General features: G+C 67.5%; 449 protein-coding genes, 13 tRNA genes, 1 other RNA gene and 6 pseudogenes (2 of these 469 running past the window's edge). 190 read left to right on the top strand and 279 right to left on the bottom strand.

The features are described from left to right. Positions 1–169 carry the start of a hypothetical protein gene (locus PTQ19_RS08025; protein WP_274366962.1) on the bottom strand. The gene continues 356 nt to the left of window position 1, outside the view, so 169 of the gene's 525 nt are visible here — the first part of the coding sequence; its start codon is at positions 167–169; the stop codon falls past the left edge of the window. Positions 170–282: 113 nt separating this feature from the next. Continuing rightward, positions 283–358: transfer RNA gene (locus PTQ19_RS08020), tRNA-Val, on the bottom strand. A gap of 197 nt (positions 359–555) precedes the next feature. Here PTQ19_RS08020 and PTQ19_RS08015 point away from each other — a divergent pair. The 18 genes from PTQ19_RS08015 to PTQ19_RS07930 all read left to right on the top strand — a co-directional run bounded on the left by PTQ19_RS08015 (position 556) and on the right by PTQ19_RS07930 (position 12,392). After that, positions 556–628 (top strand) — tRNA-Gly (locus PTQ19_RS08015). A 60-nt stretch (positions 629–688) separates the two neighbouring features. Next, a tRNA-Cys gene (locus PTQ19_RS08010) sits at positions 689–759 on the top strand. A 25-nt stretch (positions 760–784) separates the two neighbouring features. Further along, a tRNA-Val gene (locus PTQ19_RS08005) sits at positions 785–856 on the top strand. A 174-nt stretch (positions 857–1,030) separates the two neighbouring features. After that, positions 1,031–1,103, top strand: a tRNA-Gly gene (locus tag PTQ19_RS08000). Between the two features lie 53 nt (positions 1,104–1,156). Beyond that, positions 1,157–1,228 (top strand) — tRNA-Val (locus PTQ19_RS07995). 210 nt (positions 1,229–1,438) lie between these two features. Further along, positions 1,439–2,362 carry a PhnD/SsuA/transferrin family substrate-binding protein gene (locus PTQ19_RS07990; protein WP_274366961.1) on the top strand — a complete coding sequence of 308 codons (924 nt, stop codon included), beginning with the start codon at positions 1,439–1,441 and terminating at the stop codon, positions 2,360–2,362. A 4-nt stretch (positions 2,363–2,366) separates the two neighbouring features. After that, positions 2,367–3,179 (top strand): phosphonate ABC transporter ATP-binding protein, encoded by an 813-nt coding sequence (gene phnC / locus PTQ19_RS07985; protein WP_274366960.1) that lies wholly within the window; start codon positions 2,367–2,369, stop codon positions 3,177–3,179. Beyond that, a complete protein-coding gene (phnE, locus tag PTQ19_RS07980; RefSeq protein WP_274366959.1) occupies positions 3,176–4,039 on the top strand; it encodes a phosphonate ABC transporter, permease protein PhnE in 864 nt (287 codons plus the stop codon). The genes phnC and phnE overlap by 4 nt, the downstream gene beginning before the upstream one ends. Then, positions 4,036–4,812: a tyrosine-protein phosphatase gene (locus tag PTQ19_RS07975; RefSeq protein WP_274366958.1), complete on the top strand. Its 777-nt coding sequence runs from the start codon at positions 4,036–4,038 to the stop codon at positions 4,810–4,812. The genes phnE and PTQ19_RS07975 overlap by 4 nt, the downstream gene beginning before the upstream one ends. Positions 4,813–4,835: 23 nt before the next feature. Continuing rightward, the gene (locus PTQ19_RS07970) at positions 4,836–5,435 is read left to right on the top strand and encodes a TetR/AcrR family transcriptional regulator (protein ID WP_274366957.1); all 600 of its coding nucleotides are present in this window, start codon (positions 4,836–4,838) and stop codon (positions 5,433–5,435) included. Positions 5,436–5,551: 116 nt separating this feature from the next. Next, a complete protein-coding gene (locus tag PTQ19_RS07965; RefSeq protein WP_179410763.1) occupies positions 5,552–5,737 on the top strand; it encodes a hypothetical protein in 186 nt (61 codons plus the stop codon). 50 nt (positions 5,738–5,787) lie between these two features. Beyond that, complete coding sequence (locus PTQ19_RS07960) at positions 5,788–7,206, top strand: rhodanese-like domain-containing protein (RefSeq protein WP_274366956.1); 1,419 nt, start codon at positions 5,788–5,790, stop codon at positions 7,204–7,206. A gap of 24 nt (positions 7,207–7,230) precedes the next feature. After that, positions 7,231–8,019, top strand: a complete 789-nt coding sequence (locus tag PTQ19_RS07955; RefSeq protein ID WP_179410765.1) for a sulfite exporter TauE/SafE family protein — start codon at positions 7,231–7,233, stop codon at positions 8,017–8,019. A 29-nt stretch (positions 8,020–8,048) separates the two neighbouring features. Then, complete coding sequence (locus PTQ19_RS07950; RefSeq protein ID WP_274366955.1) at positions 8,049–8,600, top strand: DUF4395 domain-containing protein; 552 nt, start codon at positions 8,049–8,051, stop codon at positions 8,598–8,600. A gap of 40 nt (positions 8,601–8,640) precedes the next feature. Beyond that, the gene (locus PTQ19_RS07945; RefSeq protein ID WP_179410766.1) at positions 8,641–9,015 is read left to right on the top strand and encodes a rhodanese-like domain-containing protein; all 375 of its coding nucleotides are present in this window, start codon (positions 8,641–8,643) and stop codon (positions 9,013–9,015) included. A 258-nt stretch (positions 9,016–9,273) separates the two neighbouring features. Then, positions 9,274–11,211: a threonine--tRNA ligase gene (thrS, locus tag PTQ19_RS07940; protein ID WP_274369057.1), complete on the top strand. Its 1,938-nt coding sequence runs from the start codon at positions 9,274–9,276 to the stop codon at positions 11,209–11,211. Continuing rightward, on the top strand, positions 11,208–11,768 hold the full coding sequence (locus tag PTQ19_RS07935; protein WP_179410768.1) for an HIT family protein: 561 nt from the start codon (positions 11,208–11,210) through the stop codon (positions 11,766–11,768). Before thrS ends, PTQ19_RS07935 begins: the two co-directional genes overlap by 4 nt. A 54-nt stretch (positions 11,769–11,822) precedes the next feature. Beyond that, positions 11,823–12,392 (top strand): hypothetical protein, encoded by a 570-nt coding sequence (locus PTQ19_RS07930; protein WP_274366954.1) that lies wholly within the window; start codon positions 11,823–11,825, stop codon positions 12,390–12,392. 8 nt (positions 12,393–12,400) lie between these two features. Here PTQ19_RS07930 and pdxY read toward each other — a convergent pair whose 3' ends face one another. Together pdxY and PTQ19_RS07920 are read right to left on the bottom strand one after the other, a co-directional pair. Beyond that, on the bottom strand, positions 12,401–13,252 hold the full coding sequence (pdxY, locus tag PTQ19_RS07925; protein ID WP_222446066.1) for a pyridoxal kinase PdxY: 852 nt from the start codon (positions 13,250–13,252) through the stop codon (positions 12,401–12,403). 55 nt (positions 13,253–13,307) lie between these two features. Beyond that, a complete protein-coding gene (locus tag PTQ19_RS07920; protein WP_274366953.1) occupies positions 13,308–14,612 on the bottom strand; it encodes an aminotransferase class I/II-fold pyridoxal phosphate-dependent enzyme in 1,305 nt (434 codons plus the stop codon). Positions 14,613–14,678: 66 nt separating this feature from the next. On the opposite strand from PTQ19_RS07920, the gene pdxS reads away from it, so the two are divergent. After that, complete coding sequence (pdxS, locus tag PTQ19_RS07915; RefSeq protein ID WP_179410772.1) at positions 14,679–15,578, top strand: pyridoxal 5'-phosphate synthase lyase subunit PdxS; 900 nt, start codon at positions 14,679–14,681, stop codon at positions 15,576–15,578. Then, on the top strand, positions 15,568–16,179 hold the full coding sequence (pdxT, locus tag PTQ19_RS07910; RefSeq protein ID WP_274366952.1) for a pyridoxal 5'-phosphate synthase glutaminase subunit PdxT: 612 nt from the start codon (positions 15,568–15,570) through the stop codon (positions 16,177–16,179). Before pdxS ends, pdxT begins: the two co-directional genes overlap by 11 nt. Positions 16,180–16,182: 3 nt before the next feature. Here pdxT and PTQ19_RS07905 read toward each other — a convergent pair whose 3' ends face one another. After that, entirely contained in the window at positions 16,183–17,103 is a 921-nt protein-coding gene (locus PTQ19_RS07905) for an aminoglycoside phosphotransferase family protein (protein WP_274366951.1), read from the bottom strand. Between the two features lie 62 nt (positions 17,104–17,165). Then, a complete protein-coding gene (locus PTQ19_RS07900; protein WP_274366950.1) occupies positions 17,166–18,533 on the bottom strand; it encodes a pyridoxal phosphate-dependent decarboxylase family protein in 1,368 nt (455 codons plus the stop codon). Between the two features lie 112 nt (positions 18,534–18,645). Here PTQ19_RS07900 and PTQ19_RS07895 point away from each other — a divergent pair, with 112 nt between their 5' ends. The 8 genes from PTQ19_RS07895 to PTQ19_RS07860 all read left to right on the top strand — a co-directional run bounded on the left by PTQ19_RS07895 (position 18,646) and on the right by PTQ19_RS07860 (position 27,262). Further along, positions 18,646–19,413, top strand: coding sequence for a YebC/PmpR family DNA-binding transcriptional regulator (locus PTQ19_RS07895; protein ID WP_179410776.1), 768 nt, complete (start codon positions 18,646–18,648; stop codon positions 19,411–19,413). Between the two features lie 50 nt (positions 19,414–19,463). Continuing rightward, the gene (ruvC, locus tag PTQ19_RS07890; RefSeq protein WP_222446072.1) at positions 19,464–20,042 is read left to right on the top strand and encodes a crossover junction endodeoxyribonuclease RuvC; all 579 of its coding nucleotides are present in this window, start codon (positions 19,464–19,466) and stop codon (positions 20,040–20,042) included. A 10-nt stretch (positions 20,043–20,052) separates the two neighbouring features. Then, positions 20,053–20,661, top strand: a complete 609-nt coding sequence (gene ruvA / locus PTQ19_RS07885) for a Holliday junction branch migration protein RuvA (protein WP_274366949.1) — start codon at positions 20,053–20,055, stop codon at positions 20,659–20,661. Further along, entirely contained in the window at positions 20,654–21,685 is a 1,032-nt protein-coding gene (ruvB, locus tag PTQ19_RS07880; RefSeq protein ID WP_274366948.1) for a Holliday junction branch migration DNA helicase RuvB, read from the top strand. Before ruvA ends, ruvB begins: the two co-directional genes overlap by 8 nt. Before the next feature lie 75 nt (positions 21,686–21,760). Next, positions 21,761–22,189, top strand: a complete 429-nt coding sequence (locus PTQ19_RS07875) for a preprotein translocase subunit YajC (protein WP_274366947.1) — start codon at positions 21,761–21,763, stop codon at positions 22,187–22,189. A 35-nt stretch (positions 22,190–22,224) separates the two neighbouring features. Next, complete coding sequence (gene secD, locus PTQ19_RS07870) at positions 22,225–23,952, top strand: protein translocase subunit SecD (RefSeq protein ID WP_179410781.1); 1,728 nt, start codon at positions 22,225–22,227, stop codon at positions 23,950–23,952. Further along, positions 23,952–24,944, top strand: a complete 993-nt coding sequence (gene secF, locus PTQ19_RS07865) for a protein translocase subunit SecF (RefSeq protein WP_274366946.1) — start codon at positions 23,952–23,954, stop codon at positions 24,942–24,944. The genes secD and secF overlap by 1 nt, the downstream gene beginning before the upstream one ends. 65 nt (positions 24,945–25,009) lie before the next feature. Next, positions 25,010–27,262, top strand: a complete 2,253-nt coding sequence (locus tag PTQ19_RS07860; protein WP_206549842.1) for a RelA/SpoT family protein — start codon at positions 25,010–25,012, stop codon at positions 27,260–27,262. Here the strand turns inward: PTQ19_RS07860 and PTQ19_RS07855 are convergent. From PTQ19_RS07855 to PTQ19_RS07845, 3 genes are all read right to left on the bottom strand, one after another. Further along, positions 27,241–27,804: an SAM-dependent methyltransferase gene (locus PTQ19_RS07855; protein ID WP_274366945.1), complete on the bottom strand. Its 564-nt coding sequence runs from the start codon at positions 27,802–27,804 to the stop codon at positions 27,241–27,243. The genes PTQ19_RS07860 and PTQ19_RS07855 overlap by 22 nt on opposite strands. A gap of 69 nt (positions 27,805–27,873) precedes the next feature. Beyond that, positions 27,874–29,160: a DUF349 domain-containing protein gene (locus PTQ19_RS07850; protein WP_425313206.1), complete on the bottom strand. Its 1,287-nt coding sequence runs from the start codon at positions 29,158–29,160 to the stop codon at positions 27,874–27,876. Positions 29,161–29,310: 150 nt separating this feature from the next. After that, positions 29,311–29,610, bottom strand: coding sequence for a hypothetical protein (locus PTQ19_RS07845; protein WP_274366943.1), 300 nt, complete (start codon positions 29,608–29,610; stop codon positions 29,311–29,313). A 107-nt stretch (positions 29,611–29,717) separates the two neighbouring features. On the opposite strand from PTQ19_RS07845, the gene PTQ19_RS07840 reads away from it, so the two are divergent. From PTQ19_RS07840 to PTQ19_RS07625, 44 genes are all read left to right on the top strand, one after another. Next, positions 29,718–31,049 carry a replication-associated recombination protein A gene (locus PTQ19_RS07840; protein WP_179410786.1) on the top strand — a complete coding sequence of 444 codons (1,332 nt, stop codon included), beginning with the start codon at positions 29,718–29,720 and terminating at the stop codon, positions 31,047–31,049. Positions 31,050–31,224: 175 nt separating this feature from the next. After that, positions 31,225–31,854 carry a 30S ribosomal protein S4 gene (rpsD, locus tag PTQ19_RS07835; protein ID WP_179410787.1) on the top strand — a complete coding sequence of 210 codons (630 nt, stop codon included), beginning with the start codon at positions 31,225–31,227 and terminating at the stop codon, positions 31,852–31,854. Between the two features lie 82 nt (positions 31,855–31,936). After that, entirely contained in the window at positions 31,937–32,125 is a 189-nt protein-coding gene (locus tag PTQ19_RS07830; RefSeq protein WP_179410788.1) for a hypothetical protein, read from the top strand. 71 nt (positions 32,126–32,196) lie between these two features. After that, a complete protein-coding gene (alaS, locus tag PTQ19_RS07825) occupies positions 32,197–34,857 on the top strand; it encodes an alanine--tRNA ligase (protein WP_206820504.1) in 2,661 nt (886 codons plus the stop codon). Then, positions 34,854–35,336, top strand: coding sequence for a Holliday junction resolvase RuvX (gene ruvX / locus PTQ19_RS07820; RefSeq protein WP_179410790.1), 483 nt, complete (start codon positions 34,854–34,856; stop codon positions 35,334–35,336). The genes alaS and ruvX overlap by 4 nt, the downstream gene beginning before the upstream one ends. Then, a complete protein-coding gene (gene mltG / locus PTQ19_RS07815; RefSeq protein ID WP_274366942.1) occupies positions 35,329–36,954 on the top strand; it encodes an endolytic transglycosylase MltG in 1,626 nt (541 codons plus the stop codon). Before ruvX ends, mltG begins: the two co-directional genes overlap by 8 nt. Further along, positions 36,954–37,805: a shikimate dehydrogenase family protein gene (locus PTQ19_RS07810; RefSeq protein ID WP_274366941.1), complete on the top strand. Its 852-nt coding sequence runs from the start codon at positions 36,954–36,956 to the stop codon at positions 37,803–37,805. Before mltG ends, PTQ19_RS07810 begins: the two co-directional genes overlap by 1 nt. 4 nt (positions 37,806–37,809) lie before the next feature. After that, a complete protein-coding gene (gene aroC, locus PTQ19_RS07805; protein WP_274366940.1) occupies positions 37,810–39,039 on the top strand; it encodes a chorismate synthase in 1,230 nt (409 codons plus the stop codon). Further along, a complete protein-coding gene (locus PTQ19_RS07800) occupies positions 39,026–39,547 on the top strand; it encodes a shikimate kinase (protein WP_274369056.1) in 522 nt (173 codons plus the stop codon). The genes aroC and PTQ19_RS07800 overlap by 14 nt, the downstream gene beginning before the upstream one ends. After that, positions 39,544–40,632: a 3-dehydroquinate synthase gene (gene aroB / locus PTQ19_RS07795; RefSeq protein WP_206549850.1), complete on the top strand. Its 1,089-nt coding sequence runs from the start codon at positions 39,544–39,546 to the stop codon at positions 40,630–40,632. The genes PTQ19_RS07800 and aroB overlap by 4 nt, the downstream gene beginning before the upstream one ends. After that, the gene (locus tag PTQ19_RS07790; RefSeq protein ID WP_274366939.1) at positions 40,629–41,072 is read left to right on the top strand and encodes a type II 3-dehydroquinate dehydratase; all 444 of its coding nucleotides are present in this window, start codon (positions 40,629–40,631) and stop codon (positions 41,070–41,072) included. Before aroB ends, PTQ19_RS07790 begins: the two co-directional genes overlap by 4 nt. A 114-nt stretch (positions 41,073–41,186) precedes the next feature. Further along, the gene (gene efp, locus PTQ19_RS07785) at positions 41,187–41,750 is read left to right on the top strand and encodes an elongation factor P (RefSeq protein ID WP_179410796.1); all 564 of its coding nucleotides are present in this window, start codon (positions 41,187–41,189) and stop codon (positions 41,748–41,750) included. Between the two features lies 1 nt (position 41,751). Then, positions 41,752–42,162: a transcription antitermination factor NusB gene (gene nusB / locus PTQ19_RS07780; protein ID WP_274366938.1), complete on the top strand. Its 411-nt coding sequence runs from the start codon at positions 41,752–41,754 to the stop codon at positions 42,160–42,162. Positions 42,163–42,206: 44 nt separating this feature from the next. Beyond that, the gene (locus PTQ19_RS07775; RefSeq protein ID WP_274366937.1) at positions 42,207–45,518 is read left to right on the top strand and encodes a DEAD/DEAH box helicase; all 3,312 of its coding nucleotides are present in this window, start codon (positions 42,207–42,209) and stop codon (positions 45,516–45,518) included. A gap of 92 nt (positions 45,519–45,610) precedes the next feature. After that, positions 45,611–47,188 carry a Rieske 2Fe-2S domain-containing protein gene (locus PTQ19_RS07770; protein WP_274366936.1) on the top strand — a complete coding sequence of 526 codons (1,578 nt, stop codon included), beginning with the start codon at positions 45,611–45,613 and terminating at the stop codon, positions 47,186–47,188. A 247-nt stretch (positions 47,189–47,435) separates the two neighbouring features. Further along, positions 47,436–47,966 carry a bifunctional pyr operon transcriptional regulator/uracil phosphoribosyltransferase PyrR gene (gene pyrR, locus PTQ19_RS07765; protein WP_179410800.1) on the top strand — a complete coding sequence of 177 codons (531 nt, stop codon included), beginning with the start codon at positions 47,436–47,438 and terminating at the stop codon, positions 47,964–47,966. Further along, positions 47,963–48,928, top strand: coding sequence for an aspartate carbamoyltransferase catalytic subunit (locus PTQ19_RS07760; protein ID WP_179410801.1), 966 nt, complete (start codon positions 47,963–47,965; stop codon positions 48,926–48,928). Before pyrR ends, PTQ19_RS07760 begins: the two co-directional genes overlap by 4 nt. After that, the gene (locus tag PTQ19_RS07755; RefSeq protein ID WP_274366935.1) at positions 48,925–50,286 is read left to right on the top strand and encodes a dihydroorotase; all 1,362 of its coding nucleotides are present in this window, start codon (positions 48,925–48,927) and stop codon (positions 50,284–50,286) included. The genes PTQ19_RS07760 and PTQ19_RS07755 overlap by 4 nt, the downstream gene beginning before the upstream one ends. After that, on the top strand, positions 50,283–50,789 hold the full coding sequence (locus PTQ19_RS07750; RefSeq protein WP_274366934.1) for a hypothetical protein: 507 nt from the start codon (positions 50,283–50,285) through the stop codon (positions 50,787–50,789). The genes PTQ19_RS07755 and PTQ19_RS07750 overlap by 4 nt, the downstream gene beginning before the upstream one ends. After that, entirely contained in the window at positions 50,786–51,934 is a 1,149-nt protein-coding gene (gene carA / locus PTQ19_RS07745) for a glutamine-hydrolyzing carbamoyl-phosphate synthase small subunit (protein WP_274366933.1), read from the top strand. Before PTQ19_RS07750 ends, carA begins: the two co-directional genes overlap by 4 nt. Next, positions 51,934–55,221 carry a carbamoyl-phosphate synthase large subunit gene (gene carB, locus PTQ19_RS07740; RefSeq protein ID WP_274366932.1) on the top strand — a complete coding sequence of 1,096 codons (3,288 nt, stop codon included), beginning with the start codon at positions 51,934–51,936 and terminating at the stop codon, positions 55,219–55,221. Before carA ends, carB begins: the two co-directional genes overlap by 1 nt. Continuing rightward, positions 55,218–56,081: an orotidine-5'-phosphate decarboxylase gene (pyrF, locus tag PTQ19_RS07735; RefSeq protein WP_274366931.1), complete on the top strand. Its 864-nt coding sequence runs from the start codon at positions 55,218–55,220 to the stop codon at positions 56,079–56,081. Before carB ends, pyrF begins: the two co-directional genes overlap by 4 nt. Beyond that, positions 56,074–56,982: a guanylate kinase gene (gmk, locus tag PTQ19_RS07730; RefSeq protein WP_274366930.1), complete on the top strand. Its 909-nt coding sequence runs from the start codon at positions 56,074–56,076 to the stop codon at positions 56,980–56,982. The genes pyrF and gmk overlap by 8 nt, the downstream gene beginning before the upstream one ends. 91 nt (positions 56,983–57,073) lie before the next feature. Next, the gene (gene rpoZ / locus PTQ19_RS07725) at positions 57,074–57,328 is read left to right on the top strand and encodes a DNA-directed RNA polymerase subunit omega (protein ID WP_179410807.1); all 255 of its coding nucleotides are present in this window, start codon (positions 57,074–57,076) and stop codon (positions 57,326–57,328) included. A 105-nt stretch (positions 57,329–57,433) separates the two neighbouring features. Further along, positions 57,434–58,630, top strand: coding sequence for a methionine adenosyltransferase (metK, locus tag PTQ19_RS07720; RefSeq protein WP_179410808.1), 1,197 nt, complete (start codon positions 57,434–57,436; stop codon positions 58,628–58,630). A gap of 73 nt (positions 58,631–58,703) precedes the next feature. Next, positions 58,704–60,647: a primosomal protein N' gene (locus PTQ19_RS07715; protein ID WP_274369055.1), complete on the top strand. Its 1,944-nt coding sequence runs from the start codon at positions 58,704–58,706 to the stop codon at positions 60,645–60,647. A gap of 25 nt (positions 60,648–60,672) precedes the next feature. Continuing rightward, positions 60,673–61,596: a methionyl-tRNA formyltransferase gene (fmt, locus tag PTQ19_RS07710; RefSeq protein ID WP_274366929.1), complete on the top strand. Its 924-nt coding sequence runs from the start codon at positions 60,673–60,675 to the stop codon at positions 61,594–61,596. Next, positions 61,593–63,011: an RsmB/NOP family class I SAM-dependent RNA methyltransferase gene (locus tag PTQ19_RS07705; protein ID WP_274366928.1), complete on the top strand. Its 1,419-nt coding sequence runs from the start codon at positions 61,593–61,595 to the stop codon at positions 63,009–63,011. Before fmt ends, PTQ19_RS07705 begins: the two co-directional genes overlap by 4 nt. Before the next feature lies 1 nt (position 63,012). Further along, positions 63,013–63,693: a ribulose-phosphate 3-epimerase gene (rpe, locus tag PTQ19_RS07700; protein ID WP_274366927.1), complete on the top strand. Its 681-nt coding sequence runs from the start codon at positions 63,013–63,015 to the stop codon at positions 63,691–63,693. After that, positions 63,690–63,953 (top strand): phosphoribosyl-ATP diphosphatase, encoded by a 264-nt coding sequence (locus tag PTQ19_RS07695; RefSeq protein ID WP_179410813.1) that lies wholly within the window; start codon positions 63,690–63,692, stop codon positions 63,951–63,953. Before rpe ends, PTQ19_RS07695 begins: the two co-directional genes overlap by 4 nt. A gap of 39 nt (positions 63,954–63,992) precedes the next feature. Beyond that, entirely contained in the window at positions 63,993–64,835 is an 843-nt protein-coding gene (gene hisG / locus PTQ19_RS07690; protein WP_206549863.1) for an ATP phosphoribosyltransferase, read from the top strand. After that, a complete protein-coding gene (hisF, locus tag PTQ19_RS07685) occupies positions 64,835–65,629 on the top strand; it encodes an imidazole glycerol phosphate synthase subunit HisF (RefSeq protein WP_274366926.1) in 795 nt (264 codons plus the stop codon). Before hisG ends, hisF begins: the two co-directional genes overlap by 1 nt. Further along, positions 65,626–65,982, top strand: a complete 357-nt coding sequence (gene hisI, locus PTQ19_RS07680) for a phosphoribosyl-AMP cyclohydrolase (protein WP_274366925.1) — start codon at positions 65,626–65,628, stop codon at positions 65,980–65,982. Before hisF ends, hisI begins: the two co-directional genes overlap by 4 nt. Continuing rightward, positions 65,979–66,572, top strand: coding sequence for a Trp biosynthesis-associated membrane protein (locus PTQ19_RS07675; RefSeq protein WP_206820519.1), 594 nt, complete (start codon positions 65,979–65,981; stop codon positions 66,570–66,572). The genes hisI and PTQ19_RS07675 overlap by 4 nt, the downstream gene beginning before the upstream one ends. Before the next feature lie 36 nt (positions 66,573–66,608). Then, positions 66,609–66,839 (top strand): HGxxPAAW family protein, encoded by a 231-nt coding sequence (locus tag PTQ19_RS07670; protein ID WP_179410818.1) that lies wholly within the window; start codon positions 66,609–66,611, stop codon positions 66,837–66,839. Between the two features lie 2 nt (positions 66,840–66,841). Then, positions 66,842–67,645 (top strand): indole-3-glycerol phosphate synthase TrpC, encoded by an 804-nt coding sequence (trpC, locus tag PTQ19_RS07665; protein WP_274369054.1) that lies wholly within the window; start codon positions 66,842–66,844, stop codon positions 67,643–67,645. Continuing rightward, complete coding sequence (trpB, locus tag PTQ19_RS07660) at positions 67,642–68,853, top strand: tryptophan synthase subunit beta (RefSeq protein WP_179410819.1); 1,212 nt, start codon at positions 67,642–67,644, stop codon at positions 68,851–68,853. Before trpC ends, trpB begins: the two co-directional genes overlap by 4 nt. Next, a complete protein-coding gene (gene trpA / locus PTQ19_RS07655; RefSeq protein WP_179411853.1) occupies positions 68,847–69,641 on the top strand; it encodes a tryptophan synthase subunit alpha in 795 nt (264 codons plus the stop codon). Before trpB ends, trpA begins: the two co-directional genes overlap by 7 nt. Positions 69,642–69,651: 10 nt before the next feature. Beyond that, complete coding sequence (lgt, locus tag PTQ19_RS07650; protein WP_206549867.1) at positions 69,652–70,623, top strand: prolipoprotein diacylglyceryl transferase; 972 nt, start codon at positions 69,652–69,654, stop codon at positions 70,621–70,623. Positions 70,624–70,752: 129 nt separating this feature from the next. Further along, positions 70,753–75,315: a glutamate synthase large subunit gene (gene gltB / locus PTQ19_RS07645; RefSeq protein ID WP_274366924.1), complete on the top strand. Its 4,563-nt coding sequence runs from the start codon at positions 70,753–70,755 to the stop codon at positions 75,313–75,315. Next, a complete protein-coding gene (locus tag PTQ19_RS07640; RefSeq protein ID WP_179410822.1) occupies positions 75,308–76,774 on the top strand; it encodes a glutamate synthase subunit beta in 1,467 nt (488 codons plus the stop codon). Before gltB ends, PTQ19_RS07640 begins: the two co-directional genes overlap by 8 nt. Positions 76,775–76,831: 57 nt before the next feature. Further along, positions 76,832–78,280 (top strand): pyruvate kinase, encoded by a 1,449-nt coding sequence (pyk, locus tag PTQ19_RS07635; protein ID WP_179410823.1) that lies wholly within the window; start codon positions 76,832–76,834, stop codon positions 78,278–78,280. 62 nt (positions 78,281–78,342) lie between these two features. Continuing rightward, positions 78,343–78,423: transfer RNA gene (locus tag PTQ19_RS07630), tRNA-Leu, on the top strand. 39 nt (positions 78,424–78,462) lie between these two features. Then, positions 78,463–79,083 (top strand): ANTAR domain-containing response regulator, encoded by a 621-nt coding sequence (locus PTQ19_RS07625; RefSeq protein WP_179410824.1) that lies wholly within the window; start codon positions 78,463–78,465, stop codon positions 79,081–79,083. Positions 79,084–79,375: 292 nt separating this feature from the next. On the opposite strand, the gene PTQ19_RS07620 is transcribed toward PTQ19_RS07625, so the two are convergent. Beyond that, positions 79,376–79,777: a hotdog fold thioesterase gene (locus PTQ19_RS07620; protein ID WP_179411854.1), complete on the bottom strand. Its 402-nt coding sequence runs from the start codon at positions 79,775–79,777 to the stop codon at positions 79,376–79,378. 63 nt (positions 79,778–79,840) lie between these two features. Between PTQ19_RS07620 and polA the strand changes: the two genes are divergently transcribed. The 5 genes from polA to PTQ19_RS07595 all read left to right on the top strand — a co-directional run bounded on the left by polA (position 79,841) and on the right by PTQ19_RS07595 (position 86,448). After that, positions 79,841–82,474: a DNA polymerase I gene (gene polA, locus PTQ19_RS07615; RefSeq protein WP_274366923.1), complete on the top strand. Its 2,634-nt coding sequence runs from the start codon at positions 79,841–79,843 to the stop codon at positions 82,472–82,474. A gap of 88 nt (positions 82,475–82,562) precedes the next feature. After that, positions 82,563–84,236, top strand: a complete 1,674-nt coding sequence (locus PTQ19_RS07610) for a DUF885 domain-containing protein (RefSeq protein WP_274366922.1) — start codon at positions 82,563–82,565, stop codon at positions 84,234–84,236. A gap of 47 nt (positions 84,237–84,283) precedes the next feature. Next, positions 84,284–85,039: an SGNH/GDSL hydrolase family protein gene (locus PTQ19_RS07605; RefSeq protein ID WP_274366921.1), complete on the top strand. Its 756-nt coding sequence runs from the start codon at positions 84,284–84,286 to the stop codon at positions 85,037–85,039. Then, positions 85,036–85,698 carry a YczE/YyaS/YitT family protein gene (locus PTQ19_RS07600; protein ID WP_206820526.1) on the top strand — a complete coding sequence of 221 codons (663 nt, stop codon included), beginning with the start codon at positions 85,036–85,038 and terminating at the stop codon, positions 85,696–85,698. The genes PTQ19_RS07605 and PTQ19_RS07600 overlap by 4 nt, the downstream gene beginning before the upstream one ends. Positions 85,699–85,701: 3 nt before the next feature. Beyond that, the gene (locus PTQ19_RS07595; protein ID WP_274366920.1) at positions 85,702–86,448 is read left to right on the top strand and encodes a formylglycine-generating enzyme family protein; all 747 of its coding nucleotides are present in this window, start codon (positions 85,702–85,704) and stop codon (positions 86,446–86,448) included. A gap of 12 nt (positions 86,449–86,460) precedes the next feature. On the opposite strand, the gene PTQ19_RS07590 is transcribed toward PTQ19_RS07595, so the two are convergent. Together PTQ19_RS07590 and PTQ19_RS07585 are read right to left on the bottom strand one after the other, a co-directional pair. Beyond that, the gene (locus PTQ19_RS07590) at positions 86,461–87,789 is read right to left on the bottom strand and encodes an MFS transporter (RefSeq protein ID WP_274366919.1); all 1,329 of its coding nucleotides are present in this window, start codon (positions 87,787–87,789) and stop codon (positions 86,461–86,463) included. A gap of 41 nt (positions 87,790–87,830) precedes the next feature. After that, positions 87,831–88,172, bottom strand: coding sequence for a YciI family protein (locus PTQ19_RS07585; protein WP_274366918.1), 342 nt, complete (start codon positions 88,170–88,172; stop codon positions 87,831–87,833). A 54-nt stretch (positions 88,173–88,226) separates the two neighbouring features. Between PTQ19_RS07585 and PTQ19_RS07580 the strand changes: the two genes are divergently transcribed. Genes PTQ19_RS07580 through PTQ19_RS07570 form a run of 3 tightly spaced genes read left to right on the top strand, consistent with a single transcriptional unit; the run spans position 88,227 to position 91,595 of the window. After that, positions 88,227–88,979 (top strand): TetR/AcrR family transcriptional regulator, encoded by a 753-nt coding sequence (locus PTQ19_RS07580; protein ID WP_274366917.1) that lies wholly within the window; start codon positions 88,227–88,229, stop codon positions 88,977–88,979. Between the two features lie 31 nt (positions 88,980–89,010). Next, positions 89,011–89,934, top strand: coding sequence for an ABC transporter ATP-binding protein (locus tag PTQ19_RS07575; RefSeq protein WP_274366916.1), 924 nt, complete (start codon positions 89,011–89,013; stop codon positions 89,932–89,934). Then, complete coding sequence (locus PTQ19_RS07570) at positions 89,931–91,595, top strand: ABC transporter permease (protein WP_274366915.1); 1,665 nt, start codon at positions 89,931–89,933, stop codon at positions 91,593–91,595. The genes PTQ19_RS07575 and PTQ19_RS07570 overlap by 4 nt, the downstream gene beginning before the upstream one ends. 6 nt (positions 91,596–91,601) lie before the next feature. Here PTQ19_RS07570 and PTQ19_RS07565 read toward each other — a convergent pair whose 3' ends face one another. Then, positions 91,602–92,258: a CatA-like O-acetyltransferase gene (locus tag PTQ19_RS07565; RefSeq protein WP_274366914.1), complete on the bottom strand. Its 657-nt coding sequence runs from the start codon at positions 92,256–92,258 to the stop codon at positions 91,602–91,604. Between the two features lie 106 nt (positions 92,259–92,364). Between PTQ19_RS07565 and PTQ19_RS07560 the strand changes: the two genes are divergently transcribed. Continuing rightward, positions 92,365–94,713: an arylsulfatase gene (locus PTQ19_RS07560; protein ID WP_274366913.1), complete on the top strand. Its 2,349-nt coding sequence runs from the start codon at positions 92,365–92,367 to the stop codon at positions 94,711–94,713. Positions 94,714–95,016: 303 nt separating this feature from the next. Here the strand turns inward: PTQ19_RS07560 and PTQ19_RS07555 are convergent, their stop codons facing one another. From PTQ19_RS07555 to PTQ19_RS07520, 8 genes are all read right to left on the bottom strand, one after another. Next, positions 95,017–95,238, bottom strand: coding sequence for a hypothetical protein (locus tag PTQ19_RS07555; RefSeq protein WP_274366912.1), 222 nt, complete (start codon positions 95,236–95,238; stop codon positions 95,017–95,019). 182 nt (positions 95,239–95,420) lie between these two features. Continuing rightward, entirely contained in the window at positions 95,421–95,948 is a 528-nt protein-coding gene (locus tag PTQ19_RS07550; protein WP_274366911.1) for an RNA polymerase sigma factor, read from the bottom strand. Then, a complete protein-coding gene (locus tag PTQ19_RS07545) occupies positions 95,948–96,619 on the bottom strand; it encodes a hypothetical protein (protein ID WP_274366910.1) in 672 nt (223 codons plus the stop codon). The genes PTQ19_RS07550 and PTQ19_RS07545 overlap by 1 nt, the downstream gene beginning before the upstream one ends. Positions 96,620–96,953: 334 nt before the next feature. Next, entirely contained in the window at positions 96,954–97,364 is a 411-nt protein-coding gene (locus PTQ19_RS07540; protein WP_274366909.1) for a GntR family transcriptional regulator, read from the bottom strand. Then, positions 97,361–98,215: a hypothetical protein gene (locus PTQ19_RS07535; RefSeq protein ID WP_274366908.1), complete on the bottom strand. Its 855-nt coding sequence runs from the start codon at positions 98,213–98,215 to the stop codon at positions 97,361–97,363. The genes PTQ19_RS07540 and PTQ19_RS07535 overlap by 4 nt, the downstream gene beginning before the upstream one ends. 322 nt (positions 98,216–98,537) lie before the next feature. Then, positions 98,538–100,094, bottom strand: coding sequence for a hypothetical protein (locus PTQ19_RS07530; protein WP_274366907.1), 1,557 nt, complete (start codon positions 100,092–100,094; stop codon positions 98,538–98,540). Continuing rightward, on the bottom strand, positions 100,087–100,431 hold the full coding sequence (locus PTQ19_RS07525; RefSeq protein ID WP_274366906.1) for a helix-turn-helix domain-containing protein: 345 nt from the start codon (positions 100,429–100,431) through the stop codon (positions 100,087–100,089). Before PTQ19_RS07525 ends, PTQ19_RS07530 begins: the two co-directional genes overlap by 8 nt. Then, entirely contained in the window at positions 100,428–101,600 is a 1,173-nt protein-coding gene (locus PTQ19_RS07520) for a tyrosine-type recombinase/integrase (RefSeq protein WP_274366905.1), read from the bottom strand. Before PTQ19_RS07520 ends, PTQ19_RS07525 begins: the two co-directional genes overlap by 4 nt. A gap of 549 nt (positions 101,601–102,149) precedes the next feature. Between PTQ19_RS07520 and PTQ19_RS07515 the strand changes: the two genes are divergently transcribed. After that, positions 102,150–102,659, top strand: a complete 510-nt coding sequence (locus PTQ19_RS07515) for a hypothetical protein (RefSeq protein WP_274366904.1) — start codon at positions 102,150–102,152, stop codon at positions 102,657–102,659. 8 nt (positions 102,660–102,667) lie between these two features. Here PTQ19_RS07515 and PTQ19_RS07510 read toward each other — a convergent pair whose 3' ends face one another. After that, a complete protein-coding gene (locus PTQ19_RS07510; protein ID WP_274366903.1) occupies positions 102,668–103,474 on the bottom strand; it encodes a class I SAM-dependent methyltransferase in 807 nt (268 codons plus the stop codon). A 4-nt stretch (positions 103,475–103,478) separates the two neighbouring features. After that, positions 103,479–105,833, bottom strand: coding sequence for an excinuclease ABC subunit UvrA (locus PTQ19_RS07505; RefSeq protein WP_274366902.1), 2,355 nt, complete (start codon positions 105,831–105,833; stop codon positions 103,479–103,481). A gap of 163 nt (positions 105,834–105,996) precedes the next feature. Here PTQ19_RS07505 and PTQ19_RS07500 point away from each other — a divergent pair, with 163 nt between their 5' ends. Then, positions 105,997–106,569, top strand: a complete 573-nt coding sequence (locus tag PTQ19_RS07500; protein WP_206549886.1) for an HdeD family acid-resistance protein — start codon at positions 105,997–105,999, stop codon at positions 106,567–106,569. A 90-nt stretch (positions 106,570–106,659) separates the two neighbouring features. On the opposite strand, the gene PTQ19_RS07495 is transcribed toward PTQ19_RS07500, so the two are convergent. Next, positions 106,660–107,424 (bottom strand): SDR family oxidoreductase, encoded by a 765-nt coding sequence (locus PTQ19_RS07495; RefSeq protein ID WP_222446114.1) that lies wholly within the window; start codon positions 107,422–107,424, stop codon positions 106,660–106,662. Between the two features lie 111 nt (positions 107,425–107,535). Between PTQ19_RS07495 and PTQ19_RS07490 the strand changes: the two genes are divergently transcribed. From PTQ19_RS07490 to PTQ19_RS07475, 4 genes are all read left to right on the top strand, one after another. Then, positions 107,536–108,018 carry an NfeD family protein gene (locus PTQ19_RS07490; protein ID WP_179410851.1) on the top strand — a complete coding sequence of 161 codons (483 nt, stop codon included), beginning with the start codon at positions 107,536–107,538 and terminating at the stop codon, positions 108,016–108,018. Continuing rightward, on the top strand, positions 108,018–108,935 hold the full coding sequence (locus tag PTQ19_RS07485) for an SPFH domain-containing protein (protein WP_179410852.1): 918 nt from the start codon (positions 108,018–108,020) through the stop codon (positions 108,933–108,935). Before PTQ19_RS07490 ends, PTQ19_RS07485 begins: the two co-directional genes overlap by 1 nt. Further along, positions 108,932–109,708, top strand: coding sequence for a glycerophosphodiester phosphodiesterase family protein (locus PTQ19_RS07480; protein ID WP_274369006.1), 777 nt, complete (start codon positions 108,932–108,934; stop codon positions 109,706–109,708). The genes PTQ19_RS07485 and PTQ19_RS07480 overlap by 4 nt, the downstream gene beginning before the upstream one ends. Positions 109,709–109,828: 120 nt before the next feature. Next, a complete protein-coding gene (locus tag PTQ19_RS07475; RefSeq protein WP_179410854.1) occupies positions 109,829–110,212 on the top strand; it encodes an RNA polymerase-binding protein RbpA in 384 nt (127 codons plus the stop codon). Between the two features lie 15 nt (positions 110,213–110,227). Here the strand turns inward: PTQ19_RS07475 and lnt are convergent, their stop codons facing one another. The 9 genes from lnt to PTQ19_RS07430 are packed head-to-tail and all read right to left on the bottom strand — an operon-like array spanning position 110,228 to position 119,895. After that, a complete protein-coding gene (gene lnt / locus PTQ19_RS07470) occupies positions 110,228–111,751 on the bottom strand; it encodes an apolipoprotein N-acyltransferase (RefSeq protein WP_274369053.1) in 1,524 nt (507 codons plus the stop codon). A 5-nt stretch (positions 111,752–111,756) separates the two neighbouring features. Next, positions 111,757–114,231 carry a DEAD/DEAH box helicase gene (locus tag PTQ19_RS07465; protein ID WP_274369005.1) on the bottom strand — a complete coding sequence of 825 codons (2,475 nt, stop codon included), beginning with the start codon at positions 114,229–114,231 and terminating at the stop codon, positions 111,757–111,759. Next, the gene (gene tatC, locus PTQ19_RS07460; RefSeq protein ID WP_274369052.1) at positions 114,228–114,992 is read right to left on the bottom strand and encodes a twin-arginine translocase subunit TatC; all 765 of its coding nucleotides are present in this window, start codon (positions 114,990–114,992) and stop codon (positions 114,228–114,230) included. The genes PTQ19_RS07465 and tatC overlap by 4 nt, the downstream gene beginning before the upstream one ends. A gap of 57 nt (positions 114,993–115,049) precedes the next feature. Next, positions 115,050–115,319, bottom strand: coding sequence for a Sec-independent protein translocase subunit TatA (tatA, locus tag PTQ19_RS07455; protein ID WP_274369004.1), 270 nt, complete (start codon positions 115,317–115,319; stop codon positions 115,050–115,052). A 42-nt stretch (positions 115,320–115,361) separates the two neighbouring features. Next, positions 115,362–116,339, bottom strand: coding sequence for a helix-turn-helix transcriptional regulator (locus PTQ19_RS07450; protein WP_274369003.1), 978 nt, complete (start codon positions 116,337–116,339; stop codon positions 115,362–115,364). A gap of 2 nt (positions 116,340–116,341) precedes the next feature. Then, a complete protein-coding gene (locus PTQ19_RS07445; RefSeq protein ID WP_274369002.1) occupies positions 116,342–117,328 on the bottom strand; it encodes a helix-turn-helix transcriptional regulator in 987 nt (328 codons plus the stop codon). After that, the gene (locus PTQ19_RS07440) at positions 117,325–118,233 is read right to left on the bottom strand and encodes a hypothetical protein (protein WP_274369001.1); all 909 of its coding nucleotides are present in this window, start codon (positions 118,231–118,233) and stop codon (positions 117,325–117,327) included. The genes PTQ19_RS07445 and PTQ19_RS07440 overlap by 4 nt, the downstream gene beginning before the upstream one ends. Positions 118,234–118,243: 10 nt before the next feature. Beyond that, positions 118,244–119,254 carry a tRNA (adenine-N1)-methyltransferase gene (locus tag PTQ19_RS07435; protein ID WP_206820542.1) on the bottom strand — a complete coding sequence of 337 codons (1,011 nt, stop codon included), beginning with the start codon at positions 119,252–119,254 and terminating at the stop codon, positions 118,244–118,246. Further along, the gene (locus PTQ19_RS07430) at positions 119,251–119,895 is read right to left on the bottom strand and encodes an HAD family hydrolase (RefSeq protein ID WP_274369051.1); all 645 of its coding nucleotides are present in this window, start codon (positions 119,893–119,895) and stop codon (positions 119,251–119,253) included. Before PTQ19_RS07430 ends, PTQ19_RS07435 begins: the two co-directional genes overlap by 4 nt. 119 nt (positions 119,896–120,014) lie before the next feature. Here PTQ19_RS07430 and PTQ19_RS07425 point away from each other — a divergent pair, with 119 nt between their 5' ends. After that, positions 120,015–120,857 (top strand): PAC2 family protein, encoded by an 843-nt coding sequence (locus PTQ19_RS07425; RefSeq protein WP_222446121.1) that lies wholly within the window; start codon positions 120,015–120,017, stop codon positions 120,855–120,857. A 3-nt stretch (positions 120,858–120,860) separates the two neighbouring features. Here the strand turns inward: PTQ19_RS07425 and PTQ19_RS07420 are convergent, their stop codons facing one another. Together PTQ19_RS07420 and PTQ19_RS07415 are read right to left on the bottom strand one after the other, a co-directional pair. After that, entirely contained in the window at positions 120,861–121,691 is an 831-nt protein-coding gene (locus tag PTQ19_RS07420; RefSeq protein WP_179410862.1) for an undecaprenyl-diphosphate phosphatase, read from the bottom strand. Positions 121,692–121,732: 41 nt separating this feature from the next. After that, positions 121,733–123,028, bottom strand: coding sequence for a M20/M25/M40 family metallo-hydrolase (locus PTQ19_RS07415; protein WP_274369000.1), 1,296 nt, complete (start codon positions 123,026–123,028; stop codon positions 121,733–121,735). A 113-nt stretch (positions 123,029–123,141) separates the two neighbouring features. Here PTQ19_RS07415 and PTQ19_RS07410 point away from each other — a divergent pair. Further along, a tRNA-Leu gene (locus tag PTQ19_RS07410) sits at positions 123,142–123,226 on the top strand. Positions 123,227–123,433: 207 nt separating this feature from the next. On the opposite strand, the gene PTQ19_RS07405 is transcribed toward PTQ19_RS07410, so the two are convergent. From PTQ19_RS07405 to PTQ19_RS07395, 3 genes are all read right to left on the bottom strand, one after another. Further along, positions 123,434–124,081 (bottom strand): Pr6Pr family membrane protein, encoded by a 648-nt coding sequence (locus tag PTQ19_RS07405; protein ID WP_274368999.1) that lies wholly within the window; start codon positions 124,079–124,081, stop codon positions 123,434–123,436. A 178-nt stretch (positions 124,082–124,259) separates the two neighbouring features. Next, positions 124,260–125,357: a VIT1/CCC1 transporter family protein gene (locus tag PTQ19_RS07400; RefSeq protein WP_274368998.1), complete on the bottom strand. Its 1,098-nt coding sequence runs from the start codon at positions 125,355–125,357 to the stop codon at positions 124,260–124,262. A 123-nt stretch (positions 125,358–125,480) separates the two neighbouring features. Then, a complete protein-coding gene (locus PTQ19_RS07395) occupies positions 125,481–127,223 on the bottom strand; it encodes a DEAD/DEAH box helicase (protein WP_274368997.1) in 1,743 nt (580 codons plus the stop codon). Positions 127,224–127,317: 94 nt separating this feature from the next. Here PTQ19_RS07395 and PTQ19_RS07390 point away from each other — a divergent pair, with 94 nt between their 5' ends. Continuing rightward, positions 127,318–128,160, top strand: a complete 843-nt coding sequence (locus PTQ19_RS07390; RefSeq protein ID WP_274368996.1) for an SGNH/GDSL hydrolase family protein — start codon at positions 127,318–127,320, stop codon at positions 128,158–128,160. Between the two features lie 12 nt (positions 128,161–128,172). Here the strand turns inward: PTQ19_RS07390 and PTQ19_RS07385 are convergent, their stop codons facing one another. Further along, a complete protein-coding gene (locus PTQ19_RS07385; protein WP_274368995.1) occupies positions 128,173–128,973 on the bottom strand; it encodes a TrmH family RNA methyltransferase in 801 nt (266 codons plus the stop codon). A gap of 63 nt (positions 128,974–129,036) precedes the next feature. Between PTQ19_RS07385 and PTQ19_RS07380 the strand changes: the two genes are divergently transcribed. Together PTQ19_RS07380 and PTQ19_RS07375 are read left to right on the top strand one after the other, a co-directional pair. Then, the gene (locus tag PTQ19_RS07380) at positions 129,037–129,885 is read left to right on the top strand and encodes a Sir2 family NAD-dependent protein deacetylase (RefSeq protein WP_274368994.1); all 849 of its coding nucleotides are present in this window, start codon (positions 129,037–129,039) and stop codon (positions 129,883–129,885) included. Between the two features lie 23 nt (positions 129,886–129,908). Continuing rightward, a complete protein-coding gene (locus PTQ19_RS07375) occupies positions 129,909–130,493 on the top strand; it encodes a histidine phosphatase family protein (RefSeq protein WP_274368993.1) in 585 nt (194 codons plus the stop codon). A 36-nt stretch (positions 130,494–130,529) separates the two neighbouring features. On the opposite strand, the gene PTQ19_RS07370 is transcribed toward PTQ19_RS07375, so the two are convergent. From PTQ19_RS07370 to PTQ19_RS07350, 5 genes are read right to left on the bottom strand one after another with little or no spacing between them, the layout of a single operon-like run. Further along, entirely contained in the window at positions 130,530–131,348 is an 819-nt protein-coding gene (locus tag PTQ19_RS07370) for an HpcH/HpaI aldolase/citrate lyase family protein (RefSeq protein WP_274368992.1), read from the bottom strand. Continuing rightward, on the bottom strand, positions 131,349–131,825 hold the full coding sequence (locus PTQ19_RS07365) for a MaoC family dehydratase (protein WP_274368991.1): 477 nt from the start codon (positions 131,823–131,825) through the stop codon (positions 131,349–131,351). Between the two features lie 9 nt (positions 131,826–131,834). Next, positions 131,835–133,001, bottom strand: coding sequence for an acyl-CoA dehydrogenase family protein (locus PTQ19_RS07360; protein ID WP_425313198.1), 1,167 nt, complete (start codon positions 132,999–133,001; stop codon positions 131,835–131,837). Then, positions 132,998–134,920, bottom strand: a complete 1,923-nt coding sequence (locus PTQ19_RS07355) for an acetyl/propionyl/methylcrotonyl-CoA carboxylase subunit alpha (RefSeq protein WP_274368990.1) — start codon at positions 134,918–134,920, stop codon at positions 132,998–133,000. Before PTQ19_RS07355 ends, PTQ19_RS07360 begins: the two co-directional genes overlap by 4 nt. 5 nt (positions 134,921–134,925) lie before the next feature. Next, positions 134,926–136,479, bottom strand: coding sequence for a carboxyl transferase domain-containing protein (locus PTQ19_RS07350; protein WP_274368989.1), 1,554 nt, complete (start codon positions 136,477–136,479; stop codon positions 134,926–134,928). A 111-nt stretch (positions 136,480–136,590) separates the two neighbouring features. On the opposite strand from PTQ19_RS07350, the gene PTQ19_RS07345 reads away from it, so the two are divergent. Continuing rightward, positions 136,591–137,187 (top strand): TetR/AcrR family transcriptional regulator, encoded by a 597-nt coding sequence (locus PTQ19_RS07345; protein ID WP_274368988.1) that lies wholly within the window; start codon positions 136,591–136,593, stop codon positions 137,185–137,187. A 4-nt stretch (positions 137,188–137,191) separates the two neighbouring features. On the opposite strand, the gene PTQ19_RS07340 is transcribed toward PTQ19_RS07345, so the two are convergent. From PTQ19_RS07340 to pdhA, 3 genes are read right to left on the bottom strand one after another with little or no spacing between them, the layout of a single operon-like run. After that, positions 137,192–138,580, bottom strand: coding sequence for a dihydrolipoamide acetyltransferase family protein (locus PTQ19_RS07340; protein ID WP_274368987.1), 1,389 nt, complete (start codon positions 138,578–138,580; stop codon positions 137,192–137,194). Then, positions 138,577–139,605, bottom strand: coding sequence for an alpha-ketoacid dehydrogenase subunit beta (locus PTQ19_RS07335; protein WP_274369049.1), 1,029 nt, complete (start codon positions 139,603–139,605; stop codon positions 138,577–138,579). The genes PTQ19_RS07340 and PTQ19_RS07335 overlap by 4 nt, the downstream gene beginning before the upstream one ends. Before the next feature lie 2 nt (positions 139,606–139,607). After that, positions 139,608–140,714, bottom strand: a complete 1,107-nt coding sequence (gene pdhA / locus PTQ19_RS07330; protein ID WP_274368986.1) for a pyruvate dehydrogenase (acetyl-transferring) E1 component subunit alpha — start codon at positions 140,712–140,714, stop codon at positions 139,608–139,610. 168 nt (positions 140,715–140,882) lie between these two features. On the opposite strand from pdhA, the gene PTQ19_RS07325 reads away from it, so the two are divergent. Then, on the top strand, positions 140,883–141,356 hold the full coding sequence (locus PTQ19_RS07325; protein ID WP_179410877.1) for an Lrp/AsnC family transcriptional regulator: 474 nt from the start codon (positions 140,883–140,885) through the stop codon (positions 141,354–141,356). Here the strand turns inward: PTQ19_RS07325 and PTQ19_RS07320 are convergent. Continuing rightward, positions 141,328–142,236, bottom strand: a complete 909-nt coding sequence (locus tag PTQ19_RS07320; RefSeq protein WP_274368985.1) for an alpha/beta fold hydrolase — start codon at positions 142,234–142,236, stop codon at positions 141,328–141,330. The genes PTQ19_RS07325 and PTQ19_RS07320 overlap by 29 nt on opposite strands. A 67-nt stretch (positions 142,237–142,303) precedes the next feature. Between PTQ19_RS07320 and PTQ19_RS07315 the strand changes: the two genes are divergently transcribed. After that, a complete protein-coding gene (locus PTQ19_RS07315; RefSeq protein ID WP_274368984.1) occupies positions 142,304–142,579 on the top strand; it encodes a hypothetical protein in 276 nt (91 codons plus the stop codon). A gap of 32 nt (positions 142,580–142,611) precedes the next feature. Here the strand turns inward: PTQ19_RS07315 and PTQ19_RS07310 are convergent, their stop codons facing one another. Then, complete coding sequence (locus PTQ19_RS07310) at positions 142,612–143,211, bottom strand: MarR family winged helix-turn-helix transcriptional regulator (protein WP_274368983.1); 600 nt, start codon at positions 143,209–143,211, stop codon at positions 142,612–142,614. 90 nt (positions 143,212–143,301) lie between these two features. On the opposite strand from PTQ19_RS07310, the gene idi reads away from it, so the two are divergent. The 15 genes from idi (at position 143,302) to PTQ19_RS07235 (ending at position 154,527) form a co-directional block, all read left to right on the top strand. Continuing rightward, a complete protein-coding gene (gene idi, locus PTQ19_RS07305) occupies positions 143,302–143,880 on the top strand; it encodes an isopentenyl-diphosphate Delta-isomerase (RefSeq protein WP_274368982.1) in 579 nt (192 codons plus the stop codon). Continuing rightward, the gene (locus PTQ19_RS07300) at positions 143,877–144,974 is read left to right on the top strand and encodes a polyprenyl synthetase family protein (protein WP_274368981.1); all 1,098 of its coding nucleotides are present in this window, start codon (positions 143,877–143,879) and stop codon (positions 144,972–144,974) included. Before idi ends, PTQ19_RS07300 begins: the two co-directional genes overlap by 4 nt. Positions 144,975–145,027: 53 nt before the next feature. Further along, the gene (locus tag PTQ19_RS07295; protein WP_274368980.1) at positions 145,028–145,882 is read left to right on the top strand and encodes a phytoene/squalene synthase family protein; all 855 of its coding nucleotides are present in this window, start codon (positions 145,028–145,030) and stop codon (positions 145,880–145,882) included. Then, on the top strand, positions 145,879–147,513 hold the full coding sequence (gene crtI / locus PTQ19_RS07290) for a phytoene desaturase family protein (RefSeq protein WP_274368979.1): 1,635 nt from the start codon (positions 145,879–145,881) through the stop codon (positions 147,511–147,513). Before PTQ19_RS07295 ends, crtI begins: the two co-directional genes overlap by 4 nt. Before the next feature lie 5 nt (positions 147,514–147,518). Then, positions 147,519–147,860 (top strand): lycopene cyclase domain-containing protein, encoded by a 342-nt coding sequence (locus PTQ19_RS07285; protein WP_338000584.1) that lies wholly within the window; start codon positions 147,519–147,521, stop codon positions 147,858–147,860. Continuing rightward, a complete protein-coding gene (locus tag PTQ19_RS07280; protein WP_274368978.1) occupies positions 147,857–149,047 on the top strand; it encodes a prenyltransferase in 1,191 nt (396 codons plus the stop codon). The genes PTQ19_RS07285 and PTQ19_RS07280 overlap by 4 nt, the downstream gene beginning before the upstream one ends. Continuing rightward, complete coding sequence (locus tag PTQ19_RS07275; protein ID WP_274368977.1) at positions 149,044–151,260, top strand: MMPL family transporter; 2,217 nt, start codon at positions 149,044–149,046, stop codon at positions 151,258–151,260. Before PTQ19_RS07280 ends, PTQ19_RS07275 begins: the two co-directional genes overlap by 4 nt. Further along, positions 151,257–152,156, top strand: a complete 900-nt coding sequence (locus PTQ19_RS07270; RefSeq protein ID WP_274368976.1) for a TIGR01777 family oxidoreductase — start codon at positions 151,257–151,259, stop codon at positions 152,154–152,156. Before PTQ19_RS07275 ends, PTQ19_RS07270 begins: the two co-directional genes overlap by 4 nt. A 121-nt stretch (positions 152,157–152,277) precedes the next feature. Next, the gene (locus tag PTQ19_RS07265) at positions 152,278–152,520 is read left to right on the top strand and encodes a hypothetical protein (protein WP_274368975.1); all 243 of its coding nucleotides are present in this window, start codon (positions 152,278–152,280) and stop codon (positions 152,518–152,520) included. Between the two features lie 59 nt (positions 152,521–152,579). Then, positions 152,580–153,434 (top strand): tyrosine-type recombinase/integrase, encoded by an 855-nt coding sequence (locus tag PTQ19_RS07260; RefSeq protein ID WP_274368974.1) that lies wholly within the window; start codon positions 152,580–152,582, stop codon positions 153,432–153,434. Positions 153,435–153,442: 8 nt separating this feature from the next. Further along, a tRNA-Arg gene (locus PTQ19_RS07255) sits at positions 153,443–153,518 on the top strand. 75 nt (positions 153,519–153,593) lie between these two features. Then, complete coding sequence (locus PTQ19_RS07250) at positions 153,594–153,797, top strand: hypothetical protein (protein WP_274368973.1); 204 nt, start codon at positions 153,594–153,596, stop codon at positions 153,795–153,797. A gap of 58 nt (positions 153,798–153,855) precedes the next feature. Then, complete coding sequence (locus PTQ19_RS07245; protein WP_274368972.1) at positions 153,856–153,984, top strand: hypothetical protein; 129 nt, start codon at positions 153,856–153,858, stop codon at positions 153,982–153,984. Between the two features lie 8 nt (positions 153,985–153,992). Beyond that, on the top strand, positions 153,993–154,289 hold the full coding sequence (locus PTQ19_RS07240; protein ID WP_274368971.1) for a hypothetical protein: 297 nt from the start codon (positions 153,993–153,995) through the stop codon (positions 154,287–154,289). Positions 154,290–154,293: 4 nt separating this feature from the next. Further along, positions 154,294–154,527, top strand: a complete 234-nt coding sequence (locus tag PTQ19_RS07235) for a hypothetical protein (protein ID WP_274368970.1) — start codon at positions 154,294–154,296, stop codon at positions 154,525–154,527. Between the two features lie 98 nt (positions 154,528–154,625). Here PTQ19_RS07235 and PTQ19_RS07230 read toward each other — a convergent pair whose 3' ends face one another. The 18 genes from PTQ19_RS07230 to PTQ19_RS07145 form a co-directional block, all read right to left on the bottom strand. Then, a complete protein-coding gene (locus PTQ19_RS07230; RefSeq protein ID WP_274368969.1) occupies positions 154,626–154,793 on the bottom strand; it encodes a hypothetical protein in 168 nt (55 codons plus the stop codon). Between the two features lie 41 nt (positions 154,794–154,834). Beyond that, positions 154,835–155,170 carry a hypothetical protein gene (locus tag PTQ19_RS07225; RefSeq protein ID WP_274368968.1) on the bottom strand — a complete coding sequence of 112 codons (336 nt, stop codon included), beginning with the start codon at positions 155,168–155,170 and terminating at the stop codon, positions 154,835–154,837. Then, positions 155,167–155,508, bottom strand: a complete 342-nt coding sequence (locus tag PTQ19_RS07220; protein ID WP_274368967.1) for a hypothetical protein — start codon at positions 155,506–155,508, stop codon at positions 155,167–155,169. Before PTQ19_RS07220 ends, PTQ19_RS07225 begins: the two co-directional genes overlap by 4 nt. Beyond that, the gene (locus PTQ19_RS07215; RefSeq protein ID WP_274368966.1) at positions 155,505–155,645 is read right to left on the bottom strand and encodes a hypothetical protein; all 141 of its coding nucleotides are present in this window, start codon (positions 155,643–155,645) and stop codon (positions 155,505–155,507) included. Before PTQ19_RS07215 ends, PTQ19_RS07220 begins: the two co-directional genes overlap by 4 nt. Further along, on the bottom strand, positions 155,642–157,123 hold the full coding sequence (locus tag PTQ19_RS07210) for an N-acetylmuramoyl-L-alanine amidase (protein ID WP_274368965.1): 1,482 nt from the start codon (positions 157,121–157,123) through the stop codon (positions 155,642–155,644). The genes PTQ19_RS07215 and PTQ19_RS07210 overlap by 4 nt, the downstream gene beginning before the upstream one ends. Before the next feature lie 77 nt (positions 157,124–157,200). Beyond that, positions 157,201–157,452, bottom strand: coding sequence for a hypothetical protein (locus PTQ19_RS07205; protein ID WP_274367283.1), 252 nt, complete (start codon positions 157,450–157,452; stop codon positions 157,201–157,203). Next, positions 157,449–158,495 carry a hypothetical protein gene (locus PTQ19_RS07200; protein WP_274367282.1) on the bottom strand — a complete coding sequence of 349 codons (1,047 nt, stop codon included), beginning with the start codon at positions 158,493–158,495 and terminating at the stop codon, positions 157,449–157,451. Before PTQ19_RS07200 ends, PTQ19_RS07205 begins: the two co-directional genes overlap by 4 nt. Position 158,496: 1 nt before the next feature. Next, positions 158,497–159,228 (bottom strand): hypothetical protein, encoded by a 732-nt coding sequence (locus PTQ19_RS07195; RefSeq protein WP_274367281.1) that lies wholly within the window; start codon positions 159,226–159,228, stop codon positions 158,497–158,499. A gap of 18 nt (positions 159,229–159,246) precedes the next feature. Further along, a complete protein-coding gene (locus PTQ19_RS07190) occupies positions 159,247–160,377 on the bottom strand; it encodes an SGNH/GDSL hydrolase family protein (protein WP_274367280.1) in 1,131 nt (376 codons plus the stop codon). Positions 160,378–160,454: 77 nt separating this feature from the next. After that, positions 160,455–161,672, bottom strand: a complete 1,218-nt coding sequence (locus PTQ19_RS07185) for a hypothetical protein (RefSeq protein WP_274367279.1) — start codon at positions 161,670–161,672, stop codon at positions 160,455–160,457. Between the two features lies 1 nt (position 161,673). Next, positions 161,674–163,314, bottom strand: a complete 1,641-nt coding sequence (locus tag PTQ19_RS07180) for a fibronectin type III domain-containing protein (protein ID WP_274368964.1) — start codon at positions 163,312–163,314, stop codon at positions 161,674–161,676. 81 nt (positions 163,315–163,395) lie between these two features. Next, a complete protein-coding gene (locus PTQ19_RS07175) occupies positions 163,396–166,158 on the bottom strand; it encodes a phage tail tape measure protein (protein WP_274368963.1) in 2,763 nt (920 codons plus the stop codon). A gap of 6 nt (positions 166,159–166,164) precedes the next feature. After that, entirely contained in the window at positions 166,165–166,485 is a 321-nt protein-coding gene (locus tag PTQ19_RS07170; RefSeq protein WP_274368962.1) for a hypothetical protein, read from the bottom strand. Further along, a complete protein-coding gene (locus PTQ19_RS07165; protein WP_274368961.1) occupies positions 166,482–166,898 on the bottom strand; it encodes a DUF7426 family protein in 417 nt (138 codons plus the stop codon). The genes PTQ19_RS07170 and PTQ19_RS07165 overlap by 4 nt, the downstream gene beginning before the upstream one ends. A 3-nt stretch (positions 166,899–166,901) precedes the next feature. Next, positions 166,902–167,660, bottom strand: a complete 759-nt coding sequence (locus PTQ19_RS07160) for a phage tail tube protein (RefSeq protein ID WP_274368960.1) — start codon at positions 167,658–167,660, stop codon at positions 166,902–166,904. Continuing rightward, positions 167,657–168,070, bottom strand: coding sequence for a minor capsid protein (locus tag PTQ19_RS07155; protein ID WP_274368959.1), 414 nt, complete (start codon positions 168,068–168,070; stop codon positions 167,657–167,659). Before PTQ19_RS07155 ends, PTQ19_RS07160 begins: the two co-directional genes overlap by 4 nt. Next, positions 168,063–168,383: a hypothetical protein gene (locus PTQ19_RS07150; RefSeq protein WP_274368958.1), complete on the bottom strand. Its 321-nt coding sequence runs from the start codon at positions 168,381–168,383 to the stop codon at positions 168,063–168,065. Before PTQ19_RS07150 ends, PTQ19_RS07155 begins: the two co-directional genes overlap by 8 nt. 10 nt (positions 168,384–168,393) lie before the next feature. Next, positions 168,394–168,723, bottom strand: a complete 330-nt coding sequence (locus PTQ19_RS07145) for a hypothetical protein (protein ID WP_274368957.1) — start codon at positions 168,721–168,723, stop codon at positions 168,394–168,396. 33 nt (positions 168,724–168,756) lie between these two features. Between PTQ19_RS07145 and PTQ19_RS07140 the strand changes: the two genes are divergently transcribed. Further along, complete coding sequence (locus PTQ19_RS07140) at positions 168,757–169,335, top strand: HNH endonuclease signature motif containing protein (RefSeq protein ID WP_274368956.1); 579 nt, start codon at positions 168,757–168,759, stop codon at positions 169,333–169,335. Here the strand turns inward: PTQ19_RS07140 and PTQ19_RS07135 are convergent. From PTQ19_RS07135 to PTQ19_RS06975, 35 genes and pseudogenes are all read right to left on the bottom strand, one after another. Then, positions 169,332–169,697: a hypothetical protein gene (locus PTQ19_RS07135; RefSeq protein WP_274368955.1), complete on the bottom strand. Its 366-nt coding sequence runs from the start codon at positions 169,695–169,697 to the stop codon at positions 169,332–169,334. The genes PTQ19_RS07140 and PTQ19_RS07135 overlap by 4 nt on opposite strands. 17 nt (positions 169,698–169,714) lie before the next feature. Further along, positions 169,715–170,017: a hypothetical protein gene (locus PTQ19_RS07130; RefSeq protein ID WP_274368954.1), complete on the bottom strand. Its 303-nt coding sequence runs from the start codon at positions 170,015–170,017 to the stop codon at positions 169,715–169,717. Continuing rightward, complete coding sequence (locus PTQ19_RS07125) at positions 170,017–170,937, bottom strand: hypothetical protein (RefSeq protein ID WP_274368953.1); 921 nt, start codon at positions 170,935–170,937, stop codon at positions 170,017–170,019. The genes PTQ19_RS07130 and PTQ19_RS07125 overlap by 1 nt, the downstream gene beginning before the upstream one ends. Before the next feature lie 16 nt (positions 170,938–170,953). Next, positions 170,954–171,322 carry a DUF2190 family protein gene (locus PTQ19_RS07120; RefSeq protein WP_206549744.1) on the bottom strand — a complete coding sequence of 123 codons (369 nt, stop codon included), beginning with the start codon at positions 171,320–171,322 and terminating at the stop codon, positions 170,954–170,956. A gap of 1 nt (position 171,323) precedes the next feature. Beyond that, on the bottom strand, positions 171,324–172,523 hold the full coding sequence (locus PTQ19_RS07115) for a head maturation protease, ClpP-related (RefSeq protein ID WP_274368952.1): 1,200 nt from the start codon (positions 172,521–172,523) through the stop codon (positions 171,324–171,326). Next, complete coding sequence (locus PTQ19_RS07110) at positions 172,520–173,920, bottom strand: phage portal protein family protein (protein WP_274368951.1); 1,401 nt, start codon at positions 173,918–173,920, stop codon at positions 172,520–172,522. The genes PTQ19_RS07115 and PTQ19_RS07110 overlap by 4 nt, the downstream gene beginning before the upstream one ends. A 13-nt stretch (positions 173,921–173,933) precedes the next feature. Further along, positions 173,934–175,613 (bottom strand): terminase large subunit, encoded by a 1,680-nt coding sequence (locus tag PTQ19_RS07105; protein ID WP_274368950.1) that lies wholly within the window; start codon positions 175,611–175,613, stop codon positions 173,934–173,936. A 16-nt stretch (positions 175,614–175,629) separates the two neighbouring features. Then, entirely contained in the window at positions 175,630–176,010 is a 381-nt protein-coding gene (locus PTQ19_RS07100; RefSeq protein WP_274368949.1) for a terminase small subunit, read from the bottom strand. A 191-nt stretch (positions 176,011–176,201) separates the two neighbouring features. Next, entirely contained in the window at positions 176,202–176,750 is a 549-nt protein-coding gene (locus PTQ19_RS15375; RefSeq protein WP_425313196.1) for an HNH endonuclease, read from the bottom strand. A 5-nt stretch (positions 176,751–176,755) separates the two neighbouring features. Continuing rightward, on the bottom strand, positions 176,756–177,076 hold the full coding sequence (locus PTQ19_RS07095; RefSeq protein WP_274368948.1) for an HNH endonuclease: 321 nt from the start codon (positions 177,074–177,076) through the stop codon (positions 176,756–176,758). 748 nt (positions 177,077–177,824) lie between these two features. Then, positions 177,825–178,139: a hypothetical protein gene (locus PTQ19_RS07090; protein ID WP_274368947.1), complete on the bottom strand. Its 315-nt coding sequence runs from the start codon at positions 178,137–178,139 to the stop codon at positions 177,825–177,827. Beyond that, positions 178,136–178,282, bottom strand: coding sequence for a hypothetical protein (locus tag PTQ19_RS07085; RefSeq protein ID WP_274368946.1), 147 nt, complete (start codon positions 178,280–178,282; stop codon positions 178,136–178,138). Before PTQ19_RS07085 ends, PTQ19_RS07090 begins: the two co-directional genes overlap by 4 nt. Then, positions 178,279–178,656: a hypothetical protein gene (locus PTQ19_RS07080; RefSeq protein WP_274368945.1), complete on the bottom strand. Its 378-nt coding sequence runs from the start codon at positions 178,654–178,656 to the stop codon at positions 178,279–178,281. Before PTQ19_RS07080 ends, PTQ19_RS07085 begins: the two co-directional genes overlap by 4 nt. Beyond that, the gene (locus PTQ19_RS07075; protein WP_274368944.1) at positions 178,649–179,506 is read right to left on the bottom strand and encodes a hypothetical protein; all 858 of its coding nucleotides are present in this window, start codon (positions 179,504–179,506) and stop codon (positions 178,649–178,651) included. The genes PTQ19_RS07080 and PTQ19_RS07075 overlap by 8 nt, the downstream gene beginning before the upstream one ends. Further along, positions 179,499–179,801: a hypothetical protein gene (locus PTQ19_RS07070; protein WP_274368943.1), complete on the bottom strand. Its 303-nt coding sequence runs from the start codon at positions 179,799–179,801 to the stop codon at positions 179,499–179,501. Before PTQ19_RS07070 ends, PTQ19_RS07075 begins: the two co-directional genes overlap by 8 nt. After that, positions 179,785–180,258 (bottom strand): single-stranded DNA-binding protein, encoded by a 474-nt coding sequence (locus tag PTQ19_RS07065; protein ID WP_274368942.1) that lies wholly within the window; start codon positions 180,256–180,258, stop codon positions 179,785–179,787. Before PTQ19_RS07065 ends, PTQ19_RS07070 begins: the two co-directional genes overlap by 17 nt. Before the next feature lie 156 nt (positions 180,259–180,414). Then, a complete protein-coding gene (locus PTQ19_RS07060) occupies positions 180,415–181,083 on the bottom strand; it encodes a hypothetical protein (RefSeq protein WP_274368941.1) in 669 nt (222 codons plus the stop codon). A 333-nt stretch (positions 181,084–181,416) separates the two neighbouring features. Next, positions 181,417–181,602, bottom strand: coding sequence for a hypothetical protein (locus PTQ19_RS07055; RefSeq protein WP_274368940.1), 186 nt, complete (start codon positions 181,600–181,602; stop codon positions 181,417–181,419). Further along, positions 181,599–181,964, bottom strand: a complete 366-nt coding sequence (locus tag PTQ19_RS07050; protein WP_274368939.1) for a VVA0879 family protein — start codon at positions 181,962–181,964, stop codon at positions 181,599–181,601. Before PTQ19_RS07050 ends, PTQ19_RS07055 begins: the two co-directional genes overlap by 4 nt. Next, positions 181,961–182,389 (bottom strand): hypothetical protein, encoded by a 429-nt coding sequence (locus PTQ19_RS07045; RefSeq protein WP_274368938.1) that lies wholly within the window; start codon positions 182,387–182,389, stop codon positions 181,961–181,963. Before PTQ19_RS07045 ends, PTQ19_RS07050 begins: the two co-directional genes overlap by 4 nt. Continuing rightward, positions 182,386–183,087, bottom strand: a complete 702-nt coding sequence (locus PTQ19_RS07040; protein WP_274368937.1) for a hypothetical protein — start codon at positions 183,085–183,087, stop codon at positions 182,386–182,388. The genes PTQ19_RS07045 and PTQ19_RS07040 overlap by 4 nt, the downstream gene beginning before the upstream one ends. A gap of 174 nt (positions 183,088–183,261) precedes the next feature. Then, a pseudogene (locus PTQ19_RS15370) lies at positions 183,262–183,804 on the bottom strand (DNA cytosine methyltransferase); the annotation flags it as partial. 27 nt (positions 183,805–183,831) lie between these two features. Then, on the bottom strand, positions 183,832–184,059 hold the full coding sequence (locus PTQ19_RS07035; RefSeq protein ID WP_274368936.1) for an endonuclease domain-containing protein: 228 nt from the start codon (positions 184,057–184,059) through the stop codon (positions 183,832–183,834). 325 nt (positions 184,060–184,384) lie between these two features. Further along, positions 184,385–187,021 (bottom strand): DNA methyltransferase, encoded by a 2,637-nt coding sequence (locus PTQ19_RS07030; protein WP_274368935.1) that lies wholly within the window; start codon positions 187,019–187,021, stop codon positions 184,385–184,387. Then, on the bottom strand, positions 187,018–187,479 hold the full coding sequence (locus PTQ19_RS07025) for a hypothetical protein (RefSeq protein WP_274368934.1): 462 nt from the start codon (positions 187,477–187,479) through the stop codon (positions 187,018–187,020). Before PTQ19_RS07025 ends, PTQ19_RS07030 begins: the two co-directional genes overlap by 4 nt. Beyond that, positions 187,476–188,246 carry a hypothetical protein gene (locus tag PTQ19_RS07020; protein WP_274368933.1) on the bottom strand — a complete coding sequence of 257 codons (771 nt, stop codon included), beginning with the start codon at positions 188,244–188,246 and terminating at the stop codon, positions 187,476–187,478. The genes PTQ19_RS07025 and PTQ19_RS07020 overlap by 4 nt, the downstream gene beginning before the upstream one ends. Next, on the bottom strand, positions 188,243–189,211 hold the full coding sequence (locus PTQ19_RS07015; RefSeq protein WP_274368932.1) for a YqaJ viral recombinase family protein: 969 nt from the start codon (positions 189,209–189,211) through the stop codon (positions 188,243–188,245). Before PTQ19_RS07015 ends, PTQ19_RS07020 begins: the two co-directional genes overlap by 4 nt. Further along, on the bottom strand, positions 189,208–189,351 hold the full coding sequence (locus tag PTQ19_RS07010) for a hypothetical protein (RefSeq protein WP_206549721.1): 144 nt from the start codon (positions 189,349–189,351) through the stop codon (positions 189,208–189,210). Before PTQ19_RS07010 ends, PTQ19_RS07015 begins: the two co-directional genes overlap by 4 nt. Beyond that, entirely contained in the window at positions 189,348–189,704 is a 357-nt protein-coding gene (locus PTQ19_RS07005) for a DUF6085 family protein (protein WP_206549720.1), read from the bottom strand. The genes PTQ19_RS07010 and PTQ19_RS07005 overlap by 4 nt, the downstream gene beginning before the upstream one ends. Positions 189,705–189,709: 5 nt before the next feature. Then, positions 189,710–189,958: pseudogene (locus PTQ19_RS07000) on the bottom strand (DNA translocase FtsK); the annotation flags it as partial. A 389-nt stretch (positions 189,959–190,347) separates the two neighbouring features. Continuing rightward, positions 190,348–190,827, bottom strand: a complete 480-nt coding sequence (locus PTQ19_RS06995; RefSeq protein WP_274368931.1) for an HNH endonuclease signature motif containing protein — start codon at positions 190,825–190,827, stop codon at positions 190,348–190,350. After that, on the bottom strand, positions 190,824–191,015 hold the full coding sequence (locus tag PTQ19_RS06990) for a hypothetical protein (protein WP_274368930.1): 192 nt from the start codon (positions 191,013–191,015) through the stop codon (positions 190,824–190,826). The genes PTQ19_RS06995 and PTQ19_RS06990 overlap by 4 nt, the downstream gene beginning before the upstream one ends. Next, a complete protein-coding gene (locus PTQ19_RS06985; protein WP_274368929.1) occupies positions 191,015–191,257 on the bottom strand; it encodes a hypothetical protein in 243 nt (80 codons plus the stop codon). The genes PTQ19_RS06990 and PTQ19_RS06985 overlap by 1 nt, the downstream gene beginning before the upstream one ends. Before the next feature lie 64 nt (positions 191,258–191,321). Beyond that, positions 191,322–192,065, bottom strand: coding sequence for a phage antirepressor KilAC domain-containing protein (locus PTQ19_RS06980; protein ID WP_274368928.1), 744 nt, complete (start codon positions 192,063–192,065; stop codon positions 191,322–191,324). Then, complete coding sequence (locus PTQ19_RS06975) at positions 192,062–192,259, bottom strand: helix-turn-helix domain-containing protein (protein ID WP_274368927.1); 198 nt, start codon at positions 192,257–192,259, stop codon at positions 192,062–192,064. The genes PTQ19_RS06980 and PTQ19_RS06975 overlap by 4 nt, the downstream gene beginning before the upstream one ends. Positions 192,260–192,347: 88 nt before the next feature. Here PTQ19_RS06975 and PTQ19_RS06970 point away from each other — a divergent pair, with 88 nt between their 5' ends. From PTQ19_RS06970 to PTQ19_RS06960, 3 genes are all read left to right on the top strand, one after another. Further along, complete coding sequence (locus PTQ19_RS06970) at positions 192,348–192,626, top strand: helix-turn-helix domain-containing protein (protein WP_274368926.1); 279 nt, start codon at positions 192,348–192,350, stop codon at positions 192,624–192,626. 81 nt (positions 192,627–192,707) lie between these two features. Continuing rightward, positions 192,708–193,334: an oligoribonuclease gene (orn, locus tag PTQ19_RS06965; protein ID WP_274368925.1), complete on the top strand. Its 627-nt coding sequence runs from the start codon at positions 192,708–192,710 to the stop codon at positions 193,332–193,334. A 36-nt stretch (positions 193,335–193,370) separates the two neighbouring features. Continuing rightward, positions 193,371–193,446 (top strand) — tRNA-His (locus tag PTQ19_RS06960). Between the two features lie 113 nt (positions 193,447–193,559). Here PTQ19_RS06960 and PTQ19_RS06955 read toward each other — a convergent pair. The 3 genes and pseudogenes from PTQ19_RS06955 to PTQ19_RS06950 all read right to left on the bottom strand — a co-directional run bounded on the left by PTQ19_RS06955 (position 193,560) and on the right by PTQ19_RS06950 (position 195,634). Beyond that, positions 193,560–194,204 carry a transposase gene (locus PTQ19_RS06955; RefSeq protein WP_274368924.1) on the bottom strand — a complete coding sequence of 215 codons (645 nt, stop codon included), beginning with the start codon at positions 194,202–194,204 and terminating at the stop codon, positions 193,560–193,562. A gap of 379 nt (positions 194,205–194,583) precedes the next feature. Further along, positions 194,584–194,658, bottom strand: a pseudogene (locus PTQ19_RS15365) (IS1/IS1595 family N-terminal zinc-binding domain-containing protein); the annotation flags it as partial. Positions 194,659–194,740: 82 nt separating this feature from the next. Further along, the gene (locus PTQ19_RS06950) at positions 194,741–195,634 is read right to left on the bottom strand and encodes a CPBP family intramembrane glutamic endopeptidase (RefSeq protein ID WP_274368923.1); all 894 of its coding nucleotides are present in this window, start codon (positions 195,632–195,634) and stop codon (positions 194,741–194,743) included. Between the two features lie 137 nt (positions 195,635–195,771). On the opposite strand from PTQ19_RS06950, the pseudogene PTQ19_RS06945 reads away from it, so the two are divergent. The 4 genes and pseudogenes from PTQ19_RS06945 to PTQ19_RS06930 form a co-directional block, all read left to right on the top strand. Next, positions 195,772–196,170, top strand: a pseudogene (locus PTQ19_RS06945) (GNAT family N-acetyltransferase); the annotation flags it as partial. Between the two features lie 114 nt (positions 196,171–196,284). After that, positions 196,285–196,629: a metallopeptidase family protein gene (locus PTQ19_RS06940; RefSeq protein WP_241263598.1), complete on the top strand. Its 345-nt coding sequence runs from the start codon at positions 196,285–196,287 to the stop codon at positions 196,627–196,629. Next, positions 196,626–196,916, top strand: coding sequence for an ATP-dependent Clp protease adapter ClpS (gene clpS / locus PTQ19_RS06935; protein ID WP_206820557.1), 291 nt, complete (start codon positions 196,626–196,628; stop codon positions 196,914–196,916). Before PTQ19_RS06940 ends, clpS begins: the two co-directional genes overlap by 4 nt. Continuing rightward, positions 196,913–197,407 (top strand): DUF2017 family protein, encoded by a 495-nt coding sequence (locus tag PTQ19_RS06930; RefSeq protein WP_274368922.1) that lies wholly within the window; start codon positions 196,913–196,915, stop codon positions 197,405–197,407. The genes clpS and PTQ19_RS06930 overlap by 4 nt, the downstream gene beginning before the upstream one ends. A gap of 6 nt (positions 197,408–197,413) precedes the next feature. On the opposite strand, the gene PTQ19_RS06925 is transcribed toward PTQ19_RS06930, so the two are convergent. Genes PTQ19_RS06925 through gatC form a run of 6 tightly spaced genes read right to left on the bottom strand, consistent with a single transcriptional unit; the run spans position 197,414 to position 202,915 of the window. Further along, a complete protein-coding gene (locus tag PTQ19_RS06925) occupies positions 197,414–197,995 on the bottom strand; it encodes a hypothetical protein (RefSeq protein WP_274368921.1) in 582 nt (193 codons plus the stop codon). Beyond that, positions 197,979–198,299 (bottom strand): hypothetical protein, encoded by a 321-nt coding sequence (locus PTQ19_RS06920; RefSeq protein ID WP_274368920.1) that lies wholly within the window; start codon positions 198,297–198,299, stop codon positions 197,979–197,981. The genes PTQ19_RS06925 and PTQ19_RS06920 overlap by 17 nt, the downstream gene beginning before the upstream one ends. A gap of 9 nt (positions 198,300–198,308) precedes the next feature. Continuing rightward, positions 198,309–199,553 carry a DNA polymerase IV gene (gene dinB / locus PTQ19_RS06915; RefSeq protein WP_274368919.1) on the bottom strand — a complete coding sequence of 415 codons (1,245 nt, stop codon included), beginning with the start codon at positions 199,551–199,553 and terminating at the stop codon, positions 198,309–198,311. Positions 199,554–199,587: 34 nt separating this feature from the next. Next, positions 199,588–201,105 carry an Asp-tRNA(Asn)/Glu-tRNA(Gln) amidotransferase subunit GatB gene (gene gatB, locus PTQ19_RS06910; RefSeq protein ID WP_179410951.1) on the bottom strand — a complete coding sequence of 506 codons (1,518 nt, stop codon included), beginning with the start codon at positions 201,103–201,105 and terminating at the stop codon, positions 199,588–199,590. Next, complete coding sequence (gatA, locus tag PTQ19_RS06905; protein WP_179410952.1) at positions 201,105–202,619, bottom strand: Asp-tRNA(Asn)/Glu-tRNA(Gln) amidotransferase subunit GatA; 1,515 nt, start codon at positions 202,617–202,619, stop codon at positions 201,105–201,107. Before gatA ends, gatB begins: the two co-directional genes overlap by 1 nt. Continuing rightward, positions 202,616–202,915, bottom strand: coding sequence for an Asp-tRNA(Asn)/Glu-tRNA(Gln) amidotransferase subunit GatC (gene gatC, locus PTQ19_RS06900; RefSeq protein ID WP_179410953.1), 300 nt, complete (start codon positions 202,913–202,915; stop codon positions 202,616–202,618). The genes gatA and gatC overlap by 4 nt, the downstream gene beginning before the upstream one ends. 47 nt (positions 202,916–202,962) lie before the next feature. Between gatC and PTQ19_RS06895 the strand changes: the two genes are divergently transcribed. Both PTQ19_RS06895 and PTQ19_RS06890 read left to right on the top strand, forming a co-directional pair. After that, the gene (locus PTQ19_RS06895; RefSeq protein ID WP_274368918.1) at positions 202,963–204,669 is read left to right on the top strand and encodes a long-chain-fatty-acid--CoA ligase; all 1,707 of its coding nucleotides are present in this window, start codon (positions 202,963–202,965) and stop codon (positions 204,667–204,669) included. Between the two features lie 100 nt (positions 204,670–204,769). Then, positions 204,770–206,701: a DEAD/DEAH box helicase gene (locus PTQ19_RS06890; protein WP_274369047.1), complete on the top strand. Its 1,932-nt coding sequence runs from the start codon at positions 204,770–204,772 to the stop codon at positions 206,699–206,701. Positions 206,702–206,943: 242 nt separating this feature from the next. Here PTQ19_RS06890 and PTQ19_RS06885 read toward each other — a convergent pair whose 3' ends face one another. The 5 genes from PTQ19_RS06885 to PTQ19_RS06865 form a co-directional block, all read right to left on the bottom strand. Then, positions 206,944–208,491: an HNH endonuclease signature motif containing protein gene (locus tag PTQ19_RS06885; protein ID WP_274368917.1), complete on the bottom strand. Its 1,548-nt coding sequence runs from the start codon at positions 208,489–208,491 to the stop codon at positions 206,944–206,946. A gap of 87 nt (positions 208,492–208,578) precedes the next feature. Further along, the gene (locus PTQ19_RS06880; RefSeq protein ID WP_274368916.1) at positions 208,579–209,025 is read right to left on the bottom strand and encodes a GNAT family N-acetyltransferase; all 447 of its coding nucleotides are present in this window, start codon (positions 209,023–209,025) and stop codon (positions 208,579–208,581) included. Positions 209,026–209,079: 54 nt separating this feature from the next. Further along, complete coding sequence (ligA, locus tag PTQ19_RS06875; RefSeq protein WP_274368915.1) at positions 209,080–211,449, bottom strand: NAD-dependent DNA ligase LigA; 2,370 nt, start codon at positions 211,447–211,449, stop codon at positions 209,080–209,082. Positions 211,450–211,519: 70 nt separating this feature from the next. Beyond that, positions 211,520–212,617: a tRNA 2-thiouridine(34) synthase MnmA gene (gene mnmA / locus PTQ19_RS06870; RefSeq protein WP_274368914.1), complete on the bottom strand. Its 1,098-nt coding sequence runs from the start codon at positions 212,615–212,617 to the stop codon at positions 211,520–211,522. 10 nt (positions 212,618–212,627) lie between these two features. Continuing rightward, entirely contained in the window at positions 212,628–213,806 is a 1,179-nt protein-coding gene (locus tag PTQ19_RS06865) for a cysteine desulfurase family protein (RefSeq protein ID WP_274368913.1), read from the bottom strand. Between the two features lie 97 nt (positions 213,807–213,903). On the opposite strand from PTQ19_RS06865, the gene glgX reads away from it, so the two are divergent. The 3 genes from glgX (at position 213,904) to glgB (ending at position 220,322) form a co-directional block, all read left to right on the top strand. Then, positions 213,904–215,973 carry a glycogen debranching protein GlgX gene (gene glgX, locus PTQ19_RS06860; protein ID WP_274368912.1) on the top strand — a complete coding sequence of 690 codons (2,070 nt, stop codon included), beginning with the start codon at positions 213,904–213,906 and terminating at the stop codon, positions 215,971–215,973. A gap of 75 nt (positions 215,974–216,048) precedes the next feature. Further along, a complete protein-coding gene (locus PTQ19_RS06855) occupies positions 216,049–218,118 on the top strand; it encodes an alpha-1,4-glucan--maltose-1-phosphate maltosyltransferase (protein ID WP_274368911.1) in 2,070 nt (689 codons plus the stop codon). Next, the gene (glgB, locus tag PTQ19_RS06850) at positions 218,115–220,322 is read left to right on the top strand and encodes a 1,4-alpha-glucan branching protein GlgB (RefSeq protein WP_274368910.1); all 2,208 of its coding nucleotides are present in this window, start codon (positions 218,115–218,117) and stop codon (positions 220,320–220,322) included. Before PTQ19_RS06855 ends, glgB begins: the two co-directional genes overlap by 4 nt. Positions 220,323–220,367: 45 nt before the next feature. Here glgB and PTQ19_RS06845 read toward each other — a convergent pair whose 3' ends face one another. Beyond that, positions 220,368–221,240, bottom strand: a complete 873-nt coding sequence (locus PTQ19_RS06845; protein WP_425313205.1) for a tetratricopeptide repeat protein — start codon at positions 221,238–221,240, stop codon at positions 220,368–220,370. 62 nt (positions 221,241–221,302) lie between these two features. Then, positions 221,303–223,156: a glycosyl transferase gene (locus PTQ19_RS06840; protein WP_274368908.1), complete on the bottom strand. Its 1,854-nt coding sequence runs from the start codon at positions 223,154–223,156 to the stop codon at positions 221,303–221,305. Positions 223,157–223,331: 175 nt separating this feature from the next. On the opposite strand from PTQ19_RS06840, the gene PTQ19_RS06835 reads away from it, so the two are divergent. Both PTQ19_RS06835 and PTQ19_RS06830 read left to right on the top strand, forming a co-directional pair. Continuing rightward, positions 223,332–224,411 (top strand): AI-2E family transporter, encoded by a 1,080-nt coding sequence (locus tag PTQ19_RS06835; RefSeq protein WP_179410964.1) that lies wholly within the window; start codon positions 223,332–223,334, stop codon positions 224,409–224,411. Positions 224,412–224,507: 96 nt separating this feature from the next. Continuing rightward, entirely contained in the window at positions 224,508–225,509 is a 1,002-nt protein-coding gene (locus PTQ19_RS06830; RefSeq protein WP_274369046.1) for an IS481 family transposase, read from the top strand. Positions 225,510–225,518: 9 nt separating this feature from the next. Here the strand turns inward: PTQ19_RS06830 and PTQ19_RS06825 are convergent, their stop codons facing one another. The 10 genes from PTQ19_RS06825 to PTQ19_RS06780 form a co-directional block, all read right to left on the bottom strand. Beyond that, positions 225,519–225,806 (bottom strand): hypothetical protein, encoded by a 288-nt coding sequence (locus PTQ19_RS06825; protein ID WP_274368907.1) that lies wholly within the window; start codon positions 225,804–225,806, stop codon positions 225,519–225,521. Between the two features lie 9 nt (positions 225,807–225,815). Beyond that, entirely contained in the window at positions 225,816–226,325 is a 510-nt protein-coding gene (locus tag PTQ19_RS06820; protein ID WP_206824283.1) for a transglycosylase SLT domain-containing protein, read from the bottom strand. 197 nt (positions 226,326–226,522) lie between these two features. Then, a complete protein-coding gene (locus PTQ19_RS06815; protein ID WP_242519424.1) occupies positions 226,523–227,107 on the bottom strand; it encodes a DivIVA domain-containing protein in 585 nt (194 codons plus the stop codon). Continuing rightward, on the bottom strand, positions 227,104–228,267 hold the full coding sequence (locus PTQ19_RS06810; RefSeq protein WP_274368906.1) for a phosphatidate cytidylyltransferase: 1,164 nt from the start codon (positions 228,265–228,267) through the stop codon (positions 227,104–227,106). The genes PTQ19_RS06815 and PTQ19_RS06810 overlap by 4 nt, the downstream gene beginning before the upstream one ends. Before the next feature lie 57 nt (positions 228,268–228,324). Then, on the bottom strand, positions 228,325–228,879 hold the full coding sequence (gene frr, locus PTQ19_RS06805) for a ribosome recycling factor (RefSeq protein WP_179410965.1): 555 nt from the start codon (positions 228,877–228,879) through the stop codon (positions 228,325–228,327). Positions 228,880–228,951: 72 nt separating this feature from the next. Next, positions 228,952–229,668: a UMP kinase gene (pyrH, locus tag PTQ19_RS06800; RefSeq protein WP_179410966.1), complete on the bottom strand. Its 717-nt coding sequence runs from the start codon at positions 229,666–229,668 to the stop codon at positions 228,952–228,954. A gap of 93 nt (positions 229,669–229,761) precedes the next feature. Next, the gene (gene tsf, locus PTQ19_RS06795) at positions 229,762–230,589 is read right to left on the bottom strand and encodes a translation elongation factor Ts (protein ID WP_274368905.1); all 828 of its coding nucleotides are present in this window, start codon (positions 230,587–230,589) and stop codon (positions 229,762–229,764) included. Between the two features lie 41 nt (positions 230,590–230,630). After that, the gene (gene rpsB / locus PTQ19_RS06790) at positions 230,631–231,470 is read right to left on the bottom strand and encodes a 30S ribosomal protein S2 (protein WP_274368904.1); all 840 of its coding nucleotides are present in this window, start codon (positions 231,468–231,470) and stop codon (positions 230,631–230,633) included. 261 nt (positions 231,471–231,731) lie between these two features. Continuing rightward, complete coding sequence (locus PTQ19_RS06785) at positions 231,732–232,121, bottom strand: hypothetical protein (protein ID WP_274368903.1); 390 nt, start codon at positions 232,119–232,121, stop codon at positions 231,732–231,734. 107 nt (positions 232,122–232,228) lie between these two features. Beyond that, positions 232,229–233,407: a phosphotransferase gene (locus PTQ19_RS06780; RefSeq protein WP_274368902.1), complete on the bottom strand. Its 1,179-nt coding sequence runs from the start codon at positions 233,405–233,407 to the stop codon at positions 232,229–232,231. Positions 233,408–233,496: 89 nt separating this feature from the next. Between PTQ19_RS06780 and PTQ19_RS06775 the strand changes: the two genes are divergently transcribed. The 3 genes from PTQ19_RS06775 (at position 233,497) to PTQ19_RS06765 (ending at position 236,454) form a co-directional block, all read left to right on the top strand. Next, positions 233,497–235,032, top strand: a complete 1,536-nt coding sequence (locus PTQ19_RS06775) for a sensor histidine kinase (RefSeq protein WP_274368901.1) — start codon at positions 233,497–233,499, stop codon at positions 235,030–235,032. A 2-nt stretch (positions 235,033–235,034) separates the two neighbouring features. Further along, the gene (locus PTQ19_RS06770) at positions 235,035–235,691 is read left to right on the top strand and encodes a response regulator transcription factor (RefSeq protein WP_179410972.1); all 657 of its coding nucleotides are present in this window, start codon (positions 235,035–235,037) and stop codon (positions 235,689–235,691) included. 106 nt (positions 235,692–235,797) lie between these two features. Next, positions 235,798–236,454, top strand: coding sequence for a murein hydrolase activator EnvC family protein (locus PTQ19_RS06765; RefSeq protein WP_274368900.1), 657 nt, complete (start codon positions 235,798–235,800; stop codon positions 236,452–236,454). Positions 236,455–236,490: 36 nt separating this feature from the next. Here the strand turns inward: PTQ19_RS06765 and PTQ19_RS06760 are convergent, their stop codons facing one another. The 9 genes from PTQ19_RS06760 to PTQ19_RS06720 form a co-directional block, all read right to left on the bottom strand. Next, entirely contained in the window at positions 236,491–237,393 is a 903-nt protein-coding gene (locus tag PTQ19_RS06760; protein ID WP_274368899.1) for a tyrosine recombinase XerC, read from the bottom strand. Positions 237,394–237,440: 47 nt separating this feature from the next. After that, positions 237,441–238,616 carry a DNA-processing protein DprA gene (gene dprA, locus PTQ19_RS06755; RefSeq protein ID WP_274368898.1) on the bottom strand — a complete coding sequence of 392 codons (1,176 nt, stop codon included), beginning with the start codon at positions 238,614–238,616 and terminating at the stop codon, positions 237,441–237,443. Then, positions 238,613–240,145, bottom strand: a complete 1,533-nt coding sequence (locus PTQ19_RS06750; RefSeq protein WP_274368897.1) for a YifB family Mg chelatase-like AAA ATPase — start codon at positions 240,143–240,145, stop codon at positions 238,613–238,615. The genes dprA and PTQ19_RS06750 overlap by 4 nt, the downstream gene beginning before the upstream one ends. Next, the gene (locus PTQ19_RS06745) at positions 240,142–240,504 is read right to left on the bottom strand and encodes a YraN family protein (RefSeq protein ID WP_179410976.1); all 363 of its coding nucleotides are present in this window, start codon (positions 240,502–240,504) and stop codon (positions 240,142–240,144) included. Before PTQ19_RS06745 ends, PTQ19_RS06750 begins: the two co-directional genes overlap by 4 nt. Before the next feature lie 97 nt (positions 240,505–240,601). Continuing rightward, on the bottom strand, positions 240,602–240,928 hold the full coding sequence (locus tag PTQ19_RS06740; RefSeq protein ID WP_179410977.1) for a DUF2469 family protein: 327 nt from the start codon (positions 240,926–240,928) through the stop codon (positions 240,602–240,604). A gap of 28 nt (positions 240,929–240,956) precedes the next feature. Next, positions 240,957–241,616, bottom strand: a complete 660-nt coding sequence (locus PTQ19_RS06735) for a ribonuclease HII (RefSeq protein ID WP_274368896.1) — start codon at positions 241,614–241,616, stop codon at positions 240,957–240,959. Then, positions 241,616–242,341, bottom strand: a complete 726-nt coding sequence (gene lepB, locus PTQ19_RS06730) for a signal peptidase I (protein WP_242521894.1) — start codon at positions 242,339–242,341, stop codon at positions 241,616–241,618. The genes PTQ19_RS06735 and lepB overlap by 1 nt, the downstream gene beginning before the upstream one ends. Before the next feature lie 119 nt (positions 242,342–242,460). Then, entirely contained in the window at positions 242,461–242,808 is a 348-nt protein-coding gene (gene rplS / locus PTQ19_RS06725) for a 50S ribosomal protein L19 (RefSeq protein WP_179411870.1), read from the bottom strand. Positions 242,809–242,982: 174 nt separating this feature from the next. After that, positions 242,983–243,468: an MFS transporter permease gene (locus PTQ19_RS06720; protein WP_274368895.1), complete on the bottom strand. Its 486-nt coding sequence runs from the start codon at positions 243,466–243,468 to the stop codon at positions 242,983–242,985. Between the two features lie 105 nt (positions 243,469–243,573). Here PTQ19_RS06720 and map point away from each other — a divergent pair, with 105 nt between their 5' ends. Continuing rightward, a complete protein-coding gene (map, locus tag PTQ19_RS06715; protein ID WP_179410981.1) occupies positions 243,574–244,356 on the top strand; it encodes a type I methionyl aminopeptidase in 783 nt (260 codons plus the stop codon). A gap of 97 nt (positions 244,357–244,453) precedes the next feature. Here the strand turns inward: map and PTQ19_RS06710 are convergent, their stop codons facing one another. Genes PTQ19_RS06710 through rpsP form a run of 5 tightly spaced genes read right to left on the bottom strand, consistent with a single transcriptional unit; the run spans position 244,454 to position 247,196 of the window. Further along, entirely contained in the window at positions 244,454–245,194 is a 741-nt protein-coding gene (locus tag PTQ19_RS06710; protein ID WP_274368894.1) for a class I SAM-dependent methyltransferase, read from the bottom strand. A 28-nt stretch (positions 245,195–245,222) separates the two neighbouring features. Next, entirely contained in the window at positions 245,223–245,912 is a 690-nt protein-coding gene (trmD, locus tag PTQ19_RS06705; protein ID WP_274368893.1) for a tRNA (guanosine(37)-N1)-methyltransferase TrmD, read from the bottom strand. Positions 245,913–245,932: 20 nt separating this feature from the next. Further along, entirely contained in the window at positions 245,933–246,529 is a 597-nt protein-coding gene (rimM, locus tag PTQ19_RS06700) for a ribosome maturation factor RimM (protein WP_274368892.1), read from the bottom strand. 1 nt (position 246,530) lies between these two features. Further along, complete coding sequence (locus PTQ19_RS06695; RefSeq protein WP_071644715.1) at positions 246,531–246,761, bottom strand: RNA-binding protein; 231 nt, start codon at positions 246,759–246,761, stop codon at positions 246,531–246,533. Positions 246,762–246,767: 6 nt separating this feature from the next. Further along, positions 246,768–247,196 carry a 30S ribosomal protein S16 gene (rpsP, locus tag PTQ19_RS06690; protein WP_274368891.1) on the bottom strand — a complete coding sequence of 143 codons (429 nt, stop codon included), beginning with the start codon at positions 247,194–247,196 and terminating at the stop codon, positions 246,768–246,770. A gap of 204 nt (positions 247,197–247,400) precedes the next feature. Between rpsP and PTQ19_RS06685 the strand changes: the two genes are divergently transcribed. Then, positions 247,401–248,549 carry a glutamate--cysteine ligase gene (locus PTQ19_RS06685; protein WP_222446179.1) on the top strand — a complete coding sequence of 383 codons (1,149 nt, stop codon included), beginning with the start codon at positions 247,401–247,403 and terminating at the stop codon, positions 248,547–248,549. A gap of 62 nt (positions 248,550–248,611) precedes the next feature. Here PTQ19_RS06685 and PTQ19_RS06680 read toward each other — a convergent pair whose 3' ends face one another. Continuing rightward, positions 248,612–249,586 (bottom strand): sugar-binding transcriptional regulator, encoded by a 975-nt coding sequence (locus PTQ19_RS06680; RefSeq protein WP_179410987.1) that lies wholly within the window; start codon positions 249,584–249,586, stop codon positions 248,612–248,614. A gap of 107 nt (positions 249,587–249,693) precedes the next feature. Here PTQ19_RS06680 and PTQ19_RS06675 point away from each other — a divergent pair, with 107 nt between their 5' ends. Together PTQ19_RS06675 and PTQ19_RS06670 are read left to right on the top strand one after the other, a co-directional pair. Continuing rightward, the gene (locus PTQ19_RS06675) at positions 249,694–251,394 is read left to right on the top strand and encodes a glycerol-3-phosphate dehydrogenase/oxidase (protein WP_274369045.1); all 1,701 of its coding nucleotides are present in this window, start codon (positions 249,694–249,696) and stop codon (positions 251,392–251,394) included. 138 nt (positions 251,395–251,532) lie between these two features. Next, the gene (locus PTQ19_RS06670; protein WP_274368890.1) at positions 251,533–251,658 is read left to right on the top strand and encodes a hypothetical protein; all 126 of its coding nucleotides are present in this window, start codon (positions 251,533–251,535) and stop codon (positions 251,656–251,658) included. A 19-nt stretch (positions 251,659–251,677) separates the two neighbouring features. On the opposite strand, the gene PTQ19_RS06665 is transcribed toward PTQ19_RS06670, so the two are convergent. Beyond that, entirely contained in the window at positions 251,678–252,559 is an 882-nt protein-coding gene (locus tag PTQ19_RS06665; protein WP_274368889.1) for a LysR family transcriptional regulator, read from the bottom strand. Positions 252,560–252,637: 78 nt separating this feature from the next. On the opposite strand from PTQ19_RS06665, the gene PTQ19_RS06660 reads away from it, so the two are divergent. Next, positions 252,638–253,540: an EamA family transporter gene (locus PTQ19_RS06660; RefSeq protein WP_274368888.1), complete on the top strand. Its 903-nt coding sequence runs from the start codon at positions 252,638–252,640 to the stop codon at positions 253,538–253,540. A 7-nt stretch (positions 253,541–253,547) separates the two neighbouring features. Here the strand turns inward: PTQ19_RS06660 and ffh are convergent, their stop codons facing one another. After that, entirely contained in the window at positions 253,548–255,098 is a 1,551-nt protein-coding gene (ffh, locus tag PTQ19_RS06655; protein ID WP_274368887.1) for a signal recognition particle protein, read from the bottom strand. Positions 255,099–255,149: 51 nt separating this feature from the next. Further along, complete coding sequence (locus tag PTQ19_RS06650; RefSeq protein ID WP_179410991.1) at positions 255,150–255,734, bottom strand: TetR/AcrR family transcriptional regulator; 585 nt, start codon at positions 255,732–255,734, stop codon at positions 255,150–255,152. A 128-nt stretch (positions 255,735–255,862) separates the two neighbouring features. On the opposite strand from PTQ19_RS06650, the gene lipB reads away from it, so the two are divergent. Beyond that, a complete protein-coding gene (gene lipB, locus PTQ19_RS06645) occupies positions 255,863–256,516 on the top strand; it encodes a lipoyl(octanoyl) transferase LipB (protein WP_274368886.1) in 654 nt (217 codons plus the stop codon). Further along, positions 256,513–257,505: a lipoyl synthase gene (gene lipA, locus PTQ19_RS06640; RefSeq protein ID WP_179410993.1), complete on the top strand. Its 993-nt coding sequence runs from the start codon at positions 256,513–256,515 to the stop codon at positions 257,503–257,505. Before lipB ends, lipA begins: the two co-directional genes overlap by 4 nt. On the opposite strand, the gene PTQ19_RS06635 is transcribed toward lipA, so the two are convergent. The 3 genes from PTQ19_RS06635 to smc form a co-directional block, all read right to left on the bottom strand. Further along, the gene (locus PTQ19_RS06635) at positions 257,502–258,002 is read right to left on the bottom strand and encodes a DUF2004 domain-containing protein (RefSeq protein ID WP_274368885.1); all 501 of its coding nucleotides are present in this window, start codon (positions 258,000–258,002) and stop codon (positions 257,502–257,504) included. The two genes, lipA and PTQ19_RS06635, sit on opposite strands and share 4 nt — an antisense overlap. Positions 258,003–258,040: 38 nt before the next feature. Further along, positions 258,041–258,916, bottom strand: a complete 876-nt coding sequence (ftsY, locus tag PTQ19_RS06630; RefSeq protein WP_206549955.1) for a signal recognition particle-docking protein FtsY — start codon at positions 258,914–258,916, stop codon at positions 258,041–258,043. A gap of 243 nt (positions 258,917–259,159) precedes the next feature. Continuing rightward, complete coding sequence (smc, locus tag PTQ19_RS06625; RefSeq protein ID WP_274368884.1) at positions 259,160–262,678, bottom strand: chromosome segregation protein SMC; 3,519 nt, start codon at positions 262,676–262,678, stop codon at positions 259,160–259,162. Between the two features lie 482 nt (positions 262,679–263,160). Here smc and PTQ19_RS06620 point away from each other — a divergent pair, with 482 nt between their 5' ends. Genes PTQ19_RS06620 through PTQ19_RS06605 form a run of 4 tightly spaced genes read left to right on the top strand, consistent with a single transcriptional unit; the run spans position 263,161 to position 266,208 of the window. Beyond that, positions 263,161–263,451 carry a hypothetical protein gene (locus tag PTQ19_RS06620; protein WP_179410997.1) on the top strand — a complete coding sequence of 97 codons (291 nt, stop codon included), beginning with the start codon at positions 263,161–263,163 and terminating at the stop codon, positions 263,449–263,451. A gap of 11 nt (positions 263,452–263,462) precedes the next feature. Continuing rightward, the gene (locus PTQ19_RS06615; protein ID WP_274368883.1) at positions 263,463–264,554 is read left to right on the top strand and encodes a GNAT family N-acetyltransferase; all 1,092 of its coding nucleotides are present in this window, start codon (positions 263,463–263,465) and stop codon (positions 264,552–264,554) included. Further along, on the top strand, positions 264,551–265,639 hold the full coding sequence (locus PTQ19_RS06610; RefSeq protein WP_274368882.1) for a GNAT family N-acetyltransferase: 1,089 nt from the start codon (positions 264,551–264,553) through the stop codon (positions 265,637–265,639). The genes PTQ19_RS06615 and PTQ19_RS06610 overlap by 4 nt, the downstream gene beginning before the upstream one ends. Beyond that, positions 265,636–266,208, top strand: a complete 573-nt coding sequence (locus PTQ19_RS06605) for a GNAT family N-acetyltransferase (protein WP_338000583.1) — start codon at positions 265,636–265,638, stop codon at positions 266,206–266,208. Before PTQ19_RS06610 ends, PTQ19_RS06605 begins: the two co-directional genes overlap by 4 nt. 1 nt (position 266,209) lies before the next feature. On the opposite strand, the pseudogene PTQ19_RS06600 reads toward PTQ19_RS06605, so the two are convergent. Further along, a pseudogene (locus PTQ19_RS06600) lies at positions 266,210–266,356 on the bottom strand (zinc finger domain-containing protein); the annotation flags it as partial. Positions 266,357–266,535: 179 nt separating this feature from the next. Between PTQ19_RS06600 and PTQ19_RS06595 the strand changes: the two are divergent. Further along, positions 266,536–269,319, top strand: a complete 2,784-nt coding sequence (locus PTQ19_RS06595) for a TrlF family AAA-like ATPase (RefSeq protein WP_274368881.1) — start codon at positions 266,536–266,538, stop codon at positions 269,317–269,319. A 20-nt stretch (positions 269,320–269,339) separates the two neighbouring features. Further along, on the top strand, positions 269,340–269,972 hold the full coding sequence (locus PTQ19_RS06590) for a DUF1643 domain-containing protein (RefSeq protein ID WP_338000582.1): 633 nt from the start codon (positions 269,340–269,342) through the stop codon (positions 269,970–269,972). Between the two features lie 30 nt (positions 269,973–270,002). On the opposite strand, the gene mutM is transcribed toward PTQ19_RS06590, so the two are convergent. The 6 genes from mutM to PTQ19_RS06560 all read right to left on the bottom strand — a co-directional run bounded on the left by mutM (position 270,003) and on the right by PTQ19_RS06560 (position 275,212). Continuing rightward, positions 270,003–270,899, bottom strand: coding sequence for a bifunctional DNA-formamidopyrimidine glycosylase/DNA-(apurinic or apyrimidinic site) lyase (mutM, locus tag PTQ19_RS06585; protein ID WP_274368879.1), 897 nt, complete (start codon positions 270,897–270,899; stop codon positions 270,003–270,005). A gap of 6 nt (positions 270,900–270,905) precedes the next feature. Then, positions 270,906–271,598 (bottom strand): ribonuclease III, encoded by a 693-nt coding sequence (gene rnc / locus PTQ19_RS06580; protein WP_179411001.1) that lies wholly within the window; start codon positions 271,596–271,598, stop codon positions 270,906–270,908. An 11-nt stretch (positions 271,599–271,609) separates the two neighbouring features. After that, positions 271,610–271,819 (bottom strand): 50S ribosomal protein L32, encoded by a 210-nt coding sequence (gene rpmF, locus PTQ19_RS06575; RefSeq protein ID WP_179411002.1) that lies wholly within the window; start codon positions 271,817–271,819, stop codon positions 271,610–271,612. Positions 271,820–271,821: 2 nt separating this feature from the next. After that, the gene (locus tag PTQ19_RS06570) at positions 271,822–272,370 is read right to left on the bottom strand and encodes a YceD family protein (protein WP_179411873.1); all 549 of its coding nucleotides are present in this window, start codon (positions 272,368–272,370) and stop codon (positions 271,822–271,824) included. 58 nt (positions 272,371–272,428) lie between these two features. Further along, complete coding sequence (coaD, locus tag PTQ19_RS06565; protein WP_179411003.1) at positions 272,429–272,926, bottom strand: pantetheine-phosphate adenylyltransferase; 498 nt, start codon at positions 272,924–272,926, stop codon at positions 272,429–272,431. A gap of 114 nt (positions 272,927–273,040) precedes the next feature. Then, complete coding sequence (locus PTQ19_RS06560) at positions 273,041–275,212, bottom strand: ATP-dependent DNA helicase RecG (RefSeq protein ID WP_274368878.1); 2,172 nt, start codon at positions 275,210–275,212, stop codon at positions 273,041–273,043. Positions 275,213–275,287: 75 nt separating this feature from the next. On the opposite strand from PTQ19_RS06560, the gene rsmD reads away from it, so the two are divergent. Next, positions 275,288–275,854, top strand: coding sequence for a 16S rRNA (guanine(966)-N(2))-methyltransferase RsmD (gene rsmD / locus PTQ19_RS06555; protein WP_179411005.1), 567 nt, complete (start codon positions 275,288–275,290; stop codon positions 275,852–275,854). A 22-nt stretch (positions 275,855–275,876) separates the two neighbouring features. Here rsmD and PTQ19_RS06550 read toward each other — a convergent pair whose 3' ends face one another. Further along, on the bottom strand, positions 275,877–276,425 hold the full coding sequence (locus PTQ19_RS06550) for a TetR/AcrR family transcriptional regulator (protein ID WP_274368877.1): 549 nt from the start codon (positions 276,423–276,425) through the stop codon (positions 275,877–275,879). Between the two features lie 94 nt (positions 276,426–276,519). Here PTQ19_RS06550 and PTQ19_RS06545 point away from each other — a divergent pair, with 94 nt between their 5' ends. Then, on the top strand, positions 276,520–277,020 hold the full coding sequence (locus tag PTQ19_RS06545; RefSeq protein ID WP_179411007.1) for an HPP family protein: 501 nt from the start codon (positions 276,520–276,522) through the stop codon (positions 277,018–277,020). A gap of 1 nt (position 277,021) precedes the next feature. On the opposite strand, the gene thiL is transcribed toward PTQ19_RS06545, so the two are convergent. Next, positions 277,022–278,026, bottom strand: coding sequence for a thiamine-phosphate kinase (thiL, locus tag PTQ19_RS06540; protein WP_274368876.1), 1,005 nt, complete (start codon positions 278,024–278,026; stop codon positions 277,022–277,024). Positions 278,027–278,049: 23 nt separating this feature from the next. Here thiL and PTQ19_RS06535 point away from each other — a divergent pair, with 23 nt between their 5' ends. Then, the gene (locus PTQ19_RS06535) at positions 278,050–278,523 is read left to right on the top strand and encodes a DUF3515 family protein (protein WP_224817753.1); all 474 of its coding nucleotides are present in this window, start codon (positions 278,050–278,052) and stop codon (positions 278,521–278,523) included. Positions 278,524–278,542: 19 nt separating this feature from the next. Here PTQ19_RS06535 and PTQ19_RS06530 read toward each other — a convergent pair whose 3' ends face one another. The 7 genes from PTQ19_RS06530 to PTQ19_RS06500 all read right to left on the bottom strand — a co-directional run bounded on the left by PTQ19_RS06530 (position 278,543) and on the right by PTQ19_RS06500 (position 286,070). Further along, entirely contained in the window at positions 278,543–279,631 is a 1,089-nt protein-coding gene (locus PTQ19_RS06530) for a D-alanine--D-alanine ligase family protein (protein WP_274368875.1), read from the bottom strand. Further along, positions 279,537–280,667, bottom strand: a complete 1,131-nt coding sequence (locus tag PTQ19_RS06525) for an NAD(P)H-dependent glycerol-3-phosphate dehydrogenase (protein WP_218847956.1) — start codon at positions 280,665–280,667, stop codon at positions 279,537–279,539. Before PTQ19_RS06525 ends, PTQ19_RS06530 begins: the two co-directional genes overlap by 95 nt. Continuing rightward, on the bottom strand, positions 280,657–281,406 hold the full coding sequence (locus PTQ19_RS06520; protein WP_179411011.1) for a lysophospholipid acyltransferase family protein: 750 nt from the start codon (positions 281,404–281,406) through the stop codon (positions 280,657–280,659). The genes PTQ19_RS06525 and PTQ19_RS06520 overlap by 11 nt, the downstream gene beginning before the upstream one ends. A 4-nt stretch (positions 281,407–281,410) precedes the next feature. Beyond that, the gene (gene murA / locus PTQ19_RS06515) at positions 281,411–282,775 is read right to left on the bottom strand and encodes a UDP-N-acetylglucosamine 1-carboxyvinyltransferase (protein ID WP_179411012.1); all 1,365 of its coding nucleotides are present in this window, start codon (positions 282,773–282,775) and stop codon (positions 281,411–281,413) included. A 104-nt stretch (positions 282,776–282,879) separates the two neighbouring features. Further along, entirely contained in the window at positions 282,880–283,476 is a 597-nt protein-coding gene (leuD, locus tag PTQ19_RS06510) for a 3-isopropylmalate dehydratase small subunit (RefSeq protein WP_206549969.1), read from the bottom strand. Then, positions 283,476–284,903, bottom strand: a complete 1,428-nt coding sequence (gene leuC, locus PTQ19_RS06505) for a 3-isopropylmalate dehydratase large subunit (RefSeq protein ID WP_274368874.1) — start codon at positions 284,901–284,903, stop codon at positions 283,476–283,478. Before leuC ends, leuD begins: the two co-directional genes overlap by 1 nt. A 177-nt stretch (positions 284,904–285,080) precedes the next feature. Further along, positions 285,081–286,070 carry a TerC family protein gene (locus PTQ19_RS06500; RefSeq protein ID WP_179411015.1) on the bottom strand — a complete coding sequence of 330 codons (990 nt, stop codon included), beginning with the start codon at positions 286,068–286,070 and terminating at the stop codon, positions 285,081–285,083. 225 nt (positions 286,071–286,295) lie between these two features. Here PTQ19_RS06500 and PTQ19_RS06495 point away from each other — a divergent pair, with 225 nt between their 5' ends. From PTQ19_RS06495 to PTQ19_RS06480, 5 genes and pseudogenes are all read left to right on the top strand, one after another. Next, positions 286,296–286,850, top strand: coding sequence for an RNA polymerase sigma factor (locus tag PTQ19_RS06495; protein WP_274368873.1), 555 nt, complete (start codon positions 286,296–286,298; stop codon positions 286,848–286,850). Beyond that, positions 286,847–287,944 (top strand): DUF4349 domain-containing protein, encoded by a 1,098-nt coding sequence (locus PTQ19_RS06490; protein WP_274368872.1) that lies wholly within the window; start codon positions 286,847–286,849, stop codon positions 287,942–287,944. The genes PTQ19_RS06495 and PTQ19_RS06490 overlap by 4 nt, the downstream gene beginning before the upstream one ends. Before the next feature lie 78 nt (positions 287,945–288,022). Then, a complete protein-coding gene (locus PTQ19_RS06485) occupies positions 288,023–288,826 on the top strand; it encodes an SDR family oxidoreductase (protein ID WP_274368871.1) in 804 nt (267 codons plus the stop codon). Between the two features lie 83 nt (positions 288,827–288,909). Then, positions 288,910–289,014 (top strand): annotated as a pseudogene (locus PTQ19_RS15360) (transposase-like zinc-binding domain-containing protein); the annotation flags it as partial. A gap of 379 nt (positions 289,015–289,393) precedes the next feature. Beyond that, positions 289,394–290,038 (top strand): transposase, encoded by a 645-nt coding sequence (locus tag PTQ19_RS06480; RefSeq protein ID WP_274367077.1) that lies wholly within the window; start codon positions 289,394–289,396, stop codon positions 290,036–290,038. Between the two features lie 109 nt (positions 290,039–290,147). On the opposite strand, the gene PTQ19_RS06475 is transcribed toward PTQ19_RS06480, so the two are convergent. Further along, positions 290,148–290,220: transfer RNA gene (locus tag PTQ19_RS06475), tRNA-Glu, on the bottom strand. Positions 290,221–290,374: 154 nt separating this feature from the next. Here PTQ19_RS06475 and PTQ19_RS06470 point away from each other — a divergent pair. Then, on the top strand, positions 290,375–291,010 hold the full coding sequence (locus tag PTQ19_RS06470) for an MBL fold metallo-hydrolase (RefSeq protein ID WP_274368870.1): 636 nt from the start codon (positions 290,375–290,377) through the stop codon (positions 291,008–291,010). Between the two features lie 5 nt (positions 291,011–291,015). Here PTQ19_RS06470 and pepN read toward each other — a convergent pair whose 3' ends face one another. Both pepN and PTQ19_RS06460 read right to left on the bottom strand, forming a co-directional pair. Further along, entirely contained in the window at positions 291,016–293,493 is a 2,478-nt protein-coding gene (gene pepN / locus PTQ19_RS06465; RefSeq protein ID WP_274368869.1) for an aminopeptidase N, read from the bottom strand. 41 nt (positions 293,494–293,534) lie between these two features. Further along, the gene (locus tag PTQ19_RS06460; protein ID WP_206820617.1) at positions 293,535–294,725 is read right to left on the bottom strand and encodes a trans-sulfuration enzyme family protein; all 1,191 of its coding nucleotides are present in this window, start codon (positions 294,723–294,725) and stop codon (positions 293,535–293,537) included. 113 nt (positions 294,726–294,838) lie between these two features. Between PTQ19_RS06460 and PTQ19_RS06455 the strand changes: the two genes are divergently transcribed. Next, the gene (locus tag PTQ19_RS06455; RefSeq protein ID WP_274368868.1) at positions 294,839–295,330 is read left to right on the top strand and encodes an Lrp/AsnC family transcriptional regulator; all 492 of its coding nucleotides are present in this window, start codon (positions 294,839–294,841) and stop codon (positions 295,328–295,330) included. Positions 295,331–295,369: 39 nt separating this feature from the next. Beyond that, a complete protein-coding gene (locus tag PTQ19_RS06450) occupies positions 295,370–295,849 on the top strand; it encodes a carboxymuconolactone decarboxylase family protein (protein WP_274368867.1) in 480 nt (159 codons plus the stop codon). A gap of 12 nt (positions 295,850–295,861) precedes the next feature. On the opposite strand, the gene PTQ19_RS06445 is transcribed toward PTQ19_RS06450, so the two are convergent. From PTQ19_RS06445 to PTQ19_RS06425, 5 genes are all read right to left on the bottom strand, one after another. Next, positions 295,862–296,857 (bottom strand): pirin family protein, encoded by a 996-nt coding sequence (locus PTQ19_RS06445; RefSeq protein ID WP_274368866.1) that lies wholly within the window; start codon positions 296,855–296,857, stop codon positions 295,862–295,864. A 67-nt stretch (positions 296,858–296,924) separates the two neighbouring features. After that, positions 296,925–297,797 (bottom strand): cytochrome c biogenesis CcdA family protein, encoded by an 873-nt coding sequence (locus PTQ19_RS06440; RefSeq protein WP_274368865.1) that lies wholly within the window; start codon positions 297,795–297,797, stop codon positions 296,925–296,927. Then, positions 297,794–298,534, bottom strand: a complete 741-nt coding sequence (locus tag PTQ19_RS06435) for a DsbA family protein (RefSeq protein WP_274368864.1) — start codon at positions 298,532–298,534, stop codon at positions 297,794–297,796. Before PTQ19_RS06435 ends, PTQ19_RS06440 begins: the two co-directional genes overlap by 4 nt. Before the next feature lie 43 nt (positions 298,535–298,577). Further along, entirely contained in the window at positions 298,578–300,251 is a 1,674-nt protein-coding gene (locus tag PTQ19_RS06430) for an ATP-binding cassette domain-containing protein (protein WP_274368863.1), read from the bottom strand. Further along, positions 300,248–301,930: an ABC transporter ATP-binding protein/permease gene (locus PTQ19_RS06425; protein WP_274368862.1), complete on the bottom strand. Its 1,683-nt coding sequence runs from the start codon at positions 301,928–301,930 to the stop codon at positions 300,248–300,250. Before PTQ19_RS06425 ends, PTQ19_RS06430 begins: the two co-directional genes overlap by 4 nt. Positions 301,931–302,056: 126 nt before the next feature. On the opposite strand from PTQ19_RS06425, the gene PTQ19_RS06420 reads away from it, so the two are divergent. The 3 genes from PTQ19_RS06420 to PTQ19_RS06410 are packed head-to-tail and all read left to right on the top strand — an operon-like array spanning position 302,057 to position 305,008. Beyond that, the gene (locus tag PTQ19_RS06420; protein WP_274368861.1) at positions 302,057–303,142 is read left to right on the top strand and encodes a FecCD family ABC transporter permease; all 1,086 of its coding nucleotides are present in this window, start codon (positions 302,057–302,059) and stop codon (positions 303,140–303,142) included. Beyond that, positions 303,139–303,948, top strand: a complete 810-nt coding sequence (locus PTQ19_RS06415) for an ABC transporter ATP-binding protein (RefSeq protein ID WP_274368860.1) — start codon at positions 303,139–303,141, stop codon at positions 303,946–303,948. Before PTQ19_RS06420 ends, PTQ19_RS06415 begins: the two co-directional genes overlap by 4 nt. Positions 303,949–303,964: 16 nt before the next feature. After that, positions 303,965–305,008, top strand: coding sequence for an ABC transporter substrate-binding protein (locus PTQ19_RS06410; RefSeq protein WP_274368859.1), 1,044 nt, complete (start codon positions 303,965–303,967; stop codon positions 305,006–305,008). Between the two features lie 60 nt (positions 305,009–305,068). Here PTQ19_RS06410 and PTQ19_RS06405 read toward each other — a convergent pair whose 3' ends face one another. The 11 genes from PTQ19_RS06405 to PTQ19_RS06355 all read right to left on the bottom strand — a co-directional run bounded on the left by PTQ19_RS06405 (position 305,069) and on the right by PTQ19_RS06355 (position 316,831). After that, positions 305,069–305,560, bottom strand: a complete 492-nt coding sequence (locus PTQ19_RS06405; RefSeq protein ID WP_274368858.1) for a hypothetical protein — start codon at positions 305,558–305,560, stop codon at positions 305,069–305,071. A gap of 126 nt (positions 305,561–305,686) precedes the next feature. Next, positions 305,687–305,761, bottom strand: a tRNA-Gln gene (locus PTQ19_RS06400). Positions 305,762–305,873: 112 nt separating this feature from the next. Next, complete coding sequence (locus tag PTQ19_RS06395; RefSeq protein WP_274368857.1) at positions 305,874–307,163, bottom strand: threonine/serine exporter family protein; 1,290 nt, start codon at positions 307,161–307,163, stop codon at positions 305,874–305,876. Between the two features lie 20 nt (positions 307,164–307,183). After that, a complete protein-coding gene (gene gltX, locus PTQ19_RS06390) occupies positions 307,184–308,692 on the bottom strand; it encodes a glutamate--tRNA ligase (RefSeq protein WP_274368856.1) in 1,509 nt (502 codons plus the stop codon). Between the two features lie 32 nt (positions 308,693–308,724). Further along, a complete protein-coding gene (locus PTQ19_RS06385; RefSeq protein ID WP_274368855.1) occupies positions 308,725–309,495 on the bottom strand; it encodes a class I SAM-dependent methyltransferase in 771 nt (256 codons plus the stop codon). Between the two features lie 10 nt (positions 309,496–309,505). Beyond that, on the bottom strand, positions 309,506–310,753 hold the full coding sequence (locus PTQ19_RS06380) for an MFS transporter (protein WP_274369043.1): 1,248 nt from the start codon (positions 310,751–310,753) through the stop codon (positions 309,506–309,508). 5 nt (positions 310,754–310,758) lie between these two features. Beyond that, on the bottom strand, positions 310,759–311,535 hold the full coding sequence (locus PTQ19_RS06375) for a fumarylacetoacetate hydrolase family protein (protein ID WP_179411033.1): 777 nt from the start codon (positions 311,533–311,535) through the stop codon (positions 310,759–310,761). A 209-nt stretch (positions 311,536–311,744) separates the two neighbouring features. Beyond that, positions 311,745–312,725 carry a hypothetical protein gene (locus PTQ19_RS06370; RefSeq protein ID WP_274368854.1) on the bottom strand — a complete coding sequence of 327 codons (981 nt, stop codon included), beginning with the start codon at positions 312,723–312,725 and terminating at the stop codon, positions 311,745–311,747. 237 nt (positions 312,726–312,962) lie between these two features. Then, the gene (locus tag PTQ19_RS06365; RefSeq protein ID WP_274368853.1) at positions 312,963–314,060 is read right to left on the bottom strand and encodes a branched-chain amino acid aminotransferase; all 1,098 of its coding nucleotides are present in this window, start codon (positions 314,058–314,060) and stop codon (positions 312,963–312,965) included. Positions 314,061–314,123: 63 nt separating this feature from the next. Beyond that, positions 314,124–315,173, bottom strand: coding sequence for a 3-isopropylmalate dehydrogenase (locus tag PTQ19_RS06360; protein WP_179411036.1), 1,050 nt, complete (start codon positions 315,171–315,173; stop codon positions 314,124–314,126). Between the two features lie 116 nt (positions 315,174–315,289). Continuing rightward, entirely contained in the window at positions 315,290–316,831 is a 1,542-nt protein-coding gene (locus PTQ19_RS06355; protein ID WP_274368852.1) for an MFS transporter, read from the bottom strand. Between the two features lie 80 nt (positions 316,832–316,911). On the opposite strand from PTQ19_RS06355, the gene PTQ19_RS06350 reads away from it, so the two are divergent. Continuing rightward, positions 316,912–317,505, top strand: coding sequence for a TetR/AcrR family transcriptional regulator (locus PTQ19_RS06350; RefSeq protein ID WP_274368851.1), 594 nt, complete (start codon positions 316,912–316,914; stop codon positions 317,503–317,505). A gap of 6 nt (positions 317,506–317,511) precedes the next feature. Here PTQ19_RS06350 and serA read toward each other — a convergent pair whose 3' ends face one another. From serA to PTQ19_RS06335, 3 genes are all read right to left on the bottom strand, one after another. Further along, positions 317,512–319,116 carry a phosphoglycerate dehydrogenase gene (gene serA / locus PTQ19_RS06345; RefSeq protein WP_274369042.1) on the bottom strand — a complete coding sequence of 535 codons (1,605 nt, stop codon included), beginning with the start codon at positions 319,114–319,116 and terminating at the stop codon, positions 317,512–317,514. A gap of 180 nt (positions 319,117–319,296) precedes the next feature. Beyond that, positions 319,297–319,644, bottom strand: a complete 348-nt coding sequence (locus PTQ19_RS06340; protein WP_274368850.1) for a hypothetical protein — start codon at positions 319,642–319,644, stop codon at positions 319,297–319,299. After that, on the bottom strand, positions 319,641–320,123 hold the full coding sequence (locus tag PTQ19_RS06335; protein ID WP_179411040.1) for a hypothetical protein: 483 nt from the start codon (positions 320,121–320,123) through the stop codon (positions 319,641–319,643). Before PTQ19_RS06335 ends, PTQ19_RS06340 begins: the two co-directional genes overlap by 4 nt. A 68-nt stretch (positions 320,124–320,191) precedes the next feature. Here PTQ19_RS06335 and PTQ19_RS06330 point away from each other — a divergent pair, with 68 nt between their 5' ends. Next, entirely contained in the window at positions 320,192–321,115 is a 924-nt protein-coding gene (locus PTQ19_RS06330; RefSeq protein ID WP_274368849.1) for a hypothetical protein, read from the top strand. A gap of 4 nt (positions 321,116–321,119) precedes the next feature. Here PTQ19_RS06330 and PTQ19_RS06325 read toward each other — a convergent pair whose 3' ends face one another. Genes PTQ19_RS06325 through PTQ19_RS06295 form a run of 7 tightly spaced genes read right to left on the bottom strand, consistent with a single transcriptional unit; the run spans position 321,120 to position 328,884 of the window. Next, positions 321,120–321,878, bottom strand: a complete 759-nt coding sequence (locus PTQ19_RS06325) for a copper homeostasis protein CutC (RefSeq protein ID WP_274368848.1) — start codon at positions 321,876–321,878, stop codon at positions 321,120–321,122. Then, positions 321,875–323,218 carry an alpha-L-fucosidase gene (locus PTQ19_RS06320; RefSeq protein WP_274368847.1) on the bottom strand — a complete coding sequence of 448 codons (1,344 nt, stop codon included), beginning with the start codon at positions 323,216–323,218 and terminating at the stop codon, positions 321,875–321,877. The genes PTQ19_RS06325 and PTQ19_RS06320 overlap by 4 nt, the downstream gene beginning before the upstream one ends. Positions 323,219–323,220: 2 nt before the next feature. Continuing rightward, positions 323,221–324,795: a M81 family metallopeptidase gene (locus tag PTQ19_RS06315; protein ID WP_274368846.1), complete on the bottom strand. Its 1,575-nt coding sequence runs from the start codon at positions 324,793–324,795 to the stop codon at positions 323,221–323,223. 30 nt (positions 324,796–324,825) lie between these two features. After that, on the bottom strand, positions 324,826–325,743 hold the full coding sequence (locus PTQ19_RS06310; RefSeq protein WP_274368845.1) for an ROK family protein: 918 nt from the start codon (positions 325,741–325,743) through the stop codon (positions 324,826–324,828). 31 nt (positions 325,744–325,774) lie between these two features. After that, positions 325,775–326,704, bottom strand: coding sequence for a carbohydrate ABC transporter permease (locus PTQ19_RS06305; protein WP_224817718.1), 930 nt, complete (start codon positions 326,702–326,704; stop codon positions 325,775–325,777). Further along, the gene (locus tag PTQ19_RS06300; RefSeq protein ID WP_179411046.1) at positions 326,694–327,605 is read right to left on the bottom strand and encodes a carbohydrate ABC transporter permease; all 912 of its coding nucleotides are present in this window, start codon (positions 327,603–327,605) and stop codon (positions 326,694–326,696) included. Before PTQ19_RS06300 ends, PTQ19_RS06305 begins: the two co-directional genes overlap by 11 nt. Positions 327,606–327,630: 25 nt before the next feature. Further along, positions 327,631–328,884: an ABC transporter substrate-binding protein gene (locus PTQ19_RS06295; protein WP_274368844.1), complete on the bottom strand. Its 1,254-nt coding sequence runs from the start codon at positions 328,882–328,884 to the stop codon at positions 327,631–327,633. Between the two features lie 183 nt (positions 328,885–329,067). Between PTQ19_RS06295 and PTQ19_RS06290 the strand changes: the two genes are divergently transcribed. Then, the gene (locus tag PTQ19_RS06290; RefSeq protein ID WP_179411047.1) at positions 329,068–330,222 is read left to right on the top strand and encodes an ROK family transcriptional regulator; all 1,155 of its coding nucleotides are present in this window, start codon (positions 329,068–329,070) and stop codon (positions 330,220–330,222) included. A gap of 7 nt (positions 330,223–330,229) precedes the next feature. On the opposite strand, the gene PTQ19_RS06285 is transcribed toward PTQ19_RS06290, so the two are convergent. The 8 genes from PTQ19_RS06285 to PTQ19_RS06250 form a co-directional block, all read right to left on the bottom strand. Further along, positions 330,230–331,495, bottom strand: a complete 1,266-nt coding sequence (locus PTQ19_RS06285) for an alpha-L-fucosidase (RefSeq protein ID WP_274368843.1) — start codon at positions 331,493–331,495, stop codon at positions 330,230–330,232. 89 nt (positions 331,496–331,584) lie between these two features. Further along, positions 331,585–332,655, bottom strand: a complete 1,071-nt coding sequence (gene ilvC / locus PTQ19_RS06280) for a ketol-acid reductoisomerase (protein ID WP_274368842.1) — start codon at positions 332,653–332,655, stop codon at positions 331,585–331,587. Between the two features lie 26 nt (positions 332,656–332,681). Next, a complete protein-coding gene (ilvN, locus tag PTQ19_RS06275; protein ID WP_179411050.1) occupies positions 332,682–333,191 on the bottom strand; it encodes an acetolactate synthase small subunit in 510 nt (169 codons plus the stop codon). 3 nt (positions 333,192–333,194) lie between these two features. After that, positions 333,195–334,997, bottom strand: a complete 1,803-nt coding sequence (locus PTQ19_RS06270) for an acetolactate synthase large subunit (RefSeq protein ID WP_179411051.1) — start codon at positions 334,995–334,997, stop codon at positions 333,195–333,197. Positions 334,998–335,056: 59 nt separating this feature from the next. Continuing rightward, on the bottom strand, positions 335,057–336,790 hold the full coding sequence (ilvD, locus tag PTQ19_RS06265; RefSeq protein WP_179411052.1) for a dihydroxy-acid dehydratase: 1,734 nt from the start codon (positions 336,788–336,790) through the stop codon (positions 335,057–335,059). Between the two features lie 9 nt (positions 336,791–336,799). Further along, complete coding sequence (gene otsB / locus PTQ19_RS06260; protein WP_274368841.1) at positions 336,800–337,597, bottom strand: trehalose-phosphatase; 798 nt, start codon at positions 337,595–337,597, stop codon at positions 336,800–336,802. After that, entirely contained in the window at positions 337,594–339,015 is a 1,422-nt protein-coding gene (locus PTQ19_RS06255; RefSeq protein WP_274368840.1) for an alpha,alpha-trehalose-phosphate synthase (UDP-forming), read from the bottom strand. The genes otsB and PTQ19_RS06255 overlap by 4 nt, the downstream gene beginning before the upstream one ends. 47 nt (positions 339,016–339,062) lie before the next feature. Continuing rightward, a complete protein-coding gene (locus PTQ19_RS06250; protein WP_274368839.1) occupies positions 339,063–340,289 on the bottom strand; it encodes an MFS transporter in 1,227 nt (408 codons plus the stop codon). A 189-nt stretch (positions 340,290–340,478) separates the two neighbouring features. Between PTQ19_RS06250 and PTQ19_RS06245 the strand changes: the two genes are divergently transcribed. Next, the gene (locus tag PTQ19_RS06245; protein WP_274368838.1) at positions 340,479–343,103 is read left to right on the top strand and encodes an AMP-binding protein; all 2,625 of its coding nucleotides are present in this window, start codon (positions 340,479–340,481) and stop codon (positions 343,101–343,103) included. Here the strand turns inward: PTQ19_RS06245 and PTQ19_RS06240 are convergent. The 3 genes from PTQ19_RS06240 to PTQ19_RS06230 form a co-directional block, all read right to left on the bottom strand. Then, positions 343,057–344,121: an ABC transporter ATP-binding protein gene (locus PTQ19_RS06240; protein WP_274368837.1), complete on the bottom strand. Its 1,065-nt coding sequence runs from the start codon at positions 344,119–344,121 to the stop codon at positions 343,057–343,059. The genes PTQ19_RS06245 and PTQ19_RS06240 overlap by 47 nt on opposite strands. Beyond that, on the bottom strand, positions 344,118–345,602 hold the full coding sequence (locus tag PTQ19_RS06235; RefSeq protein WP_274368836.1) for an ABC transporter permease: 1,485 nt from the start codon (positions 345,600–345,602) through the stop codon (positions 344,118–344,120). The genes PTQ19_RS06240 and PTQ19_RS06235 overlap by 4 nt, the downstream gene beginning before the upstream one ends. 62 nt (positions 345,603–345,664) lie before the next feature. Beyond that, on the bottom strand, positions 345,665–346,681 hold the full coding sequence (locus tag PTQ19_RS06230) for an iron ABC transporter substrate-binding protein (RefSeq protein ID WP_274368835.1): 1,017 nt from the start codon (positions 346,679–346,681) through the stop codon (positions 345,665–345,667). Between the two features lie 119 nt (positions 346,682–346,800). On the opposite strand from PTQ19_RS06230, the gene PTQ19_RS06225 reads away from it, so the two are divergent. After that, positions 346,801–347,079 carry a hypothetical protein gene (locus PTQ19_RS06225; RefSeq protein WP_179411059.1) on the top strand — a complete coding sequence of 93 codons (279 nt, stop codon included), beginning with the start codon at positions 346,801–346,803 and terminating at the stop codon, positions 347,077–347,079. A 170-nt stretch (positions 347,080–347,249) separates the two neighbouring features. Here PTQ19_RS06225 and PTQ19_RS06220 read toward each other — a convergent pair whose 3' ends face one another. From PTQ19_RS06220 to PTQ19_RS06210, 3 genes are read right to left on the bottom strand one after another with little or no spacing between them, the layout of a single operon-like run. Then, complete coding sequence (locus PTQ19_RS06220) at positions 347,250–348,428, bottom strand: acetyl-CoA C-acetyltransferase (protein ID WP_206550009.1); 1,179 nt, start codon at positions 348,426–348,428, stop codon at positions 347,250–347,252. Further along, the gene (locus PTQ19_RS06215) at positions 348,425–349,078 is read right to left on the bottom strand and encodes a CoA transferase subunit B (protein WP_179411061.1); all 654 of its coding nucleotides are present in this window, start codon (positions 349,076–349,078) and stop codon (positions 348,425–348,427) included. Before PTQ19_RS06215 ends, PTQ19_RS06220 begins: the two co-directional genes overlap by 4 nt. Positions 349,079–349,080: 2 nt before the next feature. Continuing rightward, a complete protein-coding gene (locus tag PTQ19_RS06210; protein WP_274369041.1) occupies positions 349,081–349,854 on the bottom strand; it encodes a CoA transferase subunit A in 774 nt (257 codons plus the stop codon). A gap of 102 nt (positions 349,855–349,956) precedes the next feature. On the opposite strand from PTQ19_RS06210, the gene PTQ19_RS06205 reads away from it, so the two are divergent. After that, complete coding sequence (locus PTQ19_RS06205) at positions 349,957–350,751, top strand: IclR family transcriptional regulator (RefSeq protein ID WP_179411063.1); 795 nt, start codon at positions 349,957–349,959, stop codon at positions 350,749–350,751. A gap of 21 nt (positions 350,752–350,772) precedes the next feature. Here the strand turns inward: PTQ19_RS06205 and PTQ19_RS06200 are convergent, their stop codons facing one another. Genes PTQ19_RS06200 through PTQ19_RS06160 form a run of 9 tightly spaced genes read right to left on the bottom strand, consistent with a single transcriptional unit; the run spans position 350,773 to position 359,340 of the window. Beyond that, the gene (locus tag PTQ19_RS06200; RefSeq protein WP_274368834.1) at positions 350,773–351,663 is read right to left on the bottom strand and encodes an alpha/beta hydrolase; all 891 of its coding nucleotides are present in this window, start codon (positions 351,661–351,663) and stop codon (positions 350,773–350,775) included. Further along, positions 351,660–352,412: a 3-hydroxybutyrate dehydrogenase gene (locus PTQ19_RS06195; RefSeq protein WP_274368833.1), complete on the bottom strand. Its 753-nt coding sequence runs from the start codon at positions 352,410–352,412 to the stop codon at positions 351,660–351,662. Before PTQ19_RS06195 ends, PTQ19_RS06200 begins: the two co-directional genes overlap by 4 nt. Beyond that, positions 352,405–353,136 (bottom strand): TetR/AcrR family transcriptional regulator, encoded by a 732-nt coding sequence (locus PTQ19_RS06190; RefSeq protein ID WP_274368832.1) that lies wholly within the window; start codon positions 353,134–353,136, stop codon positions 352,405–352,407. The genes PTQ19_RS06195 and PTQ19_RS06190 overlap by 8 nt, the downstream gene beginning before the upstream one ends. Next, the gene (locus PTQ19_RS06185; protein WP_274368831.1) at positions 353,123–354,661 is read right to left on the bottom strand and encodes a class I adenylate-forming enzyme family protein; all 1,539 of its coding nucleotides are present in this window, start codon (positions 354,659–354,661) and stop codon (positions 353,123–353,125) included. Before PTQ19_RS06185 ends, PTQ19_RS06190 begins: the two co-directional genes overlap by 14 nt. Next, on the bottom strand, positions 354,658–355,764 hold the full coding sequence (locus tag PTQ19_RS06180) for a branched-chain amino acid ABC transporter permease (protein ID WP_179411068.1): 1,107 nt from the start codon (positions 355,762–355,764) through the stop codon (positions 354,658–354,660). Before PTQ19_RS06180 ends, PTQ19_RS06185 begins: the two co-directional genes overlap by 4 nt. Before the next feature lies 1 nt (position 355,765). Then, the gene (locus PTQ19_RS06175; RefSeq protein ID WP_274368830.1) at positions 355,766–356,641 is read right to left on the bottom strand and encodes a branched-chain amino acid ABC transporter permease; all 876 of its coding nucleotides are present in this window, start codon (positions 356,639–356,641) and stop codon (positions 355,766–355,768) included. Beyond that, on the bottom strand, positions 356,638–357,348 hold the full coding sequence (locus tag PTQ19_RS06170; protein WP_206820641.1) for an ABC transporter ATP-binding protein: 711 nt from the start codon (positions 357,346–357,348) through the stop codon (positions 356,638–356,640). Before PTQ19_RS06170 ends, PTQ19_RS06175 begins: the two co-directional genes overlap by 4 nt. Further along, positions 357,345–358,121: an ABC transporter ATP-binding protein gene (locus PTQ19_RS06165; RefSeq protein ID WP_274368829.1), complete on the bottom strand. Its 777-nt coding sequence runs from the start codon at positions 358,119–358,121 to the stop codon at positions 357,345–357,347. Before PTQ19_RS06165 ends, PTQ19_RS06170 begins: the two co-directional genes overlap by 4 nt. Positions 358,122–358,152: 31 nt before the next feature. Continuing rightward, entirely contained in the window at positions 358,153–359,340 is a 1,188-nt protein-coding gene (locus PTQ19_RS06160) for a substrate-binding domain-containing protein (protein WP_179411071.1), read from the bottom strand. Between the two features lie 180 nt (positions 359,341–359,520). Here PTQ19_RS06160 and PTQ19_RS06155 point away from each other — a divergent pair, with 180 nt between their 5' ends. Then, entirely contained in the window at positions 359,521–360,003 is a 483-nt protein-coding gene (locus PTQ19_RS06155; protein WP_274368828.1) for a YbaK/EbsC family protein, read from the top strand. A gap of 2 nt (positions 360,004–360,005) precedes the next feature. Here the strand turns inward: PTQ19_RS06155 and PTQ19_RS06150 are convergent, their stop codons facing one another. Then, the gene (locus PTQ19_RS06150) at positions 360,006–360,491 is read right to left on the bottom strand and encodes a hypothetical protein (RefSeq protein WP_206550017.1); all 486 of its coding nucleotides are present in this window, start codon (positions 360,489–360,491) and stop codon (positions 360,006–360,008) included. Between the two features lie 118 nt (positions 360,492–360,609). Next, positions 360,610–360,685, bottom strand: a tRNA-Lys gene (locus PTQ19_RS06145). A 122-nt stretch (positions 360,686–360,807) separates the two neighbouring features. Between PTQ19_RS06145 and PTQ19_RS06140 the strand changes: the two genes are divergently transcribed. Next, positions 360,808–361,617 carry an inositol monophosphatase family protein gene (locus PTQ19_RS06140; protein WP_274368827.1) on the top strand — a complete coding sequence of 270 codons (810 nt, stop codon included), beginning with the start codon at positions 360,808–360,810 and terminating at the stop codon, positions 361,615–361,617. A gap of 33 nt (positions 361,618–361,650) precedes the next feature. After that, positions 361,651–362,232, top strand: a complete 582-nt coding sequence (locus PTQ19_RS06135; RefSeq protein WP_274368826.1) for a hypothetical protein — start codon at positions 361,651–361,653, stop codon at positions 362,230–362,232. A 42-nt stretch (positions 362,233–362,274) separates the two neighbouring features. Here the strand turns inward: PTQ19_RS06135 and PTQ19_RS06130 are convergent, their stop codons facing one another. Next, positions 362,275–362,472 (bottom strand): hypothetical protein, encoded by a 198-nt coding sequence (locus PTQ19_RS06130; RefSeq protein ID WP_179411075.1) that lies wholly within the window; start codon positions 362,470–362,472, stop codon positions 362,275–362,277. 117 nt (positions 362,473–362,589) lie between these two features. Here PTQ19_RS06130 and PTQ19_RS06125 point away from each other — a divergent pair, with 117 nt between their 5' ends. Beyond that, positions 362,590–363,195 (top strand): TetR/AcrR family transcriptional regulator, encoded by a 606-nt coding sequence (locus PTQ19_RS06125; RefSeq protein WP_179411076.1) that lies wholly within the window; start codon positions 362,590–362,592, stop codon positions 363,193–363,195. 85 nt (positions 363,196–363,280) lie between these two features. Here PTQ19_RS06125 and ssrA read toward each other — a convergent pair. After that, positions 363,281–363,650, bottom strand: a transfer-messenger RNA (tmRNA) gene (gene ssrA / locus PTQ19_RS06120). 156 nt (positions 363,651–363,806) lie between these two features. On the opposite strand from ssrA, the gene PTQ19_RS06115 reads away from it, so the two are divergent. Then, the gene (locus PTQ19_RS06115; RefSeq protein WP_274368825.1) at positions 363,807–364,466 is read left to right on the top strand and encodes an SIMPL domain-containing protein; all 660 of its coding nucleotides are present in this window, start codon (positions 363,807–363,809) and stop codon (positions 364,464–364,466) included. 16 nt (positions 364,467–364,482) lie between these two features. Here PTQ19_RS06115 and hflX read toward each other — a convergent pair whose 3' ends face one another. Beyond that, on the bottom strand, positions 364,483–365,991 hold the full coding sequence (gene hflX, locus PTQ19_RS06110; protein WP_274368824.1) for a GTPase HflX: 1,509 nt from the start codon (positions 365,989–365,991) through the stop codon (positions 364,483–364,485). Positions 365,992–366,062: 71 nt separating this feature from the next. Here hflX and PTQ19_RS06105 point away from each other — a divergent pair, with 71 nt between their 5' ends. Further along, positions 366,063–366,707 carry a class I SAM-dependent methyltransferase gene (locus PTQ19_RS06105; protein ID WP_274368823.1) on the top strand — a complete coding sequence of 215 codons (645 nt, stop codon included), beginning with the start codon at positions 366,063–366,065 and terminating at the stop codon, positions 366,705–366,707. A 29-nt stretch (positions 366,708–366,736) separates the two neighbouring features. Here the strand turns inward: PTQ19_RS06105 and dapF are convergent, their stop codons facing one another. From dapF to PTQ19_RS06025, 16 genes are all read right to left on the bottom strand, one after another. Then, complete coding sequence (dapF, locus tag PTQ19_RS06100) at positions 366,737–367,609, bottom strand: diaminopimelate epimerase (RefSeq protein ID WP_179411083.1); 873 nt, start codon at positions 367,607–367,609, stop codon at positions 366,737–366,739. Between the two features lie 9 nt (positions 367,610–367,618). Beyond that, the gene (locus PTQ19_RS06095; protein WP_274368822.1) at positions 367,619–368,149 is read right to left on the bottom strand and encodes a dihydrofolate reductase family protein; all 531 of its coding nucleotides are present in this window, start codon (positions 368,147–368,149) and stop codon (positions 367,619–367,621) included. A gap of 37 nt (positions 368,150–368,186) precedes the next feature. Beyond that, a complete protein-coding gene (miaA, locus tag PTQ19_RS06090; protein WP_274369040.1) occupies positions 368,187–369,095 on the bottom strand; it encodes a tRNA (adenosine(37)-N6)-dimethylallyltransferase MiaA in 909 nt (302 codons plus the stop codon). 5 nt (positions 369,096–369,100) lie between these two features. Further along, on the bottom strand, positions 369,101–370,651 hold the full coding sequence (miaB, locus tag PTQ19_RS06085) for a tRNA (N6-isopentenyl adenosine(37)-C2)-methylthiotransferase MiaB (protein WP_274368821.1): 1,551 nt from the start codon (positions 370,649–370,651) through the stop codon (positions 369,101–369,103). A 66-nt stretch (positions 370,652–370,717) separates the two neighbouring features. Further along, on the bottom strand, positions 370,718–371,506 hold the full coding sequence (locus PTQ19_RS06080; protein ID WP_274368820.1) for a regulatory protein RecX: 789 nt from the start codon (positions 371,504–371,506) through the stop codon (positions 370,718–370,720). Positions 371,507–371,511: 5 nt separating this feature from the next. Beyond that, positions 371,512–372,555, bottom strand: a complete 1,044-nt coding sequence (recA, locus tag PTQ19_RS06075) for a recombinase RecA (protein ID WP_179411088.1) — start codon at positions 372,553–372,555, stop codon at positions 371,512–371,514. A gap of 244 nt (positions 372,556–372,799) precedes the next feature. After that, positions 372,800–373,021 (bottom strand): DUF3046 domain-containing protein, encoded by a 222-nt coding sequence (locus tag PTQ19_RS06070; protein WP_274368819.1) that lies wholly within the window; start codon positions 373,019–373,021, stop codon positions 372,800–372,802. 15 nt (positions 373,022–373,036) lie between these two features. Next, positions 373,037–373,345, bottom strand: a complete 309-nt coding sequence (locus tag PTQ19_RS06065; protein ID WP_179411090.1) for a helix-turn-helix domain-containing protein — start codon at positions 373,343–373,345, stop codon at positions 373,037–373,039. A 174-nt stretch (positions 373,346–373,519) separates the two neighbouring features. After that, positions 373,520–374,002 carry a CinA family protein gene (locus PTQ19_RS06060; protein ID WP_274368818.1) on the bottom strand — a complete coding sequence of 161 codons (483 nt, stop codon included), beginning with the start codon at positions 374,000–374,002 and terminating at the stop codon, positions 373,520–373,522. Continuing rightward, a complete protein-coding gene (pgsA, locus tag PTQ19_RS06055; protein ID WP_274368817.1) occupies positions 373,999–374,571 on the bottom strand; it encodes a CDP-diacylglycerol--glycerol-3-phosphate 3-phosphatidyltransferase in 573 nt (190 codons plus the stop codon). Before pgsA ends, PTQ19_RS06060 begins: the two co-directional genes overlap by 4 nt. Continuing rightward, on the bottom strand, positions 374,571–377,297 hold the full coding sequence (locus tag PTQ19_RS06050) for an FtsK/SpoIIIE family DNA translocase (RefSeq protein WP_274368816.1): 2,727 nt from the start codon (positions 377,295–377,297) through the stop codon (positions 374,571–374,573). Before PTQ19_RS06050 ends, pgsA begins: the two co-directional genes overlap by 1 nt. 72 nt (positions 377,298–377,369) lie before the next feature. Continuing rightward, complete coding sequence (locus PTQ19_RS06045; RefSeq protein ID WP_274368815.1) at positions 377,370–379,046, bottom strand: ribonuclease J; 1,677 nt, start codon at positions 379,044–379,046, stop codon at positions 377,370–377,372. Between the two features lie 60 nt (positions 379,047–379,106). Next, a complete protein-coding gene (gene dapA / locus PTQ19_RS06040; protein ID WP_179411095.1) occupies positions 379,107–380,084 on the bottom strand; it encodes a 4-hydroxy-tetrahydrodipicolinate synthase in 978 nt (325 codons plus the stop codon). A gap of 51 nt (positions 380,085–380,135) precedes the next feature. Continuing rightward, a complete protein-coding gene (locus PTQ19_RS06035) occupies positions 380,136–380,897 on the bottom strand; it encodes an SDR family NAD(P)-dependent oxidoreductase (RefSeq protein WP_274368814.1) in 762 nt (253 codons plus the stop codon). Then, the gene (locus PTQ19_RS06030) at positions 380,897–381,391 is read right to left on the bottom strand and encodes a dihydrofolate reductase (protein WP_224817667.1); all 495 of its coding nucleotides are present in this window, start codon (positions 381,389–381,391) and stop codon (positions 380,897–380,899) included. The genes PTQ19_RS06035 and PTQ19_RS06030 overlap by 1 nt, the downstream gene beginning before the upstream one ends. Then, on the bottom strand, positions 381,388–382,194 hold the full coding sequence (locus tag PTQ19_RS06025) for a thymidylate synthase (protein ID WP_206550032.1): 807 nt from the start codon (positions 382,192–382,194) through the stop codon (positions 381,388–381,390). Before PTQ19_RS06025 ends, PTQ19_RS06030 begins: the two co-directional genes overlap by 4 nt. Positions 382,195–382,286: 92 nt before the next feature. Here PTQ19_RS06025 and PTQ19_RS06020 point away from each other — a divergent pair, with 92 nt between their 5' ends. From PTQ19_RS06020 to PTQ19_RS06010, 3 genes are all read left to right on the top strand, one after another. Continuing rightward, entirely contained in the window at positions 382,287–382,712 is a 426-nt protein-coding gene (locus PTQ19_RS06020) for a thioredoxin family protein (RefSeq protein WP_274368813.1), read from the top strand. Continuing rightward, on the top strand, positions 382,712–383,164 hold the full coding sequence (locus PTQ19_RS06015; protein WP_274368812.1) for a DUF4395 domain-containing protein: 453 nt from the start codon (positions 382,712–382,714) through the stop codon (positions 383,162–383,164). Before PTQ19_RS06020 ends, PTQ19_RS06015 begins: the two co-directional genes overlap by 1 nt. Positions 383,165–383,249: 85 nt before the next feature. Beyond that, entirely contained in the window at positions 383,250–383,675 is a 426-nt protein-coding gene (locus PTQ19_RS06010; RefSeq protein ID WP_224817665.1) for an OsmC family peroxiredoxin, read from the top strand. Between the two features lie 20 nt (positions 383,676–383,695). Here the strand turns inward: PTQ19_RS06010 and PTQ19_RS06005 are convergent, their stop codons facing one another. The 5 genes from PTQ19_RS06005 to PTQ19_RS05985 all read right to left on the bottom strand — a co-directional run bounded on the left by PTQ19_RS06005 (position 383,696) and on the right by PTQ19_RS05985 (position 389,099). After that, on the bottom strand, positions 383,696–384,139 hold the full coding sequence (locus PTQ19_RS06005) for a hypothetical protein (RefSeq protein ID WP_179411101.1): 444 nt from the start codon (positions 384,137–384,139) through the stop codon (positions 383,696–383,698). Beyond that, positions 384,136–384,882 carry a 4-hydroxy-tetrahydrodipicolinate reductase gene (gene dapB, locus PTQ19_RS06000; RefSeq protein WP_179411102.1) on the bottom strand — a complete coding sequence of 249 codons (747 nt, stop codon included), beginning with the start codon at positions 384,880–384,882 and terminating at the stop codon, positions 384,136–384,138. Before dapB ends, PTQ19_RS06005 begins: the two co-directional genes overlap by 4 nt. Positions 384,883–384,925: 43 nt before the next feature. Continuing rightward, positions 384,926–385,528 (bottom strand): histidine phosphatase family protein, encoded by a 603-nt coding sequence (locus tag PTQ19_RS05995; protein WP_224817663.1) that lies wholly within the window; start codon positions 385,526–385,528, stop codon positions 384,926–384,928. 46 nt (positions 385,529–385,574) lie between these two features. Continuing rightward, positions 385,575–386,600 (bottom strand): aldo/keto reductase, encoded by a 1,026-nt coding sequence (locus PTQ19_RS05990; RefSeq protein WP_274368811.1) that lies wholly within the window; start codon positions 386,598–386,600, stop codon positions 385,575–385,577. Between the two features lie 225 nt (positions 386,601–386,825). After that, positions 386,826–389,099 (bottom strand): polyribonucleotide nucleotidyltransferase, encoded by a 2,274-nt coding sequence (locus PTQ19_RS05985; RefSeq protein WP_274368810.1) that lies wholly within the window; start codon positions 389,097–389,099, stop codon positions 386,826–386,828. A gap of 373 nt (positions 389,100–389,472) precedes the next feature. On the opposite strand from PTQ19_RS05985, the gene PTQ19_RS05980 reads away from it, so the two are divergent. Further along, a complete protein-coding gene (locus PTQ19_RS05980) occupies positions 389,473–390,783 on the top strand; it encodes a UDP-glucose dehydrogenase family protein (protein WP_274369039.1) in 1,311 nt (436 codons plus the stop codon). A 3-nt stretch (positions 390,784–390,786) separates the two neighbouring features. On the opposite strand, the gene PTQ19_RS05975 is transcribed toward PTQ19_RS05980, so the two are convergent. Next, positions 390,787–392,712, bottom strand: coding sequence for a GDSL-type esterase/lipase family protein (locus PTQ19_RS05975; RefSeq protein WP_274368809.1), 1,926 nt, complete (start codon positions 392,710–392,712; stop codon positions 390,787–390,789). A 193-nt stretch (positions 392,713–392,905) separates the two neighbouring features. On the opposite strand from PTQ19_RS05975, the gene PTQ19_RS05970 reads away from it, so the two are divergent. Beyond that, positions 392,906–393,082 (top strand): DUF5302 domain-containing protein, encoded by a 177-nt coding sequence (locus PTQ19_RS05970; protein WP_179411107.1) that lies wholly within the window; start codon positions 392,906–392,908, stop codon positions 393,080–393,082. A 23-nt stretch (positions 393,083–393,105) separates the two neighbouring features. Next, positions 393,106–393,267: a hypothetical protein gene (locus PTQ19_RS05965; protein WP_179411108.1), complete on the top strand. Its 162-nt coding sequence runs from the start codon at positions 393,106–393,108 to the stop codon at positions 393,265–393,267. A gap of 57 nt (positions 393,268–393,324) precedes the next feature. Here the strand turns inward: PTQ19_RS05965 and PTQ19_RS05960 are convergent, their stop codons facing one another. Further along, positions 393,325–393,969 (bottom strand): FMN reductase, encoded by a 645-nt coding sequence (locus PTQ19_RS05960; RefSeq protein WP_274368808.1) that lies wholly within the window; start codon positions 393,967–393,969, stop codon positions 393,325–393,327. A 1-nt stretch (position 393,970) separates the two neighbouring features. Beyond that, the gene (locus tag PTQ19_RS05955) at positions 393,971–395,194 is read right to left on the bottom strand and encodes an LLM class flavin-dependent oxidoreductase (protein ID WP_274368807.1); all 1,224 of its coding nucleotides are present in this window, start codon (positions 395,192–395,194) and stop codon (positions 393,971–393,973) included. Between the two features lie 109 nt (positions 395,195–395,303). Between PTQ19_RS05955 and PTQ19_RS05950 the strand changes: the two genes are divergently transcribed. After that, the gene (locus PTQ19_RS05950; RefSeq protein ID WP_274368806.1) at positions 395,304–396,434 is read left to right on the top strand and encodes an acyltransferase family protein; all 1,131 of its coding nucleotides are present in this window, start codon (positions 395,304–395,306) and stop codon (positions 396,432–396,434) included. A 56-nt stretch (positions 396,435–396,490) separates the two neighbouring features. Next, on the top strand, positions 396,491–397,489 hold the full coding sequence (locus PTQ19_RS05945) for an isopenicillin N synthase family dioxygenase (RefSeq protein ID WP_274368805.1): 999 nt from the start codon (positions 396,491–396,493) through the stop codon (positions 397,487–397,489). Between the two features lie 6 nt (positions 397,490–397,495). Here PTQ19_RS05945 and PTQ19_RS05940 read toward each other — a convergent pair whose 3' ends face one another. The 9 genes from PTQ19_RS05940 to PTQ19_RS05900 all read right to left on the bottom strand — a co-directional run bounded on the left by PTQ19_RS05940 (position 397,496) and on the right by PTQ19_RS05900 (position 404,316). Beyond that, positions 397,496–397,825 (bottom strand): transcriptional regulator, encoded by a 330-nt coding sequence (locus PTQ19_RS05940; RefSeq protein WP_274368804.1) that lies wholly within the window; start codon positions 397,823–397,825, stop codon positions 397,496–397,498. Next, positions 397,818–398,729 (bottom strand): hypothetical protein, encoded by a 912-nt coding sequence (locus tag PTQ19_RS05935; RefSeq protein WP_274368803.1) that lies wholly within the window; start codon positions 398,727–398,729, stop codon positions 397,818–397,820. The genes PTQ19_RS05940 and PTQ19_RS05935 overlap by 8 nt, the downstream gene beginning before the upstream one ends. Before the next feature lie 93 nt (positions 398,730–398,822). Further along, entirely contained in the window at positions 398,823–399,092 is a 270-nt protein-coding gene (gene rpsO / locus PTQ19_RS05930; RefSeq protein ID WP_040163368.1) for a 30S ribosomal protein S15, read from the bottom strand. 105 nt (positions 399,093–399,197) lie between these two features. Then, positions 399,198–399,746, bottom strand: coding sequence for a YceI family protein (locus PTQ19_RS05925; protein ID WP_274368802.1), 549 nt, complete (start codon positions 399,744–399,746; stop codon positions 399,198–399,200). Between the two features lie 134 nt (positions 399,747–399,880). Next, the gene (locus tag PTQ19_RS05920) at positions 399,881–400,249 is read right to left on the bottom strand and encodes an FKBP-type peptidyl-prolyl cis-trans isomerase (protein ID WP_179411115.1); all 369 of its coding nucleotides are present in this window, start codon (positions 400,247–400,249) and stop codon (positions 399,881–399,883) included. A gap of 49 nt (positions 400,250–400,298) precedes the next feature. Beyond that, a complete protein-coding gene (locus PTQ19_RS05915; protein ID WP_274368801.1) occupies positions 400,299–401,111 on the bottom strand; it encodes an ABC transporter permease in 813 nt (270 codons plus the stop codon). A gap of 6 nt (positions 401,112–401,117) precedes the next feature. Beyond that, positions 401,118–401,945, bottom strand: a complete 828-nt coding sequence (locus PTQ19_RS05910; protein WP_206550046.1) for an ABC transporter permease — start codon at positions 401,943–401,945, stop codon at positions 401,118–401,120. A gap of 65 nt (positions 401,946–402,010) precedes the next feature. Continuing rightward, on the bottom strand, positions 402,011–403,183 hold the full coding sequence (locus PTQ19_RS05905) for an extracellular solute-binding protein (RefSeq protein WP_274368800.1): 1,173 nt from the start codon (positions 403,181–403,183) through the stop codon (positions 402,011–402,013). Between the two features lie 65 nt (positions 403,184–403,248). After that, positions 403,249–404,316: an ABC transporter ATP-binding protein gene (locus PTQ19_RS05900; protein ID WP_274368799.1), complete on the bottom strand. Its 1,068-nt coding sequence runs from the start codon at positions 404,314–404,316 to the stop codon at positions 403,249–403,251. Between the two features lie 111 nt (positions 404,317–404,427). Here PTQ19_RS05900 and PTQ19_RS05895 point away from each other — a divergent pair, with 111 nt between their 5' ends. Beyond that, positions 404,428–405,240 carry a GntR family transcriptional regulator gene (locus PTQ19_RS05895; protein ID WP_274368798.1) on the top strand — a complete coding sequence of 271 codons (813 nt, stop codon included), beginning with the start codon at positions 404,428–404,430 and terminating at the stop codon, positions 405,238–405,240. Positions 405,241–405,272: 32 nt separating this feature from the next. Next, positions 405,273–405,980 (top strand): cache domain-containing protein, encoded by a 708-nt coding sequence (locus tag PTQ19_RS05890; protein WP_206550049.1) that lies wholly within the window; start codon positions 405,273–405,275, stop codon positions 405,978–405,980. 143 nt (positions 405,981–406,123) lie between these two features. Here PTQ19_RS05890 and PTQ19_RS05885 read toward each other — a convergent pair whose 3' ends face one another. Next, positions 406,124–407,311 carry a PrsW family intramembrane metalloprotease gene (locus PTQ19_RS05885; RefSeq protein ID WP_274368797.1) on the bottom strand — a complete coding sequence of 396 codons (1,188 nt, stop codon included), beginning with the start codon at positions 407,309–407,311 and terminating at the stop codon, positions 406,124–406,126. Positions 407,312–407,370: 59 nt separating this feature from the next. Here PTQ19_RS05885 and PTQ19_RS05880 point away from each other — a divergent pair, with 59 nt between their 5' ends. Next, positions 407,371–408,240 (top strand): fumarylacetoacetate hydrolase family protein, encoded by an 870-nt coding sequence (locus PTQ19_RS05880; RefSeq protein ID WP_274368796.1) that lies wholly within the window; start codon positions 407,371–407,373, stop codon positions 408,238–408,240. A 58-nt stretch (positions 408,241–408,298) separates the two neighbouring features. On the opposite strand, the gene PTQ19_RS05875 is transcribed toward PTQ19_RS05880, so the two are convergent. Genes PTQ19_RS05875 through PTQ19_RS05860 form a run of 4 tightly spaced genes read right to left on the bottom strand, consistent with a single transcriptional unit; the run spans position 408,299 to position 412,579 of the window. Continuing rightward, complete coding sequence (locus tag PTQ19_RS05875) at positions 408,299–409,759, bottom strand: aspartate ammonia-lyase (protein ID WP_179411123.1); 1,461 nt, start codon at positions 409,757–409,759, stop codon at positions 408,299–408,301. Between the two features lie 51 nt (positions 409,760–409,810). Beyond that, a complete protein-coding gene (locus PTQ19_RS05870) occupies positions 409,811–410,728 on the bottom strand; it encodes a phosphodiesterase (RefSeq protein ID WP_274368795.1) in 918 nt (305 codons plus the stop codon). 55 nt (positions 410,729–410,783) lie between these two features. After that, complete coding sequence (locus PTQ19_RS05865; RefSeq protein ID WP_179411125.1) at positions 410,784–411,119, bottom strand: peptidase; 336 nt, start codon at positions 411,117–411,119, stop codon at positions 410,784–410,786. Further along, entirely contained in the window at positions 411,116–412,579 is a 1,464-nt protein-coding gene (locus tag PTQ19_RS05860; RefSeq protein WP_206550053.1) for an inorganic phosphate transporter, read from the bottom strand. The genes PTQ19_RS05865 and PTQ19_RS05860 overlap by 4 nt, the downstream gene beginning before the upstream one ends. A 146-nt stretch (positions 412,580–412,725) precedes the next feature. Here PTQ19_RS05860 and PTQ19_RS05855 point away from each other — a divergent pair, with 146 nt between their 5' ends. Then, positions 412,726–414,861 (top strand): S9 family peptidase, encoded by a 2,136-nt coding sequence (locus tag PTQ19_RS05855; protein WP_274368794.1) that lies wholly within the window; start codon positions 412,726–412,728, stop codon positions 414,859–414,861. Positions 414,862–414,901: 40 nt separating this feature from the next. On the opposite strand, the gene PTQ19_RS05850 is transcribed toward PTQ19_RS05855, so the two are convergent. The 6 genes from PTQ19_RS05850 to truB form a co-directional block, all read right to left on the bottom strand. After that, on the bottom strand, positions 414,902–415,930 hold the full coding sequence (locus PTQ19_RS05850) for a 6-phosphofructokinase (protein WP_179411127.1): 1,029 nt from the start codon (positions 415,928–415,930) through the stop codon (positions 414,902–414,904). Positions 415,931–416,155: 225 nt separating this feature from the next. Then, positions 416,156–418,297, bottom strand: a complete 2,142-nt coding sequence (locus PTQ19_RS05845) for a DEAD/DEAH box helicase (RefSeq protein WP_274368793.1) — start codon at positions 418,295–418,297, stop codon at positions 416,156–416,158. A 214-nt stretch (positions 418,298–418,511) separates the two neighbouring features. Further along, positions 418,512–419,456, bottom strand: coding sequence for a bifunctional riboflavin kinase/FAD synthetase (locus PTQ19_RS05840; RefSeq protein WP_179411129.1), 945 nt, complete (start codon positions 419,454–419,456; stop codon positions 418,512–418,514). Next, entirely contained in the window at positions 419,453–419,860 is a 408-nt protein-coding gene (locus PTQ19_RS05835; RefSeq protein ID WP_179411890.1) for a hypothetical protein, read from the bottom strand. The genes PTQ19_RS05840 and PTQ19_RS05835 overlap by 4 nt, the downstream gene beginning before the upstream one ends. 40 nt (positions 419,861–419,900) lie before the next feature. After that, positions 419,901–420,269: a hypothetical protein gene (locus PTQ19_RS05830; RefSeq protein ID WP_274368792.1), complete on the bottom strand. Its 369-nt coding sequence runs from the start codon at positions 420,267–420,269 to the stop codon at positions 419,901–419,903. Beyond that, complete coding sequence (gene truB / locus PTQ19_RS05825; protein WP_206823598.1) at positions 420,266–421,159, bottom strand: tRNA pseudouridine(55) synthase TruB; 894 nt, start codon at positions 421,157–421,159, stop codon at positions 420,266–420,268. Before truB ends, PTQ19_RS05830 begins: the two co-directional genes overlap by 4 nt. A gap of 72 nt (positions 421,160–421,231) precedes the next feature. On the opposite strand from truB, the gene PTQ19_RS05820 reads away from it, so the two are divergent. Further along, positions 421,232–422,128, top strand: coding sequence for an A/G-specific adenine glycosylase (locus PTQ19_RS05820; protein ID WP_274368791.1), 897 nt, complete (start codon positions 421,232–421,234; stop codon positions 422,126–422,128). A 6-nt stretch (positions 422,129–422,134) separates the two neighbouring features. Here PTQ19_RS05820 and rbfA read toward each other — a convergent pair whose 3' ends face one another. The 4 genes from rbfA to nusA form a co-directional block, all read right to left on the bottom strand. Continuing rightward, the gene (gene rbfA, locus PTQ19_RS05815) at positions 422,135–422,563 is read right to left on the bottom strand and encodes a 30S ribosome-binding factor RbfA (RefSeq protein ID WP_179411133.1); all 429 of its coding nucleotides are present in this window, start codon (positions 422,561–422,563) and stop codon (positions 422,135–422,137) included. A gap of 62 nt (positions 422,564–422,625) precedes the next feature. Further along, positions 422,626–425,406, bottom strand: coding sequence for a translation initiation factor IF-2 (gene infB, locus PTQ19_RS05810; RefSeq protein ID WP_274368790.1), 2,781 nt, complete (start codon positions 425,404–425,406; stop codon positions 422,626–422,628). 94 nt (positions 425,407–425,500) lie between these two features. Further along, positions 425,501–425,773, bottom strand: a complete 273-nt coding sequence (locus PTQ19_RS05805) for a YlxR family protein (RefSeq protein ID WP_206820672.1) — start codon at positions 425,771–425,773, stop codon at positions 425,501–425,503. 50 nt (positions 425,774–425,823) lie between these two features. Then, positions 425,824–426,813 (bottom strand): transcription termination factor NusA, encoded by a 990-nt coding sequence (gene nusA / locus PTQ19_RS05800; RefSeq protein WP_274368789.1) that lies wholly within the window; start codon positions 426,811–426,813, stop codon positions 425,824–425,826. A gap of 124 nt (positions 426,814–426,937) precedes the next feature. Here nusA and PTQ19_RS05795 point away from each other — a divergent pair, with 124 nt between their 5' ends. Further along, positions 426,938–428,287 carry a flavin monoamine oxidase family protein gene (locus PTQ19_RS05795; protein ID WP_274368788.1) on the top strand — a complete coding sequence of 450 codons (1,350 nt, stop codon included), beginning with the start codon at positions 426,938–426,940 and terminating at the stop codon, positions 428,285–428,287. A gap of 19 nt (positions 428,288–428,306) precedes the next feature. Here the strand turns inward: PTQ19_RS05795 and PTQ19_RS05790 are convergent, their stop codons facing one another. Beyond that, positions 428,307–429,341: a TIGR00730 family Rossman fold protein gene (locus PTQ19_RS05790; protein ID WP_274368787.1), complete on the bottom strand. Its 1,035-nt coding sequence runs from the start codon at positions 429,339–429,341 to the stop codon at positions 428,307–428,309. Between the two features lie 65 nt (positions 429,342–429,406). On the opposite strand from PTQ19_RS05790, the gene PTQ19_RS05785 reads away from it, so the two are divergent. Next, a complete protein-coding gene (locus PTQ19_RS05785) occupies positions 429,407–430,267 on the top strand; it encodes an ion transporter (protein ID WP_274368786.1) in 861 nt (286 codons plus the stop codon). 69 nt (positions 430,268–430,336) lie between these two features. Here the strand turns inward: PTQ19_RS05785 and PTQ19_RS05780 are convergent, their stop codons facing one another. Beyond that, entirely contained in the window at positions 430,337–432,091 is a 1,755-nt protein-coding gene (locus tag PTQ19_RS05780) for a proline--tRNA ligase (protein WP_274368785.1), read from the bottom strand. Between the two features lie 103 nt (positions 432,092–432,194). On the opposite strand from PTQ19_RS05780, the gene PTQ19_RS05775 reads away from it, so the two are divergent. The 5 genes from PTQ19_RS05775 (at position 432,195) to PTQ19_RS05755 (ending at position 437,200) form a co-directional block, all read left to right on the top strand. Beyond that, positions 432,195–433,613: an RNB domain-containing ribonuclease gene (locus PTQ19_RS05775; RefSeq protein WP_274368784.1), complete on the top strand. Its 1,419-nt coding sequence runs from the start codon at positions 432,195–432,197 to the stop codon at positions 433,611–433,613. Next, a complete protein-coding gene (locus tag PTQ19_RS05770; RefSeq protein ID WP_274368783.1) occupies positions 433,610–434,473 on the top strand; it encodes an aminoglycoside phosphotransferase family protein in 864 nt (287 codons plus the stop codon). The genes PTQ19_RS05775 and PTQ19_RS05770 overlap by 4 nt, the downstream gene beginning before the upstream one ends. A gap of 178 nt (positions 434,474–434,651) precedes the next feature. Beyond that, positions 434,652–435,560 carry a hypothetical protein gene (locus PTQ19_RS05765; protein WP_274368782.1) on the top strand — a complete coding sequence of 303 codons (909 nt, stop codon included), beginning with the start codon at positions 434,652–434,654 and terminating at the stop codon, positions 435,558–435,560. Then, positions 435,557–435,916 (top strand): GntR family transcriptional regulator, encoded by a 360-nt coding sequence (locus PTQ19_RS05760; protein ID WP_274368781.1) that lies wholly within the window; start codon positions 435,557–435,559, stop codon positions 435,914–435,916. The genes PTQ19_RS05765 and PTQ19_RS05760 overlap by 4 nt, the downstream gene beginning before the upstream one ends. Before the next feature lie 105 nt (positions 435,917–436,021). Then, on the top strand, positions 436,022–437,200 hold the full coding sequence (locus tag PTQ19_RS05755; RefSeq protein ID WP_425313203.1) for an IS30 family transposase: 1,179 nt from the start codon (positions 436,022–436,024) through the stop codon (positions 437,198–437,200). Positions 437,201–437,291: 91 nt separating this feature from the next. Here PTQ19_RS05755 and PTQ19_RS05750 read toward each other — a convergent pair whose 3' ends face one another. After that, positions 437,292–438,152 carry a hypothetical protein gene (locus tag PTQ19_RS05750; protein ID WP_274368780.1) on the bottom strand — a complete coding sequence of 287 codons (861 nt, stop codon included), beginning with the start codon at positions 438,150–438,152 and terminating at the stop codon, positions 437,292–437,294. Positions 438,153–438,176: 24 nt separating this feature from the next. Further along, a complete protein-coding gene (gene ispG / locus PTQ19_RS05745; RefSeq protein WP_179411145.1) occupies positions 438,177–439,328 on the bottom strand; it encodes a flavodoxin-dependent (E)-4-hydroxy-3-methylbut-2-enyl-diphosphate synthase in 1,152 nt (383 codons plus the stop codon). A 56-nt stretch (positions 439,329–439,384) separates the two neighbouring features. Between ispG and PTQ19_RS05740 the strand changes: the two genes are divergently transcribed. Next, a complete protein-coding gene (locus PTQ19_RS05740) occupies positions 439,385–440,023 on the top strand; it encodes a pyroglutamyl-peptidase I (RefSeq protein ID WP_274368779.1) in 639 nt (212 codons plus the stop codon). A 169-nt stretch (positions 440,024–440,192) separates the two neighbouring features. Next, on the top strand, positions 440,193–442,073 hold the full coding sequence (locus tag PTQ19_RS05735; RefSeq protein WP_274368778.1) for a chorismate-binding protein: 1,881 nt from the start codon (positions 440,193–440,195) through the stop codon (positions 442,071–442,073). A gap of 1 nt (position 442,074) precedes the next feature. On the opposite strand, the gene PTQ19_RS05730 is transcribed toward PTQ19_RS05735, so the two are convergent. The 3 genes from PTQ19_RS05730 to PTQ19_RS05720 all read right to left on the bottom strand — a co-directional run bounded on the left by PTQ19_RS05730 (position 442,075) and on the right by PTQ19_RS05720 (position 445,090). Continuing rightward, the gene (locus tag PTQ19_RS05730) at positions 442,075–443,274 is read right to left on the bottom strand and encodes an RNA polymerase sigma factor (protein ID WP_274368777.1); all 1,200 of its coding nucleotides are present in this window, start codon (positions 443,272–443,274) and stop codon (positions 442,075–442,077) included. Continuing rightward, positions 443,271–443,639, bottom strand: coding sequence for a YciI family protein (locus PTQ19_RS05725; RefSeq protein WP_179411149.1), 369 nt, complete (start codon positions 443,637–443,639; stop codon positions 443,271–443,273). Before PTQ19_RS05725 ends, PTQ19_RS05730 begins: the two co-directional genes overlap by 4 nt. Positions 443,640–443,776: 137 nt before the next feature. Then, positions 443,777–445,090 (bottom strand): M50 family metallopeptidase, encoded by a 1,314-nt coding sequence (locus tag PTQ19_RS05720; RefSeq protein WP_274368776.1) that lies wholly within the window; start codon positions 445,088–445,090, stop codon positions 443,777–443,779. Positions 445,091–445,152: 62 nt separating this feature from the next. On the opposite strand from PTQ19_RS05720, the gene PTQ19_RS05715 reads away from it, so the two are divergent. Further along, positions 445,153–446,766: a Mur ligase family protein gene (locus PTQ19_RS05715; RefSeq protein WP_274368775.1), complete on the top strand. Its 1,614-nt coding sequence runs from the start codon at positions 445,153–445,155 to the stop codon at positions 446,764–446,766. 124 nt (positions 446,767–446,890) lie between these two features. Here PTQ19_RS05715 and dxr read toward each other — a convergent pair whose 3' ends face one another. Next, positions 446,891–447,976: a 1-deoxy-D-xylulose-5-phosphate reductoisomerase gene (gene dxr, locus PTQ19_RS05710; protein WP_274368774.1), complete on the bottom strand. Its 1,086-nt coding sequence runs from the start codon at positions 447,974–447,976 to the stop codon at positions 446,891–446,893. A 52-nt stretch (positions 447,977–448,028) separates the two neighbouring features. Beyond that, positions 448,029–448,820 carry the 3' portion of an FKBP-type peptidyl-prolyl cis-trans isomerase gene (locus PTQ19_RS05705; RefSeq protein WP_179411153.1) on the bottom strand. It continues 156 nt past the right edge of the window, so only the last 792 of its 948 coding nucleotides appear in the window; its start codon lies off the right edge, out of view; the stop codon is at positions 448,029–448,031.

Here is a 448,820-nt window from a genome sequence, read left to right as displayed (position 1 = left end):
CCAGTGCTGCGAGATGCTCCGGGCCATCCATCGCTGCCGTGCAGGCCTCGACGGAACTTCCTGCAGCGCAAGGGAGCCACGCCTGGTGGGTCAGTAACGCGCCGCGGATGCCCACCGCAACAAGCGAAGCCGCCAGCACCCCACCAAGCACAAGTCGAAACGCGCGCATTCGTGCCCCCAGTTCGTCGCGGCTCAGCCTAGCGCCGGCGAGTGCGTCGCTTCACTCGGCATAGACCGCCCGACCGGAACGAGAAAGGCCCGGGAGCTTCCCGGGCCTTTCGATGGTGGGCGATGCGGGACTCGAACCCACGACCTCTTCCGTGTGAAGGAAGCGCGCTACCAACTGCGCCAATCGCCCATGTGTTGTTGTGATGTGCTCAAGGGCACAGATAGAGAGCATACCCGATCGGCGGGGGAGTGCCGGCACCGTGGCGCAGCCCGGGCGTGGCGCTCGGCGTGCGCGTCGTCGGACACGCCCGGATGCGCGGAGTGGTTTGGTGATGCGGTGAACCTGGGCTAATGTATTTCAAGTGCCCGGGACGCCGGGAACGAAATGCGGATGTAGCGCAGTTGGTAGCGCATCACCTTGCCAAGGTGAGGGTCGCGAGTTCGAGTCTCGTCATCCGCTCGAGTGCAGGAGCCCCCGTAAGGGGGGGGTTTCGGCATGTGGAGTTCGAATCCACCTCGCGGTGGCGTGGCCGAGAGGCTAGGCACCGGCCTGCAAAGCCGTTTACACGGGTTCGAATCCCGTCGCCACCTCTCCGACAACTGAATAGCCCATTGGGCGCGATTGGCGCAGCGGTAGCGCGCTTCCCTGACACGGAAGAGGTCACTGGTTCGATCCCAGTATCGCGCACAGACGAAGCCCCCGGTCCAGCCGGGGGTTTTCTTGTGTGTGTGTGGAGAGGTGACCGCAGGGCTGTCGGGTGGTCGGCGCTCCGGCTTCGGTGCCGGGTTGACCGGGATGGTCGATCGCAGTGGTGAACGTGGGGTAAAGTAGATGAAGTGCCCGGCTCGCCGGGAGCGAAATGCGGATGTAGCGCAGTTGGTAGCGCATCACCTTGCCAAGGTGAGGGTCGCGAGTTCGAGTCTCGTCATCCGCTCGAATGTAGGATTTCTTCTTAAGATGCCTGCATGTGAACTGAACAGCCCTTTGGCGCGATTGGCGCAGCGGTAGCGCGCTTCCCTGACACGGAAGAGGTCACTGGTTCGATCCCAGTATCGCGCACACGCATAACCCCCTGAGAGATCAGGGGGTTTTCGCGTTTTGTGGGCGCGACACCTCGTGTGGTTACGAGACCGATGTGCTCGTAACTCACCATTCACCGAGACTTCTGCCGCCGTACCGGCGGTCTCGTAATTCGTGGACACCTTGTGGCGCGACTGTGGTTACCGAGCCCGAGCGAACGACTCGGCCCCGACACCCGAAAGGTCTCCCATGCGCTCTCGCACCTCACGCGCTCTCGGTACGCTCGCCATTGGCGTCGTCGCTCTCACCGGCTGCTCCGGTGGGGCATCCGCCGAAGGGGCCTCCGATCCGGCGCCCAGCACCATACGCATGGTGACGCTACCGCTCGTGGACGATCCGAACGCGGTCACCCCCGTGGATGCTTTGAAGAACCTCCTGGGTGAGGCGACTGGCCTCGATGTCGAGATCACCGACGTGCCGAGTTACTCCGCCGCGATCGAGGCGGTGCGCGCCGGGCACTCCGACATCGTGATGGCCAGCGGATTTCCGGCAGCACTCGCGGTCAACACCGGAGAAGTCGATCCGCTGGTCGCGTGGCCGGGCGCAGACGACCCGGTATCGACCTGCCTCGTGCTGGATGATTCCGAGTTGCACGACCTCAACGACATCACCGTCGACACTGTCGTCGTCTTCGCTGATCCCGCATCCAGCTCGGGCTACTTCATGCCTGTGCACATGCTGGACGCAGCCGGACTGACGAAGGACGAGGATTACACGTCGATGATGTCGGGCGGTCACGACCGCAGTCTGCTCGCGCTTCAGCAGGGACAGGCCGATGTCGCCTGCACGTCGACGCTCTTTCCGCCGATGGCGGGGCAAGGCTCGCCACTCTTTCCGTTCGAGGTCGGCGAGACGCGCTCTATCGGCGAGAGCATCCCCATGCCGGTGGCGATGACCCTCCTCGGCAGTCAGAGTATGGCGCCGGAGAAGAGGGCGGCTCTGCTGGACGCCATCCCCGTGGTCTACGACCTGGACAATGCCGATGAGCTCGGCCTGTACGCGGAAGGCATCCCCGAGGGCATCGAGCCGATCGTCGAGCCCGCGACCGACCTGTTCCAGCCCTTCGTCGACATCGCCGCAGTCGCGGGCGTCGACATCTCCGATCTCGACTGACCTCATGACTGTGCTCATGAACCCTCCTGACGCGAGTCGCGAAGCGGTCGGTGTGCAACGAGCCGTATCGGTCCGCGGGCTGCGTGTGCGGTATGGCTCCGATGGCCCATTCGTTCTCGACGGCGTCGACCTCGACCTGAATCCCGGCGAGATGGTCGGAGTTCTCGGCGCCTCGGGCTCCGGCAAGTCCACCCTCATGAAGGCCATCACAGGGTTTGCTCCGGTCACCGGAGGGACGGTGTGGGTGAACGGACGCGACGTATCAGCCCTGCGCGGCCGACGTCTGCGGGCATTGCGCTCCGACGTCGGGCAGGTCTTTCAGCAGTTCAACCTGATCGGCCGGCTCTCAGTGCTCACCAACGTGCTGGCCGGCGCGCTCCACGCTGCCGGCCCGCTGAACCTGTTGGGCACCTTCAGCCAGGAAGACCGTCGACGCGCGCTCGAGCTGCTCGACCGAGTCGGCATTGCGCACAAGGCCAACGACGAGGCGAGATCGCTGTCGGGCGGTCAGCAGCAGCGCGTCGCGATCGCTCGTGCGCTGATGCAGCGCCCAAGCGTGATTCTCGCCGACGAACCGGTCGCGTCTCTCGATCCCCGCATGAGCGACACGGTGCTCGAACTGCTGCGATCCATCGCGCACCAAGAGCAGATCCCGGTGCTGGTGAGCCTGCACGTGCTGCCGTTGGCCATGGCGCACTCCGACCGCATCGTGGGGCTTCGTCACGGCGAAATCGTCGTCGCCGGAACGACCACAGAGCTGACGACCGAGGAACTCACGGTGGTCTACGAGACCGACGACGAGGAGGCGACCGCATGACCAGGCGTGGTACGTCTGCAGACGGTACGACCGCGGCGGCACCCCGCCGCAAGACGTCGCCGGCGCTCGACCCGCGCGAGCGCGAACGCCTCGAGAGAGCCTTCCGCATTCCGCGCGCACGATTCGTGGTCGGCGCGATCATCGGTGTGGCCGTCTTCGTCTGGGCGGCCAACGGTGGGCGCTTCAACGTCGTCAAGCTGGGGGAGGGCGCTGTCAATATGGGCGAGTTCCTGCTTCGCCTGTTCCCACCCGACTTCTCGCAGTTCGACCTGATCGTCTCGTTGCTCATCGAGACACTCCAGATGGCCGTGGTCGGTACGGTACTGGGCACAGTGCTCGCTCTGCTCATCGCCTTCGGTGCGGCGAGCAACATCGCCCCTCCCTGGCTGTACTACCCGTGTCGCTGGCTCATGAACATCATCCGCGCTCTGCCAGATCTCGTCATCGCGCTGATGTTCGTCTCCGCCGTCGGGCTGGGCCCGTTCGCCGGCATCCTCGCGATGACCGTCGGCTCGATCGGTTCGATAGGCAAGGTGTTCGCCGAAGCGATGGAGGCGGTCGATCGTGGCCCGATCACCGCCATGCACTCCGTCGGCGCATCGAAGCGTCAGATCGTTCAGTACGGCGTCCTCCCGCAGGCCATGCCGCTGCTCGCGAGCTACACCCTGCTGTTGTTCGAAGGGAACATCCGGGGCGCAACGATCCTCGGCCTCGTCGGTGCCGGGGGTATTGGCCTCGAGCTGACTACAGCCATGAACATGTACGACTACGGCCACCTGTCGGCGATGGTGATCTGCATCATCGTGCTTGTCACTGTCATCGACCAGGTCAGCGCCATCATCCGAAAGAAGATCACATGACTCCGCTCACCCCTGTCTCGCCTCCCCTGAGCGCACCGGTCAACCTCCGCGAACTGCGCGGTATCGCGATCGAGGGGGGCCGGGTGCGCCCCGGGTTCGCTCTTCGTGCCGACGACCTGTCGTACATCACCGACCACGATGCGCGAGTGCTCGTTCGGGACGGCCTGTCGGCGGTCATCGACCTGCGCTCGAATGTCGAGGCGCGTTTGACGGGCCGCGGGCCGCTGGCCGATCTGCCGGTCACCTATCACCACATCTCGCTGCTCACACAGGAAGCGACGGATGCCGCCTTCGGGGGCACACCCGGCGCGGGGTATCGCGAGCGCTACGTTCCCATGTACGTGTCTCTGTTCGAAGGATCGGCGCCGCTGCTCGTGCAAGCCCTCTCAGTCATTGTTGCGGCGCCCGGCTCGGTCGCGTTTCACTGCTCGGCGGGTAAAGACCGGACGGGGGTGCTCGCTGCTGCACTGCTCCTGACGCTTGGCGCCTCCGATGACGAGATCTGCGCAGACTACGGTCGCACGGGACCGAATGTGCCCGCGGTCATGGAACGCACGCAGCCGATCCTGGGTCCGATGATGCAGGCGATGGGGATTCCGATGGATGCCGCAGCCCTCGCTGCGGCCGATGCGGGCTTCCATCCGGACGCGATGCGGGGCACGCTCGACGCGCTGCGCGCCCGGCATGGGGGTGACGCTCTCGCTCCACTGCGACGTGCGGGACTGAGCGACGATCGAGTCGCGGCGCTGCGTGCAAAGGCACTGCGCGGATGAGCGCGGCCGCTCGGAGCGACGCCATGTCTGCGCAGACGCGCCGGCGCCCAGGGCGGCCGCGCATCGAAGAGCACGACGGGAGGATCCTCCACGGGGCCCTCGCGCTGATCGACGCGGGGAAGGAAGTCACCGTGAACGCCGTCGTCGAGGCCAGCGGAGTCTCGCGCGCGGCGCTCTACCGCCGATGGGGGAGGCTGACCGATCTCGTGGCGGCGGCACTGGACCACGGCAGAAGCAGCGTGATTGATATTCGTCTTGAGGGCGATCTGAGGCAGAACATCATTGATGCCTACTTCAGGAGCCCCCGGGACATCTTCAGCGCGCAGTACTCCGATCGCCGATTTCGCATGCGCATGCACCTGGTGATGGCCGATCGCGAGCTGCAGCGCACGTACTGGCGGTCGCATGTGACTCACCGCAGGGTCGGCATCGAGCGCGCGCTCCGGCACGGCGTGGAGCAAGGGGTGCTGCGCCCGGATCTGGACATCGACTCCAGCATCGACCTGATCAACGGTGTCTTCTACTACCAGGGCTTCGTGCGGGGCGTGCCATTGGGTGATGCTGATGCGCTCGGGCGGTGCCGGAGCGCCTTTGAGACAGCCTGGCGGGGGATGCTGGCGTAGCCCTCCACGAGGCCCTTCGACTGTCGCTCGAGTTGACAATGCCGATACCCCCTAGGGTATAGTCGATCTCATCACGCATACCCCTAGGGGTATCCAAATGAGATTGAGGATGAGCCATGTGCCGACCGACGACCTGCCGCACCTGCGGAAAGACGACCTGGGCGGGCTGCGGCCAGCACGTCGCATCTGTGAAGCGCAGCGTCCCCGCCGGACAGTGGTGCGGCGGAACGCACACGCAAGCGCAGATCGACGCTGCCAAGTCCGAACGCGGCGGATTCTTCGCACGCCTGTTCGGGCGCTGAGAACGCGCACCACCCACTGACCGACTGCTCCGCACACGAAGGGACTGACCATGCTTCTGGAACGCATCTACGATGAGGACCTCGCGCAGGCGAGCTACGTCATCGGCTGCCAGGCGAAGGGCGAGGCGATCGTCGTCGACCCCCGCCGCGACCTCGACGTCTACCTGGATCTTGCCGCGAAGAACGGTATGAAGATCGTCGCCGTCACCGAGACCCACATCCACGCGGATTACCTCTCGGGCACCCGCGAGCTCGCCGCCGCCACCGGCGCGACGATGTACGTCTCCGACGAGGGTGGTCCCGACTGGACGTACTCGGATGCCTTCGTCGGCGCCGTGCGGATGAAGCACGGTCACCGCATCGCACTCGGCAACATCACCGTCGAGGCGGTTCACACCCCCGGACACACCCCCGAGCACCTGTCGTTCCTCGTCACCGATGGCGCGCAGTCGAGCGATCCCGGGTTCATGCTCACCGGAGACTTCGTGTTCGTCGGTGATCTCGGACGCCCCGACCTGCTCGATGAGGCCGCCGGCTTCGTCGACACCCGTTTCGCCGGGGCCAAGGATCTGTTCGCCAGCCTGCGCGACCGGTTCCTCACCCTGCCCGATTACGTGCAGGTGCTTCCCGCCCACGGTTCCGGATCGGCCTGCGGCAAGGCGCTGGGCGCGATCGCATCGACCACGGTCGGCTACGAGCGCAACTTCTCGTGGTGGTCCCGCTATCTGAAGAACGATGATGAGCAGGGCTTCATCGATGAGTTGCTCAACGGCCAGCCCGACGCTCACGCGTACTTCGCTCGGATGAAGCAGCAGAACAAGATCGGCCCCGCAGTGATCGGCGACGAGCCCGAACTCATCGAGTACACCAGCGAGCGGCTGGGGGCAGAACTCGCCGATGACAGTGTCATCTTCGTCGACACCCGCCACAACGGCCAGGTGCACGAGGGAACGGTCGAGGGCGCCCTCAACATCCCGGGCGTTCAGAAGGCCGCCAGCTACGGCGCGTGGGTGTACGACCCCGAGACAGAGCAGCGTCCGCTGGTGCTGCTCGCCGCGAGTCGCGATGAGGCCGAGCAGATGCGCGATCACCTGATCCGCGTCGGCATTGACGCTGTGCGGGGCTTCATCACCTCTCTGGACGGACTCGACCTGGTCGTACCCAAGCTCGTCCAACCCGAGGACCTCGACGGATTCGAGCATGTCCTGCTGCTCGACGTGCGCAACAAGACCGAGTTCGCTGCCGGACACCTGCCGGGCGCCGCACAGCTCTCGGGCGGCCGTGTGCTGTGGAACCTGGACCAACTGCCGGCTGCGGACGCCGGCACGATCGTCACCTACTGCCAGAGTGGCGTGCGCAACAGCGTCGCCGCCAGTGCACTGCGCCGCAAGGGCTACGACATCGCCGAGCTCGACGGCAGCTACAACGCCTGGGTGCAGATGTCGGGCGCCCTGCCCGTCGCCGCCTGATCCGAAGCCCGTTCTGGAGCCCGAGTGGAACCCCATCTGATCATCATCGCTCTCGCGCTTGCCGCGCTGGTGGGCGTCTCGCTCGGGCTTCTCGGCGGCGGAGGGTCGATCCTCACCGTTCCGATTCTCACCTACGTACTGGGGATGGAACCGCGAGAGGCGATCGCCTCGTCGCTGTTCATCGTCGGTGCGACCAGCGCGGTGAGCATGATCAGTCATGCGCGCGCCGGGCGAGTGCGCTGGAAGACCGGCGCACTCTTCGGCGTGGCCGGTATGGCCGGCGCCTTCGTCGGCGGGCTCATCGGCGGGTTCATCCCTGGTGTGGTGCTCATGGTGCTCTTCGCGATCATGATGATCGTCACCGCCATCGCCATGATCCGCGGACGCAAGTCCGCGGGCGACGCGGCATCGGCACCCACACACGGCCGGGCGACGATCCGCATCCTCATCGACGGACTTCTCGTCGGCGTCGCGACGGGTCTGGTCGGCGCCGGCGGGGGATTCCTCGTCGTGCCCGCGTTGAATCTGCTCGGCGGCCTGCCCATGGCCGTCGCCGTCGGTACCTCGCTGCTCGTGATCGCCATGAAGTCGTTCGCGGGGCTCGGTGGATACCTGCTCTCGGTTCCCGTGCAGTGGCCCATCGTGCTCGGATTCACCGCAACGGCGATCGCCGGATCGTTCGTCGGCGTCGCCCTCGCCGGACGCCTCCCCGAGCGGGCACTCCGCCGCGGGTTCGGCATCTTCGTGCTGGCGATGGGCGCGTTCGTACTGACCCAAGAACTGCCCCCACTCCTGACGACCCTGACCACCTGACCGCCCTCACCACCAGACAGGACAGCCCTGTGACATCCGACCCCTCCGGCATTCGCGCCGACGCGCCGAGGATCGGCCGCTTCGTCCCCGGCTACGCAACCGCCGTCATCGACGAGCGTGCCGTGCGCGCCGGCGCCGGCATCCTCTTCCTGCTCGGTGGTGTCTCCTTCGCGGCGGCGTACTTCACCGGTCGCGTCGAGATCATGCAACCGTTCGGCATGCTCTTTCTGATCGACATGCTGCTGCGTGTGACAGCCGGAGACCGGTGGTCACCGTCGCTCGCGCTCGGTCGTCTCGCTGTCCGAGGGCAGCGTCCGGAGTGGGTTGGCGCACCGCAGAAGGCATTCGCATGGTGGCTCGGCTTCGGTCTTGCGGCCATTTCGTGCGCCAGCATGGGGGTGTTCGCCGCGCCGTTGTGGCTCACACTGGCGTTGTGCAGCATCTGCCTGACGCTCCTGTTCCTGGAGACCGCCTTCGGCATCTGCGTCGGCTGCGCCCTGCAGGCGCGATTCGGCCGTACGCCACCGCAGTACTGTCCCGGCGACAGCTGCGTCGTCGAACAACCCACCCCCACTTCTTGATCACCCCGCCTCACCACGACCCCTACGAAAAGGACACCTCATGCGCCGTCTTCTCGCCGTCTCGGCATCCGCCATCGCCCTCGCCCTGACGCTGACCGCCTGTGCCGGTTCGCCGAGCACCACCGCCGAACCGATCGAGATCAGCACCGACACCGTCGTGCTCGACGTGCGCACTCCCGACGAGTACGCGGGCGGGCACCTCGAAGGGTCGACCCTGCTCGACTTCAACAGCGGTGAGCTCGCCGCCGCGATCCCGAACCTGGACCCCGACGCGGAGTACCTCGTCTACTGCCGCTCGGGCAACCGAGCCGGTCAGGCCATCGCGCTGATGGAGCAGGCCGGATTCACCACGCTCACCAATCTCGGCTCGCTGCAGCAGGCCGCCGATGCCACGGGCCTGCCGATCGTGAAGTGAGGGAGCGGGGTACTCCGGCGCGCGTCGCCGAACGCGTAGACTCGTGGGCATGGAATCCGCCGCGCTGACCATCGTGACCTCTGTCACCGGTGTCGTCGTGCGAACTACGAGGGCCTGAGCGGGCAGGGCGCACAGCGCCCGCAGCTGAGTCGACTCCTTCCATCGTCTATCTGGAGATACCCCGTGTCAGACAACGCCCAGTCCACCTCCGAACAGCGCGACGGCTTCGCCCTGTTCACCGATCGATCCGTCGTCGCGATGACCGTCAACGGCGAACTGAAAGATCTCGCCGCCACCGTCACCGACACCGACGTGGTCGAGCCGGTCACGATCGACAGCCCGGTCGGCCTCAGCATCCTGCGCCACTCGACCGCGCACGTGCTCGCGCAGGCGGTGCAGCGCATCCGTCCGCAGTCGAACCTCGGTATCGGCCCGCCGATCACGGACGGCTTCTACTACGACTTCGGCGTCGATGAGCCCTTCACCCCCGAGGATCTGAAGGCGATCTCGAAAGAGATGCAGCGCATCATCCGCGAAGGTCAGCGCTTCACGCGCCGGGTCGTCACCGAGAGTGAAGCGCGCGCCGAACTCGCACACGAGCCCTTCAAACTCGAGCTGATCGATTTCGCCGGAGGGCCTGGCTCGGGCGCGGATGCTGCCGAAGGCGCTTCCGCGGAGATCGGCGGCGGCGAGCTGACCATCTACGACAACGTCACGAAGGACGGCGAGGTCGCTTGGAAGGATCTCTGCCGCGGCCCGCACGTGCCAGGCACGCGCATGATCGGCAACGGATGGGACCTCACCCGCGTCGCGGCCGCCTACTGGCGCGGTAGCGAGAAGAACCCCCAGCTGCAGCGGATCTACGGCACGGCCTGGCCCACCAAGGAAGAACTGCGCGCGTACCAGGAGCGTCTGGCCGAGGCCGAGCGTCGCGACCACCGCAGGCTCGGCGTCGAGATGGACCTGTTCTCGTTCCCGGACGAGATCGGCTCGGGACTGGCGGTGTTCCACCCCAAGGGTGGCATCATCCGCTACGAGATCGAGGAGAACCTGCGCCGCCACCTGCTGCGCAACGGGTACGACGTCGTCAACTCCCCGCACATCACCAAGAAGGACCTGTTCCAGACGTCGGGGCACCTGCAGACCTACGCCGACGGCATGTTCCCCCCGATGCACCTCGATGAGGTCGTCGACGACGAGGGCAACGTCACGCGCCAGGGGCAGGATTACTACCTCAAGCCGATGAACTGCCCGTTCCACAACCTGATCTTCCGCGCGCGCGGTCGCAGCTACCGCGAATTGCCGTTGCGCCTGGCCGAGTTCGGCACGGTGTACCGGTACGAGAAGAGCGGCACGCTCTCGGGTCTGACGCGTGTGCGCGGCCTGACGCAGGACGACGCGCACATCTACGTCACCCAGGACCAGGTGCGCGAGGAACTCGCGACCAACCTCAACCTCGTGCTCGAGCTGCTGCGCGATTACGGGCTGAACGATTTCTACCTGGAGCTGTCGACCAACGAGGTGGGCAACCCCAAGTTCCTCGGTGAGCCCGAGCAGTGGACCACCGCGATCGACACGCTGCGCGAGGTCGCCGTCGAGTCCGGTCTCGAGCTGGTGGACGACCCGGGTGGAGCGGCGTTCTACGGTCCGAAGATCTCAGTGCAGGCGCGCGACGCCATCGGACGCACCTGGCAGATGTCGACGATCCAGCTCGACTTCAACCAGCCCGAGCGCTTCGAACTGGAGTACACCGGCCCCGACGGGGCCAAGCACCGCCCGGTGATGATCCACCGCGCCCTGCTCGGCTCGGTGGAGCGCTTCTTCGCGATCCTGCTGGAGCACTACGCCGGCGACTTCCCGCTGTGGTTGGCTCCCGCGCAGGTGGTCGGCGTGCCGGTGGCCGATGACTTCGGTCCTTACCTCGACGAAGTCATCGGGCAGTTGCGCGCCGCGGGCATCCGCGCCGATGTCGACCATTCCGACGACCGGATGCAGAAGAAGATCCGCAACCACACCACCGCCAAGGTGCCGCTGATTCTCATCGCAGGTGCGCAGGACCGCGACGCCGGAACCGTCTCGTTCCGCTTCCGTGACGGCACCCAGGAGAACGGCGTGCCGGTCGAGGTCGCGATGGAGCGGATCCGGAACGCAGTCGCGAACCACGCGCGGGTGATGACGGCCGAGGACCTCGCGTGAGTACGGAACAGGATCAGCAGCCGACGCCCGAGGACGCCCGGCACCTCGCCGGTGTTCCGGATGAGTTCCAGCGGCTATGGACTCCGCACCGGATGGCGTACATCCAGGCGGGGCCGGAGCCGCTGCGTGAGGAGTGCCCGTTCTGCGAGGCACCCAAGCACGATGACGCCGAACGACTGATCGTCGCGCGTGGCAAGACCGCGTACGTGCTGCTGAACCTGTTCCCGTACAACTCCGGCCACCTTCTGGTGTGCCCCTACCGTCACATCGGCACCTACGATCAGGCCACGCCCGAGGAGGTCGCCGAGATCGGCGCTCTCACGCAGATCGGGATGCGCGTGCTGCGGGACGTCTCGCGGTGCGATGGCTTCAACCTCGGAATGAATCAGGGAGCCGTGGCAGGTGCCGGCGTCGCCGAGCACCTGCATCAGCACATCGTGCCGCGGTGGTCGACCGACGCGAACTTCTTCCCGATCATCGCCAAGACCAAGGCGCTGCCACAGCTGCTCGGCGAGGTGCGCGACGCCGTGGCCCACGCCTGGCCTGTGGATAACTGAGTCGTCGGTGGCGCTGCGCTGAAAGACTGGGGTGACAGATTCTCGGGAGGGAATATGACCACCGCATCTCATCGCCTGAGCGTGGCTGCGCCGCTCGCCGTCGTGGCCACGCTCGCGTTCGTCCTGACTGCCTGCGCGCCGACGGAGTCGCCGCGCACAACCCCCACGAACAGCTCGGCACCCGCACCCGACGACGACAAAGCCATGGCCGATGCGCTCGCTGAGCGCGACGCCTTCCTCGAAGAGCAGCAGCTACCGCTCGATGGGTCACCTTTGGTCGCTGTCACCGAAGCGCAGAAGCAACTCGTGGCGCAGGCGCGTGAGCGCGCGGAAGCGCAGGGCGGCACCTGGACCGAGCGGGAGGAATGGATCCTGCTCGCGCTGGGGTCGGATACCTGCGAGAGCGGCATCCTGAACCAGCACCGCATCGATGCCGAGTTCATGATGGCCATGCTCAGCGGTTCGCCATTGGTGCAGCAACTGGTCCCCGCAGACGCGACGCAAAGCGAGCTCGGCGCGCGTCTTCAGGGCATTGCGAAGACCGCGGTGTTCGCCGCCGGGTACATGTGCCCCGATGACAAAGCCGCGTGGGACGCTGCGCTGCAAGAGGCGTTTCCCGAGTAGCCGGGTGCTCAGCGCACCTGCCGTGCGGTGAATTGCATCCGCGGGTTGGCGTAGCGTTCCTGCGATTCGATCAGGCGCAGTTCGCGATCCCCGGAGTCGAGGGTCGCCTGCAGCAAGTCGAACACGCTCGACACCGTGCGCTCGAGCGCGAGCTTCGCATCGCCGGTCGAGACGTAGTGTGCTGTGAACAGCGCCGCCGTCACGTCTCCCGAGCCATTGGCCTTCATCGGGAGGTGCGGTGTGGCGACGAGCCAGGCGCCCTTGCCGTCGACGGCGAGCATCTCGATCGTTCCCTCGTCGCGGTCAGGGCGCTCGACCGAGGTGACCAGCACGGTCGACGGTCCCATGGCCATCGCGGCGTCAACCGAGGCCAGGGTGGAATCCAGGGTGTCGGGCTCGGTTCCCGTCAGGAAGCCGAGCTCGAACTGGTTCGGGGTGATGATGTCGGCCACGGGCACGACGCGATCGCGCAGCAGGTCGGGGATCGCGGGAGCGACGAAGCAGCCCGACTTGGCGTTGCCCATCACCGGGTCGCACGCGTACACGGCGTTCGGATTCGCCGCCTTCACCTGTGCGACGGCGTCGATGATGACGTCGGCAATGCCCTCGCCACCCTGGTAGCCGCTGAGCACGGCGTCGATCTCGGGCATCACGCCGCGGTCACTGATGCCGGTGATGACCTCGCGCACGTCGGTCGGGTCGATCATCGGTCCGCGCCACGCCCCGTACCCGGTGTGGTTCGAGAAGTTCACCGTGTAAACCGGCAGCACATCGACACCGATGCGCTGCAACGGGAAGACGGCGGCGGAGTTGCCGACGTGCCCGTGAGCGACGGCCGACTGGATCGAGAGGATCTTCATCCCTTCATCCTCTCATCCGGCGGACCCGTGCCCGTCACTGCCGTGCGACGGGTCCTCAGCGCTGCGCGGCGACCAGATCATCGATCAGACGCGCGGCGTCGGCATCCGACAGATCGTGCACCGTCAATCGCAGGTGGTGCGACGCGGGCGAGGATTCGTCGATGCAGAACTCGTCGCCCGTGCGCGCCAACCACCCCCGCCGCATCAGGCGCTCGGCGGTCGTGCGTGCGGGGGCCGTCAATCGCACCCACAGGCTCAGCCCGTCGACGGAACTCGTCGAGATGCCGTGCGTCTCGAGCGCGGCGGCGAAGGCGGCGTTGCGCTCTGCGTAGTGCGCGGATGCCGTCGAGATCTGCGTCCTCGCCGACGCATCGGTCAGCTGAGCGTGCGCCAGACGCTGCAGCAGATGGCTGACCCAGGTCGTGCCGGGGCTCAGACGCAAAGAGAGTCGTTCTGCCGTCGTGGGATCGGTCGCGGCGAGGGCGAGGCACATATCGGGACCGAGGAACTTCGACACCGAGCGAACGAGCGCGTAGCGGCGGTGCTGAGGGCCGATGAGGGTCGCGTACGCGTGCGGGGAGAGCAGCGAGAAGTGATCGTCCTCGATGATGAGCACGTACGGGTGATCGGCCAGAACCTCGCGCAGCGCGGCGGCGCGCTCGGGTGTGAGGGTGACACCGGTCGGGTTCTGCGCACGGGGCGTGCTGATGATGGCGCGGACGCCGGCGTCGAGCGCCGCACGCAACCCCTCGACGGTCATGCCCTCGTCATCGACCGGCACGGGCACGGCGCGGTAGCCGCCCAGGCGCACCGTATGGATGCTCGCCAGGAAGCAGGGGTCTTCGAGCGCGACGGCATCATCGCGCATCAGCGCCTGGGCGAGCAGTCGTTCCACGGCGTCGACGGCTCCGCTGGTGACGCAGATGGTGAGATCGTCGCGGTGCAGATCGGCGTGCATCCACTCACGGGTCCACGCTTCGAGCGCCGCGTCGATGACCGGTTCGCCGTACAGTACGGGACGCCCCACGATGCGGCTGAGCGCGGGGGTCGGGTCGGGGATGAGCGCTGGGTCGGGGTTGCCCGAGGCGATGTCGTGCAGCACGGTATCGGCGAGGCCCTCTTGCGCGACGCTCTCGGCACCGGCGATCAGCGTGCCGGCTCGGCCGCGGGAGATGACGAGTCCGGCCCCGGCGAGCTGACGGTAGGCGGCGACGGCGGTGTTGCGATTGATTCCGAGGCGGACGGCCAGTTCGCGCACCGGGGGGAGGGCGTCGCCGGGGCGCAGCGTGCCGCGTTCGCGCAGGCCGCGCACACTGTCGGCGATCTCTGCGGCGGTGCTTCCGGTGATCTGGTCGTCCACGGTTCGATTCTATGGTGCTATGTTTTGACATAGGCCAAACCGATTTTTGTCACAAGAGGAGTGACCATGGCATCCGACCAGAACCCCACCACCGGATCGCAGCGGGTCAAGCGCGGTCTCGCCGAGATGCTCAAGGGCGGCGTCATCATGGACGTCGTCACCGCCGAGCAGGCGAGGATCGCCGAGGATGCCGGTGCCGTCGCCGTCATGGCGCTCGAGCGCGTGCCGGCGGACATCCGCGCGCAGGGCGGCGTCTCGCGAATGAGTGACCCCGACATGATCGACAGCATCATCGACGCCGTCTCGATCCCCGTGATGGCCAAGGCGCGCATCGGGCACTTCGTCGAGGCGCAGGTGCTGCAGGAGCTCGGCGTCGACTACATCGACGAGTCCGAGGTGCTCTCGCCCGCCGACTACGTCAACCACATCGACAAGTGGCCCTTCACCGTGCCGTTCGTGTGTGGTGCGACTCACCTGGGTGAGGCGCTGCGCCGCATCACCGAGGGAGCGGCGATGATCCGCTCGAAGGGTGAGGCCGGCACCGGCGACGTGTCCGAGGCGATGAAGCACATCCGCAAGATCCGCGGTGAGATCGCAGCTCTCGGTGCACTGTCGAAGGATGAGCTGTACGTTGCCGCGAAGGAACTGCAGGCGCCCTACGAGCTCGTCGCCGAGATCGCTGAGACCGGTCAGCTGCCCGTCGTGCTGTTCGTCGCCGGTGGCGTTGCCACTCCCGCCGATGCCGCGATGATGATGCAGCTCGGTGCGGACGGTGTGTTCGTCGGATCGGGCATCTTCAAGTCTGGCGACCCGGCGGCGCGCGCGAAGGCGATCGTGAAGGCGACGACCTTCTTCGACGACCCCAAGGTCGTCGCCGAGGTCTCGCGCGGACTGGGGGAAGCGATGGTCGGCATCAACGTCAGCGACCTGCCCGCGCCGCACCGGCTCGCCGAGCGTGGCTGGTAACCCGAACGTCGGCGTGCTCGCGCTGCAGGGTGACGTGCGCGAGCACGCCACCCTGCTCGCGAGACTCGGGGCTGAGGTGACGCTCGTCCGTCGTCCCGAGGAGCTCGCCCGTGTCGACGGGCTCGTCATCCCCGGTGGCGAGTCGAGCGTCATCGACAAGCTTGCGCGTACCTTCGGCATGCAGCATCCGATCCGCGACGCGATCTCGGCAGGACTGCCGGTGCTGGGTACCTGTGCGGGACTGATCATGCTCGCGGACCGGCTCGCGGACGGCATCGAAGGGCAGCAGACCTTCGGGGGACTCGACGTTCTCGTGCGCCGAAACGCGTTCGGACGTCAGGTCGACTCCTTCGAGGGGGCGGTCCACGTGCCGGCCCTGGGCGAGCCCGCTGTGCGGGCCGCATTCATTCGCGGTCCCGTGGTCGAGGACGTCGGATCGGATGCCGTCGTGCTGGCCGTCCTGGACGACGGCAGCATCGTCGCCGTCGAACAGGGGAACCTGCTCGGGATCAGCTTCCACCCCGAGATCTCGGGGGAGACGCGGTTCCACGAGCGCTTCCTCGCCAGGGTGGCGGAGCGGACGGCAGTCCGCGCCGCCTGACAGTCACAGTAGCGCGCTGAGCCACCGCAGCGCCGCGAATGCTTGCGCGCGCTGGAAGGCGCGCAGGCCGGGGACCGGCGCCGGCTCGGGTTGCCCCTGCCAGTACCAGAAGTACGAGCTGATGCCCGCGATGATCGGCAGGTGCTCGTGCGGGTCGGGTGCGCCGAACTCCTGAAAGATCGGCCATGCCTGTTCGCAGGGCGGGCCGCCGCCGGCCTCGATGCTCGGCAACAGGGAAGGCAGGTCGAACCACGGCACACCGCGCACCGCCCACGGCCAGTCCACGAATCGTGCGTCGCCGTCACCGATGAGGATGTTGTCCGCACGGAGATCGCCGTGGATCAGCATCCGCCCAGTGACGGCGTCGGCGAACCCTCGCTCCATGTCCACCAGGCGCGGTAACTGCGCGGCCAGGTCGTGCGGCAGTGCGTCTCGCAAACCGGCGTCGTCGGCAATCCGATGCCACCGTGTGAAGTCCGCTGTGTCATCCCGAGCATCCGGGATGTCATCCGGGGCGGGCGTCTCGGCGAGACGGCTCAGCGTGCGCGCGACCGACCGCAGGTCCGCGGCCGACCATGCCGCGCCGGGGTGAGCGCCGTCGACGACGTCGGTGACGAGGGCGAAGCCGTCATCGCCGTCGATGACGGCAAGAGCACGCGGCGCCAGCGACCGCGGGATGCTGGGGAGCAGCGCGCCCTCCCGGCGGTAGAGCGTGAGCGAGACTGCGTGGGAGGCGGGCCCCGCCGCCTTCACGAACGCCCTTCCCTTCGTGGTGCTGACGACACCGGCGTATCCCGCGCTGAATCCGCCCTGCGCAGCGACGTCATCGACATACGTGCCGCCGATGCAATCCACAACGCTCGCTCGAAGGGTGGCGGGCAGCGACGACCACGCGGGCCTGGCCCGCTGCGCACCTGCTTGCATCCGGCAGGCCTAAGGGCCGACGGTGGGGAAGACCCCATCTGATCGGGCGCGATGCGCCGAGCTCACATCGAGGCGACGAGTCGAGCGATCGCGGCGACGGTCCGGTCGACGTCCGCCGGCGTGGTCGCCCACGAGGACATCGAACATCTCAGGGTGGCATGGCCACGCCATTCGGCGCCGGTCATCACCGCAGTGCCGTCGCGCAGGATGGCTTCGCCGAGGGCCCGCGTATCGTCGTCCGAGTCCATGCGCAGCATCACCTGGGTGTAGTCGACGTCGTTGATGACCCGTACGCCCGTGATGGAGGCGAGTCCCTGCGCCATCGCCACGGCGTTCGCGTGAAGGCCGTCGATCAGGCGGATGACCCCGGTGCGTCCGAGGCTGCGCAGAGCCGCAAACGCGGGGACGCCCCGCGCGCGGCGCGACAGTTCAGGTGTGACATCCCAGGGGTCGAGGCCCGAGTAGATCAGATAGTCGCCGCCGGTGCGGAACGCAGCGATCGAATCGGCGGGGTCGCGGACGATCGCGACACCGCAGTCGTAGGGGACGTTGAGCGTCTTGTGCGCATCCGTCGCCCACGAATCCGCTTCCGCCATGCCCGACGTCAGATGTCGCAGCGAGGGCGACGCCGCGGCCCACAGACCGAAGGCGCCGTCCACGTGCACCCACGCTCCGTGGTCACGCGCGATCGGTATGAGCGCGGCGAAGTCGTCGAAGGCCCCCGTGTGGACTTCCCCCGCTTGAAGGCAAACGATCAGCGGGCCGTCGGTATCGGCGAGTGCCGTCGACAGCGCCTCGGGCCGCATTCGGCCCTGATCGTCGGATTCGACGACCGTGACTTCGGCCCGGCCGATGCCGAGGTACCGCGCCGCCCGATCGACCGAGCCGTGTCGATCAGCGCCGACGACGAAGCGGATCGCCGGAGAACAGCGCATTCCCCGCTCTGCGAGGTCCCACCCCGTGCGGGCCAGCACGGCTGTCCGGGCGGCGCCCAGGCAGGTGAAGTTGGCGATCTGACCACCTGTGACGAACCCCACGCTCGCGTCGGGCGGTAGGCCGAGGAGATCGAGCATCCATGTGCCCGCGGTGCGCTCCATGGCCACGGTGGCGGGAGTGAGCCGGGAGGACCCGGAGTTCTGATCCCATGCGGATACGAGCCAGTCCGCAGCCAGCGCCGCCGGGTGCGTGGCGCCGATCACGAACCCGAAGAAGCGCCCCCCGGGGATCGCGACGAGGCCGGGATCGGCAGCCAGGGCGATCTGATCCACCACATCGGCGGGGTCGACGCCCTCGTCGGGTAGCGGTCCATCGAAGCGCGTCATCATGTCGTCGAAGCTCGCCCGAGGCCAGACCGGACGGTCATCGAGTCCTTGAAGGAACTCGGTGGCGCGTCGATGCGCCGCGTCGAGCGCTCTCGCCCGATCGTTCATGAACACCACTCTTGCACCGCGGAGAGACGAAAACAACGGCACCCGGGGCCGGTTCGTTAGACTGGACGACGCCCTGGAGGCGACTCCGGGCGGATAAGACGAGCGGAGACATATGTCCGGGCATTCCAAGTGGGCCACGACGAAGCACAAGAAGGCGGTCATTGACGCACGCCGTGCGAAGTCGTGGGCGAAGCTGATCAAGAACATCGAGGTCGCGGCGAAGCTGGGCGGCGCCGACCTGGCGGGCAATCCGACGCTCTACGACGCCGTCTTCAAGGCGAAGAAGATGTCGGTTCCCAAGGACAACATCGACCGCGCGGTGAAGCGCGGTGCGGGCATCGGCGGCGAGGCCGTCGAGTACGCGTCGATCATGTACGAGGGCTATGGTCCCAACGGTGTGGCACTGATGATCGAGTGCCTCACCGACAACAAGAACCGCGCCGCTGCCGAGGTGCGCACAGCCCTCAGCCGCAACGGCGGCACGCTGGCAGACCCGGGCTCGGTCGCCTACAACTTCTCGCGCAAGGGCGTCATCGTCGTCGGTTCCGAGGGCACCACCGAGGACGACGTCATGATGGCGGCGCTCGAAGCGGGAGCCGAGGAGATCGAGCCGCACGCCCAGGGGTTCGAAGTCGTGACCGAGGCGACCGATCTCGTCGCGGTGCGCACGGCGCTGCAAGAAGCGGGCATCGACTACGAGTCGGCGGACGTCGAGTTCGTGCCGAACCTCAAGGTCGAGATCGACGCAGACACTGCGCGCAAGATCTTCCGCTTGATCGATGCGCTCGAAGACAGTGACGACGTGCAGAACGTGTTCAGCAACTTCGACCTGCCCGCAGAGGTGCAGGCCGAGCTCGAGAACGACGGCGACGAGGACTGACTTCGGGCGCGCCTGATCAGCGGGCGCACGGCGGACCGTAGCCTGGGGGAGTGAGCACCCTCCGTGTATTGGGCATCGACCCTGGGCTGACCCGTTGCGGCGTCGGCATCGTGGATGTCGATCGCGCCCGCAGGGCCACCCTCGTACACGTGGGTGTTGTGCGCACCCCGCCGGACGCCGACATCGCTGAGCGCCTCGCCGGCATCGCCGCGGGCATCCGCACCGCGATCGACGAGCACCATCCCGAGGCCGTCGCCGTTGAACGCGTCTTCGCGCAGCAGAACCGTCAGACGGTGATGGGTACAGCGCAAGCCTCCGGTGTCGCGCTGCTCATCGCCGCCGAAGCGGGTCTTCCGGCGGCGACCCACACGCCCAGCGAGGTCAAAGCGGCCGTCACCGGATACGGGTCCGCCGACAAGCGGCAGGTGCAGTCCATGATCGCCCGCATCCTGCGCTTGGATGCCCCACCCCAGCCCGCAGACGCCGCGGATGCCCTGGCGATCGCGCTGTGCCATGCGTGGCGACGGGACGGGGCGTCGGTCGCCGGGGGAGCCGCCCAGACACCGGCTCAACGTGCGTGGGCGGATGCTGAGCGCGTCGCTCGAATGTATGTACGACCCAACCGCTAGGCTGACAGGCATGATCTCCTCCCTGCGCGGCACGGTTCTGCACGCGGTCTCTGGCCAGGTCGTCATCGAGACAGGCGGTGTCGGCTTCACCGTCTTCGTGCCCATTGACATCGCGCACACCGCGGTCGTGGGGGAACAGCTGCGCCTGCACACCAGTCTGATCGTTCGTGAGGACGCGCTGACCTTGTACGGCTTCGGCGATCTGGACGAGCTGGAGATCTTCGGTCAGCTGCTGAGCGTCACCGGCGTCGGCCCGAAGTCGGCGCTCGGTGTGCTCTCGCATCTGACGGTCGATCAGATCGCCGAGGCTGTCACGGCCGAGGACGATGCCCCGTTCCGCCGGGTATCGGGGATCGGTCCGAAGACGGCGAAGCTGATCGTGGTGCAGCTGGCCGGCAAGGTGCAGCCCCGTGTCGCCACTGCACCGGTGGGTGCCCCCGAGACGGTCGTCACCGACCAGGTCGTGGCCGCGCTGGTCGGCCTCGGTTGGTCCGAGAAGGTCGCGGTCGAAGCCGTGTCGCAGACGGCCGAGATCGCCACTGACGCCGAGAACGAATCCGTGCCGGCGTTGCTGCGCCGTACGCTGGCGGCGATGGGGCCGGGGGCGAACCGTGGCTGAGCACGCGCGCGATGCGGCCGAAGCCCTCGACGACACCGAGCTTGCGATCGAGGGCGCTCTGCGCCCGTCGAGCCTGGACGAGTTCGTCGGTCAGGCCAAGGTGCGCGGTCAGCTGCAGCTGCTTCTGGAAGCCGCACGCCTGCAGGAGCGCACGGCGGACCACATCCTGCTCGCCGGCCCGCCCGGCCTCGGCAAGACGACGCTGGCGATGATCGTCGCCCACGAGAGCGGACGCCCGTTGCGGTTGTCGAGCGGCCCAGCGATCCAGCACGCCGGCGACCTCGCTGCGCTCCTGTCGAGCCTCACGCCCGGCGAGGTGCTCTTCATCGACGAGATCCACCGGATGGCGCGATCGGCAGAAGAGATGCTCTACCTGGCGATGGAGGACTTCCGCATCGACATCATGGTCGGCAAGGGTGCCGGAGCCACGAGCATTCCGCTGGAGCTTGCGCCCTTCACCCTCGTCGGAGCCACGACGCGTTCGGGTCTGCTACCCAACCCGCTGCGCGACCGGTTCGGCTTCACCGGCCACCTCGAGTTCTACAGCGCTGACGACCTCGAACAGGTCATCAGCCGATCTGCCGGTGTTCTCGGTGTGCGTCTGCCCGATGACGCTCTTTCCGAGATCGCGCGACGCTCGCGCGGCACGCCCCGCATCGCGAACCGCCTGTTGCGCCGAGTGCGCGACTACGCGCTCGTGCACGGCGGCGGGCAAGATGCGTCGCTCTCGGATGTGCGCTCAGCGCTGGAGCTGTACGATGTCGACGCGATCGGCCTCGATCGGCTCGACCGCGCGGTGCTCGATGCGCTCGTGCGGCGTTTCCGTGGAGGCCCGGTGGGCCTCAACACGCTCGCCGTCGCGGTGGGTGAGGAGAGCGAGACTGTCGAGAGCGTGGTCGAACCGTATCTCGTGCGCATCGGCTTTCTCGGGCGCACGCCGCGCGGGAGGATCGCGATGCCCGAGGCGTACGCGCACCTCGGGATCTCGCACCCCGAGGGAGTGGCATTGTTCGATGACCTATAATCGCTGAAGACTTCCCGGCCATATCCCCCTACGCACCGCCGCGTTCAGCGTGCACTTCGAAAGGCTTCAACTCTCATGGAAATCATCCTCTTCGGACTTCTCGCCGTGATGCTCGTGTTCATGTTCATGAACACGCGCAAGCGCCAGAAGCAGATGAAGGAACAGCAGGAGGAGAAGGCCGCCAAGACGATTCCCGGCGCGAAGGTGCTGCTGCAGGGGGGTCTGTACGGAACCGTCGTGTCATACGACGCGGTCGACCTCGACAGGCCCGCACAGATCGAGCTCGCCCCCGGCGTGGTCATCGAGGTGCACAGTCAGGCGATCCTGCGCGTGGTAGACCCGACCGAGGAGACCGTCGACTCCGACGACGTCGCTGAGGAAGAGGTTGTCGAAGAGCACCTCGACAGCGTCCCCGCGAAGGACGCGACCGACGGTATCGAGGCGATCCAGGTCGAGACGCCTGAGGAGACCAAGGCTCGTCTCGAGCGCAACGACGAGAACTGACGCCTACGGGCGTCTCACGCGGAAAGCGGAACTACGTGGCATCCTCATCTCCGACCCGCCATGCGTGGCGGGTCCTGCTCGGCCTGCTCCTGGTCACAGCAGCATTGTTCGGCATCAATGCGATCGGCGTGTACGGGTTCAAGGAGAGCTCGTGGGCTCCTGAGCTCGCCCTTGACCTGCAGGGCGGCACTCAGATCGTCCTGAGCGCGCAGACAGAGGACGGTGCCGACCCGACGCAGGAGCAGCTCGACCAGGCTGCCGCGATCATCCGTCAGCGTGTCGACGCCTCCGGCACCGCCGAGGCCGACATCACCACCGAGGGCGGCCGCAACATCGTGGTGCAGATTCCCGGTGTCGCCGATCAGGAAACCCGCGACCGCATCCAGGCGAGCGCCCAGCTGGAGTTCCGTGCCGTACTGGCCGCAACTGACGCTGCGACCGAGTTCATCGGCGAGGATGGCAACCCCACGCCGTTCCCCACACCCGACGACTCGATGAACGCGGTGCCCACGCCGGAGCCCACCGACGGCAGCGACCCGGCATGGATGACCGAGAAGCAGATCGCCGAGCTGCAGTCGTTCGACTGCGCCGCTCCCCGCGACCACACCACGCCGCCGGCTGGCGAGCCGCTGGTCGCCTGCGACCCGACCGGGTCGGTCAAGTATCTGCTCGGGCCGAAGGAGCTCGACGGCACGGTCATCGATGACGCGACGTCCGGTCGCGACCAGCGTTCGGCGAAGTGGACCGTCAACCTCGACCTCAACCGCGAGGGCACCGAGGTGTTCGGCGAGATCAGCCAGCGCCTGAACGCCAACCGCATCGCCGGCCTGAGCCCGCGCGACCAGTTCGCGTTCGTGCTCGACGGCGTGGTGATCTCGGCGCCGCAGATGCAGGCGGCGATCCTCGACGGCAACCCGAGCATCTCGGGCGACTTCACCCAGGAGAGCGCGAAGACGCTCGCCGACCAGTTGCGCTACGGCGCGCTGCCGCTGAGCTTCACCGTCGAGAGCTCTGACACCATCTCGGCGACGCTTGGCTCGCAGCAGTTGCAGATCGGGCTGATCGCCGGTCTCATCGGCCTGGGACTGGTCGCGGTCTACTCCCTCATCAGCTATCGCGCACTCGGCTGGGTGATCATCGCCTCGATCGGCGTCATGGGTGTGCTCACCTACGTCATCATCAGCATCCTCGCGTGGCGCATGGGCTTCCGCCTGTCGCTGGCCGGCGTCGCGGGTCTGATCGTGTCGATCGGATTCACCGCCGACTCGTTCATCGTGTACTTCGAGCGAATACGAGACGAGCTGCGCGACGGAAAGTCCATCACGGGCGCGGTCGAGGACGGCTGGGGGCGCGCGAAGCGCACCATCTACATCTCGAAGTCGATCAACGTGCTCGCCGCCGTGGTGCTGTATGTGCTGGCCGATTCGACGGTGAAGGGCTTCGCGTTCACCCTTGGTCTGACGACGCTCATCGACGTGTTCATCTTCGTCATCTTCACGCACCCCGTCATGCAACTGCTCGCACGCACCCGGTTCTTCGGTGGTGGGCATCGGTTGTCCGGACTCGACCCCGAGTCGCTGGGAGCTGTCTATCGTGGACGTGCTCAGTACCGGGAGGCGCGCGTCGCCAGCACCGGTCGCGCCGCTCGTAATCAGGGGGCGCGCGGTGAGGCCGAGAAGCGCCAGACCATCGCTGAGCGCAAGCGCGCCGAGGCCCTCGCAGCTCAGGGCTCGTCAAGCGCCCGAAAGGACTCCGACGACTGATGTTCTCCATGAATGAGTTGGGCAACAACCTCTACTCGGGCAAGACCTCCTTCCCGTTCGTCGCCAAGCGTCGTATCTGGTTCATCATCGCCATCGCGCTGATCATCGGGTCCGCGCTGGTGCCGCTGATCCGTCCGATCCAGTTCTCGATCGAGTTCACCGGCGGATCGCAGTTCATGGTCTCGGCGCCGCAGTCGACCGATCAGTCGCTGGCGACGGATGCCGTGCGTGAGGTCGTTCCCGAGAGCACCACCAAGGTCGTGGTCGTGAACGGCCAGGACATCCGCGTGCAGACCTCGCAGATGAGCGCGGCTGAGACCCAGCAGGTCACCGAGCAGCTCGCGCAGGTCTACGGCGTGAACGTCGACGAGATCACCAACTCGTTCATCGGCCCGGCCTGGGGTGAGAATGTCACGCGGCAGTCGCTGTGGGGCCTGGCGATCTTCCTGGCACTGACGTTCCTGATCCTCGCGATCTACTTCCGCACCTGGAAGATGTCTGCCGCCGCCATCATCGGCCTGCTGGACGTGCTCGTGATCACGATCGGTGTCTACGCGCTGGCCGGGTTCGAGATCTCGCCGGCAGCGGTGATCGGCTTTCTCACGATCCTCGCGTACTCGCTGTACGACACGACAGTGGTGTTCGACAAGATCCGTGAGAACACCACCGAGGACGCGAACCAGACGACGCGTACGTTCGGTGAATCCGTGAACCTCGCGGTGAACCAGACTCTGGTGCGCTCGATCAACACGTCGATCGTTGCGGCGCTGCCCGTGGGGGCGATCCTGTTCATCGGCTCGTTCTGGCTCGGCGCCGAGACTCTCACCGACATCTCGCTCTCGATCTTCGTGGGCATCATCGTCGCGACCTATTCGACGTTGTTCGTGGCCGCGCCGCTCTACTCGCTTCTGCGCGAGAAGGAGCTGGCGATCGCCGCACACGATGCGAAGGTGCACGAGGCGCGCGAGCGCTCGGTGGCCTCTGGGGCTTGAGCCTCCCTCGCTCAGCGGTAGGGGCGAACGCGCGTAGGATGTTCTGATCGGGACAGGAGCAGCAGATGGTCGATTCACCGGCGCCGTCGCAGGGATCGAGCCTGCGTCGCCTTGTGCCGCGCATCTTCTCTCGTGCCCCCCGTGTCAATGACCTCGACAACCTGATCCGCACGGTTCGGGCGAACCATCCCCGGGGTGATCTGCCGATCATCGAGCGTGCGTACCGGGTGGCGCGCGATAAGCACGCCGGGCAGTTGCGTCAGAGTGGTGAGCCCTACATCACGCATCCGCTCGCGGTCGCACAGATCCTGGCCGAGCTGGGGCTGGGACCGCGTGCCATCGCGGCTGCGCTGCTGCACGACACGGTCGAAGACACCGGCTACGCGCTGGCCGAGCTGACCGAAGAGTTCGGCGACGAGGTCGCGATGCTCGTCGACGGTGTCACCAAGCTCGACAAGGTCAAGTACGGCGAGAGCGCGCAGGCCGAGACGGTCCGCAAGATGATCGTGGCGATGTCGAAAGACATCCGGGTGCTGCTGATCAAGCTCGCCGACCGCCTGCACAACGCCCGCACGTGGGGCTTCGTGCCGCCCGAGAAGTCTGCACGCAAGGCGAAAGAGACCCTCGAGATCTACGCGCCGTTGGCGCATCGGCTCGGAATCCAGACGATCAAGTCCGAGCTGGAAGACCTCTCTTTCGCCGTTCTGCACCCGAAGATCTACGCCGAGATTAACAGCCTGATCGCGCAGCGCACACCGCAGCGCGAGAAGTACCTGCAAAGCGTCATCGAGTCGATCGATGAAGACCTGCGCGAGCTCCGCATCCGAGGCAAGGTCGTCGGCCGGCCGAAGCAGCTGTACTCCGTGTATCAGAAGATGGTCATCCGCGGACGCGAGTTCGACGACATCTACGATCTCATCGGCATCCGCGTGCTCGTCGGTTCCGTCCGCGACTGCTATGCCGTGCTCGGCGCGATCCACGCGCGCTGGACGCCGCTGCCCGGACGTTTCAAGGACTACATCGCGACGCCGAAGTTCAACCTGTACCAGTCGCTGCACACCACAGTGATCGGGCCGTCCGGCCGAACCGTCGAGATCCAGATCCGCACGCATGAGATGCATCAGCAGGCGGAGTTCGGCGTTGCCGCGCACTGGATGTACAAGGAACGTGTCAACGGCGGCAAGGTCGACTCGCGCGTGCCCGATACGGACATGGCCTGGCTCGCCCACATCTCGGACTGGCAGGCGGAAACCGCCGACCCGACCGAGTTCCTCGACTCGCTGCGCTTCGAGATCGGGGCGAAAGAGGTCTACGTCTTCACCCCCAAGGGGCGCGTCATCGGCTTGCCGGCTGGCGCCACACCAGTCGATTTCGCCTATGCGGTGCACACTGAGATCGGGCACCGCACGATGGGAGCAAAGGTCAACGGCCGGTTGATGCCGCTGGAGACCGAGCTCAAGAGCGGCGACGTCGTCGAGGTCTTCACCTCGAAGAACCCGGATGCAGGGCCCAGCCAGGATTGGCTTGGTTTCGTCAAGAGCACCCGCGCGCGTAACAAGATCCGCGGCTGGTTCACCAAGGAACGACGCGAAGAGGCGATCGAGCAGGGCAAGGAGTCCATCGCCCGGGCGATGCGCAAGCAGAACCTGCCCCTGCAGCGTCTGATGAGCCAGGAGTCCTTCACGCAGGTCGCGCACCAACTGCGCTACGAGGACGTGTCGGCGCTGTACGCGGCCGTCGGCGAGGGGCACGTCTCGACGCAGTCCGTGATCGAGAAGGTCACCGCGCTGGTCACGGTCGAGGAGGACACCAGTACAGGTGCCATCGAGTTGCCCGGTCAGGCCCCCGTCCGTGAGGGGAAGGGTGGCGACTCGGGCATCCTGGTGCGCGGCGACTCCGACATCCTCGTCAAGCTCGCCCGCTGCTGCACCCCGGTGCCCGGCGATCCGATCGTGGGCTTCGTCACCCGTGGCAGCGGCGTCTCGGTGCACCGGCAGGACTGCGTCAACGTGAAGTCCCTCGGAGACGACCCCGACCGGTTTGTCGAGGTCGAGTGGGCCCCCACCACCAAGAGCGTGTTCCGGGTGCAGATCCAGGTCGAGGCCCTTGATCGTTCGGCGTTGTTGTCGGATGTCACACGCGTGCTCAGCGAGCACCACGTGAACATCCTGTCGGCGACGGTCACCACCACCGACGAACGCCTTGCGCTGAGCCGCTTCGTGTTCGAGATGGGTGACTCCGTGCACCTGGACCGCGTGCTCAATGCCGTCCGGCGGATCGACGCGGTGTACGATGTCTACCGCGTCACGACCTCCTGATCCGACAGCATCCGCGCGAGGAGCTGTTTCGCTGCGCGGATGCCGGGACGACGGCTGATCGGTTCGACGTGCGCACGCAGCTCGCCGTCGAGCCGGGGGAACGCGGTTAGTAGGCCCCGTAGCCAACGGTCGTCGCCGCCCGCGCACGCCAGATCGAACAGCAGCGTCGTCGCGGTGCACAGGGGTGTCGTGACGGCAACGCCGCCGATGAGCTGCACATCGCCGGCGTCGAGTCGGTGCTCGTGGTAGATGATGCGTGTCGATGAGTATGTGCGCGGCCGCGACCGGTTGATGCGCGTCGCATGGTGCACGCGGGGCGGTTGGTCGCTCGCGCCGTGAACCCACGCGGCCGAATGTCCGCTCGCTGCCGTTCTCGGCGGGAGGAGGTCGGCGATGCTCACGGCACGGTCAGCGGCGCTCTCGACCGTGTCGGCCGGCATGAATCCTTCGCCGACCTCGATGACGTGGCCGTCCAGTCGTGCCGCGGACAGCTCCGGCAGCGAGAGAGGCTGGCCGGGACGGTAGAAGAGCGCTGAGTGCACGTCAAAGAGTATGAGCCGTGTCACCCCGCAATGGGGCGACACGGCTCATACTGTGGATAACCGCGGTGCTCAGCCGCCGAGCGCGCTCAGCCAGGCGCGACGTGCCGAGAGCGCCTCTTCTGCCTGCTTGATCGCCTTCTTGTCGCCGGACTTCTCGGCGGCGGCGAGCTCGGACTCAAGCTTCTCGATGGCCTCGACCAGCTGCGAGCTCATGTCGTTCGCACGCGCCTTGGTCTCGGGGTTGTTCTTCTTCCAGTCAACGTCCTCACGCGACTTGAGAGCCTGCTCGATCGAACGCATCCGGTCGTCGAGCGCGCGCTCCTTGTCGCGCGGGAAGATGCGACCCACCTCGTCCCACTCGCGCTGGATGCGGGTGAGCAGGGCGCGTGCCCGCTTCAGGTTCGGCTCGTCGGCGACACCCTTCGCCTCGACGAGCAGAGCCTCGCGGGCCTCGATCTTCGGCGCGGAATCTGCCTCTTCAGCGGCTGCCTGCTCGGCGCGTGCCGCGTAGAGTGCGTCGCCGGCGGCCTTGAACTTCGCCCACAGGGCGTCGTCGGCCTTGCGTCCGGCGCGTCCCACCGTCTTCCACTCGTCGAGGAGGTTGCGGTAGGAGGGGATGCCGTCGACGCCGCGGGGCGCGAGGGCTTCGGCGCGCTCGATCAGTCGGGACTTCGCGTCGCGCGCTGCGCGGTGCACGTCGTCGAGCTCGGCGAAGAAGACGCGCCGGGCCTTGTCGACCGTCGAACGGGCGGTGCGGAACCGCTTCCAGAGCTGCTGCGCGACTCCCTTGGGAAGGCGCGGACCGTTCTGCTGGTGCGCCTGCCAGGCGTCGAACAGCTCGGTCATCTCAGCAGTGACCTGCTTCCACTGCACCTTGCTCAGGTCGCGGGCGGCAATCTGCTCGGCCTTCTCGACGATCGTCGTGCGCTCGGCGATGGCGGCGTCGAGCGCCTCTTTGGCGGCTGCCGCCTCCTTCGCCGTAGCCTCGGCCAGCGACTCGATCAGCGTCTCGATGCGGGCGCGGAGACCGACGAGGTCACCGACGGCAGCCGCGTCAGCGGCCTCGCCCCGCAGATGAGTGGCCTGCTTGGTCAGATCGGATGCCGAAGCACCGCCGCCCTGGGCGCGCGTCTCCAGGGTGCCGAGCTTGACGGCGAGGTCGTCGTACTTGCGTACGTAGTAGGCGAGCGCCTCATCGGCCGTGCCGTCGGGGTACTGGCCGACGGCACGCCACGAGTCGCCTTCGCGAACCTCGACGGTGCCGTCATCGGTGACACGGCCCCACTGCGCGGCATCCGCATTCACGGGCGCCGCCGGTGCAGGCGCGGCGGCCGGGGCGGCAGCGGCGGTCGGCATGGGCCGACGCGGCGGAGCAGGAACCGGGGGACCCGGAACGGGAGGGGTGGGCTTGGCGGCGTTGTCGTCAGACACGGTGTTCTCCTTGCGCAGGTATCCCGCGGGAGTGGGAAAGGACGAGAGCCAGCCTAGTTCACTCGCCGCCCCGGTTCACTCGTCCGTGCTCTGCTCGGGCGTGGGGGTCGGTGTGGGGGATGCCGGAGTTGTCGCAGCGGGCGACGGTGTCGTGCTGGGATCGGCGGGAGCGGGGGTCGCCGACGTGCCCAGAAGGGTCTGGCTCACGATGGCGCCCGCGACGATCAGGGTGCCAGCGCTGACGGCAATGAGGTTGTCGCGATGCTTGCGGCGCAGCAGCTTCTCGTGCCATGCCGTGCGGGCCGCGTAGAGTCGCGCCCGTTCGGCCTCGGTGCGAGCGCGCTGCTGCGCTCCGCGGGAACCGCGTGCCGCCATCGTCGTTCTCCTCTGCTCATCACTCGGAGGATCGTGCGCGACCCGTCCGACCCTGCGAGCCTACCGTCGGCGCGACCGCGTGTCGGTCGCGCCAGTAGCCTGGACGTATGACCTCCGCAGCCTCCCTGATGTCGGGCCAGACACCGCTCGCGGTGCGCATGCGCCCGACGTCTCTCGACGAGGTAGCCGGTCAGCAGCATCTGCTCCGGCCCGGCTCGCCGATCGTGGCACTGGCCGACCCCGAGGCCAGCGCGCCAGGCGCAGTGTCGATCATCCTCTGGGGGCCGCCCGGCACGGGCAAGACCACTCTCGCTCAGGCCATCGCCCGGTCGTCAGGGCGACGGTTCGTCGAGTTGTCGGCGATCACCGCGGGTGTGAAGGACGTTCGCGAGGTGATGCAAGAGGCGATCACTCAGCGCGACCTGTATGGGCAGACCACGATCCTCTTCCTCGATGAGATCCACCGTTTCACCAAGGCTCAACAGGATGCCCTGCTGCCCGGCGTCGAGAACGGCTGGGTGATCCTGATCGCGGCCACGACCGAGAACCCGTCGTTCTCGGTGATCTCGCCGTTGCTGTCGCGTTCGCTCCTGCTCACGCTGCAGCCGCTGACCGATGATGACATCGGCGTTCTGGTCGACCGTGCCGTCACCGACGCCCGAGGGCTCGCCGGACGCGTGCGGCTTACCGATGAGGCCCGCGCGGCGCTGATCCGTCTCGCCTCGGGTGATGGGCGTCGTGCGCTCACCGGCCTGGAGGCAGCTGCGGCCGTCGCGCTGTCGAGAGCCGATGCGGATGCCTCCGCCGACGTCACGGATGAGGACGTCTCGCAGGCGGTCGACCGCGCGCTGCTGCGCTACGACCGGCAGGGTGACGAGCACTATGACGTCATCAGTGCGTTCATCAAGTCGATCCGCGGATCGGATGCGGATGCCGCCGTGCACTACCTCGCCCGGATGATCGAAGCGGGGGAGGACCCCCGGTTCATCGCTCGTCGCCTGGTGATCTCGGCGGCGGAGGACATCGGGCTCGCCGACCCGCAGGCGCTGGTCATCGCCACCGCTGCTGCGGACGCCGTGGCATTCATCGGGATGCCCGAGGGGCGCATCCCGCTGGCCGAGGCTACCATCTACCTCGCGACGACGGCCAAGTCGAATGCCGCCTACCTTGCCATCAACCAGGCGATCGCCGATGTGCGCGCCGGCGGATTCGGCCGCGTGCCGATTCATTTGCGTGACGCGCACTACGCCGGGGCGAAGCGGCTCGGCCATGGCAAGGGGTATCGCTACCCGCATGACAACGAGGCGGGAATCGTCCCGCAGCAGTACTTGCCGGACGATCTGGACGGACGCCGCTACTACCAGCCGAAGCCGCTTGGCGCAGAGCGCGACGTCGCAGCGCGTCTGGAGCGCATCCGTCGTATTCTCGGCGATCGCTGACCCGGCGGTCACCGATGGCCGATCTGATAGCATGGATCGGCTCGAAACCGAGTTTTCGGGCATCCCTCCGCTCATACCCACCGACCAGGCGCCCCGGCGTGCGCCTGCCGGCAGAGCGCAGGAGATACGCCCGTGAGACGTGAAAGACGCGTCCACGTAACGGAAGGAATGCTTCGTGGTTACGAAGTCCCAGGACCGCCGCAAGGTCCGTCTCAGCCGCGCGCTGGGAATCCCGCTCACCCCGAAGGCCGCCCGCTACCTCGAGAAGCGTCCCTACGCTCCCGGCGAGCACGGCCGCACCAAGCGCAAGGCTGACAGCGACTACGCCGTCCGTCTGCGTGAGAAGCAGCGTCTGCGCGAGCAGTACGGCATCCGCGAGAAGCAGCTGCGCATCGCCTTCAACGAGGCCCGCCGCAAGGACGGCCTGACCGGTGAGAACCTCGTCGAGCTGCTCGAGATGCGTCTGGACGCCCTCGTGCTGCGTGCCGGCTTCGCCCGTACCACGGCGCAGGCGCGCCAGCTGGTCGTGCACCGTCACATCCTCGTCGACGGTCAGCTCGTCGACCGCCCGTCGTTCCGCGTGAAGCCGGGTCAGCTCATCCACGTCAAGGCCAAGAGCGAGGGCCTCGAGCCCTTCCAGGTCGCAGCCGCCGGCGGTCACGCCGACGTCCTGCCGCCCGTTCCCGGCTACCTCGAGGTCGAGCTCGACAAGCTGCAGGCGAAGCTCGTTCGTCGTCCGAAGCGCGCTGAGGTCCCCGTGACCTGTGAAGTGCAGCTGGTCGTCGAGTACTACGCGGCTCGCTGATCTGAGGCAGGCTTCCGCCTGTTGATGACGCATCCGAGAGGCGTCGGGGATTCCCCGGCGCCTCTCGTCGTAGGATGGCGTAATGAAGAATCTGCTGTGGTTCCTGATCGGTGTGATCGGCGGGTTCGTCGCCGCCCACTTCATGAACAAGGACCCGCGCGGTCAGGAGATCTTCGGCGAGATCGACGCGCGTCTGTCGCAGTTCACCGCCATTCTCGGTGACGCCTACCGCCAGCAGGACGCCCGTCTGTCGGATCCTGCCGACGACTGACACCGACGACTGATACCCGCATCGCCCCTCGCCGCTCCGCGGCACTGCACGCAAGGACAGCAACCAACGCCATGAAATCTGCGGAGATCGCGCAGCGCTACCTCGACTACTTCGAGAAGAACGACCACGTCATCGTCCCGTCCGCGTCATTGGTCAGCGATGACCCGACGCTGCTGTTCACGGTCGCCGGTATGGTGCCGTTCATCCCCTACCTCACCGGGGTTGTGCCATCGCCGCACCCGCGGATCGCCGACCTGCAGAAGTGCATCCGCACCAATGACATCGAAGAGGTGGGCAAGACGGCCCGCCACGGCACCTTCTTCCAGATGCTGGGCAACTGGTCGTTCGGCGACTACTTCAAAGAGGGCGCGATCCGCTACGCATGGGAGCTGCTGACCTCGTCCGAGTCCGATGGCGGGCTCGGGTTCGATGAGAAGGATCTCTGGGTCACCGTCTATGAGACCGACGACGAGGCAGAGTCCATCTGGCGCGACGTCATCGGACTGAAGCCCGAGCGTATCCAGCGCCTGGGGCGCGCCGACAACTACTGGCACACCGGCCAGCCCGGCCCCGGCGGTCCGGACTCCGAGATCTTCTTCGACCGCGGGCCCGCATACGGCAAGGATGGCGGCCCCGCCGCCGATGACTCTCGGTTCCTGGAGATCTGGAACCTCGTGTTCATGCAGGACTTCATCCAGAACCTGCGCAGCGGCACCGAGTTCGACATCGTCGGAGAGCTGCCCAAGAAGAACATCGACACCGGCATGGGGCTCGAGCGCGTCGCCTTCCTCAAGCAGGGCGTCGAGAACATGTATGAGACCGATCAGGTGCGTCCGGTGCTCGACCGCGCGGTCGAACTGTCGGGTCGCCGCTACGGTGCGGCCCACGAGGATGACGTGCGCTTCCGCGTGATCGCGGATCACGTGCGTTCGTCGCTGATGCTGCTCTCCGACGGCGTACGCCCGTCCAACGAGGGCCGTGGGTACATCCTGCGCAGGCTGATGCGCCGCACCGTGCGCGCGATGCGTCTGCTGGGTGTCGACACTCCGAGCTTCCCCGAGCTGTTCTCGGCGTCGCGGGATGCCATGAAGTCGGCCTACCCGGTACTGGAGACCGAGTGGGCGACGCTGTCGTCCGCCGCGTACGCCGAAGAAGAGACGTTCCGCCGCACCCTGGCGCAGGGCTCGACGATCCTCGATCTCGCACTGACCGACACCAAGAAGGCCGGCGGCTCCACCCTGAGCGGGTCCGAGGCGTTCCTGCTGCACGACACCTACGGCTTCCCGATCGATCTCACGCTCGAGGTCGCTGAAGAGGCCGGCCTGCAGGTCGACCGCGGCGCCTTCGACTCGCTGATGCAGCAGCAGCGCGAGCGCGCCAAGGCCGACGCCCGTGGTCGCAAGAGCCAGCTGGCCGACCTGTCGATCTATCGTGACTTCCGTGCGCTCGGCGAGACCGGCTTCCTCGGCTATACCGATCTGCAGGCGGACTCACGCGTGCTCGGCATCATCGTCGACGGCCAGACCGTCACCAGCGCGTCCGAGGGCGACGTCGCCGAGGTGATCCTCGCCGAGACGACGCTCTACGCCGAGTCCGGCGGCCAGGTCGCTGACAAGGGAACGATCGTCGGCACCGGTTTCGAGCTCGACGTGCTCGATGTGCAGCGGCCGGTGCCCGGCCTGATCAGCCACACCGTGCATGTGGCATCCGGGTCTGTCGCGATCGACGACCGTGCCACCACCGTGGTCGATGGTGCGAACCGTCGTGCCGCGCGTCAGGCGCACTCGGCCACCCACCTGGTGCACGCGGCGCTGCGCGACACGCTCGGCAAGACCGCCACGCAGGCGGGGTCGCTCAACCGTGCCGGTTACATGCGCTTCGACTTCGCGTGGTCGCAACCGCTGTCGACCGACACGCGCAGTGAGATCGAGGAGATCGTGAGCCGCGCCGTCGACGACGCACTCGAGGTCACGACCCGTGTCGTCTCGCTGGATGAGGCCAAGGAAGCCGGCGCAATGGCACTGTTCGGTGAGAAGTACGGTGACGTCGTGCGCATGGTCGACATCGGCGGCCCGTGGTCGCGCGAGCTCTGCGCTGGAACGCACGTGTCGAGCAGCTCCGAGATCGGTCTGGTGAGCCTCGTCGGTGAATCCTCGATCGGTGCGTCCAACCGCCGAATCGAAGCACTGGTCGGCCAGGACGCATTCCGTGAGCTGGCCGCCGAGCGCACCGTCGTGTCGCAGCTGACCGCGGCGCTGAAGTCGCCCCGCGACCAGCTCGCGGCGCGCATCGAGGAGCTGCAGGCGAACCTCAAGGCTGCTGAGAAGCGCATCGCGCAGTTCGAGGCGAAGGAACGCGAGGGGCGTGTGCCGGCTTTGGCCGAGGCCGCGCGGAACGTGGGTGCGTACCGGGTCGCATCCGCGTCGCTGGGTGAGGTCGGCTCGGCCGACGACGTGCGCACGCTCGCGTTGAGCGTGCGCGAGCGCCTGGGGTCGGATGCTGCTGTCGTGGCTTTCGGCGGAGTCGCCGGTGGTCGCCCGATCGTGGTCATCGCGACGAACGAGGCGGCTCGCGCCGCAGGTGCCAAGGCGGGCGCCCTTGTGCGCATCGCGGCCGGAACGCTCGGCGGTGGTGGCGGCGGCAAGGACGACGTTGCGCAGGGCGGTGGCACCGACGCGTCGGCACTGGATGCCGCGCTGGACGCGGTGGTGGCGACCCTGGCGGACGCGTGAGCGGTTTCCGTCGCGGGGTGCGCCTCGGTATCGACGTGGGCAGAGCCCGCGTCGGCGTGTCGCGGTGCGACCCGGACGGAATGCTGGCGGTGCCTGTTGAGACCGTGCCCCGCTCGGAAACATCGGTGGCGAGGATCGCTCAGCTTGCTGACGAGTGGGAGCCGCTCGAGATCGTCGTGGGCCTGCCCGTCAACATGCGGGGCGAGGAGACGCCGTCGACGACGGATGCCCGTGAGTTCGCTGCCCTGTTGCTCACCAGCACCGGTCGACCGGTACGGATGGTCGACGAGCGATTGAGCACGGTCAGCGCGCACACCGCGCTGCGGTCCTCCGGACGTTCGCAGAAGAACTCTCGTAGCATTGTCGATCAGGTCGCCGCGGTCGTACTGCTGCAGCACGCGGTCGACACCGAGAAGAGCACCGGTCGCCCCGCCGGTGTGTTGGTCGAGACCCCCGAGGAGTCATCGCACGATGTCTGACCCGGACGCACGGAACAATGGCGCTCCGAACGATCTGTTCGGCAATCTTCCGACGGCATCGTCGCCGTTGCCGGGGAACTCGGAGCGCGATGCGCCCGCTCCAGGCTCTCGTCGTGCGATCCGCGAGGCTGCTGCTCGGGAAGCGGCGGCGCGTGAAGCCGCTGCCCGAGGCGCCGCTGCTCGGGACGCTGCGGCCCAGGAGGCGACCCGGCGAGGGGTATCCGCTTCGGGGTCGCGCACCGCTCCCGAGCCCGCTCCGTTGCCGGCATCCGAGTCGGCTCCGCAAACACCCGAGGTGCCGCGCCGTCGGTCATCCCACGTCGCGTTGGAGCAGGGCGACGACACCGCCGCGGCGACGCATCCCCTGCCGCTCTGGGAGAGCGATGCCCCGCGTGCCGATGCTGGGAGCCCCGTGCCCGCAGACCCCACCACCGACGCGCCGACATCGACAGCACCGGACGAAGAAGCCGACGCCCCCCACTTGCACGAGCTGTTCGCGCCAGAACAGCACCGCGACGTTCCGAAGAAGCGCCGCGGGCGCGGGTGTCTTATCGGTCTGATCATCATGCTCGTGATCCTCGGCGGTGCCGTCGTCGGTGGCTTCGCCATCTGGGGTCAGTACGGCGAACGGATCAGCGACATGATGGGGTGGGGTGAGCCGAAGGACTACGAGGCGGGTATCGCCACCGGCGAGGCGCTGGTGACGATCAAGCAGGGTGACACCGGCGAGCCGGTTTCGATCGCCCTCTATGAGGCCGGCGTCACCAAGACCCGTAGCGTCTTCTACGACTACCTCATCGACGAGGGCAAGGCGGTGACCTTCTACCCCGGCGTTTACGCGCTGCAGCAGAAGATGACCGCGGCCGCAGCGCTCGAGGCGCTGCAGAACCCCGAGAACCGCATGGAGAACACCGTGCGAGTCGCCGAGGGCGGCACAGTGCGATCGACGCTGCCGCAGATCGTCGACGGCGTCGGCATCCCGCTGGAAGACCTGCAGGCGGCCGTGGCCGACCCCGGTGCGTACGGCGTGGCGGCCGACACGCTCGAGGGCTGGTTGTTCCCGGCGGTCTACACGTTCGATCCCGACGTCACCGCGAAGGGCGTCATCGAGGCGATGGTCGCCCGAACGCAGCAAGCCCTTGACGAGGTCGGAGTCTCAGCTGACGACGCCCAGGAGGTGCTGACGACCGCGTCGATCATCCAGCGCGAAGGTCACACCGCAGACTTCGACAAGGTGTCGCGCGTGATCGCCAACCGTCTCGACCCCGCCAACGACGAGACCCACGGACTGCTGCAGATGGACTCGACGGCGCAGTACGGCTATGGACTGAACCACGACGGCCCGGTCGCATCGTGGCCATGGGAGTCGGTGGTCGGTGACGACAACCCGTGGAACACCTACGTGCACCCGGGACTGCCCGCGTCGCCGATCGCGAACCCCAGCCACGCGGCGATCGAGGCGGCGGCCAATCCGGCCGATGGCCCGTGGTTCTACTTCGTCACCGTGAATCTCGACACGGGTGAGACCGTCTTCTCGGCGACCTACGCCGAGCAGCAGGCGGCCGAGGCCCAGTACCGCAAGTGGTGCGAAGAGAACCCCGACGGCGGATGCTACTGATGAACCCTTCCGAGCCGAAGGTGGACGCCCCTGCACGCACCGAACTCGCCGTCTGGGGTGACCCGATCGGCCACAGCCGTTCGCCGGCGTTGCATTCGACGGCATACGGCTTGCTGGGGCTGGACTGGCACTACGGCCGTCGCCGAGTGGATGAGCAGTCCTTTGGCGATGCGCTGAGCGGGCTCGACGACTCCTGGCGCGGGCTCTCGCTGACCATGCCCCTCAAGGAGGTCGCGCACGCGCGTGCTGATGAGCATGACCGCCATGCGGCGCTGACCGGCGCTGTCAACACACTGCTGCTCGGCCCGACGCTGCGCGGCTTCAACACCGACGTCGGCGGCATCGTCGATGCCTTCGCGCACGCCGGTGTGACACGTATCGATCGCGCACGAATCCTCGGCGCAGGGTCGACGGCGGCATCCGCGCTCGTCGCCCTCCACGATCTCGGTGCGACACGCGTCGATGTGCGCGCCCGCCGCCCCGAAGCGGCCGGACGGCTTCGTGAGATCGCGAGCGCGCTGGGCATCGCGCTCAGCGTCCAGGGCTTCGAGTATGCGGCATCCGACGTGGATGCGACCGTGGCCACCCTGCCCAGCGGAACCGTGCTCGATACGGACGTCGTCACTCCGCTCGCAGCCGTTGGCGGCGCCCTGTTCGAGGCCGCATACGCGCCGTGGCCGTCGGCTCTGGCAGCCCAGTGGCCCGGCACGAACGTCATCTCGGGCTTCGAGATGCTGCTTTACCAGGCGGTGCGGCAGATCCGGATCTTCCGTTACGGGTCGCAGGAGCACCTTCTGCCGGACGAGGACGTCATAGTGGCGGCCATGCGGTCTCGCGCCATGGAAGACTAGAGCAATGCTCCGCGTGCTCACGGCCGGCGAATCCCACGGCCCCGAACTCATCGCCATCATGGAGGGCCTGCCCTCCGGTGTGACCATCACGGCCGAGGCGATCCAGGCCGACCTGCAGCGCCGAAAGCTCGGCTATGGGCGCGGTTCGCGCATGAAGTTCGAGCAGGACGAACTCACGATCTCCAGCGGCGTCGTGCACGGTCGCACGCTCGGCAGCCCCATAGCCCTGCGCATCGGCAACACCGAGTGGCCGAAGTGGACCGAGGTGATGAACCCGGCACCGACCGAGCTCACCGACCGTTCGCGGGGCAGGGGAGCGGCGCTGACGCGCCCGCGCCCCGGGCACGCCGACCTCGTCGGCATGCAGAAGTACGACTTCGACGAGGCACGCCCCATCCTCGAGCGCGCGAGTGCCCGAGAGACCGCGGCACGCGTCGCGCTCGGGGCTCTCGCACGGGCGTTCCTCTCCGAGCTGGGCATCCGCCTGGTCAGCCACACGCTCTCGATCGGCCCCGTCCAGGTGCCAGACGGTGCGGCACTGCCCACCCCCGAAGACGTCGATGCGCTGGACGCCGACCCGCTGCGCTGCTTCGATGCGGCCACCTCGGCGCTCATGGTCGCCGAGGTCGACGCCGCGAAGAAGGACGGCGACACCCTCGGCGGCATCGTTGAGGTGCTCGCCTACGGTCTTCCCCCTGGGGTCGGATCGCACGTGCACTGGGACCGTCGACTGGACGGCCGCCTTGCACAGGCGCTGATGAGCATCCAGGCGATCAAGGGCGTCGAGGTCGGTGACGGTTTCGAGACGACCCGCCGTCGGGGCTCGGCCGCTCACGACGAACTGTTCACTGCCGAGGACGGCATCACCCGGGCGTCCGACCGCGCCGGTGGAACCGAGGGCGGTATGACGACCGGTACAGTGCTGCGCATCCGCGCGGGCATGAAGCCGATCGCGACGGTACCGCGCGCGCTGCGCACCATCGACGTGACCTCGGGTGAGAGCGCCACGGCGCATCACCAGCGCTCCGATGTGTGCGCTGTTCCCGCCGCCGGTGTCGTCGCCGAGGCGATGGTCGCCATCGAGCTGGTGAACTCGTTGCTGGAGAAGTTCGGCGGCGACAGCGTCGGCGAGACGCGTCGCAACATCGAGTCGTACCTCGCGGCGATCCCCGAGGCGCTGCGCACGGCGCCCGCCTCGGAGGCGGCGCTGCTCGCGCATGATGAGCACGCCTGAGCATCCGCTGACGCTCGTCCTGGTCGGCCCGATGGCCGCGGGCAAGACCAGCGTGGGCCGCAAGGTGGCCCGGCTGCTCGACGTGCCGTTCATCGACACCGACAAGCGCGTCGCCGCGGAGCACGGGCCGATTCCGCAGATCTTCGCTGAGCACGGCGAGGCGCACTTCCGCGCCCTGGAACGCGCGGCCGTCTCCCAGGCTGTCGCCGAGGGTGGGGTGATCTCACTCGGCGGGGGAGCGGTGACCGATTCCGACACCCGGGCACTTCTCGCGCGGCACCCGGTCGTCTTCCTCACCGTCACAGAGGACGCCGTCGCGCAACGCCTGGGCGGATCGACCCGCCCGCTCCTGTCCGGCGAAGACGACCCGGTCACCCGCTGGCGGACCATCTTCGAACAGCGCCGCGGCTGGTATGACGAGGTCGCCGACCTGACTATCGACACATCGCGGCGTCCGATGCGGATGATCGCAGAAGAGATCGCAGCCTGGAGGACAGAGCAGCCATGACCACGACCACTATCAGCGTCACCGGCCAGAGCCCGTACGACATCACCGTGGGGCGCGGTATCCTCGACGCGGTTCCCGCCGCACTCGCGCCCACCGTGCGCAAGGTGCTGATCGTGCACCCGCCGACGCTCGCGGTGCGCGCCGCCGAACTGCGCGACCGTGTGCTCGCCGACACTACCAACGGCCCGCGCGAGGTGCTGCTGGCCGAGATCCCCGACGCCGAACAGGGCAAGCGCATCGAGGTGGCGGCGTTCTGCTGGCAGGTCATGGGTCAGGCCGACTTCACCCGCACAGACGCCGTGATCGGCTTCGGCGGCGGCGCTGTCACGGACGTGGCGGGCTTCGTCGCTGCGACGTGGCTGCGCGGCGTGCAGGTCGTGCACGTCCCCACGACGGTGCTCGGCCTGGTCGACGCCTCGGTCGGCGGAAAGACCGGCGTGAACACCGCCGAGGGCAAGAACCTCGTCGGGGCGTTCTGGGCACCCAGCGCTGTGATCGGCGACCTGGACGAACTGAACAGCCTGAGCGCCAATGAGGCGACCGCCGGTTACGCCGAGGTCGTCAAGGCGGGCTTCATCTGGGCTCCCGAGATCCTCGACATCATCGAGGCTGACCCGGCACGCGCGATCGACACGACGACCGACGAGTTCCGTCGCACGATCGAACTGGCCATCGATATGAAGGCGAAGGTGGTCTCCGACGACTTCCGCGAAGCGGGCCTGCGCGAGATCCTCAACTACGGCCACACCCTCGGCCACGCCATCGAGCACTCCGAGCGCTATCAGTGGCGGCACGGCGCCGCGATCTCGATCGGCATGATGTATGCAGCCGAGCTCTCGCGACTGGCAGGGCGCCTATCGGATGCCGGTGCTGATCGGCACCGTGCCGTGCTCGAGTCGTTGGGGCTGCCCACCACGTACCGTGCCGGTGCCTGGCAGCAGCTGCTGGCGACCATGCAACGTGACAAGAAGGCCCGCGGCGGGATGCTGCGGTTCATCCTGCTCGACGACATCGCCAAGCCGACCGTCGTGCAGGCGCCCGATGAGTCACTGATGTTCGCGGCGTATCAAGAGGTCGCCGGATGAGCACCGCGCGCCGGCTGCTGTTGGTGAACGGACCGAACCTCAACCTGCTCGGCACGCGCGAGCCCGACGTGTACGGCACGGCGACGCTCGCCGATGTCGAACACCTGACGGCCCGCGCCGCCGAGAGACTCGGGTACGAGGTGCGCGCCGTGCAGAGCAACCACGAGGGCGTGCTGATCGATGCGATCCACGCCGCCCGTGAGGATTGCGCGGGTATCGTGATCAACCCGGGAGGGCTCACGCACACGTCTGTCGCCCTGCGCGATGCTCTCACCGGCATCGGTCTGCCCTTCGCCGAGGTGCATATCTCGGACGTGTACGCCCGGGAATCCTTCCGCCACTTCTCGTACCTCGATGACGTTGCCACCGTGCGCGTCGTCGGCCGAGGCGTCGACGGGTACGCCGAAGCGGTGCGCGAGCTCGTCGCCGCACTGCCGTAGTGCGCCGTCGCCTCTGAAACGTCGGTCGCGGGCATCCGTTAGAATCGATGCTCGGCCACTTTCTGCGCGCAACCGCGCCGGCCACCTGACTTCTACACGAACGGACCCGCACGCATGGCATCCACTGCAGACATCAAGAACGGCGTCGTCATCAAGATCGACGGACAGCTCTGGAGCGTCGTGGAGTTCCAGCACGTCAAGCCCGGCAAGGGCGGCGCCTTCGTCCGCACCAAGCTGAAGAACGTCGTGACGGGCAAGTCGGTCGACAAGACCTACAACGCCGGCACGAAGATCGACATCGAGAACGTCGACCGTCGTGACTTCACCTACCTGTACACCGACGGCGACGGCTTCGTGTTCATGGACGTCGAGGACTACGACCAGCTCACCGTCTCGGCCGCGATCGTCGGCGACGCCAAGAACTACATGCTCGAGAACCAGCAGGTGCAGATCGCCCTGCACGATGGCAACCCGCTCTACATCGAGCTGCCCGCCTCGGTCGTGCTCGAGGTCACCTACACCGAGCCCGGTCTGCAGGGCGACCGCTCGTCGGCCGGCACCAAGCCCGCGACCCTCGAGACCGGCTACGAGATCCAGGTTCCGCTGTTCCTCGAGACCGGCACCAAGGTCAAGGTCGACACCCGCTCGGGCGACTACCTCGGCCGAGTCAACGACTGAGTTGAGCGCCCGCACCAAGGCGCGCAAGCGCGCCCTCGACATCCTTTTCTCCTCCGACGTTCGTGGCGAGGAGGTCTCGGTAGTGCTCGCCGCCGCCGCCAAGCGCGCGGCAAACGAGCCCGCGCGCGAGGCCTCGTGGTTGTACGCCCGCGATATTGTCGACGGCATCATCGACAACCGCGACGAAATCGACGAGCACATCACGACGCACAGTCGCGATTGGAAGCTCGAGCGGATGCCCGCCGTCGACCGCGCCCTGCTGCGCATCGGCACGTGGGAGATCGTCTACAACGACGAGGTCCCCACCGCCGTCGCGATCGATGAGGCCGTCGAACTTGCGAAGGAGCTCTCGACCGAGGACTCCGGCGCGTTCGTGCACGGCGTCCTCGCCCGAATCGCGCGCTCGATCTGACGCGGTGGCCCGGCGATGTCGGTGGGCGGCGTCAGGATGCTGTCATGACGTCACCCCGGCTTGAGGAGCGCGCGTTGCGCGCCCTTGCCGGTGAGGCCGGCTATCGGCGGGGCCTCGACTACGCCCGGCGCGGGCAGGTCTCCCAGACCACCTGGGACCCGGCCACGCAGACGCTCACCGCCCACGTGCGCGGCAGCGAACGGTCACCGTACCGCTGCCAGGTGCGCTTCGACGCCCGGCGCGTCATGACCACGGGATGCTCGTGCCCGGTGCGGGTGGCGTGCAAGCACGTGGTGGCGGCGATCCTCGTCGGTGCAACCACTGAGCAGCAGTCGCACGGCACCGGTCCCGCGCCTGCGACGGCGCCTGCGGTGAGCCCGCCACCCCGAGCGTCCTGGGAGCAGTTCGGCGCATTCGCGCAGGCGTCACCGCCGGCCTGGCGTGCGCTGCTGAATCCGTCGGCTTCGACGCAGACCGAGCCGCTCGCGTTGGGCATCGAGTTGCGCACGCGAGCCGGGCACGCCCATGACCGCTGGGGCGCGGCCGCCCTGCAGACGGCGACCCCGCGCGGGCTCAGTCGAGAACCGGGCGAGGTCATGCTGGTCGTGCGTCCGCTGATGCGCAGCCGTTCCACCGGCAACTGGATCCAGGGTGACGCGTCGTGGGAGTCCGTGCGTCGGGCAGCCAGCGGCTTCGTGCCGGAGCAGGCGCGTTGGTTCGCGGACTTTCTCAGCCTCGCCCGCGACTCCCTTCTCTCGGGCACCGCCGGTGATTGGATCGCCCTCGACCGAGTGCAGGCGCCGCTTTTGTGGCAGCACCTCGACGCACTGGACCGTCTCGGCATCCCGATCGTCGCCACGCAGAAGCACACCACCGTCCGGCGCGCGCAGTCCGCGTCTGCGGGGCTGCGGATCGATGCGCGGGAAGACGACGGACTGTCGGTCGCCGCCGACGTGACCTTCGAGGGGGAGCAGGTGCCGGCCGCGTCACTCCGCCCGATCGGCGCGATCGGCCTCTATCGCTGGGAAGTGACCGGGGCGGCGGTCGAGGTGACACTCGCCCAGGTGACTCTGCCACCTGCGGTGCTCGCGGCGCTCACGACCGGCGGAGAGATCCCGGTTCCGGGTCGCGACCGTGCGGCGTTCCTCGCAGAGGTGTACCCGTCGCTGGCGCGACAGGCGTCGGTGCGGGCATCCGATCGTGTGAGCCTGCCGGCGCCGGTCGTCCCCGAAGCAGTGCTGCGCGTGCGCTTCCGCAGTGGGCACCGGATCGACTACCGCTTCGAGTGGGAGTACGCCGGGCACGGCACCGTGCCGTTCGCCCCGGTGCGGGGCGGGTTTCGGGACGCGGATGCTGAAGCCGACCTGACCCGCGAGATCAAGGCCATCTGGACCCGCGGTACGCCGGACGAGTTCGATGCCGCCGGGGAGTTCGAGCAGGTTGCGGCTGCGGAATGGGCGGCACAGGTGCTGCCGCTGTTCGAGGACAGCGCGGTGAAGGTCGTCGTGACCGGCCGGCGAACGGCGTACCGCGAGCTGGCAGGCACCCCCGAGATCGCCATCACGACCGTCGAATCCACCGACCCCGACTGGTTCGACATGGGCATCATCGTGACGATCGACGGCACGGCGATCCCGTTCGCGCCGCTGTTCACCGCACTCAGCATGCGTCGCACCAAGCTGCTGCTCGTCGACGGGTCCTACTTCTCGCTCGCCCACCCCGCGCTGCAGCGACTGCGCGATCTGATCGATGAGGCAGCAGAGCTCGCCGAATGGGAGACCGGACCCCGGATCAGCCGCTATCAGACCGCGCTCTGGGAGGACTTCGAAGACCTCGCGGATGAGGCCGAACCCGCCGTCAGCTGGCGCGAGACCGCCGCGGGGCTGCGTGGCGTGGACAGCGTGCCGACGACCCCACCTCCGCACGGCCTGACCGCTCAGCTGCGGCCGTACCAGCAGCAGGGGTTCGAGTGGCTGGCCTTCCTGTGGCGGCACCGGCTCGGTGGGATTCTCGCCGACGACATGGGGCTCGGAAAGACCCTGCAGCTGCTCTCTCTCGTGCTCCACGCGACGGAGCAGGGGGAGAACCGGCCGTTCCTCGTCGTGGCGCCGACCTCGGTGTTGGGAACATGGCGCAGCGAGGCGGCGCGGTTCGCGCCCGGGCTGCGCGTGCGGGTGGTCGAGGGCACGGCGTCGAGGCGCGGCCAGGGCATCGCCGACATCGCCGAGCAGTCCGACATCGTCGTCACCTCGTACGCACTGCTGCGTCTGGACGCCGACGAGTACGCACGAACGCGCTGGGCGGGTGTGATCGTCGACGAGGCGCAGTTCGCCAAGAACCCTGCCACCAAGGTGCACCGGGCACTCGCAACCCTCGACGCCGACGTCACGATCGCCGTCACCGGCACGCCGCTGGAGAATAGTCTGATCGACCTGTGGGCGCTGTTCTCGCTCACCGCGCCCGGGCTCTTCCCTTCGAAGCGTCGCTTCCGCGAGGAGTACGTGCAGCCGATCGAGCAGGGCAAGGTGCCCGAGAACGAAGAGGGCTCGTCGTACCGGCAGAAGCGCCTGGAACGCCTGCGCCATCGCATCCGTCCCCTCATGCTGCGCCGCACCAAGGACCTGGTCGCCGCAGACCTGCCCGAGAAGCAGGTGCAAGAGGTGCTCGTCGACCTGGCTCCCGCGCACCGAGCCGTCTACGACACCGTGCTGCAGCGTGAGCGTCAGAAGGTGCTCGGCCTGCTGCAGGACCTCGACCGCAACCGGTTCATCGTGTTCCGCTCGCTGACGATGCTGCGCATGCTCGCACTGTCTCCTGCCCTGATCGAGCCGGATGCACAGTCCGTGGCATCCGCGAAGCTCGACGTGCTCCTCGAGCACGTCACCGAACTGCGCGCCGAGGGCCACCGCGCCCTTGTGTTCAGCCAGTTCACCTCTTTCCTCGAACTGGCCGCCGAGCGCCTGCGCGCCGCCGGCGTCCCGTACGCCTATCTCGACGGTTCGACCCGAGACCGCGAAGCCGCGGTCGACGGCTTCCGAGATGGTGACGCGCCCGTATTCCTGATCAGCCTGAAAGCCGGTGGCTTCGGGCTCACCCTCACCGAGGCCGACTATGTCTTCCTGCTGGATCCGTGGTGGAACCCCGCCGCCGAAGCACAGGCGATCGACCGCACGCACCGCATCGGGCAGACCCGGCGCGTGTTCGTGTACCGGTTGATCGCGGCCGGGACGATCGAAGAGAAGGTACTGGCCCTGCAGCAGCGCAAGGCGCGGCTGTTCACCGCGGTCATGGACGACGAGGCGCTGTTCTCGCAGGCGCTGACGGCCGACGACATCCGCGGACTACTCGAGCCCTGAGGTGAGCGCCGCAGGCGTTTCCCACGGCTCGCGTCCCCGGAGTCCCAGCCTCGGCTCGGTACACTCGAGGCTGTCCACAACAGAGGAGAGACATGCGGATCACGGGACTCGGCCACGCGGGGATGTTCATCGAGACGGTCGGCGGGAACATCATCTGCGACCCCGTGCTGGGTCCGTCGTTCTTCGGCTCGTGGTTCCCGTTCCCCGACAACCGCGGGCTCGACTGGGAGCGCTACGGGCGCGAGGCGGACTTCCTGTACATCTCGCACCGCCACCGCGATCACTTCGACCCGCGACTGCTCGAGCGGTACATCTCGAAGGACATCGAGGTGCTGCTGCCCGAGTACGTCACCGACGACCTCGAGGTCGACATCCGTGCGCTCGGGTACAACAACATCACCTACGCGCCGGCCGGCCAGGTGATCGAGCGCGGCGACCTGAAGATGATGATCACGCCGCTGCGCGCCCCCAGCGACGGCCCGATCGGTGACTCGTCGCTGAGCGTGGATGACGGCACGGCATCGATCCTCAACCAGAACGATTCGCATCCGCTCGATCTGGAGGCGCTGCTGTCGTTCGGCAAGCCCGAGGCGTACTTCACGCAGGTGTCCGGCGCCATCTGGTGGCCGATGGTCTACGACCTGCCGCAGGGCGCCAAGCAGAACTTCGCGCGCCTGAAGCGCGAGGCGCAGAACAAGCGCGCGATGTACTACATCGAGAAGGTCGACGCGCCGCACGTGTTCCCGATGGCGGGCCCGCCGATGTTCCTGCGCGAGGAGCTCTTCCGCTACAACGGCACCGGGCAGGACGACGACTCGATCTTCACCGATCAGAAGGAGTTCCTGGCTCACTTGAAGGAGCAGGCGCCGCAGTACGACGGCCAGCTTTTCATCCCCGGCACCGTCGTAGACATGAATCACGGCGAGATGACGGTAACGCAGAGCCTGTACAGCCAGGACGAGATCGACCACATCTTCGATGAGAAGTGGGAGTACCTCGCCGAGCAGAAGGCGACCAGGCAACAGGAGGCCATCGACGAAGAGGCCACGCGCGCCGAGGTGCTGCCGCCCGAAGAGATGCTCGCGGCGCTCAAGGCGTGGTGGGAGCCGCTGCTGAAGAAGTCCCGCACGATCCGGCTCGGCGTCGGCGGCAATGTGCGGTTCAAGATCGGTGACCTCGACATGGTGGTGGACTTCCCGAAGGCCAAGGTGCGCGAGTACGCGGGGGAGGAGTGCATCTACTGGTACACGATCCCCGCCGACCTGGTCTCGACGAACATCCGCGATCATGAGATCGACTGGTCGAACTCGATCTTCCTGTCGATGCAGTTCTCGGTGGGGCGCAGCGGCAAGTTCAACGAGTTCCTCACGACGTTCCTGAAGTGCCTGTCGGTCGACCGCATCGAGTACGTCGAGAACTGGTACCAGGAGCAGACCGATCAGACCGAAGATGCCGAGATCGGCGACTGGGTCGTGCAGCGCCGGTGCCCGCACCTGCGTGCCGACCTGACCCGCACCGGCAAGATCGACGAGGACGGCGTGCTCACGTGCAGCATGCACGACTGGAAGTGGGATCTGAAGACCGGCAAGTGCCTGTCGACCGCAGGTCACGCAATCCGCGCCGAGAAGATCGACCCCGTCACCGACGAGGCACTGCGTCCCGGCGCCTGAGCAGCTGACAGCCCGGATCCAAGTCGGGCATCCACTCCGCCGTCTGGTGTCACTGAGAACAGGCGATCTCACGAGAACAGGACGAATTCCGCAGGATCGTCCTGTTCTCAGCATCCGTCCTGTTCTCGTGCGCGCGAGACGGCGCGCGGGGCACCTCGCGCGGCCGCGAGCGCGGGCGGGGTTCGCTAGACTGGTGTCATCACCAACCTTTAACCCCGTCCGGAGAGGCGGAGAAGGGACGTGGCCGTTGTCTGCACGCACCGTGCTGCATGAAGCCGATATATCGCGCGCTCTGACGCGCATCGCCCACGAGATCCTCGAATCCAATCGCGGCGCCGAAGGCCTTGTCCTTCTCGGCATCCCGACCCGCGGCGTGACCCTCGCCGAGCGGCTCGGGCCGGTCATCTCCGGCATCGCCGGCGTCGACATTCCCGTCGGAGCGATCGACATCACGCTCTTCCGAGACGACCTGTCGCAGCATCCGACCCGCGCACCCAAGCGCACGGACATTCCCGAGGGCGGCATCGACGGCAAGACCGTCGTCCTCGTCGACGACGTGCTCTTCTCAGGTCGCAGCATCCGCGCGGCACTCGACGCGCTGCAGTCCATCGGCCGCCCCGCGGCCGTGCGCCTCGCGATCCTTGTCGACCGCGGACACCGCGAACTGCCGATCCGCCCCGACTTCGTGGGCAAGAACATTCCCTCCGCCCGCACCGAACGCGTGAACGTGCGTCTGCGCGAGCTCGACGGCAGCGACGAGGTGACGATCGAATCATGAGGCACCTGCTCGATACCCGCACGCTTGACCGAGAGACCGCCCTGCGCATCCTCGACGTAGCCGAGGACATGTCCGACACCCAGTCGCGCCAGGTGAAGAAGCTGCCGACGCTACTCGGCAAGACCGTGGTCAACCTCTTCTTCGAGGACTCCACCCGCACGCGCATCTCGTTCGAGGCCGCTGCCAAGCGTCTCTCCGCCGACGTCATCAACTTCGCAGCGAAGGGCTCCAGCGTCTCGAAGGGCGAGAGCCTGAAGGACACCGCCCAGACCCTGGAGGCGATGGGGGCGGATGCTGTCGTCATCCGTCACTCCGCCTCGGGCGCGCCCCGCACGCTCGCGACCAGCGGCTGGATCTCGGCCGGCGTGGTCAACGCCGGTGATGGCACGCACGAGCATCCGACTCAGGCGCTGCTCGACGCATTCACCATCCGCAAACGCCACCACGGCGCCGACAGCCGCGGTCGTGACCTCGCCGGGCTGCGCGTCGTGATCGTGGGCGACGTACTGCATTCCCGCGTGGCTCGCTCGAACGTCTGGCTGCTGTCGCTGCTCGGAGCCGACGTCACGCTCGTGACGCCTCCCACGCTCGTGCCGCAGAACGTCTCGCAGTGGCCGGTGCGGGTGCTGTACGACCTCGACGCCGCGCTGGCAGAGGGACCCGACGCGGTGATGATGCTGCGCATTCAGGGCGAGCGGATGCACGCCGCGTATTTCCCCACTGAGCGGGAGTATTCCAGGCTCTGGGGTCTGGACGCCGTGCGTGCGGCGGCGCTGCCGGAAGGTAGCATTGTTCTGCACCCCGGACCCATGAACCGGGGCCTGGAGATCTCTTCCGAGGCCGCCGATTCGCCGCGCTCGACCGTGCTCGAGCAGGTCACGAACGGCGTCGCGGTGCGCATGGCTGTGCTCTACCTGCTGCTCGCAGGCGAACGAAACGACGAACGAGGGGAAGTGAAATGAGCCAGACCCTCGTCATCGAAGGAGTCGAGCTGCTCGGACGCGAGAGCGCCGACATCGTGATCGAGAACGGCATCATCGCCGAGATCGGAACGGGGCTGAACCGGTCCGGAGCGCGCGTCATCGACGCCGCCGGGCTGGTGGCCCTGCCCGGCCTGGTCGACCTGCACACGCATCTGCGTGAGCCCGGCTTCGAGGCATCCGAGACGGTGCTGACCGGTACCCGTGCGGCCGCCGCCGGCGGGTTCACCGCCGTGTTCGCGATGCCGAACACGCAGCCGGTCGCCGACACCGCCGGCGTGGTCGAGCAGGAGCTCGCCCTCGGCGAGGCAGCCGGCTACGCCACCGTGCAACCGATCGGCGCTGTCACCGTCGGGCAGAAGGGCGAGCGCCTCGCCGAGCTGGGCGCCATGGCGTCGTCGCGGGCACGCGTGCGCGTGTTCAGCGATGATGGCTTCTGCGTGTGGGACCCGCTGATCATGCGCCGCGCCCTGGAGTACGTCAAGTCGTTCGGTGGCGTCATCGCCCAGCACGCACAGGACCCGCGTCTGACCGAGGGCGCCCAGATGAACGAGGGCATCGTCTCGGCAGAGCTGGGCCTCGCCGGTTGGCCGGCGGTCGCCGAGGAGTCGATCATCGCCCGCGACGTGCTGCTCGCCGAGCACGTCGGCTCGCGCCTGCACGTGTGCCACCTGTCCACGGCGGGCAGTGTCGACATCATCCGCTGGGCCAAGAAGCGCGGCATCCAGGTCACGGCCGAGGTGACCCCCCACCACCTGCTGCTCACCGATGAACTCGTGCGCGACTACGACGCCCGGTACAAGGTGAACCCTCCGCTGCGCACGCAGGAGGACGTCATGGCCGTGCGCGAGGGTCTCGCCGACGGCACGATCGACATCGTCGCCACCGACCACGCCCCGCACCCCGCTGAGAACAAGGCCTGCGAGTGGCAGGCCGCCGCGAACGGCATGGTGGGCCTGGAGAGCGCACTGCGCGTCGTGCACCAGTCGATGGTGGCGACCGGCCAGCTCGACTGGGCCGACGTGGCGCGTGTGCTCAGCGCCGCGCCCGCGCGCATCGGGCAGCTCGACGGCTTCGGGGCGCTCGAAGTCGGAAAGCCCGCCCACGTGACGCTGTACGACCCGAACGTGCCCGGGGTCTTCACCGAGTCCGACCTGCACGGTCGCAGCCAAAACTCGCCGTACCTCGGACGGGAGCTTCCCGGTCGCGTCCAGTGGACCATCCACGGCGGTGTCGTGACTCTCGACGGTGGGGAACTCGTCGAGGATCTGCGGTCTGTCGGGAGCGAGCGGAGCGAGTCGAAGTGCGATGTGCTGAGCGAGCGGAGCGAGTCGAAGTGACGCGCGAACTTGCCGGCCTGATCATGGCCGCCATCGCGGCGGCCATCCTCCTCACGATGTTCTTCGCGTGGCGCGCGCGTCTGCGTCGCGATTCGGGTCTCACCGCACCGCTCGGGGTTCCCGAACACGCCGAGGTCTCGGCACGGTACGAGGTGCTGCACGTGGCGACGACGAAGCACGGTCAGCCTCTGGAGCGCGCCGCGGTGCGACCGCTCGCATACCGCGCTCGCGGAGAGCTCGCGCTGACCGACCGTGGCGTCGCGTTGAGCCTTGATGGCGCACCCACCGTGTTTCTCTCGGCCGACCGGCTCGCCGGTGCCGACGTCGCCACCGTCACCATCGACCGCGTCGTGGAGCCGTCCGGCCTGATCCGCCTTGACTGGCGGGTCGCCGATGGGATCCTCGTCGACACCTACCTTCGGCTCTCGGCAGCCGAGCCCCAGCAGATCCTCCCGGAGCTCCAGCAGTTGTGCGGCGCTCCGGAGAACGGAGTGAACTCTTGACCGCCCTCACCGCAGATTCCGCCGTACTCGTCCTCGAGGACGGCACCCGCTTTGTCGGCCGCGCCTACGGCGCGCGCGGCACCACCCTTGGCGAGGTCGTCTTCGCGACCGGCATGTCCGGCTACCAGGAGACGCTCACCGACCCGTCCTACGCCGGTCAGATCGTGCTGCAGACCGCGCCGCACATCGGCAACACCGGTATGAACGCCGAGGACAACGAATCGGCGAAGATCTGGGTTGCCGGCTACATCGTGCGCGACCCCGCCCGCCGGGCGTCGAACTGGCGTGCCGAGGAGTCCCTCGATGATGCACTGATCCGCGACGGAATCGTCGGTATCAGTGGCATCGACACGCGTGCGCTCACGCGCCGCATCCGCGATGCCGGTGCGATGCGCGGCGGTGTCTTCTCGGGAGCGGATGCTGCCCTTGATCCCGCGGAGCAGCTGATCCGCGTGACGGCTGCCCCCGAGATGGCCGGTCAGAACCTGTCGGCAGAGGTCTCGGTCGCCGAGACGTACGTGCTGCCCGCCACGGCCGAGCGGATCGGCAACCTCGCCGTCATCGACCTCGGTGTCAAGCGGGCAACGCTCGAAAACCTCGCCGCTCTCGGTTTCGACGTGCACGTGCTGCCGCAGTCGTCGTCGTTCGACGCGATCCGTTCGATCGATCCGGTCGGCGTGTTCTACTCCAACGGGCCCGGCGACCCTTCGGTATCCGACGCACAGGTCGCGGTGCTGCGCGAGGTGCTGCAGGCCGGTCTGCCCTACTTCGGCATCTGCTTCGGCAACCAGCTGTTCGGCCGCGCCCTGGGGCTCGGCACGTACAAGCTGCAGTTCGGCCACCGCGGACTGAACCAGCCCGTGCTCGACAAGGCCACCGGCCGCGTTGAGATCACCGCCCACAACCATGGCTTCGCCGTGGACGCGCCCGTCGAGGGTGTCTTCGACAGCCCGAACGGCTTCGGCTCGGTCGAGGTCAGCCACGTCGGACTCAACGATCAGGTCGTCGAGGGGCTGCGCGCCCTGGACATCCCGGCCTTCTCGGTGCAGTACCACCCCGAGGCGGCGGCGGGCCCGCACGACGCCCACTATCTCTTCACCCGCTTCCGCGATCTCGTCATCGCGACCCTGGAGGCCAGCAAGTAATGCCCAAGCGCGACGACATCAACTCCGTTCTCGTGATCGGCTCCGGCCCGATCGTCATCGGTCAGGCCTGCGAGTTCGACTACTCCGGCACCCAGGCGTGCCGTGTGCTGCGCGAAGAGGGCGTGCGCGTGATCCTGGTCAATTCCAACCCGGCCACGATCATGACCGACCCCGACTTCGCCGACGCCACCTACATCGAGCCGATCACTCCCGAGGTGATCGAGACGATCATCGCCAAGGAGAAGCCGGATGCCATCCTGCCGACCCTCGGCGGACAGACCGCGCTGAACGCCGCCATGGCGCTGCACGAGCGCGGCATCCTGGCAAAGTACGACGTCGAGCTCATCGGCGCCAAGGTCGATGCCATCCGTCGAGGTGAAGACCGTCAGGTGTTCAAGGAGCTCGTGCTCGAGGCGGGCGCCGACGTCGCCAAGTCGGTGATCTGCCACACGATGGATGAGCTGCTGGCAGGCGCTGAAGAGCTCGGCTACCCGCTGGTCGTGCGCCCGAGCTTCACCATGGGCGGTCTCGGCTCCGGCTTCGCCTACGACGAGGCGGACCTGCGCCGCATCGGTGGCGCTGGCCTGCACGACTCGCCGACCAACGAGGTGCTCCTGGAGGAGTCGATCCTCGGGTGGAAGGAGTACGAGCTCGAGCTCATGCGCGACACCGCCGACAACACGGTGGTCGTCTGCTCGATCGAGAACGTCGACCCCGTCGGCGTGCACACCGGCGACTCGATCACCGTGGCACCCGCGCTGACGCTCACCGACCGTGAGTTCCAGAAGCTGCGCGACATCTCGATCGACATCATCCGCGCCGTCGGCGTCGACACCGGTGGCTGCAACATCCAGTTCGCGGTCGACCCGACCAACGGCCGCATCATCGTCATCGAGATGAACCCGCGCGTCTCGCGCTCTTCGGCCCTGGCGTCGAAGGCGACCGGATTCCCGATCGCGAAGCTCGCCGCAAAGCTCGCCCTCGGCTACCGCCTGGACGAGATCCCGAACGACATCACCGGTGTCACACCGGCGAGCTTCGAGCCGACGCTCGACTACGTCGTCGTGAAGGTGCCGCGTTTCGCCTTCGAGAAGTTCCCCGCCGCGGATGCCACGCTGACCACGACCATGAAGTCGGTCGGTGAGGCGATGGCCATCGGCCGCAACTTCACCACTGCGCTGCAGAAGGCGCTGCGGTCGCTGGAGAAGCGTGGATCGAGCTTCCACTGGGGCCCGGAGGAGCGCTCGGTCGACGAGCTGCTCGAGATCGCCAAGACGCCCACCGACGGTCGCATCGTCGTGCTGCAGCAGGCGCTGCGCAAGGGTGCGACGATCGAGCAGGCGTTCGAGGCGACCTCGATCGACCCGTGGTTCATCGACCAGATGGTGCTGATCAACGAGGTGGCCGAGACCGTGGCATCCGCCGCCGAACTCGACGCCGCGACGATTCGTCACGCCAAGGAGCACGGCTTCTCCGACGCGCAGATCGCCCAGCTGCGCGGCGTGGACGAGGCCGAGGTACGGGGCGTCCGTCGTGCGCTCGACGTGCGTCCGGTGTACAAGACGGTCGACACCTGCGCGGGGGAGTTCCCCGCGCTGACGCCGTACCACTACTCCAGCTACGACTTCGAGACCGAGGTCGCGGCATCCGACCGCACCAAGGTCGTCATCATCGGCTCCGGTCCGAACCGCATCGGTCAGGGCGTCGAGTTCGACTACTCGTGCGTGCACGCGTCGTTCGCGCTGTCGGATGCCGGATACGAGACCGTCATGGTCAACTGCAACCCTGAGACGGTCTCGACCGACTACGACACCTCGGACCGGCTGTACTTCGAGCCGTTGACTCTCGAGGACGTGCTCGAGGTGCTCGATGCCGAGGCGCGTAGCGGCACGATCCTCGGTGTCGTCTGCCAGCTGGGCGGTCAGACGCCACTGGGCTTGGCGAAGGGCATCGAGGCGGCCGGGTACACCGTGCTCGGTACGAGCCCCGAGGCGATCGACCTGGCCGAGGAGCGCGAGCTCTTCGCTCGCCTGCTCGACGACGCCGGGCTCGTCGCGCCCCGCAACGGCACGGCGATCGACGTCGAGGGCGCGGTGCGCATCGCCGAGGAGATCGGCTACCCGGTGCTGGTGCGCCCGAGCTTCGTGCTCGGAGGCCGCGGCATGGAGATCGTCTACGACACCCCCTCGCTGCGTGACTACTTCGTGCGCACCGCGGATGAGGTCGTGATCGAGGAGGGCAAGCCGCTGCTGGTGGACCGCTTCCTCGACGACGCGATCGAGCTCGACGTGGACGCCCTGTACGACGGCACCGACCTGTACATCGGCGGTGTCATGGAGCACCTCGAAGAGGCCGGCATTCACTCGGGCGACTCCAGCTGCACGCTGCCGCCGGTCTCGCTCGGTCGCACCGACGTCGACCGCGTGCGCACGGCGACGCTCGCGATCGCGAAGGGCGTGGGTGTGCGCGGTCTGCTGAACGTGCAGTTCGCGATCAGCGCGGGGGTGCTGTACGTGATCGAGGCGAACCCGCGCGCCAGCCGCACCGTGCCGTTCGTCTCGAAGGCACTGGGCATTCCGCTGGCCAAGGCCGCGAGCCGCATCATGGCCGGCTCGACCGTCGCCGAGCTCATCGACGAGGGCATGCTGCCCGCACAGGACGGCTCGCGCGTTCCGCTGGGCGCTCCGGTCGCCGTCAAGGAGGCCGTGCTGCCGTTCAAGCGCTTCAGCACCCACGACGGCAAGGTCGTCGACTCGGTTCTGGGGCCGGAGATGCGCTCGACGGGCGAGGTCATGGGCATCGACCGCGACTTCCCGACGGCGTTCGCCAAGAGCCAGGCTGCGGCCTACGGCGGAATGCCCGTCTCGGGCACCGTGTTCATCTCGGTCGCCGACGCCGACAAGCGCGCGGTGATCCTGCCGGCGCACCGTCTGCAGCAGCTGGGCTTCACCCTGGTGGCCACCGAGGGCACCGCCGAGATCCTCAGCCGCAACGGCATCGACGTCACCGTCGTGTCGAAGTTCAGCGAGACGCAGGACAGCGGAGCCGAGAACATCGTCGACCTGATCAACGAGGGCCGCATCGACATCGTCGTGAACACTCCCAGCGGGGGAGCGGCGCGTGCCGACGGCTACGAGATCCGGGCCGCGGCGGTCGCCGCCGACAAGGCGCTGTTCACCACCATGGCAGTGCTCGGCGCGGCGGTCAGCGGTATGGACGCCACCAGCGACGGTTTCGAGGTGCGCAGCCTTCAGGAGTACGCGCTCGACCGCAAGGGGTCGGTGTGACCGAGTCGTTCCCCGCACGTCTGCGTGCCGCGCTCGACGAGCACGGCCCGCTGTGCGTGGGGATCGATCCGCACGCCGCGTTGCTTGAGCAGTGGGGTCTGGGTGCGGATGCTGACGGTATCCGCGCCTTCGGGCTCGCCGTCGTCGAAGCGGCGGCGGGCCGGGTGGGCGTCGTGAAGCCCCAGGTGGCGTTCTTCGAACGCTACGGATCCCGCGGCTTCGCAGCGCTCGAGGACGTGATGTCGGCCGCGCGTGCGGCCGGCCTGATCGTGATCGCCGATGCCAAGCGCGGCGACATCGGCTCGACCATGGCCGGCTATGCGTCGGCGTGGTTCGAGTCGGGGTCGCCCTTGGAGGCGGATGCCCTCACTGTGAGCCCCTACCTGGGGCCGGAGTCGCTGCGTGAGACGCTGACGGGCGCCGTCCGCGCCGATAAGGGCGTCTTCGTGCTCGCCGCGACCAGTAACCCCGAGGCGGCGGCGCTGCAGACGGCCACCCCGGTCGACGTGGCCGCCGGCGACGGCGAGACGGTGGCCCGACGCGTGGCGCGGGATGTCACCTGGGTGAACGACTCGGATGCTTTCTCCTCCGGATTGGGCCCGGTGGGCCTGGTGATCGGCGCGACAGTCGACCGCTCGGAATTCGGCCTCGACGACGATCTGCTTGTGCGCACCCCCATCCTCGCTCCCGGTTTCGGGGCGCAGGGCGCCACGCCGGAGGATCTGACCGGACGATTCGGCCCGCTGGCGCGCAACGTGCTCGCCAGCGAGAGTCGGAGCATCCTCGGCGCGGGTCCCGACGGCATCGCCGAGGCGATCCGCTCGCGCAGTGCGCACTACCTGGAGGTACTTCGTGGCTGAGAACCGCACCGTTCCCGACGTTGATCGCGCCGCAGCATCGCGGCGGGCGCTCGAGCGTCGCCGCGCTCGTGCTTCCCTGAAGCGCGACCTGGCGATGCGGGTCACCGCACCGCAGGCCGTGTTGCGTCAGGCATTCGAGGACGCCGATTCGGATGCCGCGACCATGCGGGTCACCGACTTCCTGATGGCGCTGCCGGCGATCGGCGCGGGCAAGCGCGACCGCGTGCTCGAGGATCTCGGAATCTCGCCGGTCAAGCGCCTGGGCGGGCTCGGCGTGCGCCAGCGCGCCGCGCTGACCGCGTGGCTCGACGAACGGTTCCCGCCGCATCGTCCGCGCGAGGGGCGCAGCCGTCTGCTGGTGCTGGCAGGCCCGACCGCCGTCGGCAAGGGCACGGTTGCCGCGCACATCCGCGAGACGAACCCCGATCTGCACCTGTCGGTGTCGGCGACCACCCGCAGCCCCCGGCCGGGTGAGGTCGATGGCGTGCACTACTACTTCTTGGACGAGGCCGAGTTCGATCGCCTCATCGAAGAGGGGCAGTTGCTCGAGTATGCGACGGTGCACAACAAGCATCGCTACGGAACGCCGCGCGGTCCCGTCGACGAGGCGCTGGCGCAGGGCAAGACCGTGCTGTTGGAGATCGATCTGCAGGGCGCCCGCCAGGTGCGGGAGTCCGAGCCCTCGGCATCGCTGGTGTTTTTGCTGCCGCCGACGTGGGACGAACTCGTCAACCGTCTGGTCGGTCGGGGCACCGAGGACTCCGAGGAGCGGGCCCGTCGTCTGCGCACGGCGCGGACCGAGCTGGCGGCGCAGAACGAGTTCGATTACCTCGTCGTGAACGCCGACGTCGCCACAGCGGCCCGCGACGTCGTAGAATTGTCTTCAGGGTCTGCGCGCTGACCGGGTTCTGTCCCGTACGGAGCGCGCGCTCCCACCGATTTTCGCGACACGTCGTCATCTGATGCATCGTCGCCTGACCAGGAGGTCCACCATGGCCGGAACCAACCAGGGCATCATCGACCCGCCCATCGACAACCTGCTCGAGCGCGTCGAGTCGAAGTACGAGCTCGTGATCTACGCATCCAAGCGGGCGCGCCAGATCAACGACTACTACTCCGACCTGCACGAGGGCAACCTGTTCGACAACGTCGGCCCGCTGGTCGACTCGTCGGTCGAGGACAAGCCGCTGACCATCGCGCTGCACGAGATCAACGAAGACAAGCTTCGCATCCGTCACGCCGAGTGACGTGCACACCGTAAGCCGCCGACATCCGCATGCGGATGTCGGCGGCTTCATGCACACTGGCTTCGGGCCGAGAACGGCCCCGCACGAAACCGATCTGGAGCACCGATGAGCGCGTTGCGTCTGTTCACGTCCGAGTCCGTCACCGAGGGGCATCCCGACAAGATCTGCGATCAGATCTCGGACAGCATCCTCGACGGACTGCTGGCCGTCGACCGCGGATCGCGTGTCGCGGTCGAGACGCTGGTCACCACGGGGCTGGTCCACGTGGCCGGTGAGATCCGCACAGAGGGGTATGTCGATATCCCCACGATCGTGCGCGACGTGGTCAACCGCATCGGCTACACCTCCAGCGACACCGGTTTCGACGGGTCATCGTGCGGCGTGAGCATCTCGGTGGGGGAGCAGTCCACCGACATCGCGCAGGGCGTCGACCAGGCCAGCGAACACCGTGACGGCAGCTCGACCGACCCGCGCGATCTGCTCGGCGCGGGCGACCAGGGCATCATGTTCGGCTACGCGACCGACGAGACGCCGCAGCTCATGCCGATGGCGGCGTGGACGGCACACCGGATCGCGGAGCGGCTGACCGAGGTGCGCCGGTCGGGGGAACTGGCCTTCCTGCGTCCCGACGGCAAGACTCAGGTGACTCTGGGCTACGACGGCCTCGTGCCCAAGACGATCGACGCGGTCGTGCTGTCGACGCAGCACCACCCCGACATCTCGCAGGAAGAGCTGCGCGGCCTGGTACGCGAACGCGTCATCGACCCGGTCCTCGAGCAGACGGGGCTCGACCTGGCATCCGACCTCAAGTACTACATCAACCCGGCCGGACCTTTCGTGATCGGCGGCCCGAAGGGCGACGCCGGTCTCACCGGCCGCAAGATCATCATCGACACCTACGGCGGCGCCGCCCGGCACGGCGGTGGCGCGTTCAGCGGCAAGGACCCGTCGAAGGTCGACCGATCGGGCGCCTACGCCATGCGCTGGGTAGCCAAGAACGTCGTCGCGGCCGGTCTCGCGGCGCGGGCCGAGGTGCAGGTCGCCTACGCGATCGGCGTCGCGCGACCCGTCGGTCTGTACGTCGAGACGTTCGGCACCGGCAGCGTCGACGACGAGACGATCACCCGCGCGATCCGTGAGGTCTTCGACCTGCGTCCGCAGGCGATCATCGAAGAACTCGACCTGCTGCGCCCGATCTACGCACAGACCGCGGCCTACGGCCACTTCGGACGTGAGCTGCCGGACTTCACCTGGGAGCGCACCGACCGGGCGGACGAGCTGCGCCGCGCCGCCGGCGTCTGAGAGCGGCGGGGCCGTGACGGCCGAAGCCGCTTCCGCGGAGCCCGAGGCGGACGACGTCGAACCGGTGGCGACAGTGCCTACCGGGCGGCGGCGCATCGCGCGGGTGCTGATCGACTCGCCGCTCCCGCAACTGGACCGGCTGTTCGACTACGCGATGCCCGAGGGTCTCGGTGATGTCGAGCCGGGGGTTCGGATCAAGGCGCCGCTGCGCACTGCTGGTCGGGTCGTGGACGGCCTGATCGTCGAGATCGACGAGGAGCCCGACCCCTCGCGCACCCTCTCCGAGATCGAGAGCATCGTCTCATCGACGGTCGTGATGCCCGATCCGCTCTACCGGCTCGCTAGACGTGTCGCGGACCGCGCCGCGGGCAGCGCCTCCGATGTGCTGCGGTTGGCGATCCCCAAACGCCAGGTGCGGGTGGAGAAGTCCTGGACACCCGTCGCCGCCCCACCCGAGGTACCCGCCGAGGCGGTATCAGATGCGGAGGCCGTCGTGGCCCGCTACGACGGCTTGGCAGAGGTGCTCGCCGAGCGCCGCCGCGCCGCCGTCGAGGCGATCCCCGTGCAGAACGGTATGACGCCCGGGTGGGCCGAGATGATCGCCGCGTCGGCCACGATCGAACTGGCCGCGGGGCGCTCCAGCATCCTGATCGTCCCGGATTACCGCGACCAGGAGGTGCTGCTCGCCGCGCTGGCCACGATGGTGCCGGACGACGCAGTCGCGCGGTACGACGCCCGCCAGAGCAATCCCGAGCGCTACCGTTCGTTCCTGCGCACCCTCGACGAGGCGCCGTGCGTCGTCATCGGCAATCGCTCCGCGGTGTACGCGCCGGTGCAGGCGGGACTCGTGGCGATCTGGGACGACGGCGACCCGTTGCTCGGTGAGCCGTTGGCGCCGTACGTCCATTCCCGCGATGCCGCGCTGGTGCGGCAAGAGCAGGAGGGCAGTGCGCTGCTGCTGGTCGGGCACACGCGCTCCACCGATGCGCAGCGTCTTGTCGCCGGCGGCTGGATGCATGAGGTGACGGCCGTGCGAAGGGTGCTTCCGCAGGTACGGTTGAGCACCCCGCAGGAGCTGGAGCAGGGCGGCCGTCGTGTGCCGTCGAGCGCCTTCGGCGCGGCGCGCGCCGCGACGGGCGAGGGGCCTGTGCTGGTGCAGGTGGCGCGCCCCGGCTTCTCGCCGAGCCTGGTATGCGGTACCTGCCGCGCGCCGGCGCGTTGCACGCACTGCGGTGGTCCATTGGGGGCGCGAAGGCGTGGCGCTGTGCCGGTGTGCGGGTGGTGCGGCCGTTCTGCGCACTCGTGGCGCTGCGGTCACTGCGACTCCGATCAGGTGCGGCTCGCCTCGTCGGGCACCGAACGCACCGCCGATGAGCTCGGGCGCGCCTTCCCCGGCGTACGTGTGATCGTCTCGGACGGTGCCCACCCCGTGCAGCACGTGGATGCCAAGCCGGCCCTGGTCGTCGCTACTCGAGGCGCCGAGCCGATCGCCGACGGCGGATACCGCGCAGTGATCCTGCTCGACGGGTCGCGAATGCTGCAGGCACCAGAGCTGCGCATCGGAGAGTCCTGCCTGCGCTGGTGGTGCAATGCGGCTGCTCTTGCCGCCCCCGGCGCTCCGGTGCACCTGGTGGGTGTGGACGGCCCCGTCGCCCGAGCCTTGGCCACCTGGACGCCGGCCGCATACGCACGTGGCGAACTCGAGGCCCGGGCACCGCTGCATATGCCGCCGACGGCACGCGTGGCGCAGATCGACGGGCTGCCGGCCGCGGTGCGCGCAGCGCTCGACGCCCTTGCCGAGCTCGATATCCGTGGTGAAGCGGTGCTCGGTCCGGTGCCCATCGGCGACGAGGGGAAGGTGCGCGCGCTGGTGCGCTTCAGCTATGCGGCGGGTCAGGCCGTCGCGACCCGACTGCGCGCCACCGTGATCGCGCAGGCAGCGCAGAGCCGCCGAGGGCGGGGGCGTGTACGGGCGCCACTGACGGTGCACCTGGATATCCTCGAACCAGACATCTGATCGAAACACCCTCCGGAGAACCTTCATGCGCCTCGTCTTCGCCGGCACACCCGCCGTCGCGGTGCCCACGCTTCGCGCTCTCGCCGCGCAGCACGACATCCTCGGGGTCGTCACCCGCCCCGATGCCCCCCTCGGCCGCAAGCGCGTGCTGACGCCGTCGCCGGTCGCCGAGGCCGCCGACGAGCTCGGGTTGCCGGTGATCAAGGCGGCACGACTCGATGCCGAGGTCACTGCGCAGATCTCCGCGCTCGACGCCGAACTCGGCGTGATCGTCGCCTACGGCGGCATCGTGCGCGAGCCGCTGCTGTCGACGCCGGCCCAGGGCTGGATCAACCTGCACTTCTCACTGCTGCCGCGGTGGCGCGGCGCCGCACCGGTACAGCGAGCGCTGATCGCCGGCGACACCGAGATCGGCGTGAGTGTGTTCCGCCTCGTGCCGGCGCTCGACGCCGGCGACGTGTTCGCGATGCGCGCGGTCGACATTCCCGCCGACGCGACCGCCGACGTCGCACTGGACGTGCTCGCCATCGACGGCGCCGACCTCACCCGCACGGTCGTCGCTGACATCGCGGCCGGCACCGCCGTGGCGACACCGCAGGCCGGAGACGAGACCCTCGCCCCGAAGCTCGGTCTTGAGGACGGCCTGCTCGACTGGCACCAGCCGGTCGACATCATCTACGCCCGCTACCGGGGCGTCACACCCGAACCGGGGGCGCACACGACCTTTGACGGGGGCCGGCTCAAGATCTTGGCCGCCGCGCCGGCAGCATCCGACGCCCCGCGCCTGGCGCCGGGGGAGCTGGGCGGAACCAAGACCGCCGTGCTGATCGGTACCGCGAGCACACCGCTCGAGGTGACCCGAGTGCAGCCCGCCGGGCGCGGGGCGATGAACGCCGCGGACTGGTGGCGCGGCCTTCGTGATCACGATGGATTGCGGGTGGGATCATGAGCCGCACGCGCATCCAGCCGGCCCGCTGGGTCGCCTACGACGTGATCCGCGCTGTCACCGAAGACGACGCGTACGCCAACCTGCTGCTGCCGAAGCTCATCGCCGAAGCACGCCTGAACACCCAGGACGCCGCGCTGGCGACCGAGCTCGCGTACGGCACGCTTCGCCGTCGCGGCACCTACGACGCGATCATCGCGGATGCCGCTGGCCGCCCGGTCAGCGAGATCGATCCCGCTGTGCTCGACGCGCTGCGCCTCGGCGCGCACCAGCTGCTGGCGACCAGAGTAGCCCCGCACGCCGCCGTCAACGAGTCGGTGAATCTCGTCGCAGCGGAAGTCGGGCGCGGGGCGTCCGGTTTCGCCAACGCCGTGCTGCGCCGGATCGGACGAGACGACGCCGACACCTGGCAGGAACGCATCGAGGCGGGAGCACGATCCGACGACGAGCGGCTCGCGCTGCGCACCGCGCACCCGGTGTGGGTGATCCGGGCTCTGCGTCGCGCGCTGGCGTCCGAGGGCCGCGACGGCGAGCTCGACGCGCTGCTCGAATCCGACAACCTCTCGCCCGAGGTGACCCTCGTCGCGCTCCCGGGGCTCGCCGAACCCGGTGAGCCGCGCCGTCCCTACGCGGCGACCGCGTATGGCTCGCCCGGAGGAGACCCGAGAGAGGCGATCGCGCACGCCGACGGGCTGATCCGTGTGCAAGACGAGGGCTCGCAGCTCGTCGCACTCGCGCTGGCCGGGGCCGCCCCCGTGCGCGAAGGGGAGCGCTGGCTCGATCTGTGCGCCGGGCCGGGCGGAAAGACCGCGCTGCTGGGCGCGCTCGCACACCAGCACGGTGCAGCACTCGAAGCCAATGAGGTCGTGCCGACACGTGCAGGATTGGTGCGCAACGCCGTACGGCCGCTGCCGATCCCGATCCGCGTGCACACCCAGGACGGACGGGCGTTCGCCGCGCAGCACCCCGCTGCATTCGACCGGATCCTCGTTGACGCACCCTGTACCGGGCTCGGCGCGCTGCGCCGCCGCCCCGAGGCCCGTTGGCGGAAGTCGCCGTCCGACGTACCCGAGCTCGTCGCGCTGCAGACGCAGCTGCTGGATGCCGCTGCCGACGCCCTGGCGCCGGGAGGAATCGTGGCGTATGCGACCTGCTCACCGCACCTCGCCGAGACCACCGGAGTCGTCTCGGAGGTGCTGCACCGGCGCGACGACCTCGTCGAACTCGACGCCCGTGCGGTGATCACCGGCATGTCGCAGTCGCCGATCGACCTCGCCGCTCGTGGCACGGACGAGCCTGGGGCGCTCAGCGCCCAGCTCTGGCCGCACCGCCACGGGACCGACGCCATGTTCGTCGCGCTGCTGCAGCGCGTCCCGACCACGAACGGCGCCGACTCGGGCGCAGAAGGAGACGAGTGACATGAGCCTGCCCCGTGCGCCGCGTATCAACCCCAGCATCCTCGCCGCCGACTTCGTGAACATGCAGGCTGAGCTCGCGCGGATCGCCACCGCCGATTACGCGCACGTCGATGTCATGGACAACCACTTCGTGCCGAACCTCACGTTCGGGCCGCAGATGGTCGAGCGCATCCAGCAGACCAGCCCGATTCCGCTGGACGTGCACCTCATGATCACCGACCCCGACCGGTGGGCGCCCGGATACGCCGAACTGGGTGCGGCCAGTGTGACCTTCCACCTCGAGGCCGCGGCGGACCCGATAGCGCTGGCACGGAGGCTGCGATCGATCGGCGCCCGTGCAGGCGTGGCGATCAAACCGGGTACGGCCGGCGACGCCCTGTACGACATGCTCGACGAGTTCGATCAGATCCTGGTGATGACCGTCGAGCCCGGCTTCGGCGGCCAGGGGTTCATGCCCGAGACCATGCCGAAGCTGCGCGCGTTGCGGGCCGAGGCACAGCGGCGCGGATCCGACGTCTGGCTACAGGTCGACGGCGGGATCTCGGATGCGACGATCGCGCAGGCCGCCGAGGCGGGTGCCGACACGTTCGTCGCAGGCTCGGCCGTGTACGGTGCCGACGACGTCGCGGCGGCCGTCACGGGTCTCCGAGAGCGTGCGCGAGAGGCTAGCCTGGGACTGTGAAGACTTTCGACGAACTGTTCGCCGAGCTCAGCGCCACCGCGCTCACCCGGCCCGAGGGATCGGGCACCGTCGCACAGTTGGATCGCGGCGTGCATGCCATCGGCAAGAAGATCGTCGAAGAGGCCGCTGAGGTGTGGATGGCCGCTGAGTACGAATCGAACGAGAATGCGGCCGAGGAGATCTCGCAGCTGCTGTACCACCTGCAGGTGATGATGCTGGCCAAGGGACTGACCCTTAAGGACGTCTACCGACATCTGTGAGCCGCCCCGCTCAGAGACCGATCGATCCGAAAGACACCCATGCTGCGCATTGCCGTTCCGAACAAGGGCTCGCTCTCCGAGACCGCTGCTGACATGCTCGCCGAGGCGGGCTACGTCGGACGCCGCGACCCCAAGACCCTGCACGTGATCGACGCCGACAGCGACGTCGAGTTCTTCTACCTGCGTCCCCGCGACATCGCCACGTATGTGGCATCCGGTGCTCTCGACGTGGGCATCACCGGGCGCGACCTGCTGCTCGACGTGCGTCAGGACGACGCACGCGAGATCGAGCAACTCGGCTTCGCCCGCTCGACGTTCCGTTTCGCGGCGCCTCCCGGCCGATTCCGCACGATCGAGGATCTCGAAGGCGTCCGTGTCGCCTCGGCCTACCCGGGCCTGGTCGACGATTTCCTGCGTCGGCATGGCGTTCAGGCCGAACTCGTGCCGCTCGACGGCGCGGTGGAATCGGCGGTCCGACTCGGCGTGGCGGATGTCATCGCCGATGTCGTCGAGACCGGAACCACCCTGCGTCAGGCGGGCCTGGAGATTTTCGGACCCGTGATCATCGAGTCCGAGGCCGTGCTGATCAGCCGCCCCGGCGATGCACCCGGCACCGACCGGCTGCTGCGACGCCTGCGCGGCGTGATGGTGGCGCGCCAGTTCGTGCTGCTCGATTACGACCTGCCCGCCCACCTCGTCGACCAGGCAGTCGCGATCGCCGGTGGTCGCGAATCGCCGACCATCTCCCCGTTGCGCGATCCCGAGTGGGTCGCCGTGCGCGTCATGATCCCCCGCAAGGGCATGAATCAGGTGATGGACGACCTCTACGCCCTCGGCGCACGCGCGATCCTGGTCACCGCCATCCACGCGGCGAGGCTCTGATGGCACTCGCGGCACGCGTCATCCCGTGCCTGGACGTGGCAGCCGGTCGCGTCGTCAAGGGCGTCAACTTCCAGAACCTGCGCGACATGGGTGACCCGGTCGAGCTCGCGGCGCACTATGCGCTGCAGGGCGCGGACGAGATCACCTTCCTTGACGTGACGGCCACCGTGGATGCCCGCGCGACGACCTACGACATCGTGCAGCGCACCGCCGAGCACGTGTTCGTGCCGCTGACCGTCGGCGGGGGAGTGCGCGAGGTCGAGGACGTCGCGCGCCTGCTCGGCGTCGGTGCCGACAAAGTCGGTGTGAACTCGGCCGCCATCGCCCGTCCCGCGCTCATCGGCGAGATCGCCGATCGCTTCGGTGCCCAGGTACTGGTGCTCTCGCTCGATGTGAAGCGCTCCGCTGCGACGCCGTCCGGATTTGCCGTCACGACGCATGGTGGCCGCACCGAGACATCATTGGATGCCCTCGCCTGGGCACGCGAGGCCATCGAGCGTGGCGCCGGCGAACTTCTGGTCAACTCGATCGACGCCGACGGGACGAAGGACGGGTTCGACCTGGAACTCGTGCGTCTGATGCGCGAGGTCTCGTCGGTTCCGGTGATCGCCTCCGGCGGAGCCGGCAACGTCTCGCACTTCGCGCCCGCGATCGACGCCGGGGCGGATGCTGTCCTCGCGGCCAGCGTGTTCCACACCGGCCAGCTGACGGTCGGTGATGTCAAGGCAGCGCTGAAGGCATCCGGCGTCACGATCCGTGAGATTGCCCCGGGCGATCGAGACGGTGTGCGATGACCGACCCGAATGAAGCGCGCATCGCCGACATCACGTGGAACGATGCGGGGTTGGCCCCGGTGATCGTGCAGCAGTACGACACGCGGGAGGTGCTGATGCTCGCGTGGATGAACGCTGAGGCCTTGCGCCGCACCCTCGCGGAAGGACGGGCCGTGTATTGGTCGCGCTCCCGCCAGGAGTACTGGCGCAAGGGCGACACGTCGGGCAATACTCAGCGCGTCCATGCCGTCGCCACGGACTGCGACGGCGACACGCTTCTGCTCACCGTCGATCAGCATGGCCCCGCCTGCCACACCGGCAGCCGTACGTGCTTCGATGATCGAGAGTTCGATCTGGCAGGGGAGGAGCGATGAAGCGTCGCGCAAGAATGCTCTCCGTCCTGACGATCCTGCTCGCCGGTGCGATCGGAATCGTCTCTTCGACGCAGACCTGGTTGGTCGTCGAACGCTCGGATGCTGTCGAGCCGCTGCTGATCGCCGGCGCCGATGCGTTGACGCTGCTCGCGCCGCTCTCGCTGGCGGTGCTGGCGCTCGGAGCTGTGCTCGCCATCGCCGGCCCCGTACTGCGGTACGTGCTCGGAGTTCTCACCATCGCAGCCTCGGGCGTGTTGCTCGCGGGCACGGCGACGCTGCTCGTCGGTCCACCGCTGAGCGTGGCAGCGGATGCTGTCGCCGAGGCGACCGGATTGAGCGGGGACTCCGCGCTCTACACGATCGTCGCGAAGATCGAACCCACCGGCTGGCCCGCGATCGCGCTGGCAGCCTGGGTGCTTCTGCTGCTGGCATCCGTCTTCGTGTTGTTCACGGCGCGCGGCTGGGCGTCGGGCGGTCGCCGGTACCGCGCCGCTTCCGAAGCGAAGCACCACGATGACGGACCGCTGGACGCGATCGATTCCTGGGACGAGCTGTCCCAGGGAACCGACCCGACCGACGCAGCCCGATAGACTGAATCGAATTCCCCTAGCCTCCCGGAGGAGAACATGACCAACCCGATCGCCGACCCCGGACACGGACACTCGCCTGCTGCGTGGACGGCCGTCGTGATCATGCTGCTCGGCTTCACCGCCGGAGCCGTCTTCTTCTGCCTCGACATGCCCGTCGCCGTCATGGTGAGTGGTGGCATCATCGTCGCTGGACTGATCGTCGGCTGGGTGATGGCCAAGGCAGGCTGGGGCGTGAAGGGCCCGAAGTACACACCGAAGGCACACTGATGGTGCTCGCCGACCTCACGGCCGGCGCGGTGCAGGACGCCGAGCGGCGCGCGCTGTCGCGACCGCTCTCTGTCGTGGAGCGCGATGCCGCACAGCGGTCGGCCGCACGGGATGCCCGCGCCGCCCTCGCGCCCACAGACCACGTCAAGATCATCGCCGAGGTCAAGCGTGCGAGCCCCTCCCGCGGTGCGCTGGCCGAGATCGCCGATCCCGCGCTGCAGGCTTCGCTCTACGAGCAGGGCGGCGCCTCGGCGATCAGCGTTCTGACCGAGGAACGTCGCTTCGGTGGCAGCCTCGCCGATCTCGAAGCCGTTACCGCTCGCGTGTCGCTGCCGGTGCTGCGCAAGGACTTCATCGCGACGCCGTATCAGGTGTTCGAGGCACGCGCCGCCGGCGCAGATCTCGCACTGTTGATCGTCGCCGGTCTGGAACGCAAGACCCTCTTCGAACTGCACGAGCTGATCCTTCAGCTCGGCATGACGCCGCTGGTCGAAACCCACTCGGCTGAGGAGCTCGAGGTCGCCATCGATCTGGGCGCCGATCTGATCGGCGTCAACGCGCGCAACCTGCACACGCTCGAGCTGGACCGCGATCTGTTCGGACGCCTCGCCGACCGCATCCCCGACTCCGCGGTCAAGATCGCGGAGTCTGCGGTGCTCACCCCCGAGGATGTCACCCGGTACCGCGAGGCCGGCGCCGACGTGGTGCTGATCGGTGAAGCACTTGTGACCGGCGACGCCGTCGCGACGCTGCAGAGTTTCCTGGCCGCGGGAGCGGCCCCCACCGCACGAGGAGGCGCACGGTGAGCCTGCGCGATCAGCACGGACCGTTCTTCGGTGAGTTCGGCGGGCGGTTCATGCCCGAATCGCTCATCGCGGCCATCGACGAACTCACCGCGGCGTACGAGGATGCCCTCGCCGACCCGCAGTTCCGCGCGGAGCTGGCAGCCCTGCTGCATTCGTACGCGGGGCGTCCGTCGCCGATCACCGAGGTGCCCCGATTCGCCGAGCACGCCGGCGGCGCGCGTGTCTTCCTCAAGCGCGAAGACCTCAACCACACCGGGTCGCACAAGATCAACAACGTGCTGGGTCAGGCTCTGCTGACCAAGCGACTGGGCAAGACCCGGGTGATCGCCGAGACCGGCGCGGGCCAGCATGGCGTCGCCACGGCCACCGCCGCGGCGCTGTTCGGACTGGACTGCACGATCTACATGGGTGAGGTCGACACCGAACGCCAGGCTCTGAACGTGGCCCGGATGCGCCTTCTCGGTGCCGAGGTCATTCCGGTCACGACCGGGTCGCGCACCCTGAAGGACGCAATCAACGACGCGTACCGCGACTGGGTCGCCAGCGTCGAGACGACCAACTACATCTTCGGCACCGCGGCGGGTCCGCACCCGTTCCCGGCGATGGTGCGCGACTTCCAGAAGGTCATCGGCGAAGAAGCACGCGAGCAGCTGCTCGACGAGGCCGGCCGACTTCCGGACGCCGTCGTCGCGTGCGTCGGCGGAGGCTCCAATGCGATCGGCATGTTCGATGCGTTCCTCGACGACGCCGACGTCCGTCTGTACGGCGTCGAGGCGGCGGGCGACGGCGTCGATACCGATCGCCACGCGGCCTCGATCGAACGGGGACGCCCCGGCGTGCTGCACGGTGCGAAGACCTACGTGCTGCAGGACGAGGACGGCCAGACCATCGAGTCGCACTCGATCTCGGCCGGACTCGACTACCCGGGTGTCGGGCCGGAGCACGCATGGCTCAGTGATATCGGACGCGCCGAGTACATCCCGGCGACCGACGACGAGGCGATGCAGGCGTTGCGCCTGCTCAGCCGCACCGAGGGCATCATCCCCGCGATCGAGTCGGCGCATGCGCTGGCCGCAGCCCTGCGACTGGGCCGCGAGCTCGGCACGGACGGCGTGATCGCCGTGTGCCTGTCGGGTCGCGGCGACAAGGACATGGACACCGCCGCCCGCTACTTCGATCTCTACGACCGAGAGGACGACGCATCGTGAGCCGCGTCGCAGCAGCCATCGACAAGGCGCATGCCGCCGGGCGAGGCGCATTCATCGGCTATCTGCCGATCGGATATCCCGACCTGGAGACGAGCATCCAGGCGGCTGTGACGCTGGCGCGCAACGGCGTCGACATCATCGAGATCGGTCCGCCCTACTCGGACCCGGTGATGGACGGCGAGGTCATCCAGCAAGCGACACAGCATGCTCTGGCGAACGGCTTCCGCATGCGCGACCTGTTCACCGCCGTGCAGCGGATCAGCGCCGAGACCGACGTGCCCGTGGTCGTGATGACGTACTGGAACCCCGTCATGCAGTACGGCGTCGATCGTTACGCCGACGATCTGCTCGCCGCCGGTGGTGCGGGCCTGATCACACCCGACATCACGCCCGAAGCTGCCGGCGAGTGGATCGCCGCCAGCAAGCGCACCGGTTTGGATCGGATCTTCCTCGCCGCGCCGACCTCGAGCGACGAACGTCTCGATCTTGTGCTGTCCTCGTCCACCGGCTTCGTGTACACGGTCTCAACCATGGGCATCACCGGTGAGCGCGCCGAGCTCGACCGTGCAGCCCGCACTCTCGTCGAGCGTATGCGCGCCCGCGGCGACGTGCGCGCCTGTGTGGGCATCGGCATCTCGAACGCCGACCAGATCGCCGGCGTCGTCGAGTACGCCGATGGTGCGATCGTCGGCACTGCCCTCGTCAAGGCCCTGCGCGATGGCGGTCTGGACGCCCTCGCCGAAACCACCCGAGCTCTCGCCGGCGGTACGCCGACGACGCGATACTAGGATCGTTCTCATGCCCTTCGCGCCTCTCAGCACCCTCATCACCGTGCCCGCGAGTATCCCGAGCCCGTCGGTCAGCTACCTGCAGATCGGTCCGCTGACGATTCACTTCTACGCTCTGTGCATCATCGCGGGCATCATCGTGGCCGCGCTGATCGCCAACCACCGCTTGACCAAGCGCGGTGCGGAGAAGTGGATCGTGATCGACATCGCGATCCCGGCGATCGTGCTGGGCATCATCGGTGCGCGCATCTTCCATGTGCTCACCCACCCCGATTTCTACTTCGGGCCCGGCAAGAACACCTGGAACCCGTTCGAGCAGGGATCCGTCTGGGCCATCTGGGAGGGTGGCATCGCCATCTTCGGCGCGCTGATGGGCGGCGCTGTGGGCGCCTGGCTCGGATGCCGGTGGACGGGCATCCGGTTCTGGACGTTCGCCGACGCCCTCGCACCCGGGCTTCTGCTCGCGCAGGCGATGGGGCGCTTCGGCAACTGGTTCAACCACGAACTGTTCGGATTGCCGACTGATCTGCCGTGGGGACTCGAGATCGAGTCGACCAACCCTGCCTTCCCTCCCGGTCTTGCCGAGGGAACGCTGTTCCACCCCACGTTCCTGTACGAGGTGCTGTGGAACGGTCTGGGGGTCATCGTGCTGCTGTGGGCAGGCTCGAAGCTGAAGCTGCAGTGGGGCAAGCTGTTCGCGCTCTACCTGATCTGGTACAGCGCAGGACGCATCGTCTGGGAGTCGATCCGCATCGACCCGAGTGAGGTGCTGTTCGGCCTGCGCAGCAACGTCTGGGCCGCGATCTTCGGCGTGCTCGTGGGTCTGGTCATCATGATCGTCCAGACGCGCCGTCACCCCGGTGTCGAGCCGTCGCCGTACGTGCCGGGACGAGTGCCCGCCGAGGCGGATGTAGACTCGCAGGACAATCCCTCCGACTTCGTCGACGTGAGCGAGCCTCCGGCGAAGACCGAAGTCGACTAGGAGCGATCGCCACAAGCACCGCTCCCGTCAGCGAGGACGCTCTCTGAGCGCCTCTTCACGCGAGAAATCGCACTGAACGAGCGGGCCGATGACGTCCCCGGGTTCACTGAGAACTGAGGACGGTGACTGGTGTACTTCCAGCCTCCCTACGGTGCCTCCGGCGCCTACCCCCCGAAGCAAGGGCTCTACAACCCCGCCCACGAGAAGGATGCCTGCGGCCTGGCCATGGTCGCGACACTCCGCGGGGAACCCGGCCACGACATCATCGCGTTGGCGCTCGAAGCGCTGCGCAACCTGGAACACCGCGGTGCGATCGGCTCGGATGCCGGCACCGGCGATGGTGCGGGCATCCTCACCCAGATGCCCGACGCGTTCCTCCGGGAAGTCGCTCCCTTCGAGCTCCCCGCCGCGGGCACCTACGCCGCCGGCCTCGCGTTCCTCCCTCGGGAGTCGAGCGCCCGCCGCGAGCAGAAGGCCGGCATCGAACGCATCGCCGCCGAAGAAGGACTCTCGGTTCTCGGCTGGCGAGTGGTCCCGACCGCCAATGAGCACCTCGGAAAGCTCGCCGACGAGGCGCGCCCGGCCTTCGAGCAGCTGTTCGTGGCGCTGGAGGGCACGACCGAGTCGTCGCTCGCACTGGACCGCATCGCCTACCGGTTGCGCAAGCGCGCCGGGCATGAGCTCAGCGCCTACTTCGTCTCGCTCTCCAGCCGCACGCTCGGCTACAAGGGCATGGTCACCACCCTTCAGCTGGAGCCGTTCTACCCCGATCTGCAGGACGAGCGCTTCGCGTCGGAGCTGGCGATCGTGCACTCCCGCTACTCGACCAACACCTTCCCGTCGTGGCCGCTGGCGCAGCCGCTGCGGATGCTCGCCCACAACGGAGAGATCAACACCGTCGGTGGCAACCGCAACTGGATGCGGGCCCGACAGTCGCAGCTCGAGTCGGACCTGATCGGTGAGATCCGGCCGCTCCTGCCGATCTGCACAGAGGGCGCCAGTGACTCGGCCTCGTTCGACGAGGTGCTCGAGCTGCTCACTCTCACCGGGCGCAGCCTGCCCCACGCGATCATGATGATGGTCCCCGAGGCATGGGAGAAGCAGACCTCCATGGACGCCGACCTGCGGGCGTTCTACGAGTACCACGCGAACCAGATGGAGCCGTGGGACGGTCCGGCGGCGCTGATCTTCACCGACGGGGTCCAGGTGGGCGCCACCCTCGACCGCAACGGTCTGCGGCCGGGGCGCTGGACCGAGACCACCGACGGCCTGGTGGTGATCGGCAGCGAGACCGGCGTGCTCGAGTTCGCTCCCGAGCGCATCAAGCGCCGTGGGCGTCTCAGCCCGGGCCGCATGTTCCTCGTGGATACCGCCGAAGGACGGATCGTCGAGGACGACGAGATCAAGCACGACCTGGCCACGATGCACCCTTGGCAGGAGTGGCTCGACAAGGGCGCCGTGCGCCTCGCCGACCTTCCCGAGCGGGAGCACATCGTGCATCCCGCGGCATCGATCACTCGTCGCCAGCGCACCTTCGGCTACACCGAGGAAGAGGTGCGCATCCTGCTCACCCCGATGGGGCAGAATGGCGCGGAGCCACTCGGTGCCATGGGGAGCGACGCACCGATCGCCGCTTTGAGCGACCGCCCGCGGCTGCTGTTCGATTACTTCGTGCAGCAGTTCGCGCAGGTCACGAACCCGCCGCTGGACGCCATCCGCGAAGAGGTGGTCACCAGTCTTCGTCTCGGGCTCGGCCCGGAGCGCAACCTGCTGAGCTGGGGTCCGGATCACGCGCGCACTGTGACGCTCGACTTCCCGGTGATCGACAATGACGAACTGGCGAAGATCCGGCACATCGAGAAGGCCCTGCCCGGGCACTCCAGCGCCACGATCAGGGGCTTGTACCACTTCGACGCGGGTGCCCACACGATGCAGGAGCGCCTCGACGAGATGTGCGCCGAGGCGGACGCCGCCATCGAGCGCGGAGCGGAACTGCTCATCCTCTCGGACCGCGACTCCGACAAGGACCTCGTTCCGATTCCGTCGTTGCTGATGGTCTCTGCGGTGCACCATCACCTCATCCGTCGTCAGAACCGCATGAAGGTCGGGCTGGTCGTCGAGGCGGGCGATGTACGTGAGGTGCATCACGTCGCCACGCTCATCGGATACGGGGCCTCGGCCGTGAATCCGTACCTGGCGATGGAGAGCGTCGAGCACCTGGTGCGCACCGGCTTCATCACCGGCATCACGCCCGAGAAGGCGGTGCGCAACCTGATCTACGCGCTCGGCAAGGGCGTGCTGAAGATCATGTCGAAGATGGGTATCTCGACCGTCTCGTCGTATGCCGGCGCGCAGGTGTTCGAGGCGGTGGGTCTGAGCCAGGAGTTCATCGACGCCTACTTCACCGGTACCGAGACCAAGCTCGGTGGCATCGGCATCGAAGACGTCTACGCCGAGAACCAGGCCCGACACGACTTCGCGTATCCGCAGGATCCTGCGCCGCGGGCGCATGAGCGGCTGTGGACGGGCGGCGAGTACCAGTGGCGGCGCGATGGAACGCCGCACCTGTTCAACCCCGAGACCGTCTTCCGGTTGCAGCACTCCACCCGCACCCGCCGGTACGACATCTTCCGGGAGTACACCCGCCTCGTCGACGACCAGGCAGCGGAGCTCAAGACCCTGCGGGGGCTGTTCGAACTGCGTACCGGCGAGCGCCCGCCCGTGCCGCTGGACGAGGTCGAGCCGGTGTCATCGATCGTCAAGCGCTTCTCGACCGGAGCGATGAGCTACGGCTCGATCTCGCAGGAGGCGCACGAGACGCTTGCGATCGCCATGAATCGACTGGGCGCGAAATCGAACACGGGTGAGGGCGGCGAGGATCCCGAGCGACTCGTCGACCCCGAGCGTCGAAGCGCCATCAAACAGGTCGCGTCGGGCAGGTTCGGGGTTACCAGCCAGTACCTCACCGAGGCGGACGATCTGCAGATCAAACTCGCTCAGGGCGCCAAGCCGGGGGAGGGCGGGCAACTCCCGCCGCAGAAGGTGTATCCGTGGGTGGCGCGCACTCGTCATGCCACGCCAGGGGTGGGGCTCATCTCGCCGCCGCCGCATCACGACATCTACTCGATCGAAGACCTCAAGCAGTTGATCTTCGACCTCAAGCGCGCGAACCCGAAGGCACGCATCCACACCAAGCTCGTCAGCCAGTCGGGCATCGGGGCGGTAGCGGCCGGTGTGGCGAAGGCGCTGAGCGACGTCGTGCTGGTCTCGGGTCATGACGGGGGCACGGGCGCCAGCCCGCTGAACTCGCTCAAGCACGCCGGAACACCGTGGGAGCTCGGCCTGGCAGAGACGCAGCAGACGCTGATGCTCAACGGCATGCGCGATCGGGTCATCGTCCAGGTGGACGGTCAGCTCAAGACCGGGCGCGACGTCATCATCGGTGCACTGCTGGGGGCCGAGGAGTTCGGTTTCGCGACCGCACCGCTGGTGGTCAGCGGATGCATCATGATGCGCGTGTGCCACTTGGACACCTGCCCGGTGGGGGTCGCGACGCAGAACCCGGTGCTGCGGGAGCGGTTCACGGGCAAGCCGGAGTTCGTCGTGAACTTCATGGAGTTCATCGCCGAAGAGGTGCGCGAGCTGCTCGCCGAACTCGGCTTCCGTTCGCTGGATGAGGTGATCGGGCGCGCGGACCTCTTGCGTACCGATCGCGCCCTGCGCCATTGGAAGAGCGACGGCCTCGACCTGTCGCCGATCCTGCACGGCCCGGCGTTCCCCGCCGGGGAGCCGCGCAGGAGCGGTCGCACACAGGACCACGAACTGGAGAAGCACTTCGATGTGGCGCTGATCGCACACGCGGCGGACGCATTGGATAGCGGTGAACCAGTGGTGGTCGAACTGCCCATCCGCAACACCGAGCGGGCGGTCGGCACCATGCTGGGGCACCACCTGACGGCTCGGCGCGGCGCGCACGGGCTGGCCCGCGGCACGATCGACATCACGCTGCACGGCACGGCAGGACAATCGTTGGGAGCTTTCCTGCCCCAGGGCATTGTGCTGCGGTTGGAGGGCGACGCCAACGACTACGTCGGCAAGGGCCTCTCGGGCGGAGACATCACCGTCCGACCCGCGCGCGGCGCATCGTTCGCACCGCACCACAACGTCATCGCCGGAAACGTCATCGGCTACGGCGCGACCAGCGGGACGATGTTCATCTCGGGCGTCGTCGGCGAACGGTTCCTGGTCCGCAATTCCGGAGCGACTGCTGTCGTCGAGGGCGTGGGCGACCACGCCCTGGAGTACATGACCGGCGGCACGGCGGTGATCCTCGGCGACACCGGCCGCAACCTCGGTGCGGGCATGTCGGGTGGTGTCGCGTATGTGCGCGGACTGCGCACCGCCAACGTCAACGCTGAGGCGCTCGCATCGGGCGAACTGCGGCTGGAGCCGCTGGACCGCGCCGATGTCGAGGTGCTCCGAGGGATGCTCGACGAACACGTGCAGAGCACGGGTTCGCCACTGGCGTCCGAGATCCTGGCCGAGTTCGAGCGCAGCCAGGCAGATTTCACCAAGGTGCTGCCGCGGGACTACGCGGCAGTACAGACCATGCGCCAGGAAGCGGAGGCCGCGGGGATCGACCCTGACGGCGACGCGATCTGGAACCGGATCCTGGAGGTGACCGGTGGCTGACCCCAAGGGCTTTCTGAAGACGACCGAGCGGGAGCTCCCGGCTCGCCGCCCAGTCGCGGTGCGGATCATGGACTGGAAAGAGGTCTACGAGCCGGGCGACCGGAACGTGCTCAAGCGGCAAGCCGGTCGCTGTATGGACTGCGGCGTGCCGTTCTGCCACTCCGGATGCCCGCTGGGCAACCTCATCCCGGAGTGGAACGATCTGACCTGGCGCGGGGAGGGGCGTGCGGCGATCGAACGCCTGCACGCCACAAACAACTTCCCGGAGTTCACGGGCCGGCTGTGCCCAGCGCCGTGCGAGAGCTCGTGCGTGCTCGGCATCAACCAGCCGGCGGTGACCATCAAGCAGATCGAGGTCTCGATCATCGACGAGGCCTTCGGCAACGGCTGGGTCCAGCCCCAGCCGCCGCAGCGGCTGACGGGCAAGACGGTGGCTGTTGTCGGCTCAGGCCCCGCGGGTCTGGCCGCGGCGCAGCAGCTCACGCGTGCCGGGCACACCGTCGTCGTGTTCGAGCGCGACGACCGCATCGGCGGCCTGCTGCGCTACGGCATCCCCGACTTCAAGATGGAGAAGCGCCACCTCGAGACGCGCCTGCGTCAGATGCAGGAGGAGGGCACGCGGTTCCGCGCGGGCGTCGAGATCGGCACCGACATCACCTGGGACGACCTGCGGGCACGCTACGACGCCGTTCTGGTGGCCACGGGGGCGACAGTGCCGCGTGACCTGTCGATCCCGGGGCGCGACCTCGCCGGCGTGCACTTCGCGATGGAGTACCTGGTCGAGTCCAACCGGGCGAACGCGGGGGACGACGTCTCGGATCAGATCACGGCCACCGGCAAACACGTGGTGGTCATCGGCGGCGGCGACACCGGCGCCGACTGCATCGGCACCGCGCATCGGCACGGTGCCCTCAGCGTCACCAACCTCGCCATCGGTCGCCAGCCCGGCACGGAGCGGCCTGAGAGCCAGCCCTGGCCCACCATGCCCACTCTGTTCGAAGTGCAGTCCGCGCACGAAGAGGGTGGTGAACGCACCTATCTCGCCTCTACCGTCGAGTTCCTCTCGAACGGCGCCGGGGAGGTCAGGGCAGTGCGTGTCGCCGAGACCGAGTTCGTCGACGGGCGGCGCGTACCCAAGAGCGGGACCGAGCGCGAGATCCCCGCTGACCTCGTCTTGATCGCGATGGGCTTCACCGGACCCGAGACCGCGTCGTTCCAGGGCGACAGCACGCTGCCCGTGTCCGAGCGTGGCGCGCTGCGTCGGGATGCCGACTACTCGACATCCCTGCCGGGCGTGTTCGTCGCCGGTGACGCGGGGCGCGGCCAGTCGCTGATCGTCTGGGCTATCGCGGAGGGCCGCGCGGCGGCATCCGCCATGGATCGCCACCTGATGGGCACGACCTCACTGCCGGCCCCTGTCGCTGCAACGGACGTCGCACTGAGCGTCCCACCCGCGTAGGCTGAGTGCGGCAACGTCGCCATCCTGTGTACTTTCCCTTCCAACTCTGGAGAAGATTTGAGACGCGCGAAGATCGTCGCCACCCTGGGACCCGCCACGTCGACGTATGAGACCGTCCGTGCACTGATCGACGCCGGTGTGGACGTCGCCCGGCTGAACCTCAGCCACGGCGACTACACCGTGCACGACGCGAACTACGCCAATGTCCGTCGCGCTGCCGACGATGCAGGCCGTGCGGTCGCCGTGCTCGTCGACCTGCAGGGCCCGAAGATCCGCCTCGGCAAGTTCGAGGACGGCCCCTACGAGCTCGCTGCAGGGGACATCTTCAAGATCACCACTGAGGACATCATCGGCAACCGCGAGATCTGCGGGACGACGTTCAAGGGCCTGCCGCAGGACGTCAAGCCCGGCGACTTCCTGCTGATCGATGACGGCAAGGTGCGCGTCGAGGTCGTCGAGACCGATGGCACCGTCGTGACCACCAAGGTCATCGTCGCCGGCGCGGTCTCGAACAACAAGGGCATCAACCTGCCTGGTGTCGCCGTGAACGTGCCCGCGTTGAGCGAGAAGGACGAGGACGATCTGCGCTGGGGCCTTCGCACCGGTGCGGATGTCATCGCCCTGTCGTTCGTGCGCAATGCGGCCGACGTCGATCGCGTCCACGAGATCATGGCTGAAGAGGGTGTGCGCATCCCCGTCATCGCCAAGATCGAGAAGCCGCAGGCGGTGGCAGCGCTTGAAGAGATCGTCGATGCCTTCGACGGCATCATGGTCGCCCGCGGCGACCTGGGCGTGGAGCTTCCGCTGGAGGCCGTGCCGATCGTGCAGAAGCGCGCGGTGGAGCTGGCGCGCCGCAACGCCAAGCCGGTGATCGTGGCGACACAGATGCTCGAGTCGATGATCGAGAGCCCCGTTCCGACACGCGCGGAGACCTCCGACGTGGCGAACGCCGTTCTCGACGGAGCCGACGCGGTCATGCTCTCGGGCGAGACGAGCGTGGGCGAGTACCCGGTGGTCGTCGTCGAGACGATGGCGCGCATCATCGAGTCGACCGAGGAGCACGGTCTGGAGCGCATCCAGCCCTTGACGACCAAGCCGCGCACACAGGGCGGTGCGATCACCCTCGCCGCGCTCGAGGTCGCCGAGTTCGTCGAGGCGAAGTTCCTGTGCGTGTTCACGCAGTCGGGCGACTCGGCACGCAGGCTCTCGCGTCTGCGTTCGCGCATCCCGATGCTCGCGTTCACCCCGGAGCCCGGCATCCGCCGTCGTATGGCCCTCACGTGGGGTCTGACGTCGACTCTGGTCGACGCCGTGCAGCACACCGACTCGATGTACCTGCAGGTGGACGAGTACCTGCTGCGCACGGGCCTGGCGCAGGAGGGCGACCGGGTCGTGGTGATCTCCGGTTCCCCTCCCGGAATCGTCGGTTCGACCAACGACATCCGCGTCCACAAGGTCGGGGATGCCGTCGGCGGAGCCGCACCGGTCTACAAGACCGGAGTCTGAGCGTCAGGAACGGGGCGGGGCCTGCGGGCTCCGCCCCGTTCCATGCGCTAAAGTCGATCGGGGCCGGCGTGGCGGAATGGCAGACGCGGAGCACTCAAAATGCTTTGTCGAAAGACGTGTGGGTTCGAGTCCCACCGCCGGCACAGGTGAACACTGATAATCACTCCGATAGGATTTCTTCTGTGACTGAGCAAGAACAGCCCGAGCAGCCCACGGCATCCGCTCCGCGACGCGTTGTCGTCGCCGAGGACGAGTCGCTGATCCGCCTCGACATCGTCGAGATCCTGCGTGACAACGGCTTCGATGTCGTCGGTGAGGCCGGGGACGGCGAGACTGCCGTGCAGCTTGCCACCGAGCTGCGTCCCGACCTGGTGGTCATGGATGTCAAGATGCCTCAGCTGGATGGCATCAGCGCGGCTGAGAAGCTGCACAAGGCGAACATCGCCCCCGTGGTGCTGCTGACCGCCTTCAGCCAGAAGGAACTCGTCGAGCGTGCCAGCGAGGCCGGCGCTCTGGCGTACGTGGTCAAGCCGTTCACCCCGAACGACCTGCTGCCGGCGATCGAGATCGCCCTGGCTCGTCACGAGCAGATCATCACGCTCGAGGCCGAGGTTTCCGACATGGTCGAGCGCTTCGAGACGCGCAAGCTCGTCGATCGTGCGAAGGGCCTGCTGAACGAGAAGATGGGCCTGTCCGAGCCCGAGGCGTTCCGTTGGATCCAGAAGGCGTCGATGGATCGTCGCCTCACGATGCAGGACGTCGCCAAGGCGATCATCGAGCAGCTCGCTCCCAAGAAGTCCTGATCGAACTCCACGACGGCATTCGGCTCCGTGCGCTCCAGAGGAGCGACGGGGCCGCTGTCGTTTCCGCTTATCGTCGCAACCGGCGGCACCTGGCTCCGTGGGATCCCCTGCGCGAAGAAGTGTTCTTCTCGGGTGACGAGCAGGACCGGTTGATCGCTACGGCCTGCGACGACCGGGATGCCGGGCGCCGAAGTACTTGAGAATCGCAGGGGAGTGGCAGGACCACGACCTGTTCCAGCGTATTCTCGTCGATTGACCAGCCGGGGAGGTGAGCGCGAGCGCTAGTGCCCGCTCACCCCATCGCCTTGATCATGTTGGTGATCCGGATCGTCGAGCACCGGCGCCCCTGATCGTCCGTGACGACGATCTCGTGCACGGTCATGCTACGACCGAGGTGGATCGGCGTGCACACGCCGGTGACCACGCCCGAGGTCGCCGAACGCGTGTGCGTGGCGTTGATGTCGACGCCGACAGCGAGGCGCCCGGGACCCGCGTGCAGGTTCGCTGCCATCGATCCCAGGGATTCGCCGAGAACGACGTAGGCGCCGCCGTGCAGCAGTCCTACCGGCTGCGTGTTGCCCTCGACCGGCATCGTCGCAACGCTGCGCTCGATGGAGAACTCGGTGAACTCCATGCCCATCTTCTCGGCGAGCGCACCCATTCCTCGTTGGGTCGCCCATTCCAGTCCCGACATCTCGGTGTGCTGTGTCACCTGTCCTCCTCAGCGAGTGTCCGTCGCGCTCGTTAGGCTTGCTGTGTGACGGACTCCGCAAAGCCTACCCTCCTGGTCGTCGACGGCCACTCACTCGCCTACCGGGCCTTCTTCGCCCTTCCGGTCGACAACTTCACCACCCGCGACAATCAGCACACCAACGCCATCTACGGCTTCCTGTCGATGCTGGTGAATCTGATCAAGGCTGAGAAGCCGACGCACATGGCGATCGCGTTCGACACCTCGCGGCACTCGTTCCGTACCGACGAATACCCCGAGTACAAGGCGACCCGCTCCGAGACCCCGTCCGAGTTCAAGGGGCAGATCCCGTTGCTGCAGGAGTGCCTGGCGGCGATGTCGATCCCCGTTCTCACGAAAGAGGGGTTCGAGGCTGACGACATCCTCGCCACGCTCTCTGTGCAGGGCGCGGCCCAGGGGTACGACGTGCTGCTCGTCTCGGGCGATCGCGACACGATTCAGCTCGTCAACGATGAGGTGACGCTGCTGTATCCATCCGTGCAGGGAGTCTCGCAGCTCAAGCGCTACGATCCGTCCGCCGTCCAGGAGCGCTACGGCGTGCGTCCCGAGCAGTACCCCGACATCGCTGCGCTCGTCGGCGAGACGAGCGACAACCTTCCGGGAGTGCCCAAGGTCGGCGAGAAGACCGCCGTGAAGTGGCTGATCCAATTCGGCAGTCTTGACGAGCTGCTCGCGCGCGCCGAGGAGATCAAGGGTGTCGTCGGCGGGAACCTGCGCGAGCACATGGACGATGTGCGGCGCAACCGTCGGCTGAACCGTCTGCTCACCGACGTCGAACTTCCCCTCAGTCCAGCAGAGCTGGCGGTCGCGCCGATCGATGCGCAGGCCGTCCGCGACATCTTCGCGCGACTGGAGTTCCGTACGCTGCTACCCCGGGTGTTCGACGCCGTGGGAGCCGCGGATGAGCCGGTGCACGACGAGCCCGCCGTGCAGGTTCCCGACCCCGTCGAGTCGACGGCAGAGCAGGTCGTGACGTGGCTCAGCGCTCAGGAGGGCGAGCTCGGGCTCACGCTGCTGACCACGGCCGAGACCATCGACCGCGTCGGTATTGCGAGTGCGACCGAGCTGCGCGAATGCGGATGGAGCGATGAGATCGCGACCGCGTTGACACCGTGGCTGGAGTCCGACGCGGTGAAGGTGCTCAATGAGTCGAAGCCGCAGATCAAAGCGCTGTTGCGCGCCGGCATCCGCCTCGGCGGCCTCGGCTACGACACCCTTCTGGCCGGGTGGTTGATGCGGCCGAGTTTCCCCGACAAGTCGCTCGGTCACCTCGTCGACCGGTACCTGGGCGAGAAGCTGCCCGAGGCCGATCCCTCGCAGCTCGTTCCCGAGACCGACGGTGCGACGCCGGCACAGCAGGCGTGGTTCACTCTGCGCACGGCGGCCGCCGTGCGTGAGAAGATGCCCGATGGCGTGGCGACGGTGCTCACCGACATCGAACTGCCGGCCGTGCTCGTGCTCGCCGACATGGAAGCTGCCGGCGTCGCGGTCTCGCACGAGGTGCTCTCGACGTTCTCGGGCGAGCTGCGCGAGCGCACCGACACGATCGCCGCTGAGGCGTTCGCGCTGGTGGGTCGGGAGTTCAACATGGGATCGCCGAAGCAACTGCAGGAAGTCCTCTTCGAGGACCTGCAGTTGCCGAAGACCCGCAAGACCAAGACCGGGTACTCCACGGATGCTGCGGTGCTCGCGGATCTGCAGGAGACCAACCCGCATCCGTTCCTCGCTCTGCTGCTGCAGCACCGCGAGGCGACCAAGCTGCGTCAGATCATCGAATCGCTCGACTCGGCGATCCGCGACGACCACCGGATCCACACGACCTATGTGCAGACCGGCAGCCAGACCGGTCGACTGTCGAGCACCGACCCGAACCTGCAGAACATCCCGGTGCGCACCGAGGAATCGCGCCGCATCCGCAGCGCGTTCGAGGTCGGCGCCGACTACGAGACGCTGTTGACCGCGGACTACTCGCAGATCGAGATGCGCATCATGGCTCACCTTTCGGGTGATGCCGGGCTGATCGAGGCGTTCAACTCCGGCGAGGACCTGCATCGCTTCGTCGGCGCGCGCGTGTTCGGTGTCGAGCCCGAGGAGGTGACGCCGGCGATGCGCACCAAGGTCAAGGCCATGTCGTACGGCCTGGTCTACGGGCTCAGTGCGTTCGGCCTGTCTAAGCAGCTGCGCATCGAGCAGTCCGAGGCCAAGCAGCTGATGAAGGAGTACTTCGCCCGCTTCGGCGCAGTGCGCGACTACCTGCGCGCCTCGGTGCTTCAGGCGAAGGAAGACGGCTACACCGAGACCATCTTCGGCCGTCGGCGTCCGTTCCCCGACCTGAGCAGCCCGAACCGCGTGCTGCGTGAGAATGCGGAACGCGCCGCGTTGAACGCACCGATCCAGGGCAGCGCGGCGGACATCATGAAGATCGCGCTGAACCGTATCCACGCCGACCTGCGCGAGAGCGGGCTCGCCTCGCGCGTACTGCTGCAGATCCACGACGAACTCGTGGTCGAGGTTGCACCTGGCGAGTGGGACCGGGTCGAGCAGATCGTGCGCACGCAGATGGCGGATGCTGCCGAGCTGTCGGTGCCGTTGGATGTACAGGTGGGTGCCGGCCGCGACTGGAACGAGGCCGCGCACTGACGCCCGCTGCGCGGTTGCGCCACGCGGCGCGGCCCGCAGCGGTTTCATCGGATGCCGGGAACCGGCGGGCGGGGATAGGCTCGAGCTCATGACTTCCGAGCTCCGCACCCCGTCCGCCATCGACCAGGTCGCCGAGGACTGGGTCGACACGCTCGTCGAGCTCTCGCCAGTGCTGGCCACCTACATCGGTCGGAATGAGGCGAACGCCCGCCTGGACGATGTCAGCCCCGAAGGTCACGAGCGCGCCGTGACTGCGGCACGCGAGACGCTCGCGAAGCTTGACGCGCTCGAGCCGGTCGACAGCATCGATGAGGTCACCAAGACCGACCTGTCGGCGGAGTTGCGGCTGCAGTCCGAACTGCATGATGCCCAGTGGCACCTGCGCGATCTCAACGTGATCGCTTCGGCCGCGCAGGACTTCCGTCAGGCGTTTGACCTGATGCCCACTGACAGCGTGGAGGACTGGTCGGTGGTGTCCGAACGCCTCGCCGCGGTGCCCGCGGCGCTGCAGGGGTACACCGAAACGCTGCGGGAGGGCATCCGCCACGGTGTTGTTCCCGCGCGCCGACAGGTGCGCGAGGTCGCCACCCAGATCGCGCGCTACACGGCCGACGACGGGTTCTTCGCCGGCTTCGTCGCCGGCGCAGCGCCGAAGGAGGGTCAGCTTCCGGCATCCCTCGCCCGTGATCTCGGCGACCACGCGGGGGCCGCGCGTGTCGCCTACGACGCATTGAGCGCGTTCCTCACCGAGGAGCTCGCTCCCGTCGCCGGTGACGAGGACGCTGTCGGGCGCGAGTTGTACGCCCTGAACTCCCGGCGTTTCCTGGGGGCGACGATCGATCTGGATGAGACGTACGAGTGGGGCCGAGAGGAACTACGGCGAATGATCGCCGAGCAGGAGGCCATCGCGCGCGAGATCCTGCCGGGCGCGACGGTGGAGGAGGCCGTCGCTCATCTTGAGGCGGACCCGGCGCGCAAGCTGCACGGCACGCAGGCGCTGCAGCGGTGGATGCAGGAGACCAGCGACCGTGCCATCGCTGAGCTCGGCGCCTCGCACTTCGACATCCCCGACCAGATTCGTGAGCTCGAGTGCATGATCGCCCCGACCCAGGAGGGCGGGATCTACTACACCGGCCCGACCGATGACTTCTCGCGGCCCGGTCGGATGTGGTGGTCGGTTCCCGAGGGCGTCACCGAGTTCGACACCTGGCGCGAGCTGACCACCGTCTACCACGAGGGCGTTCCCGGCCATCACCTGCAGATCGCGCAGGCGACGTACAACCGGGCCGAGCTCAACACGTGGCGCCGTGTGCTCGCCGGCACGTCGGGCCACGCCGAGGGATGGGCCCTGTACGCGGAGCGCCTGATGGAACAGCTCGGCTACCTCGACGATCCGGCTGATCGTCTGGGAATGCTCGACGGGCAGCGCATGCGCGCGCTTCGCGTGGTGCTCGACATCGGCGTGCACTTGAAGAAGCCGCGCCTCGACGGCGATGGTGTGTGGGACCACGACTACGCGCTCGATGAGATGCGCCGCAATGTGAACATGCCCGACGAGTTCCGGCAGTTCGAGGTCAACCGCTACCTCGGCTGGCCGGGACAGGCGCCGTCGTACAAGGTCGGTCAGCGCATCTGGGAAGACGTGCTCGCGACGGCGCGTGCTCAGCAGGGTGACGCCTTCGATTTCAAGGGGTTCCACAAGCGTGCGCTCGACATCGGCGGCGTCGGCCTCGACACGCTGCGCGCGGTGTTCGCCGGCTGAGTACGTCGGCGGGCCCCGACCCGTCCGCCCGGCAATAGGCTGTCAGCATGGCGGCAGTGCGTTTCGTGGCGATCGGCGACTCGTTCACCGAGGGCGTCGGCGATGAGCTTCCCGACGGTACCGTGCGCGGGTGGGCCGACCTCGTCGCTCAGGGCTGGGCGGATGCCACCGGCGAGCCGGTGCAGTATGCGAACCTGGCGATCCGTGGGCGGCTGGTCTGGCAGATCGTCGAGGATCAGCTCGAGCGAGCGCTGGCGTTGCGTCCCACACACCTGTCGTTCAACGGCGGGGGAAACGACATCATGCGACCCAACGCCGATATCGAGCACATCGCCGACGCGTTCTCACGCGTGCTGCGACGCTGCGACGAGCAAGGTGTGCAGCTGATCCTGCTGTCGGGGGCGAATCCCAGTGCACAGCTGCCGATGGGGGACGTGTTCCAGAAGCGCGGCGACGTGCTCGCTGAAGCGGTCATGCGCCGCATCGAGGGGCGCACGGACATCATCCATGCCTGGAACTGGCCCGATGAGGAACTGTCGCGTCCGCGGTACTGGTCGCAGGACCGGTTGCACATGAACGCGAACGGTCACCACCGTGTCGCCGCGCGGGTGCTGGACGCGCTGGGCCTCGATCCGCACGAGTCGTGGTGGTCGCCGACCACCGAGTTGCCGCTCGGCCCGTCGGGCTGGGCGTACTACCGCGAGTATGTCGGCCCGTGGATCAAGCGCCGAGTGACGCGCACGTCATCGGGTGACGGGCGCGCTGCGAAGTACGGCGACTGGGTCGAACGGGTGCCGCAGTGAGTCGTTTCACCGGGCGCCGCATGCCGCGGCGGTTGACCCAACTCTTCATCGGGGTGTTCCTGTACGGCATCGGAATCGCCTTCATGGTCGAGGGCGCGGTGGGCGCGGCGCCATGGGACGTGCTGTCTCAGGGCATCAGCCTGCACGTGCCGCTGTCGTTCGGAATGGTGACGATCCTGGTCAGCGCGGTGGTACTGCTGCTGTGGATCCCGATCGGGCAGAAGCCCGGGTTCGGAACGATCGTCAACGCTCTCGGTGTGGGGCCGGCAGCCGATGTCGGCTTTCTGCTCATCCCCGCCCCAGAAGCGCTCTGGCTGCGGGTGCTCTTCTTCGCGATTGGTCTGCTCGTCCTGTCAGCCGCGACGGGACTCTACATCGGGGCGCACTTCGGGCCCGGGCCCCGCGACGGTCTGATGACGGGGTTGCACGCCCGATGGGGACTGCCGATCTGGGTCGTGCGGACCGCGCTGGAGGTGACCGTCGTGCTGATCGGCTGGGTGCTCGGCGGCAACGTCGGTGTCGGCACGGTGGCGTTCGCGCTGCTGGTGGGGCCGCTCTGCCAGTTCTTCCTGCGGGTGTTCGCGGTGCGTCTCGACGGGGGCGAACCACCCCGGCGCGACACTGAGGCGCGTACCGGCCCCGTTCCGGTGAGCGGCTGAGCCATGGACCTCTGGCACATGCGGCAGCTCCTCGCCGGTCGGGTGACACTGCACGATGCTCGGCGTGACGAGCATCGAGCCGTCGATCTGGAACCCTTCGAGATCGGTGTCTTCGCAGTCACAGAAGAACAGTTCGCCGAGGTGCTGGGGGTGCCGGCTGTGCACCCGAGACGCCCCGCGCGGGATCTGAGCTGGCTGCGCGCGGTGCGGTTCTGCAATGCGGCATCCGAATGGGAGGGGCTCGACCCCGCGTACACATTCGATGGCGAGGAAGTCACCTGGCACATTGACAGTGACGGCTACCGCCTGCCCACCGAAGCCGAGTGGGAGTACGCGTGTCGTGCCGGTTCGGCGGGTCCGCACTATGGACCGCTGGCCGACGTCGCCTGGACTGTGCGCGATGGGGTCTCTACTCCGCAGGATGTCGGTCTGAGACTGCCCAACCTGAACGGGCTGTTCGACACGCTGGGCAATGTGTGGGAGTGGTGCTGGGACCTGCTCGACCCCGAACGCTACGACGACTATCGGGTGTTCCGAGGGGGCGGCTTCGCCGACGATGCATGGAGCGTCCGGGCATCCGTCCGTCGTGGTGGTGCCCCGCGCATGCATCACGACGATGTCGGCATGCGTCTGGCGCGAGGCGGGTTCGACGGCGTTGATGCCGCGCAGGGGTGGTCGGCGCGCGCCGACCTCGAACGCGGCGGGCGCGGGGGAGTGCGACCGGTGGGATGGACCCCGCGCGGACGCTGATCGCGCGGGGCGTCAGCGGTGCCGTTTGCGCTCGGGATCGAGTCCCATGCGGATGCGGGTGCTCTTGCGCTCGTGGATGATGAACGCGACGCCGATCGCCCACAGCGGTAGCTGGGTCAGGAACGCCCAGCGGAACGCCTCCAGCGTGTAGGTGTCGGGCGTACCCGCGCCCTGCAGGTCGAGGGTGAGCCCGATCAGGAAGATCGCGGTGAGCGCGGCGAGGAATCCGCCCGAGTTGGTGACGCCGGTCGCGGTGCTCAAGCGGTGAGCCGGGTTGTGCGTGCGAGCGTGGTCGAACGCGATCATGGATGCCGGTCCACCGGCGGCCAGGCAGACCACGAGCACGGTGAGGAGCCACATCGGTGCGGGCCCCGGCCAGAACGCGACGGTGACCCAGGCGACCACCTGGATGCCGATGCTCGGGAGTACGAGCGCGAGTGAGCGACGCGTGGGAATGCGTCGCGAAAGGATGCCGAGGATGGGGCTCAGCGTCATGGCGACCACGACATTGAGCGACAGCAGAGCAGCGGCGGCTGCCGCGCTGAGCCCCTCACCGGCGGTGAGGTAGGGCATGCCCCACAGCAGCAGAAACGCGGTCGAGGCGAACGGCGTCGTGAAGTGCGACCAGAATGCCAATCGCGTGCCGGGGTGCGCCCACGCGGCGCGGATGCCGACTCCGGTGTCGATCGCCGACGTGACCACGCGCACCGCGCCCGTCTCGGTGTTCACACTGAGATCCGCCGGCTGCTCGGGTGGGTGATTGCGCACGATCGCCCACACCAGGATCGCGAACAGCAGACCCAGGCCGGCGACGCTGCCGAAGGTGATCGTCCACGTCGTGGCGTGCAGCAGCGCCGCGAGCGGAAGCAGGGCCGCCAGCTGCCCGGTCTGCCCGACGAGCCCCGTCATCTGGACCATCACCGGTCCGCGCTGCGCGGGGAACCAGGTCGCGACCAGCCGCAGCACGGCGGGGAAGATCGCGGCGTCGCCGGCGCCCAGCAGCACGCGGGCGACCAGGGCGATGCCGATGCTGGGCGAGATCGCCATGACGAACTGTCCCAGCGCCATCAGCAACATGCCGATGACCATGATCGGGCGTGAGCCGTATCGGTCCAGCAGCACCCCGACGGGCAACTGCATGCCGCCGTACACGGCCAGCTGTACGACCGCGAAGAGAGACAGCGTGGCGGCATCCGCCTGGAACCGCTCGGCGGCATCGACTCCGACGGCGCTGAGTGAGCTGCGGTTGGTGATCGCGAGGATGTACGCGGCAACAGCGACGCCCCACACGAGCCATGCCCGCCAGCCCGGTGTCGAACGGAGCAGGGGAGCGGTGGTCACAGGTCCAGGCTACTGCGACGGGGTTCGCGTGGATGTCGCGATCAGCTCTCCGGGTCGTACGGGAACGCGCGCACCTTCTGCGCGCAGCAGCAGGCGCGAGCGATCTTCGCCGCCCATTCGACGGCGGCCTCTGCCGAGGGCAGTTCGAGCACGGAGTATCCGCCCTCGATCCGCGCGGTCTGCGGGTACGTGCCCGGTTTGGCATTGCCATCCCCATCGATCCGGAGGGGCTTGACCGACTCGTCGATGCCACCGCCGAAGACCCAGACGCCGGCAGCCTTCGCCTCGCGGACGACCGCATGCGCCGCGGCGGTCACGCTGGGGAGCTCCTCAGCGGATACGTTCATCGCGCAGCTGGGGAATGAGATCAGGTACTGGGTCATGCCATTGTCCTCTCCGGCGGTCGCCTGCGGAACCGAACGGGTCTCCATCGTCGCGTGCGTGCCGACGGAGCGAAAGGCATCTCGATTCCTGGCGTGCATCGCTTGACACGCGTATTAAACGTGTGTTCAATATTAAACATGCGTTCACCACAGCGAGCACCGCACACGGCTCCCGAGACGGCCGCGCGCATTCGCGATGCCGCGATCAGTGCGTTCGCCGCTCAGGGATTCACCAAGACGACGATTCGCGCCATCGCCTCAGCGGCTGAGGTGTCGCCGGGGCTGGTCATCCACCACTTCGGATCTAAGGAAGCGCTACGCGCGCAGTGCGACGACCATGTGTTCGAGGCTTTGACTGCGCGCAAGCGTGAGAATGCCCACAAGGTGCCGCTGGTCGTGGGAGAGCTTTTCGGCGACCCTGTGATGCGCACCCAAGCCGAGTATCTGCTCACATCGATGCTGGATCCCTCGGAGCCCGGCCAACGGTTCTTTACTCACTACGTCGAGACCGTCGAGACCTTCATCGATGAAGGAATCGAGGGCTACGTGCTTCGCAAGTTCGATGACCGGCGTGCGCAAGCGGCGACGATCGCCGCGCTGGCATTGGCGCCGTTGATTCTTGAATCGAAGATGCGCCAGCTTCTCGGCACGGACGGCGTTCAGGGCACGATGACACGCATCGCGCCCTACCTCTTCGATCTCTATCAGCACGGATTCATCGAGTCGGTTCCTGCGCAGCACGAGCCCCCGGGGCCCCGAGCCACGCCGGGCAGCCAGCACGATCCTCCTGCAGAACAGGTCCCGTGAACTGCCCACCAGACCTCGATGGAGAACGATAATGAACCAGCAGACCGATTCGGCGGCATCCGCCATCAGCATCTCGAACCTCACCAAGTCCTTCGGCGCCGTGCGCGCTCTTGATGGACTGACTCTCGACGTGGCACCGGGGGAGGTGCACGGCTTCCTCGGCCCCAACGGCGCGGGCAAGTCGACCACCATCCGCGTGCTCCTCGGCATCCTCCGGCACGACTCCGGAACCGTACGCGTACTCGGCGGTGATCCCTGGACCGACGCCGTCACCCTGCACCGACGTCTGGCCTATGTTCCCGGCGACGTGGAGCTCTGGCCGAATCTCACCGGCGGTGAGGCCATCGACCTGTTCGCGCGCCTGCGCGGCCGGATCGACGAGAAGAAGCGCGACGAGCTGATCGAGCGCTTCGATCTCGACCCGCGAAAGAAGGGACGCACCTACTCCAAGGGGAATCGGCAGAAGGTCGCGCTGATCTCGGCGCTGGCCTCGAACGTCGAACTGCTGCTCCTCGACGAGCCGACCGCCGGTCTTGACCCGCTCATGGAGGCGGTCTTCCAGGAGTGCATTCGAGAGGCCAAGGAGGCCGGACGCACGGTGCTGCTCTCCAGCCACATCCTCGCGCAGGTCGAGGTGCTCGCGGATCGGATCTCGATCGTACGCAGCGGCAAGATCGTGGAGTCGGGAACACTCGGCGAGTTGCGGCACCTCGGGCGGACGTCGGTGACAGCGCTGACGACGACCGCACCGGCTGGCTTGGAGGCGCGGGAGGGCATCCACAACTACCTGCGGGACGGCAGCCAGCTTCGCTTCGATGCCGACACCCAACACCTCCCCGAGATCATGCGCGAGCTCTCCGCGCTCGGTGTGCAGACGTTGACCGCCGCACCGCCGACGCTGGAGCAGTTGCTGCTGCGCCACTACGGTGACGAGCTCAGCAGGAGCGCATCATGACCGCTGTGCTGGACGCACCGACGCGGGCGCACGTGGCATCCGGATCCGGCGGCACGCTCACCGGGACGGGCAGGCTTCTGCTCTTCATGCTGCGCCGCGACCGTGTGCGCTTCACATCGTGGGTGCTCGGTTTGACGCTGATGATGGCGTACTTCGCGAACGCGATCGGCCTCATTCTCGATGAGACGGCAGTGCAGGGCTTCGCCGCGCTGGCGCGGAACCCGGTCATCGCGCTCATCGGTGGCCCCGGCTACGGTTTCGACGAGATCACAGTCGGCAGGATCGTGGTGGGGATCTACGGCGTCTATCTGATGCTCGGCGCAGCGCTGATGAGCATCCTCACCGTCTCACGGCACACCAGAGCCGAGGAACAAGCAGGACGAGCCGAGCTCGTACGTGCCAACGTCGTCGGTCGACACGCGCAGCTCGCGGCCGCGCTGATCCTCGTAGCGCTGATGAACGTCGTCATGACCGTGCTGATGGCACTCGCCTTCCACTTCTCCCCGTTGGAGCCGGAAGCATTCGGGTATTCGTTGTTGTTCGCCTGCAGTGTCGGCGCCGTCGGTCTCGTGTTCGCGAGCGTGACGGCTGTCACCGTGCAGTTGTCGGCGTTCTCACGGGCCGCCTCCGGCATGGCCGGAGCGGTGCTCGGAGCAGCGTTCGTCATTCGCGGACTGGGGGACATGTCCCACGCGCAGGGCGGCGACCTCGGCTGGCTCTCGTGGCTCTCACCTCTCGGCTGGTCGCAGCAGACGGCACCGCTGACTCTTGACCGGTGGTGGCCTCTCCTGCTGTCGCTCGGGTTCGCGGCACTGTGCACGACGACCGCCGTGGCGCTACAGTCTCGCCGCGATCTCGCCGCGGGCATCCTTCCGGACCGGCTCGGCTCGGGTCGCGCTCCGGGCTGGCTGCGCGGACCCTTGTCCCTGGCCTTCCGCCTACAGCGCTCTGCGCTGGTGTGGTGGTCGGTGGCGATCCTGCTCGGCGGCATCACCTTCGGCACGTTCGCCGAGCCCATGGTCGAGAATGCGGCCGGCCTGCCCGACGAGATCATGATCATCTTCGGAGGGACTGAGGGGATCATCGAGGGCTATCTGGGCTTCATGAGCGTCTACTTCGCGTTCATGGTGGCCGTGTTCGCCATCCTCTCGGTGCAGGCCTTGGTCGGCGAGGAACAGTCGGTCCGTACGGAGCCGGTACTCGCCGCCTCGGTGTCACGCGCCGGATGGCTGCTGTCGTGGACCATCGTCACCGCGCTCGGCTCGGTCTGGCTGCTCGCGCTGGCAGGGGTGGGCAACGGCATCGGTGCCGCACTCGTAACGGATGAGTGGGGTCTGCTCGGTGACGTGCTCGTTGGACAGATCGCACAGGTCGCTTCCGTGTGGGCTCTGCTGGGACTCGCCGTCGCGCTCTACGGGTTCGCCCCGCGGCTCGTCGGCCTCACCTGGGCCGTGTTCGGGTGGGGGACGGCACTGAGCCTGTTCGGCGACATGCTGCAGCTCGACGAAGCGCTGTTGTCGACCTCGGTATTCCGACACGTCGGTCAGTACCCCGCTCAGGATCTATCGTGGTCCGCCGTGGCGGTGCTCACGGCCGCGACGGTCGCACTTATCGGGATCGGCGTCGTCGGGTACCGACGTCGCGACCTGACGACGGCCTGACGGGTGTCAGTCGCCGAGCCACGAGGGCTCGGCGAACATCTCCTGCAACTCGTTGAGAAGCCGCGACGTGTGGAACCCGTCCGCGACCGCGTGGTGCACCTGTGCTGTGATTGGCAGCAGGGTGCACCCGTCGCGTTCGACGTAGCGGCCGAGCGTGAAGATCGGGGCGAGGTGCTTCGAACCTCCGTCGATGTGAAGGGTGAAGCCCGTGAAGCTCGTCCACGGCAGGCTTGAGACGTTGAACATGTTCCCCGGTGGCGGTCCTTGGGGAAAGAGCGCGGTCGCGTCGGCATAGTCCTCGATGGTGCGCGCCGCTGCTTCGTGGAACGCCCCGAAGTCCTCGTCGAACGGCACCCAGACACTGGAGAATGTCTCCTGAGCGGGGTGGAAGATCGTGAACGACGGGTCGAGGGACGGCCATACGGCGAGGGCGCCGGAGTCGGTGACGGTCATCCGGAACTCGTCGTGAGCATTCACGATTGAGGCGAGCGCCCAGATCTGGGAGATATAGCTCCGACGCGAAGTGGCCTTGATCGCTGTCACGAATCGCGTCACTTCGATTTCGGCCGTCATGGAGTAGGTGCATGGCACCACATCGCGGTAGTGGGCGAAATGCTCTCGGCGCGGGTACGTGGAGAGATCGACGGGTACCGGGCTGGTCATAGTCCCATTGTGACAGGGGGATGTCTACACGCTCCTGGCGTGTCGAGCCGGCAAGGCGGTACTGTGCGACTGTTGCGGTCTGCAGATGAAGAGAAGGGTGTCAATCATGGCATCGGAGACAGCGTTCGGACGACACCACCTCCCGATCCAGCGGCCGCGAGTTGGGGCAGACACCCCGGTGGATGCCCGGGATGCCGTTCCGCCGCATCCTGCAGCACCGCTGCGGCCGCCGGCAGGCGCTCCGAACGTGCTGATCATCCTCGTCGACGACATGGGGTTCGGCGGCAGCAGCGCGTTTGGTGGCCCGTGTCAGATGCCCGCGGCCGAACGGATCGCCGCCGACGGCGTCAAACTGACCCGTTTCCACACGACGGCGCTGTGCTCGCCATCACGTCAAGCGCTGATGACGGGGCGCAACCACCACTCCGCCGAGATGGGAGCGCTCGCTGAAGTCGCGACCTCGTTCCCCGGCTACACCGGCGTGCGTCCGGATGACTGCGCGACGCTGGCACAGGTTCTCAAACTCAACGGCTACTCCACCGGTATGTTCGGCAAGCATCATCAGACACCGCCCTGGGAGACGAGCCCGTCCGGTCCGTTCGATCGTTGGCCGACAGGGGAGGGGTTCGAGCGCTTCTACGGCTTCATCGGCGGAGACACGCACCAGTACACTCCCGCTCTCGTCGACGGAACGAAGCCGATCGAGCCGCCGCGCACCTACGAGGAGGGTTACCACCTCTCGGAGGACCTGGTCGATCAAGCCATCGACTGGATCGGGAACCTGACATCCCTCACGCCCGACAAACCGTGGTTCACCTACCTCGCCTTCGGTGCGACGCACGCGCCGCATCACGCCCCGCAGAGCTACCTGGACGCGGTGCGCGGCGCTTTCGACCACGGCTACGACGAAGAGCGGGCTCGTATCTTCGCTCGCCAGAAGCAGCTCGGGGTCATTCCCGCCGATGCCGAGCTCACTTCACCGAACGCGAAGATCCCCTCGTGGGATGAGCTCACGCCTGCCGACCAGCGGGTGGGTGCCCGACTTTTCGAAGCATATGCCGCCATGGCCCGGCACATGGATGATCAGGTCGCTCGCCTGATGGACTCTCTGGAAGAGCAGGGCGTTCTGGATGACACGCTGATCTTCTACATTCTCGGCGACAACGGGGCTTCTGCGGAGGCTGGCGCGTACGGGACGTTCAATGAGATGGCCTATCAGAACAACGTGCTGATGACCACGGCGGACATCGAGCCTCATCTCGATGAGGTCGGGACGCCGGCGTCATTCAACCACGTTCCTTCTGGATGGGCGCAGGCGCTGAACACGCCCTACCAGTGGAGCAAGATCGTCGCTTCGCATTGGGGAGGAACCCGGACCGGTATCATCGTGCGCTATCCGGGCAAGGTGCCTGCGGGGGAGTGCCGCCACCAGTTCACCCATCTCATCGATATCGTTCCGACCGTGCTCGAGTACGCGGGAATTCCCGAACCCGTGAGTGTCAATGGTGTACAGCAACGTCCGGTCGAGGGCACGAGCTTCAAGTACGCGCTTGAGGATGCAGGCGCCGCTGAGCGCCACATCACGCAGTACTTCGAGATCGCGGGAAACCGTGGTATCTATCACCAGGGGTGGACGGCGGTGACGCAGCACCTGCTGCCGTGGCCGGATCCTGACGACCAGATCCCCGCGCTCACGGACGATGCCTGGGAGCTGTACGGTCCCGATGACTGGACACAGGCGCATGATCTCGCCAGCGAGATGCCTGAGAAGCTGCGAGAGATGCAGGACCGGTTCCTCATCGAGGGGGCCAAGTACAACGTGTTGCCCATCGACGACCGCGAACGGGAGCGCTTCGATCCGACGATCGCGGGTCGGCCCGATCTGATGGGCGGCCGCACGCGACAGGTGCTGCGGCCCGGCATGTCGCGCCTGAACGAGAACACCGTGCTGAACGTCAAGAACAGGTCGTTCTCGGTGACGGCACGCGTTCAGGTGGACGAGGGTGTGACGGCGCGTGGCGCTCTGATCGCGCAGGGCGGAGGATTCGGCGGCTGGAGCCTGTACTTCGCCGAGGGCCGTCTCACCTACGCGCACAACTTCGTCGGCTTGGAGACTCATTCCGTACGTGCGGATCGAGTGCTGACGCCGGGGGAGCACGACATCCGCCTTGAGTTCGCCTACGACGGTGGCGGAGTCGGCAAGGGCGGCACCGCGTCGTTGTTCTACGATGACGACCGCGTGGCCTCCGGGCGAATCGAACGCACCGTGCCGGGACTGTTCTCGTTTGATGAGGGACTCGACGTGGGACTCGACAGCCTCGACCCGGTCGTGCGCGACTACGGTGTCGAGCGTGGCGTCTTCTCCGGGTCGATCAGCCAGGTCGTCATCGATACGGGGGATGACGCCGTGTCGGACCCGAACCTCGTGCTCAGGACGCGCTATCGCCGCCAGTGATCCGCGTGGCGCTCAGCGCTCCAGACGACCGGGACGTCGCGCATAACGAGCACATGGTCGAGTTCGGCCGCACCTGTCGGGAGGCCATCGAAGAAGCTCGAGGCGGCATGCCTGATGTGACCGGGGTGCACCCGCCACGCATGCGCGGGGAGAGGCGCATCAACGCTGATGGTGAATTCTCTTACCCAACTTTCCCCGAATCGACCGGATTGCGGACAGGCGCCTCGACTGACGAGCCTCTGCCCACGAATCCGTGCTGCGTGTGGTCACCGGTAGGCGATCCCGAGCGACGCGCTCGGGGGCTCAGCCGTTGATGAGCTGCGGCACGAAGATGACCGCAAGCACTACGACCGGCATGAGCGCGAGCACAAGCAGCGCACGGTTGATTCTCCGCCGGCTGACGGTGCCCTTGTCGAATGACGAACGACTGAGTTTGTCGAGATTCGGCAGGAGCGCCTGGTAGGGCGGCTCGGGTTTGTTCGCGACCTGCTCGGCCGGCGGGGTGGAGTCGTCTTCGTCTCCCATGAGCCAACTGTAGCCACATCAGCTCCCCGTTCTGGGGGTCTTCCACGAGCGCCCCACCCAGCCGCACCGAGGGATCCCTTGCTAGCCACTTGCCTCGTCGCGCGGATCTGGAAGATAGGCCGTGATGTCGATCGGCACGGTCGGAGGCAGTGCAATCGCGGCCGGGTCGATGGGTGCTGCGGTCATGGCGTGTTCCCTTCGAATTGGTGTTCGTGGAGGAGCTCGCGGAGTTGGATCCGTGCCCTCTGGTAGCGTCCGCGCGCGGTCGACTCGCTGATCCCGACGATGGTCGCTGCTTCGGGAAGCGTGAATCCATCCCACAGGACGAGGCGTACGAGTTCGGATTGGTTGTCAGGTATGGCGTCGAGCGCGGTGCGGATGTCGAGGGATTCAGCGCCGACATGCTCGCTCGGGAGCGCCTCGAGATGTGCGCGCAGCTTGTCAGTGAGGTCGGACTGGCGGGCGGCTCCGCGGGCGGCGTTGGCGAGGACCCGCCTCGCGACGCCGAACAGCCACATCCGCGCCTGCTCGGGCTCAACCGGCATTCGATCGCCTCGCCGCCAGGCCACCACGAACGTCTCGCTGAGCAAATCTGCGGCATCGGCCGGAACCTGCGCACGGCGGCCGAAGTAGCTCAGCAGGTCCGCCGCGTTGGCCACGTACACGTGCTCGAGGTGTGCTTCGCGCGTCGAGCGGCTTCGACGCCGCATCACTGCGTCGGACCTTCGGTCGCGCCATCGCACGGCCCAGCCCCGAACTGCAACGAGACACTGTCGATCAGGTGGCCCGCCCGTCGAAACTCGGCATTGACGCGGTCGGCAATCACCCGTGTCGCCGCAATCGAATACGTCGCGGGCGGCGGAGTCGCGCCGGATGCGATACTCGCGGGGTCGGTAAACGCGACGCGCCTTTCGACTTCGAGTTCGTACGCTGCTTCGATCTCGGCGGTGGTGATGGATGCGATGAGTGGGTCCCAGTCATGCTCGGTGAGGAATTTCCGCGCCTCCTCTGTGCGCCGGTCGATCTCCTCGTCGGGCACGTCGTCGTTGTCGTAGTAGGGCTCCACGCCGATGAACACTTCACAGAGCCCAAGGCTCGTCCCGTCTTCAAGCTGGAAGCTGCGTTGGGCGACGATATCCGGCGTCCAGCCGAACCAATCGATCACGGCAGGTGCGGCGGTCGCAGCGGTAACGCCCAAGCCGATGATGCCGAGGCTGAGCGCGGAGCCAGTGAGGATCCGGCGGACTCTGGATCCGAGCCGACGCTGACGCAGCACCGATGCGACGGATCTTGCAAGGGCATCCGCCTGCGCCGCCGCTGCTGGGTCAGCGCCCAACGCCGGTGGTGCAGCCTGCCCCACCGCCTCATCGAACCAATCCATCGATTACCCTTCGTCGAGTGCCTTCATATAGGACATGTCCAGAGGGGCGCCGTCCTTAACACGGATCTCGATCTTGGTCGCGATTGCGTCCGAGCTTCCGACGCGCCCGGGCGGTCATTGTGGCGCTCTCGCGAGCAGATGTGTGACGCTCGCGAAGCCCTTCATCGCTAGCCGGTCGGCTCGTCATGAGGATTCGGCAGGTAGGTCGTGATGTCGATCGGTTGGGTGGGGGGCAATGCGATGGCGGCCGGGTCGATAGGTGCTGCGTCCATGGCGGCGTTCCCTTCGTATGGTCCAGTCGGAGGCGGCAACGGTCACACGTGCTCTCGCGCGCTCAGTGGGCTGCGGGGTAACCGTCTTCCTGCTCGGCGGCTGCGCCCGAAGCTGCTTGCCAGACGGTACGCAGCACATCGATGACATCGTCGGACTGAGCGCCGGTGGATTCTGCCTCGGCGACGAGGTCGCGAATACGCCGTATGACGGATCGGGGGAGAACTGCCGCCGAGTCGGCAACGCGGGTGCCGGCGGCGGTGCGGGTGGTGACGAGTCCGTCTCGCTCAAGCAGCTTGTATGCCTTCGCCGCGGTGCCTGGCGCTACGCCGAGGTCGGTTGCGGTCTGGCGTACGGTCGGCAGTCGCTCGCCGGCGCCGAGTTGACCTGAGACGATGAGGCCACGGAACTGGCGGTAGATGTCGAGCGCTGGGCTCGAGTCGTCCGTCGGCGACAGGATCGGCTGAGCGGTCATCGCACGTCCTGCGGAGCGAGCGTTCGGTCGGTGAGCTCGACCGACCGGGAAAGAGCGCGCGTCCGACGCAGGCGGCTCGCGACGAAGATCAGCAGGGCGAATGCGGTGATCTCGAGGACGGGAGCGAGCCAGCCGGCCGCGACCGCGAACTCTGCATACCGCCAGACGGCTTCGTACGAATCGCTTCGTCCTTCGCCCTGGACGGTCAGCTGTGAGAGCGAGCCCGCTCGGGCGATGAACCGCCACGCGCCTGCGAGTGCGAGGAGCATGCCCGCGGTGGCGATCCACACGGCTCCACTCGCGACCTCCACACGCGCGGTTTGCTCGGCGCCGACGGTCTCCGGCCGGAGGAAGGGGCGTGTCGCGTTGCTCTGCAGCGTTGCCCAAGCCACCGCGATGAGTGCCGCGAGGCAGATGATGACCGGGACTCCGTACGCCCACCCGTAGAACCAGGGGCGGATAGCGTCGATCTGTTCGTTGGGCACGGGGATCTCGAGATAGATGAAGCGGCCGCGCTCATCCGCCGAAGATGCCAACCCGGCAGCGATGGTCGTTGCCAGCAGGGCGAGCAGAGCGACGCCCGCGCCAACGAGGCCCGCGCGGGGGCCGAAGCTCATCCAAGTGCGTCGTGTTGCGGGGACGACCGGACGTTCGGGTGGTGTGGTTCCCCTGAACACGATGAGCCCCAGCACGACGGCAAGGCAGAGGAACGCTGCGAACACTGGGGTGGCGTATTGCCACCACTCGACGATATCGGCGAGGTTCAGGACGTAGCCCCGGACCACGTTCTCGATCGCGAACACGACGATGACAGCAATCGCTCCGATGCTAAGTGCTCGATGCTCAGGCAAGTACCGCGCTGCGACCGAACGCGTCGCAGCTTCGGAGTGTTGGACAGTACGACGAGACTCGCCCCGCAGTCGCAGCGCGAGGAGTGCGCCCGCGACGAGAAGCGCCGCGATCACCAAAGAGAACAAGGGCACGGTGAAGGCGGCGACAAGAAGTTCGGTAGGCGGGATCGAGCGAATACTGCTCTGCACGATGGAGACTCCGTTTCGACGTGTTGTGTCATATGTCTATCACAACTTGTGTCACCACGTGGATACAAGGCATGGCCGGGTGTCGGGCGAGCGATCGAGGCGTGCGGCATCTATGAGCGCCGTTCGCCCGTCCCTAGCGGACAGCCGGGGTACGGGCGATGCGTTTGGCTTCGACATATCTGCTCATGTAGATGCCTGCGCGTTCGGCATGGGCAGCGAGCGTCTTCGGCGCATACCCGAGAGTCTGAGCGAGGGAGTGAACGTCGATCTGGCCGGTGAGGCTCTTCAGGGTGGTGTTTCGCGTACGTTGCGGGTCCAAGCCAATGACATGGAAGCGCTGCTGAAGCGTTGGCACGGAAAGGTGGCGACCTGCGCGGTAGCCGGGGAACAGCCAATCTGTCCCGACGTTGGTCGTCTGCTGATTCGTGCGATCCTCCCGATGCTGCCAGAACAACGGTGCCAGGAGCTCCGGGATCTCGCTCGGAGTGCGGCCCAGTGCGATGCGCATCCCGTCTGGTCGAAGCTCGATGCAGGTCACTTTGAGCTGCACCAGTCTCGTCAACGGCGTCGCCCACAGAAGGTGTATGAGGGCCGCCACTCGCGTTCCGAGGGCAACCTGGTCGAACTCGATCGCGTTCCGGATTACCTGCAGTCGATGCTTCTGCGTCAGGGACGGGAGCGGGAGCACGGCCTTCCGCTTCGGAACGTACAGCTGCCGTTGCCCGCTTCGGTTCTTGGCGTACCACGAGATGAAGTTCTTGATCTCATACCGTGTGCTCACGGCATCGGTGAGGTACTCGTCGATGTGGATCTGCGTGAAGGTCTCGACGGTGAGGTGCTTGGCGTCTTCTACCCAAATCAGGAATCTGCCGGCCTCGGTGATCTGTTGGCGCGCATCTCGTGCCGCGATGTCCATGTTCGCAGCCCCGATTCGCATTCTCAGCCGGCTGAGGTGATGCCAGGTAGCGTACTGTTCGATGACGGACGCGATTCGAGGTCGATCGTGAAGTTCGTCGAGGCGCTTGGCAAGCCAGCGTTCGAAGATTGCCAGGTACCGGTCTTCCGGAGCGATGATCATCCGGTGGTGGATGAGGATGTCCCGCAGATGATCCACCGCGGGGGAGCGGGGCAGCTGGTCGAGTGACTCATTGGTCAGCTCGATGCTGCGCTCACCGATCTGGGTGAGGAGTTCGTGTGCGCGCTTGCCGCGCATCCACGTGTATATGCTCTCTGGTCGGCGCACGTTGGCAAGCACGTGCACCAGCCGCGCCAGCCGGAGGTCTGGCGGGTTGGTGGGCTTGAGCAGCGCCTCGAGGTCGCCCGTGACGACGCAGCGGGCGCAGGCGCCACCCCGGAAGCGTTCCGCTTCGGCGCCGCATCGGATGCACACCATCTCCGGGCGGGTGATGCCGGCGCAATCTCGGCAGATGGCCTCGCCATCGGCGTCCCGCCCGGGTAGCAGTCGTCTATCGCCGCAGCTCGGGCAGCGTCCGTGTGTGTGAAGCGCTTCGGTGAAGCAGATGCCGCAGATGGCTCCGTCTGGCCAGTGCACGCGGATCTTTGCGGCCATCCGGCCGCAGCGGTCGCACTTCTTCGATCCCGACGATCTCGGCCTACCTTGTTGCTTGGGCGGCTCAAGTGATGCGACCGTGGCGGCCCGGGCTTTCCCGTGTGTGCGTGGTCTAGCCATCGTCTTCGTCGATCACGCGGGCGCGGACCGGGCGGTAGTTGCGAAGGTCAGGGATGTCGGAGCCGCCGCTTGCTGCGGTTCTGCGACGTGCGGTGCGCGCGTCGGTCGCGGTGAACGTGACCAAGTCGCTGACTTCGCAATGGAGGATGTCGCACAGCGCCACGAGGACTTTGAAGGCGATGCGCTCCGGGTCTTGGGCCACCAGCCGATAGATCTGGGACGCAGACAGCGTGATGCCGCGTTCGCGGAGTGGCTCGACGAGGTCGGTGCTGCTCTTCATGCGCTGGCGGGCCATGAGTTCACGCACTCGCCACTGGTACTCGATCTCGCGTCTCATGATCTACCTCGGTTCGGTTTCGGCTTCGGGCGGGGCGGCGGCAGGGGAGGGAGTCTCAGTCGGCGATTCAGGCGAGCCTTCGTTGCCCCGCTCTGCTTCAGCGTTGCCGCATGCACGCGGGCGAGCTCGCTGACCTGGAAATCCGCGGCCGGCAGTGTGTAGATCGACGTTGTTGCCGCGTGCTCGTGACCGAGCTGAAACTGCACGAACTTGAGATCGAACCCGTACACGGTCAGCAGGTTGGTGGCATACGCGCGCCGAAGCGAGTGGAAGTCGAGCCCGGGTGGGAAGCCGAGCTCGTCGAGATATACGTCCAACCGCGCCCAGAGCTTCTTGCCCGCCACGATGCCGCCGGTTCCGGTTGGGAACAGGTCGGTGAGTGGCTCGCCGTAGCGCGGCAGGCCGAGGTGAATCCAGTCATCGACGACCTCGGCCGACCACTCGAACACGGTCAGTACATTCCGCGGCTTGAAGGCGCGGCCGGCCTTCGATTTGCCAAATCGAACGTGCAGATTGCCGTAGTCGCCGAAGTAGGGTGCTCGAGCGTTGGGGGAGAAGTCCACCACCTGGAGATGCCGCACCTCGTTGACGCGAAGCCCCCATGCGTAGGCGATCTTGAAGGCCGCCGCGTCACGTAGGACGCTGAGTGCGCCCTTCCGGCCCGACTCCAGCACTCGTTCGAACTCGAGGTCGGCGAGGTCGAAGAGCTGCTGCAACTCTCGGAGCGTGAATGGGCGCTTCTCGGGCCGCGTTTCGTTCCCTTGAACGTGCCTGACGCGGTTGAACTCCGTGACCACCTGACCGAAAACCTGCCCGAACAGCCGCGCCGAGTGCTCGCTCCAGTCGTACGCTGGGCTCGTCGCGTAGTCGCAGAATCCCTCGATCGCGCCTTGATAACGGCGTACCGTCGAATGCGCGAGTCCGCGAACTCCGCGAAGGTGGTTCAGCCATTCGTCGACGTCGCCAGGCGACCACTCCCAGGGGAACTTCCCGCAGGAATCGCACAGCTGCAAGACGACCGACCGGCTGGTCTTGATATGCCCGCCGCCCAATCCCCGCGCCGTCATCGCCGAGCCCCATCCATCAAGCACTCGCGCCAAGAAATCATCGGGATCTGGCGCGCCGTCCGGGGCTGGAAAGAAGGAGACGACTCCGCCTGATCTGGCCACGGAAACCACCTCCCTTGGTCTGCAAATAATGCAGGATTCCTGCGAATGCTGCAAGAGTCGGGAGAAGAATGGCCGGTGAAACGGAGTATCCGAGTTCACGCCCCGGGTGGGCAGCGCGGACAGCCACGCGACCTCACGTGTCCATCAGTTTCCGGGGTTATGCCAGGTCAACCCTGATTTTCACCACGTCCACGAATGATGAGCCAAGCTTCCCCTATCTGCATTTCTCGCAGATAGGGGATTTACGATCTGACATAATGTGCATTATCGGCTTTAGCACGTGGATGTTCACCGGAGTCGTTGCCGTCTAGGACATCGCCGTGGTCACCAGGTCGCGAGCAGCAGCCGGATACAACGGGATCTCCACGTCATCATCGCTGAGCGACCGCCACAGAACGGGAACGACAGTGCCATCGGATTCTGTGAGCGTGCCGCCGTCCTTCGGCGGTTCCGGATCGAGCCTCCCGGCGAACACGGCGACGACCTCGTGGCCGAGCGTGCCCTCGTAGGTGAGTGGACGCGCTCATGAGAACTGGTGATACTGATCGGATGACCACAACGCGCCGTCGCCTCACCGGTTCACTCACAGCCGGAGCGGCAGTCCTGCTGTTGGCGCTCACCGGCTGCTCAGCGTCGGCGACCCCGCCTGCTGCAGACGACAGCGCAACCACGAAGCCGACGGCGACGTCGCCCACGCCGTCACCGACAACATCCTCCGCCACCCCGCAGCAGAGTTTTCTCGACTGGCTCGCGGCGAGTCGCGAACCGAATGCTGATGTCGCGTGCGCCTATCTCAGTGACGCTTTGGTCGAGCGGATGCTGGCCGAGATGAAGGCCGGTGGATTCCCGGTCTCCGACTGCGCGGAGATGACGAATGTCACCGCTCAGGCCTACGCGGCCACGGGCGACGTCGCGGAGGTCGACATCGAGACCATCTCTGAAGAAGCGCAGCGCGCGGAACTCTTCGTGACGTACGCCGGCGGCAGTTGCGGCACTGTCGTGCTCGAACCCGGCGTGGAGCACTGGATCATGACCGAGCAGTCCGAAGAGCAGTGCTGAGCGGCCCCTCAGCCACCTGATCCACCAGGGACCCGAGCGACAGCGATGAGGTGCGCGCTCATATCGCGAACGCCCGGGCGGTCCGCTGCGGCACGCGCGATCGCCAGCGCTGCCCGAGAGAGCTCCTCCCCCGCATCCACCATCGATTCGAGCAGGATACCTGCAGGACCCTCGACGCCGACGACCTCGATGACGTCGAGTCCGGCGGCAGTCGCTTCGGATGCCAGCTCCTCGGCGGTATGGAAGTGCCCGGCGGGGAAACGCATACCATCAGCGGGTTTTCCCTGGGCCGCGAGGGAGACCCACTCCCCCGGATACGGCTCAGGGGCGTCGCGGCCCAGTGTGGCCTGACCAAACGCGATGTATCGCGACAAGCCAGCGGCGAAGACGAATCCGCCAGGAGCGACAACGCGCGCTGCTTCACGCAACGCAAGGATTCGATCTGCATAGGCGACCAGGTGATACAGAGGGCCGAGCAGCAGGGCCGCATCGAAGGACCCAGCGCAGAACGGGAGCTCTCTGGCGTCTCCCACCCGCGCGTTGAGGCCAAGCGCGCGGGCTTGCTCGACGTGGCGCGAAACCGGATCGAGAACTTCGACGACGTAGCCGGCATCCGCCAGCGCGCGTGCGTGGACTCCCGCGCCGCCACCGATGTCGATCATCTTGCCCGCCGAGACATGCTCCCGAATGAGCTCTTGTGTCCGCACGTACTCCAGCGGACCCTGCGCCGAACGCGTCGTCAGACGCGCATGCTCATCGAACACACTCGTGTAGTAGGACTGGATGCGGGCATCAATGTCCTCCTGCATCGGCATCGAGTCACGCCCCGACGTAGTCGGCGAGGTGCTGCCCTGTCAGCGTCGACCGCTCCGCCACGAGATCGGCCGGGGTGCCCTCGAACACTACGCGACCGCCGTCGTGTCCTGCCCCCGGGCCCATGTCGATGATCCAGTCGGCGTGCGCCATCACCGCCTGGTGGTGCTCGATCACGATGACTGTCTTTCCGGAATCAACGAGCCGGTCGAGCAGCGCCAGCAGGTTGTCGACGTCGGCGAGGTGCAAGCCGGTGGTCGGCTCGTCGAGCACGTATGTCTCTGCCGCCTCACCCATCTGGATGGCGAGCTTCAGGCGCTGCCGCTCACCACCCGAGAGGGTGGAGAGCGGCTGGCCGAGCGTAAGGTAGCCGAGCCCGACGTCCTCCATACGGCTGAGGATCTTCACGGCCGCGGGGATCCTGGTCTCGTGTGCCGAGAAGAACGCGTGCGCCTCGGCCACGGGCAGATCGAGCACCTGCGTGATATCAAGTCCACCCAGCCGGTAGTCGAGCACCGCCGCCTGGAAACGCTTGCCGCCACAATCCTCACAGGGCGTCTCGATGGTGTCCATGAACCCGAGCTCTGTCACGATCACGCCGGCGCCCTTGCACGTGGGGCACGCGCCTTCGCTGTTCGCACTGAACAACGCAGGCTTGACGCCGTTCGCCTTCGCGAATGCCTTGCGGATCGGATCGAGCATTCCGGTGTACGTGGCGGGGTTGCTGCGGCGCGAGCCCTTGATCGCCGTCTGATCGATCGAGACGACGTCCGGACGCGGCGAAATGGAGCCGTGCACGAGTGAACTCTTGCCTGAGCCGGCGACACCCGTGATCACCGTGAGCACCCCGGTCGGGACGTCCACATCGACGTTCTTCAGATTGTTCGCGTTGGCACCGCGTACCTCGATGACCCCGGTACGTGTGCGCACGCCGTCCTTGAGACGTGCGCGATCCTTCAGATGTCGGCCGGTGACCGTGTCGCTGGCGGCGAGGTCCCCGACCGAACCCTCGAAGTCGATCTCGCCTCCCGCGCTACCGGCTCCGGGGCCGAGATCGACGACATGGTCGCCGATCGCGATGGTCTCTGGCTTGTGCTCGACGACCAGAACGGTGTTCCCCTTGTCACGCAGCTGCAGCAGCAGGGCATTCATCTGCTGAATGTCATGCGGATGCAACCCGATCGTCGGCTCATCGAAGACGTAGGTGACGTCGGTGAGGGATGATCCCAGGTGCCGAAGCAGCTTGATGCGCTGGGCCTCTCCCCCACTCAGCGTGCCCGACGGGCGCTCCAGGCTCAGATACCCGAGTCCCAGTGTCACGAAGGAATCGAGATTCGCCCGCAGCGCGTCCAGCAGCGGACCGGCACCGGGGAGTTCCAGCCCGCGGACCCAGGTGGCCAGGTCGGTCACCTGCATCCGACAGGCATCGGCGATGCTGACGCCATCGATCTTCGACGACCGCGCCCCCTCCGTCAGACGGGTTCCGTCGCATTCGGGGCATGTGGCGAACGTCGCGGCGCGCTCGACGAATGCGCGGATATGCGGCTGCAGGGCGTCGATGTCCTTGGACAGCATCGACTTGCTGATCTTGGGGATCAATCCCTCGTAGGTGATGTTGATGTCGTTGATCTTGACCTTGGTCACCTCGCCGTACAGGAACAGGTGGCGCTGCTTCTCGGTGAACGAGGCGATCGGCTTGTCGGCCGGGTAGAAGCCCGAGCCGGCGAACTGCTTCACCATCCACCCGTCGGCGGTGTAGCCGGGCACCAGGATGGCGCCGTCCGACAGCGACTTCGATTCGTCGACGACCTGTGTCAGGTCCAGATCTGACACCGCTCCCCTGCCCTCGCAGCGGGGGCACATACCGCCCAGATAGACGGCATCCTTCACGATCTTCTTCTCGCCGCCCGGCCCCGTCATCACACCGCTCGCGCGTTGAGTCGGGATATTGAACGAGAAAGCCGTCGGGCCACCGATGTACGGTGCGCCGAACCGCGAGAACAGGATGCGCAGCATCGCATTCGCGTCCGTGACGGTTCCCACCGTTGACCGCGGATTGGCGCCGAGGCGTTCCTGATCGACGAGGATCGCAGTCGTGAGGCCCTCGAGCACGTCGACATCCGGTCGCGGCACCGATGGCATGAACCCCTGCACGAAGGCGCTGTAGGTCTCGTCGATCATGCGTCGGGACTCCGCGGCGATCGTGTCGAAGACGAGAGAGCTCTTGCCCGACCCCGAGACGCCGGTGAAGACCGTGAGACGCCGTTTCGGGATGCTGACGCTGACGCTCTTGAGGTTGTTCTCGCGTGCCCCCTCGACGCGGATGACGTCATGGCCGTCCGCCGGATGCCTGTCTGCCACGGGTGGCTCCTTCCGCCGGGTTCTTCTACGCCGGACCGTCTGATCCTTGCATTCACGTCCGACACACGCCACCCTCCATGGGCGAGAAAGTCGTGTGCCGGCGCCGGCACCCCGCTACGCTGAGGAACATCACCTTCATAGGAGACTCAAGGAAAGGTTCCCCATGACCGATGCACTCACTGAAGCGAAGAGCTTCATGAAGTCCGTTCGCACGTTCCTCGCCGTGTCCGGTGCGATCGCACTGATCGCCGGCATCGTTCTGCTCGCCTGGCCGAGCAAGACCGCGGTGATCGTCACCGGTATCTTCGCGTCCTACCTCATCGTCGGGGGCCTCGTCTACATCGGGCTCGGCATCTTCTCAGGCAAGGGTGGCGGCTGGGCCCGTGTCGGGCACATCCTGCTGGGTCTGCTGTATCTCGCGGCAGGAATCATCGCCTTCGCCAACCTCGGCGCGGCGAAGGTCACCCTGGCGATCGTCGTCGCCATCTTCATCGGCATCAGCTGGATCGTCGACGGCGTCGTCGCCTTGAGCATCATGGGGCAGAAGACCACCAAGGTCTGGACGCTGCTGTACTCGCTGCTCAGCATCATCGCCGGTATCGTCGTCATCCTGTCGCCGCTGTACGCGGCCGCCCTGCTGTGGATCGTGCTCGGCGCCTCGCTCGTGGCGCTGGGACTCATCCAGATCATCCGCGCGATCACGATGAAGAAGGACGTCGAGGCCCTGGCCGTCTGACCGTCCCCGCACAACGAGAGAAGGCGACCCGAGCAATCGGGTCGCCTTCTCTCGTTTGTGCGACGGTCGAGGCCGACCACCGCTATAGGGTCACTCGGCGATGAAGTCCGAAGTGTCACCGATGAGTCGTGTGTTGTCTGCCGGAACCGCGTCGATGGCCGCCTGCGCGACCTCCGCAGCAAACTCGGACACGTTGTAGAGCTTGCCGGCAGACTCGCGTCGCCCGGCGATGGCACCCGGGTTCGCGCGCTCGAGCAGCGTGGCCGTGATGGTTCCCTCGATCATGTCGCCGGAGACCACCGTGAACCCGATGCCCTTCTCAGCCAACCCCGGGATCAGCTCACGAAGGGCGTCTTCACCGGCGCGCTTCGACTTGGCGACCGGCTCATACTCGGGCATCGTCGGGGTCGTACGGATGAAGTGCGCCTGGTGGCTGGTGACGAACACCACGCGGGCGCCGTCACCCAGCAGCGGCTCGGCTGCCTTCAGCACACCCACCTGCGCGTCGCGGTTGAGCTTGAGCGCGTAGTCCTCGGCCATGCCGGATTCCATGCCGCCCGATGCGTTGAGCACCAGGATGTCAAGACGCCCGAACTCATCGCGCACCTGGTCGAACATCGCAGAGACCGACGCGGGGTCGGTCAGATCGGCGCCCACGACCAGAGCCCGGCGTCCCAGCGCACGCAGCTCGTTCGCGAGCTTCTCAGCGCGCGGCGCCTTGTTACGGAAGTTGATCACGACATCTGCGCCGGCCTCGGCGAAGTAGCGGATCGTGTCGGCGCCGATACCTCGCGACGAACCGGTGACCAACGCCACCTTGCCGTCGAGAGATCCGGCGGGAAGAACCTGGGACATAACTACTCCTCGGGGGCGCGGAATTCGCACGTTCAGCGACGTCCCAGCCTACAGCGTCGCGGGCCGGGCCGAGCGTTCCCTACGCGTGGTAAGTTGAGCGCAGGAGGGCCCATGGACGGCTTCACGACATTCATCACGGTCATCGACGAGTGGGCGTGGATCGGCTGGATCGTGCTGATCGCCCTCTTCCTGGTGATCGAAATGCTCACGCTCGATCTCACCTTCCTGATGCTATCGTTCGGCGGCGCCGTGGGCCTGGTCACCGACTTGGTCGGGGTGCCGATCTGGGCGCAGGTCATCATTGCCGGCGCCGCGGCCGCAGCCTTCGTGTTCTTCTTGCGGCCACCGTTGCTGCATCGTCTCAGCCGGGATGAGGATCCGACACCGACGAACCTCGACGCGTTGCTCGACCAGCGTGGCGTCGCACTCACCGACATCACCCAAGGGTCGGGACAGGTCAAGCTCGGCAACGGTGACACCTGGACCGCCCGGAGCTTCGACGGTACTCCGATCAGTCAAGGCAGCCGCATCGCTGTCACCGAGATCGACGGCGCGACCGCGATCGTCCACCCCGTCACGGAAGAGGACTTCTGATGGACAGCTCGATCATCCCCGCCGCGATCGCCTGGGTGCTGGCGATCGCCGTCATCATCTTCGTCCTCGTCACCCTGGCGCGGGCGATCCGGATCATCCCCCAGGCGACAGCCGGCGTCGTCGAGCGGCTCGGTCGCTATCACAAGACACTCACGCCGGGCCTCAACCTTCTGGTTCCGTTCATCGACCGGCTGCGCCCGTTGATCGACATGCGCGAACAGGTGGTGTCATTTCCCCCGCAGCCGGTGATCACCGAAGACAACCTCGTCGTCTCGATCGACACGGTGGTCTACTTTCAGGTGACCGACGCCCGCGCCGCTACCTACGAGATCGCGAACTACCTCGGCGCCGTCGAGCAGCTCACGACCACGACGTTGCGCAACGTCGTCGGCGGACTCAACCTCGAAGAGGCGCTCACCAGCCGTGACGAGATCAACGGCCAATTGCGGGTCGTGCTCGACGAGGCGACCGGCAAGTGGGGCATCCGCGTCTCGCGGGTCGAGCTGAAGGCGATCGACCCGCCCGTCTCGATCCAGGACTCGATGGAGAAGCAGATGCGTGCCGAGCGTGACCGTCGCGCTGCGATCCTGACGGCCGAGGGGTCGAAGCAGTCGCAGATCCTCGAAGCCGAGGGTCAGCGTCAGGCCGCGATCCTAAAGGCCGAGGGCGACAAGCAGGCTGCTGTGCTCCGAGCGCAAGGTGAGGCCGAAGCGATCCAGAACGTCTTCACAGCGATTCACCAGGGCCGTCCCGACGACAAGCTGCTCGCGTACCAGTACCTGCAGATGCTTCCGAAGATCAGCGAGAGCGAGTCCAGCAAGCTCTGGATCATCCCGAGCGAGCTCACCGAGGCGCTCAAGGGCATCGGTAGCGCGTTCACGCCCCGCCCAGGCTCCGACTCACAGCGTGACGCGTGACGCACCCGTACTTCCGGGGAATCGACGGTCCGAGGGTCTTCGCGCACCGCGGTCTGGCGTCCGCCCCCGGGCAGGATCCCGCGATCTGGGAGAACACAGCGGCAGCATTCGCGGCGGCGGATGCTGCCGGAGCGCGCTACATCGAGACCGACTGCCAAGTCACCGCTGACGGCGACGTCGTACTGTTCCACGACAGCACGCTGCAGCGCATTGCCGGGGACCCTCGGCCGATTGCTTCGGTGCGCACCGCCGAGCTCGTCGAGCTCTTCGCCGACCACGGCGGGCTGCTGACGGTCACCGAAGCTCTCGAGGCCTTTCCGCGCTCGCGCTTCAACATCGATGTGAAGGTTGCCGCCGTAGCCGAACCGATCGGCGCGCAGATCGCTCCGCACGCGCACCGCGTCCTGTTGACGAGCTTCTCAGACCGCAACCGCGCGGCGGCGCTGGACTCCGTTCGACGCGCGGGCGCCGAGATGCCACCGGCGACCTCCGGCGGTAAGCGCGTCATCGCGGCGTTGCGCGCACTCTCCGGAGCCCGCCTCTCCCCCGCTCGCGCACTGCTCGGCGTCGACGCCGTGCAGATCCCCGAACGTCATGCCGGCGTGCGCATCCTGACGCCCTCGCTCGTGCGGGCGGCGCACGCGCTGGGGGTCGAAGTGCATGTGTGGACCGTCAACGATCCCGCCGAGATGCAACGCCTCGTCGATGCGGGCGTCGATGGAATCGTGACCGATCGTGCGGATCTCGCGCTGGATACGCTCGGTCGACCCTGATACACCCAAAACGTCGTCCTTAACCTGAGAATATCCTGAGTCTTCTGCGCAGAACTCGCGACCATGGATGAAGCGCACAGGCGCGCGCGCTATACCTAACAGCGACGAGAGGACCACACAATGGCAGATCGCAGCCTTCGCGGCATCCGATTGGGTGCGCAGAGCCTTCAGAGCGAAGAGGGCGTCGTTTTCATGGAACGTCGCGCCACGACGTACAAGTGCGAGTCGTGCGGTCAGGAGACCACGCTGATGTTCGCCGCGGATGCGGAGTCTCCGCAGACCTGGGAGTGCCGCGCGTGCGGCGCGGAAGCGGTGCTGCAGGTCGACGGCGCATCGGTCAAGCTCGAAGAGGCCGATGAGAAGGCGGCCCGCACGCACTGGGACATGCTTCTCGAGCGTCGCACCCGCGACGAGCTCGAAGAGCTCCTCGCAGACCGGCTCGCCTACGTGCGGGCACGTCGTGGCGACGGTGACGACCCGTCGCACGAGCGCATCGGCGCATGACGCACCGGCGCTGAATCACTCGCGCCGGGCGCGCACGCCGGCGATGATCAGCGTGACGCAGCCTGAGACCAGCAGCACCAGCTGAATCCAGGGGCCCAGCATGACACCCGCCGTGAGGCCGGAGCGTAGCTCGACATCCTCGAGCAACGCTCCGGCCTCATCTGCGTCCAGCGACGAGACGGTCGAGCCGTCCGGACGAATGATCTGACTCGTGCCCACCGTAGAGACGTTGACGACGCTGCGCCCCGTCTCGATCGCGCGCATGCGCGCGAAGGCGAGCTGCTGCAGATTCTCGTCGGTGCCACGGAAGTCGGCGTTGTTGGTCTGGAACACGAGCACTTCGGCACCGGCGGTCACACTCTCGCGGATGACCTCGTCGTAGATCACGTCGAAGCAAATGGCCAGCCCCACGCGCACGCCGTCGACGTCGACGAACGGCGGGTTGACGCCCGGGGTGTACTCCCTGCCGATCAGGCCGATGAGGTCGGGAGCGATGGCGTAGTAGAAGTCACGGTCCGGCACGTACTCGCCGAACGGCACCGGGTGGCGCTTGTCGTGACTCTGCGTCGCGGTGCCCTCGTCGGTCCACAGGAACGACGTGTTGAAGTACTCCTCGCCGCGTTGCGTCGCGGTGTTGGCGAGCAATGGCGCGTCGAAGACGTTCACCAGCCGGGTGAGCCGCCGTGCTGTCGCGGGATCCTGGAACGGGTCGTAGTCGACCCCGCCCTCTGGCCAGACGACGAGGTCGATATCCTCACCGCGCAACGCATCCATCGCCTCGGTCTGCGCCGTGATCACACCGTAGGGTTCGCGATCGTCGAAGTACCCGGTCGCACCGTTGCCCTGCACCGCGGCGATGCTCATCGCTCCGGACGGCGTCGTCGGGAACAGTGGCGTGAACACGAGAACGAGCACCGTCAGCGCCGGGGCGATCAGGCGCAACGGATGCCGCCACGTGCGCATTCGTACGACCTCGATCAGCAGGGCTACCGCCGCGACCATCAGGAAGGTCAGGCCGCTCACCCCCACCCACGAGGCGACCGGGGCGAACGGTCCTTCCGACTGGGTCATGCCCAGCCGTGCCCAGGGAAAGCCGCCGTACGGCCAGTTGCCGAGAAAGAGCTCGTGCACCGTCCAGAGCGCTGCGACGGTGAGTGGCAGCACCACGGACCTGCTCCGCGGCCAGGCGCGTGGAAGCCACCGGTACGCCAGCGTGATGGGCACCAGCGCGATCGCCGTCAGTGCGGCCTCGAGCACGAACAGTGCCACCCACGGAATCGGGCCCAGATAGCGGGCGGTCCACGACACGAGCAGGGCGAACAGCACGAGTCCGTAGACCGCGGCCACCAGCAGCGCGCCGCCGAAACGCCGGCCGATCAGGGCGGGCAGCAGCAGGGCAAGTGCGACGAGAGCCAAGGGCCATGCCGCCACTGCGGGGAAGGCGAAGTTCATCAGCGCACCTGCGGCCGCGGCCATCGGTACGGCGAGCCACAGGGGCACGAGCGGGCGCACAGGAGCCGCGGTGGCGGATGCCGGCATCCGGGTCACACCGCCGAGTATGCGACGACGCCGCGACGCACACCATCGAGTGCACGCCGTGCAGTACGGGCGAGCTGGTCGTCCTCGGCGACGATCGAGAGTTGATCGAGCAGGTCGATCGTCTGCTTCGACCAGCGCACGAAGTCACCCGCAGCCATATCGGCATCGACCAGCACCCGATCGAGAGAACCGCCTCGCGTCCAATTGTGCATCGCCGCAGCGAGTCCAGGAGCCAGCGGCTCGGTGCGCGGCAGGCCGTAGTCGTGCTCCAGCTCATCGAGCTCGACCCACAACCGCATCGTCTGGTCGTAGGCGATGCGGAACGCCCCGCGGGGCAGACCACGCTCGCCGAGGTTCTGTTCGTCGCGGCGGGGTTCGTACACCAGGCAGCTCGCCATGGCCGCCAGCGACGGTGCATCGAGGTTGCGCCACAGGTTGTTCCGCAGCGCCTCTGCGACAAGCAGATCGCGCTCTCCGTAGATGCGACGCATCGTGCGGCCGGCCTCAGTGAGAGCGAGGTCATCGCCCTCACCTTCGAGATAGCCGACCACCTGCAGCACATCGATGACGCGGTCGAAAGTGCGGGCAACGGTGCCGGTGCGGGTCTCGATCTGCCGGCGTGTGCGATCGGTCTCGCGCTTGAGGGAGTAGTACCGCTCTGCCCACCTCGCATGGGCTTCCCGATCGGGGCATCCGTGGCAGGAGTGGCGCTGCATGCGCGTCCGCAGACCCTGGATCTTCTTCATCCGCTTCTCGCGGACGGCTCGGGGCGCCGCCGCGTCCTTGCGGTTCTTCTTCTCGAGGTCGCTCAGCTCGCGGCGGATCGCCGCGTAGTCGGGAAAGTCCCCGTGCTCGCACTTCATCGCGGTGCGGTAGCCCTGCAGGGATTCCTCGGCGTCCTTGACCTTGCGTGCCAGGCCCACCACGGCGCGGTCCGCCTGGAACTGCGCGAACGACGACTCGAGGATCTCGCGCGCCCGCTCCCGACCGAACCGGTCGATCAGGTTGACGGCCATGTTGTAGGTGGGGCGGAAGCTGGAGCTCAGCGGATAGGTGCGCCGCGAAGCCAGCGCGGCGACCGCCTGCGGGTCCATGCCCGCGGTCCATTGCACGACCGCGTGGCCCTCCACATCGATGCCGCGGCGGCCGGCGCGCCCCGTGAGCTGGGTGTACTCCCCTGAGGTAATCGCGACCCGCGCCTCGCCGTTGAACTTCTCCATCTTCTCGAGGACGACGGTGCGAGCGGGCATGTTGATTCCCAGCGCGAGCGTCTCGGTGGCGAAGACGGCCTTCACGAGCTTTCGCTGGAACAGTTCTTCGACGACTTCCTTGAAAGCGGGCAGGAGGCCGGCATGGTGGGCGGCGACACCCCGCTCCAGATTGTCGCGCCACTCCCAGAATCCGAGCACATCGAGGTCCTCGTCCTGCAAGGAGCGTGTGCGGTCGTCGACGATCGCCTTGATCTCGGCCCGTTCCTCCGCTGTGGTCAGTCGCACTCCGGCGCGTCTGATCTGCTGCACGGCAGCATCGCACCCGACGCGGCTGAAGATGAAGAAGATCGCCGGCAAGAGGTTCGACCGTTCGAGCAGGCGGACCACGTCGGGACGATCCATGCGCTCGATGCGGCGCTCGTCGGCACCCCTGTTCGGACGCTTTCCACCGCGCGGCGGACGCTGAGCGTGACGGCCGGCGTGGCGGTTGCTGCGGTACTCCTGCGCCCGACGATTGCTCTCATGTCGCGGACCGGAAGAAGAGCGCAGGCGTGACAACTCCTGATTGACCTGTGCAGTGGCGACACCGGCGCGGTCGTCGAACAACGGCAGCAGGTCATCGCGCACCAGCACGTGCTGCTCCAGCGGTACCGGGCGGATCTCGGAGACGATGACATCTGTGTCACCGCGGACCGTGTCAAGCCAGTCACCGAACTCCTCGGCGTTCGACACCGTGGCGCTGAGAGAGATCAGTCGCACATCCTGCGGAAGGTGCAGGATCACCTCTTCCCACACAGGACCGCGGAACCGGTCGGCGAGGTAGTGAACCTCGTCCATGACGACATAGCGCAGCCCGCGCAGGGCGTCGGAGTCGGCATACAGCATGTTGCGCAGCACTTCGGTAGTCATCACGACGATGCGCGCGTTGCCGTTGATGTTGGTGTCGCCGGTGAGCAGACCGACCTGGTCCGCGCCGTACACATCGACCAGCTCACGGAACTTCTGATTCGACAGCGCCTTCATCGGGGTGGTGTAGAACGCCTTGTCGTTCGCGGTCTGCATCGCCATGTGGATCGCGAACTCGCCGACGATCGTCTTGCCCGCACCGGTGGGGGCTGCGACCAGCACACTGCGCCCGCGCTCGAGGGCCTGACAGGCTTCGACCTGGAACGGGTCCAGGTCGAAGCGCTGCTGGGCCGAGAACGCCTGTGTCTGCGGGTGCTCCACGGCCGATCGGGCTGCCGCGTAGCGCTCAGAGGGTGATGTCATGCTGCCGGGGCGTCCGGGTCAAGACCTGCGGCGATCTCGCGCTTCTTCTTGCGGCGGTCGAACAGCAGCGACAACAGGGCCGCGGCGAAGTAGAGCACCACGAGAATGCCGGCCAGCAGCAGCATCGAACCGATGTCGGCCGCGGGCGTCGCGATCGCCGCGAACAGCGAGGCGACAAGGATCGCAACCCGCCACCCCTTCAGCATCGCCGCACCGGACATCACACCGGCGAGGTTCAACGCCACCATGAACACCGGCAGCACGAACGAGACACCGATCACCAGAACGAACTTCAGGATGAAGTCGTAGTAGTAGTCGGAATCGAAGAAGTTCACGCCGATCTCGGGAACGAAGTTCGACATCACTTCGATCACGTGCGGTGCCACCAGCACGGCGACGTACCCACCGGTGAAGAACAGCGGTATCGCCGCGCCGACGAACGCGAGCGTGTACCGGATCTCTTTCTTGGTGAGCCCCGGCATGATGAACGCCCAGATCTGCCACAGCCAGACCGGCGCCGACAACAACAGACCGATCGACAGAGCCATGCGGATTCGCAGGTTGAATCCAGAAGCGATGCCCGTGAACATCAACTCCGCGAAGTCGCCGCCGCGCTCTTCATCGATGATGCGGATCGGCTCGGTCAGGAAGTTGATGATCGGGTCGGTGACGATGAATGCGATCACCATACCGGCCGCGAGGCCGATCACCGCGATGATCAGTCGCTTGCGAGCCTCGCGCAGATGCTCGCCGAGCGACATGCGCCGATCGCGCTTCCCGTCCTCGGGCTGCGCTTCGACGTTCAGTTCAGTCACGGCCTAGGAAGCGCGAGGCGGTGTGTCCTGATCAGCAGGACGCTCCGCGGATGGCTTTGCCGGAGCCGAAGTGCCCGTTGCCGTCGCGTCGGCGGCGGCGTCGGTGGTCGTCGCGTCTGCGTCGTCCTCCTTCATCGCCTTCATTTCGCCCTTGAAGACACGAGCGGACTGGCCGAGGCTCTTCGCCAGCGCCGGCAGCTTCGCCGCGCCGAAGAGAAGAAGGATGATGATCAGAATGATCCACAGGTGTGGTCCTGCGAAGAGATTGCCCATGGATGTCTCCTCTGGATGGGTCAAGGTTGGTTCAGTCTATCGTCACGAATCGGTGCTGGGGACGACGTACAACGCGAGTCCGGCGGATGCCCATTCCTGCGTCGCTGCTCGCGCCGGGGGTGGGTCGAGCACCTCGACGGCGCCACCGAATCGTGCCGCGATCCGCTTGATTCCCCGCGGATCGGCCATGTGGAACCGCAGCGTCACCAGGCCTGCGGAGCGTGCGACTTCATCGTGCGAGAAGGCGCCGAGCATGGGGACGAGCCGCTCCGGCAGACGCACGGTGACGGGCCCCGCCTGCGTTCCCGCGCCGAAATCGAGCGGTGCGGCGGCGTCGGTGTGCGTGATGGCGATGTCGGTGAGTTCGGGATCACTCACACGATCGAGGTGGAACGTGCGCATCGCCTGGCGCAGATGGCACCAGCCCTGCAGATACCACTGCCCGTACGTCAGCAGGATCTGCATCGGGTCAACGGTACGCACCGTCGGTTCGGCATCCGGCGCGTGATAGCGGAACGACACGGCGACGCCTTCGTGGAGCGCACGCGAGACGACGTGCTGCACGGCGCTGACCTCGACCGGGGCGACCACCAGGTCAGGCGGCGCGTCCGCGGATCCTCGGGACAGCTTGGTCATCAGTCCCGAGACCAGGCCCGAGTCTGCGACCGCGGGAACGGCCGCGACCATCTGGAGGCCGGCGAGCAGGGCCGCGGCCTCACGCGCGGTGAAGCGCGGAACACGCCGTAGCGCGACGTCGTTGGTGATCTCGATGACGCCGTGCTCGTCGAGCAGGTCCCAGTCGATGTCGAACATCTCCTGCGGCGGTTGCCAGAATCCGGAATCACCGGGCAGGCCGATCACCGTCAGCTTCTCGACCATCTGTCGCATCTGCACGGGCGTCACGCCGAAGTCGGCTGCGGCCTCGTCGAGGGTGACCTGGCCACGTTCGAGGAGGTATGGCACGAGCGTCAGATACAGTCGCACACGATCCGCTGCGAGCAACGGTGCACGGGTTGTCATCGTCAGTCACCTCCGTCGGAGTGCACGCGACTGATCGCCCGGAGGCGGTCGATCACAGCATCGCGCAGGTCGGCAGGTTCGACGACGCGCACTTCTGGCCCGTAGGCGGCGAGTTCGTCGGCGAAGACGTGTCGGTCGACGTAGGGCACGCGGATGCCCTGTGCGGCGGCCGTGGAACGGCGCCCGAGTCGCAGTGCCGCCTCGGTGCCCGGGGTCACCTCGAGCAGGGCGCTCTGTGCCGCGGCGACCGCTGCGAGTCCCGACAGCGCGCGCTCCCCCGCCCCGATGCGCAGGGACGCGTCGAACGTCTGGCCTGTGACCTTCACATCGCTGACGATTCTGCTCAGCAGGAACGTCCGATCGGCGGCGGCATCCAGATCGATGCCGAACACGTGCCAGCGCGCCTCGTACTCGACCAGCGCCAACGGTCGGATTCGCCGCGTGCTGGCCGCGACGTCGCCGGGCTTGAGGTACTCGAAGACGACGACTCGACTGCGCTCGATGCCCTCCTGCAGCTTGGGGAACGCAGCATCGCGCGCCGCGATGCGCGGGGCGAAGCCGATGATCGGTTCGTCGCCGTCGATACCCAGCGCGCGGATCTTTCGCACACCCGCCTGCGCGTCGACCGAGACGGACTCTGCACTCCAGACGCTGCCCGCCAGACGAAGCACGGCGAGTTCCGCATCCGTGAACTCGATGTCGGCAGGCAGATCGTAATCGGCCTGCGGAATGCGGTAGCGGGCTTCGCGCAGATCATGCGGGTCGGTCGGGTCGCCGATGGTCTCGATCGGGATACCCAGGGCGCGCAGCTCGTCCTTGTCGCGCTCGAACATCTTCTCGAGCGCGTCGGGCTTGGCGCCGGCTTCTGCGCGCTGACGGTAGCCGGAGACGCTGTCGAGGATCTGTTGCTTGGTCAGGCCGATCCCCGTGGCCATCAGCGCCACGACGAGATTCGTCAGACGCTCCTCCGCGGGGATCGTGACGGTCATCCCTGTGCCAGCTCCTCGGGGATCACACCCAGGATGTCGACGACGTAGGTCACCGCGTCGCCGGTCTCGTCCGGCACGATCACCATCACCTGTGAACCGATCGTCGCCTCGGAGATCGCCTGGGCGACCTCTTCGGGCAGGGACTGCGCGTTCAGCATCACGGGGCCGTCCCACGAGCTGCCGACGACCGAGCGGTTCGCCCAGTCCACGGCCGTGTAGTGGAACATCGGTGTGCCGTCCGCGACGGCTTCGCCCCGCCCGTCGATCAGGGTCTCGACGACGACCGTCTCGGGCGCGGCGCTGCCGGGCACGATGATGCCGGGGCGACCGTCGGGCGCACGCACAACCGAGGGGATCCCGCGGGTGGTGTTGAACACGTCATCACCCTCAGCCTTCGGGAGCAGCGTGTACTGGATGTCGTAGACGGCGACGAGGCTGGCGTCGGCGCCGAGGCCGATCTGCGGTGCCAGGCCCTCGGGCAGATCGGCGGCCGGAATCGCGACGGCGACGCGGCTTCCCTCGGTTGCGCACTCCAGCGCCTGTTCGACGCCGGGGAACTCTGCCGCGGCAGAGTCCGGGCTCCAGACGCTCAGCGCGGAGTGGATCGGTTCGCCGGTGTCGCCGTTGACCAGCATCCGAGTCATGATGGCGTTCTGGTTCGACGCGGCGATCGCGGGGCCGTCACCGACGATGAGGTCGGTGTACTTCACTTCCGACGCGCGAACCGGCATGTCGATAGCGACCTGCGGCGTACCGAAGGCGCCAACGACCTCGACGGACGCCGCCAGGCCGGTCGACGAGACACGGTCGCAGTCCGCGGCATCGTTGCCCGGCGCCGCAGAGCAGCCGGTCAGAGCAAGGGCGGACAGGGCCAGGGCCGAGAGAGCAGCGGTCGTTTTACGCACGCGCCCCAGTCTATTCCGAAGCGGGCGGTACCTCACGCGACGAGGCGGCGATCCTGGCGCCGGCGGCTGCCTTCTGCGCCTCGCGTACGCGCTTGCGCAGGTTCTTGTCGGTGATCTCCCGGTCGCCGACAGCCCCCGGTGTCCACAGCTCGACGTCCTCATCCCCGTAGCTGGACTTCGAGGCACGGCGACGCACTTCGGGCGGGATCGCACCCGGTGCGAGGCGGCGGGCCGTGAGCAGGAAGCCGGTGTGCGCGACCATCCGATGGTCCGGGCGGACCGCGAGACCCTCGACATGCCAGCCGCGCACCATCGTCTCGGACGCATCGGGTTCTGTGAACAGTCCGGTTCCGCGGATGTACTCGGCCACTCGCGAGAGCTGCGTGGCGGTCGCGATGTAGCAGATCACGACGCCGCCCGGCGTGAGGGCATCCGCCACGGCGTCCATGCAGTCCCAGGGCGCGAGCATGTCGAGTACGACACGATCGACGGTGCCGGGCTCGAAGCGGGTGGGGAGCTCCTCTGCGAGGTCGCCGACGACGACGTCCCACGTGTCGGGCGTCTCACCGAAGAAGGTCTCGACGTTCGCCTTCGCGACCTCGGCGAAGTCCTCGCGGCGCTCGAACGAGGTCAGCGCACCGTCGTGCCCGATCGCGCGCAGAAGCGCGAGCGAGAGCGCTCCGGACCCCACGCCCGCCTCGACGACGACGGCGCCGGGGAAGATGTCGGCCTGCATGACGATCTGCGCCGAGTCCTTCGGGTACACGATGGCGGCGCCGCGCGGCATCGACAGGGCGAAGTCGCGCAGCAGCGGCCGCAGTGCCAGGTAGTCGTGGCCGGAACTGTTGGTGACGACGGAACCGTCGGGTTGCCCGATCAGGTCTCGGTGGAACAGCACACCGTGATGCGTGTGCAGCTCGCCATCGGCGCGCAGGGTGATCGTGTGCATCCGCCCCTTCGGGCCGGTGAGCTGGACGCGATCCCCCTCGCGGAAAGGGCCGCTGGGGCGTGCGGCGGTCATCGTGCCACCCCCGCTCCGACGCGCGTGCGCAGATCCGAGATGTCGGCGGCGGTGCGTCCGTCCAGTGTCGGCCAGAGCTCGTGCGCGCCGAGGTCGTCGAGAGCGACGATGTGCGGAACTCCGAGCGTCGTCGCGCCGGATGCCAGTCCCGCGGCCAGCCCGGTCGGTGAGTCCTCGATGACGACGGCGTCGGCGATGTCGACGCCCAGCTGAGTCGCGGCGGCGAGGTAAGGATCCGGGTGCGGCTTGGGGCGCTCCACGTCGTCACCGGCGACGACGACGTCGAAAGCCGGGAAATCGATCAGGCTCACCACGTCGAGTGCCATGCGGCGCAGTGACATCGTCACCAGGGCGGTCGGGATGCCCGCAGCGCGCAGGTCGGCGAGCAGCTCGCGCGCGCCGGGGCGGAACGGGACACCCTGAACACGCAGGCGCTCCGAGACGCGGTCGGTGAGCAACTGCACAATCGCTTCCGGCTCCATGTCGACGCCGGCCGCGCGCAGGATCTTCGCGCTGTCGATCAGGGCGTTGCCGACCAACTGCAGCCCATCTTCAGGGGTCCACGTGCCGCCGTACGACTCGACGAGTTCGGTCTCGACGGCGATCCAGTAGGGCTCGGTGTCGACGAGGGTTCCGTCCATGTCCCACAGGACTGCGCTGGGCTTATCACTCACCGAACCATGCTAGCCGTGTCAGAGCCCGCTCCGCGCGGGCCCCCACTAACCTGGAGGGATACCCAAAGCCGACGGAGAGGAGCTCGGTGGACGCCCTCGGCTCTCGTATCATCATCGCCGCGTTCGACGGCTGGAATGACGCCGGCGAGGCAGCCAGTGGTGCCATTTCGGCGCTGCGCGAGTCCACGGACTACCAGCGCGTGCACTCCGTGGACGCTGAACTGTACTTCGACTACCAGTACACCCGACCCGCGACGCGGATGGACGCGACCGGGCAGCGCGAGCTCGTGTGGCCCGAGGCGTCGCTCTGGCGGCCCACGAGCGCGACGGAGGGTCCGGAACTGTGGCTGCTGACGGGTTCGGAGCCGGCCCGCGCCTGGCAGGCCTTTGCGAACGAGTTCATCGACGTCGCCCTGCGTGACGACATCACCGGTTTCATCACCCTGGGGGCAATGCTGTCGGACGTACCGCACACCCGGCCGATCTCGGTGTTCGCCACCAGCCAGGAAGAGCGGGTGCGCGAGGCGCACGGGCTGGAGAAGTCCACCTATGAGGGGCCGGTGGGCATTCTCAGCGTCCTCGATCATTTCGCCACCCGCGCCGAGATCCCCACAGCGAGCCTGTGGGCGAGTGTGCCGCATTATGTGGCATCCGCAGCGCCGTCTCCGAAGGCGACGCTCGCGTTGCTCGACCGCCTGGAGGAGCTCACCGGCGTCGGACCCGTGCGCGAGCATCTGCGCACCGAGGCGGCCGCCTGGGAGGCCTCGATCGACGCAGCTGCCGCCGAGGACGACGATATGGCCGAGTACATTCGTCAGCTCGAGCGAACCCGCGACACCTGGGACTCCCCCGACGCCTCGGGGGATGCGATCGCCCAGGCGTTCGAGCGCTACCTGCGCCGTCGGGGCGATGGCCCCGACAAGCGCTGATCGTCACATCGCGGGGATCACGCCCGTCGACAGCATCACGATGATGGCGATGCCGAGCAGTACCCGGTAGATCACGAACGGCAGGAAGCTGCGCTTGGAGATCCAGTTCATGAAGAACGCGATCACGCCGAGGGCGACGACGAAGGCGATGCCGGTCGCGGCGAACGTCTCGCCCAGCGTGAAGTGCTGGTTCGGGTCGCCCCAGTGCTTGAACAGCTGGTAGAAGCCACTGCCGAACACGGCGGGGATCGCCAGCAGGAACGCGTAGCGCGCGGCGGCTGCGCGCTCGTAGCCGAGGAACAGGCCCATGGTGATCGTCCCGCCCGAGCGTGAGACGCCTGGCACCAGTGCGAGCGCCTGGGCGAATCCGTAGGCGACGCCGTCCGGGTAGGTCAGCTGGTTGAGCTTGCGCTTCTTCGCACCGACGTAGTCGGCGATGCCCAGCAGGATGCCGAACGCGATCAGCATGATCGCGACCAGCCACAGCGATCGCAGGACGGTCTCGATCTTGTCTTGGAAAAGCAGTCCGAGCGCGACGATCGGGAGGCTTCCGATGATGATCAGCCAGCCCATCCGGGCGTCGGGGTCATTGCGCGGCACGCGCCCGGCGAGCGATCGGAACCACTGGCCGATGATCCGCACGATGTCGCGCCAGAAGAACACCACGACGGCGGCTTCGGTACCGATCTGGGTGATCGCGGTGAAGGCGGCGCCGGGGTCCTCACCCGAGGGCAGGAACGTACCCACGATGCGCAGGTGCGCGCTGGACGAGATGGGCAGGAACTCGGTGAGTCCCTGCACGATGCCGAGAATGAGCGCTTCGAGCAGGTTCATGCGGTGCTTTCAGATGGTGCGGAAGAAGCGGCGGATGCTGATCAGCAGACGCGCAGCAGATCGGCCAGCACGCGCTGGCCGAAGACAAGCGAGTCTACGGGCACGCGCTCATCGACACCGTGGAACATCCCGGTGAAGTCGAGGTCGGCGGGCAGCTGCAGGGGGGCGAAGCCATAGCCGGTGATACCGATAGCCGCCAGCGCTTTGTTGTCGGTGCCGGCGCCGAGCAGGTACGGGATGACGGGCACACCGGGGTCATGTCGGCCCAGTGCGGCCACCATGTGCTCGACGAACTCGCCCGCGAAGGGCGTCTCCATGCCGATATCGCGCACGACCGTCTGGATCTCGATGTCTTCACCGACGATGCGCTGAAGTTCGGCGAGCACGTCGTCCTCAGTACCGGGGATCACACGGACGTCGATCAGTGCCTCGGCGCTCTCGGGGATGACGTTGTGCTTGTAGCCGGCGCTGAGCGCTGTCGGGTTCGCGGTCGTGCGGAAGGTCGACCGCAGGAAGGCCTCGGCCGGCCCCGCGGCGGCGGCGAGGGCGTCGGGGTCGTCGACAGGGCGTCCGGTGAGCTCGCTGAGCCCTTCGAGAAGGGCCTGAGTCGTCGGAGTGAGCCGGATGGGCCACCGGGTGCGTCCGATCGCTGCAACGGCCTCTGAGAGGCGCGTGACGGCGTTGTCCTCGTGGAACCGACTGCCGTGCCCGGCGCGGCCCTTCGCGACGAGCCTGAGCCACATGAGGGCTTTCTCGCCCACCTGCAGCAGGTACGCGCGGTGGTCATCAACCGTGATCGAGTATCCGCCTACCTCGCTGATCGCCTCGGTCGCGCCGGCGAACCACTCGGGCTTGTCCTGAACGACCAGCGCCGACCCCTCGACGCCACCGTTCTCCTCATCGGCGAAGAAGACCAGGATCAGGTCGCGGTCGGGTTGCTCCCCCGCACGCAGCAGGTCGGCGACGGCCGCCAGGATCATGGCATCCATGTTCTTCATGTCGACCGCGCCGCGGCCCCACAGCATCCCGTCGCGGATCTCGCCGGCGAACGGATCGACGGTCCAGTCCTCGGCGACGGCCGGGACGACGTCGAGGTGGCCGTGCACGACAAGCGCCGGCCGATCCGGATTGCGACCGGGAACGCGGGCCATGACATTGGTGCGCCGTGGGATCGGCTCGTAGTACTCCGGCTCCAGGCCCAGGCTCTTCAGGAATGCACCGACGTACTCGGCGGCTTCCCTCTCTCCGTTGGCCTTGCCGCCGCCGTAGTTGGACGTGTCGATGCGGATCAGGTCGCGCGCGATCCGGGCGACCTCGGGAACGGATGAGTCGGGCATGGCACCAGAGTATCGAAGACGCTCAGCCACGCCCGGGCGTCATGCGGGTTCGTACCGACCTCGGGATCGTGCTAATGTCATTCTTCGGTCGGCAACGACAAAAACCAACACCTGCGCGGGTGGCGGAATAGGTAGACGCGCTAGCTTGAGGTGCTAGTGCCCGATAAGGGCGTGGGGGTTCAAGTCCCCCCTCGCGCACAGCAGGAAATGACCCCGAACCGGGAAACCGGATCGGGGTCATTTTTGTCTGCACGAGCAACGTGGGCTTATGGGGGTTCCGGCTCGTCCCGGGCACCGCAGCCGAGGGGGTGACCGACACCATCCTCGAGCTCAGCGCCTAACCATCACCGCGAAGGACACGGCGCTACGCCACTGCCGGGGACTTGGCTGTCGCCGTCACTCTGTTCACGAAGGTGTGAGACCGGGCTGTTCTTCGCTGATGACCTGCGGAAGACGGCTCGTCCACCAGACGAGCACACCCACCGCAGTGAGAGCCGCGAGAAGCCCCGCCACGTGGACGACGAGCGAAACCAACCCTCGGCTAGGAAGGAGAAAGCCGTATGGAACCCACCCATCGGTCACCCCGCGGAGGAGGACGACTGCTGCCCACGCGATTGGATACGGAAGCACCCACCAGACTCGCGGCCAGGGAAGAGCGCGTCGCCCCGGACCCGCGATCCAGTCGACAACGATGAAGGCCGGAAGTGCCAGATGCAAGGTGACGCTGACCCAGGCGGGAGCAGAACCGGTTCCCGGAACGAGCGTGTTGTAGATCACGCCAACGATCACCATGCACGTGGTCGATACTGCTCTCGCCACCACAATGCCGTCGTGTCGCGCCCAGCGCGTGACACCAAACGTGCCAGCAACTACAAGCAACGACGCCGTCAGCAGCGCCGTGAGGTTGGTGAAGTACCCAAAGTAGTTGAAAGGGTTTCGCTCGGCGGTGTCTGCCCCAAGCGAGTATGTGTACGCAAGCACGACAAGGACTGCGGCGCCGACAACCACTCGCGCAATCTGCCAGAACCTCGTATGTGTCTGGAGCGTAGACATGCCTTTACGATATGCGGGCGCGGGCTGCCATCCTCGGACTTCGCCGCCGGCTTCCTTGGTCGAGAGGCCGTGCCCATGAAAGCCGTTCTCTCACCGACCTCGTCGCCCGCGGCCTGGGCCCACCGAAGACCATGTGGCCGACGGTGGGGTCATTGTTGTATCTGCAGGCGCACCTCGCTCACACCGCGCCGACGCCGAAGGCCAGTCCCAGTGCGTAGGTGATGGCCGCAGCACCGAATCCGATCACGAGCTGTCGTAGCGCGCGTGACAGGGGTGGCCCGCCCGAGAGGATGCCGACCATCGCGCCGGTCGACAGCAGGGCGATCCCGACCAGCGCCAGCGCGACAAGGATCGCCGTCATGCCGCTGAGGCCGAAGATCCACGGCAGCACCGGGATGATCGCCCCCGATGAGAACAGCAGGAAGCTGGAGATCGCGGCCATCCAATCGCTGCCGACCACATCATCGGAGTCGTACCGTGCGGCAGCGCCGACGGGCGTCGGGAAGGTGCGCCGCACACCGACACGTGCCGCGGCGACAACCTTCTGGGCGCGTGCGAGGGCTTCGAGCTCGTCGACCCCGCGTGCGCGGTAGACCAACGCGAGCTCGTTGGCATCGATGTCCAGGTCGCCCGCATTGGCATCCGCATCGTCGTTCGCCTCGGTCGCCGCCAGCAGTTCGCGCTGCGAGCGCACTGAGACGAACTCCCCTGCGCCCATCGACAGCGCTCCGGCGAGGAGCCCCGCGATTCCGCTGAACAGGACGAACGACGAGCTGACGCCCGTCGCGCCGATTCCCAGTACGAGGGCGAGGTTAGACACCAATCCGTCGTTTGCGCCGAACACGGCGGCGCGGAATGAGCCCGACAGACGCCTCCTCCCCCGTGCCGCCAGACCCCGCACCACTTCGTGGTGCACCTTCTCATCGGCGCGCATGGCCGGAGTGGCGTACTGCTCGGCGTCATAGGGCGATCGCGCCTCAGCGCTCTGCGCGAGTGCGAGCACGAAGATCGACCCGAACCGGCCCGCCATCCAGCCCAGCATGCGAGAGCGCACTCCGGCGCGCGGAAGGCGCGTCGGCTCCTCGCCGCCGAGCAGGTCGAGCCAGTGCTGCTCGTGACGGCGCTCCGCCTCGGCGAGGGCGAGCAGGATCTCACGCTCCTCCCCCGTGCGCCGTGCCGCCAAGCGGGTGTAAACCGCGCCTTCCGCACGTTCTTCGACAAGGTACCGAGCCCACCGCTTGCGGTCAGCGGCGGTGGGTTGGACGGGGGTGGTCATGCATCCTCCGGTGTCGTGAGCGAACGCTCCACGCTACCGAGCAGAGGGCGCTGGAACCGCACCAGGACGAGGATTGACAGGTTTTCGGAGCGCCGAAGCGCGACGCCGGTGACGGCCGGGCGGTCAGGAGCGCACGCGCTTACGCAGCACGTCGATGCGCGACTGCAACTGGGTCACCGTGGCCTGCGCGACCGCCGGCCCGCCGCAGACCCGACGCAGCTCGGCATGCACCTGACCGTGTGCCTCTCCGCTCTGACGCGCGTACAGACCGACCAAGCTGTTGAGCAACTGACGCTGCTCGCGCAGCGTGCGGTGCAGCGGCGCCGGCAGGGTCGTCGTCGCCTCCGGCGGCGCCGCCGCCTCTCGCTCCTGACGCAGGCGGCCCTGGCGCGCCTGGCGCTGCATCAGCAGCTCATGCACGTGCTCGGGTTCGAGAAGGCCCGGGATGCCGATGAACTCCTCCTCCTCGGGGGTTCCCGGCTCAGCGAGCTGACCGAACTCCTTGCCGTCGAAGACCACACGGTCGAAGTGCGCCAGCGACGAGATCGCCTGGTAGCTGAACTCCTGCGTGAGGGCATCCGAGGCATCGTCCTCACGGTTCGCGCTCTCCAGCAACGAGTCCTCGAGACCGTCGTCGTCCTTGGTCTGACGGTCCAGCGCATGATCGCGCTGCTTCTCGAGCTCATTGGCCAGCGTCATCAGCACCGGAACGTTGGGCAGGAACACACTGGCGGCCTCGCCGCGACGCCGCGCGCGCACGAACCGACCGATCGCCTGAGCGAAGAACAGCGGCGTCGATGACGACGTCGCGTACACGCCCACCGCCAGACGCGGCACGTCCACGCCCTCGGACACCATGCGCACCGCCACCATCCAGCGACGGGTGTTGCCGCTGAACTGCTCGATGCGCTCCGACGCCGAGGCGTCGTCCGAGAGCACCACGGTGGCTTGCTCGCCCGTGATGCGGTGCAGGATCTTCGCGTAGGCACGGGCGACCGTCTGGTCGGTTGCGAGCACCAGCCCACCGGCATCCGGCACATGATGGCGGATCTCGCTCAGCCGGCGGTCGGCGGCCGACAGCACCGCCGGCATCCACTCGCCCTCGGGGTCGAGCGCCGTGCGCCACGCCTGCGAGGTGACGTCCTTGGTGTTGTCCTGGCCCAGATGCGCTTCGAGCTCGTCACCGGCGCTGGTGCGCCAGCGCATCTTGCCGGCGTACATGTGGAACAGCACCGGCCGCACGACGCCGTCTTCGAGCGCGCGGCCGTACCCGTACGCATAGTCGGTGGTCGAGATGCGCGCACCGGACTCGTCGGGGTGGTACTCGACGAACGGGATCGGGGCCGTGTCGCTGCGGAACGGCGTTCCCGACAGCAGCAGGCGGCGCTTAGCCGGGCCGTACGCGTCGCGGATCGCGTCGCCCCAGCTAAGCGCGTCGCCGCCGTGATGCACCTCATCGAGGACCACGAGGGTCTTCGCGTCCTCGGTGAGGTGGCGGTGCACCGACGAGCGCGCAGCGACCTGCGCGTAGGTGACGACCACGCCGTGATACTGACGCGACGGTGCCCAGTGGCTGTTCTTGAACTGCGGATCGAGGCGGATGCTGACGCGCGCCGCGGCATTCGCCCACTGCGTCTTGAGATGCTCGGTAGGCGCGACGACGATCACGCGGTTGACTTCGCCCATCCGCAGCAGTTCAACCGCCAGCGTGAGCGCGAACGTCGTCTTACCGGCGCCGGGCGTCGCGGCGACGAGGAAGTCGCGCTGATCGGCGGCGAAGTAGCGTTCGAGCGCCTCGCGCTGCCATGCCCTGAGTTTGTCTGCGGTTCCCCACGGGGCGCGCTGAGGGAAGGACGGAGAGAGCATCCTCACTACGATAGGCCAGCTCACTGACAACGCGCGGTAGGCTCTCTAACCGCGCACAGGAGACCCCTGCGGCGCCGCTGTCAAGGAGAAGACGATGACCGATCGCGACTCATCGCGCACCCCGTACGTCGCCAACGAAGGTCCCCACCCGTGGCGCCGCTTTGTCGCTGTCGGCGACTCGTTCACCGAGGGCATCGGCGACCCCGATCCCGTCGCCGTCGGCACGCATCGCGGCTGGGCCGACCGTGTCGCCGAGGTGCTCTCCCAGGACGTGGAAGACTTCGCCTACGCGAACCTGGCCGTGCGCGGAAAGCTCATCGCCCAGATCGCAGAGACCCAGATCGACGCGGCTGTCGCCCTGCGCCCCGACCTCATCTCGATCTGCGCCGGTGGCAACGACGTGATCCGGCCGGGCACCGATCCGGACGAGATCGCCTCCCAGCTCGATGACGCAGTGACCCGGCTGTCGACCACCGGTGCTGCCGTCGTCCTCTTCACGGGCATCGACACGGGCTTCACCCCGGTGTTCCGCCCGTTCCGCGGCAAGGTCGCGATCTACAACGAGAACGTGCGCGCCGTCGCCGAACGCCACGACTGCATCGTCGCCGACCAGTGGGCGCTGAAGACGATCCAGGACATGCGCTTCTTCGACGATGACCGCCTGCACTTGAACGCGCTCGGTCACCACGAGGTGGCACGCATGGTGCTGCGGGCACTGAACGTGCCCAATGACCTGCAGGCCATGCAACCCGAACCGCTGCCGATGCGCACCTGGCGCGAAGCGCGGGCCGAAGACATCGGGTGGGCACGCGAACACCTCGTGCCCTGGGTGCTGCGGCGTCTGCGCCACCAGTCCTCGGGTGACAACGTCACGGCGAAGCGCCCGGAGGCCGTGCCATACGTCCACCTCGACGATTCGGAAACGGGCCAGAATTGACCGCGACCCTGATCAGCGGGTGATCGCCCACACGGCGACCGCCGCGGCCGAGGCGACGTTGAGCGAGTCGACACCGCCGGCCATCGGGATCGTGACGACGCGGTCGGCCACCGCGAGTGCGTCCGCCGAGAGCCCTTCGCCCTCGGTGCCCATGACCAGGGCGATCCGATCGGGACGCGAGGCGGCATAGTCATCCAGCGGCACCGCATCATCGCACAACGCGAGAGCGGCGATCTCGAAGCCGTGCGCGTGCAGCTGTTGTGCGGCATCGGCCCACTCTCCGATACGTGTCCAGGGCACCTGAAACACCGTGCCCATGCTCACCCGCACGCTCCGACGGTAGAGCGGGTCGCCACACCGCGGCGTGACCAACACAGCATCCGCTCCCAGTCCTGCCGCGGCGCGAAACGCCGCACCGATGTTGGTCGGGTCGGCGATGTCTTCGAGCACGAGCACCCGCCGTGCGTTCTCGAGCACCGTGGTCAGCGCCGGAAGTTCCGGACGCCGCATCGCTGCCATGACACCCCGGTGCACGGCGAAGCCGGTCAGTTCGTGCGCCACGGCATCCGACACCACATACACCGGCACATCGCGTCCGTCCAGAAGCGCGGCGACGTCGTCCAGCCAACGCTGCTGGGTGAGCACGGATCTCGGCACGTGCCCCGCCGCCAGGGCGCGTTCGATGACCTTCGCGGACTCGGCGATGTACAGCCCGCCCGCCGGCTCCTGCACGCGCCGCAACGCGGCATCGGTGAGGGAACGGTAGTCATCGAGCACGTGGTCGTGTGCATCGGTCACGGGCAGCAAGCGCATCCCTCCACTCTTCCACCTTCCCCAGCCGCCCCATCACCTCGTCGCGCGTCCTAGACTGCCCCCGTGACGTCGATCGAACCGCAAGCCCTGGATCCCGACGCCATCGATCGTGCCGCCGCTCTGCTGCGCGGCCGCCGGACCGCCGTGCTCACCGGCGCGGGCATCTCGACCGACTCGGGTATTCCCGCCTATCGGGGCGCCGGAGCACCGCCGCGTGTGTCGCCCATGACGATCCAGACGTATCTGTCTGATGAAGCGGCCCGCCGGCGCTACTGGATGGGCGGTCACCTCGGCTACCGCCGGTTCACCTCGCCCGATCCCAACGGCGGGCACCGCGCACTCGCTGCTCTGGAGCACAATGGGGACGTCACCGGTGTGATCACACAGAACGTCGACGGTCTGCACCTGCGTGCGGGCAGCCGGCGGGTCGTCGAACTGCACGGCACGATGCATCGCGTGAGGTGCCTGGACTGCGGACAGGTCTTCGACCGGCGGGCCATCAGCGCGCAGATCGACGAGCTCAACCCGTGGATCGCGGTGCCGGAGAACGTCGTGCTCAACCCCGACGGGGACGTGACGCCCGAGAGCGCGGACGGCTTCATGATTCCGTCGTGCACTGTCTGTGGCGGGATGCTGAAACCCGAGGTGGTCTACTTCGGAGAGTTCGTCCCCACCGGGCGCTTCCGACTCTCTGAGGCCCTCGTGCACGGCTCGGATGCCCTCCTGGTGGCGGGCACCTCGCTGACGGTGAACTCGGGCATCCGCGTGATCGAGCGCGCGCGCCGGCGGGGAATGCCCCTGGTCATCGTCAACCACGAACCGACCCGAGCCGACCGGTGGGCCGATGCGGTGGTCAGCGGCGGTACCACGCCTGTGCTGACAGGCATTGCCCGCGCGCTCGGCGCTCTCTGAGCCGGCTCGCGTAGGCTCATGCCGTGACCCTGCTGACTGTTGTGCGCCATGGCCAGACCAACTGGAACCTCGATCGACGCATCCAGGGGTCGACCGACATCCCCCTCAACGACACGGGACGCGCGGATGCCCGCCGCGCAGCGGCGGTGCTCGCGGGATCCGGTTACGACGCCGTCTACGCCAGCCCGTTGATGCGGGCACGCGAGACCGCGCAGATCATCGCCGACGAACTCGCTCTGCCCGATCCCCTGCTCACCCGCGGGATGCGCGAACGCGAGTTCGGCGAGGGCGAGGGGCTGCTCGTCGACGAGTACCTACAGCGCTGGGGCGACTGGACGGCGCCCGTACCCGGTGCCGAAACACTCGACCAGGTGCGCGAGCGGGCACTCAACTCGCTCGAGCGGATCGCCCGCGCTGCCCGACGTCGCTCGGCGCCGCGCGCCGAGTCGATCGTCGTCGTCAGCCACGGCGGCGTGCTGCGGGCGCTGCTGCTGCACGCGTCGGGCGGAACGCTGCCCCGCGAGGGCGACGTGCTGCGCAACGGCTCGGTGCATCGCTTCGTTGCCGAGCGCGGCAGCCTTCGTCTGCTGGAATCAGTCGCGGCATGATGCCGCGCAGCACCTGACACCAGGCCGCTGTCGACGTCATCCGTCGATACGCATACCTCGTTCGACTACAGCGCGTGCGTGCCGCAAGACCGGCTCATCGATCATGCGGCCCTCGAACCGGAACACGCCACGCTCCCCCTCTGCGGCGACCAGCACGGCACGGGCCCACTCGACCGTGTCAGCGTCCGGCCGGTAGGCCTCACGGATCACAGCCACCTGCTTCGGATGGATGCAGGCCGTCGCGCCGAAGCCCGAGGCGACGGCATCCGCTGCTTCTTCGGCGAGTCCCTGCACGTCGTCGATGTCGAGATGCACCGCGTCGATCGCCGTGCGGCCGTACGCGCCGGCCGCCAGCAGCACCTGCGCTCGCGCCTGGCGGGCCACGTCGCGGTAGCGACCGTCGGCGAACCGACTGGACAGGCCACCCAACGAGGCGACGAGGTCCTCAGCCCCCCACATCAGCGCGACCGTGCGTTCGTGCGCCGCGACCTCGCCCGCGCGGTGCACGCCCAATGCCGTCTCACACAGCGCGATGACCTGCTGATCCGCGCGGAAGACATCCAGCATCCCGGGATCCTCGCTCTTGGCGACCATCACGCGACGGAACGATGTGCGCGCGAGCACGTCGAGATCCTTCGCGAAGTCCGCCGTGTCGGGAGCATTGACTCGCACGATCACGCGCTCCGGGTCAAGGTCGGCGGCGGCGATGTTCTCACGCGCCTGCGCCTTGGCCGCGGGGAGCACCGCATCTTCGAGGTCGAGGATGACGGCATCCGCCTTCTGCAACGCACCCGTGAAACGCTCCGGGCGGTCGGCCGGGCAGAACAGCAGGGCAGGGCCCATATCGAGTGACATCTACGCCCCCTCGGGTCGGCAGTGCACCAGCACCGTGCGGCTCGCCGTCGCGACCACTGTGCCGTCTTGGTTGCGTCCGGTGTGCGCCACGGTGCAGATGCCCTGCCCGGGGCGCGACGACGAGAGCCGCTTGTCGACGATCACACTCTCGGTGTACAGCGTGTCGCCGTGGAACAGCGGATGCGGGAACGCGATGTCGCCCAAGCCGAGCTGTGCGACCAGCGTGCCCTGGGTGAGCTGTCCGACCGACGCGCCGACCATCGTCGACAGCGTCCACATCGAGTTCATCAGTCGCTGCCCGAACGGCTGCTGCACCTGTGCGAACGCCGCATCGAGATGCAGCGCCTGGCTGTTCATCGTGAGCGTCGTGAACAGCACATTGTCGGCCTCGGTGGCTGTGCGACCCGGCCGGTGCAGATAGCGCGCACCCACCTCAAACTCCTCGAAGTACAGGCCGCGCTGGAGGATATCGGTCATGACGTCACGCTACCCGGCCAGGCCCAGCGCTCGCGCGATGACGAGAAGCTGCACCTCGGTGGTGCCCTCGCCGATCTCGAGGATCTTCGAGTCGCGGTAGTGACGTGCCACGGGGTATTCGTTCATGAACCCGTTGCCACCGAAGATCTGCGTGGCGTCGCGGGCATTGTCCATCGCCGCGTCGCCCGCGACCAGCTTGGCGATGGCCGCCGCCTCGGCGAACGGCTTGCCCGCATCACGCAGTCGCGCCGCATGGTGCCAGGCCAGACGGGCGGTGTGCACCCGAGCCCGCATGCGCGCCAGAGTGAACTGCGCGTTCTGCCGGGTACTGAGCGCCGCCCCGAACACCGTGCGCTGCCGCGCGTAGTCGACCGCGGCCTCGAGGCATCCCTCGGCTGCTCCCGTCGCCAGCGCGGCGATCGCGATGCGCCCCTCGTCGAGAATGCTGAGGAAGTTGCGGAAACCCGCTCCGCGCTCGCCGAGCAGATTCTCCTCCGGCACGCGCACACCCTGCAGGGTGAGGGGGTGGGTGTCGGATGCGTTCCACCCGACCTTGTCGTAGGCCGGTTCGACGGTGAAACCCGGGGTGCCATTGGGAACAATGATCGTCGAGATCTCCTTGCGCCCCTCGCGCTCGCCGGTGACCGCGGTCACCGTGACGAACCGCGTGATCGCGGTGCCGGAGTTGGTGATGAACTGCTTCGTGCCGTCGATCACCCACTCATCGCCGTGAAGACGCGCCGTGGTGCGGGTGGCACCGGCGTCGCTGCCGGCCTCGGGTTCGGTCAGTCCGAATCCGGCAAGGGCCTGACCTTCGAGCAGCGACGGCAAGTACTCGCGCTTCTGCTCTTCGGTACCGAACCGGTAGATCGGCATGGCACCCAGGCTCACGCCCGCCTCGAGCGTGATGGCGATCGACTGATCGACACGGGCGAGTCCCTCGATCGCGATGCCCAACGCGAGGTAGTCACCCCCCTGCCCGCCGTACTCCTCGCTGAACGGCAGACCGAACAGGCCCATCTCACCCATCTGTCGCACCACGTCGAGGTTCAGCGTGTGCGTGCGGTCGGCCTCGTACGCCTGCGGTGCGACCACCTGCTCGGCGAAGTCGGCCACCATCGCGGCCAGCTCGCGCTGGTCCTCGTCGAGATCGGCGTAGCGCATCTCATCGGTCATGCTGTCTCCTCCTCACTGACACGGACGACCGGTTGGTCGCGCCGCACCTGGTCGCCCAACGCGACCATCAGATGCACGATGCCGTCGTGCGGCGCGAGCACCGGGTGCTCCATCTTCATCGCCTCGATCGACACGAGCGGATCGCCCGTGCGCACGCGGTCACCGTCCGCGATATGAACAGCGACGATGCTGCCGGGCATGGGCGCACGCCCCTCGGGCTCGCTCGGCCCGGCATCGGGCATCCGATCCGCCAGCCGGCGACGCATCCGCTCGCGTCGCGAGAGCGGGCGCAGGCGCATCGTGACCCCGTGATCCGACACCCAGACCGCGCCGTCGTCGTCGCGGGCGACGGCGGCGCTCGGCGCGCCGGCCGCGGGCGCGACGACGATCTCGTCGTCATCCGTCAGGAACGCTGCGGGGTCCGTCGGCCGGGGTGACCCCAGCCGCCACCCCGAGAGTTCGTGCCAGAGTGGCCCGACCGCGCCGGTCTCTGCGCTCGACGTCGGCGCGATCGACGCGACCGAGGCCAGCATCCGCTCTGTCGGCTCACCGGGCGACACCGGGAGCATGGTGTCGATCAGCCCGGTGTCCAGATCGCCCGATGCGACCCGGTCGTGGGCGCAGAGGGCGCGCAGGAAGGCGATGTTCGTCTCGACGCCCAGCACCACCGTCCGGGCGAGGGCGGCATCCAGGCGGCGCAGCGCCGTCGCACGATCAGGACCCGAGGCGATCACCTTCGCAATCATCGGATCGTAGAATCCGGTCACTTCGGAACCGGTCTCGACGGCGGCGTCGACACGGACCCCCGCCGGTGCGTCGAAACGCAGCACCCGACCCGTCGACGGCAGAAATCCGCGCTCAGGAGACTCTGCGTACACCCGCGCCTCGACGGCATGCCCGCGCAGCTCGGGTGCCGGCGACAGGGCTCCCCCAGCGGCCACCCACAGCTGCAGGGCCACGAGATCGAGGCCGGTCACCTCTTCAGTCACGGGGTGCTCGACTTGAAGCCGCGTGTTCATCTCGATGAAGAAGATCTGATCGACGGCATCCGCCTCGACGAGGAACTCCACCGTTCCGGCGCCGACATACGCCACGCTCTGCGCGGCGGCGACGGCCGCATCCCACAGCCGCTGCCGGACGGGCTCCGGCAGGTGGGCCGCAGGCGCTTCCTCGATCACCTTCTGGTGCCGACGCTGCAGCGTGCACTCGCGCTCGCCGAGCGCGATGACATTGCCGTGGACGTCACCGAACACCTGAACTTCGATGTGCCGCGGGCGCCGCACCAGGCGCTCGAGCACCAGCGCATCGTCGCCGAACGCGGCCGTCGCGATGCGCCGCGCCGAAGTGAGGGCGGATGCAAGATCAGCGGATGACGCGACGACCTCCATCCCCTTTCCGCCGCCGCCCGCGCTGGGCTTGACCAGCAGCGGGTAGCCGACCTCATCGGCCCGGGCGCGAATCTGCGCGTCCTCGAGACCCGTCGCGTCGAATCCGGGCACCACAGGCACATCGTGCTGCGTGACATGCGCGCGGGCACGGGCCTTGTCACCCATGATCTGCAGGGCGCGCACCTCGGGGCCGATGAAGATCACGTCGGCGTCGGAGCAGGCCTCGGCCAGGGCGACGCTCTCGGACAGGAAGCCGTAGCCGGGGTGGATCGCGCGCGCCCCGGTCGTGCGCGCAGCCGCCATGATCGCCGCCACATCGAGATATGACTCCGCCGCGGGAGCCGCGCCGATGTGCACCGCCTCATCTGCCTCGCGCACGTGCGGCGCCGTGGCATCGGCGTCGCTGTAGACGGCGATGCTGCGGATGCCGAGCTCGCGCAGCGTACGGATGATCCGTCGGGCGATCTCGCCGCGGTTGGCGACGAGGACGCTCTCGACGCGGTGCAGCAGTTCTGGTGTCCAGTCGTACATGTGCATCACATCCGGAAGAGGCCGAAGCGGGGTTCGGGCAGCGGGGTGCGCGAGACGACGTCGAGCGCGAGTCCGAGCAGGTCGCGGGTCTGGTCGGGGTCGATGATGCCGTCGTCCCACAGTCGGGCGGTGGCGTAGTAGGGCTCGCCCTGCGCTTCGTACTGCGCGCGGATGGGCTCCTCGAACGCGGTGCGTTCCTCGGCGCTCCAGGACGAACCGGCGGCGGTGAGCTGATCCTCCTTCACCGTCGCGAGGACGGATGCCGCCTGTGCACCGCCCATCACCGAGATGCGGCTGGCGGGCCAGCTCCACAGGAAGCGCGGCGAGTACGCCCGACCGCACATCGAGTAGTTGCCGGCGCCGAACGAGCCGCCGATGATCACGGTCAGCTTCGGCACGCGGGTGGTCGCGACAGCCGTGACCATCTTGGCGCCGTCCTTGGCGATGCCGCCGGCCTCGGCGTCGGTGCCGACCATGAAGCCGGTGATGTTCTGCAGGAACAGCAGCGGGATACCGCGCTGGTCGCACAGCTCGATAAAGTGCGCACCCTTGACCGCGGACTCACCGAACAGCACACCGTTGTTCGCGACGATGCCGATCGGATGCCCGTGCAGCACGGCGAATCCGGTGACCAAAGTCGTGCCGTACTCGCGCTTGAACTCGTGGAACGTGTCGGCGTCGATCAGTCGGTCGATCACCTCGTGCACGTCGTAGGCGGCGTTCACGTCGACCGGAACGACGTCGTACATGCTGCCGGACGCCTGCGGAGGCTTGGCCGTGGCGACCTTCCAGGCCGACTCGTGCGGCCCGGGCAGGGTCGCGACGATGTCGCGCAGGATCTCGAGAGCGTGCTCGTCGTCCTCTGCCAGGTGGTCGACCACGCCGGAACGGCGCGCGTGCAGCTCGCCGCCGCCGAGTTCCTCGGCCGTGACGACCTCGCCGATGGCGGCCTTGACCAGAGGAGGACCGCCGAGAAAGATCGTGCCCTGCCCGCGCACGATCACGGTCTCGTCGCTCATCGCCGGAACATACGCGCCGCCGGCGGTGCAGGATCCCAGCACCGCGGCGAGCTGTGGAATGCCCTCGGCCGACATGCGGGCCTGGTTGAAGAAGATTCGACCGAAGTGGTCGCGGTCGGGAAAGACCTCATCCTGCTTGGGCAGGAAAGCACCTCCCGAATCAACCAGGTACAGGCAGGGCAACCGGTTCTCCAGTGCGATCTCCTGGGCACGGAGGTGCTTTTTCACGGTGAGTGGGTAGTAGGTGCCGCCCTTCACGGTCGGGTCGTTGCAGACGACCATGACGTGCCGCCCATGCACCAGGCCGATCCCGGCGACGACGCCGGCGGCGGGCGCTTGGTCGTCATACAGACCGTGCGCGGCGAGCGGGGCGACCTCGATGAACGGGCTACCCGGGTCGAGCAGGCGCGCGATGCGCTCGCGCGGGAGCATCTTGCCCCTTGCGACGTGACGCTCGCGAGAGCGCTCGGGGCCGCCCAGCGCGGTCTCGGCAAGGCGCTGCCGCAGTTCTTCGGCGAGCGTCGACTGGGTGACGACCATCGCGTGTCCTCCTCGACTCACGGCGGATGTGGCAGCGAAGTGCTGACAACTCGTACGAGATTGGTTAGTGTTCACTAACCCGATAAATCAGGTTAGCGAGGATTAACCGAAATGACAATGCCCTCCACGCCCCGCGATCGAGCGAAGGCCGAGCGCACCGACGCGATCCTGGTCGCCTCCGCTCGCCTGTTCGCCGAACGCGGCTACTCCGGCGCCAGCCTGGAGGACATCGGAGCGGCGGTCGGCATTTCCGGCCCCGCCGTGTACCGGCACTTCGCCGGAAAGCAGGCGTTGTTGGCGGCGCTGCTGATCGGCGTCAGTGAACGTCTGGTATCCGGCGGCGAAGCGGTCTCCGCCGCACATGACTCCGCGCCGGAACGGATGCGCGCGCTGGTCGAGTTCCACGTGGACTTCGCGCTCGGCAACGCCGATGTCATCCGTGTGCAGGACCGCGACATCGCCCACCTCACCGCCGACGCGCGCGCATCAGTGCGACGCCTGCAGCGGGCGTACATCGAGCTGTGGATCGATGTGCTCGGCGACATCGTGCCCGCCTCGCGCGACGAAGCACGCCTGCGCGTGCAGGCGTGCTTCGGTCTGCTCAACTCGACGCCGCACAGCACGAGCGCGGCGCTGAGAACTCGACGCTCCACCGCCGAGTTGCTCACCGCTATGGCGCTGAGCGCGCTGCTCACCGCCGCCGACTGAGTGCTCAGAAGAGCATCGCGCGTCCCGGCTGTTCGAGCAGATCCGAGACGTCCTTCAGGAACCGTGCCCCCTCTGCGCCGTCGACCAGGCGGTGATCGAACGACACGCTGAGCGTCATGATCTGCCGCAGCGCGATCTCGCCGTTGTGTTCCCAGGGCTGCTTGCGCACAGCGCCGACCGCCAGGATGCCGGACTGGCCCGGAGGCAGGATCGGCGTACCCGCGTCGATCCCGAACACACCGATGTTGGTGATCGAGAACGTGCCGCCTGCGAGTTCGGCCGGGCTGGTCTTGCCCGCGCGCGCCGTCTGGGTGAGCTGGGTGAGGGCGTCTGCCATACCGGTCAACGACTTCTGCTCGGCGTCGCGGATGATCGGCACGATCAGCCCTCGCTCCGTCGCCGCGGCAATGCCGAGGTCGACGTAGTGGTTGTGCACGATCTCACCCGCAGTCTCGTCCCACGTGGCGTTCAGCGACGGGTTACGCCCGAGCGCGAGACAGACCGCCTTCGCGACGAGCACCAGTGGGCCGATCCGGTGTTCGGCCAGCGAACGGTCAGCGCGCAGCTGATCGATCAGTTCCATCGTCGCGGTGACGTCGACGCTGTGGAACGTCGTCACGTGCGGCGCTGTGAAGGCGCTCTGCACCATCGCCTGCGCCGTGTGCTTGCGCACGCCCTTGATGGGTACGCGGGTCTGTGCGCGTTCTCCGCGAGCGGGTGCGCCGACATCCGCGGGCACACTGACCTCTGTCGCGACAGCCTTCGGCTCCGCCTCGGGCGCGCCGACGCAATCGGCGTAGGCATCCACGTCGGAACGCGTGATGACTCGATCGCCGACCTCCGCAGCGACCAGCACCAGATCGACGCCGCGACGCTTGGCATATGCGCGCACCGGCGGTGTCGAACGGGGCCGCTCCCCCGTCGCCGGCTCCGCCGCGCTCGGCGGAACGGCATCGTGCGGTGCGGCCTCGATGACGGCCGCGTCCGCTGCCGACTCGGATGCCGCGGATGCCGCGGATGCCGCACTTCTGCGCGCACGGCGTGCCGGGCGCGCGCCCGAGGACGGCGCCGCACCATAGCCGACGAGGTTCGGCTGAGCTTTCTCAGCGGTCTCCTCAGTCTCTGCGGCCTTCGGCGCGGACTCGCCTTCGGCCCCGGCGACGTCGAACGCGATCAGCGGGGCACCGACGGCGACGGTCTCGCCGGCATCCGCGTGCAACGAAGCGACCGTGCCCTCGTAAGGCGACGGCAGCTCCACGACGGCCTTGGCGGTCTCGACCTCGGCGAGGGTCTGGTTCAGCGCGACGGTGTCGCCCGGCTGCACCAGCCACTGCACCACTTCGGCTTCGGTGAGGCCCTCACCCAGGTCGGGAAGTCGGAATTCGGTGATCAACGCTCTGTCCCCTTCGCGTCGGTGGCTTCGCTGAGGCTGTTCGGTCGGTCCATCACACGATCGACGGCATCGAGGATGCGGTCGAGATCGGGCAGGTGGAACTTCTCGAGCTTCGCCGGCGGATACGGGATGTCGTGCCCGGTCACCCGCAGCGGGGCCGCCTCGAGATACTCGAAGCAGCGCTCGGTGATGCTGGCGATCACCTCAGCGGCGACTCCCGCCTCGCGTGATGCCTCGTGCGCGACGACGACACGGCCGGTGCGACGAACAGCTGCCGCGACGGTGTCGTAGTCGATGGGTGACAGTGAACGCAGATCGATGACCTCGAGCGAGATCCCCTCGTCCTGCGCTGCTTCGGCGGCGTCGAGCGCCGTGCGCACCATGGCGCCGTACGTGATGACCGTCGCATCCGTTCCCGGCCTCACGATGCGCGCCAGTCCCATCGGCGGCGCATCCGCCAGCGACGCATCCAGATCGACCTCGCCCTTGTGGTGGTAGAGCCGCTTCGGCTCGAAGAAGATCACCGGGTCGTCGCTGGCGATGGCCTGCTGCAGGCAGCGGTAGGCGTCCTGCGGATCTGAGACGGCGATCACGCGCAGACCTGCGGTGTGCACGAAATACGCCTCGTTGGACTCCGAGTGGTGCTCGGCCGCCCCAATGCCGCCCGCCCAGGGCACCCGGATCGTGATCGGCATCTTCACCCGCCCCTGCGTGCGGTAGTGCAGCTTGGCCACCTGAGACACGATCTGGTCGAATGCCGGGTAGATGAACCCGTCGAACTGGATCTCGACGACCGGTCGATAGCCGCGGAATGCGAGACCGACGGCGGTTCCGACGATGCCGGACTCGGCGAGCGGGGTGTCGATCACGCGCTGCTTGCCGAACTCGTCGAGCAGCCCGTCCGTGATGCGGAACACACCTCCGAGGGTTCCGATGTCCTCACCCATGAGCACGACCTTGTCGTCATCGCGCATCGCCTGGCGAAGACCAGCGTTGAGGGCCTTGCCCATCGTCATCTGCACCATGCTCACGCCTCCTCGTATGCGGCCAGGTAGGCGGCGTACTCGGCGCGCTGACGCTCGATGCCCGAGTGCGGCTCGGCATACACGCCATCGAACACGGCCAGCGCAGGACGGGTCACCATCCCGATCGTCGCGGCCCGCATGTCGCGTGCCACCGCGTCGGCCTCGGCCTGCACGGCATCGAGGTGCTCCTGGGGCAGCTCACCGGCAGCCCGCAGGTGTGCCTCCAGTCGGGCGATCGGGTCGCGCTCGCGCCACCGGGCGAGCTCAGCGTCGTCCCGATAGCGCTTGGGGTCATCCGCCGTGGTGTGCGGCCCCATCCGATAGGTGACGGCTTCGAGGTACGCCGGACCCTTGCCAGAACGCGCGTGCTCGAGGGCCCAACGCATTGCGGCGAGACAGGCGAGCACGTCGTTGCCATCGACGCGCATGCTGGGAATGCCGAAGCCGGGGGCGCGCCCGGCGAGCGGGTACTGCGACTGCAGGCCGACCGGCTCGGAAATGGCCCAGTGGTTGTTCTGGCAGACGAAGACGACCGGCGTACGGTACGACGAGGCAAACACCATCGCCTCGTTCACGTCACCCTGGCTGGTCGCGCCGTCACCGAAATAGCTCACGGCGACCTCGTCGGCACCGTCGTGCATAATGCCCATCCCGTAGCCGACGGCATGCAGAGTCTGCGCACCGATGATGATCTGCAGCGGCGCGATGCGCAGGGCATCCGGGTCGTACGCGGATCCCTCTTCGCCTCGCCACATGCGGGCGTAGTCGCCCGGCGCCGCGCCGCGTGCATACATGACGCCGGTCTCGCGATAGCTGGGGAAGACGTAGTCGCGCTTCTCGAGGGCGCGGGCGGTGCCGACCTGTGCGGCTTCCTGCCCGTTGCACGGCGCCCAGAGACCGAGCTGTCCTTGCCGCTGAAGAGCGACGCCCTCGGAGTCGATGCGGCGCACGACGACCATGTCGCGGTGCAAGTCTCGCAGCGTCTGGAAGTCGACGTCCTCAACGTAGCGGTCGAGTTGCGGATTCGACAGGCGGGAACCATCGGGCGCGATGATGCGCTCGGTCAAGTCGTTCTCTGTATCGACGATCGGTGTGGTGTGCGGTGACATCGGTGTCCTCCTGACGTGGGGCCCTTGTGGGGCGTTCACGGCGTTCCCGACGGCTCAGTCGGGGCTTCTTGAAGCGTACGTCGGCATGACACGACGCTCAAGCATGCCTGGGTGTGTTGAGCATGTTGCGCATTCAGAGGTGTTCTCCACCTGCTAACGTGTGGCACTATGCCCGCTCTCGATCGTGTCGATCTCGAACTGCTCACGGCCCTCTCCGAAGACCCTCGCATGACGGTCGTCGCCTTGGCGGAGCGCCTGCGGCTCTCGCGCAACACGATTCAAGCGCGGATGGCCCGCCTCGAGCAGACCGGCGTACTGGAGTCCTACGAGCGCTCATTCTCGACGGAGGTGCTGGGCTTTCCCCTGCAGGCCTTCATCAGCATCGGCGTGCGCCAGACCGAGTTGCCGCGCATCATCTCCGAGCTCGCCCGAGTGCCCGAGATCGTGCAGGCCCATGGCCTGAGTGGTCCGATCGATCTGCTCGCCAGGGTCGCCTGTCGCGATGCGCGACACCTGTTCGACACGGACGCCCGCATCCTGGCGATCGACGGCGTGGAGCGTACCGAGACCTCGCTCGCGATGGGAGAGGTGATCCCCTTCCGGGTGGCAGGTCTTATCGGCCTGGCGCGACGGGAAGCCTGAGGAACCGGCGGATCGCGCCCGCCGCTTCGGCCGGCGCCTCGTAGTGGATGAGGTGCCCGACGCCACTAATCTCGGCAAGCTGCGCCTGCGGGAACATTCCTGCCAGGGCCCGTTCGGATTCGATCGGTGTGATCTGGTCTCGCGTGGCGGCGATCAGCAGGGTGGGCACGTCGATCACACCGGCGAAGGCACGCACATCGTGCGAGACGCTCGTCACGAACGCATCGTGCAGCACGTCACGGTCCGCGAAGCTCGAGAAGTAGGTGTCGTGCTGATCGTGGATGAACCGGCGTAGATGACGATCAGGGGTGGTCGCCATAGCGATGCTGGCGACGCGCACGATCCAAGGATGCCGCAGCAGCGCGGTCCCAGGCTTCTCGGGTAGTCGCGCACCCATCGTGTAGTAGAAGATCGCGAGCCGGGTGAGCACACCCTTCGGCCCCTCCAGCGCCGGAGCACCGATCGGGTTCACAAGGATCAGCTGTGGCGTCTCGAGTCCGCTGGCGACCGCCGCAGACGCAACGATCGAACCGAACGAATGTCCGAGGACGACGGAGCCCGGCGCCACGGTGCGAGCGAACTCGCACAACCAGCCGGCGTACAACCCCAGGTCGTGCTCTCGCTCGGCGACCGGCACCGTCTCGCCGAAGCCGGGGAGGTCCGGCGAGATGACGCGAACGCCCGGCAGGTACGCGACGATCGGCTCCAGCCCATGATGCTCGCCGCGGAACCCGTGAACGGCCACCACGGTCGGTACGTCGGGCACGTCAATGGCCGGACCATACACCCAGTAGGCCGTGGGCGATCCCAGCACATCAACCTCATGACGCGCGACCGGAATCTCGCTGAGCCGGGCGGCGTACGGGGATGAGACGGGCATGCGCACGAGTCTACGCGATGCGATGTCGGTGCCCGTCCGTATGTTCGAATCAGCGGAAGGAGTCCCCATGTCCAACAGCACCGACACCCTGTCCGGGACCTTGCCCCGGCTCCAGTGGCCGACGCCACGCCTGCGGGCGCGTACCGAGCACCTTGATCGCGCGGGGGATGCGCTGTGGCGCGTCATCGACGCCCGGGGAAACGTGCGCGGACACCTGCGCGTCATCGTTGACCCACTCGGCATTCGCTACCGTGCTGAGCGACTGCACCTTGCCTCTCGCACGTTCCGCCTCGTCGGTGAGTTCTGGAGCGCCGACGACGCAGTGACCTCGCTACGGCAGTGAAGTCGCTCGCTCTGGCGGGGGCGGCGTTAGCCTTACGCGCGATGGGCTGCGGCCCCCGTGTGCTCGTCCTGCGCCCAGGCCTCGTTGCGCAGGGTGATCTGCTCGGTCATGTCTTCGAGGAACCTGACGACGGTGGCGCGTTCCTCGGATGTCAATCGCGCTGCCGCGTGAAAACGCTTGGCCTGCAGGCGCCCCACCGTCTGTTTCGCCGCCTCTTTGGTCTCCTCGGTAATCGAGATGGCCAACGCTCGGCGATCGTTGGGATGCGGTGAACGCGTGATGTGGCCTGCCGCTTCAAGTCGGTCGAGCAGTTTCGTCGTGGACGCGGTCGAGATGTTCAGGTGCGCTGCGATGGCGCTGGGCGTGACAACGGTCTGCGCGTGCTGCGCGACGATCAGCATGTGCAGCGCGCGCATATCCGACCGCCCCAGTTTCATGTAGCGCTGAGACGCCTCGGACAGGCGCTGCTCGGCTTCGCGCAGCCGCCCCAGTGCGGCCATCACGGCGGCGATCTCCTGCATGTGATCAGGAGACACCCCAGTCCTGTCGATGAGAGCGGAATCCGGGTCGTTCTTCTCGACGTCGTAAAGGCTCGGCAGAACAGTCGCGTTGCCCTTCTCCTGCTTCGACATGTTCATATGATAGCGGAGTAGGTGTTTTCAGCTTGGCGAGTTATTCGCTAGGCTAGCGATATTACGGTCGGAGAGAACGCGAGGCGAGACATGGCGGTCCACAGAACGTCCCCGGAAGGCAGCGCTCACCCCGAGGGTCGAGTGGTGCTGCTGAACGAGTCTGGGCAGGCCATCGGCACCGCCGACAAGGAAGGCGTGCACAACCGCGCGACGCCCTTGCACCTGGCGTTCTCCTGCTACCTCTTCGACGCAGACGGCAACGTGCTCATCACCCGGCGCGCGTTGGGCAAGCGCAGCTGGCCCGGAGTGTGGACCAACAGCTTCTGCGGCCACCCCGAGCCTGGCGAGGATCTCACGTCGGCCGTCGAACGGAGGGCGCTGCAGGAACTCGGGGCGCAGATCCGCGACGTCCGTCTCGTGGATCCGGACTTCCGCTATCGCGCTGTCGACGCCGGGGGCATCGTCGAGAACGAGGTCTGCCCCGTGCATCGAGCAACCGTGATCGGCCCCCTGTCGCCGAACCCCGACGAGGTGATGCAATGGGCCTGGGTTGCACCGGAGGCGCTGCTGAGGTCCGCAGAGCTGACGCCTTTCGCGTTCAGCCCCTGGATGATCCTGCAGGTGCCCGCACTGGCGCGCATGATGGAGACGGAAGGACAAGCGAGATGACCAGTACCGTTCGCGAGCCGCGCCAGACGTCCGACCCGCACGACGCCGTCGAGGCGGAGATCCGTGCGCTCTTCTCGCGCTCTTCGGGAACCGCCCAGGCCTACGGCGCCGACTTCTCCCGCCTCTGGTCGCTCGCCGGGGAGCACATGCAGGGCGGAAAGCTGGTTCGACCGCGTCTGCTGCTCGACACGTACATGGCCTTGAGTCAGAGCACCCGGGGCGGGTGGGCCGATACCCGCAGCGCTGTGCGTGTCGCTGCAGCCGTCGAGGCGCTGCACTACGCGTTCCTCCTGCACGACGATGTGATCGACGGAGACCTGTACCGACGCGGACGCCCCAACCTGATCGGCGAGCTCGCGCGCACGACAGCGGATGAGGCGCGTGCCGGCGCCGTATCCCATTGGGCGCAGGCCGGGGGTATTCTCGCGGGAAGTCTGCTGCTCTCGGGCGCCCATCAGGTGTTCGCGCGCATCGATGCCCCCGCTGTGGAGCGCATCCGTCTGCTGGATCTTCTCGACCACACCGTCTTCGAGACGACGGCGGGCGAGTTCACCGATGTGGGCTTGAGCGACGGCCTCGTGGCGCCGGATCTCGATACTGTGCTCGCCATGACCCGCCGGAAAACGGCCAGCTACAGCTTCGAGTTGCCGTTGCGTGCGGCGGCGATCCTGGCCGGTGCCGCGCCGGAGCTCGAACACGCGCTCAGCGCGGCGGGGTCGCATCTGGGCCTCGCCTATCAGCTGCAGGACGATCTGCTCTCGACGTTCGGTGACGCGCACGAACATGGAAAGGACCCGTACTCGGATCTTCGCGAGGGCAAGCAGACGGCGATCATCTGCTTCGCCCGCCTGAGTGGGCTGTGGCCGTACATCGCCGAGGACTTCGGCGACCCGGATCTGACGCTCACCAGCGCCGAGCGCCTGCGAGATCGCCTGCGCGAGTGCGGCGCAGAGGAGTTCGTGAGCGGCCTGGTGCAGCAGCAGCTCGCGGGCTTCTACGACGTGCTCGCGGCCACGGGTACCGGAGCAGTACCGTCGGCGGTCCGAGAAGTCCTGCTCGCCCTCGCAGAGCGCATCGAAGGGCGCCGCTCATGAGCATGTCGGCGCGGACCGCATCGAGCACTCCTTCGCTCACGCGCTTCACGAGGATGGCGGAGACCGTATCGCAGAGCGTCATCCGCGCCTACTCAACATCGTTCGGCCTCGCGACGCGGCTCCTGGGACGCCGTCACCGCACACACGTGCGCAACATCTACGCGCTGGTGCGCGTCGCCGACGAGATTGTCGACGGCGTAGCGAGCGAAGCGGGGCTGTCCGGGGCGGATCAACGTGCGGTGCTCGATGCCTACGTCGTCGAGACCCATCGCGCGATGCAGACCGGCTACAGCAGCGACCTGGTCATCCATGCGTTCGCCGCAACCGCCCGAGCCGCGGGGATCGACGAGACGCTGACCCGACCGTTCTTCGACTCGATGCGCACCGATCTGCTCAACGCCGGGACCGAGAACACCGTGTTCGATCCGCGCGCACATGCCGCGTACGTGCATGGGTCGGCCGAGGTCGTCGGATTGATGTGCCTGCGCGTGTTCCTGCGTGGGCAAGAGGTGACCGAGAGCACGCGGACGCGTCTGGAGCACGGCGCCCGTCAGCTCGGTGCGGCGTTCCAGAACGTCAACTTCCTGCGTGACCTCGCCGACGATACAGAACGCCTCGGACGCAGCTACCTCGGCAACGATCGCAGGCTCTCCGATGCGGAGGTACTCGCCTGGGTCGCGAGAATCCGCGGGCAGCTCGCTGATGCCAAAGCGGTGATTCCACTGTTGCCACGCGACGCGCGTGCCGCAGTGCGCAGCGCCCACGCATTGTTCGGCAACCTCACCGACCGCATCGCGCGCACCCCGGCCGAACAGCTCTACGAGAAGCGCATCCGTGTTCCTGATGCGATCAAGACAGTCCTGGTGGCGCGTGCCTTATTCACGACAGTGAAGGAGCGAGATCGATGACCCGCACGGTGATCATCGGCGCCGGTGTCGCAGGGCTTGCGACGGCGGCACTGCTTGCCCAGGAGGGCCACGACGTCGTCGTGCTCGAGAAGAACTCGCGCGTCGGCGGCCGCGCCGGGACCCTCGAGCGTGACGGGTTCCGCTTCGATACCGGACCGTCCTGGTATCTGATGCCGCGTGTTTTCGAGCACTTCTTCGGCATGCTGGGCACGTCCGCCAAGGAGCAGCTCGACTTGCGCTTCCTCGACCCCGCGTACCGGGTCTTCAGCGAGCCGGATGAGCACGGCCGACAGCGGGAACCGCTCACGGTTCCGCTCGGCGCCGACCGAGTACTGCAGACGTTTGAGGCCACAGAGCCGGGAAGCTCTGCAGCGCTGCGTGCGCATCTGGCATCCGCGACCCGTACGACCGACCTCGCAGAACGCTACTTCCTCTACAACCCGTTCACGCGGCTGCGGAGTCTGCTCGCCGGCGAGGTGATCCGCGGACTGCCGACGCTGACACGGTTGCTCGCCTCTTCCCTGGAGTCGTACGTCGGGAAGCGTTTCGACGATCCGGTGCTGAGGCAAGTGCTCGGATACCCGGCGGTCTTCCTCGGAACCGATCCATCCGCCGCACCGGCCATGTACCACCTGATGAGCGCGCTCGATCTCGATGAGGGCGTGCAGTACCCGATGGGTGGGTTCTGGCACCTGGTTGAGACTCTGGAAACGCTCGCCCGCTCTGGCGGGGCGCAGATCGTGACGGATGCCAGCGTCGAGCGCATAGAGACCGCCCCCCGGCGCGGCCGCGGCCGGCGCCGACACACGGTCACCGGCGTGACGTGGCGAGATGCTCACGGAGCCGAGCATCTTGAGAAAGCCGACATCGTCGTCTCCGGTGCGGATCTGCATCACACCGAGACACAGCTGTTGCCACCGCGGCAACGGACTTTCCCCCAACGGTGGTGGGACAAACGCACCAGCGGGCCGGGCGCTGTGATCGCCCTGCTCGGCGTGCGAGGCGAGCTGCCCGCACTCCCCCACCACTCGCTGCTGTTCACGACTGACTGGACGGCGAACTTCGACGCCATCTTCGGTGTGGACGCGCGTGTTCCCGATCCGGCGTCGATCTACGTGTGCCGTCCGAGCGCGACCGATCCCGGAGTGGCTCCTGCCGGGCATGAGAACCTCTTCGTCCTGATTCCGGTGCCGGCCGATGAGAGCATCGGGCGCGGCAGCTTTCACGGTTCGCCGTCCACAGCGGTCGAGAACGCGGTCGATGCAGCGATCGATCAGATCGCGTCGTGGGCCGATGTTCCGGACCTGCGCGAACGGATTGTCGTGCGCGAATCCATCGGCCCTGCGGACTTCGCGGCCGACTACCATTCCTGGCACGCCGGCATGCTCGGCCCCGCGCACATTCTGCGCCAGAGTGCCATGTTCCGCGCGCAGAACGCATCGCGAAAGGTCGAGGGCCTCTACTACGCGGGGTCCACGACGGCCCCAGGAGTGGGCGTGCCCATGTGCCTCATCAGCGCAGAGCTCGTGCTCAAGCGCATCCGCGGCGACCACAGCGCAGGCCCGCTTCCGACGCGCTTGAGCAGCGCCGCCCGCTCGGCGGATGCACGCGTGGCGGGAGCGGAACGATGATGGGGATGCTGTACCTCGCAGCACTGCTGCTCGTGATCGGATGCATGCTTCTCATCGACTACCGTTTTCGGCTGTTCTTCTGGCACGGCCCCGCAATCGCTCTGCTGATCACCGTCATCGGAACCGCGCTGTTCCTGCTGTGGGATGTCGCCGGCATCGCTGCGGGCGTCTTCCTTCGCGGCGAGAGCCCGATCGCCACCGGGATCGTGCTCGCCCCCGAGCTGCCGCTTGAGGAACCGTTCTTCCTGATCTTCCTCGTGCTGTGCACGATGGTCGTCTTCACCGGCACCCTGCGGATCCTCGGCTGGATGCAGCAGACGCGCACACGGACGGCGGACCGGTCGTGACGTATCCATTGATCGCCACTCTCGGACTTGCGATCGCCGCCTGTGGGGCGATCGCCCTTCTCGCCGTCGCGTTCCGCCGCGCACCGCGTGTTCCCCGCTCACGCGTGCTCATCGCCCTGCTGCTCACAACCGTGCTCATGCTGGCTCTGACGGCGCTGTTCGACAACCTCATGATCTCGGCCGGCCTGTTCCACTACGCACCGTCACACCTGCTGGGCGTGTCGATCGGTGTCGCGCCCGTCGAGGACTTCGCCTACCCGCTGGCAGGGGCGCTGCTGTTGCCGGCCGCCTGGGTAGCGCTGCAGAAGGGCGGCTCGGCGCGCCGTGAGGACTTCCGGCAACTGGTCGTTGCCTCTCGTCCGATCAGCTGGATCAACACGGCGTTCCCTTTCGCGGCGGCGTACGTGCTGACCACACGCGAGATCGACGCTGTCCTCCTGATCGGTTTCCTGTACTTCCTGGTGCCCTACAACTTCGCGATGTACGGCATCAATGACGTCTTCGACTACGCGTCGGACGTCGCCAACCCGCGCAAGGGCGGTGTGGAAGGGGCTTTGCTGCCCAGGAGGCTCCATACGCCGACGCTGTGGATCGCCGCCCTCACAAACATCCCCTTCCTCGTGTTGCTCGCGCTCGCGGGTGGCCCCGCGGTATGGGGAGCGCTCGCCGTGAGCGCCTTCGCCGTCGTCGCGTACTCCGCGCCGGGACTTCGGTTCAAGGAACGCCCCTTCCTGGACTCACTCACCTCGAGCACGCACTTCGTCAGCCCCGCGGTGGTCGGTCTGCTTCTGGCCGGCGCAGATCTCACGGGGGGCATCCTGCTGCTGCTGTCGGCCTTCTTCCTCTGGGGTATGGCAGCGCACGCCTTCGGCGCGGTGCAGGACATCGTGCCGGATCGTGCTGCGGGCATCCACTCGATCGCCACGGTGATCGGCGCGAAGGCGACCGTGCGTGTGGCACTCGCGCTGTGGACGGCTGCCGGCCTGCTCATGCTCGCCGTGCCATGGCCCGGTCCGCTCGCCGCCATCATCGCCGTGCCCTACCTGCTCAACTGCGCGCCGTTCTGGTCGCTCACCGACGAACGCTCCACAGAGTCCAACCGGGCCTGGCGTCGGTTCATCGCACTCAACTACTTCTCTGGTTTTCTCGTCACCCTCCTCCTGATCCTGGAATGGAACAGCGCATGACTCACACCACCCGTAGCGAACGACGCGCGGCCGCCGATCGGCCCGCCGTTCCGAAATGGTTGCGGATCCTTCTGCCCGCCGCACTCATCCTGACGTGGCTGACCGTCGCGGGCATCGGCGGCCCCTACTTCGGCAAGGTCGACGAGGTCTCATCAAACGACCAGACGAGCTACCTGCCCGAGTCAGCCGACGCGACCCGTGTGCAGGAGATGCTGGGTGATTTCGACGACTCCGAGGCGATACCGGCTCTCGTCGTCTTCGTCGCGGACGAGCAGCTGAGCGAGGAGCAACTCTCGTCGCTGGCGGACGTCATGACGAAGGTCGCGACGATCGAGGGGATCGGTGCGAACGTGTCGCCGCTCATCCCCTCTGAGGACGGCCTCGCCGCGCAGGCATTCGTGCCCATCCTCAGCAGCGCCGAGGTCGGCGACACCGTCGCAGAGCTGAGCGCAGAGCTCGCCACCACAGCACCCGAAGGCATCGAGACTTTCGTGACTGGGCCGGCGGGGTTCAGCGCCGACCTGGTCTCGGCGTTCGCGGGGATCGATGGGCTGCTACTCGGCGTGGCTCTGCTGGCAGTGCTTGTCATCCTGCTGCTCGTGTATCGATCGTTCCTGCTGCCGATTGCGGTCCTGTCGACCAGTCTGTTCGCCCTGTGCGCCGCGCTCCTCACGGTGTGGTGGCTGGCGAAGTGGGACATCCTGCTGCTCAGCGGCCAGACGCAGGGCATCCTCTTCATCCTCGTGATCGGCGCCGCGACCGACTACTCGTTGCTGCTCGTCGCCCGATACCGCGAGGCGCTCCGGGTCGAGAACGACAAGTGGGTCGCGACCATGTCGGCGATCAAGGGTTCGTTCGAGCCGATCCTCGCGTCGGGTGGAACGGTCATCGCCGGCCTGCTGTGCCTGCTGCTCAGCGACCTGAAGTCGAACAGCGCACTCGGCCCGGTGGCATCGATCGGGATCATCTTCGCGATGCTCTCGGCGTTGACACTCCTACCGGCGATGCTCTTCGCGTTCGGACGCGCGGCCTTCTGGCCGCGACGTCCGCGGTTCGAGCCGGATGTTGTCGCCGCGGAAGACGGGATGCCCGATCGCGGCCTCTGGACCAAGCTCGCGCACCTCGTGCAGCGGCGACCGCGCATCATCTGGGTTGCCACCACGCTCGTCCTGCTGATCGGAGCGCTGGGCGTGACCCAGCTGAAGGCGGATGGCGTCGCCCAATCCGAACTGGTGCTCGGGCAGTCCGAAGCGCGAGATGGTCAGCAGGCACTGGGCGAGCACTTCCCGGGTGGTTCTGGAAGCCCTGCGTTGATCATCGTGGACGAGAGCGAGATGGACGACGCGGTCACCGTGTTGCTCGCCGATGACGGGATCGATGGCGTCGCGGTCACCACCGAGGACAGCCCGAGCGGATCCGCGCCAGTGACAGCGGAGGGCATCACCCCGGTGGGCCCACCCGGAACCCCCGAACCGAGTCCCACCACGGTCGACGGTCAGGTTCTTCTTCGTGCGACGCTGACGGATGCCGCAGACTCGGCAGCCGCGGGGCAGACCGTCACCGACCTGCGGGCGGAGTTCGTCGATGCGGCGCCGAGCGCCCTGGTGGGCGGTGTCACCGCGACAGCCGTCGACACCAACACCGCCTCGATCCATGACCGCAATCTCATCATCCCGCTCGTCCTTGCCGTCATCACGCTGATTCTGATGGTGCTGCTGCGTTCGGTGCTCGCGCCCGTGCTGCTGATCATCACGACGGTGATCTCGTTCGGCACCGCGATGGGCGTTTCTGCTCTGGTGTTCAACGGTCTGTTCCAGTTCCCCGGCGCTGACCCGGCCGTGCCGCTGTTCGGGTTCATCTTCCTGGTGGCTCTCGGTATCGACTACAACATCTTCTTGATGACCCGCGTGCGCGAGGAGTCGCTCCAGCACGGCACGCGCAAGGGAGTGCTGCGCGGGCTCGCGATCACCGGCGGGGTGATCACCTCGGCCGGCCTCGTGCTCGCTGCAACCTTCACGGCGCTCGCGGTCATCCCGATCCTGTTCCTGGTGCAGCTGGCGTTCATCGTCGCCTTCGGTGTTCTGTTGGACACGTTCGTCGTGCGCACCCTGCTCGTACCGGCCCTGTCGTACGACCTCGGCCGGGTGATCTGGTGGCCGTCCAAGCTCTCGAAGCACGCGCAGCCTGAGAGCCACGAGCCGGAGGCGCCATGAGCGCACACGTCGTCGTCGCGGGCGGTTCCGGGCTCATCGGAACCGCGCTCACGGACGCCCTCGTCGCGCGAGGGGATCGCGTGACCCGGCTGGTGCGCCGTCCCCCGGCGCACCCGGGAGAGGTCCAGTGGCAACCGGAGGACGGCGTGCTGGATCCGCGCGCCTTGGAGGGCGCATCCGCAGTGGTGGCGTTGAACGGCGCCAGTGTGGGACGAATGCCCTGGACAGCCCCCTACCGACGGAAGCTGCTTTCGTCGAGGCTCGCTCCGACGACGACTCTGGTGGCGGCCCTGCACGACCTCGGCAGGGGTGCGCCGACGCTTGTGTCAGCATCCGCGGTCGGGTACTACGGCTCTGCGCCCGGTCGGATGCTGACGGAGTCCTCCCCCGCCGGTGACACGTTCCTGGCACGCGTGTGCATCGAGTGGGAGGGTGCCGCTCGGCAGGCGGAGGACGTCACACGGGTGGCGCTCGCGCGCACTGCACCGGTGATCCACCGCAGGGGTGTGCTGCGTCCGTTGATCGCGCTCACCTCCCTCGGCGTCGGTGGCCCCTTGGGAGGCGGTGACCAGGTCTGGCCCTGGATCTCGCTCGACGATGAGGTGCGCGCACTCCTGCACATCATCGATCGGGACCTCGACGGCCCGGTCAATCTCACAGGGCCGGCGTCCGCGACGGCGAATGACGTCGGCCGCGCGCTCGCACGCGAACTTCACCGGCCATTCTGGTTGCCTGTGCCGGCGTGGGCGCTCCGGAGCGTGCTCAGCGCACCGGCGGCCGACTCGCTGCTGCTCGCCGATGCGGATGTGCGGCCGACGGCGCTTCTCGACAGCGGCTTCCGCTTCGTGCATGACACCGCAGACGCCGCAGTGGCAGCCGCCGTCGCGGCACGGTGATGCGCTGATCGGTGATGTGCTGGTGCCCCCTGCAGGATTCGAACCTGCGACCAACAGATTACAAGTCCGCAGTTTCGCCCATCGCGAGCTTGGATGAGTTCCGCGCAATGAAGGCCGCATCATGACCATCGCGACCAGCACCGAGCCGTTCGACTTCTCCGGAGGCCGCGACTACCCCGGCGACCGTGGTGTGAGACTCAGCACCACCCGCCCCGGCGCACCCGGCTACGCGTTCAGCGTCGACTTCCCTGACGTGTTCATCTCGGAGAACAACGAAGTCGGTGTCGGCGGCCACCGGTTCCCCGCCGACGACATGCTCGCGTGGATGGACGCGATCCGCGAGCACCTAACCCACCAACGGTAGTCGTGAGCAAGCCTCGCCACTTGTCGCTAGTCTCCCCCGAAAATCAAGGGAGAGACATCTTGGACGACGACGCGCTACTCGACTACTGGGCCGCCTTCCAAACCGCATCCGGCTCCACAGCGAAGAGCATCAAGGAACGCACTATCAGCCTCCGCGCAATGCTCAAGCGCACCGGGCAGACGCTGCTCACCGTCACCCGACACGACCTCATCCGCGACCTCGGCCGCCCCGGACTCGCCGCATCCACCCGCGCCACCTACAAGTCGCTCATGTACGGGTTCTTCTCCTGGATGCAGGACGAAGAGTTCCGCCTCGACAACCCCGCCGTGAAGCTCCCCAAGGTGCGTGTCCCCCGCCAAGAGCCAGACCCGGTCACCACCGAAGACATCGAGTACCTGCTGCACTCAGGCATCTACCGGCGCACCCGCATGTGGGTACTGCTGTACGCCTACCAGGGGATGCGCGCCGCCGAGATCGCAGCCGTATCCGGTGGCTCCGTCGACTGGGCCAGGCGGCGCATCCTGTCCGCTGAAGCAAAGAACGGCGTCGAGGTGTGGCGCCCCATCCACCCGACCGTGTGGAGCGAACTCGAGAAATGGCGCACCGCCGGTTGGTTGTTCCCCTCCCCCACACGCGAGGGCCAACACGTCACACCGAACAACGTCTCCAACGTGCTCTCGAAGGCATTCAAGCGCGCCGGCATCGCCCACCGGCCCCACCAGCTGCGCGCCTGGTACGCCACCGAACTCATCGACGCCGGCGCCCCGACGATCGTCGTCGCCGCAGCGATGCGCCACGCCGATACCCAGTCCGTCGAGAAGTACGTACGCGTGAAAGACACCGCGATCGAGGCTGCGATGCTCACCCTCCCGGCCGTGCGCGTTCCAGAGAGGTCCGGGCGGAAGGTAGCCTAGGAGCACATCCCCTCGTAGCTCAATGGATAGAGCAACGGCCTTCTAATCCGTCGGTTACTGGTTCGAGTCCAGTCGAGGGGGCCAAACTCATCGGGCGTCCGACGCAAGCGATCTCATCACCAGATGCGCCGCGGCGCGCGCGTTCGCTACGGTACAGGCATGATCGCTTACGTCCTGCTCGTCCTCGTCCTCGCCCTCGGCTTCACCGCACTTGTGCTCTGGATCGGCTATCGCCTCGTCGTCTCCGCTGTACGCACCGGCGTTCTCGAAGCGAACGCCGAGCAGGCCCGCCGTGACCAGGGCCTGCCGCCGTCCCGATGGAGCATCCTCGCTGCGCGCGTCGAACGCCCCACCCCCAACTGACCTCCCCGCCGGCATGGATGAGTTCGGTCAGCCCCGATGCCCAGGTGACGGGATCGTGATGCGCGACACCCCGGACGCGTCCGTCTGCCCGCACTGCGGGTATCGGATCGAGATCGAGCCGGTGGGCATGCCGCCAGCGTTCGACGGTCCCGACATCGACGACTGGCGTCCCCGCCCCGGCGTATAGTCCCGCCCATGTCCTCCCGCCCACTCGACCCGCTCACCACCCTCTCCGTGGAGCTGTCGGCGGCGATGTCCCGCAACCGGTACACCACCGACCCCGGCCCGGTGATCGCCGAGCTGCAGCGCATCGCCGGCGAACACCCCGAGTTGCTCGCCGAGGAAGCCGGATTGTGGGCAGGGTTCAACGAAGCCGACCCGGACAGTGCCGCACTCGTCGACGCGCTCAAGGCGATCAGCACACTCGAGGCGGTTGCGCTCGGGCGGGAGCGATCGACGGCAGGGTCGCACTTCACACCGCCGCTAATCTGAGATCATGCTCATCGGTGTCATCCGCCCCATCGAGACCCGCACGATCGATGTTGAAGCGGACACCCTCGAAGCGCTCGACGCGGCGGTGCGCGCAGCCACGCCTGCAGGGTGGGATCGGACCGGGCCGCGTGAGATCAGCCGCCGCGACGGCGTCCGCGAGATCGAAGCGCAAGATCTCGACGCGATGGCAGCGCTGGTACCGGACGGGTGGCAACTGCTGAGCGTCCGCCGCTCCTAGAACACGACGAAACGCCCCTCACCGCTCCGAGATGGAGGGTGAGGGGCGTTTGTCGTGTCGGGTATCAGCGTGACTCGTGCACGACGAGTGAGGTTTGGCTAGCGGCCGTCCTTGCCTTGGTCGATCCATCGGGTGTGTGCCCGCAGGCCATGGAACACGCCCTGCCGGATCACGAGGTACGTCAGCAGCAGCCCGATGAGCGTGCTGAGGACGATGACAGTTACGTTCAAGACGATGAGCAGCATGGTCTGTTGCGTGAAGTCCATGCCGCCGACCATAGCGGCTCCGCGGAGCATGACGGCGCTCGTCAGCGTCGTTCGTGCATGACGATCGTGTTGCGATCGAACATCTGCTGCGCACGAGCAGACGTGCCGGTCGGCTTCCACAGTCCGTAGTGGAGGCCGACTGCGATGAGGAACGTCGGGAGGGCGAGCAGGAGCCCCTGGCCGACGTCGTAGACGGTGCCGTTGCTGATCGCGACGCCGAGCTCGGTGAGCAGCGACGACGCCAGCGCGAACAGCGCCAGCAGGACGGCCTTCACACCACCGCTGGTGACGGTCTTGGTGACCAGGCCGACGAGCAGCGGGAGGACGGTGGACACCAGCAGCTGGATGACCAGTGCCGGATCGAGAGTGAACGTCATGAGTCCTTCTTTCGTTCGAGGTGGGTGACACGGTCGGCGAGTGCGCGATGTGTCTCTCGGTCGCCGCGGATCTCGGCACGCATGCCGCCGAGGTCCTTGGCGAGAGTCTTGATTTGGTCGGTGAAGTTGTCGCTGAGGTCGTCGATCCACCGCTTCGTCTCCGCGTGGCGGGAATCGTTCTCCTCTCGCATGTTCGTGTCGTGGGTGTTCTCGACCTGCCACCGTGCTGCGCTGACGTCGCGCTTCACCTTCCCTAGCCGGACGCCGAGCAGCCCGATCAGCGCGAGGATGATCGCCTGTCCGGCGGTGATGATCGTGACCAGTACGCCTTCAGTCACCCGATCACCGCCGGCAACAGCGGCGAGAGCATCGCGGCGATCAGGATCGCGAGCAGGACACCGCCAGCGACGAACTCACCGCGCGCGTACATCCGGGGTCGCTTCTGGCCATGCTGGATGTTGCGGCGGCGGGTCATGACAGCCACCCGTCGACGACGTCGCGCAGCGCTTCCAGCTCAGCCCGGGGCACCGTCACCGTCTCACCCGGCACATCCTCGGGCGCGAGCAGTGCGTTCGCGCCAGCGATGATGCGCTCATGGTCGAGCGTCCCGGGGCATTCGGTGGCGACGTAGTGACGGTGCGGGAAGATGTTGCGCTCCCACACCAGCTGCTTGATCCCGATACGCCGCGCGATATCCGCGACCAGGCGGATGGACGCCTCGTAGGTGGCGTCGGTGATCGGCTTGCCGGGGCCGCCCTCGTGCTCGATCGTGATGCCCGTGGCGTTCGCGTCCGTGTCACCGTTGGTGTGCGCGTAGTCGACCTCGCGGACGTACTGGTGCACGGTGCCGTCGGCGCCGATACCGTACTGCGACGACGCGCCCGTGCCGCGGCCGTTCTTGATCGTCCCCGGCTGCTGGAAATGCGCATCCGTGCCCGCAAGGGTCGACGGTGAGCCGAACCAGTGCAGGTCGATGTGGTCCTTCCGCCGTGCCGGCGCCTGGCCGTTGTTGAAGTTCGGCGAACCGACCCACTTCGCGTCCTTGTAGTCGACCGGCTGGTCCTTCCACGGGGCGGCCGGGTCGAGCACCGATCCCTCCGGTGTGCTGGGCGGCGCGGCAGGACGGAACGACCTGCCGGCGTTGAGGTGCCGCTGTGTCTTCCGCCAGGTGTCGGGCCCCTCCTCGCCGTCGACTTTCGCGCCTACGACAGCCTGCAGTGCACGGATCGTGCCCGCACCGCGGATGCCATCGACGACGACGCCGAGCTGCTCCTGCAGGTGGCGGTTCGTGTCCGGGCCGTCGACGCCGTCGATGTTCGCGCCGACCGCGTGCTGTAGCTTCGCGATCGTTCGCACGCCCGGGTCGCCGTCCTCCGTGATCGGGAAGCCGACCGCGTCGGAGAGCACACCCCAGATGCCGTCGGCGGTGAGACGGTTCGCCTTCTGCCAGGCCTTGATCTTGCGGTCCGTGTCCGGGCCGTGGATGCCGTCGGGCTCCGCACCAATGAGACGCTGAATGTCCTTCGTCGGCCGGGAAGTCTGGTTCCACCCGCCGGATGTGATGCCGCCGGCGACAGAGCCACCCACGACCGCGTCACGCGTGAATGCACGCCATACGCCGGCGGTGGTCGCGTCACCGTTGATCTCGATGTGCAGGTGCGGGCCGGTCGAGCGGCCCGTGTTGCCGACGACACCGATCTTCGTCCCCGCGCGCACGCGCGTCCCAACAGGCGGGCACTGAGCGTGCGACGGCATGTGGGCGTAGCCGACTTCCTTGCCGTTGAGGTCGTAGCGCACCCAGATCTGAAAGCCACCGTTGATCTTCCAGTTGCGGTGGTAGACGACGCCGTCGCCGGACGCGGGGATCGGAGTGCCCTCCCGCTGCGCGAAGTCGACCCCGCTGTGGCCGGCGTAGGTGGCCGGGTTGCCGAACGGCATCGGGAGCTTGGACATGATGGGGTTTCCTTCCGGGTACGACGAAGGCCCCACGCAACGGCGGGGCCTGAGGTGTCTGAGTGGGGGGCGTGAAGCTACGAGGATGCGATGACGGTGATCCGGTTGTCCTTCTCCGCGCAGAACACTGCTGCGCCGAGGGTGAGCGTGCCCGTCATCGACACGGCCGGCGTCGCGATCGGGTTGTCGTCGTCGTCAAGATCACCGTCGAGGTACACCGTCAGCGGCGACACGGACGCGACCGTCCCGGCCATCAGCTTCGGCATGAGGGTGTAGTACCGCCACAGCACCCGCACCTTACGGATCAGCTCGGCCAGACCAGCGTTCATCCGACTTCCCTCCACTCGGCTTGCACGTCGGTGAACTCGTCGAAGGTGAACCGCATCCGCTGCACCGTCGCCAACCGGCGGCGCCCGTCCTCCGGGGTGAACCCGACCAGGTCATGCGCCTCGAGTGGGAGCATCGCGTGGTCGAGCTTCAACGTCGCGACGCGGTCTCGAAGGTCGCGCAGCTTCCGCTCGGCGAGCTGGTCGATCACCGCCTGCGACTCCGCCTCGACGCCGGTTTCCTTGTGGGGAATCCACCGGCCCGGCTGGGAGCCCTTCGCCCGGTTCTGGTAGCTGAACGGCGAGGTCGGATCGGTGTCACGGGCGATGCCGACCAGCGGCACCTCATCGGAGGCGGCGGACCCGATCAGGATGACCTTGTTCGGCACCGACGTGAGGTCCTGCTCCCGCGCCCAGTCCGGGAAGTGCAGGGACGTTTCACCGTGCTCGAACTCGTGTGCCGGGGGTCGGTCCTCGGGTCGCGTGTACGGCTCGATCCGGAAGAGCCCGCTGCGGTCGCACCGCAGCGACCAGTAGCCGATGGACGTGAGCAGCGTGTTGATGACCTCCAGCTTCGACGTCGCCGCCTCGAACGTCAGCGGACCAGCGAGCACCGACGACGACGGGGTCGCCGCGATGCGTGTCTCCCCGGTGGAGGTGAGTAGGTCGACGGCCGCCTGAACGACCGGTGTCCCGGCCGGGAGGGTCAGGCGGGCGTCGAGGGCGTCCTCCTGGACGACGTTCATCTTCGTCAGCAGGGTGATGTCGTACCCGACGACCCCGAACTCGGAGTGGCGTTCCTTCGGCTGGGAGAACAGGAACACCCCGAACGGCCACGATTCGGCGCCCTTGTGGAAGGTGGCGCGCACCCGGTTGGACATGAAGTCCGGCACCTTGGACGGGTCAGAAGCATCGAAGCTCAACGCTCCTGAGCCGCCCAATGGTGACTGTGCGACGATCTCCGCGTGCCCGCCGGTCACACCCCGCAACATGTCCTTCTTGCGGTCCTGGGAGTCGAGCAGCTCGAACGACCAACGCACCAGCATCTCAGGCTCCCTCTTTCTTCGCCTCCGTGAACTGGAAGCTGAATCCCCAGAACGCGTTCCACGGCCGGAACTCGCCCGGGTCGTAAGTGCCCGCGTGCTGGCGGTGCAGCTGCGGGTCCTTGGGGGCCCCGTAGCGGCGGTGCCCATCCGGGGTGCGCAGCAGGAACAGCGCCTCGGGATTCTCGATCAGCTCGACAAGCTCATCCGGAGTGGCGCACTCCTCGATGAACGTGCGGTCGGTGACACGGCCGCCAACTTGCCAGACACGGGTGAGTCTCTCGCTGCTGTAGGCGGTGGGTTCTTCGCTCCCTGCGTAGTGCTTCAGAGCGCGACCCCGGCCAGGGGCGCGGGAGATGTCCGGGTTCATCGGCAGTCGGCATGTTTCGCCGAACCCGACACCGCCGGACAGCCAGATCGCGATCGACCTTGCCTCGACGGTGATCTCCGTGACCGCTGTCGCACCCTCCACCGTTGTTGCGATGGCACGGTACAGGGTGTCCCCGTAGGAGAGGGATTCCCAGTCGATGAGGGTGACGCCGTCAGGTGACGGGGTGTCGCCGAGCACGCTCTCCCACGTCTGCCCGTCGATGGAGCGTTCGAGGGTGAAGTGGGTGGGGCTGGTCGGGATGGGCTCGACTGCGAGCCTGTCTCCGACCTCCACGATGCGGCCCTCGTCGGCGCCCGTCTCGACGTAGGGCCGGTCGTGCTCGTCAAAACCGATGTTCGTTGGCATGACTGTCCCCTTTCAGCGCTACGGCAGGATGGACGCGAGATACCCGCTGATCAGGTCGTGCGCCGCACTGTTGAAGTGCGTCCCGTCGCCCCCGAGTGGCCCGACGTCCACCCGGAACCGCCCAGTGTCGTCGGCGTCCTGGATCACCGATGACGTGTCGGCGAGCAGGTCGACCGGGTGTCCCGCCTGGCCGATGCGCACCGTGGCCGGGTCTGTCGAACCGGGAGACGGTACGCCAGACAGCAAAGGTGCGCCGTCACGCAGCCAGGCGTTCACCTCCGGCCTGTTGTTCGTGGCTGGGGTCTGCCCTTCGAGCGTCGTGAATCCATCCGTTGACGAGACGAAGCACGGTGTGATCGTGCAGGCGATCAGTTGCTCGATCTCGTCGAAGGATCGGATCTGTTGCCAGTAGCTCACAGCGTTCTGCATGGCTGTGGCCGCGGAGGTATTCACGTCGTTGACGCCCATTGCCGACAGCACGTGGGTGCCGAACGGGAGAACCTGCCCGAGCCGTTGGTTGAACACTGCCGGGTAGTGGTACCAGCCTTCCCCGCCCATTGCGGACTTCACCGCGGCCCGCACCGTTCCTCGCGCCCACCGTTCGAGGTGGCTGTTCGAGGTCATGGTGATTGAGTCACCTGTGAGCACCCATGATGGGAAAGTTCCTGGCCCGAGGATAGCCGCGGGTCGCATGGAAGGCTTCAAAAGGCCGGTGGAGTACGTGGAGTCCACGACAGTCGCTTGACCGCCGAGGATGTACCCCGGGTCAACGCCGCTGATCCAGGTATTCGGTGACACTTGCACTGCCCCTCCGGTGTCGGAGTTGCCCCACACGTTCACCGTTACCTCGCTCCCCGCCGGGATGGTGACGGGGATCGGATCGGATTCAATGATGACGACTTCCCCGGATGCGGTGATCGGGAACGACGTTTCCGGTTGGCCGTCGAAGGTCACCGGGACGAATGCGCCAGCCCCGACACGGATAGCCGCGCGAACGGTGGCTGTGGAGGTGACAGTGCCGCCGAGTGCGGGCTTCGACAGCACCCAACGCACGACAGGGCTCTCCACTGCCGAGACGACCGTGTGCTTCGTGCCAACAGTGGTTCCCCCTGCCGAGACATTGCCTGGCCGGTCGGTCGTGCTGAGCATCGTCGCAACGTTCCGCAAAGGCCCAGTCGGCTCCGGGTCGGGCGCGGTACCCTCGGTCGCGGCGAGCAACAGCAACATCACGCCACCCCCGCCGAGACTGCTGCGTCCATCATCTGCCCCGCCGTGAGTGCGGTGCCCGCGAGCACGAACCCGTAGTTGACATCGGCGTTGTCGCCCGCGTTTCCGTACGAGACGCCGATAGCCGCCTTCCAGGTCGGCTGCGGGTCAGCGATCGGGGACGCCAGCCCGCTGGCAGTCTTCACCGGTGCCCCATCGAGGTAGACGGTTACCGTTCCGTTGTCGAAGGTGAACCCGACAAGATGCGGGTCGGTGTCGAAGGGGACGAATCCGCCCTGATGCGTGCCGGAGAGAGTCGCGGCGGCGGCGTGACTGAGATCGTCCGCGGACGGGGCCATCTTCACGCCCCATCCCAGGTTCTTCCCCAAAAGCGTAGGGCTGGCAACGGTGTTGTCGACCCGTCGAACCAGGATCATCACGGTTGCCTGAGTCTGCCCTTCAATGGTGGTGTTGGGGAGGTTCACGTAGTTGCTGGTCGAGGAAGCCATCGAAGAAGGGGCATCCGCCATGCCGGGGCGTCCAAACGTCGGGGTACCGTTGACCGTCAGCGTCCCGCCCGCCGTGCCGATATTCGGCACCGTCGTCGCACCCGCAGAGTCATCCAACACCGCAAGGTACTGGGGAGCGTAGGACAGCAACCTGTCACGCAACGGCACAACCACACCCGTCGTCGTCACCGGCACGACCGCCCCCGCCGAGGTCTTCCCCGACGAGTCGCGCACCTCATGCTGGCACTGATACGTCGTAGACGCCGACAGGCCCGACACCACCAACTGCGGAGACGCCTGCCACGCCGACCAAGTCACCCCGTTGTCGGTCGAGAAACGGAACGGAGACGCGTGCAACGCCACATCATCCGACGCCCCCGTGACCGTCAACGTGAACCCCGCATCGCTGATCGAAGAAGCCGACAGCGTGCCAGCGGTAGGAGCAGTCTCGTCACCCGGCACCGGATTGCTGACCGCGTACAGTCGCCACCCGGACGACAACCGCACCGCCACCCACGTCTCACCATCAGCAACCGGCTGACCCTCAACCGTGCCCGCCGTCCCAGCCCAGACGATCGCGACCTGCGCGCCCGGGTACCCGTCCAGCGTCACCACAGGCGACGCCCCCCCGGTGAGCTCGTACACGTGCTCGTGCTGCACCCCCAACGTCACAGCCCCCGCAACGGTCTGCTGATGCAACCCCGTCGTCACGATCTCACTACGCGCCATCTCAGACTCCTACTTCCGTGTACCAGGCGCCGCCCTCGAAGACAGCACCGCCATATTCCTCAGCCGCAACAGACAGCACCACGCCACCCTGCGACTCATCCCAGACACCAGTGATCACCGGCGGGCCGGGCGGGATGAACGCGACCTCAAACGCGACCGTCGTCCACGCCGAGAGCACGTCCCCAGCCGCGGCACGCACCCGCACCTCGTAGAACCCTTCTGGAAGACGAGATGTCAGCGTGATCGACGTGGCAGCACCGTCACCCTGACGGGACTCGATGACGTCACCCTCAGAGAGCAGTTCGAGCTCCCACGACGACTGCGGGTGCGCTTGCGCCTGAAAGAACGTCCACTCCACGGGCAGCGTCGACGCATCCCAGATCGTGGCCGGTTGAATCACCGCAACGCCGGGCGGGTCGATGACCTCGAACACCGCGGTCGCTGACCACGGCGACCAGTCCGGGTGCGCACCCTTCGTCCGCACTTCCCACTCGAAATGGTCAGTCGCCAGGGCCACGGTCACACTGTCCGCAGTCGTCCCGCTGATCGTCGTCCACACACCACCCACCGGGCGGTGACGCGCCTCGAATGCGGACTGCGGGCTGGAGTCGACAGGGTTGTGCACCCACGACAGCACCACGTCCTCATCCGACGGCGCAGTGCCACCGTTCGGGGACAGCGACACGGGCGCGTTCGGAGGCGAGATCAACTGGATGACGTTGGAGTACCCCGACCACGCCGAGTACAGCGTCGTCGAACCAGCGCCGCCCGAAGCGACCCGGGCCCGTGCGCGGTACTTGTGCGGGATCGCCGGGTTCGGCGCCACGTGGTCCCACGGCAGGCTCGACTCAGGTAGCGCCGAGACGACCGTGGCGCCGTCATCCTGAAGGTCCAGATGCGTCCCGTATCCGCCCATCGACGCTGCCACGCGAATGTCATCACCGGACGTGCGGACCGCGGTCGGTGTAGACGGAGCCTTCGGTGTCGTCCGCACCGTCACACTGTTCGACTGAGCCGACTCGCCCGCAGCAGCAATACCACGCACCGCATACTCGTACTCGTGCTCAGCCGACGTCGTCGTATCCGTGAACGTCCACAGGTTGCCCGACGGTGTCGCGATCCGCTGCCACGGTCCGCCGTCCGTACGACGGTTGATCCCAACCTTCGTATACGTCGAATGCCGTGACCACTGCAACGTGTGCTGCGTGTCCGACACACGCGTCACCGTCAACCCCGACGGCGGAATCGGGATCGTATCCGTGTAGAAGCTGCCCGACAGTGCCGCCGAACCGAACACACCAGCCGGACCATGCGACGCGGAATAGTTGACCTGCAACTCACCCGACGACGAATGCGACTTCCACCCCGTCGTACCCGACGCGATCTCGATGTACGCCTGCCCACCCCGGAAGTCCAGGTGATGCCCACCAGACCAGGTGGAGCCCTCGACATTCACCGCCCACGGGTCATTGTCCAGACGGTACGTCAGCGACGACCCCGACGAGTTGTACGCCCGCAACCACCACGAGTACCGCGACCGGTTGTTCGCGATATCCAGCGACGACCGCCACACGTACAGGCGCAGGTAGAACGCTGACCGCCCCGAGTATGCGTCAGTCTTCGTGCCGTTGTTCGTCGCCATCGTGCACCTCCAAACTCCCCGGCACGCGGGGACGACAAAGGGGGCCAGCCCTGATGGGCTGACCCCCTACGAACAAGCGGGCTAGTGGAACGGCAGCTCGGAAGCCACCTGACCGGCTGACGGCAGCTCGGTGCTCAGCACTTCACCAATCAGCCGCACGAAACCGTCAGCATCTAGCGCCAACCGGCCACCGATCTGTAGCCCTACAAACTGCGGCGACGGCGCCGAGCCACTGCCCAAGACGCCACCGTCGGCCATCGGCATCAGCCCCGGCATCCGGCGGATCGTCTCCATGAGAATCGCCATCGACCGCGCCGACCCGTCCAACGGGATGTACGCCTCGGGCACGTCAGACCGATCACCGACCACCCGCCAGGTGTTCGGCGGCACGGTCTGAGCGAGCGGCGCCATCGGGTTCAGACCGCGCAGTCCCCCGGCCGCCATGAACTCGACGAGCCCGCCCGCGGCCTGATCCACCCGGTACGAGCCCATGTTGATCGACCCGCCGTCAGCGGCGACCCGCACCCGGATCTCGCGCCCGTTGTTGCGGATGATGAAGCTGTCGACGGCGCGCTGCGCACCGGATGTGTGCGCGGTGATCACCGAGCTTCCATCCGGCAGCGTCTCGATCTTGTACCCGAGCCGCTCGACCTTCGCGCGTTCAGAGTTCGCGTTGGATGAGAACTCCGTCTCCATCTCCTCCGGCGTCGTCAGCACCGTGTCGATGAGCGACTGAGCCTGCTCCTCGGTCAACCCCATCGCGGTCATCTGCTCGATGAGCGCATCCCGCGTGGAGTTGTACCGATCGGTGAGGTTCTCCTGCGACTCCCCCGCGATGCGTGCGGTCTCGATCTCCGACTCGAACGCCTGCACCGACGCATCAAGCTGCGCCTTCAGCTGCGCACCGGACTCCGACGCGGCGAGATTCGCCGTGTCCACGCCCGACAGAGACAGCTTCGTGCCGTCAGCGGCGACCCCCACCTTGGAGATCGCATCGACCGTGCGCAGCGACGCATCATTGAGGTGCCCGAGCGCGATCTGCCCCTCGGCGAAGCCGTTGAACTTGTCGCGCATCCCTTCGAGTCCCTCGGTGACCACGTCGGTCTGTTCCTCGAAATCGCGCATGCCATCGATGAAGTTCTCAAGATCGGAGGTGTCAGCGAACGGATTCATGATCTTGATGACGTGCTTCATGCCGTCGACGATGTCGGCCAGCGGACCCGAGACAAACGACCCGAACGACTCGTTGGCGGTGATGCCGAAGTCGATCGCGCCATTGACCAGGTCAGAGAAGAACTGCAACAGCGGGCCACGGTTACTGGACACCCAGTCCGCAAGGTCACCGAGCGGCTCCGAGAACGCACCCGCGAGCGCACCCTTGATGCCGTCCATAGCGACCTCGATGTTCCGCTGCGCGCGCTGGATCTTCGATGCGTCGTTGTCCGTGAGAGTGTCGAACATCCGCTGCGCGGCGCCCTCCACCCCGTCGAGCTGCGCGACGGCCGTCGACAGGTCCAGCGCACCGAGCGCCTGAGCCATGTCCTCCGACTGCGTCCCGAACAGCGCCAGAGCCAGCCGGCTCCGCTCTGCCGGATCCTCGACGTCCTGCAACCCGGTCAGGATGTGCTCCAGACCTTCCCGAGCTGCAGGACCGCCCTCGGCGAACGCGCGCGCCATCTCCTCGGCGTCGAGGCCGAGCTCAGCGAGTGCACCGTTCGATGCTTCGTCGCCGACGTCCTTCACCCGGACGGTGAGTTCCTTGAGCGCGTCAGCGACCTTGTCCGAGTCGCGGGCGCCGGCGTTGAGGCCCTGATTCAGCAGGCCGAGCGCTTCCTCGCCGGACAGGCCAAGGTCGCGGAAGTGGGTCGGGTACTCGGTGAGCGTGTCGAGGAGGTCCTCTGCGACGTTCACACCGTTGCGGGCGCCGGCCGCGAGAATGTCGAACGCCTCATCGGCGGACTTCGCGAGCCCCGTGCGGAGCATCGTCGTCACGGCCCGCGCGACCGGCTGCACGTCCTCGCCGAGAACGTCGGCGATTCCCGACAGTCCCTCGACGACCTTCTGCGCGTCGCGGGTCGTGGCCTTCTCGTCGATGATGTCGAACTGCAGGGCGAGTCTGGTCGTGTCCATGTTCGACTCGATCGAGTCGCCGAAGTTGTTCGCGTACGACTCACCGGCCGCGCGGCCCAGCCGCAACGCGGCGGCCTCACTGATCCCGGTGAGCGCCTCGAGGCGGTCGAATCCGACCTCGATCTGCAAGCCGTCGTTGAGTCCGTCGATCAGCGCCTTGCCCGCAGCGACACCAATCCCGATCACGGCACCCGCGATCGGGATCGTCGCGAGCGCTGCGAGGACGCTCTTGCCGAACTCCTCGCCAGAATCCTCACCGGCTTCCCCCGCGGCATCGGAGACACCATCGAGCGCGCTCTCGGCATCCGACGTGTCGGCCTGCACCTCGATGACGTTGCGCGCCTTGACGAGTCCGTCCAGCGTCCGCTGGGTGCGGTTCAGCTGCGCCTCAGCACGCTTCACATCGGCGGTCACGTCGAGGCCACCGAGCGCACGCACCTGCAGGTCTTCGAGACGCTGCTTCGTGCGCTCCAGGCTCTTCTCGGCACGGGAGATGTCGGCGTCAAGCTTGAGCGCGGTGTCCTTCGACACGAGCTGCTTCGCGGCGTTCTCGACGCGATCCATCCCGTCGAGTGCGGGCTTGGCGTCGGCGTCGATCTTCACCGGCTTCGACTCGATCTTCTTCGCCGTCGCGATGACCTGCTTTTCCGCCTTCGCCACCGGGTCGGTGTTGGCGGTGAAGAGCATCTCCAGCTCAGCGACCTTGAGCGCCATGTGGTGTCACCTCCGGGTGAGCGCCTCCCGCAGCCTGGTCGGCGATTCGAGGAGAGCGAAGATCATCGTGCGCACGCCCGGCCACGGGCGCGCCCGCACGGCGGCGTCGTACACGTCGACGTGGAACTCGCGAGCGAGGTCGGCGACGACAATCCGCCAGTGCTCCACGATCGCCAGCCACGACGTATCCACCTGCGGCGCCTCCGACGGCGCGGACGGGCCGTCGTGGGCGGGCTTGAGGTTCTGCGGGATCGGCCGGTAATCGGGGTACCAGCCGTCCTCATCCGGCTCACCGATGCCCCAGCGGGCGTAGTCGGCGGCCGTCACGAGCCTTTTGGGTCGGGCTCCCCCTCGCTCTCGTCAGAGTCGGCGTCGAGGTCACGCGGCGTGAAAAGCAGCGTCGCGAGCGCGTCGGCGTACTCCTTGCCGCGGGCCCAGTAGAAGATCGCGTAGTACGCCATCCGGTCGATGGTGGTCGGGTGCAGCCCGTCGGCAACCATCTGCGCGTAGGTATCCCCCAGAGCCGGGTGCTCGCCCGGGCCGATCGTGTCGAGGATCTCCTGCACCTCGTCGGGGATCGGCCCCTTCACGAGCTTCAGGTTCACCTCGCCACGCACCGCGCACGCGAGCAGCTTCCCCATGTCGCCCACGCTGGGCGGCTGGACCGTGTAGGTCCGGCCACCCAGCGGGATGACGAGATCGGGCACCGCCCACGCCGCGAAGTCAGGTGCGGTACCCACCAGTCACGCCCCGCGCGTGTAGGTGTACGCGGCCGAGACGCCACCGGGCGTGCTGACGACGACAGGCACCTCGCCGGCGGTGTCGGTCGGCAGCAGCGCGACGATCGTCGCCCCGTTGATGACCTGGAAGTCGCCAGCTTCGATTGCGTCGAAGGTGACCGACGATGCGTCGAGGAACCCGGCGCCGTTGATCGTGACCATCTCGCCCGAGATCGCACCCGACGGGGTGATGCCCTGGATGGTCGGCGCCGTCGCGCCCCAGCCCTGGAACGGGTTGGGGATCTGCTCGAACTCGCCCTTGCCGGTCAGCGTGATCGACTTGACCTCGATGCCGGTGTTGTCGGTGTTCGATCGGGTGATCTCCACCGTCACGTACGAGCGGCCGGCGTCGTCCGGGTTCGGGGTGCCGAGTTCGGGCTTGTGGTACCAGCGCACGTCGAGGACGGCGCCCTCGCCCTTGCCCTTGGCCGCGGCGACCATCGCCTCCAGCTCGGGCAAGTACAGGCCCGTGGACAGGGCACGGTTGCCCTGAACGGTGAGGGACGCGGCGAAGCTGCGACCGGTGACGTCTTCGTTCGCCGACCCGAGGTCGTCGTAGGTCGACACATCGGTGGTCGTTCCGGGGTAGGACGGCTGCCATGCGCTCATGCGGCGCACGCTCTGCCAATCGGGGTTCGCGTACGTTCCGAGGTTGACGTCGAGACCGTACTCGTAGGACTTCCCCAGGACAGTGCCAGCGGGAAGAGGGACGCGGTTACTCATGATTGAGCCTCCAGGTTGTCGAGAGTGATGAGGTAGCTGTCGGTCCGCTCTTCGCGGCCGTTGCTGTCCGCACCAAGCGGCGCGGCAGATGTGCGTTGAACCGTGGCCAGCCCGTCACCGCGGACACGGCCATGCAGCACGGCGAACAGGACGTTCGCGATGCGGTCCGCGCCGAACGGCTGACGCCGGCCACCGCGGATGTGAAACTGCACCCGCCGGGACAGCAGGTCAGGGGCGTCGATCGCGTTGTAGACGCGGATGCCGACAGCGCGATCCGGGGTATCCCCGACCGCGCCGTAGAAGACCCCTATCGCGGATGCCGGATAGGGCGTCCCGTCCGGGTGCCACGCGAACGACGGCACAGCGCCGACGATCGCGCACAGACGCCGGGTCAGTGTCTCGTCATCCATCAAGAGCCCGCCTCACCGCGTCGGCGACGTCGGCGGCGATGTCGATCTCGTCGGATGCCAGCTCCAGGAACTTCGCTCCCCCGCCGTCAGCGTGCGCCCAGTCGAGGCGCTCGTGCTGCAGCGCGGCATGCGGTGCCGTGTACTGCAACGTCACCGACAGGTCATCGACCCGCACACGGCCCGACTTGATCAGGTCGCCGTCGTCGCGCGGAGCGAGTTCATTCGACCGCTTCAGCACCTTCCGGGCCGACTTCCGCATGGCATCCTGCGCGGCCTTCTCGACCATCGACAGGATCGGCTTGAGTTCAGCCACAGTGACCTCCCTACTTGAGCCAGAGGATCAGGTGAGACGGCAACGGTGGCGGGTTCTCGTCCCGCCCGACCCGAAGCACCTCGGCCTCACGCTCCGCCCCGAGCTGCTGCGACCAGACGGTCACGAGCGACCCGAGCGGCACGTTCGCATCCAGATGCACCGTGACCCGAGTGGAGGAAACGACCTCCTGCCCGGCCGCGTTGCGGACGAGCTCCTGCACGTCGATCACCTCGGCGGGCAGTGTGCGCGGCTCGCCGTAGCTGCCGCCCAGGCCACCGCCGGCCCGGTAGTCGCGCACCTTGACCGTGTTCGGGAAGAAGAGCAACTCCGGGAAGCTCACGAGGAACCACCTACCGGTTGATAACATGTATCCATGAAGGCCACCTGCTCTTTCTCTTCGTGTGATCGCCCGATGAGGTCTCTCGGGCTGTGCGATTCGCACTACGCCCAGCAGCGTCGAAACGGGCAGCTAACACCGATACGACGCCTCACGAGTGGCACACCAGCAGAACGCCTGGAGGCCTACACGAGCCGCACCACAGATTGCTGGTTCTGGACGGGCTCTACGCGCAACGGCTACGGACAGATCCGCGTAGGTGACCGCGTGGTTCGAGCTCACCGCCTCGCGTATGAACTCGAATACGGCAACCTCGCCGACAGCGTGATGCTTGACCACCACTGCCGCAATCGGGCGTGCGTCCGGCCAGATCACCTCGTCCCGACCACGAACAAGCAGAACATGGAGAACCTCGCGAGATCCGGCTACAGCGGGAACTCTTCTGGTGTCCGGGGCGTCACGTGGGACTCCCAGACCTCGCGCTGGCGCGCGAAGCTCACCCACGAAGGTCGAACTATCCACGTAGGCCGGTTCGACACGATCGATCAAGCGGCCTCGGCGATCATCGAAGCGCGCAATCGCGTGTTCTCGAACAACGTCGGCGACCGCTCCTAGGTATATTCACCTTCCGGCCAGACGTTCGCGAACGGGCGGGCCGTGGGGAAGCTCCCCACCGGGTGCCCGCCCGACGACGCCGAACCGCACAGCGACCGCAAAGCCTGCCGAGCATCCGTATCGAACGCGGACTCGACGTCGGCGAAGCTCATCGACGTGCCGTTGCGGGACACCGACCGGGTGCGACGCGAGCCCGCGGCAGGCTGCTCAGCGAGCACGCCTCGCAGGACTGCTACCGCATCCTTCTTCGGTTCGCTGTTGTCGGCGAACGAGTCGATGCAGGGGGCGATGGATCGCGCCAGCACGAGGAGCCGCCGAGCTGTATCCTCGTCGCCGCCGATATCGGCTGGTGTGATCGGCATATCCATCGCCCCCTGTCTCAGGCCTTCGCGATCAGACCGACCGCGATGGCGTGCTTGATGCTGTCCTTCGAGAACGCGGCCGCGTCGACGGTTGCGCCACGGTACAGGTACCGTTCGCTGCCGTCGTCGGCGCGCAGCACGACCGCGGCTCCGACGACCTTGAGGCCGTTCGGCTTCGCGGCCGGCTTCTGCGCGGCCTTGGCCTTCGCCTCGGCGGCGGCCTTCGCCTCGGCGTCCTTCTTGGCCTGCTCGGCTGCCGCCTGCTCTTCCGCTGCCTTCGCGGCGGCGGCCTTCTGCTCGGCGGTCTGCTCGGCAGTCATCACAGCCCCGTGTTCGTCAGCTGGACACCGGCGAGCGGCTCGGTGACGACGGGAACCGTCACGCGACGGCCACGCAGCGTGTAGCTGTCGTCGTCGTCGTTGCGGATCGACTTCGCCTCGATACCGACCTTGCCGGCGCCGACGTAGCCGGGGCCACCGAGGGGCTCGTCGGCCATGCCGCCGAGCTGCTCACGGTCGACCAGGAGCGGGCTGGTCCCGGTGTAGTTCGGCGAAGCCGCCCAGGTCAGGCCGAGCGCGTCGACCGGGATGTTGCCCTGCACGGCCGTCGCGCCGGACTCACGCGGCAGCGCCTTGTCATCGATCAGCAGACCGATGACCTTGGCGTACTGCGCCGGCGTGAGCACGATCGTCGACAGGTCGATGCCGAGGCCGAGCGCCGCGCGCGTCGCCTGGATCGACATGACCGCCTCGACAGCCTTGCCCGCGGTCGTCCAGGTGGACGGCGAGGCGAAGGTGCTGGTGACCTTCGCGGCGATGACAGCCATCGCGACGGAGTCCACGTGACGCACGATCGTGTTGCCGAGGCGGGTCATGCCCTTGTTCACGAACGAGATGCCCTGACGCTTGATCTTCTCGTCCGAGATGATCGTGTCAAGGCCCCACTTCACGGTGCGGGCCGACACGACCTCGCCCGATTCGAGGACGACCTTCGGGTACTCGCCGAGCGGTGTGATCGACTCGGGGTCGTCGGCGGCGAACGCCTCTTCGCCCGACTCGTAGAAGATGCCGCCGCCGGACGCGTCGAACCGTGCCTGCAGCAGGAAGTCCGCGATGAACTTCATCTGCGTCAGGTCGTGCAGGCGCTTGGCGATCAGACGCGGGTTGGCGAGCAGCGTGTGCAGCTGCTCGGTGGAGAGCGTCCCCTCGGGGTGCTTCACCGGGTACGTGTACGAAGCCATGTGCTCGTCACTCCTTTCAGATGAACAGGACGTCGATGACGTCCAGGTCGTCGGTTGCGGCGGTGAGTGCGATGCCCACCGGGTTGGTGCCCGCGCCGATGGTCGCGACCTTGCCGTCGGCGGCGGCGATGACCTTCGCGCCGACAGCGATCGCGGCGGACGCCACCAGACGGTGAACGCCGCTCGGGCGGGTGTAGACGGTGACGGACTCGCCGGTTGCCGCGTCGAAGCCGGCGACGCCGACTACCTTCGCGGAATCGGCGGTCGCCGGGATCACCGCACTCGCGGTGGACACCTCGACGAGTCGGCCACCGACGACGGCGGTCGCACCAGCGGTGAGGGTCACAGCCTGGCCGGGCTTGAACTTGGGCAGGTAGTCAGCCATCTCAGGCCTCCTTCTCGTCGGTGCCCCACGCGGCCGCGTAGAGCGCGTCATCCGCCGACACCTCGCCGACGGCGTGTCCGACCTCGGCGACCGGAACGGTGTTGGGCACCATCGCGGCGAGCGCCTTCACGGTACGCTCCTCGTCGGCATCGAGCAGCTCACGGAAACCGTCCTTGGAGGCCGGCGTGATGCGGCCACTGGCCAGCGCGTCGCTGATGATGCGCTCGCGGCGGTCCTTCGTCTGCGCAGCGAGCGCCTGAACGCCCTGCGCAGCCTGGGACCGCAGCTCAGCGAGCGCGGTCGCGTCGATCGCGACGACGCCCTCCGGCAGCTGTGCGGCGGGGGTGGGATCGGCCTGCTCGGCGAGCGTCTCGTCGAGAGCGGCCAGGACCGCCTCGTCCGAAGCGTCGGCATCGGTCATGCCGAGCCGCTCGATGAGGCCAGCCTTGAAGTCGTCGTTTGCCACGACGTTCTCCTTTCGGTTGGTTCCGCCCGGCTCGGTCGAGTCGGGGGTCTTGATGACAGCAACCGGCGGCGCCGGCGCATGTGCACGGCCCGCGTACGCGAAGCCGAACGTCGAGAGATCGAACCGTGCCGCCGCATCAGCGGCGTCGTCGGCGTCGTCCCAGGTGTCAGCGAGGCCGGCGTCGACGGCCTCCTCAGCGGAGAACCACGTCTCGGCTTTCATCAGCTCTCGCCAGTGCGCGCGATCGTGACCGGCGCGCGCCGCGTATGAGTCGGCGTACGAGTCGGAGAGCTTGCCGAGGATCCCCGCGGTCTCTTCCATGTCGGTGGCGTTGCCGATCGCGAAGCCCCATGCGTCGTGGATCATGAGCATCGATCCGCGGTTCATGGTGATGTGATCGCCTGCCATGGTGATCACCGAGGCCGCCGACGCGGCCAGGCCGTCGACGGTGACCTCGACGCGCGCCCGGTGTCGGCGGAGCGCGTTCATGATCGTCAGGCCTTCCCAGGCGGCACCACCGGGCGAGTTCAGGAACAGGCGGATCGTGTCGACGTCGAGCGCGTCGATCTGCTCAGCGAACTTCTTCGCCGAGACGCCACCTCCCCACCAGTTCTCACCGATCTGGTCGTAGATGTAGACGTCCGCGCTGGTGGCCCCATCGGCTGCTTGCGCGACGGCCGCGAACCGAAACCACTCCTTCGGTGCAGCGGCGAGCGCCTTGGGCATGTGGTTCATGCGGCCTCCTCGGTTTCCTTGGGTGTTGGCGGTGGGCCGTTGCCCTCCAGGTGTGCTCCCGCTCGGCGGATGAGGTCGCGTGCCTCGTCGTTGGTCAGCTCGGCGGCATTGCGCGCCGAGGCGGCGTCGTCTTCCGTCGGCTCGTCGCCGGGACCGGAGGCAGGGGCCGGCAAGCCGAACCGCGCCCGCAGGTACTTCTCGAGCTCGGCATCAGCCTTGAACGCACCGCAGTCGATCAGCGCGCGGATGCCCTCCGCGGTCAGCGGTGCGTCCTTGCCGAGCTGCGGGGGCACCAGGCGCGGGGCCGGCTCATCCGGTCCCCAGTTCAGATCGACGAGATCCTCGATGACGTGCTGCTGGGTGACGTCCCCGAACTGCTTCGAGATCGCGTTCAGCGCGCCGGTGAAGAAGTCGACGAAGGTGTCGCCGAGGGCGTAGGAACCGGTCGAGTCGTCGCCGCCGAGGGTGAGGAAGTTCGCGAGCACTGCGCGCGCGATCTGCTCATCGTGCCGGCGGATCGGAGTGTTCAGGTCGGGCAGCTTGCCCTGCACTCCCTGCAACGTGAGCTTCGCCCCGTGCGGAAGGTACGCACCGGAAGCCTCCCCGGCGCGGAAGTCCTTCGCCAGCTTGAGGCCCTCGTCGCGCTGATCAGCAAGCCACTTCTCGGCCTTGGCCGTGTCCTTCGCGATCGCGTCCGGTAGCGGTGCGCCCTCGTAGACGGGCACGCCGAGTCCGTTGCGTTCGGCGACCATCGCCTCGATGCGCAGCAGCTTGTCTTTCAGCAGCCACGGCTTGTACGCCTGCCGGAGCAGGGACTGTCCAACCCAGTTCGCGCCCTCGCGATCGTTGACGAACACCACCAGTCGGTCGACCGGGATGCGCACCTTGGTGTGCCCGAAAGCGCCGTGCTGCTCGATCGCGACCAGCCCGCCGTCCTTCGCGACATCGAACTTCGAGATCGTGCGAGGTGGCCGCCAGGCGAGCTTGCCGAGCCGGGCCCGACCACCCTCCATGCGATACACCTGCTCGAACACCGAGTGCCCGAACACAAGCTCCAGCAGCGCGAGGCGCAGGAACTCATCCCACGAGAACTTGCCGCGGTCACGGCGCGGGCGCGGTGATTCCTCCTGACCCTTCACGGGCAGGCCGAGGTCCTCAGCGATCTGCTTCACGACCTCGTCGCGTGCCCCCGCCGGGTCGAGCTCCCACCGCGCCGAACGGATCGGCATGGTCACGGCGCGAAGCACCGACCCGACCTGAGCGTCCTCCCGACGCATCTGGTCGTACTTCTCGATCGAGAACGGCCACTGCAGATCCGGGTTCTTCTCGTGCGCCTCGTCGGCGATGTCGCTCCACCCCGGCAGGGAGCCCTTCACGTATCCGATCTCGTCTGGCACGAGCGGCCTCCTCTCAGAATGCGACGCGGGCGATGTTCTGCTCAGACGGCGCCGCGTCAGCACGCGCGACAGCCGCCGCAGGCGGTGGCTTCACCGGCTCCGGGTCAGGCTCGGGTTCGAGCACTTCCAGCGCGTAGAGCGCGAGCGTCATCGCGCACACACCGGAGATATCCACGGGAAGTGACTTCTCTCGCGACCAGCCGATGTTCTCGGCGTACGACCGAACGACGGCGCCCTCGATGGCCTTGTCGACGTCAGGCTGCTCGATCAGCACGATGTCGCCGTCGCGCACCCGGTCACTGATCCGCCCGGTTGCGAGCGCGAACGCCGACCAGTCGACGGCGTGCACGATGAACTTCTCCATCCGCCCATCGACGTCGAACTCGGCATCCTGCAACGGCTTGAGGAAGTCCAACGCGGGGACACCCTTGGACTGCAGCGCAACCTCGCGGTGTCCGGACTGCTGCGCCAGCTCGATCAGGAACGGAATCACCCATGCCCAGCCGGGGCGCTTCACCCGGATCGTGACGAACGGCTTCCCGCTCTCGGTGAAGACCGCCGCGGCCAGCCAGTTGCGTTTCCTGTCGTGGCTCGTGTCGATCGACCAGACCGTCCGTGCGCCCTTCGGGATCATCGCCAGCACGTCCGCCGGCGTCATGTGCCGGGACTTCCACGTTGCCGTGTCGATGTAGTTGTCGACCGTCGCGGTCACCCACTGGCCGAGAACCTCGATCCGTTCGACGTTCTTCTCCGGCGCCTCAGCGGCCGCGCGCATCAGCCCGGCGATCGTCATGCCCGGCAGGTACCCGGCCGACGGATTCGCCTGCGCGAACGCCCGCGGGTCATCCAGCGGCGCATCCTGCTCCGCCGACCACTCCGCGACAAACCACTGCGTCTCGGGATCATCGACACCGGCATGCGCCGTCTCCCGCACACCCTTGAGCACCTTCGACCGCTTCGTGCCGGCGTTCGAGAACGCCACGAGCAGCGAGTCGTACATCGCGTTCGCGGACTTCTCGATCGCCGACCAGCCCTCATAGTCGTACTGCTCGCGCAGCTCGTCGAGGATCAGCCGAGCCGACGACTGGCCACGCGCACCATCGAAGGTTCGAGGCAGGTAGGCCGCGCCGTTGTGCGTGCGCAGCTCGGTCTCACCGTTCGTCGTCCGCGGCGGGTATGTGATCTCCTGCAGGTCAGGCACTCGATCGATCGCGATTCCGACCTTGAGGTCGTCCGGCGCGCCCCACCGGCGCACCTGCTTCCACGGCTTCATCGCGATGTCGAGCTTCTGCGCCGCGCCGACCACGATGAAGTTCTGCTCGGGAAGCTGCTGAGGCCAACGACCCGCATCGACGTACAACCAGTACGCGGCGAGCACCGCGGCCATCAACGTCTTGCCGTTCTGCCGGCCAACTATGACCAGCGCCTTCCGGAACCGCAGCAGCCCGAACGCGTCGAGCTCCAGCATCCGAATCAGAAGCGCCCGCTCCCACGGGAACAACACCACGTTCAGCACGTCATGGGCGAAGTCGATCACCTCGAACCCACGCGACGTCTCCGGGGTCAGCTCACACAGCGGCGTCGTGACGATCCTCGGTTCAGTGAACCCGTACTGCGGAACACCGTCAGCCGGCACCACCGCGCCCACCGCCGCCCGATACGCGGGACCCAGGAGAGACTTCGCACGCGCCATGCCTCACCCCTCCGAGCTACCCCGACGCGGCCTTCTTCCGAAACGCGAGAACCTTGTTCGACGACGGCGCAGGAACCGACCCAGCCGCCGGAGGGCGCGACGCCGGGCGACCACGAGTCGCGGCAGGCTCCTCGTCCTCGGGCATCAAGCCGAGCGCATCCAGGTACTTCAAGAAGCTCGCGATCGACACGTTGTCGTTCGCCGGCACGGCAGGCCGACCCTTCGACTGCGCGGCATCATCAAGCGCCCACTCGACGATCACATCCCACGCGTCGATCTTCCGAGCAAGCGCCCTCGCAGCAGCGATCGCCGCCGAATGCCGGGCACGCAGATGCTTCGAGTTCTTGATCGACCGCTCCAGCGCCTCGACCACACCCTGCTGCTCGAACTGCGTCACCACACACCTCCTCGCGCGCGCGACCCCCAGGTCGCCGAATTAGCGGGGACGGAGCGACACTCCCCCGGGCGGTGTCCAGCCCCCCGCCCGTTTCCTGGATTTTGGAAGGGGGTGGGGGTGATTGGGCGCGGGCGGCAGCGGATCGCAAGCACTGGGGATGCCGTCGGGCTCGACGCCGCCGCCCACGCTGGTCAGCTCTGTGAGGGAACGTACTCGTCCACTGCGGACTGTCGTCGGGCGTTGCACCCTCGGTGTGCCAGGCGCAGGTTCTTTGGGTCATCGGAGCCGCCACGGGAGCGGGGCGTGATGTGGTCGAGGGTGGGCGCTGTCGGCGCGTGCGTGTCGGCAGTCATGTCGACGGGGTCACCACACAACTGGCATCGCCATCCGTCGCGGTCGTAGATGAACAGGCGCCATCCGCGGCTTATGTACCAGTCGTGCTCGGGTGCGGTCCCCACCGCGTTCCGGTAGCACTCTCGCGAGCAGTATGATCGCGCCTTCCGCGATTTGAACTCGGTCCCGCATGTGCGGCAAACGCATGCAATCGTCCCTGGTTGCGACTGACCGCCAGCTGCGCGCCTCCGCGCGTACTGTTCGCGCTTTCGTCGATTCGCCTCAGTGCGACAATGCTCGCAGCGGCATCCGCCCTTGTTGTACCTGCTCGCGCTCCCATGTGGCGAGTTCGCCCACGCGCCCTCGGAATAGCGGCGGGCGCTACGCTCGGCTTCCGTCTCAGGCATCGCGCTCACCACCATTCAGGCATCGGTTCCCCGAGTCCGTTCTCGTTCGCATCACCCTTGCCGCGCGATTGGTTGCACGAGGCGTGCGAGTGACGCCAGTTGTCTGGGTCGTCCTGCAGCTCGGGGTGCGTGGACACTGGGAAGTAGTGATCGAGGTTGTGCGAGTCCGATGTCGTGTTGGCGGGCATCTCGTAGTCGATACGCGTCCGGCACAGCCAGCAGTTAGCGAGTTCGCGTGTGTCCGGGTCGGCATCGAGCCGCTTGCCCTCTTCGAAGAACTCGGTCCTGTCGCGGTGCGCCACGCTCCCGCGCTTGCGCTTGCTCACGGTTCCCGCCGCCGGTCACCCTCACACCGACCGCAATAGATGCGATCGAACACCTGAGTGACACCGTGCACGCTCAGCCGGTAGCCGTGAGCCCGGCGCAGCGCATCGAACAAGCAAGCCGGGCACTCACCGGCGACCGGCTCCGTGAGAACGTGAACGAGGATGGTGACCGTCTTCGGCATCGTCACTCTCCGCTCTCGACAGGGACACCGTTCACCCACCTACGGAAACGCGGGCGGCTATCCGGGTGAGTAGGCGGCGGGACGCGAGTCAGCAGCCAACCCATCAGCGGCCAGCCGAGGATATGCATCAGCACCATCACGGTCGCGCCGAGCACGACGCCGGCGGCAAGTCTCACGACATATCCCGGTTCGATCGGAACAGCCGCCCGTTCGCACGGTCATCGGCTTCGAGGATGTCCTGATCTCCGCAGTCCTCAGCCACAAGCTCTGACGGCCACTCCTGACCACACTCCCGGCATCGGAACATGACCGCCTCCGCTCTGAGGCTCCCCCACCAACGACGAAAGCCCCGCCGGTAGCGGCGAGGCTTTGGCCCAGTTCAGGTGCGATGCAATCGTACCAAGAACTAGCGACACGTTTCCAGCAGGTCAGCCCGGCGTGTCCCCGGAACCAACCTCGCGGTCTGTGCCGATGCGCACGACCGCGCACGTCGGCGTGTGTGTCGGCTCGGGCGCATCACACGTCGGGCAGTGGGTGTCGTACCAGTCCGGCTCGTAGCTCATCGTTCAGTCCTCGCTTTCGGGGTCTGTGAGCCCGAAGCACGGCGCCTGCGCGATCAGCTCGACAAGCTCCCAATCAGCCAGGCCGACCATGTTGTCGATGCCCTGCTGGTTGATCGCCACCCGTAGGAACTCCAACGCGGCATTGACCTGTTCGCTCGGCTCCGTCTCGCGTTCGGCTTCCCACTCGGCGCGCTTCTCCGCGGTGTACTCGGCAAGCCAGCGATCGAACTCGGCGTATGCCTGCTCCCGGCGCGCTTCGATGAAGATCGCCCCGAATGCAGCACGAACCTCACGGGTCGTTGGCGTGTAGTCGCTCACTGGATCGCCTTCCGTCCGTTCTCCGCGAGCACGCGCGCAGCCGCACGGCGCTCAGCCCGGTTGTACTTCTCCGGGTTGGCGAGCACCTGCTTGGGGTCGTATCCGACGTGCCCGCGCATTCGGCGCATCAGGTCATCGTTCATCGGATCTCGTCCTGGTTGGTTGTGAACGCGGCCTTGAGAGCGGCGCGCATCGCGGTGAAGGTGATCCCGTCGTCACGATGCTCGGTCGCATCGATCGCGGCGCACAAAGCGGCCTCCACCTGCGCGTCGGTCGGTTCGGCCTGTACGGGGCGACGGAGCGCCATCTGATCCCACTCGCCCCAGCGCCAGGACGGCAGCCACCCGAAGCCCTGCCCGCCGTCTGCGACCGGTGTCTTGCGTTCGAGAATGTCGGCGAGGTGCCGGGCCGTCCGGACCTCCTGCTCGATCTGCGGGAAGGTGTCCGTCACATACTCCTGGCGCGCGTCGGCCAGCCACCGTAGTTCTGCGACGATGCGCGCCCGCTCGTCAGTCATCGGTCGCACCTTTCTCGAGCGACCTCGGCCGCCCAACCTTCGTCTTCATCTCGTCACGCACCCGCGCCAGATCCGACAACCGGAACATCGCCGTACGCACACCCGCGATCGTCACCGTCCGCACCGGCGCGACCAGGTTCTTCTGCCGCCACCGCTGCAACGTCCGAGCCGTCCCCGCGACCTCTTCCGCCTGCAGGCGGGTCAGCAACGGATCCGACAGCTCAGCGACCGGCCTCGGCGCATCCGAGACCGGGTCGAGCAAGTCGTCCGGGTCAGCCCACTCGGGCTCGTCCTTCGTCCGACGCTCCGCACCCCACTTCGCCCGCGCATCCGCGAACGACCAGAACTCACGGATCCCATCGACAAGCTCGTGCCGATCCATGAACCCGACGCCGAGGTCCTCCACATGCTGGTGATCGTTCAACAGCCGGTCGACCGCACCGGCCAGCGTGTCCGGGTGCGTGAACGCCTGCCAGGCACCCCACGTCGTGACCAGATCATCGAGCGCATCTAACAGCTCGGCATCGACCGGCGCCGGCGGCTCCACCGCACCGCCCCGACCCGACGGCTGCTGATCCAACGGGGTCGCCCGCATCGGATCAGCCAACGACCGCAACCGGCCGATCAGATCCGGCGCGTCATACAGCAGACCCCGCAGGCGGCCGTAGCAGCCATCACAGATCAACACCTGGTCACGGGCCGGACGCTCCGCACACCCCGTGCACTTCTCCGGCGCGTTCGGCAACGCCTCGACCGTCGACACCAGGCCATCCTCGATGCCGAACCAAGCGCACGTCGCATAGTGGACGCCGCGCTGCTTGCACCCGCGGATGCACACCCGATCAGACATAGCGCGCCCCCTCAACGACTCGACGGACCGTGCGCATGCCGCCACGGCAGCCGACGGCGAGCACCGAGAGCGTGGCGTGCTCACCGGCCAGGAGCCTCGTCGCGAGCTCACGCTGCCACGGCATCAGATCCACCCCAATACTCCGGGCGAACGCATCCACCCGCTCCGCGGCCGTCCGCTCAACAGGCTCCGTGCACACGCACTCGGCATCGATGTCAGGATCACGGGACACCATGAAGAACCCGTGCCCCTGACAGATACGGCAGTCCGGCTTCGGCTCAGAACGGCGTGTCATCACCGAACGCTCCCCACTGCTCCCCGGCGGACGGCTCCGGCCACGGCTGCTCTGCCGGCTGCGCCGCCGGCCCCTTCTGCGCGTCAGCCGACCGGGCAGCACGAGTGACCTGCGCCGTCGCGTACCGCAGACTCGGGCCGATCTCATCGACCTCCAGCTCGACCGCCGTGCGGTTGTTGCCGTCGCGGTCCTGATACGACCGCTGACGGAGACGCCCCTGAGCGACCACCCGCATGCCCTTCGTGAGCGATCCGGCGACGTGCTCGGCGAACTCCCGCCAGCACGACGCACGCAGGAACAGCGCGTCACCGTCCTTCCACTCGTTCGCCTGCCTGTCGAACGAGCGCGGGGTCGACGCGATGGTGAAGTTCGCCACCGGCAAGCCGTTCTGCGTGTACCGAAGCTCGGGGTCAGCGGTGAGGTTGCCCACCACTGTGATGATCGTTTCGCCGGCCATTACGCTGTCCTCCTCTGGGCAGTCACGAACGCCTCGCGCCTCACCCGTTGTGCTGTCTCTCGTGGTGTCTCATCCGCCTCAGCCAGCAGCCGAAGCCTGAACCTGTGGTCCTTCTCGAACCGCAGAACCGTCATCTCGATGAAGTCCGCCAGGCCGTCAGAAGACCCCGTCATCCCACTCCTCCTCGCGTGTGCTCTGCTGCTCGTGCTTGGTGACCTGCTCGCCGTAGCGGGCTTCCTGGACCCAACGGTCGTGACGTCGGCGGGCGGTGCCGCAGGGGCCGCAGTCTGCGAACCTGCCGTGGGGGTGCTCCGGGCAACCGATAGGCGGAGCATCCAACAGCAGGGGTCGTGCCGGCGGCTGGGTCGTGCGCTCGTGCTCGTCCGCCCACGCCGCCCACTGCCCAGCCCGCGCCGCCTGCTCGGCCCGCACCCGCTCCCCCGCCCGCTCGCGCGCTCCCCCCACAGCCGCGAACGTTCGCGAAGGTTCGCGATCCGGCGGCGTCGGGCAGTTCGACCAGGCGAGCCGGGCGTCGACCTTCAACGGTCGCCGCAGCTGTAGCCACTCCGTCCCGTCGGCGCGGTAGAAGTCCAGGAACCCGGCCTCGTCGAGCATCAGCAGGTGGTCGAGCACCATGTCGGTCGCTGCTTCGCCCGGGTAGATCGCCGCTGCGATCAGCTCCGGCACCACCTCGCGGCGCCCCAGCCCGTCCGTGTGCAGCCACAGGCCGATCGCTGTCGGCTTCGCGATCATCGGTGCCCGCAGGTACCCCGGGAACTGCAGATCCGTCGCGCTGATCTTCCGTTGCACGTTCTTCGTTGACACCTTGCTCGTTCCCTCTCGCGAATCCCTCGAAACACAGGTCGACGGCGAGCTGCAGGTGGTGCTCACCTACCTGGAAGCACTCCGTCCACCCGCGGCCCATGAACAGCAGGTCTCGCGCCTCGTCGTCGTTGCGGAACGCCTGCGGGAACCATGCGCGCAGAGTGCGCAGCGCCTCGGCCTCCCACGTCCAGTCGGTGCCGCGGGCGAGGACGACGATGCGGCCGCCGGAGCGGACCATCATCTGCACGCGGTGGAAGCGCCACGCGCGGCCCACCTTCAACACGCCCTGCTCGGGCCAGTAGACGACGTACGTCATCGCATAGGTCGGCATGCTCATGCGTCCTCCAAGTCGATCTCGTGCACGGTGAACCGCTCACGGCGGCCGACGGATGCCGTGGACTCACGCTGTGCCTGCGCGACGCTCTCCGCCTCGCCCTCGGTCCAGAACATCTCGCCACCGTCGGCGACCCGAGGCTGACCGGATGCCTGGTTCCACTCGACGACGATCCAGCGCTTCATGCGACCGCCGCCTCGATCGGTGCGATCGCGAAGCTCGGCACCTCGCGACCGTCGGGCATGACCACGAACTCGGGCCCCTGGAAGAGGCCGAAAGCCGCCCAGTCACATCCACGGCCGTCGTAGCGCCCCGTCGGCTGATCGCGTTTGAGCGCACCGAGAACACGGCCGATGCAGATCTGGCCAAGGTGCCGCATCGGGTGGTCATCACTGCCCGTCGCGGCGAGAGCGTCCCGGAAATCCTGAAGACTCGCGACGTCACTGCACGCCGGGCAGATGAACGCCCAGTCTTTCTGCTCGTCGCCGAACCGTGCACGCAGCTCGTCGACGAGCTCCTCCTGTGTGCGCTTGACGGTCTCGTTCATCGTGTTCCCCTTCCGTCGGCGCCGAACAATGCGTGCGCACGCCACCTCATCCACTCGTCGCCATACACGGCGCACCCCATCTCCATCGCCACGGCCGCCGAGATCCGCACACGGCGAGTCCCCTCGAGGCGGTACCAGGCCAGCTCGGCAGGGAAGAACACCGGCACCCGTTCGGGTGAGCGCACCCACCGGCGCACCTTCCACCCATGAGCGAGCGCCGCATCCTGCAGGTCTGCCTCACACCGCTGGTTGCAGGACGCGCACAAGGTGAGCCCGTCCACCGGCGGCGGGAGGATCTTCGACCCACCCATCCCGACCGCGCGGCGATGCTGGAACGTCAGCGGATCCGTCGCACAGCACATCACACAGCGGTACCCGTCGCGCACGTACACGTCCTGACGTGTTTGCTTCGTCGGAGCGCTCATGCCGCCACCTCGTGTTCGATCGGTGGCACCCCGGGCCGGCCAAGCATCTCCCGCAACGCGGCAGCTGCCTGCTGAGGCACGACACCATTCCCGCACGCCTTCAACTGCTCAGCGCGGGTCAGACCGATGTCCGGGTTGGTGACGTGACCGGCAGGCCAGCCCATCATCCACTCGGTGAGTTCGGGGTTCAGGCGGGGCTTCCCGCCCTTCCCGTCGAACCTGACCGGTGCAGGTGCGGGGCGCCCGATGATGGCTTCCCAGCGTCGGATCGCTGCGGCGTACGGCCCCCAATCGGTGACGTCACCGACGACCTGCCCTTGAGCGCGCTCGTCGTCCACGCGCTCCGCGCCGAGGCCGTACATCGTTTCCGTTGCGGAGCCGCCACGCGATGCGCGCGGCGTAGGGAACAGATGCGGGACAGTGCCTGAGAGCGTCGCACCACCCGATCCGTATGCCTGATTCGGCCCGCCCTTCTCGCCCTCCGAGGCTGTTGGCGTCGGAAGGAGTCTGCCTTCTGCTGCATCTACGGCCAGACCGGGCAACAGGCGCTCGTCACCTCTCGCACCGCCACGCTGGGCATTGCCACCCGTCGCGTTACCCACAGTCGGCGTCGGCAACAGCGACATCACCTGGTTGCCGAGCCCGACGATGTTCCCCGCCTTGTGCGAGTTCGACCCGGTGTTCGGTGCTTCGGGCACCGTGTCAGGCGTCGAGAGCAATCTCAGGCCGGCGGCTTCAGGTGCCCGGTCATGGCGAGGATCTGCCCCGTCAACCGGAGCGTCTGCCCGCGCTCCCTCGCTACGTCCGGATGCAACGGCCCCCCGCCGTCCTCGTCCGCTACCGGCGTCCTGAGTAGTGCGCTCTCTCGGCCAGGCGAGGATGAAGATCCGGAACCGTCCATGCGGTGCGCCGATGTCGGACGCTCGAATGCCTGTCCATTCCGCATCGAACCCGAGGTCGGCCAAGTCTCCGAGTACAGCTCCAAGTGCCCGCAGAACATGCCCTGGGTTGTCTCCCACACAGAGCGGGCAGGGTTCCATGTCGCCGTTGCTTGCGTCTGCACTGAGCAGCCCCCTCACGTTCTCGATGACCACCCAGTCGGGGCGGTCTTCCTCGATTGATCTGGCGAACTCCGACCACAGGCCGGATCGTGTACCGCCGGACATGCCTCGCCGGCGTCCCGCGAGGGACACGTCCTGGCACGGGAAGCCACCCTTACGAACCTGCGTGTGTTCGACGGTGCGGAAGTCGACCTTCGTGACGTCCCCGAAGTTCGGGACATCCGGGTGATGATGCGCCAGCACCTTGGACGGGGCGGCGTCGAACTCACAGAACCATGCCGGCGACGTCCCGAACACTTCATCGACGGCCATGCCGAGGCCACCAGCCCCAGCGAACAGCTCGCCCGACCTCATCGCGCACCCCCGAGGGTGCGCGATGATCTACTCGAGGATGAGAAGCCCCGGCGGATTCTCGACGTAGTCGGCCGCGAGCCTGAGCAGCTGCGGGTTGTCGCGGAACATTCCGATCGCCTGGTTGCACCTCTGGCAGAGCACACCGCGCCATGCGCCGGTCGCGTGGTCGTGGTCGAGAGCGAGCAACTTGACGACGCCGTTGCGCATCGCGCGCTCCGGCTGCTTGCAGATGTCGCAGAACTGGCGAGTGACCATCGTCCGGCGGATATCTTCGGCCTCGTCGTGCTTCGCACGGCGAGTGACAGCCCGGCACGACTTGCACTCTGTGTGCCAGCCGCGTTCACGGCCGCTCTTACGGGCACCAGTCTCGTCTGTGAGCTTGACCCCGCACGTGCCGCAGTGCGTCCGCCGCAATCGTCGTTCTTCTGCCATGACTCATCCTCTCGCGAAGCACCGACATTCCCCGGGGGGTTCACCCCGGCTTCGATGAGGCCGCTGCTCGATCCGCCAGCACCGCAGAAGAGGTCCGTGACGGTGAGGCCGTTCCATGCGACCTCGGGATGCTGATAGCCGACGCCGTTCACGCCGCGCTCCCTTCGATGTCGAGGAGGTCGAACAGCGTGGGTGCGTTCGCCTCGTTGTCGTGGCGGGTGAGGTAGACGACCGAGTCGGCCGTGCTCACCGGGTTGAGTTCGGATCCGAATCCGCGGCGGCCCTGGCGGACTGCTTCGAGGACGGTGGAGCCGAGGCCGCTGAACGGGTCGCCGACGAGTTCTCCAGGGTTGGAGAACATCGTGATGATGCGGCGGGGAATTTCGAGCGGGAACGGGCAGATGTGCGCTTCGACCTCACGCTTGCGCTGCTCGCTGTTGAGCGTGTCGATGCGCAGCACGTCCGTCCACACGTCGGCGCGCCAAGAGCCGGGCACCAGCGACGCGAACGTGCCCGGTAGCGCGTTGCGCGCGGCGAGGCTGTCAGCGAGCGCGACGTGCGCGTCATAGTCGTACACGGTGCGCTCGGACTGCGCGGTGAACAGCTTCGCCCGCACACCCACCTCCAGCTGCGCGAGCTCGTCAACGCTCAGCAGCCGGTCGCCGCCGGTGCGCCACTCCGCGGCGGCGTCGATCTGCCACCGACCCACGGAGTAGTCGGCCTTGTCCTTCGTCACGGGCAGGTCGGCGTACCCGCGGGTGCGGTTGCTCTGCGGCTTGTGGAACAGCAACACGTACTCCGGGGAGCCGACGCCCATCTTCGAGTGGTCCTTCGCCATCTCCGAGTACGACAGCCGGTAGGTCTGGTTGTTCTCGCGGACGACGTCGGTGGTGACGGTGATCATCCCGAAGTAGTCGAAACCGTGGCCGGTGTAGTGCGCGATCGCTTCGGCGTGCATCGTGTCGAACGTGTAGACGCCCTTCCCGGTGACCGACCCGTACAGGGGGAAGTCCTTGACGTGGATCGCGAGGATCCGGCCCGGCATCAGCGCCCGGTACAGCGACGGGGTCAGGTAGTCCATCTGCCACCAGAACTGGGCGTTGTCGTCGACGTGGCCGAAGTCGGCGTAGTTCGCCGAGTACTCGTACTTCCCGCCGAACGGGATCGACGTGACGATCAGGCCCATCGACTCGGCGGCGACGTGATCGCGCCACTCGATCACCGAATCGTTGAGGACGATCTGCCAGTCCTGCCCCTGCCATGTCTCCCGGTCGATGCCCATCGCGCGGGCAAGCTCGGCCGACACAGCCGTCGCATTCAGACCGAACTCGCGGAGGATGTCGCTCATCGTGTCGGTGAGCGCATCATCTTCCTGCCACTTCGTCAGCAGGTTGTCGCGGACGTCGGTCTCGGACTCGCCGTACAGCAGGTGCACGGTGCAGGCGTTGGTCTGGCCGAACCGGTGGATGCGGTGGATCGCCTGGACGGTCTGCTCGTACTTGTGCGTGACGCCGACGAACACGGCCGTCGAGCACTGCTGCAGGTTCAGGCCACGGCCGAGCATCATCGGCTTCCCGATCAGCGCGTACGTCTCACCGGCCAGCCACGCGCGCAGCTGCTCTTCGACCTCTTCATCGGACTGCGCACCACGGATCGATGAGAACGACAGGCCGAGGTCGCGCAGGCCAGCCTCGAGTGCGTCCTGCTCGTCGTTCAGGTCACACCAAAGGATGACCTGCCCGCGCTCGTCGGGGTCAGCCCAGTGCGCAGCAATGATCCGCATTGCCTTCGCCACGCGCGCGGCGAGCGTGTGGCGCTTCTCGCGCGCGGACTCCACGGCCGACTTCGCGCCGGCGCGGACGAGGATGCCCTGCCCGTCCTTCTCGACCTGGTCGGACAGCAACTCGACCTCGACCTCTTCCCACACCACGTCCAGCGGTGGGAGGTCGTACCCGTCATCGGAGTAGCCGAGATCAGAGGGCCGTTGGATGAAGCACGCCCACGTATTCAGCCACAGCATGAACTCGCGGCGCTTGTGCGGGTGGATCTTGAGGTTCCCCGCCTTCGAGGAATCCCGCTTGAAGAACCGGGTCAGGGCCTGACCGGTGTCCATGATCCCGAGGAACCCGGCGTAGTGGATGAGCTCCTTGTGCCGGTTCGGTGCCGGCGTGGCGGTCGCGACGAACCGGTACGGCACCGCGTCGAACAGCGGCAGGAACCGCTGGTACGTCTCCGAACCGAACGAGCGCAGCACGGCTGCCTCGTCGAGCGATGCTGCGATGAACTTCGACAGGTCGAGCTTCCCGTCGCGCACCGACTCGTAGTTCGTGACGTACAGGCCCGACCATGCCGGGTCGACGTCGGCGGTCGACCGGACGAACCGCACCTCCGTGTCGAGCAGGTCGCGGCCGTCGGCGATGATGTCGAAGCGCACACCGAGAGGCGCGACGATCAGGCCGCGGCGCGTCTCGACGCCGAACGCGTCACGGGGGCCGCCGAGCGCGGGCCCGTGCTGCACGATCAGCCGCAGGATCTCCAACTGCATGACCGACTTACCCAGCCCGTAGCGGGCGAAGATCGCACGCCGACCGCCCTTGACCGCCCACTTCACGATGTCCGCCTGGTGCGGCTTGAAGTGCTCGTGGCCGGGGCGCATGATCGGCGACAGCCACTCGTCACGCACGTCGAACCCGAAAGTGCGGTCGAACGCCACCTTCTCACGCAGGAAGTCGTCGTACGCGAGCGTGCCGTCGTTGCCCGTGTTCAGAGTCAGTAGAGCGCTCATCGGTGCTCTCCTCTGAAGTTGGCGTTCAGCGACCGGAGAATGCCGACGTCCTCGAAGAGCGCATCCTTCTTGTCCTTCGCGAACTGCAGCAACAACCATGCATCGTCGCGGGCCTCTTGCGCTTTCAGCACCCGGTCGTCGGTGGCGCGTGCGAGGTCGCGGCGCTCCGTCATCGGCATCCGCGGGTACTCCGACAGCAGGTCGCGGGCGCCCTTGGCGACAGCGATCGTCAGGTCACGGTCGGCGGTCGCGAGCGCTGTCCGGTACTCGTTGAGCACACGCGGTGCGCGGGCGACCATGGCGCGCGCGCGGATCAGCGCCCCGGCGCACTGGATGGGCGTCGGGAACATGGCGAGCAGCTCGTCTTCGGACAGCGCCGCGAGGTTGAGCGGGACCAGCTCGACGCCCGGATCCTCGTCGACCTCGTCGACCTCGCCGGTGATCGGGTCGACGTTCATCGCTTCCCGCCTTTCTTGCGTGCGGCCTTGCGGCGCGCGGCCCGATTCATCGGCGGGAGGTAGTCGCGCGGTGCGCCCGGCTTCGGCGCGGGCGAATCGGTCACCTCGTCGGCCGCGACGACGGGGACGTCGGCTGCATCCGCGATCGCCGGTTCTTCCCAAGCGCTCTCGACGTCCGCCCACTTCTTCTCGATCTCGCGGCGGCGCGCGCGGAGTGACCGCCACAGTTCGGTACCGGGGCCGTCAGCGGTGAAGATTCGGACGGCGCGGCCGTCCTTCTCGATCGCATCGAGCATCTCGGCGGACTCCGCTGCTGCGATCTCGGCAGCCCAGTCCCGCGGGGCGGGCGCGGCGGCCTCCGCGTTCTCGACGTGCTGTGCGGTCGGTGTTGCCCGGTCGTCACCCTCGTCCTCGATGACGATGTTGCTGAGCAGGTCGCGGAACGTCTGCCGGAAGCCGACCATCCGCGCCGTGCGGCCGAAGTGTCGCGTCGGCGAGCGGTCCCACATGCCGGACCATTCCTCGGACGCCGCGGGATACTGCTCGTCCCATCGGATCGTGACCTCAGTCGGGATGCGGACGTCCTTGCGGTACACGCTCACGCGCGAGTACTCCGGGTGCGGGTGCTCTTCGGACGGCGCCCATGCGGTCGTCCACTCCTGGCCGTCGTTCGAGAACTCGACCGGGCCCGTGCCATCCCACTGACCGGATGCGTGCACGATGTGCTCGACCTCGCCGATCTGCTTGACCTCTACCAGCTCGCTCACTTCCCGACCTCCTGGAATCGCAGCGACTCGCGCCGTGTGATCTTCGGATACATGCGCTTCGCCGTGTCCTCGCGCGCTGCGATGCGCTCACGCATCCGCCGTACCGACCCGTACACCGCAGGGTTGTCCTCTTCCCATGCGTCCTCGTCGATCGCCGTCGACTCGGAGACGCCGAGCTGGTACCCGCCGTGCTCGCCCATCGCGACGGCGCCGAAGCGCTCAGCGTGCGGGATGCTCGTCCGGATCGCCTTCTTGAGCGCCGCGGCGGCCTCCTTCTCGTCGGCCGCGACGCTGTCGAGCTTCGACTTGAGCGGTGCCCACGCATCGAGCGCGGCCTGGACATCCGAGGGGAGCTCGTCGACGTCGGGGCAGCCGGCGTCGCGCCACGCGAGGAACAGATCGGCGCGGTAGATCAGGTAGGCGATCATCTCGTCGTCGCGGGGCACGTCGATCCAGGTCGCGCCGTCGGCCGGGGGCATGTCGTCCTCGTCGCGGATCTCGTACCCGTACAGGCCGGAGACGGCGCCGAGCACGTGCATCTGCCACTGCAGCTGCGCGAGGTGATCGGCGGGAATGCCCTTGTCCTCGTACCCGTGCTCGTGGGACTTCACCTCGACGGCGACGATCGTGCCGTCGCTGTTGCGGCCGATGCCGTCGGGCGTCGCGCGGTGCAGGTCGTTGGCGGCGGACGCCCACAGTGCCGCGTTCGGGGTGACGGTGTGCAGCTGGTCGGCGGCCTCATCGAGCATCGCGGCCTCACGGGCCGAACCGGCCTTGGTGGCCTTCGTCCCGCGGAACGTCGAGCCGTTCATCATCTGCTCAAGCTCGCGGCGCCATGTCTTGATGCCGCCGCGGGCGATCGCCCATGCGCGGGAAGCGGTGACGCCTTCGCCGCGTTCGAGCATCCACACGGTGCGCGGGGCGTCCTCGGGGACCACGATGCGGGCAGTGATCTGCGGGGTCATGATGCCAGCCCCAGCATCTGCTCGAACTCGGTGCGCTCGGCGTCGTCGGTGGCGCGGCGAGCGACCAGTCGGCGTGCGGCGTCCTGGTCCTCTTCGGGCACCGGGAGGGTGGACTTCATCACGTACGCGCGGCCTCTCATGCGAACTCCTTGAGCGGGATCAGGTCGAAATCGGTGGGGTCGTCGTTCATCAAGACGCGGTAGCGGCCCTTCTCCAACGGCTCCCCCGCGGCGATGCGCGCGTGGATGGAGCAGTCGAAGAGGTCGCCGGTGAGGCGTTCGATGAGCGGGTGCTGCAGGGTGAAGGTCTCGCCGTCGGCCTGCACGATGTGGTGGTGCCCGCCGGTCATGTCGATCAGCACGGCGATCGCGACGGCGGCGGAGTCGGCGGCGACGGTGGTGCGCTCGCGCGGGGCGAGGTACTTCCGATTCGCGTCGAGGTTCTTCCGGATGCCCTCGGCGACGAGAGCCTCGATGACGTCGAGCTTGCTCACGATGCCGCCTCCGCGTTGCGCATCCGCACGAGCACATCGAAGAGCTCCTGCTGGGTGACGAGCACGTCGCGCGCCTTCGTCCCCTCGGCTTCGCCGACGACGCCGTGACCTTCGAGGCGGTCCATCAGGTGCATCGCTTTGGCCAGCCCGATTCGGAGCTTGCGCTGCAGCATTGATGTCGAGGCGAACTGGCTCGTCACGACGAGCTCGGCCGCCTGGACCAGCAATTCGATGTCGTCACGCGTGCCCGTGTCGCCTCCGGCGTCCGCGGCTGGCTCTGGCTCGCTCGACGTCGTCTGGAACGTGTACCCCTCGTCTCGCATCTTCCGCAGGGTGTCGCCGAGGGGGTCGCCGAGGCCGAAGTCGAACTCGAGGGTGCCGTCACCGGTGCGCTCGGCGCGGATGCGGGACATGATCTCGGAGACGACGTCGCGGTCCTCGGGGTCCTGGATCGGTTCGATGAACAGCACACCGGCCACGGGAGTGACCTCTCCGCCGGCGGTGTAGTCGATCTGCTTCTTCGCGGTATCGATCACCATCACGACCAGGTGGCGGCGCTCCGGGTGCTGGACCAGCTGCGCATGCAGCCGCTCCATGCCGTTCGCGTCATAGTCCTTAGGCAGTGCGGCGGACAGCTTGACAGTCATGATGCGCTCCGATCAGCAAGGTTGTTCGTGAATACCTCGTTGCGCTTCGCGACCACGGCGCGCTCAGCGTCCTTGATGTCGGTAAAGAGCCCGAGGTGAATGTCGACGCCGGCTTTCCGTACTCGTGCTCTCCACATCCCACTCGGCTCGTGGAAGGTGACGCCGCGAATGCCGGAACGGCTACGAGCGGGCACGTTCTGCGCGTTCTGATCCGGCGTGACGGCCTGCAGGTGGTCGGGGTTTACGCACAAGCGGGTGTGGCATTTGTGGTCGATGACGAACCCCGAGGGGATCGGCCCGTGGGCATCCTCGTAAGCGATGCGGTGCGGCCCCGTGAGCTTGCCCTTCACCCGCATGACGCCGTACCCGGTCGAGCCACGCGCTCCGGTCCAGAGCCAGCAGTCTCCCGATCGATCAGTGTGGGCAGCGAGCCGTTTGGCGAGTGACCCGAACACGACGATCCGTTTCACGGTCATGACTGATCCCTTCCGGGGTAGGTGAATGCGGCGATGAAGAGCGCCAGGGCGATGAAGACGCCGAGGTCGGCGCCGTTGAAGACGGGGTTCGCGGCGGGGATGCCGCAGATCGCGGCGACGACGAGCGCGGCGGCGATGAACATGGCCCGCCACGGGGCGAGCGGTGCGGTCTTAGCGGGGCGGCGCATCAGACCATCTCCGGGAGCGCAGCGATGAGCTCATCGGTGACGCGGACGTGACGCAGTGCCGGCATCGGGGAGAACGGCGGGGTGACCTCGACCGGTTCGATCGCGAAGACCTGCCCGTCGAACTCGTCGGCGACCTCGGCGGCTTCGGTGACGTCGTCGAGGAGGCGGCGCTTCCCGGCGAGCGTCGCGCGGCCGTCGCGCGTTTCGACCACCAGGGCCGTAGGATTTTCGTTGAGGGCCATGTGCTTGGCCTTTCTCTTTGGTGGGGCGTCCGGTGCAACGGGCGCCCTGCTTTCGTCTGTGGGGTCAGTGGGTGAGTGCGAGCACGCCGAGGCGCACCCGGAGGCGCTCGACGCCGCGGGCGGTGATCCGCACCTGCGGTGGTGAAGGGACGAGCACGCCGTCGGCGTCACGGTGCGGTGGCTGTGCCCGCTCGGTGAGGTAGCCCGCATCGACTGCTGAGGCGTACGGGCGCCAGCGGCGTTTCTCGCCGCGGTAGATCCAGCGGATCTCGGCGAGCTTCGCGAACAGGCGATCGCGGCCGGTCTGGATGCCGGCGCGGTTCAGTAGCGCTGCGGCGTCCGCGACGGCGTAGTCGGTGCCGGCGTCGGCGAACTCGTCCCATGCCTCGGCGCGCGGGGTCAGCGCTTCGATCTGCTGGTGTGCCTCGCTGATCGCGGTGTTCGCCTCGATCACGGCACGGGCGAGCAGCTGCTCGCGCGTCTCCGGGACGGCGTACGAACCGGTCCGGCGGATGCTCGGCACGACCTCGTGCGTGATCCACCGTCGGAACGCGACAGCCTCCGGCTTGTCGGAACGAATGACGACCTCATACATCCCCGCTTCGGAGACGATGTTCGTCATCTGGGAGCGCCCGGTGCTGTCGGCGATGGGGTGATTCCGAATCACGTCACCATCGAGCCGGTCGGTCCGGAACTGGGTCAGTCCGAGCACGCGGGTCAGGTCCCCCAGCACGAACCACGGGTCGCCGTCCACAACCACTACCCGAACGCGCGTGCCCTCGTAGGTGAAGACATCGAGGGCGGTCATGCGACACCCCGAATCGCGGCGATCGCATCCGCCTTGTACCGGCGGTGCCCGCTCGGAAGGACAATCGCTTCAACGTCTCCGCGAAGCGCCATCCGCTGTAGGGTGCGGGTTGTGACGTGGAGGCGACGCGCAGCTTCACCGGGGGTGAGCAAGGTTTCTTCCTCGGGAAGAAGTTCCTTATCTGTCGTCGTCATGACTGGGACGGTATCAGACAAATAAGCAACTTTCGCAAGTTCGACACATCAACTTGCGAAAGTGTCCGATTTGTCCGATACTGGGAACATGGAAACAGCGAAGAAGACCCGGAAGACTCCGAGCCTCGCTATCGACAGCGAGATCGGGCAGCGTGCTCACATGCTCATCTGGAGCGAGCGGCGCAAGCAGGGCGACGTCGCGGCGCAGATCGGTATGAGCTCCGGCTCGCTGGGCCTCAAGCTGAAGGGTCAGCGAGGCTGGGCAATCGCCGAGCTCGTCTCTCTTGCCGAAGCCCTCAACACGACAGTCGCCTACCTCGTGGGCGAGACCGATCAGAACGGCCCGAACCTGCCGCCTTCAGATTAGAAGGCTGCTGCTCTATCCACTGAGCTAAGGAGGCGTGTACGTCTACGGTACCGTGTCCGGGCCCGCCGCTAGGATCAAGGGATGGTTTCTGCGTCTGAGAACGACCGGCTGGTGTGGATCGACTGCGAGATGACGGGACTCGACCTCGCCGTCGATGAACTGGTCGAGATCGCCGTCGTCATCACGGACTTCGAGTTGCGGGTGATCGACCCCGGGTTCCAGGTCGTCATCAAGCCGAGCGATGCCGCGCTGGCCAATATGGGCGATTTCGTGACCGAGATGCACCGCACGTCGGGGTTGATCGACGAGATCCCGCACGGCGTGTCGCTGGCCGAGGCCGAGGCGCAGACCCTCGCGTACATCAAGCGCTTCGTTCCGATGGAGCGCAAGGCGCCGCTGGCGGGCAACACGATCGGCACCGACCGGATGTTCCTGTCCAAGTACATGCCCGGTGTCGACGGGCACCTGCACTACCGCAACGTCGACGTCTCCAGCATCAAGGAGCTCTCGCGCCGCTGGTACCCGCGGGTGTTCTTCCTGGCCCCTGAGAAGAACGGCGGACACCGTGCGTTGGCCGACATTCTGGAGTCCATCCGCGAGCTGCACTACTACCGTGAAGCGGTCTTCGTAGCCGAGCCCGGACCCTCTTCCGACGAGGCCAAAGACATCTCGAGTCGCACCGTGTCATCGTTCACTCAAAACATGTAATAGACTCTAAGGGTTGCCCGCTGAGGCGGGCACATGGTGGGTATAGCTCAGCTGGTAGAGCACCGCGTTGTGGTCGCGGGGGTCGCGGGTTCAAGCCCCGTTACTCACCCCAATCAGGTCAGGCCCGAACTCCTCCAAGGAGTCCGGGCCTGACCTTTTCCGTTGCCCGTTACTTCTCGACGCGATCGGGTTATAGGCCAAAAGGAGTGGATGGCGTCGGGTGTGTCATCCGCGTCCTGCCCATCCGGTTCGTTCCCAGAGGCCTTCGGTGGCGTCTAGGCCGGTGTCGTAGAGGGATGGGCCGCCGATGTCTTCGGCTTGGTCTTCCTGGTCGTGCTGGTTGGGCTCAGGGGCTGGTGCTGGTGTGAGGGTGAGGGTGAGGGTGAGTGCTTGCTCGAGCGGTATCTGCCGCAGGGTGAGGAGCCATTCGATGGCGCGGCGGCGGTGGACCTCGCTCATTCCGCGGTGGCGGCGCAGGAGCTCGCGGATGGGGCTGTTGTATCCGCCTTCCAGTGGGCTGGTGGTGCGGGGGTTGCCGTAGGTGATCCAGGTGAACAAGACCCCGTCTCGGGTGACTTTTCGGATCAGGAGCCAGGCTTTGCGGAGTCGGTCGTGGGTGAAGCCCCACTGGCCGTTGCGGAACATGGTCCGCTCGCGGGTGAGGTGTCCGAACGTCTGCCACCACTGCTCAAGCTGCAGCTGCCAGGCGATCGCGGCGTCTTCGTCGTCGATGTTGCTGAGGTTCATCACGAGTTCGCGCAACGCTTTGCCTGCGGCGGTGCGGGGGTTGCGGGTCAGGTGCCGGGTGGTGTTCATCTGCAGGTGGAAGATGCACCGCTGATGCTTCGTCTCCGGCCAGCACGCCCGCAAGTGCCGAGGGAAGCCCGGAGCCGCCGTCGGAGACGATCACCCCGGGCGCGGGGACCTGCTCCAGCAGTGCGGTCCAGGCGGCGGTGGTCTCGCGGCCGCACCATTGCCAGGCCAGCAGGTCGCCCTTGTCGCTGATCGCGATCAGCAGGCACCAGGACCCGATCCAGACTCCATCGACGAGCACCGCATGGTGGATGGTCTCAGTCGGTTCGCGGTACGGCTGGATGTCCCAGCACCAGGCGGTGTCTCGACGAAACGAGCGTCCGGTGCGGGTGCCGTCGATCTCGGCCTGGGTCTGCTTGCCCGTCAGCCAGACCACGAACCGACGCAGCTGCTCACGACGGGTCACATCCGGGCGCCGGCGTACTGCAGATGCCCCGCAGCTCTTGCACCGCCAGCGTTGCGTTCCCGAGCGGTGGCGGCCGTTCTTCACCAGCTGTGAACCGCATAGCACGCACGTCGTCGAATTCGAGGGAAGGGTCACGACTAAGCGTCGCCGACCATGATGATCCCCGAATCACCCCGGAAACACGCGCCTAGATCAAGAACCCATCCACTCCTTTTGGCCTATAGCCCACGCGATCGCCGAGACCGTAGTGCGCGCGGCCGACACGCCCGCGGATGAAGATCAGCAGCACAAGTCCGACGATGATCACAACGGGGTTCGCGAGGTTCGCGATCGGCAGCAGCGCGCTCACCTCTCCCACCTGTCCCTGCTCGCCGATGGCGCCGGTGATCAGGAACTGGCTCGGATCGGTCGAGGCGTGCAGCAGGATCGCCAGGATCAGCGTGCCGCTGACGCGCATCGAGAGGTACATCAGCACGCCGAACGTGAACGTGTACGCCACCAGCACGATGACGGGAAGCAGATCCGTCGTGCCGATGAAGTTCCCGGCGTGCAGGATGCCGAACAGCAGCGACGATAGCGCGGCGACGACCCACTCGCTGTATCCGCCGCGGCGCAGCAGTTGCACCGCGAAGCCACGGCACACGAGCTCCTCGGTGAATCCGATGCACAGTCCGAGGAACAGTGTCATCAGCGTCACCCCGACCCCGACCGCTTGATAGTCGACGGCCACGTACCGCACCGCGTTGAAGCCCAGCACGACGACGACCGCCAGCCACATCCACCAGCTGCCGCGGATCGGCTGTGGCCCGAACAGCTCTTTCAACCAGCCGAACGACCAGGCGAGTGCGAGCATCAACAGCCCGGTGACGAGGATCGACAGCGTCTGACCGATCAGGACGTTCTGCGCGGAGGCGAACGTGCCACCCGGCGTCATCATCCCGGCGAAGAGAGTGTGAATGAGCCACGCGACGCCCTGGTAGAGCACCCAGTAGAAGACGACTAGCAGCAGGGCCTTCCACCATCCGCCGTTGTTCCAGAAACTACGCCACTTCGATGTTTGCACCACTGCTGACTCGGCCATGTGTTCTCCTTCTGAGAACCGTCTCTGTGTTTTGCGAGTGATGCTAGCAACGCAAGGATCGCCCGCAACAGCCCTTGTGGAACGCGTCGGCGCTTTCGACGAGGGCCGCGATCAGTACGACTCGATACGATCGATGCATGGCCTCGCACGTCCGTATCGCAACAGACTCCGATCTGCCATCGATCGCGAGGATCGAGGCCGCAGCCGACACCGCATTCGACGCGATCGCAGACCGTACCGCGTGGGGCTCTCCCCCGTCCGGACAGGATCGCTGTCAGCATCCGGGGTTCGTTCTCGTGGCCGCAGACGATGAGGCCGGTCCGCCCGTCGGTTTCGTCCACGTCATCACGCACGCTGATGCGGCGCACCTGGAGCAGCTGTCGGTGCTGCCGGAGCATGCCCGGCTCGGCCACGGCACGGCCCTTGTGCACGCCGCACTCGACGAGGCACGTGCGCGCGGGGCGAAACAGATCACGTTGCGCACCTTCGCCGAGATCCCCTGGAACGCACCGTTCTACGCGTCCCTCGGTTTCGCTGAGGTCCCGACGCCCTCGGACAGCTTCACCGCGGCTCTCCTCGACGCCGAGCAGCGCACTGGGCTCTCCGACGTCGGCCCGCGCGTGCACATGAGCCTCGACCTCGGCGCCGGGATGGAGATGGATGCCGATGCCTTCGAGGCCCTCGTGATCGACGAACTCGACAAGCTGCCCGACGACATGGTCGATGGCCTGGACAACGTCGTGTTCGTCGTTGAGGACCGCGCGGAGACCGGCGAGGAGTTGTTCGGCCTGTACGAGGGGTTCGCGCTGACCGAGCGCGGCCAATACGGGATGGGCGAGCTGCCCGACCGCATCATCGTCTTCCGCGAGACGCATCTCGCCGCGTGTGCGGATGAGGCCGCGCTGCGCGCGGAGGTACACACGACGTTGGTGCACGAGATCGCGCACTTCTACGGCATCGACGACGAGCAACTGCACGAACTGGGGTGGGCATGAGCACACCGTCCTCGACGCCGGTTCTCGATGAGCAGCTGACGGCGGCGCCTCTGGTGCCGTGGCAGCTCGTCGTGTGGGATGACCCCGTGAACCTGATGAGCTACGTGGCACGCATCTTCCGCACGTACTTCGGATATCCGGCCGAGCACGCCAACAGGTTGATGCTCGCCGTTCACCACGAGGGGCACGCCGTGGTGGCGACCGGTCCGCGCGAGACGATGGAGGCCCATGCGCATGCAATGCACGACTTCGGCTTGTGGGCGACGGTGAGGCGGGCGCCTCAGTGACGACGGATCTATCGCTCTCACTCGCGACGATCGAGGTGCAGAACCTGCAGCGGCTCATCGACGAGTTCCTCGACGTCATCGCCGACGGCAAAGTGACAGACGACCCCGGTCTGAGCCGCATCGCACCGGCTGCCTATGCCGATGACCCCGCAGCGGCAGCCGAGTTCCGCGCCGCCACACGCGATGGCCTGTTCGATCGGCGGACGGCGGATGCCCTCGATGTGCGTTCCGATCTCGGCGCACCCCTCGAGGGCGGCTCAGCTCCGTCGACGCGCGCAGCCATGCGGCAACGGACGATACGGATCCCACCGGAGCACGTAGACGCCTGGCTGAGAACCCTGGCAGCGGTGCGATTGGTCGTCGCCGCGCGACTCGGCATCGACACCGCCGACACCCACGAGCCCGGCGACGAACGCTTCCACGTCTACGACTGGCTCGGATACCGGCTCGACCAGCTGGTGATGCTCGCGGACGAGCACGACGCGGGGTGACACGCCTCAGGGTGTCGTGAAGACCATCGTCGCCAACTGTGCCGGGTGTTCGCGAGCGATGTGCGCATCCTCCTGCGCTGCCCACATGTCCCAGTGGTCGCGGAACACGTCGCCGTCCCGTTCCAGCGCGCGGCTGCGCCGCGCTGAGGCGGGGCCGTCGACCCATACCGCCACGTGCGCCAGAGGAGCGGATGCCCGTGTCAGTGCACCGCACCCCTCGACGAACAGCCCGAGATCGGGGTCGACCGCGTGCGCTTCGGCGGGCTCGTCATGCTGCCAGTCCCAGCGGTGCCAGCGACCGATCCGCTGACGGCTGTGTGGGAGCAGGCCGCCTTGGCGCGCGATCTCGGAGCCCCGCGCCAGCCCGTCCCACCCCGGGTAGACCGAGTCCAGCGCGAGCAGTTGCACGGGCTGCGGCAACGGCCAGGCACGCACCAGTCGCGCGGCGAGGCTGGTCTTTCCTGCTCCGCTGCGCCCGTCGATGACGACCACCGGGTTGGGCACACCGAGCCCGGCGACAGCCGAGCAGATCTGCTCGGTGGCGCCGGTGAGCACCGCGTCCAGAGGGTCGCTACTTCTTGAGGGCACGGATGATGCGCGTGATGGCGCGTCCGGACACCCAGACGAAGGGCACGGCCACAGCGAGCAACGTGATCAGGTTCGGCTCGAAGCGCAGACCTTCCTCACGGCGCACGTAAACGCCGAGCGGCACAGCCATTCCGCCGCCTGCGCCGCCGTCGCCCTGCTGTTCGACTTCGCCGCCGGCGAAGCATGTGATCGCGAGCGCCACCGGGGTGACGCCGACTCCATCGACGTCGACCGTTTCACCGTAAGCGCTCTTGACCCCGAGAGAGGCGGCCTGCTTTCCCAGTTCCAGTGCAATGTTCGGCATGACCCCACGCTAGTCCACCGGCGGATGCCCCGGCGACCGGCTCTCCCCTCGACTCATGTGGCGCGCACGGGTGATCATGCCGACACCGAATCGCGCCCGCGCATCGTCGAGCGTGCCCTCCAGCCGGCGCTGGTCCTCGTCGTCGTCCCACAGTGCCAGCGCGCCCGCAGCCGCCGGGCGAAGGCGCTCTGCGCGGACGCCGACCAGACGCACGGGATCACGCCGGTCGATCTGCTCGAACAGCGACAGTGCGGTCTCGCCCAGCCGCTGTCCGACATCGGTCGCCTCGGCAAGCGACACCGACCGGTTGACCGTGGTGAAATCGGCGAAGCGGATCTTGATCGCCACACCGCCGGCATGCCAGCCCGAGGCGCGCAGGCGGGCCCCCACCCGATCGGCAAGGCGTCGCAGCTCGGAGCGGAGCAGCTCGCGGTCCTCGACATCGCGGTCGAAGGTCTCTTCATGTCCGATGCTCTTCTCGATCCGCTCGGTCTCGACGGTGCGGGCGTCCTGCCCCGTCGCGAGCGCACGGATCCGCTGTCCCAGCGCCGGACCGAGCGCGCGCTCCAACGTCTCGGGAGGCGACGTGCGCACATCGCTGATGAGGCGGATGCCGCGGCGGGCGAGGGCATCCGCCGCCTTCGGGCCGACACCCCACATCGCACCCACCGGGCGCGGGTCGAGGAACTCCTGCGTACGGGCGGCAGGAACGATCAGCATGCCATCGGGCTTGGAGACGGTCGAGGCCATCTTCGCGACGTGCTTGGTCGCGGCCACTCCGACGCTGCACGTGATGCCCACCTCGTCCTGCACACGGCGGCGGATGAGCACGGCAATACGGCCGGGACTCCCCCACAGCCGGCGTGCGCCTCGCACATCGAGGAACGCCTCGTCGATCGACAGCGGTTCGACCAGCGGGGTGATGCTCTCGAAGATCGCCATCACCTGTGCGGACACCGCACGATAACGTTCGAAATCGGGTGGGACGACCCGCGCCGTCGGGCACAGACGGAGCGCCTGCCCCACCGGCATCGCGCTGCGCACACCGTATCGGCGCGCCTCGTACGATGCGCTGGACACGACTGAGCGCCCTTCGCGTCCACCGATGATCAGGGGCAGCCCCCGCAGCGAAGGATCGTGCAACACTTCGACAGCGGCGTAGAACGCATCCATGTCGACATGCAGGATGCCGGTGCCGCTGTCGTCCGCCCCTTCGGGCGAGACCAGTCGTCCCGATCCGTCACCGCGTCCCATGCCTCCATTCTCGTGGAGGCATGGGACATCACGGTCAGTCCTGCGCGGCCCGTTCCAGGATCAGCTCTCGCACGCGTGCGGCGTCGGCCTGTCCCTTCATCGCCTTCATCACGGCGCCGATCACGGCACCGGCCGCCTGCACCTTGCCGTCCTTGATCTTGGCGAGCACATCGGGCTGCGCGGCGAAGGCGTCATCGATCGCTGCGATCAGCGCACCGTCATCCGAGACGACGGCCAGTCCGCGGGCATCCACGACCTCCTGCGGCGTCCCCTCGCCGGCGATGACGCCCTCGAGCACCTGGCGGGCCAGCTTGTCGGTCAGCGTTCCCGCGTCGACGAGCTGCTGCAGCGCGGCGACGTTCTGCGGGCTGACGAGATCGGCGACGTCGCGCTCCTGCGCGTTCGCGACGCGCGTGATCTCGCCGGTCCACCACTTGCGGGCCGCAGCCGGCGTCGATCCGGCGTCGATTGTCGCGGCGACGACATCGATCAGACCGCCGTTGCGCACGTCCTGGAACTCCAGGTCGGTGAAGCCCCAGTCGGCCTTCAGCCGGCGACGGCGGGCGATCGGCTGCTCGGGAAGAGCAGCACGCAGCTCCTCGACCAGCTCTCGCGCCGGTTCGACCGGCAGCAGGTCGGGCTCCGGGAAGTAGCGGTAGTCGTCAGCATCCGACTTCGGACGCCCCGGCGAGGTCGTGCCGGTGTCCTCGTGCCAGTGGCGCGTCTCCTGGATGATGACGCCGCCGTCGGCGAGGATCTGCGCCTGGCGCTGGATCTCGTAGCGCACGGCACGCTCGACCGAGCGCATCGAGTTGACGTTCTTCGTCTCGGTGCGCGTTCCGAGCTTCTCCTGCCCGCGGGGACGCAGCGACACGTTGGCGTCGCAGCGGAGGTTGCCGCGCTCCATGCGCGCCTCAGAGATACCGAGTCCGCGCACGATGTCGCGGATGGCCGCGATGTACGCCTTGGCGATCTCAGGCGCACGGTGCTCGGCACCGAAGATCGGCTTGGTGACGATCTCGACGAGCGGCACACCCGCACGGTTGTAGTCGACCAGCGAGTACTCCGCACCCTGGATGCGACCGGTGGCACCACCCATGTGGGTGAGCTTTCCGGCGTCCTCCTCCATGTGGGCGCGCTCGATCGGGATGGTCACCAGCGTGCCGTCCTCCAGCTCGACCTCGACCGAGCCCTCGAAGGCGATCGGCTCGTCGTACTGCGAGATCTGATAGTTCTTACCCAGGTCAGGGTAGAAGTAGTTCTTGCGCGCGAAGCGGCTCGATTCGGCGATCGAGCATCCGAGCGCCAGGCCCAGGCTGATCGACGAGCGCACCGCGGTGGCGTTGACCACCGGGAGCGAACCCGGAAGCCCGAGGTCGACCGGCGCGATCAGCGTGTTCGGCTCGGCGGCGTGGAACTCTTCGTGCGCGGGGTTGGGTGCGCCCGAGAACATCTTCGTGCGCGTGTTCAGCTCGACGTGCACCTCGAATCCGAGCACCGGCTCGAACAGCTCGAGGGCCTTGTCGTAGTCCATGAGCTTTGCGGTGGCCATCAGCGGGTTCCTCCCAGGGTGGGGGCCTTCTCCAGGAGGGGTGCTCCCCAGGAGTCCAGCAGCGCGGCTTCGAGAGCGGCGCCGACGCGGTACAGACGCGCGTCCTGACGCGCGGGGGCGAGGAACTGGATGCCGACGGGCAGCCCGTCCTCGGATGCGAGCCCCGACGGGATCGAGATGCCCGGCACGCCGGCGAGGTTGGCGGGAATCGTCGTCAGGTCGTTGAGGTACATCTGCAGCGGGTCGTCGATCTTCTCACCGATCTTGAACGCTGTGGTCGGTGCCGAGGGCGTCGCGATCACGTCGACCTGCGCGAACGCCTCATCGAAGTCGCGCTGGATGAGCGTACGCACCTTCTGGGCGCTGCCGTAGTAGGCGTCGTAGTAGCCGGCCGACAGCGCGTACGTGCCGAGGATGACGCGTCGCTTGACCTCGGGGCCGAAACCGGCCTCACGAGTGGCGGACATGACGTCCTCGACCGTGGAGTTGCCCTCTGGCGTGACGCGGAGCCCGAAGCGGACCGAGTCGAACTTGGCGAGGTTGCTGGAGGCCTCGGCCGGGAGGATCAGATAGTACGCGGCGACGCCGTACTCGAAGTGCGGGGCCGAGATCTCAACGATCTCCGCGCCCTGCGCCTCCATGAGGGCGAGCGACTCGCGGAACGAGGCGGCGACGCCGGGCTGGAATCCCGAGTCGGGCAGTTCCTTGACGACACCGACCTTCAGGCCCTTCAACACCTGACCGGTCGCGCCCTCACGTGCGGCCTCGGCGAACGACGGCCACTGCTCGTCGAGCGAGGTGGAGTCATTGGCGTCGTGGCCACCGATGACATCGTGCAGCAGGCCCGCGTCGAGCACGGTGCGCGTGACGGGGCCCACCTGGTCGAGGCTGGATGCCAGGGCGATCGCGCCGTAGCGGCTGACCCCGCCATAGGTCGGCTTGATGCCCACGGTGCCGGTGACATGCGCGGGCTGACGGATCGACCCACCGGTGTCGGAACCGAGCGCGAGCGGAGCCTCGAAGGCAGCGACTGCCGCCGCCGAGCCGCCGCCGGATCCGCCGGGGATGCGGTCCAGATCCCAGGGGTTGCGGGTGGGGCCGTACGCGGAGTGCTCCGTCGACGAGCCCATTGCGAACTCGTCCATGTTGGTCTTGCCGAGCGGCACCAGTCCCGCAGCACGTGAGCGTGCGACGACGGTCGCGTCGAACGGCGACATGTAGCCCTCGAGGATCTTCGAACCACTCGTGGAGGGCTGATCGGTGGTGACCAGGACGTCCTTGATGGCCAGCGGCACACCGGCGATCGGGCCGAGCTGCTCACCCGCGGCGCGCCGGGCATCGACCTCGGCGGCGGCCGCAAGGGCGTGCTCGTTGACATGCAGGAACGCGTGCACATCGCCGTCGACGGCGGCGATGCGGTCGAGGTGCGCCTGGGTGGCCTCGACGCTGGAGATCTCGCCGGCGCTCAGCTTGTCGCCGAGTTCCGCGGCGGTCATGCGGATGATGTCGCTCACTGCTCTTCTCCCAGGATGGCCGTGACGCGGAAGCGGCCGTCGGCGGCATCCGGTGCGTTCTGCAGGGTCTGCTCGGGCGTGAGCGTCAGGCCGACCTCATCGGGGCGGAAGACGTTGCTCAGCGGGATCGGATGGCTGGTGGCCGCCACATCGGGCGTCGCCACCTCCGACACCTTGGCGATGTTGTCGACGATGGCGTCCAGCTGACCGGTCAGCTGGGTCACCTCGTCGTCGGTGAGCTTGATGCGCGCGAGCACGCCGAGATGGCGCACGAGATCGGGGGTGATTTCTGACACCACGCCAGTCTACGAGAGCCCCGGCCCTGCACACGTAAGCTGAACCCGTGACGACGTTCGATCCCCCGCGCCCCTGGACCGCCAGCTACGCAGACAGCGTTCCCGAGGATCTTCCCCCGGTGACCGGGTCTCTCATCGACATCGTGGAAGCGTCGGTGCGCGACTACCCGGATGCCCCGGCCCTGCAGTTCTTCGGGCGCGAGACCACCTACCGCGACATGCAGGACGCGATCGAGCGCGCCGCAGCCGGTCTGCGCGATCTCGGCGTCGGCCCCGGCGACCCCGTCGCCATCGTGCTGCCCAACTGCCCGCAGCACATCATCGCCTTCTACGCGGTGCTGCGCCTCGGCGCGGTGGTCGTCGAGCACAACCCGCTGTACACCGCTCGCGAGCTGCGCAAGCAGTTCGAGGACCACGGAGCCCCGCACGCGATCGTCTGGAGCAAGGTCGTCGAGACCGTGCAGCAGTTCCCCGACGATCTGAAGGTGACGAACCTGATCTCGGTCGATGTCACCACGGCTATGCCCTTCATGACGCGACTCGCTCTGAAGCTGCCGATCGCGAAGGCCCGCGAGTCGCGCCAGGCGCTGACGGCCAAGGTGCGCGGCGCGATCAGCTGGGATCAGCTGGTGGCATCCGCTCCGCTGCCCGCGTCGCACCCGCGTCCGCAGACCGATGACCTCGCGATCATCCAGTACACCTCGGGAACGACAGGCACCCCCAAGGGCGCATCGCTGACGCACCGCAACCTGCTCGCCAATGCCGCGCAGGCCCGGGTCTGGGTACCCTCGATCACGCGCGGCGACGGCTGCGTCGTCTACGCGGTGCTGCCGATGTTCCACGCATACGGACTGACGCTGTGCCTGACGTTCGCGATGTCGATGGGTGCGCGGCTCGTGCTGTTCCCCAAGTTCGACCCCGACATGGTGCTGGAGGTCGCGAAGAAGCACCCGGCGACGTTCCTGCCGCTCGTGCCGCCGATCGCCGAGCGTCTGCTGGCGGCCGCGAAAGAGAAGGGCGTCTCGCTCGCGGGCACCGAAGTGGCGATCTCTGGGGCCATGGCGCTTCCCCACGAGCTGGTCGTGCCCTTCGAGGAGGCCAGCGGTGGATACCTGGTGGAGGGCTATGGCCTGAGCGAGTGCTCGCCCGTGCTGATGGCGAACCCGGTGGCCGAGCACCGTGTCGCCGGCACGATCGGGCTGCCCCTGCCCGGCACCGAGTGCCGCGTGGTCGACCCCGAGAATCCCACCGTAGATGTGCCAGCCGGGTCGCCCGGAGAGCTGATCGTGCGCGGCCCCCAGGTGTTCTCCGGCTACTACGGCAAGCCGGAAGCCACCGAGGCGGTCTTCGTCGACGGCTGGTTCCGCACCGGCGACATCGTGACGATCGATGAGAAGGGCTTCGTGCGAATCGTAGATCGCATCAAAGAGCTCATCATCACGGGCGGGTTCAACGTCGCCCCCACCGAGGTGGAGGGCGCGCTGCGTCAGCACCCCGATGTCGTGGATGCGGCGGTCGTCGGTCTGCCGAGCGAACACTCCGGCGAGGAGGTGGTCGCCGCGATCGTGGTGGATGCCGGTGTCGACCCCGACATCGAGTCGATCCGTGAGTTCGCGCGCGGAATTCTCACGCCCTACAAGGTGCCGCGACGGCTGTTCGTCGTCGATGAGCTGCCTCGTTCACTGATCGGCAAGGTGCTGCGCCGCCAGGTGAAGGAGCGTCTTCTGGAGCTGACCGGCGGCGGACAGCGGTGACGACACGCCGCTGAGCATCGCGCCCTGCTGCGACCGCCAGCACTCTCACATCCGGAGGCACTATCGTTGGTAGGTGACTGCTGACGAGAATGCCGCCGCTGTGCCTGCCCCCGACTCCTCCACCGACTCCGGAGAGGCCGTCGCCGAGCAGTCGTCGACGCCCGGCTTCGATGACCTCGGCATCAGTGGCCCGGTGCTCGGCGCCATCCGCGAACTGGGCTATGAGACGCCCTCTCCCATTCAGGCGGCGACGATTCCGCTGCTGTTGCAGGGCCGCGACGTGCTCGGCACCGCGCAGACCGGCACCGGCAAGACGGCCGCGTTCGCACTACCTGTGCTCGAGAACCTCGATCTGGCGCAGAAGACCCCGCAGGCGCTGGTGCTCGCACCCACGCGAGAACTGGCGCTGCAGGTGTGTGAGGCGTTCGAGTCGTACGCGTCCCGCATGAAGGGCGTTCATGTGCTGCCGGTGTACGGCGGTCAGGGTTACGGCGTGCAGTTGTCGGCCTTGCGTCGCGGCGTCCACATCGTCGTCGGCACTCCTGGGCGCATCATGGATCACCAGGCCAAGGGAACGCTCGACCTGTCGGAGCTGAAGTACCTGGTGCTCGACGAAGCCGACGAGATGCTCAAGATGGGCTTTGCCGAAGACGTCGAGCAGATCCTCGCGCAGACCCCGAGCGATAAGCAGGTCGCGCTGTTCTCGGCGACGATGCCTCCGGCGATCCGCCGACTCGCTCAGCAGTACCTCAACGCGCCCGAAGAAGTTGCCATCAAGGGCAAGACCAGCACGAACCAGAACATCACGCAGCGCTACCTGGTGGTGTCGTACGCGCAGAAGGTGGATGCCCTCACGCGCATCCTCGAGGTCGAGAACTTCGACGGCATGATCGTGTTCGTCCGCACCAAGAACGAGACCGAGACGCTCGCTGAGAAGCTGCGTGCCCGCGGGTATTCGGCGGCGGCCATCAACGGCGACGTTCCGCAGGTGCAGCGCGAGCGTTCGGTGAACCAGCTCAAGGACGGCAAGCTCGACATTCTCGTCGCCACTGACGTCGCGGCCCGTGGTCTTGACGTGGAGCGCATCAGCCATGTGGTGAACTTCGACATTCCCACCGACACCGAGTCGTACGTGCACCGCATCGGACGCACTGGCCGTGCCGGCCGGTCGGGTGATGCGATCAGCTTCATCACGCCGCGTGAACGCTATCTGCTCAAGCACATTGAGAAGGCGACCCGTCAGCAGCCCGCCCAGATGCAACTGCCAACGACCGAAGACGTCAACACCACACGCCTGGCCCGCTTCGATGATGCGATCACTGCTGCGCTCGGCGAGACGGCGCGTATCGAAGGCTTCCGCGACATCATCGCGCACTATGTGCGCAATAACGATGTGCCCGAGGCTGATGTGGCTGCGGCTCTCGCCGTCGTGGCACAGGGCGAAACGCCGTTGCTCCTGGATCCGGCCGACGACGCACTGGCGAAGTCGGTTGAACGGGACAACCGTCCTCCGCGTGAACGGCAGGAGCGTTCGGACCGTGCTCCACGTGAGCGTCGCGGGCGGGGCGACTACACGCCGTACCGCATCGAGGTCGGGCGCCGCCACCGGGTGGAGCCGCGACAGATCGTCGGAGCACTCGCGAACGAGGGCGGCCTGGGACGCGATGACTTCGGTGCCATTGCGATCAAGCCCGACTTCTCAATTGTTGAACTTCCTGTGACGATGAGCCCCGCTGTGCTGGACAAGCTGCGCGACACCCGTATCTCGGGGAAGCTGATCGAGATCAAGCCCGACCGCGGAGTGCCGAGCCGGCGTGCGCCGCGCGACGACCGCCGCGGCGGCTACCAGGGATCGCGTGATCGTGGGGGCTACCAGCGGGACGACCGCAGCGGGCGCGACGACCGCGGATACCAGCGGGACGACCGTGGCGGGCGCGACGACCGCGGATACCAGCGGGACGACCGTGGCGGGCGCGGTCGCGACTTCCGCGATGAAGGCGGCACCCGCAAGCCGCGCCACAAGAAGGACTGATCTGTCGCGGCGCCGGCGCGTGGGTGCTGAGGCATGCGCGCCGGCGCTCGGATGAGGGCGCTTGCACGCCGGCGCTCGGATACGGGCGTCTGCACGCCGTCACGTGAGTGACGGGGCGAGCCGCCACGCGTGCCGTCACTTCAGGATGACCTGGCGGACGGCATCCGCGTAGTGCCATGCCCGAGCGGCCCGGCGGCGCGGCGCGGGGCGGGGCAACGATTGACTGGCCCCGGCAGGTCAGGTCAGAACGGGGCGGCGGATCGTGCCGGTGATGGATTCGCGCCGTCGCCGCCGCTGTCGTTGCGCTGCGTATCAGCTTCGGTCAGCGCGGTCTCGGTGAAGGTGACAGTGTTCTGCGGAGGTGGCCGGTCGACATAGACCCGACCCGTGGGGCTGTGCCACTCGAGGATTCCGCTCTCCCGTTGCTCCACCATCCATGGGGAATGGTGTTTCAGCACATGATGTCGGCGGCACAGCGCCCCGAGGTTGCTCTCCTCGGTGGCGCCGCCGAAGGCGGCGTCCTGTGTGTGGTCGACATCGCTGTCTATGGCCGGCATACCGCACGTGGGGAACCGGCATCGTTGGTCTCTGGCTCGCAGATGACGGCGAAGCTGCTCGCTGGGCCGGTACCGGTCGACGGCGAGCAGCATCCCCGTGATCGGGTGGGTGAGCAGTCGGTTCCATCCCGACGCGGCGCCGGCGAGTACGCGCGCGGAATGCGTGTCGATCGGGCCGTGCCCGTCCAGTTCTGCGTTGACGCCTCCGCGCACGCCGATGACCGCGGCGTCACCAGTACGGGCGTTGTTGTCACTAGCGCCACCACCGGCGTCAGCGCATCCGCCGCCAACGACGTCGCAACGAACCTTGCCGCGCAGATGGTGAAGGTCAGTGGCGTCGCGGCCCATCAGCGTAAGGAACGGGATCGTCACGCTGACCCGCGGCCGGATGGCGGCGAGCAGCCCGTCGTCCGTGTCGTGCCCGGCCGGTGCGCCGGTCAGCAGCAGGTACATGGCCAGGTCGAAGCGTCGCTGCGCGAGCGTGCGGACATCCTCAGCTATCGCGACGTGGGCGTCGTGTGTCGCCGCCGGGCCGAACGCAGTGCCGGGCAGCGGTTCAGATAACGCCTCAGCCTGCCGATGCGGACCGCTGGCCACCGCACGGGTGTTGGTCTTCGCCTTCGACGTGAGCCTGTCGAATGCGCCGTGCACAAGAACGGACGGTCCGAACACGTGCAGTTCCGCCATGGCGTCCGGGTGGTCGCTGACCCACGCGCCGCGGAGTTCACGGGCATCCTCATGCCGTTCGTCGAGCGACTTCGGCTGGTGCTGCTGAGCCAACCGCTCGGCGATGGGCCGTGTGCGATTCGGCGACTCACCGCTCGCGACCTCCAGCACGCGCGCGGCGTATCGGTCACGTGACTCCGCATCGTCGATGTGCTCCCCCGCCTCGACGATCACCCTGGTGTGCCCGGCGCTGATCGCGCCGGCGGCCTGAGCCGCCCACACGCGCGGAAAGCGTTCGACAACCTGTTCTGCAGCGAGCATGCGCCGTTGCACTGTTCGGTCGCTGACACCCAGCGCCGCGCCGAGCTCAGCTGCCACCGTCCGCAACGTGAGGTCGGCCTCGTCGACCTCACCCGCCGCGTCCAGCGCCCAACGGCTGGCCAGTGCGAGCACTCCGTCACGTGCCGCCTGCATGCTGCTGATCGACTGCTCGATGGACTGCGCGAGCTCGACCAGCTCATCGAGCGTGGTCACCTGCTCCACCGTCACATCCATCACCGCCGTCATGCCTCTAGTACACCAGCGACCACCGACATTCGAACTTCTATACAGAACGGCACGCGGGTATCAGACGGCGTGCCCGGACGAGAGGTCTCAGCCGAGCCGTTGCGCGAAGTGATGCGAGACGATGTCCATCCGCTCGCGCAAATAGAACCGGTGCGCGTCGAAGCGCTGCACCCCGGAGTCGAGATCGAGCACCCGGCATCCGGCAGCGGCGGCGCGGTTGCGCAGTTCGCGGAGCAGCAGCGCTCCATACCCGCGCGAGCGCTCCGATGCCGCGGTCGAGAGGTCGTCAATGTAGAGCTTGCGGATCGCGCTGGTGTTGGCGATGACCCGCCATCCAGCCACAGCGACGCACCGATCTTCGGTGAACACGGCGGTGAAACGCAACCCCTGCGGCTCCCCCTCGCGGAGCACCTGTGCGAGCAGCTCCGCAGTGAGATGCGGACGCAACTCCTGCAGCACAGGCAGCGCCTGCGCCCAACGGGCATCGCCCGTCGTGAGATCCACCAGGGTCACGTCAGCAGCGTTCTCAGTCATGCCCCGAGCCTAGGGGTAGTGCGTGGCGGGTCTCGTCAGACGACGATCAGCGGATCAGCCATCCAGCGCGTCCGGCCCTTCTGTCACCAGCACGCGGAACTGGGCCGCGTCGAGTACACGAATGCCCAGCGCCTCGGCCTTCGCGAGCTTGGAGCCGGCACCGGGGCCGGCGGCCACGAAATCGGTCTTTTTCGAGACGCTGGAGGCTGCTTTGCCGCCCGCCGCGAGAATGGCCTCCTGCGCACCTTCCCGCGTGAAGCCATCGAGCGAGCCCGTGGCCACCACCGTGAGGCCGTCCAGAACGCCCCCTTCGACGGCGACCGCGCCGGGACCCGGATGCCCGGGCGTCGCCCACTGCACACCCGCAGCGGTCCACTGCTCGATGATGTCGCGGTGCCAATCGACCTCGAACCAGTCCCGAAGCGAGTCGGCGATGATCTCGCCCACACCCTCGACCGCGGCGAGCTCGTCTCGCGTTGCCGCGCGGATGACATCCAACGATCCGAACCACTGCGCGAGTGCGCGTGCGGCCACAGGGCCGACATGGCGGATGTTCAGCGACACGAGTAGCCGCCACAGCTCCTTGCCCTTCGCCTTCTCGAGCTCGGCGAGCAGCTTGACCGCCGCGCCCGAGGGCAACGTCTCGCGATAGTCCTTGCGGATTCCGGCGCGACGCCGTTCCGCGGCGTCCATGTGCTCGCTGCCCGGCGGGTACTGCGCGGGGCCCTGCTTCTGGAAAGGCCACCGTCGCACCGGTTCACCGGTCTCTTCGTCGATCTTGGGTTGCCCCGTCTCGGCGTCGCGCACGATCACCTCAATCGGCACGATCTGCTCCAGCGTCAGCGAAAACAATCCTGCCTCGGTCACCAGCGGCGGCGTGGCCGGAAAGCTCGGCTGCGTCAGCGCGGCCGCGGTCACCTCGCCGAGCACCTCGACGTCGAGAGCGCCGCGCGAGCCAATGTGCTCTACGCGCCCCCGCACCTGGGCCGGGCACGAGCGCGCGTTCGGACAGCGCAGATCGATATCGCCCTCTTTCATCGGCCGCAGCGGCGTACCGCACTCGGGGCACTCGACGGGCATCACGAACTCCCGCTCGCTGCCATCGCGCTTGTCGACAACCGGTCCGAGCACCTCGGGAATCACATCTCCGGCCTTGCGCAGCACCACGGTGTCGCCAATGAGCACACCCTTGGCCTTGACGACGTCTCTGTTGTGCAGGGTCGCCTGACGCACGACCGATCCCGCGACATGCGCCGGTGCCATGACCGCGAAGGGCGTCGCGCGCCCGGTGCGCCCCACCGAGACGACGATGTCGAGCAGCCGGGTCTGCACCTCTTCGGGCGGGTACTTGTAGGCGATGGCCCAGCGGGGCGCCCGGCTGGTCATGCCCAGTTCGTCGTGCAGCGCAAGCTCATCGACCTTGACGACGATGCCGTCGAGCTCATGCTCGATGTCGTGGCGGTGCTCACCGAAGTACGCCACGAAGTCGGCGACCTCGTCGATGCTGTGGCAGACCTTCGTGTGCGGACTGGTCGGCAGACCCCAGCCGGCAAGGAGCTCGTACACCTCGCTCTGCGCCTGCACGGGCGGGTCCTGCCATGCCCCGATGCCGTGCACGTACAGCGCCAGCGAATCGATGCGCAGTAGGCCGGCTTCGAGCTCGAGGCCGCTCTTCTTGTCGATCTGCTGCCGGAGTCCCCCGCTGGCGGCGTTGCGCGGGTTCGCGAACGAGGGGAACCGGCGCGCCGCAGCGGTGCGCGCCTTTTCTTCGTCGAACGGACGTTTCGCCCCGCTGCGCGCTTCCCAGCGGTGCAGGGTCTCAGCGTATGCACGTTCGCGGAAGTCCGCCTGCGCCGCGTTGAGTCTTTCGAATGCCGCGACCGGGATGAACACCTCGCCGCGCACCTCGACGATCTCGGGATGTCCCGCCCCGCTCAGCCGCTCGGGAATCGAGGCGAGCCTGAGCGCGTTCTCGGTCACGATCTCGCCGACGCGTCCATCGCCACGGGTCGCCGCAGACGTCAACACGCCGTTCTCGTACCGCAGGTTGATCGCCAGGCCATCGATCTTGAGCTCGGTGAGCCAGGCGACGTCGCGGCCGGCCGCACCCTGCGTCTTCTGCTGCCACTCGCGCAACTCGTCGAGAGAGAACACGTTGTCGAGGCTCAGCATCCGTTCGGCGTGCTCGATGGTGTCGAGACCGGTGGCCTCCGCAGCGCCGACCATCTGCGTCGGCGAGTCCTGCCCCCGAAGCTCGGGATGCAGACGTTCGAGCTCTTCGAGCCTGCGCATCCATCCGTCGTACGTCGCGTCGTCCACCATCGAGGTGTCGCGGCCGTAGTACGCCTCTTTCGCCTCGAGAATGCGGGCAGTCAGCTCCTCGACCTCGACGCGGGCGTCTGACAGCGTGATGTTCTCTGACACAGCTCGAGTCTACGAGCCGGGTACGACATCCCTCGCCCGAAGCCGATCCCCGGGGCTCAAGGCTCAGGGCTCAGGCTTCGATGGGAACCGCCGAGACCGTCGTATCGATCGTGAACTGGCCGAGTACCCGCGTGCCCACGTAGATCACGGCGCTCTGACCCGGCGCGACTCCGTCGAGCGGCGAATCGGGCACGACGCGCACACCGGCATCCGACACGAACGCGCGGGCCGGCACGGGGTCGGCGTGCGCGCGGATCTGCACTTCACACGCGAACTCGGATGCCATCGGCGCGGCTCCCGCCCACGAGAAGCGCTCGCCCGCGATCTCGGCGATCGCAAGCGCCTCCTTCGGCCCCACGACGACGGTGTTCGACACCGGTCGCACTTCGAGCACGAAACGCGGCTTGCCGTCGTCGGCGGGCACGCCCAGACGCAGTCCGCGCCGCTGTCCCACCGTGAACGCGTGCGCGCCCTCGTGCGTGCCGACCACGGCACCGGTGCGGTCGACGACGTCGCCGGTGGCCGTACCGACCTTCTCGGCGAGCCAGCCGCGGGTGTCGCCGTCGGGGATGAAACAGATGTCGTGGCTGTCGGGCTTCTGCGCCACGCTGATGCCGCGCTCGGCAGCCTCCGCGCGCACGAGCGCCTTCGACGGCGTGTCGCCCAACGGGAAGTACGTGTGCGCAATCTGCTCGGCGTTGAGCACACCCAGCACATACGACTGGTCCTTCGCGGCGTCGGAGGCCCGATGCAGCTGCAGGCCGTCCTCCCCCTCGATCAGGGTGGCGTAGTGCCCGGTGCAGACAGCGTCGAAGCCCAGTTCGATCGCCCGTTCGAGCAGCGCGGCGAACTTGATCTTCTCGTTGCACCGCAGGCACGGGTTGGGGGTGCGTCCGGCCTGGTACTCCGAGATGAAGTCCTCGATGACGTCCTCGCGGAAGCGCTCTGAGAAGTCCCACACGTAGAACGGGATGCCCAGCAGATCGGCGGTACGGCGGGCATCCATCGCATCCTCGATCGTGCAGCATCCGCGACTGCCGGTGCGCAACGTGCCCCCGGCGCGTGACAGTGCCAGATGCACACCCACGACGTCATGTCCGGCGTCGACGGCGCGCGCCGCCGCCACCGCGGAGTCGACTCCACCGCTCATCGCCGCCAGAACTCGCATGGTCTCCAGTCTACGAGCGGCCGGCTGGAGAGGCGCGGTGAACGGAATCGGCGATCACGGCGAGAACCGCATCGACGTCGGCGTCCGTCGAGGATCGCCCCAGCGTGAAGCGCAGCACGCTGCGCGCGTCGGACTCGCCGCGCCCCATCGCCATCACGACGTGCGACGGCTCGGCCACGCCGGCCTGGCACGCCGACCCCGTGGATGCCGAGATGCCGGCCATATCGAGAAGGAACAGCAGGCTCTCGCCCACCGCGCCGGGAAAGAGCAGATGCGCGTTGCCGGGGAGTCGGTCGTCCGCATCGCCGAGCAGCACCGACGACGGCACGACGGAGCGGATGCCCGTGACCAGTCGGTCGCGCAGAGCGCTCAGCCGTGCGTGCTCGTCAACGCGTTCGCGCTCCGCCGCCTCGAGCGCCTCCGCGAACGCGGCGGCTCCGGCGACGTCCTGCGTCCCGGCACGCAGCCCGCGCTGTTGACCGCCGCCGTGCAGCAGCGGCGCGATGCGCGCGCTGCGCGCGACCGTGAGCGCGCCCGTGCCGACCGGTGCGCCGATCTTGTGGCCTGCGACGCTCATGGCCACCAGGCCAGCCCCGGGCGGAGCATTCCCGCGCAGCCCGCGAAACGACAGCGGCAGGTGGCCGCAGGCGGCCACGGCATCCAGATGCAGCGGCACGTGCGCAGCTCCCGCGGCGGCGGCCAGAGCGGACGCATCATTGACGGTGCCGACCTCGTTGTTCGCGACCAGCGCCGTCGCCAGCGCGGCGCCAGGTAGCGCCTGCGCGAATGCGTCGAGGCGAATGCGTCCGAGCTCATCAATCGGGGTGCTGCGCACCACCGCCGAATCGGCGGCATCCCCCGCCGCCAGCGCGGCAACCGTGTCCATGGTGGCGTGATGCTCGCCATCAGGCAGCACGATGGCATCCGATCCTGGCGCACGCGAACGCCACAGGCCGTGCAGCGCCGTGTTGATCGACTCGGTGCCCCCTGAGGTGAACACGATCTCGATCGGTTCGCAGCCGAGCACGGCCGCGGCGCGCTCGCGCGACTCCTCCAGCAACCGCCTGGCGTCCTGACCGGCGGCGTGCGTGGACGCCGCATTGCCGACGACCTCGGTCGCGCTCAGCCAAGCGTCGCGCGCCTCTTGGCGCAGCGGAGTGGTGGCCGCATGATCCAGGTAGTACCGCACCCTCTCATTCTTCCACCGCGTCCACCGTCGCGAGCGGTTCACCGGAGCCCCCAAGGGGATTCACCGCCGTGCACCCGGCGCCTCTAGGCTGTTCCCCATGCCCGCGACCCGCACGCCCTCCTTCAGCGGTCCCACCCTCGACGACCTCGGCGTGCGCCTGCACGACGGCGTCGGCACCCTCCGGGTGTGGTCGCAGAACGCGTCATCCATCGAGCTCGTCCTCTTCGATGAGTACGACCTGGACTGGGAGACGGCGACCCTGCCCCTCGTCCGTCGCGCCGGCGGGGTGTGGGAGGCCACCACCGAACTGCTGCAGCCGGGCGCTCGCTACGCCCTCCGGGTGGACGGCCCCCACGGGCCCGGCAACGTCTTCAACCCCGAGACACTGCTTCTCGATCCCTACGCGCGCGGCCTCGCCGAGGGTTCCGGATACCAGGAGTGGCGCTCCGTGGTCATCGCCGACGGGTTCGATTGGGAGGGCGTCGGCAAACCGCGCACGCCGCTCGAAGAGACCGTCATCTACGAGGGGCATCTGAAGGGCCTCACGAAGCGCCATCCCGAAGTGCCCGCCGCGTTGCACGGCACCTACGCAGGACTCGCGCACCCCGTGATGGTCGACTATCTGCGCGACCTGGGCGTCACCGCCGTCGAGCTGCTCCCCGTGCAGGCGTTCGTACCCGAACCACGACTGCTCGAACGCGGCCTGACCAACTATTGGGGCTACAACACCCTGAACTTCTTCACACCGCACACCGCCTACGCCACCGAGGCCAGCCGCAACGCGGGCCCCGAAGCCGTACTCGCCGAGTTCAAGGGCATGGTCAAACGGCTGCACGAGGCCGGCCTCGAGGTGATCCTGGACGTCGTCTACAACCACACCAGCGAAGAAGGCATCGGGGGGCCACGCTCCAGCCTGCGCGGCATCGACAACGCCGGCTACTACCGCCAGCAGGCAGACGGCGCGTACATCGACACCACGGGCGTCGGCAACACGGTCAACACGGCCACCGACGCCGCAGCCCGACTGGTGCTCGACTCGCTGCGCTACTGGGCCAACGAGATGCAGATCGACGGCTTCCGCTTCGATCTCGCCGCAGCGCTCGGGCGCAATGCCTCGCACGAGTACGACCCGCAGCACCCCTTGTTGCTCGCCATCCGCGACGACCCCGCGCTACAGGACGTCAAGCTCATCGCCGAGCCCTGGGACGTCGGAATGGGCGGCTGGCAGACCGGCAACTTCCCGCCCGGCTGGAGCGAATGGAACGACCGCTACCGCGACCGCGCGCGCAACTTCTGGCTCAGCGACATCGACTACGCCCGCCGGGCCTCGGCGCCGGTCGGCGTCGGCGGCTTCGCCAACCGCCTCGCAGGTTCGGCGAACACGTACAGCGAAGAACGCGGCCCGCTGGCGAGCATCAACTTCGTCACGGCACACGACGGGTTCACCCTGCACGACCTCGTCTCGTACGACGTGAAGCACAACGACGCCAACGGCGAGCACAACCGGGACGGCGCCGACGTGAACCGTTCCTTCAACCACGGCGTCGAGGGCGAGACCGACCGTCCGAACGTGCTCGCCGCACGCCGCAAGGCCATGCGCAATCTCATGGGAACCCTGCTGTTGTCGGCGGGTATTCCGATGATCACGGCCGGCGATGAGTTCGGCCGCACCCAGCGCGGCAACAACAACGCCTATTGTCACGATTCCGCGCTCACGTGGCTGAGCTGGGAGCACGAACCCTGGCAACAGGATCTGCACGCGCACATCTCACTCCTGACCCGGCTGCGCGCCGAGAATCCGGCGCTGCGTCCCGCACGGTACGCCCGACTCGGCGAGCACGTGCCCGAGGCGTCCGAGATGGACTGGTACGACCAGAACGGCCAGACGATGGCCGCGGAGCAGTGGAACGATCCGCGGCACCGCACACTGCAGTACGTCGCCGCCAGCGTGCCTCACGACGGTGAGAGCAACCGGATCCTGTTGATCGTGCACGGCAATGAAGCGCCGATCGACGTGCGCCTGCCCGACAACATCGACAACGCCACCTCGTTCGTCTCGCTGTGGTCGAGCGCAGACGAGTCACCGACCGACGCGGAGCACCGGTATGCACCCGGTGACGTGCTGCCGATCACCGGCACGTCGATGCAGCTGTTCCGCGTGGAGTGACCCTGTCTGGCCCCGGAACGCGGCCCGCGTAACGGCGCGGTGCAATCCCGCCCCGGAGCGCGGTACATTCTCAGTGTGGCGGCACCGACGGCTCAAGAATCCGCGGGGCTGAGAAGCCCCGCACTCATCCCCGCACGCCCTGCGGTCGACACTCCGGTGATCGGCGGCACGGTCGGCCGACTGCCCCTGTTCGACCCCGCACCGCGCGTGCCCCACGGTCACCCGGCCAAGGCCTTCGTGGGCGAGGTGGTGCCGTTCGATGTGGTCGCCTTCCGCGAAGGGCACGACCGGATTGGCGTGCACCTGCGGTTGACCGATCCTGCCGGCAACGAGACGCTGCACCGGCTGACGGCGTTGGCCGATGGGACCGACCGCTGGCGAACCCGGATCGCCCTGGACCGACAGGGCGACTGGCAGTATCGCTTCGAGTCCTTCGCCGACGACTTCGCGACCTGGGCGCACGACGCCGCCGTCAAGGCCGAGGCGGGCATCGACGTCACCGTGATGAGCCAGCTGGGCACCGCGCTGCTCACCGCTGCGGCATCCGAGACCGACCGTCCCGACGCCGAACGCCGGATGCTGAAGAAGGCCGCTCGCGCCCTCTCCACAGCGGATGCCGACGCCCTGCACGCCGCGGCGATCGACCAGCGACTGGCATCCGCGTTCGCCGCCCGACCGCACGCGTCGCTCGGATCGCACACCGAGTGGCTGACGCTTCGCGTCGACCGCGAGCTCGCGGGCGTCAGCGCGTGGTACGAGTTCTTCCCCCGCTCTGAAGGCGCTGTGCGCCGCAAGGACGGATCGGTACGCAGCGGCACCCTGCGCACGGCCGCCAAGCGGCTGCCCGCCGTCGCCGACATGGGATTCGACGTCATCTACCTCGTGCCGATCCACCCGATCGGCACGACCAACCGCAAGGGGCGCAACAACACGCTCACCACAGAGCCGGGCGACCCCGGATCACCGTACGCCATCGGCTCAGCCGACGGCGGACACGACGCGATCCACCCCGACCTTGGCACCGAGAAGGACTTCCGGGCATTCGTGCGCGCGGCGCGCACCGCCGGCCTCGAGGTCGCCCTCGATCTTGCCCTGCAGGCCTCCCCCGACCACCCCTGGGTCACCGAGCACCCCGAGTGGTTCACGACCCTTCCCGACGGCACGATCGCGTACGCCGAGAACCCGCCGAAGAAGTACCAGGACATCTACCCGCTCAACTTCGACAACGATCCCGCCGGGATCTACGCCGAGATGCTGCGCGTCGTCATGCACTGGGTCGATCTCGGAGTGAAGGTCTTCCGCGTCGACAACCCGCACACCAAGCCACTGCAGTTCTGGGAGTGGTTGATCGCCGAGGTGGGCCGACGCGACCCCGACGTCATCTTCCTCGCCGAGGCGTTCACCCGCCCCGCGGTCATGCGCGCGCTCGCCGCGATCGGGTTCCAACAGAGCTACTCGTACTTCACCTGGCGCAACACCAAGCCCGAGCTCGAGGAGTTCCTCACCTCGGTCTCGCACGAGACCAGCGACTACATGCGCCCGAACCTGTTCGTGAACACGCACGACATCCTGACCGAATACCTGCAGTTCGGCGGTCGCGCCGCCTACCGCATCCGCGCATGCATCGCCGCAACGGCAGGACCCGTCTGGGGCGTGTATGCCGGGTACGAGCTCATCGAGAACGTGGCGCGCCCCGGCTCTGAAGAGAACATCGACAACGAGAAGTACGAATACAAGTTCCGCGACTGGGACGGCGCCGAACAACGCGGCGAGTCACTCGCGCCGCTGCTGCGCAGGCTCAACGCGATCCGTCACGCGCACCCGGCGCTCGGGCAGCTGCGCAACCTGTCGATGCACTGGAGCGACGACGATGCCGTGCTCGTCTACTCCAAGCACCTGGATGCCGCTTTCACCGGCACCGGCACCGCGGACACCCTGATCATCGTCGCCAACGTCGACCCACACTCGGTGCGCGAGACGACCGTGCACCTCGACACCCGCATCTGGGGAATCGAGCCCGGTGACGACTATGAGGTCGAAGACCTGTTGACCGGAGCGGTCTGGACCTGGAACGACCACAACTATGTGCGGCTCGACGCCTTCGCCGAGCCGGTGCACATCCTGAAGGTGAAGGAGCGATCATGAGTCACACCGACAGCGTCTCCGTTTCCGACGAGTGGCGAAAGGCCGCCGGCGGCACGCACCACGATCCGCATCGACTGCTGGGCGCTCATCCGATGACCGACGCCGTCGGGCGAACCAGCACGGTGATCCGCACCCGACGGCCGCTCGCCGAATCGGTCACCGTGGTGTTCGCCGACGGAGATCGCATGGATCTCAGCCACACGGCGCACGGCATCTGGGAGGGAACCCACCCAGGCCCGCCTGTGCCGTACCGCATCGCCACCACCTACGCCGGGCATGACGAGGCCCTCGCCGGCGATCCCTATCGCCACCTGCCGGCGATCGGCGACCTCGACCTGCACCTGATCGCCGAAGGCCGCCACGAACGGCTCTGGGAGGTGCTCGGCGCCCATCCGCGGGTGTTCGACGGTGACACCGGCGTCGACTTCGCCGTCTGGGCGCCCAACGCGCAGGCCGTGCGCGTGTGCGGCGACTGGAACGAGTGGAACGGTGAAGGCCACGCCATGCGGTCGATGGGGGCGAGCGGCATCTGGGAGCTGTTCATCCCCGGCGTCGGAGTCGGCAGCCGGTACAAGTACGAGATCCTCACGCCGGACGGCGACTGGGTGCTCAAAGCCGATCCGATGGCTCAGCAGGCAGAGCTGCCGCCCGCAACAGCATCCGTCGTCGCGCTGAGTGCCTACCAGTGGGGCGACCACGCCTGGCTCACCCGGCGTGCGGCACGGCACGCGGTCGCCCAGCCGATGTCGGTGTACGAGGTGCACCTCGGCTCGTGGCGCGGTGGTCTCGGCTACCGCGACGCCGCCGCTCCTCTGATCGAGCACGTGCAGGCAACCGGCTTCACCCATGTGGAGTTCATGCCGCTGGCTGAGCATCCATTCGGCGGTTCCTGGGGCTACCAGGTCAGCGGGTACTACGCCGCAACCAGCCGCTATGGCTCCCCCGATGACCTGCGCTACCTGATCGACCAACTGCACCAGGCCGGCATCGGTGTGATCATGGACTGGGTGCCAGGGCACTTTCCCAAGGACGCCTTCGCCCTCGCTCAGTTCGACGGACGCGCGCTGTACGAGCACGCGGACCCACGACGTGGCGAGCACCAGGACTGGGGCACACTGATCTTCGACTATGGACGCAACGAGGTGCGCAACTTCCTCGTCGCGAACGCGCTGTATTGGCTCAGCGAGTTCCACGTCGACGGTCTGCGTGTCGACGCGGTCGCCTCGATGCTGTATCTGGACTACTCACGCAACGACGGTGAATGGGAACCGAACGTGCACGGCGGTCGCGAGAACCTTGAAGCGATCCGCTTTCTGCAAGAGGTCAACGCCACCGCCTATCGACTGCACAAGGGCGTGGTGATGATCGCCGAGGAGTCGACGGCATTCCCCGGGGTCACCGCCCGCACCGACCACGCCGGACTGGGCTTCGGCTTCAAGTGGAACATGGGCTGGATGAACGACTCGCTGCAGTACATGCAGCGCGATCCGGTGCACCGCTCGCACCACGAAGGCGAGATCACCTTCTCGTTCGTCTACGCCTTCGGTGAGAACTACATGCTGCCGATCAGCCATGACGAGGTCGTGCACGGCAAGGGAAGCCTCGTCTCACGGATGCCGGGCGACCATGCGCACAAGCTCGCGAACGTGCGAGCCTACCTCGGCCTCATGTGGGGGCACCCCGGCAAGAAGCTGCTGTTCATGGGACAGGAGTTCGGGCAGATCGCCGAATGGTCGGTCGACCGCGAGCTCGACTGGTGGCTACTGGATCAGCCCTCCCACCGGCAGCTGCAGCACTTCGTCGGGGCGCTCAATGAGGTGTTCCGTGCGCAGTCGCCGCTGTGGGAGCGCGACAATGACGGCACCTCGTTCTCGCGCCTGGGTGCGCCGACGTGGGATCCCAGCGTTATCGCGTTCGAGCGTCGGGATGCGCACGGCGGACGCCTCGCGGTGGTCACCAACTTCGCCGGTGCGGTCCGCACCGGCTACCGCCTCGCGCTGCCCGTTCCTGGCGCCTGGCAGGAAGTGATGAACACGGATGCCGCCGAGTACGGCGGCAGCGACACCGGCAACCTCGGGATGATCTCGGCGCACAAGGATGCCGATGACGCGCCCGCTATCGCAACGGTCACACTTCCTGCGCTCTCGACGCTGTGGTTCCGGTATCAGCCCGAGCCGCACCTGCCGACGCCCAGTCAGTGGTGATGAGTCGAGCTGCGCTCCTCGGGGGAGCGCAGCTCGACTCAGACCTCAGAAGAGCAGCGATGCCAGGCGCGTGCGTGCGGACGCCACGCGCGGGTCGGCGGGTCCGACCAGGTCGAACAGCTCGACGAGGCGTGCGCGCACGCGCGGTCGGTCGTCACCATCGGATGCGACGAAAAGGTCGAGCAGTCGACCGAACGCATCGTCGACGTGTCCCCCGGCGATGTCCATATCGGCCACCGCGAACTGGGCGTCGACGTCGGCCGGAGCGGCGGCAGCAGCCGCACGCACCTGCTGCAGGTCCAGTCCCTGGACGCGGTCGAGGAGACGCACCTGCCCGAGGCCGGCCTTGGCCTCCTCGTCACGCGGATTCTCCGCCAGCGCCTTCTCGTAGGCGGTGATCGCCCGCGGGTAGTCGCCGGCCTCAATGGCCTCGAATGCCTCTGCGTGCAGCGGCGGCAACGGCGCCTCTTCCGGCTCGACGGCCTGTTCGCCCGACTCGGCGCCGTCCGCGGGGACGCTCCCGGTCACGCCATTCTGCGCGGCCACTTCGAGCAGCCGAGCGAAGACCTCGCGCACCTGCTCCTCGGGGACGGCGCCGGTGAACATCGGCACCGGCTGCCCGCCGATCAGAGCCACAACCATCGGAATGGACTGCGCACGGAACGCCTGCGCGATCTGCGGGTTGGCATCGACATCCACCTTGGCGAGCACGACGCGACCATTCTGCTCGCGGGTCACCTTCTCGATGATCGGGCTGAGCTGCTTGCACGGGCCGCACCATTCAGCCCACAGATCGACGACCACGGGAACGGTACGCGAGAGTTCGAGGATCTCGCCGAACGCGGCGTCGGTGACATCGACGACGACGCCCGGGGCGGCCGCCGATGCGGCGGCTGTGGCGTCGGACGCCGGTTGCATGTCACGTCCGCGCAGAGAAGAGAGGTCGACGGCTCCGCGGAGAGCCGCGGCAGAGATTTCGGTCACTTGATCACCTTCACGCTGAGGAGGTCCTGGTCGTACGCGAGCAGACGGATCTGCTCATTCGAGCCCTGTGCCGGAACGGCGAAGAACAGCTGGATCGCGTAGGTCGTCTCGAAACCCTTCGCCGATTCCTTAGCGCCGGTCAAGACCTTCGCCTCTTCATTGTCGCCGATCCTGATCACGGCGTCCTTGTTGGTCGGCGTGATCCGCTCGGTGTCGAGAACACTCACGGCGACCACCGCGCCGCTGTCCAGCGTCGCCATCGAAAGCGGCTCATCGGTCGAGCCGGTCATATCGAAGGCGGCCTGGGAAGTCTCTGCGGCATCCTTGTCCTTCAGCCCCTGCACCACAGCGGCTCGACTGTCCCGGATGGTCTGGGCGAGAGCCTGCGACATCTCATCGAACATGCCAGCGTACTCGCTCTTGTCGCCGGCATCGACGTAGTCGGCGAAAGCGTCTGCCAGCTCCGCTGGCGGCAACGACAGGAACGGCGACTCGGTGGGCACACGCGTAGCACCCAGCCACGCCGGCGCGACGTCAGGGAACTCCGACGAGGCCGGCATGTCGGCCATCTCGGCAACCTTGTAGGGTGCCCACGGGTCGGCCTGCGTCATGGTCAGCAACACGGGAGGCACCGTGTCGTCCTCTTCCGAAGCTGTCAGGACCAGAACCGTGCGGGGCCAACTGTCCGTAGCCTCGGGCAACAGGATCCGCACCTTGTCGCGCGGTGCCGTCAATGTCCCCTCACGCTCAGCGATCTTGTCGCGCAGCACGTACTCGGTGCGACGGCTCTCCAAAGCCGGCCCGCTCAGGCGCGTCTCAGCCAGATCGATATCGAGATCGGCATCCGCCTGTGCGACGGTCGCTGCGATCTCAGACACGATCCGCTGGCCCTGCTTCTCGCTGACCACGGGCGGCTTCTGGTCCTCGGGCGTGACGATCGTCGGTGTGGGTGTGGGCGTGGGCGTGCCAGCGCCGAACTCGGGCCACGAGTCCGCCGTGCACCCGGTGGCAAGGACAGCGGTCATCACCAGCGCGGGCAGACCGATGGCAAGGCGCCGCTTGGTGGCGGAACGGCTCTGCTGTGCGCGTTCCCCACCGGAGGCCCGGTCGCTGCCCTGTGACGGGTCTGTCGGCGCCTGGACGCCGCCATCGATCGCTGCCGCTGCTGCAGAATCAGCCACGCTGATCGGCTGCGTCTCGGGCAGAGGGCCGACGCCCTTGCGGCGCGGGCCACGACCTCGCCGCTGGTGCCGGATCGCGAGGATGTACAGCACCAGACCGACGACGAGCAACGCGCCGCCGGCCGTCATGAGCGGGCCGACCATCGGAGTGCTGTTGTCGAGCGGCCAGGAGATCAGGATGTTCTCGGGTGCCGGCTCCACACCGTCACGGGCGATGAGCACACTGTGTCCCTCGGTGAGCTGCAGTTCGGTGACCAGCTTCTCCTGCTCACTGAACGAATCCAGCCAGAGATCAGAGCCGACCGGGCTACGCCCAGCGGTCTCCCCACCGACGGCAGGCTCCTGCGCCGCATCCACGGCAGTGGACTCCGGTTCACCCTCCGCCGTGAGCGCGACGTGAGTGTACTCAGCATCCGAGAGCCACGCCTCCATGTCGGCGGTGCGTCCGTACGCGACGAAGATGTCACCCTCGCCGGTGACGATCATCGTCTGCAGTCCTTCGCGGGACGCGAGCACTTCGGCATCGACGAGCACAAATGGAGCGGGTTCGCTCACACTGAGCTCCATCTGCTCGGCAGAAGGCCCCTTGAAGATGGTGTCCTGGGCGATCCCGGCTCCGATGAGAACCGTGGCCAGCACGAAGGCCACGACGGCCCATACGAAACGCACGAATCAGCTCCTTACGTGACCCCGGGCATTCGCCGATGGTCTCCGTTCGACTTCCGATTTTAGCGAAACCACCTGTGCGTTGCCCACGAGGTACGGGCACACGTCTGGGTCGGCCCGTCGCGCGTCGTACCGAACGCGAGCGATTAGGCTTCTCTGCACGGCGATCAGGAGAGCAATGAAGATCCACAACACGTTCCGCACCGCGCTCGTGGCGACCCTCGGGGTGGGGCTGGGCATTCTGATCCTGACGAGCATGCAGACGCTGTCGACGGTGATCCTCTACATCGGAACCGCACTGTTCCTGAGCCTGGGCCTGGATCCGGTCGTCAGCATGCTCGAACGGCGCGGTCTGCCTCGTTGGGCGGCCGTCGTCGTGACGATCCTCGCCGTGCTGAGCATTTTCGCCGCCGTGGTTCTCATCGTGCTGCCGGTGCTGATCGAACAGATCTCGCAGCTGGTCGAGCAGATGACGCCTCTCGTACAGAACGGTGAACGCACGATCGACTCACTGAAACAGTGGATGACCGATACATTCCCGAATCTCGCTGTTGACGACGTCTTCGCGTACGTCACCGACTGGATGGAGCGCGAGGACTGGCAGAGCACTGTCGCCGACTGGACCGAGACCATCGGCGCGGGCGTGCTCGTCGTCGGCGGAGCGGTTCTGGCCGGACTGTTCGGCGCCTTCATCGTGCTCGTGCTGACGATCTATCTGACGGCGTCGACACCGTCGCTCAAGAGCTCGGTGTATCAGCTGGTGCCGGCGTCGAAGCGTGAGCGCTTCATCGATATCGCCGATCAGATCACTGACTCCGTCGGGCACTACGTCATGGGCCAGGTGTCGCTCGGGGTCATCAACGGCATCCTCAGCGCGATCTATCTGTCGATCATCGACGCACCCTTCACCGCCGTGCTCGCCGTCATCGCGTTCTTCTTCTCGCTGATCCCGCTCGTGGGAACGCTCACCGGGTCGACAATCATCGTGCTCGCGTGCCTGCTGCCCGGGGTGGGCTCCCCCGCCACCGCACTGGCGGCCGCCATCTACTATCTGATCTACATGCAGGTCGAGGCGTACTTCATCGCACCGCGCATCATGAGCCGTGCCGTATCCGTGCCCGGTGCCGTCGTGGTGATCGCCGCGCTGTCCGGCGGCGCACTACTCGGTCTGCTGGGCGCACTGATCGCCATCCCGGTCGCGGCCAGCATTCTGATCATCTACCGACAGGTCGTCATCCCACGGATGGACAGCCGCTAGCTGTAGTTCCTCGGGAGGTTGTGAACGCGTGACATAGAGAAGACCTCCGGCAAGGATGTGGGTTACCACACTCGCATCTCTAAACCGGAGGTCTCCATGACTCACGCTAATGCTCCGTTGACGCCTGAGGGGCGCCGGCGTCTTGCCCTGTTGATAACTCGTGATGGATGGTCGCTTCGCCGTGCTGCGGAGCGTTTTCAGTGCTCGCCGGCGACAGCGAAACGGTGGGTCGATCGGTGTCGGGCTGGGCTGCCGCTGACGGATCGCAGTTCGAAGCCGCGGAGGTCCCCGAATCAGTTGCCGCGCAAGACGGAGCGGCGCATCGTCGCGTTGCGGTTCACGCGTCGGTGGGGGCCGCATCGGATCGCATATCACCTGCGGTTGCATCGCTCGACGGTCGGACGGGTACTGGCCCGGTATGGGATGCCGAAGCTGACCACCGTCGATCAGGCCACCGGGCTGCCGGTGCGTAGGTCAAAGCCAAAGCGATATGAGGTTGCTGCACCGGGGCAGTTGGTGCATGTGGACATCAAGAAGCAGGGACGGATCCCGGACGGTGGCGGTTGGCGTATCCATGGGAAGGGGTCGATGCACGACCGAGCTGCCGGCGTCGTAAGAGGACGAGCGGCACGCGCCGGCGCGACGGGCTCCCGCGGCTACCGCTACCTGCACCATGCCGTCGACGACCACTCACGGGTGGCGTACTCGGAGATCCTTGACGACGAACGCAAGGAAACCGCGGCCGGGTTCTGGACTCGCGCGAACGCGTTCTTCGCCGGTATCGGCGTAACCGTCACCGCCGTGATGACCGACAACGGCGCGTGCTATCGATCACACGCATTCGCCGAAGCGCTGGGCGACACAGTGAAGCACAAGTGGACCAAGCCCTACCGGCCGCAAACCAACGGGAAGGTCGAGCGATTCAACCGCACCCTAGCCACTGAATGGGCCTACGCGAAGCCCTACACCAGCGAAGCGGAACGGACCGCCGCCTACGCGGCCTGGCTACATCACTACAACCACCACAGACCCCACACCGGCATCAGCGGCCAAACCCCATCAGCCCGTGTACACAACCTCACGGGGAAGTACAGCTAGCGCCCAGTCTCAAGCGATGCGCCAGCACTGCGTGTGCCAGTGCCGTCGAGCCGCCAGGTCAGCCGTCTCACCTAGAACGCCGTCCGCGCGCCAGACCACGACATGCCCCGTCTGCGGGACGATCGCGCGGTGGCATCCCGGACACGTGTAGTCCTTGACGGCCTGTACCGCGGAAACGGGCTGTACGACCCATTCGCGGCCTCGCCGGGTCTCGGTTCGCTTCCAACCCGCCAACAGGCGCTGGAACGAGTCCTCGGCGTCAGAGCGCTCGGGTCTTCTCTTGCGTGAACGTGCCATGCCGGTGGATTACCACCAGTGGTTGCGGGTCCAGAAATCGTACGCCGCAGCCCAGCTACCGTAGCGCCCGGTCGCATAGCCGTTGCCCCAACGGAGGTTGTCGACCGGGTTGTACCCGTTCCCCGGCACCTTGCTGCACGGCAGCGCCTGCACCAGACCGCATGCCCCCGAAGACGGGTTGGTCGCGTTCGGGTTCCATCCGCTCTCACGCGAGACGATGTAGTCGACGTATCCCCAGTCGGACTGCGCGATGCCCGCTGCCGTCATCCAATCCTGCTTCGAACCGCCGCCCGAGTAGCGCGGCGGCGCGGCGCTGCCGCCTCCGCCTCCACCACCGCTGGTGGATGCGGCAACCGGGGCGGGCTTCGGCTTCGGCTTCGGCTTCACATACACGTCGAAGCCGCTGCGCACCATCGCCTCGATCTTCGCGCCGTCCGCACTGACCGCAATGCTCTGCGTCTCACCGGCGGCCACCGAGAACGCCGTCAGCGGCGCCTCCTGCGTCTGAGGCTCTGCCATCGCCATGCCTGTCGGGGCGATCATCGCCGCGGACAGCCCAACGACCGCGAGGCCTGCCAGTAGCGTCTTCCCACGGCGCCGCTGAGGGCGGGACGCCTTCGGCCGCTGCGATACAGGTCGCTTCGAGATCAATTGGTTATCGGGAGTCACGATGGGCACCAGTCTATGCGCACTTGTCTGAATCATCGATGAACGCGTCAACGGACAGCGAGCATCACCTCGATGGTGGCATCAAGCACAGCATCCACCTGCTCCTCGCGATAACCGCCGCGCTGCATGCGGAACGCGGCGCCACGCACCTGCGCAACGGTCAGCGCGTCGCCGTCGCGCAGAAAAGCAGCGATCCGGTCAGCCGCGTGATCGACCTCGTCGATGCGGTATCCGAAAGTGAGGAAGCCGGTACGGGCGAACCGCTGGCCCGCCGGGCGGCTGAGACGGTCGAGCACGATCTGCGCTTCTTCACGCGCGCCGGCGACCCATGCATCGACCCCGCTCTGGTGCACCGTGCGCTCACGCGATCGCGCAGCGAACGCATCCTCCACGCGGGCAAGAGCGGCATCGACGTCGGAGACGACATAGCCGTGCTTCACCAATGGGAACGATGCCGACCGCACGTCCGCAGCACCGAAGTCCGCCCGTCCGCTCTCGAATGCGGCACGCGCCGACTCGAGAAAGGTGTCGACCGCGGCGCGGTGATACCCCCGAGTGCGGCCGGACGTCAGGGGGAACGCCGCAGGCGCCTCCTCAGTAGGCGTCGAAACAGCGTCATCGTCTCTCATCATGCTCCGATCCACGGTGCGAGCAGGAACGACAGCGCCAGAGCCGGGACCGTCGAAGGCAACAGGCTGTCCAACCGGTCGAGCACTCCGCCGTGACCGGGCAACCAGGAGCTCATGTCCTTGATGCCGAGATCGCGTTTGAGCATGGATTCGCCCAGATCTCCCAGCGTCGCCGACAGCAGGATCGACCCGCCGAGGATGAGCCCTGCCCACCAGGGCATGTGGAGTGCGAAGATCGACATCAGCACGCCGACGAGCAGAGCACCGGCCACGGCCCCTGCGAAGCCCTCCCAGGTCTTCTTCGGGCTGATGCGCGGTGCCATCGGATGCTTGCCGAACGCCAGCCCTGACGCATACGCGCAGGTGTCTGCCGCCACGGCGATCGCCACGAAGGACAGCACCCACCACTCGCCGTTGTCGCGACTGAGCAGGATCAGGGCCATGGACGTGAGGAACGGAACGTACACCTGCACGAACGCACTCACCAGCACGTCAGCGAGAACGTCGCCATAGGTCCGGCCATCCTGCGCGACCATCTGTGCGACCATTCGCCAGACCGCGACGAACGCGATAGCAGCGAACAGCACGACCCAACTGACCCACAGTGACGTGAAGTATCCGACGAGCAGTATCGCTGCGCCACCGAGCAGTTGCGGGACGACGTCGATCCGTCGTCCGCCCGCACGCAGCGCGCGCGAGATCTCGTAGGTAGCCAGCAGGCCGGCCGCAACCGCGAACGGAACGAACAGCACCTTGTTGAACAGCAGTGAGGCAAGCAGCACCGCGCCGATCGCAACACCGATGAGGATCGCCACGATCAGATCGCGGCCCGTGCGCTGCTTGATGCGTTCGTTCGCCTGGTCGAACTGCTCTCGTGCCTGCGATACCTGCGACTCGATCTCATCCCGCGCCGCGCGCCACTGGTCACGGATCACGTTGTGATCGTGGTGGTGCTCTTCGTCGGCACCGGGCCGCGGCGTCGTCGAATCAGGCATCGGCGGCCGGGGCGGCACGCTGCTCGCGTCGAACGCCGGAAAGGCGGCGTCGGTGAGCGGCACCGCCGCCGGCGCGACCGGATTCGTGCCGCGCACCGGCGTGTCGGTGTCCTCCGCCGACGAAGCAGCGGCCTCCGGGGCCTCCGGGGACGAGGACTGCTCGCTCATGCGTGCTTCACGCCGCGTGAGCGGACGTTCCTCGGAGTCGCTATCACCAGGCATGGATCAGACCTCGAGGAGCTCTGCCTCTTTGCGCTTGAGCGCCTCGTCGACGGCATCGACGTGCTGACGGGTGAGAGCATCCAGCTCTTTCTCACCCCGCGCGATCTCATCCTCGCCCACCTCGGCCTTGAGCGCATCAAGCTGGTCCTTCGCCTTCCGGCGGATGCCGCGCAGCTGCACCTTGGCATCCTCGCCCTTGGAGCGAACGAGCTTGACGTACTCCTTGCGGCGCTCCTCCGTCAGCTCAGGCATCGTCACGCGAACGATGTTGCCGTCGTTGGTCGGGTTCGCACCCAGGTTCGGCATGTCGCGGATAGCCTGTTCGATCGCCTTGAGAGCGCTCTTGTCGTACGGCGTGACGATGAGCGTTCGCGCTTCGGGGTTGGCCATCGAGGCGAGCTGCGCGATCGGCGTCGGCGAGCCATAGTAGTCCACCATCAGCTTCTGGAACAGCTGCGGGTTGGCACGACCGGTGCGCACCGTGGCGAAGTCCTCTTTGGCGGCGTCGACCGCGCGCGTCATTCGTGCAGTGGTATCAGTGAGGACATCCGCGATCACGGGGGCTCCTTAGGTCGGGGGTTTCAGCAATTCTATCCGGCGCGTGCGCGCCGATTCGCGAGCGACGAACCGTCAGGACGTGACGAGCGTACCGATCTGCTCGCCCAGCAGTGCCCGGGTGACGTTGCCCGCGGGCTCCATCCCGAACACGCGCATGTCCATGTTGTTGTCCATGCACAGGCTGAAGGCGGTCGAGTCGACCACCTTGAGACCGCGCTGCAGCGCATCGCGGTACGTCACGCGGTCGATGCGCTCCGCACTGGCGTCCTTGTGCGGGTCCGCGGTGTAGATCGCGTCGACGCCGTTCTTCGCGACGAGCACCTCATCAGCGCGGATCTCGAGCGCGCGCTGCGCCGCGACGGTGTCGGTCGAGAAGTACGGGAGGCCGGCGCCAGCGCCGAAGATGACGACACGCCCCTTCTCCATGTGGCGCTCCGCGCGCAGCGGAATGTACGACTCAGCGACCTGCGTCATCGAGATCGCCGACTGCACGCGCGTCGCCGCACCTGCCTGCTCCAAGAAGTCCTGCAGGGCGAGTGCGTTCATGACGGTCCCAAGCATGCCCATGTAGTCGGCGCGCCCGCGGTCCATTCCACGCTGGCTCAGCTCCGCACCGCGGAAGAAGTTGCCCCCGCCGACGACGATGGCGACCTCGACGCGATCGACAGCCGCCGCGATGTCGCGAGCGATCTGGCCTACGACGTCGGGGTTGACGCCGAGCTGTCCGCCGCCGAATGCCTCGCCGGAGAGCTTCAGAAGGACGCGACGGCGTCCGGTGCGTTCAGTCATGGGGTGTGTCCTCTCATCCCGTCTCAAGATAGCGCCTCATGGGCATGAATAAGGGGGTTCGGATCGTGTGGATCCGAACCCCCTTGAAGGAAGTTACGCGCCGACCTTGAAGCGCGCGAAGTCGGTGACGGCGATGCCGGCGTCCTTCGCGACCTGCGCCACGGACAGCTTGTTGTCCTTCGCGTAGTCCTGCTCGAGGAGTGCGACCTGCTTGAAGTAAGCGGTCACGCGGCCCTCGACGATCTTCGGCAGAGCAGCCTCGGGCTTGCCCTCGTTGCGCGAAATCTCGGTGACGATCTCCCGCTCCTTCTCGACGTCGGCCGCCGGCACGTCCTCACGCGTGAGGTACGAGGGGTTCGCGAACGAGATGTGCTGGGCAATGCTGCGCGCGGTGTCGGCGTCGTCACCCGAGTAGGCGACGACAACACCGATCTGCGGCGGCAGGTCCTTGCTGGTGCGGTGCAGGTAGACCGAGTACGCGTCACCCTTCAGGGTGCGGACGCGACGCAGTTCGACCTTCTCGCCGATGATGGCGGCCTCGTCCGAGATCAGCTGCTCGACGGTCTGGTCACCTGACGAAGCTGCGAGAGCAGCCTCCAGCGAGTCGGCACCGACGGCGGCAAGCGCGTCGGCAACCTTGTCGGCCAGAGCGATGAAGCGCTCGTTCTTGGCGACGAAGTCGGTCTCGCAGGCGAGCTCGAGCAGCGTCACGCCGTTCTCGGTCTCGCGAGCGGCGATCAGGCCCTCGCTCGTCGAGCGGTCGGCGCGCTTCGCGTTGCCCTTGGCGCCCTTCAGGCGCAGGATCTCAGTGGCCTTCGCGACGTCTCCGTCAGCCTCTTCGAGCGCCTTCTTGGTGTCGACCATTCCGGTGCCGAGCTGCTCGCGCAGTGCCTTGATGTCGGCGATGGTGAAGTTGGCCATTGTGGTGGCTCCTTGCTTCGTGTCTGTGCGTACGGGGTGGCTTACTTGGCGTCGGCGGCAGTCTCGGCCGGAGCCTCGTCCGCGGCCGGAGCCTCGGCGGGGGTCTCTTCGGTCGAAGCAGCCTCGGCGCCGGTCTCGAGAAGCTCGCGCTCCCACTCGGCGAGCGGCTCGGCGTCGCCGGCATCGGGGTTGTGCTTCTGCTGCAGGCCCTCAGCGGCAGCGTCGGCGATGATGCGCGTCAGCAGCGAGACCGAGCGGATCGCGTCGTCGTTGCCGGGGATCGGGTACTGGAAGTCGTCCGGGTCGGCGTTGGTGTCGAGGATGCCGATGACCGGGATACCCAGCTTCTTCGCCTCGTCGATGGCGAGGTGCTCGCGCTTGGCGTCGACGACCCAGAGCGCCGAAGGGGTCTTCGACAGGTTGCGGATACCACCGAGCGACTTGTGCAGCTTGTCGAGCTCGCGCTTCTTGAGCAGCAGCTCCTTCTTGGTGAAGCCGGATGCTGCCGGGTTCTCGTAGTCGAGCTCCTCGAGCTCCTTCATACGAGCGAGGCGCTTGGCGATCGTCGAGAAGTTGGTGAGGAGGCCACCCAGCCAGCGCTGGTTGACGAAGGGCTGACCGACACGCTCGGCCTGCTCGGCGAGGATCTCCTGCGCCTGCTTCTTGGTGCCGACGAACAGGATCGTGCCGCCGCGTGCGACCGTCTCCTTGACGAAGTCGTAGGCGTTGTCGATGTACGCCAGCGACTGCTGCAGGTCGATGATGTGGATGCCGCTGCGCTCGGTGAGGATGAAGCGCTTGACCTTCGGGTTCCACCGACGGGTCTGGTGTCCGAAGTGAACGCCGCTGTCGAGCAGCTGGCGGATGGTGACCACAGCCATGGTCGTCTCCTGGTTCTGGCGCGTGGCGCCGTTGAGGTTGTTCTCGTCGGCCTTGCGACCTACGATCCTGGTGCCCGGCGCACACCCGCCTGCCGTAGAGCAGGACCGCTGGGAGTGGATGCCGCGAAGAGATTCGCTATGGGCACGCGTAGTCACCCCGACTTCGAGGTGCCTTCCCAGTGTACAGGATCGCCCTCACTCCCAGATGACACGAGCGAGCCCCGGGAGAGTTCCCGGGGCTCGCTCGCTCTGCAACCGAAGTCAGTCCGATGCTGCGGACGCCACCGATGCCGCCGACGCTGCCGAGGCGACGCTCGGCGGAGAGACGGCCGACGGGGCGGATGCGACGCTGGGGGCGGATGCGACGCTGGGCGCCGAGTCGGCACTGGGTGCAGAGTAGGGGGAGGCGGCGGATGCTACGGTCACCGCGCTCGGCGCGCTGACGACAGTCACCGACGAGTTCGTCTGCTGCAGGTGAACCGTGGCGCCGTCGATGACACCGCCACGCTCGGTCACCTCACCACCGGGGACGACGGTCCCCTCGGTGGTCTCGAGGCGCATCGTGTCAGCCGCGGCTGCCGCTGCGGTGGCCATCACGCTCAGGCCGACCAGTCCGCCGACGCCGTATGCGATCCACTTCTTCTTCGTCATCGTGCAGTCCTTCGCTTCTCATGGGACCGGCTCGTGCGCCGTTCCGCCTGTGTATCTATCGTCTCGACGCCTCCTAAGCAGTATCCAAAGAGATCATGAGGGCGTTCTTATGTTTCTTCGGTCTGGTCCCCCGCCGAGCCGCCGTCGACGATGCGTTGCGCCGTGGCGCACAGCGTCTGCGCTCCTGTCGTATCGCCGTGAGCCCGCGCACTGTTGGCTTGACCGAGCAGATGAATGCCCGTGAATCCGCGGACACGGGGGTCGTCCCAGCGCTCCAACGCCGCGTCAGCGAGCCTCCAGATGCGGGCACGATGCTCAACACCCGTGAGGCGCGCGCTCGCGACCGCATGGGCGATGAAAGCTGCGGAGTCCTCAGCCGCGTCACCGCGCCCCAGCGTATCGACGTCGATCATGCCGCTGATGTCAGCACCCTCACCCGCAAGAAAGAGCTGCCCGAAGTGCAGATCACCGTGCACGACGGTGTCTTCTCGCACCGTCGCGTTCGCCAGCAGTGTTCGGATGCCCGCCACCAGACGCCCCACCCCGACGGCGTCCCCCGCGTGACCCGCGTACCAGTCGAGGCGGCCAGCGATCGACGGGGCCGGTCGGTCCCAGACGACGCCCGAGATCTGCGCACGGAGCGCGTCGACCGAATCGAGCAGCGATCGGGGGCTCCACCGGGTATCCGCCGCCGGCGTACCCACCGCCGAGTCCAGCACAAGCAGCCCGTCCGGCGCCCAGCCACGCAGGGTCGGAACGGGCAGGCCGGCTTCCGTGCAGGCAAGATGCGCACCCACAATCCGGTCCAGACGCCGCGGACGCACCACCTTCAGCCAGACATCGCCACCATCGGTTGCGGCGCGCAGCACTGCGCGGCGTCCAGGGCGGTACCCGACCATGGTCAGCTCACCCGTGGCGACGAGTCCCAGTCGCGCCAGGAGCGCCGTGGCCGCGTGTCCGAACGCCGTCGCGGCGAGGGCGGGCAGGTGGGGATCCGCCGGGTGCGCCCAGATCCGCGCCTCGGGGCGCGCCGGGTCATCCCCTGTCGCCAACCCCGTTTCGGCCCGTACCGCAAGGCGCGACGTGTCCACATACCAGATCTGCTCCGGTGAGTCCGCCGTCGTGGCGAATCCCGAGACCGAACCTTCACCGAGGGGTTCTCTGCTGATCAGGCGCAGCGCCGTGTCGTCACCCCTGGTCTCGGCGGCAACGTCACCGAGCGCCTCTCGCAACAGCATGAGGTCGGAGTCGCTGCGCAACGGGTGCGATCGGGCGTGAGCGTGCATCCACACATTGCATCACGAGGCGCCCATCGACTCGATGAGACCTTTCTTAGGGCGTCAGTGCGTTGTGACGATTGCGGGATACTGGGGTGGTGACCGGCCCCGCAGACTCCTCGCATCACCGGAGCCGTCTCGCGAGCGCGCTGCATCCGCGTGTGGTCTCCGTGCGCACCCGCATCGTCGCCGCCATCACCGTGACCATGGCTATCGGCCTGCTCGTCGTCGGCAGCGCGGTGTACTTCGTCGAGAGAAAATCGGATCTCGACCAGATGGACGACCGGCTGCGTGCCAACCTCAACACCGCCCGGTTCATCGTCGCGGAGGGCGAGCCCGTGGCATCCGACTCTCCCGAGCGTCAGCCGTGGAGCACCCCGACCGCGGCGCTGCGCTCGGTCGTTGAGCGCATGAGCGCCGATGACAACACCGGTGTCATGGGAATGGTCGCGAACGAGATCAACATGGTTCCCGGCGTCCGGCTGGACCTCGATCTGAGTGGCGCGGATGTGTTTGCGGAGTACATCCAAGAGCAGACTGCCGCCGGTGAACCAGTCATCGGGACGTACGTCGACGACGACCTCGCCTGGCGCTACCTCGCAGCCCCCATCGTCGTCGAGAGCAGCACAGGCGATGATCCCGCGGTATTCGTCATGGTCTATGACATCCACGCCGAGCTGGCAGAGTTCGAAGACACCGCGCGGGTGTTCGTGATCGCTTCGCTCATCGCCCTCGTCCTCGTCGCCGCCGTCGGCGGCATCGTCGCCACACGGTTGCTACGACCGCTTCGGCAGATGCGCGAGATCGCGACGCGCGTATCGGCGCGTTCGCTGGACGAGCGAATTCCCGTTGTCGGCAACGACGACGTCGCCGACCTCGCCCGAACGATGAATGCGATGCTGGATCGGCTCGACGCGGCTCTCGATTCGCAGCGCCGTCTGCTCAGCGATGTGGGACACGAACTGAAGACGCCGATCACGATCGTGCACGGGCATATCGAGGTGATGGACCCGACCGACGTCGAGGACGTGCGTGCGACTCAGGCTCTGACACTGGATGAGCTCGAGCGGATGGGGCGCCTTGTGCAGGATCTCTCCGACGCCGCTTCGCTGCACGGGTCATCGCCCGTGACTCCGACGTCGGTGGATCTCGCAGATCTGCTCGTTCAGATCGCTCGCAAGGCGCAGGGCATCACCGGAGCCGAGATCAGCGTCGGTGCGCGTGCGCGCGGGAGGGCGATGATCGATGCCGCCCGCGTCACCCAGGCGATGCTGCAGCTCGCGCAGAACGCCGTCGCCTACGGTGGCGGCCGCATCGTGCTCGGCAGCAGACTGACCGGACGGCATGTCGAACTGTGGGTGCGCGACTTCGGCCCCGGCGTTCCCGACGAAGACAAAGACGAGATCTTCGAGCGGTTCCGTCGCGCGGCCACCTCGGACGGCGTCAACGGCAGCGGGCTCGGCCTCAATATCGTGCGCCTGATCGCTCACGCACACGGCGGCAGCGTCCGCGTTGACGACGCCGCGGGCGGCGGGGCCCTGTTCACCATCCGCTTGCCACGCGGGCCGGTCGACGAGGCGCAGATCGATCGCGAAGCAACACCCGCTGGCATCGTGCCGGCCGAGAAGGAGTGACGATGGCATCCATCCTCATCGCCGACGATGAACCCCGCATCTCGGGGTTCATCGACAAGGGATTGCGCGCGGCGGGGTTCGCCACCCGGGTTGCCGCGACCGGCCCCGACGCGCTCGCGTTGGCACTCACCGACGAGTTCGACCTTCTCGTGCTCGATGTGAACCTGCCCGGTTTCGACGGCTTTCACGTTCTGGAGCAGCTACGCGGTTCGGGCTCGACCCTGCCCGTGATCATGCTCACCGCCCGCGTCGAGTTGCACGACACGATCGCGGGTCTGGAGGGTGGCGCCGATGACTACCTCGGCAAGCCGTTCCGTTTCGACGAGCTACTCGCTCGCATTCGCCTGCGCATGCGGCGGGACGCGCCGGGTGCATCGCTGGATCTCAGCCACGGCGAACTCCACCTGGATGTGCGCAGCAGACGCGCCCGTATCGGTGAGCACGATGTCGAGCTGTCGGCCCGCGAGTTCGCCCTGGCCGAAGAGCTAGTGCGACACGCTGGACAGGTGCTCAGCCGTGAGCAGCTGCTCAGTCGCGTGTGGGGCTACGACTTCGATCCGGGGTCGAACGTCGCCGACGTGTACATCGGATATCTGCGTCAGAAGCTCGGGTCGGATCTGATCGAGACCGTGCGCGGGGTCGGCTACCGCTTGGTGTGAGATTCGGCGGCGAGCCTGTCGTCCCCGGAAGGGCTCGCCAGCGCAGTTGTCCACCGCCGCCGGAAGTGGCGCTCGCACCGCGGCGCAACGCGGGCAGTGTGGACGGATGCGTTCATCTGCTCTCGTCCCGCACTCGATCCGCCGCTCCCCCGTCCGCGCGCCCGTGCGGTGGCAGAGACGCGCAGCAGACGGCCGGATGCTCCTGCTGGTGCGGGTCGCACTCATCGGCGCCTTGCTGGGCCTTGGCTGCCTGGGAACGGTGCGCGCCGACGCCGTCGTTGCCGACGCGGCGCGTGTGGCGGATGCTACGGGGTCCGCCGATACCGATGTCGATGCGCCGGGCTTCCCGTGGCGGTGGCCGGTAGGCGGTGCGCGGCGCGTCGTCGAGCCGTTCCGAGCACCGGCGCATGACTACGGGCCGGGCCACCGCGGTATGGACATCGCCGTCGTCCCGGGTGCGGATGTGCATGCTCCGGCGGGTGGCGTGGTGGCATTCCGCGGCACCGTGGTGGATCGTCCGCTGGTGACCATCGACCACGGGTCCGGATTCGTCAGCACCTGGGAACCGGTGTCGTCATCGCTGGCGCCCGGCGACGTCGTCACCGCGGGCGCCGTGATCGGTGCGGTCGCCGAGGGGGGTCACACCGTGCGCGGCGCGATGCACATCGGGGTGCGCGTCGACGGGGAGTACGTCAATCCGTTGCCGCTGTTCGGGCAGGTGCCGCGGGCGGTTCTGCTGCCGTGCTGCTCAGCTGTGCCGTGAGTGCTCGATCGCCGCGGAGCGCGTCGCGCCGCAGACTCACGCGCGCGGATGGGCGAGGCGATAGCTCGCGGTGAGGCGTTCGGCCGAGACGTGGGTGTAGATCTGGGTGGTACCGAGACTGGCGTGCCCCAAGATCTCCTGGACCGCGCGCAGATCAGCGCCGCCGTCCAGCAGATGCGTCGCGGCGGAGTGTCGTAGCGCGTGGGGCCCGACGTGCTCGGCGCCCACGATCGGGGCGAGTACCCGTGCGACGAGTGCGTACACGCTGCGAGGGCCGATCCGTGCGCCGCGCGACCCGAGGAACGCAGCGGGTCCGGGGCGCTCGGCGCGGGCGTGGAGGGCGGGGCGCGCGCGGGAGAGATACGCGCCAATGGCATCCGCCGCGGGCCCCCCGAATGGAACGACACGCTCCTTGGCTCCCTTGCCGAGCACCCGTACCGTGCGGCGCTGCAGGTCGATGTCATCGACGTCGATCCCGCACAGTTCGGAGACGCGCATTCCCGAGCCATACAGCAGCTCCAGCATGGCGTGGTCGCGCAGTGCGATCGGGTCGCCGTCCGCAGCGATCGTGCGCTGGGTATCGAGCAGATCGCGGATCCCTTCGCTCGAGGCGACGACCGGCAGCGTCTTGGCGCGCTTGGGGGTGACGAGGCGAAGACTGGGGTCGGTGTCGATCAGGTCGTTCTCCTGTGCCCAGCCGAAGAACGACCGCACGGCCGCGGCCCGCCGGGCGAGCGTCGACCGGGCGTCACCGCGCTGGGTGGCCTGCCATAACCATTCGCGCAGTACCTCGAGATCGATCGTGGTGAGATCGTCAGCGGCCAGCACGCGTCCGAGATCGGCGAGGTCGGAGCGGTACGCACGCACCGTCGCCGACGAGAGGCGACGCACGTGTTCGAGGTGGTCGCAGAACGCCTGCACAGCCGCTGAGTACCGCATCAGTCCAGGATGCCGCGGACCCGAACTCGCCGCGGGCTGCCGCGCCGTCATGTACTGCGTAGCCACCCTCCGTTGCGCTGCGACACCTCGCCGTCGAGCGCGAGAAGCCCGAGGAGTCCGCGCACGCGTTCCACGGACAGGCCGCTGTTGCGGGCGATCTCCTGCGCATCACGAGGCGTTCGCGTACTGAGCGCATCACGCAGGCGGATCCGGTCGGGATGCTCGGAGTCGGACGATGTCCGGGGTGTCGACGCCTCACCCCAGAGCTCTCTGACGTCTTCCGCGCTGGTCACGCACACCGCGTCGTACTCACGCAGCAGGCGATGGCAACCGGCCGAGGCGGCAGAGGTCACCGGCCCGGGCACCGCGCCGAGCGGTCGCCCGAGGCTGGCAGCGTGCCCGGCCGTGTTGAGGGAACCGCTGCGCCACCCCGCTTCGATGACCACGGTCGCCATACCGGCAGCGGCGATCATGCGGTTGCGCGCCAGGAACCGCCACTTGGTCGGCGCGGCCCCACACGGCACCTCACTCAGTACGGCTCCTGCAGCCCGAATGCGGTCGAACAATTGCTGGTGCCCGACGGGGTACGCACGGTCGACACCGCCGGCAAGAAACGCGACCGTCCGGCCTCCCGCGCCCAGGGCGGCACGGTGGGCCGCGCCGTCGATGCCGTATGCGCCTCCTGAGATCACGAGCGTTCCCGCACCGGCGAGGTCACCGGCGATCTCGCCTGCCACCGACTCCCCGTATGAGGTCGCAGCGCGGGCCCCGACGATGGCCGCGCTCGTGGTGCACTCGAGCGCGGTGAGGTCGCCACGTGTCCACAGCGCGACAGGCGCGTGCACGCCGAGGTCGTCCAGTCCGGCCGGCCATTGCGCGTCGCGCGGCAGCAACAGGCCGCCGCCAACGTGCTGGCACGATGTGAGTGCCTCATGCACTGCTTCTGGCCTCGCACGCGGTCTCCAGCGGGCCAGTGCTTCAGTGAGCTCGCGCGGTGAGATCACGTTCGGCGGGAGGAGCCGCGGCTCACCCAGGGCGATCCGCAACGCCTGGGGTGCGCCGAAGGCTGAGATGAGCGCACCTGCCACGCCGTCGCCGGGTTCCACGAGCACCGACCACGCGGCACGGGCTGCTGTCTCGACGGTGTCGGCATCGGGCCGCAACCGTTCGGCGGCACGGCGCACATCGATGTCATCGATGAGGTGGACAAGGGTCTGCGTCATGGCAGCAGTCCTTTCTTCAGGAACAGGGCTCGTCCCAGTTCGTCAGCGCCGGGCATCCCGAGTCCGTCGAGATCGGCGAGCGTCCACGCGATGCGCAAGACGCGGTCGTAGGCGCGCAGAGTGACCGTGCCGCGTTCGAGTGCGCGATCCAACGGCGCGCGCACGGATGCGGGCAGTCGCAGATCCCCCTGCCTCAGCCGTTCCCCGGGCACATCGCCGTTCACTCGCCACGGTGTGCCCTGCCAGCGCTCCTGTGCGGCGGCGCGTGCCATGAGCACGCGCTCGCGCGCGACCGCGGAGCTCATCCGGGATCGCTCCCCCGACGTCGCACGCGAAGCGGCGACGCGCGCCACCCGCAGATCGATGTCGATCCTGTCGCGTAGCGGTCCGGACAACCGGCCCGCATAGCGGCGAATCGCCATCGGCGGGCATGTGCAGTCCGACCCACGGACTCCGTACTGACCGCACGGACAGGGGTTCATGGCCAGGATCAGCTGGAACCTCGCGGGGAACGACGCGCTGAATCCGGAGCGGATCAGCTCGATGCGTCCCGATTCGAGCGGCTGTCGCAACGCGTCCAACGCAACACGCTGGAACTCCGGAGTCTCGTCGAGGAACAACACGCCCCGGTGCGCGCGCACGATGGCGCCGGGCCGCGCCACGCGCGACCCGCCACCGACCAGCGCCGCCGCCGACGCGCTGTGGTGCGGTGCTTCGAACGGTGCCACCGACTCGAGGCGCGTCACGGCGCGCCCGGTCAGCGAGCGAATCGCGGCCACTTCGAGCGCCTCCGCGTCGGTCAGGGGCGGAAGGATGCCAGGTAACCGCCGCGCCAGCATGGTCTTGCCCGCACCCGGTGGGCCGCTCAACATCATGTGGTGTCCCCCGGCGGCCGCCGTGATCATCGCGTCGACGGCGTCATCCTGCCCGACGACATCGGCGAGTTCCAGATGAGCGTCCTCCTCGCGGTCGTCTTCCCCGGGCAACACGACCGGATCGACCTCGAGCGGGTCGATCTCGGCTCCGTGGAGCGCCGCGACCTCGGCCAACGACGTCGCTGCCCGTACCTCGATACCCGGCACCAGGCGCGCCTCGTCGGCATTGGCGTGCGGCACGATGACGCGTTCGAAGCCGGCCCGGGCCGCCGCGTAGACCGAGGGCAGCACGCCGGGAACCGGACGCAGCCGCCCGTCGAGACCGAGCTCACCGATGTGCACGGTCGCGCGAATGGCATCCGCCGATACGGTTCCCTCCGTCGCCAGCGTCGCGACGGCGATACTCACATCGAAACCTGACCCGTGCTTGGGCAGGTTCGCCGGTGACAGATTGACGGTCACGCGACGACGCGGAAACGGCAGCCCGACGTTCACACAGGCGTTGCGCACCCGCTGCGCGGACTCCCCCAGAGCCTTGTCGGGCAATCCGATGATCTGGAATCCCGGGGTCTGGTTGCTCAGGTCAGCCTCGACCTCGACCAGGTGCCCGTCGACGCCGGTGAGGGCGACCGCCCAGGTGCGTGCCGTGCTCACAGCATGTCCACGAGGTGCTCAAGGCGCGCCGTTCGGGCATCCGCTCCGATCAGACCGATGGCCTCCAGACGCACCGGACGGCGGCGAGCGGCATCAGGATGCTCGGCGGCCCAGGCGAACGCCAGCTGCCACAGCCGCCGTCGCTTGCGTTCATCGATGGCTTCGAACGGGTGCCCGAAGGCCTCACTGCGCCGAGCCTTCACCTCGACGATGCAGAGCATCCCATCGTGCACCGCGACGATGTCGATCTCGCCCTGGGCGCATCGCCAGTTGCGATCGAGCACCGCGTACCCGCTGGCTCGCAGATGCTGCGCGGCGCGTTCCTCGCCTGCTCGCCCAAAGTCGTCTTTCGCTGCCATGACGACAGCCTGACGCGCGGCGGAGACGCTCGAACGCCACTATCCCGTGCGTTGTGGAGAGGTCACCGAGATCGGAGATCTGGGGACAAACGGTGCGTCACTGCCCGTCGAGCGAGAGCTCGTCCGGGATCTCGAACTCGCGCCGCTGCAGCTCCTCGACGTTCACGTCCTTGAACGTGAGCACGCGCACCGCCTTGACGAAGCGATCTGCGCGGTAGATATCCCACACCCAGACATCCGACATCGAGATCTCGAAGTAGAAATCGTGCTCGGTGTCGCGGCGGACGACGTTCACCTCGTTGGCGAGGTAGAACCGGCGCTCGGTCTCGACCACGTACTGGAACTGCTGAACGACATCGCGGTACTCGCGGAACAGCGCAAGCTCGAGCTCGCGGTCGTAGTCGTCGAAGGCGTCGTCATCCATGATGGCTCCAGTCTAGGCGAGAGCGCGCTCAGAACAGGGTCGGCGCCTCGGCGATCGCCCACGAGGCACGGTGGAACGGCGAAAGTCCCTGCGCGCGGATCGCCTCGCGATGCTCACGACTCGCATACCCCTTGTTGCGATCCCACTGATAGGCCGGGTGCTCGGGGTGCAGAGACGCCATCAGGCCGTCCCTGGCCACCTTCGCGATCACCGAGGCAGCCGACACCGAAGCGCAGTCGCGGTCACCCTTGATCACGGTCCTGACCGTGACGGATGCCGGGTGCACGGCGCTGAGGTAGTCGTGGTTGCCATCGAGGATGATGAGCGTCCGGTCCAGCGATGCCCCGTGATCTACCACGGACTGCACGGCGCGGGAGGCCGCCAGACCGAGCGCGCGCATGATGCCGACCTCATCGACCTCATCTGCCGTTGACCATCCGACACCCGATGCGGACACCCATGCGTGCGCACGCTCCGCCATCTCAGGGCGCCGCTTCTCGGTGATCATCTTCGAATCGCGCAGGCCCTCGGGCACTCGGCGCCGCGAGCCACGGGCATCCATCACCGCCGCGCCGACGGCGACGGGACCTGCCAGCGCACCGCGCCCCACCTCATCGAGCGCGATGATCAGGTCAAAATCTCTCAGCAGCTGTCGCTCCAGCCGCAGTGTCGGTTCGACGACGGCCATCACGGCTCCGGAACGGCTTGGAACACGTCGTCGTGCGTGTCGATCATGCCGAAGCGGTTCAGGGGCCACGTCGTCAGGAACGCCCGTCCGACAACGTTCTCCAGCGGTACGAACCCGCCCCCCGGGAGCTCCTGGTGCGCCCGGGAGTCCTGCGAGCGATCGCGGTTGTCGCCCATCACCCAGACGGCGCCTTCCGGCACCGTGACATCGAACTCGGTGTTGGACGCCGCGGTGTCCCCCTCGGGAAGATTAAGGTACGAGAGCTCGTTCACCGGCGAACCGTTGATAGTGAGCTGTCCGAGAGCGTTGCAGCAGACGATGTGATCACCGGGCATCCCGATCAGACGCTTGACGAGGTGATCCTGCGCGTCCGAGGTCGAGATGCCCACGAACGTGAGCACCCAATCGGTCGCTTCGACGAGGCCCGGACGTGCCGGGCGCTGTGGCGCCGGAGGCAGCCACCCACCCGGGTCCTGGAACACGACGACGTCGCCGCGTTCGTAGCCGGCCCAGCGCGGAGTCAGCTCGTCAACGAGGATGCGGTCGTCGATCAGCAGCGTGCGCTCCATCGAGCCGGAGGGGATGTAGAACGAGCGCACAACGAACGTCTTCACGACGAACGAGACCAGCGCTGCGATGAGGATGATGACGATCACGTCACGCAGGAAGATGAGAAAGCCCCTGCCTCGTGATGGGCGCGGTGCTGCCTCTGCGGCGTGTGTCATGTGCATCCTTCTTCGTCGGGCTCACCGCCCGGGGCGGCCGCTACCAGGTTCGCATATCGCGACCGCAACGAGAGAACCCCGGGACGCTGTGTCCCGGGGTTCTCTGCGCATTCGGCGTGTCAGTTCTCGCGCTTCTCGCGGATCTTCGCCTTCTTGCCACGCAGGTTGCGCAGGTAGTACAGCTTCGCGCGACGCACGTCACCGCGGGTGACGACCTCGATGTGGTCGATCACCGGCGAGTGCACCGGGAAGGTACGCTCGACGCCGACCTGGAAGCTGATCTTGCGGACCGTGAAGGTCTCGCGCACACCGTCGCCCTGGCGGCCGATGACGACGCCCTGGAACACCTGGACACGCGAGCGGTTGCCCTCGGTGATGTTCACGTGCACCTTGACGGTGTCACCGGGGTGGAAGACAGGAATGTCCGAACGGAGCGATGCCGCGTCAACGGCGTCGAGGATCTGCATGATCGTCTCTCTCTGCACCCGCCACAGGTCGGGGGCATTTTTCAAAGGGTCAAGAGTGGGTGTGTGCCAAGCGGAGCACGAGGCATCCGCGGGCTCCCCTGAGGCAGAGCCGGTTCACGGCACAAGCATCTATTCTGCCACGAACTCCGGTGCGCTTCCAACCGCGCGGCGCGCTCAATCCTGCGGCCGGCGCTCCTCGACGATGAACACCTCGGATTCGCACGAAGATGCGGGATCCGAGCGCGACATGCTCGACCACGTGATGGTCTCGCGGATTCGCGCGCCGGAGCCGCGGGCCTCGTTCCACAACTGCCACAGTTGCAGCCAGAACAGACCGAGCGCGGCGGCGATCGCGCCGGTGAGCAGCCAGGGGAAGGCCCCGTCGATGAAGCAGGCGACGGCGATCGTCAGGCCGTGCCACACCGCGAAGCCCAGGACGTCCCACCAGGACACCGCGCGTTCGGCGCGCACCGACGGACGCGATCGGGTGAGAAGGGTCAGCACGAGCTGCCCGATGAACAGCGACGGCACGGCGATCAGCAGCACCCACAGCAACGCCCAGCCGGACTGCCCGAAGATCGCCCATCCGACGACCATCCACAGCGGCAGCAGGAACGCCGATGGCAGCAGCCAGTGGAAGAACGCCCGTCGTAAAACCATGCTTCGATGTTACGTCCCCGACGGCGCTGATGGCCGCGCGTTCGCTGTGGGCATCCGACCAGCCGGCATCGGGGAGAATGGGATGCTGACGAGAGGACACCCCCGATGATCGAACTGCGCACCCCGGCCGAGATCGACGAGATGCGCGCCGCCGGCCGCTTCGTGGCCGAGACGCTGGCCACGCTTCGCGACGAGACGAAGGTGGGGACCAACCTGCTCGCCATCGACAAGCGCGCACACGACCTGATCCGCCGTGCCGGTGCGGAGTCGTGCTACATCGACTACGCCCCGTCGTTCGGCCGCGGCCCATTCGGCAAGGTGATCTGCACCTCGGTCAACGACGCGGTGCTGCATGGCCTCCCTCATGACTACGTGCTGCGCGACGGCGACCTCGTCTCGCTCGACTTCGCCGTCTCTGTCGACGGCTGGGTGGCGGACTCGGCGATCTCGTTCATCGTCGGAACACCCCGCGATGAGGACCTGCGCCTAATCGACACCACCGAGCGTGCCCTGGACGCCGCGATCGCCGCTGCGGTCGTGGGCAACCGGATCGGCGATATCTCAGCATCCATCGCCGAGGTCTCGCACGGCGGGGGCTACTCGATCAACACCGATTTCGGTGGACACGGCGTCGGTCGCATCATGCACGGTGACCCGCACATCCCCAACGACGGCCGCGCCGGCCGCGGGTTCCCGTTGCGCGCGGGTCTGGTCTTCGCCCTGGAGCCGTGGCTGCTGGCAACGACCGACGAGCTCATCACCGACGCGGACGGCTGGACGCTGCGCAGCGCCGACGGGTCGCGCGGCTCGCACTCCGAGCACACGGTCGCGGTCACCGACGAGGGCCCGATCGTGCTCACCGACCGCAGCTTCCTCGGCGTCGACTGACGATTCAGGCAGGCGACCTCGTCACCGAGAACAGGCTCGTTGCTCAGAACAGGATGATTCTCGGGGAATCATCCTGTTCTGGTGCGCTTCCCTGTTCTCAGACGCGTGCTCGGTAGACGTACACGTCCGTGATCTGCGGCAGGTCCAAGATCTCGCGCCCCGCAGTCGCGGGGTCGGCGTCGAGGATGCGTTCGACATCAGCGGTCATGCGTGCGCGCTCGGCATCGGATGCTGTCATGAAGCTGCTCACGGTGTGCCAGCGCGCGATGTAATCGGCACGGGAGATGCTCTCCGCCCAGGGAACGGTCACGCGTCCGACGACGTCGAAGCCCGGGAGCTGCTCCGCCGCGGAACTCGCCGTCTCGTTTGTGTCCTCCACGGCCGGGTGAGCGACACGATGGCACGCGCGGTCCCAGGCGCAACGAGGGTCGGATCGATTCCACAGCAGGCCGAGCACCCCACCGGGAACCAGAACACGGGCGATCTCAGCACACGCCGGCTCGCGATCGAACCAGTGGAACGCCTGCGCGACGGTCACGACGTCGATCGAGTGATCGGATGCGGGAATCGACTCGGCTGCGCCGATCATCGTCTCCACGCCGGGCAGTTTCGCCCGCAGGACGGCGAGCATCTGCTCGGACGGCTCGACAGCGATCACGCGGTCGGCTCGGCCGACGATCAGCTCGGTGAACTTCCCCGTGCCCGCGCCCAGGTCCAGAGCCACGCGCGCTGAGGCGGGAACGATGGCATCCGCTGCCTCTGCGGGAAACCCGGGACGGTAGCGGTCGTAGTCGGCACCGGCAGTGAGAAACGAGCGGGCAAGCGTCTGGTCCACCATGCCACGACCGTACCAGTGGGGCGCGTTGCTACTCGGCGAGCAGGTCGGGGCGTCGCTGTCGGGTGCGTTCGATCTGCTGCTCGCGGCGCCATGCGGCGATCGCGCCGTGGTTGCCGCTCAGCAGCACGGAGGGCACCTCGCGCTCGCGCCATGTCGAGGGCTTCGTGTACGACGGGTACTCGAGCAGACCATCCTCGTGCGATTCCTCGACGAGACTCTCGGGGTTGCCGACGACGCCCGGAATCAGGCGGCCGATGGCTTCGGTCATGGCCATGACGGCCACTTCTCCCCCGTTGAGCACATAGTCTCCGAGGCTCATCAGCCGAACGTCACCGAGTGTTGACGCGTACTCGAAGACGCGCTCGTCGATCCCCTCGTAGCGGCCGCAGCCGAAGAGCAGGTGCTCTCGATGTGCCAGCTCGCGGGCCGTCGACTGGCGGAACAGCTCGCCCGCGGGAGACGGGAAGATGATGGTCGGTCGCGTGTCGAGGCCGGCGGTGAGGTCATCGAGCGCGAGCCCCCACGGCTCGGGCTTCATCACCATGCCGGCACCGCCGCCGTAGGGCGTGTCATCGACCGTGCGATGACGATCGTGGGTCCAATCCCGCAGGTCGTGCACGTGCAGGTCGAGGATGCCCGAATCGCGCGCCTTGCCCAGCAGGGACAGCGTCAGACCATCGAAGTACGACGGGAAGATGGAGACGACGTCGATGCGCATGCGTCGATGCTAACGAGGTGTCACTCGCCGCCGGAGGCGGCGGCATCCGAGATAGCGGGCGCGGTAGCATCCGATCCCGCGCCGGGCGCAGGGAGCTCCTCAAAGAGACCGGGCGGCGGCGTGACAACGACGCGACCGGCGGCCACGTCGACGGTCGGGACGATGGCCTCGACGAACGGGACCATCACCTCGCCGCTCTCGGTGGAGACGATCAGCAGGTCCTGGGCGGGCAGGTGCTCCACGCGCACGACGCGGCCGACCACGGCACCGTCTCGGACCACGTCGAGACCGGCGAGCTGGTGCGCGTACCAGGCGTCGTCCTCGACCTCGTCGTCTTCGTCCATCCACAGGATGGCCCGCACGAGCGACTCCGCTGCGGTACGGTCATCGACGCCTTCGAGGAAGACGACGGAGTTGCCGTTCATCACACGGTACTCGCGGATGGTCACGGTCTTGCCGTGCCACGCGGATGCCTCGGGCACCTGCAACGTGAACTCGGCCCCCGGCACGAAGCGGCGCTCGGGGTTGTCGGTGTAGAGCTCGAGCTTCAACGCGCCTTTGAGACCGTGTGCCTTGAGCAGACGTCCGACGCGGAGCTGATTGCGATCCGCTGACACGTCAGTCGTCCGCGACGTCGACACGGACGCGACGTCCGTCGGCGAGGGCGGAGATCAGCGTGCGCAGCGCCTTGGCGGTGCGGCCGCCGCGCCCGATCACGCGACCACGGTCATCCGGGTGCACATGCACCTCGAGCAGATCGCCTCGGGGCGATGCGGATGCGGTGATGCGGACATCGTCCGGGTGATCGACGATCCCCTTGACGACGTGTTCGAGCGCGGCGGCGAGCACAGCGGATTACTCTGCGTCTGCGGCGGGAGCCTCAGCGGCCTCCGCGTCAGCGGCGGGAGCCTCCTCAGCGGGAGCCTCCTTCTTCTCGGCCTTGGGCTTGACGACCGACTTCTTGTCGGCGTCGACCTCGAAGGCGGCCTTGGCCTCGGCGACCTGGACGGTCGACTTGGCGTCCTTGTCGCCCTTGAACTTGCCCCAGTCGCCGGTCAGCTTGAGCAGCGCGGCAACCTGCTCGGTCGGCTGCGCGCCAACCGACAGCCAGTACTGCGCACGCTCCGAGTCGACCTCGATGAACGAGGGCTGCTCGGTGGGGTGGTACTTGCCGATCTCCTCGATGACGCGACCATCGCGCTTGGTGCGCGAGTCGGCGACGACGATGCGGTAGTACGGCGCACGGATCTTGCCGAAACGCTTGAGACGGATCTTGACAGCCACGATTCTCCTGAATGGTGTGGAAAGGAAGTTGAACCGGTCGCCTGGAGCGTGGGGTGCACACCCGGCGGAAGCTCTGCGGGGGGACGGATGCTGGATAGAGGGTCGAGCGGCCGTCCGACCCTCTATTCTGCCAGATTCCGGGGGCGACCGCGAAACGACACGGCGATGCGCGTCGCGCGGTGCCCCACGTGTCAGACTGTGCGCGTGACGATCGAGTTCGCCTCCTCGGCCCGCAGCACGGTGGGCCTCGAATGGGAGGTCATGCTGGCCGACCCCGCCACCGGCGACCTCGTCGGGCGCGCCCCCGAGCTGCTGACCGCGCTCGAAGCGCAGAGCGCCGCCGAGCGCCACACCGTCACGGGTGAGCTACTGACGAACACGATCGAGGTGACGAGCGGGATCGGCACGACCGTGGCGGATGCCGTCGCCGACATCGGTGCGGCGATCGACGCGGTGCGCCGTGCCACGGATCCGGCGGGCATCGAGCTGCTCTCCGCCGGCAGTCACCCGTTCGCGCAGTGGTTCCACCAGCGCGTGACCGACAAGACGCGCTATCGCAAGCTGATCGAACGCACGCAGTGGTGGGGCCGCAACATGATGATCTGGGGCATCCATGTGCACATCGGCGTCGAGGACCGCGCCAAGGTGCTGCCCATCGTCGGTGCTCTGACGTCGTACCTTCCGCATCTGCAGGCGCTGGCGGCGTCCAGCCCCTACTGGGCCGGCGAACGCACCGGCTACGCCTCGAATCGCGCGCTGGTGTTTCAGCAACTGCCGACCGCGGGTCTGCCCTGGGCGCTCGAATCGTGGACAGAGTTCGAGAGGTACGTCGACGACATGACGCGCACGGGCGTGATGTCGGATGCCTCCGAGATCCGCTGGGACATCCGTCCGGCGCCACGGTGGGGAACGATCGAGGTGCGGGCCTGCGACGGCATGTCGACGCTGGCCGAGCTCGCATCGGTTGCGGCACTCACCCAGTCGCTGGTGGAGTTCTTCTCGCGAGAGCTCGATCAGGGGCGCGCGTTGCCGATGCTGCCGCCCTGGTTCCACCGCGAGAACAAGTGGCGTGCGGCCCGCTACGGCTTGGACGCCGATGTGATCGTGGATCGCGCCGGATCCCAAGTTCCCGTCCGAGAGCACCTTGATGCCGTCGTGGATGATCTGATGCCGATCGCGCGCGATCTGCGCTGCGCCGATGAGCTCGCCGGCGTGCACTCGATCGTGAGCGAGGGGGCAAGCTACGAGCGCCAGCTGGCCGCCGCTCACCATGCCGACGGCGACCTGCGCGCGGTGGTGCACCACCTCATCGACGAGTTCCGCAACGGGCCCGCGGCACCTCTCCCCGACTGAACTCAGCCCAACGCCGTTCAGCGCAGCACCGTTCAGCGCAGCACTGTTCAGCGCAGCACTGTTCAGCGCACGGCATCCGCGAGCATCCGCGCCAAGCCCTCATCGAGAACCACGTCGGTGACGATCCCGGCCGCGATGGCCGCCTGCAGCGACGTCAGGCGCGCCGCACCCGAGACGACGCACACCCGCCGCGGCACCCGTCGGAGCCGATCGAGGCCGGGGCCGGTGCTACGAGCATTCAGCCGGATGTCGCGCCACGTACCATCCGCGCGGAAGAACACCGTCGCCACGTCGCCGATCGCCCCATCCTCGCGCAGGCTGCGGAAGTCGTCGCGCCCGAGATAGCCGCCGACGTAGACGCGACTCGGCACCTCGGCCTGCGGGGACCCCAGGCCGAAGACAGCAACGTCCATCTTCGCCTGGAACGACAGCACGCGCCGGGTGCTCCGCTCCTGCCACATGGCTTCGCGCGTGCGCGGATCATCGAAGAACGCGGGCACGGGGAACTGCTCGACCTGCGCACCGAATGCCTGCCCGAAGCGCTGCAGGATGTCACTGGAGTACTCCAGGCCGCTGGTCTGCGTGTTCCCGGCGCCGTTGAGCTGAACGATCGTCGTACTGTGTGTCTGCTTGGGCACCAGCGAGCGGCTGACCATTCCCAAGGTCGAGCCCCATGCGACGCCGACCACCATGTTGGAATCGATGAACTGCGACACCTGACGCCCAGCCGTCAGCGCCACCCGCTCCAGACGCTCAACCTCGTTCACCACACCCGACATGGGCACGATGTGCGCGTTGACCTTCAGTCGCGACCGGAGCTGCTCCTCGAGCTCGCCGGCGTGCGCGAACGGGGAGTTGACCCGGATGTCGACGAGACCGCTCTCGCGGGCGTGCGACAGCAACCGCGACACCGTCGAACGCGACGTCGCGAGTTCGGCGGCGATGGCATCCATCGTCATGTCCTGCAGGTAGTACAGCTTGGCGGCGGTGAGCGCCGCGTTCGTCCGCGCGTCCATCGCGCCGCTCTCTGTGACCATCGTCCTCACCTTTCCCTCACCAGCTTTGCACAAACGTGCAGAACGTTTGCGAGATCCTGTCAATCGACGGATGCTGGAAGCGACAGCGAGGAGACACTATGTCAGTCATGACCCGTGCCGCACGCCGTGCCGACGAGATCGCGGCCGTGCGCGAGACCGAACGCACCACGGTGCTCATCATCGGCGCCGGCATCAACGGCATCTCGCTGTTCCGCGATCTCGCCCACCAGGGCATCGACGCCGTGATCGTCGATCGCGGCGACTTCGCGAGCGGCGCGTCAGCGGCGTCGAGTCACATGATCCATGGCGGCATCCGCTATCTCGAGAACGGCGAGTTCCGCCTCGTGCGCGAATCCGTGCAAGAGCGCAACGGCCTGCTGCGCATCGCTCCGCACTACGTCAAGCCGCTGCAGACGACGATCCCGATCTACTCGACGTTCTCGGGCATCCTCTCGGCACCGCTGCGCTTCCTGACGCACCGCTCGGGCAAGCCGACCGAGCGCGGCGCCGTGCTCATCAAGGCGGGTCTCACGCTGTACGACCTGTTCTCGCGCGACGGCGGTTCAGTCCCTCGCCACCGCTTCCTCGGCCGGCGGCGTTCGCTCGAGGAACTCCCCGCACTGGACCCCGAGGTGAAGTACACCGCCACCTACTTCGACGCTTCGATGCATGACCCCGAGCGCCTCGCACTCGACGTGTTGCAGGACGGCCGGTCGGCAAACGACCACTCGCACGCACTCAACTACGTCGAGGCCATCGGGCGGGACGGCGACACCGTCGTGCTCCGCGACCGCGAGACCGCTGAAGAGTTCCGCATCCGCGCCGACGTCGTCGTCAACACGTCGGGGCCCTGGACCGACCTCACCAACGAAGCCCTCGGTCAGGTGACGCGCTACATGGGCGGCACCAAGGGCTCGCACATCGTGCTCGACAACGATGAGCTTCTCGAGGCAACCCAGGGGCGCGAGATCTTCTTCGAGCACTCTGACAGCCGCATCGTGCTGATCTACCCGCTCAAGGGACGTGTGCTCGTCGGCACCACCGACATCGACGCCGACCCGCGCGAGCCCGCACGCTGCACAGAGGACGAGGTCGACTACTTCTTCGAGCTCATCGCCCACGTCTTCCCGACGATCGCCGTGTCGCGCGATCAGATCGTGTACCGCTTCTCGGGCATCCGACCGCTCCCCCGGCACGAGGACACGGCGCCCGGCTTCGTCTCGCGCGACTACCGCGTCGAACTCGACAACAGCGGACCCGTGCCGATGCTGAGCCTCGTCGGTGGCAAGTGGACCACCTTCCGCGCACTCGGCGAGTCGCTCGCCGACCGAGTGCTCGACCTTCTCGGCCGCACCCGCGCGGTGAGCACCGCGGATGCCCCGATCGGTGGCGGTCGGGGCTTCCCCCGCACGCCGCGTGCACGCGCGTCCTGGAAGCAGACGCATCTTGCGGGCGCCGGCGCCCGCGGCGACGCACTGCTGGCGCGCTACGGCACCCGCGCGGCCGAGGTCTGGGCCCACATCGAGCAGCATGAGGACCATGACCTCGCCGGTGGCGAGCTGTCCACGCGCGAGCTGGAGTGGATGGTCGACAACGAGATGGTCGTGCGCCTGGCCGATGTGGTTCTGCGCCGCACCAGCATCGCCTTCGTCGGAGCCGTGACGGCGGAGGCGCTCGAAGAGATCGCCGAGGCGTTGGCGCCGATGCTGAACTGGACGTCCGATCGCCGCGACGCCGAGATCGAGGCCACGGCGCACCTGCTCAGCGAGGCGCACGGAGTCGACATCGACGTTCCGATCGCCCGCTGACATCTTCATCCGCCGTCTGTAGGGATTTCCTCGGCGATTTCATCCTGTCGATCGATCAGGGGACTACATTCCGTCGCGCGATCACCTTCGATCGCGACAGCACGGTGGTCGCGACGGCACGGTGGTCACGACGGCACGGTGGTCGCGACCGGTCAGAAGGAGCACGAGCAGATCCTGCCGCAGGCGGGCTGGGTTGACGACGACGCGCGTGAGATCTGGCAGAACGTACAGGAGGCCATCGGGCCCGGCGGGAGCCCACCATGAACGCTGCCGAGCGTGATCGTCAACGGGCAACATCCGATTCGATCTGCGCGACGAACGCGCGCGCCGCGCTACGCGCACCCGTCGCGTGCCAGGCGAGGTACTCGGTACGGTGAGGTCCGTCGACGATGGGGGTCACGACGACAGCCGCGTGCACGCCTCGTACCGCTCCTGGCGCGAGCAGCGTGACGGCGAGTCCCGCCTCGACGAGACCAAGAAGCATGTCGACCGTGTCGACTTCGAACGCGACGTCACGGGGAATGCCGGCGTCGGCGAAGGCCCCGTCGCTCTGCGCCCGCCCGGAACTGCCCTGCGGGAAGTCCGCGAACGTCTCGTCCGTGAGATCGGCGAGCGAGATCTCGCTTCGGGATGCCAGCGGATGCTCTGTGGGCAAAACGACCACCAGGCGATCGCGGCGCAGCGCGCGGAACGCCACTCCCTGCGGACGGACGTCATCGCGCAGGCCCAGCAGTGCGACATCGATCTCGCCGGTGCTCGCCTGACGCATCAGCATGTCGCTGCTCCCGACGCGCAGCTCAACCCGAACGTCCGGGTACTTCTCGCGGAACCCACTCAGCAGCGCCGGTAGATCGACGGCGGTGACTGTGGGAATCACGCCCAGGGTGAGCGTACCGACGATGCGTCCGGCGGCCGCAGCCGCCTCTTCGACCGCATTCTCGGCGGCTTCCACCGCGATCCGTGCCTGAAGAGCGAAGGCCTCACCCGCTTCGGTCGGGCGCACGCTCCGGCTGGACCGGATGAACAGCCGCTGGCCGATCTCCCGCTCCAGCGCCGCGATCTGATGGCTGAGCGCTGACTGCGTCACGAAGCAGCGCTCAGCCGCGCGGGTAAAACTCGCTGTGTCGAGCACCTCAACCACGTAGCGCAGTTGCTGCAGATCCATTCGGCCATGATCACAGTTCATGGATCCCATGACAAGTATGCGTTGGACTCATTGCTCGGTGGGAGCCACCATCGAAAGATGCCCCTGCTTCGCACGCTTCTGCTGACAGCGCTCGCCCCGATCATCTGGGGAACGACCTACCTGGTCACCACCGAGCTCCTCCCTCCCGGGCATCCGCTCTTCGCCGCCCTCATACGCGCGCTGCCCGCCGGTGTCATCGCTGTCGTCGTCGGTCGGAGCATTCCCCACGGCACGTGGTGGATGAAGGCGGCCCTGCTCGGAACGCTCAACATCGGCGGTTTCTTTCCGCTGCTCTTCATCGCGGCGGAGCGCCTTCCCGGTGGGGTCGCAGCAGCCGTTGCGGGGGCGCAGCCTCTGATCCTGCTGGCACTCGGATCTGTCGTTCTGCGTGAGCGCGTTCGCGCCGTGACTGCGATCGCCGCGGTCGCCGGTGCGGCGGGTGTCGCCGCCATCGTGCTGGGGCCCTCGGCCGCACTGGATCCGCTGGGGATCGCCGCCGCCGTGGGCGGGGTGACGTGCACCGCCGTCGGAATCATCCTCACCAAGCGCTGGGGACGCCCACCGCGCACCGGTGCGGTGGCCTACGCGGGGTGGCAGCTCACCGCGGGAGGGCTTTTCCTCTTGCCACTCACGCTCATCTTCGAAGGAATCCCCGCTGAGATCCACCCCGACAATGTGCTCGGGTACCTGTGGTTGACCACCGCCGGCGGGTTGATCGCATACGCCCTGTGGTTCCGCGGGATCGAGCGACTGCCGGTGGCAGCTCCGGGGCTTCTCGCCCTGCTCTCCCCCGTCGTCGCGACGATTCTCGGCGTCGCTCTCGCACACGAGGCGTTCACACCTGTGCAGCTCACCGGCCTGCTGGTCGTACTGAGCGCGCTCGTGGCCGGTCAGCTCGCCGTGCTACGGCAGCCGCGTGCCGTCACACCCAGCGCGCCCCGGCCGGTGGCGACACCCTGAGGGGCGCTCAGCCCTTGCCGAACAGCTTCTGGATCTCGGCGAGGTCTGCCTCGCTCGGCGCTTGCTGACCACCCAGACCGAACCCGGAGCCGGTGGGAGTGGTGTTCGCAGTGGCCATGCCGGCATTCTCGGCAGCCCGCTTGGCGGGGTTACCCGAACGCGAACCGCCCTTGCTCTTGGCGCCCTTCTTGCCACGCTTGGCGGATGCGCCGGGCTTGCCCATCGGGCCCATGCCGGGGATCTGCGGCGTGCCGCCACGCGCTACGGTCTTCATCATCTTGGCGGCCTGGTCGAAGCGTTGCACAAGCTGGTTGACGTCGGTCACCGTCATACCGGAACCGCGGGCGATGCGCAGACGACGCGAGCCGTTGAGGACCTTCGGATTGCGGCGCTCGCCCGGAGTCATCGACCGGATGATCGCCTCGGTGCGGTCGATCTCGCGCTCGTCGAAGTCATCGAGCTGCTGCTTCATCTGGCCCATGCCCGGCAGCATGCCGAGCATCTTCTTCATCGAGCCCATCTTCTTCATCTGCTGAAGCTGCTCGAGGAAGTCCTCAAGCGTGAAGGCCTCGTTGGCAAGCTTCTCGGCGACCTTCATCGCCTCTTCTTCATCGAAGGCCTGCTGGGCCTGCTCGATGAGGGTGAGGATGTCACCGAGGTCGAGGATGCGGCTCGCCATGCGGTCCGGGTGGAAGGGCTCGAGGTCTTCGAGGTTTTCACCCGTCGAGGCGAAGATGATCGGACGGCCGGTGACGGACGCCACCGACAGCGCGGCACCACCGCGGGCGTCACCGTCGAGCTTCGACAGCACGACACCGGTGAAGTCGACGCCCTCCTGGAAGGCCTTGGCCGTGTTGACGGCATCCTGACCGATCATCGCGTCGATGACGAACAGCACCTCGTCGGGGCTGGTCGCCTTGCGGATGTCGGATGCCTGCTTCATCAGTTCGGCGTCGACGCCGAGGCGGCCGGCGGTGTCGATGATGACCACGTCGTGCTGGTGACGGCGTGCGTACTCGACGCCGTCCTTGGAGACCTTGACCGGGTCGCCGACACCGTTGCCCGGCTCGGGCGCGTAGATCGTCGCCCCAGCGCGCTCGGCGACCACCTGCAGCTGGTTCACAGCGTTCGGACGTTGCAGGTCGGCGGCCACGAGCAGGGGCGTGTGCCCCTCGCCTTCGAGCTGCTTGGCGAGCTTTCCGGCGAACGTGGTCTTACCCGAGCCCTGCAGACCCGCGAGCATGATCACCGTCGGCGGCGTCTTGGCGAACTCCAGCCGGCGCTGCTCACCGCCGAGAATCGCGACGAGCTCCTCGTTGACGATCTGCACGACCTGCTGCGCGGGGTTCAGAGCGCGATTGACCTCGTCGCCCAGTGCGCGCTCGCGCACCTTCGCGGTGAAGTCCTTGACGACGACGAGCGCGACATCGGCGTCGAGCAGAGCGCGACGGATCTCGCGGACGGTGCCGTCGACATCGGCGGGCGTCAGCTTTCCCTTCGTGCGCAGATTGCGGAAGGTCTCGGTGAGCCGATCGGAGAGCGTGCCAAAGGTAGCCATGGTGCCTCTAATTCTACGCGAGCGCCGGGGCCCGCCCGCGCGTCGCCACACTCAACCCCACGGAAGGTCGTGGATGCTGCGCAGCGCCTGGTCGAACGCAGCCTCCAAAGACGCCTGCCCCGCCCCCTGCTCAGCCCACACCCGCAGCGCGGACAGCACGGCCGCGGCCAGCGCCGCACCGAGGATGTCTGCACGGATCTCGTCGACTCCCGCACTGCGCGCCGCGCCGGCGACGGCCGAGGCGATGCGCGCGTGCCGGATCCCGGTGTCGCGCAGAAGCTCTTCCTCGACCCCCATTGCGGCGGCATTGCGCAGGGCAAGCACGAGCGGGTCGGGCGCGAAGCCGCGCACGACGGGTTCGAGCGCTGCCCGCACGGCCGGGCCGTCGGCGTTCCTGCCCAACGACGCGAGCGCCACCGAAGCCGCCTCAATGCGCGCATCGAGCCCCGACCACAGCACGTCGCTCTTGGATGAGAAGTAGTTGAAGAAACTCGACCGGCTCACGCCGGCACGTCGGGTGATGTCGGCGACCGATGTCTCGTCATAGCCCTGTTCGAGGAACAGCTCGCACGCCGCCTCGGCCAGAGTCTCGCGTGAGGATGCCCGTGGACGCCCGGCGCGCGACGCGTTCTGCATAGCGCCCAGCGTAGCCCGTGCTATTCGCGTCGCGGCAACCTCGAATGAGCGTATGCTGGGGCACGCCCTATTCTTGGACGCAATCCAACAACACGCGCGATGGCGCCGTCTACATGGAGGACCGCGAGATGCTCGATATCCAGACACCCGGACTCGCCCCCGACTACGTGCCCTATGTCGACGGGTGGGAGTTGCAGCGCAGCATCCACCGCGACGTCGTCGATGGCATCCGCCCCGATACGCTCCTTCTGCTCGAACACGACGCGGTCTACACCGCCGGCAAGCGCACCGAGCCGCACGAGCGCCCGCAGGACGGCACCCCCGTGGTCGACGTCGACCGCGGCGGCAAGATCACCTGGCACGGCCCGGGCCAGCTCGTCGGATACCCGATTGTGCACCTGCCCGCGCCGATGGACGTCGTGGCGCATGTGCGGCGGCTGGAGCGCGTGTTGATCGACATCCTGCGTCCGCTCGGCGTCGACGGCTACCAGGTCGACGGGCGCAGCGGCGTCTGGGTGCGCCGTCCGCTCGGCGAGGACAAGATCGCCGCGATCGGCGTGCGTGTGCAGCAGGGCGTGACCATGCACGGCTTCGCGATCAACTGCGACAACACGCTGGCCGGCTTCCGCAGCATCGTGCCGTGCGGCATCACCGATGCCGGCGTGACGACGATCAGCGAGGTCGTCGGTCAGAGCGTCTCGCCCCACGACATCGTCGACGCCGTTGCGACCGCCTTCACCACCGAGTACACCGCCGATGCAGACAAGGAGGCGGCCGCATGAGCGCCGCAAGCCCCGAGGGACGCAAACTGCTCCGCCTGGAGATCCGAAACGCCGAGACCCCCATCGAGCGCAAGCCGGAGTGGATTCGCACCAAGGCGAAGATGGGGCCGGAGTACCAGGCTCTGCACTCGCTCGTGAAGAGCGAGGACCTGCACACGGTCTGCCAGGAGGCGGGCTGCCCGAACATCTACGAATGCTGGGAGGACCGCGAGGCGACCTTCCTCATCGGCGGATCGCAGTGCACGCGTCGGTGCGACTTCTGCCAGATCGACACCGGCAAGCCCGCCGACTACGACACCGACGAGCCGCGCCGGGTGGCCGAGAGCGTGACCCGGATGGGCCTGCGCTACGCGACCGTGACCAGTGTTGCGCGCGACGACCTGCCCGACACGGGCGCCTGGCTGAACGCCGAGACCGTGCGACAGATCCACGCAAAGAACCCCAACACGGGGGTCGAACTGCTCGCCAACGATCACGGCGGCAACCCGGACTTCCTGGGGCAGATCTTCGAGGCGCGCCCCGAAGTGTTCGCTCACAACGTCGAGACCGTGCCGCGGATCTTCCGCCGCATCCGCCCTGCGTTCACGTACGAGCGCTCATTGGGCGTGATCACGCAGGGTCATGACGCAGGGCTCATCACGAAATCGAACCTGATCCTCGGCATGGGCGAGGAGCCCGAGGAGGTCATCCAGGCTCTGCAGGACCTGCGCGGCGCGGGATGCGACATCATCACGATCACGCAGTACCTGCGCCCCTCGCCCCGTCACCTGCCGGTCGCGCGGTGGGTGAAGCCCGATGAGTTCGTCGGTTTCAAGCAAGAGGCCGAGCGAATCGGCTTCCTCGGCGTGCTCGCCGGTCCGCTGGTGCGCTCGTCCTACCGCGCGGGCCGCCTGTGGGCCCAGTCGATGATGTCGAAGGGGCGCGAGATCCCGCCGCACCTGGCCCACATCGCCGAGGGCGTTGAGCTCGGGTTCGCACAGGCGGTCTAGTCTGCGCTCATCACCGACATCACGGCGCCGTCGGAGCCGAGGTTGACCAGCAGCACATCGTCGGTGGCATCCGCATCCAGCGCGTACTCGAGGACCGCGAACGGCTCGCTACCGCCGTGCTCGTCGGCGAGGATCGTCATGCTCGACAGGCGCAGCGAGCGGATGATGTCGACCGCCGCGTCACCGCTGATGTCGACCAGGACGTCCTCGAGTTCGTCGCCATACGCTTCCTGCTGCTGCAGGACGTACTCGGTGACTTCACTGGTGCGGTCATCGACCTCGGTGAGCATGGCGCGGCGCACGATGTCGTCGAGCCCTTCGATGCTGCCGATCAGTGCTGCCGCCGCGTCCAATGCCGCCGCGGAGACGTCGTCCTGGTCGGGGGCGGTGAGGTCGACCGTCACCGACTGGTCGCCGAACTCGACCCGCTCGGTCCAGAAGATGGCCCCGTCGGGTCCGGAAGAGAGAACTCCGAAATAGTCGTGTTCGATCGCCATATCGCTATGAAACCAGCCTCTGTGTCGCCGCGGTAGTCCTACGCGCCGACCAGCGACTGGACGAACACGTGCGGGGTGAAACCGGTGAGGTCGTCGATGCCCTCACCTTGGCCGAGCAGCTTGACCGGGATGCCAGTGCGCTCCTGCACGGCCAGCACGAAGCCGCCCTTCGCAGAACCATCGAGCTTGGTGATCACCAGCCCCGTGACGCCGGCGTGCTGCAGGAAGGACTCGGCCTGCATGACGCCGTTCTGACCCGTGGTGGCGTCGAGCACGAGCAGCACCTCGCTGATCGGCGCCTGCTTCTCGACCACGCGGCGCACCTTGGACAGTTCGTCCATCAGCCCGCTCTTGGTGTGCAGACGGCCGGCCGTGTCGATGATGGCGATCTCGACGCCCTGGTTCTTCGCGTACTCGACGGTCTGGAAGGCGACTGAGGCGGGATCCTGCCCCTCGTGCTGCGGGCGCACGATCGCCGCTCCCCCGCGCTGTGCCCAGGTGGCGAGCTGTTCGACGGCCGCGGCGCGGAAGGTATCGGCGGCGCCGACGACCACGCTGCGCTCGTATCCGCGCAGGAACTTGGTGAACTTGCCGATCGTGGTCGTCTTGCCGACGCCATTGACCCCGACGACGAGCACGACGGCCGGCCGCTCGGTGAGCTTGAGCGTCGTGTCGAACTTCGCGAAGCGCTCTTCGAGAGTCTCGCGCAGCATCCGCTGCAGGTCGCGCGGGTCGGTCGTGCGGAAGCGCTCGACCTGCTCGCGCAGCTCATCGAGCAGCTGTTCAGTGATGTCCGGACCGAAGTCGGCCGTGATCAGCGCGGTCTCCAGGTCCTCCCATGTCGTCTCATCGATCGTGGGCTTGACGAACATGCCGCGCAGCGCGCGACCGAGGGACCAGGACTTCTCCGCCATGCCTCCAGCCTACGATGACGGCATGCCCCTCTGACGCCTGCACGTGGCTGCCCCGGGCGTGGCGCCGCCGACGTCTGGCCGTGCGCCCGTGGGCGGGCACTGGCCTGAGCCGCGCAGCCACATGTCGGAAATCTCAGACCCGCACGGCGCGTCGCAGGGCGGATGCTGCAGACACGCCGTCAGGCGAGCGAAGGCTCTGGGATTTCCGACAAGCGAAACCCCGGCGGGCACGCGCCGGCGAACTCAGGCGCCGGCCGCGGCGCGGTCGCCCACGCGCTGTCCGACCACGGCCGACACGCCGTCCTGGCGCATGGAGACGCCGTAGAGCGCATCGGCGATCTCCATCGTGCGCTTCTGATGCGTGATCACCAGGAGCTGCGAACTCTCACGCAGCTGCTCGAACACGGTCAGCAGGCGGCCGAGGTTCGCGTCGTCGAGCGCCGCCTCGACCTCGTCGAGGATGTAGAACGGGCTCGGACGCGCCTTGAAAATCGCGACGAGCAACGCCACCGCGGCCAGTGACCGCTCGCCGCCCGACAGCAGCGACAATCGCTCGATCTTCTTGCCCACCGGCCGCACAGCGACGTCGATGCCCGTGGTGAGCATGTCGTCCGGATTGGTCAGCGAGATGCTGCCGGTTCCTCCGGGGAACAGCAGCGGGAATACCTCACTGAAGGCCTGCTTGGTGTCTTCGAAAGCGCTGGCGAAGATGGTCTCCATGCGTTCGTCGAGCTCGGCGATGATGGTCAGCAGGTCCTGGCGGGTCTTGGTGAGGTCGGCCAGTTGCTCGGTGAGGAACGCGTGCCGTTGCTCCAGCGCCGCGAACTCCTCCAGCGCCAGCGGATTGACACGACCGAGTTGGGCGAGCTTGCGCTCGGCCTCCTTCAGCCGTCGCTCTTGGATGCGGCGGTCGAACGGAACAGCCGCATCATCGTCCCCGTCCTCAGCGCCCGGATCGCGCGGAACCGGCTGATCCGGACCGTATTCCGCAATGAGAATATCTTCGTCGAGCGCGAGTTCGGATGCGACGCGTTCGAGCAGCCCGTGCAGGTGCAGCTTCTTCTCGTGGATCTGCAGTTCGAGACCGTGGACGCTCTCGGTCAGGCCCGCGAGGCGTTCGCGCAGCGATCCTTCCTGGGAGCGCAGCACCGTGAGCTCCTCGTTCTGCGCGGAGCGCTCGGCCTCAGCGGATGCCAACGCGACGCGGGCCTCGCTGACCGAGCGGTCGATCGAGTCGAGCACCCGGGGCAGTTCGTCCGCCACCGCCGATGCAGCCTCGCGCTGAGCACGCCGGATCACAGCCCGTCGTGCGGCCTCAGCGGCGGCGTCGCGCTCCTGCTCGCGTTGGCGTTCCAGTGACGCCACCCGGGCTTGAGCGGCACGCACGCGCTCGCGCAGCGTCTCGATCTCCAGTCGAGCGCGCACCTCGCCCTCGCGTGCGGTCTCGAGCGCTTCGAGTAGCCCGTCGCGCGCCGAGGCGTCGAGCACTGGGCGGGGTTCGGCCTCTGCTGTTGCGACTTCTGCCTTCGCCGTGTCGGCCTTCTGCTCAGCATCCGACACTGCGGACTGCGCCTGTGCGAGTGCGGCCTCCAGACGTTCGCATTCGGCGACGGCGGCCTCGTGCTGCACGGTGACGCGGTTGAGCTGCTCGGCGTGAGAGGCCAGCGCGGCGTCGTGTTCGCGCAGCGCTCGCAAGGCGTCTTTCGCCGTGCGCCTGGCCGCCTCGACGCGGTCGGTCGCATCGACGCGCGAACCGCGCAGTTCCTCGACCGTGATCTGCACCTCGGCAAGTCGCTCCGTGGCCGCGTCGCGCTCGGCCGCCAGCTCGAGCCGCGAGGTCTCACCCGAACCGGCGCGCAGGGTGTGTGCCGTGATCACCTCACCGCTGCCGGTCACAATCGTCGTCAGCGTGTCGCCCGCGGCATCAAGTGTGCTTCGCGCGGCGCGCCCCGCGTCCAGGTCATCGGCGATCAGCACGGGGGCGAGTAGCGCGAGCACGCCTGCGGGCGCTTCGACGACATCGACGGCGCGCGTGGTGCCGGTGATCTGAGAGACCGCCTCACGGGCGACGCCGCCCTCGGCGATCACGAAGTCGACGGTGCCGCGCGCGCCGGCCGCGACGAGCGCGTAGGCCTGATCGGCACGATCCACCAGAACGCCCTCGGCCAGCGATCCCAGCACGGCGGCGATCGCCGCCTCGTAGCCCGCACGCACCTGTACGGCGTCGCCGACGAGTCCACGCACGCCTTCTGCGCCCGCCGCGACGATCTCGGCAGCACCGCCGGAGAGGGCCAGCGCACTGCCGAGGGCAGCGGCCTTCGCCATCAGGGCGTCGGCTTCGCGTTCGGAGTCGTGCAGTTTCTCGCGCAGCGCATCACGATCGGCTTCGGCGGCGGTCAGCGCCTTTTGTGCCTCGTCGTACGCGGCGGCAAACTCTGCCGCGGTGCCGTCCGGCGCCTCGGCATCGTCGATCGATTCCAGTGCGGCGGCGGCTTCTCGACGACGGCTATGCGCCGATTCGAGTGCCTGTTCCTGCCGCAAGACACCGCCGCGTACCGCGGCCAAGGCGGATGCTGCGGAATCGGCGTTGCCACGGAGCGTGTTCATCCGCATGTCGTAGGCCGAGACCAGTGCGCTCTGCTCGGCGATATCGACGTCGAGCGTGTCCAGTTCGGCGCGCGCGGCGATGACGTCACGGCTCGCCGCTGCGGCGGCGTCCTGCGCGTCGCCGAGCCCTTCAGAGATCCGCGTGATCTCGTCCTTGGCCTCGTCGATCGTGTCTTGTGTGACGGTGATCGCGGTCACGACGTCGTCCTCTTCGGCCCCCAGCAGCGCCAGGCGCTGATTGGCGAGGGTGAACAGGCTGCGCATGCGCTCCTGCGTCTGCTCCAGGCCGAACGACACGCGCCGTGCCTCATCGACGGCGGCCGACGTCTGTTCCTTCTCGAGGCGCTGGATGCCCGCACGCACTGCATCCGCCTGCTCCGCGAGCACGAGCCGCTCGGTGTGACGCTCCTGCTCGGTGCGCGTATGGTCGGCCAGCGCGGTGCGCAGCGTGACCACGTCGTCGGCGAAGATCCGCGCCTTGGCATCACGCACCACCGCCGCGATCGTCTGCGCCTCGCGGGCGATCTCGGCCTGCCGTCCGAGTGGCTTGAGCTGGCGCCTGATCTCGCCGGCGAGATCGCTGAGGCGCGTGAGGTTGGTCTCCATCGCGTCGAGCTTGCGCAGGGTCTTCTCTTTGCGCCGGCGGTGTTTGAGGATGCCCGCGGCCTCTTCGATGAAGCCGCGACGATCCTCGGGTGAGGCCTGCAACACGGTGTCCAGCCGGCCCTGCCCGACGATGACGTGCATCTCGCGTCCGAGCCCCGAGTCGCTCAGCAGTTCCTGCACATCGAGCAGTCGGCAGGTCGAGCCGTTGATGGCGTACTCGCTGGAGCCGTTCCGGAACAGTGTGCGGCTGATGGTGACTTCGGCGTAGTCGATGGGCAGAGCTCCATCGCTGTTGTCGATGGTGAGCTGCACCTCGGCACGCCCTAGCGGTCCGCGCGTCGAGGTGCCGGCGAAGATGACGTCTTCCATCTTTCCGCCGCGCAGGGTCTTGGCCCCTTGCTCGCCCATCACCCACGCGAGTGCATCGACGACGTTCGACTTGCCCGAGCCGTTGGGACCTACGATGCACGTCACACCAGGCTCGAAGACGAAGCTCGTCGGCTGCGCGAACGACTTGAAGCCCTTGAGCGTCAGGCTCTTCAGGTGCATGCGGGCGCCTTCGCGGTCGGGTGAATCACGCCCATACGCTACCGGAACGGTCGACGACGGCGTGGAGCCCGCGCGGTGTCAGGCGTGATGGATTTCGGTGCGACACGCCGAGAGAAGCGAAGTTGTCTTGACGTCTCGCCTCAGCGTCACTAACGTGACACACCGGACTTATGAGAGGAGGCCGCCGATGATGATCACGAAGCTTGACGCCCGGTTCGATACCGCGTCGCACGTGTCAGCGCTTGTCGCCGTCTCCGCGGCCTCCGTCTACGTGCTCGGCTAGAACCGCACCGCCTCTCCCGATCTATCGGGCCCTCGTGGCCTGATCGATGATCCGCATCCCTGTGCCCGTCGGGCGCTCACGATGCACAGCCCCGCCACGGGGTCTTCTCCCTCGCCATCTCGCGAGGTTCCTCGGCTCGCTGACGCGACTCTGCGTCACCACCGGGCCATCATCCTCATCACCAGAAAACACACGCATCGTGAGCATCACTGTGTTGACCGACCAAGGTCAGCGTTCCCTGTCCACCCACCCACCGATATCCCACGGTCGCGAGGTTCTCACCCTGCCCGGCAATGAAGAGCTGCGCCGGCTGACCCTCACCGACCGGCTCGGGCTGCGCTTCGCGCTCTGGTTGCTCGAGCGCAGCCTGCGGGGAAACCGCTCCCCTGCCGCCGGAGCACCCGACCTGCAGTATGCGCAGCTCCAGGCACTCAACGAGCGGCAGGCAATCGCGTTGCTCACCTACGGCCTGCAACGCGGAATGTACTGAGGAGGACGGCGATGAGCATCCTTCTCCCTGCCGGTGCCGTGCTGCGTCGGCTCGAGCTTCCTGCTCGGGTCGACGCAGCACCCACCCCTCTCATCCGCGAGTACACCGCCGTGCGCAACGCCTGTGTGGCTGAGAAGACCGGCCGCGACGACGAAGCGCAGACGCCCGAGGCGATGCTCGCGGTGCTGCGCGGCGACACCGACGTCACACGCACGCAGTGGTACGTCGAGCTCGACGGCCGCATCGTCGGATGCGTGCCGCTGAACATCTCGCACGACGGCGACGGCGGCATGGCCATCGGCACGATCGCCCTGCTCAAGGAGCACTGGGGGCGCGGCATCGGCACCGCGGTACTGCGGTTCGTCGAAGAGCAGGCCCGCACCGCGGGTGTACGGCGGCTGCTGTGCTGGAATCAGCACCGCGGTGCGGATGCGCGCGGCGAGGTGGCCTCACCGACGGGTTTCGGCGCCGTGCCGAATGACCACGCGGCGCGCTTTCTGCAGCGTCACGACTTCCGCCTCGAGCAGGTCGAGCGCGCGAGCGAACTGCGTTGGACGTCTGACAGCGAGGACCACCTGCGCTCGCTGCAGCACGAGGCGCAGACGCACGCCCCCGACTACCGCGTCGTGCAGTGGATGCTGCCGACCCCGTCGGAGCATCTCGATGGCTACGCCTGGCTGAAGTCGCGGATGTCGACGGACGTGCCCGATGCGGCGCTGGACATGCCGGTCGAACGCTGGGATGCCGAGCGCGTGCACCGACACGACGCGCGGTACGCCGCACGCGGAGCCCGCGTGCTGGTGACGGCCGCGCAGCATATCGCCACGGGCGAGCTGTGCGCGTTCAACGAGCTCGCGATCATCGGCACCGACGCCGCGAAGACCGATCAAGAGGACACCCTCGTGCTCGCTGAGCATCGCGGGCGCCGCCTGGGAATGCTGGTGAAGACGGCGGGCTTGCTGTCGTGGCGCGCCCGCTACCCCGAATCACCGTACGTCGTGACGTACAACGCCGAGGAGAACCGGCCCATGCTCTCCATCAACGAAGCCATCGGCTTCACCCCGGTCGCCTACGAGGGCGCCTGGCGGAAGGATCTCACATGAGCACGATCGCCTCACCTGGCGTGACGATCTCACCGATGCACGTCCCTGATCGGCTCGACGCCCACGATGCCGCGGACTTCCACGCGGTCGTGGCGTTGAGCAACGCCGTCTATCGGGCCGAAACCGGGTTGGACGACTACGACACCACTGCGGAAGAACTGCTGCCGCACTGGCGGGAGAGCACCGATACGGTCAAACGCACGCTGCTCGCGCGCGAGAACGCCGAGATCGTCGGCGCGGTGACGATCGGCCATGCGGTCGCCGAGCCGACCAGCGCCGAGATCGAGGTGCTCGTGCTGCCCAACCAGTGGGGGCGTGGAATCGAGCAGATGCTCGTCGACGCCGCCGAGGACGCAGTGCGGGCCCTCGGGCGCCACGTCATGCAGACGTACTCCCTGCACCGTCCCGACCCCGGCACGTCACCGCTCACCCCGGCCACGGGGTGGGGACGCATCTCGACGTCGCCACTCGCTCGTCTACTCGGCGGCAACGGATACGTGCTCGAGCAGGTCGAGCGCAGCAGCGCGTTCGATCTGCAGGCGGACCCGGCGCCACTGCAGCGGATGCTCGCTGAGGCGACGGCCATTGCCGGCCAGGACTACCGGGTCGTTGCCTGGTCACTGCCGACGCCGAGTCATCTGCAAGACGGGTATGCGTGGGTGCTGTCACGGATGTCGACCGATGTGCCGAGCGGTGGTCTGGCCATCGACGAGGAGATCTGGGACGCGGAGCGCGTTGCCCGACGGGATCAGCAACTGCTCGACGGCGGTCAGACGGTCTCAGTCGTCGGGGTCGAACATGTTCCGACCGGCACCCTTGCCGCGTTCAACGAGCTCGTGATCGGCGACGATCCCGCGGGTGTGACGCACCAGTACAACACGCTGGTGCTCAAGGAGCAGCGCGGGCACCGGCTGGGCCAGATCGTCAAGTGCGCGAACATCCTGCGCTGGCGCGAACTGGCGCCGCACTCTCCGCGCATCGTGACGTTCAACGCCGAGGAGAACCGGCCCATGCTCGGGATCAATGAGGCGATGGGCTTCCGACCGATCGCCTACGCCGGGGCGTGGCAGAAGAAGCTGTCGTGAGCGCAGGGCAAGATGGGGCGATGATCCTGAGCACGCCCCGTCTTGCCCTGCGTGAGCTGACCGCGGACGACCTCCCGGCGCTGCGCGCCATCCTTCAGGATGCTGAGACGATGCGCGCCTACGAGGGTGCCTTCGACGAGCCGATGGTGCAGGCATGGCTCGCGCGCATGCACGACCGCTATCGCACGGATGGCTTCGGCCTGTGGGCCGTGGTGCTGCGCGAGACCGGAGAGATGATCGGCCAGTGCGGGCTGACGATGCAGCACATCCTGGATCAGGACGTGATCGAGGTCGGCTATCTGTTCCAGCGGGCGTTCTGGCATCGGGGCTATGCGGTCGAGGCCGCCGCAGCGTGCCGTGATCATGCGTTCGACGTGCTCGGTGCCGAGCGGGTGTACGCGCAGATCCGTGACACGAACATCGCGTCGATGAACGTTGCGATCCGTCTCGGAATGACGGTGCGAGGACGCTTCATCAAGCACTACCGCGGAGTCGAGATGCCGCACCTGGCGTTCGCCGTCGACCGCCACGAGCGCACGCTCACCGCGCGCACTGATCGGCGGGGATGAGTCAGCGTGCCTCGCGTCTGCGCTGGCACCGAGGGCAGTAGTGCGACGACCGGTTCATGAACGCGTCGCGCCTGATCGCTCCGCCGCAACGCGGACACGCTTCTCCCCCGCGCCCGTACGCGTTCAGCGAGTGCGCGAAGTAGCCGCTCTAACCTCGTCATATGCATTCATGTCGGATAGGGCTTATCTCCATCTTGGTGATCTGGCTCGATAAAACTTCGACGGAACCGCTCGTGTGCCGAAGACGCAAACGATTGACGACAGTCTGCGTGTCTCGCTCGCCGTGTCTGATGTCGATGGGAGGATCTACACATCCGTATGAGTTAGGTGACGGCCGTCACCGGCAGGAGGATTCCGGTGACCACAACAGTACCGTCCACGACGCTGCCCATGTTTCCAGGCGCTCGGTGGTGGAAGATTGATTTTCACGCGCACAGCCCGGCCTCGTTCGACTTCGGCGCGGACGAGGGCAGCGTCGCCACAGTCACGACATCCTACCGCGATTGGCTGCTCGCCTATATGCGAAACGGCATCGACGCGATAGTCGTGACGGACCACAACTCCCATGCCGGCATCGACGAAGCTCGAGCCGAGGTCGCACGCATTCGGGAGTCCGCAGTCGATGAGTTTCGAGAACTGCATGTATTCGCCGGCGTCGAGATCACCGTTGACGGCGGCTATCACTTGCTTGCAGTTTTCGACGTGGATACCCCGGGCGAGCATGTCAACGGACTTCTGCACAAATGTAAGTATGAGGCTGAGAGAGGAAGCAGCCTCGGTACGACGAAAATGTCGTTCCATGAAGTGGTGGAGGAGATTGTCCTCCACGACGGTCTGGCGATCCCCGCCCATGTCGACGGCCCGAAGGGACTTTTCGAACACGACCGGCGCAATCAGGCGGATCTGGAGAAATCGCTCCAGATCATCGCAGTTGAGGCGATAAGTGCTGCTGGCACGGCTAAGGCACTCGAACGCGGCTGGGTCCCAATCCTCGGTTCAGACGCCCATCATCTTGATGGCAATGGGTGCCCTGAAGGCGTAGAAGCAAAATATCCAGGCAGCCACTTCACGTGGGTCAAGATGGAAGTCCCAAATCTATCTGGTCTAAAGCTTGCTCTCTCAGACGGCGCGCAATCGGTGCGACCGGCGAAGGCTGGTTCAGATGATCCCAACGACTTCTCCCACTCCATGATTGAACGCGTAGCCGTGTTCAAGGACGGGGTGGAGGCTGCCTACACTTTCGGCCCCTGGATGAACACCATCATTGGTGGACGCGGCGTTGGAAAGTCCACGATAGTCGAACTTGTTCGTCTCGCGATGGGCCGCTTCACGGATCTCCCCGAGGAACTTCAGAGTGATACTCATTGGTTCTCACCAACGCCTGGCCGCAACGCCACGTCACGGTTCTGGTCGAGCCATACCAGGATCGAAGTGTACATCAGCAGGAGCGGGGGGAGGTATCGCGTCGTTTGGAATGGGTCAACGCCAGGCATGTCCACAATCGAGGTAATGCAGGATGGGCAGTGGCAAGAGCAGGGCGGCTCGGCTCGAGATCGCTTCGCGATGCTCATTAACAGTCAGAAGCAGATCTATGAGACTGCCCGCGATCCGCAGAGTCTGCTCAAAGCGATCGATGACCAGCCTCAAGTTGGCTACGTGGACTGGAAGGAGACCTTCGATGAGTTGTGCGGGAAGTATCGCACCCAGAGGTCGGAAATCCGAGAGCTCCAGACAAAAATCGATTCCGAGGATCGTGTAACTGGCGAGCTGTCCGACATCGCGGCCGACCTCAAGCAAATTGCCAAAACCCGCGACTCCGCGGAGGCTCACGAGCTCGACCGTCTCACGAAGCAGGAACAGGAGCTCTCCCGCCTCGAAACGGCGACCGCACGGTTCGAACAGGGACTTGGCGAGCTGCTCGAAGAGTTCCGCGATTTGACAGACGCGACGCAGGACGCAGAGTCCGCAGATGTTTGGGAGGCAGAACGGAGCTGGCGGTCGTCGATGATCGCGGGCGTTGGGTCGGTCGCATCAGCCCTAGAGGCGCTTGCCGAAGCAAGGAAAACCTGGGAACTTCACGCTGCCGAGTCACCACGCCGCCAGCGCATTCTTGACCTCAGGAAGTTTCTCGATGCGCCTGGTGCCGAGAACACTCCGGAGCCAGAGAGAAACGGCGAAGACCCGCACGAAGCGAATGCACGCTTGTTGAGGGCGCAGGCTGAGCGAGAAGCCACGCTGGCTGAGATCGAGAAGGCGAAGCTGAAAATCTCGCGTCAGATGACCGAAGCTGAGGCCACGCTCGAACAGATCGTCGACCATCGCGTTGCGCTCTCGGATCGCCGACGCACCCTGGCAGCGGATCTTAGCGGTAAGGACTTGAAGCTTCAGGTGCTGGCCCAAGCGGATGACACGACCGTAGAGCGTGACCTTCGACAGCTTCTTCAAAAGTCAAACTCATTTGACCAGGTATTTGCTGATGACGGCTTGCCTTCTCTTCTCGAGCACCCATTCAAACCGGGGCGGGACAAACGAATCGGCGTCCTGAAGTCGCTACTCAAAGAACTCCGAGAACTTGGCGCAGAGGCACCTTCTCTGAAGAAGTACGTCAAGGCTCCGATCGACCAGCGCTTCTTTTCTCACCTCGCGAATCTCGATGCGCATATGTTCAGCACCGAAGTGGACCTGTGGTTTCCTGAAGACAGACTACGGGTGCAGTACAAGCAGGACAGTGACGCGAAGATGCGTGAGATCGACGAAGGCTCCCCGGGCGAGAAAACGGCCGCGCTCCTCGCTGTAGTTCTGCAGCTAAGTGACGTTCCTTTGTTGCTCGACCAGCCAGAAGACGACCTCGACAACAAGCTGATTTACGATCTGGTGGTCTCCACCCTCAAGCGGATTAAGGCAAATCGCCAAGTGATTGTCGTAACTCATAATGCGAATGTCGTAGTCAACGCCGACGCCGAACACGTCACAATCCTTCGGCACGGGAAGGTGCCGGAAGTTGAAGTCCACGGATCCATCCAGGTGCCCCACGTGAAGAAGTCAATCTGTTTGATCATGGAGGGCGGCGAGTCTGCCTTCGAGTCGCGATATAAGAGACTCATGCAATAAACGCGCAGAAATTCACGCTGATGCGCCAAACTTCGGCGCACGCCCGGACAGGAACGGAGCCACCCATGTGTTCTAGCGGTACAGAAGAGATTCAGAACCTGGCAGCGGGAGACGCCACGCAGTCATCGACGTTAGCCGTCCCACCCGGCTGGATCTACGAGCCAAACGAAGACAACTCAGCGCGCCTCTCGTTGGGCACGACAGGCTCGAACCCACTCATCTGTTTCGGCGTGAACCCCAGCACGGCCGTACCCGGCGACCTAGATCAGACGCTGAAACGCGTGCAAGGGTATGCCGCCCGCAATCAGTTTGACAGTTGGCTCATGTTCAATCTGTACCCGCAGCGATCGACCGACCCTGACGAGATGCACTCCGCATATGTACCCGTTCTCAAGGCCCAGAACGAGAAGCGCATCGCGGAGTACATCAATGGTCGCCCCCTCACGCTGCTGGCGGCCTGGGGCGACCTGATCTTGCATCGGCCCTATTTGAGCAAGATGCTGGCGGACATCGTGCGCATCACAGATGCTTCTTCGTGCAACTGGATCTCCATCGGCGGTCTCACCGCTAAGGGGCACCCGCGGCACCCGTCACGCGGTGCGTATGCGCCGTTTCAGCCGTTCGACATGAAGGCCTACCTGCAGCGACTTTAGGTCGCACAAGGGAGATTCTGCAGGTGCATCTCACCCGCGTTTTTGCTGGCAGACCAGGCATAAATGCGAGTGCCTACCCATGAACCTTATGCGCGTGATGGTGTTGCCGCATCGTGAACAATCTTGAGAATTTCTTCCGTACGCGTTCAACGAGTGCGCGAAGTAGCCCGCCTGTCCGTTGACGTTGACGTACTGGGCGTCAAAGCTCGTTCCGCCCTCGGCCAGCGCCTTCTGCAGCACAAGCCGCACCTCGCCCAGCAGGCGACGTACGGACTGAGGCGACAGCGCTCGCCCGTGCGTCTCGGGGTGAATCCGCGCAGCCCACAGCGCCTCATCGGCGTAGATGTTACCGATACCGCTGACCAGAGTCTGGTCGAGCATGATGCGCTTGATCGCACTCGACCTGCGACGCACAGCGTCCACGAACAGACGATCGTCGAAGGCTTGATCCAGCGGGTCTCTGGCGATGTGCGCGGCCTGAGACGGAACCAACGCGAGATCGCTCCCCCAGCCGCCGGCCGCGCCGTCCGCGGTCGACAGCAGGGCATCGACCGCAAGGGAACCGAAGGTGCGCTGGTCAGCAAATGCCACGGCAAGCCTGCCGTGACGCGGATGCTCGATGTGCACGCGAACACGCTCATGGCGCTCGCGGTCGGCATCCGACTCACGCAACAGCATCTGCCCGCTCATGCCGAGATGCGCGATCAGCGCATCCGTTTCCCCTGCCAACGGCATCCAGAGGAACTTGCCGCGACGGACGGCTGCGCGTACGCGTTGCCCTTCCAGACGCGCGACGAAGTCAGCCGCGCCCGCAGCATGGCGCGTGAGCGCGCGCTCGTCGAGCACCTCGACGGCCGCGATCGTCGCATCGACGATCGCCGGCGCCAGGCCGGCACGAACGACCTCGACCTCAGGCAGCTCCGGCACGCAGGGTCAGTCCCGGTCGCTGAGCTGACGCCATGCGGTCAGTGCAGCCGCCATCTCGGCGGTCTTCTTGCTGCTGCCGACACCGGTGCAGGCGAGTTCGCCAACGCGCACCGTCGCCGTGAACACACGATCGTGATCCGGACCGGCTGACTCGATGGAGTAGCTCGGCGGCGTCCTGCCCAGCCGAGCCGCAAGCTCCTGCAGGCTGGTCTTAGGATCCATCGCCGCGCCGTACCGTTCCGGGTCGGCAAGCAAGGGCTTCGTCAGCCGCAGCACCAGATCGGTGGCCGCATCGGGACCCGCCGACAGGAAGACAGCACCGAACACCGCTTCCATGGTGTCGGCGAGGATCGAGTCCTTGTCTCGCCCACCGGTCTGTTCCTCACCCCTGCCGAGGCGGAGGTGCTCTCCCAGACCGATACCGCGAGCGACCTCGGCGAGGGCGACCGTGGAGACGACGCTTGCGCGCCGTTTTGCCAGATCACCCTCGTCGAGGTCGGGAAGCGTTGTGAAGAGCATCACGGTCACCGCAAGACCGAGGACGGAGTCTCCAAGAAACTCCAGCCGCTCGTTGTTGGGGATGCCGCCGTGCTCGTATGCGTACGAACGGTGCGTGAGCGCCCGTTCCAGCAACGCAGAGTCGATCTCAACGCCGAGCTTCTCAGTGAGCGGAATTTCTCCCGTGAGAATCTCGGACATGAGTCAGCCGATCAGACGTCGGCGACCTTGCGGCCCTTGTACTCCAGGAACAGCTCGGTGCCCTGCGAGTCGGTGACGACCTTCGCCTGGTGGGGACGGCTGTAGACGACCTTGCCGTTCTCGACGGTCTTCACCAGAGCGGTGGGGGTCGCCTTCCACTGCGCGCGGCGCGAGCGGGTGTTCGAACGGGAGACCTTGCGCTTCGGGGGGTTACCGGCCATGACTAGCTCTCTTCTTTCTCGGCGGCGCGGCGCTCTGCCGTGCCGTCCTGGTCTGTGATCTGTCGGAGCGCACTCCACCGAGGATCGATGGGGGTGTCACTCTCTGCACCGGCGCTCTCGGTCAGCTTCTCGCCCGTCACAGGGTCGAGCCCCAGGCAGTCCGGCTGACACACCGGCTGAAATGGAAGCGACAATACGATCGCATCCCTGACAAGAGTTTCAAGATCCACGTGGTCGTCTTGAACTTCGAAGTCAGTTTCTTCCTCACCAGGATACGCGAAAAGCTCCTGGAACTCGACTTCGACAGGCGCAGAGATGTCGGTGAGGCAGCGACCGCACACTCCGACGTAGTCGGTATCTGCGGTTCCGGACACCAGGATGCCCTCGTGAACCGCCTCGAGCCGCACATCGAGGCCGAGCGACTCGCCGGCTTCGACCGTGACGATGCCCTCACCCCATTTGTCGGTGAGCGTCACCTCGAATCGATGCTCGCGCATCTCTCCCGGCTTGCGGATGATGTCGCGGACGGGCAGGAAAAACGGTCCGTTCACTCGGGATTTCACCCCGCCATGCTACCTGCCCTGACGATGCGTCGGGGCCGACCGGGTATCAGAGGCCGCGCGCGCCGGTGTCGAGGAAGGACGCGACGACAGGCGGGACGAAGGGAGACACGTCGCCGCCCAGCGCGGCCACCTGCCGCACCAGCGAGCTCGACACGAGGGCGTGTGCTGGGTCGGGCAGCAGGAACACCGTCTCGATGTCGGCGAGGTGACGGTTCACGATCGCCATCGGCGATTCGTAGGCCACATCGACCTGTGAGCGGATGCCCTTGACCAGCACTCCGGCATTAACATCGCGCGCATAGTCGACGAGAAGACCCATGCTCCATGAGCCCACGATGATGTGCCCTTCGAGCCCGGCCTCGGCGATCGACTGCTCCAGCAGCGTCATCCGCTGGGCGATCGGCAGCATCGCCTCTTTGCCCGGGTTGTGCACGACGAGCACATGCAGCTCGTCATACAGGCGCGCGGCACGCGCGATCACATCGAGGTGACCGAGCGTGGGTGGGTCGAAAGACCCCGGAACGACGGCGATTCGACTGTTCACTTCGACTCCCTCTGGTCGCTCAGTACGGCGCACTTCGACTCCCTCTGGTCGCTCAGTACGGCGCACTTCGACGAGCCCGTCCGCGCGACCCAACGCATGCGAACAGCCTACCGGTCAGTTCTTTCCCAACGCCGCGCGGTCGGCGTCGCTCACGCGCCGGTTAATCGCGCCGCGCAACCCCGGGTGCTCATCGAGCGACGGATCCGCGACGAGGATGCTCTCGGCGAGATCACGGGCATGTGCGATCAGTCCGGCATCCTTCACCACCCGGAGCAACCGCAGCGACGACTTGACCCCGGCCTGCGAGGCTCCGAGCACGTCGCCCTCGCCACGCAGGTCGAGGTCGACCTCGGCGAGTTCGAAACCATCGAGAGTCGCGGCGACGGCTTCGACGCGCTCCCGTGCCGGGGTTCCTGCTTCTGCCTCGGTGACCAGCAGGCACAGCCCCGCATGCTCACCACGTCCGACCCGACCGCGCACCTGGTGCAGCTGCGACACGCCGAAGCGATCGGCGTCCATGATGACCATCATCGAGGCGTTGGGCACATCGACCCCGACCTCGATAACCGTCGTCGCGATCAGCAGGTCGAGCTCTCCTCGCGCGAAGGCCTGCATCACAGCATCCTTCTGCTCGGACGGCATCTTGCCGTGCAGCACCGCGCTGCGCACCTTCGACAGAGTCGGGTGCGTCGCCAGCGCCTCGGCGAGCTGCACCACACCCCATTTCGGCCCCTTGCCCTCGACGTCCGGCGGCGGCGCCTCATCGGATTCGACGGACTCCTTGGCCGTGTCGATGGCGGCACACACGGCGAAGACCTGGCGCCCCTGGGCGATCTCCTCGCCAGCACGTTCCCACACCCTCCCGAACCACTCGGGCTTCTCGGCGAGCGGCGCGACGAAAGTCTGGATGCCGGCCCGGCCCGCCGGCATCGAACGGATCACCGACGTGTCGAGGTCACCGAACACCGTCATGGCGACCGTGCGCGGAATCGGTGTCGCGGTGAGCACGATCGCGTGCGGCGCGGTGCCTTTGGCCCGCAGGCTCTCACGCTGTTCCACGCCGAAACGGTGCTGCTCGTCGACGACGACGAGGGCGAGGTCGGCGAACGTCGTCTTCTCGGAAAGCAGAGCGTGCGTGCCGATCACGATCAAGGACTGACCGGATGCCACGCGCAGCGCAGCCCGGCGCCTCTCGGGCACCGTCATCTGGCCCGTGAGCAGCGTCGGAATGACCTCGGCCGCCAGGTCGGGACCCAACATGCGGGTGATCGACCGCAGGTGCTGCGCTGCGAGCACCTCGGTCGGGGCGATCAGCGCTGCCTGCCCGCCCGACTCTGCGACCTGCAACATGGCGCGCAGCGCCACGAGCGTCTTGCCCGATCCGACTTCACCCTGGATCAGCCTGTTCATGGGGCGGTCTGCGACCAGATCGGTAGCGATCTCGTCCCCCACGCGCTGCTGATCCGGGGTCAGCGTGAAAGGCAGCGCCGCATCGAAACGCTCAAGCAACCCACCCTCAGCCGCACGACGCGGTGTCGCCGTAAGCGACCGCACCTGTTCGCGTTGCTGCAGCAGTGCGGTCTGCAGCACCAGCGCCTCGTGCATGCGCAGCGTGCGCACCGCGGGGTCGACATCGCCACGGCGACGAGGACGGTGGATCTGCTCCAGTGCCTGGCGTGCCGTGAGCAGCCCCTCACGCTCGCGCAGGTGGTCCGGCAGCGGATCGGGCACCTCGCCGAGCTTGTCGAGCACCGACGCCACCATCTTGGCGAACTGCCAGCTCTGCACCGCCGATGTGGCCGGGTAGATGGTGATCGGCACGTCCTTGTGCGCGTCGGCCTGCCGGTACGCCGCCTCGGTGTCATCGAACAGCTCGTAGTCGGGGTGCGCGAACTGCAGGGTGTTGTTGAACACACTCACTTTGCCCGAGAAGATGCCGCGCCGGCCCACTGCCAGCTCTTTCGCGCGCCATTCCGCCTGCCCGACGTTCTTCGCGAAGAAGGTCAGCGACATGCGGCCGATGCCGTCACCGATCGTGACCTCGGTCATCGCGCCGCGCCGGTTGCGCATCGGGCGCGCGCCCGACGAGAGCACTTCAGCGACGATCGTGACGGTCTCACCGATGGGCAACTGGATGATCGGCGTCAGTTCACCGCGGTCGGCATAGCGACGCGGGTAGTGACCGAGCAGCTGCCCGACCGTGCTCATACCGAACGCGCGTTGCAGAGAACGTGCGGTCGATGTGCCGAGAGCCTCGGTCAGCGGCGTGTCGAGCTCGAAGGACATGCTCCGAGTCTAGGGATGCCCACCGACGCGGCGACGCGTCGCGGGGCGGCCGTATGCGTGTCGTATCGTGAACGGATGACCAGGATCATCGCCGGCGGAGCCCGCGGCGCACGGCTCAGCGTTCCCGGCACCGGCACCCGCCCCACCAGTGATCGCGTGCGCGAATCGCTGTTCGGGGCGCTGGAGTCGATGGATGCCCTCGACGGGGCGCGCGTGCTCGATCTGTATGCCGGCAGCGGCGCACTCGGCCTGGAGGCCTGGAGCCGCGGCGCGGAGTCGGTCGAACTGGTCGAACTGTCCCGCCCCGCGGCGACAGTCGCAGGACGCAATGCGGCGGTCGTGGCGAAAGCGCTCGGCACTTCGACCACTGCGAAAGTCCACCAGAGCGCCGTGCACGCCTTCCTGACGCGTACACAGGGACCGTTCGACCTCGTCTTCATCGACCCGCCCTACGACCTCGACGATGCGGCGATGACCGCGGATCTGGTCGCGCTCACACCCGTGCTGAGCGATGACGCCGTGGTCGTCATCGAGCGCGGCAAGCGCGCCACTCCCCCTGACCTGGATGCCGCGGGCTTGGACCTGCTGCGCAGCAAGACCTACGGCGACACGACGCTGTGGTGGGCGACGCCCGCGATGTGAGCAAAGGCGGATGCCCGAGACGTCAGTGCTCCAGCATCCGCGCCGCGGCAACCCTGGCCTGCACGGCGGCGACCGGGTCGCCGTCGATCCCCGCGGTCACCATGCACCCTTCGGCGAGCAGGAAGACGGCGTCGGCGGCGGACCGGGGCGCGCCCGTCTCGCTCACCGCGCGGTCGATGAGCTCCCGCAGCCGAGCCTTGTGGCGGCGGACGGCGGCGACCACATCCGGTGATGTCCCACCGAGTTCGCCGAACGCGTTGATCCAGGCGCATCCTCGGTGCCCCTCGTCGGCAAGCCACTCGGCCAGCCAATCGAAGATCGCCAACACGCGTGCGTGCGGATCGGCGCGCTCGTCGACGTGGGCCGCCAGCGCCGCATGCCAGCGCTCGTCACGGCGGTCGAGCATCGCAACCGCGATCGCGTCCTTGCCGCCGAACAGCGCATAGATGCGTTTCAGCGGGAGCCCTGACGCCGAGCGCAGGGCGTCCATTCCGACGGCCTGGTATCCGCGCTCGTAGAACAGCTCTTCGGCCGCGTCGAGCAGTCGATCCGCGTCAGAGTCCTGTTTCATGGCCGCCACCTGTCCGATTTGGCGTGAGAACGATCGTTCTCTACGCTACCAGACGAGACGAGAACGATCGTTCTCGCACAGTGGAGGAAAGCACATGTCGTCGCACACCGGACTGATCCCCGCCAGCCAGGCACCCGCGCGCCCCGGGCTGCCGACCGTGCTGATGGCGACCCTGACGGCGGCCGCCGCCCTCGCCGCGCTCGTCGGCCTCGGTGCCGCCTCCGGCCAGTTGCTGCTGATCCCGCCGATGGCTGCCAGCATGGCGCTGATCGCCGGGGCACCGACGCTGCCGCTCTCGCAGCCCCGCCACGTCATCGGTGGCCAGGTGATCTCGGCAGTCGCGGGCGTACTCGTCGGCTTCGCCAGTCACTCGCTCTGGGCGGGCGCCATAGCCGGTGGCGTCGCTCTCGCCGCCATGATGCTCACCCGCACATCGCACTCACCGGCCGCGGCAACCGCGGTGATCGGGGCGATGACCGCCGAGGGGCGGGTCGAGTTCGTCATCTGCGCCGGACTCTCGGCGGTCGTGCTCGTGCTGTTCGGTGTGCTGCGCAGCGCACTCACGCGCACGGCATACCCGGCGTACTGGTGGTGAGCTACAGCGAGCCGTCCCAATCCCGATAGGGGTCCCATCCCCGGTGCTCGATCGGCTCACCGTCCAGCAGCACGCCGTCCGCCGCGCGGTCGGTGACGACACCGATCGGGCGGAAACCACTCGGCATGGTGCCGAGCGGGAAGGTCGCCAGCAGGCCGTGATCCTCTCCCCCGCCGATCGCGCGAGAGATATCGATCCCACCGGTCAGTGCATCGAGCGCCGTCGTCGACAGCGCGATCGTCACGCGCGAGGCATCGGCCATGCGCGACGCATCGAGCGCGAGTCCGTCGGAGACATCCATCATCGCAGTCGCACCGGCATCCGCCGCCACCGCCCCCAGGGCGATCGGCGGAGACGGGCGCAGCTGCACGTCCAATGCCCGCCGCTCGGCAGCGTCCAGCATGCTCCGGTCCACCGCGATCGGCGTCTCGCCGTCGCGGAAGCGCCCGAACAGCAGCGCCAACCCCGCGGCCGCGGCCCCGAGGTCGCCGGCGAGGGCGACGACGTCGCCGGGGCGTGCCCCGGCGCGCGTGACGGCCGTGCGACCACCGAGATCGCCGAGCGCCGTCACAGCGATCATCAGAAGCTCCGAGACCGTCAAGTCACCGCCGATCACCGAACATCCGGGGGCGAGCTGTGCGCACGCCTCGCGGAAGCCATCGGCCATCTGCTCGACGAACGACAGACGCGTCTCGCGCGGCACAGCCAGCGAGACCAACAGGCCCGTCGGTACCGCCCCCATCGCCGCGACGTCGGCGAGGTTCACGGCAGCGGCCTTCCAGCCCAAGTCGTAGCCGCTCGACCAGGCGGCACGAAAATCAGGGCCCGACACGAGCGTGTCGGCCGTGGCGACCACCGAACCCGACGGCGCCGCGAGCACGGCGGCGTCATCACCCGGACCCAACACCGAATGCGCTGCCGGCGCCGTGCGAGCGAGGATCGCCCGTAGCACCGTCCCCTCAGAGATATCGCCGATGCGCGGGTCGTCGTCCGAAGCGGATGCCATGCCGACAACGGTAGCCTGGAATCATGCTCCGTCGTCTCGCCCTCGTCGCTGGAGCCTTCTCGCTCCTCACCCTGACCGCCTGCTCGAGCACGGTCGCGCTGGAACCGGCGAAGGACGCGAACAACCCCCTGTGCGCAGAGGTGACCGTGCGCCTGCCCGATGCCGTCGCCGGCGAGGACCGCCGCTGGACCGACGCGCAGGCGACCGGCGCCTACGGCGACCCGGCAAGCGTCTTCGTCTCGTGCGGCGTGACGGTGCCCGGACCGACGAGCGAACTGCAGTGCATCACGCTCGAGGGCATCGACTGGCTCGTCGACGAGTCGCAGGCACCGATGATGCGCATGACGACCTACGGTCGCAACCCCGCCGTCCAGGTGTTCGTCGACACCGAGGTCGTCAGCGCGAACGACGCACTGTCGAACGCCGGCATCGTCTCAGGTGTGCGGATGATCCCCGCGACCAGCGCATGCACCGAACCGAACGAGCTGCCCGAATAGGGCAGCCCGCCGGCATCGATCAACGGTGCAGACCGGCCTCGATCAGCTCGGTGATGAGGTCGCGATAACTCAGCCCCGAGGCGATCCAGCACTTCGGGAACATCGAGATCGGCGTGAACCCGGGCATCGTGTTCAACTCGTTGACGACCAACCGTCCTTCGGGCGTCACGAAGAAGTCCACCCGGGCCAACCCCCGGCCGTCGACCGCTTCGAACGCGCGGACCGCGGCCTCCTGAAGCTCAGCGATCAGCGACTCATCGACCTCGGTCGGGCAGACGATGTCGACACCGTCGCCGCCGAGGTACTTGCCCTCGAAATCGTAGAAACTGCGCGTGGTCAGCACGACCTCACCAGGCAGAGAAGCCCGGGCCCGCGCGCCGTCTCGACCCGCGAGCACGCCCACTTCGATCTCGCGACCCGAGACCTGCGTCTCGATGAGCACCTTCGGGCTCTCGGCGAACGCGATCCGCAGAGCCTCGTCGAGCCCCTCACCGCCATCGACGCGTGAGACGCCCACGCTCGAACCGGCGTCGGACGGCTTGACGAACACGACATCGCCCAGTTCGGCCACCGCACGACGAATGCTCTCGGGATCGCTCTCCCAATCGCTCTGGCGCACGGTGATGCCCGGTGCCACTGCGATCCCCGCCGCCGACAGCGCGAGCTTGGTGAAGTGCTTGTCGAGGCACACGGCAGAGTCGAGGATGCCACCGCCGGCGTAGGGCACGTCCAGAACGTCGAAGAAGCCCTGGATCGCGCCGTCCTCGCCATGCAGACCGTGCAGCAGCGGCAGCACCACGTCGATCCGCCCGAGGTCGACCGTCGAGCCGTCCGGAGCGGCGACGCGCAGCATCCGATCTCCCCCCGGTTCGGGCCACCGCACCCGGGTGCCGTTGTCGACGACCTCGGGCAGGTGGTCGGCGTCGAGAGGGAACTTCTCGGGTCGGTCCTCTTCGAGCACGAAGGCGCCGTCGCGGGTGATCCCGACCGGGATCACCTCGTAGCGCTCGCGGTCAATCGCGCCCAGCACTCCGCCCGCCGTTGCGGAACTGATCGAATGCTCGCTGGAGCGTCCGCCGAAGAGCACCACCACCGTCTGCTTGTCCATGATTGGTTCTCTCCTCCTGCGGAGTGTCGTCGTCCGTCGTCAGATGCGGGGCAATGTCGCGGGGGTCCATGCGTCCGTCGAGCACCATCTTCACCTGCTCGACGATGGGCATGTGCACCTCGGACTCACGGGCCAACTGCAGCACCGGAGCCACCGAGGCGAGCCCTTCGGCGGTCTGCTCCATCTGCTTGATGACGTCCTGAAAGCTGTACCCCTGGCCGAGCAACCGGCCCGCGGTGTTGTTACGGCTGAGGGGCGACTGGCACGTGGCGATCAGATCGCCGAGCCCCGCGAGCCCCTGCAGCGTCTCGGGCCGCGCACCGTTGGCGACCGCGAAGTCGGTCATCTCGACGAGCCCGCGGGTGATGATCGATGCCTTGGTGTTCTCGCCGTATCCAACACCGTCGACGATGCCGATCGCCACGGCGATGAGGTTCTTCAGCACCCCGCCGAACTCGGTGCCGATGACATCGGTGTTCACGAAGGAGCGGAAGTACCGGTTGCGCGCCGTGCGCGCGACAGCATCCGCCGTCTCCTGACTACGCGAGGCGATGACGGCCGCGGTCGGGTGCTCGCGCGCGATCTCGAGCGCGAGGTTGGGTCCGGATGCCACGGCGATGCGTTCAGGATCGCAGCGCAGCTCTTGCTCGATCACCTGGCTCATACGCAGCCCCGACGAGCGCTCGACGCCCTTCATCAGACTGACGATCGGTGCGTCGCCCTCGGCCAGCAGCGGACGCAGCGCCTTGAGGTTCTCGCGCAACGACTGGCTCGGCACCGAGAGGTACACCTGGTCGGCGCCCTCGAGTGCCCGGGACAGATCGTGTGTGGCAAGCATCGTGCGCGGTAGGTTGATGCCCGGCAGGTACTTCGAGTTGCGCTTGGCCTCGGAGATCTCGTGTGCCAGCTCGGGACGACGCGCCCACATCGTGACCTGGGCCCCGCCGTCGGCGAGGATCTTGCCGAATGTCGTGCCCCAGCTACCGGCACCGATGATGGTGGCGCGCGTGGCCGCGCCCGGTCTCTTACGGTTCAAGGCGCCCCGTCTCGTTCTGGCCGTGCTGCGCGGGGTTCCAGCGCTGCGCGGGTGCCTGCTCGCCGCGCAGCTCTTCAAGCAGCGCCGTGATGGCGGCCATCAACCGGTCGGTCGCTTCGGCAAGCACGCCCGGCTCACCGGCGCGGCCCCGCAGATCCGAGAGGTCGACGGGGTCGCCGTACAGCACGTGCACGGGCTTGCGCGGCGGCCACAGGCTCAGGCCCTTCTGGTAGCGGCCCATGATCTTCTGCGTTCCCCAGTGCGCGACCGGGATCAGCGGGATGTCACCGGTCAGCGCCAGGCGCACCGCGCCCGACTTGCCGCGCATCGGCCACAGGTCGGGGTCACGCGTCAGCGTGCCTTCGGGATACACGATCACACCGCGGCCGTGTTCGACGAGCTCGCGTGACTGCGTCATCGTCTGCTTCGCCGCGGACGCCGACGACGTGCGCGCCACGGGGATCATGCCGCTCTTGCGCAGCACCCACCCGACCACGGGCACCCGGAACAGGCTCTCTTTGGCCATGAACCGCGGCAAGCGACCTGTGCGGAACACCGCGAGCGCGATAATCAGCGGGTCGAACTCCGAGTAGTGGTTGGGCGCAAGCACAAAGGCTCCCTGCCGGGGCAGCTTCTCGTCGCCACGCACGGTGACCTTGGCGATCAGACCGAGCACCGGCACCACGATCGCCGCGAGCGGCCAGAAGATGCTGGGACGACTGCGTTCGGATACTGCCATCAGATCACCGGACGACGTCGAAGTCCGCGCCCAGCGCCTCGAGCTTGTCGAGGAACTTCTCATAGCCGCGGCTGAGGATGTCGACGCCGGAGACCTGCGACTCGCCCTCAGCGGTCAGCGCGGCGATGACGTGGCTGTACCCGCCGCGCAGGTCGGGCACGACGATGTCGGCTGCGTGCAACGGCGTGGGGCCGGTGATGACCGCCGCCTGCTCCAGCTCACGGCGCGGAACGCGACGGGGACCATCCTGCAGTCCGTGCGGGTGCACGACGATGTCGGCGCCCATCTTCACGAGTGCCTGTGTGAAGCCGAAGCGGTTCTCGTACACGGTCTCGTGCACGGTGGAACGGCCGTGCGCCTGCGTCAGCGCGACGATCAGCGGCTGCTGCCAGTCGGTCATGAAGCCGGGGTGCACATCGGTCTCGACGATGACCGGCTTGATCTGCCCGTCGCGACGGAACAGGATGCCGTCCTCCTGCACATCGAACCAGCCGCCGGCCTTGCGGAACACATTCAGGAAGGTCAGCATCTCTTGCTGCTTCGCGCCGCCGACGAAGATCTCGCCGTCGGTGGCCAGCGCTGCGGCTGCCCACGAGGCGGCCTCGTTGCGGTCGAAGATGCAGCGGTGGTCGTAGCCGCGCAGGTGCTCGACGCCTTCGATCAGGATCACTCGGTTGGGCTCGTACGAGATGATCGCGCCCATCTTCTGCAGGACGGCGATCAGGTCCATGATCTCGGGCTCGATGGCCGCATTGCGCAGCTCGGTCACGCCCTTGGCACGTACAGCGGTCAGCAGCACCTGCTCGGTGGCGCCGACGCTCGGGTACGGCAGGTGGATGTTCGCGCCCTTGAGCCCGTTGGGAGCCGACAGACGGATACCGTTGGGCTCCTTCTCGACGACGGCGCCGAACTTGCGCAGCGCATCGAGGTGGAAGTCGATCGGACGATCACCGATGCGGCAACCTCCGAGGTCGGGGATGAACGCCTGACCGAGACGGTGCAGCAGCGGGCCGCAGAAGAGGATCGGGATGCGGGAGGCCCCGGCATGCGCGTCGATCTCTTCGTAGTGAGCGGACTCGACCGCACTCGGGTCGAGCACGATCGCACCGGGCTCGTCGCCCTCGGTGACGGTCACTCCGTGCACCTCGAGCAGAGACCGCACCACGGCGACATCGCTGAGATCCGGCACATCACGCAGCGTGCTGGCTGTCTCGCCGAGCAGTGTCGCCACCATCGCCTTGGTGGCGAGGTTCTTCGCGCCCTTCACGTCGACCCGGCCGCGCAGCGGCCTGCCTCCTCGGATCGCGAGCACGGATGCGGTGGGAACCGTGGTCGGCTCAACTGCTGCTTCGTGCGCGGATGTCGTCATTCGGGCCTCTTCTTCGTCTGAGCAGACGCAGCGGTCGCCGCGTCCGGTTTGATCACGGCGGATGCCGCGGGGGCTTGTGACCCCCGGCCCACCCCGCTCCTCGTCTATCGGACGGGGAGCGTGCGTGGCCGCCACGACGCGCGGCGGGCCTCGAACTGAGCGATCTTGTCTTCGTTGCGCAGCGTGAGCCCGATGTCATCGAGCCCTTCGAGGAGCCGCCATCTAGTGTAATCGTCGATGCCGATGGAGGCCTGGAAGCCCCCGATCGTGGCGGTGCGTGCTTCGAGGTCGACCGTGATCTCACGACCGGGGTCCTCATCGATCAGCGCCCAGATGCGCTCGATGTCGGCGTCATCGACAGTGGCGGCGAGCAGCCCCTGCTTTCCGGCGTTGCCGCGGAAGATGTCAGCGAACCGAGGGCTGAGCACGACCTTGAAACCGTAATCGCGCAGCGCCCACACTGCGTGCTCGCGGCTGGACCCGGTGCCGAAGTCCGGACCGGCGACGAGCACCGATGCCTGCTGGAAGGGCTGCTGGTTGAGCACGAACTCGGGGTCCTGACGCCAGGCGTGGAACAGAGCGTCGTCAAAACCGGTCTTGGTGACCCGCTTGAGGAACACCGCCGGGATGATCTGGTCGGTGTCGACGTTGGAGCGCTTCAGGGGCGCTGCCACTCCGGTGTGCGTGGTGAACTTCTCCATCAGTTGCTCCCCTCCAGGTCTGCGGGACTCGACAATGTGCCTCGGACGGCGGTCGCGGCGGCGACCAGCGGCGACACGAGGTGGGTGCGCCCACCCTTGCCCTGGCGCCCCTCGAAGTTGCGGTTGGATGTCGACGCGCAGCGCTCGCCCGGCTCCAGCTGGTCGGGGTTCATCCCCAGGCACATCGAGCACCCGGCGAAGCGCCATTCGGCGCCGAACTCCTCGACGATCCGGTCGATGCCCTCGGCCTCGGCCTCCAGGCGCACGCGGGCCGAGCCCGGTACGACCATGACGCGCACACCGTCAGCCTTCTTCTTGCCCTTGATGACCGAGGCGAATGCGCGCAGGTCCTCGATCCGGCTGTTCGTGCACGACCCCATGAAGACCGCGTCGACCTTGACCTCCTTCAACGGAGTGCCCGGGGTGAGGTCCATGTACTCGAGTGCCCGCTCGGCGGCGGCGCGCTCGTTGGCATCCGAGATCGCGGCCGGGTCGGGAACCGCAGCCGACAGCGAACTGCCCTGACCGGGATTCGTTCCCCACGTCACGAACGGCTCCAGCTCGTTCGCGTCGATGAACACCTCGGCGTCGAAGACGGCACCCTCGTCGGTCGGCAGAGTGCGCCAGTACGCAACCGCGTCATCCCAGTCCTGGCCCTGCGGCGCGTGCGGCTTGTCCTTGACGTATGCGAACGTCGTCTCGTCGGGGGCGACCATGCCGGCACGGGCGCCGGCCTCGATCGACATGTTGCAGATCGTCATGCGCCCCTCCATGGAGAGGGCGCGGATCGCGCTGCCGCGGAACTCGAGCACGTAGCCCTGACCGCCGCCCGTGCCGATCTTGGCGATGACGGCGAGGATGATGTCTTTTGCCGTGACGCCGGGGCGCAGCTCGCCCTCGACGGTGATCGCCATGGTCTTGAACGGCTTCAGCGGCAGCGTCTGCGTGGCCATGACGTGCTCGACCTCGCTGGTGCCGATTCCGAAGGCCATGGCGCCGAACGCCCCGTGCGTCGACGTGTGCGAGTCACCGCAGACCACGGTGACACCGGGCATCGTCAGCCCCAGCTGCGGACCGACCACGTGCACGATGCCCTGCTCGGCGTCGCCCAGCGAATGCAGGCGCACACCGAACTCCTCCGCGTTACGGCGCAGCGTCTCGATCTGCGTGCGACTGGTGAGGTCGGCGATCGGCTTGTCGATGTTCAGCGTCGGCGTGTTGTGATCCTCGGTGGCGATGGTCAGATCCCGCCGACGCAGGGGACGACCCTCGGTGCGCAGGCCGTCGAACGCCTGCGGGCTGGTGACCTCATGCAGCAGGTGCAGGTCGATGTAGATCAGATCGGGCTCGCCGTTCTCGCCCTGTACGACGAGGTGATCGTCCCAGACTTTCTGCGCGAGAGTCCTGGGCTGCGTAGTGCTGGTCATGCGGTGTGTTCCTTCTGGCTCGATGGGTCGGCCCGCGTTGAACGCCGCGACGAGGAAGGCCTGGATCAGATCCCGTCGCGGCTGCTAAGAAGAAGAACCACCCGCCGCATGCCGGTCAGTTTACACGGCGGCGACGGGTGGTTCTGCGCGTATGTCAGCGGGCCCGAGCGGGAACGATCAGCGCTTCAACGCTGCGCGCTTCTCACGGTTCGATGCGATCAGGCTCGCGATCGTGGCGACGGCCATCGACGAGATGATCACACCGAGCGAGACCCAGTTGCTGATCTCAGGGGCCCAGGCGATCGACTCGCCGCCGTTGATGAACGGCAACTCGTTCTCGTGCATGGCGTGCAGTATCAGCTTGATACCGATGAAGCCGAGGATGAAGGCGACGCCGTAGTGCAGGTACTTGAGCTTCTCGAGCAGGTCGCCGAGCAGGAAGTACAGCTGGCGCAGACCCATCAGCGCAAACAGGTTCGCCGTGAACACGATGAACGGGTCGGTGGTGACACCGAAGATGGCGGGGATCGAGTCGACGGCGAACATCAGGTCGGTGATGCCGAGTGAGACGAAGACGATCAGCATCGGCGTCCACATCTTCTTGCCGTTGACGACAGTGCGCAGCTTGGGTCCGTCGTACTCGTCGCTGATCGGGATCACGCGGCGCACCATGCGCACGATGAAGCCCTCGGTCTGCTGATCGTTGTCGTGCTTCTCGGGCAGCGCCTGCCGCACCGCCGTGAACACGAGGAACGCACCGAAGATGTAGAAGATCGGGCTGAGGTGCTCGACGGCGGCGCCGACGATGATGATGAAGATCGCGCGGAGCACGAGCGCGATGATGATGCCCACCATCAGCGCCTCCTGCTGATAGCGACGCGGCACCGAGAACTGCGTCATGATCAGCACGAACACGAAGAGGTTGTCGATGGAGAGGCTGTATTCCATCGCCCAGCCGGTGAGGAAGTCCAGTGAGGTCTTCGAATCACCGATGAAGTAGAGCACGCCCGCGAAGATCAGCGCGAGCGAGACGTAGAACGCCACCCACAGGCTCGATTCCTTGGTCGAGGGGATGTGGGGGCGCTTGAGAATCAGCAGCAGGTCGGCGATGAGGATCACCGTCAGGACCACCAGGGCGGTGATCTCGAACCAGACAGGAATGGTCAAGGTCGAAGTGCCTTTCGAAAGGGTATGGCGTGAGCCGAAAGTCTCTCCCCGCACGACGTGCGTCGCGCGGCCGGAGCAGCTTTGATGGTGCTCGTGATGACGATCCGCGCGAAGACGGGATACTCCCTTTCGCTCGAACGATCGTACCCGAGTCTGAGACGATGAGTGCGCCGACGACACTCAGTCAGTGAGAGACAGTTCTGCACGACGACGATCGGATGGGATATGCCGGGCACCGACGACCGCGACCTGGCGGCACGAGCCGCATCCGGCGACCAGGACGCCTTCCGCGCGATCTTCCGCACCCATGTCAAGCCGGTGTACTGGATCGCGCACGGCATCCTCGGATCGCCGGCGGATGCTGAGGACGTCACCCAGGAGACGTTCGTGGTGGCGTGGCGCCGGTTGCCCGGGCTGGAGCTGGTCAACGACTCGCTGCTGCCCTGGTTGGCGACCATCTGCCGGTTCCAGGCCGCCAATCGCCTGCGCGTGCTGCGCCGAGATCGGCGGAACACCGCGGATGCCGTCGATGAGACGGTCGCCGACACCGTGAGCGTCGAGGACCAGGTCATCACCGCGACGCTCGCAGAGCGCATCGCCACGGAGGTGAACCTGCTCGATGACGTGGATCGCAAGATCTTCGCGCTGTGCGCCGTCGAGGGCTACAGCTATCAGGCGGCCGCCGAGCAGCTCGGTATCAGCCATGCCGTCGTGCGCAACCGTCTCTCCCGAGTCCGCACGCGCCTGCGCGGTGCTGCGGGGGAAGTGAGAGACGCATGAACGACAACGACAACCCGACGCTTCCGCCCCTGAGCGACGCCGGTATCGCGCGCATCGAGCACGAGGTGTTCGCTCAGGTCGCCGATGAACCGCGCGAGGCGCCCGCACCGCGGACGGACATGGATCGCGCGCGTCGACGCCGTCGCCGCTGGGTGACCGGCGTCTCCATCGCCGCGGCGTTCGTCGGTGGCATCCTGATCGCTCCCCCGTTGCTCACCGCCGTCTCACCATTGGCTGTCAACGAATCCATGTCTGATGATGCGGGCTGGCAGGAAGGACCGGTTGCAGCGACCGATGAGATGGTGGCGTCGGATGCCGCCATGGAGTCCATGGACTCCGCGGCGGGGCCGGTTGGCATGGCGACGGACGGCCGCGAGATCATCTCGATGGCCGATATCGGCCTGCAGGTGACCGATGTCAGCGCGTCGGTGGAATCGATCGGTGCGCTGGCGGCTGAGTACGGCGGGTACGTCGAGGCGACGGATGTCGGGATGTCGCCGGATGCTGCCATGACCGAGCCGGGAATGCCGAGCTTCGGAGGGAACGGCTGGATCAGCATCCGCGTTCCTGCCGAGGACCTCACCGCCGTCATGGAGGCTCTGGGCGATGAGGGCGAGGTGCTGCGCTCGTCGGTGTCGCGGCAGGACGTGACTTCGGTGGTCGTCGACCTGCAGGCCAGGGCGGATGCCGCTCGCGCCTCGGTCGAGCGTCTCACCGAGCTGATGGCGCAGTCCGGTTCGGTGGGCGATCTGATCGCTGCGGAGTCCGCACTCAGCGAGCGCCAGGCGCAGCTGGAGAGCTATGAGCAGCAGCTGAAGGGCCTCGACGAGCAGGTGACGATGGCCACGGTGTCGATCTCACTGACCGAGACGTCGACGACGACCGCTGACCCGGCCGGATTCGTGGACGGTCTGATCGCCGGCTGGAACGGCCTGATCGTCTCGCTCAACGCGATCGTGGTGGCGTTCGGCTTCATCCTGCCGTGGCTGGCGATCGTCGGCGTGGCGGGCCTGTTGATCTGGTGGGTGCTGCGGCGTCGGCGGACACGCGCGGCGACCGGCGAGAAGGCAGAGACCGCGACCGAGTCCGCGTGATGCGACGCCCCGCCGCGTTTTCGCGCGGCGGGGCGCGCGACCCTATCCCCCGGGCGCGCGCTTCGGTAGCGTTCCCCCATGGCAGCGCAGCTCTTCTCGCCACGGCGGGCGATCGTGACAGCATCCGACTCGGGCATCGGCGCGGCGACGGCCATCGCCCTCGCCGACGCGGGCATGGATGTGGGCATCACGTGGCACAGCGACGAGACCGGGGCGCAGCGGACCGCGGCGGCGGTGCGCGAGCGCGGCCGCCGCGCGGCCGTGTCACGCTTCGACGCGACCGATCTCGACCGGGTCGCGGGAGTGATCGACGGACTGGCCGATGAACTCGGCGGACTCGATGTGTTCGTCAACAACGCCGGCGCAAGCGTGCGCAGACCGGTGCTCGATGTGCCTCTCGCAGAATGGCGGCACACGATCGCGTTGAACCTCGATGGTGCCTTCGCGGGCTTGCAGGCAGCCGCACGTGGCATGGTCACGGCCGGTCGCGGCGGGCGGCTGATCGCTGTGACGAGTGTGCATGCGCAGCAGCCGCGTGTCGGCCTGTCGGCGTACATCGCGGCCAAGCACGGCCTGTCGGGGTTGATCAAGAACCTCGCGCAAGAGCTCGGGGCGCACGGCATCACGGCCAATGCGGTCGCGCCCGGCGAGATCGCCACGCCGGCGACCGGCATGACGTCGGCCGATGCCGACCGCACGCACCGCCCCGGCGTTCCCCTGGGGCGACCGGGCAAGGCTGAGGAGATCACTGCGGTCGTCGCGTTCCTGGCCTCACCCGAAGCGTCGTACGTCACGGGTGCCGAGTGGGTCGTGGACGGTGGGATGCTGCAGATGGGCCCGCAGGGCGGCTCGCACCTTCTCGACGACGCCTGGGGGCTATAGGCCAAAAGGAGTGGATGGGTTCTTGATCTAGGCGCGTGTTTCCGGGGTGATTCGGGGATCATCATGGTCGGCGACGCTTAGTCGTGACCCTTCCCTCGAATTCGACGACGTGCGTGCTATGCGGTTCACAGCTGGTGAAGAACGGCCGCCACCGCTCGGGAACGCAACGCTGGCGGTGCAAGAGCTGCGGGGCATCTGCAGTACGCCGGCGCCCGGATGTGACCCGTCGTGAGCAGCTGCGTCGGTTCGTGGTCTGGCTGACGGGCAAGCAGACCCAGGCCGAGATCGACGGCACCCGCACCGGACGCTCGTTTCGTCGAGACACCGCCTGGTGCTGGGACATCCAGCCGTACCGCGAACCGACTGAGACCATCCACCATGCGGTGCTCGTCGATGGAGTCTGGATCGGGTCCTGGTGCCTGCTGATCGCGATCAGCGACAAGGGCGACCTGCTGGCCTGGCAATGGTGCGGCCGCGAGACCACCGCCGCCTGGACCGCACTGCTGGAGCAGGTCCCCGCGCCCGGGGTGATCGTCTCCGACGGCGGCTCCGGGCTTCCCTCGGCACTTGCGGGCGTGCTGGCCGGAGACGAAGCATCAGCGGTGCATCTTCCACCTGCAGATGAACACCACCCGGCACCTGACCCGCAACCCCCGCACCGCCGCAGGCAAAGCGTTGCGCGAACTCGTGATGAACCTCAGCAACATCGACGACGAAGACGCCGCGATCGCCTGGCAGCTGCAGCTTGAGCAGTGGTGGCAGACGTTCGGACACCTCACCCGCGAGCGGACCATGTTCCGCAACGGCCAGTGGGGCTTCACCCACGACCGACTCCGCAAAGCCTGGCTCCTGATCCGAAAAGTCACCCGAGACGGGGTCTTGTTCACCTGGATCACCTACGGCAACCCCCGCACCACCAGCCCACTGGAAGGCGGATACAACAGCCCCATCCGCGAGCTCCTGCGCCGCCACCGCGGAATGAGCGAGGTCCACCGCCGCCGCGCCATCGAATGGCTCCTCACCCTGCGGCAGATACCGCTCGAGCAAGCACTCACCCTCACCCTCACCCTCACACCAGCACCAGCCCCTGAGCCCAACCAGCACGACCAGGAAGACCAAGCCGAAGACATCGGCGGCCCATCCCTCTACGACACCGGCCTAGACGCCACCGAAGGCCTCTGGGCACGAACCGGATGGGCAGGACGCGGATGACACACCCGACGCCATCCACTCCTTTTGGCCTATAACCCACGCCTGGCGCCGCGGCTGATCCAAAAACGAAGAAAGCCCCCCGATGAATCGGGGGGCTTTCTTCGTGTTGTGACCCCAGCGGGATTCGAACCCGCGTTACCGCCGTGAGAGGGCGGCGTACTAGGCCGCTATACGATGGGGCCGTCCCGGCCCGTTTTTTCCGGGCCGTTCCTGCAACTGTTCAAGTATGACACGACGATTCCAGGCGATCCAAATCGGGGCCCCAATACCGTGCATCGCGGGCGTGTCGCGCTGATGAACCTTGCCTGGCGAAGCGACTCGGGGTTGACTGCGGGCATGCGCATCACCAGACACGAGCACGCCGCGCTGCGCCTGGAGCACGACGGCCAGACCCTGCTGATCGACCCGGGAGCATTCACCGCTCCCCTGGACGGCCTGTCGGATGTCGTCGGCGTCATCATCACTCATGAGCACCCGGATCATTGGACTGCGGTGCACCTGGATCGGATCCTGCAGGCGGCTCCCGGCACGCCGATCTTCAGCACGGCAGCCGTCGCGGCGGCCGCCGACCACCTCGTGACGACTGTTGCCCCCGGTCAGACGTACGCGGTCGGCGCGTTCTCGTTGCGCTTCTTCGGAGGGGAGCACGCGGTGATCCACTCGTCGCTCCCCACGATCGAGAACCTTGGGGTGCTCGTCAACGACACGTTCTACTATCCCGGCGACTCGTATGCGCTCCCAGACAACGTCGCCGTCGATACGCTCGCCGCACCCCTCGGAGCGCCCTGGCTCAAGATCGGCGAGGCGATGGACTTCGTGCTCGCTGTCGCTCCCCGGCGCTGCTTCGGCACCCATGACATGACGCTGTCGCCGATCGGGCGCAACATGCACCGCGACCGACTGCGATGGGCCACCGAGCAGCACAACGGGGAGTTCTACGACCTCGATCCCGGGATGTCCGTCGACGCCTGACGACGCTACTGCGCGGCGCGCACGCGCAGATCGCGCGCGAGGCCGTCGCGCTGCTCGATCACGAGCCGCCGCAGTGATGCCGGCGCCGCCGGGTGGGCTTCGAGCCACGCGTCGACGTCGTCGAGCGAGTCAGACGCCGGGAACAGACCGATCACGAGGCGCCGCGCGATCTCGATGCTGCGCTCCTGCCAGGCCGGCAGGATGCGCTCGAAGTAGCCGGCATCGAGCGCGCTGACAAGGTCGCGTCGGCCGCCCGCCTGCACCCCGTCGATCGTGGCGCTCAAGTGATCGTTGCTGAGCTCGTGGTCCTCCCACGCAGAGTGCCATGCGGCGGTGCGCGACTCGATGACAGGCTTCGACCACAGCGCGCGGATCGATGCCGTTCGGCCGCTCGCGGTATCGTCTCGCTCGAGTTCGGCTTCGATCTCCTCCCCCGCCGCGTTGCCCGTCGTGCTCAGCGCTGTCAGCAGCGCCCAGCGCAGGTCCGGATCGACCGGCAGCCCCTCGGGTGCGTCACCGTCGAGGATGGCCCTGGCCTGCGCGGCGCGGGCGTCATCGTACGCAGATGCCGAGGCGAAAGCCCGCGCCCAGGACTGCTGTGCGTCGCTTCCCGGATCTGCCGCGGTGAGAGCCTCCCACGTCGTGTCGAGCCATTCCCGACGCTGCTGAGGGCGCCGGGCGTCCGGCACGTAGTGGCCGATGGCGTAGGCGGTGTTGGCGAGTACGCCGGCGAGAAGGCCACCGTTGTGCTCCGCCGGCGCGTGCGCAGCGACGATCCGCAGATACCGTTCAACGGAAAGCTCGCCGTCGCGTGCGGCGTTCCACAGCGACGACCACACGAGCGCCCGCGGCAACGGTTCGAGCGTCGAGAGCGCCTGTTCGACAGCATCCAACGAACGCTCGTCGAGCCGCGCCTTCGCGTACGTGAGGTCGTCGTCGTTGAGCAGCACCAGGTCAGCGTTCGGGAAGCTCACGGGCGTGGACTCGTCGACGATGTCGAGCTCGACGATCTCGCGGCGCGTGAGTCGCCCCTCGACGAGGTCGTAGAGTCCGACGCGAAGACGATGCGGGCGCGGGTCGCTCTGCACGAGCACCCGCGAACCGTCGGCAGCGGTCTCCAACCAGAGGGTCGACATTCCGCTGGTCTGCAACCACGCACGCGACCAGCTGCGCACGTCGCGACCCGAGACCTCCTCCAGCTGCACGAGTAGGTCCTCGAGCGTTGTGTTGCCGAAGGCGTGCGCGGCGAAGTAGCGGCGCGCCCCCTCGAAGAAGTGCTCTTCGCCGACGAATGCCACGAGCTGTTTGAGCACCGAGGCGCCCTTGGCGTACGTGATGCCATCGAAGTTGAGCTTCGCGGCCTCGAGGTCGGCGATGTCAGCGACGATCGGATGCGTCGTGGGCAGCTGATCCTGCTGGTAGGCCCAGGCCTTGCGGTTGGCGGCGAAGCGCACCCAGGCATCGTCGTACCGCGTCGCGGCGGCCGATGCGTGTGCCCCCATGTAGTCGGCGAACGACTCTTTGAGCCACAGGTCGTCCCACCACCGCATGGTGACGAGGTCGCCGAACCACATGTGCGCCATCTCATGCAGGATCGTGTTCGCGCGACCACCGCGCTGTGCGTCGGTGGGTGCGCCGCGGTGGATGTAGGCCTCGGTGAACGTCACCAGCCCGGGGTTCTCCATGGCGCCGAGGTTGTACTCGGGTACGAAGATCTGGTCGTACTTGCCCCACGGGTAGGGGTAGGCGAACGCATCCGTGAAGAAATCAAGACCCTGCTGGGTGACCTCGATCACGTCGTCGGACTCGAGGTGTTCGAGCAGCGATGCGCGGCACAGCACGCCGAGCGCGATGCGCTGCTCGCCACGGGTCCACTCCGCGTCGATCCGCGCGTACGGACCGGCGGCGACCGAGGTGATGTAGCTGGAGATGGGGAGTGTCGGTGCGAACTCGACGCTCTGCACCCCGATGCCCTCGGTCACGGTCACCGGAGACTGGTTCGACAGCACCTGCCACCCGGCGGGAGCCGACACCTCGAACGTGAAGGCGGCCTTCATGTCGGGCTGTTCGAAGCAGGCCATCACCCGGCGCGAGTCGGCCGGCTCGTACTGCGTGTACAGGTAGGTCTGGCCGTCGACGGGGTCATGAAAGCGGTGCATGCCCTCGCCGGAGCGACTGTACGTCGCGATCGCCTCGACGCGCACCGTGTTGCTGTCTGCCAGTCCGTCGAGCTCGATGCGCGCACCGTCGTACCGCACCTCGCGCTGCTCGCCGTTGACCGTGACCGAGGTGACCGTTTCACCGATGAAGTCGAGCCAGGTCGAGTTCTCTCGGGCGTCGAAAGTCAGTGTCGTCACGGTCGGGAATCCGGTTCGCGCCTGTTCGGGCGCGCCGGTGAGGTCGAGTTCGACGCGCACCTCCCGCAGCGTGATCGACGCTGCTCGGTGGGCGGTCTCTTCCCTGGTGAGGTTGGCGGAGCTCATGCATCCATCGTGTCACGTCATGGAACGCGCCACGGTCGCGCTCAGACGGCGGCGACCGCGGGCGCCTTGACGAGCGCCTGTTCGAGATCGGCGATCAGATCGTCGACGTTCTCGAGCCCGATCGACAGGCGCACGATGTCGGCACCGGGTCGCGCCTCGGGCGCGACGGGTCGGTGCGTGAGCGCCGCCGGATGCTGGATGAGCGAGTCGACGCCACCGAGCGAGACGGCGTGCGTGAACAGGCGCACAGCGCCGGTGACCGCCTCGGCCGCCGCGTATCCACCGGCGAGCCGGATGGCGACCATGGCTCCGCCGCCGCGCATCTGACGGCCGATCAGGCCGCGTGTGTCGTCGAACTCGGGGTACCGCACCTCGAGAACGGCCGGGTTGTCCTTGAGACGCAGGGCGATCGCACGGGCCGCGGCCTGCTGGGTCTGCATACGCACGGGCAGGGTGGGCAGTCCGCGGTGCAGCAGGTAGGCCCCCAGCGGATGCAGCAGCGCTCCGGTGATGGCACGGACCCGGCGGAGCGCCGCGGCCGTCTCTTCAGAGCACGCGATGACGCCCGCGATCACGTCGCCGTGACCACCGATGTACTTGGTGGCGCTGTGCAGCGACATCGCCGCCCCCAGGTCGAGCGGGTTCTGCAGCAGCGGTGTGGCGAAGGTGTTGTCGACCATCACCGGCACGTCGCCCGCCTGGGCGACGACGGCGGCGATATCGGCGAGTTCCAGCGTGGGGTTGGCGGGTGTCTCGAGCACGACCAGACCCGTCTCGGGGCGGATGCTGGCGGCGACGGCGTTCTCATCGCAGAAGGTCACTTCAGCACCGAGCAGTCCGGTGGCCAGCAGGTGGTCGGTGCCACCGTAGAGCGGGCGCACCGCCACGATGTGGCTCTTGCCCGCACCCGTGGTGTGCGCCAGCACGGCCGCCGTGGTTGCGGCCATGCCCGAAGCGAACGCGACAGACGCCTCGGCGTGCTCCAGTTCGGCCAGCGCCTCTTCGAACCGTGCGACGGTCGGGTTCCACAGTCGCGCGTAGACGTTGCCGCCGTCAGGCAGCGGATGCCCGCCGTTCGCCATCGACTCGTACGAGTCGCCGCCGTGCAGGATGTCGGGCAGCGGGTTGGTCGACGACAGGTCGATGGGCGCGGCGTGCACGCCCAGGGCGCCGAAGTCGGAGCGTCCGGCGTGGACGGCGATGGTGTCGGGATGCAGCGGCTGGTCGGACATGACCCTATGGTGCGCCGTTTCGACAGTCCTTTCCAGATGGGTTGTCGAGGGAGGCGTAAGCTGGCACTGATCTTGCTCGTTGAGCAACCAGCCATCCGGATGGGGAGTCGAACTTGGCCACAGCACAGCGGCCGGACAGCGCTGTCGACGCGCTCGACCTGCGCATCCTCGGCGCCCTCGTCGAACACCCCGAAGCCTCAGTGAAGGAACTCGCCGCGATCGTCGGCATTCCGGCATCCACATGCGCGTTCCGGCTGCGCACGCTGCGCACGCGGGGCGTGGTCTCGGCGCCGCGGCCGCACATCGATCCGGCCGCCGTGGGCGCGCCGGTACAGGCGATGATCCGTGTGCGGCTCGGCAACCACAACAAGATCGGTGTCGAGGCGCTGTTCGACGCACTCACAGCGACGACGGGCGTGCTGCAGGTGTTTCACATCGCGGGTGCGGACGACTTCATCGTGCACGTGGCGGTGTCGGATGCCGCAGCGCTGCGCGACATCGTGCTCGAGCGGATCACCGTGCACGACGTCGTGCGCGCGACCGAGACACAACTGGTGTTCGAGTTGCGCGAAGGCGCCGGAGTCGTGCCGCGGCCCGGAATGTGATCGGATGCTGTTGACCCCCTCATGATTCAAGGAGAGAGCATGCGCCCGTACCTCGACAAGGCGTCCCCCGCGGCCTGGAAGGCAGCATCCGCGTATTCGGCGGCCATCGCCGAGGAGGCGGAGCGGCTGGGATTGACTCTGCAGGAGGCCGAGCTGATCAAGGTGCGGGTCTCGCAGCTCAACGCCTGCGCGTTCTGCCTCGATCTGCACTCGCGCGAGGCACGCGGCGCCGGCATCGTGCAGCAGCGCCTCGATCTGCTGCCCGCGTGGCGCGAGTCGGCGCTGTACTCCGAGCGTGAGCGCGCCGTGCTGGCGGTCGCCGAGGCGGCCACGCGCCTGCCGTTGAGCGAAGAGCTCAAGGCCGACCTCTCGGGCGCGCAGCACACGCTGGGCGACGAGGCGTTCGTCGCCGCCGAGTGGGTGGCGCTGACGATCAACATGTTCAACCGCGTATCGATCCTCAGCGAGCACCCGGTGCGTCCGCGCGATGCCGGTGGAGAGCCGATCACCCGGTCGTAGCCGGGTCGTGCCTCACGCGCGGGGGCGCAACCGTACGGTGGGGAGCGCCGGTGCCGGCAGCGGAGGTCGCTGTCCGTTGGCGAACGGTCCGAACAGCGAGGGCTTACCGGCATCCTTCGGGTCGACGGGGTCGAAACCCAGTTCGGCCTGATACCGCCGACGGTACTCGGCGATCTCGTCGTGGCTGCGGCCCACGAAGTTCCACCACATCACGATCTGTTCCCCCAGCGGTACTCCGCCCAGCAGGATCGCCCGCGCGCCGTCCCGGCCCGCTGTGATGCGCAGCGTGTCTGCTCCGACGGGTGCATAGCCGAGCGAGCGATGCGGCACGGCGGTGCCGTTCAGAGTGAGATCACCCGTCTCGGCGAGCACCGCGTGTTCGAAGTCACGGCGCGCGCTCAGCGTCACCTCGGCGCGTGGTGCGAGCACCAGTTCGGCGCCAAGCAGGTCGGGAGTGCGGGTATCGACCGGCGAGGTGGAACCGGCCAGGCTGCCGATGAACACGCGCACCGTCGCTCCGGGCAGTTCGACGGGCGGCGGCGCATAGTGCGTGAACTGGTGCGGGCTGAACCGGGTGGCGTCGGGCAGTGCGTACCAGAGCTGCACACCGTGCAGCACAGCCGTGTCGGGCGCGCTGATCTCTTGGTGGGTGATGCCCTGCCCCGCGATCATCAGGCTCAGCTCACCCGGTAGCACCGCGGCGGACACACCGCTGGAGTCGAGATGGTCGATGCGTCCGGTGAACAACCATGAAACGGTCGCCAGGCCGGTGTGCGGATGCCGGGGAACCACCATGCCGCCCGTGCGGGCCACGTCATCGGGCCCGTAGTGGTCGAGAAAGCACCAGGCCCCCACGAGGGAACGCTGCCGCTGCGGGAGCGTGCGGTACACCGTCATCGCACGGGGCCCGCCGAGCGGCACCTCGCGGGGCGTCAGCACCTCGACCTCGGTGCATGATTCCCCCGCCGTGAGTACGGCCGGTTGCGGGTCCTGCTCGGGATTGGTCACCGGCGGCCTCCTCGATCTGCTGACGCCTGCGGTCAGCGTACCTCTCGTGGCGCGGGCCGCGGCAGGCTCATGGTGACGGCGGGTCGACGTGCGCGACGCTCTCTGCGGCATCCGTCCGATCCCCGCGCCCACGCAACAGGACGACGGCGGTGACCGAGGCGAGCACGACCAGCGCGCCGATCGCGAACCACCAGTCGGGGATGCTCGCCGCCATCGTCGATACGGACGACTCCAGCGCGAACTGGGTGTCGATGCCAACCAGTCCGCCGAGGTTGGCCGTGCCGTCGGTGAACAGCAGCAAGGCGCCCAGCGCGATCGACAACGCTCCGGTGATGATCATGGTCCACGAGTTGCGCCACCTGCCGATGCGCAGCTCGCGCGGGCGCATCCAGGTCATCGCCTTCGCCCCGAACCGGCGCCACAGCAGCGCCAGGATCAGCAGCGGCAGCACCATTCCGAGCGCATACACGGCCAGCAGCACGGCACCGTAGACGGGCGAGCCACCGAGAGAGGCGATCAGCAGGACCGACCCGAGGATCGGCCCGGTGCACACGCCCGCGACCGCATACACGGCACCGAGCAGGAACACCGAGACCGCCGAGGTGCTGTCCTCTCCCCCACGCCGCGAACGAGAGATCCCGGGTACGGGCACACCCAGCAGCTGCACGAGACCGACGACGATCACCAGCACCGCCACCGTCGTGATCAACGCGCCGCGGTTCTCACCCAGCAGTGACCCGAACAGGCCCGAGAACACCCCGAGCGGGATCAGCGTGACCAGCAGCCCGAGAAAGAACACGCCGGTGCGCGAGATCAACTTCGTGGGCGAGGTGAAGGCGTAGGCGAAGAACGCGGGCAGCAGCATGACCGAGCACGGACTGAGCAAAGAGAGGATGCCACCGAGAAACGCGCCGATATAGCCGATATCCACGGCGATCACTCCCCGACGCGTGCGAGTTCGCCGTCGATGACCTGGCGGAACACGTCGATGGGCTGGGCGCCCATCACGGGCGTCTGGCCGATCAGGAACGCCGGTGTGCTCTGCACACCGATGGCCTGGGCCTCTTGCGCATCGGCTGCGACGGCCTGCTGCAGCGCCGGGTCGTCGAGCGCCGTCTCGAATGCCGCCAGGTCGGGGACACCGGCCTCATCGGCGAGTTCGAGCAGCTGCTCGCGGGGCAGGTCTTTGCGCGAGTCGCCCTGGAACGCGTAGACGGCGTGGTGGTACTCCCAGAACAGACCCTGCTGGCCGGCGGCACGGGCGGCGACGGCGGCGTTGAACGAGTCCTCGCCGAACAGCGGGACGTCGCGCCACTCGATGCGCAGCTTGCCGGTGTCGATGTAGTCGGCGACGAGCTGGGGCATGGTGTCGAGCGCGAAGACGCCGCAGTAGGGGCACCGGTAGTCGGCGTACTCGATCATCACGACCGGTGCGTCCACGGCGCCGAGCGCCGCCACGTCGCCATCGATGCGACGCGAGAGGTCGGGCACCCGGGGCGCTTCGCTCTCTTCGACGGATGGGGTCTGCTGGCCTGTCGGCGCCGTTGCGGCGGCGTCGGGCTCTTCCTGACTCGGCCGGGTCAGTGAGGCGATCAGCAGCACGGCGATCAACGCGACGCCCGCGAGGGCGATGATCAGAATCCGACGGCGGGTCCGCGGTGCGCGGGCGGTGGTCACGACAGCATCCTCCAGGGTTCGGATCAACCCTATCGGCGGATCACTATGGGGTGCCTGTCAGCACCCCGCCGTCGACGGGGATCACGCGAGATACGGCAGAGAGTGTCTCGCTTCGGTGCGAGGCGATGAGCACCGTTCCGCGGTAGGCGGCGAGCGCATTCGAGATCACGCGCTCCGTTTCGGCGTCGAGGCTCGCGGTGACCTCATCGATGAGCAGGATGCGCGGCTGCCGTACCAGTGCCCTGGCCAGCGTGAGGCGTGCCCGCTGACCGCCTGACAGTGCGAGGCCTCCCTGCCCGATCGACAGATCGAGCGGGGCCCAGTCGATGGCATCCACACGTTCGAGCGTGCGGCGCAGGGTGTCGTCCGACACCGGAGCGGCGCCGCGCAGCAGGTTTTCGCGGACGGTTCCGTGGAACAGCGTCGCCTCCTGGTCGACGAAGGCGATGGTGTTGCGCAGTGCGTGTTCGTCGACGTCGCGCAGGGGCACGGTCTGACCATCGGCCGTGAACAGCTCGATCGTTCCCGACGACGGCTGCCATAGGCGGGCGGCGAGCGCGATGAGTGTGCTTTTGCCCGATCCCGAGCGCCCGGCCAGCCCGACATGCTCGCCGGGACGGATCTCGGCGGACCAGGCGCTGATCGCCTCGACCCGGTCGTCGTAGCTGAACGTGATGTCGCGCAAGCGCAGGCCGAGCGGACCGTTGGGGACGGGGCACGCCTGCCCCGTGGCGATGACGACGGGCGGGCGATGCAGGGCCCGGTCGACGCGCGCGGCGCTCGCGGTGAGCGGGTGCAACTGGGTGAGGGTCGTCGCGGCATCTGCGACCGCGGCGACGCCGGCGAGGGCCAAGGCCACGAGCATCGGCAGGGTTGCGGGCGAGATACGCGCGTCGCCGCCGAGTACGCCCGCTGCTGTCGCGCTCACCAGGATGACGGCGAGCACGGTCGTGGTCACGATGAGGTCGCGGATGCCCGCCACGAGCTGCCCGATCGTGCCGCGTCGGCGTCCGGCGCGTGTCGCCCGGTGCGTGGTGCGCAGCGCCTGAGCCGTCACCGCGTCGGCGAGCCCGTAGGACAAAACCTCGCGCAGCGCCCCGAGCGCATCGACGATCTGGCTGGACAGCTCTGCGCGCTGCTGCTGTTCCTCGGCGCCACGGCGGCGTGCAGCGCGCGCGAGCACCGGCACGGTGGCGACGACCAGCACTGCTCCGACCGCGAGCGCCGCACCGGCGGTCGGCAGTACGAGCAGGACGGCGACCAGCGCCGCGAGGAAGGCGGTCAGTGCGGCGGCGACCTGCGCGATGGTGTGGGCGTAGAAGAACTCGAGCTTCTCGATGTCGTCCATCGCGACCGCGGCAGCGCGACCGGAGTGCTCGCGCCGCCGGGCGGGCACGCTGCGGCTATAGGAGTCGAACAGCACCAGGCGCAGTCGCGCGAGAACACGGTAGGCGACGGCATGGGACCGATCCATCTCGTGCCAGGTGAGCACGGCCCGCGCGGCGACGAGCACCACCAGCCACACCCACCATGCCGTGCCGGGCAGAGTGCGCTCGACAACGGCATGGCCGACTCCCCAGGCGGCAAGCGCGCCGAGAGCGCTGAGGGTCAGTGCGCTGGTCGTCGCACTGAGATAGACCGAGAAGATACGGCCGCGCTCGGGGGCCAGTGCGGGCAGCAGTGCGCTGAAGCTGCGTCGCGATCCGTCTGCGCTCACACCGGCACCTCCTGGGCGTCGTCGACGGGCGTGGTTCGCCCGTGTGCGAGTCGCACCACGATGTCAGTCGACCGCAGGTCCTCGACCCGATGCGTGACCATCACCACGATGCGGTCCTCGGCCACATGACGCAGCGTCGTCATCACGTCCGCCGCGCGGGCGGCATCCAACGCGCTCGTGGGTTCATCGACGAGCAGCACCGGGCGCCGCGCCAACAGGGCGCGCGCGAGCGCCAGCCGTTGCCTCTGCCCGCCCGATAAGCTCATCCCCGCCTCGGACACCACGGCGTCGAACCCGCCGGGAAGCGCCCGCACCTCATCGAGGATCCCCGCAGCGCGGCAGGCATCCGCCAGCTCTGCGTCGGTGCGCTCGCCGGTGACGCACAGGTTCTCTCGCACGGTTCCGGCGAAGAGCACCGGACGCTGCGAAAGCACGGCCACGTCGTCGGGTCGTAGCGGACGCCCGTCGAGGGTGCAGATGCCCTCATGGGCGTGGATCAGCCCTAGCAGCACGTCGAGCAGCGTCGACTTGCCGGCGCCGGATGCACCGACGATCACGGTCAGTGTCCCGGTTCGGGCGACCAGCTCGACGCCGTCGAGCACATCGGCATCACCGGTCGGGTAGCGGTAGCGGACTCCGCGCACGTCGAGCCGATCGGCGGGCCCGCGAAGCCCCGCCGGGCGCGGGCGATCGGATGCCAGCGGCTCGGCGGCGGGTGCGGTCGGGGGGTCTGCGTGGAAGGCGCCGAGGGCCCGTAGTGCGGGTACCGCCGTCAGGCCGAGGAAGCCGGCATGCCACTGGCGGGACAGGTCACGGATCGGACGGAACGCCTCAGACACGAGGAGCAGGATGAGATAGGTCTCGAAGGCGGGTGGCTGACCCGATGCCGCCTGAACGACGGCGATCATGATGGCCGCGACGGTGCCACCCTGGATGGCGACATCGATCACGCCGGTCTCGGCGAGCGAGCCGCGCATCACCCGCTCGGTCGCCCTGCGAAGCGCCTCGGATCGCTCCTGCAGGCGCGAGCGGGTTCCGGGCACATCACCGAGAGCGCGCAGCATCGCCATGCCGCGGAGGGCATCGAGGTAGTCAGCACCCAGTGCCTCGTACGAGTCCCAGTGATCCAGCCCCCTGCGCGACATCATGCGTTTCCATGCCAGCGGCCCGATCAGTGCCAGTGCCACGGCGAGACCAGCGCTGAGTCCGGCCCAGGGGTTGACCACGACGAGGATCGCGATGACGATCGGACATGCCAGGAACACGAGCGCCAGGGCCGGAATGTACTTCGACACATACGCGTCGGTCCCGTCCACGCCGTCTGTCAGCGCGCCGCGCATCGCCCCATCCCGGCCGGTCGGATCATGCAGTCGTGTCGCCGTGAGCGCGGTCCGCAGCGTGCGCCGCCGCAGCGCAACCCGCACGTGCCCGCCGAGGTGGGAGGCGAGCGCATCTTGCAGCAGCATGAGCAGCATCCGCAGCACTGCCAAGCCGACGATCGCAGCGAGGGCTGCGAGTACTTGCGAGCCATCGCCGGAGACGACGGCGGCGAGCGCCCCCGCGATGGCGAACGCCTGCGCAAGGTAGGTCGCCGAGGCGAGAAGCAGGCACAGTACGGCGCCCGCCAGAAGTACGGGCGATCGGGCCGCCTCGCGCCACAGCTCGCGAACGATCATCATGCGGCGTGCTCCTGTTCGGTCGTCTGTGTGGTCGCTTGTTCGGTCATCGATGGCGCCGTCATTGTTCGCTGCACCGTGTCGGAGCGTAGTTGAGAATGGTTCTCATTCGCAATAGGATCCGAGACCATGCCCTCTTTGCGCACCGAGACCCGTCAGCCGAGCCGCCCCGGCACCAAGGCCGCGACCGTACTCGCTCCCGTGCTCTCGGTCGCTCTGCTGGGCGTGCTTCTAATCTCGGTGAGCATCGGCGCGATCAGCGTTTCTGCGCTGGACGCGCTGAAGATCGTCACCGGCCATCTGCTGCCCGGCATGCCCTGGATGAGCGACGGATCGCTCACCACGATGCAGGACAACGCGGTGTGGCAGTTCCGCCTGCCGCGAGCGGCACTGGCTGCGCTGACGGGAGCCTCTCTGGCCCTGGCGGGGGCCCTCATCCAGGCCGTGGTGCACAATCCGCTCGCCGAGCCATACATCCTCGGCGTCTCGGCCGGAGCGGGGGTCGGTGCGGTCTCGTTCATCGTGCTCGGGCTGGGCATCAGCGCCCTCGGCATCAGCGCATCCGCCTTCGCCGGGGCAATGATCGCCACCGCCGCCGTCTACCTGCTGGCACGCAAGGCCGGGCGGATCGCCCCGCAGCGGCTCATCCTGGCCGGCGTCGCCCTGGGCGCCCTGTTCAGCGCGATCACCAGCTATCTGACGATCTCAACCGACGCGCAGAACGTGTACAGCATCATGTTCTTCCTGCTCGGCTCGGTCTCGGCCGCGACCATGCAGCAACTGCTGCTGCCGACCCTGGCGCTGCTCGCCGTCGCCGCCTTCGCAATGACCCACGCACGACAGCTCAACGCGCTGCTGGCCGGCGATGATGCGGCGCGCGCACTGGGCATCGACGTCAACCGGCTGCGTACGACGACACTCATCGCCACAGCGCTGTTGACGGGTGCGGTCGTCGCCGTCTCGGGCGGCATCGGCTTCGTCGGCCTGGTGGTGCCGCACGTGGCACGGATCATCGTCGGATCCGACCACCGCAGGATGCTGCCGGTGGCCGTGCTCGGCGGGGCCGTCTTCCTGGCCACGTGCGATCTGCTGGGGCGCACGCTGGCCGCGCCTTCAGAGATCCCCCTGGGCGTGCTGACGGCGCTCGTCGGAGCCCCGTTCTTCTTGTGGCTGCTGCGTCGCGAACGCGCCGACCGGATGGGGATGAACCGATGAGGGTGCAGGTCGAGAAGCTCCAAGCCCGGCGCGGAGCGCGCACCGTGGTGCACGGCGTCTCGTTCGACGTGGCATCCGGATCCGTCCTGGGCCTGCTCGGCCCGAACGGCAGCGGCAAGTCGAGCCTGCTGCGCGCGATCGCCGGAATCGATGCGCCGATAGCAGGAGACGTGCGGTTCGACGGCGTCTCGGCGCACGACCTGACGCGCCGGCAGGTCGCACAGCGCGTCGCGGTGATGATGCAGGAGCACAGCGAGGAGTTCGAGATCCCCGTGCTCGAGCTCGTGCTGCTCGGGCGGATCCCGCACGGCAGTGGCTTCGGTCGCGACTCCGCCGCAGACGTCGCGATCGCGCTCGACGCACTGGAGCGGGTGGGCGCGCAGCATCTGGCATCCCGTGCGTTCTCGGCGTTGTCGGGCGGCGAGCGTCAACGCGTGCTGTTCGCGCGTGCGCTGACGCAAGACACCCCGGTGCTGGTGCTCGACGAGCCGACCAATCACCTCGACATCGCACACCAACTGGAACTGCTCGACTTGGTGCGTGCCAGCGGACGCACCGTTCTCGTCGCGCTACACGATCTCAATCTCGCCGCGACCCACTGCGACGCGGTCGGCGTACTGGCGGCCGGAGAACTCGTCGCGTTCGGATCCCCCGACAGCATCCTCACCCCCGACCTGATCCGCACCGTCTTCGCGGTCGAGTCGACGGCCATCACCCACCCGGCGACAGCGCAACGCCATCTGCTGTTCGACGCACTCGCCCGCACGCCTGAACACCGTGCATCCACACGCACAGTGCATCCCTGAGAAAGGAAACCACCCGATGAACACTCCCCCCTCGCACCCGCCGCGCGCTCGCTCCCGCGGCGGACGCCGCACGGCACTGCTGGGTCTGCTCGCGATGACACCGATCGTGCTGACCGCCTGCGGATCGGCCGTCGCTCCTGCCGGTGACGACGCACCGGAATCGCACGAGCAGGCGGTCACGATCGACAACTGCGGGCGTGAGCTCACGTTCGCGCACGCACCCCAAGCGGTCGTCGGCCTGATGCCGTCGCAGACCGATCTGCTGCTGCGCCTCGGTGCGCAGGATCAGCTGGCAGGGCAAGCGCAAGTGGCGACGTCAGAACTGCCCGCGGATGTCGCTTCGCTGGCCGCCGACGTTCCGGTGCTCAGCACCGACGCCCCGCCCGCGCGTGAGGATCTGCTGTCGGTCGCACCCGATCTGGTGGTCTCACCCACCGAGTACGAATTCACCGCCGAGCAGGGCTTCGCGAGCATCGAACAGCTCGCCGACAACGGCGCGCAGGCCTACGTGGCGACCGGCGGCTGCGCCGAACGCCGGTCGAGCGCCGAGGTCACCGATCTGCTCACCGACATCGAGAACCTGGGCAAGATTCTGCGCGCCGAGGATCTCGCCGCCGACCTCGCCGCCGACGCACAGGCGCGCCTGGATGCTGTCACCGAGGCTGTGCGCGATCAGGAGCCGTTGACGGTCGCCGAGATCTGGTCGGAGGGGAACATGCTCGGTGCGATCGGAGCCGGCATCGAGTACGACATCATCCGCACCGCCGGCGGAGACAACGTCTTCAGCCCCGATGCCCCCGAGTTCGCCGACTTCTTCTCGGCCGAGATCACCCCTGAAGAGATCGTCAGCCGCAACCCCGACGCCATCGTGTTCGGCGTTACCAGCGACGCACAGCATGAGCGTGTCGTCGAGTACCTGCGTGCGACGTTCCCCGACGTCACTGCCGTGCAGAACGACCTGCTGATCGCGGTGCCGCAGAGCGACTTCTACCCGGGCACGATCGGCAACATCGACGCCGTCGAGACGATCGCCCACCAGCTCTACCCTGACGCGTTCTGACACGTCGTGCGGGCGGCCCGGTGCCTGTGGCGTCGGGGCGCCCGCGCGGTGGCAGGTCGGCTAGATGCGGATCTCTGTGGCTCGGTCTCGATCGAGTCGCGCCGGCGCCGTGCGCGCCTGGCGTGCCCAGGAACGATCCATCAGCGGGCCTAGCGTGACGACGACCCCGAACAGGATTACGGCGGCGGCCAGCGGTGCCCACCACCAGCCCTGCGCTGCATAGGCGCCACGGCTGACCCCCGCCACGACTCCGACGAGGGCCGCGAACCCGGCGATCTGCAGCACCATGCGCCCGGATGGCTTGATCTGTCGAACCGCGGTCGGCTGCTTCCACGCCGCGACGAGCACGATGAGCAGCACCAGAAGCACGGGTGCGACAAACTGCACCACAACGGGCAGGCCGGTCATGTACGGAAGTAGCGCGAAGACAGACAGGAAGAGCCCCAGCATCACCCAGTAGCGCTTCGGCCGCGGCAGGTCACGGGCGTTGGCTTCTTGCGTTGCCGACGCGGCGCCAAGGCCTTCAGCGGGAGTCGAACCATCGCTTTCCATGCTGGAGACTCTATCTGCGAGCGCCGGGGCGCCGGCGCTGACCACGCCTCGAGATGATCTACGCCTCGGGAGAAACGACAGAGGCCCGGATCTTCCGCTTTGCTGCGGAATTCCGGGCCTATCTGTTGGCTGGGGTACCTGGACTCGAACCAAGAACAACTGAACCAGAATCAGCCGTGTTGCCAATTACACCATACCCCAAGGGCGGAACCTGAGCCCCGCACCGAGATACAAGCTTACCCGAGCTGTGCCCGGATGGCGAATCGGTGCGCACAGCCCGGGCGCGTCGCGCATGTGCGGCAACCACAGGCCATCACAGCTCCCCCATGCGGGCGGGGCGCACCCAGTATCGGAACACCGTCGAACGCGTGATCCGTGCCAGGTCGGCCAGCAGAGCGCCGACCTTCGTGCCGATGCACAGGCTCAAGAACATCATCGGTGCCGACGCCAGCGCCTGCGCGTCGAAGCTCGCCAGCGAGACCAACCCGATCGTTCCGGGCACCAGCAGCAGGAACGCCGGCTGGAACGACACGGTGGCCGGAATCGCCAGCGTCACACGCTCCAGCACACGCGCCGCGACGAACAAGATCGCCGCAGCGATACCCATCGCCACCACGTTGCCCACCTGTGCGCTGAACGCCGCGAGCACCGCATACGTGCCGGTCATCACCACGATGCACACCACCGTCAGTCGCACGCCCGACCCGAAGGCCAGGCCGATGCCGATCGCCAACACCACGACGGCGAACCACGACATCCACAGCGGCGGCAACGCCGTCCATCCCCCACCATCACCCGAAAGCTGCACAGCCTCGCCGACCAGCGCAGCCGACGCCGAATCGACACTCAGCCCCGTCAGCGCGGCACCCGAGTAGACACCGGCCGCCATGAAGGCGAGCATGATGAGCCCGTACATCAGGCGCGACGCCCCGGTCACGATGTCGGTCGAGGTCAGCTCCAGCAGGGCGTTCGTGATCAGTGCGCCCGGCACGAGAATCGCGATCGGCGCGCACACCGCGAACAGCGGTACCGGTCCGAGATCCAGCAACCCCGCGGCCCACCCGACGAGCACCGTTGACACGAACGCCGACACGAACGGGGCCACGGCGGCGGCCGCACGCACGCGCATCATCACCAGCATCAGGCCGCCCACGATGGTACCCACGAGCATCGCCAGCACCGCGGCCCACCACGGGCAGCGGAACAGCACCGCCAGGCCCAAGGACAACAGCCCACAGCCCAGCACGCTCTGAACGCCAGGCAGATGCCGGGGCGTCGCCCGGATGGCAGCGATGCGCTGCGGGGCATCCTCCAACGCGACGGCACCCGACTCGAGGTCGCGCACCAGGCGGCTCGCCCGCGCCGACTGACGGAACGTCAGGGCCTCACCCTTGCCGATCACGGTCGTGGTCGCCGCAGAAGAACCCGGCCGGCTCACCATCACCATTTCCGGCAAGATGGCGAACTCCACCGACACCCCGGGCGCTGCAATACGGCTCACCTGTTCCAAGGTGCCGCGCACATCCGTGACGGACGTACCGCACTCCAGAAGCAGAACCCCCAGCTCACCGAGGATGACATCCGCCTCGGCCGTGGGAATCATAAGCTGTGCCGTATCCCGCGTCACGCCAGGTGATCGGCGAGAGCGCGCAGTCGACGCAGCGTCTCGTCCTTGCCCAGCAGCTCCATCGACTCGAACAACGGCGGCGACACCCGACGACCGCTCAGCGCAACCCGCGGCGGACCGTACGCCACGCGCGGCTTCAGCCCGAGCCCGTCGATCAGTGCCTCCGAGAGCGCCGGCTGCACAGCATCCGCAGTGAACTCGTCGACCGGCTCGAGAGCCGCGACGCACGCGGTCAGCACCTCGGCGGCGTTCGCCGGAAGCCCCTTCATGGCGTCGGGCTCATACGTCACCTCGTCGGTGAACAGGAAGCCGAGCATGCCCGGCGCGTCACCCAGCAGCTGCATGCGCTCCTGAACCAGCGGCGCCGCGCGGAATGCCAGCACGATCTGCTCGTGCGTCGGCTCGGCACCACCGAACACACCGGCGTCGGCCAGGTACGGCAGCATCCGCTCGGCGAAGTCCTTGCCCTCGAGCATGCGGATGTGGTCGCCGTTGATCGACTCGGCCTTCTTCTGGTCGAAGCGTGCCGGGTTCGGGTTGACGTCGACGATGTCGAACGCCTCGATGAACTCGCTCAGCGAGAACACGTCGCGGTCGGGCGCGATCGACCAGCCCAGCAGCGCCAGGTAGTTCAGCAGGCCCTCGTGGATGAACCCACGCTCACGGTGCAGGAACAGATCGGCCTGCGGGTCACGCTTGGAGAGCTTCTTGTTGCCGGTCTCACCGAGCACCAGCGGCATGTGCGCGAAGCGCGGCACGAAAGTGGTGACGCCGGCCTGGATCAGCGCGTCGTACAGCGCCAGCTGACGAGCCGTCGACGGCATCAGGTCTTCACCGCGCAGCACGTGCGTGATGCCCATCAGGGCGTCGTCGACCGGGTTCACGAACGTGTACAGCGGCACACCGTTGGGGCGCACGACGACGAAGTCGGGGAAAGAGCCGGCCGGGAAGGTCACCTCGCCGCGGATCAGGTCGTCGTAGGTCAGGTCCTCATCGGGCACGCGCAGGCGCAGGGCCGGCTGACGGCCCTCGGCGCGGAACGCCGCGCGCTGCTCGTCCGTGAGATCGCGGTCGAAGTTGTCGTAGCCGAGCTGCTTGGCGCGGCCCGCCGCCTCGTTGCGTGCGTCGATCTCTTCGGCCGTCGAGTAGCTCTCGTACAGCGCGCCCGTCGCCAGCAGCTTGTCGATGACCTCACGGTAGATGTCGTGGCGCTGCGACTGCCGATACGGGGCGTGCGGCCCGCCGACCTCGACACCCTCATCCCAGTCGATCTTCATCCAGGTGAGCGCGTCGACCAGCTGGCGGAAGCTCTCCTCGCTGTCACGGGCCGCGTCTGTGTCTTCGATGCGGAAGATCAGCTTGCCGCCGTTGTGGCGCGCGTATGCCCAGTTGTACAGCGCCGTGCGCACCATGCCGACATGCGGCAGGCCGGTCGGCGAAGGACAGAAGCGCACGCGAACGTCGGAACCGGTCGCGGTGGTGGTGAGGGGATGCACAGTAGCCATATCCCCTCGATTCTATCCGTGCCCGATGCCTCTCACCGGGCCTGCCCGCCCCGATGATCCACCGCAACGGCCGCGGTCTGCACGTGCGGGATCACCTCACCGTCGCGGCGCTCGTCGATGACCGCGTCGAACGCCTGGCGAAAGCGCCGACGATCGGCATCCGACAGCGTCGCATAGAGCGCGCCGGCCCCGGCCACTCCCCCGACGACCGATCGCCACAGCATCTCGGGCGTGGGACGCCACGTCCAGATGTACTCGGTGACGACGGGCTGCCAGCCCGCGCCGCGCAGCATGCGCTCGAAACCGGATGCCGTCCGCTCGAAGTCCTTGTCGGCAGGCAGCCGCGCACCCGCCAGTGGCGTCACCCCGGCCCGCGCGGTCACCTCGCCCCACAGCGATGCCGGCGACGCCGACCAGATCGACGCAGCCACGGCTCCCGCAGCCACACGGCGCAGCTCAGACGCCGCAGCAGACGGATCAGACACATGGTTCAGCACGAAGTTCGCGACGACGACGTCGAACGCGCCGTCGTCGAACGACAGCGCGGGCAGGGCGTCCGCCGTGATCGTCAGGGTCGGATGCTGCCGCGTGGCCACCCGGCGCATGCTCGCCTCCGGCTCCGCCGCGGTGACCCGCCATCCGGCATCCGACCAGGCCGCCGCGAGCGTACCGTCACCGGCGCCGACGTCGAGCAGCGACCGCCCGCCGGGCACACCGAGGTGCGCACGCAGCACCTCTCCCGTGCCCGCGCAGAGCTGCGCGTACGAGGCGGCGTACGCGTCGCCGGTTCCGGCCCAGCTCACCGGCGCGCCATCACGCCTCGCGGATCCGCCCGAGCGGCGAGAGCACGATGATCGCGATGACGATCACCAGCGCCACCACGCCGAGCCCGCCATACCCGAACTGCGTCAGCACGAGACCCGCACCCGCGGCACCGGCCGCGGCGGTAAGACTCATCAGCGAGTCGCTGAGCCCCTGACGCCGCGGACGCATCTGCACGGTCGATGACTCGGTCAGCAAGGCCGCACCGGCCACCGTCGCCGCGCTCCATCCGAGCCCGAGCAGGATCAGGGCAACGATCACACCGGCGGCATGCTCGCCCGCGAAGATCGCGAACAGCAACGAGACCACGAACATCCCTTGGCCGAGCAACACCACCCGCACACGCCCCCACCGGTCGGCGAGGATGCCGAAGACCGGCGACAGGCCGTACATGCCGGCCACGTGCAACGCGATCGTCACGCCGACAAGCAATGTGACATCGGTGCTCGTCGTGGCATCCCCACTGGCACGGTGCGCCATGTGCGAGAGGTGGATCGGCGTCATCGCCATCACCGACGCCATCACCGCGTGCGATCCCGACACGGCGAAGATCGCGTAGCGCGCCGTGACCGGACGATCAATGTCAGAGCCGAGCGCGGCGGCCTTCGAGGGCATCGCCGCCAGGTTCAGGGCCGTCAGCAGCGGGTCGGGCCGCAACGCGACCAGGTACAGCACGAGCGCCGCGGCCTGCGCCACGAGCGAGAACAGATATGCGCCGGTGAGCGGAGGCATTCCCACCATCTGCCCGAGCGCCTCACCGGGGGTCAGCAGCAGTGGCCCCGTCACACCGCCGATCGTCGTCGACCAGACCACGATCGACAGATCGCGTCCGCGGTGCTCGGGCGCCGCCAGGTCGGTCGCCGCGAAGCGGGACTGCAGATTGCCGGCGTTGCCCATGCCGATCATGATGATTCCCACGAGCAGCAGCGGGAACACCCGAAGCGCCGCCGCGAGGATCACCACCCCGATGCCGATCAGGGCGAACAGATTGCCGGCTGTCAGCGACAGTCGGCGACCCCGACGCGCGGCGAAGCGAGCCAGCGGGATCGCGAACGCAGCCGCCCCCAGAGTCACGGATGCCGTCGCCAGGCCCGACAGCGCATCGTCCCCCGACAGATCGGCAGCCAGCAGCGCACCGAGCGATACGGTCGCTCCGAAGGCGATGCCGCCGAGCACCTGGCCAAGCGAGAGGATGAGAACTGTACGGCGCTGCAGCCCCGGCAGTGCCTCAGCGGTGATCGAGCTCACGATCGGGGTGCCGCGTCGCGCACCGTGTTGCGCATGACACCCAGGCCGCTGATGTCCACCTCGACGACATCGCCCGCCACCAGCTCGCCGACACCGGCCGGTGTGCCGGTCATGATGGCGTCACCGGGCAGCAGCGTGAATGCCGCCGACGCATAGGCGATGATGTCGGCGACCGAGTGGATCATGTCGGTCAGCGGCGCCTGCTGGCGCACCTCACCATTCACCCGCGTCTCGAGCCGTGACGACGCCACATCGAGCTCGGTCTCGATCACGGGCCCGAGCGGGCAGAACGTGTCGAACCCCTTGCCCCGGGTCCACTGGCCGTCCTTGCGCTGCAGGTCGCGCGCCGTCACGTCGTTGCCCACGGTGTAACCGAACACGTAATCGAGGGCATCCGCCGCGTCGACGTTCTTCGCGATGCGTCCGATGACGGCCACCAGCTCGCCCTCGAACTCCACCCGCTCCGAGAGCGAGGGACGCACGATCGCGTCGCCCGGACCGATCACCGCCGTGTTCGGCTTGAGAAACAGCAACGGCTCCTCGGGGGCGACGTTGCCGAACTCGGCGGCGTGGTCGTGGTAGTTGCGCCCGACGCAGACGATCTTCGATCGCGGGATCACCGGCGCCAGCAGCGCGACGTCGGCGAGCGGGATGCGCTCGCCCGTCGGTTCGTAGCCGGCGAACATCGGGTCGCCGTCGAGCACGACCAGGTCTGAATCGTCAAGGATGCCGTAGCGGATGCCGTCGTTGTGGCTGAAGCGCGCGATCTTCACTCCGTCAGCCTATCCGCCACCCTCGCACGCGGCTCGCCCCGCCCCCTCACTTGCCACCGCTCCCGCGTTCCACCGCCGACACCCCCACTTCGCGTCGACACCCCCAGCTATGGGCGCCCACAAGTGGGGGTGGCGACGCCAGATGGGGGTGTCGGCGAACCCGGCGCGGCGGGGCGAACGCGTCCCGGCGGGGCGCGGCGAGGCCGGCCTCACCCGGGCGGACGGACACCGAACGCCGCGAGACGCGACCCCAGAACATCGGCGGTGCGGATGTGATCGTGCCCCCACCGGGCGAACCGCCACCCGGTGACGCCGCGCACGTCATCTTCGCGGTACTTCTCGTCAAGCACCGCCTGCTGTGCCGACGGAGCTGCTCTGAGCGCAGGCTCGGTGTACTTCGCCGCTCCGTCGAACTCGCCGAAGCACCGTGCATGCGGAAAGGCGAAGTCGAGCCAGTACTGCTGACCCTCCGAGCCGGTGACGGGTACCTGCAGGTCAAAGCCACGGAACCCGAGCGTGTGCAGGTGAGCCCGGCTGACGCTCTCGCCCGGCAGATCCGCGCGCCCGTCGGCGAACTCCAGCGCGCGACGAGCCTGCCGTACGCCGCGCAGTCCAGGGGCCGCGAGCCGAGCGGCGTCCTCACGCCATGCGGCGTCGGCTTCAGCATCCACGGTGAATCCGTCGACCGCCGCACGGCGCAACGCGGCGTCGGCGCAGGCGACCGCCGTCGGGAACGAATACGTGCGCGCGATGTCCATCGCGGTGCGGGTCGGCGATGTGACGCGGATGCCGTCGATCTCGACGATGTCGGCGGGATCCACCTTCATGTCGCGGCGGATGACGTTCGCGATCACGCGACTGTGGCGTCGCCCGTCAACCAGCACCTGCACGGGTGCGGCCCCGACGCGGTACAGCGGCAGACCCCACAGCGCCGCGGCCGAGGTATGGGTGAACACCGGGCCGGGCCCCGGGCTCGCCGCGTGCACCGCGAGCACGCGGATCAGATGCCGCCCTTCCCACCACAGTTCGTCCCAGACCTGCGCAGACACGTAGCTGCCACGGTGCAGACGGAGCAGTCGACCGGAATCGAGGTCCGAGCGCATCTGACGCTCGCTATAGCCGGAGGCCAACACCTGATGTCGAGACAGCACCAGCTCTCGTGCCTGCGGAATGTCGATACGGCGACGCATCCCCACAGGATGTACGCCGGTCTCCCCGAATCAGGCGCTCTCCACAGCCGCTCACGCGATCCGCGCGAATCGGTGGATTGTGCAGAACGAGTCGCCCCGCGCCGACACCCCCACTTCGCGACGACACCCCCGCCTGCGGGCGTCCATACCTGGGGGTGTGGGCGGCAAGTAGGGGTGTCGGCGAATCAGGCGCGCAACGCGAGACAGGCGAGCGCGAATCAGGCTCGCAGCGCGCGCTCAGTCCAGGCGGGTCAGCCAGCCGTGCTTGTCTTCGCGGCGGCCGTACTGGATGTCGGTGAGCTCCTCACGCAGCGACATCGCCAGCTCACCGAGAGGCTGCTCGTCCTCGAACTCGTCCGAGACGAGCGCGCCGATCGGAGTGACCACCGCGGCCGTGCCGCACGCGAACACCTCGACGATGTCGCCCGAGGCGACACCCTGGCGCCACTCATCGAGCGAGACCGCTCGGCGCTCGACGGTCAGACCGCGATCCTCGGCAAGCTGCAGCAGCGAGTCGCGCGTGATTCCCTCGAGGATGCTGTCGGACTGCGGCGTGACCACGCGTCCGTCCTTGTGCACGAACACGACGTTCATACCGCCGAGCTCCTCGACGTTGCCGTCCTGATCGAGGAAGACCACCTGGTCGCAGCCCTTGGCACTGGCCTCGGCCTGCGGCAGCAGGCTCGACGCATAGTTGCCGCCGGTCTTGGCCGCGCCGGTGCCACCCTTGCCCGCACGGGCGTAGTTTGTCGACAGCCAAATGCGCACCGGCTTGACGCCACCGCTGAAGTAGGCGCCGGCGGGAGAGGCGATCACGTAGTACGCGACCTTCTTGGCCGGGCGCACACCGAGGAAGGCCTCTTTGGCGAACATGAACGGCCGCAGGTACAGGCTCTGGTCGGCGCCCGACGGCACCCAGGCACCGTCGACGGCGATCAGCTCACGCAGCGACTGCACGAAGTACTCGGTGGGCAGTTCGGGCAGCGCGAGCCGGCGAGCACTGCGCTGCAGCCTGGCCGCATTGCGGTCGGGGCGGAACGTGTGCACCGACCCGTCGGCGTGGCGATACGCCTTGATGCCCTCGAAGATCTCCTGACCGTAGTGCAGCACGGCAGCGGCCGGGTCGAGCGGGATCGGCCCGTAGGGCTGCACCCGCGGACGGTGCCAGCCGCCCTTCTCAGACCAGCAGATGTCAACCATGTGGTCGGTGAAGTCGGTGCCGAACCCCGGGTTGGCCAGCACCTCGTCGCGCTGAGCAGGGCTCTTCGCGGCCAGGTTCTTGGTCACCGTGAACGTGAGCGCTGCGGTGTCGGCGGGAGTGGAGCTGTCGGTCATGTTCGTCCTCTGTCGGGAAGCCGCGGGATCGTCGGATGCTGCGGCGGTGCGCATAGTGTCAGATTACGCCTGCAGCAGCGCGATGATGGCGTCGCCGGTCTCGGTGGTGCTGCGGGCGCGGTCACGGCTCGCGATGTCGGCCTCGACCGCACGCTGCACGCGCGCCGCCTCGTCGCTGAGTCCGAGGTGGTCGAGCAGCATGGCGACCGAGAGGATCGCGGCCGTCGGATCCGCCTTCTGCTGACCGGCGATGTCGGGCGCCGAACCGTGCACGGGCTCGAACATCGACGGGAAGGCGCCGTCGGGGTTGATGTTTCCCGAGGCTGCGAGGCCGATGCCGCCGGTGACGGCGCCTGCCAGATCCGTGATGATGTCGCCGAAGAGGTTGTCGGTGACGATCACGTCGAAGCGAGAGGGGTCCGTCACGAGGAAGATCGTGGCCGCATCGACGTGCAGGTAGTCTACGGCCACATCGGGGTGCTCTGCGGCGACGGCGTCGACGACGCGCCGCCAGATCGCGCCGGCGTGCACGAGCACGTTGGTCTTGTGCACGAGCGTGAGCTTCTGGCGCCGGCGCTCGGCCAGCTCGAACGCGTAGCGCACGACGCGCTCGACGCCGAAGGCCGTGTTGACGCTGGTCTCATTGGCGACCTCGTGCGGGGTGCCGGTGCGGATGCTGCCGCCATTGCCGACATAGGGCCCTTCGGTGCCCTCGCGCACGACGACGAAGTCGATCTCGCCGGGGTTGGCGAGCGGGCCGGATGCGCCCGCGAACAGCTTGGCCGGACGCAGGTTGACGTAGTGGTCGAGTCCGAACCGCAGCTTGAGCAGCAGACCGCGCTCGATGTTGGCGTTCTTCAGACGCGGGTCTCCGGGGACACCGCCGACCGCGCCGACGAGGATCGCGTCGTGCGCGCGGATGGCGTCGAAGTCTTCGTCCGAGAGGGTGTCACCGGTGGCGAGGTAGCGGTCCGCGCCGAGCGAGAACGGCGTCTTCTCGAACGTCACCTCACTGTCGGCGGTGACAGTGTCGAGCACTCGCTCGGCCTGTGCGATGACCTCACGGCCGATCCCGTCGCCGGGGATGACAGCCAACTTCACGACGCGCGACATGTGTCTCCTTGACAGTGCGGGTCGGCGACGCGGGTCGCCGCCGACACTGCTTCCCAGCGTAGCGCCGGCGACGACACTCCCCTGTCCTCATGTCGCCCGGTTGGCATGTCGCGTGATCAGCGCTTGGCGTCGCGGCTCGGTCGCAGGGTGATCGCGCTGATCACCATTGCGGATGCCACCAGTAGGGCGCCGATCAGCGAGGTCGTCACGATGCCGCTGTCGAACGCGTGGATCGCCGCCTGCCAGAGGGAATCGCCCACGGCCGGCGGCAGGCCCTCTGCCGCCGCGTATGCCCCGGCAAGGGTCTCACGCGCCTGGTCCGCCGTCTCAGCGGGCACGTTCTCGGGAATCACCAGCGCACCACGGTAGAAGGCCGTGATGATGCCACCGAGCACGGCAGTACCGAGCACGGCACCGAGCTCATAGGCAGTCTCGGAGACGGCACTGGCCGCTCCCGCCTTCGCCGGCGGGGCGTGCGAGAGGATCAGCTCATTCGACACGGTCTCGGCGGCGCCGATGCCCATCCCGAGCACCACGAACGCCGCCATCAGCCATGCGACGCTGTTCAGCTGTGCCGTCATGGCGACGATCACGTACCCGAGCACCGAGAGCGAGAGCCCGACGGGAACGACGATGTGCGGTGACACCCGGCGCGAGATCGGCACCACGCTGAGCCCCGCGACGATCATCATCGCCATACCGGGCACCAACGCGAGCCCGGCGACCATCGGCGACAGCCCGAGCACGAGCTGCAGTTGCTGAGGCACGAAGTAGAGGAAGCCCACCAGCGCGACGACGCTGAGCAGGTTCACCAGGATCGCACCGCTGAACCCACCGCGCCGGAAGAGCGCCATGTCGAGCATCGGCACCTCGGCGCGCAGCTGGCGCCGCACGAACAGGAAGCCCACGAAGACACCCAACAGCGCCAGCACGCCGGCGAGTGCATTGGGACCGTCGACGGCGAACGATTTGATCGCGTAGACAACGGGCACCATCGCGCCCATCGACATGAGGATGCCGAGCGGGTCGATCCGGCCCGGGTTCGGGTCACGGCTCTCGGGCAGCAGCCAGAAGCCTCCGATCAGGAGCGGGATGAGCATCGGCACGGCAAGCAGGAACACGGAGCCCCAGGCGAAGTGCTCGAGCAGGAATCCACCGACCACCGGACCGAGTGCCGAACCGGCAGAGAAGGCGGAGGCCCAGATGGCGATCGCCAGTCGACGCTGATCACGGTTGGGGAACACCGACCGCAGCAGCGAGAGCGTCGAGGGCATCAGCATGGCGCCGAAGAATCCGAGCCCGACACGGGCGGCGATGAGCAACCCCGCCGTCGGCGCGAACGCGGCCAGCACCGAGACAGTGGCGAACCCTGTGGCGCCGATGAACAGCATCCGACGGCGACCGAAGCGATCGCCCAGCACTCCCATGGTGACCAGGAGGCCGGCCAGCACCAGCGCGTATGAATCGATGATCCAGAGCTGCTCGGCTCCGGTCGGGGCGAGCGCAAGCGAGATCTCGGGCAGCGCGAAGCTCAGCACTGTGTTGTCGATCGAGACCAGCAGCACCGGCAGCATTAGCACGGCGAGCGCGGCCCAGCCGCGGACGCCGACGCGCGGGCCGTCCTCGGAAGTGAGTCGGATCGTCGCGGTTGTGGACATGGGGTGCCTTTCGATTACTGAACCGTCCGGATGGTACAGTAACACGTATCGCCCCATCGACGCACGCTGAGGAGAGAGAAATGCCCCGCCCCCCTTTGGCCCGAGAGCGCGTCCTCGACGCGTATGTGCAGATCCTGATCGCCGACGGTGAACGCGCCGCGACGCTCGATGCCGTCGCCCGTGCTGCCGGCGTCTCGAAGGGTGGACTCCTCTACCACTTCGCCTCGAAGGATGACCTCGCCGCCGCGCTGATCGAGCGGCTGCTGAGCCTGACCGATGACGATCTCGACCGCATGCGTCAGGCATCCGAGCACCCGATCGCGTACTACGTGCGCACCTCGGTGATGGAAGATGACGCCCTCGACCGGGCATTGATCGCTGTGACGCGCCTGGCTCAGGGCGGCTCAGCACCAGCATCCGACGCCCTGCGCGAGTCCCGACGACTGTGGACCGAGGCCATCCGCCCGCACGTGCGTGACGACACCGCGCTCGAGCTGGTCATGTTGCTCAGCGATGGGCTCTATTTCAACAACTCACTGATGAACCACAGCAACGCACCCGAGCACTTCAGCGACTTCGTGCCCACCGGGCGGGCTCTTGCCGATCTCGTCGAGCGTGTCACAACGACGACGCGGGCCCCGGAGACCCCGGAGCCCGCGTCGCATACGCCGTGAGAGGGTTTATGCCTCGACGATCTCGATCTGGCGGAACAGGTCAGCCTCGATCGCGGCGCTGACGTCTTCGAGCAGTTCGTCCGAGACGGGCGAATCGAGCGTCAGCACGCTCAGCGCCTGTGCACCGGCGGCCTCGCGCGCGATCTGCATACCCGCGATGTTGATGCCCGCCTCGCCGAACTTCTGTCCATACACGGCCACGATGCCAGGCCGGTCGGTGTACATCATCACGACGTGGTGCTTCTCGATCGGCAGTTCGATGCCGTGGCCGTTGATCGCGACGAGCTTCTCGATCTGCTTCGGCCCGGTGAGCGTTCCCGAGACCGAGAGCTGCGTGCCGTCGGAGAGCGCGCCGCGCAGGGTGATGACGTTGCGGTATTCCTCGCTGATGTCGTCCTGCAGCATCCGCACCGCGACGCCGCGCTGCTCTGCCAACAGCGGCGCGTTCACGTACGAGACGGTGTCGCCGACGATGTTGGTGAACACTCCCTTCAGCGCGGCCAGACGCAGCACGCTGACGTCGTAGTTGTTGAGTTCGCCGTGCACCTCGATGTCGAGGCTGGTCAGCGGCGCCTGCGCGAGGGCCGAGAAGATCTGGCCGAGCTTCTCGACGAGCGGGATGCCGGGGCGCACGTACGGGTCGATGACGCCCCCGGCGACGTTGACCGCGTCCGGCACGAGGTCTCCGCCGAGCGCGAGCCGCACCGATCGGGCGACCGAGACGCCCGCCTTCTCCTGCGCCTCTTCGGTGCTCGCACCCAGGTGGGGGGTCACCACGACGTTGGGCAGACCGAGAAGCGCCTGCGCGGTGCTGCCCTCGGCGGGCGGCTCCGAGGTGAAGACGTCCAGTCCGGCGCCGGCGATCTCGCCGGCGACGAGGGCCTCGTGCAGATCGGCCTCATCGATCAGACCGCCGCGGGCGACGTTGATCACGAACGCCGTCGACTTCATCGCGGCGAACTGCTCGGCGCCGATCATTCCCGTCGTCTCGGGGGTCTTCGGCATGTGGATGGTCAGGAAGTCCGCCTCGGCGACCAGTTCGTCGAGCGTGACCAGCTGCACCCCGAGCTGCTGCGCACGGGCGCTGGTCACGTAGGGGTCGTAGGCGATCACCCGCATGTCGAACGCGTTCAGCCGGGCCGCGACGAGAGCGCCGATCCGGCCGAGCCCGACGATGCCGACGGTCTTCTCGAACAGTTCCGTGCCCGTGAACGAGCTGCGCTTCCAGGCGCCGGCCGACAGCGAGGCATGGGCGGCGGGGATGCGGCGGGCGAGGCTCAGCACGTGTCCGACGGTGAGCTCGGCGGCCGAGACGATGTTCGACGTCGGTGCGTTCACCACCATCACACCGGCCGTCGTGGCCGCCTTGATGTCGACGTTGTCCAGGCCGACACCGGCACGGGCGACGACCTTCAGCTTCGGAGCGTGCGCCAGCGCCTCGGCATCAATGCGGGTCGCGGAGCGGACCAGAACCGCGTCGGCGTCGGCGAGCGCCGCGAACAGCGCCTCTCGATCGGTGCCGTCGACCTCACGTACATCGAAATCGGGCCCGAGCGCCGCGACCGTCGCAGGCGAGAGGACTTCGGCGAGCAGGACGACGGGCTTGGTGATTGTCTGATTCGGCACGGGGATCCTTCGGGGCAGCGCGGCAGGGAGGGGTCAGACGATGCGCCGCACGCCTTCGGGGCGCAATCGGGACACACTTTACCCGAGCAACCGAGTGCGTCCCGACCGTGTGACACGACGTCCGCCCCGGCTCTGGCCGCGGCACAGGTCGGGTCAGGTCAGCGGTCAGCTCAGCAGCGACGCGCCGTTGCGCAGCGCGTAGCTGAGTGTGTCGAGCCAGAACACTGCGCTCAGGCCGAGACCGGCGAGCATCACGAGGGTGAATGCGCCGAGTGAGCGCCGTCGACTGAGCGACAAAGCGATGACGAAGACGACCATCGGCACCAGCGCGGGCAGCAGCAGCACCGCCCATCCATAGCCACTGAGCCCGGCCTGCGCCATCTGTGTCAGGTAGAAGATCGCGGTCCACACCAGAAACGCGTAGGCCATGCCGAACAGCCCGACGAGGGCGCCGTGCATCGCCGACCTGAGCTTGCCCGGCGCGGCCTGCTGAGGTGTCGTGCTCTCGCTCACAGCGCAGCACCTCCCCCGGCGACAACGAACGGCCACGGCACCAGCAGCAGCGCTCCCACGATCAGGCCCGTGAAACGCACCCAGGTCTTGGAGTCGCGCGTCAGGACGAGCACGGCGGCGAACCACAGCGCCGGTGCGAGCACGGCAATCCCCAGACTGCCGAAGTAGAACGGCGCGGGCAGCATGAACATGGCTTTCGACAGCATTCCGGCACCGCCGACGAACCAGCCCACCGAGTACAGCAGGTAGACACCGCCGAGGATGCCGAGCATGAGCAGAGCGACGGTTCCGATGCTCTCGTCGCCGTCATCCTCCATCGCGTCCGCAGACGTCGCCGGGTCGGATGCCACCGCCGACGCTTCTGCGGACTTCGGTCGGCCTGCTGGCGTCGCCTTCGGCGTGCGCTGCTCCGGGCGTCGCGCTTCGAGCGCGTCGTCTCCGGCCCAGCTGAGGGCGTCGTCCTCGGGATCGGAACTCATGGCTCCAGCGTACCGATCCGCGCCACCTCTCCCCACTAAACTCGGGGCGACACCCCTGGGAGGCACGCGTGACCGACAGCGCTGACGAGACGACGAACACCGATGCGCCGGCGCGCTCCGAGCACCGCGAGTGGACGCCCTCCCCCGCGGGGAAGAAGAAGGCGACCACATTCCGGTGGATCGCGATGGCGCTGTGGATCGTGGCCATCGCCGGCGAGGCCGTGGCGATCTTCTGGCTTCTGCCGCAGCGCGTGGTCACCGGCGCTGACGGCACTCTGCTGCGCGATACCGACACCGGCCTGCTCGAGCAGCAGGGTGCGACGGTCGAGTTCCCGCAGTGGGCGTTCATCACCCTGCTGGTGATGCTGGTCGTGATCGCGGCTCTCGCCATCACCGGTTCGGTGCTGTGGAAGAAGGCCAACCGCCTCGATCCCGCGCGGCGCTCCGACACCGTGCGCTTCTTCGTGCAGAACCAGCTCGGCGCGATCATCGCGACCATCGCCTTCCTGCCGCTGGTGATCCTGATCTTCCTGAACAAGGACATGGACAAGGGCCAGAAGGCCACCGCCGGCATCCTCGGTGTCGTGCTCGCGGGTGTCGCCGTGTTCGTCGGCGCCGACTTCAACCCATCGTCGGTCGAGCAATACACCGCCGACCAGTCGACGGTCATCATGCTGCTCGGCGAGGACGAGGTCACGTGGGTGGACGGCGGCTCGGTGTACCACGTGTGCGACACGGTCTCGGATATCCAGACCGGCAGCGAGATCCGCTACGGCACCACCGGCGAGGCCATCGAAGCGCGAAAGGAGCGCCTGACGCTGAAGTTCGTGTCGGAGCTGCAGAAGTGCGGCCTGCCCGTTCCTGAGAACGCCGACGAGATCACCGACGCACTCCGCTCCATTCAGGCCGGCGACGTCGTGACGCTGCCTGCGCCGGTCTGGGCAGATGGCGACGCACCGGTGATGATCGAGGATGCCCCCGCGGGCGAGTGATCGGCTACGCCGCACTCACCGCACGGTCGAGAGCGGCACGCGCCGCCGAGGCGATGGCGGGGTCGGTCACGTCGTACCCCGCCGTTCCGCCACCCGGACCGCTCGGCGACGAATCAGCCGAGCGCCCTCGCGCCGACAGGTGCACAGCATCGACTCCCGCCGCCACGAAAGCGGCGATGTCGTCGGCACGGACGCCCCCACCTGGCATGATCTGCATTCGCCCCGCCGACTGACGCACGAGCGCGGTGATCGTGTCGAGTCCGTCGATGCTGCGCGCGGCGCCGCCGCTGGTCAGCACTCGGCGCACGCCGAGATCGATCAGCTGCTCGACGACCGACACCGGATCAGCAAGCGTGTCGATGGCGCGGTGGAAGACGACATCCGCGTCACCTGCGGCATCCGCCCACCGCGACATCGCTTCGACGTCGATCTCACCCCGACGGTCGAGAGCGCCGACGACGACCGCGCCGGCGCCGCGACGCACGGCATCGCGAACGTCGGAGGCAACCAGTGCGATCTCTTCCGCGTCGTAGACGAACCCACCCGACCGGGGCCGCACCAGGACGGCCAATCCTTCGGGCCGACCCGCCGCCGCCAGCACGGCATCCACCGTGCCGACCGACGGCGTGAGACCGCCCGTCTCCGCGAGCGCCTGACACAGCTCGACCCGATCGGCGCCGGCCGCGAACGCCGCACGGGCGCCCGCGGCGTCCTGCACCGCGATCTCGAGCTGAACGGCCGATCCGCGAGGCGCAGCCGTCATCGCAGCATCGCGACCGCGACGGCGTCACCACGCAGCGCGTCGGGGATGACCAGCGTCGACGTGCCGTCGCTTGCCGGCACGCTCTCGGCAATCGAACCGTCCGCCCAGCGAGCCTCGCGTTCGGCCAGCTCGGCGGGCACGGTCAGCTCACCGGACTCCGGCTCAAGCGCGTGCACGTGCACGCCCTCCGACGAGGTCGTGTAGCGCACCGGGCGCAGCGGCTCGCCGAAGCGCACCCACGGCCGTGTGCCGTAGATCGCGCTGCCGTTCTCGGTCAGCCAGGCGCCCATGGCGCGCATCGCCTCGAGCTGCAGAGCCGGGATCGAGCCGTCGGCAGCGGGGCCGACGTTGATGAGCAGATTGCCGTTCTTGGAGACGACATCGACGAGCATGCGAATCAGCTCCGCGCCGGAGAGCGAGTGCCGGTCGTCTTCGGCCTGGTTGAATCCGAACGAGTAGCCCAAGCCCCGCGTGGACTCCCACGGGTGTTCCAGAATGTCGGGAATGTGGCGGTATTCGCGGGTCAGGAAGCCGTGGTACGGCACTCCCCAACGGTCGTTCACGACCCCCTCGGGCACGGCATCGAAGTATCGGCTCAGCAGTGCGGCGACGGCGTAGTCGTCGGAGCCCTTTCCCCCATCGGGCCACTCGATGTCGTTCCAGAGCACGTCGGGCGAGAACTTCTCGACCAGTTCCTCCAGCTGGGCGGCCGAGTAGCGGGAGAAGTGCTCGTCGTGACGACGGAAGCGGAACAGATCGGTGTCGGACTCGATCGCGGGAAAGTCGCTGACGTGCCAGTCGAGTGCCCCCGAGTAGTAGACCCCGAACCGCGCGCCGGCACGACGCGTCGCGTCGTGGAACTCGGAGATGAGGTCGCGCTTCGGACCGCGGGCCACCGAGTTGAAGCCGGTGGTCGCGGTGTTCCAGAGGCAGAAGCCCTCGTGATGCTTGGTGGTGGGGATCACGTACTTCGCGCCGGCACCGACCAGCTCGCCGACGAACGCATCGGCGTCGAACGCGGAGGCATCCCAGAGGTCCGCGAGGTCTTCGTACGACGTTCCGGGGCCGTAGACCTGCTGGTGGCGTTCCCAGGTCGGGCTGCCGGCGATGCGCACGGTGTTTCCATACCATTCGGCGTACTGGTGCCACGCGTACGCATCCTCAGCGGGGATGTTCACGCCCTCACCGTGCTGCACCGCCCATGCAGGGACCGAGTACAGGCCCCAGTGCACGAAGAACCCGAGCTTCGCGTCGCGGTACCACTCGGGAACGCCCTGGGTCGGGTACGACGGGGCAGCGGCGCCGAAGTCGGGGCCGGTACGGGTCTCGAAGTTCAACATGCTCAGCTCTCCTGACGTCGGCTCACGTGCGCCGTGAGTGCGGGGTTTCCGGTGGTGTCAAACGGGTAGACGCCGGGTGCGAGGTCGCTGTGTCCAAGGCGCAGCAGATCCTGGTCGACCCCGCCCGGTGTGAGCGCCAGCGTCCAGTCCGCGGCGAGGTCGTAGAGCTCCGGCTCCAGATAGCCGATCTTGACCACGACGATGTCGGCGTTCTCGGGGTCGAGCCCCAGCATGCGGAAGTCGTCGAGGTGATGGAACGGCTTGCGGCGAGAGGTGATGATCGCGTGCAGACCGCCGACGTTGATGACCGCCTGGGTGCCGGCATCCGCGTCGCCCTCGGTGATCGAGAAGACCTCACCGCTGATGCGCACCGGGCCCGCCGGGCCCGCGTCGACCCCGGCACCGGCCTCGAGCACGATCTCGGCGCCGACGCCGGCCGCCTCGGCGGCTTTGACCGCGTCCGCGTCGAAGATCGAGGCGACGAGCGTCGTGACCGATCCGTCGGTGAGTTCTGGACGCCCCAGCAGCTCGGTGAGCGTCCAGGTGACATCTCCTGCGCCGCCGGCCGTCGGGTTGTCGCCCGAGTCCGAGATCAGGTACGGACGGGCGGCGCCCGGTGCGAGCGCCTTCTGCAGCGCACCGTCGAGCGTCGCCGTCGGTGCGACGAACACGAAGTCCTCGCGCGCGTCCCAGAACATGCGAGCGACGCGCTCGGCCTCACGGGCAATGAGCTGCTGGTCGTCGCCCATCACCATCACATACGCCTGGCAACGCGGTTCGTCGGCCCACGCGTATCCGATCCAGACCGACGCGTCGATCACGCCATCCATGGCCTCGATCCCGGGTAGCTCGGCGTAGATGCCGGCGGCGGGCTCCAGGCGCGTGCTGGTCTTCTCACCGGGCAGCAGCACCGGAACCGGCACCCAGGCCCGATACGGGCGACGCCGCAGCGGGTCGGCACCATGCTCGCCGCGCAGACGCGCGAGCAGGTTCCACACCGCTCGCTCCTTCGTGTTCATCCAGTCCTCGTGCGGCGCCATGCGGTAGCAGGTGAGCATGTCGACCTCGTCACGCAGGACCTCCGACACGTTGCCGTGCAGATCCATCGACGATGAGATCAGCGTCTCGGGACCGAGCGCCTCGCGGACGGCGACGGCGAGGTCGCCTTCGGCGTCCTTCATGCCGATCACACTCATCGCGCCGTGGATGTCGAAGAAGAAGCCATCGAAGGGTCCGTCACGACGGATGCTGTCGCGGATGCCCTCAACGATCGCATCCTTCATCCGCTGGTACGTCTGCGGTGCCACCGCTCCCCCGGGAAGGGATCGCCCGTGGTAGATCGGGGTCCACCGCGCTGCCGCCCTGAGCTCGCGTCCCTCGTCGAGGAACGGGTAGTACCCGAGGAGGTCCTCATCCGTGCGGATCGTGAACGCCTCGTCACCCGAGACGTGCGGCGAGAAGGTGCTGGACTCGATGGAGATGCCGGCGATGCCGATGCGGGGCGCGGTGAGTCCGCGCTCGTGGGCATCGGGCAGCGCGCCCATCCAGATCTGACTGGCGTCGAGGCGGTCGGTCATGCTGCTCTTTCTGTACGGGTGGAGGACGGATCAGGCGACGGGAACGAGGGCCAGGGCTCGCGCCGAGGCGATCGCGCCGAGCGCGACGGCATCGGCACCGTGGGTGGCGGGGCGGATGCGCAGCGGGATGCCCGTGACGGGGGCATCGGTGCGCAGGGCATCGTCGATACCCGGCTGCAGCAGGTGCCACGCGCGTGCCACACCACCGCCGACGATCGCATCGGAGATATCGAGCAAGGCCGCGGCACTGGCACACGCCGTACCGAGCGCGCGCCCCGCATCACGGAATACCGCCAGCGCATCGGCATCCCCCGCATCGGCCAGCGCGGCGACCTCACGCGAACCCGCAACAGTTCGCCCGGTGCGCGCCGTGTAGCGCAACGCGATGGACGTACCCGATGCCAGGGTCTCGAGGTGCCCGGTCTGACCGCACGTGCACGGCAGATCTCCGTAACCAGGCGTGTGACCGATCTCTCCGGCCGCGCCATGCGGCCCTCGACGCAGTTCGCCGTCCATCAGCACAGCGCCACCCACTCCGGTGCCGAGCATCACACCGAGCACGTCCTGCTCGTGCGGCGATGCTTCACCGAGCAGGAAGGCGTTGACGTCGTTCTCGACCGTGACCACACAACCGAGACGATCCGCGAGCTCGCTGGCGAGCGGAAAGCCGACCCAGTCGGTGAAGGTGGCGGATGCCGCACGAATGGAGCCGGACTCATGGTCGATCACTCCCGCGGCACCCACCCCGGCCGCACGTACGGTGCGGCCGGATGTGAGCTGGTGCACCAGACGCGCGGCAGCGTCGGCCACGGCCGATCCCCCGTCGGCGACGGGAGCCGGTGCCTCGCCGCGGGCGAGCACGCGTCTGCTCTCATCGCAGACAAGGACGGCGATCTTGGTGCCGCCGATATCGATACCGACGAGCAGCGGCCCCTCGAAAGAAGGCATGGTTGTGCCGTGATGGTCTGTCATAACAGTGTCAGCGTCCTCCGAGGCCGGCCATGGCAATGCCCTTGACCAGGTGCTTCTGCAGCGCGATCACGAGGATGGTCGTCGGGATCATCGAGATGATCGACGCGGCCATCTGCAGATCCCATCGAGTGCCGGTCAGGCCCGAGAAGCTCGCCAGACCCACAGGCAGCGTGCCGAGGTTGTTGTAGTCGACCGTGACGATCAGCGGCCACAGGTACGAGTTCCAGAACGAGAGGAAGGTGAACACCGCCAGCACAGCGACCGCCGACTTCGACAGCGGCAGGATGATCTGCAGGAATGTGCGCACGGGGCCGGCGCCATCGACGCGAGCGGCTTCTTCGAGCTCATACGGGATGCCGCGGAAGAACTGCCGCATCAGGAACGTACCGAACGCACCGAACGCGAACGGGAAGATCAGGGCTTGGTACGTATCGACCCAACCGAACCACTGCATGACCTGGAACATGGGGATGACCAGCACCTCGGCCGGCACCATCAGCGTCGCCAGGAACAGGACGAAGACCGCGTCGCGGCCCTTCCAGCGCAAGCGTCCGAAGGCGTAGCCGGCGGTCGTCGACACCACCAGGACGACGAGGGTTCCGGCGACCGAGGTGAACAGCGAGTTGCCGATGTAGGTCCAAAACGGACCGTACTCGAACACCTCGGCGAAGTTCGACCAGCGGATCTCAGAACCGAACAGCGACGGCGGCATCGCGAACATCTCACCATTGGGTTTGAGCGCCGAGAAGAACGCGTAGACCAGAGGCAACATGAACAGCAGCGCAGCCACGTAGATGGTGATGTGTGCGAGCACCAGGCGCACGCGCTCCCAGGGTGTCATCGGCGCACGCCCCGAGCGACGCTCGACCTCGACGTGCTCTTCGCCGTCGCGGGTCACCAGCGTCCGAGTGTCGGACTCTGCGACGTCAATGCTCATAGTGCACCCACCTCTTCTGCGCCTTGAACTGGATCGCGGTGACGGTGATGATCAGCGCGAACAGGATCCACGCGCCGGCAGCGGCCAGACCGAGGTCCTGGAACTTGAAGCCCTGGTTGTAGATCCACATCACCAGCGGTTGTGTGGCATTGCCGGGGCCACCACCGGTGAGCATCTGGGGTTGGACGAACACCTGCAACGAGGTGATCATCGTCATGATCGTGGCGAAGAAGATCGCCGGCGAGATCATCGGAACCATGATGCTCCACGTCATCCGGAACCCGCGGGCACCGTCGATACGCGCGGCCTCCATCACGCTTTCGGGCAGCTGCTCCAGGGCAGCCGAGAAGATCAGCATGTTGTAGCCGATCCCCTGCCAGACGCTCATGACGACGACCATGATCATCGCCCAGTTCTTGTCTGCCAGGAAGTTCGGCAGCTCGACGCCGAACCAGGTCTGCGCCAGGCCGTTGAACAGCCCCTGCGGTTGCAGCAGCATCTTCCACACCAGCACGTTGGCCACCATCGGGGTGACGACGGGGATGAAGAAGAGCACACGCAGCGCGCCGCGTCCGCGAATGCGGGGTCCGAGGCCGATGGCCAGCGCCAGCGAGAACACAACGCTCAACGGCACGTACAGCAACGTGAACACAATCGTGTTGCGCAGTGCGGGGAGGAAGTTGGGGTCCTCGAAGAGGCGGGCGTAGTTCGCCCCGCCGTTGAAGGTGCGCTCGCCGAACGTCGGCCAGTCGAAGAAGCTCATCACGATGGACAAGACGACCGGCACGATCGTGAAAAGGGCGAGGCCCACCAGGGCTGGGCTTGCGAAGCCCAGCGCCTGGCGCGCCTCGACCTTGGCGAGCGACCCCGAGCGCCGCTTGGGCGCGTTCGTGATCGTCATCTCTCGCTATTTCTGTTGGGTGTGGTCAGTTGCCGAATTGCTGCTGAGCGGACTCGAGCACTGCCGACATGGACTCCTGGCCGTTGTAAATGCTCACCAGCGACGGCTGGACGAACGTGCCGACCTTGGCCCAGTTGTCAGACACGTACTGACCCTGGACGTTCTCGAAGGCGGCGACGAAGGTGGCCTCGACCTGCTCACGGTACGCCTCGTCGAGCGACTCGAAGTAGAGCGGCTGGCTCTCGGCACGTGCCGGGTAGCTGCGACCCGAGGAAGCGATGTAGTCCTGTGCGTCCTTGCTGAGCAGGGAACCGAGCACCTTCAACGCGTCTTCCTTGTTCTCGCAGCTCTCGGCGATGCCGTAGCCCGAGCCGAGGATCAGGCTGAGGTTGCCGTTCTCACCCGTCGGCAGCGGTGCCATACCAGCGGCGAACCCCGCGTCGTTGGTGAGGTATCCGACGGCGTTCCAGGTGCCGTCGACGGCCATCGCGGCGTTCTCGCTGGTGAACTGGTTCTCGCCCCAGCCACCATCCGAGGCGGATGCCACGGGCGCGGCGACCTTCTGCTCGGTCACCAGGCCGGCGTACCACTCTGCGGCGTCCGCGAAGGCGGGGTCGGTGAGCTGCAGCGTGCCATCCTGTGCGACCGGCTGCAAGCCGCCCTTGGCGATCGGGAGCGCCTGCCACTGGAAGTCGCCCATGCCGATGCCGAAGCCGTACTTGCCATCGGTGGTGGCCTTGGCCGCGATCGCTTCGAAGTCGTCGAAGGTCCAGCCGATGCTCGGCAGGTCGGTGCCCGCGGCGGTGAGCTGGTCCTCGTTGTAGTACGTCAGCATCGTTGCGACATCGAAGGGCACACCGTACATGTCGCCCTTGTTCGAGAGGATCTCGAGGCTGCCCTCTGCGAAGTCAGACGCGGCCAGGCCGGCGGTGGCGAGGTCGTCGTCGGTCAGCTTGGTGAAGCCCGAGGTGTAGCTGGCGAGCATGCCGGAGTTCATGCCGGTGACGCAGGCCATGTTGCCGGAGGCCATGTTGGTGGTGAGCTTGGTGAAGAAGTCACCCCACGGCGCCGTGCGCAGCTCGACCTTGATGTCCGGGTTCTGCTCGCGCACGACATCCATCTGCGCCTCCAGCGCGGCCGTGTCGTCCTCGCTGCCGGCCCACATGTCGACGACGATCGTGTCGCCGTCCGCTGCACCACCACCTGCACTGGTGCAACCCGTCAGTGCAACCGCGACGCCAGCAACGGCGACCACTGCACCCACACGCATCTTCTTCATTGAATGTCTCCTCGCGGAAAGGTCATTTGATTCGGGTATCGAAACAACTTAGTGTTTCTCTGTACGAAGATACGCTGTCATAGTTCGCGACATGCCGCAACCCGAACATCCGATCTTTAGCCCCCGCACGCGGCATCCGCGTTGCCGGTAGCCTGACCAGCACCGACTCCAGAAAGCGAGCACATGAGCCCCACTCCTGACCACACGTCGGAGGATGCCGCCGTCCGGCTGATCCTCGACCTCGTCGCCCGCGGCGAGGCCGATTCCCGCAGCGAGCTCGCTGCGCGGCTCGGGATCGCCCCCTCGACGGTAGGGCTGCGCGTGCAGCGCCTGCTCGATGCCGGCCTTCTCGTCGAGGCCGGCGACGGCGCCTCGCGCGGTGGACGGCGCCCACGCGTTCTGCGGCTCGCCCCCGACAGCGGCGTCGTGCTCTCGGTCGATCTCGGCGGTGGCCACGCCCGCATCGGCCGACACGACCTCAGCGGCGCGCTGCAGCAGGTGCACACCTTCGACATCGATCTCTCCGACGGCCCCGTCGCCACCCTTGACACGCTCGTGCCCGCCCTGCGTGAGCTGACGGGCGAACATCGACTGCACGCCGTCGGTGTCGGTCTGCCCGGCCCGGTGGACATCACCACCGGCTCCGTCGATCAACCCTCGCGCATGCCCGGCTGGCCCGCGTTCCGGGTCGGCGAACACCTGCGGGCGAGCCTAGACGTGCCGGTCGTCGTCGACAACGACGCCAACCTCGCGGCGCTCGGCGAACATCGCGCACAGCTGGGCACCACGGGGCACAGCATCACCGTGAAGGCCGGAACCGCCGTCGGCAGTGGGATCATCGTGGCCGGCGACGTGCACCGCGGCGCGACGTCCGCAGCCGGAGACATCACCCATACGCGCATCGACGGCAGCGGCGACATCCCCTGTTCCTGCGGCAACACGGGATGCCTGGAGACGGTCGCGAGCGGCGCCAGCCTCGTTCGTCAAATGCGCGAGCGCGGGCGGTCCGATGTCGCCACCACGAACGACGTACTCCTGCTCGCGCGCGATGCCGACCCGGTCGCGACCACGCTCGTGCGCACGGCGGGCACGCATCTCGGCCAGGCGCTGTCCGGCGTGGTGAACTTCTTCAACCCGCATGCGGTCTTCCTCACCGGCAGCATGAGCGCCTCAGAGCCCTTCATCGCCGCCGTCCGCAGCCGCGTGTACGAGGCGTGTCACCCCCTGGCGACGCAGACCCTGCGCATCGAGGCCGCAGTCACGGGCGCCGACGCGATCCTGCACGGCGCCGCACGCCTCGCGCTCGATAGCCTGGAGTTCTCGGCCACCGCTGCCTGAGCGGCGCTCAGAGCCCTTTCAGGGTGAGCTCAATCACGGGCATCAGCACGTCGGGGCGCCGTACCGGAAGGTGCACGGTGAGAGTGCCCGCCGCCTCACCCGCGGGCGTCATATGCGACGCCTGCTGCTCCGGATCGGAGACGGTTGTCTTCAACCACGAACCATCGTTGAGCAGACGCGCGAACGAAACCTTGTCCCCGAGGTCGGGCAGGTGCACGAAGCCGAGCGGCCAGCTGAAGAGATGCAGGTACAACCGGTCGCCACGCCGGGTGTACACACCCTCACGAGGGGGCGTGAAGTCGGCGTGCCCGGCACCGACGATGGCGTCACGATGCAGCAGCATCCACTGCCCGATCTCGTCGAGCGTGCGCGCGTCGCGCGGCGCGATGGCACCGCGTCCGTCCGGACCGATGTTCAGCAGCATGTTGCCGTCCATCGACACCGAATCGGCGAGCATCTGAACCAGCAGCGTCGGCGACTTCTGGTCCATGTTGTCGCGGTGGTAGCCCCACGATCCGTTAAGCGTCTGGCAGGCCTCCCAGACCTGCGGCACACCACCCACGGTCAGCGGAGCCGTCGGCTGGTACTGCTCGGGAGTGACGAAGTCGGCCGGGATGCCCAACCGGTCATTCACCAGCATGTCCGGCTGCAGCTCTCGGCACATCGCCAGCAGTTCGGACGACGCCCAGTCCTCAGGCCCCTTGCCCGCCCAGCCATCCTTGTGCTCCGGGTAGGTGAAGTCGAAGAACAGGTAGTCGATCTGCCCATACTCGGTCAGCAGCTCCCGCACCTGCCCGTGCAGGTACGCGCGATACCGGGCCATGTCGCGGCCCGCGTTGAGCTCGCCGGCGTTCGGGTCATCGCGGCGGGGATGCACCCAGTCCACCGTGAAGTCGGGGTGATGCCAGTCGATCAACGAGTGATAAAGCCCCACCTTGAGTCCCTCGGCGCGTAGTGCGTCGACGTACTCGCGCACCAGATCACGTCCACACGCGTCGACCGATGTGAAGTCGGTGAGCTTCGAGCCCCACAGGCAGAAGCCGTCGTGGTGCTTCGTGGTGAGCACCACATAGCCCATGCCGGCCTCTTTGGCGGTGCGGGCGATCTGCGCAGCATCGAATCGATCGGGATCGAAGTGGTCGAAGTACGGCCGGTAGTCGGCGTCGGTGATCCGCTCGTAGTTCTGGACCCATTCGTGGCGCGCTGCCACGCTGTAGATGCCGAAGTGCACGAACAAGCCGAACCGGGCGTCATCGAACCATTGCTGTCGCATGCCTCCAGTCTGGCACAGACATCCGATGTCTATGCCAGGAGAGACAGAAATGGGCACCCCGCGGGGTGCCCATTTCTGTGGTTGAAGGATCAGCGTGCGGCGCTGCCCTCGACGTAGTCCTCGTCCTGCGACTTCCAGGCGAACAGCGAACGCAGTTCCTTGCCGGTGACCTCAATGGGGTGACCCTGCTCCTTCTCACGAAGGGCCAGGAACTCCTCGGCACCGTTGTCCTGGTCGTCAATGAAGCGCTTCGCGAACGCACCCGACTGGATGTCGGACAGCACGGCCTTCATGCTCTCCTTGACGCGCTCGTCCACGACGCGCGGGCCCGAGACGTAGTCACCGAACTCAGCGGTGTCGGAGATCGACCAGCGCTGCTTGGCGATGCCACCCTCCCACATCAGGTCGACGATGAGCTTGAGCTCGTGCAGCACCTCGAAGTACGCGATCTGCGGCTGGTAGCCCGCCTCGACGAGCGTCTCGAAACCGGCCTGCACGAGGTGGCTCATGCCACCGCAGAGCACGGCCTGCTCGCCGAACAGGTCGGTCTCGGTCTCTTCGGTGAAGGTCGTCTTGATCACGCCGGCGCGGGTGCCGCCGATCGCCTTCGCGTACGACAGCGCGGTCTGCCAGGCCGAACCCGACGCGTCGCGCTCAACGGCGATGATGTCCGGGATGCCACGACCGGCGACGAACTCACGGCGCACGGTGTGGCCAGGCGCCTTCGGGGCGATCAGGATCACGTCGACGCCCTCGGGCGCGTCGATGTAGCCGAAGCGGATGTTGAAGCCGTGCGCGAAGGCAAGCGTCTTGCCCGCGGTCAGCTTGTCCTTGATCGAGTCGGTGTAGATCGTGCGCTGGTGCTGGTCCGGCGCGAGGATCATGATGACGTCCGCCCACTCGGCAGCGTCGGCGACCGTCTTGACGGCGAAGCCGGCCTCTTCGGCCTTGGCGATCGACTTCGAGCCCTCCTTGAGGGCGATCGCGACCTCGACGCCCGAGTCGCGCAGGTTCATCGCGTGCGCGTGACCCTGCGAGCCGTAGCCGACGATGGCGACCTTCTTGCCCTGGATGATCGAGAGGTCGGCGTCGTCGTCGTAGAAGATCTCGGTGCTCACTTGTGTTTCTCCTTGATAGTGGTTCGGATGTGGGCCCGGCACGGGACGTCGGGCCCTGAGTCGGTTGTCTAGCCGCGCAGGACGCGCTCGGTGATGCTCTTGCTTCCGCGGCCGATGGCCAGCAGGCCGGACTGCGCCAGTTCCTTGATGCCGAACGGCTCGAGCGCCCGCAGCAGTGCCTGCACCTTGCCCTTGTCGCCGGTGACCTCGATCACCACGGCGTCGGGCGCGTAGTCGACGACCGAGGCGCGGAAGAGGTTGACGACCTCGAGCACGTTGGATCGGGTGTTGTTGTCGGTGCGCACCTTCACGAGCATGTGCTCACGCTGCACCGACGACGACTGCTCCAGCTCGACGATCTTGATCACGTTCACGAGCTTGTTCAACTGCTTCGTGACCTGCTCCAGCGGCAGTGCGTCGACATCCACGACGACGGTGATGCGCGAGATGCCGGGCACCTCGGTCACGCCCACCGCGAGGGACTCGATGTTGAACCCGCGACGGGCGAACAGGCCCGCCACCCGGGTCAGCAGACCAGGCGTGTCCTCGACCAGGAGGCTCAGCACGTGTGTCGACATGGCTCAGATCTCCTCATCGAAGGCGGGGGCGTGATCACGGGCGTACTGCACGTAGCTGTTGCTGACGCCCTGCGGCACCATCGGCCAGACCATGGCGTCGGCGCTCACCACGAAGTCGATGACGACGGGGCGGTCGTTGGTCTCCAGTGCGGTCTGGATGGCGGCATCCACGTCTTCCTCCTTCTCAACGCGCAACGCGAGGCAGCCGTACGCCTCGGCGAGCTTGACGAAGTCGGGGATGCGCACCGTGCCGTGGCCGGTGTTCAGGTCGGTGTTCGAGTGCCGACCGTCGTAGAACAGCGTCTGCCACTGCCGCACCATGCCCAGGGACGAGTTGTTGATGATCGCGACCTTGATCGGAATGTTGTTGATGACGCAGGTCGCCAGCTCCTGGTTGGTCATCTGGAAACACCCGTCGCCGTCGATCGCCCACACGACACGATCCGGCTCGGCGACCTTTGCCCCCATGGCGGCCGGCACCGAGTAGCCCATCGTGCCCGCGCCGCCCGAGTTGAGCCACGAGTTCGGGCGCTCGTACTTGATGAACTGCGCCGCCCACATCTGGTGCTGGCCGACGCCCGCCGCGTAGATCGCGTCCGGCCCGGTCAGCTCGCCGATGCGCTGGATCACGTGCTGAGGCGCCAGCAGACCATCATCCGTCGACGCGTAGCCGAGGGGGAACTCAGCCTTCAGCCCATCGAGATACGACCACCACTCCTCGGTGTCGGGACGGCTGCCCGAGATCGCACCGCGGAAAGCGGTGTCGAGGTCGACCAGCACGTCACGCACGTCGCCGACGATGGGCACATCCGCCGTGCGGATCTTCGAGATCTCGGCCGGGTCGATGTCGACGTGCACGACCTGGGCATTCGGCGCGAACAGCGACGCCTTGCCGGTGACGCGGTCGTCGAAGCGGGCACCGAGCGACACGATCAGATCGGACTCCTGCAGCGCCAGCACGGCAGGAACCGTGCCATGCATGCCGGGCATGCCCAGGTGCTGCGGGTGCGAGTCGGGGAAAGCACCCCGCGCCATCAGCGTGGTGACCACGGGGGCCCCCGTCGACTCGGCGAGCACACGCAGCTCGGCTGCGGCGCCACCGCGGATCACACCGCCGCCGACGTACAGCACCGGCTTCTTCGCGTCGGCGAGCAGCCGGGCCGCGGCCTGGATCTGCTTGCCGTGCGCCTTGGTGACCGGGCGGTAGCCGGGCAGATCGATCTTGGGTGGCCAGATGAAGGGCGCGACCGTCTGCTGAGCGTCCTTCGTGATGTCGACCAGCACCGGACCAGGACGGCCCGTCGAGGCGATCTCGAACGCCGCCGCGATCGCACCGGGGATGTCCTCGGCACGCCGCACCAGGAACGAGTGCTTCGTGACGGGCATCGTGATCCCCACGATGTCGGCTTCCTGGAAGGCGTCGGTTCCCATCAGCGTCGAGAACACCTGGCCGGTGATCGCGACCAGCGGCACCGAGTCCATGTAGGCGTCGGCGATCGCCGTGACGAGGTTCGTCGCGCCGGGGCCCGATGTCGCGATGCACACGCCCACCTTGCCGGTGGCCGCGGCGTACCCCTCGGCGGCGTGTCCGGCACCCTGCTCGTGGCGCACCAGCACGTGCCGCAGGCCCGAGGCGTCCATCAGCGGGTCGTAGACCGGCATGATGGCGCCGCCGGGAATGCCGAACACGTCGGTCACGCCGAGCTTCTCGAGCGAGCGGACAACCGCCTCAGCACCGGAGATCTCGGGCGCCGAGGCAGCGCGTGCGGGTGGCCGGGGCACGGCCGGAGCGGAATCAGCAGTCATGTCATTCCTTGTGATCGATATACCCGAAGAGCGGTTGCGTCCCTGAACTCGTCGCAGGGTCAACCGGTCGTCGCGCCCTCCGCTGCGGAGCGCACGAGACGGGAGTACTTGGCGAGGACGCCACGGGTATAGCGCGGGGGTAGGGGCTCCCAGCCAGAGCGGCGGGAGCTCAACTCGTCCTCCTCGACGAGTAGCTCGAGGGAGCGAGCCGCGATATCGACCCGTATCAGATCACCATCGCGCACGAAGGCGATGGGACCAGCGTCCACCGCTTCGGGTGCTATGTGGCCGATGCACAGGCCGGTTGTGCCGCCTGAGAATCGTCCGTCCGTCAAGAGTAGTACATCTTTTCCGAGGCCCGCGCCCTTGATGGCTCCGGTGATGGCGAGCATCTCGCGCATACCCGGCCCGCCCTTGGGTCCCTCGTAGCGGATGACCACCACGTCACCGGCGCTGATCTCGCCCGCGGCCAGCGCGTCCATGGCCGCGCGCTCGCGCTCGAACACGCGGGCGGGCCCCTCGAACACGTCGGCGTCGAAGCCGGCCGACTTCACCACGGCACCCTCGGGAGCCATCGAGCCGTGCAGGATCGTGATGCCACCCGAGGCGTGGATCGGGTTGTCGAACGTGTGGATGACGTCACCGTCGACGGGGTCGGGGTTCAGGTCGCGCAGGTTCTCGGCGACCGTCTTGCCGGTGACGGTCAGTGCGTCGCCGTGGATGAGGCCCTCGTCGAGCATGGCCTTCATCACGACGGGGATGCCACCGTGACGGTCGACGTCGTTCATGACGTACTTGCCGAAGGGCTTCATGTCGGCGATGTGCGGCGTCTTGTCACCGATGCGGTTGAAGTCGTGCAGGGTCAGGTCGACGCCCGCCTCGCGGGCGATCGCCAGAAGGTGCAGCACGACGTTGGTCGATCCGCCCAGTGCCATCGCCAGGGCGACGGCGTTCTCGAACGACTCCTTGGTGAGGATGTCCTTGGTGGTGATGCCCTGGCGCAGCAGTTCGACGACGGCCTCACCCGAGCGGTGCGCGAAGTAGTCGCGGCGGCGGTCGGCCGAGGGCGGCGCCGCCGAGCCCGGCAGGCTCAGTCCGAGTGCCTCGGCGACGGATGCCATCGTGTTGGCCGTGTACATGCCGCCGCAGGCGCCTTCGCCGGGCGCGAAGGCGCATTCGATGCGCTTGAGGTCCTCTTCGGTCATGCGACCCGCTCGACAGGCACCGACGCCCTCAAACGAATCGATGATCGTGATCTCTTTCTCGGTGCCGTCCGAGAGCTTGACCCAGCCGGGTGCGATCGACCCGGCGTACAGGAAGACGCTCGACAGGCCGAGGCGGGCGCTGGCCATGAGCATGCCGGGGATGGACTTGTCGCAGCCGGCGAGCAGCACGCTGCCGTCGAGGCGCTCGGCCATCATCACCGTCTCGACGGAGTCGGCGATGACTTCGCGCGAGACGAGCGAGAAGTGCATGCCCTCGTGCCCCATTGAGATGCCGTCCGATACCGAGATGGTGCCGAACTGCAGCGGGTAACCGCCACCGGAGTGCACGCCTTCTTTGGCGCCCTGCGCGAGCCGGTCCAGGCTCAGGTTGCAGGGGGTGATCTCGTTCCAGCTGGAGGCGATGCCGATCTGGGGCTTGTCCCAGTCGGCGTCGCCCATGCCGACGGCACGGAGCATGCCTCGCGAGGTGGTCGCCTCGATGCCGTCGGTCACGACGCGGCTGCGGGGCTTGATGTCGATGTCAGAGGTGGCGCCGGGCGCGCCGGTGTGAGCTTCGGGGGTGGCCATGACGGCAGTCTATTCCCGACTGGCGCCCCGCTCGGTCGCGATGACGCGAAGAAGCTCCGCAATCTGCTGCGGAGACTCCACCCGAAGGGTTGCTGCGCTCGGTCCGGCGCCGACCCGAACGCCCAGATCACCCGTCTGCAGCACCTGCAGCGCATCCTCGTCGGTGACGTCGTCACCGGCGAACAGCACCCCCGTCGCACCGGTGTGCGCGCGCAGCACGCCGATGGCGGCGTCCTTCCCCTCGTCGCGCGACGAGAACTCGAGGATCCGATCGCCGGTGCGGCGTCGCCAGTGCGGCGCGCGACGTGCGAGCACCTCGTCCGCCTGTGCGAACGCCGCACGCTCGACGGCGGGCTCGGCGGGACGCCCGTGGATGCCGATGCCGAAGGTCTTGGTCTCCAGCGCGACTCCTGCGTGTTGAGCCATCAGCGGCGCGAGCTCGTCGAGCAGCGCGTCGCGCAACGCGGTCTCGTCGGCGGTCGGCACGATGTCCTGCTCACCCTCGCCGGGGTACCAGTACTGCGCGCCGTGGGATCCGGCGAGCACGACCGGCGAGTCGTCGAGGTGTTCGGCGATCTCGCGCAGGTGCGCGAGGCTTCGGCCCGAGACGAACGCCACCGTGGTGTGCGGCAGTGCCGTCAGGCGCGCGATGGCATCCGATACCTCGGGAACGGCGCGCGCCGACATCGGTTCGTGCACGAGCTCGGATGCCGTGCCGTCGAAGTCCAGAGCGACCAGCAGCCGCGGGGTGCGCGCGATCGCGACGACGTCCGGGTCGGTCGAAGCAGGGTCCCAGGTGCGCGTCATCGGCTCGCCGCCGCTCCGTCGCGCTCGCGCGAGGCCTCGTCCAGCGCCGACAGGAACGACTGCGACCAGGCGTTGACGTCGTGCTCGAGAACGCGCCTGCGCAGCGAGCGCATGCGCTTGGACTGTTCAGAGCGCGGCATCTCGATCGCGGTCATGATCGCGTCCTTCAGCCCCTCGATGTCATGCGGATTGACGCGCACCGCCTGACGCAGCTCGTCGGCAGCCCCGGTGAACTCGCTGAGCACGAGAACGCCCCGATTGTCGCCGCGTGTGGCGATGTACTCCTTGGCCACCAGGTTCATGCCGTCGCGCAACGCCGTGACGAGCATGACGTCGGCCGCCAGGTACATCGCGACCATCTCCTCGCGCGGATACCCCTGGTGCAGGTAGCGGATGGCGGTGTGGCCGAGAGTGTCGTGGTCTCCGTTGATGCGGCCGATGGCGAGCTCGACCTCGTCGCGCAGGTGCATGTAGGCGTCGACACGCTCGCGGCTGGGACTGGCGACCTGGATGAACGCCGCGTCCTCGACCGAGATATGGCCCTGATCGAGCAGTTCGCCGTATGCCTTGATGCGATGGCGGATGCCCTTGGTGTAGTCGAGGCGGTCAACACCGAGCAGAATGCGCTTCGGGTTCCCCAGTCCCTCACGGATCTCCTGCGCGCGCGCCCGGATGTCGGGCCGTGCGGCGAGCTCGCGGTACGGGGTGGTGTCGATCGAGATCGGGAAGGCCTTGACCAGCGGACGACGCCCATCGGGCAGTGCGATCGTCGTGGCCTTGGTCTCGTAGCCCAGTCTGCGCTTGGCCGCCGCGAGAAAGTTAGTGGCATCCTGCGCGCGCTGGAAACCGATCACGTCGGCACCCAGCAGGCCGCGCAGCACTTGGTCGCGCCACGGCAGCTGTGCGTACAACCCGTGGGCCGGGAACGGAATGTGGTGGAAGTAGCCGATCGTGACGTCGGGTCGCAGGTTGCGCACCATCTCGGGAACGAGCTGCAGCTGATAGTCGTGCACCCAGACGGTACCGCCCTTCGATACGGCCGTCGCGGCGGCCTCGGCGAAGCGCAGGTTCACCGATACGTACGCCTCCCACCACTCCCGGTGGTACTGGGGCGGGGCGATCACATCGTGGTACAGGGGCCAGATCGTGTCGTTCGAGAAACCCTCGTAGTACTGCTCGACCTCGTCAGCGCTCAGCCGCACCGGCAGCAGCCGGATGCCGTCGGCGGTGAACGGTGCGATGTCGAGGTCGGGCTGACCGGCCCAGCCGACCCAGGCACCGTCGACACTGCGCATCATCGGCTCGAGCGCCGCGACCAGACCGCCCGGGGAGGTGCGCCAGATCTCGTCGCCGTCGGGGGTCAGAATCCGATCCACGGGCAGACGGTTGGCTACGACGACGAACTCTGCGGTGGTCACTGGGCGACTCCTCTGCTCGGAGCCTCCAGGCTACCCAGTGCCGCCGATCAGCGTCGGATCGGTGTCATGAAGCGATTCGCGATACCCGCCGCCACGACGATCGACGACGCCACCAACGGCATCATCAGCGCCGCCTGTGTGCCGACGGACTCAGCGAGCTCGCCCGTCACGGCCGACGCCAGGGCCTGCCCGACCACGACCCCCGAGCCAAGCATGGTCATGACAGTCGCGGAGCGTCCGAGAGGGCTGCGCGAGGCGCCGAGACTGTACTGCGTGACCAGGGTCGGCCCAACGCCGATCCCCAGCAACGCGAGCGCGAGCGTCATCATGCCCACGCTCGACGCGGTGACGACCAGCGCCGACCCGGCGAGCAGGATGCCACCGAAGACGAGCCATCTCGCGGCCAGGGTGAACCGTGCCGGTAGCCACGCGACCCCCAGGGCGAGGATGGCCGAGCCTATGCCCATCACGCCATAGAGCAAGCCGGCCTGCTCGGGTGCACCGCGGTCGGCCATGAACGCGGTCAAAGCCGTCAGCGTCGATCCGAAGAACAGCCCGACGCCGAAGATCCCGACCACGACCGTCAGCAGTGCCGGGTGGAACAGTTCCGACACGGCGGATGGCGCCGCTCCCCCCGGAGTCCGTGACGCCGACACATGCCGGCCGGTCGGGTGCAGGGCGAACGCTCCCACGAACACGAGCGTCAGCACTGCGGCGAGCACGATCGGCGCCCACGGTGCGATGAACGAGGCCAGGATGCCGACGAGGAACGGCCCGAAGACGAAGACCGTCTCATCCGCCGCCGACTCGTACGACATCGTCGCCGAGGTGGTGCGGGCGCGGCGCGCCTCGGGCATCCGCTCGTCGATGATGGTGACCAGGCGCGAACGCGACATCGGCGACACCTGCGGGGCGCTCGCGCCGATCGCGAAGCCTGCGGCGAGCACCGCGACGTCGGTGGCGGGGCTGTAGACCACCAGCGCGAACACCGCGAGCATGGCGGAGTTGACGACGGCCGCTGCCACCAGCACCGGTCGCTGCCCATACCGGTCAGCCGCAGCGCCCAGGAACGGACCGATCAGCGCGGTACCCGCGCCGACCGCCGCTGACGACAGGCCGCCGAGCGACAGCGATCCGCGGGCGGTGACCACCATCGTGAGCACGCCGACCACCATCATCGCGAAAGGCAGTCGGGCCACGAAGGCGATGAGGAAGTACGGCCAGCCTGCCATCGCGAACAGGCTCGGTGACGTCGTAGGAGATGTCTGTGTCATGGCTCTCGCGCGTCGAGGACGCGGGTCGGGTGCCGCCGATTTCCGCCGGGATGCCGACGGCCGGTAGATACACAGGTGAAGGCGCGGAGGCGCCGCACAGAAGTGTAGTCGAGCCGACCGAAATTTACCTGAAGGCCAGGATAGGTTAGGCTCACCTAGCCCCACCCGATGCAAGAAGAAGCGACACCCGTGAGCACCGCCTCCCCCGCCACCGTCGTCGACCTGCTCCGCGGCCACCCGACGGCCACCGCCGTGTGCGCGGACGACGGCGATCTCACCTACGCAGAACTCGCCAACCTGGTCGGCGCCGCACGCGAAGCGCTCGGCACGACACGACGACTCGTGCTCGTCAAGGGCGCGAACACAGTGTCCGCGCTCACCGCGTACCTGGGTGCTCTCGCCGGCGGCCATCCGGTGCTGCTGGCCCCCGGTGGCGACGATGAATCGGCCGTGCGTACGCGGCAGACGCTCATCGAGCGTTTCGACCCGGACGTCCTCACCGGCGACGGGACGATCATCGAGCGCAGGCCGGGCACCGCGCACACCCTGCACGAAGATCTCGCGCTCCTCACCAGCACATCCGGTTCCACGGGCTCGCCGAAGCTCGTCCGCATCTCGGCCAACGCTCTGCTGTCCAACGCCGCCGCGATCGCCGAGTACCTGCGACTCGAGCACGACGACCGCGCGATCACCACCCTCCCGATGCACTACTGCTACGGGCTGTCGGTCATCAACAGTCACCTGCTCGCCGGAGGCAGCCTGGTGCTCTCGGACCTCTCCGTCACCGACGAGCGATTCTGGCCACGCGCAGCGCAGACGAGCATCACCGGTCTCGCCGGCGTGCCCTACACGTTCGAGCTGATCGACGCCGTCGGCGGTACCGAGAGGCTGCCCCGCAGCATCCGCTATCTGACGCAGGCCGGCGGGCGTCTGCCCGCCGAGCGTGTGCGCGCTCTCGCCCGGGCCGGACGCGCGCAGGGCTTCGAGTTCTTCAGCATGTACGGGCAGACCGAGGCGACGGCCCGGATGTCGTACGTGCCGTCCGAGGACGCCGAACGGGCAGCGGGCTCGATCGGCCGACCGATCCCCGGCGGATCATTCCGTATCGACGCCCACGACGGCGAGTCGGGTGAACTGGTGTACTCCGGCCCGAACGTCATGCTCGGCTACGCCGAACAACCTGCCGACCTCGCGCTGGGTCGGACGGTGCACGAGCTGCGCACCGGCGATCTCGCACGAAGGCGACCGGACGGCTATGTCGAGATCGTCGGCCGGATGAACCGCTTCGTGAAGGTCTTCGGGCTGCGCGTGGATCTCGATGCTGTACAGAGCCACCTCGACGACGTCGGGATTCCGTCGCGCGCTGCGGCCGACGGCGAGGAGTTGCTCGTCTTCGTCCGACACGGTCGCGACGCGACCCGAGCGCGCGACGAGGTGTCACAGCGTGTCGGTCTGCCCGCGACGGCGGTGACCGTGCACGTCGTGGACGCGTTCCCGGTGACCTCATCGGGCAAGCCTGACAACGCTGCGCTCGTCGCGCACCACCGCGCCGAGCGCGCCGCCGCGCCGTCGTCGGAGGCGCGCTCGGCGGCGGAGATCACGCCCGCTCGCGTGCGCGACGTCCTCGCCGTGTGCACGGGCAGAGCGGATGCCACGGTCGACGACAGCTTCGCCGGGCTCAGCGGCGACTCCTTGAGCTACGTCGAGGCCGCCGTACGATTGGAGGATCTGCTCGGTCCGCTCCCCCGCGACTGGCCGTCGCGATCAGGCACCGAGCTTGCCGCGCTCGGCGCGACGGGCCGCGCACGCGGGACGGATGCTGCCCGCGTGGCAGACCCCGCCCAGGGCGGCCCCACTGCGCGAGAGGCGACGCCCCGCCGCGCCATCGCCGCGCTTGAGACGCCCGTGCTTCTGCGCGCGATCGCGATCGTCCTGGTCGTGGGCACGCACGCAGATCTGTTCCTCGGCGACGGCTTCTCGCTCAAGGGCGGCGCTCATCTGCTGCTCGTGGTCGCCGGGTACAACCTCGCCCGGTTCGCACTTTCACCGTCGGCACGGGACCGCCCGCGCCGGCTGCTCACCGCGGTGGCGCAGATCGCTGTTCCGGCCGTGCTGTGGATCGGCGCCGTCGGACTGCTCAGTGGCAAGTACGACCCGACGACCGCCCTGCTCGTGAACAACGCCGTGCCCGCGGACGGCCTGTGGAACGAGCAGTGGCAGTTCTGGTTCCTCGAGGCGGTGGTGTGGACCATGCTGCTGCTCTCAGCGGCCTTCGCGATACCGGCCGTCGATCGGTTCGAACGTCGAACCCCGTGGGCCTTCGCGCTGGGTGCTCTGTTCGTGACCGTCGCCGTGCGCTTCGCGCTGCTCGGCCTGGACCCTGCTCAGCACGTGGAACGATATGCCATCGCCACCGTGCTCTGGTGCATCGCGCTCGGGGCCGTCATCGCGCGTGCCGACAGCACACGCCGGCGTGCGCTCGCGACGGTGCTCGCGATCGCCCTCATCCCCGGGTTCTTCGGCGATCCACTGCGCGAGGCCATCGTGGCCGTCGGTGTGCTCGCCCTGATCTGGGTGCCGGCCGTGCCGGTGCCGACCGCGGTGCGTCCCGTGCTCACCACACTCGCCTCGGCCTCGCTGTTCATCTACCTCACCCACTGGGTGGTGTACCCGCCGTTCGAGCTGACCGCGCCCGCGGTCGGAACGGTCCTCTCCCTCGCGGTCGGTGTCGTCGTCTGGGCCCTGTACCGCCGCGCGCAGCGCGCCGTCAGCGCGCGGGATAGAGCACAGCACCACCGCCGACGCGCAGGGTGATGACGTCACCGTCGTTGGTCTCGGCAGCGCGGTGCGTAGGCACCTGCAACCAGACGCGGGTGCGGTCCTCCCCCATGATGTCGACGCGCAGCTCGGTGCGGGCGCCGACGGCGCGCCGTGCCGTGATCGTCGCCGAGCCCGCGATGATCCCCTCGGCGCCGGTCGCGTCAGAGACCATCTCCAGCTGGCTGGGGCGCACCATGGCGAGAATCTCGGGGGCACCCGCCGACAGATCATGCCGCACGGACACCGTTCCGAGCGCGCACGTGATCGTACCGATGCTCTCCCTGCGCGCGCGCAGGTACAGCGCGTCTCCGAGGAAGTCCGCCGTGGCCCGATCGGCCGGCGCATCGAACACGGCCCCGGGCTCACCGTTCTGAGCGAGCCTGCCCGCCGTGACCACACCGATGAGGTTCCCGAACGACAGAGCCTCGTCCTGATCGTGGGTGACCAGCACCGTGGTCACTCGGGCGTGCTCGAGGATGTCGATCGTCGCCTCACGCGTCTGTGCGCGCAGGCCTGCATCGAGGGCGCTGAACGGCTCGTCCAGCAGCAGCACGCCGGGCGCGGGCGCGAGCGCGCGGGCCAGTGCCACTCGCTGCTGTTGACCGCCCGACAGCTCGTGCGGACGGCGATCGGCGAGTTCCGGCGCCAGCGAGGTGAGCTCCATCATCTCGCGCACCCGCTGCGCCCGCCCCGGTCCACGCGACAGGCCGAAGGCGATGTTGGCGGCCACTGTGAGGTGCGGAAAGAGCGCACCGTCCTGCGGCACGTATCCGATGCCTCGGCGGTGGGCGGGCACCGAGGTGCGGGGGTCGGCGAGCAGCGTGTCACCGAGCACGATGCTGCCTCTGTCGGGCCGCTCGAATCCGGCGATCAGCCGCAACAGCGTACTCTTGCCGCTGCCGGATGCTCCCACGAGTGCCATCCGCGCACCGTCCGGTACGGCGAAGTCGACGTCTCGGAGTACCTCGGTCGCGCCGAAGGACTTGCCCACACGTTCGAGTCGAAGAGTCATGCACGCCCCGTCGCTTCAGAGAACATCAGATGCACGGCCGGTACCGACAGTGCGATCAGGGTCAGCGCGTAGGGAGCGGCCGACACGTAGTCGAGGGCTGAGGCCGCCGACCAGAACCCGGTCGCAACGGTCTCGGTGCCGATCGGCGCGAGAAGCAGCGTGGCCGTCAGCTCGTTCGAGGCGCCGAGCGCCACCAGTGCCGCTCCGCTGGCGGCGGCGGGCACGAGCAACGGCACGGTGACGCGCAGGCGGGCCCGCCAGGGCGGGACGCCCAGCGACCGGGCCGACTCTTCCCAGGCGGGCGAGATCTGGGCGAGCCCGGCGCGCAACGGCACGAGGAGCCGAGGCAGGAACAGGATCGCGTACGCCACGATCACGGTGACGGCCGTTTGGTACAGCATCGGGGCGACCGTGAGTGTGACGCCCACCAGTGCCAGCGCCACGATGATTGCGGGAAAGCTCCCGGCGACGTAGAAGGCGCCCTCCAGCGTGCCGCTGATCCGTCCGCGGTGACGTACCGCCAGCCAGGCGACAGGCAGTGCCACGAGCAGGCACACGAGCGCTCCCCCCACCGACAGCAGCACGGTCTGACCGGCTGCGGGCACGACGGACGCCCAGTCGTCGAGTCCGCTGCTCAGCGACCATCGCAGCACTGAAGACAGCGGGACGAGCACCGCTGCACTGAGGAAGACGAGCAGGGCGAGCACCGCCGGCGCCGTCCAGCGACCGAGGTCCGCACGTCCGCCGGGGCGGGATGCCGCGCTGCGCGACAGTCGCGACGTGCCCCGCAGGCGGTTCTCACCGATCACGAGCAGAAGGCACAGAGCGGCAAGCACTACTCCAAGGGCGGCCGCGAGAGCACCGCCGAAGTTCGCACGGTAGGCGTCCATGATCGCGGTGGTGAACGTGCCGAACTCGAGGAACGCGAACGCGCCGTACTCCGCGAGGAGGTGCAGTCCGACCACGAGGCCACCGCCGATGGCGGCCATCCTCAGCTGTGGCAGCACCACACGCGCGAACACCCGCCATGGACCGAGCCCGAGCGAGCGAGCGCTCTCTTCGAGCGCAGGGTCGAGGCCGCGCAGGGCCGCGACCGCCGGCAGGTACACCAGCGGTGAGTACGCGCAGGCGGCGATCAGCACCGCACCACCGAGCCCGCCCAGCCAGGGGGCGACGCTCGCCCAGCCGTAGCTGGTCACGAACGCGGGGATCGCCAAGGGCGCCGCCAACGCGATCGCGAAGAACCGGCGCAGCGGCAACGAGGTTCGCTCGACCAGCCATGCCCCGCCGATGCCCACGACGAGCGTCGCGGCCACTCCCAGCACCACGAGCAGCACCGTGTTGACGGTCAGCTCGGCGACTCTCGGGCGCACGAGCAGCTCGATCAGTCGAGGAAGGCCCGTCTGGATCGACGACACGACCACATAGCCGACGGGGATCAGCGCGATCGCAGCGGCCGCGGCGACGCCGATTGCCAGCATCCAGGGGTACGACCGTGCGCCGCGCGGACGCTCTGTACCCGCCTGGCGCTCGGCTGTGCGTGTCAGAGCAGTCCCGCCTCGGTCATGAGGTCGATCACGGTCGGGCCGTTCAGCGTGGACGGGTCGATCTCGGGCGCACCGAGCGACTCGAGCGCGGGAAGGGGTGCGCGGGCGGGGATGCCGGTGGCCACTGGGTACTCGTAGCTGTAGCCCTCGCCAAGGATCGTCTGCCCCTGCTCTCCGACCAGCCAGGTGAGGAACTGCTGCGCCTCGTCGGAGCGATCGCTGGATGCCAGGACGCCGCCGCCCGAGATGCTGACGAAAGCTCCCGGATCGCCCGGCTCGAACAGATGCAGCGCCGTATTGCCGCTGTTCTCCTTGGTGCTCGCCTGGTCGCGGTACCAGTAGTAGTGGTAGATGATGCCCATCGGCACCTCGCCGGCGTTGACCGCCTTCATCGTCACGATGTTGTTGCGGTAGATCTCGGCGTTGCGCTGCATACCAACGAGCCAGTCGGCGGTCGCGTCCTCGCCCTCCGACGCGAGGATGGCCGACACGATGGCCTGGAAGTCGGCGCCACCGGGCGCAGCTCCCCACTGGCCCTGCCACTTCTCATCCTGCAGCTCGAGGATCGACGCGGGCAGTTCGTCCTCAGAGATCAGCTCGGGGTTGTAGACGAGTACCGTGTCGCGTGCGGCGATGCCAGTCCAGGAGCCGGTGCTGGGGCGGAACTGCTCGGGCACCCGCTGCAGCGTCGCCTCGTCGATGGGGGCGAAGAGTCCGGCATCCTCGACGAGTGCCATCGCGGGCGAGTTCTCGGTGAGGAACACATCGGCGGGCGAGGCGTCGCCCTCCTGCACGATCTGGTTCGCGAGTTCGCTGTCGCCACCGTGACGCAGTTTGACCTCGATACCCGTCTCTGCGGTGAACGCGGCCGTCCACTCCTCGGTGAGCTGCTCGTGCTGAGCGTTGTAGATGATCAACGCGTCGTCACCACCGCCGGGAGTGCATCCGACGAGCAGCGCGGCGACGGCGATTCCGACGACGGGTGCGATCCGGCGCGTGCGGATGACAGGCATATGGTTCCCTTCAGGCAGGTTAGGCTCACCTATTTTACGCGACGAGCCGCCGCCCGCGTGACGCGATCCGTTTGACGCCCCCTTCGCCGTCTGCGCGAGTGCTCGACTACCGTAGACGCATGCGCTACCTCTTCGGATCCGGACTCATCGGCGCGATCACCGCCGGCCTCTCTCTGTTGCGCGGCACCCGCGATGCCCCGATCACGTGGCGTGCGGTTCTCGCCTGGATCAGCTGGGGCATCACCCTCGCATTGGCGATCGGCGCGGTCGTCGACATGCGCCGCGACGCCAACGGGATCACCGTCGCGGCAGATTCGCCACTGGCGCCCAAGCAGAACAAGCGCGCCGATAAGCAGCTCAAGGCCATCGAAAAAGCCGCCAAGGCCACCCAGCGCTGACACGCTCCTCGTGTCAGCGGGGCACCCCTCGGCGACCACCTTCGCCGAGACCCCCATCTATCGCCGAGACCCCCAGGTGCGGATGTCCGCACCTGGGGGTCTCGGCGATACGTAGGGGTGTCGGCGACGCGATCTGACTCAGCGGGTCAGGACCTCAACCGGCCAGGACGTCAACGGGTCAGGACCAGAGCCTCTCCCTGACCGCCGCCGCCGCACAGCGCGGCCACCGCGGTACCGGATCCGCGCGCGGCGAGCTGGTGCGCGAGGTGCACCACGAGGCGAGCGCCGCTGGCGCCGATCGGATGCCCGATGGCGATGCCGCCGCCGTGGGCGTTGACGATGTCGCTGGAGAGGCCGAGCTCCTGCTGCGAGCGGGCGACGACGGCCCCGAAGGCCTCGTTGATCTCGACCAGGTCGAGGTCGTCGGTCGTGAGGCCCTGCTTCTCGAGGGCGCGTTCGATGGCACGCGCGGGCTGAGCCTGCAGCGAGTTGTCGGGGCCGGCGGTCTGGCCGTTGGCGCCGATCACGGCCAGTACCGGCCAGCCACGGGCATCCGCATTCTCGCGCGTCGTGACGATGACCGCGGCCGCACCGTCGGAGATCTGCGAGGCGTTGCCCGCGGTGATCGTGCCACCCTCGGCGAACGCGGGGCGCAGGCCGGCGAGCGACTCGACCGTGGTGTCGGGGCGCACGCCCTCGTCCTGCGTGAGCACCACCGGGTCGCCCTTGCGCTGCGGAACGGTGACCTCGACGATCTCGGCGAAGAACGCCCCGTCGCGCTGGCCGGCGGCGGCGCGCTGGTGCGACAGCGCGGCAACCGTGTCCTGCAGCTCGCGCGTCATCTCGTAGCGCGGGTTGTGGCGCTCGGTCGACGCACCCATGCTCTCGCGGTCGTACGCGTCGGTGAGGCCGTCGTGAGCCATGTGGTCGAGCACCTCGACGCTGCCGTAGGTCCAGCCGTCGCGCGACCCCATCAGCAGGTGAGGTGCGCGGGTCATCGACTCCATGCCGCCGGCGACGACGGTCGTCGCATCACCCGTGCGGATCATGCGGGCGGCATCGATGATGGCCGTCAGACCCGACAGGCACACCTTGTTGACCGAGCTGGCCGGAACGTCCCAGCCGATGCCCGCGCCGATGGCGGCCTGGCGGGCCGCGTTCTGGCCGGAGCCCGCCGCGAGCACCTGGCCCATGATCACCGCGTCGATGTCGGTGGGCGAGATGGCGGACTGCTCCATGGCGCCGCGGATGGCGAACGCGCCGAGCTGGGGTGCGGTGAACGAGGCCAGTTGCCCCTTCAGACGTCCCTGCGGAGTGCGTGCTGCGGCGACGATGACGATGTCGCTCATGAGTTCTCCTTCAGTGATTCCGAGATGGTGAGCGGCGGTTCGGTGGCGTCGATGACGTCCTGCACGCTCACGCCGGGTGCCGTCTCGACGAGCACGAGTCCCTGCTCGGTGACGTCGATCACGGCGAGATCGGTGATGATGCGGTCGACCACTCCCCTGCCGGTGAGCGGCAGAGAGCACTCGTTGACGATCTTGGCGCTGCCGTTCTTGGCGACGTGCTCCATCAGCACGATGAGTCGACCTGCGCCGTGCACCAGGTCCATCGCGCCGCCGGGGCCCTTGACCATTTTTCCGGGGATCATCCAGTTGGCCAGGTCGCCGCCGACCGACACCTGCATCGCACCCAGGATCGCCGCGTCGATCTTGCCGCCGCGAATCATGCCGAAGCTGGTTGCGGAGTCGAAGAACGCCGCGCCCGGCAGCAGGGTGATGGTCTCCTTACCGGCATTGATCAGGTCGGGGTCGACGTTCTGCTCGGTCGGGTACGGGCCGACGCCGAGGATGCCGTTCTCGGACTGCAGCACGACCGTGACGTCGGCCGGCACATGGTTGGGCACCAGCGTCGGAAGGCCGATACCAAGGTTGACGTACGAGCCGTCGGTGAGCTCCTGAGCGGCACGTGCCGCCATCTGGTCACGGGTGAGCGCCATGTTCAGGCCCCTTCCTGGCGTACGGTGCGTCGTTCGATGCGCTTCTCGATGTCGGTGCCGACCTCGACCACGCGGTGCACGAAGACGCCGGGCAGGTGGATGCAGTCGGGGTCGAGCTCGCCGGGTTCGACGAGTTCCTCGACCTGGGCGACGCACACGCGGCCGGCCATGGCGGCGAGCGGGTTGAAGTTGCGGGCCGCCTTGTTGAAGATCAGGTTGCCGTGGCGGTCGCCCTTCATGGCGTGCACGAGCGCGAAGTCGGTGGTGATCGCCTCCTCGAGCACGAACTCGCTCGGCTTGCCGAGGAAGTCGAAGGTGCGCACCTCCTTGACCGGCGAGGCGACGGCGATGGTGCCATCGGCGTTGTAGCGACGCGGCAGACCGCCTTCGGCGACCTGCGTGCCCACACCCGTCTGCGTGAAGAACGCGGCGATGCCCGAGCCACCGGCGCGGAGCTTCTCGGCGAGGGTGCCCTGCGGGGTGAGCTCGAGTTCGAGATCGCCCTCGAGGAACTGACGCTCGAACTCCTTGTTCTCGCCGACGTACGACGAGGTCATCTTGCGGATGCGCCGCGAGGCGAGCAGGATGCCCAGGCCCCAGTCGTCGACGCCGCAGTTGTTGCTGACGACGCTCAGATCGGCGGTGCCCTGTGCGTGCAGGGCCTCGATCAGCTTCATGGGATTGCCGGAGAGTCCGAAGCCGCCGACGGCCAGCGACGCTCCGTCCGGGATGTCGGCGACGGCCTCGGCCGCGGATGCGAACTGTTTGTCGATCAAGACCACTCCTTCGTGACGGGTCATCTCCAGCATCCGCCCGTGCTGTGCGCGCGGCAACCCGATGCTTGCGATGTGGTCGCACGAACCGCTAGCGTCCACATTATGGAACAGCAGGATGATCGCCGTCGCAGTGTGCCCGGCGCGCAGGCCATCGCCCGCGCCTCTTCGCTGCTGCGGCTGGTGACGGCGTCTCCCGACGGTGCCTCGTTGCAGTCCCTGGCGCAGCGTGCCGAGCTGAGCCGCTCGACCGCACACCGACTGCTGACCGCTCTGCGGGTGGAGGGACTCGTCGATCAGGACGAGACGTCAGCGCGATGGATGCCCGGCCCTGAGCTCTATCTGATGGGAACCGTCGCCGCGGCGCGTTATGACGTGACTGAGCTGTCGCGCGACATCGTGCGCTCACTCGCGGTGAAGACCGAGGAGAGCGCGTTCCTGTCGACGCGCCGCGCGGATGAGACCGTGTGCCTCGTACGCGAAGAGGGATCGTTCCCCATCCGCTCGTTCGTCCTCAGCGAGGGCGTGCGGTTCCCCCTCGGCGTCGCCAGCGCCGGTCTCGCGATCCTGGCATTCCTGCCTGACCACGATGTGGATGCCTACCTGGAGCGGCACCCCGAGATCGAGGAGCGCTGGGGGCACGCGCACGGCACGGCACCGATGCGGCGCCGCCTGCACGAGACGAAGGCGCGCGGCTATGCCGTCAACCCGGGGCTGGTGGTCGAGGGGTCGTTCGGCATCGGCGCCGCGGTCTTCGATCGACATGGACGCCCGGAGTGGGCGCTGAGCCTGACCGGCGTCGAGTTCCGTTTCGGGCCCGACCGTCTGCCGCAACTCGGACGCACGCTGCTCGCGCACGCCCACCAGCTGTCGTCGCGTCTCGCCGGCGCGCGTCGCTGACCCGCCGGCGAGACGCCGCGGTCAGACGAGGACCGGCCGCACCAGGTCGGCGAGCGCGACAGCACCGCGCGGACTCATCACGACCGTGTAGTGGTTGAGATCGTCAAGGTGCACGTGATCCACCGCGGGGTACCTCTGCAGCAGATCCGCAAGGTGCGCCGGCGCGTACAACCCCGGCGTCTCGTTCTGCAACCCCCGGGGCACGGTGATGAAGAGCGTCGGCACCGACAGCGCCGCCAGCGCATCGGGCAGCGCAGAACCGGTGTTCATGTCGATGACGTCGTCGGCCATGATGTCCGAGCTCGTCGCCGCGCGAAGCACATCGCCATCCGGCACGAGGTCGTACGCGATGTACGCGTCGAGCTCGGCACTCCAGTCGTCTGCGAAGGCCGGATGCCGGCGCCAGAACTCCTCGGTGTACGCCTCGACGTGCGGCCAACGGCGCGAGAGCCGTTCGGCGACCGGGCCGAGGATCAGCGGGACGAGTTGTTCGGGGTCGACCCCGGCGGGCACGTTCAGCGGCAGGCCGCCGTCGACGAGCACAAGGCGGCTCACGCGCTGCGGATGCCGGTGCGCGAGCACGACGGCCACGAAGGCGCCCATCGAGTGCCCGACGACGCTGACGGCGTCGACATCGAATGCGTCGAGCACCGCTGCCAGATCATCGGCGTGTGCCGCCATGCCCGCGGGACCGGGCAGCGTGTTGCTGGCGCCGCGACCGCGCAGGTCGGGGGCGATCACGCGCACACCCGGCAGTTGCTGCACGACGAACGGCCAAGCCAGGTGCGACGAGGTCACCCCGTGGATGGCAAGCACCGTGCGCTGCACCTCGCCCTGTGGCTCCCAGACGGCCACCCGAAGGTCACCTCCGGCGACAGGCACATCCGTGGTGCGGTAGTCGTGGTGGGTCATCGTGCGCTCCAGCCGCCGTCCATCGTGTACGAGGCGCCCGTGACCATGCCAGCAGCGTCCGATACGAGCCAGCCGGCCAGCGAGGCGACCTCGTCGGCTTCAACGAGTCGTTTGATCGCGCTCTCGGTGAGCATGATGGTCTCAACGACCTCGCTCTCGGGGATGCCGTGCACCTTCGCCTGGTCGGCGATCTGCTTCTCGACCAGGGGCGTGCGCACGTAGCCGGGGTTGATGCAGTTGCTGGTGACGCCGTGCGGGCCGCCCTCCAGTGCGGTGACCTTCGACAGGCCTTCCAGTCCGTGCTTGGCAGCCACATAAGCGGACTTGAACGGGCTGGCGCGCAGACCGTGCACGCTGGAGATGTTGATGATCCGCCCCCAGCCGCGCTCGTACATTCCGGGGAGCACCGCGCGGATGAGCAGGAACGGTGCCTCGAGCATGATCCGCTGGATCAGACGGAAGGCATCGGGATCGAAATCCACGATGGGGCTGACGCGCTGGATCCCGGCGTTGTTGATCAGGATGTCGGCGTCGAGGGCGAGGTCGTCCAGTGCCGCGGTGTCGGATAGGTCGACGGCCCAGGCCTCTCCCCCGATCTGCTCTGCTGCGGCAGCGGCCGCAGCGGCGTCGATGTCGGCGATCACCACGTGTGCCCCACGGCGCACGAACTCGGCGGCGCAGGCATGCCCGATACCGCTCGCTCCCCCGGTAATCACTGCACGCCGACCGGCGAGATCCTGTTCAGACATCGTTCTCTTCCTCTCTGAGGCTCTCTGTGACGTGCGGCCGCGCACCCGGCGCGGGGTTCTCCGCGTGGTCGGGGCGCAGCGCGCGGGTGATGAAGTCCGACATGCCGTCGAGCACTGCGGGGTCGATCTGCGCGGGCGGCTTTCCTGCGGCATCCCGCTCCCAGAGCAGGTAGCGCATGCCGATCAGCTCACCGGCACCCATCAGCGCCCAGGCGACGACGTCGGTGTCGAGCTCGGCTGCGATCTCGCCGTCGCGCTGCGCGGCCGCAAGTCCGGCGCGGTAGCCGTCGACGATGCGCTCGTAGTGCAGGCGCAGCATGGTAGGCGAGACGAACTCGGCCTCGCGGACGACGCGGTACAGCGCCGGATGCGCGGCAGTGAACCGGAAGAATCCCTGGAACCCGAGGCGTTCGGCCTCGATACGGTTCGTTGCGGATGCCATCGACTCGGACATCGAGTGGCGCACCCGGCTGTTGAGGTCGAGCACGAGCTCATCGAAGATCGCCTGCTTGCCGTCGAAGTACAGGTAGAAGGTGCCCAGTGCAACGCCGGCGTGCTCGGTGATCTTGACGATCGAGGCCTCGTGATATCCGAGGTCTGCGAAGACCTGCTCGGCCGCTTCGAGCAGGCGACGCCGGGTCTGCTGTCCGCGTTTGGTGAGGGGGCGTCCGGTCGCGGACGAAACGGGCGGTTCCTCCGCTGGTGGGTTCTCAGTGGGCAGCATCCTGGTGCTCCTCCCTCAGCGCCATCCGGCGCAGTCGTGCGCGGGCGACCTTCTCGATCGTGGATCTGGGCAGCTCGTCGAGAAACTCGATCCGCGACGGCAGTTTGAACGTCGCCAGCCGTTCGGCGGCGAATGCGCGCAGCTCTTCGCGCGATACCGGTCCCACCGGAACGATGAAAGCCACCCCGCGCTCTCCCCACACCGGGTCGGGTACGCCGACGACAGCGCATTCCGCGACCAGCGGATGGGCAGCGAAGGCGCGCTCCACCTCGGCGGGGGCGACGTTCTCACCTCCGGAGACGTAGATGTCCTTGAGTCGATCGACGACGCGGTGGATGCCGTCGGCGTCGCGGTGCACGAGATCGCCGGTGCGCAGCCATTCGCCGTGCATCGCACGCTGGGTCGCTTCGTGATCATCGAGGTAGCCGGCGAAGACGCTCGCACCGCGCACCCAGAGCTCGCCGGTGGCCGCTCCCTGCAGTTCGAGTCCGGTCTCGGGGTCGGTGATGCGCACGTCGACACCCGGGTAGGGGCGTCCGACCGCCCCCGGGTGTGCGGCGACGAGGTCTGCGGCCAGGTGCAGCACGTTGGGTCCTGCTTCGGTCAGCCCGTATCCCTGGGTGAAGGCGAGACCGCGCGTCGCCCATGTGCGCACCAGATCCTCCGGGATGGTGGCCCCGCCGACCACAACGCGGTTCAGGGCGGTGAGATCGGCACTCTCCCACAGCGGATGCTGCTGCAGCATGCGGTACTGGGTGGGCACTCCCATCATCGCGGTGACGCCACGGTCAGCGATGAGTTGCAGCACGCGACCGGGGTCGAATCCGCGCTCGAGGACGACCGTTGCACCTCGCCACCAGGCCTGTAGTGGCTGCACGTTCCACGCGGCGACGTGGTACTGCGGCAGCATCGCCAGCACCACGTCGTCGGCGTCGAGCGGCATGGCGCGATCGAGAGCGAGGTTGTTCCAGAAGCAGTTCTCGTGCGTAAGCACGACGCCCTTCGGCGCCGCCTCACTGCCCGAGGTGTAGATGACCAGCAGCGGATCGGTGTCGCGCGCCGCGCGGCGGTGCGCGCTCTCGCGCGCGGCCGGCGCCTCGGCCTCGACGCCGGCGACGCCGAGAGCGGCGTGCACGGGGGCATCCGCAATGTTCTCCAGCGCCGCCGACGCGAGGGCAGCGTGCTCATCCTCGATCAGCAGCAGGTCCGGCCCGGTGCGGGAGATCAGGTCGGCCAGCTCGGTCGGGGTCAGCCGCCACGACAGCGGCACCAGCGCGATGCCCAGCTGCGCGCAGGCGAAGAACACCACGACCTGGTCGGTCGAATTGCCCGAGATCGTCGCGACCCGCTGCCCCGCACCGTACCCGGCGTCGCTCAGACGCTCCGTCAATCGCGTCACACGCGCCGCGAGTGCGCGGTAATCGGTACGCACACCGCGGTCGTCGACGGCGACGCGCGCCGGGTCCGACACGGCCCGGTCGTGCAACCACCGTCCGATGGTGTGCGCGCCGGCGGCGTCTGTCATCGCGCCATCTCCGGCACCTGTTCCGCTTCGTCCATCGCGGCGAGCCCGCTCTCGGGCGCACCGCGTCCGCGACGACGACGGACCCAGGAGTCCACGGTTCCGGCGATGCCGCCGGGGAGGAACATCACGACGAGGATGAACAGGACACCGAGGATGAACAGCGGCTCCGACAGCGGCACGCGCAGCACATCGGGAAGCTGCTGGATGCCCTCGGCGCGGGCGAGCACCGTCAGGCGCTGGTCAAGGATCGTGTAAAGCACACCTCCGAGGATCGCACCCCAACGGAACCCGACGCCACCGAGCACCACCATCACCAGCACCGTGATCGTCAGATCTGCGCTGACCGCAGTGGGCTGTGTGCCCGACTGCAGCAGCAGGTAGGCGATGCCCGCAAGCGATGCGCACAGCGCGGCGATCACGAAGACGATGAGCTTGGCCCGGGTGGGCTGCAGCCCGAGAACGCGCACGCGCAGGTCGTTCTCGCGGGCGGCCGCGGCGAGATGCCCCAGGCGCGAACGATCGACCCACAACACGATCAGATAGACGATGACGACCACAGCGAGCGAGATCCAGTACAGGTTGCGCGTGTTCACGACGCCGACGAGCCAGTCGGGCACACCCTCGGTGTGCAGGCTGAGCCCCTCTTCACCGCCCGTGATCGCCTGGTTGCGTCGTACGAGCACCGAGCCCGCCTGGGCGAAGGCGAGTGTCACCATCGCGAACGGGATGCCGTTGACGCGCATGGCCACGGCGCCGGTGACGACGGCGATCACCAGTCCCCCCAGCAGCGCGACGAAGATTCCCGGTACCAGCGGAAGTCGCGCAGCCTCCAGCACGATACCCAGACCGTACGCCCCGGCACCGAAGTACAGTGCGTGCCCGAACGAGAGCATGCCGGCCGTGCCGAGCAGCAGGTTGTACGACAGCGCGAGTGCGGCGAACACCATGCACAGCGACATCAGCGCGAGCGAACCCGGCGTGTATGTCGCGCCGGGCAGGATGCCCGGCAATGACAGGTTGAGCATCGGCAGCAGCGCCAGGACGGTGACGAGGACGACACCGACGCCGACCGGGAGCCAGCGGTTGCGGTTCGTGGCGTTCATGTCAGGCCTTCCTTCCCATGAGACCGGCCGGGCGCACCAGCAGGACGACAGCCAGCAGGATCACGACGATGAAGTCACCGGTTCCGCCGAGGTATGTGTTGGCGACCTGCTGCATGACCGCGACCAGCACCGAGGCGATCGCCGCGCCGGTCAGCGAGCCGAGTCCACCGACCACAGTGACGATGAACGCGAAGATCAGCAGCGTCGACCCCAGATGGGCCGAGACGTAGGTCAGGGCGTGCATGGCGAGCACACCACCGATACCGGCGGCCGCACCGCCGATGGCGAAGACGAGCGTGAACGAGCGTCGCACGTCGATGCCGAGCGCGGTGACCATGGACCGGTTCTCCACACCGGCACGGATGATCATGCCGTAGCGCGTCTTCTTGAGGAACAGCACGAGCCCGGCGAGCACGAGTGCCGCGGCGATGATGAGCACCCAGTACTTGTTCGGGATGCTGGCGCCGAGCACCGGGGTGGTCTCGCTCAACCACGCCGGGCCGCGCACGTTGACCGGGTCAGTGCCCCAGATCCCCTCGAACAGGGCGATCGCGGCGAAGGACAGACCGACGGTGACGAGCACCTGTTCGATATGGCGCTCGTAGAGCGGCCTGATCAGCACGAGCTCGGTGGCCGCGGCGAACGCCGCGCCGACCGCGCCGCCGACGAGAACCGACAGCACGAAGCCGCCCCAGCTGTCGACGCCGACGGCCTGGGCGACCGCCCAGCCGACGAAGGCGCTGAGGGTGAGGAACGCGCCGTGCGCGAAGTTCAGCACATGCATGAGGCCGTAGATCAGGCTCAGGCCGCTGGCGACGAGGAAGTACAGTGCGCCGAGTCCGAGCCCGATGACGAGGGTGAGTACCAGGGTGCTCATACGTGCTCCTCCGCACTGACGCCGAGCAGGCGTCTGGTCAGGTCGGCATCGTCGAGGATGTCGACGGCGCGTCCGGTGTGCACGACTCGTCCGTCGGCGATCACGATCGCCTGGTCGGCCAGGCGCCGCACGACATCGAGGTTCTGCTCCACGAGCAGCATCGGCACTGTTGTAGCGGCCTCGGCGAGAGCATCCGCCACTTCAGTGACGATCTTGGGCGCGAGGCCCTTGGTCGGTTCGTCCACGAGAAGCAGGCGGTTGTCGTTGAGCATGGCGCGCGCGACCGAGACCATCTGCTGCTGGCCGCCCGAGAGGGTTCCGGCGCGCTGGTCGCGGCGGGCGACCAGGTCGGGGAACAGCTGATCCACGAACTCGCGTCGCGGATTGCGCTGGCGTTCGGCGAGGGCAAGGTTCTCGGCGACGGTGAGGCCGGCGAAGACCTCACGGTCCTCGGGCACGTACCCGACGCCGCGTTGGACGATGCGGTGCGTGCTGAGCGCATCGATGCGCTCGCCGTCGAGGATCACCTCGCCCTTACGCGAGATGAGTCCGAGGATGCCGCGCAGGGTCGAGGTCTTTCCGGCACCGTTGCGACCGAGCACGGCTGTGATGCCGACGGCGGGCACATCGAAGGTGACGCTCTCGACGACCTGCTGTCCGGCGATGGATGCGCGCAGGTTCTTCACCTGCAGGATCGGGGCGCTCACGCGCCGGTCCCGAGATAGGCGCTCTGCACGGTGGGGTTCTCCATGATCTGCTGCGGGGTGTCGACAGCGATGATGCTGCCGAAGTACATCACCGCAACGAGGTCGACGAAGCCCATCAGGACTTCGATGTGGTGTTCGACCATCAGCACGGTGCATCCGGTCTCGGCCTGCAGTCCGCGGATGTTCTCGACGAGCCCGGCGACGTCGCCCGAGGCGACGCCTGCCATCGGCTCGTCGAGAAGGACGAGCCGCGAACGAGTGGCCAGCAGCACGGCGATCTCGAGCTTGCGCTTGTCACCGTGGCTGATGTCGCCGGCTCTGGCATCCAGACGATGTCCGAGGCCGACGGAGCGCAGCAGTTCCTCGGCGCGGATGCTGATCGCGTCAGATCGCTTCGGGAAGTGCAGCAGCGAGTAGCTGCCGCCTTCGGCCGCCTGCACCGCGATGCGCACGTTCTCGTGGACGGTGAGCTGCGGGAACAGGCTGGATGTCTGGAAGGTGCGTCCCAGCCCCGCCCTGGCGCGCTGGGGCACGCTGGTGCGGGTGATGTCGGTGCCGTCCATCAGGATGCGGCCGGCGGTGGGCCTGATCACACCCGAGATGGCGTTGAACAGCGTGGTCTTGCCGGCGCCGTTCGGCCCGATCACTCCGACCAGCGAGCCGGGCTCGACAGCGAGGTCGACGTCCTTGAGGATCGTCGCTCCTCCGATGTCGAGGCCGAGTCCTTCGACGCGGAGCGATGCGCCTGCGGTGGGCGGGGCTGGGATGTTCACTTCTTCGACCTCCTGGTCATGATGCCCGGGGTCACGGTGCGACGTCGGCGGCCGGAACCGTCGCGACCAGCTCAGGGGTGAACGTGTCACCGTCGGCGATGAGCTTGGCCTGGTACATGTCCTGCAGGAGCGCGTGGTCATCGGCGCGCACGGTGTTCGTGCCCTTGGGGCCCTCGAACTCGAAGCCCTCCAGTGCCGCGATCATCGCGTCGACGTCACCCTTGCCCTCCTTGACCGCCTGGACGAGCATGATGGCGGCGTTGAAGCCGTCGGGGCTGAACAGATCAGCCTCGGCACCAGCGGCCTCGAGTCCCTCGAGCATCGCCGTGTTCACCGCGTTGTCGGGCGCGGCGCCGAAGTAGTGGTTCAGGAAGTTGATCTGCTCGGAGGCGACGCCGTACGCGCCGAACGTGGCACGGTCGCCGAGGCCGGTGACGACGGGAATCTCGTCGAGAACGGCCTGCTGGCTCATGGCCTGCCACATCGCACCCGAGGTGGCACCGGCCCAGGCGACGAAGACCAGGTCGGGCTCGGCGGTCAGCACCTGCTGGGCGAACGGGGTGAACTCGGTGACGTCTTCGGCCACGAGCAGCGGCTCGACCGTTGCACCCTTGCCGCCGAGGATCGCCTCGACGGCCGCGACGTTGCCCTGGCCGAAGGCGTTGTTCTGACCGAACACGACGATCTTCTTGCCCTCGATGTCATCGAGGAACATTCCGGCCGTGGCGACGTCCTGCGCCGACTGGCGTCCGGAACGGAACGTGTAGTCGTTGATGCCCGTGACGGCGTCGGCCGCCGCGGGACCCGAGATGAAGAGCACCTTGTTCTGCTCTGCCTGCTCGGCCATCGCGAGTGCGACGCCGGACGAGGCGCTGCCCATCAGGATGTTCACGCCGTCGCCGATCAGCTCCTTGGCGGCGGTCACCGCAGTGTCGGCGTCGCCGGCGTCGTCGCGGTTCTCGATGACGATCTTGATGCCGTCGACTTCACCGGTGCCGTCGGTTGCGTAGTCGAGCCCAACGGCGAACGCGTCGAGGTACTGCTTGCCGTAGCCGCCCAGCGGCCCGGTCTCGCTGGTGATCATGCCGACGCGCACCTCCGCGGGCGCGCTGTCGCCGGAGTCAGCCCCACTGACATCCGACTGCGGCGCACAGGCCGACATGACAAGGGCGGCGGTTGCGAGAACCGACCCCAGGAGCAACTTCTTCGTAACCCGCATCTGGATGCCTTTCATCGATGGAAGGTCGGGAACATGAAACCCGATTCAGGTATTGGAATGCTAAGCCCGCCGCCCCACGACGTCAAGTGGGCGACGGAGAGGCACGCGGCGCCGGACCCGCGCCGGTTATCCTCGTGATGGCTGCGACCCGCAGCATCCGAGCGAAGGAGCCCGACCCCCGTGACCGCCGCAGACTCCCTTCCGGCCCGCAGCCGCATCGTGCACGACCAGCTCGCCGACGCAGGAATCGAGGGACGCATCGTCATCCTCCCCGACTCCGCCCGCACGGCCGCGCTCGCCGCAGAGGCCATCGGATGCCCGGTAGGAGCCATCGCGAACAGCCTCGTCCTGGTCGCCGACGGGGATCCCCTCCTGGTGATGACGAGCGGCGCCCATCGCGTCGACTTCGGCGTACTGGCGGCGAGCATCGGCGCGGCCGAGGTGACCATGGCACCCGCCGCGGTCGTGCGCTCCGCAACCGGGCAGGCGATCGGCGGCGTCGCGCCGATCGGGCATCCGACGCGGTTGCGCACCTACATCGATGAGGATCTGCGCGACTTCACTGAGGTGTGGACCGCGGGCGGCACCCCCGACACGGTGATGCCGCTGAGCTTCGCTCAGCTGCAGCACCTGACCGCGGGCCGCGTCATCCGCGTCGCGTAGCGCTATTCGACCATCAGATCGTCGATCTCGAGATCCTCGTCGAGCAGGCAGTAGATCACGAGGTCGGGAAACTCGCTCGCTGCGACGTAGAGCAGTGTGAGCCCTCCGTCTCCGAACACGATCACGCCGTCGAGGACCAGGTCTTCTCTGATCGCCTGAAGCAGCTCGTCGTAGTCCAGATCCTCGTCATCCTCCTGCGCCGCATCCGCGAGCTCTTCTGCGACGTCGATCTCGCGGCCATCGAGGATCTCCTCGGTCAAGCGCGCCAGAGCGTGCTGAACCGTGTCCTGCATCGCATCCAGGTCGGGAAGGTCCTCGGGCTCGACGCCCTCGTCGTCGTCGTCGACCTCATCGACGTCGCCATCGTCGGGTCGCTCCAGCTCTTCGTCGAACTCGTACTCGACAGTCACGCGGCGCTCGCCGGGCAACACCGCGGTGGCCGTCAATGCGCCGTCCTCGTCGGTGTCGACATCGTCCAGGTCGATCATGAGAACCTCCCTGTCGACATGCTCCCACCACGAGCCGCGGGATGGAAGGGCACCGACCGTGACCGAATCGTGAACATGAGAAAGCCCCGGAATCCGAGAGGGATTCCGGGGCTTCATCTGGTGCGCCCCCAGGGACTTGAACCCTGAACCCATTGATTAAGAGTCAATTGCTCTGCCGATTGAGCTAGAGGCGCATTTTTCGGTGAACCCGAACGAGGAATTACATTACCAGCGGCTGGGGGTCGCACCAAATCCAGGTCATCCCGGGCGCGTTGCAGCGCCCGCCGCGGCCGGCCACCCCGTCTATCCTGGACAGGTGACCGTCTCCCCCACAGCCACGGACCACGCCGACGACCTCGCCCTCGCCCTGCGCCTGGCCGATGCGGCAGACGCGCAGTCCCTCCCCCGTTTCGACGCCGCCGACCTGCAGGTGTCCCTCAAGGCCGACCGCTCGCACGTCACCGATGCCGACCTCGCAACGGAGCGCGCGATCCGCACGCTGCTGGCCGAGGAGCGCCCCCGCGATGGGATCTTCGGCGAGGAGTTCGGCGCCGAGGGCGACACGCATCGTCAGTGGATCATCGATCCGATCGACGGCACGGCGAACTTCCTGCGCGGCGTCCCGCTGTGGGGCACCATGATCGCGCTGGCCGTCGACGGCATCCCCCAGGTCTCGGTGGTCAGCATGCCGGCACTCGGTCGCCGCTGGTGGGCCGCCACCTCGCACGGCGCCTGGACCGCGACCCCTCAGGGTGATCGACGTCTTCAGGTATCCACGGTCGACGCGCTCGAAGACGCGAGCGTCAGCTTTCAGAGCATCGGCCAGTGGGCGGATGCCGGGAGGCTGCCCGAGCTGATGGCCGTGGCCGATGCCGTGTGGCGCGATCGTGCGTACGGCGACGTCTACAGCTACATGCTGCTCGCTGAAGGCCGCATCGACATGGTCGCCGAGTTCGACGTCAAAGAGTACGACATCGCCGCGGCCGTGCCGATCGTACGAGAAGCCGGTGGCCGGATGACGGCATTCGACGGCACCGAGACCCTGTCGGCCCTGTCGACGCTCGCCACAAACGGCGCTCTGCACGACCCGTTCCTGTCCCTGTTCCGCGCCGCCCGCCGCTCCTGAGCGACGCGCGCACCCCTCCTCCCCAAGAGTCCTATGCGTATCCGTCTTCCCCTCGCCGCCGGCGCCCTGCTGGCGTCACTGTCCCTCGCCTCGTGCGCCGCCGACGCGTCGCCGCAGAGCGCACCCACGTCCCCTGCTGCCCCCCAGACGACCGAGCCCGCCCCTGCTGCCACCGCCACGTCTGCACCCCCTGAAGAGTCGACGCCCGAGCCGGTCGCCGACCCGACGTGCGAAACGATCATCTCGTCGGGCACGGCCGAGGCTCTGACCGAGCAGGGCTGGACGTACGAGCAGGAGGAGTTCCGCATCGGCGAGACCCTCGTCGAGGAGGGACTGCTGTGCATGTGGGCCGACTTCAGCACGGCATCCGACCATGGTCAGATGTACGCCTGGGGGCCGATCAGCGCACCATCTGCGGAGACCGCTATGGCGGGTCTGCAACGCGACGGCTGGCTGCGTTCATCCGCAGGCGGGCGGCAGTACTTCACGGAGGATCCGGCCTACGCGCTGGCGACCGACTCCGACGGGTTCGGAATGACCTACGAGTTCGGCGACGGCTGGGTGAAGTTCGCCGACACCAAGCAGAGCCTGCTGCTCATCGATTGGGAGGGCTGAGGCAGGCCGAAGTGGCGCCGCCTGACGGCGGCGCCACGAGGCTCACTGCTGGTTCTGGTTCCAGTTGTCGGCGCGCTTGGTCGCCGACCCGCGCTGACGCATGACGTACGCCATGGCAAGGCTCACCAGAAGGATGCCCGCCGTGAAGGCGTATGCCTGACCGGTCGGGAGTTCGTGCGAGATCCCGAAGAGGACGAACCCTCCGAGGAACAGAACCAGGAACACGATGAAGTCGACCACGTCGAAGCCCTCCAGATCGTCGGATAACCTCTCCAGCTTAGTCTGCGCACCACCTGCCGGATGCCGCTCCACCGCACCCGACCGCAGTATCTTTGACGATATGCCGAAGAGGATGCCATGGGTGTGACCGGTGCGCGCCCCGCCCGTCGCGGGCGCCCGGGCCATGATCGTGCCGACGTGATCCGCGCCGGTGTGGAACTGTTCAACGAGCAAGGGTACGACGCGACCTCGGTCGCCGATCTGACCGGCCGGCTCGGGGTCACCAAGTCGGCGCTGTACCACCACGTCGATTCGAAGGCGCAGATCCTGCAGATCGCCCTCGATGAAGCACTCGGTGGGCTCGAGGAGGCGTTGGCGACCGCGTTGGACCAGCCCACGGCCGAGGATCGCCTGACCGCGATCGTCGGCGGCGCCGTTCGCGTGCTGACCGCCCGTCAACCGCAGGTCACCCTGCTGTTGCGTCTGCGCGGCAACAGTGAGATCGAGATGAACGCCCTGGCTCGCCGACGACGCTTCGATCACACCGTGACCGAACTCGTCCGCGAGGCGCAGGCCGAGGGGCTCGTGCGCAAGGATCTGGACGCCGGCGTCGCCACCAGGCTCATCTTCGGGATGATCAACTCGGTCGTCGAGTGGTACCGACCCGACGGCGCTGTGGATCCAGACCTGCTCGCCCGTGAAGTGATCGCCGTCACGCTGGACGGGATCCGCCCGCGGACGTGAGACCCCTGCGAATGGCTGCGCAGACGAAAAAGCCCCGCGCCGCCGAAGGATCTCGGTGACGCGGGGCTTCCACAGTGACAGCGGTTGGTGGAGCTGGGGGGAATCGAACCCCCGTCCGACGCTGAAAATCCACGTCTTCTCCGGGCGCAGTCTGTAAGAGCGTTCTGCTCGGCTCCGACCTTTGTCACAGACACCTAAGTCGACGAGCCCAGCCTGGGAAGAGTCCCACGTGACGTCCAGACGCCATCACGCAGCAAGATCCCTAGATGACGCCAGGGTCCGTATCGGGATCACATACGGTCTGACGGACTATCGGGCTCGCTTAGGCAGCGAGGGCGAAGTCGTTGCGCTTGGATTCGGCAACTATGGTTTTGCAGGGAGCGTTCACGAGATAACCCTGCATCCTCGGCCCGCTTCTCGTCGATGTACAGGCGCCGTCGAAACCGATCAGCCCCGTGAACCTTCTCGCGAAGGAGCCGCTGTCACACTGTGGAGTTACCAACCGGGTACCGAAGCACCCGAGCATCAAAGAGTACAACGAATCCGACCCAGCCGCCATTCCTGCAGTTGCGTTCCCTCTTTGCACACCCGCGTGTCGTACAGTCACTGGCATGACTGAAGTCACCATCACGGTCCGCGGCGAACACGAACTGCGCGTCGCGCCCGAGCGCGCGACGCTGCACCTCACCGTCTCCTGCGACGGCCCCGATCGCGCAACGGTCGTCGAGCACGCTCTGGCCCAGGCCACCCCTGTGCGCGACGGCATCACGACGCGCGAGCAGTCCGGCAGCATCACGGCCTGGACCAGCCAGCGGCTGAACGTCTATGCCGAACGTCCCTGGAACAACGAAGGCAAGCGGCTCGCTCCGGTGTACCGCGCGAGCATCGACTTCACCGCCACCTTCTCGGACTTCCCAGAGCTGTCGGTCTGGGTCACCGAGCTATCGGTCACCGACGGCGTGGCGGTGGGCGACGTCGACTGGCATCTCACCCCCGAGACCGAACGCGAGGTCGAGCGCGAGGTCGCCACCCAGGCCGTCGCCGTCGCCGTCTCACGCGCCCGCGCCTACGCCGAGGCCCTTGGTTTGCACGAGGTGACGCCGGTGGAGATCGCCGACCGCGGCCTGATCTCGGCCGGTACTCCGCCGATGCCCATGGCCACGGCCCTGCGCGGCGGCGCCATGGCCATGGAAGCCGCACCCGGCATGGAGTTCCAGGGTGAGGAGATCACCGTCTCCGCCGAGGTGGAGGGGCGCTTCACCGCATCCTGAGCCGCACCGGAGCTGCTCAGGACATCGCGAACGGAGCCAATTCCGCAGCCAGCCGCTCGGATACGTGCGCATGCACCTCGGTACCCGTCTCGCGGTGCTCGGCCGAGATCAAGACACCGGTCTCGTGCACGGCTGCGACCAGGTCGCCGCGGTCATACGGCACGAGGGCCTGAACCTCGACGGCCGGCATCGGCAGCATCCGCTCGATCGTCGCGCGCAGCTCATCGATGCCCTCGCCGGAGCGGGAGGAGACGAAGTGCGCGTCGGGCGCCAGCCCGCGCAGCACGAGCCGCTCGTCCTCACCGATCAGATCGGCCTTGTTGAAGACCACGATCTCGGGGATCTCACGACCACCGACGTCGCCGATCACGTCCCGCACCGTCTGCAACTGAGCGGACGGGTCGGGGTGCGAGCCATCGACGACGTGCACCAACAGGTCGGCCTGCCCGACCTCCTCCAGGGTGGAACGGAACGCCTCGACCAGCTGATGCGGCAGATTGCGCACGAACCCGACCGTGTCGGTGAGCGTATAGACACGCCCGTCGGCGGTCTCGGAACGGCGCACTGTGGCATCCAACGTCGCGAACAACGCGTTCTCGACGAGCACGCCGGCGCTGGTGAGAGCGTTGAGCAGGCTCGATTTGCCGGCGTTGGTGTAGCCGGCGATCGCCACAGACGGAATGGTGTTGCGCTTGCGCTCTGCCCGCTTCGCATCACGCGCCGGGGCGAAATCGCGGATCTGCTTGCGCAGCTGCGCCATGCGCGTGCGGATGCGGCGGCGATCCAGCTCGATCTTCGTCTCACCGGGACCGCGCGAGCCCATACCCGCACCGCCGGCACCGACCTGGCCACCAGCCTGGCGGCTCATGGACTCACCCCAACCGCGCAGGCGCGGAAGCAGGTACTCCAGCTGGGCGAGTTCGACCTGGGCCTTGCCCTCGCGGCTCTTCGCATGCTGGCTGAAGATGTCGAGGATCACCGTCGTGCGGTCGATCACCTTGACCTTCACCACGTCTTCCAGAGCACGCCTCTGGCTGGAGGCCAACTCGGTGTCGGCGATCACGGTGTCGGCACCGACAGCAGCGACGATGTCCTTGAGCTCCTGCGCCTTGCCGCGGCCGAGATAGGTGGCCGGATCGGGGTGCGGCCGTCGTTGCAGAAGCCCGTCGAGCACCACCGCACCGGCGGTCTCGGCCAGAGCGGCCAGCTCGCGCAGCGAGTTCTCGGCGTCATCGTGCGCACCCTGCGGATACACGCCGATCAGCACGACGTTCTCCAGCCGCAGCGCGCGGTACTCGACCTCGGTGACATCCTCGAGCTCGGTGGACAGTCCCGCGACGCGCCGTAGCGCGTGCCGGTCATCCAGATCCCATTGCGCACCGTCCGCGTCGGTGTGCGCTGCGGTCGCGGTGTCTTGCAGCGCCTGCGCGGAGCCGAACACTCTCGGCTGCACACGCGGCTCTGCGTGCGACAGCACGCGATCCAGTGCGTCGTGTGCGGTGTTCTCGTCGTTGGTGTTCGTCATTCGGTACTGAACTCTGCCCTCTCTGAAACGGCGCCTTAACCTTAGCCCGCCCTATCCGGTACGCTCACTGAATGGCGTCCGACCACTACTTCACTGCGGCCCCGGCGAGCCCCGAGAACCTGCGGACGATCCGGGTGAACCTCGCCGGTCGCGATCTCGAACTCACCACTGCCGGCGGTGTGTTCAGCCCCGACCGTCTGGACGTCGGCACCTCGGTGCTTTTCGCCAACATGCCGCCCCTTCCGCCCGGCGGCGACTTCCTCGACCTCGGCTGCGGATGGGGGCCGATCACCCTCACCATGGCGCTCTCCGCACCCCATGCCACGATCTGGGCAGTCGACGTCAACGAGCGCGCTCTCGACCTCACCCGCCGCAATGCGGCCAAGCTCGGGCTCACAAATGTCAACGCGGTGCTGCCCGAAGATGTTCCCGACGACGTGCGTTTCCGTACGATCCGGTCGAACCCACCGATCCGCATCGGCAAAGAGGCGCTGCACGGCATGCTCGAACGATGGATCCCCCGCCTCGACGAGCGCAGCGACGCCTGGATGGTCGTGCAGCGCAACCTGGGGTCGGACTCTCTGCAGCGTTGGATGGCAACCACGTTCGGTACGGGCTACAGCGTGCAGCGTGCCGCGACGGGCAAGGGTTTCCGTGTGTTGAAGGTGCGCCGACACGGCACCCCACCCACCGAGCCGATCGACGTGCCCGCATAGCGCAACCGCGCCGCGCACACCCTGGGCACTCAGGCCAGGTCGATCTCACCCCGGTAGACCAGCTGTGCCGGACCGGACAGCCCCACGTGCTCGCCGTCCTCGGCGGCGAACATGCGAACGCCGAGCACACCACCGGGCACTTCGACCCGCCACTGGTCGGGCGCGCGCGTGCCTGCCCAGTGCCGCACCGCCAGAGCCGTGGCTGCAGCGCCCGTACCGCAGCTGAGCGTCTCGCCCACACCCCGTTCGTGCACGCGCATCCGCACATGTCCGATGCCGTCGCGCACGAGCGGTTCTCCGGGCACGACGAATTCGACGTTCGCCCCGCCGACCGGAGCCGGCTCCAGCAGCGGCGACGGGTTCAGGTCGAGGCCATCCAGCTCCTCGTCGGATGCCAACGCCACGACCACGTGGGGGTTACCCAGGTCGAGACCGAGCCCCGGACGCGCGATCGAGAGACCGGCGGCGCGTGCGAGCGGTTCACCGCCGGCGAGATGCCAGCGCCCCAAGTCGACCTGGTAGCCGGTCTCGCTACGCATCACATCGCGGACACCCGCACGAGTACCGATGGGCACCGTCGACCCCGGTTCGAGAGTCGCAAGGCCGGCCCGCAAGAGGTAGTGCACGAAGACGCGGATGCCGTTGCCGCACATCTGCGCCGGGGAACCATCGGCGTTGCGGTAGTCCATGAACCACTCGGCGTCGGGCTCCTCAGCCAGCGAAGCAGCGCCCTCATCGATCGCGGCGGAACGCACCACTCGGAGCACACCATCTGCGCCAATACCGAAATTGCGGTCGCACAGCGCCTGCACCTGGGTCGCCGTGAGGTCGTTCTCGCCGTTGACGTCCTCGATGATCACGAAATCGTTGCCGGTGCCGTGTCCCTTGGTGAATGCGACCATGGTCCCAGTCTATTCAGCGCGCCGCACACGGTGACGCGCGCACACGAACGAACGGTTACGGGCGACGTCGATCAGTTCGAGGTCGAGCGCCCGCGGCAGCACGGGTGCTCCGGCGCCGAGCGTCACCGGCGCGTACTGAATCCATACTTCGTCGAGCAGGCCCGCGTCGGCGAACTGGCCCGCCAGATCTCCCCCACCGACGATCCACACGTCCCGGCCGCCTGCCGCCTCGACCATCTGTGCATGCACGTCGCGGACGTCGGCTCGGGTGAGACGCACGTCGGCACCCTCCGGCACATCAAGCTCACGCGTGGTGAACACCCAGGCCGGCTGCTCGTACCCCCACTGTCCCCCTTCGTTGTCCATCACCCATTCGAACGTGTGCGCGCCCATCGCCAACGCACCGATCGAGGCGATGAACTCTCCGTACGCCATCGGCCCGTCCTCGTCGATGTCCTGCGGGAGAAGCCAGTCGAGCGAGTGGTCTTCGGTGGCGATGAAACCGTCGAGGCTGGAAGCGGTGTAGAAGTGCGTGGTCATCCAGCCATCATCACGCCGACCACCGACATCGCGGCGCTCAGCGCAGAACAGCCCCGCCGGAGGTGCCCGATTCGAGCCACTCGATGTCCGGATAGCGCTTGAACCATGACACCTGGCGCCGCGCGTACCGTCGCGTGAGCGCCTGGGTCTCGGCGATGGCATCCGCCTCGCTCTTCTCTCCGCGCACCTGCGCGAGCGCCTGGGCGTACCCGATGGCCCGTGCAGCCGTGGCGCCGCGCTCGAGGCCTCTCTCACGCAGCGCTTCGACCTCCTGCAGCATGCCGTCCCGCCACATCCGCTCCACGCGACGGTCAAGGCGCTCCACGAGCACCTCGCGCGGCGCATGCAATCCGATGATGCGGGTGTGCGGATGCCACAGCTCGGGGCGTTCGGGGAGCGCCGCACCGTGCGTCTGCCCGCCCTGTTCAAGCACCTCAAGGGCGCGCACGATGCGCCGCGGATTCTTCGGATCGATCCGCGCGGCGGCGGCCGGATCCCGCTGAGTCAGACGCTCCAGGAGCACTCCGGGGCCGCGTTCGGCGAGTTCGGACTCCAGGCGCGCGCGCACGGCGGGGTCGCGGGGCGGGAACCGGAAGTCGAAGATCACGCTGGAGACGTACAGTCCAGACCCGCCGACGAGAATCGCGTCGCCACCGCGGGAGTGGATATCAGCGACCGCCGCGCGCGCTAACGGCTGATACCAGGCGACGGCCGCCTCCTCGGTGACGTCGCGGACGTCGAACAGGTGATGCGGGATCCCCCGCCGCTCGGCCGGCGACAGCTTCGCCGTGCCGATGTCCATGCCGCGATACAGCTGCATCGCGTCGACGTTCACGATCTCGGCAGGGTTGCCCTGCTGCCGCAGGGCCTCGGCGAGCTCAAGCGCGAACTCGCTCTTGCCGGTGCCGGTCGCGCCGACAACGGCCCACACCCGTGGGGGTCGGATGCCCGTCACCCGTCGACGCGGAGCGTCGGCAGCCCCAGCGAGACGGCGCGGGGTGCGCCTGACTGTCCGGCCGGTGCCGGCACACCGCAGGTCTCGGCCTGAGCGCGGTCCCATGCGTCGCCGCCGCGCGTGCGACGGATGCGCAACGGCGCACCTGTCGGATCGTCCGCGAGCAGATGGAAGGGAGCACCGTGGGTGATCGTCACGGTCACCATGTCTCCGGGGCGTGGCAGCTCCGAACCGGGTGTCACCTCGAAGTGCACCAGGCGGTTGTCTTCCGCACGTCCGGTGAGGCGGTGGGTCTCGGCGTCCTTCTTGCCCTCGCCCACCGAGACCAGTACCTCGATCTCGCGACCGACCTGTTTCTGGTTCTCTTCGAGCGAGATGCGCTCCTGCAGCGCGATCAGCCGCTCGTAGCGCTCCTGCACGACGGCCTTGGGGACCTGGTTCTCCATCGTCGCGGCCGGCGTGCCCTCACGGATGGAGTACTGGAACGTGAACGCGCTCGAGAAGCGGGACTGCTCGACGACGCGCATGGTGTCTTCGAAGTCCTCGTCGGTCTCACCCGGGAAGCCCACGATGATGTCGGTGGTGATGGCTGCATGCGGGATCCGCTCGCGCACCCGATCGAGAATGCCGAGGTACTTCGAGCTGCGGTACGAGCGTCGCATAGACCGCAGGATGCTGTCACTTCCCGACTGCAACGGCATGTGCAGTTGCGGCATCACGTTGGGCGTCTCCGCCATTGCGTCGATCACATCGTCGGTGAATGCGGCCGGGTGCGGGCTGGTGAAGCGGATGCGCTCCAGTCCTTCGATCTCGCCCGCGGCGCGCAGCAGCTTGCTGAACGCCTGTCGGTCGCCGAACTCCACACCGTACGAGTTCACGTTCTGCCCCAGCAGCGTGACCTCGATCGCGCCGTCCTCGACGAGCAGACGGATCTCGTTCAGGATGTCACCCGGTCGGCGGTCCTTCTCCTTGCCACGGAGGCTCGGGACGATGCAGAACGTGCAGGTGTTGTTGCAGCCGACCGAGATCGACACCCAGCCGCTGTGCGCCGAGTCGCGCTTGGTGGGCAGCGTCGAGGGGAAGATCTCGAGCGACTCGAGGATCTCGAGTTCGGCCTCGCCGTTGTGACGTGCGCGCTCAAGCAGACCGGGCAGCGATCCCATGTTGTGCGTGCCGAAGACCACGTCGACCCACGGCGCCTTATCGAGGACGGCCTGCTGGTCCATCTGAGCGAGGCAGCCGCCGACGGCGATCTGCATGCCCTCATGCTTGTCCTTACGGGACTTCAAGTGACCCAGCGTGCCGTAGAGCTTGCCCGCTGCGTTGTCGCGCACCGCGCAGGTGTTGATGATGACGACGTCGGCGTCCTCACCGGCATCCGAGCGAACATACCCCGCACTCTCCAGGGAACCCGAGAGTCGTTCGGAGTCGTGCACGTTCATCTGGCAACCGAAGGTACGCACCTCGTACGAGCGCCGGCGGCCATCGGCGCCGACCGCCGCCGCCGAGGGCGCGATGATGGTCGGTTCACTGCGCGGAGTAGTCATGGTGACAGCTATTCTACGAGGCCTCGCGCCTATTGGGATCGGGGCCCGCCATCTGCCGGCGCGCGCTCACTCCGAGTCCACGAAGCGCACACCCGAGCGGGCACCGCTCGCACCCCTGCCCGCTTCGCGGAGCGCAGTACGAGCAGCGTTCATCGCCACCGATCCCCCGTACCCACGACGCGCGAGTTGGCCCAGCAATCGGCGCAGGGCGGTGTCGGACTCGAGCCGCGTCATGCCCGGCGCCTTGCTGCGTGCGAACTCCAGAGCCCGTTCGGCATCGTCATCAGGCAACTCCGACAGAGCCTCCTCGGCGATGTCGCGGGGAATCCCCCGCTGCGACAGCACCCGCGCGAGCGCGACCCGCCCCTGCCCTTTACGCTCTGCACCCGAGGTGACCAGTAGCTCGGCGAGTGTTCGATCGTCGATGTATCCGCGATCGCTGAACTCGTCGATGATCTCGTCGATGGTCTCCCGGTCGAGATCGTGCTCGCGCAGAACCGCCCGAGACTCGGCGACCGAGAGCGCCTTGGAGCGCAGCTTGCGTACAAGCGCCTCTTCGGCTCTCTCGCGCAGCTTCACGGACTCATCGTCCATGCCCTCCCGAGCGTCGTCCCGCGCGTCCCGGGCGTGCGCCGCGTTCAGAGCACGCAGCGCGACGGTGCGTTCCGCGTGGTCGAGTGCAGCGGCGGCGCGCGCCGCCGGAGATGTCTCGTCCAGCTGAGGGGCTGCAGGCTCTCGCGCGGGGCGTCCACGCTCGGCCCCGGCGGTGGGCCTGCCGACATCGACAGACCCACCGAAGATCGGGATGACCGGGGCGAGGTGTTCGCGGCCGTCGTCCTGACCAGTGCCGTTCATGATGATCAGGCCGGGCGACGCTCGGCGAGCTCATCGGCCGGCGCTTCAGCCTTGACTCCGATACCGAGCTTCTGCTTGATCTGCTCTTCGATCGCCAGGGCGATGTCGTCGTTGTTGCGCAAGAAGTTCCGGGCATTCTCCTTGCCCTGTCCGAGCTGATCCCCGTCGTAGGTGTACCACGATCCGGACTTCTTCACGATGCCGTGCTCGACGCCGAAATCGATCAGGCTGCCTTCGCGCGAGATGCCGACGCCGTAGAGGATGTCGAACTCGGCCTGCTTGAACGGCGGCGCCATCTTGTTCTTGACGACCTTCACCCTGGTGCGGTTTCCGACCGCCTCGGTGCCATCCTTCAGTGTCTCGATGCGGCGGATGTCGAGGCGTACCGACGCGTAGAACTTCAGCGCCTTTCCACCCGCGGTGGTCTCGGGAGAGCCGAAGAACACACCGATCTTCTCGCGCAGCTGGTTGATGAAGATCGCGGTGGTCTTCGTCTGGTTCAGCCCACCAGTGAGCTTTCGCAGCGCCTGCGACATCAGTCGAGCCTGCAGACCGACGTGCGAATCACCCATGTCGCCCTTGATCTCAGCCTCGGGCACCAGCGCGGCGACGGAGTCGATCACGACCAGGTCGATGGCTCCGGAGCGGATCAGCATGTCGGCGATCTCGAGCGCCTGCTCACCCGTGTCGGGCTGCGAGACCAGCAGCTGATCGATGTCGACGCCGAGCTTGCGTGCGTACTCGGGGTCGAGCGCGTGCTCAGCGTCGATGAAGGCGGCGATACCACCGGCGCGCTGCGCGTTGGCGATCGCGTGCAGGGTCAACGTGGTCTTACCGGACGATTCCGGACCGTAGATCTCGATGATGCGCCCGCGGGGCAGCCCTCCGATTCCGAGGGCGCTGTCCAGCGCGATGGATCCGGTCGGGATGATCTCGACGGGTGCGCGCTCTTCGCTGCCCAGTCGCATGATCGATCCCTTGCCGAACTGGCGCTCGATGTGCGCGAGAGCGGAATCCAGGGCCTTCTCGCGGTCGTCGGTGGATGGCATGACGTGCTCCTCAGAATCTCGATTGCTGCCGCCTGTAGGCTGTCGCGACCTCCCCCTCTGGGGCGGCTCTCCGACAAGGCGAGTGGTTCGCAACCACCTCTCACACCGTAGGCGGGGCCACCGACATCGCGTCGGCTATCCCGCGCACTGTGAAAAGAAAGCGCATCGCAACCACTTGTGCAGAACGATACGCCCTCATCGAACAGAGATTCGACGACACGCCGGAAAAGGCGCGGACATCTGTTCAGTGACGGCGTGGTTCGACCCTGCCCACGCCGTAGCGGCGCTCCGGCGGGACATCCGCCTCAGCGCACAGCGCGAGCCAGATCTGCCGAGGCGGAATGCCGGCTTCCAACGCATCATGCGCCGTCATTCCGACATCGCCGAGGAACAGATCGTGGGTCATCGCGTTCGAGCGCGCGCCGAACTCCTCGTCGACCGCGCGCAGAAACTCACTGCGTCGCACGCTTCGCCTCGCCGCTCAGTGCAGCGACAGCTCGGGCTCGACCGATGCCACCAGGTCGTCGGGAACGACGTCGGGGAAGGGGCTGAGTCCCTCGAGGACCGAGATCCGGTCGCCGACTTCGCGCATGATCGTCGAGATGGGCACATCGAGCGCTTCTGCCACCGACGCGAGGATCTCGCTGGATGCCTCTTTCTGGCCCCGCTCCACCTCGCTCAGGTAACCGAGCGCCACGGAGGCCTTGCCTGCGACCTGACGCAGAGTGCGCCCCTTCTGCAGGCGGAAGTCCCGCAGCACTTCGCCGATCTCTTGTCTGACAAGAATCATCGGAACCTCCCCTCCCACACAATCTCTGAATCCGAGTGGATCGCCAGTCTAACGCCACCGGGTACTGCTGAATCTACTGTTTCTGCCTGTGCCTCGGTTGTGAACCTTCGGCTGTGCAACGGATAGTCGTGTCGTGTGTTGCGCACATCACGTGGAACCCCACAACGAGCCGTGCTATTCCCGCACCGCCTCCAGCGCGGCGGCCAGGACGGCATCCCGCGCCTGGGTACGGATCTGTGACCGATCCCCCGCGAACACGAACGAGCGCACCAGACGAACGACAGGCGTGACGACGCCCACATGCACGGTCCCGACGGGCTGACCGTCGGGCGAGTCGGGGCCCGCGATGCCGGTGGTGCTCACCCCCACCTCAGTGGCTCGTGCGTCGACGGCGACGGCGCGACGCACCCCGTCGGCCATCTGCTCCGCCACCTCGGGGTGCACCGGCCCGTGCTGCTCCAGCAGTTTCGCATCCACCCCGAGAAGCGTCTGCTTGACCGGTGTGGCGTACGCCACGACCGCTCCGTTGAGCACCGCAGATGCTCCAGGTACCGTCACGAGCTCCGCCGAGACGGCGCCGCCGGTCAGCGACTCAGCGACGCCTAGTCGCCACCCGCGCTCCGCCAAGAGAGTCAGCAGTTCGGCGGCGACCGTCATCTCCGGCGGCTTCCCCGCACCTGCGCCACCACGTAGTCGATCCCGCTGGCCACGGTGAGCACTAGGGCCACCACCATCAGCACCTGTGTCACGACGACCCACGGCTCCATGCCGATCACCGTGTGCAACGGCAGCAGCGCCCAACTCAGCGCCACGCCCTGCACCGCGGTCTTGATCTTGCCCATCCATGCCGCGGCGACGACATGCTCGTGCACGATCACGAATCGGTGAACGGTGATCGCCCATTCCCGGACCAGGATGATGATCACGAGCCACCAGCCCACCTCGCCGAGGATGGCGAGGCCCAGAAATCCCGCGCCGGTGAGCAACTTGTCGGCGATCGGGTCCCACAACTTGCCGAAGTCGCTCACGATGTCGTACTTGCGGGCGAGATAGCCATCGACCCAGTCGGTCGAGATCGCGATCACGAACAACGCGCCTGCGATCCAGCGCATCACGATGTCATCTTCGCCGAAGGTACCGGCGACGAGCAGCATCACGAAGAAGACGATCGCCAGAGGGATCCGCGCGATGGTGATCGCGTTGGGAAGCTGTCGTGGAATGCTCATCAGTCGCGTCCTGTCAATCCCCAGGCGTCTTCGTCGCCGTCGTCTTCGCTCTCCACTACGGGGAGCCCTTCGAACTGCTGCTCAATCGGATCGATCGGAGCGGCAGGAGTCTCGGCCGCCGCGGGTGCGGACGGTACGTCGTCGCCGCGCAGCTTGGCGATCACCGCGGGCAGCTGCTCGGAGGTGACCAGAACGTCGCGCGCCTTCGAGCCCTCGGAGGGGCCGACGATTTCGCGCGATTCGAGCAGGTCCATCAACCGTCCCGCCTTCGCGAATCCGACCCGCAGCTTGCGTTGCAGCATCGACGTCGATCCGAACTGCGATGACACGATGAGCTCGGCGGCGGCCAGCAACAGCTCGAGATCGTCGCCGATGTCCTCGTCGACCTCTTTCTTCTTCGCCTCCGCGGACTCCTGCACGTCGGGCCGGTACTCGGGCCGCGCCTGTTGCGTCACGTGCTTGACGACCGACGAGATCTCGCTCTCATCGACCCACGCGCCCTGCAGACGGAACGGCTTGGACGAACCCATCGGCGAGAACAGGGCGTCACCCTGACCGATCAGCTTGTCAGCGCCCGGGGCGTCGAGAATCACGCGGCTATCGGTCACGCTGGTGACCGCGAAGGCCAGTCGCGATGGCACGTTCGCCTTGATCAATCCGGTGACTACGTCGACGCTGGGTCGCTGCGTGGCAAGAACCAGGTGGATGCCCGATGCACGTGCGAGCTGCGTGATACGGACGATCGAGTCCTCGACGTCTCGCGGCGCGACCATCATCAGGTCGGCGAGCTCATCGACGACGACCAGCAGATACGGGTAGGGCTTGAGCACGCGCTCGCTGCCGACGGGGACCTCGACCTCACCGGCACGGACGGCCTTGTTGAAGTCGTCGATGTGGCGGAACCCGAACGACGCCAGGTCGTCGTAGCGCATGTCCATCTCTTTCACGACCCACTGCAGCGCCTCAGCCGCCTTCTTGGGGTTGGTGATGATGGGTGTGATCAGATGCGGAACACCCGCGTAGCTGGTCAACTCGACGCGTTTCGGGTCGATCAGCACCATGCGCACGTCGGCCGGGCGAGCCCGCATCAGCAGGCTCGTGATCATCGAGTTGACGAAGCTCGACTTACCGGAGCCCGTGGAACCTGCCACGAGCAGGTGCGGCATCTTCGCGAGGTTGGCGACGACGATGTTGCCGCCGACATCCTTGCCGACGCCGATCGTGAGCGGATGCGTGCTCTTCTGCGCGGCCGACGACCGGAGCACGTCACCCAGGGCGACGGTCTCTTTGTCGACGTTGGGGATCTCGATACCGATCGCGCTCTTCCCCGGAATGGGCGACAGGATGCGCACGTCGTTGGACGCCACCGCATAGGCGAAGTTGTTGCTGAGCTGCGTGATCTTCTCGACCTTGACGCCGTGCCCGACCTCGATCTCGTACTGCGTGACCGTCGGGCCGCGCGAGAAGCCCGTGACCTTGGCATCCACCTTGAACTGCGTCAGCACGCTCGTGATCTGCTCGATCGTGCGGTCTGTGGCGTCCGAACGCACCACGGGCGGCGGGCCGACCTTCAGCGCGGACGGGGACGGGAGCACGTACGGGGCCGCCGGCGGCTGCGGCGCGGACGCGCCGGGGCCGGCCGTGCCGAAACCATCCATGCCGGGCAGCTCACCGGTGTCTCCGTCATCGTCGAGCAGTGCAGTGGCACCCTGCTCACCCAGCTGCCCGGTGAGCGCGCTGAGATCGGTGAGCACCTCGGTGGCCGCGTCGTGCGGATCCGGCTGCGGCGTCTCGTCGACAATGACGGCCTGCTCGTAGGCCGCGTTGCTGTCGCTCGGTTCATCGAACAGCGCGGTGATCGCCTGCGAGTCGACACCGTCGTCGGGGTCTTCCTCGCGGCCGGTCTTGTTGCGCCGCCACCACGGGAGCGAATCGTCGTTGGGCTCCGCGTCCTGCGGTGCCTCATCGACCGCCGGTGCGCGCATGGGGCGCTCGGCGCCGAACATCCAGGCGTACAGGTCACCCAACCGCTCGCCGATGCGGTTCGGCGGAGTCTTCGTGAGGATCAGGATGCTGAGCACCATGAGCAGTGCAAGCACGATGTAGGCGACCACGGGCGTCAGGAACGCCAATGGCTCGCCCAGCAGCCAGCCGAACAGCCCGCCGGCCTCGCTCAGCGCCGGCATTCCGTCACGCGGTTGCGGACGGCTGCCGTCTGCGGCGCCGGACGCGACGTGGCAGATGCCCGCGATCGACAGGACGAGTGTGCCGAAGCCGATGCCAATACGTCCGTTGTCGTGCACTGACGGAGGATGCCGGAACAGCCAGCCCGCCAGGAGCACCAGCAGCACCGGCATGAAGAACGCCGTGCGCCCCACCATCAAGCCAAAGCTGTAGGCGGAGATCTGCGCGGCGACCTCGTTGCCGATGAAGAACCACTCCACCACGGCGCCCATGCACGCCAACAGCACGAGCAGGAACGGGAAACCGTCGCGACGCTGATCCTTCTCAAGGTTCTCAGGTCCGAACGCGCGGAAGAGACCGCCGACGCCGTGCGCGAGGCCAAGCCACATGCGCACGGCGAGCGGCGGTCTGTCGACCTCATCGACGTACTTCTTCGGCGCCGGTGCGGCCTTCGCGGTCGACCGAGACGTCGTCTGCCGTTTCGGGCGCGACGACGAGGCGCCCCCAGACGCGCGCTCGGACTTGGTAGTGCTCCTGGCCATGGGATCCAGGCTACGGCCGAGCGCCGACATCGGGCCGCAATGACGCGGCCTTGCGCGGTTTCCGCGGGGTCGTCAAGCCTCGATCACCAGCGGAACGATCATCGGACGACGACGCAGCTTCTGGTTCACCCAGCGACCGATGGTGCGTCGGATGATCTGCGAGAGCGCGTGGTTGTCGCGCACGCCGTTGCCGGCGGCCTCCTTCAGCGCCGCGACGATCTTCGGCGTGATGTCGTCGAACACCGCGTCGTCCTCCGCGACACCGCGGGCGTGGATCTCGGGCCCCGAGATGATCCGACCGGTCGAGGAGTCGACCACGACGATCACCGAGACGAAGCCCTCCTCACCGAGGATGCGGCGGTCCTTGAGGTCGGCATCCGTGATGCCGCCGACGGTCGATCCGTCGACGTAGACGAAGCCGATGTCGAGCTGGCCCGCGACGCGTGCCTCACCGTCGCGCAGGTCGATGATCGTCCCGTTCCCGGCGATGATCGTGCGCTCCTCGGGGATGCCGGTGTCTTGCGCCAGCTTGGCGTTGGCGATGAGGTGGCGATACTCGCCGTGCACCGGGAGGACGTTCTTCGGACGCAGGATGTTGTAGCAGTAGATCAGCTCGCCGGCCGCCGCGTGACCTGAGACGTGTACCTTGGCGTTGGCCTTGTGAACGACGTTCGCGCCAAGCTTGGTCAGGCCGTCGATGACCCGGTAGACCGCGTTCTCGTTGCCGGGGATGAGACTCGACGCGAGGATGACGGTGTCGCCCTCGCCGGGCTCGATCGCGTGGTCGAGGTTCGCCATCCGACTGAGCACGGCCATCGGCTCACCCTGCGAACCGGTCGACATGTAGACGATCTGGTCCTCGGGGAGGTCGCGCGCCTTCTTGTAGTCGATCAGGAGCCCCTTGGGCACCTGCAGATACCCGAGCTGCTCGGCGATGGTCATGTTGCGCACCATGCTGCGGCCGAGGAACGCCACCCGCCGGCCGTGCGCGTGGGCGGCGTCGATGACCTGCTGCACACGGTGCACGTGGCTCGAGAAGCTGGCCACGATGACCCGGCGCGGCGCCTTGCCGATCACCTGGTCGAGCACGGGCCCGATCGAACGCTCGGTGGGCGTGAAGCCGGGCACGTCGGCGTTGGTCGAATCGACCAGGAACAGGTCGACTCCCTCTTCGCCGAGCCGCGCGAAAGCGCGCAGGTCGGTGATGCGGCCGTCCAGCGGCAGCTGGTCCATCTTGAAGTCACCGGTGGCCAGCACCAGACCGGCCGGTGTGCGGATCGCGACGGCGAGGGCATCCGGGATCGAGTGGTTGACCGCGATGAACTCGAGGTCGAACGGGCCCACCTTCTCGTGCTGCCCCTCCTTCACCGTGAAGGTGAAGGGCTTGATGCGATGCTCCTTGAGCTTGGCCTCGACCAGTGCGAGGGTCAGTCCCGATCCGATCAGGGGGATGTCGGGCTTCAGGCGCAGCAGGTACGGCACGGCACCGATGTGGTCTTCGTGGCCGTGCGTCAGCACCACGCCGACGATGTCGTCGAGGCGGTCCTTGATGGGCTCGAAGTCGGGCAGGATCAGGTCGACACCCGGCTGGTACTCCTCGGGGAAGAGCACGCCACAGTCGACGATCAGGATCTTGCCGTCGAACTCGAACGTGGTCATGTTGCGGCCGACTTCGCCCAGGCCGCCCAGCGGGGTGACGCGGAGCGTGCCCTGTGCGAGCGGTTCGGGATCGGCGAGGGGAATGGACATGGATGTCTCCTCCGTCGGACACCTCGTGTCCGGTCTTGACGTGTCAGCGCATGGCAGCGCTCATCGTGTGGTGCCTGGCACCTTGGGCAGCGCGCCGCCGGCCGCAGCGTTGCGGTCGGGGCGGAAGTTCGAGAAGTCGGCGCCCGGTACGTCCTTCACCAGCGCGAGCTCGTCCTCGATGATGGCGGCTTCCCACTCCTCCGGTCCCACCAGAGGCAGACGCACGCGCGGGCTGCCGATGCGGCCGAGCCCGTGCAGGATGTACTTGGCCGAGACGGTTCCGGGCACGTGCGTCATGGTGGCGCGCACGAGGGGCTCCAGGCGGCGGTGCTCGGCCGTCGCCGTGGCGAGGTCGCCACGGTTGACCGCGTCGACGATGGTGCGGTAGGGCGCCGAGGTGATGTTCGCCGTGACGCCGATCAGCCCGGTCGCACCGATGGCCAGGTGCGGGAGGACGTTCGCGTCATCGCCGGAGAAGTACATCAGGTCGGTCTGGTTGAGCACACGGCTCACTTCGGAGAAGTCGCCCTTGGCGTCCTTGACGGCGAGGATGTTGGGGTGCTTGGCCAGCCGGAGGATGGTCTCGTACTTGATCGGCACGCCGGTGCGACCCGGGATGTCGTAGAGGATCACCGGCAGGTCGGTGGCATCGGCGACGAGACGGAAGTGCGTCAGGATGCCCGCCTGTGTCGGCTTGTTGTAGTACGGGGTGACGATCATGATGCCGTCGGCGCCGGCCTTCTCGCTGGCGCGGTACAGCTCGATGGCGTGCGCGGTCTCGTTCGACCCACCGCCGGTGATGATCTTGGCGCGGCCCGCGGAGACGTCCTTGCCGACCTCGACGAGACGGATCTTCTCGGGGTCGGTGAGAGTCGAGGTCTCACCGGTGGTGCCGGTGACGACGATGCCGTCGGCCCCGTCGGAGATCACACGGTCCATGTGCTTCTCGACGGCGGGCCAGTCGACCTCGCCGTCGGCGGTCATCGGTGTGACCAGCGCGACAAGAACCTGTCCGAAGGGATTGTCGGTGTGCGTCATCCTCTCAGCGTAGCGTTTCGCAGGTCGTGCTCGGCACCCGTCGGATGCCCGTCACACCCGGCCTCGGCGCGCCACGCCCGATGTGAGCGACGGCGGTAGCACCTTGCTGAGAGCGACGATCGCCTTGTACCGCCAGGACGGGATCGACACCGCCGTGCCCCGTGCCGCGTCGCGCAGCGCCTCGCGGACGACGTCGGAGGCGTTGAGCCACAGGATCGACGGGATACCCTCGTGCCCCGGGGCCAGCCCCATCCGCTCGTGGAATGTCGTGTGTGTGAAGCCGGGACACACTGCGGTCACCGTGACGCCGTCACGCGCATACTCGGCATTCGCCCACCGGCTGAAGCCGATCAGCCATGACTTGCAGGCCGAGTAGGTGGAGCGCGAGATGAAGCCGGCGACCGAGGAGACGTTGATGATGCGTCCGCCGCGGCCGCGCATCGCGCGGATGGCCGCGTGCATCAGCCGCATCGAGGCTTCCACGTGCACGCGCAGGTGACGCACCTCGTCGTCGATGTCGTTGTCGGCGAACTGCAGCGGCAGTCCGAAGCCCGCGTTGTTGATCAACAGATCGATCGGCTGCCCGGCATCCGCGATACGGTCGGCGACGCGAGTGATGTCGTCCTCACTCGCCAGGTCGGCGGTGATCACCTCGACGGCGACGCCGTGATCATCGCGCAGCTGCTCCGCCAGGCTGTCGAGCGCCTCGGTGCTGCGGGCGACGAGCACGAGGTCGGCGCGCCGGGCGGCCAGTTGGCGGGCGAACTCCGCGCCGAGGCCCGCGCTGGCGCCGGTGATGAGTGCGGTGGGCATCAGCGCTCGTATCCCAGGAAGCGATAGCGGATGCCGGTGCTCGACGTCTGCCACTCCCCCTCGTCGACCAGACGCCAGCCGGTGCGCGCGGGCGCGAACGCATCGCCGTCGACGTCGAGGTCGAGTTCCGTGACCTCCAGCCGATCGGCCTGCCCGATCAGCTGGCGGAAGATCTCGGATCCACCGATGACCCATGCGCGTTCGAGGCCGCGCAACGCGTCGTGCACGGTGGCCGCCCGGCGGGCGCCTTCTGCGCTCCATCCCTGCTGGCGGGTGATGACGACGTTCTCGCGGCCGGGCAGCGGGCGGAAGCGCTCGGGAAGTGAGTCCCACGTCTTGCGTCCCATGACGACCGGGTCGCCGAGGGTCGTGCGCTTGAAGTGCGCGAGATCCTCGGGCACGTGCCAGGGCATACCACCCGCGGCACCGATGACTCCCCCGTTCGCCTCGGCCCAGATCAGCCCCACCCAGGGAACGACGGTAGCGGCGCTCATACGGCCACCGCCGCCCGGATCGCCGGGTGGTGCTGATAGTCGTCGACCGAGAAGTCCTCATAGACGTAGTCGAGGATCGACGCCGGCGTGCGGGTGATCCGCAACGTCGGATACGGGTAGGCATCGCGGCTGAGCTGCTCGCGCACCTGGTCGACGTGGTTGTCGTAGATGTGACAGTCGCCGCCGGTCCACACGAAGTCACCGGGTTGCAGGCCGGTCTGCTGCGCGACCATCAGCGTCAGCAGCGCATAGGAGGCGATGTTGAACGGCACTCCGAGGAAAAGGTCGGCGCTGCGCTGGTACAACTGGCACGAGAGCTTGCCGTCGGCCACGTAGAACTGGAACAGTGCGTGGCAGGGGGCGAGCGCCATATCGGGGATATCGGCCGGGTTCCAGGCCGAGACGATCAGGCGCCTTGAATCGGGCGACGCCTTGATCTGCTCGATCACCTGCGAGAGCTGGTCGATGCTGCCGCCGTCCGGCGTCGGCCACGACCGCCATTGCACGCCGTAGACCGGGCCGAGATCTCCGTCGGCATCCGCCCACTCGTCCCAGATCGTCACGCCGTTCTGCTGCAGCCACCGCACGTTCGAGTCGCCCCGCAGGAACCACAGCAGTTCGTACGCGATCGACTTGAAGTGCACGCGCTTGGTGGTGATCAGCGGAAAGCCCTGCGACAGGTCGAAACGAATCTGACGTCCGAAGACGCTCGTCGTGCCGGTACCGGTGCGGTCGTCCTTGTGCGTGCCGTTCTCGAGCACGTCGCGGAGCAGATCTTCGTACGGCGTGGGGACAGCACTCATGACTGCAACGATACCTTTCGCTCCGGCATCCGTCGCCGTCATCCGGCGTCACATCCGGCCCGATTCCCACCTTCGGGACGTACCCTCGTCGCGTGCCCCTCTCCTCCGCCCTGATCGTTGTCGTCGCCCTCGTCGCGACCGCCGTCGCCGCCGGCCTGGTGTGGCGCGCCCGCGACGGTCGCCGTCGCGACGCCCACGGCGAGCGGGTGGACGCCGCGGATGCCGGCGTTCTCGGCGCCCGCGCCACACTCGTGCAGTTCAGCACCGAGATGTGCGCGCGCTGCCCGCAGGTGCGCCGGATGCTCGGCGGCGTGGCCGACGGACTCGACGGGGTCGCGCACGTCGACATCGACCTGACCCACCGCACCGACCTGGCAACGAAGTACCGGGTACTGCAGACCCCGACCCTGCTGGTCGTGGATGGCGATGGCACCGTGCGGGCCCGGTTCAACGGCGTTCCGCACCGCTCCGACATCGAGAACGCGCTGGGCGGTCTGCCCATGCTGCAGGAGGCATGATGAACACCCCGGTCGGCATAGATCCCCGTGGTCCGCGGTTCGCGGCATCCGTCACTTCGTTGCTGCTGCTGCTCGCGGTGCTGCTCGGACTCACCGGCGCGGATGCCGCATTCGCGCTTCTCATCGCCATCGCGGTGCTCTTCGTGTGGGGCGTGGTTTCGCCGCGAACCCATCCATGGAGCGTGCTGTTCCGCGTTCTCGTGCGGCCTCGACTCGCGCCGCCGACGGAGCTGGAAGATCCCCGCCCGCCGCGCTTCGCGCAGGGTGTCGGACTCGTCGTGGTCGGCATCGGTCTCGCGCTGCACGCGCTGGGTGTGCCGGGAGCCCTGCCGATCGCCGCGGCCGCCGCCTTCTTCGCGGCGTTCCTCAACGCCGCGTTCGGCTACTGCCTCGGATGCCAGATGTACCTTCTTCTGCGGCGCGCCGGGCTGTTCGGCCGCAGCACGGCGTAGCCGTATCGACGTTCCTCTCGGCTGAGTAGGCTGGCGGGACGACGCCGACACCCGGCGCTCGCGAGATGCGACCTGCGGAGGAACCATGCCCATCACCAGCGAAGCCACCACCACCTGGACCGGTTCCCTCATCGAGGGGTCGGGAACAGTCGCGTTCTCGTCGTCCAAGCTCGGCACGTTCCCGATCGACTGGAAGGCACGGTCCGAGGGCTCGGACACCACCACGACGCCCGAAGAGCTGATCGCCGCGGCGCACGCCTCGTGCTTCAGCATGGCCTTCTCGAACATGCTGGCGCAGAACGGCACGCCGCCCGAGCGGGTGAACACATCGGCCTCGGTGACCTTCAAGCCGGGCACCGGCATCACCGGCAGCCACCTCAACGTCAACGCGACCGTGCCGGGCATCACGCCGGAGCGGTTCCAGGAGATCGCCGATGACGCCAAGGCCGGATGCCCGGTGTCGCAGGCACTCGCCGGCATCGAGATCACGCTCGAGGCCAGCCTGGCCTGAGATCCGGCCCGTCTGAGACGTCAGGCGCGGGCCCGTGAGAGCCGGATGGCCTCACGGATGCTCGCCCTGGCGTCTTTGCGTTGCCCCGCAGCGTCGAAGACGACGCCCAGGCGGTAATGCCGGCGCCAATCCTGCGGTGCGGCGTCGACCGCCTCAGAGTACTGCGCGACCAGGGGTTCGACGTCCTCGCGCCGTAGCCGTCCGCTCGGCATGAGCTCGTCGGGTGCCTCGGGCATGCCTCCCTCGGCGTCAAGCGTGCGCCCGAGTCGATCGGCAGCGAAGCCGAAGAGCAGTTCGCGGATCAGCGCCCACGCCCCGATCGGTGCGAGCACGATCAGTGCGATGCCCATTCCAATGGCGACCGGCGTACCGACGGCGAAGAACATCACCGCGAGCCACACGGTCGCCAAGATGTACAGCAGCAGCGCGCCACCCATGACGCTGACGCCGACACGCGAGGTCATGAGCGCGGCCCGACGCCGATGTCGATGACGTTCTCGAGACCGACGACGATGCCGCGCACGTCGCGCGCGAACGGCACCGCCAGTCGGATGCCAGGCGCGTACGCCGCCGCAGAGTCCACCGTGTCGTGCACGATCGACAACGACTCCCCCGCGCCCGACAGGATCGTCTCCTGACGTGCGATCACACCGGGGCGTCGCAGCGAGTGCACCGGGACGCCGGCGACCTGCTGTCCCCGCGCACGCTGATCGACATGAGGCGCCTGGAACGGCCCCTGCGCCTCGCGGGCATCCGCCATCAGCTCAGCGGTGCGCACGGCCGTGCCGCTGGGTGAGTCGATCTTGCGGTCATGGTGCGCTTCGATGATCTCGGCCGAGGCGAAGAACGGGGCGGCTGCCGCCGCGAGTGCCGAGCCGAGCGCCGAGCCGAGCGAGAAGTTGGGAATGAAGAGGATTCCCGTTCCGGAGGCCGCCACCAGCGGTCGCACCAGCGCGATGCGCTCCTGCGACCAGCCGGAGGTACCCACCAGCACGTTGATGCCGCGATCGATGGCGCCACGCACGACATCGACGCTGACGGCGGGTGTGGACGCGTCGACCACGAGATCAGCACCGTCGAGTTCGCTCATCTCGCTGGTCGAGCCGAGCACGTTGCGCACCTCGAAGCCGTCGAGTCCGTCGATCACCTCGTTGATGATGCGTCCGAGCCTGCCTGTACCGCCGACGAGGGCAACCTGAGTGGTCATGCACCCAGTCTAGATTCGCCGCAGAGGGGTGACGCCCCGCGTGTCAGACCAGCGGCGCGTCGGGCAGGCCGGTGCGCAGCTCCATCGGCAGGTGACCGAGGTCGTTGTGGCTCAGCAGTGTCCAGGGGCGCCCCTGCTTCTGTGCAATGACGGTCAGCCCGGCGTGAGCCTGGTTGAGTGTCATCCACCGCCAGTCGGGAGCGCCGAGCACCTCGCGCACGAACCAGGCGATCACGAAGTTGTGCGTGATGAGCACCTCGTGCACCTCACCGTTGCGGCGTCGCAGGAACTCGCCGACGGCATCCGCCATCTGCGCGGAGCCCGCCTCGATCTCAGCGTCACTGACCGACCCGAAGAACGACTCGTACGCGGCCGGTGTGTCCTCTTCCATCCCGCTCGGCACGCAGTCGAACAACAATGCCGACGGTTGGGGGTCGACCGACGGAAGACGTTCGGCGACGCTGCGGGCGGTCTCGGCGGCCCGCAGGAGCGGCGAATGCCAGATCGCGTCGAGCGGGAGTCCGGAGAGGCGGTCCGCGATGAGCTCGGCCTGTCGTTGTCCTCTCGGAGAGAGGGGTCCGTCGTCTACGCCGTGCTCGGCGTCCTGATGCTCACCGTGTCTGACCAGATATATGTAATGCGTCACTGCCTGCTCACTCCATCCCCCGCTCTGGAGGGAGCTTCCAGCATAGTCAGTCGCTCGCGTGGGCGAGATCGGCAAGCTGCGACCGCACCAAGGTGATTCCTGCCCCCTGCATGAGCTCTTCGATCTGCTGAGGCGAGAAGGTGTTCACGATGGGTGCGACGATGGTGCGCTGCGCGAGCAGCCAGGCGATGGACACCGCCGCAACCGGCACCGAGGTCTCATCGGCGATGCGGTCGAGCACGCGCAGCACGCGGATGCCCCGGCGATTGAGGTGCGCCCGCATCTGTTCGCCACGCACGCCCGACACCCGCGACCGGCTGCGGTGCTGGCCGGAGAGGAAGCCGTGCTCAAGCGCGTGTGAGGGCGTCACGGCGAGTCCCTGCGCGGCCGCGACCAAACGAAGGTCGCCTTCGAAGCCGGTGCGCCGCACGAGGTTGTAGGGCTCATCGAGCACCTCGACGCGCGGATACCCCGCGGACGCCAGGATGCGTGCCTCGACAAGCCGCTCCGGCGTGAACCCGAAACTGCCGACCGCGTTGATCTTGCCGGCCTCACGCAACCACTCGACCGTGGCGAGAGTGTCTTCGAGATGCGTCGTGGCGTCGAGACTCGCATCGAGGTACAGCACGTCGATGCGATCGGTGCCCAGGCGGGTCAGCGATGCCTCCACGGCACGGACGAGGTTCACCGATCCGAGACCGGGGTTGTCGGGGTGCGATCCGACGCGGGCTGCCAGCACGACCCGTTCCCGCTGTCCGCGCGCCCGGAGCCACTGACCGACGATGTGCTCGCTGCGTCCCGCCGAGAAGCCGTCCGCGGTGTGGATCGCGTTGCCGCCGAACTCGACGTAGCGGTCGAGGATTCCGTGGCTGGTAGGCAGATCGACGTTCCACCCGAACTCGGCGGCGCCGAGCATGAGCGGGAATACCGTGAGCTCGGACTCGCCGAGCGGGACGCGGATGCCCTCTCCCACTCCCGGGCCGACGATGGGAATCGGTGCCGACGGATGCTCCGACGCCGCGGTCTCTGCGCGCTCCTGGGGTTCAGCGGTGCCTACGCCGAATAGCCTCATGGTCTCACCCCCGCGGATCTTCGATCCGGTCCACCACACCCCCCGGTGCGTACCTCGAGCGTAAGGGAGTAGACGACAGCGGACGCGCGCTGCGACGGTCCGGCGTCCGATCTTTGCGTAACGATCCGATCACATCGGATACGACAGCGACCCGGGGCCCGTGATCACTCACGGGCACCGGGTCGCTGTCAGAAGTCGGATGCCGGTGACCCGGCATCCATGGGATCACGCCTCGGCGGTCTCCGCTGCGGCTTCGCCCTCGGCGGCGGCCTCTTCCAGCACCGGCTCCAGCGACAGCTTGCCGCGGTCGTCGATCTTGGTGATGCGCACCAGCAGCTTCTGGCCGACCGAGAGCACGTCGTCGACGTTCTCGACGCGCTTGCCGCCGGCGAGCTTACGCACCTCGGTGACGTGCAGCAGGCCGTCCTTGCCGGGCAGCAGCGAGATGAAGGCGCCGAACGAGGCGATCTTCACGACGGTGCCGAGGAACTGCTCGCCGACCTCCGGGTTGGTGGGGTTGGCGATCGCGTTGACCTGGGCGCGGGCGGCCTCCGCCGACGGGCCGTCGGTCGCGCCGATGTAGACGGTGCCGTCCTCCTCGATGGAGATCTGCGCGCCGGTCTCATCCTGGATCGCGTTGATCGTCTTGCCCTTCGGGCCGATCAGCTCACCGATCTTGTCGACGGGGATCTGCACGCTGATCACGCGCGGAGCCGTCGGTGCCATCTCGTCAGGGACGTCGATGGCGGCGTTGAGCACGCCGAGGATCGTCAGACGCGCGTCGCGCGCCTGCGTCAGCGCGCCGGCGAGAACCGACGAGGGGATGCCGTCGAGCTTGGTGTCGAGCTGGATCGCGGTGATGAACTCGCTGGTACCGGCGACCTTGAAGTCCATGTCGCCCAGCGCGTCCTCGGCACCCAGGATGTCGGTGAGCGCCGCGTAGCGGGTCTCACCGTCGACCTCATCGGTGACCAGACCCATCGCGATACCGGCGACGGCCGCGCGCAGCGGCACACCGGCGTTCAGCAGCGACAGGGTCGAGGCGCACACCGAGCCCATCGACGTCGAACCGTTGGATCCGAGTGCCTCGGAGACCTGACGGATCGCGTAGGGGAACTCCTCGCGGCTGGGCAGCACCGGCACGAGTGCGCGCTCGGCGAGGAAGCCGTGCCCGATCTCGCGACGCTTCGGCGACCCGACACGGCCGGTCTCACCGGTCGAGTAGGGCGGGAAGTTGTAGTGGTGCATGTAGCGCTTGCTCGTGGTGGGCGACAGCGAGTCGATCTGCTGCTCCATCTTGAGCATGTTCAGCGTGGTGACACCCATGATCTGGGTCTCGCCACGCTGGAAGATCGCCGATCCGTGCACGCGCGGGATGACCTGCACCTCGGCATCGAGCGGGCGGATGTCGGCGAGACCGCGACCATCCATGCGGACGTTCTCGGAGAGGATGCGTCCGCGGACGATCTTCTTGGTGACGGACTTGTACACCGCCGAGAACTCCAGCGGGGCACCAGCGGGCAGCTCGCCCGCCTCGACTGCGGCGATCAGCTCGGCCTTGACGCGGTCCTTGACCACGTCGTCAGCGTTCTGACGCTCGAGCTTGTCGGCGATCTGGTAGACGTCGCTGAGCTCGGCGAAGGCGCGCGACGAGACGAAGTCGTAGACCTCGTCGCTGTACGCGGGGAAGACCGGGTAGACGCCGGGTTCCTTCGACGCGGTCGCGGCCATCTCCTGCTGAGCCTTCACCAGCTGGGTCAGGAACGGCTTGGCAGCCTCGAGGCCCTGGGCGACGATGTCCTCGCTGGGCTTGGTGGCACCGGCCTTGATCAGGTTCCAGCTGTTCTCGGTGGCCTCGGCCTCGACCATCATGATCGCGACGTCCTCGGTGCCGTCGGCCTTGGTGACGACGCGGCCCGCGACGACGAGGTCGAAGACGGCCTGGTTGACCTGCTCGGCGTTGGGGAACGCGACCCACTGGTCGGCGTGCTCACCCTCGCCGGGGATGAACGCGAGGCGCACACCGGCGATCGGGCCCGAGAACGGCAGGCCCGAGATCTGGGTGGATGCGGAGGCCGCGTTGATGGCCAGCGCGTCGTAGTACTCACCGGGCGCGATCGACAGCACGGTGATGACGATCTGGACCTCGTTGCGCAGACCGTCGACGAACGACGGGCGCAGCGGACGGTCAATCAGACGGCAGACGAGGATCGCCTCGGTCGAGGGGCGCCCCTCGCGGCGGAAGAACGAGCCCGGGATCTTTCCGGCGGCGTACGAGCGCTCCTCGACGTCGACCGTCAGAGGGAAGAAGTCGAAGCCCTCACGCGGGTGCTTGCCCGCGCTGGTGGCCGACAGGAGCATGGTCTCGTCGTCGAGGTAGGCCGCGACCGATCCCTGGGCCTGCTGTGCAAGGCGGCCGGTCTCGAAGCGGACGGTGCGGGTGCCGAAGCGGCCGTTGTCGAGAACGGCTTCAGCAGCAGTGATTTCAGGACCTTCCAAGAGGTCTCTCCTTCTTTGTTTAGGCTCGCACGCCCGTGTGGCGCGCGAGTTCTCGCGAAGAAGCGGATGCGGGCGGATACAGGCGCGCGGGCATCCCGCGAATCTCGCCTGTGCGCTGGCCACCAGTGGACGATCACTCGGCGTGCCGAGGAACCCACCACAGGGGACCAGCTTCTGCGCCGATCGCTCCGTGAATCGATGTTCGATTGTGCGGTCGACAGAAGGCGACCGCAATGATCCTATCAGCGCAGGCCTTCCCCGCCCGCGTCGCTCGCACAAACCGCCCCTGCCCCCACCGTCCTGACATGCATCGGCCATGACGCGTTCACCCGACGGACGCGGATCGGAGAAGGCTGTCCGCTGTGGTGGCCTGATGCGCATGTCGGTGATCGGTTGTGGGTACTTGGGTGCTGTGCACGCGGCGGCGATGGCGTCGCTCGGACACGACGTCATCGGCATCGACGTCGACCGCGAGCGCGTCGAAACGCTCAGCGCAGGAGTCGCACCGTTCTACGAACCGCAGCTGACGGAGCTGCTGCGGGCCGGCCTGGAGGCGGGACGCCTGCGCTTCAGCACGTCGATGGCGGATGCCGCTGATGCCGCCGTGCACTTCCTCGCCGTCGGGACCCCTCAGGCGCCGAACGCGGATGCCGCGGATCTGCGCTACGTCGACGCCGCCATAGACGCACTGCTGCCGTATCTGCGCCCCGGCGGTGTTCTCGCGGGCAAGTCCACCGTGCCGGTCGGGACGGCCGCCCGTCTCGCAGAACGCGTCGCGGGCACCGGCGCGACGGTCGTGTGGAATCCTGAGTTCCTGCGCGAGGGATGGGCGGTGCACGACACGATCACGCCGGATCGCATCGTGGTCGGCGCGACCGACGACCAGGCGGGGCGACGCGCCGTCGACCTGCTCCGCGACGTGTACCGGGTCTCGACGGAGGCAGGCACGCCCTTTCTCGTCACCGATCTCGCCACGGCAGAACTCGTGAAGGGCGCCGCGAATGCCTTCCTCGCGACGAAGATCTCATTCATCAACGCGATGGCCGAGATCGCCGAAGCCTCGGGTGCGGATGTGACCCTGCTCGCGGATGCTCTTGGACACGACACCCGCATCGGGCGCCGCTATCTGGGGTCGGGCATCGGATTCGGCGGCGGTTGCCTGCCCAAGGACATCCGCGCCTTCGCCGCCCGGGCCGAGGAGCTTGGGCGCGGCTCGGCCGTCGGATTCCTGCGCGAGGTCGACGCGATCAACCTGCGGCGCCGCGACCGGGCCGTGCAGTTGGTGGTCGACGCGCTCGACGGCCAGGTGGTGGGCCGGCGCATCGCCGTGCTCGGCGCCGCATTCAAGCCCTTCAGTGACGACATCCGCGACTCCCCCGCTCTCGACGTCGCTGTGCGGTTGCGGGGGCTGGGCGCGGATGTGGTCGTCACCGACCCCGCCGCGCTCGACAACGCCGCTACCGCGCACCCGCAGCTGAACTACCGGGTGGAACGCGACGAGGCGCTTCGCGATGCTGACGCCGTCGTCGTGGTGACCGAATGGGACGAGTACCGGCGCGAGATGTCACCCCAGCACGCCGCAGAATTGGTGACGGGTCGGATCATCGTCGACGGCCGCAACTGCCTCGATGCGGCCGCGTGGCGGGACGCCGGGTGGACGTACTACGGCATGGGGCGCCGCTGAACGTCAGCGGCTGTGGACATCGTGCGAGACGGCTGACCGTCCCACCCGCACGTACCCCGAGTGCTTCGCAGCGAGGCCGTCGCCTGCGGTGCGTCCGCGCATGCGGCGCCACAGCCACGGCAGTGCGTGCCGGCGCCACCACAGCCCCCGACTGAGTACCTCATCGGCATGCAGGACGGCGTCGAGCGCTCCCAGCTCATCCGCGAAGGGAACCCCGAGCAGTTCGCCGGCTCGATAGGCCAGAAAGCGATGCCCGCGACTGCTCAGATGCACCAGATCGTCGCCCCAGTTCGGCCGCTCGGGCAGCGATGGGTGCAGGTCGGAGTCCAACAGCACGGCACCGGTGCGCTCCGCCACCCGGGCGAGTTCGCTGGAGAACTGAGCGAACCGATGCGCGAAGATCGAGGCGGCCCACCGGCGCGGCAGGAACGGGGTGACCAGGAGCACGTCGGCACCGGTCTCACGCAGACGCCGCACTGCCCTCTCGACCTCCGCGGCGAGCGCGACGATGTCGGGGCGGGCGCCGACGAGGTCGTTCGCGCCGATGAGGATCGACACCAGGTCGGGTCGGAGTTCGACAGCGCGATCGAGCTGAGGTCCGCAGACATCCCTGACGCGTCGGGAACGCACCGCGAGATTCGCATAACGCAGCTCTCCTGAACCCGCCAGCAGCAGGGCGAGGCGATCGGCCCACCCGCGGAGCGTGCCGTCCGGGGCGGGGTCGCACAGCCCCTCGGTGAGCGAGTCACCCAGGGCGACGTAGCGCCGGGGGCGGTGCCGGGCAGGCGGCGCCGATGGCTCCGGGCGGATCGAGCGGCGCACCCGAGAGGCAGCATCGATCCGGCGGAGTGACCGTGCCTCGTCGAAGTAGCCGATCAACGTATCGCACACACTCGCCCAGCTTCGTGACTGGACCGCGTCGTGGCCGGCCGCCCCGTAGGCACGGCGCCGTCCTGCATCCGCGACGAGCGCGCCGACGCGGGAACGCAGGTCGTTCACGTCGCCGGGTGTGTACAGCCATCCGTCGATCCCAGGACGCACCAGATCGAGTGGACCGCCGCGGCCGGTTGCGACGACGGGGACGCCGCTGGCGTGCGCCTCCTGCAGCGTCTGTCCGAAGGTCTCGCTCTCGCCGGGGTGCACGAAAACGTCGAGGGAGGCCATCGCCGCCGCGAGCGCTTCGCCGCTCAGATGCCCGAGGAACAACGCGTTCGGCATCAGTGCCTGCAGGCGCCCTCGACTGGGGCCGTCTCCGATGATGATCAATCGGGCGCCGGGGATATCCTGCAGCACGGCGAGGTCCTCGACCTGTTTCTCCGGCGCGAGACGCCCGACGTAGCCGATCGCGACGCCCGCGCCCCATTCGGCGCGCATGGCGATGCTGCGCCGTGCAGGGTGGAACCTCTCGGCATCCACGCCCCGGCCCCAGCGTCGCACGCGGTCCACGCCCCAGGACTGCAGCTGGCGCGCGGACTCCTCAGAGGGTGCGAGGTTCAGCGTCGCGCGACGGTGAAGTCGCGCGATCCGCGCGACGGCTGCACCGGTGGTCAGGGGAACGCCGTACCGCTGCGTGTAGGCCGAGATGTCGGTCTGATATGCCGCCACGGCCCCGATTCCGAGGCGGTCTGCGGCGAGCGCGCCATGCCAGCCGAGCGCGAATGGGGATGCGAGGTGGATGACGTCGGGTCGGAAGCGCCGCAACGCGTTCTCGACCCGGTGGCCCGAGGCCGTGGCCACGCGCACGTCACGATACCCCGGCAGGGGCAGGCTCGGAAGCGCGTGCACGGGCGCACCGTGCGCGGCAGCCGGCATGCCTGCTGCTGCCGGTGCCAGCACCTGCGCCTCGTGGCCGTTTCGCTCGAGGTGCGTCAGGATCTGCAGCACAGATCCGGTGACTCCGTTCATGTGCGGCAGGAAGGACTCCGTCACGATCGCGACTCTCACGAGATCAGGATGGCGCGCGCAGCGTGTCGCGCACGCCGGAAACGAGCGGATGCACCGGATGTTGACCGGATGTTGGATCGGCGGTCACCGCATGGGCACGTGGTCGTTCCGCAACGGTCTGGACGCGGCAGTCAAGAGACCTGACCATGAGCGGTCGCAGTGGCTTAGGCTGACGGGCATGAGCACCGAAGAAGGCGCCGACTCCGCTGAGGAGATGAAGCGCAAGTTCAAGGAAGCACTCGACAAGAAGAACGCGCACCATCGCGATGGTGAGGCTCACCTGGACGGCGACTCCGCCGTGCACGCGACCCACGCCCCGCAGATGAAGCGCGAGTTCCGCCGCAAGAGCGGCTGAACCGATCGCAACGGGAGCACATCATGATCGATCGCAAGCCGGCCGAGCCCGACGACACGCAGGACGAGCAGGAGATCCTGCGTGAGGAACAGGCGTACCAGGACGCCCAGCGAGAGGCCGGCGCGGCGCTGGACGTGCAGAACGGCTTCGGAGTGGAATCGTTCGAAACGGGTCTGGAGGGCTGACCGCCGCGACGCATGCAACGGGCCGGGTGACCTGAGGGCCACCCGGCCCGTTTGCGTTCACTCGCCCGACAGGCCACCCAGCAGGTGGCCGAACGAGCGTCCCTCCCCGAGGTAGCTCGCCGGGTCGAACGGATCGGTGTGCACTGTGGCTTCCCGCTGTGCAATGGCGTCGGCCAGTTCTTTCGCTCCGCGCTCGACTCTGGCGCCGAGCGGAGCCACCTCGTCGGCCGATGCTCCCCAGTCGCTGGAGGCCGCGAAGACCCCCGTGCTGACCGGCTCGGCGTGCAGATACGTGAACAGCGGGCGGATCGCATAGTCGATCGCCAAGGAGTGCCGGGCGGTTCCCGCATTGGCGCCGATCAGCACGGGCTTGCCGGTCAGTGCGTCCGGATCGATCACGTCGATGAACGATTTGAACAGTCCGCTGTAGCTCGTCGAGAAGATCGGAGTCACGGCGATCAGGGCATCCGCCGACACGACGCGGTTGATCGCTTCCTCCAGCGGTGCCGGGGCGAAGCCGGTCAAAAGATTGTTGGTGATGTCGTGCGCGAGATCGCGCAGTTCGATCACGTCGACCTTCGCGTCGATGCCACGGTCGGCGAGCGCGCCGAGGGTACTCGCCGCGAGCCGATCTGCCAGCATCCGCGTCGAGGAGGGGTTCGACAGGCCCGCCGAGACCACGGCGATACGACGCTCGCTCATGTCAGGCCCCCGTCCGGGTCGCGGCGCTACCGAAGGCGGAGCCGGTGCGCAACGGGGTGTCCTGGTAGGGACCGCCCGCGGTGAGGTTGTCGCCCCGGTTGACTCCGGGGCGGGCCTCGCGCCCGGGTCCGTCGCCGAACACTGCCTTGACCCGTGCCGCGTGGGTCGGGGCATCCGGTACGCTCGCCGGTCGGTTCTGCGCGAGTTCCTTGCGCAGCACCGGGACGACCTCGGAGCCGAGGATGTCGAGCTGCTCGAGCACCGTCTTCAGCGGCAGACCCGCGTGATCGATCAGGAACAGCTGACGCTGGAAGTCGCCGTAGTGCTCGCGCATGCCCGCGTAGCGGTCGATGACCTGCTGCGGCGAACCGACCGTCAGCGGAGTCATCTCAGAGAAGTCCTCCATCGACGGACCGTGACCGTACACCGGGGCGTTGTCGAAGTACGGGCGGAACGTCTTGACCGCATCCTGCGAGTTCGCAGCCATGAACACCTGCCCTCCGATGCCGACGATCGCCTGCTCGGGCGTGCCGTGGCCGTAGTGGGCGTAGCGCTGACGGTACAGCTCGATCAGGCGCTGGTAGTGCTCCTTGGGCCAGAAGATGTTGTTCGCGAAGAAGCCGTCGCCGTAGTACGCCGCCTGCTCGGCGATCTCCGGTGTGCGGATCGAACCGTGCCAGACGAACGGTGCGACACCGTCGAGCGGGCGCGGCGTCGAGGTGAAGCCCTGCAGGGGCGTGCGGAACTTGCCCTCCCAGTCGACGACGTCGTGCTCCCAGAGCTGGCGCAGCAGTGCGTAGTTCTCGATCGCCAGCGGCAGTCCCTGGCGGATGTCCTGACCGAACCATGGGTAGACCGGCCCGGTGTTTCCTCGGCCGAGCATGAGATCGGTGCGACCGCCGGAGAGGTGCTGCAGCATCGCGTAGTCCTCGGCGATCTTGACCGGGTCGTTGGTCGTGATCAGCGTGGTCGACGTCGACAGCACCAGGCGTTGAGTCTGCGCGGCGATGTAGGCCAGTGTCGTCGTCGGGCTCGACGACCAGAACGGCGGGTTGTGGTGCTCGCCGATGGCGAAGACGTCGAGTCCGACCTCCTCGGCGTGCTTGGCCATGGTGACCGTCGCCTGAATGCGCTCGCGCTCGCTGGGCGTGACGCCCGTGGTCGGGTCCTGCGTGATGTCGCTGACCGACATGACACCGAACTGGATCTGGCCCTGCTCGTTCATTTCTCTCCGCTCCGGATGCCGACAGCATCCGTTCTATTCAAGTGAATGTAATTGATGCAACGCCGCACGCGCAAACCTATTCCCCATGTCCGACCGATACCCTCTCCGAATGAGCAGTGCCGAGCAACACCCTCCCGCCACCACGACGGGAGCCATCCCCCGCCCGCGCCGCCGCGTCCCGTTCTGGGACAACGCCAGGTTCGCGTGCGTGATCCTGGTCGTCCTGGGGCATGGCATCCAGCGGTTGACCTACGACTCCGAGATCGCGGAATCGCTGTACCTGGTGATCTACGCGTTCCACATGCCGGCGTTCGCGATCATCTCGGGGTACTTCTCGAAGTCCATCAGCCCCAACCGGCGGCAGATGGCACGCGTGATCACGGACATCCTCGTCCCCTACGTCATCTTCGAGATGCTGTGGATGCTTACCAAATGGCTCGTCGAAGGCCAGGCCGACCCCAACCTCACCCAGCCGTCATGGACCCTGTGGTTCCTGCTCGCACTGGGGATCTTCCGGCTGGTGCTCCCCTACCTCGCCCTACTGCGCTGGCCGCTGGTGTGGGCACTCGCGATCTCGATCGGCGTCGGCTACATGAGCAACGTCGACAGCACGTTCTCGCTCTCGCGCACCCTCGGGCTACTGTTCTTCTTCACCCTCGGCTGGTGGCTCAGCGAACACGACATCGTGCAACGGTTCCAGCTGATCGACTACCGGCCGTGGTGGCTGCGCGCGGGAGCGGTCGCCGTGCTCGCCGCCTGGTCGTTCGTGGTGTGGAACTGGGTCGACGTCTGGCATGCGGTCGATCTGCGGCAGTGGTTCTTCTACGACGACTCCTACGCGGAGCTCACCGGCGGACTGACCTGGTGGGCCGGCGGCGTGCGGCTCGTGGTCATGACGTTGGCGATCGTGCTCAGCGCAGCGTTCTTCGTGCTGATCCCGCGCCGCGGCCAGTGGTGGACGACGCTGGGCCAGTACACGATGTACGTCTACCTGCTGCACTCGTTCGTGCTGTACCCGTTCCGCGAGTCGGGCGTGCTGCGCGGTCTCGACCCCACCTGGTTCTGGCTGCCGGCCGTGACTCTGCTGTCGGTGGCGACGACGTTCGTGCTGGCCTCGAAGCCGGTGCGCAGACTGTTCCGCCCGCTCATCGAGCCGCGACCGCGGTGGATGTTCGCCGATCCTGATGTGAGCGGGTCAGGCCACCGCAACGATCCGACGGGTTCCCGGCGCAGCGGGTGAGGTAAGACAGCGCAACATTCCTGTACGGCGAGCGGTGCAGCACCTACCGTCGACGCATGGTCGCTTCCACCCTTCCTGTTCTGGATCTCTCGCAGCTCGATCGCGGTGCTGATGCGGCAGCGCGCTTTCGCGATGATCTGCGTGCCGCCACCCGGGACGTCGGCTTCTTCTACCTCACCGGAACCGGCGTTCCTGCCGGACTCGAGCAGCGTCTGCATCGCGCCGCTCGCGCGTTCTTCGCACTGCCCGAGACCGAGAAGCTCGCCATCGAGAACGTCAAGAGTCCACACTTCCGCGGGTACACGCGCGTTGGCGGTGAACGCACCGGAGGGCGCGTGGACTGGCGCGAGCAGATCGATATCGGCCCCGAGCGAGAGGCGGTCACCGGCGGCCCTGGCTATCAGCGACTGATCGGCCCGAATCTGTGGCCGTCGGCGCAGCCGGAGCTGCGCGAGGTCGTCAGCGAGTGGCACGCCGCACTGTCGGATGTCTCCCGTCGGCTGTTGCGTGCGTGGGCGGAGTCGTTGGGGGCGGATGCCGGATACTTCGACGACCACTTCGGCGAACCGTCGACGCTGATCAAGATCATCCGCTACCCGGGCACCGACGAGCCAGAGCCTCAGCAGGGTGTCGGAGCGCACAAGGATTCCGGCGTGCTGACCCTGCTCTGGGTCGAACCCGGCGCGGGCGGACTGCAGGTCGAGCAGGATGGCGCCTGGGTGGATGCGCCGCCCGTGCCGGGGGCATTCGTCGTCAACATCGGCGAGCTGCTCGAGTACGCGACCGGCGGGTATCTGCGCGCGACGAACCATCGCGTGCTGTCGCCGAGGGCGCCACACGACCGCATCTCGATCCCGTTCTTCTTCAATCCCGCACTGGATCGCACGCTGCCACTCATCGACCTGCCGGCCGAACTCGCGCAGCACGCCCGGGGCGTGACCGAGGATCCGTCTAATCCGATCCACAGCCTCTACGGCGAGAACGCGCTCAAGTCACGCCTGCGCGCCCACCCCGATGTCGCGGCGATCCATCACGCCGACCTGGTGGGCGCCTGAGCGCTATCAGTCGCTCTGACCGGTGCCGAAGTCGACGATCGCCTGCAGCGCGGCGAGGTGGGCGCGGAAGGCGTCGCGCCCGACTGTCGTGCTGCTCACCCACGTGCGACGACGGATGCCATCATTGAACGCCTTGCGCACGCGGACGTAACCGACGCCCTCGAGCGCGGCGATCCCCTTACTCAGCGCCGAGTCACCGGCCTGCAGAATGCTCGCGAGGGTGCCGAAGTCGAGTTCCAGGTCATCCGATAGCGCGGCCATCAGTGAGAACCGGATCGGGCTGGCGAAACTGTCGTCGAGCCGCAGCCGCGGGTGGTCGCGCGGGGACTCAGTCACGCCTGCCCCCTCGGAGTGCGATCAGGACGAACCCGACAGCAACGAGCGCGCCCAGCACGACGCGCACGACCACGTTCACCGGGTGGCCGATTTGATCGAGCACGATCAACACCGCCAGCGTCGCGTTACCTGCGCCGTAGAGGGTCCAAGCCGACGGCCCCCACGCTGCCCCCACCGCGGGCGCGGTTCCCGACATCACCTTAACGTTCCAAACAACAAGGCCGAACATGAAGACCCCGTAGACGAGATATGCCAGCGCCTCAGCCGCTGCCTCAGCACCGCTCAATGCAGTCAACCCGCCGAGCGCAACGCCGATCGCCGCGGTGACCACCCTGGTTGGGCGATCGAAGGGAGCGCGCTGACGAGTGACCTTGCGTGCCGGAACATCTCGCCGCCACTCCTCCACGGCGAGAACCGTGAATAGGATCAGCGCCACTGCACCGGGTAGCAGTCGCCCCCATGGCGGCACCCCGACGCCCACGATGATGGCGGCAATGGCTCCGAAGAACATCACAAGCATGATCAACATGACAGCCGTACGTGCGCCCGCCTCCCGCCCCCTCGGGAGGTACCCGTAGCGGTCACGCAGTGAGCCGGACAGCACGGTCCAGATCAGGAGACTCACCAGCAGTGGCATGCTGCCCGAAAAGTTCCGGGGGAACCCGAGCAGCAAAACGCTGCCCCAGACAGCAAGTACGACGCCGTCGAGCAACAGCATCCGCGCGGTCGCCCGACGGTCAATGTGTGCGGCGCGGCGCTGCGCGACGTCGTCCCTCTCGGCCAGGTACTGCCTCGCGAGCTGCGCGGACGGCGGCTGGTACGCGGGTTGCCCCGGCTCGGATCGCTGTTCCATCATGCTCACTTTCCTCTCGGAAACCATACGACTTTCCTGCTGGAAAGCCATCCCGGAGATCTGAAGAGAAACAACGAAGGCCTCCCCACACCGTGGGGAGGCCTTCTCAAGAATGTTCTGCGCGATTGAACGCTGGTCGATGCCTTATCGACGCAGTCCGAGTCGCTCGATGAGCGAACGGTACCGGTTGATGTCGACGTCCTGCAGGTAACCCAGCAGGCGGCGGCGCTGACCGACGAGCAGGAACAGACCACGACGCGAGTGGTGGTCGTGCTTGTGCTCCTTCAGGTGCTCGGTGAGGTCCTTGATGCGCTGCGACAGCATAGCGACCTGCACCTCGGGGGATCCGGTGTCACCGGGGTGCGTCGCGTACTCTTCGATGATCGCCTTCTTGACGTCTGCTTCGAGTGCCATAGATTCGATCCCCTTTCTGGTTGCTGCGCGGTGCAGGTCGCCGATTGCGCCTGCTCTCTTCATCCGCGGCCGATCTAACGGCAACTGCTCAAGCTTACCAGCCGTTCAGGCCTGCAGTGCACCCTGCAGGTCGAGTCCAATCGTGATCTCCTTGCCGACCAGCACTCCCCCGGTCTCGAGCGCGGCATTCCAGGTGAGTCCGAAGTCCTCGCGGTTGATCACGGCCTTGGCCGAGGCGCCCGCCTTGTAGTTGCCGTACGGGTCCTGGGCGAACCCGCCGAAGTCGAACTCGAACGTGACCGGCTTGGTGATCCCGCGGATCGTCAGGTCGCCGTCGACGAGGAAGTCACCGTTCTCGACGCGCGTCGCCGTCGACCGGAACTCCATCGTCGGGTGATTGTCGGCGTCGAAGAAGTCAGCCGAGCGCAGGTGCGCATCCCGGTTCTCGTCGCTGGTGTCGATGGATGCGACATCCACGTTCGCCTCGACGGTGGCCTCCAGCGGGTTCTCCGGCGCAACGAACGTGGCGCTCTTGATGCCGAACGAGCCGCGCACCTTCGAGATCATCATGTGCCGCACGCTGAAGGTGACCTCACTGTGCGCGGGGTCAAGGGTCCAGGTGCCGGGACGGTAGCCGGGGATGTCGATCGTCATGGGGCTTCTCCTCAGAGTCTTCGGTGGGAGCAGGTGCTCCACGGAAGGGAACTTGCATTCAGGTGAATCTATTCCCTGGTTCGGAAAAACCCCCTCCGCGATACGCGAAGGGGGTTTCGATCACCGGGTTCGGGTCAGCCGACCGCCACCAGATCGATGATGAAGATGAGGGTCTTGCCCGACAGGAAGTGCCCGGCACCGGCGGGACCGTATGCGAGGTGCGGCGGGATGACCAGCTCGCGACGTCCGCCGACCTTCATGCCGGGGATGCCCTCCTGCCAGCCCTGGATCAGACCGCGCAGCGGGAACTGAATGGTCTCGCCGCGGCCCCACGAGGAGTCGAACTCCTCGCCGGAGTCGAACTCGACGCCCGCGTAGTGAACGGTGACGGTGTCACCGGGCTTGGCCTCGGCACCGTCGCCCGCGATCAGGTCGCGGATGACGAGTTCAGCGGGTGCGGGTCCGGTGGGTGCGTCGAACTCGGGCTTTGTGCGATCAGTCATGATTACATCCAACCCGAGGCGCGGACCGCGGTCAACGTGGCCACGCCGATCAGTCTCGCTCGCTGACATCGCGGGAGAGCCGTTGCGAAACCCACACCGGGATGAACGACAGCACGATCACCACGGTGGCGACGACGTTGACGACGTTCGCCTCGTTCGGACGCGCCATCTGATTCATGATCCACAGCGGCAGCGTGTCGACCCCGGGCGGTGCCGTGAAGATCGTCACGTACACCTCATCGAAGCTCAACGCGAACGCGAGGATCGCACCGGCCACGAGCGCACTGCGGAACTGCGGGAAGGTCACCATGCGGAACGTCTGCCATGGCGTCGCACCGAGATCCTTCGAGGCCTCCTCGAGACTCGGGTTCATCCGACGCAACCGCGCCAGCACGTTGTTGAAGACCATCACGATGCAGAAGGTGCCATGCGCGATGATCATCCCCCAGAACCCGACGTGGATACCGATCGGCTCCAGCAGCCGGTTGTAGGTGTTGTTCAGGGCGACACCGGTGACGATGCCGGGCAACGCGATCGGGAGCACCACGAGCAGGTTCACCGCGCGCTGCCCGAAGAATCGGTACCGCTGGAGCGCGAACGACACCAGCGTTCCCAGGATGATCGCGATGACCGTGGCTCCCGTCGCCACCAGCACCGAGTTCAGCAGGGCGTCGCGCACCGGTTGACTGGTGAACGCTTTCACCCACCACTCCAGCGAGAAGCCTGACACCGGCCAGCTGGCGATGCGCGCAGAGTTGAAGGAGTTCAGCACGACGAGCATCAGCGGGATGTACAGGAACGCGAGGATGATCGCGACCACGAGCCCCAGCACGATCTTGGATGAGCGGGACAATCTCAGCATCCGAGCTCACATCCTTTCGAGTGCGCCGGTGCGCTGCACGCTGACGAGGTAGATCACGACGAACGCGATCGGCACGAGCGAGAAGGCGGCCGCCAGCGGCGGGTTGAGGTTGATGTTGGAGGCGATGACGCTGCCGATCATCTGCGTGTCGCCGCCGACGAACTTCGCGACCAGGTAGTCGCCCAGGCTGAGCGAGAAGGTGAAGACCGACCCGGCGATCACGGCCGGCTTGATCAGCGGCAGCACCACCGTGCGGATCGTGCGCCATGCGCCCGCCCCGAGGTCGGCCGCAGCGTCGAAGAGGTTCGGTGGCAGCTGACGGATGGCGGTGTACACCGGCACCGCCATGTAGGGCAGCCAGAGATACGTCAGCGTCAACACCACGGTGAAGGTCGAGAAACCCGGCCCCTCGATCCCGAGCGGGCCGACCAGCCAGTTGAAGAAGCCCTCCTGCGTGAAAGTGATGCGCATGGCGATCACCTTCACGAGGTATCCCGCCCACAACGGCAGGGTGATCGAGACGGCGAGCACGGCACGCAGCCAGGGCGAGGCGACCTTCGCCATGAAGATACCCAGCGGAATCGAGATCGCGATGGCCAGCGCAGTCACCCCGAGAGCGATCGCGAGGGTGCGCACCGAGGTGGTCAGATATGCGGGGTTGGTGATCAGCTGCTCGAAGTTGCGCAGGGTGAAACCCGGCTTCACCTTGGAGGTGAACGGGTCAGTGACCCAGAACGCAGTCACCAGCAACATGACCAGCGAGAAGATGTAGATGCCGATGAGCCAGGTCATCGGCAGGGCCAGCAGGCCTGCGATCCGTGCACGACGGTTCATGTCGATCCTGTCTTCGTGAGGGGATGCCGGAGGCGGGAGATGGTCCCACCCCCCGGCATGCGGGGTCAGCCCTTGACCGTCACCCAGGCGTCGGTCCACTGCTGGAAGTTGGTGCAGGTCACGTCGGTGCGTCCGTCGATGCACTGCTCGATCGGCGTGGTCCAGAACCAGACCTTCTCGAAGTACTCCTCGTCCGTGGCGTTGTAGTAGTCGCAGTGCGCCTTCGCCTCGTCGCTGGTGTCACAGAAAGCGGCGTTGGCCGGTGCCATGCCGAAGTTCATGGCGATGGCGCCATTGACCTCGGGCGAGGACGCGTAGTCCATCCACGCGTACGCGCAGTTGGGGTTGTTCGACTCGGTCGCGAGCATCCAGGCATCCGACCACCCGGTCGAGCCCTCTTCGGGCAGCACGCTCTTGAAGCGCTCATCCTCGGAGAGCTTGCGCAGCACCTCCCACGACGTGCCGAGCACGGTCGTGCCCCCTGCGAACGACGTGATCTGCGCGGCGGGGTCCGACCAGTACTCCGAGACGATGCCGTTCTGCTGCTTGAGCAGGTCGATCGCCGCAGCCAGCTGGTCCTCGTCGAGCGCGTACGGGTTGGTGATGCCCAGGTCGGGCTCGTGCGCCATCAGGTAGACGGCCGCGTCGGCGATGTAGATCGGAGCGTCGTAGGCGATGACCTTGCCGGCGTACGGGGTGTCCGCCTCCCACGCGACGTCCCAGCTGGTGGGCTCCTCGGTGACGACCTCGCTGTTGTACTGCAGGATGTTCGCGCCGCGCCCGATCGGGATGCCGTAGGACTGACCGTTGATGGTGTCGTAGATCTGCCCCTTCATGCCCTCGACGATGTCGTCGCCGAAGTTCGGGATCAGGTCGAGGTTGAGCGGCTGCACATCACCACCGGCGATGAGGCGCAGGCTGGCGTCGCCAGATGCCGAGACGAGGTCGTAGTCACCGGTGCGCATGAGCTGCACCATCTCGTCGCTGGTACCGGCGACGCGGCGGTTCACGGTGCATCCGGTCTGCTCGGTGAAGGCATCCGTCCACGCCGGCTCGACGAAGCCCGACCACGCGACGATGTTCACCTCGCTCTCGGTGTCGCCGAGCTCGGCGAGCATGGGGACATCGGGAACGTCGATGGCGAGTCCGCCGCCGGAGTCGGATGCCCCGGAGCATCCGGTCAGGGCCAGTACGGCGGCTGCGGAAACGGCCGTGACGGCCAGGATCGTCTTGCGCATGTGATCTCTCCTTCGTGATCAGTGGGTACTGCGATAGGTGCTGCGATGGGACAGGTGGAACAGTTTCAGGGCAGGCGTGCGGCGTCGGCCGGACTCCATGCGGCACGCACGCGATCACCACGGCAAAGTCCAGCGCCGGCGAGGTCGCGGGCGTTGGGCTGCTCGGCGAGCAGATCGACACCGGCATCGGTGGTGATCAGAAAGCGCGTCGCCGGGCCTGTGTAGACGACCTCGGAGATCGTCCCGACGAGGCCGATCTCACCGTCGGCGAGCGCATCGGTGTCCGATTGCAGGCGCACCCGCTCCGGGCGGATGCTCATCGTGTGCCGATCACCGGTGAGCTCGTGGGCGAGGTCCGCGGCGATGAGGTTCGACAAGCCAAGGAAGCGTGCGACGAACTCGGTCTGCGGGCTTTCGTAGACCTCCCGCGCGCTGCCGACCTGCTCGATGCGGCCATTGTTGAAGACGGCGACGCGGTCGCTGAGAGTCAGCGCCTCTTCCTGATCGTGGGTGACGAAGATGAACGTGATGCCGACCTCACGCTGGATCTGCTTGAGCTCGATCTGCATCTGCTCGCGCAGCTGCTTGTCGAGCGCGCCGAGCGGCTCGTCGAGCAGCAGCACCTGCGGACGCATGATCAGCGCTCGCGCGAGGGCGATCCGCTGACGCTGTCCACCCGAGAGCTGGTGCGGGAGCCGGTCGGCGACATGGTCCAGCCGCACACGGCGCAGCGAATCCCCCACCTGCTGCGCCCGCTCGGCCTTGCCCGCACCCTGGACGCGCAGCCCGTAGCCGACGTTGTCGGCGATGCTCATGTGCGGGAACAGGGCGTAGTCCTGGAACACCGTATTGACGTCGCGGGAGTGCGGTGGCGTGCGGGTGACGTCCTTGCCGGACAGGCGCACGGTTCCGGATGTCGCCTCTTCGAAACCGGCGATGATCCGCAGAACCGTGGTCTTTCCCGACCCGGACGGGCCGAGCATCGAGACGAACTCCCCCGGTTCGACGCGGAGGTCGAGGTCGCGCACAGCGGTGAACTCGCCGAACGACTTGGTCAAGCCCGTCAGCGTCACGCTGCCACGGTCGGCGATCTCGCCGTTCGCGCTCTGCGCCGTGGGTGCGGCAATGCTCATGTCGTGCTCCTGGATCTTCGTCGAACTCGGGAAGGATTTGGTAAACATATAAAACCGTAGGACATATTTCAAGTCTTCCCCTCATCGGGACCCAGATGAGAGAATCAGGCCATGGAGTCGCTGACGTCACCCACCGGGGCCCTCCCCGTCGTCGGGGCGTCCGCCGCCGAGCCTGCCGGCCACCGTGGCACCCGCCCGCACAGGCTGCACGGCGCACTCTTCCAATCGATCGGTGACGAAGGGCGCGCCGAACTCGTAGAACGCCGCCTCGTCGATGCGATCCACCGCGGACACCTGCGCGCCGGGGAGCGGCTCCCCTCTGAATCCGAACTCGCCCGCAGTTTCGGCGTCGCACCGGTCACCGTGCGGGAAGCTCTGCTTGCCGTCCGCGGACGTGGCCTCATCGTCACCAAACGCGGCCGCAACGGCGGGAGCTTCGTCGTCGACGATGCCGACCCGCTGGTGTTCGCGCGCCGCACACTGGCGGCGACATCACGCCTGACTCTGCGCGATCTCGGCGCGCACTACGCCGCCATCACCGCGGCCGCCGTGCGCCTGGCCGCGCGACGTGCCGACAGCAGCGAGACCTTGCGCGTACTGCGGCGCCTGGACCGCCTCGACGATCTCGATGCGGATCAGCAACGTCGGCTGCTCGACGACGTTCAGGTCGAACTCGTCTCACTCAGCCAGTCTGCACGACTCACCCGCGAGCAGATGCGTCTGCAAGCCGAGTTCTCGCCCTATCTGCGTCTGGCCGCACCGGACACCCCGAGCATGCACCAGCAGGCGCAGACACTCACCGGCATCATCCGGGCCGTCGAGGCGGGCGACCCCGATGAGGCGGGCCGCCGCACCGAAGCGATGACGACGGACGTGATCGACACACTCATCCATCTGCAGAGCTCACCCGAGACCTCTGCCTGACACGGCAACATCGACGTGCACTGGAGGACGCGATGACAACTACCCTGACCACGGCCCCCGCCGAGGCCGCCCGAATCGTCGAGGCTTACTTCGACGCGCCCATCCGCTGTCTGCAGAACTGGGTCGAGCCGTGCGCGCACAGACTCTCGTCCACGCTGCGATCCGAACCGCTCGTGCGTGCAACGCTGGATGCCGTCGTCGAACCGTACGCGGCGCAGACGCTGAGCCTTCCGGGCGTTCCGGTGTACGGCGCCGGATTCATCGCCGCGATCGACCTGCTGTCGGACGCGCACAGCCACCTCGCCTGGTGGCAGGGCGACGACCACCGCAAGCTGGTGCTCGCCTCGCAGTCCGTCAACAAGGAGCACATCGACTACAGCGAGTTGGAATGGTACCGGGTGCCGATGCAGACGTTCCAGCCGCACGTCGCCGGCCCCTACGTCGACTACCTGTGCAGCGACGAGTACACCATCACGATCGCGGTCCCTGCCCTCGCCGACGGACGCTTCCTCGGCGTCGCAGGACTCGACCTGCTCGTCGCGGCCGTCGAACGAGAGCTCACTCCCCGCTTCGCAGCTCTCAACCAGCAGGTCACCCTCGTCAACGGCGTCGGCCGCGTCGTGGTGTCGACCGATCCGCGCGTCGCGACCGGCGACTCGGTGCGCGGAACACGCCTAGCCGAACTCACGCGCATCTCGTGCGCCGGTATCGCTCTCGATGTGATCGTCGAGGACCGCTGAGCAGGAGATGCATGACGGCCGACTCTTGACTTACCCGGCCCGTCGGTGCACCCTTGCATTAGGCCAACTCAGCGCTCGGGAGACTCGCAGGCATTGCCGCAGCACCGGGCGCTGAGTTCTGTTATCACCAGTGCCGCACGCGCTCAGCACGCCAGCAATTGCGCACGCGTACTGCGGGAACGCATGAGCAGGGCGTACTCGTCGGCGGCCGCGTGCGGATCGCGCCCGGTGAGAGAGCGTTGACGCACGGCGGCGAGCTCAGTCGCATCCTTGATGAACGAGCGCATCAGCGGGCGCCGATCGCCGCGCAGGCCGGCAGCCCACTGCAGCCCCGCCTTGCGCCCCGCGGGTGTCGCGAGCATGACGATCTCCTGCGGCGTGAACCACCCCGCAGCCGCATAGTCGCCGAGGCGATGCCGGGTCAGGCGCGCTTCTTCCCTGCGCAGGCCGATGATCGCCAGGATGAACCCCACGAACAAAGGGATCTGCGTCGTCAGATACAGGAAAAGAAAGTCCCCCAACAGCGACGAGCCGTTCCAATAGGCATGCAACGCGATCGCGCCGATCAGGCCGAGGACGCCCGACCTCAGGGCCTGCCCCGCCGTGGCTCCCCGGCGTGCTGCCAGACCGATCGCGAAGCCGGTGAGAGCTGTGAACATGGCATGCGCGAACGGCGAGACCAACCCGCGCAGGATGAACGTCAGCGTCAAGTCGCTCGCGCCACCGGTGAGCAGGCTGATACCGAAGTACTGGATGTTCTCGGTGAACGCGAAGCCCGCGCCGATCAGCGCCCCGTAGACGACCCCGTCGACCGGGCCATCGAACGCTCGACGTCCGATCGCGAAGATCAGAAAGACACCGAGGCCCTTCGCTATCTCCTCGACCACGGGTGCCTGGATCACGGCGCCGAAGAACTCGGAGCGCGCACCGACCGCCATGGCCAGCAGCAGGTCGACGAGCAGGGTGATGCCCACCGATACGACGGCTCCCCAACCGAGCGCGAACACGACCAGGCTCTTCGGTTCGGGCTCCCAGCGGTCGATCAGTCGCACGCCGAACAGCACGATCCCCAGGGGGATCAGCGCGAGCACCAGTCCGACGGCCGACGCGCCGGCGCCGATGAACACCGTGAAATAGGCGATCAGCGCGATCAGCGCGAACACAAGCACGCCGTACACCCAGATCGAGACCGTCCGCCCCTTGCGCACCGGCATCGGCAGCTCGGGCATCGCCGGCGCCGGTGAAGGCGCAGCCGGGGCGGAGGAGGCGTGGGCGGCGGGTCGATCGAGCGCCGATGCGAACTCCGCGCGGCGGTCGGCTCCAAAGGTCATGCCAAAAGCCTAGAGGGAGCCTCGGTCGTGACCGTCATCGCTGCCGGTAGCGTAGAGGCATGCGTTTCGCCCATCTGAGCACACGCGCTTCCGAGACCCCGCACCTCGCCGTCATCGACGGTGACCATGCTGTCCTCGTCAGCGATCTCCTCTCCCCCGCCCCGGACACGCTCCAGCAACTCATCGAGGGCGGTGATGAGCTGCTCGATCGTGTACGCGCGGCATTCTCTGCGAGCACGGCACCGCGGCATCCGCTCGATGCCCTCCAGTTCAGCTCCGCCGTCCTCGCGCCGCCCGCGATCCTCGCGGTCGGCCTGAACTACGCCGCCCACTCCAGCGAACTCGGCCTCAAGACCGACACGGCACCGACCGTGTTCACCCTGTGGCCCAATTCGCTCACCGGGCACGGCTGCACCACGTCATGGCCGCGCGCGCTCAGCGAGTCGATCGACTACGAGGCCGAGCTCGGGGTCATCATCGGCCGTCCCACCAAGGACGTCTCCACCGAAGACGCCCTGGACTCCGTATGGGGCTACACCGTCGTCAACGACATCACGGCACGCGACATCCAGTTCGCCGAGGCGCAGTGGTCGCGGTGCAAGTCGTTCGACGGGTTCACACCCACCGGGCCCGTCGTCGTGACCGCCGACGAGATCGCCGATCCGCAGGACCTGCACATCTGGGCGGTCGTCGACGGCCACACGGTGCAGGATGCCAGCACCGGGCAGATGGTGCGCTCTGTCGCGACACTGATCGCCCACCTGTCGACGTCAGTCACTCTGCAGCCCGGCACGCTGATCTCAACGGGCAGCCCCGGCGGAGCCGGCTACTCGCGCGACCCGCAGATCTTCCTGCGCGACCGTTCCACGGTGACCGTCGGCATCGCCGGAATCGGCGAACTGACGACACACTGCCGCATTCTCGACTGATCACGAAGACGACGAAGGCGGTACCCCGGCTGGGGTACCGCCTTCGTCGTCTCTGCGATCAGTTCTCGGGCAGATCCTCGGCCGCGATCACGGGGATCGCCGCCGTCACCGTCTCAAGACCCGACAGGCGTGCGGGCGAGATCTGCTTCATGACCTCTTCGCGCGTCATCAGACCCGCCTCGACCACGAGATCGGCGACGTTGCGGTTCGTCAGCAACGCCGTCTTGGCGAGCGCAGCCGACGCGGCGTAGCCGATGAAGGGCGTCAGCGCGGTCACGACACCGACCGACGCACCGACCATCGCGCCGAGCCGGTCGCGGTTGGCGGTGATGCCGTCGACGCAGTTGACGCGCAGCGTCCACATCGCCTGCTGCATCCAGGTGATCGACTGGAAGATCGAGTGCGCGATCACGGGCTCGAAGGCGTTGAGCTGCAACTGCCCGCCCTCGACGGCCATCGTCACCGTGGTGTCGGCACCGGCGACGGCGAACGCCACCTGGTTGACGACCTCCGGGATCACCGGGTTGACCTTGCCCGGCATAATGCTGGAACCCGCCTGCTTGGCCGGCAGGTTGATCTCACCCAGGCCCGCCTGCGGACCCGACGAGAGCAGGCGCAGGTCGTTGCAGATCTTCGACAGCTTGATGGCGTTGCGCTTGAGGCTCGATGAGAAAGACATGAACGAACCGGTGTCACTGGTCGACTCGACCAGGTCGTCGGCGGTCTTCAGGTCGAGTCCGGAGATCTCGCGCAGGTGGTACAGCACCGCCGACGCGTACGCGGGGTGCGTGGTGATGCCCGTGCCGATGGCCGTGGCGCCCATGTTGATCTCGAACAGCAGCGAGGCGTTCTCGGTCAGGCGCTTGTGGTCGTAGCCGAGGGTCGAAGCGAAGCCGTTGAACTCCTGGCCGAGCGTCATCGGAACGGCGTCCTGCAGCTGCGTGCGACCGACCTTGAGCACGTCGTGGAACTCCGCCGCCTTGCCGAGGAACGAGCGGCGCAGCAGGTCGAGCTCGTCCAACAGCGAACGCAGGTTCAGAGACAGGCCGATCTTGATCGCCGTCGGGTAGACGTCGTTGGTCGACTGGCTGCGGTTGGTGTGGTCGATCGGCGACAGGTACGCGTAGTCGCCCTTCTGCCGGCCGGCCATCTCGAGCGCGATGTTGGTGATGACCTCGTTCGCGTTCATATTGGTCGACGTCCCGGCGCCGCCCTGGATGACACCGACGATGAACTGGTCGTGGAACTCACCGTCGATCACGCGCTGGGCGGCAGCGTCGATGAGGTCCGCGCGCTCGGCGTCGAGGGTGCCGATCTGCTTGTTGGCGCGGGCGCTGGCCTGCTTGACCATCGCCAGGCCCCGGATCATGTCCGGATAGACCGAGATCGGACGCTTGGTGATCGGGAAGTTCTCTTCAGCGCGAGCCGTGTGCACCCCCCAGTACGCGTCTGCCGGGATCTCGAGGCTTCCCAGCGAATCGGTTTCGGTGCGGGTCGGAGCGGGCGCGTCAGCGGCCATGTCACTTCCTTGTGGGTGGTGGCGAAAGGGAAATCGGGGGATGCCACCAGTCTACGCCGAATAGGGATCGGGCTTTCTTGAGAACGCCTCCAGACGCTCCTGCGGTGAGAGCCGTGCCATCCGCTCTGCCCACTCCGGACCGAAGAACGCGCCCGTGGGAGCATCCGTGACCGGGACGACAGTGTGCGTGATGGTGTCAGGATGCACGTGCACCAGCTGGAATGCCTGCGCGGCGTCCATGCCGTTGACCGCAACCGCAGGTCGCGCGACGTTCATCGTGTAGCAGGTGGCAGATGCCACGCTGACCGGGACGCCGGCGAACACGCCGTGCGCCGAGTAGTGCAGGTGGCCGGCGAGGATGCCGCGCACATCCGTTCCGCGGATGACATCGGCGAGCTCGTCCTGATGCCGCAGCTCGAGGATGTCGAACAGCGGTACATGACTCGGCAAGGGCGGGTGATGCATCGCCAACAGGGTGCCGTGTGGAGCGGGCTTCCGCAGCTGGTCGCGCAGCCAGTCCAGCTGCTCTGGATCGAGATCCCCGTGATGCCATCCGGGCACGCTCGTATCGAGCGCGATAACGCGCAGGCCGTCCAGATCCCACGTGCCCGTGACGGGCAGCTGGGTGGGCGCGAGATCGAGCAGGTGCTCACGCATCGCCGGGCGCTCGTCGTGATTGCCGGCCACCCAGATGACGGGGCAGTCGAGCTCAGCCGCGAGCGGCTCAACGGCGGACCGCAACCGAAGGTACGCGTCAGGTTCGCCGAGGTCAGCGAGGTCGCCGGTCATGACGATCGCCGACGGTCGCGCCTGCGTATCGCGGATGTCCGCCAGCGTTCGCGCCAGACCGGCATCGACGTCGTAACGCTCCCCCAGCCGTTCACCCCCGGCGAGCAGATGCGGATCGCTGACGTGCACCAGCACGTGGGATGCCGGAGCGTGCCGACCGAACGCGTAGGAAGCGGGCATGCGTCCAGCGTAGGTCCGCGTTCGGTCCCGAACGCCTGTGCCGCGGCGCGTCGTGTCAGTGCGCGATGACGATCACCAGCACGCCGCCGATCACTGCGGCCCCGCAGACCGCGAAGCACGTGTATGCGCCCACGCGCGCCAGCATCCGCTGTCCCTCTGTCAGAGGGCTGCGCTTGGCTGCCTTCGCAGCCGCTTTCTCGGCGCGGCGGATCTCCTTGTCAGAGACGATCGTGATGGCATCCGTGAACTCCACCGGCCCGACGACGGGCGCGCGCCCGCCGCGCACGAGCAGACGCAGCCCCAGCGCGTAGAAGGTGACGACGATACCGGCCCCCGCCAGTGCGGCCAGGAACACACTCAGGAACGCACCCCAATCGATGTCGACGCTCATCGCTGCACCTCCTCATCAGCAGAAGAATCCCACTCGGCGAGTTCGGCCCGAGCACGCCGGCTGGCGCTGAGCACCTCCCACTCCTGAGCCGCCTGCTGCGCTTCGGCGTGTTTGGACGCTGCGCGATCGGCCGCCTTCCGCGCCGCCTTGAGCTCAGAGGGCGAGCCGCCGTTCTTCTTCAGCTTCTTGGCTCGGCGCGCGGCCTTCTCGGCCTCATCGGCCTTACGCTCGGCACGGTCGAGGGCACGGACCAGCTCCATGCGGCTGGCACGGCGTGTGGGGCCGGGCACCTCGGGAACATCCACGGCGTGACCGGAATCGGCGACGTCGCTCATGGCATTGGAGGCGTTGACCTCATCTCGGCGCGAGTACAGGTAGAGGCCCACGATGATCACGAGGGCGAGAATCGCGTCGATCAGCACGCCCACGTTGCCCCAGAGCACGACCAGCCAGGCGGCAAGGCCGCCGACGGCGCCGGCCGCAGGGAGCGTGAGCAGCCACCCGATACCGATGCGGCCGACGGTGCGCCAGCGCACGATCGCGCCGCGACGCCCCAGACCAGAACCGATCACAGAACCGGAGGCGACCTGCGTGGTCGAGAGCGCGAAACCGAGCGCGCTCGAGGCGAGGATCGTCGCGGACGTGGAGCTCTCGGCCGCGAAGCCCTGCGCGGGCTTAACCTCGGTCAGCCCCTTGCCGAGCGTGCGGATGATGCGCCATCCGCCCAGGTAGGTACCGAGCGCGATCGTGAACGCGCATGCCGCGATCACCCAGAACTCGGGGTTGTGATAGTCGTCGGACGTCGGATCGCCCGTCTGCCAGCCCACCGTGATCAGAGCGAGGGTGATGACACCCATCGTCTTCTGCGCGTCGTTGGTGCCGTGGGCGAGGGCGACCAGCGACGAGGTGAAGATCTGCCCCCACCGGAATCCATCGCGCCCGTCGGGCTTGCCGTCGTAGCGGCGCGTGATCGAGTACGCGATCTTGGTCGCGAGGAACGCGATGATGCCGGCGGTCAGCGGGGCGATCAGCGCGGGCAGGATGACCTTCGACATCACGACGCCGAAGTTGATTCCGCTCAGGCCGACACCCACGAGCGTCGAGCCGATGAGACCGCCGAACAGGGCGTGCGACGAGCTGGAGGGCAACCCCAGCAGCCAGGTGAGCATGTTCCACGTGATCGCGCCGATCAGACCGGCGAAGATCAATTGCGGCATGATCGACAAGTCGATCTGGTCCTCGCGCACGATGCCACCCGAGACGGTCTTGGCGACCTCCGTCGACAAGAACGCGCCGACGAGGTTGAGCAGCGCAGCCAGGAGCACCGCTGTCTTCGGCTTGAGCGCTCCGGTGGCGATCGGTGTCGCCATGGCGTTCGCGGTGTCGTGGAATCCGTTCGTGAAGTCGAAGAACAGTGCCAGCGCGATGACCAGCACGACGATGAGGGCTGCGGTTTCCACCGGTCTCTTTCGTTGGGGCTTGAGGGACGTGCCGAGGAATCGGCGTGACGAACGAAGAGTTCACCGTGGGTTCAGCGTGTGTTAACCCGTGAGAATCCTCCCACCCCGACCGGAGCCGGTCAACTCGCCTCCGGTAGCGTGGAGCGGTGAGCGAATCCAGCATCCAGCCGCCGGTCGCGGCCCGACGCCCCATCACCCGCACTCATCACGGCGACGTCTTCGTCGACGACTACGAATGGCTCCGCGCAAAGGACGACGCCGAGGTACGCGACCACCTCGACGCCGAGAACGCGCACACCGACGCCCGTACCGCGCACCTCGCGCCACTGCGCGAGCGCCTGTTCGACGAGGTGCGCGCCCGCGTACTCGAGACCGATCTGTCGGTGCCGACACGGCGCGGCGACTGGTGGTTCTACGGCCGCACCGAAGAGGGCGCGCAATACGGCATCCAGTGCCGTACCGCGGCGACCGGCGACGACTGGACTCCCCCCGTCCTCGAACCCGGCGTACCGGTCCCCGGCGAAGAGGTGCTGCTCGACGGCAACGCCGAGGCCGAGGGGCACGACTTCTTCTCGTTGGGCGCCTTCGATGCCTCTGACGATGGCCGCAGGCTGCTGTGGTCGGTCGACGTCGAGGGCTCCGAGCTCTACACCGTGCATGTGCGTGACCTCGCCACCGGTGAAGCGCTCATCACGCCGATCGAGAACACTGCGCAGGCGTTCTTCACGCCCGACGGCACCGGCGTCCTTTACACCACTCGCGACGAGGCGTGGCGTCCGGACGCACTGTGGTTGCGCCGGATCGGCACGGACGCTGATGCGGATGTGCGGCTGTTCCACGAGCCGGACGAGAGGTTCTGGCTGGGCGCCGGGATCACGCGCAGCAAGAAATACCTGCTGATCGACGTCGGCTCGAAGATCTCCTCGGAGGAACTGCTGGTCGACCTCGCCGACCTCACCGCCGAGCCCCGCGTGATCTGGCCACGACGCGACGGCGTCGAGTACGCCGCCGACCACGCCGTCGTCGACGGCGAGGACCGGCTGCTGATCCTGCACAACGACGGCGCCCTCGATTTCGAGCTTGTCTCTGTGGCCGCCGATGCTCCCGACGGCGCACGTCAGGTGCTGCTTCCGCACACCCCGGGGCGACGCCTGCTGGATGTCGACTGCTTCCGCGATTTCGCGACCGTCGAGTACCGCAGCGAGGGTCTGCCCCGCACCGCGCTGATGGACCTGCGCACCGGCGAACTGCAGCAGATCACCTTCGAAGAGCCGCTGTACGCGGCCTATTTCGGCGGCAATCCCGAATGGCACCAGCCGTTCCTGCGGATGGGCTACACGTCGTTCGTGACGCCGTCGACGGTGCTCGAACTCGACGTCGCGACCGGTGAGCAGCACATCCGCAAGCAGCAGCCCGTGCTCGGCGGGTACGACGCCGAGCAGTACGGCCAGCGTCGGGTGTGGGCCACCGCGCCCGATGGCGTGCAGGTGCCGATCTCACTGGTGTGGAAACGCTCGTTCGGCGAACCCGGCGACGGCATCCGCCCCGTGCACCTGTACGGCTACGGATCGTACGAGCACTCCATCGACCCCGGATTCTCCTCCATGCGCCTGTCGATGCTGGACCGCGGTGTGGTCTTCGCCGTGGCGCACGTGCGCGGCGGCGGCGAGATGGGACGGCACTGGTACGAGGACGGCAAGGAACTGCACAAGCGCAACACCTTCACCGACTTCGTCGCCTGCGCCCGGCACCTGATCGACACGGACGTGACGACGCCCGAGCGCATGGTCGCCGAGGGCGGCAGCGCCGGCGGCCTGCTGATGGGCGCCGTCGCCAACCTGGCGCCCGAGCTGTTCGCCGGCATCGTGGCGGGCGTGCCGTTCGTCGACGCGCTGACGTCGATCCTCGACCCGTCGCTGCCGCTCACCGTCGTGGAGTGGGACGAGTGGGGCGACCCGCTGCACAATGCCGACGTGTACGCGTACATGAAGTCGTACACGCCCTACGAGAACGTCCGCGACGGTGTCGACTACCCGCGCATCCTTGCGGTGACCTCATTGAACGACACCCGCGTGCTGTACGTCGAGCCCGCCAAGTGGGTGGCTCGGCTGCGCGAGGCGGGCGCCTCGGATGTGCTGATGCGCTGTGAGATGTCCGCCGGCCACGGCGGCGTCAGCGGCCGCTACAACGCGTGGAAGGATCGTGCGTTCGAACTGGCGTGGATGCTGGACGTGCTCGGCCTGGCCGATACCGACCAGGCCGGCACCGACCAGGAGGACTGAGAACCGACGACGGGGCGGCGGATGCTGGAACGCCAGGCGCTCAGCCGAACAGCGCCGCCGCCTCTTCGTAGCGGGCCACCGGAACGGTGTTGAGCTCACCGAGAGCCTCGGCGAACGGCACCCGGACGATGTCGGTGCCGCGCAGCGCAACCATCTGCCCCCAGTCGCCGTCGACCAGGGCGTCTGCGGTGTGCAGGCCCAGGCGCGTGGCGAGCACCCGGTCGAAGCCGGACGGCGAACCTCCGCGCTGGATGTGCCCGAGCACGGTCGACCGCGTCTCGATGCCCGTGCGTCGCTCGATCTCGGGAGCCAGAATCTCGCTGATGCCACCGAGACGCGGCCGGTTGAACGCGTCAAGCCCCTTGTCGCTGTAGGCCTCTTCCATACCCGTCAGCGTGAACCCCTCCGAGACGACGACGAGCGGAGCGCGGCCGCGATCGGAGGCGCTGGTGACCAGGGCGCAGATCTCGTCCATCGACATCGGCACCTCGGGGATGCAGATGACATGCGCACCCGCCGCCATACCGGCGTGCAGCGCGATCCAGCCCACGTGACGGCCCATCACCTCGGCCACCATGCAGCGCTGGTGCGAGTCGCCCGTGGTGCGCAGCCGATCCATCGCGTCGGTGGCGATGTTCACGGCCGTGTCGAAGCCGAACGAGTAGTCGGTGGCGCGTAGATCGTTGTCGATGGTCTTCGGGACGCCGAGTACGTTGATGCCGTCCTTGGCGAGGCGGTCGGCCGCGGCGAGCGTGCCCTCACCGCCGATCGCGACGATGCCGTCGATCCCGTGATCGGCAAGGGTGCGGGCGATGTTCTCCGCACCGCCGCGCGGCCCTTCGTAGGGGTTGGTGCGGCTGGTGCCGAGGATCGTGCCGCCGACCTTGGACAGGCCTTTGACCTCATGACGGGTGAGCGGGAACATGTCGCCGTCGACGACGCCGCGCCAGCCGTCGCGGATACCCACGAACTCGAGGTCGTACGCGGTCGTGCCTTTGAGGACGATTCCACGGATGACGGCGTTCAGGCCGGGGCAGTCGCCGCCACTGGTGAGAATACCGATCTTCATGCTGCCGCCTTCGCGCTTCAGGAATGGAAAAGAGATGAGGCGACGCTGCCCGCTCTCGACACTAGTGGGCAGGACGGGCGGATGCCATTCCAGAGGCGATGAAAACCGATGATCTTGCACGACAACATGCATCGATACCAACTTCTTGAGCAAATCCTCCGCATGAGACGCAAAGAGGGCGTCAAGAACAATTGTTCTTAACGCCCTCTCGGAGTGCTGTGACGGTCAGGCGCCGAGCGCGTCGCGCAGCAAATGCATCAGCGCGGCCATCTGCACCGACTCGCTCGGCTCGGCGGATGCCGCCTCGCCGTCGAGAGCCCTGGCAGCCAGCCCCTGCTTCTGGTCGATCAGCTCAGCGATCTTCGTGTCAAGAGTGTGGGCGGCGATGATGCGCCACGCCGTCACCGGTTCGTCCTGACCGATGCGGTGCACGCGGTCGATCGCCTGGGTCTGCTCGGCAGCCGTCCAGCTCAGCTCGGCCAGCACGACGTTCGATGCCACTTGGAGGTTCACGCCGACGCCCGCCGCGGTCAGCGAACACACGGCGATGCCGACCTCAGGGTCGGTGTTGAACGCATCGATCGCCTGCTGCCGCGCCGGCGTGCTCTGGTCACCGCGGATCGAAACGGCCTTGATGCCCGACGCGGCGAAGTGCGCCTCTGCCTGGTCCATGACATCGACGTGCTTGGCGAAGAAGACGACCTTCTGCACCGAGCGCTGCAGCTGTGCAGCGTAGTCGGCCGCCAGCTGCGCCTTGGCCTGGCCGATCCGCCGCACCATCGTGAAGACGTTGTCGCCGCCGGTGCCGGCGGCCTTCGACTCTTCAAGCTCGTTGTGGGCGACCAGGCGCACGATGTCGTCATCGAGCTCGCCGTGCGCGACCGCTCCGGGCCGGTCTCCGCGCGCCTCAATGATGCGCCGGTACTTCGCGGCCATCCGCTCGCCCAGCTCGCGTTCGGCCTGGCGGATGCTGCGGCCGAACTCGTCGTCCAGCTGCACGGGCAGATCGGCGACGAGCTTGTCGGGCAGATCCGCTGCGACGTCCTTCTTCTTGCGGCGGACGATACCCATCGAGATCACGGCCTCGCGTGCCTCGGCGTAGAAGGTCTTGTCGGCGGGGGTCAGGCCCGTGGCATCCAGCTTCTCCATCAGCTCGGGTCCCGGCTTCTCGCCGTTCGTCCAGCCGAGGAAGCGCCAGATCGCGTCAAAGTCTTCGACGTCGTTGATCAGCGGGGTACCGGTCAGTGCCAGCATCAACGGGTTGCGCTCACGCTCACGGATGCGCGACGCCAGGGCCAGCACGTTCTGGGAACGCTGTGACGAGAGGTTCTTGATGAAGTGCGCCTCGTCGACCACCATGCCCTTCAGCCCGATGGAGCCCAGCCAGGAGAGGTGGCGGTCGAGGATCTCGTAGTTGACGATGAACACATCGGCGAAGGCATCGATGTCGGCACCGTCACCCGCGATCACCGTCGCGCGCCGCTGCGGCGTCCACCGCTCGACCTCCCGGGCCCAGTTCATCTTCACCACGTTCGGCACGACGACCAGCAACGGATACGCGCCCGCCACCGACGCCGCGAGCACCGACTGCGCGGTCTTGCCCAGTCCGGGCTCGTCGGCAAGCAAGAAGCTGCGGTGTCCCGCGCGCACGGCCTCGACGAAGCGAGACTGGTGCACCATCACCTCGCGCCCCTTCGGCGAGATGTGATCGTACTCGGGCGTGGGCGGCAGATCCATGGTCGCCGCTCCCCCGCCAGCCCCCGACTCGAACGCCTTGTACAGCGGGCCCATGAGCTCCCAGCCGTCCAGTCGCCGACGCGGCACCGCGGCGGGGCGCGGCGTCAGATCCGGCGCGAGGAACGGGTTGGCGAGCTGGCGCGACTCGACCGAGGGCGGCGTCACCTGCTTCTCGGCAATCGCCGCGGGCACGATGGGCGCGCGCGTCGGCGCCACGTCGGTGATGACGAGCTCCTCGGGCGCCAGCTCGGCGCCCGACTCCAGCAACCAATCGCGACGCATGCGCTTTGCCACCGGCGATGCCGCCTGGTCGGCCTCCAGCAGTTGGATCAGCGAAGTGTCACGAGCCGCGGTCTTCGCCAGAATCGTGGCCACGCCGTCGAGACGCTTGAGCAGTTCGACGCGGGCCGCGTCGGTCAGTTCCGCATCAGCCTTGACCCGGGCGCGCTCCTCGCGCACCAGAAAGGCTATGACCTGGAACTTGACGCGGTTAGTGGGGCCGAGCTTCGAACGCTGGGCCTTCGCCTCGATCTCGCGCACCTTGCGCGCCAGGATCGGGATCAGTGGTGCCTCGTCGTCGCGACGAGAGGTCTTCTTGCGCCGCGGTGCGGCGGTTGCCGTGGTCGGCATGCTCCTCCTGAGCGTGTGTGCCGAAGCGCCGAAGGGGCCTTCGGTCCGTTGCGGTCATCCGCGTGTGGCGCCAGCCAGGACCGTGCGGATGCAGGTGCTCGATCTGCGCGTTGCGCGGCCGTCGATCAGCACCGGTACCAAGTTTACGACATGTGCGCCGGATATCGACAGAAACGACACCGCACCGTCCATGGAACCGCGGCTCAGAGCGTGATCAGAGGCCGAGGCGCGCTCGTGCGTCCGCGACGTCCGCTGCGATCTGATCGATCAGTGCGGCCATGCCTTCGAAGGCGACCATGCCGCGCAGATGAGCGGTGAACTCCACCGTGACACGATGACCGTACAGGTCGAGACCGTCCTGGTCGAGCACGTGCGCCTCGACCTGCCGGCGCGACACGTCGTCGAAGGTCGGATTGGTGCCCACCGAGATCGCGGCGGGATACCGCACCCCAGTCGTATGGTCGGTCATCCAGCCGGCGTAGATCCCATCTGCGGGGATCAGCGCATCCACCGTCTCGGACAGGTTCGCCGTCGGGAAGCCGAGCTCACGCCCGCGCTTGAGACCGTGCACGACTTCACCCGAGACGGCGACCGGGCGTCCGAGCACAATCGCAGCCTGCGCGACGTCGCCGGCCGCGAGCAGTTCGCGGATCCACGTCGACGAGACCCGTCGCCCCTCCCCCTGCGGGAACACATCGCCGATGACATCCACCGAGAAGTCGTGCTCCGGCCCCATGTGCTTCAGCAGCTCGGGTGTTCCCGCACCGCCGTTGCCGAATCGGAAGTCCTCGCCGACGAGCACCGTGGCGACGCGCAGCGCATCGACGAGGATCGTGCGGACGAACTCCTCGGCAGGGACCGACGCCAGTGCGCTGTCGAAGGTCAGCACGAGCGTTGCATCCAGCCCGCTCTCTCCGAGCAGTTCGAGCTTGCGATCCAGCGACACCACATTGTCGGGGCAGAGCTGCGGGCGCAGCACCTCGAGGGGGTTGCGGTCGAAGGTCACCGCGACGGCACGTGCGCCGATGGCGCGGGCATCCTCTTGCACCTTGCGGATGATCGCCTGGTGTCCGACGTGCACGCCATCGAACTTGCCGATGGCGACGACGGTGCGACCGAAATCGGCCGGCACCTCGGCGGGGTCACGGAAGACGATCACGAATGCTCCTCACCGACCGCGACGGGGTGCTGACGGCTGCGTCGCAACCACCAGATACCGAAGACCGGCAGCACGAGCGGGACGAACACGTATCCCATGCCGAAGTACGACCACACGCTGTCGTGTCCGAACAGCGACGGCACGAGCAGACTCAACGCTCCCACCACAAGCACGCCGGTGAGCTCGAAGACGATGGCCACCCACGCCACCTGGTACCACCCGGGTCGATCCGCGAGCACGAGAGCGAGGGTGGCAAGGATGTAGACCGCCGCGGCAACGGCGGAAAGGGTATAGGCGAGCGGGGCCTCGTCGAAGCGGCGGACGATCTGGACGAAGCTGCGCCCGGTGGCCGCCAGCGCCATCACGGCGTACACGATGACGAGCACTCGGCCGACGCCCGTCATGCGGTTGCGTGTGGCGGTGTGGGACATTGCGTGCTCCATTCTAGGCGGCCGGCAGCGTCCAGATCGTCTGCATGCGCCAGAGCATGATCGCCAGCGAGACGGCGACGACACCGAGCACGACGGTGCTCCAGCGCCCGCGCTCCAGCAGCGCCCAGGCGATCCCGCCGATCGGCAGCAGCACCGCGGCGATCAGGTAGACCCAGAACTCCAGCAGATCGCCGGTGGGCGGGTTGCCCGCGAACGGGGCGATGATCGCGATCACCACTTGCGCGATCAGCAGCACCTCGACCAGCAGCAGGCTGCCGACCGTGTAGTCACTCGGACGACGACCGGCGAACCCGGCGATCAGGCAGAACAGCCCCGCCGCGAGCGCCACGACGATCTGGACCACGGTGAACCACAGGATCATCCCTGCACCTCCGGCATGTTCATTGCACTCTTGATATCGGCACCGCGCGTCTCGACGACGCCGATCAACGCACCGTGCGGGTCGATTGCGGCGACTTCGGATGCCGTCAGCCGGGACGACTGCCCGTGCAGGCGCTTCCCGTGTCTGAGGTCCCGCGCCTCCTGTTCAGTGACGTGCAGCACGGGCATCACGCGGGCCGCCGCTGCGGCTGCGGTCAGGGTTGAGGCTCCTTCCAACGCGTCGATGCCCACGGCATCCGCCACGTCGAACTCGCCGACGCGCGTGCGCCGAAGTGCTGTGAGGTGCCCGCCGATGCCGAGAGCCGCACCGAGGTCCCGCGCGAGCGCGCGGATGTACGTGCCCGACGAGCAATCGACGATGACGTCGAGATCGATGAAGCCGTCGGTGTCACGGCGCGCAAGCACGTCGAAGCGCGACACAGTCACCTGACGTGCTGCTAGCTCGACCTCCTCGCCCGCGCGTACACGGTCATAGGCGCGCTTGCCGTCGACCTTGATCGCCGAGACGGCGCTCGGCACCTGTGCGATCGGGCCCGTCAGATCCGCGATGCCCGCCGCGATGCGTTCCGCGGTGATAGCCGCGACGGCGTCGTGAGCTGCACGTTCGAGCATCTCGCCCTCGGCGTCGTCGGTGGTGGTTGCCGCGCCCAGACGGATGGTCGCCGAGTATGTCTTGTCAGCCCCGACGATGTAGGTCAGCAGACGCGTCGCGCCCTCGATGCCGATCACAAGCAGCCCGGTCGCCATTGGATCCAGCGTTCCGGCGTGCCCCACCTTTCTCGTGCCGAATGCGCGTCGCGTGCGGGCGACGACGTCGTGGCTGGTGAGGCCACCGGGCTTGTCGACGAGCAGGATGCCGGGGGTGAGCATCCCTCCAGTTTAGGCCGCGTCGCTGACCCTCCCCGCCGCAGCAACGCCCCGTGACCGCAATAGGGTGAGAGGATGCCCGCACCGACCTCGCAGCCTGCCTGGAGCGATGCTCTCTCCGACTGGTACGGGCGTACCGCACGGGACCTGCCCTGGCGCCGCGCGGACTTCTCCGAACAGTACGGCGCGTGGGGAACGCTGGTGAGCGAGTTCATGCTGCAGCAGACGCCTGTCGCGCGCGTGATCCCGCATCTGGAGGCCTGGTTGGAGCGCTGGCCCACGCCGGCGGCGATGGCGACGGCCACCCCGGCGCAGGTCGTGCACCAGTGGGCGAACCTCGGCTACCCGCGCAGGGCGCTGTGGTTGCACCGCGCAGCCGTGCAGGTCGTGGAGCATCACGACGGGGTGGTGCCCCGAGAGGTGTCGAAGCTGCTGGAGCTGTCCGGGATCGGTGACTACACCGCGCGCGCCGTGGCCGTCTTTCACTACGGCGACCGCCACCCCGTCGTCGACACCAACACCCGCCGGGTGATCGCTCGTCTCGTCGAGGGGCTGTCTGCTCCGGAACCTCCGTCCGCGCGCGACCTGACGCGGATGAGCACGCTGCTGCCCGAAGCGCGCGCCGCATCCGCGGTGTTCAACGCCGCCATGATGGAGCTCGGCGCAGTTGTCTGCACGGCACGCTCCCCGAAGTGCGAGGTCTGCCCACTGGCATCCGACTGCGCCTGGCTCAGAGCGGGTCAGCCGCAAACGGGCGATCGTCGGCGCCGACAGGCGCGCTACGAAGGCTCGGATCGCCAGGCGCGCGGCGCACTGCTGCGCATGTTGCGCGAGGCGCCCGAGCACCGTGTACCCGCGGGTGTCGCCGCCGAGCATTGGCCCGATGGCGGTCAGCGTGACCGGGCGATCGACTCGCTCGTCGCAGATGGACTCATCGAGGCATCCGACGGCGAGTTGCGCCTCCCGGCGTGAGACGCGTCAGGACTCGTCGTCCTCGTCCCGGCGATACGGGTCGGTCTCGCCCGCGTGGGTTGCGGACGACGCGAGCTTGGCCACCTCGGCGTCGCGCTCGCGGGCTTCGCGCAGCAGGTCGGCGATGTGACCGGCGTTCTCGGGCAACGCGTCCGGGATGAACTCCAACGTCGGCACGAGGCGGATGTTCAGCTGGCGCCCGACCTCCTTGCGCAGCAGGCCCGTGGCCGAGGTCAGCGCCGCTCCGCTAGAAGCACGCTCCTCGTCGGTGCCGAGCACGGTGTAGAACACCGATGCGTGCTGCAGGTCACCAGAGACGCGCACGTCGGTGATCGTGACGAACCCGAGGCGCGGGTCACGCAACCCCTTCTCAAGACGCTCGGCGAGGATGACGCGGATGCGGTCCGCAAGTCGTGCCTGTCGTTCTCCGGCCATGTCCGGTTCTCTTTTCCGTGTGAGGGGTGAGGGGCACCCGCAGGCGCCCCTCACCGTTCAGATCAGCCTCGCGGCTTCTCGACCATCTCGGTGGTCTCGATCTCGTCGCCCACCTGGATGTCGTTGTACTTGCCCAGGCCGATACCGGCTTCGAAGTCGGTACGGACCTCGGTGACGTCATCCTTGAAGCGACGCAGCGACTCGATGGCCAGGCCATCGGCGATGACGACACCGTCGCGGATGACGCGCGCCTTGGCGTTGCGCGTGATCGTTCCGGAACGGACGATGACACCGGCGATGTTGCCGAACTTCGAGGAACGGAACACCTCGCGGATCTCGGCGACACCCGACTGAACCTCTTCGAACTCGGGCTTGAGCATGCCCTTGAGCGAGTTCTCGATCTCGTCGATCGCCGAGTAGATGACCGAGTAGAACCGCACGTCGACACCCTCGCGGGACGCAGCCTCGCGGGCCTTGGTGTCGGGACGGACGTTGAAGCCCACGATGATCGCGTTGTCGATCGTCGCCAGGTTCACATCCGACTCGGTGATCGCACCCACACCGCGGTGGATGATGCGCAGCTGCACCGAGTCGTCGACCTCGATCTTGAGCAGCGACTCCTCCAGCGCCTCAACGGCACCCGAGACGTCACCCTTGATGATGAGGTTGAGCGTCTCGACCTTGCCCTCTTCGAGCGCACGGGTAAAGTCCTCGAGCGAGATGCGCTTGCGTGCCTTGGCGAGCTGAGCGTTGCGCTCCACGGCCTCACGCTTCTCGGCGATCTGACGGGCCATGCGGTCCTCTTCAGTGACGATGAAGACGTCACCGGCGCGGGGCACCGAGTTCAGACCCTGCACCTGCACGGGACGCGACGGCGCAGCAGCCGAAACAGACTCACCGTTCTCGTCGAGCATCGCACGCACACGGCCGTAGGCGGTGCCGGCGACGATCGCGTCACCGACGCGCAGCGTTCCGGACTGGATGAGCACCGTAGCGACCGAACCGCGGCCCTTGTCGAGCTTGGCCTCGATCGCGACACCACGGGCAGCCTTGTTCGGGTTGGCCGTGAGGTCGAGACCAGCGTCCGCGGTGAGCAGCACGGCGTCGATGAGCTCCTGGATTCCGGTACCGCCGCGAGCCGAGACGTCGACGAACATGACGTCGCCGCCGTACTCCTCGGCGACGAGACCGTACTCGGTGAGCTGCTGACGCACCTTGGCCGGGTTGGCCTCGGGCTTGTCGACCTTGTTGACCGCGACCACGATCGGCACGTCGGCCGCCTGTGCGTGGTTCAGCGCCTCGACCGTCTGCGGCATGATGCCGTCGTCGGCCGCGACGACGAGGATCGCGATGTCGGTGACCTGCGCACCACGGGCACGCATGGCGGTGAACGCCTCGTGTCCGGGGGTGTCGATGAAGGTCACCGCGCGCTCGACGCCGTCGTGCTCGGTCCAGATCTGGTACGCACCGATGTGCTGGGTGATACCGCCGGCCTCGCCCTCGATGACGTTCGTCTGACGGATCGCGTCGAGCAGTCGGGTCTTACCGTGGTCGACGTGACCCATGACGGTGACCACCGGCGGGCGGATCTCGAGGTCTTCGTCGTCTTCTTCAGCGAGCTCCTGCTCGAGGTTGAGACCGAAGCCCTCGAGGAGCTCCTTGTCCTCGTCCTCGGGCGAGACCATCTGAATCTTGTAGCCGAGCTCGGCACCGAGGACCTCGAAGGTGGCCTCGTCCAGCGACTCGGTGGCCGTGGCCATCTCGCCGAGGTTGAAGAGGATGGTGACGAGCGTTCCGGGCTGAACCGTGTAACCGTTCAGTGCTTCGAGCTTGTCGGCGAAGTCTGCGATCGAGGCGCCACGGCGCAGACGGATCGTCTCGCCGTTGCCCTTCTGGACATTGACGCCGCCGACGATCGGCGCCGACCGCATCTCGAACTCTTGACGCTTCGCCCGCCGCGACTTGCGCTGCTTGCTCTTGCCGCCGCCCTTACCGAACGCACCCGCGGTACCACCGCCGGGTCCGCGACCACGGCCACCGCCGCCACCGGGACGACCTGCGAAGCCGCCACCGGGACGTGCACCGGGACCGGCACCGGGGGCACCGGCACCGCCGGGACGACCGGGACCGCCCGTGCGCTGCTGGAACGGTGCGCCGGGACGACCGCCCTGGCCACCGCGACCGCCACCACCGGGACGACCCGGACGGGGTGCGCCGACGCGCGGCGAACCGGGACGCGGCGCCTGCGGCCGGGGGATGTTGCCAGGCGTGGGACGCTGGCCCATACCCTGCTGCGAAGCGAAGGGGTTGTTGCCCGGGCGGGGGCCGGCGGGGCGCTGTCCCATGCCCTGCTGGTTCGAGAACGGGCTGTTGCCGGGGCGCGGAGCGCCGGGCTTGGGAGCGTTGCCACCGGGCTTGGGGGCATTGCCACCGGGCTTCGGAGCGTTGCCACCGGGCTTGGGGGCGTTACCCCCGGGCTTCGGAGCCTCTGCACCCGGCTTCGGCGTGCTCGCCGCGGGCGCAGCGGTCTCAGGCTTCGCCGCAGGGGCGGGTGCCTCGGGAGTCTTGGCGGGTCCCGGCTTGGGACCGGGCGTCGGTGCCTTCGGCGCTGCGGGGCCGGGCTTGGGTGCGGCCTTCGCGGCCGGCTTGGCCTCGGCCTTGTCGCCGCCCTTTGCGGTGGGGTCGGCCTCGATCGCAGCGCGCAGCTTTCGCGCCACCGGGGGCTCGACCGTCGAGGACGGACTCTTCACGAACTCGCCGAGCTCCTTGAGCTTGGCGAGCGCGAACTTGCTGTCGACACCGAGTTCGGCAGCGATCTCATGCACACGTGGTTTGGCAGCCACAATTCTCCTGTCTGGGTCGGTCCACCCAGGCAGGGCAGACCACTAGTCGCGGACGGGTCTCATTTCGAGCCGTTCACTTTGTTTCCATAGCCGTTCAGCCTTTGTTTCTCGGACTGTGTCGTTCGACGTTCCTCACGTCCGACGCCTGCGGGAATCCGAAGGTGGCCGGTACGCGAAGTGCACGTGCGAAGGCCCGCCGCCGCAGAGCGGCTTGCAGGCATTCGACTGTCGGATGCAACCACGCCCCTCGCCCCGGCAGAACCGCTCGCTCGTCGAAGACGAGTTCACCGTTCTGCGCTGCCACCCTGATGAGGGCGGATCGAGAGGCACGAGCGCGACAACCGACACACGTTCGTACGGGTTCCATCTTACACCTCGCCCCTGAACAGCCGAATCAGCGCGCCGGGTGTCGCGTGCTCAGGAATCACCCATCACGCTGTCGGGCTGAATGTCGATCTTCGCCCCGGTCAGCTTGGCAGCGAGGCGGGCGTTCTGCCCCTCCTTGCCGATCGCCAGCGACAGCTGGTAGTCGGGAACCAGTGCACGCACGGCCTTGGTGCTGGCATCCAGCACGAACGCCGAGGTGACCTTGGCGGGCGAGAGTGCGTGGGCCACGAACGTGGCGAGGTCGGGGTGGTGGTCGACGATGTCGATCTTCTCACCGGCCAGTTCCTCGGTCACCGCGCGCACGCGTCGACCCATCTCACCGATGCACGAGCCCTTGGCGTTGACCGACGGATCGTTCGCCTTGACCGCGATCTTGGTGCGATGGCCGGCCTCACGGGCCAGCGAGACGATCTCGACGAGGCCGCCGGCGATCTCGGGAACCTCGAGTGCGAACAGCTTGCGCACGAGCCCCGGGTGCGTGCGCGAGACGGTGATCTGCGGGCCCTTCATGCCCTTCGCCACACTCGTGACGTACACACGCATGCGCTTGCCGTGCGGGTACTCCTCGCCGGGCACCTGCTCCTCGGGCGGCAGGATGGCCTCGACAGCGCCGAGGTCGACGTGGATCATGCGCGGGTTGGGACCCTGCTGGATGACACCGGCGACGATGTCACCCTCCTTGCCACGGAACTCGCCCAGCACCGCGTCGTCGGCGATGTCACGCAGGCGCTGGCCGATAACCTGCTTGGCGGCGTACGCGGCGATGCGGCCGAAGTCTTCGGGGGTGGTCTCTTCCTCACCGATGATCGCGCCCTCTTCGTCGCGCACCGGCTGCAGCACCGACACACCACCGCTGACGCGGTCGAGCTCGACGCGGACACCCTCGGGTACGGCGCCATCCTCAGAGACGTGCTTGCCGTAGGCGGTCAGGATCGCCTGTTCGATGATCGAAACGAGTTCATCGAAGGGGATCGCCTTCTCCTTCTCGATTCCGCGCAGCAGTGCGAGTTCGATCTTCATCAGCGGCCTCCCTATTCAGCTCTCCCCGCGTGAGAACGCTCCGCGGGCATCAGAACAGAATAGCGGAAACCCAGGCGGATGCGGATGCTGGACGCAATGTCGCGGTTGCCCGCATACTGACCACATGCAGCAAGTGGATACCGTCATCATCGGCGCCGGCATGGCCGGGGTCACCTGCGCACGGCTGCTGACCGACGCCGGACAGCGTGTCGTCGTGCTCGAGGCGCGCGACCGCGTGGGTGGGCGGATGCTCACCGAACGGTCGCCGGGCTTCCCGGTCGACCTCGGTGCGTCATGGATCCACGGCATTGACGACTCACCGCTATGGGAACTGGTGCAGACGTTGCGCATCCCCACGCTGGAGTACACGGTCGGGAGTTTTCAGGCCGGCGGACGCCCGATGATGCACTTCGACGGCGAGGGACGGCCGATGTCGGCCGCGGAAAGCGCCCGCTGGGTCGACGACGTTGCGTCCGTCGATCACGCACTGCACGCCGAGATCGCGCGCTCCTCCCCCGGCGATACCTACCTGGATGTCACCGAACGCGCCCTCGACGCATCCGGTCTCGACGCGGAGCGCATCGATGAGGTCCGCGAGTTCTTCCGGCATCGTGTTGAGGAGCAGTGCGGCGCGTGGATCGGGGATCTTGACGCGCACGGGCTCGACGAGGATGCCATCGACGGCGATGAGGTGATCTTCCCTCGCGGCTACGACGAGATCCCCGCTCGGCTCGCCGCCGGACTCGACGTCCGGTTCACGCACGAGGTCTCGCGGGTGGATCGTGACACCGACGGTGTGACGGTCACGACCGAGCAGGGCGTCTTCACTGGGGCATCCGCTGTCGTCACGGTGCCGCTCGGCGTACTCAAAGCGGGGGACATCGCGTTCGCTCCCCCGTTGCCGACCGACGTCTCCGGCCCAATCGAGCGCCTGGGCATGGGGGTGTTCAACAAGATCTTCCTGCAGTTCCCCGAACGGTTCTGGCCCGACGACAGCTATCTGCTCCGCGCCCTCGGCGAAGCCGGTGAACGCTGGCACTCGTGGTACGACCTCTCGGCGATCAGCGGGCTCCCCACCCTGCTGACCTTCGCGGCCGGCCCCCTGGGACGACACATGCAGACGCTGACCGACGACGAGATCGTCGCCGATGTTCTGCTGGCACTGCGCGCCCTCTACGGTGACGCCGTGCGGCAGCCGATCGCCCACTGGGTGACGCGCTGGGGGCTCGATCCCCACGCACGCGGTTCGTACTCGCACCTCGCGCTGGGCTCCAGCCACGACGACCACGACGCCCTCGCGGGCCCCGTCGATGGCATCCTGCACTTCGCCGGCGAGGCCACGTGGGGCGCGGAGCCCGCCACCGTGGGCGCCGCCTACTATTCCGGGCACCGCGCCGCGGAGCGCGTGCTCGGACGCCCCGTCGACCTCACGGCGGCAGCCGCCGCTGTCATCGCACGCGAGCGCGCCCGCTGACGAAGCGGATGCCGGCGACTCAGCCCGCCGACGGCAGATCGTTGATCGCGCGGATCAGCCGGAACAGCGAGCCCACCCGACGCTGCTCGAGGTGCAGGGCCAGACGCGGGAGCTCGATGACGTCATCATCGGCGCGCTCCACCTCCAGCGCCTCGATGCGTTCTATCCGGCCGTGCTCGCAGAGGTCCCCGAAACGATCGTTGAGGTCGGCGACCTCGGCATCGGTCGGCGGGTGCACGAGCCGCAGCACAAGCCGGTCACCGACCCACCGCAGCGAGTCGTAGTTGTGCCAGAACCCGGTGATGTTCGCGACGGCGTCGCTGACCGAGTCGGTGATCAGCACCCGGTCCATGTCGCCGGGTGAGATCACGCCGGCCGGCACGAGATGGTCATCGACGTAGGTCTTCAGCCCCTGCCAGAACGACCCGCCCGGCGAGTCGAGCAGAACGATCGGCGTGGGCTCGGCCTTGCCCGTCTGCTGCAGGGTGAGCAGTTCGAACATCTCGTCCATCGTGCCGAACCCGCCGGGCAGGCAGATGAATCCCCGTGACTCCTTGACGAGCATCAGCTTGCGCGTGAAGAAGTACTTCATCGCGACGACCTGCGCCTCCTCCGACACGGTCGCGTTCGCGCGTTCCTCGAACGGCAGACGGATCGATACACCGAGCGACATCTTCGACCCGGCGCCTTCGGCTGCGGCTTGCATGATGCCGGGCCCGGCGCCGGTGACGACCATCCATCCCTCGGCCGACAGCGCCGCGGCGACGTCCCGAGCGTGCAGGTACAACGGATCGTCGTGCTGAGTGCGGGCCGATCCGAACACCGTGACCTTGGGCACCGTCTCGAACGGACGGAACAGCCGGAAGGCCTGGTGCATCTCGCGCAGCGCCGCCGACGCGATCTTCAGGTCCAGCCGATCCATGTCCTCGATGCCCAGCAGAAGCGAAGTCTGCAGCATCCGCGTGATGAGGCCGCGCTCGGCGACGATTCCCGCGTCGTCGAGGAGGGCGGAGATCCGGTCGCGAAGGTCGGGGTCGAGCGATGCGTCGGTCATGCTGACAGCCTGTCATGTCTGCGACCATGGGATGCGCGCGCCGCGCGCACACCCGAGGAGGCACGATGGTTCCGAAGCCGCGAACGCAACGCCCGCCGCGCACGCACAGCAGCGAGCTGAAGGGCACCGCGTACGAGATCTTCATCGGCATCCTGTCGGTGATGTCGATCGTGAACCTGGTACTCGTGCTCGTGTTCACCGGCTACGAAGCCCTTCAGCTGGTCCTCGCGCTGATGAACGGTCTGTTCAACGTCATCTTCCTGATCGACTTCATCTATCGATTCACCACGTCAGAGGCCCGAGGTCGCTACTTCTTCCGACGGTTCGGATGGGCTGATCTGCTCGCGAGCGTGCCCCTGCCGCAGTTCAACATCCTGCGGGTGTTCCGCTTGCATCGCGTCTACCAGCTGTTGCGTGCACTCGGCTGGCGCGAGATCGTGCGCACCCTCATCCACGACCGCGCGAACAGCACACTGATGAGCTTGCTGATGATGGGCATCCTGGTGCTGCAGTTGGGCAGCCTGGCAATCCTCGCCGTCGAGGACGGCGCGGAGGGCGCCAACATCGACACGGCTTCCGACGCCATCTGGTACACGCTCGTGACCATCTCGACCGTCGGCTACGGCGATCAGTACCCGGTGACCAACGCCGGCCGCCTGATCGGCGTGGTCATCATCATCGTGGGCGTCGGCATCTTCGGAACGTTCACCGGCTACCTCGCCAATCTCTTCCTGGGTCCGTCGCGGCGGAGCGCCGAGCGACACACCACACAGCACCCGCCCTCCGTGCCCGACTCCGCCGCTGACGTCACCGCACTCGCTGGCACGCGGGACGACGATCATGAACGGGCACAGCTGGAACGCCTGCTCGCGCAGTCCGAGCGCCTGAGCGCCGAGCTGCGCCAGCTGCTCGAGGAACGACGCTGAGATCGCGTTGAGCCGCCCCGGGGACCGGGGCGGCTCAACGCGTTACGAGGGTTCTCGGGTGGGCGCGGTTCAGCGGGTCAGGCGCGCGATGGCATCCGCCGCGGACATCGCCTCGCGGTCGCCACTCGCGCGGTCCCAGAGCTCAACCTGGCCGTCGGCGGCGCCGCGCCCGACGATGACGATCTTCGGCACGCCGACGAGTTCGGCGTCGCCGAACTTCACGCCCGGCGACACCTTCACGCGGTCGTCGTACAGCACATCGAGTCGGGCGGCCTCCAACTGGTTCGCGATGTCCTCGGCCACGTCGAAGGCGACCTGGTCGCGCCCCGCGGCCACGACCTGCACGTCGAACGGTGCCACCGACGCCGGCCAGATCAGACCGCGATCGTCGTTGTTGAGCTCGGCGATGATCGCGAGGATGCGCGTGACGCCGATGCCGTACGAGCCCATCGTGACGGTGACGAGCTTGCCGTTCTGATCGAGCACCTTGAGACCCAGCGCCTCGGCGTACTTGCGCCCGAGCTGGAACACGTGTCCGATCTCCATGCCGCGTGCGATGGTGACGGGGCCCGAGCCGTCGGGGGCCGGGTCGCCGTCGCGCACGTTCGCGACCTCGGCGGTGCCGTCGGCGACGAAGTCGCGCCCGGCGACCACCGAGTGCGCGTGCTTCTGATCGATGTTGGCGCCGGTGATCCACCGGGTTCCGTCGGCGACGCGCGGGTCGACGACGTAGCGGATGCCGGTGGCCGACTCCTCACCGAGCACCGCGCCGGTCGGCGACCAGGGACCGATGTACCCGCGCACCAGCAGCGCGTGGCGCTCGAAGTCGGCATCCGTGGCCGGCTCGACCTCGGCCGGCGCGAAGGCCACCTCGGCGCGCTTCATGTCGACGTCGCGGTCACCGGGCATGCCGACGACGACCACCTCGCGGGTGCCGTCGAGGTGGGTCAGCGCGAGAACGACGTTCTTCAACGTGTCAGCGGCGGTGTACTCGCCGTCCAGGACGGCGTTCGAGTGCGCCACGAGCGTGTCGATCGTGGGCGTGTTCGGCGAGTCGAACACCGTGGCCGCGGGCGCGTCATCCCACGAGACGGCTGCGGGGGCCGTGGTCGTGTAGGCCTCGACGTTGGCGGCGTAGCCGCCCTCGCTGCGCACGAAGGTGTCTTCACCGACGGGCGTCGGGTGCAGGAACTCCTCGCTCCGCGAACCGCCCATGGCGCCGGCATCCGCCTGCACGATAACGTACTCGAGTCCGAGGCGCTGGAAGATCCGCTCGTAGGCGTCGCGCTGGGCCGCGTAGCTCGCGTCGAGCCCCTCGTCCGACGCGTCGAACGAGTAGGCGTCCTTCATCGTGAACTCGCGGCCGCGCAGCAGGCCGGCGCGGGGGCGAGCCTCGTCGCGGTACTTGTCCTGGATCTGGTAGATCGTCAGGGGCAGGTCCTTGTAGGACGAGTAGAGGTCCTTGACCAGCAGCGTGAACGCCTCTTCGTGCGTGGGCGCGAGCAGGTAGTCGCCGCCCTTGCGGTCCTGCAGACGGAACAGCAGGTCGCCATACTCGCCCCAACGGCCGCTCTGCTCGTAGGGCTCGCGCGGCATGAGCGCCGGGAAGTGCACTTCCTGGGCGCCCGCGGCCGACATCTCCTCGCGCACGATGCGCTCGATCCGCTCCTTCACCCGGAGGCCCAGTGGCAGCCAGGCGAAGATACCGGCAGCCTGCGGCCGGATATACCCGGCGCGGATCAGCAGCTTGTGACTGATGACCTCGGCGCCGGCGGGGTCTTCACGGAGCGTACGGAGGAAGAAGTTCGAAAGACGAGTGACCACGGGTCGATCCTAGTTGAGCGCCCGCCGCGGTGAGCGCCCGCGTTTCGCGCGCAACACCACCGCACTGACGTCGGCATGTACGCGGATGCGTAGGGTGGGTGGCATGCCGCAGCGCCGATCCCACGTCGCCCCGTCCGCCGCGCAGAGCGAACTGGCCGCCGCCCTGGCCGATCTCCGCACCGACATCGACGCGCCGACGGAGTTCTCACCGGAGGTGCTGGCCGAAGCCGAGGCGGCGAGCGCGCCGGCACCCGACCTCGACCTGCGCGACGTGCCCTTCGTCACCCTCGACCCGGTCGGATCCCGCGACCTCGATCAGGCCTTTCACCTGGAAGCGCGCGGCAGCGGATACCAGGTGCGGTACGCGATCGCCGACGTGCCGGCGTTCGTCGAGCCTGGTGGCGCGATGGATGCCGAGGCACGCCGCCGCGGACAGACCCTGTATCTCGCCGACGGCACCATCCCCTTGCATCCGCGGGTGCTGTCCGAGGACCGCGCCTCACTGCTCGCCGGGCAGGAACGCCCCGCTCTGGTGTGGACGTTCGCGCTGGACGACGCGGGAATCGTGTCATCGCATCGGGTGGAACGCGCGCTGATCCGTTCGCGGGAGCAGTTGGACTACACATCGGCGCAACGGATGCTGGATGCCGGCGACCCCGGCCCGCTCGCGCTGCTCCCTCGGATCGGCGCCGCGCGACTCGCTCAAGAACAGGACCGCGGCGGGGCGAGCCTGAACCTGCCCGACGACGAAGTCGTGCAACGCCCGGATGGGCGCTACGACATCGAACGGCGCGAGCCGCTGCCCGTCGAGGAGTGGAACGCGCAGCTGTCACTCATGACGGGGATGGCGGCGGCCGAGCGGATGCTCGATGCGAAAGTGGGTGTGCTGCGCACCATGCCCGCGCCCGATGAGCAGGCGTTCGAGCGATTCCGTTTGCAGACCGAGGCCCTGGGGCGTCCGTGGCGACAGGGACGCTACGGGGACTACCTGCGGGAGCTCGACCGCTCGGATCCGCTGACCCTCCCCGTGCTGGAGGCCGCGGCCTCGTTGTTCCGCGGTGCGGGCTACGTCGTCTTCGACGGGCAGGTGCCGACCGATATCGAGCAGGCCGCGATCGCCGCGCCCTATGCGCACGCGACCGCTCCCCTGCGCCGTTTGGTCGATCGGTGGGCGCTCGCGATCTGCCTGGCCGTCTCGAACGGGGCTCCCGCACCGCGCTGGGCCCGGGACTCGCTGTCAGAGCTCCCTGGCCTCATGCAGCAGTCCGGGCAACGCGCTTCGCGGCTGAACGCCGACACGGTGAACCGCGTCGAAGCGGCTCTGTTGCATCCGTTGATCGGGCAGCCCGTGGAGGCGACCGTGATCGAACTGCGCGGCGAGAACCGCGCCGCCGTTCAGATCGCCGATCCCGCCGTGACCGCGACCGCACCCGTTCCACCCGGCACACGGCCCGGCGAGACGGTGCGCCTGCGGCTCACCGGCACCGACATCGCCGCCGGCACCGTCGAGTTCGCCACGTGAACGCGCTGCTGAGCGACCGGTTGTCGGTCCCGCAGGCCGCTTGGGTACAACAGCGGATGCCGGACGCCGTGATCGTGCGAGACATGTCGTGGCACCTGGTCGCGTCGATTGTGCTGCATGTTCGCGGTTCGCTGGACGGCGAGACGATTGATGCGGTCGTGAAAACGGGCGATGTGACGAATCATCACATCCCACGGGAGATCGCCGCGCACGCACGTTGGACGCACGACCTCGTGTCCACACAGCACAGCGCACGCCTGATCGATGCGGACTCCAACGAACGCGTGATGCTGTTCGAGTTCCTGCCCGGTGCACTCGTGGAGGCGACCGATGCGGAGGGGCACACCGGCACATATACGCAGGCCGGGGCGCTGTTGCGGCGTCTGCATAGTCAAGACCGCCACATGGATGCAGAGCACGAGGCGCGCGCGAACGCCCGGGCGATCCAGTGGCTCGACGGAGAGCACCGGGTGACTCCGGCCATCGCCACGCGGGCGCGCGGCATCCTCGCTGATGATCCGGCGCCGCCGGTCGAGGTCGTGCCGACCCACGGCGATTGGCAGCCACGCAACTGGCTGATCCACGACGGTGTCGTTCGGGTGATCGACTTCGGACGCTTCGCGTTCCGTCCGCCATCGACGGACCTCCTGCGTCTTGCCGCGCAGCAGTGGCGAGGGCGCCCTGATCTGGAGTCCGCGTTCTTCGAAGCGTACGGGCCGGATCCGCGAGAGCCGGATCGCTCACGCATCAGTGCGCTGCGCGAGGCCGTTGGCACCGCGTGCTGGGCATATCACGTAGGCGAGGAGCGATTCGAGGCGCAGGGGCATCGGATGCTGGCAGAGGCCCTACGGGCGTTCTGAACTCAACCGGAACCGGCGCGTCTGCGCACGCAACTCCGGAGATCTGGCGGGAAACGGCGGGAAAAGGGGCCTAACCGCCCGCGTACTGCGAGTTTTTCCGGAGTTGTGAACGCCTTGCCTTTGTATCAACTCATCGGTACATTGTGGGCCACGGCAGCACGACAGGAGAGGCGACGCGATGGTCATGATGTGGGTGTTGCTCTGGGGGCCGCTCGTCTTGGCCGCGATGGTCGGCCTCGCGATCCATCTGAGCGCACGGCGGGTCATTCCCCGCCACCTGGGCGTGGTCGGCGTCTTCTGTGCGATCGCCGGGGGTGTGCCCGCTCTCGTGATCGGTTCTCTGCGCGTAGCGCACCTCATGCCGTGGGGTCCGATCGGATTCGATCTCGGAATGCGCGCGGCGCTGCCTATCGCCCTCGGCATCGGAGCGATTGCGCTTCTACTGATCCGGCCCAGTACTCCTCGCCCAGCCGCGACCGCCAGCCTCGCACCGCGCACGATGCGCACGTTCACCTCGCTGGCTTGGATCATCACACTCGCGGGTTTGGTGCTGGCGATCGTCGCTCTCACCTGGGCAGCAGGCGTCGCTTCCGTCTCTGACCACGAGGGCTATCGAACGATGTACGAGGTCACCGTGGGTACCGCGGGATCGGTCGGCACGACAATCTACGGCTGGTACTACTCGTTGCCCTCGCTACTGCTGCTCGCGGCGCTGGTCGCGCTCACGATCTTCGCGTGGTGGTGGATTCCTCGCCGAGCCTGGGACGGTGACGTCGACCGGGACACCGCGTTCCGACGTCTGCAGGCATCCAACATCGGGCGCGCAGCGTGCGGCGCGCTGCTCGTACATCTCGGCGTCGTCTTGTCATCACTCGCTGCGACGTCAGAGCTGGGGGGCGTGTTCTCGTCCGATGATCTCGGCACGGTCCGTGTCGGCGCATCATTCGCGGCGATCGGTGCGTTGCTGTGGTGGTCCGGTGAGATCGCGCGCGTCGCGGGACTCGCGATGTGGGTCGTCATAGCGCTCACCGGCATGCCCACGGCCGAACGGCGTGCCAGCACCCACCATCGGACGCTCAGGCCATGAGAATCACCATCTCGCCCTCAGGCGGCACTCCGGCCGAACAGGTGTACGACCAGCTGAGGGGGCTGATCACCACCGGCGGCCTCGCCGCCGACGATCGGTTGCCCTCTGTGCGCCGCTTGGCAGCCGATCTCGGCGTGGCCCCCGGGACCATCGCAAAGGCGTACAGGCGACTCGAGGAAGACGAGCTCGTCGTCTCACGTACGGGGGCGGGCACTCGCGTCAGCCCGCAGGCGTCGGCTGTCTCCCGGAGCGTCGCCCGGGCTGCGCGTTCCTTGATCGTCGCGGCGAAACACGACGGACTCACATACGAGGACACCCAGCGCGCACTACGCGCGATGTGGATGTCGGATCGCTGATCGAGCCGTCTGCATCCCGTCGCCCGCTGCAGTTCCTCGGAGATCTGCGCACTCTCGGAGGGCGGATTCATATGGTCGATGCATCGGTTGATGCGGAGGTCGTTGATGACGTATTCGGTTGCGGTCAGGGATGCGGCGCTGCTGGCGGTGTGTCAGGGGCTCTCTTTCGGGCGCGCTGCGCAGGTCGTTGGCGTGTCAGACAAAACGATCGGGATGTGGTGGCGGGACAGTGTCGGTATGCCAGTGTTTCGTCGCCAGAAGCCTGTTTCCGACCCTCTACGCCCGGACTCGGTGCCAGGTCGGGGGTTGACGTTGGAAGAGCGAATCGAGATCCAGTCCGGCGTGCGAGCGGGCCTGTCTCAGCGCGAGATCGGTTGGCGGGTTGGCCGGGATCAGTCGGTGATCTCTCGTGAACTCGCTCGGCACCGGGGTGTGGATGGTCAGTATTGCGCGGCGGTCGCGGAGCTGTCCGCGCAGCGTGGCCGGCGACGGCCGAAGGAGTTCAAACTCAACACGAACCCATCCCTCGCCGCGCAGATCACCGACTGGATGGACGATGGGTGGAGTCCGAAGCTGATCGCGACGGTCCTCGAAATCGACCATCCGGACGACAAGACTTGGCGGGTGAGCCACGAGACGATCTATCAGGCCCTGTATGTCCAAGGGCGCGGCCAGTTACGCCAGGATCTGGCCCGTCAGCTGTCCACCGGGCGCACGGCCCGCAAGTCCCGGGAAGGGGCGAGCAGGCGTTCACCGAGCCCGTTCAAAGACGCGTTGAAGATCAGCCAACGCCCTGCTGAGGTCGAGGACCGTGCGGTCCCTGGGCATTGGGAGGGGGACCTGATCCTCGGCGCAGGGAACCGGTCAGCGATCGGGACACTGGTGGAGCGGACCACCCGGTTCACGATCCTGCTGCACCTGCCCAACTGCCACACGGCAACCGAAGTCGCCGGGGCGATGATCCGCGAGATGAGCAAGCTCCCCGACCACCTGCGCCGATCGATCACCTGGGACCGAGGAACCGAACTGGCTGACTACGTCGACATTCAACTCGATCTGCAAGCCCCCGTCTACTTCTGCGACCCACACTCACCCTGGCAGCGCGGCACGAACGAGAACACCAACCGGCTCCTGCGGCACTGGTTCGCCAAGGGCAGCGACCTATCCGCCTGGACCGCCGAGGACCTGCGCCACGTCGCCGACAAACTCAACGCCAGACCCCGCCCCACCCTTGAGCTGAGAACACCCGCCCAAGCGTTCAACGAGTTCCTCCTAACCGCATGATGCATCCACCGCTTGACTTCCGGGATGCATCCGCCGAGCGTCTCCGAAGTTGTGCAGATCTCCGACGCTGTGCACCTCCGAAGGTGCGCGATCAGTCGCGCAGCGGTGTGACGCGCGTGGTCATCACCAGCAGCTGCGGGTCCGACAGGTCGAGGGTCACGCTGACCGCGCCGAGCTCCGACAGCGCGTGAACGTGCGTACCACCGCAGGGGAAGCCGACCTCGCCCTCGGGCAGCGCGCAGCGCCATGCCCGACGATCGATGATCGTCTCACCTTCGGTGTCGACCCGGCTCTCGGCATCGGATGCCACCCACGTCGCCAGCTGCTCATTGATGCGCGCCTCGCGTTCGGCCAGTGTCGCCGCGAAGCCCTCCGAGTCGAATCCCGCCTTGCGCAGGCTCTTGCCCAGCCGGTACTCGTCGACGCTGCCGTCCTCGACGATGCGGCTGGACTGGTTCGCCCGCCCCTCGAAGTCGGGATTACCCAGCGGGTCGGTGCCAACCTCCTTGCGCCACAGGTCTGCCAGTGCGGCATCCAGCGCGAGTGACGCGAGGTGGCACGCCGAGTGGCCACGGCTCAGAGCGGCCCTGCGGTCAGCATCCGCCTCCAGCACGGCGGCAGCGCCGACGGCGACCTCCGCGGGGATCTCGCCCTCGATGCGGTGCCCCACCAGCCACGTCCAGCCCTCGCCACCGCGCTTGACGGGGATGTCCGAGCCCACGGCCAACGCTCCGTCATCGCTGACGGCGGCCATGACCGCTTCGCCGACGGCGAGCGTGACGTCGCCGGCGCGGATGGTCCCGCTGTCGCCGGGCTGGTCGGGCCAGGCGTGATCGACCGGATGGAACGGAGTGGCATCGACGACGACGATCGAGGCCTCCCGATCGATCAGGAGCACCTCGCCCTCGCCCGTCGTGGAACCGTCAGAGAACGACACGCGCGTGGACTGCATACGCCCACGCTACGCGAACCGGGCTCAGCCGGTGATCACCTGAGCGGTACCGATCGGCGCGTCGACGCCCATCTCGGCGGCGATCCGGTTCGCCTCCTCGATCAGCGTCTGCACGATGTCTTCCTCGGGCACCGTCTTGATGACCTCGCCCTTGACGAAGATCTGTCCCTTGCCGTTGCCGGAGGCGACACCGAGGTCGGCCTCGCGGGCCTCGCCCGGGCCGTTGACGACGCAGCCCATGACGGCGACGCGCAGCGGCACGGTCATGTCCTTGAGTCCCTCGGTCACACTGTCGGCGAGCGAGTACACGTCGACCTGAGCGCGGCCGCACGACGGGCACGACACGATCTCGAGCGTGCGCTCGCGCAGGTTCAGCGACTGCAGGATCTGGTGCCCGACCTTGACCTCTTCGGCCGGCGGGGCCGACAGCGACACACGGATGGTGTCGCCGATGCCCTCACTGAGCAGGATGCCGAACGCCGTGGCGCTCTTGATCGTGCCCTGGAAGGCGGGGCCCGCTTCGGTGACGCCCAAGTGCAGCGGCCAGTCACCACGCTCGGCGAGTTGACGGTAGGCCTTTACCATGACGATCGGGTCGTTGTGCTTGACCGAGATCTTGAAGTCGTGGAAGTCGTGCTCCTCGAACAGCGAGGCCTCCCAGACGGCGCTCTCGACGAGTGCCTCGGCGGTCGCCTTGCCGTACTTCTGCAGCAGACGGGGGTCGAGCGAGCCCGCGTTCACGCCGATGCGCAGTGACACCCCCGCGGCCTTCGCCGCAGCGGCGATCGCTCCGACCTGATCGTCGAACTTGCGGATGTTGCCCGGGTTGACGCGCACCGCGCCGCAGCCGGCGTCAATGGCCTGGAAGACGTACTTCGGCTGGAAGTGGATGTCGGCGATCACGGGGATCTGACTCTTCTTCGCGATGATGTGCAGCACATCGGCGTCGTCCTGGCTGGGGACGGCGACGCGCACGATCTCGCAGCCGGATGCCGTCAACTCGGCGATCTGCTGCAGAGTGCCGTTGATGTCGGTGGTCTTCGTCGTGGTCATCGATTGCACGCTGACCGGTGCATCGCCGCCGACGAGCACCTTGCCGACCCGGATCTGACGGGACTTGCGACGAGGGGCGAGGACTTCGGGGACGCGCGGCATCCCAAGATTCACTGCGGGCACGACTCCAGGCTACCCCGGTCGGATCGGCCCCGGCTGGAAGTCCGTAGGATGTGCGGGTGTCCACGATCCTGCTCACCGGCTTCGAGCCCTTCGGGGGTGACTCGCGCAATCCCTCGGCGGAAGCCGTGAACCGCGTTGCCGCCACGTACGACGGACCGCACGAACTCGTTACCGCGACGCTTCCCGTCTCTTTCGCCGGCTCTGCAGCCGAGCTCGGCCGGCTCATTGATGCGCACCGCCCCGACGCCGTCGTCGCGACCGGGCTCGCCGGCGGCAGCGCCCGCATCGCTGTGGAGCGCATCGGGGTGAATCTGATGGATGCCCGGATCGCCGACAACGACGGGCACCAGCCCACCGACGAGGCCTGCGAGCCTGGCGGACCGGCCGCGCGCTTCGCAACCCTTCCCGTCAAGCGCATCGTGCAGGCGCTGAGCGACGCGTGTATCCCCGCCCACGCCTCGCTGACCGCGGGCTCGTTCGTCTGCAACCACGTGCTGTACACGGCTCTCGCCGCCGCAGAACGCGCCGCGGCCGGAACCGTCCCGGTCGGCTTCGTGCACGTGCCCTGGTCGACGCCCACGGCACCCGAGGGGGCGCCGCATCTGTCTGAGAGCGACATCGCCCGTGGCATCCGCATCGTCCTCGATCAGGTCTTCGAAACGGAGCAGCGTGCCGTCGGCGGCACCGTCTGGTGACGTCATCGCGCCGAGCCGCCGAGCGCGGATGTGGTAATTTCGGCGCATGTCCGTGAACCGCACCTGGTGGCCCGCCTGTTAGGCGGTGTGTTCGCGAACCCAGAACCAGACCGCCTTCCGGGGCGGTCTTCGTCTTTCCGTGCCGGATGCTCGAAATCAGGAGACATCGATGACCTCTGCCGCGCCCGACCGCATCCGGGACCTCGCCGCTGATCCGCACGCTTCGTTCGTGCTGATTGCCCGTGACGGCGGCGCGGAGCTGCTCACCGGTGACGTCATCGACGTCGATGCCCTCGCCGACATCCCGCTCGACGGGCCGGAGGGGCCGCGCGAGGTGTTCGCCATGGTGCCGTACCGCCAAGTGCGCGAGCGCGGTTTCGATGCGCAGGACGACGGCACGCCGCTGCGCTGCCTGCTCGTCGACGCGCACGACCGTCTCGACGTCGCCGAGCTGATGGCATCACTGCCGACGGATGCCATCGCGCTGCGGGATGGCGGGTTCGACATCTCCGACGATGAGTACGGGCAGATCGTGGAACGCGTGATCGCCGAAGAGATCGGCCGCGGCGAGGGCGCCAACTTCGTCATCCGCCGTGATTATCGCGCCGGCTTCGATGTCGACGACCGAACCGCCGCGCTCACCTGGTTCCGCGCCCTGCTGCAGCACGAACGCGGGGCGTACTGGACCTTCGCCGTCGTCACGCCGGGGCACATCGCGGTCGGCGCCAGTCCTGAGGCGCATGTCGTCGCGCAGGACGGCATCGTCACCATGAATCCGATCTCGGGGACGTTCCGTCATCCGGCCGGTGGCGCGACCCGGGCCTCACTGATCGAGTTCCTGTCCTCCACGAAGGAGACCGAAGAACTGTTCATGGTGGTCGACGAGGAACTCAAGATGATGAGCCAGGTGTGTTCGGACGGTGGACGCATCACCGGCCCGCACCTGAAAGAGATGTCGCGCCTCACCCACACCGAGTACATGCTGCGCGGCCGCAGCCGCCTCGACCCGCGCGACATCCTGCGCGAGACGATGTTCGCCCCGACCGTCACCGGCTCACCCATGCAGAACGCCTGCGCCGTGATCGGACGCCACGAGCGGACGCCCCGCGGATACTACTCCGGCGTCGCCGCCCTGTTCTCACCCAATGCCGACGGCGGGCACGACCTGGACGCCCCGATCCTGATCCGCACCCTGTACATCGACCAGGGTCACGTGCGCGTGCCCGTGGGCGCCACGCTCGTGCGGCACTCCGACCCTCTCGGCGAGGTCGGCGAGACCCACGGCAAGGCCGCCGGCGTGCTCGGCGCGATCGGGGCGATCGACCGAGACGTCGCCGCCGAGATGCGCGACGATGATGCCCCCCGTGGAGCCTCGCTCGCCGATGATCCCGAGATCGCGGCGCTGCTGGCTTCGCGCAACACGCGCCTCGCCGATTTCTGGATCCAGCCGCAGGATTCCCACGTGTCGCACCACTTCGACGGGCGGCGCGCACTCGTCGTGGATGCCGAGGACCGGTTCACCACGATGCTGGCGCACCAGTTGCGCCACCTCGGCCTCGACGTCGAGATCGCCGCGTGGGACGCCGTGACCGATGACGCCGTGGATGCTGCGGATCTCGTCGTCGCCGGCCCTGGCCCCGGTGACCCGCGCGACACCGCATCGCCGCGCATCGCCCGGATGCGTCAGGTCGTCGCTCGACGCCGCGCGGCCGGAGCGCCCCTGCTGGCCGTCTGCCTGAGCCATCAGATCCTCGCCGACAGCCTCGGTATCGGCCTGGCTCCGCTGGATGCCCCGCACCAGGGCGTGCAGAAGACGGTGCCGGTGTTCGAGCACGACGCGTCGATCGGCTTCTACAACACCTTCACCGCACGCGTGTCTCCGGGAACGACACGTGTCGGCGATGCAGACGTCTCCGCCGAGGCCGACACCGGCGATGTGCATGCGCTCCGCGGCGAGCGCTTCGCATCGATCCAGGGGCACCTGGAGTCGATCCTGTCTCGCGACGGCATCGCGACGCTCGAGCGCATGGTCGCCCACACGCTGGCCTGAGTCACGCAGGCCCAGCCACCCGGCTGCGCAGCAATCGCCGCTCGGCCTCGTTGTCGGCGAGGGCGAGGGCCGCGCGATCAGACGCGTCCGCTGCGGCGACGTCTCCGGTGCGTCGCAGCAGCGCGGCGCGCACAGCGTGCCAGAGGCGGTCATCCCGAAGTTCATCGGCCAACGCCTCGGTTTCACGCAGTGCGGCCTCCGCGCCGGCCACCTCGGCGAGCGCCACCACACGGTTCAGCCGCACGATCGGCGATCGGTCGAACGTCAGCAGCATGTCGTACAGCACCAGGATCTGCGGCCAGTCCGTCGCCGCCGCTTCGGTGGCATCCGCGTGGCAGGCCGCGATCGCGGCGTGCAGTTGCCATCGACCGGGGTCACGCAGCCTCGCCGCCTGCTCAAGCACGTCGCGCGCCCGTCGAATGAGCGAGTCGTCCCACAGTCGGCGCTCCTGCGCCGGCAGGGGCACCAGTTCACCCCCGGCGGTGCGCGCGGCATCGCGGGCACGATGGAACAGCAGCAGCGCGTGCAACCCGTATGCCTCGGCCGCTGCGGACTCATAGGCGACGACGGCGGCGAGCCAGAGCGCGTCCTCGGCGACGTCGCGGTCGGTGGCGGCGTCCGCGCCGTCCCGCAAGTGCGCCCCGTCGTACATCACCGAGATCGCTGTGAGCACCAGGTCGAGCCGAGCGGCGCGGTCGGCACCGACCGGCACCCGCAGCGGGATACCGGACGTGGCGATCTTGCGCTTCGCGCGCGAGATGCGCTGCCCCACGGTCGCCGTCGGCTCCCGCATGGCCCGGGCGATCTGGGCCGTGGTCATACCGACCACGGCCCGCAGCATGAGCGCCAGCTGCGCCTCGGGCGACAGCGCCGGGTGACAGCATCCGAAGATCAGCGCAAGGCGCTCGTCGGGAGCGGCGACGGCCGGGACGGGCTCGCGCTCAAGGAGCGCCAGCCTGTCCCGGAGCCGCGCATCGCGACGCACCGCGTCGAGAGCGTTGTGCCGTGCCGCCGTCATCAACCAGGCACCGGGGCGCGGGGGTACTCCCCCGCGCCGCCAGTCGCACAGCGCCTCTTCGATCGCTGCGGCCACGGCCTCCTCTGCGATGTCGAAACGACCGAACGCCCGGGTGAGCGCGGCGACGATCCGCCCGGTCTCCTCACGCACCACGGCGCCGAGCACCGCATCGGATGCGGTCACTGGCCGAACAGCTCCTCGTCGTCGTACATCGCGCGGATCTCCACGGCGTTGCCGGGGAGGTCCAGCGACGGCCAGGTGCGCGCCAGCGCGATGGCGGCATCAAGATCGGGCACGTCGATGATCGAGAACCCGCCGATCACCTCTTTCGCCTCCGAGAACGGGCCGTCGATCACGACCGGCGCTCCTCGATCGGCGCGAACCGTCGTCGCCGTGTCCGCACCGTGCAGAGCGGCGCCGCCGTCGACGATGTGCGCGTCGTTGGTCGTGAACCACTCGTACATGCGCTCCATGTCGGCCTGCGAGCGCTCCTCCGGCACGGCGGCGTCGAGCTCGGGGTTGGACGTGAACATCAGGACGTACTTCATTGCGGTCTTCCTCTCAGATGGATCGATGCGGCGAGTTCGTGTGAACCGTCGCATGATGGCAGCGATCAGACAAGACGTTCTTCGACACCCACGCGAAAATCGATCGGCGATTCGTCCGCCCCGGCGCGAGCCTCGGCTCAGCCGAACAGTCGCATCGGTTTGAAGATGTCCGCCATCAGCAGCAGCGCCCCCATGCCGATCAGCAAGACCGCGACGACGATCGTCAACGGCACCAGCCGCGTCGCATCCACCGGCCGCGGCTCCGGCCGGCGCGTAAGCTTCGCCCAGAAGCGTCGGATGCCATCCCACAGCGCCACGACGATGTGCCCGCCATCCAGAGGCAGCAACGGCACGAGGTTGAATACGAACAGGGCGATGTTCAGGGCCGCCAGCAGGTTCATCAACACGACCAGGCGGTTCAGCACCGAGGCATCCGCCGCCGCGACCTCCCCCGCGATCCGGCCGACGCCGACCACGCTCAGCGGCCCGTTCGGGTCGCGCTCCTGGTCGGTGAACAGCGCGGTGCCGACATCCCAGAGCTTTTCGGGAAGGTGCACGATCAGCGAGGTCACGGCCCCCGCCTGCTGCATCGCCAGGTCGGTACCCGTACCGATCGGCTGCTGCACGTACTCGAGCTGCGCGGTGATGCCCGCATATCCGACGGTGTGGGTGACCGGCTCACCATCGGCATCCGTCACCACCTGCCCGTTCACGTCGAGCTGCGCGCGTTCGGCGGGCTCGGGCGTGAGGCTCAGCAGCACCTCGGTGTCGTCCCGCTGGACGACGACGTCGATCGCCTCATTCGGGGACGCCTGAATGATCGCCGAGGCATCGGCGAACGTCTGAACAGACTGCCCATCCAGACTCACCAGCACGTCGCCGGGCTCGAAACCGGCCGCGGCCGCCGGAGAGGCGGGATCGGCCGGCGTGCACTCCTGCTGGGTCGACCCCGCCGGCAGCATGCACTCGCTGACGGAGCTGACCGTCGTACTGGCCTGCTGCACGCCGATACCCGAAGCCATCAGGGTGAAGATGAAGATCGCCAGCAGCAGGTTCATCACGGGTCCGCCGAGCATCACGATGATCCGCTTCCAGACCGGGAGGCGGTAGAACACGCGTTTCTCGTCGCCATCGGCGATGGTCTCGTCGTTGGCGGATCGGGCATCCTGAACGAGCGAGGCGAATACGCCCTTGGCGGGTCCGGTCTTCGACGAGGGCGGGTACATGCCCGACATCGAGATGAAACCGCCGAGCGGCAACGCCTTGAACCCGTACTCGGTCTCGCCGAAGCGCTTCGACCACACACGCGGCCCGAAGCCGATCATGTACTGGCCTACGCGCACGCCGAACAGCTTCGCGGGCACCAGATGGCCCACCTCATGCAACCCGATCGACACGCCGAGACCGACGAGCATGAACAGGATGCCGCCCAGATACAGCAGGATCTCCACCCGACCACGCTACTGGCACCGCTGAGGAATCGCCTGTACCGGCGTGAGATCATGGAGGCGATATGACCACCTCATCGCTTCCCCCTGTGCTCCGTCCGGCCGACCCACCCCGTCGTGCGCTGACCGAGCTGGCAGATCGCTTCGCCCGTGACGTCCGCGGTGACCTCGACGGCGTCCATCTCAGCGGCATCACCCTCGCCACGGCCGATCTGCGCGCCGGCGAGGCCTTCGTCGCCATTCAGGGCGTGAACCGGCACGGCGCCGAGTTCGCCCCGACCGCCGCCGAGCAGGGTGCGGTCGCGATCATCACCGATGCCGCCGGTGCCGATATCGCCGCATCCGCCGGCCTGCCGATCATCGTCGTCGACGACCCGCGCGCCGTGCTCGGTGACCTCAGCGCCTGGGTTTACGGCACCGGTGCCGCCGACCACCTTCCGGTGCTGCTGGGTACCACGGGCACCAACGGCAAGACCAGCGTGTCGCACCTGCTGCAGGGCATCCTCGATCAGATCGGCGTCGTGTCGGGGCTGTCCTCCACCGCCGAACGCCACATCGCCGGTCAGGTGATCGTCTCGCGGCTGACCACGCCCGAGGCATCCGAGATGCACGCGCTGCTCGCGCTGATGCGCGAGCGCGATGTCGAGGCGGTCGCGGTCGAGGTCAGCGCTCAGGCGCTGTCGCGTCACCGCGTCGACGGCATCGTCTTCGACGTCGCCGGATTCACGAACCTCTCGCACGATCATCTCGATGACTACGCCGACATGACCGAGTACTTCGAGGCGAAGCTGCCGCTGTTCACGCCCGAGCGCGCGCGTCGTGGCGTGATCAGCCTGGACTCGCCGTTCGGCGCCCGTGTGGTCGAGCACGCGTCGATCCCGGTCGTCACCGTGGGTACGCCGGCGATCGCTCCCGATGCGGATGCCGCCGAGCGCGCCGACTGGGTCGTCACGATCGACGACGAGCGCCAGAACGGCACGGTTTTCACCCTCACCGGGCCCGAGGGGCGCACGCTGACCACGCTCGTTCCGGTGATCGGCCCGCATATGGCGGCCAACGCCGGGCTGGCCCTTGTGATGCTGCTCGAAGGCGGCTACGCCTGGGATCGCATCGTGTCGGCGCTCGACCGCGACGGACAGATCATGGCGCATCTTCCGGGACGCACGCAGTTCGTCTCGGGCGACTCGGGTCCTGCCGTCTACGTCGATTTCGGGCACACGCCCGATGCGTTCGAGAAGACTCTCGCCGCGGTGCGCCGTGTCACGCCAGGAAAGGTGCTGATGCTGTTCGGCGCCGACGGTGACCGCGACGCGACCAAGCGGCTCGATATGGGCGGTGCCGCCGCCCGCGGCAGCGACATCGTGGTCATCACCGACCATCACCCGCGCTTCGAGGACCCCACGTCGATCCGTCAAACGCTGCTGGAGGGTGCGCGCCGCGCCCGCCCGGATGTCGAGATCCACGAGTTCTCGCCGCCGGAAGACGCGATCGTCGCGGCCGTCGGCATGGTCGGCGAGGGCGATGCGATCCTGTGGGCGGGTCCTGGGCACCAGGACTACCGCGACATCCGCGGTGAGCGCACCCCGTACTCGGCGCGCGAGCTGGCCCGCCGCGCTCTGCAGGCGGCCGGCTGGCCGGTGCCCACCGAGCGCCACTGGCTCAACCCCTACAACGACTGACCCCGGCGCTGCCCGCATCCCACATCCGTCTATTTGTCACGAACCGGTGCTATTCCGGACCGGAAACCCCGGTTTGTGACGAATAGACGGGAGAGTCGCGAGAGGCGAGGCGGGCGTGGGAGCGTCAGGCGGATGCTGCGATCAGGGCGTCCGCCTTCTCGCGCGCCCAGCGCTCGGCCTCGGCGAGCGTCTCGGGAGTCAGCTCACCGGGAGCGTCATGCGCGTCGACCACGCGAGCGATCGTGTCGACGATGCCCAGGAACAGCAGGCGCCCGTCGTGGAACGCGTGCACGGCCTGCTCATTCGCCGCGTTGTACACCGCGGGGAACGTCGCCCCGGCACGTCCGACGGCCTTCGCCAGGGCCACAGCCGGGAACACCTCATCATCGAGCGGCGAGAACTCCCAGCTGCTGGCCTGTCGCCAATCCAGCGGGCGCCCGACGCCGCCGACCCGGTTCGGCCAATCCAGACCGAGTGAGATCGGCAGCCGCATGTCCGGCGGAGAAGCCTGCGCGATCGTCGACCCGTCGACGAACTCGACCATCGAATGCACGATCGACTGCGGATGAACGACCACCTCGATGTCGTCATAGGTCACGTCGAACAGCAGGTGCGCCTCAATCACCTCAAGGCCCTTGTTCACGAGCGTCGCAGAGTTCGTCGTGACCATGCGCCCCATGTCCCACGTCGGGTGCGCCAGCGCCTGTGCGGGCGTCACGTCAGCCAGCTCGTCACGACCGCGCCCGCGGAACGGACCACCGGATGCTGTCACGATGAGCCTGCGGACTTCACCGGCCGCTCCTGCGCGCAATGCCTGCGCGATCGCCGAGTGCTCGGAGTCGACCGGGACGATCTGGTCCTTCGCGGCGGCGGAACGCACGAGCTCACCGCCGACGATCAGAGATTCCTTGTTGGCGAGCGCCAGAGTGCGCCCTGCCTTAAGGGTGGCCAGGGTGGCGCCCAATCCGATCGAACCGGTGATGGCGTTGAGGACGACGTCGGCCTCGACGTCGCGCACGAGTTGTTCGGCTTCGGTCGCACCGAGCGCGGTGTGCTCGACGTGGAACTCCGCAGCCTGCTCGGCGACGAGTTCGGCATTGCTGCCCGCCGCGATCCCGACCAGATCGAACCGTCGAGGATTGGCGCGGATCACATCCAGCGCCTGAGTGCCGATAGAGCCAGTGGAGCCGAGGACGATGACGCGACGCATGCCCTCAGCCTATGCCGAGGGCATGCGTCGTTCGCTCACATCCGGCGGCCGGTCACTGCGCGGCCGGAGCGTGCTGTGTCGCGAGGATGTCGATGACGAAGACGAGGGTCTTGCCGCCGAGGTCGTGCGCCTCGGGGTCTTCGCCGTAGCCGAGTGCCGGCGGAATGACGACGAGCACCTGGGAACCGACCTTCTGCCCGGCCAGCGCCTCGACGAAACCGGGGACGTAGGTGTTGCCGGGGATCGAGATCGGCGCGCCGCGCGACCAGGAGGAGTCGAAGCTCTCGCCGCTCTCCCAGTCCACACCGTAGTAGTGCAGCAGGGTCGTGTCGCCGTCGGCGACGGCGGCGCCATCCCCCTCCTTGAGCACGGCGACCTGCAGCTCAGTGGGAGCGTCGCCGTCCGGAATGGCGATGTCGGGCTCACCGTCTGCGGCGAGCGTCACCTCGGGCATCCCCTCGACGGCGGCCTTGGTCTCGCCCCACGCCGAGGTGGGAACGGTCTGCAGGATGTCGAGGATGTACACCTGACCCGGTGCACCGTTCTCTGCGGGGAAGGCCACGGACAGGCGCGAGCCCACGTTGGCGCAACCGATCACCTGCGTCAGGGTGGGGTTGGCCAGCACGTCCTGCGGCAGCGCCTCACCCTCGGCGTATCCGATGTCGACAACCCGCTCGCCCGACGTCGCGTCGAACACGCTGAGCGCGTAGCTGACGAGGTCGCCCTCTGAGATCGCGTCGCCGTCGCCCTCGCTGACGACGGTGCGCTGCAGCTCTGTCAGTTCCTGGGCGAGTTCGAAGGTCGCCTCTGACGGCGTGCCGAACTCGCCCTCGATCGTGACGCT

This window comes from Microbacterium esteraromaticum (assembly GCF_028747645.1).
Classification (GTDB): Bacteria; Actinomycetota; Actinomycetes; order Actinomycetales; family Microbacteriaceae; genus Microbacterium; species Microbacterium esteraromaticum_C.
Note: the sequence above shows the minus strand (reverse complement) of the source record. Positions and strands in the feature narration are given on the sequence as shown.

What these genes read in the sequence shown, in the direction of transcription:
- PTQ19_RS07990 (WP_274366961.1), top strand. Translation starts at nt 1,439, where the DNA reads ATGCGCTCTCGCACCTCACGCGCTCTCGGTACGCTCGCCATTGGCGTC.
- phnC (WP_274366960.1), top strand. Translation starts at nt 2,367, where the DNA reads ATGACTGTGCTCATGAACCCTCCTGACGCGAGTCGCGAAGCGGTCGGT.
- phnE (WP_274366959.1), top strand. Translation starts at nt 3,176, where the DNA reads ATGACCAGGCGTGGTACGTCTGCAGACGGTACGACCGCGGCGGCACCC.
- PTQ19_RS07975 (WP_274366958.1), top strand. Translation starts at nt 4,036, where the DNA reads ATGACTCCGCTCACCCCTGTCTCGCCTCCCCTGAGCGCACCGGTCAAC.
- PTQ19_RS07970 (WP_274366957.1), top strand. Translation starts at nt 4,836, where the DNA reads ATGTCTGCGCAGACGCGCCGGCGCCCAGGGCGGCCGCGCATCGAAGAG.
- PTQ19_RS07965 (WP_179410763.1), top strand. Translation starts at nt 5,552, where the DNA reads ATGTGCCGACCGACGACCTGCCGCACCTGCGGAAAGACGACCTGGGCG.
- PTQ19_RS07960 (WP_274366956.1), top strand. Translation starts at nt 5,788, where the DNA reads ATGCTTCTGGAACGCATCTACGATGAGGACCTCGCGCAGGCGAGCTAC.
- PTQ19_RS07945 (WP_179410766.1), top strand. Translation starts at nt 8,641, where the DNA reads ATGCGCCGTCTTCTCGCCGTCTCGGCATCCGCCATCGCCCTCGCCCTG.
- thrS (WP_274369057.1), top strand. Translation starts at nt 9,274, where the DNA reads ATGACCGTCAACGGCGAACTGAAAGATCTCGCCGCCACCGTCACCGAC.
- PTQ19_RS07930 (WP_274366954.1), top strand. Translation starts at nt 11,823, where the DNA reads ATGACCACCGCATCTCATCGCCTGAGCGTGGCTGCGCCGCTCGCCGTC.
- pdxY (WP_222446066.1), bottom strand. Translation starts at nt 13,252, where the DNA reads ATGAAGATCCTCTCGATCCAGTCGGCCGTCGCTCACGGGCACGTCGGC.
- pdxS (WP_179410772.1), top strand. Translation starts at nt 14,679, where the DNA reads ATGGCATCCGACCAGAACCCCACCACCGGATCGCAGCGGGTCAAGCGC.
- PTQ19_RS07905 (WP_274366951.1), bottom strand. Translation starts at nt 17,103, where the DNA reads ATGCAAGCAGGTGCGCAGCGGGCCAGGCCCGCGTGGTCGTCGCTGCCC.
- PTQ19_RS07900 (WP_274366950.1), bottom strand. Translation starts at nt 18,533, where the DNA reads ATGAACGATCGGGCGAGAGCGCTCGACGCGGCGCATCGACGCGCCACC.
- PTQ19_RS07895 (WP_179410776.1), top strand. Translation starts at nt 18,646, where the DNA reads ATGTCCGGGCATTCCAAGTGGGCCACGACGAAGCACAAGAAGGCGGTC.
- ruvA (WP_274366949.1), top strand. Translation starts at nt 20,053, where the DNA reads ATGATCTCCTCCCTGCGCGGCACGGTTCTGCACGCGGTCTCTGGCCAG.
- PTQ19_RS07875 (WP_274366947.1), top strand. Translation starts at nt 21,761, where the DNA reads ATGGAAATCATCCTCTTCGGACTTCTCGCCGTGATGCTCGTGTTCATG.
- secF (WP_274366946.1), top strand. Translation starts at nt 23,952, where the DNA reads ATGTTCTCCATGAATGAGTTGGGCAACAACCTCTACTCGGGCAAGACC.
- PTQ19_RS07860 (WP_206549842.1), top strand. Translation starts at nt 25,010, where the DNA reads ATGGTCGATTCACCGGCGCCGTCGCAGGGATCGAGCCTGCGTCGCCTT.
- PTQ19_RS07850 (WP_425313206.1), bottom strand. Translation starts at nt 29,160, where the DNA reads ATGCCGACCGCCGCTGCCGCCCCGGCCGCCGCGCCTGCACCGGCGGCG.
- PTQ19_RS07845 (WP_274366943.1), bottom strand. Translation starts at nt 29,610, where the DNA reads ATGGCGGCACGCGGTTCCCGCGGAGCGCAGCAGCGCGCTCGCACCGAG.
- PTQ19_RS07840 (WP_179410786.1), top strand. Translation starts at nt 29,718, where the DNA reads ATGACCTCCGCAGCCTCCCTGATGTCGGGCCAGACACCGCTCGCGGTG.
- PTQ19_RS07830 (WP_179410788.1), top strand. Translation starts at nt 31,937, where the DNA reads ATGAAGAATCTGCTGTGGTTCCTGATCGGTGTGATCGGCGGGTTCGTC.
- alaS (WP_206820504.1), top strand. Translation starts at nt 32,197, where the DNA reads ATGAAATCTGCGGAGATCGCGCAGCGCTACCTCGACTACTTCGAGAAG.
- mltG (WP_274366942.1), top strand. Translation starts at nt 35,329, where the DNA reads ATGTCTGACCCGGACGCACGGAACAATGGCGCTCCGAACGATCTGTTC.
- PTQ19_RS07810 (WP_274366941.1), top strand. Translation starts at nt 36,954, where the DNA reads ATGAACCCTTCCGAGCCGAAGGTGGACGCCCCTGCACGCACCGAACTC.
- aroC (WP_274366940.1), top strand. Translation starts at nt 37,810, where the DNA reads ATGCTCCGCGTGCTCACGGCCGGCGAATCCCACGGCCCCGAACTCATC.
- PTQ19_RS07800 (WP_274369056.1), top strand. Translation starts at nt 39,026, where the DNA reads ATGAGCACGCCTGAGCATCCGCTGACGCTCGTCCTGGTCGGCCCGATG.
- aroB (WP_206549850.1), top strand. Translation starts at nt 39,544, where the DNA reads ATGACCACGACCACTATCAGCGTCACCGGCCAGAGCCCGTACGACATC.
- PTQ19_RS07790 (WP_274366939.1), top strand. Translation starts at nt 40,629, where the DNA reads ATGAGCACCGCGCGCCGGCTGCTGTTGGTGAACGGACCGAACCTCAAC.
- efp (WP_179410796.1), top strand. Translation starts at nt 41,187, where the DNA reads ATGGCATCCACTGCAGACATCAAGAACGGCGTCGTCATCAAGATCGAC.
- PTQ19_RS07775 (WP_274366937.1), top strand. Translation starts at nt 42,207, where the DNA reads ATGACGTCACCCCGGCTTGAGGAGCGCGCGTTGCGCGCCCTTGCCGGT.
- PTQ19_RS07770 (WP_274366936.1), top strand. Translation starts at nt 45,611, where the DNA reads ATGCGGATCACGGGACTCGGCCACGCGGGGATGTTCATCGAGACGGTC.
- PTQ19_RS07760 (WP_179410801.1), top strand. Translation starts at nt 47,963, where the DNA reads ATGAGGCACCTGCTCGATACCCGCACGCTTGACCGAGAGACCGCCCTG.
- PTQ19_RS07755 (WP_274366935.1), top strand. Translation starts at nt 48,925, where the DNA reads ATGAGCCAGACCCTCGTCATCGAAGGAGTCGAGCTGCTCGGACGCGAG.
- carB (WP_274366932.1), top strand. Translation starts at nt 51,934, where the DNA reads ATGCCCAAGCGCGACGACATCAACTCCGTTCTCGTGATCGGCTCCGGC.
- rpoZ (WP_179410807.1), top strand. Translation starts at nt 57,074, where the DNA reads ATGGCCGGAACCAACCAGGGCATCATCGACCCGCCCATCGACAACCTG.
- metK (WP_179410808.1), top strand. Translation starts at nt 57,434, where the DNA reads ATGAGCGCGTTGCGTCTGTTCACGTCCGAGTCCGTCACCGAGGGGCAT.
- fmt (WP_274366929.1), top strand. Translation starts at nt 60,673, where the DNA reads ATGCGCCTCGTCTTCGCCGGCACACCCGCCGTCGCGGTGCCCACGCTT.
- PTQ19_RS07705 (WP_274366928.1), top strand. Translation starts at nt 61,593, where the DNA reads ATGAGCCGCACGCGCATCCAGCCGGCCCGCTGGGTCGCCTACGACGTG.
- rpe (WP_274366927.1), top strand. Translation starts at nt 63,013, where the DNA reads ATGAGCCTGCCCCGTGCGCCGCGTATCAACCCCAGCATCCTCGCCGCC.
- hisG (WP_206549863.1), top strand. Translation starts at nt 63,993, where the DNA reads ATGCTGCGCATTGCCGTTCCGAACAAGGGCTCGCTCTCCGAGACCGCT.
- hisF (WP_274366926.1), top strand. Translation starts at nt 64,835, where the DNA reads ATGGCACTCGCGGCACGCGTCATCCCGTGCCTGGACGTGGCAGCCGGT.
- hisI (WP_274366925.1), top strand. Translation starts at nt 65,626, where the DNA reads ATGACCGACCCGAATGAAGCGCGCATCGCCGACATCACGTGGAACGAT.
- PTQ19_RS07675 (WP_206820519.1), top strand. Translation starts at nt 65,979, where the DNA reads ATGAAGCGTCGCGCAAGAATGCTCTCCGTCCTGACGATCCTGCTCGCC.
- PTQ19_RS07670 (WP_179410818.1), top strand. Translation starts at nt 66,609, where the DNA reads ATGACCAACCCGATCGCCGACCCCGGACACGGACACTCGCCTGCTGCG.
- lgt (WP_206549867.1), top strand. Translation starts at nt 69,652, where the DNA reads ATGCCCTTCGCGCCTCTCAGCACCCTCATCACCGTGCCCGCGAGTATC.
- PTQ19_RS07620 (WP_179411854.1), bottom strand. Translation starts at nt 79,777, where the DNA reads ATGTCGGGACTGGAATGGGCGACCCAACGAGGAATGGGTGCGCTCGCC.
- PTQ19_RS07610 (WP_274366922.1), top strand. Translation starts at nt 82,563, where the DNA reads ATGACTTCCGAGCTCCGCACCCCGTCCGCCATCGACCAGGTCGCCGAG.
- PTQ19_RS07605 (WP_274366921.1), top strand. Translation starts at nt 84,284, where the DNA reads ATGGCGGCAGTGCGTTTCGTGGCGATCGGCGACTCGTTCACCGAGGGC.
- PTQ19_RS07595 (WP_274366920.1), top strand. Translation starts at nt 85,702, where the DNA reads ATGGACCTCTGGCACATGCGGCAGCTCCTCGCCGGTCGGGTGACACTG.
- PTQ19_RS07585 (WP_274366918.1), bottom strand. Translation starts at nt 88,172, where the DNA reads ATGACCCAGTACCTGATCTCATTCCCCAGCTGCGCGATGAACGTATCC.
- PTQ19_RS07575 (WP_274366916.1), top strand. Translation starts at nt 89,011, where the DNA reads ATGAACCAGCAGACCGATTCGGCGGCATCCGCCATCAGCATCTCGAAC.
- PTQ19_RS07570 (WP_274366915.1), top strand. Translation starts at nt 89,931, where the DNA reads ATGACCGCTGTGCTGGACGCACCGACGCGGGCGCACGTGGCATCCGGA.
- PTQ19_RS07565 (WP_274366914.1), bottom strand. Translation starts at nt 92,258, where the DNA reads ATGACCAGCCCGGTACCCGTCGATCTCTCCACGTACCCGCGCCGAGAG.
- PTQ19_RS07560 (WP_274366913.1), top strand. Translation starts at nt 92,365, where the DNA reads ATGGCATCGGAGACAGCGTTCGGACGACACCACCTCCCGATCCAGCGG.
- PTQ19_RS07555 (WP_274366912.1), bottom strand. Translation starts at nt 95,238, where the DNA reads ATGGGAGACGAAGACGACTCCACCCCGCCGGCCGAGCAGGTCGCGAAC.
- PTQ19_RS07550 (WP_274366911.1), bottom strand. Translation starts at nt 95,948, where the DNA reads ATGCGGCGTCGAAGCCGCTCGACGCGCGAAGCACACCTCGAGCACGTG.
- PTQ19_RS07545 (WP_274366910.1), bottom strand. Translation starts at nt 96,619, where the DNA reads ATGGATTGGTTCGATGAGGCGGTGGGGCAGGCTGCACCACCGGCGTTG.
- PTQ19_RS07540 (WP_274366909.1), bottom strand. Translation starts at nt 97,364, where the DNA reads ATGACCGCTCAGCCGATCCTGTCGCCGACGGACGACTCGAGCCCAGCG.
- PTQ19_RS07530 (WP_274366907.1), bottom strand. Translation starts at nt 100,094, where the DNA reads ATGGCTAGACCACGCACACACGGGAAAGCCCGGGCCGCCACGGTCGCA.
- PTQ19_RS07525 (WP_274366906.1), bottom strand. Translation starts at nt 100,431, where the DNA reads ATGAGACGCGAGATCGAGTACCAGTGGCGAGTGCGTGAACTCATGGCC.
- PTQ19_RS07515 (WP_274366904.1), top strand. Translation starts at nt 102,150, where the DNA reads ATGACCACAACGCGCCGTCGCCTCACCGGTTCACTCACAGCCGGAGCG.
- PTQ19_RS07510 (WP_274366903.1), bottom strand. Translation starts at nt 103,474, where the DNA reads ATGCCGATGCAGGAGGACATTGATGCCCGCATCCAGTCCTACTACACG.
- PTQ19_RS07500 (WP_206549886.1), top strand. Translation starts at nt 105,997, where the DNA reads ATGACCGATGCACTCACTGAAGCGAAGAGCTTCATGAAGTCCGTTCGC.
- PTQ19_RS07495 (WP_222446114.1), bottom strand. Translation starts at nt 107,424, where the DNA reads ATGTCCCAGGTTCTTCCCGCCGGATCTCTCGACGGCAAGGTGGCGTTG.
- PTQ19_RS07490 (WP_179410851.1), top strand. Translation starts at nt 107,536, where the DNA reads ATGGACGGCTTCACGACATTCATCACGGTCATCGACGAGTGGGCGTGG.
- PTQ19_RS07485 (WP_179410852.1), top strand. Translation starts at nt 108,018, where the DNA reads ATGGACAGCTCGATCATCCCCGCCGCGATCGCCTGGGTGCTGGCGATC.
- PTQ19_RS07475 (WP_179410854.1), top strand. Translation starts at nt 109,829, where the DNA reads ATGGCAGATCGCAGCCTTCGCGGCATCCGATTGGGTGCGCAGAGCCTT.
- lnt (WP_274369053.1), bottom strand. Translation starts at nt 111,751, where the DNA reads ATGCCGGCATCCGCCACCGCGGCTCCTGTGCGCCCGCTCGTGCCCCTG.
- PTQ19_RS07465 (WP_274369005.1), bottom strand. Translation starts at nt 114,231, where the DNA reads ATGACATCACCCTCTGAGCGCTACGCGGCAGCCCGATCGGCCGTGGAG.
- tatC (WP_274369052.1), bottom strand. Translation starts at nt 114,992, where the DNA reads ATGTCGCTCGGCGAGCATCTGCGCGAGGCTCGCAAGCGACTGATCATC.
- tatA (WP_274369004.1), bottom strand. Translation starts at nt 115,319, where the DNA reads ATGGGCAATCTCTTCGCAGGACCACACCTGTGGATCATTCTGATCATC.
- PTQ19_RS07450 (WP_274369003.1), bottom strand. Translation starts at nt 116,339, where the DNA reads ATGACAACCCGTGCACCGTTGCTCGCAGCGGATCGTGTGCGACTGTAT.
- PTQ19_RS07445 (WP_274369002.1), bottom strand. Translation starts at nt 117,328, where the DNA reads ATGACCGTCACGATCCCCGCGGAGGAGCGTCTGACGAATCTCGTCGTG.
- PTQ19_RS07435 (WP_206820542.1), bottom strand. Translation starts at nt 119,254, where the DNA reads ATGACCGCCGCACGCCCCAGCGGCCCTTTCCGCGAGGGGGATCGCGTC.
- PTQ19_RS07430 (WP_274369051.1), bottom strand. Translation starts at nt 119,895, where the DNA reads ATGGACGGAACCCTCGTCGACACCGAGCCCTACTGGATCGCCGTCGAG.
- PTQ19_RS07420 (WP_179410862.1), bottom strand. Translation starts at nt 121,691, where the DNA reads ATGAACCTGCTCGAAGCGCTCATTCTCGGCATCGTGCAGGGACTCACC.
- PTQ19_RS07415 (WP_274369000.1), bottom strand. Translation starts at nt 123,028, where the DNA reads ATGCCCGACTCATCCGTTCCCGAGGTCGCCCGGATCGCGCGCGACCTG.
- PTQ19_RS07405 (WP_274368999.1), bottom strand. Translation starts at nt 124,081, where the DNA reads ATGTCTACGCTCCAGACACATACGAGGTTCTGGCAGATTGCGCGAGTG.
- PTQ19_RS07400 (WP_274368998.1), bottom strand. Translation starts at nt 125,357, where the DNA reads ATGACCACCCCCGTCCAACCCACCGCCGCTGACCGCAAGCGGTGGGCT.
- PTQ19_RS07395 (WP_274368997.1), bottom strand. Translation starts at nt 127,223, where the DNA reads ATGCTCTCTCCGTCCTTCCCTCAGCGCGCCCCGTGGGGAACCGCAGAC.
- PTQ19_RS07390 (WP_274368996.1), top strand. Translation starts at nt 127,318, where the DNA reads ATGACCGATCGCGACTCATCGCGCACCCCGTACGTCGCCAACGAAGGT.
- PTQ19_RS07385 (WP_274368995.1), bottom strand. Translation starts at nt 128,973, where the DNA reads ATGCGCTTGCTGCCCGTGACCGATGCACACGACCACGTGCTCGATGAC.
- PTQ19_RS07370 (WP_274368992.1), bottom strand. Translation starts at nt 131,348, where the DNA reads ATGTCACTCGATATGGGCCCTGCCCTGCTGTTCTGCCCGGCCGACCGC.
- PTQ19_RS07365 (WP_274368991.1), bottom strand. Translation starts at nt 131,825, where the DNA reads ATGACCGATATCCTCCAGCGCGGCCTGTACTTCGAGGAGTTTGAGGTG.
- PTQ19_RS07360 (WP_425313198.1), bottom strand. Translation starts at nt 133,001, where the DNA reads ATGACCGATGAGATGCGCTACGCCGATCTCGACGAGGACCAGCGCGAG.
- PTQ19_RS07355 (WP_274368990.1), bottom strand. Translation starts at nt 134,920, where the DNA reads ATGTACGACTGGACACCAGAACTGCTGCACCGCGTCGAGAGCGTCCTC.
- PTQ19_RS07350 (WP_274368989.1), bottom strand. Translation starts at nt 136,479, where the DNA reads ATGGTCGTCACCCAGTCGACGCTCGCCGAAGAACTGCGGCAGCGCCTT.
- PTQ19_RS07345 (WP_274368988.1), top strand. Translation starts at nt 136,591, where the DNA reads ATGACAATGCCCTCCACGCCCCGCGATCGAGCGAAGGCCGAGCGCACC.
- PTQ19_RS07335 (WP_274369049.1), bottom strand. Translation starts at nt 139,605, where the DNA reads ATGGTGCAGATGACGATGGGCAAGGCCCTCAACGCTGGTCTTCGCCAG.
- pdhA (WP_274368986.1), bottom strand. Translation starts at nt 140,714, where the DNA reads ATGTCACCGCACACCACACCGATCGTCGATACAGAGAACGACTTGACC.
- PTQ19_RS07325 (WP_179410877.1), top strand. Translation starts at nt 140,883, where the DNA reads ATGCCCGCTCTCGATCGTGTCGATCTCGAACTGCTCACGGCCCTCTCC.
- PTQ19_RS07320 (WP_274368985.1), bottom strand. Translation starts at nt 142,236, where the DNA reads ATGCCCGTCTCATCCCCGTACGCCGCCCGGCTCAGCGAGATTCCGGTC.
- PTQ19_RS07315 (WP_274368984.1), top strand. Translation starts at nt 142,304, where the DNA reads ATGTCCAACAGCACCGACACCCTGTCCGGGACCTTGCCCCGGCTCCAG.
- PTQ19_RS07310 (WP_274368983.1), bottom strand. Translation starts at nt 143,211, where the DNA reads ATGTCGAAGCAGGAGAAGGGCAACGCGACTGTTCTGCCGAGCCTTTAC.
- idi (WP_274368982.1), top strand. Translation starts at nt 143,302, where the DNA reads ATGGCGGTCCACAGAACGTCCCCGGAAGGCAGCGCTCACCCCGAGGGT.
- PTQ19_RS07300 (WP_274368981.1), top strand. Translation starts at nt 143,877, where the DNA reads ATGACCAGTACCGTTCGCGAGCCGCGCCAGACGTCCGACCCGCACGAC.
- PTQ19_RS07295 (WP_274368980.1), top strand. Translation starts at nt 145,028, where the DNA reads ATGGCGGAGACCGTATCGCAGAGCGTCATCCGCGCCTACTCAACATCG.
- crtI (WP_274368979.1), top strand. Translation starts at nt 145,879, where the DNA reads ATGACCCGCACGGTGATCATCGGCGCCGGTGTCGCAGGGCTTGCGACG.
- PTQ19_RS07285 (WP_338000584.1), top strand. Translation starts at nt 147,519, where the DNA reads ATGCTGTACCTCGCAGCACTGCTGCTCGTGATCGGATGCATGCTTCTC.
- PTQ19_RS07275 (WP_274368977.1), top strand. Translation starts at nt 149,044, where the DNA reads ATGACTCACACCACCCGTAGCGAACGACGCGCGGCCGCCGATCGGCCC.
- PTQ19_RS07270 (WP_274368976.1), top strand. Translation starts at nt 151,257, where the DNA reads ATGAGCGCACACGTCGTCGTCGCGGGCGGTTCCGGGCTCATCGGAACC.
- PTQ19_RS07265 (WP_274368975.1), top strand. Translation starts at nt 152,278, where the DNA reads ATGACCATCGCGACCAGCACCGAGCCGTTCGACTTCTCCGGAGGCCGC.
- PTQ19_RS07250 (WP_274368973.1), top strand. Translation starts at nt 153,594, where the DNA reads ATGATCGCTTACGTCCTGCTCGTCCTCGTCCTCGCCCTCGGCTTCACC.
- PTQ19_RS07245 (WP_274368972.1), top strand. Translation starts at nt 153,856, where the DNA reads ATGCGCGACACCCCGGACGCGTCCGTCTGCCCGCACTGCGGGTATCGG.
- PTQ19_RS07240 (WP_274368971.1), top strand. Translation starts at nt 153,993, where the DNA reads ATGTCCTCCCGCCCACTCGACCCGCTCACCACCCTCTCCGTGGAGCTG.
- PTQ19_RS07235 (WP_274368970.1), top strand. Translation starts at nt 154,294, where the DNA reads ATGCTCATCGGTGTCATCCGCCCCATCGAGACCCGCACGATCGATGTT.
- PTQ19_RS07230 (WP_274368969.1), bottom strand. Translation starts at nt 154,793, where the DNA reads ATGGACTTCACGCAACAGACCATGCTGCTCATCGTCTTGAACGTAACT.
- PTQ19_RS07225 (WP_274368968.1), bottom strand. Translation starts at nt 155,170, where the DNA reads ATGACGTTCACTCTCGATCCGGCACTGGTCATCCAGCTGCTGGTGTCC.
- PTQ19_RS07215 (WP_274368966.1), bottom strand. Translation starts at nt 155,645, where the DNA reads ATGACCCGCCGCCGCAACATCCAGCATGGCCAGAAGCGACCCCGGATG.
- PTQ19_RS07210 (WP_274368965.1), bottom strand. Translation starts at nt 157,123, where the DNA reads ATGTCCAAGCTCCCGATGCCGTTCGGCAACCCGGCCACCTACGCCGGC.
- PTQ19_RS07205 (WP_274367283.1), bottom strand. Translation starts at nt 157,452, where the DNA reads ATGAACGCTGGTCTGGCCGAGCTGATCCGTAAGGTGCGGGTGCTGTGG.
- PTQ19_RS07200 (WP_274367282.1), bottom strand. Translation starts at nt 158,495, where the DNA reads ATGCTGGTGCGTTGGTCGTTCGAGCTGCTCGACTCCCAGGACCGCAAG.
- PTQ19_RS07195 (WP_274367281.1), bottom strand. Translation starts at nt 159,228, where the DNA reads ATGCCAACGAACATCGGTTTTGACGAGCACGACCGGCCCTACGTCGAG.
- PTQ19_RS07190 (WP_274367280.1), bottom strand. Translation starts at nt 160,377, where the DNA reads ATGCTCAGCACGACCGACCGGCCAGGCAATGTCTCGGCAGGGGGAACC.
- PTQ19_RS07185 (WP_274367279.1), bottom strand. Translation starts at nt 161,672, where the DNA reads ATGGCGCGTAGTGAGATCGTGACGACGGGGTTGCATCAGCAGACCGTT.
- PTQ19_RS07180 (WP_274368964.1), bottom strand. Translation starts at nt 163,314, where the DNA reads ATGGCGACGAACAACGGCACGAAGACTGACGCATACTCGGGGCGGTCA.
- PTQ19_RS07175 (WP_274368963.1), bottom strand. Translation starts at nt 166,158, where the DNA reads ATGGCGCTCAAGGTCGCTGAGCTGGAGATGCTCTTCACCGCCAACACC.
- PTQ19_RS07160 (WP_274368960.1), bottom strand. Translation starts at nt 167,660, where the DNA reads ATGAGTAACCGCGTCCCTCTTCCCGCTGGCACTGTCCTGGGGAAGTCC.
- PTQ19_RS07155 (WP_274368959.1), bottom strand. Translation starts at nt 168,070, where the DNA reads ATGGATGACGAGACACTGACCCGGCGTCTGTGCGCGATCGTCGGCGCT.
- PTQ19_RS07140 (WP_274368956.1), top strand. Translation starts at nt 168,757, where the DNA reads ATGAAGGCCACCTGCTCTTTCTCTTCGTGTGATCGCCCGATGAGGTCT.
- PTQ19_RS07135 (WP_274368955.1), bottom strand. Translation starts at nt 169,697, where the DNA reads ATGCCGATCACACCAGCCGATATCGGCGGCGACGAGGATACAGCTCGG.
- PTQ19_RS07130 (WP_274368954.1), bottom strand. Translation starts at nt 170,017, where the DNA reads ATGACTGCCGAGCAGACCGCCGAGCAGAAGGCCGCCGCCGCGAAGGCA.
- PTQ19_RS07125 (WP_274368953.1), bottom strand. Translation starts at nt 170,937, where the DNA reads ATGGCTTCGTACACGTACCCGGTGAAGCACCCCGAGGGGACGCTCTCC.
- PTQ19_RS07120 (WP_206549744.1), bottom strand. Translation starts at nt 171,322, where the DNA reads ATGGCTGACTACCTGCCCAAGTTCAAGCCCGGCCAGGCTGTGACCCTC.
- PTQ19_RS07115 (WP_274368952.1), bottom strand. Translation starts at nt 172,523, where the DNA reads ATGAACCACATGCCCAAGGCGCTCGCCGCTGCACCGAAGGAGTGGTTT.
- PTQ19_RS07105 (WP_274368950.1), bottom strand. Translation starts at nt 175,613, where the DNA reads ATGGCGCGTGCGAAGTCTCTCCTGGGTCCCGCGTATCGGGCGGCGGTG.
- PTQ19_RS15375 (WP_425313196.1), bottom strand. Translation starts at nt 176,750, where the DNA reads ATGCCTGAGACGGAAGCCGAGCGTAGCGCCCGCCGCTATTCCGAGGGC.
- PTQ19_RS07085 (WP_274368946.1), bottom strand. Translation starts at nt 178,282, where the DNA reads ATGAACGATGACCTGATGCGCCGAATGCGCGGGCACGTCGGATACGAC.
- PTQ19_RS07080 (WP_274368945.1), bottom strand. Translation starts at nt 178,656, where the DNA reads ATGACTGACGAGCGGGCGCGCATCGTCGCAGAACTACGGTGGCTGGCC.
- PTQ19_RS07075 (WP_274368944.1), bottom strand. Translation starts at nt 179,506, where the DNA reads ATGTCTGATCGGGTGTGCATCCGCGGGTGCAAGCAGCGCGGCGTCCAC.
- PTQ19_RS07070 (WP_274368943.1), bottom strand. Translation starts at nt 179,801, where the DNA reads ATGACACGCCGTTCTGAGCCGAAGCCGGACTGCCGTATCTGTCAGGGG.
- PTQ19_RS07065 (WP_274368942.1), bottom strand. Translation starts at nt 180,258, where the DNA reads ATGGCCGGCGAAACGATCATCACAGTGGTGGGCAACCTCACCGCTGAC.
- PTQ19_RS07055 (WP_274368940.1), bottom strand. Translation starts at nt 181,602, where the DNA reads ATGAAGCGCTGGATCGTCGTCGAGTGGAACCAGGCATCCGGTCAGCCT.
- PTQ19_RS07050 (WP_274368939.1), bottom strand. Translation starts at nt 181,964, where the DNA reads ATGAACGAGACCGTCAAGCGCACACAGGAGGAGCTCGTCGACGAGCTG.
- PTQ19_RS07045 (WP_274368938.1), bottom strand. Translation starts at nt 182,389, where the DNA reads ATGAGCGCTCCGACGAAGCAAACACGTCAGGACGTGTACGTGCGCGAC.
- PTQ19_RS07035 (WP_274368936.1), bottom strand. Translation starts at nt 184,059, where the DNA reads ATGGTCACTCGCCAGTTCTGCGACATCTGCAAGCAGCCGGAGCGCGCG.
- PTQ19_RS07030 (WP_274368935.1), bottom strand. Translation starts at nt 187,021, where the DNA reads ATGAGCGCTCTACTGACTCTGAACACGGGCAACGACGGCACGCTCGCG.
- PTQ19_RS07025 (WP_274368934.1), bottom strand. Translation starts at nt 187,479, where the DNA reads ATGAACGTCGACCCGATCACCGGCGAGGTCGACGAGGTCGACGAGGAT.
- PTQ19_RS07015 (WP_274368932.1), bottom strand. Translation starts at nt 189,211, where the DNA reads ATGACCCCGCAGATCACTGCCCGCATCGTGGTCCCCGAGGACGCCCCG.
- PTQ19_RS07010 (WP_206549721.1), bottom strand. Translation starts at nt 189,351, where the DNA reads ATGAGAGGCCGCGCGTACGTGATGAAGTCCACCCTCCCGGTGCCCGAA.
- PTQ19_RS06995 (WP_274368931.1), bottom strand. Translation starts at nt 190,827, where the DNA reads ATGACCGTGAAACGGATCGTCGTGTTCGGGTCACTCGCCAAACGGCTC.
- PTQ19_RS06990 (WP_274368930.1), bottom strand. Translation starts at nt 191,015, where the DNA reads ATGCGCCGCCCCGCTAAGACCGCACCGCTCGCCCCGTGGCGGGCCATG.
- PTQ19_RS06985 (WP_274368929.1), bottom strand. Translation starts at nt 191,257, where the DNA reads ATGGCCCTCAACGAAAATCCTACGGCCCTGGTGGTCGAAACGCGCGAC.
- PTQ19_RS06980 (WP_274368928.1), bottom strand. Translation starts at nt 192,065, where the DNA reads ATGACCGCCCTCGATGTCTTCACCTACGAGGGCACGCGCGTTCGGGTA.
- PTQ19_RS06975 (WP_274368927.1), bottom strand. Translation starts at nt 192,259, where the DNA reads ATGACGACGACAGATAAGGAACTTCTTCCCGAGGAAGAAACCTTGCTC.
- PTQ19_RS06970 (WP_274368926.1), top strand. Translation starts at nt 192,348, where the DNA reads ATGGAAACAGCGAAGAAGACCCGGAAGACTCCGAGCCTCGCTATCGAC.
- orn (WP_274368925.1), top strand. Translation starts at nt 192,708, where the DNA reads ATGGTTTCTGCGTCTGAGAACGACCGGCTGGTGTGGATCGACTGCGAG.
- PTQ19_RS06950 (WP_274368923.1), bottom strand. Translation starts at nt 195,634, where the DNA reads ATGGCCGAGTCAGCAGTGGTGCAAACATCGAAGTGGCGTAGTTTCTGG.
- PTQ19_RS06940 (WP_241263598.1), top strand. Translation starts at nt 196,285, where the DNA reads ATGGAGATGGATGCCGATGCCTTCGAGGCCCTCGTGATCGACGAACTC.
- clpS (WP_206820557.1), top strand. Translation starts at nt 196,626, where the DNA reads ATGAGCACACCGTCCTCGACGCCGGTTCTCGATGAGCAGCTGACGGCG.
- PTQ19_RS06920 (WP_274368920.1), bottom strand. Translation starts at nt 198,299, where the DNA reads ATGCCGAACATTGCACTGGAACTGGGAAAGCAGGCCGCCTCTCTCGGG.
- dinB (WP_274368919.1), bottom strand. Translation starts at nt 199,553, where the DNA reads ATGGGACGCGGTGACGGATCGGGACGACTGGTCTCGCCCGAAGGGGCG.
- gatB (WP_179410951.1), bottom strand. Translation starts at nt 201,105, where the DNA reads ATGGCCACCGCAAAGCTCATGGACTACGACAAGGCCCTCGAGCTGTTC.
- PTQ19_RS06885 (WP_274368917.1), bottom strand. Translation starts at nt 208,491, where the DNA reads ATGACGGCGGTGATGGATGTGACGGTGGAGCAGGTGACCACGCTCGAT.
- PTQ19_RS06880 (WP_274368916.1), bottom strand. Translation starts at nt 209,025, where the DNA reads ATGACTGAGAACGCTGCTGACGTGACCCTGGTGGATCTCACGACGGGC.
- mnmA (WP_274368914.1), bottom strand. Translation starts at nt 212,617, where the DNA reads ATGCGAGTTCTGGCGGCGATGAGCGGTGGAGTCGACTCCGCGGTGGCG.
- glgX (WP_274368912.1), top strand. Translation starts at nt 213,904, where the DNA reads ATGCCCGCGACCCGCACGCCCTCCTTCAGCGGTCCCACCCTCGACGAC.
- glgB (WP_274368910.1), top strand. Translation starts at nt 218,115, where the DNA reads ATGAGTCACACCGACAGCGTCTCCGTTTCCGACGAGTGGCGAAAGGCC.
- PTQ19_RS06845 (WP_425313205.1), bottom strand. Translation starts at nt 221,240, where the DNA reads ATGCAACCGGCGTCCGACGCCACAGCCGCCGCATCGGCGGCCGCCCCG.
- PTQ19_RS06835 (WP_179410964.1), top strand. Translation starts at nt 223,332, where the DNA reads ATGAAGATCCACAACACGTTCCGCACCGCGCTCGTGGCGACCCTCGGG.
- PTQ19_RS06830 (WP_274369046.1), top strand. Translation starts at nt 224,508, where the DNA reads ATGACTCACGCTAATGCTCCGTTGACGCCTGAGGGGCGCCGGCGTCTT.
- PTQ19_RS06825 (WP_274368907.1), bottom strand. Translation starts at nt 225,806, where the DNA reads ATGGCACGTTCACGCAAGAGAAGACCCGAGCGCTCTGACGCCGAGGAC.
- PTQ19_RS06820 (WP_206824283.1), bottom strand. Translation starts at nt 226,325, where the DNA reads ATGGCAGAGCCTCAGACGCAGGAGGCGCCGCTGACGGCGTTCTCGGTG.
- PTQ19_RS06815 (WP_242519424.1), bottom strand. Translation starts at nt 227,107, where the DNA reads ATGATGAGAGACGATGACGCTGTTTCGACGCCTACTGAGGAGGCGCCT.
- PTQ19_RS06810 (WP_274368906.1), bottom strand. Translation starts at nt 228,267, where the DNA reads ATGAGCGAGCAGTCCTCGTCCCCGGAGGCCCCGGAGGCCGCTGCTTCG.
- pyrH (WP_179410966.1), bottom strand. Translation starts at nt 229,668, where the DNA reads ATGACTGAACGCACCGGACGCCGTCGCGTCCTTCTGAAGCTCTCCGGC.
- tsf (WP_274368905.1), bottom strand. Translation starts at nt 230,589, where the DNA reads ATGGCCAACTTCACCATCGCCGACATCAAGGCACTGCGCGAGCAGCTC.
- rpsB (WP_274368904.1), bottom strand. Translation starts at nt 231,470, where the DNA reads ATGGCTGTGGTCACCATCCGCCAGCTGCTCGACAGCGGCGTTCACTTC.
- PTQ19_RS06785 (WP_274368903.1), bottom strand. Translation starts at nt 232,121, where the DNA reads ATGACGAAGAAGAAGTGGATCGCATACGGCGTCGGCGGACTGGTCGGC.
- PTQ19_RS06780 (WP_274368902.1), bottom strand. Translation starts at nt 233,407, where the DNA reads ATGCACGCTCACGCCCGATCGCACCCGTTGCGCAGCGACTCCGACCTC.
- PTQ19_RS06770 (WP_179410972.1), top strand. Translation starts at nt 235,035, where the DNA reads ATGGCATCCATCCTCATCGCCGACGATGAACCCCGCATCTCGGGGTTC.
- PTQ19_RS06765 (WP_274368900.1), top strand. Translation starts at nt 235,798, where the DNA reads ATGCGTTCATCTGCTCTCGTCCCGCACTCGATCCGCCGCTCCCCCGTC.
- PTQ19_RS06760 (WP_274368899.1), bottom strand. Translation starts at nt 237,393, where the DNA reads ATGCGGTACTCAGCGGCTGTGCAGGCGTTCTGCGACCACCTCGAACAC.
- dprA (WP_274368898.1), bottom strand. Translation starts at nt 238,616, where the DNA reads ATGACGCAGACCCTTGTCCACCTCATCGATGACATCGATGTGCGCCGT.
- PTQ19_RS06745 (WP_179410976.1), bottom strand. Translation starts at nt 240,504, where the DNA reads ATGGCAGCGAAAGACGACTTTGGGCGAGCAGGCGAGGAACGCGCCGCG.
- PTQ19_RS06740 (WP_179410977.1), bottom strand. Translation starts at nt 240,928, where the DNA reads ATGGATGACGACGCCTTCGACGACTACGACCGCGAGCTCGAGCTTGCG.
- PTQ19_RS06735 (WP_274368896.1), bottom strand. Translation starts at nt 241,616, where the DNA reads ATGGCCGTCGTCGAACCGACACTGCGGCTGGAGCGACAGCTGCTGAGA.
- lepB (WP_242521894.1), bottom strand. Translation starts at nt 242,341, where the DNA reads ATGACACACGCCGCAGAGGCAGCACCGCGCCCATCACGAGGCAGGGGC.
- rplS (WP_179411870.1), bottom strand. Translation starts at nt 242,808, where the DNA reads ATGCAGATCCTCGACGCCGTTGACGCGGCATCGCTCCGTTCGGACATT.
- PTQ19_RS06720 (WP_274368895.1), bottom strand. Translation starts at nt 243,468, where the DNA reads ATGGTTTTACGACGGGCGTTCTTCCACTGGCTGCTGCCATCGGCGTTC.
- map (WP_179410981.1), top strand. Translation starts at nt 243,574, where the DNA reads ATGATCGAACTGCGCACCCCGGCCGAGATCGACGAGATGCGCGCCGCC.
- PTQ19_RS06710 (WP_274368894.1), bottom strand. Translation starts at nt 245,194, where the DNA reads ATGGTGGACCAGACGCTTGCCCGCTCGTTTCTCACTGCCGGTGCCGAC.
- trmD (WP_274368893.1), bottom strand. Translation starts at nt 245,912, where the DNA reads ATGCGCATCGACGTCGTCTCCATCTTCCCGTCGTACTTCGATGGTCTG.
- PTQ19_RS06680 (WP_179410987.1), bottom strand. Translation starts at nt 249,586, where the DNA reads ATGGTCACAGAGAGCGGCGCGATGGACGCGCGGACGAACGCGGCGCTC.
- PTQ19_RS06675 (WP_274369045.1), top strand. Translation starts at nt 249,694, where the DNA reads ATGACCCGTGCCGCACGCCGTGCCGACGAGATCGCGGCCGTGCGCGAG.
- PTQ19_RS06665 (WP_274368889.1), bottom strand. Translation starts at nt 252,559, where the DNA reads ATGGATCTGCAGCAACTGCGCTACGTGGTTGAGGTGCTCGACACAGCG.
- PTQ19_RS06660 (WP_274368888.1), top strand. Translation starts at nt 252,638, where the DNA reads ATGCCCCTGCTTCGCACGCTTCTGCTGACAGCGCTCGCCCCGATCATC.
- ffh (WP_274368887.1), bottom strand. Translation starts at nt 255,098, where the DNA reads ATGGCTACCTTTGGCACGCTCTCCGATCGGCTCACCGAGACCTTCCGC.
- PTQ19_RS06650 (WP_179410991.1), bottom strand. Translation starts at nt 255,734, where the DNA reads ATGCAGAACGCGTCGCGCGCCGGGCGTCCACGGGCATCCTCACGCGAG.
- lipB (WP_274368886.1), top strand. Translation starts at nt 255,863, where the DNA reads ATGCTCGATATCCAGACACCCGGACTCGCCCCCGACTACGTGCCCTAT.
- lipA (WP_179410993.1), top strand. Translation starts at nt 256,513, where the DNA reads ATGAGCGCCGCAAGCCCCGAGGGACGCAAACTGCTCCGCCTGGAGATC.
- PTQ19_RS06635 (WP_274368885.1), bottom strand. Translation starts at nt 258,002, where the DNA reads ATGGCGATCGAACACGACTATTTCGGAGTTCTCTCTTCCGGACCCGAC.
- ftsY (WP_206549955.1), bottom strand. Translation starts at nt 258,916, where the DNA reads ATGGCGGAGAAGTCCTGGTCCCTCGGTCGCGCGCTGCGCGGCATGTTC.
- smc (WP_274368884.1), bottom strand. Translation starts at nt 262,678, where the DNA reads ATGCACCTGAAGAGCCTGACGCTCAAGGGCTTCAAGTCGTTCGCGCAG.
- PTQ19_RS06615 (WP_274368883.1), top strand. Translation starts at nt 263,463, where the DNA reads ATGAGCATCCTTCTCCCTGCCGGTGCCGTGCTGCGTCGGCTCGAGCTT.
- PTQ19_RS06610 (WP_274368882.1), top strand. Translation starts at nt 264,551, where the DNA reads ATGAGCACGATCGCCTCACCTGGCGTGACGATCTCACCGATGCACGTC.
- PTQ19_RS06590 (WP_338000582.1), top strand. Translation starts at nt 269,340, where the DNA reads ATGCGCCAAACTTCGGCGCACGCCCGGACAGGAACGGAGCCACCCATG.
- rnc (WP_179411001.1), bottom strand. Translation starts at nt 271,598, where the DNA reads ATGTCCGAGATTCTCACGGGAGAAATTCCGCTCACTGAGAAGCTCGGC.
- rpmF (WP_179411002.1), bottom strand. Translation starts at nt 271,819, where the DNA reads ATGGCCGGTAACCCCCCGAAGCGCAAGGTCTCCCGTTCGAACACCCGC.
- PTQ19_RS06560 (WP_274368878.1), bottom strand. Translation starts at nt 275,212, where the DNA reads ATGTCCTTCGAGCTCGACACGCCGCTGACCGAGGCTCTCGGCACATCG.
- rsmD (WP_179411005.1), top strand. Translation starts at nt 275,288, where the DNA reads ATGACCAGGATCATCGCCGGCGGAGCCCGCGGCGCACGGCTCAGCGTT.
- PTQ19_RS06550 (WP_274368877.1), bottom strand. Translation starts at nt 276,425, where the DNA reads ATGAAACAGGACTCTGACGCGGATCGACTGCTCGACGCGGCCGAAGAG.
- PTQ19_RS06545 (WP_179411007.1), top strand. Translation starts at nt 276,520, where the DNA reads ATGTCGTCGCACACCGGACTGATCCCCGCCAGCCAGGCACCCGCGCGC.
- thiL (WP_274368876.1), bottom strand. Translation starts at nt 278,026, where the DNA reads ATGGCATCCGCTTCGGACGACGACCCGCGCATCGGCGATATCTCTGAG.
- PTQ19_RS06535 (WP_224817753.1), top strand. Translation starts at nt 278,050, where the DNA reads ATGCTCCGTCGTCTCGCCCTCGTCGCTGGAGCCTTCTCGCTCCTCACC.
- PTQ19_RS06530 (WP_274368875.1), bottom strand. Translation starts at nt 279,631, where the DNA reads ATGGACAAGCAGACGGTGGTGGTGCTCTTCGGCGGACGCTCCAGCGAG.
- PTQ19_RS06520 (WP_179411011.1), bottom strand. Translation starts at nt 281,406, where the DNA reads ATGGCAGTATCCGAACGCAGTCGTCCCAGCATCTTCTGGCCGCTCGCG.
- murA (WP_179411012.1), bottom strand. Translation starts at nt 282,775, where the DNA reads ATGACGACATCCGCGCACGAAGCAGCAGTTGAGCCGACCACGGTTCCC.
- leuD (WP_206549969.1), bottom strand. Translation starts at nt 283,476, where the DNA reads ATGGAGAAGTTCACCACGCACACCGGAGTGGCAGCGCCCCTGAAGCGC.
- leuC (WP_274368874.1), bottom strand. Translation starts at nt 284,903, where the DNA reads ATGACCAGCACTACGCAGCCCAGGACTCTCGCGCAGAAAGTCTGGGAC.
- PTQ19_RS06495 (WP_274368873.1), top strand. Translation starts at nt 286,296, where the DNA reads ATGCCGGGCACCGACGACCGCGACCTGGCGGCACGAGCCGCATCCGGC.
- PTQ19_RS06490 (WP_274368872.1), top strand. Translation starts at nt 286,847, where the DNA reads ATGAACGACAACGACAACCCGACGCTTCCGCCCCTGAGCGACGCCGGT.
- PTQ19_RS06485 (WP_274368871.1), top strand. Translation starts at nt 288,023, where the DNA reads ATGGCAGCGCAGCTCTTCTCGCCACGGCGGGCGATCGTGACAGCATCC.
- PTQ19_RS06470 (WP_274368870.1), top strand. Translation starts at nt 290,375, where the DNA reads ATGCGCATCACCAGACACGAGCACGCCGCGCTGCGCCTGGAGCACGAC.
- pepN (WP_274368869.1), bottom strand. Translation starts at nt 293,493, where the DNA reads ATGAGCTCCGCCAACCTCACCAGGGAAGAGACCGCCCACCGAGCAGCG.
- PTQ19_RS06460 (WP_206820617.1), bottom strand. Translation starts at nt 294,725, where the DNA reads ATGTCCGACCAGCCGCTGCATCCCGACACCATCGCCGTCCACGCCGGA.
- PTQ19_RS06450 (WP_274368867.1), top strand. Translation starts at nt 295,370, where the DNA reads ATGCGCCCGTACCTCGACAAGGCGTCCCCCGCGGCCTGGAAGGCAGCA.
- PTQ19_RS06425 (WP_274368862.1), bottom strand. Translation starts at nt 301,930, where the DNA reads ATGATGATCGTTCGCGAGCTGTGGCGCGAGGCGGCCCGATCGCCCGTA.
- PTQ19_RS06420 (WP_274368861.1), top strand. Translation starts at nt 302,057, where the DNA reads ATGCCCTCTTTGCGCACCGAGACCCGTCAGCCGAGCCGCCCCGGCACC.
- PTQ19_RS06415 (WP_274368860.1), top strand. Translation starts at nt 303,139, where the DNA reads ATGAGGGTGCAGGTCGAGAAGCTCCAAGCCCGGCGCGGAGCGCGCACC.
- PTQ19_RS06410 (WP_274368859.1), top strand. Translation starts at nt 303,965, where the DNA reads ATGAACACTCCCCCCTCGCACCCGCCGCGCGCTCGCTCCCGCGGCGGA.
- PTQ19_RS06405 (WP_274368858.1), bottom strand. Translation starts at nt 305,560, where the DNA reads ATGGAAAGCGATGGTTCGACTCCCGCTGAAGGCCTTGGCGCCGCGTCG.
- PTQ19_RS06395 (WP_274368857.1), bottom strand. Translation starts at nt 307,163, where the DNA reads ATGATTCCCACGGCCGAGGCGGATGTCATCCTCGGTGAGCTGGGGGTT.
- gltX (WP_274368856.1), bottom strand. Translation starts at nt 308,692, where the DNA reads ATGGCTACTGTGCATCCCCTCACCACCACCGCGACCGGTTCCGACGTT.
- PTQ19_RS06370 (WP_274368854.1), bottom strand. Translation starts at nt 312,725, where the DNA reads ATGCGTCGCCGTATCGACATTCCGCAGGCACGAGAGCTGGTGCTGTCT.
- PTQ19_RS06365 (WP_274368853.1), bottom strand. Translation starts at nt 314,060, where the DNA reads ATGACCGACAGCTCCACTCCCGCCGACACCGCAGCGCTCACGTTCACG.
- PTQ19_RS06360 (WP_179411036.1), bottom strand. Translation starts at nt 315,173, where the DNA reads ATGTCGCGCGTCGTGAAGTTGGCTGTCATCCCCGGCGACGGGATCGGC.
- PTQ19_RS06355 (WP_274368852.1), bottom strand. Translation starts at nt 316,831, where the DNA reads ATGTCCACAACCGCGACGATCCGACTCACTTCCGAGGACGGCCCGCGC.
- PTQ19_RS06350 (WP_274368851.1), top strand. Translation starts at nt 316,912, where the DNA reads ATGCCCCGCCCCCCTTTGGCCCGAGAGCGCGTCCTCGACGCGTATGTG.
- PTQ19_RS06335 (WP_179411040.1), bottom strand. Translation starts at nt 320,123, where the DNA reads ATGAGTTCCGATCCCGAGGACGACGCCCTCAGCTGGGCCGGAGACGAC.
- PTQ19_RS06325 (WP_274368848.1), bottom strand. Translation starts at nt 321,878, where the DNA reads ATGACGGCTGCGCCTCGCGGATCGGCCGTTCAGCTCGAGATCGCGGTG.
- PTQ19_RS06320 (WP_274368847.1), bottom strand. Translation starts at nt 323,218, where the DNA reads ATGTTGAACTTCGAGACCCGTACCGGCCCCGACTTCGGCGCCGCTGCC.
- PTQ19_RS06315 (WP_274368846.1), bottom strand. Translation starts at nt 324,795, where the DNA reads ATGACCGACCGCCTCGACGCCAGTCAGATCTGGATGGGCGCGCTGCCC.
- PTQ19_RS06310 (WP_274368845.1), bottom strand. Translation starts at nt 325,743, where the DNA reads ATGCCTTCTTTCGAGGGGCCGCTGCTCGTCGGTATCGATATCGGCGGC.
- PTQ19_RS06305 (WP_224817718.1), bottom strand. Translation starts at nt 326,704, where the DNA reads ATGAGCATTGACGTCGCAGAGTCCGACACTCGGACGCTGGTGACCCGC.
- PTQ19_RS06300 (WP_179411046.1), bottom strand. Translation starts at nt 327,605, where the DNA reads ATGACGATCACGAACGCGCCCAAGCGGCGCTCGGGGTCGCTCGCCAAG.
- PTQ19_RS06295 (WP_274368844.1), bottom strand. Translation starts at nt 328,884, where the DNA reads ATGAAGAAGATGCGTGTGGGTGCAGTGGTCGCCGTTGCTGGCGTCGCG.
- PTQ19_RS06290 (WP_179411047.1), top strand. Translation starts at nt 329,068, where the DNA reads ATGAGCCCCACTCCTGACCACACGTCGGAGGATGCCGCCGTCCGGCTG.
- PTQ19_RS06285 (WP_274368843.1), bottom strand. Translation starts at nt 331,495, where the DNA reads ATGCGACAGCAATGGTTCGATGACGCCCGGTTCGGCTTGTTCGTGCAC.
- ilvN (WP_179411050.1), bottom strand. Translation starts at nt 333,191, where the DNA reads ATGTCGACACACGTGCTGAGCCTCCTGGTCGAGGACACGCCTGGTCTG.
- PTQ19_RS06270 (WP_179411051.1), bottom strand. Translation starts at nt 334,997, where the DNA reads ATGACTGCTGATTCCGCTCCGGCCGTGCCCCGGCCACCCGCACGCGCT.
- ilvD (WP_179411052.1), bottom strand. Translation starts at nt 336,790, where the DNA reads ATGGCCACCCCCGAAGCTCACACCGGCGCGCCCGGCGCCACCTCTGAC.
- otsB (WP_274368841.1), bottom strand. Translation starts at nt 337,597, where the DNA reads ATGACGCGCACCTGGGACCCTGCTTCGACCGACCCGGACGTCGTCGCG.
- PTQ19_RS06250 (WP_274368839.1), bottom strand. Translation starts at nt 340,289, where the DNA reads ATGACACAGACATCTCCTACGACGTCACCGAGCCTGTTCGCGATGGCA.
- PTQ19_RS06240 (WP_274368837.1), bottom strand. Translation starts at nt 344,121, where the DNA reads ATGACTCTTCGACTCGAACGTGTGGGCAAGTCCTTCGGCGCGACCGAG.
- PTQ19_RS06235 (WP_274368836.1), bottom strand. Translation starts at nt 345,602, where the DNA reads ATGCTGGCAATCGGCGTCGCCGCGGCCGCTGCGATCGCGCTGATCCCC.
- PTQ19_RS06230 (WP_274368835.1), bottom strand. Translation starts at nt 346,681, where the DNA reads ATGCCTGTCATCCGCACGCGCCGGATCGCACCCGTCGTCGGAATCGCC.
- PTQ19_RS06225 (WP_179411059.1), top strand. Translation starts at nt 346,801, where the DNA reads ATGCGCTACCTCTTCGGATCCGGACTCATCGGCGCGATCACCGCCGGC.
- PTQ19_RS06220 (WP_206550009.1), bottom strand. Translation starts at nt 348,428, where the DNA reads ATGAGCGACATCGTCATCGTCGCCGCAGCACGCACTCCGCAGGGACGT.
- PTQ19_RS06215 (WP_179411061.1), bottom strand. Translation starts at nt 349,078, where the DNA reads ATGGCGCTCACCCGTGACCAGATGGCGGCACGTGCCGCTCAGGAGCTC.
- PTQ19_RS06205 (WP_179411063.1), top strand. Translation starts at nt 349,957, where the DNA reads ATGGAACAGCAGGATGATCGCCGTCGCAGTGTGCCCGGCGCGCAGGCC.
- PTQ19_RS06200 (WP_274368834.1), bottom strand. Translation starts at nt 351,663, where the DNA reads ATGACCCACCACGACTACCGCACCACGGATGTGCCTGTCGCCGGAGGT.
- PTQ19_RS06195 (WP_274368833.1), bottom strand. Translation starts at nt 352,412, where the DNA reads ATGTCTGAACAGGATCTCGCCGGTCGGCGTGCAGTGATTACCGGGGGA.
- PTQ19_RS06190 (WP_274368832.1), bottom strand. Translation starts at nt 353,136, where the DNA reads ATGCTGCCCACTGAGAACCCACCAGCGGAGGAACCGCCCGTTTCGTCC.
- PTQ19_RS06185 (WP_274368831.1), bottom strand. Translation starts at nt 354,661, where the DNA reads ATGACAGACGCCGCCGGCGCGCACACCATCGGACGGTGGTTGCACGAC.
- PTQ19_RS06180 (WP_179411068.1), bottom strand. Translation starts at nt 355,764, where the DNA reads ATGAACGCCACGAACCGCAACCGCTGGCTCCCGGTCGGCGTCGGTGTC.
- PTQ19_RS06175 (WP_274368830.1), bottom strand. Translation starts at nt 356,641, where the DNA reads ATGAGCACCCTGGTACTCACCCTCGTCATCGGGCTCGGACTCGGCGCA.
- PTQ19_RS06160 (WP_179411071.1), bottom strand. Translation starts at nt 359,340, where the DNA reads ATGCGGGTTACGAAGAAGTTGCTCCTGGGGTCGGTTCTCGCAACCGCC.
- PTQ19_RS06150 (WP_206550017.1), bottom strand. Translation starts at nt 360,491, where the DNA reads ATGATCGACCTGGACGATGTCGACACCGACGAGGACGGCGCATTGACG.
- PTQ19_RS06135 (WP_274368826.1), top strand. Translation starts at nt 361,651, where the DNA reads ATGCGTATCCGTCTTCCCCTCGCCGCCGGCGCCCTGCTGGCGTCACTG.
- PTQ19_RS06125 (WP_179411076.1), top strand. Translation starts at nt 362,590, where the DNA reads ATGGGTGTGACCGGTGCGCGCCCCGCCCGTCGCGGGCGCCCGGGCCAT.
- PTQ19_RS06115 (WP_274368825.1), top strand. Translation starts at nt 363,807, where the DNA reads ATGACTGAAGTCACCATCACGGTCCGCGGCGAACACGAACTGCGCGTC.
- hflX (WP_274368824.1), bottom strand. Translation starts at nt 365,991, where the DNA reads ATGACGAACACCAACGACGAGAACACCGCACACGACGCACTGGATCGC.
- PTQ19_RS06105 (WP_274368823.1), top strand. Translation starts at nt 366,063, where the DNA reads ATGGCGTCCGACCACTACTTCACTGCGGCCCCGGCGAGCCCCGAGAAC.
- dapF (WP_179411083.1), bottom strand. Translation starts at nt 367,609, where the DNA reads ATGGTCGCATTCACCAAGGGACACGGCACCGGCAACGATTTCGTGATC.
- PTQ19_RS06095 (WP_274368822.1), bottom strand. Translation starts at nt 368,149, where the DNA reads ATGACCACGCACTTCTACACCGCTTCCAGCCTCGACGGTTTCATCGCC.
- miaB (WP_274368821.1), bottom strand. Translation starts at nt 370,651, where the DNA reads ATGACTACTCCGCGCAGTGAACCGACCATCATCGCGCCCTCGGCGGCG.
- PTQ19_RS06080 (WP_274368820.1), bottom strand. Translation starts at nt 371,506, where the DNA reads ATGAACGGCACTGGTCAGGACGACGGCCGCGAACACCTCGCCCCGGTC.
- recA (WP_179411088.1), bottom strand. Translation starts at nt 372,555, where the DNA reads ATGCCATCCACCGACGACCGCGAGAAGGCCCTGGATTCCGCTCTCGCG.
- PTQ19_RS06065 (WP_179411090.1), bottom strand. Translation starts at nt 373,345, where the DNA reads ATGATTCTTGTCAGACAAGAGATCGGCGAAGTGCTGCGGGACTTCCGC.
- PTQ19_RS06060 (WP_274368818.1), bottom strand. Translation starts at nt 374,002, where the DNA reads ATGACGGTCGCCGCCGAACTGCTGACTCTCTTGGCGGAGCGCGGGTGG.
- pgsA (WP_274368817.1), bottom strand. Translation starts at nt 374,571, where the DNA reads ATGAGCATTCCACGACAGCTTCCCAACGCGATCACCATCGCGCGGATC.
- PTQ19_RS06050 (WP_274368816.1), bottom strand. Translation starts at nt 377,297, where the DNA reads ATGGCCAGGAGCACTACCAAGTCCGAGCGCGCGTCTGGGGGCGCCTCG.
- PTQ19_RS06045 (WP_274368815.1), bottom strand. Translation starts at nt 379,046, where the DNA reads ATGTCCATTCCCCTCGCCGATCCCGAACCGCTCGCACAGGGCACGCTC.
- dapA (WP_179411095.1), bottom strand. Translation starts at nt 380,084, where the DNA reads ATGACGCACACCGACAATCCCTTCGGACAGGTTCTTGTCGCGCTGGTC.
- PTQ19_RS06035 (WP_274368814.1), bottom strand. Translation starts at nt 380,897, where the DNA reads ATGCCCACCGCACTCATCACCGGCGCCAGCGCGGGCCTCGGCGCGGAG.
- PTQ19_RS06030 (WP_224817667.1), bottom strand. Translation starts at nt 381,391, where the DNA reads ATGAGCGCCGCTACCGTCGTTCCCTGGGTGGGGCTGATCTGGGCCGAG.
- PTQ19_RS06025 (WP_206550032.1), bottom strand. Translation starts at nt 382,194, where the DNA reads ATGAGTGCTGTCCCCACGCCGTACGAAGATCTGCTCCGCGACGTGCTC.
- PTQ19_RS06015 (WP_274368812.1), top strand. Translation starts at nt 382,712, where the DNA reads ATGAACACCCCGGTCGGCATAGATCCCCGTGGTCCGCGGTTCGCGGCA.
- PTQ19_RS06010 (WP_224817665.1), top strand. Translation starts at nt 383,250, where the DNA reads ATGCCCATCACCAGCGAAGCCACCACCACCTGGACCGGTTCCCTCATC.
- PTQ19_RS06005 (WP_179411101.1), bottom strand. Translation starts at nt 384,139, where the DNA reads ATGACCTCGCGTGTCGGCGTCAGCGTCATGGGTGGCGCGCTGCTGCTG.
- dapB (WP_179411102.1), bottom strand. Translation starts at nt 384,882, where the DNA reads ATGACCACTCAGGTTGCCCTCGTCGGCGGTACAGGCAGGCTCGGACGC.
- PTQ19_RS05990 (WP_274368811.1), bottom strand. Translation starts at nt 386,600, where the DNA reads ATGAGGCTATTCGGCGTAGGCACCGCTGAACCCCAGGAGCGCGCAGAG.
- PTQ19_RS05980 (WP_274369039.1), top strand. Translation starts at nt 389,473, where the DNA reads ATGCGCATGTCGGTGATCGGTTGTGGGTACTTGGGTGCTGTGCACGCG.
- PTQ19_RS05970 (WP_179411107.1), top strand. Translation starts at nt 392,906, where the DNA reads ATGAGCACCGAAGAAGGCGCCGACTCCGCTGAGGAGATGAAGCGCAAG.
- PTQ19_RS05965 (WP_179411108.1), top strand. Translation starts at nt 393,106, where the DNA reads ATGATCGATCGCAAGCCGGCCGAGCCCGACGACACGCAGGACGAGCAG.
- PTQ19_RS05960 (WP_274368808.1), bottom strand. Translation starts at nt 393,969, where the DNA reads ATGAGCGAGCGTCGTATCGCCGTGGTCTCGGCGGGCCTGTCGAACCCC.
- PTQ19_RS05955 (WP_274368807.1), bottom strand. Translation starts at nt 395,194, where the DNA reads ATGAACGAGCAGGGCCAGATCCAGTTCGGTGTCATGTCGGTCAGCGAC.
- PTQ19_RS05950 (WP_274368806.1), top strand. Translation starts at nt 395,304, where the DNA reads ATGAGCAGTGCCGAGCAACACCCTCCCGCCACCACGACGGGAGCCATC.
- PTQ19_RS05945 (WP_274368805.1), top strand. Translation starts at nt 396,491, where the DNA reads ATGGTCGCTTCCACCCTTCCTGTTCTGGATCTCTCGCAGCTCGATCGC.
- PTQ19_RS05935 (WP_274368803.1), bottom strand. Translation starts at nt 398,729, where the DNA reads ATGGCTTTCCAGCAGGAAAGTCGTATGGTTTCCGAGAGGAAAGTGAGC.
- rpsO (WP_040163368.1), bottom strand. Translation starts at nt 399,092, where the DNA reads ATGGCACTCGAAGCAGACGTCAAGAAGGCGATCATCGAAGAGTACGCG.
- PTQ19_RS05925 (WP_274368802.1), bottom strand. Translation starts at nt 399,746, where the DNA reads ATGACGATCGACATCCCCGGCTACCGTCCCGGCACCTGGACCCTTGAC.
- PTQ19_RS05920 (WP_179411115.1), bottom strand. Translation starts at nt 400,249, where the DNA reads ATGACTGATCGCACAAAGCCCGAGTTCGACGCACCCACCGGACCCGCA.
- PTQ19_RS05915 (WP_274368801.1), bottom strand. Translation starts at nt 401,111, where the DNA reads ATGCTGAGATTGTCCCGCTCATCCAAGATCGTGCTGGGGCTCGTGGTC.
- PTQ19_RS05910 (WP_206550046.1), bottom strand. Translation starts at nt 401,945, where the DNA reads ATGAACCGTCGTGCACGGATCGCAGGCCTGCTGGCCCTGCCGATGACC.
- PTQ19_RS05905 (WP_274368800.1), bottom strand. Translation starts at nt 403,183, where the DNA reads ATGCGCAAGACGATCCTGGCCGTCACGGCCGTTTCCGCAGCCGCCGTA.
- PTQ19_RS05900 (WP_274368799.1), bottom strand. Translation starts at nt 404,316, where the DNA reads ATGAGCATTGCCGCACCCACGGCGCAGAGCGCGAACGGCGAGATCGCC.
- PTQ19_RS05895 (WP_274368798.1), top strand. Translation starts at nt 404,428, where the DNA reads ATGGAGTCGCTGACGTCACCCACCGGGGCCCTCCCCGTCGTCGGGGCG.
- PTQ19_RS05890 (WP_206550049.1), top strand. Translation starts at nt 405,273, where the DNA reads ATGACAACTACCCTGACCACGGCCCCCGCCGAGGCCGCCCGAATCGTC.
- PTQ19_RS05885 (WP_274368797.1), bottom strand. Translation starts at nt 407,311, where the DNA reads ATGACCTTTGGAGCCGACCGCCGCGCGGAGTTCGCATCGGCGCTCGAT.
- PTQ19_RS05880 (WP_274368796.1), top strand. Translation starts at nt 407,371, where the DNA reads ATGCGTTTCGCCCATCTGAGCACACGCGCTTCCGAGACCCCGCACCTC.
- PTQ19_RS05875 (WP_179411123.1), bottom strand. Translation starts at nt 409,759, where the DNA reads ATGGCCGCTGACGCGCCCGCTCCGACCCGCACCGAAACCGATTCGCTG.
- PTQ19_RS05870 (WP_274368795.1), bottom strand. Translation starts at nt 410,728, where the DNA reads ATGCCCGCTTCCTACGCGTTCGGTCGGCACGCTCCGGCATCCCACGTG.
- PTQ19_RS05865 (WP_179411125.1), bottom strand. Translation starts at nt 411,119, where the DNA reads ATGAGCGTCGACATCGATTGGGGTGCGTTCCTGAGTGTGTTCCTGGCC.
- PTQ19_RS05850 (WP_179411127.1), bottom strand. Translation starts at nt 415,930, where the DNA reads ATGAAGATCGGTATTCTCACCAGTGGCGGCGACTGCCCCGGCCTGAAC.
- PTQ19_RS05845 (WP_274368793.1), bottom strand. Translation starts at nt 418,297, where the DNA reads ATGCCGACCACGGCAACCGCCGCACCGCGGCGCAAGAAGACCTCTCGT.
- PTQ19_RS05835 (WP_179411890.1), bottom strand. Translation starts at nt 419,860, where the DNA reads ATGACGGGCGTCGGCCGAGTGCTCGTCATCGTGTACGCCGTGATGGCG.
- PTQ19_RS05830 (WP_274368792.1), bottom strand. Translation starts at nt 420,269, where the DNA reads ATGATCCTGTGGTTCACCGTGGTCCAGATCGTCGTGGCGCTCGCGGCG.
- truB (WP_206823598.1), bottom strand. Translation starts at nt 421,159, where the DNA reads ATGCTCACCCCCGGCATCCTGCTCGTCGACAAGCCCGGTGGCCTCACC.
- PTQ19_RS05820 (WP_274368791.1), top strand. Translation starts at nt 421,232, where the DNA reads ATGCCCGCACCGACCTCGCAGCCTGCCTGGAGCGATGCTCTCTCCGAC.
- rbfA (WP_179411133.1), bottom strand. Translation starts at nt 422,563, where the DNA reads ATGGCCGGAGAACGACAGGCACGACTTGCGGACCGCATCCGCGTCATC.
- PTQ19_RS05805 (WP_206820672.1), bottom strand. Translation starts at nt 425,773, where the DNA reads ATGGAACCCGTACGAACGTGTGTCGGTTGTCGCGCTCGTGCCTCTCGA.
- nusA (WP_274368789.1), bottom strand. Translation starts at nt 426,813, where the DNA reads ATGAAGATCGAACTCGCACTGCTGCGCGGAATCGAGAAGGAGAAGGCG.
- PTQ19_RS05795 (WP_274368788.1), top strand. Translation starts at nt 426,938, where the DNA reads ATGCAGCAAGTGGATACCGTCATCATCGGCGCCGGCATGGCCGGGGTC.
- PTQ19_RS05790 (WP_274368787.1), bottom strand. Translation starts at nt 429,341, where the DNA reads ATGACCGACGCATCGCTCGACCCCGACCTTCGCGACCGGATCTCCGCC.
- PTQ19_RS05785 (WP_274368786.1), top strand. Translation starts at nt 429,407, where the DNA reads ATGGTTCCGAAGCCGCGAACGCAACGCCCGCCGCGCACGCACAGCAGC.
- PTQ19_RS05775 (WP_274368784.1), top strand. Translation starts at nt 432,195, where the DNA reads ATGCCGCAGCGCCGATCCCACGTCGCCCCGTCCGCCGCGCAGAGCGAA.
- PTQ19_RS05765 (WP_274368782.1), top strand. Translation starts at nt 434,652, where the DNA reads ATGGTCATGATGTGGGTGTTGCTCTGGGGGCCGCTCGTCTTGGCCGCG.
- PTQ19_RS05760 (WP_274368781.1), top strand. Translation starts at nt 435,557, where the DNA reads ATGAGAATCACCATCTCGCCCTCAGGCGGCACTCCGGCCGAACAGGTG.
- PTQ19_RS05755 (WP_425313203.1), top strand. Translation starts at nt 436,022, where the DNA reads ATGACGTATTCGGTTGCGGTCAGGGATGCGGCGCTGCTGGCGGTGTGT.
- PTQ19_RS05750 (WP_274368780.1), bottom strand. Translation starts at nt 438,152, where the DNA reads ATGCAGTCCACGCGCGTGTCGTTCTCTGACGGTTCCACGACGGGCGAG.
- PTQ19_RS05735 (WP_274368778.1), top strand. Translation starts at nt 440,193, where the DNA reads ATGACCTCTGCCGCGCCCGACCGCATCCGGGACCTCGCCGCTGATCCG.
- PTQ19_RS05725 (WP_179411149.1), bottom strand. Translation starts at nt 443,639, where the DNA reads ATGAAGTACGTCCTGATGTTCACGTCCAACCCCGAGCTCGACGCCGCC.
- PTQ19_RS05715 (WP_274368775.1), top strand. Translation starts at nt 445,153, where the DNA reads ATGACCACCTCATCGCTTCCCCCTGTGCTCCGTCCGGCCGACCCACCC.
- dxr (WP_274368774.1), bottom strand. Translation starts at nt 447,976, where the DNA reads ATGCGTCGCGTCATCGTCCTCGGCTCCACTGGCTCTATCGGCACTCAG.